The sequence below is a fragment of the Cupriavidus sp. 94F1 genome (genome assembly GCF_057798875.1).
Window position 1 is genome coordinate 399,720 of the sequence record NZ_JBYOJT010000001.1, and the last position, 451,351, is coordinate 851,070.

The window sequence follows — 451,351 nt, forward strand, 5'->3', positions numbered from 1 at the left end:
ATCCGATACAGCCAGGTGTAGAAGGCGGATTCCCCCCGGAACTGGGGCAAGGCGCGATATGCCTTGATAAAGGCATCCTGCGCCACATCCTCCACTTCTGCGGGGTCACGGACAAGGCGCGAGATCAGGCGAATGATCTTGCGGTGGTACTTGACCACCAGCAGTTCAAAGGCCTTCTTGTCGCCCTGCTGGACGCGTTCAACTAGAAGCTGATCGGCTTCGCGTTCGCTCACGAATGGTTCACCTGCTGCAGTGTATCTCTTGGTTTTGTCGTCACGACAAGCGTTGTATTTTACCTACGATCCGTGCGCCCTCGGGCGTCGCAAAGCGCATTCTGTGACCGTGGCTACGCAATTTGGTTCCTTGGCCGGCACACTTCGGTTGCACCGTGTGCAACCCGGCGGCGCTGCGGCGGGACGATCGGGAGAATACTCGGAAGAAGCCGGGGCGCGCCGTGCTGCGCGGGCGGGGCCCCGGCGACGCGCCACGGACGGGCGCGTCATACGGCTCAGATACGGCGGAAAACCAGCGTGCCGTTAGTACCGCCAAAGCCGAAGTTGTTCTTCACGGCCACATCGATCTTCATTTCACGTGCCGTGTTGGCCACGTAGTCCAGGTCGCACTCGGGGTCCTGGTTGAGGATGTTGATGGTCGGCGGCGAGATCTGGTTGTGGATCGCCAGCACGGTGAAGACCGATTCCAGCCCGCCGGCACCGCCCAGCAAATGGCCGGTCATCGACTTGGTCGAGTTGACGGCTACCTTGTAGGCTGCGTCGCCGAGGGCCAGCTTGATGGCGTCCGACTCGTTCTTGTCGCCAAGCGGCGTCGACGTGCCATGGGCATTGAGGTAGTTGACCTCGTCCGGGTTCACACCGGCGTCCTTGAGCGCGGCGACCATGCAGCGGCGCGGGCCATCGGTGTTCGGCGCGGTCATGTGATACGCGTCGCCGCTCATGCCGAAGCCCACCAGCTCGGCGTAGATGCGCGCACCGCGCGCCTTGGCCGATTCGTACTCTTCCAGCACCATCACGCCGGCGCCTTCGCCCAGCACGAAGCCGTCGCGGTCCTTGTCCCACGGACGCGAAGCGGCGGCAGGGTCATCATTGCGGGTCGACAGCGCGCGGGCCGCGGCAAAACCGCCGATGCCCAGCGGCGACACCGTCGATTCGGCACCGCCGGCAACCATCACATCAGCGTCGCCAGCCTGGATCAGGCGGGCGGCCAGGCCGATGCTGTGCAAGCCGGTCGTGCAGGCCGTCACGGCGGCCAGGTTCGGCCCCTTCAGGCCGTGAATGATCGACAGGTGACCCGAGATCATGTTGATGATCGAGCCCGGCACGAAGAACGGCGAGATGCGGCGCGGGCCACGGTTGGCCAGCGTCATCTGCGTGTCTTCGATCATCGGCAGGCCGCCGATGCCTGAACCGACCAGCACGCCCACGCGCTCGGCATTGGCGTCGGTGATTTCCAGGCCGCTGTCCTTCAGCGCCTGGGTACCGGCGGCGATGCCGAAATGGATAAACGTATCCATGTTGCGGGCTTCCTTGGCCGGGATGTATTCCTCGGCGTTGAAGCCCTTCACTTCGCCGGCGAAATGCACAGCCAGGGCGGAGTGATCGAATTTGGTAATGGTGGCGATGCCGGACTTGCCGGCAACCAGGTTGGCCCAGCCTTCGGCAACCGTGTTTCCGACCGGAGACACAAGGCCAAGCCCAGTGACGACGACGCGACGACGGCTCACTATATTTTCCTACGAGTGCGTGAAGTGGAATCGGATGACTTCAGGATCCCGCCGCGCCTGCCGTCAAACCATGGCATGGGGCGCACTGCTTGGGATCGATCCGGTTCAGCTTCTTCGAACAGACGAAAGCCACAGAAAACGGCATGACAGGACCGTGACGGCCCCGTCCATGCGCCTTCTGTGGCTCGGAATATGATGACGACGGCTTAGGCCTTGACGTGCGCGGTGGCGTAGTCGATGGCTTGTTGCACGGTCGTGATCTTTTCGGCTTCCTCATCCGGAATTTCCATGCCGAATTCATCTTCCAACGCCATCACGAGTTCCACCGTGTCCAGCGAGTCCGCACCGAGATCATTCACGAACGACGATTCGTTCTTGATGTCTGCCTCGGCCACGCCAAGCTGTTCAGCCACGATTTTCTTGACGCGTTGTTCGATATTGTCCATGTAACCCTCCAGGGAATGTTCGACAAAAAGTGGGCGCATTTTAGCAGGTTTGGACCACAAAAAATCCGCCTGCCAAGCTTTGCAAGATTCGCGCCCGATTGGTTTGAAAAACTACTGCTTCAACCGGCTTCTTTCGGCTTCTCCCTCGAAACCGAAGCCGGTCCAAATCCTTAGTTCATGTACATGCCACCGTTCACGTGCAGCGTAGTGCCCGTGATGTAGGCGGCCTGCGGACCCGCCAGGAATGCCACCGCATTGGCGATGTCTTCCGGCTGGCCCAGACGGCCCAGCGGAATGCGCGTCTTGAGGGCAGCATGCTGCTCTTCCGACAACACCTTCGTCATGTCCGTATCGATGAAACCCGGCGCGACGCAGTTCACCGTGACGTTGCGGCTGCCGATCTCGGCGGCCAGCGCGCGGGTCATGCCTTCCACGCCGGCCTTGGCCGCCGCGTAGTTCATCTGGCCCGGGTTGCCCGTCGAGCCCACCACCGACGTGATGTTGATGATACGGCCGCCACGGGCCTTCATCATCGGGCGCAGCACGGCACGCGCCAGGCGGAACACCGCCGTCAGGTTCGTGTCGATGACGGCCGTCCAGTCGTCGTCCTTCATGCGCATGGCCAGTTGGTCCTGCGTGATGCCGGCGTTGTTCACCAGCACTGCCAGGCCGCCGTGGGTCTTCACGATCTCGTCGATCACGGCGTCGCAGCGCGCGGCGTCGTTCACGTTCAGCACCACGCCATTGCCCTTCAGCCCTTCGGCCGACAGGTATTCGCCGATGCCGGCCGCGCCCGATTCGCTCGTGGCCGTACCGATCACGGTGGCGCCCTGGCGTGCGAGTTCCAGCGCGATGGCCCGGCCGATGCCGCGCGAGGCACCGGTTACCAGCGCGACCTGATTTTCCAGAGTCTTGCTCATGTTGCGTTCGTTCCTTGCTCTTATTTCAACAGCGCCAGCGTGTCCTGCAGCGACGCCGGATCAAAGATTGCACCACCGACGAGGTTGCCGTCGATGCGTTTGGTCATGCCGGCCAGAACTTTGCCCGGACCGCATTCGATCACATGGGTCACGCCTTCGGCAGCCATCTTCTGCACGCACTCGACCCAGCGCACCGGCGCCGCGGCCTGGCGCACCAGCGCGTCCTTGATCTGCGCCGGATCGTTGACGATGGCCACGTCGACGTTGTTCACCAGCGGAATCGCGGGCGCCGAAAACGCCAGCCCGGCCATGCGCTCGCGCAGGCGGTCCGACGCAGGCTTGAGCAGCGACGAGTGGAACGGCGCCGAAACCGGCAGCGGCAGCGCGCGCTTGGCACCCTTGGCCTTGGCGATTTCGCAGGCCTTTTCCACTGCGCCCTTGTTGCCCGCGATCACGACCTGTGCCGGGGCGTTGAAGTTCACGGCCTCAACCACACCGGCACCCGCCGCTGCAGCTTCGGCGCACGCCGCGCGCACGTCGTCATCGGACAGGCCGAGGATGGCGGCCATGCCGCCCTCGCCCACCGGCACGGCTTCCTGCATGGCCTGGGCGCGGAAACGCACCAGCGGCACGGCGTCCGCGAACGGGATCACCCCCGCGGCCACCAGCGCCGAATATTCGCCAAGGCTGTGGCCTGCCACCAGGGCAGGCGCCGGACCGCCGGCATCGAGCCAGGCGCGGTACACGGCCACCGCCGCCGTCAGCATCACGGGCTGCGTGTTGGTCGTCAGGTTCAGGTCTTCCGCGGGGCCTTCGGCAATCAGCTTGCCGATGTCCTGGCCCAGCGCGGTCGAGGCTTCCTCGAGCGTGGCACGCACCACGGGGTTGTCGGCAAACGCGTTCAGCATGCCAACCGACTGCGAACCCTGTCCGGGAAAAACGAATGCGAATTTCATCGGAAATCCAGTCTAGCTATACAACGTTTCAACGTTTCGATCGGTGCGGCGCGCCGCACCGGCCGCATGTTACATGCGCAGCAGCACCGCACCCCAGGTGAAGCCGCCGCCCACGCCTTCCATCAGCACGGTCTGTCCGGGCTTGATGCGGCCGTCGCGCACGGCGACGTCCAGCGCCAGCGGAATCGATGCGGCCGACGTGTTGCCGTGCTCGTGCACCGTGGCCACCATGCGCTCGGCCGGCAGGCCCAGCTTCTTGGCCGTGCCTTGCATGATGCGGATATTGGCCTGGTGCGGTATCAGCCAGTCGATCTCGTCGGCCTGCATTTCAGCCGCGGCGATGGCCTCGCGCGCCACCTTGTCCAGCACGGTCACGGCCAGCTTGAACACGGCCTGGCCGTCCATGTGCAGGAAGGCATTGCCGGTGATGGCACCGCCCGACACATTGCCCGGCACGCACAGGATGTCCACGTGGTTGCCGTCCGAATGCATGGCCGACGACAGGATGCCCGGCTCGTCCGAGGCGCTCAGCACCACGGCGCCCGCGCCATCGCCGAACAGCACGCAGGTGGTGCGGTCATTGAAGTCAAGGATGCGCGAGAACACTTCGGAACCGATCACGAGCACGTTCTTGTGCGAGCCGCTGCGGATGAACTTGTCAGCCGTCGACATCGCATAGACAAAGCCCGAGCACACGGCCTGCAGATCGAACGCCGCGCAGTGATTGGTGATGCCGAGCTTCTGCTGCACCAGGCAGGCGGTGCTCGGGAACACGAAATCGGGGGTCGACGTGGCGACGATGATCAGGTCGATGTCCTGGCGGTCGATACCGGCGGCGGCAATCGCCTGCTCGGCAGCCTTGACGGCCAGGTCGCTCGCCGTGACGTCGGGCTCGGCCCAGTGGCGCGCCGAAATGCCGCTGCGCGAGACGATCCACTCGTCGCTGGTCTCGATACCCTTTTCAGCAAGCTGCACGGCGAGGTCGTGATTCGTGACGCGCCGCGGGGGCAGATAGCTCCCCGTGCCGATGATTTTTGCGTACTTGGTCATGAGTATGTCGGATCGTGGTGCTCACCGGCCCGCCCAGGCCAGGCCATCGGGCGGAGCGTCGGGCTACCCGCCCGTGACGGGCGCGCGGCCTCAGGCGGCACGGGTATCGGAATGTGGGTCCGGCGAGTCTGTCTCCGGGCCGCCGGTCGCGGCGCCAGCGGCACCGGACTTGTTGGCAAAGGCCTTGGCAATGCGCTCGATGACGCCATTTCTGGCCGCATCATACCCGCGTTTGATCGCCCACTCAAAAGAATGGGCATCGGCCGAACCATGGCTCTTGATCACCAGCCCGCGCAGCCCCAGCAACGAAGCGCCGTTGTAGCGGGCGGGGTCGAGCCGGCGCGCCAGGCGCGACAGCACCGGCATCGCCACGGCGGCCAGCAGCTTGGTGAACCACGAGCGCGTGAACTCTTCCTTGATCATGCTGCCGATCATCTTGGCCAGGCCTTCGGTGCTCTTGAGCGCCACGTTGCCGACGAAGCCGTCGCAAACGACGATGTCGGTCGTGCCCTTGAAGATGTCGTTGCCTTCCACGTTGCCGTAGAAGTTGAGCTCGGAAGCGCGCAGCAGCTCGCCGGCGGCCTTGACCACCTCGTTGCCCTTGATCACTTCCTCGCCGATATTGAGCAGGCCCACCGTCGGGTGGTCCTTGTGATCCACCACCGCCACCATGGCCTCGGCCATGCGCGCGAACTGCAGCAGGTGCTCCGGCTCGCAGTCCGCGTTGGCACCGAGGTCGAGCACCGTGGTGCCCCAGCCCTGTTCGTTGGGAATCGTGGTGGCGATGGCCGGCCGCTCGATGCCTTCGAGCGTCTTCAGCACATAGCGTGAAACCGCCATCAACGCGCCGGTATTGCCAGCGGAAATACAGGCGCCAGCCTTGCCTTCCTTGACTTGCGTCACGGCAACACGCATCGAAGAGTCTTTCTTCTTGCGCAGCGCCACTTCCACCGGGTCATCCATGGTGATGACTTCGGTCGCGGGCACGATGGTCACGCGCGGATGATCGCTTGCATGCAGCTTTTTCAGCTGCGCGCCGATGGCGTCGGGCAGGCCGACGAGGATCATCTCGGCGTCGTCGTGACGGGAAAGAAAACTGATCGCTGCCGGCACCGTCACGGAGACTCCGTGATCGCCGCCCATGCAGTCGATAGCGAGCTTGATCGTCATTGTTTCCTGATACGGAAAGCGCGCCGGCACCCGCCGCATCGGTTCGCGGGGACGCAACCAGCCGGACGCGCGGATACGCTGCCGTGCGGGCGCCGAGCGCCCAACAAAAAAGCGGCAACGAGCTTGCCGCTTTCCTGTTTTACACCTGACAACGTGCGCGAGCGAGACACAGGGTCACGCCAGACGACCTGGTCAGTCGTTCTTGGTCTTGATGACCTTGCGACCACGGTAGTAGCCGTTCGGGCTGACGTGGTGGCGCAGGTGGGTTTCGCCCGTGGTCGGCTCAACGGCCAGGGGGGCGACCGACAGATGGTCGTGCGAACGGTGCATGCCGCGCTTGGACGGCGACTTCTTGTTCTGTTGAACAGCCATGATGACTCCTTCGAGAATTTTGCGATATTAACACACGCATCCTGCGCAAGGCGTAGCCGGGGCCCGGCCGGATGCTTGACCTGCTACCGTGAAGACCTGCCAGGCCGCGCTCCGCGCGGCGTCAGTGCTTGGTCTTCAGGCCGGCCAGCGCCGCAAAGGGCGATGGCCGCTTTTCTTCCGCGGGTGGCGCCTCGGGCTCCACCTCGCCGTCTGCGCCGGTCACGAGTGACTCGTGTACCGTCGGACAGACTTCATGCTTGGGTGCCGAAGGCAATGCCAGCAGCACTTCATCTTCAATCAGTTCCAGCGCCGAAAACTTCTTCGAGCCGACGATCACGTCGATCTCGTCGTCATCCATCGACGCCTCGTCGGCAGCCGCTTCGCTGGCCACCACTTCGAAACGCATCTTCGTTGCGATCGGCTCGGGGTAGACCCCCAGGCAACGCTGGCAGTTCAGCCAGACACGACCATTGACCGTCACGTCGACAAACAGGCGCTGCGACACCGCTGCACCGGGTTCCGCCGCCTCTTCGCGCACAAAGCCGCTCAAGGCGTACGCGAACACTTCGTCCGCGGCGGACGCTGGCGCATCGGCAGCCGTCTCGGCTAAGATGCGCGGCAAATCGCGCACCGGCACCTCTCCCGCCACATTGCCGCCTTTGCGGCAGAAGACGAAGAGATCGGTTTCACGCAGATCGAAGGCCACGGCGGACGCCGCTGGCTGGGTCGGCTGACTCATACAGGCTGAATCGCAATAAATGCCTTGTTTGCCACACGTTGCAGGCAACGCATGTGCCTGTGCAGCTAAACGCGCGATTATACGTGGTATTTCCCGGAACGGTCAAAGTATACAAGCCGAAAACCGTTCCTCACCGTTTTCTGGCGCCATTCCTATATGTCTTCCGACTCCCGTCCTGCGCTGATCCTCGGGTCGAGCTCTCCGTACCGCCGCGAACTGCTGGCGCGCCTGCGGATTCCGTTCGAGGTGGCCACCCCCGATATCGATGAAACGCCCCTGCCCGGCGAGCGCCCCGACGCCACTGCACTGCGCCTGGCCCGCCTGAAGGCCGAAGCGATTGCGGCACGCCACCCCGGCGCGCTGGTGATCGGCTCCGACCAGGTCTGCACGCTCGACGACCTGCAGATCGGCAAACCCGGTACGCACGACAAGGCGCTGGCCCAGTTGCAGCTGATGCGTGGCCGGACCGTCACTTTCCATTCGGCCCTGTGCCTGCTCGACAGCCGTACCGGCGTGGCGCAACTGGCCGACGTGCAGACGCTGGTCACGTTCCGCAATGTGAGCGATGCGGAACTGGATGCGTATCTGCGCGCCGAAACGCCCTACGACTGCGCCGGCAGCGCCAAGGCGGAAGGCCTGGGCATCGCCCTGCTGTCACGCGTGGAATCGGACGACCCGACCGCGCTGATCGGCCTGCCGCTGGTGGCATTGACCGGCATGCTGCGCCAGGCCGGCTACCCGTTTTTTGGAGCCTGAACCATGGCCGGCACGTTATTCCTGATCCCCAACACGCTCGGCAAGCGCGACGAATCCGATCCGGTGATGGATGTGATTCCCGCCGGCGTGCAGCAGATCGCGGCGCGCCTTGATTACCTGGTAGCCGAGAACGCCAAGACGGCACGCGCCTTTCTGAAGAAGCTGGCGGAGACCGCACCGCTGGCGCACGCCATCCAGCAGATCGAGATCCGCGAACTGAACGTCAATACCAAGGCCAGTGCGCTCGATGCCTTGCTCGACCCCATCGCGGGCGGGCGCGACGGCGGCCTGCTGTCCGAAGCGGGCGTGCCCGCCGTGGCCGATCCGGGCGCCGATCTGGTGCGGCTGGCCCACACGCGCGGCATCACGGTGCGCCCGCTGGTCGGCCCCAGTTCGATCCTGCTGGCAGTGATGGGCTCAGGCCTGAACGGCCAGAGCTTCGCGTTCAACGGCTATCTGCCCGTGGACGCCGACGAGCGCGCAAAGAAACTGCGCGACCTGGAACAGCGGTCGCGCAAGGCACAGCAAACCCAGGTCTGGATCGAGACGCCGTACCGCAACGGCGCGCTGCTCGACGCGCTGCGCCAGCATTGCTCGGGCACCACGCTGCTGTCGATCGCCGTGGACCTGACGCTGCCCACGGAAACCATCGTCACGCTGCCGATTTCCGCCTGGCGGCCGGATCGCCTGGAACTCCACAAGCGTCCGGCGATTTTTTCGCTGCTGGCGCAGTAGCTGGCACCTGCCACTAACAGGTACTTCGTTAACTAGCAGGCGCGGTAGGGGCAGCAGGCGCCTGCCCGTCCCCTCCCAGCCGGGAGAGGACGGAAACACGCCAGTCCCCAGCCTGTCAGCGCACGGCCGGCGCCGACGCGTTCATCAGCATCATCTTCATCGCCGCGGAACCCACGGCCGCGCCAAACCGCTTGGCCACGCGCTCGGCGATATTCTCCTTGACCGTGTAGTCGACGATGTCCTCGGCCTTGAACAGGTCGCGCGCCACGTAGTCGGCACTGCCCAGGCCATCGGCCAGGCCCAGTTCCACCGCGCGCTCGCCCGACCAGAACAGGCCCGAGAACAGGTCGGGATCGCTCTTGAGCCGGTCGCCCCGGCCTTGCTTGACCACGTCGATGAACTGCTGGTGGATCTGCTTGAGCATGGACTCGGCGAACGCCTTCTGGCGCGGCACCTCGGGCGAGAACGGATCGAGCATGCCCTTGTTGGCGCCCGACGTGTACAGCCGGCGCTGGACGCCCAGCTTGTCCATCAGGCCCGTGAAGCCGAAACCGTCCATCAGCACGCCGATCGAGCCGACGATACTGGCCTTGTCGACGTAGATCTTGTCTGCCGCCGCCGCCACGTAGTAGCCGCCCGACGCGCAGATTTCCTCCACCACCACGTAGAACGGCTTGTCCGGATAGATCTTGCGCAGCCGATGGATCTCGTCGTTGATGATGCCGGCCTGCACCGGCGAACCGCCGGGCGAGTTGATCTTCAGGATCACGCCCGCGGCCGTGGTGTCGGCAAACGCGGCCTGCAGCGATGCATTGATCGATTCGGCGCTGGCCGGCGTACCGGCGGCGATCTCGCCCTCCAGCGTGACCATGGCTGTATGCCGACCGCTGGTGCTGGTCAGGCTCTCGCCCTTGAAATCGATCACGGCGAACAGGATCAGCACCAGGATGCCCAGGCCCACCAGCCGGAAGAATATCTTCCAGCGGCGCGCCGCGCGTTGCTCGCGGAGGCTGGCCATCAGCACCTTTTCCAGCACGTCGCGTTCCCAGCCGCCGCTGGCGCCGCCGACTGGCGCGGTCGCCTTGCCGGCCATGCGCGCGCGGCGTTCGTCGGCCTCGCGCCGCGCGGCATCGTCGCCGGCCTTCAGGTCGCGTTCCAGCGGATAGTCCGCATGCTGCGCCGTTTCCAGCGTTTCACTGGCGGGCGCGTGCTCGTCAGGACGCTGCTCAGGTTGACCCGGTTGTTCGGATGATGGCGGTTTTTGCTGTTCTGTCATGCAGATGGACTCAGGCGTCAAACGAAGACCCGGCTCCGCTCAGCTGGCGTCGGGCGCAAAAAAAGGGGCTTCGGGCTGCCAGAAGACAGCGCCGTCACGTTCCTCGATGCGGAGCTTGGCCAGCGCGGCGCCCCGGCAAGGGCCGCCCACGCACAGGCCGGTGTCTGGCGCGTAAGTCGCGCCATGTGTCGCACACATCAAGTATAGGCCTGCACTATCGAAAAACTGGCCTTCCTGCCAGTCGAGCTCCATGGGCACATGGGCGCACTGGTTCAGGTAGCCGTAGGCCACGCCGTCGTAGCGGATAGCGAACGCGCCGATCTCACGCGACGCCACGCGAACGGTGAAGCGCACCCCGGCCCCGCCATCGGTCAGCTCGGCCGCCGAGCACAGACGGCGTGGCGTCAGGCTGTCATCAGGCATGGGCGAGCAGCCACTGCTGCAGATCGGCAATCGACGTGGCGCAATGGACCGGCAACATCGCACGGAGCGAATCGGCCGGATGTGCACCATAGCACACACCTAGCCCCTGCGCCCCGGCGTTGATGGCCATCTGCAGATCGTGCGTGGTATCGCCGATCATGACCGTACGCCCGATGTCCTGGCCCAGTTCGCGTGTGAGTTCATGCAGCATGGCCGGGTGCGGCTTGGAGAAGGTCTCGTCCGCGCATCGGGTGGCATCGAACAGCGTGCCCAGGCCAGTGCTGGCCAGCGCACGTTCCAGGCCCACGCGCGTCTTGCCGGTGGCTACGCCCAGGAAATAGTGTTCGGCGTGCAGCGCCTCCAGCATCTCGCGCACGCCCGGGAACAGCACCAGATCGGCGTCGCGGGTGAGGAAGTGATAGCGATATCGCTCGGCCAGCCGAGGGTAGTCGGCCGGATCGAGCGTCGGCACGGCGTAGGACAGCGCGTCCTTGAGGCCCAGCCCGATCACATGGCTGGCCGCGCTGTCGTCGGGCACTGGCAAGCCCAGGTCGCGGCTGGCCAGCTGAATGCACTTGGCGATGGTCGGGGTGGAATCCATCAGGGTTCCATCCCAGTCGAAAACGATCAGGTCAAATCGCTGCCTGGCCATTGCGGTCCTTGGTCGATGCGGAAAGTGTTGCAGATATGGAGGGTGGCGCGTGCGCCAGGCATTACGACGGTGCGCCGATCGGGGTCAATTGTTGCAAAAAATCGACACATTCGGGAGGCATCGGCGCGGACACGGTGATGGGCTCACCGGTATTCGGGTGGACGAACGTCAGCTTGTGGGCGTGCAGGAACATCCGTTTCAGACCGGGCTTCGCGCCACTGCGTGAGAGTGCCTTGTTGAGCGCAAAGTCGCCGTATTTTTCATCGCCGACGATCGGAAAGCCCGTGGACTGCAGATGGACGCGGATCTGGTGCGTGCGGCCAGTCTTCAGTTCTGCCTCCAGCAGCGTGTAGCCCTCGAACGCCTTCACGCGATTGAAGACGGTATGGGACGCCAGGCCATCGGCCTGGACCCGCACGCGACGCTCGCCATCGGGCGTGCTGTACTTATATAGAGGCAGCTTCACGTGCTGGCGCGCATTGGGAAATTCCCCGGCCACGCAGGCGAAGTAACGCTTGTCCATGTCGCTTCCGCGAATCTGCTCGTGCAAGTGCACCAGGGCCGACCGCTTCTTGGCCAGCACCAGGATGCCGGAGGTTTCTCGATCCAGCCGATGCACCAGTTCCAGAAATTTGGCCTCCGGGCGCGCGCGGCGCAACTGCTCGATCACGCCGAACGCCACGCCGGACCCGCCGTGGACGGCCACGCCGGCCGGCTTGTCGATCACCAGAAGGTGAGTGTCCTCGAACAGGACCGGAAACTCGCCGGCCGGCACGAAAGTGCCTTCGGTGGCTTTTTCCGCGATGCGAATTGGCGGGATACGGACGACATCGCCCAGCTTCAGCCGGTAAGTCGCATCGATCCGGCCCTTGTTGACGCGCACCTCGCCCGAGCGCAAGACCCGGTAGATGTGGCTCTTGGGCACCCCCTTGGCAACCTTCAGCAGGAAGTTGTCGATGCGCTGGCCTTCGGCGCTCTCGTCGATCGTGACATACGCCACCTGGAGGCCGCTTGCGCGGGAGCGCGGCTCCGTTTCAATTTGATGGCGTAACTCATTCATTTTCAATATAATTTCCCGGCCGTACCCGGCCAAATGCCGGGAATGTGCGACCTGTGTAAGCGATGTTTGGCGCGAACCCCAACCGGAATGCCTGCCATTTTTGCGGCAAACCGGAACGGAATATGCAGGGCATCCAGGCAGTTGTCTTGGGTAGTCCCACCAGTATCCGCGCGAGATCTCGCATTTTACACTTCGGGTTGCCGCCAGCCCGGCCCGTCTCCCGCATGTTGCGTACCCCGCAAGGCGCCAGACAGGCAAATGGTGGCAATCAGCAGCACGCACGCGCCGCGCCGGCGCGCAGGAAGTCGCCCAGAGGCGGCTTCGGCAACCAGCCGGCCGACACGTGGAAACAGAGTGTTCAGGTAGAAAAGAATTCAATGCGGGTGCCAGCCAAGGGCATCCGCATCGGTGAGAGAAGACCGCCCGCACCGGGAACCGGTGCCGGCCCGGCAGGTGACACCCTGCCAACCGACCTGCAGTACCCGCCGCGACTTGCCGGTGGTCGTCGTAGTTCGACGATCCGGCAGCGGCGCCCGAGCGCAGAACGCGAAGAACCAGCGGCGCGCCCGCCAGCGGACAGGTCGGTTTGGCAATGGCATGCAACTGCTGCGTCCGGATGACTTGCTCTTTGACGCGTCCTGGCCATCCCGGCCCGGCTGCGATAGGCAGCATTGCCCGTGCCGATGGCACGGCCGACAGCCGCCCTCGCCCCCGGCCGCCGGCATCCGCCAGCAATCGCTGCATCAGGAGCAGGCCCATTTGCCCTCTCCCGACCCGGCAGCGGATCGCCCGCGAGTTTTTTGCGGATGGCGGGACGCCGACACCCTCTCCTTTCACCCGCGCCCAGCCGGCCGCATAGCAGAACGCGTCGGCAACTCCGGCAATTCTCCCGCCCTCGCTCTCTTTCCTCGCGTGCTCCCTGGACCGTCGCGGGCATGACCCACTCATGACCCATTGGGCTCCCGCGACACTGGAGTGAGGTATTGCGATGAAACGCATGCTGTTTAACGCGACGCAACAGGAGGAATTGCGCGTCGCGATCGTCGATGGCCAGAAACTGATCGACATCGACATCGAAACCGCCGGGCGCGAACAGCGCAAGGGCAACATCTACAAGGGTGTCATCACCCGCATCGAACCGTCGCTGGAAGCCTGCTTCGTCAATTACGGCGAAGAGCGCCACGGCTTCCTGCCGTTCAAGGAAGTGGCCCGGGCCTTCTTCAAGGACGGCGTGGACGTGCGCAATGCGCGCATCCAGGATGCCCTGCACGAAGGCCAGGAACTGATCGTTCAGGTCGAAAAGGAAGAACGTGGCAACAAGGGCGCCGCCCTGACCACGTTCATCTCGCTGGCCGGCCGCTACCTGGTTCTGATGCCGAACAACCCGCGTGGCGGCGGCGTGTCGCGCCGCATCGAGGGCGAAGACCGCCAGGAACTGCGCGAGACCATGGCGCAGCTGCAGGTGCCGGAAGGCATGAGCATCATCGCCCGCACCGCCGGCATCGGCCGTGCCGCCGAGGAACTGCAGTGGGACCTGAACTACCTGCTGCAACTGTGGAAGGCCATCGACGGCGCCGCCGGCGACAACAAGGCCCCGCTGCTGATCTATCTGGAATCGAGCCTGGTGATCCGCGCCATCCGCGATTACTTCCAGCCCGATATCGGCGAGATCCTGATCGATACCGACGAGATCTACGAGCAGGCCCGCGCCTTCATGAGCGTGGTCATGCCCGACAACATGAGCCGCGTGAAGAAGTACCGCGACGACGTGCCGCTCTTCTCGCGTTTCCAGATCGAGCACCAGATCGAATCGGCGTACTCGCGCATGGTGATGCTGCCGTCCGGCGGTGCCATCGTGATCGACCATACCGAAGCCCTCGTGTCGGTTGACGTGAACTCGGCCCGCGCCACCAAGGGTGCGGACATCGAGGAAACGGCGCTGCGCACGAACCTGGAAGCCGCCGACGAAATCGCCCGCCAGCTGCGCCTGCGCGACCTGGGCGGCCTGATCGTCATCGACTTCATCGACATGGAGTCCGGCAAGGCCCAGAAGGACGTGGAAACGCGCCTGAAGGACGCGCTGCGCCACGACCGGGCCCGCGTGCAGATGGGCAAGATCAGCCGCTTCGGCCTGATGGAGCTGTCGCGCCAGCGCCTGCGTCCGTCGTTGTCGGAAGGCTCGCACATCACCTGCCCGCGCTGCAATGGAACAGGTCATATCCGCGATACCGAATCGTCCGCCCTGCAGGTGCTGCGCATCATCCAGGAAGAGGCGATGAAGGAAAACACGGCCGCCATCCACTGCCAGGTGCCGGTGGAAGTGGCCGCTTTCCTGCTCAACGAGAAGCGACAGGACATCAACCTGATCGAACTGCGCTTCAAGGTCAATGTGCTGCTGATCCCGAACAAGCATCTGGAAACGCCGCACTACAAGCTCGAGCGCCTGCGTCACGACGATCCGCGCCTGGAAGACTCGACCGCCAGCTACCGCATGGCCGAGGCGGCCGCCAAGGAACTGGAAGCCGACACGAGCTACAGCAGCCGGAAGAAGGAAGACGCGCGTCCGCGCCAGGAAGCGGCCGTCAAGGGCATTACGCCCGACGCGCCCGCCCCGGTATCGGTGCCGCGCCCCGAGCGCGCACCGAAGCCCGAAGCCACGGCGGCTGCACGTCCCGTGCCGGCTACCCAGCCGGTGGCCAGCGGCGGTTTCGTCGCCTGGCTCAAGGGTCTGTTCGGCGTGAAGCCGGCACCGGCACCCGTGGCCGAGCCGGTCAAGCCGGCCGCTGAAGCCCAGGCACGCGGCGAAGGCCGCCAGGGTCGTGGCGAACGCGGCCAGCGTGGTGAACGCGGCGAGCGCGGCGAAGGCCGCCAGGGCCGTGGCGAACAGCGCGGTGAACGTGGTGAACGCGGCGACCGTCAGGGTCGCGGCCAGCGCGGCGAGCGCACCGAACGTGGCGAACGTGGCGAGCGCACCGAACGTGGCGAACGCGCCGAGGCACAACGCGGCGAGGCGCGCGAACAGCGCGAACCGCGTGAGCCGCGCGGCGAGCGCCAGCCCCGTGGCGATCGTCAACCGCGCGAAGCGCAGCCCGCCACGCCGGCCATCGCCCAGGGCGAGCGCACCGAAGCGCGCCGCGAACGCAACCAGGAACGCCGCGAGCGTCAACGCGAACGCCAGCGCGAACGCGCCGAGGCCCGCGACACCGACGAACCCCTGAACGTTGCAGGCACGGCACCGCAGTCGGCATTCGAGGCGGCCCAGGCTGCACCGGCTGTCATCGCCACCGTGGACGTGCCGGAAGACGCACTGGGCGCCGAAGCCGCCGCAACGGAAACCGGTGAAGGCGAAGAGCGCCGCCGCCGCAATCGTCGTGGCCGCAACCGCTACCGCCGCGAGCGCGATGACGGCAGCCTGGAAGTCAATGAAGGCAACCTGGCCGAAGTCAGCGCCGGCGTGACGGAATCGGAAGAAGAGTCGGCGTCGGTGACGGCCCAGGGCCAGCCGGCTGCCGAACAGGCTGCCCCGGCACCTGTGGTGCAGGCCCCCGTGGCCGTCGCTCCGGTGGAAGCCGTGGCAGCGGTCCGCGAGCCGGCTGCTCCGGTGGCTCCGGTTGTCCCGGCAGCCCCGGCAGCTGAGCCGGTCTTCGCCGCCGTGGCCGAACCGCAACCGGCGCCGGTCGTGACGCCCGCCCCGGCTTATCAGGCCATCGAAACCGCGGCTGTCGAAGCCCCGGCCGTGCATGCCCCGGCACAGGTCGCCACCGCTCCGGTGGCGCCTGAGCCGGTCGCCGTGACCCCGGAAGTGATTCCGGCACCGGTTCCCGCCGTGGAAGCGCCTGCCCCGACCGCCGCTGCCCCTGTGGTGGCCGCCCCGGCGCCGGCAAGCACCAGCACGCCGGCCCTGGAGTCGATGCTCTCGACCGCCGGTCTGGAGTGGGTACGTACCGACAGCGCCAAGCTGGCCGCCGCGCAGGAAGCCGCCGCACGCATCGTGCCGGCCCCGCGCGTCCCGCGCGAGCGCAAGCCGCTGCCGCCGCTGCCGGAAGGCCCGATGGTCCTCGTCGAAACGGGCGGCCAACAGCGCGAAGCCCAGCAACAACAGCAGCAATAAGGCGATACCTCGCCGCTGCAAGCTGAGCTGGAGAAAGGGACGGCAACCGCCGTCCCTTTTTCATTGGCGCGGCGGTGCCGCCAACGCGACATGGCGCTAGGCCGCCAGCTGTACTGCTGTGCCCCGCCATCAACTGTGCTGTTGTCACGACAGTGTTGCGCGCGACGCGAAGCCGCCCTCGGCTAGAATGGCAGGCAGAACGGCCACCCGGGCGCCCCACGCATCCGGCGAGCCGCGGCCCCACTCTGCCATGACCGATACCGTCATTCCGATTCTTGACCTGCGCGACCATCGATACCGATCGATGGTGCCGAGCATTCCGTCGCGCCTGCTGGCGCCGACCGGGCTCGTGGCCGACACCCGGGGCCGGCCGCTGCATGACCTGCGCATCTCCGTCACCGATCGCTGCAACTTCCGCTGCGTCTACTGCATGCCGAAGGAAGTGTTCGACAAGGACTACACCTTCCTGCCCCACTCCGAGCTGCTGAGCTTCGAGGAAATCGAGCGGGCCGCGCGCCTGTTCGCGGCGCAGGGCGTCGAAAAAATCCGGCTGACCGGCGGCGAGCCGCTGCTGCGCAAGAACATCGAGCGCCTCGTGGAAATGCTGGCGCGCATCGAGACGGCATCGGGCAAGCCGCTGGACCTGACGCTGACCACCAATGCGTCGCTGCTGGCGCGCAAGGCGCAGTCGCTGCGCGATGCCGGCCTGACCCGTGTGACGGTCAGCCTGGATGCCATCGACGATGTCACGTTCCGCAAGATGAACGACGTGGATTTCGCCGTGCGCGACGTGCTGCATGGCATCGAGGTCGCCCAGGCCGTGGGGCTGGCCCCGATCAAGGTCAACATGGTGGTCAAGCGCGGCACCAACGATCAGGAAATCGTGCCGATGGCACGTCACTTCCGCAACAGCGGCATCATCGTCCGCTTTATCGAATTCATGGATGTCGGCGCCAGCAACCACTGGCAGATGAACGAAGTGCTGTCGTCGGCCGATGTCGTGCGCCGTATCGACGCGGCGTTCCCGCTGGAAGCCGTGCAGGCCAACTACGCGGGCGAGACCGCCGAGCGGTGGCGTTACCGCGACGGCGGCGGTGAAATCGGGGTGATTTCCAGCGTGACCCACGCGTTCTGCGGCGATTGCAGCCGGATCCGGCTGTCTACCGAAGGCCGGCTCTATCTGTGCCTGTTTGCCACCGAAGGCTACGACCTGCGCGCGCTGCTGCGCGGCGGGCATAGCGACCTGGAAATCGGCAACGCCATCGCGCAGGTATGGCAGGCCCGCACCGACAACTATTCCGAGCAGCGCAGCGATCCCGCCGTACGCGCCGCACGCGCCGAGAGCAAGATCGAAATGTCGTATATCGGCGGGTGATGATTGCGCGCGACGACATCACGGGCCTGATCCTGGCCGGCGGCCGCGGCAGCCGGATGGGCGGCACCGACAAGGGCCTGCAGCCATTCCAGGGAGCGCCGATGGTGCAGCACACGCTGCGGCGCCTGGCCCCGCAGACCGGACCGCTGCTGATCAATGCCAATCGCAACCCCGAACGCTACGCCACCTTTGGTGCACCGGTGATCGCCGACACCATCGCCGATTTCGCGGGCCCCCTGGCCGGCATGCTGGCCGGGCTGGCGCAGTGCCGGACGCCATGGCTGGTCACGGCCCCCTGCGACACCCCTTTCCTGCCTGCCGACCTGGTGGCGCGCCTGGCCCAGGGTATCGAGGACGAAGACGCCGACATCGCCGTGCCCGTCACCGTGGATGCCGACGGCCGCCGCCGCTTGCAGCCGGTGTTCTGCCTGATGCCGGTCACCGCCGCCGCCGGGCTGCAGGCCTACGTGGATGCCGGCCATCGCAAGATCGAAAGCTGGGTCACGGGCCAGCGGCTGGCCCAGGTCGTGTTTGGCGACGCCCGGGCCTTTGCAAACATCAATACGCTGGACGAACTGCGCGAGCACGAGGCTGCTGGCCGATCCGGCTAGACTCTCACCCAAATTCCCATATCGCCGACGCGTGCGCGTGTCACGACCCAGACCATGCCTTCGCTGCAATCCGTCATCTCCTGCCAGTCCGACTACGACCCCACCGCCCTGCCGGTGGACCAGGCCAATGCCATCATTGCCGATGTGGTGGAATCGGTCCGTGGCATCGAGCAGCTTGCGATTCGTAGCGCGCTGGACCGCGTGCTGGCCGTTGACGTCATTTCGCCCATCGACGTCCCCGCGCACGACAATTCGGCCATGGACGGCTACGCGTTCTCCAGCCGGGCGCTGACCCAGGGCGACGCCAGTATCGCGCTGGAGGTCATCGGCACCGCTTATGCCGGCAACGCCTTTGCCGGCGAGGCGCAGGCGGGCCAGGCGGTTCGCATCATGACCGGGGCCATCATGCCCGCCGGCTGCGACACCGTGATTCCGCAGGAATTCGTCGAGATCCAGGCCGGTGGCAATCTGGTGCGCTTTGCGCCCGACGCCGTGCGAGCGGGCGACAACCGGCGGCTGTGCGGTGAAGACCTGGCGCGCGGCCAGGCCGCATTGCACGCGGGGCGGGTCCTGACGCCGGCCGATCTGGGCATGCTGGCATCGCTGGGCGTAGCCGAGATAAAGGTTCGCCGGCGCCTGCGGGTGGCGTTTTTCTCGACCGGCGATGAACTGCGATCGATCGGCGAGACACTCGATCCGGGCTGCGTCTACGACTCGAATCGCTACACGCTGCACGGCATGCTGCGCCGGCTCAATGTGGAACTGATCGACATGGGCGTGGTGCGCGACGACCCCGACGTCATGGAAGCGGCATTCCGCAGCGCCTGCGAGAATGCCGACGCCATCATTACGTCAGGCGGCGTATCGGTCGGCGATGCCGACTATACGAAGCAGATCATGGAAAAACTGGGCGACGTCACGTTCTGGAAGATCGCCATGCGTCCGGGGCGTCCAATGGCGTTCGGGCGTATTTCGTCGAACGGCCATGATGCCGTGCTGTTCGGCCTGCCCGGCAATCCCGTGGCCGTGATGGTCACCTTCTATCATTTCGTGCGCGGCGCCCTGCATCGGCTGATGGGTGCCAATGTGGCGCCGCTACCGCGCGTCCGCGTGCGCACCGCCACGCCGATTCGCAAGAAGCCGGGCCGCACCGAATTCCAGCGCGGCATCCTGGCGCCGGGCGCCGACGGCAACCTGGAGGTCCGGCTGACCGGGCAGCAAGGCTCGGGCGTGCTGCGATCGATGAGCGAAGCCAATTGCTTTGTCGTGCTCGATCACGACCAGGGCCCGGTGGCGGCCGGCGACACCGTGCAGGTCATGCTGTTCGACGGCCTGGTCTGACGGCGCCCACCCCCCGCTGCGGGGCTGCGCATCGGGCGCGGTCCCGCCAAGCGGAACACCGCCCGGCGGCATGAATCCATCCGATTCATGCGTCACTTGCAAGGCGTGAAGCCGGTCACTGCCGACGGTGTCGTTTTTGTGCTGCATACATTGCCGGAAAGCACCGTTGCCGTCTGAAATGACTCATCGGGCAGCCGGGCGCTCTAGGCGTCGCAAGCCCCAATCGCTACACTTGCAGCACGAAAATCCCAATCCCCAATATCTTGTCTGTCGTCATGCACCAGGAGATCGCGTACCTCCATCCCGTCAAGACTGCCCGGGCACTTGTGCTGGTCTATCTGTGCTTTTCGGTACCGATCGTGGCCATGGGCCTGTTCGTCGCCTTCGTGCGCTATGGCGATCTGCCCGGCATTGCCGTCTTCACCGCCCTGATCCTCAACGCACTGATCGGCTTCGGCCTGCTCTGGCTGGGCTGCCGCGCCTACAACTGGGTGGCCGCGCGCTTCGGCGGCATCGAGGTTCACATCCGTGAACTGAGCCCGGAAGATCGCCAGTAATTTACCGCCTCGCCCGGGCCGGACCCTTCCGGCCGCTAGGCCTGCCGGTCCTCTGGCTGCCCCGCGCTCTCGTCAGCCGGGGCGGTATCGGCAGCCGTCTCCGCACCGATCATCCCTGACGTTCCCAGCAGCTGCTCCGCGATCTCGCCCGGCAGCGCCTCCACGGTGCGCAGCTTGCGCTCCATCTGCCGGGTACGGACTTCCGCCTGTTCGATATTGCGTGCCGCACGCACCAGCGTATCGCGCGTTTTCGCCAGAACTTCGCCAAATTTGCCGAATTCCGTCTTCACGGCACCCAGCACTTCCCAGACTTCGCTCGACCGCTTTTCCAGCGCCAGCGTCCGGAATCCCATCTGCAGGCTGTTGAGCAGCGCCGTCAGCGTGGTAGGGCCAGCCACGGTGACGCGGAAATCGCGCTGCAGCATGTCGGTCAGGCCCGGCCGCCGCAAGACTTCCGCATAGAGGCCTTCGGTCGGCAGGAACAGGATGGCGAAGTCGGTGGTGGCCGGCGGCGCCAGGTATTTCTCGGCGATGGTCTGCGCCTCGCGGCGCACCGCCACTTCCAGCTCGCGGCTGGACGCGTTCACCCCGTCCACGTCGCCGCGCTCCTGCGCGTCGATCAGCCGCTCGTACTGTTCCTTGGGGAACTTGGCGTCGATCGGTAGCCAGACCGGGCTGCCGCCCGCCTCGCGGCCAGGCAGGCGGATGGCAAATTCCACTCGCGCCCCGGAATTGCGCACGGTCTCCACGTTCTTGCCGTACTGATCCGGCGTCAGGATCTGCTCGAGCAGCATGGCCAACTGCACCTCACCCCAGGTGCCGCGCGACTTGACGTTGGTCAGCACGCGCTTGAGATCCCCTACCCCCTGCGCCAGCATCTGCATTTCGCCCAGCCCGCGATGCACCTGCTCCAGCCGGTCCGACACCAGCTTGAACGATTCGCCCAGCCGTTGCTCCAGCGTGGCGTGAAGCTTTTCGTCCACGGTGCGTCGCATTTCCTCCAGTTTGGCGGCGTTATTGGCCTCGATATCTCGCAGCTTCTGCTCCAGCGTCGCCCGCACGTCAGCCAGCCGCCGCTCGTTGGCCTCCGACATCTGCGCAAGCTGCTGCTGCTGCACCGTGGCGATGCTGGTCAACTGGGTCGACAACTGTTGCTGGAACCGCAGCATGTGCTGCCCCGACTCGTTGCGGCTGCCGCGCGCCGTTTCGGCCAGTTCGGTGCGCAGTTCGCGCTCCAGGCGCTCCAGCCCGCGCGCGGTGTCCTCCCGCACGTCGTCGCGCAGGTCGCCCAGCATCGGCAACAGTTCGCCGGTGCCGGTGCGCGACTGGCGCATCAACAGCACGATCAGCAGGATCACGGCCGCCAACGCGGCGGCCAGGGTCAGCAAGGGGATGAGCGACATGGAAATAGAAAAGCTGGCGATCCGCGCCGATCAACGGCGGCGCGGCATGACCTCGGGATTGATCACGGTCTGTGGCTTGCCGGCCTGCGGGCCGGCGTCCAGGGCGGCGATCAGGTTGTCAGCCGCCAGATTGGCCATGGCACGGCGGGTCTTCTCCGACGCGCTCGCAATGTGCGGCGTCAGCACGACGTTCGGCACGGTCAGCAGGTCGGGATGCACGCTCGGCTCGCCCTCGAACACATCGAGTCCTGCGGCAAAGATCTTGCGATCGCGCAGCGCGGCGGCCAGCGCGCCGTCATCGACGATGCCGCCACGCGCCAGATTGATCAGCGTGGCCGTGGGCTTCATCAGCGCCAGCTCCGCGGTGCCGATTGCATGGTGGCTCTCGGCACTGTACGGCAGCACCAGGATCAGGTGGTCCGACTGCTTCAACAGTTCGTCCTTGCTGACATAGCGGGCGTTGAGCGATTGCTCGACATCAGCCGGCAACTGGCTGCGGTTGTGATACAGCACCTGCATGCCAAAGCCCGCCGCACGGCGCGCCAGGCCCTGGCCGATGCGGCCCATGCCCAGGATGCCCAGCGTGCTGCCGTACACGTCCATGCCCACCAGCATGTCGTAGCTCCAACGTTCCCACTTGCCGGCGCGCAGGTAGTGCTCGCTCTCGGTCACGCGGCGCGCGGTGGCCATCAGCAGCGCCCAGCCGAAATCGGCAGTGGTCTCGGTCAGCACATCGGGCGTGTTCGTCGCCACGATGCCCGCGGCGGTCAGCGCCGGCACGTCGAGGTTGTTGTAGCCCACCGCCATGTTGCAGACCGCCCGCAGCTGCGGCAACGCGGCAACCAGGTCGCCATCGATTCTGTCCGCCGCATTGGCCAGCACGCCGGCCTTGCCGGCCAGCCGCGCCCGCAACGCCGCGGCATCGAGGACCACGTCCTCCTGGTTGGCATCGACATCGAAATATTGCGAAAGACGCTCGATCACGTCGGGGAAGATGGCGCGCGTGACAAGGACAGGGGGCTTCATGGCAGTCATACGTGGAAGAAGAGGAACGTCATCACCAGGAACAGCGGCACCAGCACGGCGCAGGACCACGCCATGTAGCCGAAAAAGCTCGGCATGCGCACGCCACGGCTTTCGGCAATCGCCTTGACCATCAGGTTGGGCGCATTGCCGATATAGGTATTGGCGCCCATGAACACGGCGCCCGCCGAGATGGCGGCCAGCGTCGAGGCATCGCGCGTCATGAGCGTGGCCGCGTCGCCGCCGGCGGTATTGAAGAACACCAGGTAGGTCGGCGCGTTGTCCAGGAACGACGACAGGATGCCGGTGGCCCAGAAGTACATGCTGTCGATCGGCTGCCCGTTGCTGTCGCTGACCGCCCGGATCACGCCGGAAAAGGCACCATCGGTGCCGGCCTTGAGCATGGCGATCACCGGAATGATCGTCAGGAAGATGCCGGCGAACAGCTTGCCCACTTCGAGCATCGGTTCCCAGTTGAACTCGTTGCCGCTGCGCGCGGCGTGCGGCGTCGCCACCAGCGACACCAGCGTCACCCCCACGAGCAGCCCGTCGCGCACCAGCGCGGGCAGCGGTACTTCCGTGCCCATCACGTCGAATGCAATGCCCGGCTTCCAGAGCCCGCTCATCAGCACCAGGCCCACCACCGCCGCCAGCAGCAGGAAATTGATCTTGCCTTCGAGCCGGATACCGGCCGAGTCCGGCGTGGGGTCCTGCGCCTGCGGCAGTTCCTCTTCGCGCCTGAGAAAGTAGTACCGGTCGATGGCGTAGAAGAGCGCCAGCAGCACCACCCAGATAAAGATCGTCTCGGGCAGGATATTGCGCAGCGTCCAGGAGAACTCCACGCCCTTGAGGAAGCCCAGGAACAGCGGCGGATCGCCAAGCGGCGTCAGCGCACCGCCGGCATTGGCCACCAGGAAGATGAAGAACACCACCACGTGCGCCACGTGGCGCCGGTTGTCGTTGGCGCGCAGCAGCGGGCGGATCAGCAGCATCGCGGCGCCCGTGGTACCCATCAGGCTGGCCAGCACCGTACCCAGCGCCAGGATGCCCGTGTTCAGCCGCGGGGTGGCGTGCAGGTTGCCCCGCACGCAGATACCGCCCGCCACCACATAAAGCGCGGTCAGCAGGACGATGAACGGAATGTACTCGGCCAGCAGCGCATGCACGGCGTTGGCCGCGGCCGCGTGCAGGCCGAACTGCGCGGCAAACGGCACGAGGAACAGCACTGCCCAGGCCGCGGCGATCTTGCCGTAGTGGTGATGCCAGAATTTCGGCGCAACCAGCGGAAACAGCGCGATCGACAGCAGGATACCGGCGAACGGCACGCCCCAGACGGGCGACAGCGCGGCGCCATCGACATCGGCGGCCAATGCCAGGGCTGGCGACAGCAGCAAGGTGGCAAGCAAATATTGAGCAAGCAGCGTGGCGACACGACGCATCAGACAGCAATCTCCTTTATCGCAACACACGCCGGGACAGGTGCGAGGCACGGCTTTGCGTGTGAGACAGACGACAAGGCGCACGCGTCCGGATTGGTTACCAGGGCGGTGGGACGGCAGCACGCGGCGAAGGGCTCAGTGTAAAGCAAACCCTTTTGAGAATGGTCTGAAAGTGCCTCGATATGCAGCGCCGCAGGGCGCGCCGGTCATTGCCGATCGACCAGGATCACGTGCACCCGATACGGGCCGTGGGCACCCAGCACGATGGTCTGCTCGATATCGCCCGTGCGCGAAGGCCCGCTGATGATATTGGTGGCGCGCGGCAGCTGGCCGTGTTCGGCGCGCATGCGCGCGAACGCCTCTTCCAGATTGGCGACGATGCGCGAGACCGGCACCACGGCGATATGGGTTTCCGGCAGCAGCGCGGCCGATGCGAAGGTATCGGGCCCCGACAGCAGCATCAGCGAGCCGGTCTCGGCAATCGCCACGAAGCAGCCGGTAATGCCGACGAGGTCGCCATGTTCGCGGTCCGCCTGGGGCTCGCGGACCGGCGGGCGGCACTCGACCTCAAGACCCTGCGCCGCCCACGGCAGGTCGGCCAGGCTGTTCCAGGCCACGGCGCGCCGCGTCAGCTTCAGACCATCCAGATAGTGCAGCACGGCGCCGGGCACCTCGGCCAACGTGGCCACGCGGTCCACTGTGGACGCCATCTTCTGCGCCTGCACGCTGAAGGCGGCGGCACGGTCTTCGGCCACCTCGGGCTGGGGCCCCTGTGGATGACGCGCCAGGTAATCGGCCACGGCGTCGCGCTCGCCCTGCGTCACCGTCGCTCCCCTGCCCTGGGCGGCACGAATGCGGGCGAAGATGCGGTCACGGGCGGCGTTCGTTTCCATGGTATGGGCCTGATCGGTTGCGGGGCTCGGCGATTATAAGAAAACGGCTATGGCGGCGGATGAATCCGGCTAAGCGGCCGGCTGAACTTCGAACACCTGCCGCAGGTAAGACAAGTAGCCCGGATCGTCGCACATGGTCTTCTCGGGTGTATCCGACAGCTTGGCCACGGGCTGGCCGTTGCAGCGAACCATCTTGATGACGATCTGCAGCGGCGTGTAGCCCAGGTCGTTGGTCAGGTTCGTGCCTACGCCAAACGCCAGCTTGCAGCGGCCATGGAAACGCTCGTATAGCTCGATGACCTTCGGAATGTTCAGCGCATCGCTGAAGATCAGCGTCTTGCCGCGCGGGTCCACGCGGTTGGCGGCGTAGTGCGCGAGCATGCGCTCACCCCATTCGAACGGGTCGCCGGAGTCGTGCCGCACGCCATCGAACAGCTTGCAGAAATACAGGTCGAAGTCGCGCAGGAACGCGTCGAATCCGTAGGTATCCGACAGTGCGATGCCCAGGTCGCCGCGATACTCGCGGGCCCAGTTCTCCAGCGCGTAGACCTGCGAATCGCGCAGGCGCGGGCCCAGCGCCTGGCAGGCCTGCAGGTACTCATGCGCCATCGTGCCCAGCGGCGTCATGTTGTGCATCCGCGCAAAATGGACGTTGCTGGTGCCGGCCAGTTGCGGCCCCAGGATGTCTCGCATCGACAGCAGCACCTCTTCCTGCCAGTCGCGCGAGAAGCGCCGGCGGGTGCCGTAATCCGCGATCACGCAGTCCTCGTATTTCGACGACTTCAGCAGGGCGAGCTTGGCCTCCAGCCGGCGGCGTCCTTCGGCCAGATCGGCCTGCGGCTGCGTCCGGCGGAAGTACACCTCGTTGACGATGGCCAGCAGCGGAATCTCGAACAGGATGGTATGCAGCCACGGCCCGCGGATCGTGATATCGATCTCGCCGTTGCCTTGGGCGGACGGCTGCACGACCACGTACTTCTCGTTCAGATGGAACAGCGCCAGGAAATCGACGAAATCGCTCTTGATAAAGCGCATGCCGCGCAGGTAGAGCAGCTCGTCGTCGGTAAAACGCAGTTTGCAGAGCTGGCGGATCTGGTCGCGGATGTCGTCGACATACGGCGTCAGGTCGACCCCGGCGTTGCGGCACTTGAAGCGGTATTCGACCTCGGCCTGCGGAAAGTGGTGCAGCACCACCTGCATCATCGTGAACTTGTACAGGTCGGTGTCGAGCAGGGAACGGATGATCATAGCGAAGCCAAGGCTGGGGGCGCGGCGAAGTCAGGCCACCATGCTAACCGAAAGTCACGCGCGGCATGGAGATGGCCGGCGCGGGCGCGGGGTCAGCCGCCGTCGAGGCCGCGCAGCGCCGGCGAAATCTGGCGACCCGGCCGCTTCGATTGCAGGCACCAGAGCCGCTGCCCCTGGTCGCCATCGCAGCTGACCAGCGTGGCCTGGCTGCGCGGCACGGCCGCGGGTAGCGGATCGGCGAAATTGGCGGAGGCCGCCATGATGCGCTCCTGGTAGACCGACTGCCCTGCCCGGTCGAAGCGCAGCACCTGGATCAGGGTGTCCGGCGAAGGCTGGAGATCCTTGTCGCACGGCAGGAAGCCTTCGCGATTGCAGTTCGCCATGGCCATCCCCGCCGGGGTCCGGACCACACTGAAGCTGTCCCAGTCGAAGGCGGTCAAGGCAGACAAGGTCACGGGCTGGTCGGTACGCGCACGCCACGCCACCAGGCGCGACACCACGCTATCGGCCATCTCGCCCTGCCGGGGCGGCGCGGGCTGGGCGGCTGCCTCCATGCCCACCATGGCGCAAAAAAGCACGGCGGCCCCGGTCAGAAAGACCGTCCGACGCCCCCTGCCGCGCCCCATCAGGCTGGCTGCCATAAGCAAATCCCCTTGCAAGTTTGCCTTCGATCACTCGAGCGCAACGGCCGGAAACGGAATGAAAAGCGCCTGCGGGGGCACCCGCTGGCCCGAAAAGCCGCGCAAAACACAGGGAAATACTAGCTGGAGAGGCCGCCGAGCGGGAGATCGCTCCGCCCGCAAACCTGCGCCAGACGCGCCTCAGCGGCCGATTTCGCACCAAAAATACATAAAGAAATAAGAAAACTATCTGACCCGGCTATATAGACTCACTATCCTTGCGAGAAGGCTCAGCTACAATATCGGTCTTTGAAAGGCCTCGGCCCTCGCTCGCCCCAAGTTATCCCGATTGACACGCACGGTGTTTGGCGCGTACCCGGACAACTCGCAAGAACGACCGGCAAGAATCCGGCCTTGGACAAACTCCCCATCGAAGACCGATCCGTTTTTCTGGAACCGAAATGACTCACGTTGTCACCGAAGCCTGCATCCGTTGCCGTTACACCGACTGCGTTGATGTGTGTCCGGTCGATTGTTTCCGCGAAGGCCCGAACTTCCTGGCCATCGATCCCGACGAATGCATCGACTGCGCCGTGTGCGTGGCCGAGTGCCCGGTGAACGCGATTTACGCCGAGGAAGATGTGCCCGGCGACCAGCAGCAGTTCATTGACCTGAACGCCGAGCTGGCCCGCAACTGGCCGTCCATCACCAAGACCAAGGCCCCGCTGGCCGAGGCCGAGGAATGGAAGGACGCCACCGACAAGCTGCAATACCTGCAACGCTAAGAGAAGACTGACGCAACGGGTGGCGGATACCTGCCGGCGGCACGCCGGATCTGCCTGCCCGGCGTCGCAGAAAGCCGTCCCCACGCGCTTTCCCGTAATACCGGGCACCTGCCGTGCCCACAACGTATCAGGACGAATATGGACTTGAGCATTCCAAATCCCGTGGCCGACGCGACCCAGCAGGCTGGCGGCAACAACGGCGGCCAGCCGCTGGAAATCGACGCGCTGATCGTTGGCGCCGGCCCCGTTGGCCTGTTCCAGGTGTTCGAACTCGGCCTGCTCGAAATCAAGGCGCATGTGATCGACTCGCTCAAGGTAGTGGGCGGCCAGTGCGTGGAGCTGTATCCGGACAAGCCGATCTACGACATCCCGGCCGTGCCCATCTGCACGGGCCAGGAACTGACCGACAACCTGCTCAAGCAGATCGAGCCGTTCTCGCCCACGTTCCACCTGGGCCAGGAAGTCAGCGTCGTCGAGCGCCGTGAAGACGGCCGCTTCTTCGTCGAGACGTCGCTCGGCACCCGCTTCATCACCAAGACCATCTTCATCGCCGCCGGCGTGGGCTCATTCCAGCCGCGTACGGTCAAGGTGGAAGGCATCGACAAGTTCGAAGGCAAGCAACTGTTCTACCGCGTGAAGGATCCGAGCCGCTTCCATGGCCGCAACCTGGTGATCGTGGGTGGTGGCGATTCGGCGCTGGACTGGGCGCTGGACCTCCACGGCAAGGCCGAGTCGATCGTGCTGATCCACCGCCGCGACGGTTTCCGTGCCGCCCCGGCCTCGGTGGCCAAGATGCGCGACCTGTGCGAGCAGATGGAAATGCAATTCATGGTCGGCCAGATCGGCGGCTATGAAGAGAAGGACGGCGTGCTCACCGAGATCAAGGTGACCGGTGGCGACGGCGTGACGCGCCGCATGCCGCTGGACGACCTGCTGGTGTTCTTCGGCCTGTCGCCGAAGCTCGGCCCGATCGCCGAGTGGGGCCTGGACCTGGAGCGCAAGCAGATCAAGGTGGATACCGAGAAGTTCGAGACGAACATCCCGGGCATCTTTGCCGTGGGTGACATCAACACCTACCCGGGCAAGAAGAAGCTGATCCTGTCGGGCTTCCACGAAGCCGCGCTGGCAGCGTTCGGCGCCGCGCCGTACATCTTCCCGGACAAGAAGATCCACATGCAATACACGACGACGTCGCCGAAGCTGCACAAGGTGCTGGGCGTGGAATCGCCGGTGTTCGATTGACCTGTCGAAGGCCAATGCAAAAAAATCGCCTCCGGGCGATTTTTTTGTTTGCACAATTTAAAAAGCTGGCTATAATGCGGCCTCGCTGTTGAACACGGCAATGCAGCAAAAGGCGGAAACGCCCAGTGCTGGCCGGTTTCGAGGCGAACCAGAGTTCCAACGACAACTTCTGACGAAAACAAAACGTTAAAAAGTTGTTGACGAAACGAAGAGAAGCTGGTTATAATTTCTTTCTCAGCTGTTCCCCGATAGCTCAGTCGGTAGAGCGCCGGACTGTTAATCCGTAGGTCCCTGGTTCGAGCCCAGGTCGGGGAGCCAACCGATAGAAGAGGAAGGCCGATGCGAAAGCATCGGCCTTTTTCTTTTTCCGCCGCGCATCCCAATCGCGCGCCGTCGCACCGGCAATCCCCCCTCCCCGCACAAACGTTCCAGAAAGCCCTGGCCGATGTGGCTATGATGAACAGCCGCATACGCCAAACCAGGACCCCGCAGTGAGCCCCCAGAGCTGGATCGACCTCAAGCAGGATGCCGACACCGGCATCGAGACGATTCGCGCCCATTTCGAGGGCCATGCGTACGATCCGCACTGGCATGACAGTTACCTGGTCGGCTACACCGAACAGGGCATCCAGCAGTTTCATTGCCGGCGCGAGGTTCAGCGCAGCGTGCCGGGCAAGGCCTTCACGCTGGAGCCGGGTGAAATCCACGATGGCTACGCCGTGACGCCCGAGGGCTTTACCTACTCGATGCTGTATCTGGACGCCCAGTGGATGGCGCGCGAACTCCGCGCGCTGTTCGACGATGCTCCGGCGCACTGCCAGCCCGCCTTCGCGCGTACGCTGAGCGAAGATCCGCAACTGATCGAAGCCATCGGCCATGCGTTCACGGTGCTGCAACAGCCCGAACTGCGCATCGTCCGGCAGTCCGCGCTCGACGCCCTGCTGGCCCGGCTGACGTCCAATCTGCGCTGGCGCACGGCACACGCCATCGATCCGCGGCTGCCGCTGGCAGCCCAACGCGCGCGCGACTACCTGCATGACCACGTGGACCAGGACATCGGCCTGGACGACCTGGCCGCCGCCGGCGGCGTGGACCGCTATCGGCTGACCCGCGCCTTCAAGGCCGCGTTCGGCATTGCGCCACACGCCTACCTGGTGCAACTGCGGCTGGCGCGCGCCCGCCATATGCTGGCACGCGGCGCCACGCCCGCCGACGTGGCCACGGCGCTGGGATTCGCCGACCAGAGCCATCTAGGCCGATGGTTCCGCCGGGCCTATGGCCTGACGCCGGCCCACTATCGCAAACGCTGCTCAAATCTTCCAGACGCCTAGGCGGCGCGGCCGCAACAATGGCCGCATGAGCGATACCCTGCCCTTTCTCCCCTTTCTGATGTTTGCCGTCGTGGCGTCGATCACGCCCGGGCCCACCAACGTTATCGTGCTGAGCCACAGCGCACGCCGTGGCGTGGCGGCTACGCTGCCGATCATCGTTGGCGGCTGCGGCGGCGCCGCGCTGCTGGTGCTGAGCGTCGGCATCGGCGTCGGCGACGCACTGGCCACCCATCCGTTCCTGCAGCGCGCCATGGCGTGGACCGGCGTGCTTTGGCTGTCCTGGCTGGCCTGGCAGATCTGGCGCAGCCCGGCATCGGCCGTTGCCACGGACGGCAACGAACCACCCCGCAAGCCGCTCGGGCTCGTAGGCGCCGCCGGCCTGCAGCTGGTGAACCCCAAGACGTGGATGATGGCGCTGGCCGTCGTCAGTGTCTTTGCCGGCCATGGCGCCGACCAGCCGCATCAGGTGATGCGGCTGTCACTGATCTTCTTTGTCGTGTCGCTGCCCTGCATGGGGGCGTGGGCAGTGCTGGGCGCCGGGGCCGCGCGCTTCATTCGATCGCCCGCGCGGCTGAAGCGGTTCGAACGGCTCCTGGCGCGGTGTTGCTGGCATCGGCGTGGGGCAGTCTGTTGCCTTGACGCAAAATCCATTGAAAAGGCGCTCTCAAGCACATTTTCTGGGGTATAGTCTTGGATTGCCCTGAATAGCTTGACTCCCGTCCGGTATACCTGTAAAAGCTTACCGGCGTATTTCTTGCGCAATATCCACGGAAACAGGTAGTCGCCAAGTTTTTACCTAGCTAGGAAAATTTGGCCCGTCACCCCTGACACAGGCAGTATGGATTTCGGTCCGTAGCAGGTTCTAGGGGGCGCACCACGGCATTCGCCGCAGCGTGCGATACCAACGTCTCGGAAGGCTCCGGAGCCGGACGCGACACGTTTCCCTCCTATGAACCCACCGCCTCTGGCGGTTATTCCTGAAGGACTGAATTGACTAAGATCGTTCTGAAACCGGGCGAGCCCGTTGAAGTTGCAATGCGTCGTTTCCGTCGCTCCATTCTGCAGACTGGACTGATCGTGGAACTGAAGAGCCGCACCGCCTACGAAAAGCCGACGACCGAGCGCAAGCGCAAGAAGAAGGCTGCCGAGGCCCGTCTGCGCAAGCGTCTGCGCATGCAAATGCTGCCGAAGAAGCTCTACTGATTCGGGCTTGCCAAAAGAAAAACCGCCAGTTCGCTGGCGGTTTTTTTTCGTCCGCGTTCCCGCGTGCCGGGCCGGGAACGCGATGGCGGGCGCTCAGGTGCGCGTGGCGATCAGCGCGCCGGCACCGATCAGCGTGATGCCGCCTGCGCGCTGCACGTTGGCCTGTGCGCGCTGCGAGGTCAGACGCGTGGCCAGCGAGCGCGCCAGCAGCGCGTAGACCATGGCGTTGGCCGTGGCCAGCACCACGAACGTGGGAATCAGCACCACGGCCTGCGGCCAGAACGCCAGCTTTGCATCGATGAACTGCGGCACGAAGGCCACGAAGAACACGATGCTCTTCGGATTCAGCGCCGTCACCAGCCAGGCCTTGGCAAATCGCTGGCGTCCGCTGCCCGACTGCGCCGCCACATCGAGCGAGCGCGCCCGGCCAGCCGTGCGCAGCGCCTGCACGCCGAGATAGACCAGATAGGCCGCGCCTGCCCATTTCAGGCCCGTGAACAGCGTGGCAGAGGCTGCCAGGACGGCGCCCAGGCCCGCCATCGACAGCGTGAAGGCGGTGAGGTCGCCGGCGGCCACACCGCCCACCGTGGCATAGGCGCTGCGGCCGCGGTGCGCGAGCGCATCGCCAATCACCAGCAGGATGGTCGGACCGGGAATGATCAGCACCACCACGCTGGTCAGTACGAATGTGATCCAGTGCTCGAAGGACATGCGCTCTCCTGTTGCGTCGTCATTGTTGTTCTGAAGACGCCAAGCGTACGCCTGTCCGCCCAGCCCCGCCAGCCTGCCGATATGCCGCCGCGAATGGAATTGTCTTGCTGCGATGCGCCAACAATGCGTCACGCGATGGCCGGCATAATGGCGGATATCGCTCGCAAGGACCTCGCCTTGACCGCCATCCTCCAGATGCGCAATGTGCGCAAACGCTACGGCGACCAGCTCGTCGTCGACAATCTCGACCTGGAAGTCCAGCCCGGGCAGTGCTTTGGGCTGCTGGGCCCCAACGGCGCCGGCAAGACCACCACGCTGCGCATGCTGCTGGGGCTGACCACGCCCGAATCGGGCACGCTGACGCTGTGTGGCGAGCCCATCCCGCTGCGCGCCCCGCAGGCCCGCATGCGCGTGGGCGTGGTGCCGCAGTTCGACAATCTCGACCCCGACTTCTCGGTGATCGAGAACCTGCGCATCTTCGGCCGCTACTTCGGGCTGTCGTCCGCCCGGATTGCCGAACAGGTGCCCCGGCTGCTGGAATTCGCGCGGCTTGAGAACAAGGCCAATGCGCAGGTGCGCGACCTGTCCGGCGGCATGCGCCGGCGCCTGACCGTGGCGCGCGCGCTGATCAACGATCCCGACCTGCTCGTGATGGACGAGCCCACGACCGGCCTCGACCCGCAGGCACGGCATCTGATCTGGGAGCGCCTCAAGTCGCTGCTTGCCGCGGGCAAGACGATTCTGCTGACCACGCACTTTATGGAAGAGGCCGAACGGCTCTGCAATCACCTGTGCGTGATCGATGCCGGGCGCAAGATCGCCGAGGGCAAGCCGCATGAGCTGATCGATCGCGAAATCGGCTGCGATGTGGTGGAGGTCTACGGCGACGAGCTCGAACCCCTGCGCGACACGCTGACGCCATTGGCCGACCGGTGCGAAATGCGCGGCGAGACGCTGTTCTGCTACGTGCGCCAGCCCGATCCGCTGCTGGCCGCCCTGCACGGCAAGGGCGGCGTACGTTACCTGCACCGGCCCGCCAACCTCGAGGACGTGTTCCTCAAGCTGACCGGCCGCGAGATGAGAGATTGAGACACGGATGACCGAGATGAGCGAACAGGACCCCCGCAATCCCGACATCGCAATTTCGCCAGGATCTGCGGCGTCGACAGCCCCCCAGCACTATCCCCAGCCCCTGCTGCCACGCAACGGGCGCAACTGGATGATGGTCTGGTATCGCAACTACATGGTCTGGAAGAAGCTGGCCATCCCGTCGATGATCGGCAACCTGGCCGATCCGATGATCTACCTGTTCGGCCTGGGCCTGGGCCTGGGCCTGCTGGTGGGCCAGGTGCATGGCGTGTCGTACATCGCCTTCCTGGCGGCCGGCACCACGGCGTCCAGCGTGATGATGTCGGCCAGCTTCGAGTCGATGTATTCGGCCTTCTCGCGCATGCACGTGCAACGCACGTGGGAAGCCATCATGCATGCGCCGCTGACGCTGGGCGACGTGGTACTCGGAGAAGTGCTATGGGCCGCCAGCAAGGCGGTGCTGTCGGGCGCCGCGATCATGATCGTGGCGGGGCTGCTTGGCTACGCGCAGTTCCCGGGCGCGCTGGCCGCCCTGCCGGTGATCGTGCTGGCCGGCATTGCGTTCGCGAGCCTGGCGATGATCATCACGGCGCTGGCGCCGAGCTACGACTTCTTCATGTTCTACCAGACGCTGGTGATGACCCCGATGCTGCTGCTGTCGGGCGTGTTCTTCCCGCTGGAACAGCTACCCGAGGGCGCGCAGAAGGCGACGATGGTCCTGCCGCTGGCGCACGCGGTGGCACTGATTCGTCCGCTGATGCTGGGAAGGCCGGTGGAGAATGCCGCGCTGCATCTGGCCGTGCTGGCGGCCTATGCCATCGTGGCGCTGGTGGTGGCCCTGGTACTGCTGCGCAGGCGACTGCTGCGCTGAGGGCGCTGAGGGCGCCGAGGGAATATCGAAGACGCCCTCCCCCGCCGGCGGGGAGAGGGCCACACGGAAGCCTTGCTGACCCAGACCGCGCAGCAGAGTGCGCAATCTGATGGCTTGTCGTTATTCGTTGCCGCCCGATCGTTGCAGATGCAGTTGCGAACGTTCGGTATCGCCACCGTTGCTGCCTTCGCGGTCGGCCTGGCTGCGCGCCGTTTCCAGGCGATCCAGGTAGGCCTCGTCGATATCGCCGGTGATGTACTTGCCATCGAAGCACGACGCGTCGAAGTCACGCAGGTTCGGGTTGATGTCGCGCACGGCCTGCTTCATCGACTCCACGTCCTGATACACGAGCTGGTCGGCGCCGATCATGCGCGCCACTTCCTCGTCGGTGCGGCCATGGGCCACCAGTTCGGCGCGCGTGGGCATGTCGATGCCATACACGTTCGGGAACTTCACGGGCGGCGCGGCCGAAGCGAAGATCACCTTCTTGGCGCCGGCGTCGCGGGCCATCTGCACGATCTCGAATGACGTGGTGCCGCGCACGATCGAATCGTCGACGATCAGCACGTTCTTGTCCTTGAACTCCACGCCCATGGCGTTGAGCTTCTGGCGGACCGACTTCTTGCGCACTGCCTGGCCCGGCATGATGAACGTGCGGCCCACATAGCGGTTCTTGAAGAAGCCCTCGCGGTACGGCACGCCGAGCGCGTTGGCCACCTGCATGGCGGCCGGGCGGCTCGAATCGGGAATCGGCATGACCACGTCGATCTCGCCGGCCGGCACTTCGCGGCGGATCTTCTCGGCCAGGTAGTCACCCATGCGCAGGCGGGCATCGTAGACCGGCACGCCGTCGATGCACGAGTCCGGACGGGCCAGGTACACGAATTCGAAAATGCAGGGCGTCAGTTGCGGATTGTCGGCGCATTGCTTGCTGTGGAACTTGCCGTCCAGGTCGATGAAGATCGCCTCGCCCGGCGCCACGTCGCGCTCCATGGTGTAGCCCATGCCTTCGAGCGCCACCGATTCCGACGCAATCAGGTATTCCTTGCCGGTCGGCGTGTCGACGCTGCCGATGCACAGCGGGCGGATGCCGAACGGGTCGCGCACGGCCAGCAGGCCATAGCCCGAGATCTGCGCCGTGATGGCATAGGCGCCCTTCACGCGGCGATGCATGCCGCTGACGGCCGTGAAGATGGTCTCCGGCTCCAGCGACTTGCCATTGCTGGCGCGCTGCAGTTCGTCGGCCAGCACGTTCAGCAGCACTTCGGAATCCGAATGCGTGTTGATGTGGCGACGGTCGCGGCGGAACATCTCCTCGCGCAGCTGATCCGAATTGGTCAGGTTGCCGTTGTGGGCCAGGATGATGCCGTAGGGCGCGTTCACGTAGAACGGCTGGGCTTCTTCCTCGCTCGACGCGGAGCCGGCGGTCGGGTAGCGCACCTGGCCGATACCGGACGTGCCCGGCAGGCCGCGCATGTTGCGCGTGCGGAACACATCGCGCACCAGGCCGTTGGCCTTGTGCATGTGGAAGGTGCTGCCATTGGCCGTGGCGATGCCGGCTGCATCCTGTCCGCGGTGTTGCAACAGCAGCAGGCTGTCATAGATGAGTTGGTTGACAGGGCTGGTGGAAACCACGCCGACGATACCGCACATGCCGAACTCCCAGGAAAGGCAAATTGATTCAGGGGGCGCCGTTCCGTCATGTACGCGACGGAACTGCGTTGATACTGCGCCGCGAGCGCCCAACGTTCAAGCACTCGCGTCTTCGATTCAGGTCTTGACGTACCTGGCCAGGTCGGGCGGCAGCCATTGGCGCAGCTCCCCCATCGCCTGGATCACATACGGGCGCGACACCGCGTCACGCCAGAACGGCTCGTCGGGCAGCTTCGTGAGCCCCGCCAGCACGACGATCAGCATCACGATCAGCACGCCACGCGCCAGGCCGAACACCAGGCCCAGGCCACGGTCCGCCGGCTTCAGGCCGGTGGTTTCCAGCAACTGGCCGAGGATGGCCCCGGCCAGCGCCGACACGATCCACGTGCCGAAGAACACGGCCAGGAAGCCCAGCGCACTGCGCGTCAGTTCGCCGCCCGGCAGAGACTCCGGCATCCATTTCGCGGCCATGCCGCCAAAGTGATACGCCAGCAAGAACGCCACGACCCAGCCCACCAGCGCCAGCATCTCGCGCACCAGGCCGCGCAGCACGCCAATCAGCGCAGACGCCACCAGAATGAAGGCCACGCCATAGTCAAAAAAGGTAAAAGCCATGCGTGCGATGCGGGTTCCTGTCAGATGGGGGCAAACTGCCGCCCTGCAATCGGTACGTAATCGGGACGTTATCGGCTACGTCGCTGCCCGGGACGCTACTGCTCCACCACCTTCGAGGTCAGGCCGATCGCCCGCACCTTCCTGTCGGCCGCATCGGCCGCATCGCGGCTGGCGAACGGTCCCGCGCGCAGCAGGATGCGGTCGCCGTCGGCCAGCGCCTTCTTTTCGACGAACGCCGGCACCTTGCTCTCCTTGAGCTTGGCCAGCCAGTTCTTCGCGCGCTCTTCCGAGGAGAACGCGCCGATCAGGATCAGGTATTTGGTATTGGCGGCGGCAGGCTTGTCGGCCGGCTTATCGGCCGGCTTATCGGCCGGCTTGGCCTCGGCGGCCTTGGTCTCGGCCACTTTGGTCTCGACCTTGGCGTCGGCCCTGGGCTTGTCCACGGCCGGCGCGGTGACGATTTCCTCGCCTGCATCGAGCGCGGCGTCGTTGCGGCCGGCGTTGGCCGACGGCGGCAGCGCCTGTGCCTTGCGCGCCTCGACCTTGGGCTTCTGCGCGCCCTGGCCGTTGGCCACGCTGACGGCCACGTCGTCGGACACGGGCCGTGGCTTGTGCTCGAACACGATCGGCAGCACGATGACGGCCGCCGCAAGCAGCACCACGGCGCCGATCAGGCGGCGACGCGCACGTTGTTTCTGAGGAAAGTCGGGATCGAGGGTATCGTCCGCGTATTCGTCGGCCGTACGGCGCGACGCGCCGATGCCGGCGCCGGTTTCCGCACGCGTGCGGCGACCGCGTTCGGGTGCCGGGTCAGTGCCCTTGCGGGACGAGAACAGCGAAAGCAGGCCCATAAATGCCCAAAGAGTGGTGTTCGGTGTGATGTCGTTCCGGCCCGGGAGTTCAGCCAGACATGCCGACTGGCATTCAGTTGGCCTGCGTGGCGCGATATGCCATCACGCCAGCCACGGTGTAGAACGATCCGAAGACCAGGATTCTATCATTCTCGGTTGCACGCTCGACAGCATCGCGATACGCCAGTTCCGGACTCGAGAAGCACGCCGCCGTGTTATCCGGCCCTTCCCGGAAGCCCGTGGCGTCCAGTGCCTCGCGTAGGTCACTAGCCGTGGCGGCGCGCGCCGTGGGCAGGTCGCACAGGCACCAGTGATCGACCTTGTCGGCCACGTGGCGCAGCACGCCGGCGATGTCCTTGTCCGCCATGGCGCCAAACACCGCATAGGTGTAGCGGAAAAACCCCATGTTCTCCATGTTCTGGCCGAGGGTGGCCGCGGCATGCGGATTATGCGCCACGTCGAGGATCACGGCCGGACGCCCCGGCATCACCTGGAAGCGGCCGGGCAGCTCCACGAACGCCAGCCCGTTGCGCACTTCCTGCGCACTGACCGGCAGGCGCGGGCGCATGGCCTGCAGCGCGGCCAGCGCCGCCGACGCATTCAGCAGCTGGTTGGCGCCACGCAGCGCCGGGTATCCCAGCCCATTGAGCTTGCGGTCGCGGCCGGTCCAGTCCCATTGCTGGCGCTCCTGGCCCGCCGCGGCCTGGTGGCGGAAATCGCGGCCCACCAGCCAGAGGTCGGCGCCGATGGCCTCGGCATGGTCGATCAGCGATTGCGGCGGCATCGGGTCGCCGCAGATGGCCGGCACGTTGGGGCGGAAGATGCCGGCCTTCTCGTAGCCGATCTTCTCGCGCGTATCGCCCAGGTACTGGGTGTGGTCGATATCGACGCTGGTGATGACCGCGCAGTCCGTGTCGATCACATTGACGGCGTCGAGCCGGCCTCCCAGGCCCACTTCGAGGATGATCGCGTCGAGCCCGGCCGATGCAAACATATGGATGATGGCCAGCGTCGTGAACTCGAAATACGTCAGGCTGACCGGATCGGCAAAACTCGTGCGGGCGCGCTCCACGGCCTCGAAGTGCGGCAGCAGCTGCGCGTCGGTGGCCTGCTCGCCGTTCAGCCGGGCGCGCTCGTTGAACCGGATCAGGTGCGGCGACGTATGCAGGCCCACCTTGTAGCCGGCCTCCAGCAGGATGCGTTCCAGCATCGCGCAGGTGGACCCCTTGCCATTGGTGCCGCCCACGGTGAACACCACGGCGTCGATGCGCAGCCCCAGTGCTTCCTTGACGCGCGTGATACGCGTCAGACCCATGTCGATGCCCACAGGATGGGCGGTTTCCAGGTGTTGAAGCCAGTCGGGGAGTGTGTGGAAGATGGGCATGCTGAGTTACGACACGACTAAAAACAAAATGGCGCGGGTGGGTACCCGCGCCATTGTCCTGCAAATCACGCTACCGCGTCAGGCCACCGCATCGGCCGGCTGCTTTTGCAGCAGCGCCAGCAGCTGGGCAATTTCCGCGCGCAGGCGGCGACGGTCGACGATCATGTCGATGGCCCCCTTCTGCAGCAGGAATTCGGCGCGCTGGAAGCCTTCCGGCAGCTTTTCGCGCACGGTCTGCTCGATCACGCGCGGGCCGGCAAAGCCGATCAGCGCCTTGGGCTCGGCGATCACCACATCGCCCAGGAACGCGAACGATGCCGACACGCCACCCATGGTCGGGTCGGTCAGCACGCTGATGAACGGCAGTTTGGCGTTCGACAGCTGGTTCAGCATGGCCGTGGTCTTGGCCATCTGCATCAGCGACAGCAGGCTTTCCTGCATGCGCGCGCCGCCCGTGGCGGTCACGCAGATAAACGGCACCTTCTGCTCCAGCGCAGCCTGCGCGCCACGCGCAAAACGCTCGCCCACCACCGAGCCCATCGAACCGCCCATGAACTCGAACTCGAAGCAGGCCACGACCACCGGAATGGTGTGGATCGCACCGCCAACGACCACCATCGCGTCGGTCTCGCCGGTGTCATCCATGGCGGCCTTGATGCGGTCCGGGTACTTTTTCGTGTCCTTGAACTTCAGGGCGTCCACCGGCACGATTTCCTGGCCGATCTCGAAGCGGCCTTCGGCGTCCAGCAGTTTGTCCAGGCGCTCGCGCGAGCGGATGCGCATGTGGTGGTCGCACTTCGGGCAGACGTGCAGATTGGCTTCCACGTCGGTGCGGTACAGCGTCGACTCGCACGACGGGCACTTGACCCACAACCCTTCCGGAATGCCCTTGCGGGTGGACGGGTCGGTCTGTTGAATCTTGGGAGGCAGGAGTTTATCCAACCAGCTCATGAAAGCTCCTTTCGGATAACTGCCGCCCGCGCATCGACGCCCCGTTTTCAGGGGGCGGACACAGGGACGGCAGGGAATCAGGCCGCGAATTTACCACGCCCGGCACATCTCGCCTAAGCAAAACGCGCCGATTGTGCCGCTTAAGTCTCAAACCGCCGCAATCGGCAACGATTTTTGCTGCGCGTTTCCGGCAATCGTCACGCTTTGGACACCTTTTCAGGCGTCCAGTGCCTGGCGGATGTCGGCGATAAACGCACGCAGGGCTTCCACGGCCTGGTCGCGCGGTGCGTCTTCGAGCAGCTGCACCAGGCGGCTGCCGATCACCACGGCGTCCGCCACGCTGCCGATCGCGCGCGCCGTTTGCGCATCGCGAATGCCAAAGCCGACGCCCACCGGCAGGTTGGCGTGCTGTTTGATCAACGGCAGGCGCGCGGCCACGCTGTCCAGGTCCAGCGTGGCCGAACCGGTCACGCCCTTGAGCGACACGTAATAAAGATAGCCGCTGGCCACCCTGGCCACGGCGGCAATGCGGTCGTCGGTGGACGTCGGCGCCAGCAGGAAGATCGGATCCATCTGGTTGGCGCGCATCAGGCCGGCAAACGACTCGCACTCCTCGGGCGGGTAGTCCACCACCAGCACGCCGTCCACGCCGGCAGCCGAGGCGGCCTTGGCAAACGTTTCCTCGCCCATGCGTTCGATCGGGTTCGCATAGCCCATCAGCACCACGGGCGTGGTGTCGTTGGTCTGGCGGAATTCCTTGACCCAGGCCAGCACCTGCGTCAGCGAGACGCCTTGCGCCAGCGCGCGCTCCGAGGCGCGCTGGATGACCGGGCCGTCCGCCATCGGGTCGGAAAACGGCACGCCAAGCTCGATCACGTCGGCACCGCCCGCCACCAGCGCATGCATCAGCGGCACGGTCAGCGCGGGCGCCGGGTCGCCGGCGGTAATGAACGGGATCAGGCCCTTCTTCTGCTGCGCGGCCAGTGCCGCGAAAGTCTTCTGGATACGGGACATGTCGTTGACCATCGGAATCAGATAAGGCGCTGCACCGGCGATGCCACGTCATTGGCATCGTCGTTGGCAGCGGCCGGCGTCGTCTCGGTGCCCGCGGGCAGGCCGTCGGCCACGCTGTCGGGCTGGATCGGCGCGTACACGGGCTGCGCGGCCCGCACGCGATCGCGCACCAGCGAGGCATATTGCGGGTTCATCTCGAAGCCGACAAAGCGCCGACCGTGGCGCACGCAGGCCACCGCCGTGGTGCCGCTGCCCGTGAACGGGTCCAGCACCACGCCGCCCGGCGGGCAGCTCGACAGCACCATGCGTTCGACGATCTCCAGCGGTTTCTGCGTGGGGTGATCGGCGCGCTCGGGGTCCTGCCGGTGGATGCGCGGCACGCTCCACAGGTCCTTGGGGTTGTAGCCCACCTCGAGCCACTTCTTGCCCTCGAAGCGCGGCCGGCTGCGGGCCTTCTTGGTCTCGGCATCGTACGGAATGCGCACCGGATCGAGGTCGAAGTAGTAGTCGCGCTGACGGGCAAAGAAGCCGATATTGTCATGCACCGACGAGAACTTGCGCGTGGTGCCGCCCATGCTCGGCACGCGGCGATCCCAGATGATCTCGTTGATCATCGTCAGCCGCTTCTTGAGCATCACGAACAGCTCGGGCGAGTACTGCCACGTGCAGAACAGGTACAGGGTGCCCTTGGGGGCCAGCTTGGGGATGATGGCATCCATCCAGCGTTCGGACCATTCCAGGTAGGCGTCGCCCGACAGCAGGTCGGAATCGTTGCCATAGTCCTTGCCCAGGCCATAGGGCGGATCGGCGACGATCAGGTCGACCGATCCGTCCGCGATGCGCTGGATGCCTTCAAGCGCGTCTTCCTGGTACAGGCGGACGGCTTCGGTGTCGAGGATGTCGAACGGCGCCGCGGCGCCGCCCTCTTCCGCCTGGGTCGTAGTGTCGGGGGGCAGCGCACGCATTACAGCTTCAACCCCGCACGTTCGGCCACGGTGTGCATGTCCTTGTCGCCTCGGCCGGACAGGTTCACGAGCAGCAGCTTGTCCTTGGGCAGCGTCGGCGCCAGCTTGCACGCGTACGCGATGGCATGGCTCGATTCCAGCGCCGGGATGATGCCTTCGATGCGGCAGCAGTCGTGGAACGCCTTCAATGCCTCGTCATCGGTGATCGGCGCATACTGCGCGCGGCCGATGTCCTTGAGCCACGCGTGTTCCGGCCCCACGCCCGGATAGTCCAGGCCGGCCGACACCGAATGGGTCTCGATGATCTGGCCGTTCTCGTCCTGCAGCAGGTAGGTACGATTGCCGTGCAGCACGCCCGGCGACCCGCCCGTCAGAGACGCCGCGTGGCGGCCCGTGTCCAGGCCGTCGCCGGCCGCTTCCACGCCGATCAGCTGCACGTCCTTGTGCTCGATGTACGGGTAGAAAATACCCATGGCGTTCGAGCCGCCGCCCACGCAGGCGATCACGGCGTCCGGCTGGCGGCCGGTCAGTTCGGGCATCTGCACCTTCGACTCCTCGCCGATCACGCACTGGAAGTCGCGCACCATCATCGGATACGGGTGAGGGCCGGCTACCGTGCCGATGATGTAGAACGTGGTCTCGACGTTGGTCACCCAGTCGCGCATGGCCTCGTTGAGCGCGTCCTTGAGCGTCTTCGAACCGCTTTCCACCGGCACCACCGTGGCGCCCAGCAGCTTCATGCGATAGACGTTGGCCGCCTGGCGGCGCACGTCCTCTGAGCCCATGTACACCACGCACTCCATGCCGAAGCGCGCGGCGATGGTCGCCGTGGCCACGCCGTGCTGGCCGGCGCCGGTTTCGGCAATCACGCGCTTCTTGCCCATGCGCCGGGCCAGCAGTGCCTGGCCGATCACGTTGTTGATCTTGTGGGCGCCAGTGTGGTTCAGGTCTTCGCGCTTGAAGAACAGCTGGGCACCGCCGAGCGTCTCGCTCCAACGCTGTGCGTGGTAGATCGGCGACGGGCGGCCGACAAAGTGCTTCAGCTCGCGCTGGAATTCGGCGTTGAAGTCCGCGTCCTGCTGGTAGTGCGCATAGGCGTCGCGCAACTCGTCCAGCGCGTGGACCAACGTTTCGGAAACGAAGCTACCGCCATAGGGGCCGAAATGGCCTCGGGAATCGGGCAAGTCGTACATGTCCAGGCTCTCAGGTGGCGCTCAGCGCACAATAGTGGCGAAGCGCATCAAATTCGGTATCGGGCGATCGGCGCGACCGGGGGCAATCGGGGATGGCAGCGCAACAGTGCTGGCGTGGCGTTACTGGCCGGCCTGTCCTGCATCCGCCCTGCGCACGGCGCGCACGAACGCGGCAATGCGGGCGTGGTCCTTCACACCCTTCGACGCCTCCACGCCGCTGCTGACATCCACGGCATAGGGGCGCACGCGTTCAATCGCACCAGCGACGTTTTGCGCGTTCAACCCACCACTCAAAACGATGCGAGGAGCGTCGCTTGCGGGCGGGCTGGTCGGAATGGGCGGAAGCCATTGAGCAGGAATCAGGGTCCAGTCGAAGACGTGGCCGCCACCGCCATAGCCTTCCACGAAGGCGTCGAGCAACAGGCCGGCGGCGTCACGGTATTGATCGGCGAATTCTACCAAATCAAGCCCCGGCTGGACACGGGCGGCACGCATATACGGCAGCCGGCAGCGGCGGGCGATATCCGTGCATTGCTGCGCCGTTTCGTCGCCATGGAACTGGAGTAGCGTCAGGGGCACACGCTCGGTGACATGCGCCACTTCCTCGGCATCGGCGTTGACGAACAGGCCGGTCACGGTGACGAACGGCGGCACCTGCTCGGCCAGTGCGGCCGCGCGCGCCACATCCACGAAGCGCGGGCTCTTGTCGTAGAACACCAGGCCGATGGCATCGGCGCCGGCGTCAACGGCCGCACGCACGTCCTCCGGACGCGTCAGCCCGCAGATCTTGATGCGGGTGCGGGGCGGCACGCGGCCGGATTCAGGCGCCATTGTCGGGACCATCGGCAAATACTCCGTGGAAGAAGCTGGCGGACGCATCCGCCGCGGGGAGCTGGTACGGCTCAGGATACTTCACGTCGACCAGGTACAGCCCGTCGGGCATGAATGTCGGGGCGGCCTTCTGCCGGTTGCGGCCGGCCAGCACCTCGGCCATCCATTCGGCCGGGTAACGCCCCCGCCCCACCGCCACCAGGCAGCCCATCAGGTTTCGCACCATGTGGTGCAGGAACGCGCTGGCGCGGAACCGCAGGAACACCCAGTTGCCGTCGCCCCGGATCGTCACGTCGTACATCGTCTTGACCGGCGACTTGGCCTGGCACTCGGCCGCCCGGAACGCCGAGAAGTCATGCTCGCCCAGCAGGCAGGCGGCTGCCGCGCGCATGGCATCGACATCGAGCCGCTGGCCCGGCGGCAGCATCTGGTAGCCGGCGCGGCCGTGGATCATCGGCACGCGGTGCGGGCCTGTGTAGAGCGCGTAGTAATACATCCGCTCGTAGGCCAGGAAGCGCGCATGGAACCCGTCGTCGACCGGCTCCGCCCATTGCAGCGCGATGGACGGCGGCAGGAACGCGTTGACGCCGCGCACCCACGAGAACTTGTCGCGGTCCAGCTCGGTATCGAGGTGGATGACCTGGCCCAGCGCATGCACGCCGGTATCGGTCCGCCCCGCCACCGTGGTCAGCAGGCGCGTGCCGGCAAAACGCTCGATGGCGTCTTCCAGGTGGTCCTGCACGGTGTTGCGGTGGGGCTGCGACTGCCAGCCGGAAAAGGCCGAACCGTCGTAGTGGAGTCCGATGGCGATGCGATTCATGGATGTGGCGATGCCCAAAAACAAAATGCGCCGGAAGGGACGCTTCCGGCGCATCGCTTCGGGCTGCGGCATCCGTCTGAACGGCGTGCCGCAAACCCTGCATCATACCGGCCTTTGGGTCCAGACCCGCAGGCCAACCCGCATCAGGCCACGTCGCGCAGCAGCGTGCGGGCTTCGGTCTGCAGCGGGTCTTCCGACTGCTCCACCACTTCCTGCAGCAGTTCGCGGGCACCTTCCTTGTCGCCGATCTCGATGTAGGCGCGCGCCAGGTCGAGCTTGATCTGCATGTCGCGGCTGCCGTCCATCCCGGTGGCCGACAGCGTGCTGGCCGACACGCCATGCGTGGCGTCGCCATGCCCTTCGGACGTGACACGGGCCAGGTCGATCGGCTCGACCAGCTTGCCGTTCTGGAGCATCGTCGGTGCGGGCAGCGGCACGGTCGATTCCGTGAGCGTCGGCACCTCGAACGTGGCAGCCGGCTCGTCCGCCGCGGCACCCGAGTTCGCGGCATTCAGGTCCAGCGACAGGCCGGACATGTCGAATTCCAGCGGACGCGAGCGCGTCGGCGTATCGAGCGCCGGCACTCCGCCTGCCGGCAGATCCAGGCCGGCGTCGTGGCTTTCGTCCAGCACGTCGTCCAGTCGCGCCACCGGTTCCGCAAGGTGATCGTTACCGAATACCAGCGAGGCCGACGCCGGCGCCACGATGGGCTCCCCCGGCGCGGGCGCCGGGAAGGCGTCCAGCGGCAGTGCCAGGTCCGGCATGGCCGGCGCCTGCGGTGCCTGCTGCATCGACTGGGCGGGATCCTGCGTGCGCCACTGGTCGGCCACCGGCGTCGTGGTATCGGCTTCCGCCGTCACGTCGGGCGTCACCGACAGGTACAGCGCATTGCCCGGATCGAGCCTGCGACCCATTTCCGCGACCTGTTGCCAGTCCGCGCCTTGTCCGCCTACCTGGGCGAACATTTCTTCTGCGATCACTCGGAAACCTTCCACATCCTGACGAGTGTTGTAAATCTCCAGCAGCTTCAGGCGGATGGCCTGGCGCTCCGGATTCTGTTGCAACGCTTCGCGCAGGATTTCCTCGGCCTGCACGTCGCGTCCGTACGCGATGTACACCTCGGCCTCGGCAATCGGGTCGACTTCCGTCGCTTCGGGCGAGTTGTTGCCGATGCGGAAGTCGGCGCCGAACACGCTGTGCTGCGACGTGTCGACGCTCTGGCCACCGGCGGTGCCGAACAACGAGTGTCCGCCCGCCATGACCGTGCTTTCCTGGGACAGGATGCTGTCACCGAACCCGGTGTTTTCGCTCGCCTTCTGCTTCTGGCGGCGGCGATAGTACGCATATCCGCCAAGCAACGCAACCAGCACACCAGCGCCCGGCAGCAACATCGGGTTGGCGAGCAGTTCGTCGAGGAACGACGGCTGGGGCACCGGCTGGATGACCGGCGGCTTCTTGTTCGCCACGGCCGGCGCCGAGGCGGCGGCTGCCGGTGCAGAAGCGCCGGCTTGCGGGGCCGACGCCGCGGCGGCAGCTTGCGGTGCCGACGCGGCAGCCGAGGCTGCCGCAGCCGGTGCGGGTTCCGGCGTGGCGGTGCTCGGGGCATCCGCAGCCTTGGCCGGCTCGGCCGGCACCACGGTGGGCGCAGGCGCGGCAGTATCGGCGGCCTTGCCAGCCGCCGGCGCGGCCGATGCCGCAGCGGTGGCAGCGGCGGCCCCCGTGGCAGCCTTGGCGCCCTGGTTGTTCTGGTTGAGCTTGGCGATCTCCGAGTTCTTCAGCTCCATCAGGCGCTGCATGTCGGAGATGTTCTTCTCCAGATCGGCGACGCGCGATTCGGCGTCCTTCAGCTTGCGCTGGCTGGCCACGTCGGCTTCCGCCTTGGCCTGCGCGCCCTTCTCGGCCTTCGACAGCTTCAGTTCGTCACGCGGACCCGCGTTCGGCACCGTGGTGTCCTGCACACGCGCCGTCACGTTGCCCGACTGCTCGCGGCCCGAGCCCGCTTCCACCGACTTGGCGGCGGCCGCCGCGGCCAGCCGGCTGCGGTAGCTGTCGAAGCCCTGCGTACGCGCCACCACTTCGCGGCGCGCTTCGCGCGGGCTCACCGACTGGGCCTGCTGGGCGCTCGGCACCTTCAGCACGGCTCCGGACTTGATCCGGTTGATGTTCCCGCCGATGAAGGCATTCGGGTTGTTGCGGTAGAGCGCGAGCAGCATTTGCTCCAGCGACACCGAATCAACGCCCTGCGAGGCTTCGCCGGCGATGGCATACAGCGTATCGCCTTGCTGGACCGTGTAGCTGCCATGGGCGGCCGTGCCATCGGCCACGGCGGCCGGCGCGGCGGCGCGGCGCGGCTGACGGGCCGGGGCCGGGGCGGGCGCCGGCGCTACCGTGGGCGCCGGCGCCGCAGCGGCAGGCGCGTTGGCGACCGGGGCCGGAGCAGGCGCCGGCGACACGTCGGGCGTGGCGGCCTGCACCACCGTGGTGGGCGAGAACGCCTGGTTCGACGGCTGGGCGCCAGCCGGGTCCAGCAGGAAGGTATAGGCGCGCGTGATCTTGCCGCTGGACCAGCTCATGTCGACCAGGATGTCGACGAACGGTTCGCTGAGCGGCTGGTTGGACCGGACGGTGGCCACATAGGTACCGTTCGGACGCTTCTGCACGTCGAGCTTCACGGTCGAAATGGCCGACAGATAGGTCAGCCCGGCGCGTGAATAGGCGGACGGCGCAGCCAGCTTGACAGCCAGGCTGTCAGCTTCCTCGGGCGTCACGCCGGTGATATCGATTTCAGCCTGGAGCGGCTGCCCCAGATTGGATTGAACCCTTAATTGCCCGAACCCCGCGGCGTACGCGGCAGGCTGCGCAAGCAGCAGACCGGCAGCCGTGATGGCCAGCGTTGACCAGCGCTGACGGACAGTAGGCGCATCTTTCCGGCGATGTAGGCTCACACTCACCTCGTGCTCCATTTATGGTTTTTAGTAGCAGAAATTAACCCGATCCCAACAAATGGCTGGCTGGCGGGCGACGAAACGGACAGGTCGATGCCTGCCCTGCTGCGCGCCCAATGTCGCTGCCATGCATCCCCGATGCATGGTGGCGATGACCCCGTGGCCAAGCGCATGCCGGCTGTATTGTGACGCAAGCCTGCGAAAAAAAGCGTTCCGGATGCGACAACGCCGCGCAGAGGCGCGGCGTTGCTCGGAAAGCGGCAGATTCTGTTGCCTCCCTGCAACGAAAGCGGGGAGGCAATCCGGGGGCTCAACCCTCGATCAGAATGCGCAGCATACGCCGCAGGGGCTCGGCGGCGCCCCACAGCAGCTGGTCGCCCACGGTGAAGGCAGACAGGTACTCGCCGCCCATCTGCATCTTGCGCAGACGGCCAACCGGAATCGTCAGCGTGCCCGTGACGGCGGCCGGCGTCAGGTCCTTCATGCTGGCTTCGCGCGTGTTCGGCACGACCTTGGCCCACTGGTTGTTGGCGGCCAGCATGCCCTCGATCTCGTCCAGCGGCACATCGCGGCGCAGCTTGATCGTGAGCGCCTGCGAGTGGCAGCGCATCGCGCCAATCCGCACGCACAGGCCGTCCACGGCGATCGGGGTGGCGCCGGTGGCACCGACGAAGCCTTCGCCACGACCCAGGATCTTGTTGGTCTCGGCGCCGCCCTTCCATTCTTCCTTGGAAACACCGTTGCCCAGGTCCTTGTCGATCCAGGGAATCAGGTTGCCGGCCAGCGGCACGCCAAACTGCCTGGTTTCGTCAGCCGACAGGCCGTGCTGGGTCGACAGGATCTGGCGGTCGATTTCCAGGATGGCCGATGCCGGATTGTCCAGCAGCGGCTTGACCGCGGCGTTCAGCGTGCCGAACTGCGTCAGCAGCTCGCGCATGTGCTGGGCACCGCCGCCCGACGCGGCCTGGTACGTCATCGAGGTCATCCACTCGATCAGGTCGTGCTCGAACAGGCCGCCCAGGCCCATCATCATGCAGCTGACCGTGCAGTTGCCGCCGATGAAGTTCTTCACGCCCTTGGCCAGCGCGTCCTTGATCACACCGAGGTTCACCGGATCCAGGACGATGATGGCGTCGTCCTTCATGCGCAGCGACGACGCGGCGTCGATCCAGTAGCCGTTCCAGCCGGCGGCGCGCAGGCGCGGGAACACATCGTTCGTGTAGTCGCCGCCCTGGGCGGTGAGCACGACGTCGCACTTCTTCAGTGCTTCGATGTCGTTCGCATCTTTCAGCGTGGTTTCATTCCTGGCCATGGCCGGGGCCTTGCCGCCAGCGTTGGACGTGCTGAAGAAAACGGGCTCGATATGGTCGAAATCGCCCTCTTCCTGCATGCGCTGCATCAGGACGCTGCCGACCATTCCTCGCCAACCGACGAGACCTACAATCATGACTTACCTCGGATGTGATGTGAACTTCCCCGCCATTTTCCTCGCCCGGCGTGGCTGCGCGGGGAAGACGGGCAGGCACGACGAACGATCTAGGGGATCGTTTTGGTAATGGTTTTAATCGTCGTTGCGGTCAGGCCGAGCGAATCCGCGCCGATCGTGCCGCGGATAGCGGTGCGAGCAGCGGAGGCAGTCAGAAGGGACTGGTGGAATCGGGCCATGACGGGAGAGTCTACACGAAATTGCGGCGCTGCCGCAGGGGAAATGCGGGGTGATTTGTTGCTCGCCGGCGGTTCTCTCCCCTCTCCCACGTGTGGGAGAGGGGCCGGGGGAGACGGCAAGAGGCTAAAAATTGCGATTTCGCATCTTGCACCGCTTTTCCCTCACCCCCGGCCCCTCTCCCACCTGGCGGGAGAGGGGAGCCAAACCATGGGCAATGGATGCCTTACAGCGCCGCCAGCACTGCCTCGCCCATTTCGCGGGTGCCCACCTGCTTGCAGCCCGGCGTCAGGATGTCGCCGGTACGGTAGCCCTGCGCCAGCACCTTCTTGACGGCGTTCTCGATGCGGTCGGCCTGTTCGGCGCGGTTCAGCGAGTAGCGCAGCATCATCGCGGCGGACAGGATCGTGGCCAGCGGATTGGCCACGCCCTTGCCGGCGATATCGGGTGCCGAACCGTGCGACGGCTCGTACAGGCCCTTGTTGTTGGCATCGAGCGAAGCCGACGGCAGCATACCGATCGAGCCGGTCAGCATGGCGGCCTCGTCCGACAGGATGTCGCCGAACATGTTGCCGGTGACGATCACGTCAAAGCTCTTCGGCGCCTTCACCAGCTGCATCGCGGCGTTGTCCACGTACATGTGCGACAGCTCGACGTCCGGATATTCCTTGCTGACATCGATCACGATGTCCTTCCAGAACTGGAACGTCTCCAGCACGTTGGCCTTGTCCACGCTGCACAGCTTCTTGCCGCGCTTGGCCGCGGCCTGGAACGCCACATGGGCGATGCGGCGGATTTCGGGCTCGCTGTAGCGCATCGTGTCGAAGCCTTCGCGGGCGCCCTTGAACAGGCCGTCCGGCGCCTCGCGCACGCCGCGCGGCTGGCCGAAGTAGATGTCGCCGTTCAGTTCGCGCACGATCAGGATGTCCAGGCCGGCCACCAGTTCGGGCTTCAGGCTCGACGCGCCGGTCAGTTCCGGATAGCAGATCGCCGGGCGGAAGTTGGCAAACAGCTGCAGATGCTTGCGCAGGCCCAGGATGGCCTGCTCGGGGCGCAGCGGACGCTCCAGGCTGTCGTACTTCCAGTCGCCCACGGCGCCGAACAGGATGGCGTCGGCTTCCTTGGCCAGCTTCAGCGTGTTTTCCGGCAGCGGGTGTCCTTCGGCCTCGTAGCCGGCGCCGCCCACCGGGGCGGTTTCCATTTCAAACTTCTCGCCAAGGGCGTTCAGCACCTTGACGGCTTCGGCAATGATCTCGGGACCGATACCGTCGCCCGGCAGGACTGCAATCTTCATTTGTCTTCCTAGATAGATAAGTGAACCCGGCCCGCCTCAGCCGACCACGCGGTTGCCCAGCCAGGGCATCCTGGTCAGGCGCTCGGCTTCGTAGGACTTGATCTTGTCCTTCTGGCGCAGCGTCAGGCCGATATCGTCGAAACCGTTCAGCATGCAGTACTTGCGGAACGGGGCGATGTCGAACGAATAGCTGTCGCCACCCGGCGTGATCACCAACTGCTTGTCGAGGTCGATGGTCAGCTTGTAGCCCGGGAACGCCAGCGTCTCGTTGAACAGGTGATCGACCTGCAGGTCGGTCAGCGCCACGGGCAGCAGGCCGTTCTTGTAGCAGTTGTTGAAGAAGATATCGGCAAAGCTCGGCGCGATGACCGCGCGGAAGCCGTACTGCGTGAGCGCCCACGGTGCGTGCTCGCGCGAACTGCCGCAGCCGAAGTTGTTGCGGGCCAGCAGGATCGATGCGCCCTGGTAGCGCGGCTGGTTGAGCACGAAGTCCGGGTTCAGCGGACGCTTGCTGTTGTCCTGGCCGGGCTGGCCCACGTCCTTGTAGCGCCATTCGTCGAACAGGTTCGGACCAAAGCCCGTGCGCTTGATCGACTTCAGGAACTGCTTCGGGATGATCGCGTCGGTATCGACGTTTTCGCGATCGAGCGGCGCCGCGAGGCCGCTGTGTACGGTGAACTTGTCCATGATGTGTCCTTACTTCCGGGCAGCGTTCTCGAGCGCCTGCCCGGCTGCCTGCGTGTCCTTGCCAAGGCCGGCCATCGTGTTGCAGCCAGCCAGTTGCAGCATGCCCAGGCATGCCAGCAGTGTGATCACGATCTTTTTCATGTTTTCTCTATTCGAAAGCCGTGGTTGACCCGTTGACCCGTCGTGGCCGTTCAGCCGAGTTTGCGGATGTCGACGAAATGCCCTTCGATCGCGGCCGCCGCGGCCATGGCCGGGCTGACCAGGTGCGTACGGCCACCGGCGCCCTGACGGCCTTCGAAGTTGCGGTTCGACGTGGACGCGCATCGCTCGCCCGGTTCCAGGCGGTCGGCGTTCATCGCCAGGCACATCGAGCAGCCCGGTTCGCGCCATTCGAAGCCGGCGGCCTTGAAGACCTTGTCCAGCCCTTCGCTCTCGGCCTGTTCCTTGACCAGGCCCGAGCCCGGCACCACCATCGCCAGCTTCACGTTGGACGCCACCTTGCGGCCCAGCTTCTGCACCACCGCCGCGGCGGCGCGCATGTCCTCGATGCGGCTGTTGGTGCACGAGCCAATGAACACCTTGTCGATATTGATCGACTCCATCGGCGTGTTCGGCTGCAGGTTCATGTACTCCAGCGCCCGCTCCATGGCGTTGCGCTTGTTCGAGTCCTTTTCCTTCTCGGGATCCGGCACGCGGTCTTCGATGCTAACGACCATTTCGGGCGACGTACCCCAGGTGACCTGCGGACGGATGTCCTCGGCGCGCAGCTCCACCACCTTGTCGAAGTGGGCGCCGGCGTCCGAATGCAGCGTGCGCCAGTAGGCCACGGCCTGGTCCCATTCCACACCCTGCGGCGCGAACGGGCGGTTCTTCACGTATTCGAGCGTGACGTCGTCCACGGCCACCAGGCCGGCACGCGCCCCGGCTTCGATGGCCATGTTGCAGACCGTCATGCGGCCTTCCATGGTCAGGTCGCGGATCGCCGAGCCGGCGAATTCCATCGTGTAGCCCGTGCCGCCGGCCGTGCCGATCTTGCCGATGATGGCCAGCACGATGTCCTTGGCGGTGCAGCCGCGCGGCAGCTTGCCTTCCACCTTGATCAGCATGTTCTTCGCCTTCTTGCCCAGCAGCGTCTGGGTGGCCAGCACGTGCTCCACTTCCGACGTGCCGATGCCGTGCGCCAGCGCGCCGAACGCGCCGTGCGTGCTGGTGTGCGAATCGCCGCAGACCACGGTCATGCCGGGCAGCGTGGCGCCCTGCTCGGGCCCGATCACGTGGACGATGCCCTGGCGGTGGTCGTTCATCTTGAACTGCGTGATGCCGTAGGCGTCGCAGTTGGCATCCAGCGTATCAACCTGGAGCTTCGAGATCGGGTCGGCAATCCCCTGGGTGCGGTCGGTGGTCGGCACGTTGTGGTCCGACACGGCCAGGTTCGCGCTGATGCGCCACACCGGGCGCTCCGCCAGCTTCAGGCCTTCGAAGGCCTGCGGGCTGGTCACTTCATGCAGCAGATGACGGTCGATGTAGAGCAGCGTCGTGCCGTCTTCCTCGACGTGGACGGTGTGGTCATCCCAGAGTTTGTCGTAGAGCGTCTTGGCCATGATGCGGGGGGCAGACCGTCCGTCGCGTATCCCGGGGGATGCGAACGGCGCGAATCCGCGCGTTGTTTGCAGGGGAATGTTTTCCGGATGCCTCGCGGGCAAGCAGGCTATTTTGCTGCTTTTCCGGCGCAGCCGGTAATTACTTGACATCACAAGCGATTATGCCATGTGGCTCCGCCGCCGAAGGGCAGGCCGGACCGCCTGGGCGGCGGTCATTGGCGAAAGGGGGATTTCGCGGATGGCGAAGGGGCTCGCGCTGGCCTTGGTTTCTCCCCTCTCCCGCACGCGGGAGAGGGGAGCCGCGACTTCAGCCGCCCAGGTACGCCGCACGGATGCGGTCGTTGGCCAGCAGGTTGGCGCCGGTATCGGCCAGCACCACCTTGCCGGTTTCCAGCACGTAGCCGCGGTCGGCCACCTGCAGCGCCTTGTTGGCGTTCTGCTCCACCAGGAACACCGTGACGCCTTCTTCCCGGATCGTGCGGATGATGTCGAAGATCTGCGCGATGATCAGTGGCGCCAGACCGAGCGTGGGCTCGTCCAGCAGCAGCAGGCGGGGCTTGCTCATCAGCGCGCGGCCGATGGCCAGCATCTGCTGCTCGCCGCCGCTCATCGTGCCAGCCCGCTGGCTCGCGCGCTGGTTCAGGCGCGGGAACAGCTTGAACACGTGCTCGATGCCGGCCTCGATGTCATGACGGCTGGCAAAGAAGCCACCCATCTTGAGGTTTTCGAGCACGGTCAGGCTCGGGAACACGCGCCGGCCTTCTGGCGAAATTGCCATGCCCATGCGCATGATCTCGTGCGTGTTGCGGCGGGTGATGTCCTGGCCTTCGAACAGCACGCGGCCGCTGGACGCGCGCGGCGTGCCGCACACGGTCATCATCAGCGTGGTCTTGCCGGCGCCGTTACTGCCGATCAGGGTGACGATCTCGCCCTTGTTGACATCGATCGATACGCCCGACAGCGCCTCGACGGCGCCGTAGTGGGTATGGACGTTTTCCAGCTTCAGCATCAGTCCTCTCCCAGGTATGCCTTGATCACGCGCGGGTCGTTGCGCACCGCTTCGGGCTTGCCGACCATGATCGGCTTGCCGTGCTCCATCACCAGGATGCGGTCCGACACGCCCATCACCAGGCTCATGTCGTGCTCGATCAGTAGCACCGAGATATTGAATTCACGGCGCAGGCGATCGATCAGCTGCTGCAGCTCGATCTTTTCCTGCGGGTTCAGACCGGCCGCCGGTTCGTCCAGCATCAGCAGGCGCGGCCTGGTGATCATGCAGCGCGCGATCTCCAGCCGGCGCTGGTGGCCGTACGACAGCGTGCCCGCCTCGCGGTTGGCCACGCTCGTCAGGCCCATGCGCTCCAGCCATTCGGCGGCACGCTCCAGCGCCTCCCGCTCGGCGCGGCGGTAGGCCGGCGTGGCCAGCAGGCCGCGCAGCAGCCCGGCCTTGACCTGCAGGTGCTGCGCAACCATCAGGTTTTCCACGACGGTCAGCTGCTTGAACAGGCGGATGTTCTGGAACGTGCGCACCAGGCCGTGGCGTGCCACCACGTGGCTGGGCTTGCGCGCGATCGAATGGCCGTCCAGCGTCACCTCGCCGGCGGTGGGCTTGTAGAAGCCGCCCACGCAGTTGAACACGGTGGTCTTGCCGGCGCCGTTCGGACCGATGATGGCGAAGACCTCGTCGCGGCGCACATCGAACTCGATGCCGTCCACGGCCAGCAGACCGCCAAAGCGCATCTGCAGGCCCGATACTTTCAGCATTTCAGTGCTCATCGCGGCAGCTCCACGTGGGGACGGCTAGCGGGCAGCAGGCCCTGCGGACGCCACATCATCATCAACACCATCACCAGGCCGAAGATCAGCATGCGGTATTCGGCAAAGTCGCGCGCCACTTCGGGCAGGATGGTCAGCAGGATGGCCGCCAGGATCACGCCCAGCTGCGAACCCATGCCGCCCAGCACCACCACGGCCAGGATCAGCGCCGACTCGATGAAGGTGAACGATTCCGGATTGACCAGGCCCTGGCGCGCGGCAAAGAACGCACCGGCCAGGCCGGCGAACGATGCGCCCAGCGTGAAGGCCGACAGCTTGATGCGCGTCGGGTTCAGGCCCAGCGAGCGGCAGGCGATCTCGTCCTCGCGCAGTGCCTCCCACGCACGCCCCATCGGCATGCGGATCAGGCGGCTCGTGACGAACAGCGTGAAACCCACCAGCAGGAGCGCCAGCAGGTACAGCCAGATCACCATGTGCTGGCCGGCATACGGGATGCCGATCAGGTCATGGAACGTCTTCGCGCCTTCCACGCTGGCACTGCGTGCCATTTCGATGCCGAACACGGTCGGCTTGGGAATGCCCGATACGCCGTCCGGTCCGCCGGTCAGGCTGGTCAGGTTGTTCAGCAGCAGGCGGATGATTTCACCGAAGCCCAGCGTCACGATGGCCAGGTAGTCGCCACGCAGACGCAGCACCGGGAAGCCCAGGATGAAGCCGAACGTGGCCGCCAGGCCGGCCGACAGCGGCAGGCATTCCCAGAACGTCAGGCCGAAGTACTGGTTCAGCAGCGCATAGGTATAGCCGCCGACCGCGTAGAAGCCCACGTAGCCCAGATCGAGCAGGCCGGCATAGCCCACCACGATGTTCAGGCCCAGGCCCAGGATCACGTAGATCAACGCCAGCGTGGCCACGTCCACCGCGCCGCGCGAGCCGAAGAACGGGAACACCAGGCCCACCACCAGCAGCACCCAGATGGCCGACCGCTGCTGCCGGGCGCCCATCGCGGGCACCGACGGCAGCTTGACCGCGTTGCGGGCACGCAGCAGGAACGGCTTGCACAGCTGGAACAGGAACACCAGGCCCACGGCAATCCACACCGGACGCCAGTGCGGCTCCAGCACCACCTTGTAGCCGTCGAGCTTGAGCTGCAGGCCCAGCACGGGGATGGTCAGGATGGCCGTCAGCACGGCGGCGGTCACGGCATTCTTCAGCGTGTCCGAGACCGACGTTTGCGGGATCGACGCCCGCGAAATCGAAGTCGCTTGTGTCATGTCGCCCTCCCCTCAGACCTTTTCCACATCGGGCTTGCCAAGCAGGCCCGTGGGACGGAACAGCAGTACCAGCACCAGCAGGCCGAATGCCACCACGTCCTTGTACTCGGACGGCATGTAGCCCGACGCGAACGTCTCGGCCAGGCCTAGCAGCACGCCGCCCAGCATCGCGCCCGGAATGCTGCCGATGCCGCCCAGCACCGCCGCCGTAAAGGCCTTGATGCCGGCGATAAAGCCGATAAAGGGATTGAGCTTGCCGATCGTCAGCCCGATCAGCACGCCGCCCACGGCGGCCAGCATGGCGCCGAGCACGAACGTGAACGAGATCACGCGGTTCGTGTCGATGCCCAGCAGGTTGGCCATGCGCATGTCTTCGGCGCAGGCGCGGCAGGCGCGGCCCATGCGCGAATGCCCGATGAACAGCGTCAGCGCGATCATCAGCACCAGCGTCACGCCAACGATCAGCAGGCGCGAATACGGCACGGTCACCGTGAAGTCGCCGCCCATCTGGAATTCGATGGCACCCGAGATCAGGATGGGCACCGACACGTCACGCGCGCCCTGCCCGATCTGGACATAGTTCTGCAGAAAGATGGACATGCCGATGGCCGAGATCAGCGGCACCAGGCGCGGGCCGCCACGCAGGGGGCGGTATGCCACGCGCTCCACGGCAAAGCCGTAGCAGCCAGTCACGACAACGGCAACCAGCAGCGCCGCGCCCAGCACCAGCGGCAGCGGATATCCGGCTTGCGCGCCAATGGCGGTCAGCGTCACAAGACCCACGTAGGCGCCGATCATGTAGATCTCGCCGTGGGCAAAGTTGATCATGCCGATGATGCCGTAGACCATCGTGTAGCCGATGGCGATCAGCGCATAGATCGCACCCAGCGTCAGGCCGTTGACCAGCTGCTGGGTGAACTGAGGAAGGAATTCGTTCATGCGGGGACCTTGTGGATCGGATGAGTCCGATGCGCGATGCCGACCGCCCTTATGTGGCGGCTACCCGACATCGAACCGATACCAAAACGCCCCGCAGGCCGGTTGGCCGCGGGGCGTTTCGCCAGGATGGCGCCGGGTTTAGTTTGCGGCGGTCTTCGTGGCGTCCTTGTGCCACGTGTAGACGACGAACTTGAACGACTTCAGGTCGCCCTTGGCGTCGTATTCGACCTTGCCGATCGGCGTGGTGAACGCGTTCTTGTGCATGTAAGCGGCCACCTTCGTCGGGTCCGTGCTCTTGGCGCCGGCGATGGCGTCGCCGATGATCTTGACGGCGGCATAGGCAGGCATCTGGAACGGACCGTTGGCGTCACGCTTCTTGTCGGCAAAGGCCTTCACCAGCGCGGCGTTGGCCGGGTCGGCCGAGAAGTCGGCCGGCAGCGTCACGAGCATGCCTTCCGAAGCCGGGCCGGCAATAGCCGTCACGTCCTTGTTGCCCACGCCTTCGGGGCCCATGAACGTGGCCTTCACGCCCTGCTCGCGCGCCTGGCGCAGCAGCAGGCCCATTTCCGGGTGGTAGCCGCCGAAGTACACGAAATCCACGCCCTGGGACTTCAGCTTGGTGATCACGGCCGAGTAGTCGGAATCGCCGGCGTTGACGCCTTCGAAGACTGCCACGGGGATCTTGGCCGCTTCCAGGTCCTTCTTCACCGAGCTGGCGATACCCTGGCCGTACGACTGCTTGTCATGCAGCACGGCAACCTTCTTCGGCTTGACCTTGCCGATGATGTACTGGGCGGCGGCCGGGCCTTGCTGGTCGTCGCGGCCGATCGTGCGGAAGATGAAGTTGCGCTTCTTCGTTTCGGTCAGCTGCGGCGCGGTGGCCGACGGCGTCACCATCACGATGCCTTCGTTCTCGTAGATATCCGAGGCCGGAATCGTCGAACCCGAGCACACGTGACCGATCACGTAATGGATACCCTGACTGACGATCTTGTTGGCCACGGCCACGGCCTGCTTCGGTTCGCAGGCGTCGTCCATCAGCACGGCTTCGAACTTGTTGCCGTTGGCGCCGCCCGCCGCGTTGATCTGTTCGATCGCGGTCAGGGCACCGGCCTTGACCATGTCGCCGTACTGGGCGACCGAGCCGCTCATGGGGCCGGCAATGGCGATCTTGACGGTTTCGGCGTTGGCCGAGGTGAAGGCAGCGAGACCGGCAGTGGCAAGCACGGCGGCCATGGCAGTGGACGTGAGACGGGACAGCGTCATCAGGAGCTCCTCGATTATGTATGGGTCATTCCGGGCAGAGTCGGCATGACTGGCGCAATCGAACAACACCCGCGAGGAAGAAGCGCCGCCTGACGTGGCGAACGTACGGCCCATGAGCGGAAACCGGGCCTGCGATGAAGATAATGAAGCGAATGCGGGGCCCGGCATGTGTCGGCGTACGCACATCTCGGGGATGCCGCGGCCGCCGTAAGTTCGGAAAGACAACGTTGATGCGTTCTCTATTGCGCAAGCCTTTCGCCTGCCCCGCTTCTCCAACGCGGCTGGCCGGAAGGGTGGCCCGGCTGCCGGTCGGCAAAGCAGCCCGCATTATAGGGGGAAAGTTGCACCCTGATGAAGTAGAGATATTCGGTTTTGGAGAAAATCTGACAACTAATGCATGCCGTTGCAACCATGCCAAGGCAGGAATCGTCGTCAAAATCGTGTTTCACAACAATTGTGCATAGCCGCATTTGTGGCGTATGCGATGCTTTGCGCCACCTTGCGCAACCCGGGCCGCCTGCAGGCCAGGTCGCATCGGACGCAAAAAAAAACGCCCCGGCGGGCCGGGGCGTTTCATACAGCACGGGACGCGGCTTAGCGCTTTGCCATGTCCGGCACGTTGCGGGCGGCGTTGCCGTTGAACAGCTGACGCGGACGGCCGATCTTGTATTCCGGATCGGTGATCATCTCTTCCCACTGCGAGATCCAGCCCGGCGTACGTGCCAGGGCGAAGATGCAGGTGAACAGCGAGGTCGGGATGCCCAGCGCGCGCTGCACGATACCCGAGTAGAAGTCCACGTTCGGGTACAGCTTGCGGCTCACGAAATATTCATCTTCCAGCGCGATCTTTTCCAGTTCCATGGCCAGCTTGAACAGCGGGTCGTTGTGCAGACCCAGTTCGTTCAGCACTTCATGGCAGGTTTCGCGCATCAGCTTGGCGCGCGGATCGTAGTTCTTGTACACGCGGTGGCCAAAGCCCATCAGGCGCACGCCCGAATTCTTGTCCTTGACCTGCTTGATGAACTCGCCGATGTGGTCGACGCTGCCGATTTCTTCCAGCATCTTCAGCGCGGCTTCGTTCGCGCCGCCATGGGCCGGACCCCACAGGCAGGCCACGCCGGCGGCGATGGCCGCGAACGGGTTCGTGCCCGACGAGCCGGCCAGGCGCACGGTCGACGTCGATGCGTTCTGCTCGTGGTCGGCGTGCAGGATGAAGATGCGGTCCAGCGCGCGCTCCAGCACCGGGTTCACGGTGTACGGTGCGCACGGCGTACCGAACATCATGCGCATGAAATTGCCCGAGTAGGACAGGTCGTTCTGCGGATAGATGTACGGCTGGCCGATGTTGTACTTGTACGCCATGGCGACCAGGGTCGGCATCTTGGCGATCAGGCGGATGGCCGAGATCTCGCGCTGGTGCGGATCGTCGATGTCCATCGCGTCATGGTAGAACGCGCTCATCGCGCCCACCAGGCCCGTCAGCACGGCCATCGGGTGAGCGTCGCGGCGGAAACCGCGCAGGAAGAACTGCAGCTGCTCGTGAACCATCGTGTGGTTCATCACCGAGTTCACGAAATCTTCCTTCTGCTTGGCGTTGGGCAGTTCGCCCTTCAGCAGCAGGTAGCAGGTTTCGAGGTGATCACACTTCTCGGCGAGTTGCTCGATCGGGTAGCCGCGGTACAGCAGCTCGCCCTTGTCGCCGTCGATGTACGTGATCTTCGAGTTGCACGAAGCGGTCGACATGAACCCCGGGTCATAGGTGAACTTGCCGGTTTGACCGTACAGCTTGCGAATGTCGATCACATCCGGGCCAACGGTGCCCTTGTAGATCGGCAGCTCAACGCTGGGGGAACCATCGGAAAACGATAGCGTGGCTTTCACATCGGACGGCGTCATGTCGGTTCCTTCAAATACTGTGAATAATAGTGTTGACCAAACTCAGACCGAACGCAGCAGGCTGAGTACCCGTTGCATCGGGGGCGTGTCGAGCTCACCGTCAAGCTCCTTGCGGACAAGCAGCAGGTCCATCAACTCGTTGTCGCTAAGCTCGAACAGCTCGCCCAGCGAAGCCACGTCCTGATCGGACAGGCTCTCCTCGTAACGGTTGAAGAAACGTTCGACGATGATGTCGTTCTCCAGGAGGCCGCGGCGGGCGCGCCAGCGAAGACGGGCACGTTTGTGCGGGTCGGCCTGATGGGAGAAAGTGGTGGAATGACTCATGGTCAGCCTTCATTGACCGGCGCTCCAGCCCGACTTGATACCGCATCGGGCTGACGCGCCGCTTACATCAACTTGCATTACTGCAGACTGCCTGTCTGCACCGCGAACGGCGGGGGCGCAGAAGGCAGTTTATACCGGGCAATTAAACAGCGCGGCGAACCATCAGTTCCTTGATCTTGCCAATCGCCTTGGTCGGATTGAGGCCCTTCGGGCACACGTCGACGCAGTTCATGATGCTATGGCAACGGAACAGCCGGTACGGGTCGTTCAGGTTGTCCAGACGCTCGCTGGTGGCCTGGTCGCGGCTGTCCGCGATGAAGCGGTAGGCTTGCAGCAGACCGGCCGGGCCGACGAACTTGTCCGGGTTCCACCAGAACGACGGGCACGACGTGGAGCAGCTGGCGCACAGAATGCACTCGTACAGGCCGTCCAGCTCGTCGCGTTCCTGCGGCGACTGCAGACGTTCCTTCTCGGGCGGCGGCTCGTCGTTGATCAGGAACGGCTTGATCGAGTGGTACTGCTTGAAGAAGTTCGTCATGTCGACGATCAGGTCGCGCACCACCGGCAGGCCGGGCAGCGGACGCAGCACGATGCGGTCCGGCAGCTCGCGCATGTTCGTCAGGCAGGCCAGGCCGTTCTTGCCGTTGATGTTCATCGCGTCCGAGCCGCACACGCCTTCACGGCACGAACGACGGAACGAGATGGTTTCGTCCAGCTTCTTCAGCTTGACCAGTGCATCCAGCAGCATGCGCTCGTGACCGTCCAGCTCGACCTCGTAGGTCTGCATGCGGGGGGCGGCGTCCTTGTCCGGATCGTAGCGGTAGACTTCGAAAATACGCTTCATTTCTGGGGGTCCTGTTTTCTCTACGAGGCGGGTATCAGAACGTACGAGCCTTGGGCGGAACCGATTCCACCGTCAGCGGCTGCATCTTCACCGGCTTGTAGTCGAGGCGGTTGCCTTCGCTGTAGAACAGCGTGTGCTTGAGCCAGTTGTCGTCGTCGCGGTTCGGGAAGTCGCTGTGGGCGTGGGCGCCACGCGATTCCTTGCGGGCCGCGGCCGAGATCATCGTGGCCTTGGCCACTTCCACCAGGTTGGCCACTTCCAGGGCTTCCACCAGCGCGGTGTTGAAGACCTTGGACTTGTCCTTCAGGTGGATGTTGTCGGCACGCTCGGCCACTTCCAGAATGCGCTCGACGCCTTCGTCCATCAGCTTCTGCGTACGGAACACGCCGGCATGCGACTGCATGTTGCGGCGGATGTCGTTGGCCACGTCCTGGGTGTATTCGCCCGAGGTCGTTGCCTGCAGCTTGGCCAGACGGGCCATGGCGCGGTCGGCGGCATCGGCCGGCAGCGGCTTGTGTTCCTTCTGCTTGCTGGCGTTGGCCACGATGTGGTTGCCGGCGGCACGGCCGAACACCACCAGATCGAGCAGCGAGTTGGTACCCAGGCGGTTGGCGCCGTGCACCGACACGCACGAGCATTCGCCGATCGCGTAGAAACCGTTGACCACTTCGTTCGGGTTGCCGTTCTTCGGCACCACGACCTGACCGTGGAAATTCGTCGGAATACCACCCATCTGGTAGTGGATGGTCGGCACGACGGGGATAGGTTCCTTGATCGCGTCGACGTTGGCGAACTTCATGCCGATTTCGCGGATCGACGGCAGGCGCTTCATGATGGTCTCGGCACCGACGTGGGTCAGGTCGAGCAGCACGTAGTCGCCGTTCGGGCCGCAACCACGGCCTTCCTTGATTTCCTGGTCCATCGAGCGCGACACGAAGTCACGCGGCGCCAGATCCTTCAGCGTCGGGGCATAGCGTTCCATGAAACGCTCGCCATCCTTGTTACGCAGGATGCCGCCCTCGCCACGCACGCCTTCCGTGATCAGCACGCCCGCGCCGGCCACGCCGGTCGGGTGGAACTGCCAGAATTCCATGTCTTCCAGCGGGATGCCGGCACGCGCCGCCATGCCCAGGCCATCACCGGTATTGATGAAGGCGTTGGTGGAAGCCGCGTAGATCCGGCCGGCACCGCCGGTCGCGAACAGCGTGGTCTTCGCTTCGAGGATATAGACTTCGCCGGTTTCCATTTCCAGCGCGGTCACGCCCAGCACGTCGCCTTCTTCGTCGCGGATCAGGTCCAGTGCCATCCATTCGACGAAGAAATGCGTCTTGGCGCGCACATTTCGCTGATACAGCGTGTGCAGCAGCGCGTGGCCGGTACGGTCAGCGGCGGCGCAAGCGCGTTGCACCGGCTTCTCGCCGTAGTTGGCGGTGTGGCCGCCGAACGGACGCTGGTAAATCGTGCCATCGGCGTTACGGTCGAACGGCATGCCGAAGTGTTCGAGCTCGTACACGACCTTCGGGGCTTCACGGCACATGAACTCGATGGCGTCCTGGTCACCCAGCCAGTCCGAGCCCTTGATGGTGTCGTAGAAGTGATAGTGCCAGTTGTCCTCGCTCATGTTGCCCAGCGAGGCACCGATACCGCCCTGCGCCGCCACGGTGTGCGAGCGGGTCGGGAAAACCTTCGACAGCACGGCCACGCTCAGGCCGGCTTCCGCGAGCTGGAGGGATGCGCGCATCCCGGCGCCGCCCGCCCCGACGATGACCACGTCAAATTTGCGACGCGGCAATCCAGTCTTGACTGCGACCATTTATTACACCCTCCAGAGAATCTGAGCAGCGTAGCCCGCGCAACCGACGAGCCACAGAATCGTTAGAACTTGCAGCACGAGGCGCACGGCCATCGGCTTCACATAGTCCATCCAGATGTCACGAATGCCGATCCATGCATGGAACAGCAGCGACAGGATGGTCAGGAACGTCAGGAGCTTCATCCATTGGTTGGCGAAGAGACCCGACCAGCCTTCGTAAGAAGGGTTGCCGAAGGCGAGATACACCACGGCGAGCACCACGGTGAAGACCACCATGATGACTGCGGTAACGCGTTGCGCGAGCCAGTCTTTCAGGCCGTAATGCGCACCGACGACAAGACGCTTGGGACCGATATTGTTATTTGCCACGTGACTCTCCTCAGAACAGGCCGAAAAGCTTCAGCCCGAAAACCAGGGTGAGCAGCAGGCTGACCACCAGCACGGCCTTGGCCGACGTGGCCGAGGCGGGCTTCGAGACGCCGACGTGAACGTCTAGCAGCAGGAAGCGGATACCGGCGCAGAAGTGATGCAGGTAACCCCAGATCAGGGCCAGGATCACCAGCTTGACGAAGCCGTTGGACAGCAGGGCCGAGAACCTGGCGAAGCTCAGTTCGGAGGTGACGCTCTGTTCGAACAGGTACAGAATGAAAGGGAGGAGGAGGAACATCAAGCCACCGCTTACGCGATGCAGGATGGATACCTTGCCGGCCCAGGGCAACCGGTAGCGCGAGATTTGCGCGATACCGATGTTCCGGAACTCCGGCCTGGCTTGTTTGGCGGCTTCAGCCATGCGAGACCCCATTTGCGATGAAAAGAAAACTGCAAAAGAACGACACTGCCATTACCCCCGCTTGCATTGGCGCCGCACAGCGGTTACCGTGAATGCACCAGATTGCATCAAGCGTGTGGGTCCGCTGGATGCAAATGGATGCAGGGGAGCAAATCCACGTGATTTTAGCGCCTTTGTTGCGCGCCGCACCAATAATTTTCGCCTATCACGCACCAGCGCGGCGTGCCCGACAATCGCACGCGACAATGTGCGCACCACTCCAGACACGCTTTGTCCGAGCATTGCATTCATGAATGACAATGGTCGGCGCACGTCCCATACACGCGTGACAATAGTCAGCGTGCGGAACAGACTTTCCATGGTCATGGCCCTTCAGCTCAGGTCGTTCTGATAATAGTGGCGCGTCGTGACATAAAGCCCACGGCGAACTTCCACCGGGCGGTCGCCGTAGGTGAACGACACACGTTCCACCGACAGCAGCGGCGAACCGGGTGCCACGGACAACAGCTCGGCAGCCGTGTTATCGGCAGCAACGGCCCGGATCTTTTCCGTGGCGCGAATCATCCGGGTGCCGAACTCGGCCTCGAAGAGCGCGTACATCGGGCCCTTCCACTCGTTGAGCTTCTCGGCCGTGAGGCCCTTGAAGTTGGCGCCGAGCAGCCAGATTTCGTCCAGCACCGTGGCTTCGTTGGAAAAGGTCAGCACGCGGCGGATCTGCACGACGCTGTCGCCGGTGCGAATATCGAGCAGCCGGGCGATTTCGGCCGGGGCGCGCAGCCGCTTGCATTCGAGCACGCGGCTGGCGCCGTAATGGGGTTCACCCTCGTCGGGTACCAGGCGGAGGAAGCGGAACTTGACCACATCCTCGTGATGGGTCGTCACAAACGTGCCCTTGCCCTGGCGGCGCGCCACCAGGTTGTCCGCGGCGAGTTCGTCGATGGCCTTGCGCACCGTGCCCTGGCTGACCTTGTAGCGGGCCGCCAGGTCCATCTCGCTCGGGATCATTTCGCCGGGCTTCCACTCGCCGGTCTGCAGGCTCTGCATGATCAGGGCCTTGATCTGCTGGTAGAGTGGGCTGAACGTTGGGGACGGCGCCGCGGCCGGCGTATTGGCCGATGCGGGCGTGGACGGCTGCGTCCCGGCACCGCTCTGTGGGGCGCCAGATTCCGGCGCACCATTGGCGGCGGCGGCGAGCGGGGACGTAGGCAGGGAAGACATAGCCCGGATTCAACCACAAAAGCGAGAATCGCGTCCAGCGCACTATGAAATGTCTTATGTCTTATATAAGACATATGAATTGACATCAATGAGGGCTCCCCCTACACTCGCGCAGGTCCGCGCCACCGCCTCCGCCAGGTCTCCTCCGGGCTACCTGCCCACCTTTTGAAGCCTTGCGGATGCGGCGCACCACACAGCAGTAGTAGACTTACGCCTTGTCGCCCTCGACGCCTGCCCACGGCCCGCGCGCTCCTCGTCGCGGCCGCACGGCCGGCCGCGGGCTCCCGGCGGACGCCCGCCTGCCCCGTGGCGACACGCGAACCAGCTTCCGGTGATGCGCCGGCCCGCTCCATACCCTGGATGGCCCGTTGCCACCGACCGGTTACCCCCTCTTTTCGTTTGGAGACTTACTCATGGCTAAAGCCCCAATGCGCGTCGCAGTCACCGGCGCCGCTGGCCAGATCGGCTATTCCCTGCTGTTCCGCATCGCCAATGGCGACATGCTCGGCAAAGACCAGCCGGTCATCCTCCAACTGCTCGACCTCCCGCAAGCCCAGGCCGCCGTCAAGGGCGTGGTGATGGAGCTGGAAGACTGCGCGTTCCCGCTGCTGGCCGGCGTGGTCATCACCGACGACCCCAAGGTTGCCTTCAAGGACGCCGACGTCGCCCTGCTGGTGGGTGCCCGTCCGCGTAGCAAGGGCATGGAGCGCAAGGACCTGCTCGAAGCCAACGCCCAGATCTTCACGGTGCAGGGCAAGGCCCTGGACGAAGTGGCCAGCCGTGACGTCAAGGTGCTGGTGGTCGGCAACCCGGCCAACACCAACGCCTACATCGCCATGAAGTCGGCGCCGAACCTGAAGCGCGAGAACTTCACCGCCATGCTGCGCCTGGACCACAACCGCGCCCTGTCGCAAATCGCCGCCAAGACCGGCAAGCCGGTGTCGTCGATCGAGAAGATGTTCGTCTGGGGCAACCACAGCCCGACGATGTACGCCGACTACCGCTACGCCACCGTCGACGGCAAGAGCGTCAAGGACCTGATCAACGATCCGGTGTGGAACAACGACGTGTTCCTGCCGACCGTGGGCAAGCGCGGCGCCGCCATCATCGAGGCCCGTGGCCTGTCGTCGGCTGCCTCGGCCGCCAACGCCGCCATCGACCACGTGCACGACTGGGTGCTGGGCTCGAACGGCAAGGTCGTCACGATGGGCATCCCGTCGAACGGCGAATACGGCATTCCGAAGGACGTCATGTTCGGCTACCCGGTGACCACGGCCAACGGCAAGTACGAAATCGTGCAAGGCCTGGAAATCGACGCCTACAGCCAGGAAAAGATCAACATCACGCTCAAGGAACTGGAAGAAGAGCGTGCCGGCGTGCAGCATCTGCTGGGCTGATCTTCGCCAGAGCCTCCCGCTCATGAAACCGGGGTCCGCATCGATCTGAAAATCGGCGCGGACCCCGGTTTTTCATTTGGGCAGCCGTTTTGTCTTCACAATAACCCACCGCTCCATACGTATATCAACGTGCATCCATCCGAGGTCTTGTTCCAGGGCGAAGCCATTCCGGCGCAACTGCCGGTCTGCGACCACTATGCGGGCAGCGAAAAGCTCATGCGCAAATCGCTTGCCCTGCAGCAGGCGCTTGGCCCCGTGTTCGACATTACGTTCGATTGCGAGGACGGCGCCGCCGTCGGGCTGGAGCGCGAGCACGCCCTGCTCTGCGCGCAGCTGGTCAATAGCGCCGACAACGTACACAACCGCGTGGGCGTGCGCATCCATGACCCGGCGCACCCGGGCTGGCGTGAAGACGTGGATATCCTGGTGGGCGCCGCCGGCGCGCGCCTGGCCTATGTGGTGGTGCCCAAGGTAACCGACGTGGTCGAAGTGGCACGCGTGACCGACCACGTGAACCAGGTGGCCCGCGCGGCCGGCATCGCCCGCCACATCCCGATTCATGTGCTCATTGAGACACATTCCGCACTGGAACAGGCCTTCGACATTGCATCGCTGGTCCAGGTGGAATGCCTGAGCTTCGGGCTGATGGATTTCGTCTCGGCGCACCACGGCGCCATTCCGGGCGACGCGATGCGATCGCCGGGGCAGTTCGAACATCCGCTAATCCGTCGCGCCATGCTGGAGATCTCTGCCGCCTGCCACCGGCATGGCAAGGTGCCGTCGCACAACGTCAGCACCGACGTGCAGCAGCCGGAGCGCGCCGGCAACGACGCGCTGCGTGCCCGCGCCGAATTCGGCTACCTGCGCAAGTGGAGCATTCACCCGGGCCAGATCGAGCCGATCGTGGCCGCGTTCCGGCCCAGCGACCGCGAGATCGGGGCGGCCAGCCAGATCCTGCTGGCCGCGCATGAAAACAACTGGGCACCGATCCGCCACGACGGGCAGCTGCACGACCGCGCCAGCTACCGCTATTACTGGTCGCTGTTGCAGCGGGCCCACGCCACGGGCACGCGGCTACCGCCGCCCGTGAGCGATCTGTTCTTTGATTGAGCGCAACATCACGCGATCACACACGAAAACTGCTCATTTCCGCCTGCAAGTGGCCGATGACAAACCATCCGCGTGCGATTGTGTAACCAATGTCCGACGGGCTTCGCCCCGTCAGACAAATCGTAGAGAATAGCGGCGGAAAGTTGCCGGGGCGCCGCGTGACACTGCGTGGCGCCCCCCGGACTGTTCACCACAACGAGCCCCTTTGACTACCCAAGCAATCCGGAAGGAACCCACATGAAACAACTCGTGCTGGCAGCCTGCATTGGCGCCCTGACCCTGACCACCGGCGCCGCAATGGCCCAGGAACCGGCCAAGAAGCCGGCCGCCACCAAGAAGGCGCCCGCCAAGAAGTCGACGAAGGCCGCTGCCGCCGCACCCGCCGCCGTGCAGCCCACGGGCGAAAAGTGGCAGTGCGAACTGGGCCATGCCATCTGGATCAGCGGCAACATGCAGCGCGATGAAGTGATCACCGTGCATTGGGACGGCCGCAACTACCGCCTGCCGCGCCAGAGCACCGTCACCGGCGCCGATCGCTACTTCGATCAGGCCTCGGGTCTGGATCTGGTCGTGATCCCGAGCAAGGCCATGCTGTTCAACAAGAACCTGGGCCAGCGCCTGGCCGACGAATGCCAGAACGCCGACATGCAGGCCGGCGGCGCGGCCCCGACGCAGGCCGGCGCACTGCGCGCCCCGGTGTCCACGCCGCTGCTGATGGCGCCGGCCCAACCGGCTGCCCAGCCGGCCGACGCCGCCCAGCCTGCTGCACAAGCCGCGCCGAAGCAGTAAAGTCTCACCTTGCCTTACCCCACGCGGCGCCGCTCTGGCGCCGCGCGGGTATCAGCTGCACTGAATCGTTGTAACGGTGCGCGTCCGGGTCCTGCCGGCCGCGCCGCATGCATGGCGGCGGAACCCTTCCGCGCACCGGGGTCTGAAGAATAAGCATCCACAAGCAGAGTCCCGCGTCATCCCTCGATTGGAGTCAGGCAATGCCCCACAATCTCAATAACACCCTCCAGGAATTCAAACTCGCCACGGGCGGCTCGGGTCAGTATTACTCGCTGCCCCAGCTGGGCCGCGCGCTGGGCGTGAAGATCGAGCGTCTGCCGGTCTCCATCCGCCTGGTGCTGGAATCGGTGCTGCGCAACTGCGACGGCAAGAAGGTCACCGAGGAACACGTCAGGCAGCTCGCCAACTGGAAGCCCACCGCCGACCGCGTGGACGAGATCCCGTTCGTGGTGGCGCGCGTGGTGCTGCAGGACTTCACGGGCGTGCCGCTGCTGGCCGACCTGGCCGCCATGCGCAACGTGGCCGAGAAGATGGGCAAGAACCCCAAGAAGATCGAGCCGCTCGTGCCGGTGGACCTGGTGGTCGACCACTCGGTGCAGATCGACCACTTCCGCGAGAAGAAGGCGCTGGACCTGAACATGCAGCTGGAATTCCAGCGCAACAACGAACGCTACCAGTTCATGAAGTGGGGCATGCAGGCGTTCGACACGTTCGGCGTGGTGCAGCCGGGCTTCGGCATCGTCCACCAGGTGAACCTGGAATACCTGGCGCGCGGCGTCCACAACAAGGACGGCGTCTACTATCCGGACACGCTCGTCGGCACGGACTCCCACACCACGATGATCAACGGCATCGGCGTGGTGGGCTGGGGCGTGGGCGGCATCGAGGCCGAAGCCGGCATGCTGGGCCAGCCCGTGTACTTCCTGACACCTGACGTGGTGGGCGTGGAACTGAAGGGCCGCCTGCGCGAAGGCGTGACCGCCACCGACCTGGTGCTGACGATCACCGAGATGCTGCGCCGCGAGAAAGTCGTGGGCAAGTTTGTGGAATTCTTCGGCGAAGGCACGGCCAGCCTGTCGACGCCGGACCGCGCCACCATCGGCAACATGGCCCCCGAATACGGCGCCACGATGGGCTTCTTCCCGGTCGATGAAAAGACCATCGAGTACTTCCGGGGTACGGCCCGCACCGAGGAGGAAATCGCCGCGTTCGAAGGCTACTTCCGCGCACAGGAACTGTTCGGCGTGCCGCGCGCCGGCGACATCGACTACACCAAGACGCTGACGCTGGACCTGGGCACCGTGGCACCGTCGCTGGCCGGCCCGAAGCGTCCGCAGGACCGCATCGAGATTGGTAACGTGAAAAGCACCTTCGCGTCGCTGTTCTCGAAGCCGGTGGCCGAAAACGGCTTCAACAAGGATGCCGCCGAGCTGGGACGCGAATTCGTCAATGCCGACGGCGTCAAGGTCAAGAACGGCGATGTGCTGATCGCGGCCATCACGTCGTGCACGAACACGTCGAACCCGAGCGTGCTGCTGGCCGCCGGCCTGCTGGCCAAGAAGGCCGTGGAAGCCGGCCTGAACGTGGCGCCGCACATCAAGACGTCGCTGGCGCCGGGCAGCCGCGTGGTGACCGAATACCTGACCGCCGCCGGCCTGCTGCCCTACCTGGAAAAGCTGGGCTTCGGCGTGACCGCCTATGGCTGCACCACCTGTATCGGCAACGCGGGCGACCTGACGCCGGCCCTGAACGAGACCATCGTCCAGAACGACATCGTGGCCGCCGCCGTGCTGTCGGGCAACCGCAACTTCGAAGCCCGTATCCACCCGAACATCCGCGCCAACTTCCTGGCCTCGCCGCCGCTGGTGGTGGCTTACGCCATCGCCGGCACGGTCACGCGCGACCTGATGACCGAGCCGGTCGGCAAGGGCCGCGATGGCCGCGACATCTGGCTGGGCGATATCTGGCCGACCTCGGAAGAAATCCACGCGCTGCTGAAGTACGCCATGGACGCCAAGACGTTCAAGGGCAACTACGAGCAGGTGAAGAAGCCGAGCAAGCTCTGGGCGAACATCAAGGGCACCAAGGGCCAGGTGTATGACTGGCCGACCTCGACGTATATCGCCGAACCCCCGTTCTTCCAGGACTTCACGCTGGAACCGGGCAACGAGGCCGTGACGATCCGTGGTGCCCGCGCACTGGGCGTTTTTGGCGATTCGGTGACGACCGACCATATCTCGCCGGCCGGCTCGATCAAGGACACGTCGCCGGCGGGCAAGTACCTGCTGTCGCACGGCGTGCTCAAGGCCGACTTCAACAGCTACGGTTCGCGCCGCGGCAACCATGAGGTGATGATGCGTGGCACGTTCGCCAACGTGCGCATCAAGAACCTGATGATCCCGCCGAAGGCCGACGGGTCGCGCGTGGAAGGCGGCATCACGCTGCACCAGCCGACCGGCGACGAGATGTCGATCTACGACGCCGCGATGAAGTACATCGCCGAAGGCACGCCCACCGTGGTGTTCGGCGGCGAGGAATACGGCACCGGCTCGTCGCGGGACTGGGCGGCCAAGGGCACCCAGCTGCTGGGCGTGAAGGCCGTGATCGCGCGCAGCTTCGAGCGGATCCACCGGTCGAACCTGGTCGGCATGGGCGTGCTGCCGCTGCAGTTCAAGGGCAGCGACAGCGTGCAGTCGCTGGGCATCATCGGCAACGAGACCTTCGACGTGGAAGGCATCGAGGGCGAACTGAAGCCGCAGCAGGATGTGGTGCTGGTGATCCACCGCGCCAACGGCGACACCCAGCGCGTGCCGGTACTGCTGCGCATCGATACGCCGATCGAAGTCGACTACTACAACCACGGCGGCATCCTGCCGTTTGTGCTGCGTCAACTGCTGGTGGCGTAACCTGCGCTGCCGGCTCCGCCGGCGGCCCGAACCGCCGCTTCCGCTCACGCGGGGCGGCGGTTTTTTGTTGTACGGCAGCCCGGGGATGTCGCCCGGGGAAGTCGCGGGTGATGGGGCAATGGGGCCGGCAAGAGGGCGGGTGGCTTTCGGGTAATCCCCACCCCGGCGCGTAAGTTCCGCGCAAGCCTGCGCTGCCAGACTGGTCGGCATGCCTTGCGGCGAAACTGATACCTACAGACTCGGAGACAACAGATGGCCAAGATCCTGATCGCATTCGTCGTCATTGCCGGCGCGGCCCTGTACCTGCTGACCAAGGGCGGCGGCGACGTGTCGATGGGCGGCGAATCGCACAGCACCGAATCGCACGCGCCGGCCGCGCAGAAGTAAGCGGCCAAACAAGGGTTCGCGACAACTGCGGCTGTCAACGCAGCGGGTAGAATACCGTTTTACGAAAAAACGGACGCTTTCTATCTATGGCAGGTTTTCGCCCCAAGTCTTCTACCCGACTCTCGCCCGACGCCGAGCGACTGGTGGCCGATGCACTGGCCCTGGACGCCTCGGGCAGCCGCATGGAGGACGGATACTGGGAGCGGCGGCTGTCCCAGCGGCTCTATCGCCTGCTGAAGAACGGCAGCCAGACCGCCCTCGACGCGGCGCTCGAACACCTGTTCAAGCACAATGCCGACGCGTCCGACGTGCTGGCCGAACAGGCCGAGACGCTGGCCGAATCGGCAACGATCGAGATCGACGGCGTCAAGCATGACGCCCTGCTGATTGCCGCCCCGATCCTGGCCCATACCCGCTACGCCATCCCGTCCGGCGCGCTGAAGCCCGAACTGGCGCAGACGCTGGCGGTACACCTGCAGGCCCACGTGCTGGCCACCAGTACCAAGGTGGCCCTGTCGCCCTACCTCTACAGCATCGACCAGCTGCCGCGCAGCCATAGCGACACGTTCGCGCTGACGCACAAGCTGGCGTCGGCCGCGCTGGCCGGATCGATGCCCAAGGTGGACCTGAAGGACCTGCCCGAGACCGCCCCGATCCTGGCCGATCCGCGCTACCTGCTGGCCGTGGTGGTGGCACCGCACGAAGGCGCGCTGTTCCGCTGGCAGGAAGACGCCAAGGAGCACCACGCCGAGCGTTCGGTCTGCCTGGAGCAATGGCGCAACCAGGTGCAGCCGACCGTGGCCGTGCTGCTGCCGGGCTGCGAGTTCGAACTGCTGCTGCCCGACGCCTTCTTCCTGTCGTGCCGGGAATCGGACAAGAGCATCCGTCCGCTGACCGTGCGCGCGGCCGTCAACTACCTGTGCGGCACGCTCGACATTCCGGCCGGCCAGCTGGCCGCCGTGGTGGCCGGCTTTGGCGAGGAAGTGGTCGAGGAATACCGCGTGGGCTTCACGATGCGCGGCGAGAAGGACGTGATCTACGGCATTGTCTGGCCGGTGTACGGCCGGGAATCCGGCGAGATCGACGCCGAGGAGAAAGGCAACCCGGTCGAGCAGATCTGCGAGGAATTGCGCAACGCCGGCGTCGAGGACATCTTCCGCCACGCCGCGCTGTTCGATCCGGAATACTGCGAGGATTGCGGTACGCCGCTCTATGCGGACCGTTCCGGCGAGATCGTCCACGCCGAACTGCCCGAGGATGCCCCGACCCAGCAGCCGCTGTTCCACTAAGGCATCGCACTTCCATGAAAAGACCCGCCCGTCACGGCGGGTTTTTTCATGCCAGCCGCACGCTGGTGCAGCGCCAGAGCCCATGCCCTGACGCGCCATACTTGCGCTCGAACGGGGTCATCGGGGTTTCCGGCTGCCAGGGTTCGGTCTGGGCCGGGCGTCCAACCAGCGTCAGCGCCGCCGCGAATTCGTCGATATAGATCTTCCAGTTGCTGCGGCACTCCAGGTAGTCGCCGCAGGCGGCCAGCGCGGGAAACACCGCGTGCCCCTGCCAGCGCCGGCCCAGGTGGCCAATCTTCGGCCACGGGTTCGGATACAGCACATAGTGCCGCACCACATGCACCCCGCCCTGCTGCAGCAGGCGCCAGAAATCGACCAGATCGGCACGCGCCCAGTGATAATTCACCGGCATCTCGGCATCCCACCAGTCCTTGCCCGCGGTTAATCGCTTTTCCGACTGATCGATGCCGATCACGTAGTGGTCGGGAAACGCCGTGGCCAGCCGCAGCGTGCTCTCGCCGATGCCGCAGCCGGCATCGATGATCAGCGGCTTGCCGCCGGCATGCTGCCAGGCTTTCATGGCCGCATCAAACGCCTGTTGGCTCGGTGCGCCGATGGGCTTGCGGAACGGCTCGGCCAGATGACGCTGGACGCGCGCCGCCAGATGCTCGTGAATATCGGTCTGCGCCGACGAAATGGTGCGGGAATTGGCAAACATGGGCGCGATTGTACCGGGCGCCCTGCCCCGCCCGGCATCCGCGCCGCACCCATCGCGGAGGTGCCGGACGTGGAAGTACATTTGACGGCACAATAGCGGCCAACACCGTACGAGGAGCCCACTCATGATCCGCCGCACGCTGCTGCAAGCATCCCTTTCGATGGCGCTGGGCGCCCCCGCGCTGACGCTGATCCCGGTCCACGCCGCCCACGCGGAAGACCTGCGCATCGGCCTGGCCGCCGACGTCACGTCGATGGACCCCCACTGGAACAACGCGGGCCCCAACAACGCCATCGCGCTCCATATCTTCGAGTCGCTGGTGTTCATGGACAAGAACGCCCGCTACATTCCCGGCCTGGCGTTGTCCTGGAAGCCGGTCAACGCCATCACCTGGGAGATCAAGCTGCGTCCCAACGTGAAGTGGCACGACGGTTCGCCGTTCACGAGCGAAGACGTCAAGGCGTCGCTGGAACGCCCCGAGAAGCTGACCAACGCCCCGGGCTCGTTCACCAGCTACACCAAGCCGATCGCCCGCATCGACACGCCCGACGCGCTGACGGTGCGCCTGACGATGAATGTGCCGAATTACGCCAATCTGGCCAACGATCTGAACAGCGTGCCGATCATGCCGAAGAAGATGGCGGCGGACCTGAGCCAGGGCGATTTCGACTCGGGCAAGGCCATGATTGGCACCGGGCCGTACAAGTTCGTGCGCTTCGCGCGAGGCCAGGAAATCGTGATGCAGCGCAACCCCGACTACTGGGGCCCGAAGCCGGAATTCGACCGCGCCATCTTCCGCATCCTGACCGATAACGGCGCGCGCACCGCCGCGCTGCTGGCGGGCGATGTCGATGTCATCGAGAGCATTCCGGCCGCGGACGTCGCCAAACTTAAGCAAAATCCGAAGTTCAAGATCGAGCAGACCACGTCGTGGCGCACCATCTTCTGGCAGATGGACCAGTCGCGCGACAACCCGCCGTTCGTCACCGACAAGGCCGGCAAGCCGCTGGGCAAGAACCCGTTCAAGGATGTCCGTGTGCGCGCCGCGATCAGCAAGGCGCTGAACCGCGATGCCATCGTCAGCCGCATCATGGAAGGCCTGGCGGTGCCGGCGTCGTCGATCGTCTCGCCGCAGATCTTCGGCCATCCGGGCACCAAGCCCGACGCCTATGACGTGGAAGGCGCGAAGAAGCTGCTGGCCCAGGCCGGCTATCCGGACGGCTTCGCGCTGACGCTGCACGCCACCAACAATCGCTACCTGAACGACGCCCAGGTGGCGCAGGCCACCGCCGGCATGCTGACGCGCATCGGCATCCAGACCAAGGTCGAAACGCTGCCCGTGGCCGCCTACTTCACGCGCGCCCGCCAGGGGGATTTCGCGTTCGAGATGCTGGGCTGGGGCTCGGCCGCCGCCGACGTCGCGCTACGCTCGATCACCGGCACGCCAAACCCGAAGACCGGCTATGGCACGTGGAACTGGGGCAAGTACAGCAATCCGAAGCTGGATCAGCTGATCGAGAAATCGCTGACCACGGTGTCTAGCGACAAGGACCGCGAGCAGAACGCCCGCACGGCCGCGAAGTTCGCGCTGGAAGACCACGCCATCATCCCGTCGCACAGCCAGCTCGCGATGTGGGCCATGCGCAAGGGCCTGAAGTACGAGGCGCGCACCGACGAATGGTCGCTGGCCCAGTTCTTCCACAAGGAGTGAGAGACTCGACTGCTGACTGTTTGCTCCCCTCTCCCGCCTGGCGGGAGAGGGGCTGGGGGAGAGGGCGTTGAGGGTCACGTTGCGACGTGTCGTAGATTGAACGCCCTCTCCCCCCAACCCAAGGTGGGAGAGCGCAGCCTTCCCTCAGATCACCAGCCGTTCTTCCTGCCGTGCGTTCGCCACGCGCAGTTTCCTGACCCAATCCCGGGCCGGCAGGCCGGTCGAAGCCTCGACCACATCGGCCCTGGCTTCCAGCGTTTGCCACGACACATCGATCGCCGGGCCGTTGAACGCCAGCGCGATGATGTTGCCATCGTGCACCTCCGGAAACACCAGCACGCGATTGTCGAAGGCGTCGCAAATCCGCTCGATGTTCTTCGGGAAGCTGTCGTGGTCGCCGAACAGGTTGATGGTCATCACGCCGGGCGCCTTCAGCACACGGCGGCAGGCGCGGTAGAACGCCGTGGTGTCCAGCACCGGCCCACGTGCCGTGGCATCGTACAGGTCCACCTGCAGCGCATCGATGGCGGCGGTATTGGCACCATCCATCACGTAATCCCAGGCGTCCTGCTCGCGCACTGTCAGTCGGGCGTCGTCCTCGCGCAGGCCGAACATGCTGCGGCCTGCCACGATCACGGCCGGGTTCAGTTCGACAGCCGTCACCTTTGCCTTGGCGAAATGGCGATGGCAGAACTTGGTCAGCGCGGCCGCGCCCAGGCCCAGCTGCGCCACATGGAAATCGGCCGACGACGGCGACTGGAACAGCAGCCAGGCCATCATTTGCTGCGCGTATTCCAGTTCGATGGCTTCGGGCTTGCGCAGGCGCATGGCGCCCTGCACCCACTCTGTACCGAAATGCAGGTAGCGCACGCCATCCATCTCGGAAAACGTCACCGGCGCAAAGCGCGGCGTCATGCGCTTTTCTTCGGCGTCCTTGGAAAGGTTCTTGCGCGAGGACTCACGGTTGCCGCGTGCGGGGCGGCGCGAGGCCACCGCCTCGATCGATTTGCGTTTCAGAAGCGTCATGGAAGAAAAAAGTGCGCCCAGGGCGCGGATCATTGGCCCAGCGCGGCTTGCGCGCGCTGCAGCCATTCGCGATTGTGTTCGCGGGCATGACGCGGCCAGTGGCGCGCGTCATGAACGATTTCGGAATACAGCGACTTCGCGCGCTCGCGGTCGGCCGCTTCGGGCTGCTTCGCCAGCCAGTCGGCGAACAGGCAGCGCGCGGCCACGTCGCTGGCATTGGTCAGCGCCCGCTCGAAGGCGTCGCGCGTGCCGGGTGCACCCTGTGCGGCCAGTGCGCGGGCGTAGAGCAGCGAAGGATCGGCTTGTTCGCGCGCACGGGGATTGCCCGCGAACAGCTTTTCCAGCGTGACCTGGGCCTCGGCATGACGGCCCGTAGCCAGTTGCGCGCGGGCCAGCCCTTCCAGCAGCGCCGGGTCGGAGGCAAACGGGCCATTGGCCGCCGCTTCGTAGTGCTCCAGCGCCTCGGCCGGATGGCCTGCATCAAGCAGGGCAGCCCCCAGGCGCATGCGATGGTCGACAGTCGGCGCGCGGTCGAACGCCTGGCGCGCCTCGCGCACGGCGCGGCCCGGGTCGACGATCTGGCCGATGGCGCGCTTGGCCACCTGCGCACCGCGGGTCTGGCGCAGGCCCGGCAGGTAGATCGCAAAGAAATAGACCACGCTGCCGAGCCCCGGGAAGAGGAACAGCAACAGCAGCCAGTACATGTTCTGGTGGGTGCGGACGGCATGCACGGCAAAGAAGATCGCCACGATGACATGCAGGCCGATGCCGCCAATACCGCCGAAACCGAGCGAAGACAACATGGGAATCCAGTAAGGTGCGGGGGCGTCCGATACGCCGGACAGCCGCGATTGTGACAGATGCCGATCAGACCGCGCCCGCATCGCTAAAGTTTTCACGATGGATGGCCGAAGAAGGATGTGGGCTCTCTCTTCGATCGGACTCCAACAATGACAACCATCAGCAGCGTTACCCCTCAGGTCATGGTGGCCAGTGACGCGACGGGCACCAACACCCGCCGCTTCACGCAACCCACCGAAGACACCGCCGCGCAGACCGGCGACGGCCAGGCCACCGGCGCCTCACAGGGCGCTTCGGCTTCGGGCTCCGCCTCATCATCCAACGCCGGCGGCCGTATCGCAGGCCCGGCTGGCGCGGGCAAGCCCGGCGGCGCAGCCGACGCGCAAAGCAGCAGCGACGACAGCGAATCGGCCGTGATCAAGGCCCTGAAGCAGCAAATCGAAGCGCTGCAGAAGCAACTGGCCGCCCAGATGGCCCAAATTCAGGCCGCCCAGGCCGCCCCGACCGACGACCAGACCAAGGCCACCACGGTGGCCACGCTGCAAGCCGGCGCGACGGCCACCCAGGCCGCACTGTCCGAAGCCATGGCCAAGCTGACGGAGGCCTACAAGCAAGCCACGGGCACCAGCACCGGCAACAACGTCAATACGACGGCCTGAACGGCCGCATCTTTTCTCTCTTCGAGAGGCCCGGCGTTCCGGCCGGAGCAGGTTTTCCGGCCGGACGCTTTTCCCTCCCCCTCCCCCACTCCCTCGCCGTTCCGGCTATCCGCCGCACGGCCGCTTTCCCGGCGAACCGAGTTGTAACACCGCTTGATCTTCATTTAACCAATGCGTTAAATGACCGCATGCCCAATGTTACCGATCCACTTTCGTCCGTGTTTGCCGCGCTGGCCGATCCCACGCGGCGCGCGATTCTGGCGCGGCTGGCGCAAGGCGAGGCGCCGGTCAGCGAACTGGCGCGGCCGTTCGACATGTCGGCGCCGGCCATTTCCCGGCATCTGCGCGTGCTGGCCGATGCCGGGCTGATCGAGCGTGAGGTCAATGCGCGCTGGCGCATCTGCCATTTGCGGCCGGGCGCGCTGCGCGATGCACACGGCTGGCTGGAGACCTACCGGCGGCACTGGGAAGACAACCTCGACAGGCTGGTGGCTTTTGTCGAGCAGGCGCAATCCGACACCGATGTCACATCGAAGCAGGGGAACAAGTCATGAGCGAAGCCGCGACCTTTCATCTGGAAATGACCCGTCAGATCCGCGCCCCGCGCGAGCGCGTGTTCGATGCCTTCACCGACCAGGCCGCGCTGGCCACCTGGCATTGCCCGCGCGGCATGACCGTGCTCGAAGCGCGTGCCGATGCCCGGGTAGGCGGGGCATACCGGCTGGTGATCGGCGCCCGGGACGGCGAGCAGCACATCGTCAACGGCCAGTACCAGACGCTCGACCGGGCCAACTTCCTGGCGTACACGTGGGAATGGGAAGGCGGCGCCGAACTGCCGGCCGGCATGCGCACGCTGATCGAGGTGACGCTGACCGACAGGGACGGCGGCACCCACATGCATATGCGGCACAGCGGCTTCCCCGATACGGCGATGCGCGATGCCCATGTCAGCGGCTGGCAGTCGGTGTTCAACAACCTCGTCGATTACCTGGACCCGGAGGGCAGCGCCGGCACGCTGACCGTCTACGGCGACGCCCGCAGCACCTATGTGCGCACCGTGCGCCTGGCGCTGGAAGAAAAGGGGCTGCGTTACAAGCTGGACCCGATCACCCCGCGCGACGAGGCGTTGCTGGCCCATAACCCGTTCGGCCGCATTCCGGCTTTCGCCGACGGCCCGATTGAGTTCTACGAAACCCGGGCCATCCTGAGCTATATCAACGACGTCTTCGGCGGCACCAACCTGATCCCGCAGACCGGCCCCACCGCCCGCGCACGCTGCGAGCAATGGATCAGCCTGATCAACTGCCACGCCTACGACACGATGGTGCGCCGCTACGTGCTGCAGTACGTGTTTCCAAAGGGTGAAAACGGCCAGCCCGACCGCCAGACCATCGACGCCGCCGTGCCGGAAATGGCCAAACAGCTAGATGCACTGGAACAGGCGTACGGTGGCCGGGATTTCCTGGTCGGCAATGCGCTGTCGATGGCCGACCTGTTCTTCGCGCCGATCGTCGAGTATCTGGGGATGTTCCCGGAAAGCCAGGCGCTGCTGGAGACGCGACCGAATATCCGGCGCGGCCATGCCGTCATGCGTGCGCGGCCCAGCTATGCGGCGACGCAGCCAAAGTTTGAATAACAGCGTGGCGCACTAGGCCAGCCACTCGCGCAGCGCCTGCCACGCAATCAGCTTCTGTGCATACGCCAGCGTGTAGGCGGGGCTGCTGGATGGCAGTTTTACGATGGCGTGCGGGTCGCCATGTCCGGCCAGCGCCTTTTCGCCGATCTTTGCGGCGGTGCCGCCGTTGAAGGCAATCGCCCGCAGATTGGGCAGGGTGGCGATCAGGCCGATCAGGTCGTTGCCCTGGTGATCGCGGATGCTGCTGTCGAGGCTACCTTCGCGGCGCGCCTCTGCCACCACGTCCCACAGGCCCACGCGGTGCTGGCGTAGCCTGGCCAGCCGGCTGTCGTAGTCCAGGCTGACCAGCTCCACGTCCAGCACGTCGCCCATCAGGTGCCAGAAACGGTTCTGCTTGTGGGCGTAGTACTGCGATTGAGCCAGGGACACTTCGCCCGGCAGGCTGCCGAGCACCAGCACGCGGGTGTGCGGGTCGACAACCGGAGGGAAGCAGCGTTTGGTGGTCATCATTCAGCGTGGTGAGACATGGAGCGGCCCGCCCTCTCCCCCGCCCCTCTCCCGCTCGCGGGAGAGGGGAGCAAACCACCGCGAGCACATGAGGATGCCTTTGGTGTGCTCCCCTCTCCCGCCTGCGGGAGAGGGGCGCAAACCACCACGAGCACTTGAGGATGCCTTCGGTGTGCTCCCCTCTCCCGCCTGCGGGAGAGGGGCCGGGGGAGACGGCCAGCGCGTCAAACCACGACAGCGCAGGGATCAGGCCAGCAGGCGGTTCACCCGCTGCACATAGGCCGCCGCGTCGTCGAGCATGCCGCCCTCGGCCAGCAGGGCCTGGTCGAACAGCACGAACACGCGGTCGGTGAAGCCTTCGCCTTCGGGCAGGTCGCGCAGCTTCTTCACCAGCGCGTGCTCGGGGTTCAGTTCCAGGATCGGTTGCGCATCGGGCGCCTTCTGGCCCGCCTGCTTCAGCAGGCGTTGCAGATAGCCGCTCATGTCGCCCTCGTCGGACACCAGGCACGACGCCGAATCGGTCAGGCGCAGCGTCACGCGCACGTCCTTGGCCTTGCCTTCCAGCACGGCCTTCGCGCGTTCCACCACGTCCTTCCATTCGGTGGCCGCCTTTTCCTGCTCGGCCTTCTCGGCCTCGTCGGCCAGCGCGCCCAGGTCCAGGTCGCCGCGGGCCACGGACACCAGTTCCTTGCCGTCGAATTCGTGCAGGTACGACAGCATCCATTCGTCCACGCGCTCGGTCAGCAGCACGACCTCGATGCCCTTCTTGCGGAACACCTCAAGATGCGGGCTCGACTTGGCCGCGGCCCACGTATCGGCCGTGACGTAGTAGATCTTGTCCTGACCTTCCTTCATGCGGCCCACGTAGTCACCTAGCGACACCGACTGCTCGGCCGTGCCGTTGTGGGTCGTGGCAAAGCGCAGCAGGCGGGCGATGCGCTCGGCGTTGGCGTGGTCCTCGCCCATGCCCTCCTTGAGCACCTGGCCGAACTGTTCCCAGAACGTCTTGTACTTGGCGCGATCGGCTTCGTCCTCGCTGTCGGCCAGCGCCTCCAGCATCGACAGCACGCGCTTGGTGCAGCCTTCGCGGATGGCCTTCACGTCGCGGCTTTCCTGCAGCAGTTCGCGCGACACGTTCAGCGGCAGGTCGGCCGAATCCACCACACCCTTGACCCAGCGCAAGTACGACGGCAGCAGCTGGTCGGCGTCGTCCATGATGAACACGCGCTTCACATACAGCTTCAGGCCGGCCTTGCGATTGCGGTCCCACAGGTCGAACGGCGCGCGGGCCGGGATGTACAGCAACTGGGTGTACTCGCTGCGGCCTTCCACGCGGTTGTGCGTCCAGGCCAGCGGCGCCTCGTGATCGTGCGCAATGTGCTGGTAGAACGCCTGGTACTGTTCGTCGGAAATATCGGACTTGTTGCGGGTCCAGAGCGCGCTGGCCTGGTTCACGCTTTCCCACTCGCCCGTGGGCTTCTGCTGCTGGGCCTCGGCATCCCACTGTTCCTTGGGCATGCGGATCGGCAGCGAGATGTGGTCCGAATATTTGCGGATGATGTGTTGCAGGCGGTACGACGACAGGAAATCGTCCTCGCCTTCGCGCAGATGCAGCGTGATCGTGGTACCGCGCTCGGCGCGGTCGATCGCATCGATCGTAAATTCGCCATCGCCGGCGCTTTCCCAGCGCACGGCTTCGTTGCCAGCCAGGCCGGCGCGGCGCGTTTCCACGGTGACCTTGTCCGCGACGATAAAGGCCGAGTAGAAGCCCACGCCGAACTGGCCGATCAGCGCGGCGTCCTTCTGCTGGTCGCCCGACAGTTGCTGGAAGAATTCCTTGGTGCCCGAACGGGCGATGGTGCCCAGGTTGCGGATCGCCTCGTCACGGCTCATGCCGATGCCGTTGTCGGTGATCTTCAGCGTGCGGGCGGCCGGGTCGGCTTCGATGCGGATCGCCAGGTCGGCGTCGTTTTCCAGCAGGGCCGGATTCGCAATCGCCTCGAAGCGCAGCTTGTCGGTGGCGTCCGAAGCATTCGATATCAGCTCGCGCAGGAAGATTTCCTTGTTGCTGTACAGCGAGTGGATCATCAGGTGCAGCAACTGCTTCACTTCCGCCTGGAAGCTCATCGTCTCGTGCGGTGCGGTCATGGTTCTCCTCTTGAAAACGGATCTATGCGCAAGGTGCCCGGCCCCGTGTATCCGGAGCGGGTCGATGGCGCAGGAAATAGGGACGGGACGGGGCGATTTCAAGCCCCCGCCCGGTGGATCAGGTGCCGGCGCCGGCCGGCAGGCCCGACAGGCGCTCCATCTGGCCGGCCAGGAAGCGCAGCATGCCCGGATCGGTGCTGCTGGCCACATTGAAGCGGGTCCAGGTGGACGGCATCTGCGACGGCGAGAACAGGCTGCCCGGCGCGAACAGGTAGCCTTCCTCGTGCCCTGCCGTCGCAATGACATTGGTATCCACGCCGGTATCGGCCCACAGGTACATGCCGGCCACCTGCCCCGGGAAGATGCGCAGGCCCAGCCGCTCGAGCTGCTCGCGCGTCGCGTCGCGGGCACGGTCCAGCCGCACCCGCACGCGCTCGGTGTGCTTGCGGTAGTGCCCCTCGGTCAGCACCTTGTAGACCACGCGCTCGTTGATTTCGGGCGTGGCCATGCCCGTCACCAGCTTGCTGTCGGTCAGGGTCACGGCCAGGTCCGGGCTGGCGGCGATAAAGCCCACACGCAGGTTTGCGGCCAGCGTCTTGGAAAAACTGCCCAGGTAGATCACCCGCCTGAGCTGGTCCAGGCTGGCCAGCCGCGTGGCCGCATGGCCGGGCGGGCACAGGTCGCAATAGATGTCGTCCTCGACGATCGTGAAGCCGTACTGCTCGGCCAGTTGCAGCAGCCGGAACGCCCGCGCGGCGGACAGCGACGTGCCCGTGGGGTTGTGCAGCACCGAATTGACCACCACCAGCTTGGGCTGATGCGCCTGGGCGATACGCTCCAGCGCCTCCAGGTCGGGGCCATCGGCCGTGTAGGGCACGCCGATCACATTGGCGCCCTGCGTGGCAAAGCGGGCAAACATCACGAACCAGGCCGGGTCGCCGACCACCACGGTATCGCCCGGATGCAGGAACTGACGCGCGATCAGGTCGAAGGCCTGCGTGATGCCCGATGTCATCACGATCTGGTCCGGCGTGACGCCGATTTCGAGTTCCTCCAGCCGGGTGCGCAGTTGCTGCCGCAGCGGCAGGAAGCCCATGGGGGTGCCGCTGGACAGGAAATGGCCGCCCGGCTGGCGCCCCAGGCTGCGCATGGCGCCGGACAGCAGTTCGCCATCGAGCCATTCCGTGGGCAGGAACCCCCAGCCCGGTGCCTTGTGGCTCTCGGCCGAGTGGAACATGCTGCGCAGCAGCCAGGTGACGTCCACATTGCGGATGGACGGGGACGCCAGCGGCGCCGCTGCCGGATGCGGCACGCGGTCGCGCACATAGAACCCCGACCCCCGGCGCGATTCCAGGTAGCCCAGGGCCACCAGGCGCTCGTAGGCTTCCACCACGGTAAAGCGCGAGATGCCTTTTTCCGACGCCAGCTGGCGGATCGACGGCATCCGCATGCCCGCCCGGAATACCCGCTCGTCGATGCGCAGCCGCGCCCATTCGGTCAGCTGCTCCACCAGCGTCATCTGGGCCGACGGTATGGGATCGGGCAGGTGGGGATGGCCGGCGGCCGGCATCACCAGCCGCAGCGGGCGCGTACCGCCGCCCGAAGTGACATTCGAGGCACTATCATTGCCGCCCTGGCGATTCTTCTGGCTGCCTTCCATGTGGCGCTCCCGCAACTGTACTGAAGACGATTTGCTGAACTGTATCGGTACTGTACCGACAAGCTTGACTACCATCAACCAACGATGAAACTCGCCATTGACCACCTCGTGATTGCCGCCCCCGACCTGGAGTCGGGTGCCGAGCATGTCGCCCACCTGCTTGGCATCGCCCCGCAAGGCGGCGGCGCCCATCCGCGCATGGGCACGCACAACCGCGTGCTGGGGCTGTTTGGCGGGATGTACCTCGAAGTGATCGCGATCGACCCGGCCGCGCCGGCCCCGGATCGCCCGCGCTGGTTCGGGCTGGACAGCGACCTGATCCAGCAACGGCTGCGCGACGGCCCGTTCCTGGCGCACTGGGCGGCCCGCGTGGAGCGCCCGGCCGACCTGTCGCGCTGGCAATCGCAGTACCCGGATCGCATCGCGCCGGCCATCCCGATGGATCGCGGCGCGCTGCACTGGCGCCTGACCGTGCCCGACGACGGCAGCCTGCCCGCGTGGCGTGGCGAGGCCGCCAGCGCCGGCGATGGCCTGTTTCCGACGCTGATCCAGTGGGACGTGGCGAGCCACCCGGGCGTCAGCCTGCCGCGCCAGGACCTGGCCCTGCGCCGGCTGCGCGGCCAGCATCCGCATGCGGAACTGCTGCGGCAGGGGCTGGCGTGGCTAGGCGCCGCACACCTGATCGAGATCGACCAGACCGATGGGCCGCCGCTGCTGACGGCCGACATCGACACCCCAGCGGGCGTCAAGACCCTGCGCTGATCCCCAAGACAAGACACACCCAAGGAGCCCCCGATGTCCGCCACCACCGCCAAGCGTTTCGACGACGACGCGTATCTCGATCACTGCCAGGCCACCGTGGTGGCGGTGAGCGACGCGGGCATCGAACTGGACCAGACCGTGTGCTACGCGCGCAGCGGCGGGCAGGCCGGCGACACCGGCACGCTGCATACCGCCGACGGCCGTGTGGTGGCGCTGGCCGATACGGTCTACGCCGATGACCGCACCCGCATCCTGCACGTGCCCGCCCCCGACGCGCCCGCGCTGGCCGTTGGCGACCGCGTGGAGGTCAGGATCGACTGGGCGCGCCGCCACCGGCTCATGCGCCTGCATACCTGCCTGCACCTGCTGGGGTCGCTGATCCCGGTGCCGGTCACCGGCTGCAGCATCTCGCCCGATTCGGCACGCATCGACTTCGACCTGCCCGAATCGACGCTCGACAAGGCCGTGCTGACCGCACAGCTCAACGCGCTGATCGACGCGAAGACGCCGGTCAACATCGACCGCATCACGCCAGAGCAACTGGCCGCCCAGCCCGACCTGGTGCGCACCATCGGTGCCGCGCCGCCGGCCGGCACGTCGACGATCCGCATCGTCGACATCCCCGGCGTGGACCGCCAGCCCTGCGGCGGCACGCACGTGGCCAACACCGGCGAGATCGGCGCGATGGTGGTGACCAAGATCGAGAAGAAGAGCCGCACCAACCGGCGCGTGGTCGTCAATTTCGCATGAGCGGCGTGGAAACCTGGCTCACGGGCCTGTCGATGGCCCAGTTCCTGGCATTGGTGACGCTGCTGGCCGTGGGCGCCTTCACGCCCGGCCCGAACACCACCGTGGCGGCCGTGACCGGCGCCAATTTCGGCCTGCGCGCCACCTTGCCCCATTGCATCGGCGTGTCGGTGGGCTTCGCCAGCATCATCGCGCTGTGCGCCACCGGCGTGGGCGCGCTGATTCTGGCCAGTCCGATGCTGGCGGCAGCCATCCGCGTGGTGGGCGTGCTGTACCTGCTCTGGCTGGCGCTGCGCATCGCGCGCAGCACGTCGCTGGCCGAAAAGAACGTGCTCAAGCCGATGAACGTCTGGCAATCGATCGCCATGCAGTTCGCCAACATCAAGGCGTGGATGATGGCGCTGGCCGTGGCCGCGTCCTATATGGATAACGCGCCGTCGCTGGGCCAGCGTGTGCTGCTGGTCAGCACGCTGTTCGCCACGTTCGGCTTCTTCAGCAACGGCGCCTATGGCGTGCTGGGCGCGTCCCTGCGGCAGTGGCTGATGCAGGGCAACCGCGTGCGCTGGTTCAACGGTGCGATGGGGCTGGCACTGGCGCTGACCGCCCTGTGGATGGCCGTGGCCGCCGCACACCCGCACTGATGGTCCCCGGATTGCCATGAGCCAGAACCCCTCCCCTCATTCCGGCGGCATGCTGCTGGGCTTTATCGGCGTGGCCATCTTCAGCCAGACGCTGCCGTTCACGCGCATGGCCGTGGCCGAGCTGGATGCCACGTTCGTGGCGCTGGCCCGGGCCGTGGTCGCGGCCGCGCTGGCCCTGGCGTTGCTGGCGGCGCGCGGCGCGCTGGCGCCGTCGAAGCGCCCGCGCGGGCGCCAGTGGCTGCGGCTGGCGGTGACCGCGCTGGGCGTGGTGGTCGGCTTTCCGGTGTTTTCGTCACTGGCCATGCGCGAAGTGCCGGCCGCGCACGGCGCCATCGTGATCGGCCTGCTGCCGCTGGCCACGGCCGTCTTCGCGGCATGGTTCGGCAACGAGCGCCCGTCCGCCGGCTTCTGGCTGTCGGCGCTGGCTGGCAGCGCGCTGGTGGTCGGCTTTGCCCTGTGGCAGGGCGCGGGCGGGCTGCAGCACGCCGACTGGTTCCTGTTCCTGGCTGTGGTGCTGGGCGCACTCGGCTATGCCGAAGGCGGCAAGCTATCGCGCGAACTGGGCGGGCTGGAGACGATTTCCTGGGCGCTGGTGGTGTCGCTGCCGGTGCTGGTGCCGGTGGTGGCGTGGCTGACAGTTGGGCACGCGGACGACATTGCCGCCGCGTCGCCGCGCGCGTGGGCCGGCATGGCCTATGTGTCGGTGTTCTCGATGTTCATCGGATTTCTGTTCTGGTACGCCGGGCTTGCAAAAGGCGGCGTGGCCCGCGTAGGCCAGATACAATTGCTCCAGCCGTTCCTCACGCTGGCGGGCGGCGCCGTGATCCTGGCCGAGCCCCCCGATGCCGCCACCGTCGCTTTTGCAGTCGCGGTGATCGCCGTGGTGGCCCTGGGCCGACGCGCCGCCGTGCGCAACACCGCACCCGCCGCGCCACCGGCCGCCGTGGCCGGAGAAACGCCCCCCGTTCTTCCAGGACGCATTCACTGACAGGAGTCACCGCATGTCCGTCTACGACACCCTTGCCAAACTCGGCGTGGAACTGCCCACCGCCGGCGCCCCGGCCGCTGCCTATGTGATGGCAGCGACCACCGGCAACACCGTCTTCCTGTCGGGCCATATCGCCCGCCGCGACGGCAAGCCCTGGGCTGGCAAGCTTGGCAAGGATATCGATACCGCCGCCGGCCAGCAGGCCGCGCGCAGCATCGCCATCGACCTGCTGGCCACGCTGCACGGCCATATCGGCGACCTGAACAAGGTGAAGCGCATCGTCAAGGTGATGAGCCTGGTGAACTCCACGCCGGAATTCACCGAACAACACCTGGTCACCAACGGCTGCTCCGAATTCCTGGTCGAAGTGTTCGGCGAGAAAGGCAAGCACGCCCGCAGCGCCTTTGGCGTGGCGCAGATTCCGCTGGGCGCCTGCGTCGAGATCGAGATGATCGTGGAGATCTGAGGCAGCCCCCTGCCTGACCTGACGTACCAGACCGACCAGACTGACCAGAACGACCAGAGACATGGCCGGGCCCCCGGGCCCGGCACCTGAATTCCCCCACCACGAGATCAATCATGAAATGGGCCATCTCCCGCCGGGCGCAGCAACTGACCAGCTCGGCCATCCGCGAAATCCTGAAAGTCACCGAGCGTCCGGAAGTCATTTCGTTCGCCGGCGGCCTGCCCTCTCCGGCGTCGTTCCCGGTAGCGGCCATGGAAGCGGCGGTGGCCCGTGTATTCGCCGATAACCCCCAGGCGGCCTTGCAGTACGCGGCCACCGAAGGCTACCTGCCGCTGCGCGAATTCGTGGCCAGGCGCTACAACGTGGGGGTCGAGCGCGTGCTGATCACCACCGGTTCGCAGCAGGCGCTGGACCTGATCGCCAAGATCATGATCGACCCGGGCAGCCCGGTGCTGGTGGAAACGCCCAGCTACCTCGGCGCGCTGCAGGCGTTCTCGCTGTTCGAGCCGGAATTCGTGTCGATCCCGTCCGACGACCGCGGCCTGATCCCCGAGGCGCTGACGGCCGAACTGACCGCCAACGCGCGCTTCCTGTACGCGCTGCCGAACTTCCAGAACCCCACCGGCCGCCGCCTGCCGCTGGAGCGCCGCCAGGCGCTGGTCAAGCGCGCGCAGGAACTGGGCATCCTGCTGGTGGAAGACGATCCGTACGGTGAACTGAGCTACACCGGCAACACGCTGCCGACGCTGCTGTCGATGAACCCGGACGGCGTGATCTACATGGGTTCGTTCTCGAAGATCCTGGCGCCGGGCATGCGCCTGGGTTTCGTGATCGCCCCGCCCGAGCTGCACTTCAAGCTGTGCCAGGCCAAGCAGGCCTCTGACCTGCACACGCCGACCTTCACGCAGCGCATTGCCTACGAGACGGTCAAGGACGGCCTGCTGGACAGCCACATCCCGACCATCCGCGAACTCTACGGCAAGCAGTGCGCCTGCATGCTGGACGCGCTCAAGCGCCACATGCCGGCTGGCGTGACGTGGAATGCGCCCGAAGGCGGCATGTTCATCTGGGTGGAACTGCCCGAAGGCCTGAACAGCATGACGATCCTGGAAGAAGCCGTGCGCCGCAACGTGGCCTACGTGCCGGGCGCGCCGTTCTACGCCGGCAACCCGCGCATGAACACGCTGCGCCTGGCCTTCGTGACGGTGCCGCCGGAGCGCATCGAACAGGGCGTGTCGATCCTGGGCGAGCTGTTCCGCGAAGCCATCGCCAAGGCTGCCCCGCAACCGCGCGCGGCGTGAGGATGATGGCCAACATGGATCTGGAAGAGCCGCAAACCATGCTTCGCATCTGGGGCCGCCTGTCGTCGATCAACGTGCAGAAGGTGGTCTGGTGCGCGCGCGAGCTGCACCTGGACCACGAACGTATCGACATCGGCAACCACAAGGGCGAGCTTGACGCCGAAGCATACGTCCGCCTGAATCCGAACCGGCTGATTCCGGTGATCGAGGATTTCCGCGACACCGACGTGGCCGGCGAGCCGTTCGTGCTGTGGGAGTCGAATGCGATCGTGCGCTACCTGTGCGCCCGCTATGGCGAAGACACGCTGTGGCCATCGGACGTCAAGGCGCGCGCATCGGCCGACCGCTGGATGGACTGGCAGACCACCACCTTCAGCCCGGCCATGGTTCAGGCTTTCCTGCAGATGGTCCGCATCCCCGAAGACCAGCGCGACCAGGCCGTGATCGACAAGTCGTGCGAGCGCACCGAGCCGCTGGCGCAGATGCTGGACGCCGCGCTGGCAGACCGCGAGTTCATCGGTGGCGACCGTTTCACGATGGCCGACATCTCGCTGGCCTGCGCCGCGCATCGCTGGTTTGGCACGCCCGTCCCGCATGCGCCACGGCCCAACCTGGAACGCTGGCTTGCCGCCATGCGTGCCCGCCCGGCCGCCCTGAGCATCCTGGTGCTGCCGCTGAAGTAGATCATTGCGCCTGCTTGTGGCCGTGGTGATGCGCTCCCCTCTCTCACGCGGGAGAGGGGAGCCATACCACTACACCAGCCCCAGCAACCCCGCCCCCGCACCGAGGGCCACCAGCAGCAGCGGGTGGATCTTCGTCTTCAGCATCAAACCCACTGTCAGCAGCGTCACCGCCACAGCCGTCCAGGTATGGTCGACGCTGGTGGCCAGCACCCATCCCGTGGACATCAGCAGGCCGATGGTCAGCGCCGACAGGCCGCGCTTGATCAGCACCGGCCAGACCGCGTGTGGCGCGCGTCCGGCGAAGTATTCGAAGCCCAGCGCGATCACGCTGGACGGGCCGCAGATGCCGAGCATCGACGCGAAGGCGCCACCCGCGCCGGCCACCTGCCAGCCTAACAGCGCCACGAACAGGATGTTCGGCCCCGGCGATGCCTGCGAGATGGCGTAGAGCGCGGCGAACTGCTCGTCGGTCATCCAGTGGTTGGCCTCCACCAGATACCGGTGCATGTCAGGGATCACCGTGCCGCCGCCGCCCACGGCCAGCAACGACAGCATGCCGAAGTGTCCCAGCAGGTCGCGCAGGATGTCGGGCGATGCCATCATGCCCCCTTGCGCATGGCGCGGTATTCCAGCACCAGCGCCACGGGCACCAGCACGGCCATGACCGGCAGCAGCGGCCAGCGCAGCCAGCCGATGGCCAGGAACGCCGCCACGCCCACGACGAGGGCGCGCACCGAACGCGACTGGCTCTGCGCCAGCTTCACGCCCGTCGACAACACCAGGCCCGCCGCGACGGCCGTCATGCCGGCCAGCATCTGCCGCACCTGCGGCACGTCCTGGTAGCGCAGGTACAGGCCCATCGCGCACAGCACCACCACCATCGGCACGAACACCAGCCCGCTGAACGCCGCCAGGGCGCCGCGCAGGCCGGCGAAGCGCAGACCTAGCATCAACGCCAGATTGATGACGTTCGGCCCCGGCAGTACCTGTCCCAGACTGAGTATTTCGACGAAATCACGATCGTTGAGCCAGCGGTTGCGCTCCACCACCGAGCGCCGCACGAACGGCAGCACGCCGCCGAAGCCGGACAGCCCCATGCGGGCAAACTCGAAAAACAGGGTACGGGCGCTGGGAGGCGGGGCGAGCGTCGGCTCGACAAGCAGGGGCGTGGAGGACATGACCGTGACGGTGATCGCCTGCCGTGCGGAATGGGCAGGGTGCCGACATGGTACGGCAGATACTGGCCGCCTGGCTGACGCGAGGCATCACGAAACGGCAAGAGGGGGTCGCGGTTGGCGATGGCAGCCTGGGTGACCGGTGACCGGTGACCGGCTCCCCTCTCCCGCGTGCGGGAGAGGGGAGCGAACCCGCAGGGGTTCGGACTGGGATAGTCCTTGCGCGTCCGCTTACTCCGGCGCCTTCACCGGCTCCAGCTTCACATCCTTCAGGCGCGGCTCGATGGCCTTGCCCTTGCGGGCGCGCTTGCCCACGTACGGCAGCAGCGTCTTGCCGGCCAGCTTCTGCGGCGGCAGCTTGCCGCCGCGCACGCCGGTGCCCGAGATCATCAGGCCAGGCGCGCCCACCGGCACGGCCTGTTCCAGCGCTTCCTTCGGCTCCAGTTCCATGAGGATCACGCCGCGGCCGCCGGCCGACAGCACCTTGACCTCGTCGAGCCCCACCAGCAGCAGGCGGCCATTGGCCGAGAAGCACGCCACATGCGTGGCTTCGTCGCCAACCGGCGCCGGCTGCAGGATGGCGTCGCCGTCGTCGAGCGTGATGAACGCCTTGCCGCCCTTCTGGCGGCTGATCATGTCGCCGACCTTCGTGACAAAGCCATTGCCGCCGGCCGTGGCAATCAGCATGCGCTGCTCGGCGCCGCCCGCGAACGTGTGGGCGATCTGCGAGCCTGCGGCCAGGTCGATCAGCGTGGTCACCGGCACGCCATCGCCCCGCCCGCCCGGCAGGCTGGAGACGGCCACCGAGTAGACCCGGCCATTGCTGCCGAACGCCAGCATGGTATCGACCGTGCGGCACTCGAACGTGGCGTAGAGGCTGTCGCCCGCCTTGAACGTGAACTGCGACGGATCGTGGCCATGGCCCTGGCGCGTGCGCACCCAGCCCTTGCCCGACATGATCACCGTCACCGGCTCGTCGATCACCTTCACCTCGGCAGCGGCGCGGGTGGCTTCCTGGATCAGCGTGCGGCGCGGGTCCTTGTCTTCGGGGCTGTACTGCTTGGCGTCCTGCTCGATCTCCTTGATGATCTTGCGACGCATCATGGTCTCGGACTTCAGCAGCACGTCCAGCTCAGCCTGCTCGTCTCGCAGTTTCGCCAGTTCCTGTTCGATCTTGATCGCTTCCAGCCGTGCCAGCTGGCGCAGGCGGATTTCCAGGATGTCCTCGGCCTGCCGGTCGCTCAGGCGGAACGCCTCGATCAGCGCCGGCTTGGGGTCGTCGCTTTCGCGGATGATGCGGATCACCTCGTCGATGTTCAGCAGCACCAGCATCCGCCCTTCCAGGATATGGATGCGGTCTTCCACCTTGTTCAGCTGGAAGCGCGTGCGGCGCGTGACGGTGGCGAAGCGGAACTCGATCCACTCGCGCAGGATTTCCTGCAGGCCCTTCTGGCGCGGACGCCCGTCGGTGCCGATCATCACCAGGTTGATCGGCGCGCCCGACTCCAGGCTGGTATGCGCCAGCAGCGTCTGGATGAATTCCTGCTGGTCGGTGTTCTTGCTCTTGGGCTCGAACACCAGCCGCACCGGCGCGTCCTTGCCCGATTCGTCGCGCACGGCGTCCAGCACGGCCAGCATCGTGGTCTTGAGCTGGGTCTGCTCGGGCGTCAGCGCCTTCTTGCCGGCGCGGATCTTCGGGTTGGTGATTTCCTCGATTTCCTCGAGCACCTTCTGCGCCGACGTGTTCGGCGGCAGTTCGGTCACCACCAGCTGCCACTGGCCGCGTGCCATCTCCTCGATGGTCCAGCGCGCGCGCACCTTCAGGCTGCCGCGGCCGTTCTCGTAGATCTGGGCGATTTCCGACGCGGGCGAGATGATCTGGCCGCCGCCCGGATAGTCGGGGCCCGGCATGATCGCGAGCAGTTCGGCCAGCGAGATGTTCGGGTTGCGGATCATCGCCACGGCCGCGCCAGCCACCTCGCGCAGGTTATGCGGCGGGATTTCGGTGGCCATGCCCACGGCAATGCCCGATGCACCGTTCAGCAGCACGAACGGCAGACGCGCCGGCAGCAGCTTGGGCTCTTCTTCCGAACCGTCGTAGTTGGGCAGGAAGTCCACCGTGCCCATGTCGATCTCGTCGAGCAGCAGGCGCGAGATCGGGGTCAGGCGGGCTTCGGTGTAGCGCATGGCCGCCGCGCCGTCGCCGTCGCGCGAGCCGAAGTTGCCCTGGCCGTCGATCAGCGGATAGCGCAGCGAGAAGTCCTGCGCCAGGCGCACCAGCGCGTCATAGGCCGACTGGTCGCCGTGGGGGTGGAATTTACCGAGCACCTCGCCGACCACGCGGGCCGACTTCACGGGCTTGGCGTCGGCGCGCAGCCCCATGGCCGCCATCGCATAGAGAATGCGGCGCTGCACGGGCTTCTGGCCGTCCGCCACTTCGGGCAGGGCGCGCCCCTTGACCACGCTCACGGCGTAATCCAGGTAGGCGCGCTCGGCGTACCGCGCGAGCGTCAGCGAATCGGCCGGCTCTTCGGGCCGAAAAGTAGTATCTGCTTGATCCATGGTTGGCAAGGGTTCGGCATGCCGGGCGCAGGCGCCGGACATCCCGCTTGTTTGCGGTCAGCGTGGGATTCTAAAGGAAGTGGATGACGATGCCGCCGGAAATAGCGCCCGGAAACCGGACAGACGGCATCAGGGCATCGGCCGGCGACCGCCGCCGATCACCATGCGCACGCGGTCTGCCGCCACGCCGGTACGGATCACGCCGCCCGCCGCCGGCTGGTACAGACGGTAGAACTCCAGCACGGTGCTCACGTACTGGCGGGTCTCGGGGTAAGGCGGGATCTGGTTGTTGTAACGCTGCACCGCGCCTTCGCCGGCGTTGTACGCGGCCAGCACCAGTTCCAGGTTGTTCGGGAACAGCTCCATCAGGAAGCGCAGGTAGCGCACGCCCGCCGAGATATTGAGCCTGGGGTCGGCCAGCTTCTGCTCCACCGTCCGGCGGCCGTCCGCGGCAATGCCGAAGCGCGTGCCGGTATCGGGAATGACCTGCATCAGCCCGATGGCGCCCTTGGGCGATACGGCCGCCGGATTGAAGCCGCTTTCCACGGCCATCACGGCCTTGACCAGCGCCGGGTCCACGTTCTGGGCCCCGGCCACCTGCGCGATGATCGGATCGACCGTGCGCAGGTTCGGGTGGTTGAGCAGGTACTGGAACAGCTTGTCGCGCGACGGGCCGGTCTTGTCCGGCAGCGTGATCACGCCCCGGTGGCCCAGGTTGCCCGAATCGAACTGGCCGCCGTCCTTCATGAACAGCTTGTAGCGGTCGTCGAGCTTCGTGTCGGCGAAATGGGCCACGCCCTCGCCGTCGATATAGCCCCACAGCGCCGCATGGGCCGGCGCCGCGATGCCGAACGTGCCGAGCACGGCCAGCGTGCCGGCCAGGCGCTTCGCCTGTGCCTGGAGCCGCCTGATCCGCTGTTGCCCTGCTCGTTCCTGCATCGCCGTTCCTCCAGATCTGGGTGCCGTCAGATGTCGGCCACCACCTCGTTGCCCTTCTCTTCGAGCCAGGTCCGGCGCTGCGACGCCTCGCCCTTGCCCATCAGCATGTTCATCATGGTAACGGTCTGCGGCAGATCGAATTCGCCCAGCGCCACCGGCAGCAGCCGGCGGGTGTCCGGATTCATGGTCGTTTCCCAGAGCTGCTCGGCGCTCATCTCGCCCAGGCCCTTGAAGCGCGAGATCTGCCACGCGCCGTCCTTGACGCCGTCCTTGAGCAGCTTGTCCTGGATGGCTTCCAGTTCGCCCTCGTCCAGCGCGTAGAGCTTCTGCGCGGGCTTCTTGCCGCGAGCCGGTGCATCGACCCGGAACAGCGGCGGACGCGCCACGCAGACATGGCCCAGGTCGATCAGCTTCGGGAAGTGGCGGAAGAACAGCGTCAGCAGCAGCACCTGGATGTGCGCGCCGTCCACGTCAGCGTCGGACAGGATGCAGATCTTGCCGTAGCGCAGGTTCGACAGGTCGGGCTCGTCGTCCACCCCGTGCGGGTCCACGCCGATGGCCACGGCGATGTCGTGCACCTCGTTGTTGGCGAACAGGCGGTCGCGCTCGGTTTCCCAGGTGTTCAGCACCTTGCCGCGCAGCGGCAGGATGGCCTGGAATTCCTTGTCGCGGCCCATCTTGGCCGAACCGCCGGCCGAGTCGCCCTCCACCAGGAAGATTTCGTTGCGGGTGACGTCGGTCGATTCGCAGTCGGTCAGCTTGCCGGGCAGCACGGCCACGCCGGAGCCCTTCTTCTTTTCCACCTTCTGCGCGGCCCGCGTGCGGGCCTGGGCCTGGCGAATCACCAGCTCGGCCAGCTTCTTGCCGTAGTCGACATGGTGATTCAGCCAGAGCTCCAGCGCCGGGCGGCTGAAGGTGGACACCAGGCGCACGGCGTCGCGGCTGTTCAGCCGTTCCTTGATCTGGCCCTGGAATTGCGGGTCCAGCACCTTGGCCGACAGCACGAACGACGCGCGGGCGAACACGTCCTCGCTCATCAGCTTGACGCCCTTGGGCTGCAGCGAGTGCATCTCGATGAAGCTCTTCACGGCCAGGAACAGGCCTTCGCGCAGGCCGGACTCATGCGTGCCGCCGGCCGGCGTGGGAATCAGGTTCACGTACGACTCGCGCACCGGCGCGCCTTCCTCGGTCCAGGCGACCACCCACGACGCGCCCTCGCCTTCGGCAAACCCTTCCTCGCCGGCGTTCTTGTCCGGGTCGGCAAAGTGCTCGCCCTCGAACATCGGGATCACCAGCTCGGCGCCGCTGCCCTGGGCCAGGGCTTCCACCAGATAGCCCTTCAGGCCCTGCTCGTATTGCCAGACGGTCTGCTCGCCGGTCTTTTCCAGCACCAGCGTGACCTTCACGCCGGGCAGCAGCACCGCCTTGGAACGCAGCAGGCGCTGCAGTTCGGCCATCGGAATCGCAGCCGAATCGAAATATTTCGCGTCCGGCCACACCTGGACGCGCGTGCCGTTCTTTTTTTCGCCGCGCTCGATCTTGCGCGATGCCAGCGGCCGGGTGACTTCGCCGCCGTGCTCGAAGGTCAGCGTGGACTGCAGGCCGTCGCGCCAGACGGTGACGTCCAGGCGCGTGGCCAGCGCGTTGGTGACAGACACGCCCACGCCGTGCAAGCCGCCCGAGAACGCGTAGGCGCCGCCCTTGCCCTTGTCGAACTTGCCGCCCGCGTGCAGGCGCGTGAAGACGATCTCCACCACGGGCACCCCTTCTTCCGGGTGAATCCCCACCGGAATACCGCGGCCGTCGTCCTCCACGCTGATGCTGCCGTCCTTGTGGAGCGTGACCAGGATCTCTGTGCCGTGGCCACCCAGCGCCTCGTCTGACGCGTTGTCGATCACCTCCTGCACGATATGCAGGGGGTTGTCGGTACGGGTGTACATGCCGGGGCGCTGCTTGACCGGCTCCAGGCCCTTCAGGACCCGGATGGAAGATTCGCTGTACTGACTGGTTTTGCTCGCCATGGAGTCGATACGGATATTGGACTTGCCGGCCGTCGGCGGCCGGGATGCGCTGCATTGTAATGGATGGCCGTGGCAGCCATCCTTTTTGAAAAACCCCAGAAATTCGTAGTCCGGCACAATTCCGGTGCCCGGCTTACACTAGGCGCCGACCCCCACGGCGCCACCCCGGCGTTACCCGATCACCGGCAGCACGCCGGCGGCGATTCAGAAGACAACAAGACAAAACAATAGAGACAATACCGAGCCCGACATGACCGATCGCAAACTATCCCTGACCACCGTGCTCGTGTGCGGCGGCCTGCTCGTCACCCTTTCCATGGGCATCCGGCATGGCTTTGGCCTGTTCAACCTGCCCATCACGCAGACGCACGGCTGGAACCGCGAGACTTTCGCGTTTGCGCTGGCGCTGCAGAACCTGATGTGGGGCGCCAGCCAGCCGATCACGGGCGCGCTGGCCGACAAGTTCGGCGCCGTGCGCATCATGATCGTCGGCGTGGCGTTGTATGTGGCCGGCCTGGTCGTGATGGCGCTGGCCACCAGCGGCACGGCGTTCGCCACCGGCGCCGGCGTGCTGATCGGCATTGCGCAGTCCGGCACCACCTACAGCGTGGTCTACGGCGTGATCGGCCGCGTGGCCAGCGCAGAAAAGCGCGTCTGGGCCATGGGCATCGCCGCCGCGGCCGGGTCCTTCGGCCAGTTCCTGATGATTCCGGTGGAGCAGACGCTGATTTCGACCGCGGGCTGGCAGAACGCGCTGTTCATCCTGGCCTTCCTGGCCTGCTTCATGCTGCCGCTGGCCCTGACGCTGCGCGAACCCAACATGGCCGCCAGCACCGGCGGCCACCAGCAGACCATTGGCGAAGCCACGCGCGAGGCCTTCGGCAACCGCAACTTCCAGTTGCTGACGCTGGGTTATTTCGTGTGCGGGTTCCAGGTGGTGTTCATTGGCGTGCACCTGGCGCCCTACCTGAAGGACCGGGGCCTGGTGGACGTGAAGATTGCCACGGTGGCGCTGGCGCTGATCGGCCTGTTCAATGTATTCGGCACCTACACGGCCGGCGCGATGGGCCAGCGCATGCCCAAACGCTACCTGCTGTCGGCCATCTATATCGCGCGGTCGGTCGTGATCGCCGGCTACCTGATGCTGCCGCTGACGGCCTGGAGCACCTGGATCTTTGCCGCGCTGATGGGTTTCCTGTGGCTGTCCACCGTGCCGCTGACCAACGGCATCATCGCGCAGGTGTTCGGCGTGAAGTACCTGTCGATGCTGTCGGGCGTGGTGTTCTTCTCGCACCAGATCGGCAGCTTCCTGGGCGCCTGGCTGGGCGGCTTCCTGTTCGACCGCACCGGCAGCTACAACACGGTGTGGCTGCTGGCGATCGGGCTCGGCGTGCTGGCCGCCCTGGTCAACCTGCCGATCCGGGAGCAGGCGCTGGCGCGCCCGCAGCCGGTGGGAGTCTGAGATGCGCTGGGCGCGCGGAGTGGGCTACCTGGCCTTGGCGGTGGTGCTGACGCTGGGGTTCCTGGCCTACCTGCGCCCGGCATTCATGGTCGACCTGACCAACATGGTGCTGGCGTGGTGCGGGTGAGGGTATGAGGTACCGTTGACCGGCTCCCCTCTCCCACATCGTGGGCAAGGGGTTGGGGGAGCGGGTAAGGCGGCTCGGCTTGCTGCCTTGTCGCAATCTGGACCTCTAGGCCCTCTCCCCCGGCCCCTCTCCCGCTGTGCGGGAGAGGGGAGAAAAACGTGGCGCAGGCTTCAGGTGCCCTCGCCTTTCGTCTTCTTTTCCAGCATTTCCCAGCGTTCCAGCGCCTCCAGCAGTTCCATCTCGATCTCGTCGTGGCGCGAGGCCAGTGCGGCGGCGCGCGCCGGGTCGGTGGCGTACAGCGAACCGTCCTCCAGCTGCGCGCCGATGGTCTTCTGCTCGGCCTCCAGGCTCGACATGCGCTCCGGCAATCCATCCAGCTCGCGCTGTTCCTTGTACGACAGCTTGACCGTGCGGTTGGCGCCGCGGGCCTCGCGGGTGCTGGCCTTGGGGGCGTCGGCCGCCTTGGGCTCGGCCCGGGCGGACTGCAGCGCCTGGGCGCGTGCCGACTGCTGCTCCCAGTCGGAATAGCCGCCCACCGATTCGCGCCACAGTCCATCGCCTTCGGCGGCGATCGTTGACGTGACCACGTTGTCCAGGAACGCGCGGTCGTGCGATACCAGAAACACCGTGCCGCTGTAGTCCTGCAGCAGTTCTTCCAGCAGTTCCAGCGTGTCGATGTCGAGGTCGTTGGTCGGTTCGTCCAGCACCAGCACGTTGGCCGGCCGGGCGAACAGGCGCGCCAGCAACAGGCGGTTGCGTTCGCCGCCGGACAGCGACTTGACCGGCGACCGCGCGCGCTCCGGCGCGAACAGGAAGTCGCCCAGGTAACTCATCACGTGCTTGCGCTGGCCGTTGACTTCCACCCAGTCGCTGCCGGGGCTGATGGTGTCGGCCAGCGATTTTTCCAGGTCCAGCGCCGAACGCATCTGGTCGAAGTACGCCACTTGGAGGTTGCTGCCATTGCGCACCGTGCCGGCGTCGGGCGCCAGATCGCCCAGGATCAGCCGCAGCAGCGTGGTCTTGCCGGCGCCGTTCGGGCCGATCAGGCCCACCTTGTCGCCGCGCATGATGGTGGCCGAGAAATCGCGCACCACCGTCTTGTTGCCGTACGACTTCGACACATCGACCAGTTCGGCCACGATCTTGCCCGAGCGGTCGCCCTGCGACACTTCCAGCTTGACGTTGCCCTGGACCTCGCGGCGCTGGGCGCGTTCGTCGCGCATGGCATGCAGCCGCTGCACCCGCGCCACGCTGCGCGTGCGGCGTGCCTCCACGCCCTTGCGGATCCACACTTCCTCCTGTGCCAGCAGCTTGTCGAACTTGGCCTGCTCCACGGCCTCGTTGGCCAGCAATTCGGCCTTGCGGGTCTGGTAGGCAGCAAAGTTGCCGGGGAACGACAACAGCTTGCCCCGGTCGAGTTCGACGATGCGGGTGGCCACGCGGTCCAGGAAGGCGCGGTCGTGGGTAATCAGCAGCACGCTGCCGCGGAAGCCCAGCAGCAGGTCTTCGAGCCAGCGGATGGCTTCGACGTCGAGGTGGTTGGTCGGCTCGTCGAGCAGCAGGATATCGGGCTCGGCCACCAGGCCCTGCGCCAGCGCCACGCGCTTCTGCAGGCCGCCGGACAGCGCGTCCACACGTACATGCGGGTCCAGGCCCAGCCTGGCCAGCGTGGTTTCCACGCGGGTGCGCAGTTGCCAGGCATCGGCGGCGTCGAGTTCGGCCTGCACGCGGTGCAGTTCGGCCAGCGTGGCCTCGTCGTGGTGCGATTCCAGTCTGGCCAGCGCCGCGTCATATCGCAGCAACAGGTCGTGGGCGGCGCCCATGCCCTGGCTGACCGCATCGAACACGGTCAGGCCGGGCTCGAATTGTGGCTCTTGCGCAACATAGGCCGATGTCACGCCGCTCTGGCGCGCAATCAGGCCGTCGTCGGGCGCGGACGCCCCCGACACGATCCGCAGCAGCGAGGACTTGCCCGTGCCGTTGCGGCCGATCAGGCCAACGCGTTCGCCGGCTTCGAGCGAGAAATCGGTATGGTCGAGCAGCGCCACGTGGCCAAAGGCCAGTTGGGCATCGGTAATGGAGAACAGGGCCATGATTGCGAGGAAGGGTAAGCGGCGCCCGACCGGAAGTCTGGCGCGAAGGCAGGCCCGAATTGTAGACGACGCGGCCCGCGCTGCCGTTGCCGCCCATGCTGGGCCTGACCGGCCGGCACAAGCGTGCCGGACAAAAAGAAAAGGCCCGTTCGCCTGAACGGGCCCCAAGAGTCTCTCCTCGGTGCCCTGCTCGCAAGGCACGACTGAAGCATAGCCAGCGGCGCGGCACACCAGAAGTCGGACAAATCCGTAAGGGAAAATCCTCGTCAACCTGCCCCGGCCCGAAGCGTTGCGTGCCGGGGACGTTGAGCCCGCGCACTAACGGCGGCTGTTGTGCCGAGATGGGCGCCCGTGGAACAATCCGGAGCATCGGAATTCTCCTAAATTCCGGAACCGCAGAACAAGCACAACGACAGCAGTACCCAGCAGCAGTCATAGAGCCGGACCCATCCGGCCAGTCGCGGCGCAGCGCGCCGCCGGGGTTGTTCCTAGAAAAATCATTTTCGACGGGTGTCATTCATGACCAATTCGGGCCTGCCGCGCCGTGCCTCGCTACGAGGCATGGCGCCTGTCGTACTTTCCCTAGCCGCGTTGCTCTGCCTGCCTGCCGCACCGGCGGCGCAGGCGGCCATGCCCAACTCCGTGGTGCTGCGCATCCAGCAGACCGGGGCCATCCGCATTGCCCACCGCGAAAGCTCGGTGCCGTTTTCGTTCGTGGTGGACGGCAAGCCGATGGGCTACGCCGTGGACCTGTGCCTGAGGGTGGCCGATGCCGTGCGCACGCAGCTCAAGCTGCCGCAGTTGCGCGTGGAATGGGTGCCGGTGACGCCGGCCTCGCGCATCCCGGCCATCGTCGAGGGCAAGGCCGACCTGGAATGCGGATCGACCACCAACAACCGCGAGCGCCGCGACCAGGTGGCATTCACCATTCCGCACTACATCGCCGGCAGCCGCATGCTGGTGAAAGCCGACTCGGGCATCCGCAAGTGGGGCGACCTGCGCGGCAAGACCGTGGTGTCCACCACCAAGACCACGCCGCTGGAGATGATCCGCAAGATGGACGAGGCGGGTGCCATGGGCTGGAAAGTGGTGGAGGCCAAGGACCATGCCGAGGCCTTTGCCATGGTCGAATCGGGCAAGGCCGACGCCTTCGTGATGGACGACGTGCTGCTGTTCGGCCTGCGCGCCAACGCGAAGAACCCCGCATCGCTGGCCGTGACCGGCGACCTGCTGACGATCGAGCCGTACGCGGTCATGCTGTCCAGGCACGACGCCGAGTTCAAGAAGATCGTGGACAAGGCGATGGTCACGTCGATCTATGACCAGGAAACCCAGAAGCTGTACCGCAAGTGGTTCCTGCAGCCGATCCCCCCGAACGGCATCACGCTGGATATCCCGATGAGCTACCTGCTGCGCGATTCGTTCAAGTTCCCGAGCGACAAGGTGGCCGACTGAGGTCCACTGGGGTCCACTGAGGCCCACCGAGGTCCCCTGAGGCCGATCATAGGATCGGCCTCCCCCCCGACCGCCTGACCGGCCCGCGCGGGCGGCGACAAAACCACCCTGCCCCGCGCTGCCGTGCGAAGATACCGGCCCATTCCGTCCTTCGCATGCCCCTTCGATGAACCGCGCCCACGCCCCGAAGCTGTCCGACCTTTCCGTTTCCACGCTGGTGGCCGGGCTGATCGCCCTGCTGACCGGCTACACCAGTTCGCTGGTGCTGATGATCCAGGCCGGCCAGGCGGCGCACCTGACCGACCCGCAGATTTCGTCATGGATCTGGGCGCTGTCGATCGGCATGGGCGTGACCACGCTGGGGCTGTCGCTGGCCATGCGTGTGCCGGTCGTGGTGGCCTGGTCCACACCGGGCGCGGCGCTGCTGATTGCCAGCCTGCCCGGCGTGCCCTATGCCGAAGCGATCGGCGCCTTTCTGATGGCTGCGCTGCTGATGACCGCGGCCGGTCTGACCGGCTGGTTCGACAAGCTCATGAAGGCGCTGCCTGCCAGCATCGCGTCGGCCCTGCTGGCCGGCATCCTGTTCCGCATCAGCGTGGATGTGTTCGTGCAGGCCCAGTACCAGACGGTGCTGTTGCTGGCGATGTTTGCCACCTACCTGGTCGGGCGGCGCTGGTGGCCGCGCTATGCGGTGCCGGGCGTGCTGGCCGTGGGCGTGGCGCTGGCTGGCGCGACGGGCCAGTTGCACTTCGAGCAGTTTCATTTCACCGTGGCGCTGCCGGTGTGGACCACACCGGCGTTCTCGCTGGCGGCCTTCGTCAGCATCGCCGTGCCGCTGTTCATCGTCGCGCTGGCGTCGCAGAACATTCCGGGGCTGGCCGTGCTGCGCGCCGACGGCTACCACGTGCCGGCCAGCCCGCTGATCGCCGTGACCGGCATCGCATCGGCTCTCCTGGCCCCGTTTGGCTCCCATGGCATCAACCTGGCGGCCATCACCGCCGCCATCTGCACCGGCCCGCAGGCCGATGCGGACCCGCGCCGCCGGTACATGGCAGCCGTGGTGTGCGGCGTGGGCTATCTGGTGATGGGCGTGATGGCCGCCAGCATCGCGGCGCTGTTCGCGGCCTTCCCGAAGGCGCTGGTGGTGGCCGTGGCGGCCTTCGCCCTGCTCGGATCGATCGCCAACGGGTTGACCGTGGCCATGCAGACGCCAGCCGAGCGCGAATCGGCGCTGCTGACGTTCATGATCACGGCATCGGGCATGACGCTGGCCGGCGTCGGTTCGGCCTTCTGGGGCGTGGTCGGGGGCATGCTCGCGCTGCTGGTGCTCAAGCCGCGCGCGCCGAAGGCCGCCTGATCCGGGGCATGCCCCGGGGCTGCCTGCCGCCGCCGGCGCGGCTCAGAGCAGCAGGAACGCCACCTCGGCCGCGCTGATCGCGGTCACCGGCACGCCCTTGCGCCGCTGGAACAGCACGTGTTCCAGCACGCGGTCGCGATGCTCGGCAAACACAGCCGGCGCTAACCGCAGCGCTGCCGTGCCGTAGTGCTCGGCCAGCAGCTTGTAGACGCGATGCCGGACCAGCAGCATCTCGTTGTCGGCCTGCAGCCGCGTCATTTCGCTGGTGTGGTCTTCCTCGAGCTGGCGCATGCTGACCACCACGCGCGCGTGCATGCCGCGGTAGCGGTCGATCTCGGCGTGCGCGCGGCGCAGTTCCTCGCGCAAGGCCCGCGATTCCTGCTGCAGCCTGAGATTGTGCTGAACGCCCCGCTGGATGCGGGCCGCTTCCTCCAGCGCCTGGTCGGCAGCGGCGATCGTGTTTTGCCACACGCCCTCGGCGGGTTCGGTACGGTGGTCGGACGTTCCCTCGACGTCGGCCAGCCGCGTGATGACAGGCCATGCCGTGGCCGCATCCAGATCGGTTGTCATACTGCTCCCCATTTATCCCGTTTACCCGCGTCCCGCCACCGGCGCCTCATTATTGGGTGCCGGCATGGTCAGGCCACTGGTTTTTTTGTCGCCGCGACTTTTATGGTTGGCCGCCTCGATTTTCTCCCCCCCGGGCGGCTATGGCGTACGCGTAGCATTCAAGACGGGTATTGGCTTTGGCACAACCACCGCGAGGGAGGGTAATCCAACCGCCTGAAACCCGCATGGAGACTGGATTGTGGGCATTTTCGGCACCGTTTTGCAGCCCCCTGTTTGAGTGCATCTTGCATAATGGTTTGCCCGAGCGCCTTAATGGCCGCTTTCTCGAATGCTGAACCGCTGTTTCCTTGCCTGCCGCCCCTTCCATGAACGGATATCTGCTTCTTGCCCTGGCCATCGTCGCCGAAGTCATTGCCACCAGCAGCCTCAAGGCCGCCGAGAATTTCACGCGCTTCTGGCCCAGCGTGCTGGTGGTCGCTGGCTATGTGGCCGCGTTCTGGCTGCTGTTGCAGGTCATGAAGACCGTGCCGGTGGGGGTGGCCTACGCCATCTGGTCAGGCGCGGGCATTGTCCTGGTAACGATGATCGCCGTGGTGCTGTACCGGCAGGTGCCGGATCTGGCGGCCGTGGTTGGCATCGCGCTGATCATCGCCGGGGTGGCGGTCATCCAGCTGTTCTCGAAGATGAGCCACTAGCTGCGGGGCGCCCTGCCGGCGCTCAGGTCTTGGGCGGCAGCGTGCGCAGCAGGCGGTTGACCTGAACCAGCGTCTCGCACTCGTCGGCCTTGCGCTTGCGACGCTCGTCCACGATGTCCAGCAGCGCCCGGATTTGGCCATTCTTGGCCTCGCAGGCTTCCTTGCCGTCCTTCGGGCACACCACGTCGATCTCGCCGCGCAGGCTTTCCTGGACGATATCGATCAGCGCCGAACAGCCCGACGTATCGTTCAATGCCGGATCGGACGCAGGCTGCACCGCCACCGCAGGGGCGGCGGCCATCACGGCCAGCGCGGAAAACCAGCGCAGAGACGTCCGGAATAGAGACATGGATCGACAGATTTGGGCAGACAACGCCACCGCGACTGCGGCGTGCGGGCTACATGATAGCCGTTTGTTGAAGCTGGTCCGCAGAATTCGGCCGCTTGGCGCACAGGGTCGGGCGGCAAAGAAACAGGCCACATTGTGGCCTGTCGCAGGACGGGCGGCACGGCGCAACGTGCGCCGTTGCGGGTGCCAGCGCACACTGCCTGGTAGCGCGGCCCGCCGTGCCAGTGTCCTCACCCTTGTGATCCCCCGATCCTGGTCCCAGTGGGTCCGCTCATGCTCAGGGTGGTGGTCCCGCCGACAGGAATCGAACCTGTATCTAGCGCTTAGGAGGCGCTCGTTCTATCCATTGAACTACGGCGAGCGGACCGTCTGCACGGTGCCTGCGCCGCGCTGGGGCGGGCGGACCGGAAGACGGGGCGCAGTATAGCAAACTCCGCCAGTGCCGGATGTCGGCGATCGCTGTCGTGGCGCATCTCGTGGCGCCTTCGCCGGCGGACCCGGGCGGCGTCCCCCTGCTGGCCGCAGGCGCGGTGGCAGGCGCGGCCGCTGCGGGCGGTACAGTTTTCCCAATCGATCAGTCCGGACATGGCGGGCCCCTTTGGCGGTGGAGTGCTGGCGATGGATCAGGCGGCGTGCAGGCTGGCGAGGTGGAGGCTCGACAGCAGGGCCAGCGCCATCTGCAGCACGATGACCATTGCGGTGCCGGGGTTGCGCAGGCAGGTTTCCACCTGTTCGCTGCGGGGCTGGCCCAGCAGGCACCACGTGCAGAAGTGCTCACAGTTGTTGGTCAGCAGGTGGTAGCGGTTCTCGCCCAGGCGGCTGCGGGCGCGCGACACGGCTTCGGCGCCCAGGTAGCGGGCGCACGGTTCGGACTTGGCCGTCACGCCGTGACCGTCGGCAAACTGTTCAAGCGTGGTTTCTTCCACGGGGCCCGCGTGCAGCGCGTGGCAGAAGCCGGCGTAGTGGATGACGCGGCCCTGGCCGACGTAGATGCCATGGTGCGCGTAGCCGTTGCGTTCCGTCACGAGATGGGCGCCGGGCAGGTAGGCATCTTCCAGGCGGCTGACTTGTTGTTGGTCTTGGGCGTTCATGGCAGGTCTCGGTTCGGTGTCGGTGGCTGGCAGTCAGGGCTGCGTCGGTGCCTACCCAACCGCATCAAGCGTGCCAGAGCACCGGATCGACGGCGGGACAACGGCTGGCGGCGATTCGGCAAATGCGAACCGCGCGAATTTGTCGGCGTATGCCCAACAGCGTTGGCCGCATTGTGTTGGCGGGTGACCGGCATTGGGGCGAGGCCAGCCAGCAGACGGACGTCAGCGCCCGGCCAACGCCTGGCGGCCGCATGCTGACGGCGCCGCCCCACCAGTTCCGGCCGACTGTTGGCGCGTGCCCAACGCGTGTTCCGGCCAATGCCGCACATGGCTCGCACAATGGGTACGGCATGCGCGCCAATCATCACAACGGCGCCGTGGCACACCGTTTGCTCCTTAAGCGCAGACCCTTTCGATGCCAGCCTCAGGAGACCATCATGGCTACGCTCACCATCCGCGACCTGAACACCCAGCGCGCACTGGATTTCCGGGCCATGTCGGCCGTGCGGGGCGGCGGCGCGCCGTGGGTGTTCGGCTGGATCCAGCCTTATGTGGCGGCACGCCCCAGCGCGTTACCCGTCGTGAACTTTTACGAGATCAACTACAGCTTCTATGCTGATCAGATGAACAACCAGTTCCAGAACGTGAACGTCCAGAACACGGCGCCGAATTCGAATATCACGGTCGATGCCGGCATGGACGCCCGCAACAAGGGACGGCTGGTCTGAGCCCTGCAGCATCCGGCAGGGCTTTCGCGGTGACTTCCAAATTCCCGGCGCCCCGTGGGCGCCATACGCGCAAGCCGGTATCGGCCCGCGCTGGAGCATGCCGTGACCTGCGTATCGCAATTCCGCTGGACTTCGGCCGCCTGCACAGACGTCGGACGGGTGCGGGCACGCAATGAAGACGCCTGCCTGGCCATGCCCGAGCGCGGCATCTGGGCCGTGGCCGATGGCATGGGCGGCCACGCGGTGGGCGACTTCGCCAGCCGCGCGATCATCCAGGCGCTATCGGCGCTGCCCGAGCCCGACAGCCTCGATGGCGCCGTCGAGAACGCGCGCCTTGCCATGCAGACCGTCAACCAGTTGCTGATCGAGGAAGCGCTGCGGATGAAGGTGCGCGTGATCGGCAGCACCGTGGTGATGCTGCTGGTCTGCGAGCGCCGCTGCAGTTGCCTGTGGGCCGGCGACAGCCGGCTGTACCTGCTCCGCGACGGCCACCTGAAGCAGCTGTCGCGCGATCACAGCCAGGTGGAACGGCTCAAGGCGCGCGGGCTCATTACGGCCGACGAGGCCAAGCACCATCCCGCCCACAACACCATCACGCGCGCCGTGGGTGCGGCACCCACGCTGGATCTGGAACGGCTGACGCTGGAGATCGGCGATGGCGACGTGTTCATGCTCTGCAGCGACGGTCTCAGCAACGAAGTCGAGGACGACCAGATCGCTGCGCTGCTGGCCCCGGGCATCGCCGATCCGGCGGCTGCCGCCGATGCATTGGTCAAGCAGGCGCTCGACAACGGCGGCCGCGACAACGTGTCGGTAGTGGTGATCCGCGCCGAGGACATCGGCGGCGGATCGGACATGACGCTGCTGAATCCGGAGGTTTGATCCGGAGGTTTGAGGCAGCGCAAACGCAGCACGCATTGCGGACGTTTCGCATGGCAATGACTGAAGAAGCCCTGCATCCGAAAGATCGCCCCGCCCTACTTCCCATCCGCCTGCCGGTTGTTCCGGAAATCCTTCGAGTGGATGCCGTGCTTCTTCAGCAGCATCTGGACGTGCGACCGGTTCATGTCGAAGCGGCGCGCCAGTTCGGCCACGGTTCCCCCGACTTCCTGCAGCCCGCGTTCCAGGAAGGCCCTTTCGGCCTCGTCGCTGGCGGCGCGCTTGGCCTCGCTGAGCGATGTGGCCGTGCTCAGGTCGGTTACCGTTGCCTTGCCGCCCGCGGCTGCCACGGCCTGCAGCCCCGTCGGCCGGGGGCGGATGTCCTGGGGCAGGTGGGCGAAATCGGCCGTGTCGCCGGCCAGGCATGACAGCCGGTACATCAGGTTGCGCAGTTCGCGGATATTGCCCGGGTACTCGTAGTGCAGCAGGAAGTCGCGCAGCCGGGGCGTCAGCTTCAGCGGCCGCCGCTTGAGCTGGCCGGCCGCCTCGTCGCCGAAGTAGGCCACCAGCAGCGGGATTTCGTCGCGCCGTTCCCGCAGGGCCGGCAGGGTCACGTGGATCACGCTGAGCCGGTAGAACAGGTCTTCGCGGAACGTGCCCTCCTGGCTCATCCGGCGCAGGTCCTTGTTGGTGGCCGCGACGATGCGCGTATCGACGGCGATCACCTCGTCGGAGCCCACCCGCTGGATCTCGTGTGCCTCCAGCACGCGCAGCAGCTTCACCTGCCCGGTCAGCGGCAATTCCCCGATCTCGTCCAGGAAGATGGTGCCCGTATGCGCGCTCTCGAACTTGCCGCGCCGGTCGTTGGCCGCGCCGGTGAACGCGCCCTTCTTGTGGCCGAACAGTTCCGATTCGAGCAGGCTGTCGGGAATCGCGCCGCAGTTGACCGAGATGAACGGCTTGTCGTTGCGCAGGCCGTTGGCGTGGATCACCTTGGCCATCAGCTCCTTGCCTGTGCCGCTTTCGCCGTCGATCAGCACGGGCAGGTCGGTCGGCGCAGCCTTCTCGGCGATTTCCAGCGATTCGAGCAGCCTGGGGTTGTCGCCGAACGTGCCCTCGAAGATAAAGCTGCGCTCCATCAGCGCCTGCCGCCGCTCGCGGGCCGACATCTCCACCGGCTCGACCACCGCCTCGTCGGCCCCCGCCTCGCCCGTGGCCGACGCCGCCGCCACAAAGCGTTCCTTGTGCGACAGGCCCATGACCTCGTCGCGCAGTGTAGTGGCCTGCTTGAGCAGCTTCTCGATGTCGGGCCGCTCCAGCCGCGACGACCAGCGCAGCGTGGAGCGCAGGATCTCGATCCGCTCGATCAGGCCCGCGAACGATACGGCCGAGGTGACGGGGGTGGGGTTGTATAGCTTCATGCCGCGCTCAACTGCTTCTGGACCAACTGGTAGTACATGCCGCGCCGTTCCAGCAGTTCCTCGTGCCGCCCCTGTTCCACGATGCCGCCTTCGTACAGCACCAGGATCTTGTCGGCCTGCATGATGGTGCTGAGCCGGTGCGCGATGATCACGGCCGTGCGGCCCTTCAGGATCTCCTGCATATTGGCCAGGATGTTGCTCTCCGACTGCGTGTCCAGCGCCGACGTGGCCTCGTCGAACACCAGCAGCCGCGGGCCGTGATACAGCGCCCGCGCGATGCACAGCCGCTGGATCTGCCCGCCCGACAGCCCGATGCCGCGCTCGCCCACCACCTGCTCGTAGCCGAGCGGCAGCTTCGAGATGAACGCGTGGGCGTCGGCCATCTTGGCCACTTCCTCGATGCGGCGCCGGTCCGGGCTGTCGTCGCCGCAGGCAATGTTCTCGGCCACCGTGCCCGAGAACAGCAGGTTGGTCTGCATCACATACCCTACCTGGGCACGGAAGAACTCGGTGTCGATCACGTTCATGTCGTAGCCGTCCACCTTCATGGTGCCGTCGGTCGGCTTGTAGAAGCCCACCAGCAGCTTGGCCAGCGTGGTCTTGCCCGACCCGCTGCGGCCGACGATGGCCACCATCTCGCCCGGCCGCATATGGAAGCTGATGTTCTCCAGCACGTAGGCGGTGTCCTCGCCGCCATAGCGGAAGTACACGCCGTCGAACTGGATCTCGCCCTGCAGGTCCGGCAGCGACACGCGCGACATCACGTCCTGCGGCTTCTGCTCCGGCTCCAGGTCCAGCACGTCGCCCAGCCGCTCCATCGCCACGCCGGCATCGTTGAGTTGGCCCCACAGCGCCACCAGCCCCATCAGCGGTGCCAGCACACTGCCCATGAAGGCGTTGAACGCGATCAGCTGCCCGATCGTCAGTTCGCGCTCCAGCACCAGCGTGGCGCCCACCCAGAGGATCGTGATGGTGGTGGCCGCGTTCAGCACCTGGCTGACCAGCCCCACCAGGATATGGAACGATTGCGCCTGGTACTGCTTGTCCAGCGCCTTGGCGTACTTGCGCTCCCAGCGCAGCCGCACCGGGCGTTCGATCCCCATGCCCTTCACGGTCTCCGCGCCGCCCAGCGTTTCCATCAGGTAGGCCTTGGCATCGGTCGATGCCGCGAACACCTCGCGCGCGTAGCCCTTCACCTTGGGCGTGACCACCACGGTCAGCGCGGCAATCGGGATCACGAACGCAATCAGCAGCAGCGTCAGCTTCACGTTGTAGAGAAACATGATGCTGAAGTAGATGAACACCATCAGCAGGTTCAGCGCCGTGGTCACCGTGGACTCCGTCAGGAATGCGCGGATGGTCTGGTTTTCCTGGAAGCGCGCGAAGATGTCGCCGGTCTTGCGCTTGGCAAAGAACGACAGCGGCAGCGACAGCGTGTGCTTGAAGAAGTGCGACATCATCGCGAAATCCATGTTCCGGACCATGAAGTTCGCCAGGTACGCGCGGATGGTGACCATCAGCTGCGTGAACACGTTCGAGATCACCAGCCCCAGGATCAGCAGGTGCAGCAGCCCGATGTTCTGGTGCACCACCACGCCATCGAGGATGTTCTGGATGATCAGCGGCGGCACCACGCCCAGCACCTGGATCACGAACGTGGCCAGGAACAGATGCGCCAGGATGCGCTTGTACGGCGACAGGTAGCCGATGAAACGCAGCCACGGCGAGCGCGACACCGCCAGTTCGTTCATCTGCGTACCGGGCGAGAACAGCAGGCAGGTGCCGCTCCAGCCGCGCTCGAACTCCTCGGCGCTCATCTTGCGGAAGCCGATGGCCGGGTCCGCCACCCACACGTGCTGCGACGACACGCCGTAGACCACCACGTAGTGGTAGCCCTCCCAGTGGATGATGAACGGCAGCTCGAAGCCGGTCAGCGCATCCCGCGTGCATTGCACGCCGCGCGTGGTGAAGCCCAGCGATTCGCCCGCCCGCGCCAGGCTATCGAGCGTGGCGCCGGCCGTGGTCACATTGGCCAGTTCGCGCAACTTGCCCAGCGTCATGGGAACGCCATAGTGGCGGCAGATCATCGCCAGGCAGGCAGCGCCGCAGTCCATCTCCTCGGCCTGCTCCACCAGCGCGAAGCGGCGGATCAGCCGTTCGCCCAGCGCGGGCTTCGAGTGCAGGTCCAGCAGCACCGGCCGCTTGCGGCGCTCGGCGAGCTTCTTCTGCCGGTGTAATTCCCGATCCACGGTGCGGATGCGCTCTTCCAGCACCTCGCGCAGCCGCGCGTTGCGCTCCAGGATCAACTGCACCGTCTTCTCGGGGATCACCAGCAGCCGCGTGTCGGTCTCGGCGATGGCCGAGGCGATCTGCTCCTGGCGCATCACGCAGGCGCGCTCGCCGAAGATTTCGCCTTGTCCCAGCGTGGCCAGCTGGAACGTGTCGCCGTCCTCCTCGCGCACGATGCGCACCGTGCCCTGGCGCACCACATACAGACGCCGATCCTCGCGCCCGTCCTGCTGCAGGATTTCCTTGCCTGCCGCCACGCGCTTGACGCCCACGCTGCGCACGGCGTCTTCCAGCTCCAGCTTGTCGAGCTTACCGCGCAGGTCGAACAGCCGCGCCACGAAGCCCCCCGCCGAACTGATGGCCACGTAGCTGGTGATAAAGGCCAGCGCGGCCGGGTTGCCGCCCACCGTCGGTTCGGCAACGGCGCGCGGTATCGTGATCAGCTCGGTCTTGCCCGATGCCCGCACCGACGACTCGTGCCGGTACTCGCGCAGCAGCGCAATATCGGCAAACACCTCGCCGGTCTTGCGCACGCCCATGCTGATTTCCTTGCCATGCTCCTCGTTGAACACGCGCACGGAGCCGCTGCGCACGATGAAAATGCCGTCCGCCGGCTCGCCCGCATTGCAGACCGTGTCGCCAAAGCCGAAATGCAGCGTGCGGGCGCTGGCGGCCAGCCGCTCGATCTCGTCGCGCGACAACGGCGACAGGATCTCCACCGTGGCCAGGAAGTCGGCCAGCGACTGTCCGGCGGGCGGCGCGGGGGCTGCGGCAGCGGCCGGCGCCGCCACCTCGCTAGCGGGCTTCGATGACATGTTCCTGCGCCCTGGCCATCAGCCATTCCTCGCGGAGCAGCCGGCGAATCTCCACGGTCACGTCGGGGTCCAGCCGGGCTGGATGCTTGGCGCGCACCAGGAAGACCTCGAAGAACGACTTGTCGGGCGCCGGAAACGGCCCCAGCAGGTCGCCGGCCTCGGCGTTGAACACCTTGGCCTCGATGTCGCCCTTGAGCGATCCGCGCAGCACCTTGCCGATGTCGCCCCCCTGCTCGCGCGTATCGGCGATCGAATGCTCGCGCGCCATCTCGGCAAACGCATCGGGATCGTCCTGCAGGTACGACACCAGTTCCTTTGCCTTGCCCTCGGTGTCCACCACGATATGGCTGACCTCGATGCTGTCGAACTTCGGGGAATTGAGCTGGAAGTACGACTCCACCGCCTGGTCCGTGCACACCTGCTCCATCATCTTTTCCTGGTACAGGCTGTCGGTGATGAAGGTCTCGAACTCGTCGAGCGTGATGTTCAGCGCGTCGAGGTAGTGGTTCATGTCTGCCGCCCGGTGCAGGCCATGCACGCGGCGGAACTGGTCGGCGCGCTCCTGCACTTCCTCAGGCGTCAGCTTCAGGCCCTGGCGGCGCGCCGCGTGGGCGGTCAGCTTGTCGCGCACCAGTTGCTCCACCAGCCCTTCGAACTGGCCGGTCAGCTTCAGGACCCTCACGAATTCGTCGACGCCGATCATTTCTTCGTCGATGCGTACGATGGCTGTCATCGCCCTCTCCTCAACGTTCAACCCGCGACCTGCCTGAATGGATCGAGCCCCAGGTCGATCAGGCGTCTTTCCCGCACCACGATCTCCGCCGTGGCGGTCATGCCGTAGCGCAACGGATACTTGTTGCTGGCCACGCTGTAGTAGTCCTGCGCCAGCCGCACGCGGCCCTCGTACACCGGCTGCTTGTCGGGGCCCGACGGCTTGGTGGCCGGCGAGATGTATTCGAGCGTGCCCGCGATCAGGCCGTACCGCTGGTACGGAAACGCGCTGAACTTGAGCTTGACCGGCAGCCCCTCGCGCAGGAAGGCGCGGTCGCGCTCGGCAATCTCGATGCGCAGCATCGGCCGGGCATCCTTGGGCGCGATGCCGCCCAGCGGCGTATTGGCCTGCACCTTGTCGCCACGCTGGGTGGACGTGACATCGGTAATCACGCCCGACACCGGCGCCAGAATCAGCAGGAAGTTGTCCTTGTCGATGTTCTCGAACTTGATGCGTGCGGCGGCATCGGCCACCAGCCGGGCCGTCTGCACCTGCAGCCGCAGCTTGTCCTCGGTGCTGGTGATCTCGCGCACGGCGGCGTCGTACTGCACGCGCAGGCTGGCCAGTTCCTGGCCGCTGCCTTCCAGCTGCGCGCTGGCCTGCGTGAATTCCTGCGCCAGCCGCGCGTCCAGCTCGGCCAGCCGCGACTGCGCCACGCGCAGGGTGTTCTCGGCCTCCTGCGTGGCCGCGCGCTTGGCCTCGACCTGCGATTGCGACACCCCGCCGCCGGCGGGCAACGCGAACAGCCGCGCATAGCGGTCCTGCTCCTGCCGCGCGAATTCCCGTGCGCGGCGCGCGTTTTCCAGATTGCTGCGCGCCTCGGCCAACTGCGCGCGCTGTTGCTCGGCCAGCCGCGTCGTGCCTTCGGCCAGGCGGTTCTCGTGCTGGCGCGAATTGAGCTCGATCTGCTGCTTCAGCGCCAGCGCGCGGCGCTCCAGCAAGGCCTTGCGCTCCGGAAACTGCTTCCATTCGCGCTCGGCGTCTTCGAGCTTGAGCTGGGCCTGCAGCGCATTGGCCGCCGCCTCGATGGCGCCGCGCGCGTTGAGCCGCGCCACCACGTCGTCCTTCGACACCGGCTGGCCCTCGGCCACGTAGAGATCGACCAGTTCCCCATCGACCGGCGCGTAGAAGCGCCGCACCTCGGACTCCGGCGCCAGCGTGCCCTGCGCGGTCACGATCACGTCGGCGTGGCCGAAGAACGACCACAGCAGCGCGCACAGCACCAGCACGCCCGTGGTCACCACGGCCAGCAGCGTCAGCCGGCGCGGCTCGGCGCTGAGCAGCGCGATGCCTTCGGCGCTATGGTCTTCCAGCGCCTCGGTCAGCGGCCGAAGCCTGTTGTCGCGGTTCTCGTCCTTCATGGCGTACTCCCCGCTTCGGGCTTCACGGCGGCGGCAGTGGCCGCGGTCCCGGCCGGCGCGGCCTTGCCGTCCTTGCCGCCCTCCTTGCTGCCCTCGCCCACCAGCGCCAGCTTGGCCTTGAGCACCGCCGGGTCCAGCACCATGCGCAGGTCATTGAGCGACCGCCGCTGGGTGTCGATTTCGGCCTGGATGTCGTCGCGGATCTTGCTCCACTGCGCCGAATCCTCGATCTTCAGCTGGGCGTAGATGCGCAGCCCCTTGCGCGCATCGTCCTGGGCATCGGCCAGCAACCGGGCCTGCGAGCGGAACTTGGCCGAGATACCCGGTTCGAGCCGTTGTTCGCCGGCAATCAGGCCGTTATTGCGATACTGGCGCCATGCCGTGGCGGCACGGTTCAGCAGCTGGTTGGCGCGCCGCAGCGCCGCGTCGCGGATGCTGTTCACATCGGCGTCGATGCTGCTGGCGAAGTAGCCGTCGGTCTTCGGGTCCAGCGACTCGTAGAACGCCAGCAGCTGTTCTTCATAGCCGGGCGATCCGCGTGCGGCCTTGATGGCGCCGTACTGCGCCAGCACCTGCTCCTTGTGGGCAACATCCTTCGCCACATCGGCCGCCCAGGGCCCCGCCGTGACGGCCTTCAGCGCGGCCAGCGCAGCCACGCCGTCGCCCTGCTCCCATGCCTTGCTGGCCGCCAGGTACTGCTTCTGCACGTCGTCGCCGGGCAGGCGCGTGGCCTTGAGTCTCTGATAGGCGGCCTGGAACGGCGGCGTGGCAAAGCTGGCCTTCTGCATCAGCGCCACCAGCGGCCCCGGCGCCCGCACGCGCAGCGCCTCGATCATCGCCGTGTACTGGTGCAGGTCGCGCTCCACGCTGTCCAGCCCCACCAGCCGCGGGTACTTGTCCTTGTATTCGGCCAGCATCGGCTGCAACGCCTCGGGCTGGTCGCGGCCCAGTTCCGTGGCGATGGCCGCGTTGAGCCGGTCGATGGCGGCCAGCAGCACCGATTCGTCGTTCTGCAGCCGGCGCAGATCGCTCAGCGCGCGCGCGTAGGTGTCGCGGAACGACGGCACGTCGTTGGCGATGCGCCCAAGCAGCCGCTGGTGCGACGCCGTGTCGTCCTCCCAGCGCCGCAGCAGGTCGCGGATCTTCGCTTCGTCCGCGTACATGCGGATCGGGCCGTCGATGCCGCCGCGCTGGGCCACGTAACGCTCCAGGTCGGCCACCCAGGCCAGCTGGCCGGTCAGCGCCTGGCCGTCAGCATTGTGCTGGCTGCGCGCCCGCATCTCGCCAAGCACCGCGTTGGCGCCGTCGGCATCGCTGGCCTGCAGCCGCGCCGACCATTGCGGCACGTAGCCGCGCATCAGGGCCTCGGCGCCAAGCGCCTGGTAGCGCGCCTCGTCGGGGTGGCGCGACAGCACCTTGTCGGCCACTTCCGCGGCGCGCACGTACTTGCCTTCGTCGACCAGCGCCTGCAGTGACCTGTCGGGCGCGCCGCGCCACCAGACATAGCCGCCGCCAATCACCAGCACGGCAATGACCAGGATCGCCACGCGCGCGGCACGCTCCAGTTGATGGCGGTCGCGGATGCCGAAGCTGCGCATGGCCTCCAGCGCCATCATCGTCATCCGCCCGCGCGGCGCCGACGCATGGGCCGGGCCCGCCGCGTCCGGCATGGCTTCGGGGTTGACCTCGTCCTCCTGCGCGGCGCGATAGTCCATGCAGAAGATGTCCAGGAAGGAGTCGGCCGCGCCCACGAAGGTGGTCTTGTCGGGATCGACATCGCACGGCGCGGCCTGGCGCGGCATGTCGGACGCATTGGACGCATTGGACGGGACCGACGGGGCGGACGCGGCGGGCGCTGCCAGCGATGTCCGGGTGGCCGTGGCATCGGCATCGGTCTCGCGTTCGATCCCCACGCGGTAGACAAAGTGGCTGCCGCCAAACGCCACCACGTCGTCGGGCTCCAGCCGCACCGACTGGTCGCGCAGCCGCACACCATTGACAAAGGTGCCGTTGGTGCTGCCCAGGTCTTCGATCCACGGCACGCCGTGCTTCAGGTACACGTGTGCATGGCGGCGCGACAGATAGTTCACCTGGTGCGGATACTGGTCGCGATAGCGGGCAAAGGTCTCGTCCGCCTTGTTGACCATGAAGGGGAAGCCGGTGATGACCACGGGCTGCAGGCCCAGGTCCTCGCGCATCGGCGTCAGCGTGACCGCCACGCGGGGCGGCACGGGTTCTGCCGGACGCGGATAGAGCCGCACGCGATAGGCCAGGTCCGCACCGAAGCTCACCTCGTCGCCATCGCTGAGCCGCGCCGGCTGCTGCGCCACGCTGTCGCCGTTGACGCGTGTGCCGTTCTTGCTGCCCAGGTCGGCCACATACACCGCGCCGTCTTCCGAGAAGATGCGCGCGTGCCGCCGGGACAGCACCGACACGGCTTCGGTCGGATACGCCGCAAACGGCGCCTCGCCGCGCCCGATCGCGAACAGGTCCTCGTCGATGCGGATCTCGCCGAGCTCCGGGCGCGACACGGGCATCAGCAGGACATCGAATGCCTGGCCGGCGGGGGGCGTCATGACCGGCACATCCATGAAGGGAGCTTCGTCGCGCGTCATGTTTCACCTGAGCCAACAGTGCAGCCTGTGGCGCGCAACCGCGCGCCAACGCGGCGACGGGGTCGGCATGCGTCGGCAAAGGGGCGGCAGGTCACGGGTAAGAACATAGTAGGCCACGCTTGGGGGGAGTCAATGCGCTGCGGCGCAGCGTTGCGCAAACGCCAGCGCCATGCGGGTTTCAGGCTTGAAACGGTTTGTGCGCCGCTGCGGCTAACGCGCCGCCTTGGACGCCGCCGCACCGGCCGGCGCCACCGCCTCGACGGCGGTGTCCACGCGGTTGTTGCGCACGTCCACGTCGGGCCAGCCGCCGCCCAGTGCCTTGTACAGCGTGACGGTATCGGCCAGGATTTGTTGGTACGCCCCCAACAAGGATTGCTCGGCGGTCAGCAGCGAACGCTCGGACTCGAAGACGTCGAGTTGCGACGCGATGCCCTCGCGCGCCTGGGCGTCGATCTGCGCGCCCACCACGCGCAGCTGGCTCACCTGCTGCTGCAGCTCCACGCGCTGCTTCTTGTGCGCATCGACATTGACCAGCGCACTCTCCACTTCCTCGAACGCGGTCATGACGGTGCGGCCGTATTCGTTCTCGACCACGCCCACGTTGGCCTCGGTCGTCTTCACCCGGGCCCGCACGTTGGGGTCCAGCATCGGCAGGTTGATGCTGGGCATGAAGCCGAAGGTGAAGGACTTCATCAGGTCGGACAGCGCGAAGCTGGCGGTGCCGCCGCGCGCGGTCAGGCTGATGCTGGGCAGCTGCGCCAGGCGCGCCTGGCCGACCAGGTCGTAGGCTGCCAGCACGCGATACTCGGCGGCGACGATATCGGGGCGCCGCGCCAGCAGTTGCGAAGGCAGTCCGGCCGGCACCACGGGCACCTTGATGCGCTCCTGCAGCTTGCCGGGCGGCACCTTGAGTTCGCCGGCCGGCACGCCGACCAGCGTGGCCAGCGCGTTTTCGGCCACGTCGCGCGAGCGCTTCAGTTCCAGCAGGTCCTTGGTCAGGCGATTGATTTCGGCCTGCTGCTGCATCACGCGGATCTGCGGCAGCAGGCCGTTGGCCAGCATGGCCTTGTAGGTGCCCAGGATGTCGTTGTTGCGCGACAGCGTATGGCGCTGCTGCGCCACCTGCTCGTCGAGCAGCAGGATCGTGAAGTACGTGATCGACACATCGGAGACCAGCGACAGATAGCCGGCGCGCCAGTCGGCCTCGGTGGCGCGAAACTCGGCGCTCTGGGCCTGCACGCCCTTTTCCACCTTGCCCCAGACGTCGATGTCCCAGTTCACGGTGCCACCCAGGTTATAGGTGCGCGACACCGGCTGCCCGGTGGTCTTGCTGATGTCCACGCCGGCGCCGATATCGAACACCGGCAGCGCCCCCGCACGGGCCTCGGCAATCTGCGCGTTGGCCACGCGGATGCGGGCGGCCAGCACCTTGATGTCGTAGTTGCCCGATAGCGCCCTGGCCACGAGCTGGTCCAGGTAGGGATCGCCAAAGCCCTGCCACCAGTTCGGCAGGATCGTCTCGGCCGGCGATACGGTGACGGACTCGTTGCGGGTCCAGGCCGCCTTGGCCGGCGTTTCGGGCCGGTGGTACTCGGGGGGCCGGAAATCGGCACAGCCGGCCAGCAGCGCCACGGACAAAGCCACGCCCGACAGCTGGGACATGCGGCGCGGAGCAAGGGCGAATGCGTTCACGATGGCTTCCTGCTTGAAACGCCATCGGACCGTGGCAGGGCGTCCTGGCGTTCGATCTGTATTGTGGGTCGGCATGCGGCAGACGCCAACCTCGGTGTGCGTGCCCGGTGAAATCGGCGGGCAAGGCAATGCGACGGGCAAGAAAAGCGCCGGGGCGGAGGTGTCCCCGGCGCAAGCTCCCCGTGCGGCGGTTGCGGCGGCGGCCGGTTGGCCGGCCTGCGCGCCGCTGCCGCCTGAACCGTACGAATATCAGGCGTTGTTCTGCGCGTACTGGTTCGTCGTCACGTTGTTGCGCATGTGTTCCTGGAAGGCGGAGCCGTTGCCGAAGTAGTTGGCCACGTCCTGCAGCTGCTGGTTCGATTGCGTGATCGTCTTGTGCGAATCGAACGACAGGCTCACCGGCGTGAAGATCGAAGTGCGCGGGGCAAACACCGCGATACCGCCGCGTACGGCCTTCAGCGCCTTGGCGTCGAGGATTTCGGTCGAGGACAGGTCCTTGATGGTCAGCGTGGTCATGATGGTTCTCCTGGATAAGGAAGGTGCTGCGTTGGGTCTGGGTGATGAGCATCGGGTTGGTGTCGCGCTCGGACCAGATATCGCAGCAAGCGTGCCAGCGCATGCCATGGCCCCGAAAAAAAACGGAGATCGTTGCAGGACAAGGGCTGGCGGGCGACCTCACCGGACCGGCCCTGGCCTGGCCGCCTGCCGGCGCCCCGGACTGTGTTGGGCCGCACCCCACCAATCCGTCGCAGCATGTTGGCGCCGCTGCAACAGCCGGCACGCCACCGTTGGGGCCGAAAAAAAAAACGGCGCACATCGCTGTGCGCCGCGCCGGAGACAGGCGGACCGCCCCGCCATTTCGCTCCGAGACTGGTGCCGGTCATTTCACATAGATCGTGATCTTCTTCGAGTAGACCGGCGGATCGGTCGGGATGTGCCGCTCGTCGCCCATCAGCAGTTGCAGCGTGTGCTTGCCCGGCGGCAGGTCGATCGTGGTTTCCGTTTCGCCCGCGCCGAAGTGCAGGTGGTTGCGGTCGTTCGGGATCTCCTTGTCCAGCGGCGGCAGGTCGACGTCGATCAGCAGGTGATGGTGGCCCGTGTTCGGATACTTGACGTCCTTGGGTGCCACGCCCATGTTGCGCAGCCCGAACCAGACCTTGATCGGCTTGCCGGCCGGCAGCGTCTGATTGTTGTTGGGGTAGCCGATATAGAGATAGGCGTTCCGGGGCGCCGGCGTGGGGCCCGACGCCGGGGTGGCGCCCGCGCCCGCGGCCGGTGCCGAGGCATGGCCGGCATGCGCGGCCGGCGCCGACGCATCGGCGGCACCTGCCATGCCCGCCGGCAGCCAGGCAGCGGCGGACAGCAACGTCATGCCCGCGAGAAGCATCGGTCTGAAATGGGTCATGGCTCCCCCGTTCGCGCCTGTGTGGCTAGCGCACCGTGATCGTGATCTTCTTGGAGTAAATCGGCGGATCGAACGGCACATGCTTGCTGTCGCCCAGCAGCAGTTGCAGCGTGTGCTTGCCCGGGGTCAGTTCGATGCGCGCGTCGGTCTCTCCCGCGCCAAAGTGCAGGTGGTTGCGATCGTTCGGGATTTCCTTGTCCATCGGCGGCAGGTCGGCGTCGATCAGCAGATGGTGGTGTCCGCAGTTGGGCCGCTCGATGCCCTTGGGGCACACGCCCATGCCCTTGAGCCCCATGCGCACCCAGAGCTTGCCGCCATCGATGACCGCGCCGTCGCCGGGCCAGATGATATAGACCTCGGCGCCCTTGGGGGCCGCCGTCAGCGGTATCGCCAGCGTCGTCCAGTTGGCCAGACACGTGGCCGCGAGCGCGTGCAGCAGGGATCGTCTGGACATGGCGGCTCCTCCCGGAGAACAGTCCGCTGCACACGGTACCCCGCGCGGGAGCGGATTCTTGGTCGATGTTCTTGATGCGCTCGGCGATGTGTCCTACAGCGTAGGTCGGCCGGCTTCAAAAAGCGAACTTTCACGCCACAAACGCTGTGCTATCTTGAAACGGCCGGTACCGCGTCACGGCAACTCCACACCGCGCAGCGCGGCGACTCTGAGGGGGGTGAATATGTGGCGGAAAGCAATCGTCGCGTCGCTGCTGGCGCTGCTGGAAACCGGCGCAGGAATCGATGGCGCGTCGCACGGGCCGCCCCCGGGCAGCGTGCGGGACCGGATCGCCCAGGCCGGCAACGCGCTGTTGCCATCGGCGACGGCCGGCATCCTGCCGAAAAACAGCGACGAGCAGTACGAACTGTCGTTCTGGGATTCGATCAAGAACAGCAACTACGCCGCCGACTACGAGGCCTACCTGAAGCAGTATCCGAACGGACGCTTCGCCGCGCTGGCCAGGTCGCGGCTCGATCGCATCAAGGCCAGTGCGCCCGCGCAGGCTGCATCGGCACCGGCACCGGCGACGTCATCAGCCCCGCCGAAGCCCGACGCGAAGGCCCAGGCCAAGGCCGAGTCCACGCCGCCTGCCGCCACCCGGCCGCCCCCTGCCCCCACGCCGCCGGCCGCTGCCCCGGGCCAGACCCGCACCCGCACCGGCGGCAACATCGCGCAGGGCACCGTGACCTTTCCGGCCGAAGGCAAGGAAGCCCCAGCGTCCGGCGCGGCAAAGCCGGCCGAGGCCAAGGGCGGCGAATCGCGCGACTGTCCGCAGTGTCCGCTGATGATCGGGCTGAATCCCGGCGCCTTCACGATGGGCAGCAACACCAGCGACCCCGCCGAGAAACCGCCGCATCACGTGAACGTGGGCCACGCGTTTGCCATCGGCAAATACGAGGTCACGGTCGAGCAATGGAATGCCTGCGTCGATGCCAACGCCTGCCCGCGCATCGCCGCCAATCCGCCCGAGGCCAGGACGGCACCGGCGCGCGACATCAGCTGGGATGACGCGCAGCAGTACGTGGCCTGGCTGTCGAAGACCACCGGCAAGAGCTACCGGCTGCCCACCGAGGCCGAATGGGAGTACGCGGCGCGCGGCGGCACCAGCACCGCATTCTGGTGGGGCGACCGGATGAGCAAGGGCAACGCCAACTGCAAGGATTGCGGCGATCCGTGGAGCGATGCCGCGCCAGCCAATGTCGGATCGTTCGCTCCCAATCCGTTCGGGCTCCACGACATGAACGGCAGCGTCTGGGAATGGGTGGCCGACTGCTGGCACAGTTCGTACAAGAACGCGCCAACCGATGGTCGCGCATGGGACGAGCCGGCCTGCACCGCGCGCGTGATACGTGGCGGCTCATGGCGCGAGGGGGCCAGTTACATGGTGTCCTCCACGCGCTTCAAGTACAGCACCAGCGTGCGGCAGTCGCAGAACGGCTTCCGTGTGGTGCGCGAGGCGAAGTAGCCCCAGGCGCGTTGTGCTGGCAGGCTACTTCGCGCGCGTGGCGATCTGCACGATGTCCGCGCTGACCTGCTCGCGCCCGTGCTTGCTGGCCATCTGCGCCAGCGGCTTTTCCAGCGCCTTCAGGTACTCCTGGCGGGTCTCGAACTCGGGGCGCCGTGCGGTGAACAGCGGCGCGGGCGTGGTAAGCAGCACCACCAGTTCGGTGCCAAACGGCTTCGAGATGACCCAGTCGCCGCTGTCGCCCACGGTCGCACTGTAGCTGGCCGGCGCCTGGTTGCCCTGGATGCGCGCGCTGGGCACCAGGTGCGCCACCTTGCCATCGGCCGAGAAATAGTCGACGTAGACATACGAGTCGTGCGGCGGCGTGTTGATGTCCAGCACCAGCGGCGCGCCCTCGGTCAGCTGCGTCCCGCCGCGCGTGCGCAGTACCGCGCCGGCGGGCTCGCCCGCCTTCCGGCTGCCTGACCAGTACGGCGCCACCAGCTTCACCACGTCGCATTTGTCGCTGGTCAGCGGCTGGGCATCGAGCTTCAGCGTGCGCACGCCCGCGATCTTGCCCAGCTTGTCGCGCAGGCCGCCCAGCGCCGGTTCGCCGACATAACCGCCCACCTGCAGCGTATTGCCGTCGATCCGGGCCCTCAGCAGCGAACACGGCGTGGCGGCGATCACCTGCGCGACGGCTTCGGGCTTGACTGGCACCGCCTCTTCCGGCGGCGCGGGCGTGGCGGACGGCGCCGCGGCCTGGGCCGGCGGTGCGCTTTCCGTCGGCGGCATGTGGCTGCGCCACAGGTACACCAGCACCCCCGTGGCCAGCGCCACGCCGGCGATCACGCTGCCCGCGATCACGGGCAGGCGAAGGCTGGTGGCCTGCGCTTCGCCGCCCAGCCCGGCCAGGAATTGCTTGACCGTGGGCGTGCGGGTCGCGCGGTCCAGCGACAGCGCCTGGCGCAGCACCTTCCACTGTCCGCGCGACAGTGTCTTCGGTGGCTCGGGCTTCAGGTTCTTTGCGCGCGCCTCCGTGGCCGACACGCGGTTGTACGGGTGCCGACCGGTCAGCAGTTCATAGCTGACGCAGCCCAGCGCGTAGATATCGTCACGCGGATCGGGCTCGCGGTGCTCGAACATCTCGGGGCTGGCGTAGGCCGGCGTCATGCCGCCCAGAGACCCCGGATCGAACACGGTCTGGTCGGCGTCGTCGGCAGGCTGCTGGAAGCCCCGCGCGATGCCGAAGTCGATCACCTTGACCTCGCCGCGATCGGTCAGGAAGACATTGGCCGGCTTGAAGTCGCAATGCACGAAGCCGCGTTCGTGCGCGTAGGCCAGCGCGCTGCCCATGCCGACGATGATCGGCATCGCCTTCGCATAAGGCAGCCCCTGGAAATCCGGCGAGCGCAGCACACGGTTGAGCGACTTGCCCTGCAGGTATTCCATGGTCAGGAAGACCGTGGGGCCGTCGCGGTCGAAGTCGTACACCGTGACGATATTGCGGTGGGCCAGCTGCTGGGCCTTGCGCGCCTCGCGCTGGAGCGCGATCAGCGATTTCGGATGCCCGCTGAACTGCATGTTCAGCACCTTGATGGCGATATAGGGCTTGCGGTCCGATGCTTCGAGCTTGCGCAGGTCGAGCGCCTTGTACACCGTGCCCATGCCGCCCACGCCCAGGCACTCTTCGAGCACGAAGCGGCCGTTCAGCGTATCGCCCACACCCTTTGTCGGACCGGACGGGATGAAGCCGCCGGTGAAGTGCCCGCTGTGTCCGCCGGTGGTGGCGCCCGCCGTGTTGCCACCCGTATGGCTGCCGGTGTTGCCGGTGCCCGTGTTGCCGGTGTACCCGCCGCCAGTCATGCCGCTGCCAGTGGTGCCGGTGAACCCCGTCGCCGGCATCGGCCGATTCCCTGGCTCAGGCTCGATGCGCGTTTCCTCGCCGGTTTCCTCGCCGGGCAGCTCGGTGCGCCCATCGCTGCGCGCATCGTGCCGCGCCGCGCCAGCGGGGTCGAACTGCGTGGCCACGTGCGAGTCGATGCGATGCATGACTTCGGCGTAGACAGCCGGCGGCAACGGAAAGCGTGTGTGCTCCTCGGAAAGCACGCGGGCAAACTGGGTGGAGTCGGTCTGATCGTCCTTCAGGGCCGTATCCACCGATGCGAGGAATTCGTCGCGGCTCAGGCTCCCGCTCTGAAAATTCCGTATGAGTTCGGTCAGGCTGGACATCCGGTGCATCCCGACATTGGTTGCCGACTGGTGGCGCTGACAAGTGGCGCTTTGGAGGCGGCACTGGAGGCGGAACCGTTGCGTCACGGCACATTGCCTTCGATGGATACTAGTGCGCACTCCGGCCATCCGCAATGCCGCCCTGTGGTCCGGCACGCCCCGGACGTTGCCGTCCGCCCGACACCCGACACCTTTCTGTTGGCGCCGCCCCATCACTCCGCGGGGGTCACGCACCCCCGCCCTGCCGGCGCGCATCGTGCGCCTTCCGCGCAAACCCTTGTCCCACAACGCTCCGCAGACTTTTTCCGTGGCCATGGCACGCGCTGGCACGCTTGCTGCGATATCTGGTCCGAGCGCGACACCAACCCGATGCTCATCACCCAGACCCAACGCAGCACCTTCCTTATCCAGGAGAACCATCATGACCACGCTGACCATCAAGGACCTGTCCTCGACCGAAACCCTCGACGCCAAGGCACTGAATGCCGTACGCGGCGGCATCGCCATCCTGCCGATCACCACCGTCTACAGCCCGTTCAAGCTGTCGGTCGACAAGGTGTTCAACGTCACCCAGTCGAACCAGCAAATGCAATCGGTGGAAAACTACTTCGGCAATGGCTCGGCCTTCCAGGACCACATGACGAACAACGTCACCACGACCCAGTCCGCACAGAACAACGTGTACCACCCGGTCTGAGCACCCCTTTCGCATCCACGCACCGCACCACCCGCACACTCGCCCATTAGGAGACTGCCATGAGCACCCTGACCATCCTCGACCTGTCCAGCACCACCACCCTCGAAGCCGCCCGCATGCAGTCGGTACGCGGCGGCCTGGGCCTGATCGCCCCGTGGACCAGCGTCTACGCCCCGGTGAAGCTGTCGTTCGATTCGCACGTCAAGATCGACCAGCAGAACCAGCAGATGCAGCAGGTGGGCAACTACTTCGGCAACGGTTCGGCCTTCCAGGACCATCTGCGCAACAACGCGACAACGAACCAGTACGCGCAGAACAACGCCTGAGTCCGCCGCCAGCGGCGGGCGCCGGCCTCGAGCCCGCCGCCCGCCGCAGACCCGACCCGCTGAATTCGCATCCAGGAGTCCATCATGTCATCGATCATCGTCCGCGACCTTGCCGTCAGCAAGGACCTCGACCAACAATCGCTGTGCGCCATCCGCGGCGGCACGGACTGGTTCGGCAAGATTGCCGCCGCCGGCCCGCTGGTCAACGTCAACATCAACCAGAGCGTGCAGCAGTTCCAGCAGGTGAACGTCGCCGCCTTCAACAACAACAAGATCGTCGGCGTCGACTTGGGCCACCTCGCGCTCAACGTCAAGCCGACGCAATGGGGCGGCAACCTGGCAGTGGCTTGAACGCCGCGCGTCCAGGAGCGGTCCTGTCGCGTGCCCGGCGCATGCGACAGGACCGCTCGCCTATACTGAATCGGGCCCGCGCCTGCCCCGGCGCTGCCCGACCGGTGCCATTCCGGCCGGCCGCGGCAAGGCCCGCATGCTGGAGATCGCCATGGCAGTCATCGTCATCAAGGATTTGTCGGAAAACATGGACCTCGATCGCGAGGCCATGACCGCCATCATCGGCGGCGCGCGGCTGGCCGGCAGCTACCGCTGGCAGGCGCACCGACGCCCCGCGCTTACGCGGCTGGTCCAGTATCCGGAGGGATTCCCCGGCACCTCGCAGGTGGCAGGGCAGGCGCGGGAGACCACACCCGTGCGCAAGTAGACCGGCACGCCAGCGGCACGGGTCGCATCACAAGAAAAAGCCCGCCAAGCAATTGGCGGGCTTTGGTTGCGGACGGGCCCGGACTTCCTGGGTCTGCGTCACCGGCTGCTTCCGGTCATTCCTGTGCCAAGCATGTTTCCCATGGATTCCGCCCATGAAGCGGACGCCCATCCGGACCACCCGGACAGTCGGAGGAAACCTGGCGGTGGCATCAATGACCGCAATGCCGGAGCCGAGCGGCAAGCGAACCTTGCCAAAGGCAATGTCAGCGGGACTGTTTATCGTCCGCCCCGTACGGGCATCGATGCCCGCGTCTGGAGTATAGGCACCGGGCCCCGACATGCAAGCGATGCCCCGGCCGCTTTCATTTACGTTTGCTTACGATGTTCCGGATATTTCCCGCTTGCGCGGTGCAACAAAAAATTCAGCGTTCTGCTATACTGCGCGCCGTGAGTTTCGCACTGTGAGTCCCGCACCGCGCCGTCCGGCAATCTGCCGTGGCGTATCCGCTACCTCCCAAGATCTGCTCCCTGCCTCTGTCATCACACGAAGTATCAGACAGGTGCCTGGCCAGAACGCACCGCTCACCTGACGCTGCCTCGTCTCCGATCCTGATAACAGCCCGAATTGCTGTTTGCCTGCCAGGGATAATCGGCCGGTTTGCTTGAATCGCCTGCCGCCCCCTGCCTGCCGCCGTCTTGCCAGCTGAGTCTGTCGAACGGCCTACCGATTGGCGCCGAAGCCTTTTTAAGACTTTGCACTTGCGCCCACCCCTTTGCGCACAATGCCCTGGGGTGCCATGCATATTTAATACGTACGACATGACCCAGCACGAAGACTTCCGTGCGGAGCAACCTTTTGCTTCCGCCGCCGACACCACTGCCACGCCCGCCGCTGCCGTGAGCCCGCTCGACAAGCTCGACGCCATGCTCAATGCCGATGCAGCCCCGGCCGCGCAAGCGTCGGACGCACCGGAAAGCGGTTTCGCAAAGCTTGGCCTGGACCCCGCCATCCTGCGCGCCCTGGCCGAAGCCAACTACAACAACCCCACCCCGGTCCAGGCCCAGGCCATTCCCGCCTTCCTGGCTGGCCGCGACCTGCTGGTCTCGAGCCAGACCGGTTCCGGCAAGACCGCCGCGTTCATGCTGCCGGCGATCCAGCGCATCAGCGAAAAGCCCGCGCCGAATCGTCCGACCGAACCGGCCAAGCGCATGAAGGGCAAGCGCCCCCGTCCGGCCGCCGCCCAGCCGTCGCTGCTGGTGCTGACGCCGACGCGTGAACTGGCCCTGCAGGTCACCGAGGCCGCCGCCAAGTACGGCCGCCATCTGCGCCGCATCGTGTGCGCCAGCATCCTGGGCGGCATGCCCTATCCGAAGCAGCTGGCCATGCTGTCGCGCATGCCGGACATCCTGGTGGCAACGCCGGGCCGTCTGCTGGACCACATCGAAGCCGGCCGCATCGACTTGTCCGCGCTCGACATGCTGGTGTTCGACGAAGCCGACCGCATGCTCGACATGGGCTTTGCCGACGATATCGACGCCATCGTGGCCGCCACGCCGGCATCGCGCCAGACGCTGATGTTCTCGGCCACGCTGGACGCCCGTATCGGCCAGCTGGCGTCGCGCCAGCTGCGCGACCCGCAACGCATCGAGATCGCCGCCGCGCGCGCCGACCACAGCAACATCGAGCAGCGCCTGCACTTCACCGACGACATGTCGCACAAGGAGCGCCTGCTGGACCACCTGCTGCGCGATTCGTCGCTGAAGCAGGCCATCGTGTTCACCGCCACCAAGCGTGACGCCGATTCGCTGGCCGAGCGCCTGTCGGACACCGGCTTCGCGGCCGGCGCCCTGCACGGCGACATGACGCAAGGTGCGCGCAACCGCACGCTGACGGCCCTGCGCCGCGGCAACCTGCGCGTGCTGGTGGCTACCGACGTGGCCGCACGCGGCATCGACGTGCCCGATATCACCCACGTGGTGAACTTCGACCTGCCCAAGCAGGCGGAAGACTACGTCCACCGTATCGGCCGTACGGGCCGTGCCGGCCGCTCGGGCATCGCCATCAACCTGGTGAACCATGGCGACATGTTCCAGTGGCGCCGTATCGAGCGTTTCACGAACCACCGCATCGACGCATCGGTGATCGAAGGCCTGGAGCCGCGCCGTTCGCCGAAGCCGCGTTCGAACTTCGGCGGCAAGCCGGGCGGCCGTGACGGCTTCCGCGGCAACAGCGGCGGTGGCTATCGCAGCGGCAATGGCGCCGGCAACGGCGGCGGCTACCGTGGCAACAACGGCGGCAACCGCGAAGGCGGCGAACGCAGCTTTGGCGAGCGCCGCTTCAGCAACGACGGCAACCGTGGTTTTGGCGACCGGGGTAACGGCGGCGGCTTCGGCGACCGTGGCAATGGCGGTGGTTTCGGCGACCGCGGCGGCTTCGGCAACCGCGGCAACGGCGGCTACCGTGGCCAGGGCCAGGGTCAGGGCCAGCAACGCAGCTTCGGCGACCGCAGCTTCGGCGGCGAGCAGCGTTCGTACGGCAACCGCGACGGCCAGCAACGCGACGGCAACCGTGGCTTTGGTGGCGAGCGCAGCTTCGGCGACCGCAGCTTTGGCGACCGTGGCGGTGATCGCGGCGGCTTTGGCGGCCAACGCAACGGCAACAGCCGTTCGCGCTACGAGCGTTGATCGCTGATCGCTGATCCCCTGCCGGCCAGCCGGCCGGTGGTGGAACGCAAGAAAGGCACCCTCGGGTGCCTTTTCTCTTTTCTTGTTGCCGCGCGTTCGTTCACATCGCGCACGTCCGGAACCCGACGAAGGACACATCGTCCTCGGGCAGCAGGGCCGTACGGGCCCGCACATGACGCAGGCGCGACGGGCTGGCGAACGACACCCCGCGCACGGCCTGGTGCGTGCCGAAGCGGCCGATGATCTCGCCATCGGTCGGCTCGGCGGCAAAGCCCAGGTACGGCTCGTACGGGGTAGCCGTCCATTCCCGCAACGTGCCCCATTGCAGCCCGCGATTCTGCACGGCCGCCAGCTCCCATTCCACTTCCTGCGGCAGGCGGCGTCCGGCCCAGACGCACCACGCCTGGGCCTCGAACAGCGTGACGTGCCGCACCGGCTCGTCGGGATTGAGGGTGCGCTCCGTGCCGAAGCGCGACGCCACCCAGCTGCGGCTGACCGCATGGCGCGACCAGTAGCGGGGCGCCGAACGCTCCTGCGTCATCAGCCATTGCCGGCCGGCGGCCGACCAGTACGACGGATGCTCGTAGCCGCGATCCTCCACGAATTCCAGGAACTGGGCGTTGGTCACCAGCGCGGCGTCCATCTCGAACGCGGGGACGTAGACCTTCTGCGCCGGCAATTCGTCGGGCCAGGCAAAGCCGTCGGCTTCCGGCCAGCCCTGCGTGAAATTGCCACCGGGAAAGTGCAGCGTGCCCGCAGACTGCACGGCCGCCGCCGGCGAGATCGATGCCGGCTCGACCGGCGCTACTTCCAGAGCCTGCAGCAGCGTGGCCACTGTTTCGCCCTGCACGTCCTCGTAGTACAGCGCGCGGCGGAACGGATACAGCGTGGCGTCGCCGTCGTCGGGCAGCAGCGCGATGCGCCGCAGCAGACCGTCGAGCACCTGCGTGGCGTATTGCTTCACCACCGCCACGTCGGGCAGCGCGATCTCCCAGCGTTCATCCGGACCGATCCGCTCGGGATCGAACCATTCGTCCGCACCATCGAGCAAGGACGGCTCGCTGGCCACCGGCAGGCGGATACCGCCCTGCTCCAGGTGCCGCACACCGCGCAGGCACCACCATTCGGCGTGCCAGGCGATATTGCCGAGCGTCCACAGCGGCGGATTGGTGTCGTACTGACGCTGCACGGTCCAACCCTTGCGGGTCACGCCGAAGGCACCCAGCCACGCGAGCGTGCGGTTGCGCGACTCCACCAATGCCTGTGCCAACCCCTCGCGCGGCAGCCGGCGCGCGTCAGGCCAGGCCGCCGTGCCGCCGGTGAAGTGGAGATCGGGAAGCATGGAAAAGCCGCTCATCGAGGTATCCGTGACAAAGGGTGGGAATCGGTGCCGGCCGGGCCGGCTGCGCGCATTATGACACCGCGCGCCAACGCGTTCCGCCCCCCGCCCTTTCACCCTGTTGGCGGCGCGGCTTACCGCCAGCCTTTCCCCTTCGTGCCGATCGTCAGCCGCGCGCGTGAAATACGGCGAACCAGCCGCGCGGATCGGTCCAGCTGACCGGGTCGGTAAAGCCGGCCGCTTCGAGCAGGATCGCGAAGTCATCCGGCCGATACTTGTGCGAGTCCTCGGTATGGATGCGGTCGCCGGCCGCGAACCGCCGTTCGCCGTTGGGCCAGCGCACGGTCACATCGCGCTCGGCCTGCAGATGCATCTGGATGCGCGATGCCTGCGTATCGAACGTGGCCGCGTGACGCCAGTCGGCCAGCGCGAAGTCGCTGCCTACGATGCGGTTCACGTTGCGCAGCACGTTGCGGTTGAACGCGGCGGTCACGCCCAGGGCATCGTCATAGGCTGCCACCAGCGTGTCGGCGTCCTTGTACAGGTCCACGCCGATCAGCACGCCGTCTCCCGGGCCCGCCGCAGCCCGCAGCCGCTGCAGCAGCGCCAGGGCGTCGATCGGGGCGAAGTTGCCGATGCTGGAGCCCGGATAGAAGAACAGCCGGCGGCAGCGCTTGACGCTGGAGGGCAGGTCGAGCGGCCCGCACAGGTCGGCCCCCAGCCCCAGCATCGGGATCTGTGGATTCTGCTGCTGCAGCGCGGCCAGCGTGCCGCGCAGGAATTCCACCGAGATATCGAGCGCCACGTACTGGGCCGGCTGCAGGCTTGGAAACAGGCGCGCCGCTTTCTGGCAGTTGCCGGCGCCCAGGTCGATCAGCACGCAGCCGCTGCCCGCCCGTGCGGCGATGGCGGGCGCGGCCGTGGCAAAGATCGACGCCTCGGTGCGGGTCGGGTAGTACTCGGGCAGGTCGGTGATGGCCTCGAACAGCCGGGAGCCCAGCACGTCGTAGAAGAACTTCGGGCTGATGCGCGCCTGGCTGAGGCGCAGCCCTTCCTCGATCTCGGCGCGCAGCGCGCCGTTGTCCTCGCGGTATTGCTGCACGAATTCCGGGTGCGGGACCACCCCGGGCCGAACATGGCCGTTGCCGACCACGATGCGCGGCTCCGGCGCCATGTCCGGCGTAGCGTGGCCGTTCTGATGATGGGAGTTGTTGCGGGAGTTGTTGCGGGTCGAATGGGTGTCGGGCGTCTGAAGCGTAGTGGGGGCCGGCATGACGTTTCCTTGTTGTCGATGGGCACTACGGTGAATCCCTCTCAAAGCGGCGGCGCCGGCATCCGATGCTTGCCAGCGGTGGTCAGGGGTGCGCGCCTGTCAGGTCTGGTGCACACCTGCCGAACCGATCCAGATAGGATAGGTGCATATGCTTATGCGTGCGTGGCACGTTGCATCACTTTACAAACTGAATCGCACGGCATTCATGTCTTGAACTTGATACATACAAACCCCACCCCGGCAGTGCAACATTTTTTTCGTAGTTCCCTTATAATCGCCTCCAACGTGATCGCCGGAGCTTTCCGGCGGCCACGATCCCTTCCAAAGAGGGAAGTAAAAGGGGAGTAGCTTGGGGGCATCCGATGCCCTTAGCACAATCGTCATTCCGAGACGCATCGCTCGTCTCCGGTTGTGCTGACCCTGGCGCGCATTCCGCGCCAGTCAGTCGAGCAAGACCTTTGCACACCTGGTTTTTACGGTTTGCAAAGGCGCCCCCGATCACTTCCGGCGCTCGCTGTAAATCCCAGGTGCAACAAAAATCCCTTGCTGGCTCGATGGCCTGCAGCTTTTTCGTACCTGAGGAGCGTACATGGAGTGGTTTACCGATCTGTTCACGATGCAGTTCCTGACAGCCCTGCTGTCGATCGTCGTCATTGACCTGGTCCTGGCTGGCGACAACGCCATCGTGATAGCCCTCGCGGCGCGCAACCTGCCGCCGCACCTGCAGAAGAAAGCCATTGTCTGGGGCACCATCGGTGCCGTCGTGGTCCGTTCGGCCATGACGATTGGCGTGGTCTGGCTGCTCAAGATCCCTGGCCTGCTGCTGGTTGGCGGCCTGGCGCTGGTCTGGATCGCCTACAAGCTGCTGGCCGCCGAGAACGACGGCGACGAGCACGGCGCCGGCGCGGCCACGCTGATGGGTGCCATGAAGACCATCATCATTGCCGACGCGGTGATGGGCGTGGACAACGTGCTGGCCGTGGCCGGCGCCGCCCACGGCAGCTTCCTGCTGGTGGTGCTGGGCCTGCTGATCAGTATCCCGATCGTGGTCTGGGGTTCGAGCCTGGTGCTCAAGCTGATGTCGCGCTATCCGTCGATCATCTACATCGGTGCCGGCGTGCTGGCCTTCACCGCCGTCAAGATGATCCTGGGCGAGCCGATCACCAAGGCCTTCTTCGAGGCACAGCCCGCCATCAAGTGGGGGCTGTACCTGGTGATCATCGGTGGCGTGCTGGGTGCGGGCTACCTGACCCAGAAGCGTCGCGACAGCAGCCAGAAGCCGGTGGAAAGCCACTGACCCGGGCTGACCGCAATTGCCGGGAAACGCAAAAGGCCGCCTTCGGGCGGCTTTTTGCTTTCAGGCTAAAATCCCCGCTTTACGGCCCGCAAGCCGACATCACATTTCTACCCCGCGCCGATGAAACAGTACCTCGACTTCATGCGCCATGTTTTCGAGCATGGCACCGAAAAGTCCGATCGCACCGGCACCGGCACGCGCTCGGTGTTCGGCTACCAGATGCGCTTCGACCTGAACGAAGGCTTTCCGGTCGTCACCACCAAGAAGCTGCACCTGAAGTCGATCATCCACGAACTGCTGTGGTTCCTGCAGGGATCGACCAACATCAAGTACCTGAAAGACAACGGCGTCACGATCTGGGACGAATGGGCCGACGCCAACGGCGAGCTGGGCCCGGTCTACGGCTACCAGTGGCGCGCCTGGCCAACGCCGGACGGCCGCCATATCGACCAGATCAGCGAGGTGGTGCAGCAGATCCGCAACAACCCCGACTCGCGCCGTCTGATCGTGTCGGCCTGGAACGTGGGCGAGATCCCGCAAATGAAGCTGCCGCCCTGCCACGCGTTCTTCCAGTTCTACGTGGCCGACGGCAAGCTGAGCTGCCAGTTGTACCAGCGCAGCGCGGACATCTTCCTGGGCGTGCCGTTCAATATCGCCAGCTACGCGTTGCTGACGCACATGATCGCGCAGCAGTGCGACCTGGGCGTGGGCGACTTCGTCTGGACGGGCGGCGACTGCCACATCTACAGCAACCACTTCGAACAGGTGCAGACGCAGTTGTCGCGCGCGCCAATGAAGCTGCCGACGCTGAAGATCAAGCGGCGTCCCGACAGCATCTTCGGCTACCAGTACGACGACTTCGAACTGGTGGGCTACGAATCGCACCCCGCGATCAAGGCGCCGGTGGCCGTATGACGCTGCTGACCCTGATCGTCGCGCGGGCGCGCAATGGCGTGATCGGCCGCGACAACACGCTGCCGTGGCGCCTGCCCGAGGACCTGCAGCATTTCAAGCGCACCACGCTGGGCGCGCCGATCATCATGGGCCGCAAGACCTGGGATTCGATCGGCCGGCCGCTGCCGGGCCGCCGCAATATCGTGGTGAGCCGCAACCCCGCCCTGCACCTGGAAGGCGCCGAGGTGGTGGGCTCGCTGGAGGACGCCCAGCGCCTGTGCGTGGGCGTGGAACAGGTGTTCCTGATCGGTGGCGCGCAGCTGTACGCGGAGGCCCTGCCCAGTGCGGATCGCCTGATCGTCACCGAGATCGATGCTGACGTGGAAGGCGACGCCCACTTCCCGGCCATCGACCTGTCGAAGTGGGTGGAGGTTGCGCGCGAAACCCACCATTCGGCGGCCAACGCGTTCGACTATGCGTTCGTCACCTACGAACGCCCGCCGTCCGGCGAGGAATGACCCCACCCGTCCGACCATGAAAAACGGCGCCCTCGGGCGCCGTTTGCGTTTGGCCGAATGCCGGAATCAGTTGCCGGCAATCGTCATCTGCTCGATCAGGATCGACCCGGTTTCCTTGGTGCCGCGCACCAGCGCGTCGGCGCCGATACCAACGATCTGCCTGAACATCTCGACCATGTTGCCGGCGATCGTGATTTCCTCCACCGGGTACTGGATCACCCCGTTTTCCACCCAGTAGCCCGACGCGCCGCGCGAGTAGTCGCCCGTCACGTAGTTCACGCCCTGCCCCATCAGCTCGGTCACCAGCAGGCCGGTGCCCATCTTCTTCAGCATGCCGGCGAAGTCGTCGCCCGGTTGCGTCTTCGAGCTGGTCAGCGTCAGGTTGTGCGAGCCGCCCGCGTTGCCGGTGGTCTGCATGCCGAGTTTGCGCGCCGAATAGGTCGACAGGAAATAGCCCTGCACCACGCCGTCGCGCACCACCTGGCGGGCCTGCGTGCGCACCCCTTCCTCGTCGAACGGGGCGCTGCCCATGGCGCCCGGCACGTGCGGCTGCTCATTGATCTGGATATCGGGCGAGAACACGGCCTTGCCCAGCGAGTCGTACAGGAACGTCGACTTGCGGTACAGCGCGCCGCCCGACACCGCCTGCACGAAGGCGCCGAGCAGGCCGGCCGCCAGCGGCGCCTCGAACAGCACCGGGCACTTGCGCGTGGACAGCTTGCGGGCATTCAGGCGGGCCAGCGCGCGCTCGGCGGCATAGCGGCCAATGGCCTCGGGCTCGGCCAGCGCCAGCGGCGACCGCTTGGACGAATACCAGTCGTCGCGCTGCATGCCGCCGCCGGACCCGGCGATCGGCGCCGCCGAGATGAAATGGCGCGAATACGGGTAGCCGCCCACGAAGCCGCGCGACGTGGCCAGCACGAACTGCGAATGCTGGGCCGAAACGCTGGCGCCATCGCTGTTCTTGATCTTCGGCGACACCGCGAACGACGCCGCCTCGGCACGGCACGCAATGTCGATGGCACCCTCGGCGTCGATGTCCCACGGGTGGAACAGGTCCAGATCCTGCGGGTTGCGTTCGAGCAGCCCTTCCTCGGCCAGGCCCGCGCAATCGTCCTCGGCCGTGAAGCGGGCGATGTTGTACGCCGCCTCGGCCGTCGCGCGCAGCGCCTCCGGCGAGAAATCCGACGTGCTGGCATTGCCGCGGCGCTGGCCGATCATGACCGTCACGCCCACCACCTTGTCGCGGTTCTGCTCGATGGTTTCCACCTGCCCCTTGCGCACCGTCACCGACAGGCCACCGCCTTCGGAGATCTCCGTCGCGGCATCCGTCGCGCCAAGTTCGCGTGCCACGCGCAGCACATCGGCCGCCATGGCCTTGAGCTGATCCTGGGTATAGGTGAAATGCGCGGTCTTTTCGGCAGTCTGGCTCATATGGGCGGGCGTGATCAAAAGTCCAAACGGGAATCATAGCAAGATAAAATGCCGGCCATGACGCGAAATACCCGTAACAACTCCAACGGCCGTTTCCCGGGCGCCTTTGCCCCGGAAGACGACGACGACCTGCCCAAGAGCAAGTCGCAGCGCAAGCGCGACATGACCGAGCTGCAGGACCTGGGCGCCGAACTCGAGGCACTGGCCAAAGACCGCCTGGCGCGGGTGCCGATGCCAGAGTCGCTGGCGGACGCCATCCACGCTGCCCGCAAGATCACCAGCCACGAAGGCAAGCGCCGCCAGATGCAGTTTGTCGGCAAGGTCATGCGCAGCCTGGACGACGACGAAGTGGCCGCCATCCGCGCCGCGCTGGAAGGCTTCAAGGGCACCAGCAAGGCCGAGACCGCCAAGATGCACCTGATGGAACGCTGGCGCGAACTGTTGCTGGCCGACGACGCCAACCTGACCAGATTCCTGGGCGAACACCCGGGCGTGGACGTGCAGTCGGTCCGCAACATCATCCGCAACGCACGCAAGGAAAAGGAACTGGGCAAGCCGCCGAAGTACTACCGCGAGCTGTTCCAGGCCATCAAGGCCGCACTGGAAGGTGGCGATGATGGCGACGAAAGTGCCGCAACAGACACCCCAAAGGAACCCGACGCATGAATCCGCCGCTGACCGCCCCCGTTTCCCGTCACCACCCCGACGAACTGGTGGTCGGCTTCGTTTCCATCTCGGACCGGGCGTCGTCCGGCACGTACCAGGACGAGGGCATCCCGGCCCTGCGCGACTGGTTCGGCAAGACGCTGACCTCGCCGTGGCAGGCCGTGGAACGGCTGATTCCCGATGAGGCGCCGCTGATTTCGCGCACGCTGATCGAACTGGTCGACGTGGCCGGATGCGATCTGGTGCTGACCACCGGCGGCACGGGCCCGGCCCGGCGCGATGTGACGCCCGAGGCCACGCTGGCCGTGGGTACCAAGGAAATGCCGGGATTTGGCGAGCAGATGCGACAAGTGAGCCTGCACTTCGTGCCGACGGCCATCCTGTCGCGCCAGGTGGCGGTGATTCGCGAAACGCCGAGCCGGGCGGCGCTGATCGTCAACCTGCCCGGCCAGCCCAAGGCCATTCGCGAGACCCTGGAAGGCCTGCGCGACGTGGAAGGCCGCGTGATCGTGCAAGGCGTGTTTGCGGCGATGCCCTATTGCATCGACCTGATCGGAGGCCCGTATGTGGAGACCAACGAAGCCATCGTGAAGGCGTTCCGGCCGAAAAGCGCGCTGCGCGCGAAGCCGAACCCGACGGTCTGATCGGCCGATGCCGATGACGCCCTGCCCCACCCGGCGCAGGGCGTTTTTTATTTCAGCCCCAGATACAGCCCGATCGGCACGAACACCACGGCGGCGATATTGCCGAGCAGCACGATCGACGCCACCTGGTCGGGTTCCTGCCGGAAATGATCGGCCACCAGGAAATTCAGCACTGCCGGCGGCAGCGACGCGAAGACGAACAGCAGCCCGCGCTGCAGGTCGGTCATCGGCACCCACCATGCCAGCAGCAGCGCCACAGCAATACCGGCCAGCGGGCAGACCACGGCGCCCAGCACGCCCATGCCCCAGTTGCGCAGGCTCACATCCTTCATCCGCACACCCAGTGCGAACAGCATCAGCGGCACCGTGGAATCGCCGAGCAGCTTGATCGATTCGTAGACCGGCCCGGGCAGCGCAAATACCGGTTTGGCCAAGGACAGCGCCACGCCGGCCACGGTGGCCAGCACCATCGGATTGCGCGCGATCTGCGCCATCGACGCCTGCCGGTTCACGATTTTCATGCCGATCGTGAAATGCATCAGGTTCGAAGCCGCGAACAGCGCCGCGGCCGGCGCCAGGCCCACCTGCCCGAAGGCAAAGACCGACAGCGGCAGCCCCATGTTGCCGCAGTTGTTGAACATCATCGGGGGCACGAACGTGCGCGGATTGGCGCCGCTCATACGGGCCACCACCCAGGCCAGGACGCCCGAGCCGATGACCACGGCCACGGCGCAGGCCAGCAGCACGAGGTGATCGGCCAGCACGAAATCCTTGCTGATGAATGCCGATACCACCAGCAACGGCGCGATCACTTCGAGCATCGCCTTGTTGATGCCCGCCATGTCCGGATGGGCACGCCGCCCGTATATCCACCCGATCAGGATGATCAGGATGACCGGCGTGATGATCGAGACGATGCGCGTGAACATGGCAGGGGCGAGGCTGGACGGACTCAGGCGGCGTGGCCGGTCCGTCGTGGAGCCCGCCCGCCGGGTTCTTGTTCTTGAGAGGGTGTTACGCGGCGGGGGCGGCGGGGGCGGCAGGTGCTGCCGGTGCCGGCAACGTGGCGGCCGCTTCGGCCGGCGTCTTGATGAAGTGCTGGCGGTAGTAGCGCAGTTCTTCCACCGATTCCAGGATGTCAGCCAGCGCCGTGTGCAGCTGACGCTTCTGGAAACCCTTGTGGATGGCGGGCTCCCAGCGTTTGCACAGTTCCTTGAGCGTCGAGACGTCGAGATTGCGATAGTGGAAGAACGCTTCGAGCTTGGGCATGTAGCGCGCCATGAAGCGGCGGTCCTGGCAGATCGAATTGCCGCACATCGGCGACTTGCTGGCCGGCACCCAGCGTTTCAGGAAGGCCAGCAGCTCGGCCTCGGCCTGGGCTTCGGTCAGCGTCGATGCCTTGACCTTGTCGATCAGGCCCGAGCGGCCGTGCGTGCCCTTGTTCCAGTTGTCCATGCCGTCGAGCACGGCATCCGACTGGTGGATCACCAGCACCGGCCCCTCGGCCAGGATGTTCAGTTCGGAATCGGTAACCACCACCGCCACCTCGATGATGCGGTCGGTATCCGGCTGCAGGCCGGTCATTTCCATGTCCAGCCAGACAAGGTTGTTTTCACTTTTGACGGAGGATGCGGCGGGACTTGTCATCTGGCGGTACGGCTCGATATGGGCTTGGAAAAGGAATTGCCCCGGATCGGCGGGTGGCCGGGGGCGAACAATTTATAATTCTCGCATATCTGCCCCGGATGGCATGCCGCGCACTTCGGCTTTCCCGTTGCTGCGCCGCGCCATCGTCAACAAGGCTTGCCGATGTTCACGCTGATCTTTCTTGCCGCCCTGGTCATCATGGTGCTGACCAAACTCTGGCTCGCCTCGCGCCAGATCCGCCATGTGGCGCGCCATCGCGGCGCCGTGCCCGCGCGGTTTGCCGACACCATCGCCCTGTCCGCCCACCAGAAGGCGGCGGACTACACGATTGCCCGCACCCGGCTGTCGATGCTCGAAGTGCTGACCGGCGCCGCCGTGCTGATCGGCTTCACGATGCTGGGCGGCCTGCACGCGCTGAACCAGTTCTGGCTCCATACCTTCCCGGACAACGCCTACTTCTACGGCGTGGCGCTGATCGCCAGCGTGGCCATCATCGGCGGGCTGTTCGACCTGCCCTTCTCGCTGTACGGCCAATTCGTGATCGAGCAGCGATTCGGGTTCAACAAGATGACATTCGGACTGTGGCTGGCCGATCTGGCCAAGATGGCCGCAGTGGCCACCGTGCTGGGCCTGCCGCTGCTGCTGGCCGTGCTGTGGCTGATGGATCGCGCCGGCCCCTACTGGTGGCTTTACACCTGGCTGCTCTGGGTGGGCTTCAGCCTGTTGCTGCAGGTCATCGTGCCCACGTACATCGCCCCGCTGTTCAACAAGTTCGAGCCACTGGCCGACGAAGGCCTGCGCGAGCGCATCGAGGCGCTGCTGCGCAAGTGCGGATTCGCCAGCAAGGGCCTGTTCGTGATGGACGGCAGCCGGCGCAGCGCGCATGGCAACGCCTATTTCACCGGCTTCGGCGCGGCCAAGCGCATCGTTTTCTTCGACACGCTGCTGGAACGCCTGGACGGCGAGGAGGTGGAGGCGGTGCTGGCTCACGAGCTGGGCCACTTCAAGCGCCGCCACGTGGCCAAGATGATCGCGGTCACGTTTGCGCTGTCGCTGGTGTTCCTGGCCATCCTGGGCTGGCTGGCCACCCGCGAGTGGTTCTACACGGGCCTGGGTGTGCTGCCGAACTTCGGCGCCAGCAACAATGCGCTGGCACTGGTGCTGTTCTTCCTGGCGCTGCCGGTGTTCACGTTCATTTTGGGGCCGCTGGCCAGCCAGTCGTCGCGCCGGCATGAATTCGAGGCCGACGAGTTCGCCGCGCACCAGACCAATGCCGGGCACCTGGTGTCCGCACTGGTGAAGCTGTACAAGGACAACGCGTCCACGTTGACGCCGGACCCGATCTATAGCGCGTTCTACTACTCGCATCCGCCCGCGGCCCAGCGGATCGACCGCCTGCTGTCGCACGCATGACCCGCAGCGCACGCCATCACAACGCCGGCAGGGGCACCGGCAAGGGCAACGGGGCCGCTACGGAATCCGCACTGATCGTCGCCGCGCATGGCCGCCACTACGTGGTGGAACGCACCGATGGTTCCCACCTGCATGCCTTCCCGCGCGGCAAGAAAAGCGACGCGGCGGTGGGCGACCACGTGCGCATCGAACTGGCCGCCGTGGACCAGGGGGTGATCACCGGCATCGATCCGCGCAAGAACCTGCTGTACCGGTCAGACCAGTTCAAGTCGAAGCTGCTGGCGGCCAATATCGACCAGGTCATCATCGTGCTGGCCACCGAGCCGAGCTTTTCGGAGGATCTGCTGGGCCGCGCGCTGGTGTCGGCCGAGGCGCTGGAGATCCGCCCGCTGGTGATCTTGAACAAGACCGACCTGACCGGGCGGCTCGACGACGCGCGCCGCCGCCTGAAGCTGTACCAGGATCTGGGCTACGACACGCTGGAGCTGTCCGTCCATGGCCGCCCCGACGAGGCCCTGGCCGCGCTGCAGCCGCGCACTGCGGGGGTGTCCAGCATCCTCATCGGGCAGTCGGGCATGGGCAAGTCGTCGCTGCTGAACCTGCTGATTCCAGGCGTGGAAGCCCAGACGCGCGAGATTTCGTCGAAGCTCGACTCCGGCAAGCACACCACCACGTTCACGCGGCTCTATCACCTGCCGGCCGAATGGGCCGTGGTCGAGGGCCAGCCCGGCTATCTGATCGATTCCCCGGGCTTCCAGGAATTCGGCCTGCACCACCTGAGCGAAGGCATGCTGGAGCGCGCCTTCCCGGAATTCCGGCCGCAGCTGACCGAATGCCGTTTCTATAACTGCCACCACATCAACGAGCCCGGCTGCGGCGTGCTGGGCGCCATCGACAACGGCACGATCTCGCCGCGCCGCCACCAGCTCTATACGCAGCTGCTGCACGAATCGCGTCAGCAGAAGCCGTGGTAAGCCCCGGCTGGCAATCGGCACCGGCCGTGGTAAGGTAAAAGCACCCTGCCTGCCACGGCTTCAACATGAAACTGCTGCTGAGGACGCCTTCGCTGGTCCATGCCGCGCATTGCCAGAACGTGCTGGATGCAGCCGGCATCCGCGCGGAAGTCCGCAACACCTGGCTTGCCGGCGCGGCGGGCGATATCCCGCTCAATGAAAGCGCCCCGCAGGTCTGGATTCTTGACGACGCGGCCGAGGCCGATGCCTGGGCCGCGCTCAATGCGGCGGCCAATCCCGCGCCGGGGCCACGCTGGCAGTGCCACCGCTGCGGCGAATGGCACGAGGCGCAATTCGCCGCATGCTGGCACTGCGGCGCGCACCGGGAATAAAAAAAGCGCCACGACCGTGGCGCTTTTTCCTTGTCCGTCGGGGGTCAGCCCACCCAGAGGGCCAGCGAGATCATCGCCAGCAGCAACATCCACAGGATCACGGCACGCCAGACCAGACCCACCGCCGACTGCAGCGTACGGACGCCGGGGTCCGCGCCAAACTCGGGCGGCACCGGCTCGGCCTCGCTCATGCCCGGCGCGTAGTCCACGCCAGCCAGGCTCGTGCGCAGCATGACGCTCGAATCCTCTTCGGCCAGCGGCTGGCCCAGCCGCACGCCGAGCGCCCCGCCGCCACTGGCCAGCAGGATGCCGTTGACCGCGTCGTTCCACTTGCGCGCGTGGTTGCGCCAGGCGTAGACCGCGTCCTCGAAATTGCCGACGATGGCAAACCCGATCGACGTCAGCCGCGACGGCACCCAGTCCAGCACGTAGAACGCGCGCGCGGCGAAACGCCCCAGCGCCGGGCTGCGTTCGTTCGACGGCGTATTCCACTGGCGATTCAGGAATTCGGCCGTGCGATACAGCACCACGCCGCCGGGGCCGATCGGCACCAGGAACCAGAAGAACACCCCGAACACATGGCGGTGCACAGCCACGATGGCCGCTTCCAGCGTGTGGCGGACAATCTCGCTGACGGGCATTTCCACCGTGTCGAGCCCGGTCCATTCATGCAGCAGCGTGCGGGCGGTATGCAAATCGTCCCGGTTCAGCGCCTCGTGAATGTCGGTGAAGTAATGGCTGAACTGGCGGAAGCCCAGCGTCAGGTAGAGCAGCAGGACGTTCCAGACCAGGGTCAGGGCCACGCTGATCGACGCCAGCAGGTAGTGGACAAACACCACGGCCAGCGTGAGCGGCAGCACAACGGTGAGCCACGCCAGCGCGGCGTCGCGCGGGCGACCGGTGTCGAAGGCGTGCTCGGCGCGGTCACCCAGCACACGCACGATGTCGTAGATGGGATTGTTCCGGCCGAGCGCCCGGAATTGTTCGGCAATCAGCGCCAGGAGAATGGATACGAAGGTCATCGCGTGACGATTAATCGGCGCACGGCGTGTGCCGCGGCGGTCGCATGCCGGATAGGCCAGACGATAGCATAGCGGCAAGTGTTCCAAGTACCTGTAAGCACTGGTTACGGGTAAACAACTGACAGCCGCGCAACGGGCGGCCGCGCAACGCAAACGCCCGCCAGGGCGGCGGGCGTTTGGAGTGCACTTCACCGGTCACGCCGGCAGGTCGAACACCAGCACTTCGGCGTCGGCGCCCTTTTCCAGGCTCACGGCATCCTCGCCGGCAAGCTTGGCGGCGTCGCCCGTTTCCAGCGGCTGGCCATTGACCGTCACCCGGCCGCGCGCCACATGCACGTAGGCCTGGCGCCCCGGCTGCAGCGCCAGCGTGGCCGCTTCGTCACCGTCGATCAGGCCGGCAAACAGGCGCACGTCCTGATGGATCACCACCGAGCCGTCGGCGCCGTCCGGGCTGCCCACCAGGCGCAGGCGGCCCCGCTTTTCGGTGGCGTCGAAGGTCTTTTCCTCGTAGCCCGGCTCGATGCCCTGCTGGTTCGGCATGATCCAGATCTGCAGGAAGTGCGTCGTGGCGTCTGCCGCATGGTTGTACTCCGAGTGGCGTACGCCCGTGCCCGCGCTCATGCGCTGCACGTCGCCCGGACGGATGACGCTACCGTTGCCCATGCTGTCCTTGTGGGCAAGTTCACCTTCCAGCACATAGCTGATGATTTCCATGTCGCGATGGCCATGGGTGCCAAACCCCATGCCGGGCGCCACACGGTCCTCGTTGATAACACGGAGCGGGCCAAACTGGATATGGCGCGGGTCGTAATAGTCGGCAAACGAGAACGTATGGTACGACTTGAGCCAGCCATGGTCTGCATAACCGCGATCTTCAGACTTACGGATTTCAATCATTTTGATGGCCCTCCTTGTGGCCTGGAATCGAACCCTTCAGCTCTTGGCTGCGGGCCCGGCGGCGTTTCGATGCTAGGCAGTTTAGGGGAGCGGGAGTATATTGGCGGGCACCGCGTTAGAAGCACTTGTTCAGAAATTCTGAATATGCCCCTGTCACTCGAATCCCTTGAAGTCCTTGACGCCATCGAGCGCAAAGGCAGTTTTGCGGCCGCCGCCCACGAAATGGGCAAGGTGCCCTCCGCACTGACCTATGTGGTGCGCAAGCTCGAGGAAGACCTCGACGTACTGCTGTTCGATCGCCGCCGGCACCGTGCCGAACTGACGCCGGCGGGCCGCGCGCTGCTGGACGAAGGCCGCCACCTGCTGCATGCGGCCGACGACCTGGCACGGCGCGTCAAGCGCCTGGCCACCGGCTGGGAAGCCAGCCTGAATATCGCCGTGGACGATCTGGTCAATTTCCGGGCCCTGCTGCCCGTCATCCAGGACTTCTACGCCGAGAACACGGCCACCCGGCTGCGCTTTGCCAAGGAAGTGCTGGGCGGCACCTGGGATGCACTGGTCAGCAACCGGGCCGACCTGATCATCGGCGGCGCGTACGAGATTCCGAGCACCCAGGGCTTCCAGGTGCGGCCGCTGGGCACGATTCCGTTTGTCTTTGCCGTGGCCGCGCATCATCCGCTGGCCACCGAGGAAGGCCCGCTCACGACAATCCAGATTGCCAAGCACCGCATCGTGGCCGTGGGAGATACGTCGCGCAACCTGCCCGCGCGCACCCATGGCGTGCTGGCCGGCCAGGACGTGCTGGTGGTGCCCACCATGCGCGACAAGCTCGAAGCGCAGATCCGCGGCCTGGGCTGCGGCTGGCTGCCCGCGCCGATGGCACAACCCCATATCGAAAGCGGCGTGCTGCAGGTGCGCGAAACCGTGGAAGTGCGCGCGCCCGGCAACTTCAAGGTGGCATGGCGCACCAACACCCGCGGCAAGGCGCTGCAATGGTGGTCCAGCAAGCTCGACGATCCCCGCCTGGCGCAGGCCTTGATGCAGCAGGCGCCGCAGCAACCGGAGTCGTTCGAGTAAGTCCGCCGCACCATGCCGCAACGTTACCGGGGGCGCTTCGCCCCCTCTCCCACCGGCCCGCTGCATCTCGGTTCGCTGGTGACTGCGCTGGCCAGCTGGCTCGACGCGCGCGCCCATGGTGGCGACTGGCTCGTGCGGATCGAGGACATTGACTACCCGCGCTGCGTGAAGGATGCCGACACTGGCATCCTGCGCACACTCGACGCGCTGGGTCTGCGGCCCGACGAGCCGCCGGTCTGGCAAAGCCGCCGCGAGTCGCGCTATGCCGACGCACTGCGGCAACTGGACGCCGCCGGCAGCCTGTATCCATGCGGCTGCTCCCGCAAGGAAATCGCAGATTCGCTCATCCACGTGCGCGAGCGGCACCAGACGCTCGGTTATCCGGGCACCTGCCGCAATGGCCTGCATGGCAAGCTGCCGCGCGCGTGGCGCGTGCGCGTGCCAGACGGCCCCGCGGCCACGATCTGCTTTGACGATCGCTGGCAGCGGCGCCAGTGCCAGAATCTGGAAACCGAGCTTGGCGATTTCGTGCTGCGCCGGGCCGACGGGCTCTGGGCGTATCAGCTGGCCGTCGTGGTCGACGATGCCGAACAGGGCATTACCCACATCGTGCGCGGCGCCGATCTGCTCGACTCCACGCCGCGCCAGATCCATCTGCAGCACCTGCTGGGCCTGCCCACGCCGTCGTACCTGCACGTGCCGGTGGTGGTCAACGCGATGGGCGAAAAACTGAGCAAGCAAAGCGGCGCGCAGGCGCTGGACACGGCCGCGCCGCTCGATGCGCTGCGGCAAGCCGGCGCGCACCTGGGCATCGTAAACGGAGAAGCATCGGTCACGGCCTGGCTGGCGGCGGCCACGGAGCAGTGGGCGGAACAGTGGCTGGATCGGTGAGGCAGCGCGCCGCCCATCGAACCCGACCCGCTCGTCGTCGCCCGAAATGAAAATGGCCCGCGTTGAGCGGGCCATTTTGCTTGTGAAGCCTTGGCGATCTTACGACTTGCGCGGCACACCGCCCAGCAACGCCGCCACCGGGCGCTTGGGCGCCTGACGGCCACGCGTGAGCGCGGCGGCCAGCTGATCCTCGGCCTTCGGCGCCGGCGTGTAGTTGCCCGACGGCTCGTACGGACGCGAGAAGAACGGATCGTCCGACGGACGGAACGCCGGCCGGCCATTGGGTTCGGTACGACGGCGGCGCGGGGCCGATTCGTCGCGCTCGCCGCTGCCACCGGCCGCACCGGCTGCGCCACCCGTGGCACCGGCACCGCCGTTGTCGCGCGCACGGCGCACGTCCGAGCGTTGGCGGCGACGGTCCGATTCTTCCTGGCGCGCACGCTCGCCGGTCGGGTCGAAGCCTTCAAGCGTGCCGCGCGGCACGCTGCGCTTGATCAGCTTCTCGATATCGGCCAGCAGGCGGTCATCGTTGCCCGGCACGTGGATCGACAGCGCATCGCCGCTGGCGCCGGCACGACCGGTACGGCCGATCCGGTGGACGTAATCCTCGGCGCTGAACGGCAGGTCGAAGTTGATCACGCACGGCATGGCCGGGATGTCCAGGCCGCGCGCGGCCACATCGGTGGCCACCAGCGCATCGATCGTGCCGCTCTTGAAGCCGTCGAGCGTCTGCATGCGCTCGGTCTGCGTCTTGTCGCCATGGATGGCGGCGGCGTTGATGCCTTCGCGTTCCAGATGGCGTGCCAGCCGCGAGCAGCCGATCTTGCTGTTCACGAACACGATGCACTGCTTCGACTGCTGCCCGGCGGCACGCTGCTTGAGCAGGTGCACCACGGCGGCCTGCTTGTGGCCGTCCGGCACGGAATAGACCACCTGGCGCACGTTCTCGTTGGTCGAGTTGCTGCGCGCCACTTCGATCGTCACCGGTTGCTTCAGGTAGCTCGACGCCAGCTTCTTGATCTCGGGCGAGAACGTGGCCGAGAACAGCAGCGTCTGGCGTTGCGCCGGCAGCAGGTTGATGATGCGCTGCAGATCGGGCAGGAAGCCCATGTCGAGCATGCGGTCGGCCTCGTCCAGCACCAGCATCTGCACCTGCGACAGGTTCACCGATTTCTGCTGCACGTGATCGAGCAGGCGGCCCGGGGTGGCCACGAGGATTTCCACGCCACGGCGCAGCGCGTCGGTCTGCGGATTCATGTCCACGCCACCGAACACCACGGTGCTGCGCAGGTCGGTGTGCTGCGCGTAGCGCGCCACGTTGTCGTAGACCTGGTCGGCCAGTTCGCGCGTGGGCGTCAGCATCAGCGCACGCACCGGGTGGCGCGCCGGCGACGCGCTGGCGTTGGCCATCGGCAGCAGGCGCTGGATGATCGGCAGGGCAAAGCCGGCGGTCTTGCCGGTGCCGGTCTGTGCGGCGCCCATGACGTCCTTGCCCAGCAGCACCACCGGAATGGCCTGTGCCTGGATCGGCGTGGGCTTGGTGTAGCCCTGGTCGGACAAGGCACGCAGGATGCGTGCGTCCAGCCCGAAGCTTTCGAACGTCTGCTCTGCGGCTGGGGTCTGGTCTGGGGTGTTGGTCATCGTCATCAATGAGGTGTCGGTGCAGGGCGCGGAGCCGAGGCAACGGACACGCGTCTGGTACGGTTCAACGGGCGGCGCGCGGGGGAAAACGCGCGAAAAGATGAATTGCCCGGAAAATCAAAGACTTGGATTCTACCACCAGAGTCCGGGGGCGCACACGGGGGCGGAAGGGCAGTATCGGTGTCTGACACGTCAATGAAATGTCAACAACGCGTCACAAAAGCTGGCGAGGATATCGCCCGGCCATGTCCATACATGGACACCCAAAGCCTTCGACCATGACGACCCGCCTGCCCTCGCTGCCCGCAACACCCCCATCCGACGCCACCCGCCGCAGTTTCCTGCGCACTTCGAGCCGCTTTTTCGGCCTGGGCGGGGGGCTGACCATCGACACGATGGGCCAAGGCCGGGGCATCCGCCCCGAATCGGAAGCCATCGTCCGCGGCGACGGCTGGCACTGGGCCGAGCACTGGAAACTGCGCGCCGTCTGACCCGCATCAAGCAAGCCGGGCTGGAAAACGGCTTCAGACAGCCATCAGTCGCTCTTGATGTTGTTGTCCTTGATGACCTTGCCCCACTTGGCATAGTCGTTCTGCATGCGCGCGGCAAGCTGGTCGGACGGCAGGTATGACGCCACCGTGCCGGCGCCCAGCATCTTCTGCTGCACGGTCGGATCGGCCAGCGCGCCCTTGAGCGCGTCGGACAGCTTGGCCACCACGTCCCTGGGCGTGCCGGCCGGCACCAGCAGGCCACCCCACGACGACGCGTCGAAACCCGGGAAGCCCTGCTCGGCCACGGTCTTCACTTCCGGGGCAAACGTGACGCGCTTGCTCGACCCCACCGCGATCGGACGCAGCTTGCCAGCCTTGATATGCGGCAGCGCGGCGATCATGTCCGAGAACATCATCGGCACCTGGCCAGCCAGCAGGTCGGAAATCGCAGGCGCGCTCCCTTTGTACGGCACGTGCTGCACGTCGAAGTGGCCCAGGTTCTTCAGCAGTTCGGTGGACAGATGGCCAAAGCTGCCGTTGCCGGCGCTGGTGTAGTTCATCTTGCCGGGAGCCGCCTTGGCCTTGGCGATGTACGACTGCAGGTCGGTCACATCTGGCAGCGACTGCGGGTTCACGACCATCACGATCGGCAGCTCGTAGGCGTTACCAACCGGCGTGAAGTCCTTGAAGATGTCGTAGCTCTTGCGCGGCAGCAGGTGCGGCGCCAGCAGCGTGGGCGTGGCCAGCATCACCAGCGTGTAGCCATCGGGCGCCGCCTTGGCCACGGTTTCGGTGCCGATGGTGCCCGAGGCACCGGGGCGGTTGTCGATGACGATGGTCTGCTTCAGCGTCTCGCCCATCTTCTGGCCGATGATGCGCGCGGCCGTGTCGGTCGGGCCGCCCGCGGGGAACGGCACCACCAGGCGAATCGGCTTGTCCGGGTAGTGCTGTTGCGCCAGCGCGGACGCCGATGCAAACGGCAGCACGGCTGCCAGGGCCAGCGCGGACAGCGCCAGACGACGGGATTGACGACGGTGTTGCACAGTGCTTCCTCCAATATCGGCCCGGTACAGCGGGCCTCTTTCTCGTAATCGTTCTAGTCGTTTCTTTAATGTGCTCAGAGCCGCATTGGCCCTCGATGGAACAGCCGTGCGTCCATCGTGCGCAGGTCGGCGGCCACCGCCACGGGCGTGGCGCACTGGGCGAGCACATCGCGCTGCAGATCGACCCCCGGCGCGATTTCCACCAGCGTCAGGCGCGCATCGCCGTTGGCATCGGCGCGCATCTCGAACACGGCGCGCTCGGTCACGTACAGCACGGGAATGCCCAGCGACGCCACGTACGGGCCATTGAAGCTCAGGTGCGAGACCTCGGGCACGATCTTCCTGACGCGCCCTTCCTTGACGATCCGCAGCGCACCGTCCTCGGCGCGGATCTCCAGCCCGCCGGCCGTCAGCGTGCCCATGAAGACCACCGCGCGGGCGCTCTGGGTGATGTTGATGAAGCCGCCCACGCCGGCGATCAGCGCGCCCTCCCCTTCGCCGAACTTGCTCACGTTCACGTTGCCGTGGCCGTCGAGTTCGGCAAGGCCCAGGATGGCCAGGTCGATGCCGCCGCCCTCGTAGAAATCGAATTGCGCCGGCTGGTCGACCACGGCCTCGGGATAGGCCGACGCGCCAAAGCTCAGGCCATCGGCCGGCGTGCCCCCGATGGGGCCGGCCTCGACGGTCAGCGTGAAGCCGTCGAGCCCGGCCTGGTGTGCCAGCGCGCCCACGGCGGCCGGCATGCCCACGCCCAGGTTCACCACGCGCGGCCGGCGCGCGGCCAGTTCCATCACGGCGCGGCGCTGCACGATGGTGCGCGCGTCCAGCGCGGCCGATGCGGCCGGCAGCGATTGCGCTTCCTTCGCCTTCTCGGCGGCATCGGCACGCTCGCCGCGCCACGGCCGCACGTAGGCCTCGTTGTACGTCTCGGCAAACGTCATCTGGTGATGCGCGGGCTGCTCGCTGACCACCACGTAATCCACCAGGATGCCGGGCACGTGAACGGCCTGCAGCGTCTCGTGATGATCGACGATCGACTCGACCTGCGCGATCACGATGCCGCCCGAGTTGTGGGCCGCCTGCGCCATGGCCAGCAGTTCGTGGTGGAACGCCTCCCGATGGGTGCTCAGGTTGCCGCGCGGGTCCGATGCCGTGCAGCGGATCAGCGCGCAATCGATGCGGAAGCTCGGATAGAACAGGTATTCGTCGCCCCGGAAGTCCACCGCCTCGACCCAGTTCGCGGTGCCCGCCGCAATGGCGTCGCGGGCCCGCTGGTTGACGGCGCCACCGTGGTAGCGCGGGTCCTGCGCCGTACGGGGGTCCACGAACGTGTGCAGGCCGATCTTTGTCAGCACACCGGGCTTGCCCCCGGCGATGGCGCGATACAGGTGCGTAAGCACGCCCTGCGGCAGGTTGAAGCCCTCGCAATCCTCGTTCATGGCCAGCGTGGCCAGGCGCGTGGCCGAACGCCAGTGCCCGCCGACGATGGCGCGCGTCATGCCGGCATTGCCGAAGTGATTCACCCCGCGTGCGCCGCGGTCGCCCTGCCCTGCGGAATAGACCAGCGTCAGGTCGCGCGGCAGCCCATCGCGCAGAAAGCGTTGCTCCAGCGCCTCGGTCACGCCCTCGGCATGGCCGGCGCCGACAAACCCCGCACTGGCCACGGTCCAGCCGGTCTGGACGAGTTCTGCCGCCTGCGCGGTGGTGATCACCTTCATTGCCGTCTCCTGAATCTTGTTCTGTCGTGGTTTCTACGGATCCACGTTTTGCGAACAAATGTTCGCGGAACACCTATCATACGGATCGGACGGCCGGACGCAAGTCGGGTCTGACCCGCAGAAACCCCTTGTTTCGATCCCTTCGATCCCTTCGATCCCTTCGATCCCTTCGATCTCTTCGATCCGTTCCATCCCGACATGCCGCGCAGCAACGCCCAGACCACCGAAGACGCCATCGACACACCCAGGAAGGAAGAACTGCTCGACTCCCTGACCAAGGGCCTGGCCTTGCTGCGCCTGTTCGCCAGCGGCAGCGAGCGCCTGACCATGCAGGATGTGGCGGACCAACTGGACCTGACGCGTGCCGCCGCCCGCCGCCTGCTGCTGACGCTGGCGCACAACGGTTACGTGGCTCAGCAGGGCCGCCAGTTCGTGCTGACGCCCCGGGTCATGGACCTTGGCTATGCCTACTTTGCGTCGATGAACCTGCCGCAGCTGGCGCGCCCCTATCTGCAGGCGCTGTGCGCCGAAGCCGGCGAAAGCTGTTCGGTCGGCATGCTGGACCACGAGTCGGTGGTGCTGGTGGCGCGCGAGGAACCCAGCCAGTTGCTGCGCGTGGACATGGCGATTGGCCGCCGCATGCCGGCCTACGCGCACTCGCTGGGGCGCGTGCTGCTGGCCGGGCTCGACGACGAAGCCCTGGCCGCCTATCTGGACCGCGCCGAACTGCGCAAGCTGACACCGTTCACGATCAGTTCCCGCCCGGCGCTGGCGCGCAAGCTGGCGGAAGTGCGCGCCAATGGCTATTGCGCGCTGGTCAGCGAACTGGTCGATGGATTTGCGGGGATTTCGGTGCCGCTGACCGACCAGGCCGGCAAGGTGGTGGCCGGCCTGGGCCTGAGCATGGTGCTGGGCAGCCGCGACCAGGCCTATCTGGAACAGCACTACCTGCCGCCGCTGCGCCACGCTGCCGCGCAGATCGAGGCCATCCTGAAGGCGCGATAAGTGTCAGTCGGCCCCACAAGGAAAAAGCCCCGCAGGCCGGGGAGGTCGCGGGGCAGAAGTGGTAGCGGGGCAAGGATCCTATCGCCCCGCCGCGTATCGTGATGCAAGGCGACTAGCGCCACATCACCCGTTTGTGGGGGATTTGGTGGGGTATCGCACAATCGGCCCACGAATTCGCGCGATTGATCGGTCAATGCATCACATCTGGCGTTCAGGCGTGCGGCAATGCCCGGAAAGTCGGAAACGTCTCGACCGCCGTCGTGAATGCGGCAAGCGCCGGATGCGCCACCGGATCGACCCGCCCCGGGAGCAAGGCCTGCGTGAATGTCCACACCACCGCCGCCGTCAGACCGGCCTGATCGAGGTCCTGCTCGGCCGCCGGCAGCGGCACCGATTTCATCTCGTCTTCGAGCAGCGCGAACGCGCTGGCGCACTGGCCATCCACGCGCTCTACCCACGGCTGATGCACTTTGTCGGTGGGACGCAGGTTGTGCTCGTACACGTGCTGCACCGCCTTCTCGCACGCCGCCAGCGACAGGCCAACGATGCGCAGCGCGCGCTGGCGCGCCGACAGGTCTGCCGGCATCAGGCTGCGGCCGGCCAGCGCCTCGGCGTAGTCGATGATCAGCGTCGAATCCATCAGCACCACGCCGTTGTCGCACACCAGGCTGGGGGCCTTGACCACCGGATTGATCGCGCGAAACTGCTCGAAGGTGCGAAACACTGACACCTGCTCCAGCGCATAGGGCAACCCCAGCAGCCGCAGCGTGATCGCGGCGCGGCGCACGTAGGGGGAATCGAGCATGCCGATCAGTCTCATGGGGGCTCCAGTTTCCATACGGACAAGAAAAGCGGGAGCCATACGATAGCGCAACCGGTGCCGCGCGCGCGGGATTGTGACCGAATGACCATTTCAATCATTTTTATGATCGAACTGGTCAAAACCGATCCTTTGGCCTACACTTCGCCCCACGTTTGATCGATTCGATCAAACGCCTGCGTAAAACACACAGTTGCCGCACCCACGCGGCAGGAGACGACGATGCAGATTCATATCAAACGCGCCATCGAGCGCGTGCCGGGCGGCATGATGATCGTGCCGTTGCTGATCGGTTCGCTGGTTGCAACGTTTGCCCCCGAGGGTCCGAAGTTCTTCGGGTCGTTCACCAACGCCCTGTTCACCGGCGCGCTGCCCATCCTGGCCGTGTTCTACGTCTGCATGGGCGCCAGCATCAGCGTCAAGGCCACCCCCTACATCGTGAAGAAGGGTGGCGTGCTGTTTGCCACCAAGGTGGGCACGGCCATGCTGCTGGGCGTGATCCTGGGCCATTTCCTGGGCGAGGCGCCGATCAGTGCCGGCATGTTCGCCGGCCTGTCCACGCTGGCCGTGGTGGCGGCGATGAACGACACCAACGGCGGCCTGTACATGGCCCTGATGGGCCAGTACGGCAAGCCCGAGGACGTGGGCGCCTACTCGATCATGTCGCTGGAATCGGGCCCGTTCCTGACCATGGTCACGCTCGGCGTGGCAGGCCTGTCGGCCTTTCCGTGGCCGACGCTGGTCGGCAGCATCCTGCCGCTGATGCTGGGCATGATCCTGGGCAACCTGGACCGCGAGATGCGCGAATTCCTGAGCAAGGCCGTGCCGGTGATGATTCCGTTCTTCGCGCTGGCGCTGGGCGCTGGCCTGGACCTGCACAAGGTATGGCAGGCCGGCATGCTGGGCCTGGGCCTGGGTGTTGCCGTGGTCGTGGTGACGGGCTTCGCGCTCTATATCGCCGACCGCCTGAGCGGCGGCACCGGCGTGGCGGGCGTGGCGGCCGCCAGCACCGCTGGCAACGCGGCAGCCGTGCCAACCCTGGTGGCGGCCGCCAACCCGGCCTACACCGAGGCCGCCAGGCACGCCACGATCCTGGTGGCCGCCTGCGTGGTGGTGACTGCGGTGCTGACCCCGCTGCTGACCGCCTTCGTGGCGCGTCGCGTGGCACGGCGCACGAACGCCACCATGGCCAGGACCGCCGCATGAGCTGGCTCATCATCGCCGACGACCTGTCCGGCGCGGCAGACTGCGCCATCGGCTTTGCCGCGCACGGCGCGCGCACGGTGGTGACGCTGGATGCAGCGGCCGCCGTGGAAGTCGGCGGTGCCGATGTGGTCGCCGCCGACGTCGATAGCCGCCGCCTCGCGCCAGCCGATGCCGCCGCGCGCAATCTCGAAGCCTGGCGCTGCGGCACTGCCGCACATCGCCGGCTCTACAAGAAGATCGATTCGACCCTGCGCGGCAACTGGGCTGCCGAAACGGCCGCGCTGCAGCCGGTGGCCGGCCTGGCCGTCGTCGCCCCGGCCTTTCCGGCCATGGGCCGCACCACGCGCGACGGCCGGATGTTCGTGAACGGCCAGCCGCTCGAACACACCGACATCTGGCGCCTGGAAGGCCTGACCGGCCCCGCCGACATGGTGGCGCTGCTCGAAGCCCAGGGCCTGCGCACCGCGCGCATTTCGCTGTACACGCTGCGCGCCGGCCTGGCCGCCGTGCAGTCTCAACTGGCAGGCTGGCAGGCCGAGGGCTATCAGGCCGTGGTCTGCGATGCGGAAATCGAGGCCGATCTGCTCACGCTGGCCCAGGCATCGATCGACCTGGCCACGCCGGTGTTCTGGGTAGGCTCGGGCGGCCTGGCCCGCGCGCTGTCGGCGGCGGCACCGGTGCGGGGCGTGGACGCCCCGACCCCGGCACCGCGCCACGAAGGCCCGGTGCTGACGCTGGTGGGCAGCATGTCCGGCGTGTCGGGCAGGCAGGCCACCTATCTTTGCGAACAGGCCGGCATCGACGCGCTGGTGGTGCCGCCGCAGGCGCTGCGCGACGGCGCGAACCACGCGGCATGGATTGCGTCGCAGCAGTCGATTGCCGACTGCCTGATGGCGGGCCGCGACCTGCTGGTCAGCATCGGCCGCGACGATGCATTCGACCCGGCGGAAGGGCCGCAGCTGTCCGCCGCACTGGCCCAGCTGGTAATACCCTACTTTGCGCACGTCGGCGGGCTGATCGCCACCGGCGGCGAAACGGCACGTGCGATGCTGGCGGCCGCCGGCATCGGCGCCCTCACGCTGAAGCGCGAGGTGGAAGCCGGCGTGCCGCTATCCGAAACACTCTCGGGCCCCACGCGCCGCATTGCCACCAAGGCGGGCGCGTTCGGCACCGACGCCGCGCTATGGCTTGCCTGGCAAGCCATGCGCCAGGACTGATTTCCCCACCAAACGGGACAAGGACAAATGAGCGACTACATTCCGGTTATCGGCATCACGATGGGTGATGCCACGGGCATTGGCCCCGAAGTCATCGTCAAGAGCCTGGCGCACGAGAGTGTCTACGCCCAGTGCCGCCCGCTGGTCATTGGCGACGCGCGCCGGCTGGAGCAGGCCGGCCGTCTGGTCAACTCGACGCTCAAGGTGCGCGCCATCGCATCGCCCGACGAAGCCCGCTTCGAAATGGGCACGATCGACTGCATCGACCTGGGCCTGATCCCGGAAGACCTGCCGTTCGGCAAGCTGTCGGCCGTGGCCGGCGACGCCGCGTTTCGCTATATCGAGCGCGCCGTGCAACTGACGCAGCAGGAAAAGATCGACGCGATCTGCACCGCCCCGCTGAACAAGGAGGCATTGCACGCCGGCGGCCACAAGTTCCCGGGCCATACCGAGATGCTGGCGCACCTGACCGGCACGCCCGAGGTGTCGATGATGCTGGTGGCGCCGAAGCTGCGCGTGATCCACGTGACCACCCACATCGGCCTGATGGACGCCATCCGCAAGATCGAGCCGGGGCTGGTGCAGCGCACGATCGAGCGCGGCAACACCACGCTCGAGCGCGCCGGCATTGCCGCACCGCGCATCGGCGTGTGCGGCATCAACCCGCACGCCGGCGAGAACGGCCTGTTCGGCCAGGGCGAGGAAGAGCAGAAGATCATCCCCGCCGTGGAGGTGCTGCGCGCGCAGGGCGTGGATGTGGAGGGCCCGCTGCCGGCCGATACGCTGTTCTATCGCGCCGGCCGGGGCGATTTCGACCTGGTGGTGGCGATGTACCACGACCAGGGCCATGGCCCCGTGAAGGTGCTGGGCCTGGAAGCCGGCGTGAACATCACCGTCGGCCTGCCGGTCATCCGCACGTCGGTTGACCATGGCACCGCGTTCGACATCGCCGGCAAGGGCATCGCCGACGAGCGCAGCCTGCTCGAAGCGCTGCGCCAGGGCGCGGAACTGGCCACGCGGCGCGCGTGATCCCCGCCGTTTGACCGCGCCTGCACTGCTGTAAGATCGGGGATCGTTTTTCGATCCCCTTTTTCTTGTCTCGCTCATGAAAGCCGCCGACCGCCGCCGCGCCATCCTCGAACTCGTGCTTGCGGGGGAAGACGCCAACGTCGATCGCCTGACCGCGAGCCTTGGCGTGTCCGAGGCCACCGTGCGCCGCGACCTGACCGCGCTGGCGCGCGAAGGCCGCATCGTGCGCACCTATGGCGGCGCCGCCGCGCTGATGCAGGTGGGCGGCCACGAACCCGAGGCATCGCTGGAGGAACGCAAGGCCCTGCAGCGCGAGCAGAAGGAAGCCATCGCCCGCCTGGCGGCAAGCTTCGTGCAGGACGGCGACGCGGTGCTGCTGGACAGCGGCACCACGGCCGCCGCGCTGGCCCGCTTGCTGGCCGCGCGCGAAGACCTGCATGTCTACACCACGAATCTGCTGGCCGTGACCGCGCTGGCGGGCCTGCCCAAAGTCCGCGTCACGCTGATCGGCGGCGATGTGCGCCCGTCGAGCATGGGCACGTTCGGGCCGCTGGCGCAGGTGGCGCTGTCACGCATCAGCGTCGACAAGGCATTCCTCGGCGCCGACGGCGTGGTGGCCGGCGTGGGCCTGTGCGAAGCCAGCGCGGAACAGGCCTACCTGAAGGAGTGCATCATCCGCCAGGCCGCCGACATCTTCGTGCTGGTCGATTCCACCAAGCTCGGCCGCGCCCGCCAGCAGCACTGGACCCCGTTGGAACGCGCCTGGACGCTGGTTACCGATGCCGACGCCACGCCGGCGCAACTTGAACCGTTTCACGCGCTCAAGCAGGTCGAGGTGGTGGTGGCCGAGTAGCCGCGATGTGATCGGCCGGCGATGGCGGCGACGGCGGGCGTCGCGCCGGGTCGCCGGATCTGCATCCCGCACCCGCAGCAGGGCAAATACGCCCGGCGCGTGCGCGTGCTAACTTGCGGCCTTCCCGCACGTGTATCCCGACGCACGTCGGCAAGCAACATCCGTAAGGCGCACGCAAGCACACGATGGAGGCCGTCATGCAAATCGCTTTCCTTGGACTCGGCACGATGGGGCTGCCGATGGCCGCAAACCTGCTCAAGGCCGGCCATTCGGTACGCGCCTGGAACCGCTCGCCGGGCCCCGTCGACAAGCTCGTCGCGCAGGGCGCGCAAGGCGCCACCACGGCGGCCGACGCCGCCCATGGCGCCCAGGTGCTGGTGACGATGCTGGCCGACGACGCCGCCACGCGCGACACCATCGTCGGCGGCGGTGCGCTCGACGCGCTGGCCCGTGGCGCCATCCATATCAACATGGGCACCGTCTCGGTCGCGCTGGCGCGCGAACTCGCCGCGCTGCATGCTGCGCGTGGCGTGGCCTATGTCGCAGCGCCGGTACTGGGCCGCGTCAACGTGGCCGAGGCCGGCCAGCTGAACATCCTTGCCGCCGGCGACCCCCAGGCGCTCGCCACCGTGCAGCCGCTGTTCGACATACTGGGCCAGAAAACCTGGATCTTTGGCGACAAGCCCGAGCAGGCCAACGCGGTCAAGCTGGGCGTGAATTTCATGATCGGCGCCGCGATTGGCGCCATGAGCGAAGGCGCGGCGCTGGCACAGGGCTACGAGGTCGACCCGGCCGCGTTCCTGGACCTGGTCACCGCCACGGTATTCGCCGCCCCGGTCTACAAGATCTACGGCGGTGCGATCGCCGAACAACGCTTCGAGCCCGCCGGCTTCAAGCTGGCGCTGGGCGGCAAGGACGTCAGGCTGGCCCTGGAAGCGGCCGAGCAGGCCAACGTGCCGATGACGCTGGCCAGCACGCTGCGCGACGCGCATATCGAGGCCATCGCGCATGGGGACGGGCACAAGGATTGGGCGGCACTGGCCCTGACAGCGCGGCGGCGGGCGGGACGGGGCTGAACTAACGAAATCCGGCGCAGCGTCGGAATTTCATCAAAAAAGGGGTTACGGCATCAACCGTAACCCCTTTTTGTTTCAATGGTGGGCCTCCCGTGAGTCGAACACGGCACCAACGGATTATGAGTCCGCTGCTCTAACCAGGCATGAGCTAGAGGCCCTTAGAAGGCGTGATGCTTAGCTGCCTTCCAGGAAGCTCTTCAGCTTGTCGGACCGGCTCGGGTGGCGCAGCTTGCGCAGTGCCTTGGCCTCGATCTGGCGGATACGCTCGCGGGTGACGTCGAACTGCTTGCCGACTTCTTCCAGCGTGTGGTCCGTGCTCATTTCGATGCCGAAACGCATGCGCAGCACCTTGGCTTCGCGCGGCGTCAGGCTGTCGAGCACGTCCTTCACCACGTCGCGCATGGAGCCATGCAGCGCCGCTTCGGCCGGGGCCAGCGTGTTCGTGTCCTCGATAAAGTCGCCCAGATGCGAATCGTCGTCGTCACCGATCGGCGTTTCCATGGAGATCGGTTCCTTCGCGATCTTCATGATCTTGCGGATCTTGTCCTCGGGCATTTCCATCTTCTCGGCCAGCGTTGCCGGGTCCGGCTCGTTGCCGGTTTCCTGCAGGATCTGGCGCGAGATCCGGTTCATCTTGTTGATCGTTTCGATCATGTGAACCGGGATACGGATGGTGCGGGCCTGGTCGGCGATCGAGCGCGTGATGGCCTGGCGAATCCACCACGTGGCGTACGTGGAGAACTTGTAGCCGCGACGGTATTCGAACTTGTCCACCGCCTTCATCAGGCCGATGTTGCCTTCCTGGATCAGATCCAGGAACTGCAGGCCACGGTTCGTGTACTTCTTCGCGATCGAGATCACCAGACGCAGGTTGGCCTCGGTCATTTCGCGCTTGGCTTCGCGGGCGCGCTTCTCGCCTTCGGACATCTTGCGATTGACGTCCTTCAGCTCCTTCAGCGGCAGCACCACGCGGGCCTGCAGGTCGATCAGCTTCTGCTGCAGCTCGTGCACGGCCGGCACGTTACGCTCGACGATCGTGCTGTACGGCTTGTTGTCGGCGACGATGGTCTCGATCCAGTCCAGGTTCGTTTCGTTGCCGGGGAAGCGGGCCACGAAGTCGGCACGCGGCATGCCGCACTTGTCGACCACGATGTTCAGGATGGCACGTTCGAGCTTGCGGACTTCGTCCACCTGGCCGCGCAGCGTGTCGCACAGACGCTCGACGTTACGCGCGGTGAAGCGGATGCCCATCAGCTCGGCCTGGATCGCTTCCTGGGCCTTCACGTACGGCTTGGACTTGTAGCCTTCCTTCTCGAAGGCACGGCGCATCTTGTCGAACTGCTCGGCGATGATGCGGAATTTCTCCAGCGCGGCAACCTTCAGCTCTTCCAGCTGACGGGCCGATGCCCCGGCGCCGGCGCCGTTCTCGTCGTCGTCTTCCTCGTCGCCTTCCTCGTCGTCGCCGTCTTCCGACTCCTCGTCCTCGTCAGCGGAGGCGGCCGCGGCGGCCGGCGAGTTGTCCTGGACTTCCTCGGCGTTCGGATCGATCAGGCCATCGACGAATTCGTCGATCTTCATCTCTTCGTTGGCGATGCGCTCGGCGCTGGCCAGAATTTCCGAGATCGTGACCGGGCAGGCCGAAATGGCCATGACCATGTCCTTCAGACCGGCTTCAATACGCTTGGCGATCTCGATTTCGCCTTCGCGCGTCAGCAGTTCCACGGTACCCATTTCGCGCATGTACATGCGGACCGGGTCGGTGGTGCGGCCGAATTCGGAATCGACGGTGGACAGCGCGGCTTCGGCCTCTTCCTCGGCCTCTTCCTCGCTGGTGGCCGACGGGGCGTTGTCGTTCAGCAGCAGCGTCTCGGCGTCCGGCGCCTGTTCGTAGACGGCGATGCCGATGTCGTTCAGCGTGGCGACCAGCGTGTCGATCGTTTCCGAATCGACCATGTCGTCCGGAAGGTGATCGTTGATTTCCGCATAGGTCAGGTAGCCGCGCGACTTGCCCAGCTTGATCAGCGCCTTCAGCTTCTGGCGGCGGACCTCGAGTTCTTCCTCGCTACCGGCCTGGTTGGACGAAGCGAATTCCTTGAGCAGCGCCTTTTCCTTGGCCTTGCGGTCCTTGGCCTTCTGCTTCTCGGTCTTGGGGGCCGCCGCGGGCGTGGAGGCGGGCGCGTCGTTGTCGTAAAACTCTTCAGTCACGTCTTCGATGGTGCTGTCTTCTTGCTGCATCTCGGCCTTGGGCTTGCGGCCGCGCTTCTTCGGCTCAGGCTTGACGGCCGGGGCGGCGGGGCGCTCCGATGCAACGGGTGCGGGAGTTGCGGCACGGGCTTTCGGCGCGGCGGCAGCGGCGCCACCCTTGGCGCTGCTGGTCCGGGTGCCGGCCGTCGTTGCCGCACGCTTGCTCTCGACTTCGGTATTCTGCTGTTTCGCCACGGTGATACTCTTGCCTTTCACTGTTGCAGCGGCATCACTGCCGCTTGTATTGGCGCTGCTGCCGCTCTCGCGTGCCGAAGTCGAGGGCTTTGTATTTTCGGATGTGCGATTCCTGGCGGAAGTGGTTCCGGCGGGCGCTGAAACGCTACGCGCGGACTTTGCTGGCGCAGACCGGGCTGATGTCGTCCTGACTGACGCGGTCGATGTCTTCGCCGCCGTTGTTTTCACGGACGCCTTGCCGCTCCCTGATTGGGGAGCTTTGGAGGGAGCCTTCCCGGCTGCCCTTTCGGTTGCTTTGGCCTTTGCCATTGGCACGCTCACTTTCGCCAGTACTGGAGAGAGATTTCGCAATCCAAACCGGGCATTGTAGCACGTCACCAATCCCCGGCTTCCTGTCAGGTGAGGTTTTCACCTGAAAAATCAAGGCTTAAGCGGTTAGACCCCGGATTTGTCCGTCAGTTGGGGTCACATGCGCGATGGCTCAAGCCGAAAAACCTGTGTGCTGCCTTTTATCGTATGCCGTGTGACGGCTACTCGTCTTCCGCGTTGACGGGCCGCCATCCCATCTGGCGACGGCGCTGGACTTCCGGCATCAGCCAGCGATAGCGCGCCTTGTCGTCCTCATTGGCGGTGCCGGCCTGGATGGCGGCCAGCAATGTCTCCAGTTCGCGCTGCAGCGGATCTGCCAGCAGCTTGTGTACGGCGCCGTCGAATTCAAGTGTCGCAAGCGCCTCTTCCATTTCTTCCTTCAGCACGGCTGCCCGGGCGGCGGCGTAGACGTCCGCGTAAGGCGTCTGGGCCAGCTGCTCGTTGAAGGCCGCAAAATTCATGGTGCCCTGAATGCCGTCGCAGGCCGCCACCAAGTGAGCAAGCACTTCGGTTTCCGGCCGCTGGGGATCGAGCAGCAATGCGCGGGCCTCCTCGTCAAGCCGGCTTGCCAGCGACGGGTAGCTCATCAGCAGCTGGATCACCTGCTGTTCCAGCCCGGTCGGTGCCTGGCGCCTGGCGCGGGGACGCGGCTGCGAGAAGCGGCCGACGCGCGACGAATCGCTGCCCAGCCCGCATACGGCCTCGATCTCCGCCGGCGTCGTACCGGTAGCATCGGCAAGTTCGCGCACAATCTGTAGCCGCAGACCGCCGGCCGGCATGGCCTGGAGCAGCGGCTTGGCTTCGAACTGCGCACGGGCGCGGCCTTCGGGCTGCCGCAGGTCCTGGTCTTCCGTCACGATCTGGAGCAGAAAACGCGAGAGCGGCATCGCGTTCTGCACCTGGCGCGCGAACGCGTCGGTCCCCTCTTCGCGCACATAGCTGTCGGGGTCGTGCTCGGCGGGCAGGAACAGAAAGCGGATGGTCTTGTTGTCGGCCACATGCGGCAGGCAGGCTTCCAGCGCACGCCGCGCTGCCCGGCGTCCGGCGGCATCGCCGTCGAACGAGAAGACCACGGCATCGGTCTGGCGCAGCAGCTTTTGCACATGGATCGCCGTACAGGCCGTGCCGAGCGTGGCCACCGCGTTGGCAAAGCCAAGCTGCGCCAGCGCCACCACGTCCATGTATCCCTCGACCACCAGCACGTAGCCATTCTCGCGAATGGCATGACGTGCCTCGAACAGGCCGTAGAGCTCCGTTCCCTTGCTGAAGAGCGGTGTTTCGGGGGAGTTCAGGTATTTCGGCTCGCCCTGACCCATGACGCGGCCGCCGAATCCGATCACGTTGCCCTTGGTATTGCGGATCGGGAACATGATGCGGTCGCGGAACCGGTCGTAACGGCGCGGCTTGCCGTCGGCGTCGCGCTTGTCCTGGGATTCGATCAGCAGACCATTTTCAACAAGTGGCGCTGCAGTCGCATCGTCGCGATACGAGCCGAACACAGCCTCCAGGCCCTGCCAGTCGTCAGGCGCGTAACCGAGCCCGAATCGCACGGCGATCTCTCCGGTCAGGCCGCGACCCTTCAGGTACTGGATGGCCTGCGGCGACCCGCGTAGCTGTTTCTTGTAGAACTCGGTGGCCCGCGACATGGCATCGCTCAGCGCCACCGATCTGGCCTGCTGTTCCGCGCGCTGGGCGGGCGGCAGGCTGTTGCGTTCCTCGGGGACGGACAACCCTACCGATTGCGCCAGTTCCCGCACCGCGTCGGGGTACGACTGGCCCGAATACTCCATCAGGAAGCCGATGGCCGACCCATGCGCGCCGCACCCAAAGCAGTGATAAAACTGCTTGGTCGGGGATACCGTGAACGACGGGGATTTCTCGTTGTGGAACGGGCACAGGCCCATGAAGTTGGCCCCGCCCTTCTTCAACTGCACGTACTTGCCCACCACGTCGACAATGTCCACGCGGTTAAGCAGGTCCTGAATGAAGGATTGCGGAATCACCCGACTGACCGTCCTGATGCCAAGGCCTGCCGGATCGGCCGGCGGCCATTTTTCTGGAATGCGTGACCGGAACGTCGCCCGGCAACTATCGAATCATTGTAGTGCAGCCGCAACGAAATGCCGGCCCTCGCCGACATTGGCCGCCAAGTCCCCGCAATACGGCGCCAACTCCGTGCTTCGCAACTGATAATCCTGCTTATATCTGACGCAACTGTCAATTATTTCGGGGCGAGGGCAGCCTTGACCAGACCCGATACCGCCGTCATGTCGGCACGGCCGGCCAGGCGGGCTTTCACGAGGCCCATGACCTTGCCCATGTCCTGTGGGCCGGTGGCACCGGCTTCGGTCACGGCCTTCTGCACTTCGGCGGCCACCTCGGCTTCCGACAACTGGGCGGGCATATAGGCCACCAGCACATCGACTTCGGCCTTTTCCTTGGCCACCAGATCGTCGCGACCGGCCTGCTCGAACTGGCTGATGGAGTCCTTGCGCTGCTTGATCATCTTGTCGATCACGGCAGTCACCGCGGCGTCGTCCAGTTCTACGCGCTCGTCCACCTCACGCTGCTTGATGGCGGCCTGCAGCAGGCGGATGGTGCCGAGGCGCTCGGTTTCGCGGGCGCGCATGGCGGTCTTCATGTCTTCAGTAATGCGGGCTTTCAGGGACATGGCAATCTTCCGAAAAAAGGGTAGCAACTGGGACCATAACGCAAAAACCCGCCGGAGCCATGGCCCGTAGCGGGTTTCTTGCAGAAGCAGGGCGCCGGCCAAAAGGGAACGAAGCGCCTCACCGGTCATGTGCGAGAGCGCCGATTGTAGCGCATGGCCCGCGCCACTGCATGCGCGCCGCCTAGCCGCACCTGCCCCGCGCCGCCTCGGCCGCGGCCTCGCCCGCCGCCACGGCCGATGCCCAGGCCCACTGGAAGTTGTAGCCGCCCAGCCAGCCGGTCACGTCCACCACTTCTCCGATGAAGTACAGGCCGTCCACGTCCCGCGCCATCATGGTCGACGACGACAGCCCGCGGGTATCCACGCCGCCTAGCGTGACCTCGGCCTTCTTGTAGCCCTCGGTGCCGGACGGCACGAGGCGCCAGCGGTTGAGCGCCTCGCCAAGCTGGCGCAGCGCCTTGTCGGGCATGTCCGCCACCGATTGCGTGCCCTGCAGACCCACGGCGGCACACCAGGCGTCGGCCAACCGCGACGGCAGGCGTTCGGCCAGCAGGTTATCGAGATGCTTGCGGCCGCCTTTCTTATGGCCGATCAGCCAGTCGGCGGCGTCCTCGCCATCGAACAGGTCGATCTCGATCGGGGTGCCCGGCCGCCAGTAGCTGGAAATCTGCAACACTGCGGGCCCTGACAGACCCCGGTGGGTCCAGAGCAGGTCTTCCTTGAAGGCGCCAGCCGACTTGCCGCTGCCTGTGGCGATATCGACCTCCATCGACACCCCGGCCAGCGGCACGAACGGCTGCCAGGCCTGACCGTCGAACGTCAGCGGCACCAGCGCCGGGCGGGTTTCCACGACCTTGAGCCCGAACTGGCGAGCGATGCGATAGCCAAAATCGGTCGCGCCGATCTTCGGGATCGACAACCCGCCGGTGGCTACCACCACCGCGCCGGCGCGTACCGTGCCCTGCGCGGTCAGCAGCAGGTAGTCGCCACCCTCCTTGCGGATCTCGTCGATCGTGCAGCCGGTCTGCCAATGCACGCCTCCGGCATCACATTCGGCGCGCAGCAATTGGATGATGTCTTCGGCGCTGTTGTTGCAGAACAGCTGGCCGCGGTGCTTTTCATGCCAGCCGATGTCGTAGCGGCGCAGCAGGCCCAGGAAGTCCTGCGGCGTGTAGCGCGCGAGCGCCGACCGGCAGAAATGCGGATTTGACGACAGGTAGTTGGCCGGGCCGGCCTGCAGGTTCGTAAAGTTGCAACGGCCGCCGCCAGAGATGCGGATCTTCTCGGCCAGCCGAGTGGCATGGTCGATCAGCACCACCCGTGCGCCGCGCTGGCCGGCCACGGCGGCACACATCATGCCGGCCGCCCCTGCGCCCAGCACCGCCACGTCGAACCGGTCTTTCCTGCCTTGTGTCATGTCACCCTTTCAAGAAGCCGCGATTGTAGCGAATGACGGCCACCCGAGCGCATGGGGTCAGGGTGTGCTACCCTGCTGGCCTTCCGATTTTTGCCGGCAAGATCGCTGCAGTTGCAGCCCGAACCCGTCCGGCCGCACCAGAATTTCCATGCTTGTCCTCGGTATCGAATCCTCCTGCGACGAAACCGGGCTGGCCCTCTACGACACCGGGGCCGGTCTGCTGGCGCATGCGCTGCACTCGCAGATCGCCATGCATCGCGAATATGGTGGCGTGGTGCCGGAACTGGCGTCGCGCGACCATATCCGCCGCGTGCTGCCGCTGTTGCAGCAGGTGCTGGACGACGCCGGCCGCCAGCGCAAGGACATCGACGCCATCGCCTATACCCAGGGTCCCGGTCTGGCCGGTGCGCTGCTGGTGGGCGCCTCGGTGGCCAACGCGCTCGGCTTTGCGCTCGATGTGCCGATGGTGGGCGTCCACCATCTGGAGGGCCACCTGCTCTCGCCGCTGCTGACCGATGCCCCGCCGCCGTTTCCGTTTGTCGCACTGCTGGTATCTGGCGGCCACACCCAATTGATGGAAGTCAAAGGCATCGGCGACTACACGCTGCTGGGCGAAACGCTGGACGATGCCGCCGGCGAAGCGTTCGACAAGACCGCCAAGCTGCTGGGCCTGGGCTATCCGGGCGGCCCCGAGGTGTCGCGGCTGGCCGAATTCGGCAATCCGGGCGCGTTCGAGCTGCCACGGCCGATGCTCCATTCCGGCAATCTCGATTTCTCGTTCGCGGGGCTCAAGACCGCCGTGCTGACGCAGACGCGCAAGCTCGGCAACGCCTGCGAGCAGGACCGGGCCAACCTGGCGCGCTCGTTTGTCGATGCCATCGTCGATGTACTGGCCGCGAAGTCGTTCAACGCGCTCAAGCAGACCGGCCACAAGCGACTGGTGGTGGCCGGCGGCGTCGGCGCCAACCGGCAGTTGCGCGCGCGGCTCGACGAGATGGGCCGCCGTCGCAAGGTGGACGTGTACTACCCCGACCTGGCGTTTTGTACCGACAACGGCGCGATGATCGCCTTTGCCGGCGCCATGCGGCTGCAGGCCGCGCCCCAGCTGGCGCGCCATGGCTACGATTACGGCGTCACGCCGCGCTGGGATTTGTCGGACATCCACCTGCCGGACCCTGCCGACACGCCGGCTTCGCAGGAAAGCTAGTTCTCCCCGCCCGCGCCTGGCGGACGCGGGGAGTTGCCGCCAACGCTTACGCGACGCGCTTGTCGCGCTCGATCACGGCGTAGGCGCTGTGATTGTGGATGGACTCGAAGTTCTCGGCTTCCAGCGTGTAGGCCACGATCCGGTTATCGGCGTTCAGACGCATGGCGATGTCGCGCACCAGGTCTTCCACGAACTTCGGGTTCTCGTAGGCGCGCTCGGTCACGAACTTTTCGTCGGGCCGCTTGAGCAGACCCCACAGCTCGCACGAAGCCTCTTCCTCGGCCATGCGCACCAGCGTTTCCACATCCAGGTCGCCAGCCAGTTCCACCTGCATGGTGATGTGCGATCGCTGGTTATGCGCGCCATACTGCGAGATCTTCTTCGAGCACGGGCACAGGCTCGTCACCGGCACCAGCGCGGTCAGGAACAGGCGCGTCTGCCCGTCGCGCTTCTCGCCAGCCAGCGTCACTTCGTAGTCGAGCAGCGACTGCACGCCAGACACCGGCGCGGTCTTGCTGATGAAGTACGGGAACGACACCTCGATGCGGCCGGCATCGGCTTCCAGGCGTACCAGCATGTCGTCGAGCAGCCCACGGAAGCCGGCCAGGTCCAGCGGCGCGCGATTGTCTTCCAGCAGCGTCACGAAACGCGACATATGCGTGCCCTTCTGGTCCGCTGGCAGGCGCACGTCCAGGTTGAACGTGCCAACGGTGCCGATGTCGCCAGCCGGCGTCTTCAGTGTCAGCGGATATCGCACGCCCTTGACGCCCACACGCTGGATCACGATCTGGCGGGTATCGACGCTCGATTGCACGTCGGGCATCACGAAGGCGGGATTGATGTCATTCATCTACGGTTTCCTCCAGGACGTCGTCAGGGGATGACGGCCATCCTTACGGTCGCGGCGTTTTCGCAGGATTTCTCCACGCCGCGCAACGAGTGTGAAACGACGGTCCGGACAGAAAACCAGGGGGGCGCCGGCCCGCAGTTGCGAACACAAAAATGGGAATGGCGATTCTACGCAATATTGGAAGGTGCTGCCGCGCCCGCGCGTCATTCTGCGTATTTCATGCGGACAATGATCCGGCGATGCAGCTTCCTGCCGTTTGCCGACAGCCAAAACAAAACCGGCGCGGATAATCCGCGCCGGTTCCGGCTACAGCTTGCTGCGGCTGGCGGTCAGGCGACGCGCGTGGCCACCTTCACCGGCTGCTCGGTCAGCGCGAAACGCTCGCGCACCGAACGCGCGATGCCAGCGGCATCCAGGCCACACTGCGACAGCAGGAAAGCCGGATCGCCGTGGTCGATGAACTTGTCGGGCAGGCCCAGCACCAGCGTCGGGATCTCGATGCCGGCCTCGGCCAGTGCTTCGAGCACGGCACTGCCGGCGCCGCCCATCGTCGCGCCCTCTTCCACCGTGACCAGGTAGTCGTGGTTCGCGGCCAGCTGCTTGACCAGGTCGACGTCCAGCGGCTTCACGAAACGCATATTGGCCACGGTGGCATCGAGCGAATCCGCGGCCGTCAGCGACGGATGCAGCATCGAACCGAATGCCAGGATGGCCACACGCTGCCCGGCGCGCGCCTGGCCTTCGCGGCGGATCTCGCCCTTGCCCAGCGGCAGGGCCGTCAGCGCGGCCTCGGTGGCCACGCCCACGCCAGCGCCACGCGGGTAGCGCACGGCGGTCGGGCAATCCTGCTGGTAGGCGGTGGTCAGCAGCTGGCGGCATTCCTGCTCGTCGGCCGGCGTCATCACCATCATGTTCGGGATGCAGCGCAGGAACGGGATATCGTACGCACCGGCGTGCGTGGCACCGTCGGCGCCCACCAGGCCGGCGCGGTCCAGCGCGAACACCACCGGCAGGTTCTGCAGCGCCACGTCGTGGATCAGCTGGTCGTAGCCGCGCTGCAGGAACGTCGAGTAGATCGCCACCACCGGCTTCAGGCCCTCGCAGGCCAGGCCGCCGGCAAACGTCACGGCGTGCTGTTCGGCAATGCCCACGTCGTAGTAACGGTCCGGGAAGCGCTTCTCGAATTCCACCATGCCCGAGCCTTCGCGCATGGCCGGCGTCACGCCGATCAGGCGCTTGTCGGCGGCGGCCGTGTCGCACAGCCATTCGCCGAACACCTGCGTGTACGTCTTGCGCGACGGCTTGGCCGACGGGCGGATACCCTCGGCCGGGTTGAACTTGCCCGGGCCGTGATACAGGATCGGGTCGGCCTCGGCCAGCTTGTAGCCCTGGCCCTTTTTGGTCACCACGTGCAGGAACTGCGGGCCGTGGCCTTCCAGGGCGCGCTGGCGGATGTTCTGCAGCGTCGGCACCAGCGATTCCAGGTCATGACCGTCGATCGGGCCGATGTAGTCGAAGCCGAATTCCTCGAACAGCGTGGCCGGCACGACCATGCCCTTGGCATGTTCTTCCAGGCGCTTGGCGAATTCGAGCACCGGCGGCGCCACCGACAGCACCTTCTCGATGCCCTTCTTGGTGGCCGCGTAGAACTGGCCCGACAGCAGGCGGGCCAGGTGCTTGTTCAGCATGCCGACCGGCGGCGAGATCGACATGTCGTTGTCGTTCAGCACCACCAGCATCGGCAGGTCCTTGTAGACCCCGGCGTTGTTCATGGCCTCGAAGGCCATGCCGGCGGTCATCGCGCCATCGCCGATCACGGCGATACCCACGCGCTTGTGACCCATCGTGCGCGCGCCCAGGGCCATGCCCAGCGCGGCCGAGATCGAGGTCGACGAATGGGCCGTGCCGAACGTGTCGTATTCGCTTTCCGAGCGACGCGGGAAGCCTGAGATACCACCGTACTGGCGCAGCGTGGACATGCGGTCGCGGCGGCCGGTCAGGATCTTGTGGGGGTAGCTCTGGTGACCCACGTCCCAGACGATGCGGTCGCTCGGCGTGTCGAACACATAGTGCAGCGCGATGGTCAGCTCCACCGTGCCCAGGTTGGACGACAGGTGACCGCCGGTTTGCGAGACCGATTCCAGCACGTAGGCGCGAAGTTCGTCGGCAAGCGTGCCGAGCTGGCGGCGGTCCAGCTTGCGCAGGTCCGCGGGGTCGTCGATATTGTTGAGCAGCGTGTAGGTCATGATGTCCGTTCGGCCGCCGGATTCTGTGTGTCCGGCTTTTCAGTTCAGTTTGAGCGCAGCACGATCAGGTCGGCCAGTTCGGCCAGCCGGCCGGCGCGTGCGCCGAATCCCGCCAGCGCCTCGTGGGCGTCGGTGCGAAGCTGGGCAGCCAGCTCGCGTGCGGCATCCAGACCAAGCAGCGACACATAGGTCGGCTTGTCGTTGGCGGCATCCTTCCCGGCGGTCTTGCCGAGCGTTGCCGTATCTGCAGTGACGTCGAGAATATCGTCCACCACCTGGAAAGCCAATCCCACGGCCGCCGCATATTGGTCAAGCGCCGCCAGACCGGCCGGATCGATGTTTCCGCACAACGCTCCCATGCGCACGCTGGCACGCAGCAGGGCACCGGTCTTCATGCGATGCATGCCTTCCAGTGCGTCGCGTGTCATCGCCAGGCCCACGTTCTGCAGGTCGATCGCCTGGCCGCCGCACATGCCCACCGAGCCCGAGGCCATGGCCAGTTCGGCCACCAGCTTCAGGCGCGCTTCGGCGCCCAGCGCCGGCAGCTGTGCCAGCACGATGAAGGCCTGGGTCTGCAGGGCATCGCCCACCAGCAGCGCCGTGGCTTCGTCGTAGGCCTTGTGGACCGTCGGCCGGCCGCGGCGCAGGTCGTCGTCGTCCATGCAGGGCATGTCGTCGTGAACCAGCGAATAGGCGTGGATCATCTCGACCGCGCACGCAGCGGCATCGCAGGCTTCGGGTGCCGCACCCGCCACCTCGCCCGCGGCATGAACCAGCAGCGGGCGCACCCGCTTGCCACCGCCGAGAACAGCATAGCGCATGGCCTCGTGCAAGGTGTGTGGAATTGTGTCCGTGGACGGCAGTGCGGCGTCCAGGGCGGCCTCGGTCCGGGCGCCTTGCGCCCGCATCCAGGTAGCGAAATCGCTCATTCGAAATCTGCGCTGTTGTTATCGGAACGTGGCTCGCCGGCCAGGGGTTTCAGGGCATCGCCCTCCAGAACCTTGACCTGCTGGGCCACCCGCTCCAGGCTCTGCTGGCAAAAACGGACGAGTTCCGCGCCGCGACGGTATGCCGCCAGGGACGCTTCCAGCGGCAATTCGCCGCTTTCCATGCTCGCCACCAGGGTTTCCAGCTCGGCCATTGCGGCCTCATAGGAAGCCGGCGGCGCGCTGGCGGCCGGCGTTTCTTCAGGCTGGACCGGGGCGGTCGTCGTTCTTGGCATGTCAGGCCTTGATCAGGGGAATTCGCGATTTTACGCCAATCCGGGGCCGGGCCGCAGAACAGTCTTATCCACTTCATGGAAACCGGGTGTCCGGATCGCGCCCTTGACACAGTCTTTTGACATGGAAGTGACGTGTGCGCCCGGGTCGTCTTTCGGAATGCGGCTGAAGGGGCACCTCCATGACGACCCGGGTCGACTTTTTCGCTAAAAACCCAAAAAAATCAGGCCCTTAATTTTTGGGCTCGGGTACAATCCCGGGCTCGTCAGCGAGATCCGACCGTTGCGTCCAGGACGCACTTTTCCGCCGCCAGACTGGTCAGGCAGAAAGGGAACCGGTCCGGATGCCGATCGTCTGACACGGTTTCCCAAATCGATTCATTTTTCGATGGTTGGGTTGTTCACTGCTTTCGCCTGTTCATAGGGAGTGGGGATAATGTCCAATCTCAGCACCGCGCTCAAGCTTGCGCCGGCTGATTCGCAGTTGCCCGTCGACGTCTACTTTGACGAGGCGCTGCATCAACAAGAACTCGAACTGCTGTTCAAGAAGGGCCCGGGCTACGTCGGCCACGCACTGATGGTGCCGGAAACCGGCGACTTCCAGACGCTGGCTGCCGAAGACGAGGGCCGCGTGCTGGTGCGCAACCCGGACGGCATCGAACTGCTGTCCAACGTCTGCCGCCACCGCCAGGCCATCATGATGAATGGCCGCGGCAACGCCAGGAACATCGTCTGCCCGCTGCACCGCTGGACCTACGACCTGCAGGGCGAACTGCTGGGTGCGCCGCATTTCGCGGAACAGCCCTGCGTGCGCCTGAACCGGTCGCCGCTGCAGAACTGGAACGGCATGCTGTTCGAAGGCGAGCGCGACGTGCGCGCCGACCTGGCCCGCATGGGCGTGGCCGAGGATCTCGACTTCGACGGCTACATGCTCGACCACGTGGAAGTCCACGAGTGCAACTACAACTGGAAGACCTTCATCGAGGTCTATCTGGAGGATTACCACGTTGTGCCGTTCCACCCCGGCCTGGGCAGCTTTGTCTCGTGCGACGACCTGAAGTGGGAGTTCGGCGAGCAGTACAGCGTGCAGACCGTGGGCCTGCACAAGGGCCTGGAGCGCCCGGGCAGCCAGACGTACCAGAAGTGGCACGACGAGGTGTTGCGCTTCAACAACGGCAAGCTGCCCAAGCATGGCGCGATCTGGCTGACCTACTACCCCAACATCATGGTGGAGTGGTACCCGAACGTGCTGTGCATCTCGACGCTGCACCCGATGGGCCCGCGCAAGACGCGCAACGTCGTGGAGTTCTACTACCCCGAGGAAATCGTGCTGTTCGAGCGCGAATTCGTCGAGGCCGAGCGCGCCGCCTATATGGAGACGTGCATCGAGGACGACGAGATTGCCGAACGCATGGACGCCGGCCGCCTGGCCCTGATGAAGCGCGGCATCAGCGAGACCGGCCCGTACCAGTCGCCAATGGAAGACGGCATGCAGCATTTCCACGAGTGGTATCGGCGCGCGATGGACTACCGCAACCGCTGAACGTTCGCAACCGGGTGCGGAGATCGCCCGCAAAACTGTGGACAACACGAAACGGACCGTGAAAACGGTCCGTTTTGCATTGGAGCGGCGGTCGGCGCACTGATAGAATCACTGCTCAATCGTTGCTTTATCAACGATTTTTCAGGTTTCGCCCCCTTTCCACGCCGTCTCGCCCCGTTTCGCCATGCAATCGCTCTGGATGTTGTTTGCCGCCTTCGCATTTTCCTTGATGGGGGTGGGCGTCAAGCTGGCAGCCGAGCTCTATACGACGGGCGAGATCGTCTTCTACCGCAGCCTGATCGGCGTGACGATCATGTGGGTCCTGCTGTCGTCGCAAGGCACGTCGGTGCGCACGCCGCACATGGTCACCCACATCAAGCGCAGCCTCTTTGGCGTCACCGCCCTGCTGCTCTGGTTCACATCGATCACGCTGCTGCCGCTGGCCACGGCCATGACGCTGAACTACATGTCGCCCGTGTGGATCGCGTTGATCCTGGGCGCGGGCGCAGCGCTGGCCGGCACGCGCGGCGGCACCGACAAGAAGCTGATCGGCGCCATCCTGCTGTCGTTCGCCGGGGTGATCTGCCTGCTGCAGCCCTCGGTGGGCAAGGACCAGCTGGCGGGCGGCATGATCGGCCTGGTGTCCGGCGTGTTCACGGCGCTGGCCTATGTGGAAGTGCGCCAGCTGGGCCAGCTGGGCGAACCCGAGGGCCGCATCGTGTTCTACTTCTCGGCCGTGGGCCTGGTCTGCGGCCTGGTCTGGATGCTGTTCACCGGCGTCAGCCACCACACCTGGCACGGCGCAGGGTTACTGCTGGCCATCGGCATCCTGGCCACGCTGGGGCAGACGTCGATGACACGCGCCTACAAGCGCGGCAACACGCTGCTGACGGCCAATCTGCAATACGCGGGCATCGTGTTTTCAAGCCTGTGGGGCATGCTGGTCTGGGACGACCGGCTCAACTGGATCTCGTGGCTGGGCATGGCGCTGATCGTGGCCAGCGGCATTGCCACCACGCTCACGCGCGCCCGCGATACCGACAAGCATCCCACGCCGGCCACGCCGGTCAAGTCGCCCGAGGCCGAAGTGCATCCCGAGGTCTGACGCGCGCGCGGAGGCGGCGGTGTAGCATTGGCATCGACTTCCCACTCAACGCGAGACAGGTTCTTCATGCCATCACCGCTGATTTCCGCCATCGAACTGAACCAGCTGCGCGCCTCGGCCCGGCAGCATGTGGTCGTCATCGATTGCTCGTTTGACCTGGCCAACCCCGCCGCCGGCCGCGAGATGTACCAGCAAAACCATGTGCCGGGCGCGTTCTACCTGCATCTGGACAATGAACTATCCGGCCCGAAGACCGGCTTCAATGGCCGCCACCCGCTGCCCGATGCCGATCTGTTCGTGGCGCGGCTGCGTGCGCTCGGTGTCAACGATGACACGCTGATCGTCGCCTACGATGCGCAGGGCAGCATGTATGCCGCCCGGCTCTGGTGGCTGGCGCGCTGGGTCGGCCACGGCACCGTGGCCGTGCTCGATGGCGGCAAGGCGGCCTGGCTGGCGGCAGGCCTGCCGCTGGAACCGGGCGTTACGCCCGATCCGGAAACCGGTGGCAACCTCACGCGCCGCGCGTCGCTGGTACGTACCGTCGATGCCGCCGCATTGCTGGAAAACCTGGACAAGCCGGCGCTGCTGGTGGTCGATGCGCGGGCTGCCGACCGCTTCCGCGGCGAAAACGAAACGCTCGACCCGGTGGGCGGCCATATTCCCGGCGCCGCCAATCGATTCTTCAAGGACAACCTGACCGCGGATGGACGCTTCAAGCCGGCCGACCAGCTGCGTGCGGAATTCGGCCAGGTCTTCGGCGGCAAGACGGCCGCCGACACGGTGATGCAGTGCGGCTCGGGCGTGACCGCCTGCCACAACCTGCTGGCCATGGAAGTGGCCGGGCTGACCGATGCGGCCCTGTATCCTGGGTCGTGGAGCGAATGGTGTGCCGATCCCAAGCGCCCCGTGGCGACGGGCAGCGGCACCTGAGGGGCCAGACGGCCCGGCAAGAAAGCGGCGTCAGTTCAGTTTGACGCCGCTTCTGTTTTGGCCTTCGAGTGGCCATGCGCGTGCTGCTCGTGCACGCCGTTGGTGATAAAGACGATCGCGGCGATACCGGCCGCCACCAACACCACCTGCACCGCCGATTCCTTAAGACGCGGCTTGCGCTGCATCTGCGGCATCAGGTCGCTCACGGCGATATAGACAAAGCTGCTCGACGCAATCACCAGCACATACGGAATCCAGCCCGTCAGCTGGTCCAGCAGGAAATAGCCGACGATGCCGCCCAGAATGGCGGCCAGGCTCGACAGCAGATTGAACGCGAAGGCCCGCGCCTTCGAGAAGCCCGCGTTCAGCAGCACGATGAAGTCACCCACTTCCTGCGGGATTTCGTGCGCGGCAATGGCCAGCGCAGTGACCAGACCGATATGCGGATCGGCCAGGAACGCGGCGGCGATGACAATCCCGTCGGCGAAGTTGTGGAACGTGTCGCCCACCAGGATGGTCAGGCCGCTGCGTCCCGCTTCCTCGCGGTCATGGCCATGATGGTGGTGATGCCCGTCACCCTCGTGGTGATGCGAATGGCGCAGCAGCGAGATCTTTTCGAGCAGGAAAAAGCCCAGCAGCCCAGCCAGCAGCGTGCCGAACAGCGCACGTGGGTCGGCGCCAGACTCGAACGCTTCGGGCAACGAATGCAGCAGGGCCGTCGCCAGCAGCACGCCCACCGAGAAGCTCACCATGCGCTCCACCACGCGCGAAGCCACGGTCAGCGACAGCAGCGCCGCGCCGAAGATGCTGCCGACGCCGGAAATGGTCGCCGCCAGCAAGATGTACAAAAGCGTGGAATGGATGATGAACTCCCGGACCGGCCCCCGCCCGACAGCCGGGCAGTCGTCGCCGACTGACTACGTTCGCGCACTAACGCAACATGGTTGCAAAAACGCGAAAGTCCGCATTGTACGTACCTCGGCGCCCTCTTTGCAATCACCCGCGCGGATGCAGGGGGTACTCCCCGCCCGGATCAAACGACTTTGTGTTCCTTGAACCAGGCCAGGCAGCGTTGCCAGCCGTCCTTGGCTGCCGCTTCCACGTAGCTGGCGCGGTAGTCGGCGTGGAACGCGTGACCGGCCTCCGGATAGACCACGAAGGTCGACGCCCTGGCGTTCGGGTTCGACGATTCGGCCAGCGCAGCCTTCATCTGCGACACATGCTCCTGCGTGATGCCGGTGTCCTTGCCGCCGTACAGACCCAGCACCGGCGCGTGCAGGTCGCCAGCGATATCGACCGGATTCTTCGGCTTCAGCGCATTCGGCTGGCCCACCAACTGGCCGTACCACGCCACGCCCGCCTTCACGCGCTTGCTATGTGCCGTGTACAGCCACGTGATGCGCCCGCCCCAGCAGAAGCCGGTAATGGCCAGCCGGTTCACGTCGCCACCGTTCGCGCCGGCCCACGCCACGCAGGCGTCGAGGTCGCCCATGACCTGGGCATCGGGCACCTTCTGGATGATGTTGGCCTGCAGTTCCTGGATCGTGCCGTAGCTGGCGGGGTCGCCCTGGCGGGCAAACAGCTCGGGAGCGATGGCCAGATAGCCCAGTTTGGCGAAACGGCGACAGATGTCGGCGATATGCTCGTGAACGCCGAAGATCTCGCTGATCACCAGTACGACCGGCAGGTTCTTCTTGCCTTCGGGCTGCGCGCGATAGACCGGCATGTTGAAGCCGTTCGACGGCACGGTGACTTCGCCGGCAGTCAGGCCGTTGAAATCCGTCTTGATCGTCTGCGCCGTCACCGGCAGCACGGCTGCCGCAAAGGCCGAGCCCAGCGCGGTCTTGACGAAACTGCGGCGGTCGAAGGATTGACCGGGAACGAGGCTTTCGACTTCGGGCTTCAGCATGAGGGGTCTCCGTGGCATCGAGGGCACCGCACGCGTCATCTGGGCATGTGACGCAAGCGCGGCGCCGTCGATTCTAAGCAAACATGGCCGCCAGCGCACGCCTTGGCGTGGCTGGCGGCCATCGCGTTTGATCCGGCCCTCTTTTGGCTCCGCGCGCGGTCAGTGCAGCTTCACGCGCGGGCTGGTCTTGCTGCGCAGCCAGTGCGTCACGGTGTCGAGCCCCATGCCGATGGCGCCATGCAGCGCCAGCACGTGCATGCGGTACAGCGACGTGTACATGAAGCGCGCCATCAGGCCCTCGATGAACATCGATCCGCCGATCAGGCCGCCCATCAGGCTGCCCACCGCGCTGAAGTGCCCCAGCGACACCAACGAGCCGAAGTCCTTGAAGCCGAACTTCGGCAGCGGCTTGCCGTCGAGCCGGGCGCGCAGCGCGTCGTACAGGAACGTGGCCTGCTGATGCGCCGCCTGGGCGCGCGGCGGCACCGTGGTCTGCTTCTCGGGCCACGGCGCGGCCGCGCAGTCGCCGAATGCGAAGACGTCCGGGTCGGTTTCGGTCTGCAGCGTGGGGCCCACCACGAGTTGCCCCATCTTGCTGACCGGCAGGCCAAGCGTGCGCAACACGCCCGGCGCCGTGATGCCGGCCGCCCACACGGTCAGGTCCGCATCGATGCGCTTGCCGCTGGCCGTCAGCACCGCATCGCCCGTGACCTCGGTGACGCGCTCCGACGTGAACACGTCAACGTCGAGCTTGCGCAGCAGCTTGGTGGTCTCGGCGGAGACACGCTCCGACAGCGCCGGCAGGATACGTGGGCCGGCCTCGATCACATGGATGCGCACGTCGCGGCGCGGGTCCAGGTGGTGCAGCCCATAGGCATTGAGCACGTGGGCGGTATTGCGCAGTTCGGCCGAAAGCTCCACGCCCGTGGCACCGGCGCCGATGATGGCCACGTCCACCTGCGGCCGTCCATCGGCACCGATACGCCCCTTGCCGTTCTGGGCGCGCACACAGGCCGCGATCAGCTTGCGGCGGAAGCGTTCGGCCTGGTCCACGGTATCGAGCGCAATGGCGTGTTCGGCGGCACCGGGCACATTGAAGAAATGCGTGATGCAGCCGATGGCCAGCACCAGCGTGTCGTACGGCAGTTCGCGCGCGGGCAGCAGTTCCGTGCCATCCTGATCCATGCAGGCCGCCACGTTGACGATCTTGCGGGCGCGGTCGATGCCGGTCAGTTCGCCCTGCTGGAAGTCGAAATGGTGCCAGCGCGCCTGCGCGGCATATTCGAGCTGGTGGGTATTCGGATCCATGCTGCCGGCAGCCACTTCGTGCAGCAGCGGCTTCCAGATGTGCGTGGGCATGCGGTCGACCAGCGTCACCTGTGCGCGCCGCGACTTGCCCAGCTTGTCGCCGAGCCGCGTAACGAGTTCAAGCCCGCCGGCGCCGCCGCCGACCACGATGATCCGGTGCGGGAGGTTCGAAGGACGCGGTGCCACGCTGACTTGCGTGCCGCCCGCGGTAGTGTCGATAGGAGTGGGGGCGCTTTCCTCTCTGCCTTGTGCGTTGCTCATGGTCTACCCGATGTTTTCAATTTGAAAACCGGTGCAGGCCCCTGCGGCGTCTTTCTGTTGTGGTCTCGCACCGCGAGGCCGATGTTCTGTGTGCGGCTGGTACTGCCAGGAAACGGCTGGCTTGCTGCCAGTGTGCTGCAGAGCAGCACGGCTGGCAAGCCTTCCCGCGTCGATTCAGACAGTACTTCTTTGCATACATCGGCATCGCGCGGGAGACAGCGCCGACGCGGCGATCTGTGCCCCGTCGGCGCATGCGCGACTGTGCTGCCGGTAGCCCCCCCGGGAAGTGCGCCCCAGGGTGCCTGCCGTGCGCGGCCAGGCCGCGGGTGCGGCCGCTAGTGCGCTTCTTCCCAGTTCGCGCCGCTGCCGACTTCGGCCACCAGCGGCACGTTCAGGGTGGCCACCGAGCACATCAGCTCGGGCAGCTTCGTCTTCACGAGGTCGAACTCGGCCTGCGGCACTTCGAGCACCAGTTCATCGTGCACCTGCATGATCTGGCGCGACGCGAGCCTGTCGGTTTCCAGCCAGTCCTGCACGGCGATCATCGACAGCTTGATCAGGTCGGCGGCCGTGCCCTGCATCGGCGCGTTGATGGCGGCACGCTCGGCGGCCTGGCGGCGCGGGCCGTTGCCGCCCCGGATGTCGGGCAGCCAGAGCCGGCGGCCGAACACGGTTTCGACGTAACCCTGCTCGCGCGCCTTCTGGCGCGTTTCCTCCATATAGTTGGCCACGCCCGGATAGCGCATGAAGTAGCGGTCGATATAGTGCTTGGCCGCCTCGCGCTCGATGCCCAGGTTGCTGGCCAGCCCAAACGCGCTCATGCCGTAGATCAGGCCGAAATTGATCACCTTGGCGTAGCGGCGCTGCTCGCTGGTGACGGCCTCGCGCTCCACCGCAAAGATCTCGGCGGCCGTGGCGCGGTGGATGTCCTCGCCGTTGGCGAACGCGCGCAGCAGGTTATCGTCGCCCGAGATATGCGCCATGATGCGCAGTTCGATCTGCGAATAGTCGGCCGACACGATCACATTGCCGGGCCCGGCGATGAACGCTTCGCGGATGCGGCGGCCTTCCTCAGTGCGCACGGGGATGTTCTGCAGGTTCGGATCGGTCGACGCCAGCCGGCCCGTCACCGCCGTGGCCTGGCCGTAGCTGGTATGCACGCGGCCGGTCCTGGGGTTCACCATCCTGGGCAGCTTGTCGGTGTAGGTCGACTTGAGCTTGGACAGGGCCCGGTAGTCCAGCAGCAGCTTCGGCAGCGGGTAGTCCTCCGCCAGCTTCTGCAGCACCTCTTCGTCGGTGGACGGCGCGCCGCTGGCGGTCTTCTTGACCACCGGCAGCTGCATCTGGTTGAACAGGATCTCGCCGATCTGCTTCGGCGATCCCAGGTTGAACGGCTGGCCGGCGGCCTCGTGCGCGGCCTGCTCGGCTTCCAGCATGCGCTGGCCCAGTGACGCGCTCTGCGCGGCCAGCTTGTCGGCATCGATCAGCACGCCGTTGCGCTCGATCTTCTGCAGCACCACCGACACCGGCATCTCGATGCCTTCGTAGACGTACTTCAGGCCCTCGGCGCGCTCCAGTTGCGGCAACATCTTGCGATGCAGGCGCAGCGTGACGTCGGCGTCCTCGGCCGCGTATTCGGTGGCGCGCTGCAGGTCGATCTGGTCGAAGCCGATCTGGCTGGCGCCCTTGCCGCACACTTCTTCGTAGGTGAGCGTCTTCAGGCTCAGCAGGCGCTCGGCCAGGCTGTCCATGCCATGGTTGCGGTACGACGCCAGCACGTAGCTTTCCAGCATCGTGTCGTGCGCGATGCCGCGCAGCGTGATGCCGTGGTTCATGAACACGTGCGCGTCGTACTTCAGGTGCTGGCCCAGCTTGGGGCGCGCCGGGTCTTCCAGCCACGCGCGCAGCTTGTCCAGCACGTATTCGCGCGACAGCTGGCCGTGGTTTTCCTCGCCGGCCACGTCGGGGCCGCGATGCGCCACGGGAATATAGGCGGCCTCGCCCGGCTCCACCGACACCGAGATGCCCACCAGTTCGGCCAGCATCGGGTCGAGCGACGTGGTTTCGGTATCGATCGCCACGAGCGGCGCGTCCACCAGCTTCTGCAGCCACGCATCGAGCGCGGCTTCGGTGGTCACCGTTTCGTAGCGGATCTCGGCCGGCGGCAGGTCTTCGGCGGGCGGGTCCTCGGCGGCACCCGGTGCGGTATCGAACAGACCGCCTTGTGCCGGCTGTGGCGTGGCACGGGCCGCGGCGGCGCGCGCATTCGGCAGCGACTCGCCGGTGGCTTCGCGCAGCCAGGTCTTGAAGCCGTAGCGTTGGAAGAACGCCACCAGCTTGTCCTTGTCCTCGCCCAGGTCGTGCAGCGCGTGAAAGTCGGGCACGGCGTCGCCGAGATCGCAATCGGTCTTGACCGTGACCAGTTCGCGGGCGCGCGGCAGCCAGTCCAGCGTATTGCGCAGGTTCTCGCCCACCACGCCCTTGATGCCATCGGCACTGGCCATGATGTTGTCGAGCGTGCCGTATTCGGTCAGCCACTTCACGGCGGTCTTGGGGCCCACCTTCGGCACGCCGGGGACGTTGTCCACGGCATCGCCGATCAGCGACAGGTAGTCGACGATGCGCTCCGGCGCCACGCCGAACTTGGTCACCACGCCCGGCGGGTCCAGGACTTCGCCGCTCATCGTGTTGACCAGCGTGACGCTGTCGTTGACCAGCTGCGCCAGGTCCTTGTCGCCCGTGGATACCACCGTGCGCACGCCCTGCTGCGTGGCCTGGCAGGCCAGCGTGCCGATCACATCGTCGGCTTCCACGCCTTCCACGACCACGATCGGCCAGCCCAGCGCGCGCACCGCCTCGTGGATCGGCTCGATCTGGCGGGCCAGGTCCTCGGGCATCGACGGGCGATGTTCCTTGTATGCGGGATATAGATCATCGCGGAACGTCTTGCCCTTGGCGTCGAACACGCAGGCGATATACTCTGCCGGGTAATCGTTGCGCAGCTTGCGCAACATGTTGATCATGCCGTAGATTGCCCCTGTGGGCAGACCTTCGCCATTCCTCAGGTCCGGCAGCGCGTGATACGCGCGATACAGATAGCTCGACCCATCGACGAGCAAGAGTGTTTTTGGACTATCCGACATTCCCATGGACTCTAAATTGACTGGTGCCCCCATTGGCGGCGCTGATTCAGCGCCCCTCGCCGACACGGATGTTTCCGACATTTCCGGTAACACGGTGAATCCGCCGCCCGGCAAAGCCTCGGCGCATGCCGCAGCCATCGCCGCCAAGGCCGATGCCGCGGCTGCCGGCAAGAACCCCGAAGAACAGGAAGCTGCCGCGCGTGCGGCGGCAGCGCGCGCGAATCCGCGCAAGATGATCCCAAGCCTGCGTGCACTGGCCGACGAAGACCGTGCGACGGCCAAGAAGGCGCGCGCCTCGTGGCAAATGTTCACGATTATGGCAGAGTTCATCGAGGCCACCGAGTACCTCTCCGAGATCCGCCCGGCCGTCTCGATCTACGGCAGCGCGCGCCTGCGCGAGGACTCTCCGTACTACCAGAAGACCATCGAAATCGCCCGGCTTTTCTCGGACGCGGGCTTCGCGGTGATCTCCGGCGGCGGCCCCGGCATCATGGAGGCAGCCAACAAGGGCGCGCACGCGGGCAAGTCCGCCAGCGTGGGCCTGAACATCGAACTGCCGCACGAACAGCAGGGCAATCCGTACCAGGACATCGCCATGCGGTTCCGCCATTTCTTCACGCGCAAGGTCACCTTCGTGAAGAATTCCGACGCGTTCATCGTCATGCCGGGCGGTTTCGGCACGCTCGACGAACTGGCCGAGGTGCTGACGCTGGTGCAGACCGGCAAGTCGCGCTCGGTGCCGGTGGTGATGTACGGCAGCCGGTTCTGGAAGGGCCTGCTGGACTGGTTCCGCTTCACGCTGCTGCCGATGGGCCTGATCGCGGAGCACGACCTGGACCTGATGAAGATCGTCGACGAACCGCAGGAAGTGCTCGAAGCCGTGTACGAGTATTACGAGAAGCGCGGCGGCGACAACCCGATTCCGCCCAAGGAAGAAATGTTCTATCTGTAAGGCATTACGCGCCACATCCGCCCGCCGGCCGACAGGTCCGGCAGGTGGACGCAAGGCCACGAGAGCGACCCGGAAAACGACAGGAATTGCTAGAATGGAAGCCTGCCCACCTGCCACAGCCTGCGCCGCCGGCTGCGTGCAGGCCAATTCCGCGTCGCGGGGCCCAGCGCCCGCGCGCACAGGAGCCTCAGATGACTTCCCCTTCGCAACCGGGTGCCAGGCTGGCCGATCTGCATGCCGCCATCGGCCGCCACGGCTATCTGCTCGCGCTCGCCGCTACCGTCCTGGCACTGACTGCCACGCAGGCGGCGCTGGCAGAGGAAACCAGCAATGCGCTGACGCAGCAGGAACTCAATAAAATCAACAACCAGCCGATTGCTCCTGCGGCGAAGAGCCAGTTGAACCAGCCCCGCGAGCCGAGCTTCAAGCTGCGCGAACGCGACGGCACCCAGGTGACCGAATACCGCGACAAGGGCCGCGCGACCGAAATCCAGGTGCAGTCCGGTTTTGGCACGAAGTACGAGATGAGCAAACCCGAAGACAGTTCACCCCGGATTCGCGACCACGACGTGAACCGCGTGCCGTCGGTCAACCTGAAGTTCTGAGGCCGGGTTCCGGGCTGTTCCGGGGATCGATCCGGCAGACCTGATAGTCTTACGCCTTTCTCACCCACGATCCGCGCCGGCGCCGCTTGCCGGGCGAGGATCGCGCCGGCCCTCCGGCAGCAATGCCGCGGCGGCGGAACGTGACCTTGCGGTTGCGGTCCGTCGGCCCTCCGTTTCGTACCAATTTGACAGTATGGCCGTATTTACCACGGTCTCGCAGGACGAGATCGCCCGCTGGCTGCTTGATTACGACCTTGGCGAAGTGCGCGCGCTGCGTGGCATCGCCTCGGGCATCGAGAACAGCAACTTCTTTCTGACCATGGAGCAGGATGGCGTCACGCGTGAGTACGTGCTGACCATCTTCGAGCGGCTGCGCTCCGACCAGCTGCCCTACTACCTGCACCTGATGGATCATCTGGCCCGCCACGGCATCAGCGTACCGGCCCCGATGCCGGCGCGCGATGGCGAGATCCTCCGCGAACTGAAGGGCAAGCCGGCCACCATCGTCACGCGCCTGCCCGGCGCATCGCAACTGACCCCGGCAGCCGACCACTGCGCCGAAGTCGGCACGATGCTGGCACGCATGCACCTGGCCGGCCAGGACTATCCGCGCCAGCAGCCGAATCTGCGCAGCCTGGCCTGGTGGCAGCAGACCGCCCCCGAGATCACGCCGTTCCTGGACGCCGGCCAGCGCCAGCTGCTGACCCACGAGCTTGCGCACCAGACGGCGTTCTTTGGCAGTGCCGACTACGCCGCGCTGCAGGGCGGCCCGTGCCATTGCGACCTGTTCCGCGACAACGTGCTGTTCGATACGGTCGATGGCCGGCATCGGCTGGGCGGCTTCTTCGATTTCTACTTCGCCGGCAACGACAAGTGGCTGTTCGACCTGGCCGTGACGGTCAATGACTGGTGCATCGACCTGGCGACCGGCGAGCTCGACCCGGTCCGCGCGCAGGCCATGCTGCGTGCCTATGACGCGGTCCGCCCGCTGACCCGCGTGGAAGCCGCGCACTGGCAGGACATGATGCGCGCCGGCGCGCTGCGCTTCTGGGTGTCGCGCCTGTGGGATTTCTACCTCCCGCGCGAGGCCGACATGCTCCAGCCGCACGATCCGACCCACTTCGAACGCATCCTGCGCCGTCGCATCGACGACGGGGCGACGCTCCCCTGGATCTGATTCGCCATGCAACTACTGGAAGTTTCCGCCAAGGAAGGCTACGTCTGGCTGCGCCAGGGCATCTGGCTGTTCCGCAAGAACCCGCTGGCGTTCCTGATGCTGCTGTTCATCTACCTGATTGCCGCCCAGCTGGCGATCTTCGTGCCGCTGTTCGGCATCATCGCCCTGCTCGTCTTCACGCCCGGCCTGTACGTGGGCGTGATGACGGCCTGCCGCGAGGTCATCCAGAACAAGCGGGTGCTGCCCACCATCCTGCTGGCCGGATTCCGGACCAACGGCAAGCAGGCCACGCGCCACCTGCTGGTGCTCGGGGCCATTTATGCGGTGCTGGTGTTCTCGCTCAGTCTGATTGCCACGGCCGTGGTCGATATCGGCGCGGTGGCACCCATCGTGCTGCGCGGCGAGGAGCCGTCGGCCGATGCCATCCGCCAGCTCTATTTCGCGCTGATGATCGGCGCAGTGCTATACACGCCGGTGGCGATGATGTTCTGGTTTGCGCCGCTACTGGCCGCCTGGCACCAGGTGCCCCCGGTCAAGGCGCTGTTCTTCAGCTGGACGGCCTGCTGGCGCAACCGCGGCGCGTTCTTCACCTATGCGGCGATGTTCGCGGTGCTGCTGGTAGCGGTGCCGCTGGTGCTGGAAACGGTGTTCGCGGCGCTGGGCGCACAGGCGGTCATGTCGTTCCTGGTGACGCCGTACTCGCTGCTGATGCTGGCGATCCTGTACTGCTCGTTCTACGCCACCTATCGCGGCTGCTTCAATATCGTGCCGCCCGGCGAGGCCACGGAAAGCGCCCGGCAGGCCTGACCTGCCACGCCCCGACGCACCTGACGCGCCCCGCTGCCGCCATCGGCACCGGGGCGCAAATCCATCCTCAGTCGATCGGATCCAGCTTCGCCACCGCCAGCGCCAGCCACTTGGCACCGTGCCGCTTGAAGTCGATATTGGCGCGCGCATCGGCACCCTCGCCTTCCAGCGCCTTGATCTTGCCCTCGCCGAACTTCGTGTGGAACACGTTCTGCCCCACGCGGAAGCCGGTGGCCGCGGCGCGCTTTTCCTCGGCGTAGTTCTTGCCCGTGTCCATGCCGCCCGTGGCCTTGCTGCCCGTGTACGGCACGTCCTCGGCGCGCTTGAACCAGTCGCGGCCCCAGGCGCTGTCGCGCTCCTGGCGGCTCACGCCATAGTTGCCGTACGAAGCCTGCCCCTGGGGCGTGATCCACTTCAGCGCCGGTTCGGGCAGTTCCTCGAAGAACCGTGAGCGCACGTGGTAGCGCATCTGGCCGTGCAGCACGCGGCTCTGGGCGAACGACAGATACAGCCGCTCGCGCGCCCGGGTGATGGCCACATACATCAGGCGGCGTTCCTCCTCCAGGCCGTCGGCTTCCATGGCGCTGTTCTCGTGCGGGAACAGGCCCTCTTCCAGGCCGGTGATGAACACCACATTGAATTCGAGTCCCTTGGCCGCGTGCACGGTCATCATCTGCACGGCGTCCTGGCCGGCCTGGGCCTGGTTGTCGCCGGCCTCCAGCGAGGCGTGCGTCAGGAACGCCACGAGCGGGGTCATCACCACCGGCAACTGCTCGGGGTCCAGCACCTGCTGGGCCTGGTCGCCCTGCGCCAGCGCCGGCGCGGCGTCGCGGCTGGCGGGCAGCATGCGGGCCAGCGCGTCGAGGCCGTAGCCCTCTTCCACGACGAAGGCCTGCGCGGCCGTCACCAATTCCTGCAAGTTCTCGATGCGGTCCTGGCCTTCCTTTTCGGTCTGGTAATGCGTGATCAACCCGCTGGTATTCGTCACGTATTCCACGGTCTGCGCCAGCGTCATGCGGCTGGTCTCCGCGCGCATCTGTTCGATCAGGCGCAGGAAGGCCGCCAGCGACGTGCCGCCCTTGCCGGGCACGTAGGCCACCGCCTCGGCCAGCGAGCAGTTGTACTGGCGCGCGGCGTCCTGCAGGTTTTCCAGCGTCTTGGCGCCGATGCCGCGCGTGGGGAAGTTCACCACCCGGCCGAACGCGGCGTCGTTGCGGGGATTCTCGATCAGCTGCAGGTACGCCAGCGCGTGCTTGACTTCGGCGCGCTCGAAGAAGCGCAGGCCGCCATAGACGCGGTACGGGATGCCTGATGAAAAAAGTGCATGCTCAATCACGCGAGATTGCGCATTGCTGCGGTACAGGATCGCCACTTCGGACCGCACCATGCCCTGGGCGATCTGGTCGCGGATTTCCTCAACGATCCACGATGCCTCCTGCCCGTCCGAGCCGGCCTGGAACACCCGCACCGGCTCGCCGTGCCCCGCGTCGGTGCGCAGGTTCTTGCCGAGCCGGCGCGCGTTGTGCGAGATCAAATGGTTGGCGCTGTCGAGGATGTGCCCGTGCGAGCGGTAGTTCTGCTCTAGCTTGATCATGTGCCGCACGCGGAATTCCTGCTCGAAATCGCGCATGTTGCCGACATTGGCGCCCCGGAACGCGTAGATGCTCTGGTCGTCGTCCCCGACCGCGAACACGGCCGCGGCGCTGCCCGTGCCGTAGCCGGCCAGCAGCTTGAGCCAGCGGTACTGCAGCACGTTGGTATCCTGGAACTCGTCGACCAGCACGTGGCGGAAGCGGTGCTGGTAGTGCTGGCGGATGGCGTCGTTGTAGCGCAGCAGTTCGTAGCAGCGCAGCAGCAGTTCGGCAAAATCGACCACGCCCTCGCGCTGGCACTGCTCGTCGTAGGCGGCATACAGGTCGACAAAACGGCGGTTGAAGTCGTCGTTGGCCTCGACGTCGGCCGGCCGCAGGCCCTGTTCCTTGGCGTTGTTGATGAAGTACTGCAGGTTCTTGGCCGGGTACTTCTCGTCGTCGACGTTGAGCTGCTTGAGCAGCCGCTTGAGGGCCGAAAGCTGGTCCTGGGTGTCCAGGATGGCAAAGGTCTGGGGCAGCCCGGCGTCGCGGAAGTGAGCCCGCAGCATGCGGTTGCACAGCCCGTGGAACGTCCCGATCCACATGCCGCGCGTGTTGATCGGCAGCATCGACGACAGCCGCGTCTGCATTTCCTTGGCGGCCTTGTTCGTGAAGGTCACCGCCAGGATGCCGGCCGGGGACACCCGCCCGTTCTGGATCAGCCAGGCGATGCGCGTGGTCAGCACGCGGGTCTTGCCGCTGCCCGCGCCAGCCAGGATCAGGGCCGGTTCGTCCGGCAAAGTGACGGCGGCGTGTTGTTCGGCGTTGAGATTGGCAAGCAGGCTGGACATCGGATCGGGGCCAATAAAGTAGGCGGCAATTATACCGGCGGCCGCCGCCCGGACCTGTCGGCAGGCGCCGCGCGGCAGCCCCCAGGTGCCCGTTCCCGGCCCGGAAATGCGCATCGGTACGCCGGCTCCCCTATAATTTGACGTTTTCCCCGGCCGAATGCCGCCGCCCGCCCCGCCGCGAGCCGGTCCGAGCCCCGATCCGCATTCCAAGCATCCCAAGACATCCGAGCATGACCGCAGAAGACCAGTCCCTTGCCAAGAGCTTCGAACCCGCCGCCATCGAGGCCAAATGGGGCCCCGAATGGGAGCGCCGCGGCATCGCCCAGCCCACTTTCGATCCGGCGCGTCCCGATTTCGCCATCCAGCTGCCGCCGCCGAATGTGACCGGCACGCTGCATATGGGGCACGCGTTCAACCAGACGATCATGGACGGCCTGGCCCGCCATGCGCGCATGCGCGGCGCCAATACGCTGTGGGTGCCGGGCACCGACCACGCCGGCATCGCCACGCAGATCGTGGTGGAACGCCAGCTGGAAGCGCAAGGCGTGTCGCGCCACGACCTGGGCCGCGAGAAGTTCACCGAGAAGGTCTGGGCCTGGAAGGAAGAATCGGGCTCGACCATCACGCGCCAGGTGCGCCGCATGGGCGCATCGATCGACTGGACGCGCGAGTACTTCACGATGTCGCCCGAGATGTCGAGCGCGGTGACCGAGGTCTTCGTGCGCCTGTATGAACAGGGCCTGATCTACCGCGGCAAGCGCCTGGTCAACTGGGACCCGGTCCTGGGCACCGCCGTGTCCGACCTGGAAGTGGACAGCGTCGAGGAAGAAGGCTCGCTCTGGCATATCCACTATCCGCTGGCCGAGCCCGACACCGTGCGCGGCCTGACCCATCTGACCGTGGCCACCACGCGCCCCGAGACGATGCTGGGCGACACCGCGGTGATGGTGCACCCCGAGGACGAGCGTTACGCCCACCTGATCGGCAAGTTCGTGCACCTGCCGCTGACCGACCGCAAGATTCCGGTGATTGCCGACGAGTACGTCGACCGCGAATTCGGCACCGGCGTGGTCAAGGTGACCCCGGGCCACGACTTCAACGACTACGCCGTGGGCCAGCGCCACAACCTGCCGCAGCTGTCGATCCTGACGATGGACGCCAAGGTGGTGGCCGACGCGCCGGCCGCCTACGCCGGCATGGACCGTTTCGACGCCCGCAAGCAGATGGTGGCCGACCTTGAAGCCCAGGGCCTGCTGGGCGAAGTCAAGAAGCACAAGCTGATGGTGCCGCGCAGCGAACGCACCGGCAGTGTGATCGAGCCAATGCTGACCGACCAGTGGTTCGTCGCGATGAGCAAGCCGGCGCCGGAAGGCACGTTCAACCCGGGCCGCTCGATTGCCGAAGTGGCGCTGGACGCCGTGCAGAGCGGCGAGATCAAGCTGGTGCCCGAAAACTGGATCAACACCTACAACCAGTGGCTGGCCAATATCCAGGACTGGTGTATCAGCCGCCAGCTGTGGTGGGGTCACCAGATCCCGGCGTGGTACGACGATGCCGGCAACTGCTTTGTCGCCCGCACCGAGGAAGACGCCCGCGCCAAGGCGCAGGCGTCCGGCAGCACCGGCCCGCTGCGCCGCGAGGAAGACGTGCTGGACACGTGGTTCTCGTCCGCGCTGGTGCCGTTCTCGTCGCTGGGCTGGCCGGCGGAAACGCCCGAGCTGCAGCACTTCCTGCCGTCGTCGGTGCTGGTCACCGGCTACGACATCATCTTCTTCTGGGTGGCGCGCATGGTCATGATGACCAAGCACTTCACCGGCAAGGTGCCGTTCCATACCGTGTATGTCCACGGCCTGGTGCGCGACTCCGAAGGCAAGAAGATGAGCAAGTCGGAGGGCAACACGCTGGACCCGGTGGACCTGATCGACGGTATCGAACTTGATCCGCTGCTCAAGAAACGCACCACCGGCCTGCGCCGCCCCAAGGACGCCCCCAAGATCGAAGCCAAGACGAAGAAGGAATTCCCGGCGGGCATTCCCGCCTTCGGCGCCGATGCGCTGCGGTTCACGTTCGCGTCGCTGGCCACGCTGGGCCGGAACATCAACTTCGACACCGGCCGCTGCGAGGGCTATCGCAACTTCTGCAACAAGCTCTGGAACGCCACGCGCTTCGTGCTGATGAACACCGAGGGCCATGATTGCGGCATGGGCCCGTGCGACAAGGATTGCGGCCCGGACGGCTACCTGCATTTCTCGCAGGCCGACCGCTGGATCGTGTCGCTGCTGCAGCGCGTGGAGGCCGACGTCGAAAAGGGCTTCGACGAGTACCGCTTCGACAATATCGCCAGCGCGATCTACAAGTTCGTCTGGGACGAATACTGCGACTGGTACCTGGAACTGGCCAAGGTGCAGATCCAGACCGGCACTGAGGCACAACAGCGCGCCACGCGCCGCACGCTGCTGCGCGTGCTGGAGACGGTACTGCGCCTGGCCCATCCGATCATTCCGTTCATCACCGAGGAACTGTGGCAGAAGGTGGCGCCGCTGGCCGGCCGCGCCAAGGGCGACGGCAGCGAGACCATCGCCACGCAGGCCTACCCGCTGCCGGCCGCGGCCAAGATCGACGAGGCCGCCGAAGCATGGGTGGCCCAGCTGAAGGCCCTGGTGGACGCCTGCCGCAACCTGCGTGGCGAGATGAACATCTCGCCGGCCCAGCGTATTCCGTTGTATGCCCATGGGGACAGTGCGTTCCTGAAGGAAGCCGCCGCGCAGGTGCAGGCGCTGGCGAAACTTTCCGAAGTGAAGGTGTTCGAAGACGAAGCGGCGCTGCAGCGCGAGGGAGCCGGCGCCCCGGTGGCCATCGTCGGCCGCAATCACCTGCTGTTGAAGATCGAGATCGACGTGGTGGCCGAGCGCGCGCGCCTGTCCAAGGAGATTGAGCGCATCGCGGGCGAGATCGGAAAGTGCCGTGGCAAACTCTCCAACGAGAGCTTTGTCGCCAAGGCCCCAGCCGCCGTTGTGGCACAGGAAACACAACGTTTGTCGGATTTCGAACAGACGCTGGCGAAGCTGCAGGATCAACTACAGCGTCTGCCGTCCTGAATGTGATGATCAGGTCCGTCCGGACTGTAAGTCGGACGAAACCTGACAGACGGCTCTCCCCTCGTACGGCACGGTATTACACCGGATTAAAAAGGAAGCTGAAATGGAAAACCGCGTCACCAAAGCAGTCTTTCCCGTTGCAGGGCTAGGCACCCGATTCCTGCCCGCCACCAAGGCGAGTCCCAAGGAAATGCTGCCGGTGGTGGACAAGCCGCTGATCCAGTACGCCGTGGAAGAGGCCATGGCCGCGGGCATCAACGAGATGATCTTCGTGACGGGCCGCTCCAAGCGGGCCATCGAGGACCATTTCGACAAGGCCTACGAACTGGAAATGGAGCTTGAAGCCAAGAACAAGCAGGCGCTGCTTGACGTCGTGCGCTCCATCAAGCCCAAGAACGTGGAATGCTTCTACGTGCGCCAGCCCGAGGCGCTGGGCCTGGGCCACGCGGTGCTGTGCGCCGCCCGCCTGGTGGGCGACGCACCGTTTGCCGTCATGCTGGCGGATGACCTGCTGGATGGCGAGTCGAGCGACCCGGTGATGAAGCAGATGGTGGATGTCTATAACCACTACAACTGCTCGGTGCTGGGCGTGGAGGAAATCTCGCCGGAACAAAGCCGTTCCTATGGCGTGGTCGATGGCCGGGAATGGGATGAGCGCGTGATCAAGATGTCCGGCATCATCGAAAAGCCGGCGCCCGAGAATGCCCCGTCGAACCTCGGCGTGGTGGGCCGCTACATCCTGACCCCGCGCATTTTCGACCACATCCGCAATCTCAAGCCCGGTGCCGGCGGCGAGTTCCAGCTCACCGACGCCATCCAGGCGATGCTGGACCAGGAGCAGGTGCTGGCCTACCGCTACAAGGGCGTACGCTACGACTGCGGCAGCAAGCTCGGGTACCTCAAGGCCACCGTGGAATTCGCACTCAAGCACCCCGAAGTGCGCGAGGAATTCAGCGCCTACCTGGCGCAGCGCGGCTGACCGGCCACTATCGCGGCATCACCGCCCGGGCGTCCGCCCAAACAAAAACCGCCTCTTCGGAGGCGGTTTTTTTGTGCCCGTACCGGGCAGGAAGGCCCGTTTCAGCGGCGCTTCATGTAGAACACGAACACCTTGTCCACTTCGGCGTGCGACAGCAGTTCGTTGCCGGTCTGCTTGGCAAAGGCCTGGAAGTCGCGCGTGGCGCCGGGGTCGGTGGCCAGCACCTTGAGCACTTCGCCGCTGGCCATGTCTGCCAGCGCCTTCTTGGTCCGCAGGATCGGCAGCGGGCAGTTCAGGCCGCGCGCGTCCACTTCTTTCTGGAAATCCATTCCTCTCACCTTCTAATTCTGGTTGATGCCGTATTGTAGCGAAGCGGCGACCAGGCTGAAGTCGGTCGGGCGGCGCGGATCGGCGATGTCCGCGCCGGTGGCACGGTCAAAGAAGCGCACCGGCAAGCCGCGCCGCTCCAGGAAATCGGCCACGGCAAACCCGGTACCGGCGTTCCAGATCCGCATCTTGTCCGGCGCCACCAGCTTGTATTCGACCAGTTCTTCCGACAGCCGGATCTCACCCTCGGCACGCACGTGGTAGGCAATGATCAGCTCGTTCTTGCGCATGAAGTCGTAGACGCCGATCAGCGACGCCGACACCGCATCGAGATTGGTCTCTTCCTTGAGTTCGCGCGCCACGCCCAGTTCGGGCGTCTCGTCGCGTTCCATGAAGCCGGTGACCAGCGCGAACATCTTCTCCGGCCACGCGGCATTGCGCGCCAGCAGCAGCTTGCCTTCGTACTCGACCACGGCCGCCAGCACCGGCAGCGGGTTGTCCCAGTGCACAAAACCGCAGCCGTCCTGCACGCAGGCATGGCGATACCGGCCGGACATCGGCAGGTGTTCCAGTTCCGCGCCGCAGCGCGGGCAGAATCGATAGGGTTGCATCGTGGGGGCTCCTGGGACTGTCTGGTTATCGTTGTGGCTATCGTTGAATCTTCAAAATCAGGCGCATGCAGCGCGGATATCGGCGGCAAACGCCTCGACCGTTTCGGGCTGCAAGTCCCACGCGCACATCATGCGGCAACCGCCCGCGCCGATAAACGTGTAGAACAGCCAGCCCTTGGCCCGCAGCGCGTCGATGGCCGGCAGCGGCAGTTCGGCAAACACGGCATTGGCCTGGGTCGGAAACATGATGCGCACGCCCGGGACATCGGCAATGCGCTGGGCCAGCAGCGTGGCCATCGCGTTGGCATGGCGGCCGTTCCTGAGCCAGACATCGTTTTCGAGCATACCGAGCCAGGGCGCCGAGATAAAACGCATCTTCGACGCCAGGTGCCCGGCCTGCTTGACCCGGTACGCAAAATCCTCTGCCAGCCGGCGGTCGAAGAACACCACGGCCTCGCCCACCGGCAGGCCGTTCTTGGTGCCGCCGAAGCACAGCACGTCCACGCCGGCACGCCAGGTGATTTCGGACGGATGCACGCCCAGCGACGCCACTGCGTTGGCAAAGCGCGCGCCGTCCATATGCACGCGCAACTGCCGGCGCTTGGCGATGGCCGCGATGGCGCGCACCTCGTCCACCGAATAGACCGTGCCCACCTCGGTGGCCTGCGTCAGCGACACCACGCGCGGCTTCGGATAGTGGATATCCGAGCGGCGTGTGACCAGCGCCTCCACGGCATCGGGCGTCAGCTTGCCGTTCTCGCCGGGGGCGGTGAGCAGCTTCGAACCGTTCGAGAAGAACTGCGGCGCGCCGCACTCGTCGGTCTCGATATGGGCCAGCTCGTGGCAGATCACCGAGTGGTACGACTGGCACAGCGACGACAGCGCCAAGGAATTGGCCGCCGTGCCATTGAACACGAAAAAGACCTCGCAATCGGTCTGGAACAGGTCGCGGATGCGATCGCATACCTTCTGCGTCCAGCTGTCGTCGCCATAGGCTTTCTCATGGCCCGTCGCGTTGGCCTCCAGAAAATACTTCAGCGATTCCGGACAAAAGCCGGCGTAGTTGTCGGAGGCAAACTGCTGCATGGCGGAAACTGCGGCGGTCATCGGTTCAAATCCTGCCTGGCATCACTGCTTGTCCAGCCACAGCTCACCGCCCGTGGCCCAGTTTTCGCGCTTGATGTCGGTGATGATGATGTCGACGGCGCCGGCCGAGCAGCCCAGCGTCTCGCACGTGACGCGCGTGATTTCCTCGACGAACTTGCGCTTCTGGTCAACGGTGCGGCCTTCGAACATCTCTACGTGAAACGTGGGCATTGCATGGCTCCTTTACGAATTTTCAGTCTTTATAGGTGGGATCGATTTTATCCAGTCTGCGCAGCAGCGCCGGCCATTCCATCACGCCCTCGACAGCGCCGTTGTCGAACAGCTGCAGCGACGTCTTGTCCGCGATGGCAGGCGGGGGCTGCACGGTGGCGCGCCCCAGCTGTGCGCCGAGCTGGATCTCGCACGCCTTGATCAGCGTGGCCATCAGCACATAGGCCTCCGCCACGGTGCGCCCCACCGTCAGCGTGCCGTGGTTGCGCAGCAGCATGGCCGGATGGCTGCCCAGCGACGCGGTCAGGCGCGCGCCTTCGGCCGGCGTGAATGCCAGGCCTTCGTAGTCGTGATAAGCGATGCGGCCGTGAAAGCGCAGGGCATGCTGCGACAGCGGCAGCAGGCCGTCGGCCTGGGCGGACACGGCGATGCCGGCGGTGTTGTGCAGGTGCATCACGCACTGTGCATCGGCGCGCGCGGCATGCACGGCCGCGTGCAGCGCGAAGCCGGTCACGTTGACCGGATGCACGGTTTCGCCCACCACTTCGCCCCGGCCATTGATCTTCACGAGATCCGAGGCGCGGATCTCGTCGAAGGCAAAGCCGAACGGATTGATCAGGAAATGGTCGGGCTCACCGGGCACGGTGGCCGAGATATGGGTGTAGATCAGGTCGTCCCAGCGTTCCAGCGCGGCCAGCCGGTAGGCGGCGGCCAGGTCCACGCGGACACGCGCTTCGTCGGGGCTGATGGGCAGGACCGGGCCGGTGGCACGTCCGGGCTGCAAGGCAAAAGACATGGGGCTTGGCTTTCGCGCCGCCCTGCAGCGCCGACGCGGGGGCGTCCGGGTCGAGTGGGCGGCGAAGCCGATACTGTAGCGCAGTCGCTAGCGCGGCGTGTGGCCGTCCACCGGCATCGTGCGCCACATCCACAGGAAGATCAGCGCGCCTGACAGCAGCGCCAGCGCCGCCACACCCAGCGAGGCGCCGAAGCCGCCCGTGCGCGCCACCAGCGCGGTGGCCAGCGGCGGCCCGGCAATCTGGCCGATGGCGTAGGCGGCTGTCATCAGGCCGATCAGCTTGGCCGCGCGGCCGCCCCAGAGGCGCCGCGCCTCGCGCATCGCAAACGACACCAGCGCGGTGAACGGCAGCCCCACCAGCAGGCTGCTCAGCGCAAACCCGGCCACGGTCGGCCACACGGCGGCCACGCCCACCCCGGCCGCCTGCAGCGTGTACAGCACCATCATCATGCGGCGGTTGTCGTGATGCATGCCGACCCGGGTGGCCAGCCACGCCCCCACCGCCACGCCGGCGCCCAGGATCGGCCAGAAAAGATCGGCCCAGACGCTGCCGGGCATGGCGTGCCGGGCGATAACCGGCAGGAACGTGGCCGTGATGATGTATCCGAATCCCGCCAGGCCATAGGCCAACGTCAGCGCCCAGGTTTCGACGTCCAGGCGTGGCGTCGGCGCCGGCGTGGTCGCCGCGCCTGGCGCGGCACCGAGCGCGGAGGTCGGGGCCGCGGAGCCGTAGACCCGCCACACGGGCAGCAGCATCACGGCACCCAGGATCGTAAAGGTGATCCATCCCCAGTTGGCCTGCCACCCCGCGCCTACCATCGCAAAGGCCGACAGCCCGGTCACCACGATGCCGAGACCCGGCCCGCAGAACATCAGCCCGCCGAGCGTGGGATGGCCCAGTTCGGCCAGTCGCTGCATGCACCAGGCGGTGCCGTAGACCATCACCAGGGCGCTGGCGATACCGGCCAGCGTGCGCCAGGCCAGCCAGGCCGGCATGCCGCCGGGCAGCGCCATCGCCAGTGTCAGGCCGACGGTCAACGCCAGGGCGCCGCGCACCATCCGTACCGGGTCCGGCCGGATAAACAGGCACAGCACGGCGCCCGCCAGGTAGCCGATGTAGTTCAGTGTCGCCAGCGCGCTGCCCTCGGCCAGCGTGACCGTGCCGTCGTGCAGCATCATCGGCAGCAGCGGCGTGAACGCGAATCGGCCAATGCCCATGGCCAGCGCCAGCGACACCAGGCCGGCCAGCGCCACGGCCAGCGGCCCGGCGGTTGGCCGGGCCTCGGCGGTGCTGGCGGAAACGTCAACGTTGGCGAGGGGCAAGCGTGGCATCGAAGGGGGGCGATCGGACATCTGGAGCATTTCTGGATTGTTGACTATGCTATGCCCGAACGATCCATCACGGAAAATGAATAATTGAGATGAAACCCATCTCGATTTGAATGGGAATTGCATATGGACCTGGCCGCACTGGAGATTTTTCGTACGGTGGTCGAAGCCGGCGGCATCACGCGGGCCGCCGAACGGCTGCATCGGGTGCAGTCGAACGTGACCACGCGCATCCGGCAACTGGAGCAATCGCTGGGGGTGGAGCTGTTTGTCCGCGACGGGCGACGCATGGTGCTCACGCCGGCCGGCCAGACCCTGTTCGACTATGCCTGCCGCATCCTGCAGCTGTCCGAGGAAGCGAAGCATGCGGTGCAGCCCGCGCATCCGCACGGACGGCTGCGTATCGCGTCGATGGAAAGCACGGCGGCCAGCCGCCTGCCGAACATGCTGGCGGCCTACCACCAGCAATGGCCGGACGTGGAGCTGGAGCTGGTCACGCTGATCACCAGCAAGGCGCTCGACGCGGTGCGCCGCTTCGAGGTGGATTGCGCATTCGTGGCCGAACCGCTGGGCGACCCGGACCTGGTCAGCCTGCCCGCGTTCGACGAAGAACTGGTGATCGTGTCCAGCACCAGCCATCGGCCAATTCAGTCGCCCGAAGACGTCGAGCGCGCCACGCTGCTGGCATTCGAGACCGGCTGCAACTATCGCACCCGCTTCGAGCAGTGGTTTGGCCAGTGCGGGCGGGGCATGAACCGCGTGATCCAGCTTGGCTCGTATCACGCCATCGTGACCTGCGCGGCGGCCGGCATCGGCGTGGGCGTCGTGCCGCGATCGGTGCTGGCGCTGTATCGCAACCTGCCGCAGATCGGCATCCATCCGCTGGGCGACACCGGACGCGTCACCACCGTGCTGGCCTGGCATCCGTCGATGGCAGGCACCGCCTTGATGGCGCTGGCCGACATGCTGCCCGGCCGGGCGGGTACGGTCGACGATACCCGGGCGGTGGCCTGAGCAGGCGGCCTGACGGCCTGGCGCCGCGTCTTCGCGTCGCCCTGCAGGATGTGGCCGGTCGCCTACACTGAAAGTGGCGCGGCCACGGCATTCACGGCGGGCCGCGCCCCGCCATGAGACATGCATTTGCGTTGCACCCGCCACCGCCGCCTGCCGGCCACTGGCACTGCGGACATTGGCCCGCGCTGGCCTGCCTGGGCCTGTTTTTGATGGCCGTCTCCGGCGCGCTTGCCCAGACGGCCGCTCCCGATGGGGCGATATCGGCAACGACGTCGTCCATGGCCCCGGTCTATGTCGTCCCGGTGCAGGGCGCCATCAGCCCCGCCAGTGCCAGTTTCGCGGTGCGCAGCATCGAGCGCGCCCGCAAGCAGGGCGCCCAGCTGATCGTGCTGGAAATGGACACACCCGGCGGCCTCGACAAATCGATGCGCGACATCATCCAGACCATCCTGGCGTCGCCGGTGCCCGTGGCCACCTACGTCTATCCTGGCGGCGCGCGTGCGGCCAGCGCCGGCACCTACATCCTCTACGCCAGCCATGTCGCCGCCATGGCGCCCGGCACGAACCTGGGCGCGGCCAGCCCGGTGGCCATCGGCATCGGCGGCCCCAAGCCCGAGGCCGCCCCGGCCCCGGCATCGGCGCCTGCCAGCGCCCCGGCCGGCGAAGACACCATGACGCGCAAGCAGATGCACGACGCATCGGCCTATATCCGGGGATTGGCCCAGCTGCGGCACCGCAATGCCGAATGGGGGGAACGGGCAGTCCGCGAAGCCGTGAGCCTGTCCGCTGACGAAGCGGTCGCGCAGAAGGTGGCCGACCTGGTGGCGCCCGACCTGCCCGCCCTGCTCCGGCAACTGGACGGCAAGCAGATCGAGGCCGCCGGTGCCACGCGCACGCTGCATACGGCCGGCGCGCCCATCGTCACGCTGGAACCCGACTGGCGCAGCCGGCTGCTGGCGGTCATCACCGACCCGAGCGTGGCCCTGATCCTGATGATGATCGGCATCTACGGGCTGATCTTCGAGTTTTCCACGCCCGGCATGGTGATCCCGGGCATCGCCGGGGCCATCTGCCTGCTGCTGGGCCTGTTCGCGCTGCAGATGCTGCCCATCAACTACGCCGGGCTGGCGCTGATCGCATTCGGCGTGGGGTGCATGGTGGCCGAGGTGTTCCTGCCGACGTTCGGCGCTGTCGGCGTGGGCGGCATCATTGCTTTCGCGTTCGGGGCGGTGATGCTGATCGATACCGACGTGCCGGGCTTCGGCGTGCCGCTTTCGCTGATTGCCGCGCTGTCCGGCATTTCGGCGCTGTTCCTGTTCGGCATGTCTGCGCTGCTGCTGCGCGCCCGGCGGCGGCCCGTAGTCAGCGGTGCCGACACGCTGGTGGGCAGCGTCGGCGTGGTGGTGACGGACACGGCCGGCCCCGCCGGGCAGACCGATCCGACCGACGGCTGGGCGATGGTCCGCGGCGAACAATGGCGCATCCGCTGCAACCGCCCGCTGGCACGCGGCGATTCCGTGCGCGTGACCGCCCGTCACGGCCTGGTGCTGGATGTCACTTCGATTCACGATGCCTGACACAACAAGGAGCCCGACATGGCATTCGGATTCAGCTTCGGTGGACTGGTCTTCCTGCTCGTCCTGCTGGTGGTGTCCGCCTTCCGCGTGCTGCGCGAGTATGAACGGGGAGTGGTATTCATGCTGGGCCGCTTCTGGCGCGTCAAGGGCCCTGGCCTGGTGCTGGTCATCCCGGCCGTGCAGCAGATGGTGCGCGTGGACCTGCGCACCGTCGTCCTGGACGTGCCGCCACAGGACGTGATCTCGCACGACAACGTGTCGGTCAAGGTCAACGCGGTGGTGTATTTCCGCGTGGTGGACCCCGAGCGCGCCATCATCCAGGTGGCCAACTTCCTGGAAGCCACCAGCCAGCTGGCGCAGACCACGCTGCGCTCGGTGCTGGGCAAGCACGAACTCGACGAAATGCTGGCCGAACGCGAGAAGCTCAACCTCGATATCCAGAAAGTGCTCGATGCCCAGACCGACGCCTGGGGCATCAAGGTATCGACCGTCGAGATCAAGCACGTCGACCTGAACGAGTCGATGGTGCGCGCCATCGCCCGCCAGGCCGAAGCCGAGCGCGAGCGGCGCGCCAAGATCATTCATGCCGAAGGCGAGCTCCAGGCATCGGAAAAGCTGCTCGAAGCCGCCCAGATGCTGGCACGCCAGCCCCAGGCCATGCAGCTGCGCTACCTGCAGACGCTGACACAGATCGCGGGCGACAAGAGTTCGACGATCGTGTTTCCGTTACCGATCGACATCGTGTCGACGCTGACGGGGGGTGGGGGGAAGTAGGCTGAGGTGTTGATACGCATTCGGCGAGATTGATGGCGGACATAGGGAGATGCTTCCCGCGCCGTAGTTTGAGAGCCGTCTTATTGGCGGGGCGCGGGTGCATCCATAGGATGGGGACAGTGGTCGATGTCGCGGCGCGGCTTGGACCTACCCTTGAACCCTATCCTCTGACAAGACATGCGATCACTCGAACACTCCGGCTGGTTTCTGGTCAACATCGCCGTACCGCTGCTGGCCCCCTTGGCACTGCTGCCCCTTGCCAAACTGCCAAACTTCTTTCGTGAGCACAGCCGTGGCGTGCTTCGCCGCGCAATCGAGCACGGGCAACTGCTCTGGGCCGCCCTGCCGATGAGCGCCAGTGCCTGCTACATGCTAAGCGGGGTAGTCGGGGGATCGGCCCCGGATCGTCACCAACTGACCACGGCCTATCTTGGCGCGCACATTTGCGTGATCGCACTGAGCGCCGCCGGTATCGTGCTGGGGACCATGGAGTCATGCCTGGCGGCTTCAGGCGCACCCCGCATAACGTCCGGGATCCTGCGCTATTCGCTGGTGCTGACTGCCATCACCGCAGCCCTGCACTTCCTGGCGTACCTGCATGTCGTGCAACCGGCCACGACATGACCCCCTTTCTTCAACACCGCAAAAGGAGAATGACGTGCCGCTATTCGTGAAACGCTTTATGGACGAAACGCCACGACGCTGGAAGATCATGTTTGCAATTCTGGCCATTTACTCGTGCTACGTGGCATATCTGATTTACTGGACGTTTTCTGTCGCATCCATGAAAAGCTAGGACATGCAGGCAAAAAAACGCCTGCTTTCGCAGGCGTTGTCTTCACGGCAGCTTCAGTGAGTCGGGCATCAGACCTTGGCGGACACCCATTCCGTCACGCCGGCCAGGGCCTTCGGCAGACCCGACGGGTCGGTGCCGCCGGCCTGGGCCATGTCGGGCCGGCCGCCACCCTTGCCGCCCACCTGCTGGGCGACGAAGTTGACGAGTTCGCCCGCCTTGACCTTCGACGTGGCGTCGGCAGTCACGCCCGCGATCAGGCTGACCTTGCCGTCGGCGACGGCGGCCAGCACGATGGCGGCGCTCTGGAGCTTGTCCTTGAGCTTGTCCATCGTTTCGCGCAGCGTCTTCACGTCGGCGCCTTCGAGCTGGGCTGCCAGCACCTTCAGGCCCTTGACGTCCACGGCCTGCGATGCGAGCTCATCACCCTGCGACGAAGCCAGCTTGCTCTTGAGCTTTTCCAGTTCCTTTTCCAGCGCGCGGACCTGGTCCTGCACCTGGGCGATACGCGGCACCAGTTCCGACGGCTGGGCGCGCAGCGCGGCGGCCGCCTCGTTCAGGCGGGCGTCGAGCGATTGCAGGTAGTGCAGCGCATTGTCGCCGGTGATGGCTTCCACACGGCGGATACCTGCGGCCACGCCGGCTTCCACGACGATCTTGAACAGGCCGATATCGCCGGTGCGCGTCACGTGGGTGCCGCCGCACAGTTCCTTGGACGTGCCGATCGACAGCACGCGCACGTCTTCGGCGTACTTCTCGCCGAACAGTGCCATGGCACCGCTCTTCACGGCGTCGTCGAACGGCATGACGGCGGCCACGGTCGGCGCGTTGGCCAGGATCTCGGCGTTGACGATTTCCTCGATCTGGCGGATCTGGTCGTCGGTCACCGGGGCGTTGTGCGAGAAGTCGAAACGCGTCTTGTCGGGATCGACCAGCGAGCCCTTCTGCTGCACGTGGGTGCCCAGCACTTCGCGCAGGGCCTTGTGCATCAGGTGGGTGGCCGAGTGGTTGCGCACGGTGCGCGCACGGCGCACGGCGTCCACCTGTGCCGCGACCTTGTCGCCGACCTTCAGCGCGCCGTTGGCCAGCGTGCCCTGGTGGCCGAACACGTCGGCCTGGATCTTGGTGGTATCGGCCACGGTGAACACGGCCGGGCCCGCCACCAGCGTGCCCTGGTCGCCCACCTGGCCGCCGGATTCGGCGTAGAACGGCGTGTTGTTCAGCACCACCACGCCAGTCTGGCCCGGCTGCATCGTATCGACGGAGGCGCCGTCGACATACAGCGCGGTCACGCTGACGCCTTCCATGCTCAGGGCGTCGTAGCCGTGGAACACGGTCTTGTCGCCCGTGTATTCCAGGCCCGCCGCCATCTTGAACTTGCCGGCGGCACGAGCCTGCTCGCGCTGGCGCGTCATCGCGGCGTCGAAGGCCGCCTCGTCAACGGTGATTTCCTGCTCGCGCGCCACGTCCTGCGTCAGGTCGAGCGGGAAGCCGAACGTATCGTGCAGCTTGAACGCCAGTTCGCCGTCCAGCACCTTGCCGCCCTTGGCCTTGAGATCGGCCACGGCGCCGTCCAGGATCGACATGCCGTTCTCGATCGTCTCGAAGAACCGCTCTTCCTCGGCCTTGAGAACTTCCACCACGCGGTTCTGGGCTTCGGCCAGTTCCGGATAGGCTTCGCCCATCTGCGCCACCAGGTCCGGTACCAGCTTGTGGAAGAACGGCGTCTTCTGGCCGAGCTTGTAGCCGTGACGGATCGCGCGGCGCACGATCCGGCGCAGCACATAGCCGCGGCCCTCGTTGCCCGGGATCACGCCGTCCACGATCAGGAACGAGCACGCGCGGATATGGTCGGCAATGACCTTCAGCGAATTCTGGTTCAGGTCGGCGGTATGCGTTTCACGGCCGGCGGCCTTGATCAGCGCCTGGAACAGGTCGATCTCGTAGTTGCTGTGCACGTGCTGCAGCACCGCGGCAATCCGCTCCAGGCCCATGCCGGTGTCCACGCACGGCTTGGGCAGGCGCGTCATGTTGCCCTGCTCGTCGCGGTTGAACTGCATGAACACCAGGTTCCAGATCTCGATGTAGCGGTCGCCGTCTTCCTCGGGCGATCCCGGCGGGCCGCCCCACACTTCCGGGCCGTGGTCATAGAAGATTTCCGAACACGGGCCGCATGGGCCGGTGTCGGCCATCTGCCAGAAGTTGTCCGACGCGTAGCGCGCGCCCTTGTTGTCGCCGATGCGCACAATGCGGTCGGTCGGCACGCCCACTTCCTTGGCCCAGATGTCGTAGGCCTCGTCGTCCTCGGCGTACACGGTCACCCACAGCTTGTCCGCCGGCAGCTGGTAGACCTTGGTCAGCAGTTCCCAGGCGTACTGAATGGCATCGCGCTTGAAATAGTCGCCGAACGAGAAATTGCCCAGCATTTCGAAGAACGTGTGGTGACGTGCGGTGTAACCCACATTTTCGAGGTCGTTGTGCTTGCCGCCGGCGCGAACCGAGCGTTGCGACGACGTGGCGCGCGAGTACGGACGCTTGTCGGTGCCCAGGAACACGTCCTTGAACTGCACCATGCCCGAATTGGTGAACAGCAGGGTCGGGTCGTTCGCCGGCACCAGGCTGGACGAGCGGACCACGGTATGGTCCTTCGACGCGTAGAACTGCAGGAACTTGCTGCGAATGTCAGAGACTTTCATGTTGTATCGGGCGCCTCGGCGCGTCGTGGCAGCACGCAGGCAGTCAGGTTGGATTTGCAAACCATTGATTATACGGGGAAGCCCCGTCCCGGGGCACTGGCGCGCCGTGCCCATGTCGGGCCCGGGCACGGCGCGGCACCGCCTGTCCGGTTATCGCCCACGGAACACGGGCTCGCGCCCCACCCCGGGGCATCGTGCCGGTTGGCCGGTGATAGAGTGCTGGCTCCTCAGAACTGCCAGCCGTCACCGCCATGGGAGCCTTAAGCCATCTCCGCGTCCTCGACCTGACCCGCGTGCTCGCCGGGCCCTGGTGCGCCCAGAATCTTGCCGATTTCGGCGCCGACGTGATCAAGATCGAGCGCCCCGGCGCAGGCGACGACACCCGCATCTGGGGCCCGCCCTGGCTCAAGACCCCCGATGGGCGCGACACGGCGGAGGCCGCCTACTACCTGGCCGCCAACCGCAACAAGCGGTCGGTGACCTGTGACATCAGCACGCCCGAAGGCCAGCAGCTGGTGCGCGACCTGGCCGCCCAGAGCGACGTGGTGCTGGAAAACTACAAGGTTGGCCAGCTGAAGAAGTATGGCCTCGATTACGAATCGCTCAAGGCCGTCAAGCCGGACATCATCTACTGCTCGGTCACCGGCTTCGGCCAGACCGGCCCGTACGCCCAGCGCCCCGGCTACGACTTCATCATCCAGGGCATGGGCGGCTTCATGAGCCTGACCGGCGAGCGCGACGACCTGCCCGGCGGCGGCCCGCAAAAGGCCGGCGTGGCGATTTCCGACCTGATGACCGGCCAGTACGCCACCATCGCCGTGCTGGCCGCACTGTCCCACCGCGACCGCACGGGCGAAGGCCAGTACATCGACATGGCCCTGCTGGACGTGCAGGTGTCGATGCTGGCCAACATGAATACCAACTACCTGGCCAGCGGCGTGGCCCCCAAGCGGTGGGGCAACGCGCACCCGAACATCGTCCCCTACCAGACCTTCCACGCCGCCGATGGCTGGATCATCGTCGCGGTGGGCAACGACGGCCAGTTCCGCAAGTTCGTGACCGCCGGCGGCCGCCCCGAGCTGGCCGACGACCCGCGCTTTGCCACCAACCCGCAGCGCGTGGCGCACCGCGACGCGCTGGTGCCGATCCTGGCCGAGATGGTGCTGCCGCGTACCCGCGAGCAGTGGATCCTGGACTTGGAGCGCGCCGGCGTGCCGTGCGGCCCGATCAACACGCTCGACGAGGTCTTCGACAACGAGCAGGTGGTGGCGCGCGGCCTGCGCGTGGACCTGCCCCACCCCACGGGCGGCACGGTCAGGCTGGTGGGCAGCCCGATGAAGATGAGCGCCACGCCGCCCGAGGCACTGCGCCATCCGCCGTTGCTCGGGGAGCACACCGATGTGGTGCTGGACGAGACACTCGGCTACAGTGCCGAACACATCGCCGCCCTGCGTGCCAAGGGTGTGGTCTGACGCGAAGCAGATCCGTCGGAAACTGACCAGACCTTGACCGCGCCTGCCTCTGGCGGGCGCACGGGCCGGTGATCATGACGTTTTTCCATCCTTAGGAGAATGCATGCTGACCGATGCCCTGCTCGCGTTCCTGCACTTCACGGCCATCTTCGTGCTGATCACGCTGATGGCCGCCGAAGCCGTGGTGCTGCGTCCGGACATGACACCGGCCGCCGTCCGCCGCCTGTCGATCTACGATTTCGTCTATTTCCTGTCGGCCATGGCAACGCTGGCCACCGGCCTGCTGCGCCTGTTCCATGGCGCCAAGGGCGTGGATTTCTATATCCACAACCCGTGGTTCCACGCCAAGATGACCGTGTTCGTGGTCATCGCGCTGTGCTCGTTGCCGCCGACCTTCGCCTTTGCCAGGTGGCGCAAGCAGGCAAAACATCTGCCAGACTTCGTACCGACGCCGTCGGAGATCAAGAAGGCCCGCCGTTGGGTGATGATCGAGGCGCATCTGGTGATCCTGCTGCCGCTGTGCGCGGTCATGATGGCGCGAGGCATCGGCATCCGCTAAGCGGCACGACCCACACCGCCGACGCGCAACGTACGCGGCGGCCCACAGATTCCCATCCTTTTCCACGTTTGACATGCTGAAGACCCTGCTCACGGCCGCGCTGGCCGTCACCACGGCGCTGGCCGTCCCGGCCCACGCCGCCCCGGCCAACTGGCCGACCAAGCCGATCCGCTTCGTGGTGCCCTACCCGGCCGGCGGCCCGCTGGACACCGTGGCACGCGCCATCGGCGAGAAGCTGCGCGACAGCCTGGGCCAGCCCGTGGTTGTGGAAAACAAACCCGGCGCCGGCGGCAACCTGGGGGCCGACTACGTGGCCAAGCAGCCGGCCGACGGCTACACGATCGTGATGGGCGCCGTGGCCACGCACGCGATCAACCCCACGCTGTTCACGAAGATGCCGTACGACCCGGTCAAGGATTTTGCCCCGGTCACGCTGGTGGCCGATGTGCCGAACGTGCTGGTGATGCACCCGGGCAAGGCCGCCGAACTGCATATCAACAACGTGCGCGACCTGGTGGAATACGCGCGCAACTACCCGGGCAAGCTCGACTACGCGTCGGGCGGCAATGGCAGCGCCGGCCACCTGTCGGGTGAGCTGTTCAAGAGCATGGCGCACGTCAGCATGGTCCACATTCCGTACAACGGGGCATCGCCCGCGCAGTTGTCGGTGCTGTCGGGCCAGACCGACCTGATCTTCGACAATCTCGCGTCGGCATCGGCCAACATCAAGGCCGGCAAGCTCAAGGCCTTCGCCGTGACCACGGCCAGCCGCGCCGCGTCGTTCCCGGAGCTGCCGACCATTGCCGAAGCCGGCAAGGGGCTTGGGCTGGAAGGCTTCGACATCTCCACGTGGTTTGGGGTCCTGGCGCCGGCGGGCACCCCACGCGATATCGTGGACCGCCTCAATCACGACATCGTCGCCATCCTGAAGACCGACGACATGAAGGCGCGGCTGGCCCGCATCGGTGCCCAGCCGGCGCCCACCACGCCCGAGCAGTTCGGCGCGCTGATCCAGCGTGAACTGAAGAAGTACGGCCAGGTGGTCAAGGTTTCCGGCGCGAAGGTCGACTGAGCGATCCGCGCGCCTTGTCGCGCATGCGCCAGAGGCGGCCCTTGCCGTCCCTGGCGTCTTCGGCCGCATTGCGCGGCAGCAGCAACCCTACCTGTGTGATGCGCGGCCCCTCCATACGCGTCACGGTCAGCCGCAAACCGGCGATCTCCACCGCATCGCCCTCCACCGGCGGCGACGGAAACACCGCCAGCATGCCTTCCTCCAGCGTCTGTTCCTGTTGGGCCGCCTGCAGCGGCCGCGTGGCGTAGAGTGCCGCCACGTCGGCCAGACGGGCCTGGCCGTCCAGCAGGAAATCATGGGCCACCTGATCCCACGACGGCGGCATGGCGGGCTTCAGGAACAGGCGCGACAGGCGCGGCATGGCCGGGCCAGGCGCCAGGATCGACACGATATCGCCCGCGCGCAGCACCACCTGGTCCAGCGGCACCAGCGCGCCTTCGCGGGCCACCGTCATCAGCCGGCTGCGTGACGGCAGTTCGATCTGGTCCGCGCGCAGGTCTTCCATCGACGAATTGGGGGCCACCACGAACTGCATGATTTCCATGCCCGGCGCGCGCACGCCGCGCAGGCGCTCGCGCGACAACGGTTCGTCATAGGCCGGCCGCAGCACACGCGCCAGCCGCGCCGCCAGCGCCACCGTGGTGCCCTGGCACAGCAGGCTGGCCAGCACCACGGCAAACGCCACCCGGAACAGCAGCCCGGCGTCCTCCATGCCCTGCAGCAGCGGGAACAGTGACAGCACGATCGGCACCGCGCCGCGCAGGCCGATCCAGGCCAGGAAACCCTTCTCGCGCGGACTGAACCGGAATGGCAGCAGCGAGACAAAAACCGCCACGGGCCGCGCCACGCACATCAGGAAGGCAGCCAGCGCCAGGGCCGGCACGGCGATATCCCAGATCCGGTGCGGTGTCACCAGCAAACCCAGCAACAGGAACATGGCCGATTGCGCCAGCCAGGCCATGCCGTCCATGGCACGCAGGACGTCCTCGCTGACGGCGCGGTCGCGGTTGCCGACCATCATCCCGACCAGATAGACGGCCAGAAAGCCGCTGCCGCCGAATGACTGGACGATGGCCCAGATCATGCAGCCGCCGGAGCAGATCAGGATGGCCTGCAATCCCTCGGCCACATTGACGCGCTCCATGACATTGGCCATGCAATAGCCCAGCCCGCCGCCCAGCAGGCCGCCCACCCCGAACTGCACCAGCAGCCGCAGGCCCAGCGCGCCGGGCGACAGGCCCTGCGGCGCGGTGATCCATTCGATCAGGGTCAGGGTCAGGAAGATGGCCATCGGGTCGTTGATGCCCGATTCGATCTCGAGCACGCTGGCCACGCGGTCCTTGAGCCGGATGCCGCTGCTGTTGAGCAGCGAGAACACCGCGGCCGCGTCGGTGGACCCGACGATGGCGCCCAGCAGCAGCCCGAGCTTCCAGTCGATTCCCAGCATCCATGTTGCAAACAATCCCACCAGCACGGCGGTCAGCACCACGCCCACCGTGGCCAGCGACAGCGACGGCTTCAGCGCCACGCGGAACGTGGCAAAGCGCGTGCGCAGCCCGCCGTCGAGCAGGATCACGGCCAGCGCGATATTGCCGACCAGGAAGCTGAGCCAGGTATTGGAAAACCGGATGCCGCCCGGGCCGTCCACCCCGGCGGCCATGCCCACACCCAGGAACACCAGCAGGAACGGCACCCCGAAACGGGCCGAGAACACCCCGAGCAGGATGCCCAGCGTCATCACCAGGGCGCCGATCAGGATGGCATGGTCGATGGCTTCCAAGCGGGCCTCCTGTCGTCGTTATTTTTGGGGGGATGTCAGGCCATGCGAAAGCTCTCAATCCAGCTTTCGATCATAGGTCGCCGCGCCCCGCCAGTCTGTCCGTTTCCGTCCGGCGCAGCACCCCTCGCCTGCGCCCTCCATCGGCATATTCCCTGCACTTTTCCTTGCGTCGTCAACGACTTACCGAACGCTTTCAGACGTCTGCGTAGGGACATACCCTGAGGTTGCCACTTTATGCAGACATATGAAAGGTAGCTGAAAGGATGCGCTTTTACCTTCCACCCTGCCGCGATCGGGGTAGCCCTTGTCGCGACGTTTTTCAAGCAGTCAAAGCTGTGTCATATCGAGGAGAATCATTTTGCGCATACGTAGCCAAAAGGACTTTGCCTCCGGCCTGATGTTCATCCTGGTCGGATTGGGCTTTTCCTTCGTCGCCCGTGGCTATTCCATGGGAACAGCCGCCAAGATGGGACCGGGATACTTCCCGTTCTGGCTCGGCATCGTGCTCGCCCTGCTGGGCGCGCTGGTACTGTGGGGCTCGCTGTCTTCCAGGATGGAAGAAGATCAACTGGCGCGCTGGGACCTGAAGATCCTGCTGTGGATCCTGGGCTCGGTGGTGCTGTTCGGCCTGCTGCTCAAGCCGCTGGGCATGGTGCTGTCCGTGGTGGTACTGGTGCTGGTCTCCTCGATGGCCAGTCATGAATTCAGCTGGAAGGGTGCTGTCCTCAACGCGATCGTGCTGGTGCTGATCAGCATGGGCGCGTTCGTGTACGGCATCAACCTGCAGATGCCGGTGTGGCCGGCTTTCCTGGCAAGCTAAGGAGCCCGCCCTCATGGAACTGTTAGCCAACCTCGGACTGGGCTTCTCGACCGCCCTGTCCTTCCAGAACATCGCCTACGCGTTCCTGGGCTGCGTGCTCGGGACGCTGATCGGCGTGCTGCCGGGCCTGGGCCCGCTGGCCACCATCGCGATGCTGCTGCCCGTGACCTACACGCTGCCCCCGGTGGCCGCGCTGATCATGCTGGCCGGTATCTACTACGGTGCCCAGTACGGCGGCTCGACCACCGCCATCCTGGTCAACCTGCCCGGTGAATCGTCGTCGGTGGTGACCACCATCGATGGCTACCAGATGGCACGGCGCGGCCGCGCCGGCGTGGCGCTGGCCACAGCCGGTATCGGTTCGTTCTTCGCCGGCTGCGTGGCCACGCTGATCCTGGCGGCTTTCGCGGCGCCGCTGTCGGAACTGGCGTTCAAGTTCGGCCCCGCCGAGTACTTCTCGCTGATGGTGCTGGGCCTGATCGGTGCCGTGGTGCTGGCGTCGGGCTCGCTGGTCAAGGCGATTTCGATGATCGTGCTGGGCCTGCTGCTGGGCCTGGTCGGGACGGACGTGAACTCGGGCGCGGCGCGCTTCTCGTTCGACGTGCCCGAGCTGACCGACGGCCTGAACTTCGTGTCGGTGGCCATGGGTGTGTTCGGCTTCGCGGAAATCATCGCGAACCTGGAACAGAAGGAAGCCCGCGAGACCTTCACCGATCACGTGACCAACCTGTTCCCGACCAAGGAAGACTTCAAGCGCATGATCCCTGCCGTGCTGCGTGGCACGGCCCTGGGTTCGGCGCTGGGTATCCTGCCGGGTGGCGGTGCGGCACTGGCTTCGTTTGCAGCCTACTCGCTGGAAAAGAAGACCTCGAAGTACGCACACGAATTCGGCAAGGGCGCCATCGAAGGCGTGGCAGGTCCGGAATCGGCCAACAACGCCGCGGCACAGACGTCGTTCATCCCGCTGCTGACGCTGGGTATCCCGCCGAACGCCGTGATGGCGCTGATGGTGGGTGCGATGACGATCCACAACATCCAGCCGGGCCCGCAGGTCATGACCAGCAACCCGGCGCTGTTCTGGGGCCTGATCGCGTCGATGTGGCTGGGCAACCTGATCCTGATCGTCCTGAACCTGCCGATGATCGGTATCTGGGTGAAGCTGCTGAAGGTGCCGTACCGTTACCTGTACCCGGCCATCCTGACGTTCTGCTGCATCGGCGTGTACTCGGTCCAGAACACCACGTTCGACGTGTTCCAGACCGCGGCCTTCGGCATCATCGGCTACCTGTTCATCAAGCTGCGCTGCGAACCGGCACCGCTGCTGCTGGGCTTCGTGCTGGGACCGATGATGGAAGAAAACTTCCGCCGCTCGTTGCTGCTGTCGCGTGGTGACTTCAGCGTGTTCGTGACGCGTCCGCTGTCGCTGGGCCTGCTGATCGCCGCGGCGGTCCTGGTGGCGATCGTGGCCATGCCGTCGATCAAGGCGAAGCGCGAAGAAGCGTTCCAGGAAGAGTAAGGACGTTTCCCCTCGCTGCATGAAACAAGGGCGCCCCTGTGGCGCCCTTTGTCTTTTGGCGGGTCTTTCCTGCCGGGGTCTTTCCCGCCTTTCTTTGGCGTTCCTTGGGGCGCTGGCGCCCGGCCCTCAGTCGCCGAACAGGGCTGCGCAGGCGGTGCGGATGGCCTCGGTGACGTGCACGCGGCCGTGATCGCGCCGCTCCAGCATGCCGATGGTGCGCACGGTGGGATCGCCGCCGGCCCGCAACGGCAGGATGCGCAGCGCGCGGTCGTCGCGCCAGCGGGCACGCTTGAGCAGCGGCACCACTGTCACGCCCACTTCCTGCCGGACCAGTTCCACCAGCGCCTCGATCGAGTTCAGTTCCAGATATTCGTTGGTGCGAAGGTGGGCGCGGCGCAACGCGCGTTCCACCAGCGCGCCGGTGCGCTGGCTACGGTCGAAGCGCAGGAACGGGTTGGCAGCGAGTGCTTGCCGTGCATCGTCGCCCTGACTGCCACGTGCCGCAATCGCCACAAGCGGTTCGTCATACAGCGGGGTCCAGTGCAGCGTGCCGGCCAGGCGTGCCGAGCCCTCCACCACAAAGGCGGCGTCGAGCTCTCCGCTTTCCACCATGGCCGCCAGTTCGAACGACTTGGCGCCGATCAGCCTGACATCGAGCGCCGGATAGGTCCGCTTCATCTGCGCCACCACGTGCGACAGCCCGCCCATTACGGAAACCACCGCGCCCACCGCCACCGCCCCGGCCATCGCCTCGGTGTCGGCCAGCGGCACGCGCATGTCGTCGTAGAGCGCCAGCAGCCGGCGCGCCTGGGGCAGCAGCGCCCGGCCATCGGCATTGAGCACGGCCACCCGGCCGCTGCGGTCGAACAGGGCGCGACGCAACTCTTCCTCCAGCGACCGCATCTGGAGGCTGACTGCCGCCTGCGTCACCGCCACCTGGCCGGCGGCGGCGGCAAACGACCCGTGTTCGGCCACGGCGACGAAGGTTCTCAGAAAGCGGATCGTGCTCATTGCTGGTGCATCTTTCGGGGCGCGCGCCGGAGGGCGGCCATCCTCAAGAATTTCTTGTCAATCAAGCAAGGAATATTAACTTTCATTGTGGAGGCGGGCGCGGAATAATTTGTGTTTTCCTGCCGCAGTTCCACGTCGCACCCATCCGTCCCGGAGACGCAACACATGAAATCCTGGCTACGCCATTTTGGCATCGGCCTTGCCACGAGCCTGACCCTTGCTGCCGCCCCGTCGCATGCCGACACCTTTCCCAGCAAGCCGATCCGCCTAATCGTGCCGTTTCCGGCCAGCGGTGCCACTGACCTGCTGGCACGCGCCATCGCCCAGAAGGTAGGCCAGAACCTGGGCCAGCAGATCGTGGTCGACAACCGGCCCGGCGCCGGCGGCGCCATCGGTTCTGACATGGCCGCCAAGGCCGCGCCGGACGGCTACACGATCCTGATCGCCACCACCAGCACACATTCGATCGGGCCGTACATCAATACGCACCTGCCGTACAACACCGAAACGGACTTCACGCCGATTGGCCAGGTGGCCACCGCCACCAACGTGCTGGTGGTGCCCAACCAGCTGCCGGTCAAGAACGTCAAGGAACTGATCGACTACGCCAGGAAGCATCCGGGCGAGCTGAACTATGCGTCGAGCGGCAATGGCACCGTGGTCCACCTGACCGCCGAGGCCTTCAAGGCGCAGGCCGGCGTGTTCATCACGCACATCCCGTATCGCGGCACCGCGCTGGCCGTGCCCGACCTGATCTCGAACAAGGTGCAGGTGCTGTTCGACAGCATCGTGTCCGGCATGCCGCACGTGAAGGACGGCAAGCTCAAGGCACTGGCCGTGACCAGCCTGAAACGTTCGCCGTTGGCGCCGGACCTGCCTACCGTCAGCGAATCGGGCCTGCCGGGCTTTGAATCGGATACCTGGTTCGGCATCTATGGTCCCAAGGGCCTGCCGCCCGAGATCGTCAGCCGCCTGAATGCCGAGTTCAACAAGGCCATTCAGTCGCAGGACGTCAAGGACCGTCTGGCCAAGCTGGGCGCCGAACCGATTGGCGGCACGCCGGCCCAGTTCGCCGCGATGGTGAAGAAGGACAGCGCACGCTGGGGCAAGCTGATCAAGGATCGCAAGATCCAGGTCGACTAAGCACAAGCAGGACAAGCGGGCGACAATGGCGTCGCCCTGCCGAGCACGACAACCAGGCAGCAAAGAGAGACACCATGCAGAACTTCAACTGGACCAATCCCTATCCCACCGTGCGCATTCCGCTGTTCGCGCGCAACGTGGTATCGACCTCGCACCCGCTGGCCGCACAGGCCGGCCTGCGCATGCTGCTCAAGGGCGGCAATGCCGTGGATGCCGCCATCGCCGCTGCCGCAGCCATCACGCTGGTGGAGCCGGTGTCGTGCGGGCTGGGCAGCGATGCCTTTGCGATCCTCTGGGATGGCAAGGAACTGCATGGCCTGAACGCGTCGGGCGTGGCCCCGAAGGCCTGGAGCCCCGAATACTTCAAGAACAAGTACGGGGTGGACGGCAACGGACTGGCCAACCGGCCGATCCGCGGCTGGGATTCGGTGACCGTGCCCGGCGTGATCGCCGGCTGGGCCGCGCTGCACGAGCGATTCGGCAAGCTGCCGTTCGAGGACCTCATGGAGCCCGCCATCGAGATCGCCGAACGCGGCTACGCCGTGCCGCCGGTGGTGGCGCACAAGTGGGCCGCCGCCGTACCGGACCTCAAGAGCCAGCCCGGCTTTGCCGACACGTTCATGCCCAACGGCCGCGCGCCGCACGTGGGCGAAAAGTTCGTGTTCAGGAATGCCGCCGAGACGCTGCGCAAGATCGGCGCCACAAAGGGCCGCGCCTACTACGAAGGCGAGATCGCCGAGAAGATCGCCGCGTTCAGCAAGGAATGCGGCGCCGCGATGACGCTGGACGACCTGCGGAACTATCGCCCCGAATGGGTCAAGCCGATCAGCAAGTCGTATCGCGGCTACGACGTCCATGAGATTCCGCCCAATGGCCAGGGCATTGCCGCGCTGATGGCGCTGGGCATCCTGGACCAGTTCGACCTGGGCGCGCTGCCCGTGGATTCGGTCGATTCGCAGCACCTGCAGATCGAGGCGATGAAGCTGGCCTTTGCCGATCTGTACCGCTATGTGGCCGACCCGCGCAGCATGGAGGTCACCCCCGAACAGATGCTGGACGATGCATACCTGAAGTCGCGCGCCAAGCTGATCGACATGCAGCGTGCCACGCATTTCAACTTCGGCATGCCGCGCACGGGCGGCACGATCTACCTGACCGCCGCCGACGAGAACGGCATGATGATCTCGTTCATCCAGTCGAACTACATGGGCTTCGGGTCGGGCGTGGTGGTACCGGGCACCGGTATCAGCCTGCAAAATCGTGGCGTGGGCTTCTCGATGGACCCCAAGTCGGCCAATGTGGTGGAAGGCGGCAAGCGCCCGTTCCACACGATCATCCCGGCGTTCCTGACCAAGGACGGCCAGCCCGTGATGAGCTTCGGCGTGATGGGCGGCGACATGCAGCCCCAGGGCCATTTGCAGACCGTCGTGCGCATGCTCGACTACAACCAGCAGCCGCAGGCCGCTTGCTGCGCGCCGCGCTGGAAGGTCAACCGCGACTTCACGCTGGACGTTGAAGGCACCATGGACCCGAACACCGTGGCCGGCCTGAAGGACCGCGGCCACAAGCTCAAGTCGGTGGAAGACCCGTATATGGACTTCGGCTCGGGCCAGTTCATCTGGCGCCTGTCGGAAGACGCCGAGCAAGGCTACGTGGCCGCCAGCGACAGCCGCCGCGACGGCCAGGCCGTGGGCTTCTGACGCAACACCACTGGACGTATCGATATCGTAGTACCGCAGTGGGTAACACCGTAGTGGATGTCCTGCGAGGCGCCACGGAACCATCCGTGGCGCCTTTTTTATGCCGCAGCGGTATCCGTGCGGCGTCAGTAGATCGGCAGGCTCAGGAACAGCTTGATGACCACGGCGTTGACGATATCGATGAAGAAGGCACCTACCATCGGCACAATCAGGAAGGCCAGGTGCGACGGGCCGTAGCGGTCCGTGATGGCCTGCATGTTGGCGATGGCCGTGGGCGTGGCCCCGAGGCCGAAGCCGCAATGGCCGGCGGCCAGCACGGCGGCATCGTAGTTGCGGCCCATGACCCGGAAGGTAACGAAGATCGCATAGGCGGCCATGGCGCCGGTCTGCACCAGCAGGATCAGCAGCATCGGCAGCGCCAGCGAGGCCAGCTCCCACAAGCGCAGGCTCATCAGCGCCATCGCCAGGAACATCGACAGGCTCACGTTGCCCAGCACCGACAGCGCGCGATCGAAGACCGTGTACCAGCCCAGCAGCGCGAGCCCGTTGCGCAGCAGCACCCCGACGAACAGCACCCAGACAAAGGTCGGCAGTTCCAGCCAGCTGCCCTTGAACACGTCGCCCAGCGCCTGCCCCGCGGTCAGGCAGACCAGGATCAGCGCCAGGGTCTCGATCAGCGCCGATGCCGTGATCGGCCGCACCGCCTGGGGATTCTCGAAGTTGAGCACGCGGTCATCGCCGGCACCCACGCCCGGCTTGGTCACATTGCGCAGCAGGTAGCGCGCCACCGGGCCGCCAATCAGGCCGCCCAGCACCAGGCCGAACGTGGCGCACGCCATGCCAAGCTCCATGGCGTACGACATGCCGAACTGCTCGACAAACGTCTTGCCCCAGGCCGCGCTGGTGCCGTGACCGCCCGACAGCGCGATCGACCCGGCCAGCAGGCCGGTGGCCGGATGCAGGCCCAGCGCGCTGGCCAGCCCGACGCCGATCGCGTCCTGGATCACCAGCAAGCCCGCCACCGCGACCAGGAAGATGCCGATCGACTTGCCGCCCTGCTTCAGGCTGGCAAGATTGGCGCTCAGGCCAAGCGTGGCAAAGAAGGCGAGCATCAGCGGCGTCTGCGCGGTGGTGTCGAACTTCACCTGCACGTCCGCGGTAAAGCGGGCCAGGGCCAGGCATAGCGCCACGACCAGTCCGCCCACGACCGGCTCGGGAATGTTGAAGGTGCGTAGCGGCGTTGTGACGTGCAGCAGCTTGCGTCCGACCAGCAGCACCAGCGATGCCGCGACGAGCGTTTCGTAGTTGTTGAGTTCCAGCATGGCGAGCAACCAAAAAACCTCAATTCTTGGCGCCCCGCCTGCTCTCGCCAATCGCATTCCGCTTAAAGTGCGAAGCGGATGCCAAGCGCAACTGTTCCGTTGCACTTGCATGAAACTGTGCATGGCTTCGGCGCATCGCTTCCCTACACTATGTGGTTTCCCATCCACGCCCGCGAAACGCCCATGGCCACCTACGCATACCGAATCGTCAATGTCTTTGCCGAATCCACTTTTGGCGGCAATCCCCTGTGTGTGTTCGAGGATGCGCGCGGCATGGACGATGCCACCATGCAGGCCCTGGCCCTGCAGTTCAACCTGTCCGAGACGACGTTCGTCCTGCCGTCCGACAAGGCCAACGCGGCCGTCCGCATCTTTACGCCCGGCTACGAGATGCGCTTTGCCGGCCATCCCACGCTGGGCACCGCCCACGTGGTGCGCGATCTGGCCCAGACCGGCAACGCGCTGTCGCTGGAGTTCAAGGCCGGAGTCGTTCCCGTGACCGCCGTGGCGGACCGCTGGACGCTGACCGCCCCGCACCAGGGGGCGCCCAGGACGGCGCCGGCCGGCCTGCCCGATGCCGAGATGGCATCGCTGCTGGGCCTGCAGGCCGACGACCTGGCCGGCGCGCCGATCTGGGTCGATACGGGCGCCGACCAGCTGTTGGTGCCGCTGAAGACGCCCGACGCCGTGCGCCGCGCCCAGCCCGACAGCAGCCGCCTGGACCGCTGGCCGCAAAGCAGCCTGGGCCGCAAGACTGCCTACGTGTTTGCCTTCGATCCCGAACAGCCGGGCAAGGTGCTGGTGCGCTATTTCTTCACCAAGCAGGGCGGGGGCGTGGCGGAAGATCCGGGTACCGGCTCGGCATGTGCGAACCTGGGGGGCTGGCTGGTGGCCACCGGTCATGCGCTGCCGGCCCGCTATGAAGTCGATCAGGGTGAATTCGTCGATCGACGATGCCGGCTGGACCTTGCCGTGACCGCCGAAGGCACAATCCGCGTGGGCGGCCGCGTGATCGAACTGGGTCGCGGCACAGTCAGCATCTGACCGCACAGACCATCGAACCTTGGGGGATGTGCGTCATACTGGCGCCTTCCTCTCCACGCCCACCCTTCGCGAGCTGTCCCATGCCATCGCACGACATCACTACGCTGGCCGACCTCGAGGCGCTCTACGCCGAGCCCGGCGCCGCCTCGTTGGCCAAGGAAGTCGACTACCTGCATCCGCACTATCGCGCGTTCGTCGAAGCCTCGCCGTTCTGCCTGCTTTCCACGATGAACAAACAGGGCGGCGACTGCTCGCCGCGCGGCGATGCGCCCGGTTTCGTGCAGGTGCTGGACGACCGCACGCTGCTGCTGCCCGACCGGCGCGGCAACAATCGCATCGACAGTCTGCGTAATATCCTGGCCGACCCGCGCGTGGGGCTGCTGTTCCTGGTGCCCGGCGTCAATGAAACGCTACGCATCAGCGGCACCGCTACCGTTTCGACGGACCCGGACCTGATCGCCCGCTGCATGATGCAGGACAAGGCGCCCACCACGGTACTGGTGATCCGCATCCACTCAGTATTCTTTCAGTGCGCGCGCGCCCTGCTGCGCTCGCGCCTGTGGCTGGCCGAGGCGCAGGTGCCACGCGAGGCGCTGCCCAGCACCGGCACCATGCTGGCCACGCTGAGCCAGAACGCGATCGATGGCGCCGCCTACGACCGCGATCTGCCCGACCGCGTACGCACCACGCTGTATTAGGCCCCGGCCCGCCGGGCGATTAACGCGGGAGCCACGCCGCCGCGTGCGTGCCCAGCGGCACCGACGGCAACGCCCAGTGGGCGGGCGTCTCCGACAGGTGCGCCGCGTGGCGCACCACGGTCAGTTCGCCGAAGCCCGACTCTTCCACTTCGAGCAGATCGGAAATTTCGTCGATATGCTGGTCCGGCACCGCCGCGCCACCCGGCACGCGCCCGAGGCTGCGCAGCCACTGCCCCACCTGCGCCAGCGATACGCGCACGTGCCAGCTGCCCCCTTCCACCGCGCGCCGATGCAGCGCCACCATTGCGCCGAACGCCAGCAGATAGCCTGAGGCGTGGTCCAGCACCTGCGCCGGCAGCGGCTTTGGCTCCGCGCTGCCGGCCGCCTGCGCTTCGTCGGTATTGATGCCGGTGGCGGTCTGCACCAGCGAATCGAAGCCCCGCTTGCCCGACCATGGCCCCACATGGCCGTAGGCGGACAGCGACACGTAGACGATGCCAGGGCGGGCCCGCGCCGCCGCCTCGGGTCCGGCGCCCAGTTCCGCCAGTCCGTTGGGACGGTAGCCCTGCACCACCACATCGGCACCGTGGAACAGCTTGTGCAGCGTGCGCTTGTCGTCGGCATCGCGCAGGTCAAGCTGGCATGACCGTTTGCCCCGGCCCGTATCGATCACCAGCGAGGGCATCGACGGCAGGTGCGCGGCCGTCACCAGCAGCACGTCGGCCCCATGCGCGGCCAGCGTGCGGCCAGCGACCGGCCCCGCGATGATGCGCGTGAAGTCCAGCACCCGGACACCGCTCAACGGCCGTGCATCGACATTGATCTCGGCATGGGGCCCGAACGCTGGCAGCGGTTCCGGCGGCGCATCGCCGATCTTTTCGATGATCACCGGCGGCAGCCCCTGCAGTGCCTGGGCCTGCGGATGCCGCAGCCATTCGTCGAGCGAGCGCATGGCCGACACGACCATGCCGGCGTCCGATGCGACCGTCTCGAAATCCTCGGCCTTCCACCCCGACAGCGCCGCCCGTACGGCGTCCTTGTCATACGCGCATTTGAGTATTTTCAGAACGCCGTCGCGATGGTGGGGAAAATTCGTATGCAGGCGCACCCATCGGCCGTCCCCCGCCGGATACAGGCCGGCGATCTTGTCCCAGAGCTCGGGCGCCGGCCCGCCGTTGACACGCAGGTAGCGTTCGCTACGGAACTCCGCCAGCGCATGGCGCATATCGACCGACACATCCTGCCAGCGGCCGGTGCGGTGGGCCCAGATCGCGGCCGCCGCCAGCGCCGACGCGCCCAGGCTGGCCTGCGCGGCGGTGCCGATGGCGAAACTGGACGGCAGAATGGGATCCTGGCCGGTCAGCGTGACATGGGACAGCGCTTCGGGCGGCATGGCGGCGGCGCTCCACAGCGCGGCAAGCACGTCGGCGGGTGCCTGGTGGACGGCGGCGCGGCCGGGGCCGGCGGCGTCGGGGGGGTTCGTGGCGGAACTGGCGGCATTCATGGCATGTATTCCTGCGGCGGGAATGGAGACGGCATGCGACGATGACGTCGCACGGAGCATGCGCGAGGCGGGTACGCAGAGCCGTACCGTGCCGTGGATTCTGCACCACTTTGGCCCGTTGCGCCGTGAGACGAATCCGAATTTCGTGACGCACCGCCGGGTTGCGCCGCAGGCACGGTAAAATCGCCCCATTCGCCGGACTTTCCTCGCCATTCCAGCGCACCCAATCCAGGAACACCAGGAACGCGGCCGGGTCGATCCAGACCGGGCCGGTCCACCAGTTATCGAGCCGCAGGTGATGCGGCGCCAACATGAGCCACGACAACAAGCCTACCGACACGCCAGCCGCCTCCAACTTCCTGCGGAGCATCATCGACCAGGACCTCGCCGCCGGCACGTACGGCGGCCGCACGGACAAGCAGGGCGAGCCGCTGCCGACCGTCATCACGCGCTTTCCGCCGGAGCCGAACGGCTACCTGCACATCGGCCACGCCAAGAGCATTTGCGTGAACTTCGGCCTGGCCCGCGACTATGCCGGCCGCTGCCACCTGCGCTTCGACGACACGAACCCGGTCAAGGAAGACACCGAATACGTCGATTCGATCATCGACGCGGTGCACTGGCTCGGGTTCTCATGGGATGCCAGGCAGCCCGGCGGCGAGCCGCATCTTTACTACGCGAGCGACTACTTCGACCGCCTGTACCAGTTCGCCGAGACCCTGATCGAGCGTGGCGTGGCCTATGTGGACAGCCAGAGCGCCGAACAGATTGCCGCCAGCCGCGGCAATTTCTCGGAGCCCGGCAAGCCGTCGCCGTTCCGCGACCGCTCCGTCGAGGAAAACCTGAAGCTGTTCCGCGAGATGCGCGACGGCAAGTACGGTGACGGCGAGCACGTGCTGCGCGCGAAGATCGACATGGCGGCGCCGAACATCGTGATGCGCGACCCGGTGCTCTATCGCATCCGCCATGCCCATCACCACCGGACCGGCGACAAGTGGTGCATCTATCCGATGTACGACTTCACGCACTGCATCTCGGACGCGATCGAGAACATCACGCACTCGCTGTGCACGCTCGAATTCGAGAACAACCGCCCGCTTTATGACTGGGTGCTGGAACACCTGCGCGATGCCGGCGTCTTCGCCAGCCCGCTGCCGCACCAGTACGAATTCGCCCGCCTGAACCTGACGTATGCGATCACCAGCAAGCGCAAGCTCAAGCAGCTGGTGGACGAAAAGCGCGTGGACGGCTGGGACGACCCGCGCATGCCGACCATCGTCGGGATGCGACGCCGCGGCTATACGCCGGAATCGATCCAGCTGTTCTGCGACCGCATCGGCGTGTCGAAGGCCGACAGCTGGATTGACATGAGCACGCTGGAAGGCGCCGTGCGCGACGACCTCGATGCCCGTGCCCCGCGCAGCGTGGGCGTGCTGGACCCGGTCAAGCTGATTCTGGACAACTATCCCGAGGGCCAGAGCGAGGAATGCTCGGCGCCGGTGCACCCGAAGCTGCCGGAAATGGGCCGCCGCGTGTTCCCGCTGTCGCGCGAGCTGTGGATCGAGCGCGACGACTTCACCGAGACCCCGCCGAAGGGCTATTTCCGCCTGTTCCCGGGCAACAAGGTGCGCCTGCGCTACGGCTACGTGATCGAATGCACAGGCGTGGACAAGGACGCCGACGGCAACGTGGTCGCCGTGCATGCGAACTACCTGCCGGAAACCAAGAGCGGCACGCCGGGCGCGGACAGCGTCAAGGTCAAGGGCAACATTCACTGGGTCAGCGCGGCGCATGCCTGCCCGGCCGAAGTGCGCCTGTACGACCGCCTGTTCAACGACCCGAATCCCGATGCCGGCGGCAAGAATTTCCTCGATGCGCTGAACCCGGACTCGAAGAAGGTAGTGACCGCCTACCTGGAACCGGGCCTGCGCGACGCCAAGCCGGAAGAACGCTTCCAGTTCGAGCGTCACGGCTATTTCGTTGCGGACCGTACCGATTCGCAGCCCGGCAAGCCAGTGTTCAACCGCACGGTTGGCCTCAAGGACAGCTGGGGCAAGTGAGCATGGCACAGACGATTACGTTTCCGCTCGAGGGCGAGTTCATTGCCCTGAATGACCTGCTCAAGGTGGCTGGCGTCTGCGACAGCGGTGGCGCCGGCAAGGCGCTGGTCGCGGCTGGCGAGGTCTCGGTGGACGGTACGCCGGAGTCGCGCAAGACTGCCAAGATCCGCGCCGGCCAGGTGGTGGGCGTTGGCGGCGCTGACGGCGTTCGCATCAAGGTCGTCGCCGCCTGAACCCGCCTTGGGGCGCTCCACGGCCCCGGCACAAATGGAAAGGAGGCGGCGGCTCATGCCGCCTCCGCACCGAAACACGCAAGGAGTGTTCATGCCGATCGCGTTCTGGTGTGTATTGCTGGCAGGCCTGATGCCAGTGCTGACTGTCTCCATCGCCAAGGCCGGCAGTCGTGCCGGCACTTTCGATAACCACGACCCGCGCGCGTGGCTGGAAAGGCAAAGCGGCCGCGCCCGCCGCGCGGACATGGCGCACCGCAATCATTTCGAAGCGTTTCCGTTCTTTGCCGCGGCGGTCTTCACGGCCACGCATCTGGCGGCGCCCCAGGCCCGCATCAACGAACTGGCCATGGTGTTCATCGTGGTCCGGATCCTCTACACGATCTGCTACCTGACCGATCGCGCCACGCTGCGGACGCTATGCTGGACGATTGGCTATCTGACGGTGATCGGCATTTTCCTGCTTCCCGTGTTCGTTCACTGAGCCCACGGCCATGCCGACGCGACACCCTTCCCGTATTTCGCGCGCCCCGCTGGCCGCCCTTGCCACGCTCGCGGCCCTGACGGGCACGCCAGCCCTGGCGGCGCCCACGCAGTACACCGTCGATCCCACACACACCAGCGTCTATTTCGGCGTCAGCCACTTCGATCGCACCAGCGTGCGCGGCCGGTTCGGCAAGATCGATGGGCGTGTGATCTACGACCCGGCCACGGGTGCGGGATCGATCGACTTCACGGTGGACACCGATTCGGTCGACAGCGGCAACCGCAGTCTCGACGGTGTGCTGCGCTCGGCCCAGTTTCTTGACGCCCAGACGTTTCCGGTGGCCCGGCTCCAGGCCAGCCAGTTTGTAACGGAAGGCGGCAAGCTGGTTGCCGTGGAAGGCATGTTCACCCTCCATGGCGTAGCCCAGCCCATCAGGCTAGAGGCGGACCGCTTCAGTTGCGGCCAGACCGCCCTGTTCGGCATCCGGCGCGATGTGTGCGGTGGTGATTTTCGCGCCACATTCTCTCGAAGCGCCTTCGGCATGACGCGTTTCCTGCCCGATGTTGGCGATAGCGTCACATTGCAGATTTCGGTGGAAGCCATGCCGGCGGGGTCCGCGCCATAATTAAGAAAAAAGCGAGGCCGTGCGTTGCGATGACGGCCCAACGTCACCTTTTGGGACAAAATCTTCAGTAAAATCAGCGCCTTGCCTATTCCCATCCTGCCGCGTTTCGCCTAAGCAAACCCGGCTATCCGCGAGTCAAGATGAGCCTCATCTCCCTCAACGACGTCGTTTCGGCGTCGCTGGCTGCTGCCGGTGCGTGCCTGGCATGCAGCTTTCCTGCCGATTTCCTCCGTCGCTTTCCGCTGTGGGCCTTCAAGACCTACGGCCGGGCCGCCCTGCTGCTGCCGCTGCTGACCGGCATGGTCGGCATCCTGCTGACGCGCCTGATTGTGGAAGGCAAGATCAACAGCGATGGCGGCCTGGCCCTGGTTGCCGCGGCGGCGTTCCTGGGGCTGGTGCTGGTATCGGCCATGCTGCGCTTCTGGCTGGGCGAATACCGCAAGTCCTGAAGACCGGCCCGGCCGGCCTTGCCGGGCCGGGTTGCTTCCCCCCGCAGTCTGAGCGGGCCGGCGCACATACCCGCGCCGGTTTTCCATCGCGCCGCCGCGCGGATCACGTATGATTCCGCCTTTCGCGTGCCCGGCACCGTTGCCGGCGCGCGCCGCATTTCCGACCCCATGGCGCTCAAATCCACGATTTTCAAGGCCGAACTGTCCGTCTCGGACATGGACCGGCCGTACTACGGCAGTCATACGCTGACCATTGCGCAGCATCCGTCCGAGAACGATGCCCGCATGATGGTCCGCCTGCTGGCCTTTGCCTGCGAAGCCACCGAAACCATGGCGTTCACGCGTGGCCTGGACGAACCCGACGAACCGGACCTCTGGGACAAGTCCCTCACGGGCGACATCCTCCACTGGATCGACCTGGGCCAGTCCGACGAAACCCGCCTGAAGCGCGCCGCTGCGCGCGCCGACCACGTTACCGTCTATACCTATCAGAGCGCCAGCGCCCGCGAATGGTGGAAGGGCATGGCCGGCAAGGCCAGCAAGCTGCGCAACGTGACCGTCTACAATGTGCCGTCCGAAGCCGTGGACGCGCTGGCACAGATGGCCCAGCGTGCCATGCGCCTGTCCGTGACCATCCAGGACGGCGACATCTGGGTCAGCGACGACGATCACAACGTGCAGCTGACGCGCGACGTGCTCCAGCGCGCCGACGACTGATCACACAGGCGGCCGTCGGTTCTATTTCCCGCCACACAGAAAAAAGGAAAATCGCGATGCATACCAATCCCTCCGGCCTGCAATACGAAGACACCATCGTCGGCTCGGGCGACGAAGCCACGGCTGGCAAGCACGTGACCGTGCATTACACCGGCTGGCTCTACGAAAACGGCCAACCGGGCCGCAAGTTCGATTCGAGCAAGGACCGCAATGACCCGTTCGTCTTCCCGCTGGGCGCCGGCCACGTGATCCGTGGCTGGGACGAAGGCGTGCAAGGCATGAAGGTCGGCGGCACGCGCCGCCTGGTGATCCCGGCCGATCTGGGCTACGGCGCGCGCGGCGCCGGCGGCGTGATTCCGCCGAACGCCACCCTGCTGTTCGAAGTGGAACTGCTGTCGGTCTGATTCCGGCGCACACAGCAAAAAACGGACGCCTCGGCGTCCGTTTTTGTTGATGCGGGGCCCTAAACGGTCAGAAACCGATGGCGGCGTTGCCCACGTCGATACGCACCTTGTCGCGATCCAGCAGGCGGCCGGCATGGCGGGCAAAGTCCTGCGCCCAGTCGGCGTTGCCGGCAAACCGGCTCTCGCCGGAGAACTTCGCGACATTAAGGATCTTGTCGATCACAAGCACCTTGCCCACGGGGCTCGATGCCTGGCAGTCCAGCTCGGCATATTCGCGGTCGAACCAGCGCCAGGCGGCATCCTCGGTGACCGCCGCCAGCTCGTTGTCGCCCAGCGTGAATTCAAATTCCTTGCCGCTGCCAAATACCACGGTCAGGGTGTGCGCCATGTGCGGTTTCTCCGAGATTCGCCGAGCGTTGAACGACAGTTGCCTGCGTTAGGGCCCCTATTGTAGTGACATGGTCCACGATCCGGCCAATCGATCGGGCAGCCGCCCCCCTCACGACCGTTGCCTGCTGCACACACCTTGCACCAGATGTGTGGTTTGCTTGCGACGCATCAATGCGCTTTGGATTATTCTTTCAGCCATGGCCATTACAAGACAGGACCTCGAAGCAAACAGGCTGCGCACGACGCTGTGCAGCACGCCGGTCGCGTCTTCGCTGTTGCCCGAGGCCGATGTGGAGCGATCGCTGCGCCAGACGCTGGCCAGCCGCCCCGACACCCCCGGACTGGACGGCGACGTCTGGGTCTTCGGCTACGGATCGCTGATCTGGAACCCGATGGTGGTCCATACCGAAAGCCGCCTGGCCACCGTGCATGGCTACCACCGCGGCTTCTACCTGTATTCCAAAATCAATCGCGGCACCTGGGACAACCCCGGGCTGGTGCTCGGGCTGGACCGCGGCGGCTGCTGCACGGGCATGGTGTTCCGCATCCCCCGCCACGTCGTCGAGCAGGAATTCCGCGTGCTGTGGCGCCGCGAGATGATGACCGGCGCCTATCACCCGCGCTGGCTGCGCGTGAAGCTGGACGCCGACCCTGACGCGCCCGAACAGCGGGCGCTCGCTTTCGTGATGAATCGCGAACATGCCGGCTACGCCGGCCGGCTGCCCGATGCGCGCGTCGTGGACTGCCTGCGCCACGCCTGCGGCCTGTACGGGCCAGCCCGCGAATATCTGCACCAGACCCTGCTGGGGCTGGCCACGCATGGCGTGGACGACCCCTACCTGGGCCGGCTCTGGCGCCAGCTGCAGGAAAGCGACGCTGCCGAAGCCGCCAGCGACGCCTGTGCCGTCACCACGCCGGCAGGAATTTCGGCCTCTGCGGCGACCTGCCCCGAGGACGCCGTGGCTGCCACGGCCCATCCCCACGAAACCGTCTGACCGAAGCCACTGCCGCCCATCATGACGCGCTCCCAGACCCGCCCCCGCCGCCAGGCACTCGCTGAAATGCTAGGGCTGATGGGATTGCTGATGGGTGGCGGACTGCTGGCGGGTCAAGGTGGCCAGACGCTGGCGCGCTCGATCGGCGGGCTGCGCGACGCATCGTCGCCGTCGGCACCAGCGCCGTATCCGCCCCCATCCCACCCGGCGGCACGCGGTGAAGGCACGTCCGCGCTCGACCGCAACCTGATCACGGCAGCCAGCATTGGCGATCTCGATCTGGTCAACCGGCTGCTCAAGGCCGGCGCGTCGCTCCATGCCGTGGACGAACGCGGCCGCTCCGCGCTGCTGGCAGCGGTGTACAACCGCCGGGGCGACGTGGCCCGCGCGCTGATCATGGCCGGCGCCGACGTGAACCAGAAGGACGGCGAATCCAACAGCGCCTTCCTGCTGGCGGCCGCGACCAACCAGATCGATGTGGTGCGCCTGTCGCTGTCGCATGGCGCCGACACCCGCAGCACCGACCGCTACGACGGCACGGCCCTGATTGCGGCCTGCCAGCATGGCAATGTCGAGGTCGTAAAACTGCTATTGAAGGCAGGCGTGCCGGTGGATCGCATCAACCAGCTTGGTTGGACGGCGCTGCTGGAAGCCATCATCCTCGGCGACGGCAGCGCCCGCTATGAAGAGATCGTGCAATTGCTGCTCGATGCGGGCGCCGATGCCAACCTGGCCGACCGGGAGGGCATCACGCCGTCGCGCCATGCACGCGAGCGCGGCTACAAGACGATGGTCAAGATGCTGATGCGGGCCAGGGGGCATTGACTGGCTGCCGAGGGGGATTGCATTTTGGCTCCCCTCTCCCACCCGGCGGGAGAGGGGAGAAAAACACACCACGCTTACGCGCTTACGCGGGCTGGCGCGCGTTTTCCGCTTCCTGCAGCTGGCGCCACATCACCTTGCCGGTGCCCGACTTCGGCAATGCCTCGACAAATTCCACCACGCGCGGGTACTTGTAGGCGGCCATGTTTTCCTTGGCCCATTCGATGATGTCCTCGGGCTGCGTCTTGCCCTTGGCGTCGGCGCGCAGCACCACCACCGCCTTCACCGTCTCGCCGCGATACTGGTCGCGCGTGCCGATGATGCAGGCCTCCTGCACGGCCGGATGCTTGTACAGCAGGTTTTCCACCTCGGCCGGCCAGACCTTGAAGCCCGACGCATTGATCATGCGCTTCAGGCGGTCGGTGATGAAGTAGTAGCCTTCTTCGTCCATACGGCCCAGGTCGCCGGTGCGGAAGTAGGTCTGGCCTTCGAACTCGATGAACGCGTCGCGCGTGGCATCTTCCTTGCCCCAGTAACCCTTGAACACCTGCGGGCCGCGCACGATGATCTCGCCCACCTCGTTGGGCGGCATTTCCTGCAGCGTGACCGGGTCCACCACGCGCGCGTCGGTGTTGAACGTCGGCACGCCCAGGCACTGCAGCTTGGCGCGCTCGGACGGATTGCTGTGGGTCGGCGCCATGGTCTCGGACAGGCCGTAGCCTTCCAGGTAGCTCAGCCCGAACTGCGTCTTCAGGCGTTCGGCCACCGCCTGCGGCATGGCCGCGCCGCCGCCGCCGATGTAGCGCAGGCTGCTGACGTCGAAGGTCGCCAGGTTCGGGCTGCCCAGGAAGTCGATCACCATGGTCGGGATGTTGGTCCAGTGCGTGACCTGGTAGCGCGAGATCAGGCGCCCGGCCACTTCGCGATCCCAGCGCGGCAGCATCACCACGGTGGCGCCGGTGTAGATCGGGCCGTTCATGCCGTACTGCATGCCGGTCACGTGAAACAGCGGCAGCACTGACAGGATCACCGATTCCGCGCCGCTGCCCGACCACGTGGCACCGCCGATCACGTTGTGCATCACCGAGCGATGGGTGTGGATGCAGCCCTTCGGGAAGCCGGTGGTGCCCGACGTGTACGGCATGACGGCCATGTCGTCGGGGCCCGCGGTATGCGGACCCGGCTGCAGGCCGGCACCCAGCGCCTGCGCCCACGGCGTGGCGTTGTCCGGCAACGGGTGTTGCACGGTCAGCCAGGCGGGCGGCGCATCTTCGGGGAATTCGTGCGACGGCGGGAGCGCGTCGGCGTACTGCGTCACCAGCAGATGCTGCAGGCGCTGGTCGGCAGCCAGTTCGCCGTCGGCCTGCATTGCGCCGGCGGCCAGGTCTGCCGTGCAGATCGCCACGCGGGCACCGGCATCGGTGATGTAGTGCTTGAATTCCTCGGCGCGGTTCATCGGATTGACCGGCACCACCACGGCGTCCGCACGCAGGATCGCGTAATAGCTGACGATGAACTGCGGGCAGTTCTGCATGTACAGCAGCACGCGATCGCCCTTCTTCACCCCCGCCTTCTGCTGCAGCCAGCCGGCCATCGCCGTGGCCTCCGCCTCCAGCTCGCGGAACGTGATGGCGTTGCCGAAGTAGCGGATGGCGGCCTTGTCCGCATAGCGGTGTGCCGAAACTTCGAGGTTGTACCAGAGCGAAGTTTCCGGCAGCACGATTTCGGTCGGCACTCGCTTGGGCCAGAACTGAAAATGCGGACGGGCGGGCTTGGTGGTCATGGTGTCTCCTGCGGATGGTCCTCAAGGGACCAGTTTCTGGAAAGCGCGGGTCTCGCGGGGTGGGCCCCGCGTAGTGGTCAAGCAATATAACTGAACGACCGTTCTATTTTCAACAGGAGGTTTTCCTACCCATCGCACCGCACCCCGGGCGGCGCCGGTTGCAATTTGGGGCTTCGTCCTCACAATAGGGGGAATCCGGCCACAGTGCTGGCCAACCCGATTCCCAGGTGCAGATCATGAGCGACGTCACCCTGCAGAACTTCGAAGCCGAAGTCATCAATAGCCCAGTGCCGGTACTGGTGGATTTCTGGGCTCCCTGGTGTGGCCCTTGCCGCACACTCGGGCCCATGCTGGAAAAGCTGGAAGCCGAAGCCGGCGGCACGTGGAAGCTGGTCAAGGTCAATGTCGACGAGAACCAGCAGCTGGCCGGGCACTTTGGTGTGCGCAGCATTCCCCACGTGGTGGCGTTTGCCGGCGGGCAGGCGGTCAACCAGTTCGTGGGCGTGCTGCCGGAATCGCAACTGCGCGAGTTCATCGATACGCTGGCCCCCGGCGACGGCGGGGCCACGGCGCAGGATCCCCAGGCGCTGGCCGCGGCCGGCGACCGGGAAGGCGCCAAGGCCGCGTGGCAGGCCGCGCTCGCAGAGGACCCGGAAAACGACCCGAATCGACTGGCCTATATCAGCTTCCTGCTCGACGGCGACGCCATCGACACCGCGGAAGCCGAGTTCGGCCGCCTGACGCCGCGTGCGCCGCAGGAAGACGGCTACGCCGCGCTGCGGACCCGGCTCGATGCGATGAAGGGACTCGACAGCCTGCCCGACGGCGCCGAACTGAAAGCGCAGGTAGAGGCCGAGCCGGCCAACCTGGCCGCGCGCCTGGATCTGGCAAAGGTGTTGATCGCGCGCCGCGAATACGAACCGGCGCTGGTGCAGCTGATGGAAATCGTGCGCCGCGACCGAGGCTTTGAAGACGACATCGGCCGCAAGACAATGCTGTCGGTGTTCGACTTGATGGCCGATTCGCCAGAAGTGGTATCGAAATGGCGCCGGCAACTGAGCACGGCGCTGAACTGAGTGGCGTGGATGGACGCGCACCGGAGGCGGGATTTCCCGCGCCGGTGCGGAACGGCCTCAGACGGCCGGCGCCTCGATCAGCGAAAAGCCGTTTGCCTTCATATGCTCGACCATCATCGCGTCCATCGACTTCACGTGATTGTCGAACCAGCCTGACAGTTCATTCACCAGGCGGCGGCCCAGCGACAGCCCGCCCTTGCCGGGCCCCTCCGGATCTTCCACTTCCTGCGCGATCTTGTCGCGCACGGCCTGCACCACCTGCAGCACGCCCTTGTGCTCGTTCGTATGGCAGAAGCGCGGGCCGAACTGCATGGCCTCCATCCACTGCTCTTCCTGTTCGAAATGGTGGCGCGTGTGCGCGATCCACTCGTCGTACGCCGCCAGGAAGCCGGCATCGTCCGATTTGGCCACGGCATCGAGCAGCTGCAGGAATTCCGCGTGCGTGGCGTCGGTGACGGGCTCGCCCAGCCGCAGTTCGTCTGGCAAGCCTTCCGAGGAAAGACCGTCGTAGGGGTTCTGTGCTGCAGACATGGATCTGAAAACTTTTCTTTGAGATAAGCGGCAAGGATACCGATTTCGCTGCTGTCCGATCTGATTTTCCGCAAAGAACGGTATGCTTGACGCTCGCGCCCCTGGCAAGTGACGGATTTCCAGCAAGCCACCGACATGCCCCGACTGATCTTCTTCTGCGGCCACGCAGGCACCGGCAAGACTTCCCTCGCCCATCGGCTGATCGGCCCGCTGATGCAGGTCACCGGCGAGCCGTTCTGCCTGCTCGACAAGGACACGCTCTACGGGCGCTACAGCGCCGCTGCCATGCGCGCGATCACCGGCGATCCCAATGACCGCGACAGCCCGGCCTATCTGGACAATCTGCGAGACCCCGAATACGAAGGCCTGCTCGACACCGCCCGCGAAAACCTGACGCTGGGCATCAGTGTGATCGTGATCGGCCCGCTGTCGCGCGAAATCCGCGCGCACCTGCTGACCGATCCGCAGTGGCTGCATGTCCCGGCGGGCACGCGCACCCAGATCGTGTGGGTACACCTGCCGGAGGACGAAGCCCACGCACGCATCATCCGCCGCGCCAATCCCAACGACGCCTACAAGCTCGCGCACTGGGACGCCTATCGCGCCCGGCGGTTTTCGCCGGACCCGGCCGAATATCCCGAACTGATCTTCTTCGACAACCAGGCGCCCGACGATGCCGCCGTGGGCGGCCTGCTGCGGACGCTGGCCGCCTAGGGCTGGCCGGCTGCCAGCGCCCCGATCACCGCGGACGCCGCCACGAAGCCGAACACCGCCGTCACCGCCACCGACGAGCCAAATCCCGCGCAGGCCAGCCCTTGCGGGCCGCGCACCGGGGCCGGCGGCACTTCGTCGATCTCGCACGCCTGCTGTTCCGGCTCGGGATAGCGCAGCGGCTCGTCCGAATACACCGCCTCGATGCCGAACTTCTTCCTGGGATCGCGCGGAAAGCCCCACTGCCGGCGCAGGTTGCCGCGCACCTTGGCCAGCAGCGGGTCCTGAATCGTGCGGGCCAGGTCCTCGATGCGCACGCGCGTGGCGTCCAGCTGACCGCCCGCGCCGCCGCACGTGATCACGCGCACGCCCTCGCGGCGGGCCCATCCCAGGATGGCGGTCTTGACCTTCACGGCATCGATGGCGTCAATCACGTAGTCGAAGCCTGATAGCAGTTCCGCCACATTGTCTTCGGTCACGAAATCGTCGATCTGCGTGACGTGGCAACGCGGGTTGATCGCCACGATGCGCTCGGCCATGGCTTCCACCTTGGCGCGGCCGTATGCGTCGCCGAGCGCGTGGATCTGCCGGTTGGTATTTGATGCGGCAATGTGATCGAGGTCGATCAGCGTGATGCGCCCCACCGCGTTGCGCGCCAGCGCCTCGGCCGCCCAGCTGCCCACCCCGCCGATGCCGATCACGCACACCCTGGCGGCCTCCAGCCGGGCCAGGCCATGCGCGCCGTACAGGCGGGCCACGCCGCCAAAGCGGCGATGGTAGTCGTCGTCGGCCGGGCTTTCGTGCGACAGGGGCGCGGGCAGGTCCTGATCTGCCAGGGGCGTAGGGGCGATAGTCATGGTGGCTTTCTCAAATCTGCCGGCATTTTATGTCACCGGCGGGAATTGCTGCGGCCGACGAACGCACAACGAATAGGCGTCCCGACGACCGCAATGTCAGCCTGAGGCCGACAACCGGGAGCGATGGCGCTCCCTACAATTACCTGTGCAGTGGTTGATCCGCCGCACGGCTGCTACCGGAGTCCACCCCTTATGCCCGCCTCGCGTCGCCACAAGATCGTCTTATGGAGCGTGTTCACGCCGTTGGCGCTGATCGCGATCCTTGTCGTCATCATCCTGACCTTTGACTGGAACCGGCTCAAGCCGTGGCTCAACGACAAGGTCACGGAGTCGATCGGGCGCCCCTTCGCCATCAATGGCGATCTGACCGTCACCTGGAAACGTGGCCAGGGCGAGACCGGCTGGCGTACGCTCGTGCCGTGGCCACGGCTGTCGGCCAAGGACATTTCCATCGGCAACCCCGACTGGGCCCAGGCGCCCAACATGGGCACGATTCGCGAACTGATCTTCGTGCTGCGCCCGCTGCCACTGCTGGCCCATGAAATCAACGTGCCGACCATCGTCGTCGACAGCCCCGCCGTGTGGCTAGAACGGCTGGCCGACAAGCGCAACAACTGGACCTTCGACATGCGCAAGCAGACCGACTCGGGCAAGTCGAAATGGCACCTCGATGTGGGCGAAGTGGTCCTCCAGCGCGGCAACCTGGCGCTGGACGACGCGGCCGAGAAGATCCAGCTGCAGGCCACGCTGGACACGATTGGCGACCAGGCCATCTACGACAAGGCCCGCGACGGCGCGCTGATGCCGTCCGATGCCTCCGCTGTGGCGGCGTCGCAAGGCTCCGCCGCCTCCACGCCCGAAGCCAAGGCCAACGACAACAAGGGCGGCAAGGCTGGCAAGACCGGCAATGACGACCGCTACGGCATCCGCTGGAAAGCCGTGGGCCACTACAACAAGGCCACCGTCAACGCCACCGGCAAGGCCGGCACCGTGCTGAGCCTGCGCGACGTGGACACCCCTTATCCGGTACAGGCCGATGTGCGCGTGGGCGCCACCCGCGCCACGATGGAAGGCACGGTAACGAACCCGGCCCACCTCGGCGCGCTCGACGTCAACCTGACGCTGGCCGGCGACAGCCTGGCATCGCTCTACAACCTGACCGGCATCGTGCTGCCATCGACCCCGCCGTATGAAACGCGGGGCCGCCTGGTGGCCACGCTCAAGAAGGGCGCCTCGGCCTATACCTACCGCGACTTCACCGGCAAGGTGGGCAGCAGTGACCTGGGCGGCACGCTGACGTTCGCGCAGCATTCGCCCCGCCCGCTGCTGTCCGGCGAACTGGTGTCGAAGCAGCTGCTGTTCGACGATCTCGCGCCGCTGATCGGCGGCGGCGCCAAGCCGGGCCAGCCGGCCAAGGACAGCCCCGTGAAGCAGCCGGCGGACAAGAAGCTGCCGGTGGCGCCGTTCCGCACCGAACGCTGGGACGAGATCGATGCCGACGTGAAGTTCACCGGCAAGCGCATCGTCCGCAATGAAGACCTGCCGATCACGGACCTGACCACGCACCTGAAGCTGACCGACGGCGTGCTGCGGCTCGACCCGCTCAACTTCGGCGTGGCCGGCGGCAACCTGGTATCGACGGTCGAACTCGATGGCAAGCGCGAGCCGATGGGCGCGAAGGTCGACATGACCGCGCGGCACCTGAAGATCAAGCAGCTGTTCCCGAAGGTGGAAAGTACCCGCGCCAGCGTCGGTGAGGTGAACGGCAGCGCCAAGCTTTCGGCCACGGGCAATTCGGTGGCCGCGCTGATGGGTTCGTCGAATGGAGAGGCCAAGCTGCTGGTGGAAAACGGCACCGTCAGCAAGTTCATCCTCGAAGCCATCGGCCTGAACGTGGGCAGCGTGGTGATCTCGAAGCTGTTCGGCGACAAGCCGGTGCAGATCAATTGCGGCGTCAGCGCGTTCGGCTTCCAGAACGGCATTGCCCGGGCCCAGACCTTCGTGCTCGATACGCAGGACGCCATCATCACCACCGAGGGCGCGGTCGATTTCAAGGACGAGCGGCTGGCGCTGACGATCCATCCCGACTCCAAGGGGCTGCGCGTCATCTCGCTGCGCTCGCCGCTGTATGTGGGCGGGACGTTCAAGAATCCGTCGGTCAGCCCGAATATCGCCATCCTCGCGCTGCGTGCCGGCGGCGCGCTGGCGCTGGCACTGACCGCGCCCGTGGCGATGGTGGTGCCGCTGCTCGACATTTCGGGCGGCGGCGACGAAAGCGAGTGCGCCCGGTTGCTGGCGGAACTCAAGAAGCGGCCTACCGCCCCGCCGCCGGGCAAGACCTATCAAGGGCCAGCGGCGCCGAAGGGCCAGCAGCAGGCCGGCCCCCCTATCCCCGAATCGCCGACGAAGTCGGACGCCGCCCGCGGCGAGCCGGCCCCGCCGCCTACCAAGCCGCGCATGCCCGGCGCCACCGTGCAGCAACCGTCGCGACCGGACAATGACAAGCAGCTCTACCAGGGCGGCTAGCGAACGGCGGCTTACCTGCCGCACGCCGTTCGTCATCACACACTGACAACGTTGGTGAATCCGCAACACATCTGTACCAAATGTGTTGCGGATTTGGCACGCCCTCCCACACCGTTGTTGTGCAGACCGCACTGGCAGTCGCATAATCGGCTGGTCGTTGATTAAGCAAGCAATTAATGAACAACGACACGCAACGCCTTCGCTCGCCGGGTTCCAGTCTGGCCAGCGATGCCTTGTAGGTGCGGCTCCGGCCGCACTGATTTTCTTTTTTCGCGCGTCTTATCGTCCGGATGGGAGACCCTTGCCGGCGGCGCGAACCACCTTCGCCGCCCCCGCGCACCCCCTGCCATGACGTTGCCTCATGCCGCCGTTCCCCCGATCAGCTGGCTGATCGCGCTGACGGTGTGCAATCACGTGGCGTTCAACGCCAGTCGTGTCGTCGTTTCCCTATTTGCCATCTCGCTCAAGGCGTCCACGGTCACGCTGGGCATCCTGATGTCGCTCTATGCGCTGCTGCCGATGTTCCTGGCGATTCGCGCCGGCAAGCGCATCGACCAGATCGGGCCGCGCCTGCCGATGACCGCCGGGTCGCTGATGGTGGTGGCCGGTACGCTGCTGCCGGCCGTCTGGCACGAGATTGCGTCGCTGTACGCGGCGTGCGCACTGATCGGCGTGGGCTTCATGCTGGTCCAGGTGGCCATGCAACTGCTGATCGGGCAGGTGTCGACCAACGAGACCCGGCTGCGCAACTACACGTGGCATGCGCTGGGGCTGTCGATCTCGGGCACGCTCGGGCCGGTGGCCATGGGTTATACGATCGAACACGCGGGCTTTCGTACCGCGTTCTGCATCCTGGTGGGCGTGGCGCTGCTGGGCCAGGCCGGGCTGCAGTATGTGCGGCCGCGCCTGCCGGCCACCGGCGGCAACGCGGGACGCATCGCCATCGAGGACGGCTCGCGCCGCTCCACGCTGGACCTGCTTCACCACCCCGAACTGCGTGCCGTGTTCGTCGCCAGCGCGGTGCTGTCCGCCGCGTGGGACCTGCATGCGTTCCTGATCCCGATCCAGGGCACGCATATCGGCCTGTCGCCGTCGATGATCGGCTGGGTGCTCGGGGCGTTCTCGATCGCCACGCTGGCCATCCGGATTGCCATGCCGATGGTGTCCCGCCATTTCTCGGAATGGAAGATCATCCGCCTGGCGCTGCTGGTGGGTGCGCTGGCCTATCTGGTCTATCCGTTCGTCTCGCACTTCTGGCTCATGTGCGGCCTGGCGTTCGTGCTGGGCCTGGCGCTGGGCAGTGCCCAGCCCAACGTCATGAACATCCTGCATACGGCCTCGCCCTCGGGGCGGGCCGGCGAGGCGCTGGGGCTGCGCTCGGCCGTGCTCAATACCAGCCAGGTGGTGTGGCCGCTCACGTTCGGTGTGGTGGGCACGGCGCTGGGCATGCTGCCGATCTTCCTGTCGATGGCCGGCGCGATGGGCATGGCCAACTACTATTCGCGCCGCCAGACGCAAAAGATCGCCGCACCGAAACTGTCGGACTAGCAACCTGCAGATTCGTAAAACAGCGAGTCCGCCTTGCCATGGCGCAAATGCGGTGTGCGGCGCATTCGCTATACTCGAAGCATCCTCGTACGCATGGTTCTCCGTGCGGGCCGACTCTTCGATATGCGATATGACCCAACTCGCTGATCTGCGCCGCAACTACATGTTGAGCGCCCTTTCCGAAACCGACGTGGCAGGCGACCCGATCCGCCAGTTCCAGAACTGGTTCGACGAGGCCATGCAGGCCAAGCTGCCCGAACCCAACGCGATGACACTGGCCACGGTAGGTGCCGACGGCCAGCCGTCGGCGCGCATCGTGCTGCTCAAGGGCATGGACGCCAACGGTTTCACGTTCTTCACCAACTACGAAAGCCGCAAGGGCCTGGATCTGGAAGCCAACCCGCGCGCTGCGCTGCTGTTCCACTGGGTGCAGCTCGAACGCCAGGTGCGTGTGGAAGGCGTGGTCGAAAAGGTGGGCGATGCCGAGAGCGATGCCTACTACGCGTCGCGTCCGCTCGGATCTCGCCTGGGCGCCTGGGCCTCCGAGCAAAGCCGCGAGGTGGCCGGCCGCGACGTGCTGGAAGCACGCGAAGCCGACTTCCGCAGCAAGTTCGGCGACAACCCGCCGCGTCCGCCGCACTGGGGCGGGTACCGCCTGCGGCCCACGTGGATCGAATTCTGGCAGGGCCGGCCGTCGCGGCTGCACGACCGTATCGCATTCCGGCAACAGGCCGACGGCAGCTGGCAGATCGTCCGGCTATCGCCCTGACGCCGGGCGCCGCGGGAACATCGCGGCACGGGGCGCGCGATCGCTGCATCGTCAATGTCTGCTTGTACTGACAGGCGCTGACCGCGGCGCCCCACACTGCACAATTCGGCGAATTGGCGTAAAGTTGTTGGGTTGCCGCACCGGCCATGCATCGGTGCGCCCCCAGGGCCAGTGCTGCGTACCACCACGCAGTCTGCGCAGCCGACCATGGGGCATTTCATTTCGAGAGGGATCATCAACCAATCGGGAGAAAGCCGCATGTTCTTCAAGCAAGCAATCGACAAGCAGCTGGATAGCTGGATTTCCGACGTGCGCGAGCACGCCAACCTGCCTGTCAGGCTACGTCTGTGGAATGGCAGCGAATACCAGCTGGGCAACTTCGACCAACCCGAGGTCACGCTGACCGTACGCGAGGCCTCGGCCCTGCCGCTGCTGCTCACGCCAAGCCTGGACAACCTCGGCGAGGCATATGTCCAGGAAAAGATCGATCTCGACGGTCGCCTGGCCGACATCATCAAGATGGCCTACGGCCTGTCGGCAGCCGCCGCGCGCAGTGCGGGCGGCGCCCTGGCCCGCGTGGCGCAGCACTTCACGCACAGCCGCTCCGAGGACAAGGCGTCGATCCAGTATCACTACGACGTTTCCAACGCGTTCTACCAGCTCTGGCTCGATCCGCGCATGGTGTACTCGTGCGCGTATTTCGAGGAAGGCACCGAAGACCTGGCCACTGCGCAGCTCAAGAAGATCGACCATATCCTGACCAAGATCCGCGTGCAGCCTGGCCAGACGCTGCTCGACATCGGCTGCGGCTGGGGCGCACTGGTGATCCGCGCGGCGCAGAAGTACGGTGCGCGGTGCGTGGGCATCACGCTGTCGCAGAACCAGTTCGACCTGGCCACCGAGCGCGTGAAGGCCGCCGGGCTGCAGGACCGCATCGAGATCCGGCTGCAGGACTATCGCGACATCCAGGGCCAGTTCGACCGCATCACCAGCGTCGGCATGTTCGAGCACGTGGGCAAGGACAACCTGATCGGCTACTTCAGCCGCATGCGCGATCTGCTCAAGGACGATGGCGTGGCGATGAACCATGGCATCACGGCCACCGACCCCGACAGCGGCGCGGTGCCGCTCGACGGCTCGGGCTTCATGGACCGCTATGTGTTCCCGCAGGGCGAGCTGCCGCACATCAGCATGGTGCTCAATACCATGGCCAAGGGCGGGCTGGAGGCGTTCGACGTGGAACTGCTGCGCCGGCACTACGCGCAGACGCTGCGGCACTGGGCCGACAACTTCGAGACCAACGCCGACGCGATCCGGGCCATGGTGGGCGAGAAGAAGTACCGCATCTGGCGGGTCTACCTGGCCGGCTGCGAGCACGCGTTCACCAACAGCATCATGTCGCTGCACCAGGTGGTGTGTCAGAAGGCGAATCGCGCCGCCGACACGTTCCCGGTCTCGCGGCGCTATATTTACGCGTCTCCGATTGGCAATACCGTCTGACGCTTGACTGACAACCTCGACCTGTTCGGCGATGCCCCGGCATCGCCGGGCGCCCCGCCCCGGCCCGCCGCGGCCGGCACTCCCGAAAAGAAGACGCCCGTTGGCAAGATCGTCCAGCCCTGGACGCCCGATGCCGCGCTGACCACGCTTGCCGGCCGGCTGCCGCCCAACCTGTATTTCGGCACCTCTTCGTGGTCGTACCCCGGCTGGCACGGCATGGTCTACGACGGCCAGTACACGGAAAGCCTGCTGTCCCGCAAGGGGCTACGCGCCTGCGGGCAGCATCCGCTGCTGCGCGCGGCGGGCATCGACCGTGGCTTCTATGGCCCGATTCCGCTGGCCGACTACCTGGGCTACGCATCGCAGGTGCCGGAAGGTTTCCGCTTCCTGGTCAAGGCCCCGGCCAGTGTCTGCGATGCGTGGCTGCGGGGCCCCGATGGCGCCGGGTGCCTGGCCAACGCGGCGTTCCTGGACGCCGGGATCGCGATCCGCGATTTCATCGTGCCGGCCACGGCTGGTCTTGGCCAACGCTGCGGGCCGCTGCTGTTCCAGTTGTCGCCGCTGCAAAGCGTGGCCGACGACGGCCCGGCTTTCTTCGCGCGGCTCGACGCGTTCCTGGCCGCGCTGCCGCCGCTGGACCCCAGCCTGACCCCGCACGCCTGCTATGCCGTGGAAATGCGAGATCCGGCGCTGCTCACGCCGCGCTACATCCGCCTGCTGCGCGAACGCGGCGTGCGCTTCTGCCTGGCCGCGCGCGACCGCCTGCCGCAGGTGTCGCGCCAGGCCCACGCGCAGACGCTGATGGACGACGGGGCCCCCGGCCCGCTGGTGCTGCGCTGGATGCTGCGCGAGGGCCGCTCGTATGCGATGGCCGAAAAGGCCTACATGCCATTCGACAAGCTCGTGGACCCTGACGACGCAACGCGCGACGCCATCGCCGACGTGGTGGCGGGCACGCTGCGCGCCGGCCAGCCGGCCTATGTCATCGTCAGCAACAATGCCGAAGGCTGCGCACCGCAGAGCATTGCCCGGCTGGCCGCGGCCATTGCCGATCGGGTGGAAAACGCGGCCGTGCCGGCCTAGCGGCGCATCCGATGCGAAAAATCTCGCCGTAACTGGGCCAGCTTGGGCGTGATCACGAACGCGCAGTAGCCCTGCGCGGGATGCTCCTGATAGTAGTTCTGATGGCTCATCTCGGCGCGCCAGTACGGCTGCTCGGGTTCGAGCTGCGTCACGATTGGCGCATCGAACACCTTGTTGACGACCAGTTCGCCCATGACATACTCGGCCACGGCACGCTGGGCCTCGGAATGGGTGAAGATGATCGAGCGGTACTGCGGGCCCACGTCGTTGCCCTGCCGATTGAGCTGCGTCGGATCATGGATCGAGAAGAAGATCTCCAGGATTTCGCGGAAAGTGATCGTGGCCGGGTCGAACGTCACGCGCACCACTTCGGCGTGGCCCGTGTCGCCCTCGCATACCTGGCGATAGGTGGGATTGTGGATATGGCCGCCGGTGTAGCCCGACTCCACGGCACGCACGCCATCCACCTGCTGGAACACCGCCTCCAGGCACCAGAAACACCCACCACCGAGCGTGGCAATCTCGAGTTCGTGATCCATCTGCGCGCTCCCTTTCCCGCGTTCAGGGGGTTCCGATACCACGCCGGCTCTGGCGGCATCGATTTCCAGCATAAGCAATGGCGCCGCGCACTGCCGTGAAAAATGAAACAAGTGCTATCCGGCTGGCACAGAGACCGTCCGATGTATCCCAGGGACCACGTCAGGGTGCAATGTCCGGAGTCCGCTACAATCCCACTGGTACTGGCGCCCGTTGGCGCACGTGAATGGGCTGCGCGGCACCCGAAAGCGCCCGCCAGACCGCGTTGGCCCGCAAAATGTGTGCGTCAGGCCACTGAAATTGCCGCCCCCCAGGATTACGTTTGGCGTGTTGAATGCGCGCCGGCCATCCCGATATGAAGATCATGGATTTGTGTGGAGCCCGAGAGGGCATGCCCGAGGCCGCCGCCCCTGCCCCCCAGCGCCGCAAGGCCGCCGCCCCCGACTTTGACAGCGGTCACTTCAAGCGCGCGCTGTCGCAGTTCGCCACAGGTGTGACGGTCATCACCACGCGCGCCGCTGGTCCCTCGCACGCCAACGACGTGCCGTTCGTCGGCATCACAGCCAGCTCGTTCAACTCGGTCTCGCTCGATCCGCCCCTGGTGCTGTGGAGCATGGCCACGCGCGCCAACAGCCTGCCGATGTTCCGCGATGGCTCGCACTACATCGTCAATGTGCTTGCCGCCTCGCAGCTGGACTTGTGCCAGCGGTTTGCCACGCTCAAGGGCGATCGCTTTGCCGGCGTGGACTACCGGTTGTCGGAGACCGGCCTGCCAATCCTGGCCAATGCGCTGGCCTGGTTCGAGTGCCACAACCGCAGCCGCTATGACGAGGGCGACCACGTGATCTTCGTCGGCGAAGTGGAACGCTGCGGTATTCTCGACGCCGGCGGCGAGCCGCTGGTGTTCCAGGGCGCGCAATTTTCCACGCTGTGCCCGCTCGAACCGCTCGATCAGATCGCGCCGCACAAGCGGTAGGTCACGGCTTGGCGTCCTTGCTGTCCTTCAGGATCGCCAGTGGCGATCCGTCCGTCTTGATCCGCTGCAGGACGATGTTCGAGCGGATATCCATCACGCCAGGCGTGCGATATAGCCGATTCACGATGAAATCGGAGTAGTGCTTCAGGTTGCGCGCCTGCACCCGCAGGATGTAGTTGCTGTCGCCCGTGATCACATAGGCGGTCAGTACCTCCGGCCAGGTCTGCACCACGGCGTTGAACGTGTCGTGCCAGCCTTCCACGTCGTGCCGCATCGACACCTGCACGATCGCCTCGATCTCCAGTCCCAGCTGTTCGGCGTCGAACCACGCCTTGTAGCCGCCAATCACCCCGTTTTCTTCCAGCAGACGCACGCGGCGCAAGCAGGCAGATGGCGATAACGCCACACGGTCGGCCAGGTCCTGATTACTGATGCGACCGTTCTCCTGCAGCGCCGTCAGGATGCGTAAATCTATCGGATCGAGGGTCATTTCGAAGATTCCACGTATTTCTATTTGAATCACACAATTTTATGCGAAAGATGCTGCGATCGACGGACCATTTCGCAAGCCTCTTCTCGGCGCTTTTGACTATGATCCCCACACGCACCGCGTCTTCAGAAACGCGCCCCGGAGATTGCCAGTCACCATGCCGAACGCCCCCACGAACGCACCCAGCCGCGCCACGCGCCAGATCTGGGATATCAGCCCGCCGGTGTCGAACGCCACGCCGGTCTGGCCCGGCGACACACCGTTCCGGCACGAGCCCGCCTGGCAACTGGACGAGCACTGTCCCGTCAACGTTGGCCGCATTACGATGTCGCCGCACACCGGCGCCCATGCCGATGCGCCGCTGCACTACGCGGCCGACGGCGCGCCGATCGGCGCCGTCCCGCTGGACGCTTACCTGGGCCCTTGCCGCGTGATCCACTGCATCGGCGCGGCGCCACGCGTGGAGCCGCACCACATCGAAGCCGCTCTGGCCGACGTGCCGCCGCGCGTGCTGCTGCGGACCTACCGGCAGGTGCCGCTGGGGGCGTGGGATTCGGCGTTCTGCGCTGTCGCCCCCGAGACCATCGCGCTGCTGGCCCGCCACGGCGTAAAGCTGATCGGCATCGACACGCCGTCGCTGGACCCCGAAACCTCGAAGACGATGGACGCCCACCACGCGGTGCGCGACCACCGGCTGGCCATTCTCGAAGGCATCGTGCTCGACGACGTGCCGGCCGGCGACTACGAACTCATCGCGCTGCCGCTGCGCCTGGCCACGCTCGATGCGAGCCCGGTCCGCGCGGTGCTGCGCGCACTCTGAATCCTCCCGAACCCTCTGGACACTGAAAGCATGACCAACCTGACACGTGAACGCTGCCAGGCGCTGGACCGGGACGACCCGCTCCGCGCGCTGCGCGAACAGTTTGCCCTGCCTGCCGGCGTGATCTACCTCGATGGCAACTCGCTGGGCGCCCGCCCGCGCGCCGCCGCGGCGCGTGCCGCCGAGGTGGTCAGCAGCGAATGGGGCGATGGCCTGATCCGCAGCTGGAACACCGCCGGCTGGTTCGACCTGCCGGGCCGGCTGGGTAACCGCCTGGCGCCGCTGATCGGCGCGGGCCACGACGAGGTGGTGGTGACCGACACCACGTCGATCAACCTGTTCAAGGTGCTGGCCGCCGCACTGCGCGTGCAGCAGCAGCGCGATCCGGCGCGTCGCGTGATCGTGTCCGAAGCCAGCAACTTCCCGACCGATCTCTATATCGCCCAGGGCCTGGCCGACCTGCTGCAGCAGGGCTACGAGGTACGCCTGGTCAACAGCCCCGACGAGATCGACGCCGCCGTGGGCGCCGATACGGCCGTGCTGATGCTGACGCACGTGAACTACAAGACCGGCGAGATGCTCGACATGGCCGGCCTGACCGAACTCGCGCACGCCCGCGGCGTGCTGACCGTGTGGGATCTGGCCCACTCGGCTGGCGCCGTGCCGGTGGACCTGACCGCCGCCCGCGCGGACTACGCCATCGGCTGCACCTACAAGTACCTGAACGGCGGTCCGGGTTCGCCCGCCTTCGTCTGGGTGGCGCCGGCGCTGCGCGACCAGTTCTGGCAGCCGCTGTCGGGCTGGTGGGGCCACGGCGCGCCGTTCGCGATGTCGCCGCAATACGCGCCCGCCAGGGGCATCGGCCGCTTCCTGTGCGGCACGCAGCCGGTCACGTCGCTGGCGATGGTCGAATGCGGCCTGGACATCTTCGCCCAGACCAGCATGAGCGCGCTGCGCGCGAAGTCGCTCAAGCTGACCGACCTGTTTATCGAACTCGTCGAATCACGATGCGCCCAGCACCCGCTGACGCTGGTCACGCCGCGCGCCCATGCCCGGCGCGGCAGCCAGGTGAGCTTTGCGCATCCGGACGGCTACGCGCTGGTGGCCGCGCTGATCGAGCGTGGCGTGATTGGCGACTATCGCGAACCCGGCATTGCCCGCTTCGGCTTCACGCCCCTTTACACGACCTTCACCGAAGTCTGGGATGCCGTGGAAATCATGCGCGACGTGCTGGACAGCGGCGCCTATCGCGACGCCCGCTTTGCGGTGCGCACCGCGGTGACCTGAGCGGAGCGCATCATGAGTGAATTCAAGGGATGCCCGATGGGGCACGGCAGCCAGCCGGCCGACGCGGCCGGCGAGGATGGCTGGCATGGCGCGCAGATGGACTTCGCCCGCGACATGAGCTACGGCGACTATCTGGGCCTGGATCAGATCCTGAGCGCGCAGCACCCGCTGTCGCCGGACCACAACGAGATGCTGTTCATCGTCCAGCACCAGACCACCGAGCTGTGGATGAAGCTGATGCTGCACGAACTGCGCGCCGCACGCGATGGGGTGAAGACCGACCAGCTGCGCCCGGCGTTCAAGATGCTCGCGCGCGTATCGCGCATCATGGACCAGCTGGTGCAGGCCTGGAACGTGCTGGCCACCATGACGCCGCCTGAATACTCGGCCATGCGCCCGTACCTTGGCGCATCGTCCGGGTTCCAGTCGTACCAGTATCGCGAGATCGAGTTCATCCTGGGCAACAAGAACGCGGCCATGCTGCGGCCTCACGCGCACCGTGCCGAACATCTGGAACTGGTGGAAACGGCGCTGCATACGCCGTCGATGTACGACGAGGCGATCCGGCTGATGGCGCGGCGCGGGTTCCAGATCGACGCCGACGTGGTGGAACGCGACTGGACGCAGCCCACGCAGTACAACGCGTCGGTGGAGGCGGCCTGGCTGGAGGTGTATCGCAACCCGTCGGCGCATTGGGAACTCTACGAACTGGGCGAAAAGTTCGTCGACCTGGAGGATGCCTTCCGCCAATGGCGATTCCGCCATGTGACCACGGTGGAGCGCGTGATCGGCTTCAAGCGCGGCACCGGCGGCACCGAAGGCGTCAGCTACCTGCGCCGGATGCTCGATGTGGTGCTGTTCCCCGAACTCTGGAAGCTGCGGACGGATCTGTAATCCGGCGGTATCAGGCTCCGCGCTGCCGCAAGGCGGGAGCGCGGAGCGAAGCCTGCCCTACCGCCCCGCCGGATCGGACAGCCTGACCCCCAGCGCCTGCAGCGCGGGCGCCAGCTTCTCGTGGAATGTCTCTTCGCTGACAGCCCCGTAGGACGCACTGCAGCTCAGCATGTGCAGATCCTTCTCACCCACCGGCTTGAACGCCACCGCGCAGGCGTGAATAGCCGGGTGCCAGTCGCGGAACGACGCGGCATAGCCGTCGCGCTCGGCCTGCGCCAGCGCGGCGCGCATCGGGGCCTCCTGCTGCTTCCATTGCTCCGGATACGTCTGGGCAAATTCGGCCAGCACCTTGTCGCGCCGCGCCGCCGGCAGTGCCGCCAGGTAGGCCCGCCCCATCGAACTCGACACCAGCGACAGGCGCGAGCCCACCCCCAGACCCAGCATCACGCCGGCATCGTTCCGGATCGATTCCATGTAGATGACTTCCATGCGCTCGCGCTTGCCCAGCGACACCGACACGCCATACGACTGCGCGAAAGCCAGCATGTGCGGCCGCGCCAGCGTCACCACGTCGGACGCCGCCAGGTAGGAAAAGCCCAGCGCCAGCACGCCGGCATCGAGCGCGTACTTGCCCAGGCTGTCGTCGTAGCGCAGGTAGCCCAGCTGCACCAGCGTGCCGGCCAGCCGGCTCACGGTGGCCTTCGGAAACCCGGTACGGCGCACGAAATCCTGGTTGCCCAGCATCGCCTCGCCGGTGCGGAAGCAGCGCAGCAGCTCCAGTCCGCGCGCCAGCGCCGTCACGAAATTGGGGTCGCTCTCGCGTTCCTTCTGGACCGGCGCGGCGGCCGCGACAGTGGATGAGGTCAAGAGACAGCTCCTGTGGAAGTGGTCGATTGCCGAACGCTAATGATCGGGGGCCGGATTTCCCCCTGTTGCAGCGCGAATCGGTTCAGCTATACTAGCTCATCGGAACAAGGTTCCGCAATGCGGAACCACAACTTTTTGATCGACCGGATCGAATGAAGGCGGCACTGCCTTCACCGCGCCACCAAAGAAGGAGACCTCCATGGCTGCCAACGCCGAATTCCACTGGGCCGACCCCCTGCTGCTGGACCAGCAACTGACCGACGACGAGCGCATGATCCGTGACGCTTCGGCGGCCTATTGCCAGGACAAGCTCATGCCGCGCGTGCTGCAGTCGTTCCGCAACGAGAAGACCGACGTGGAGATCTTCCGCGAGATGGGCGAACTGGGTCTGCTCGGCCCGACCATCCCAGAACAGTACGGCGGCCCGGGCCTGAACTACGTCAGCTACGGCCTGATCGCGCGGGAGGTGGAGCGTGTGGATTCGGGCTATCGCTCGATGATGAGCGTGCAGTCGTCGCTGGTCATGGTGCCGATCTACGAATTCGGCAGCGAGGCGCAGAAGCAGAAGTACCTGCCCAAGCTGGCCACCGGCGAATGGATCGGCTGCTTCGGCCTGACCGAACCGAACCACGGCTCGGACCCGGGCTCGATGGTCACGCGCGCCAAGAAGGTGGACGGCGGCTACGAGCTGAGCGGCGCCAAGATGTGGATCACGAACTCGCCGATCGCCGATGTCTTCGTGGTGTGGGCCAAGCTGGCCGGCGAAGACGGCAAGGAAGACATCCGCGGCTTCATCCTGGAAAAGGGCTGGAAGGGCCTGAGCGCCCCGGCCATCCACGGCAAGGTGGGCCTGCGCACGTCGATCACCGGCGAAATCGTGCTGGACCAGGTTTTCGTGCCCGAAGAGAACCTCATGCCGGGCGTGAAGGGCCTGAAGGGTCCGTTCACCTGCCTGAACTCGGCCCGTTACGGCATCGCCTGGGGCGCGCTGGGCGCCGCCGAGTTCTGCTGGCACACCGCGCGCCAGTACACGCTGGACCGCAAGCAGTTCGGCCGTCCGCTGGCACAGACGCAGCTGGTACAGAAGAAGCTGGCCGACATGCAGACCGAGATCACGCTGGGCCTGCAGGGCTGCCTGCGCCTGGGCCGCATGAAGGACGAAGGCACCGCCGCGGTGGAAATCACCTCGATCATGAAGCGCAATTCGTGCGGCAAGTCGCTGGACATCGCCCGCGTGGCGCGCGACATGCTGGGCGGCAATGGCATTTCGGACGAATTCGGCGTGATCCGCCACGTGGTGAACCTGGAAGTGGTGAACACGTACGAAGGCACGCACGACATCCACGCGCTGATCCTGGGCCGCGCCCAGACCGGCCTGCAGGCCTTCTTCTGATCGTCCGGACGTAAAAAAGCCCGGCTGGAAAGCCGGGCTGAAGCACACTACCAAGGAGACGACGGGCACGACCCCGCCGTTTTACGACATCGGCAAAGCCATACCGAGCCGGGCCGGGGACCCACCCCGCGCCCGGCTTTTTCTTACTTGTTCGGTTGCGGCGTCAGGCGCAGGTACGGACGCACCGCCTTGTAGCCCTTCGGGAATTTCTGGCGGATCACCTCTTCGTCCTTCAGCGACGGCACGATGACGACGTCGTCGCCATCCTGCCAGTTGCCCGGCGTGGCCACGCTGTGGTGATCGGTCAGTTGCAGCGAATCGATGACGCGCAGGATTTCATTGAAATTTCTACCTGTGCTTGCAGGATAGGTAATGATCAGGCGCACCTTCTTCTTCGGGTCGATCACGAACAGCGAGCGCACGGTCAGCGTCTCATTCGCATTCGGATGGATCATGTCGTAGAGCTCGGACACCTTGCGGTCGCTGTCCGCCAGGATCGGGAAATTGACCGAGGTCGACTGGGTGTCGTTGATATCCTGGATCCAGCCCTTGTGCGACTCCACGCTGTCCACGGACAGGGCGATGGCCTTCACGTTGCGGCGGGCGAACTCTTCCTTCAGCTTGGCGGTCAGGCCCAGTTCCGTCGTGCAAACGGGGGTGTAGTCGGCAGGGTGCGAGAACAGGACACCCCAGCCTTCGCCGAGCCATTCATGAAAGCGGATGCGGCCCTCGCTCGATTCTTGCTCGAAGTCCGGTGCGGTATCGCCAAGACGCAGTGCCATGAGTGAAGTCTCCAGAGAAACGGAAAATAAACGAAAGTAAGGAAAGGTAAAAACCGGTGAACCAGCTTAGTTGGATTGCCATCCAACCCAAACGAATATAAAGTCACTACAAAATCACTCGAAGTCATAAAGACCGGGTGATCGGGCCATGGTTCCTTGTGGCAACCCTGCCCCGGGGCCGATGGCACATTTGGTGACAGTGATACGGCATTGTGTCGGCGAGCTTGAAACGATGGGCAGCCGCCACATATGCTAGGTGGACGACAAGAAATGCCACAAGCCCGAGCGGGCAAGGCAAAATGTCACCACTTGAACCTAACCGCCCGCAACAGGAGAAACTGATGAGCGATGTCAAGACCGTTCTGTCCGACGCCGAAGAACTGCTTAAGCAAGCGGCCTCGACCACCGGCGAGAAAGCCGCCGAACTGCGCGAGCGTGGCATGGGCCTGCTGAAGCAGGCCAAGGAAAAGGCCCAGGACTTGCAGGATGCCGTCGTGACCAAGAGCAAGGCGGCCGCCCGTGCCACCGACGACTATGTGCATGACCATCCGTGGCGCGCCGTAGGCGTGGCAGCCGGCGTGGGCCTGCTGATCGGTCTGCTGCTGAACCGCAAGTAAGCAGCCCTGTAGTACTGTAGCAATACGCATTACCAGCCCCGGCTGCGCATCTGCGCCGGGTGCATGCAGTCTTGAAGACGGACCGGCGCGGCCCCATCATGCCGCTGCCGGTCCATCCCTCGCAGATGCCGCCCATGCCGGCGCATCGTTTTTTCGCCGGAGCCGCATGAGCGAATCCCATTCCCCCAAGTTCCTCGAATCCCTTCGCAACCTCGCCGGTTCCGTGGTGTCGATGCTGCAGACTCGCCTGGAGCTGGCCAGCGTGGAACTGGCCGAGGAACGCGAGCGGCTGATGAAGGTTGCGCTGCTGGCCTTGTTCGGGCTGGTGTTCTTCAGCATGGCGCTGATGACCTTCACGCTGCTGGTCGCCATCCTGTTCTGGGAAAGCTATCGCTGGCAGGCCCTGGGCGCCATCGTGCTGTTCTACCTGATCTGCGCCGGTGTCTGCCTGCTGGTGGCTCGCAACAAGGTCCGCCACGCCCCGCCGCTGTTTGAATCCACGCTGGCCGAGCTGGACAAGGACCGGGAGATGCTGCGCCAATGACCACGCCCGAAGAAGACGATTCGATCGACAGCCGCCCGCGCCACGAGCACCCCCGTCCGGTCCGCTTTACGCGCGAAGTTCGCCTGCCGCTGGCCGTGCGCAAGGAGTTGCTGGTGACGCGCGCCGCGCTGGAACGCTACGACGCCGTGCAGGCGCTTCGCCAGGTCAAGGGTGGCGCCCGCCGCATGACCAGCCTGGGCGCGTGGCTGCCGCGCATGACCCGGCCGTCTGGCTGGCTCAAGCTGTTCGGCGTGACGCGCGACTATCCGATGCTGAGTACGGCCATCACATTGGCCCTGCCCCTGCTGCGCAAGACCCCGATCGGCCGCGTGGCCTGGAAGGTGTCGAAGCTGGGCATGCTGGCCGGCGCCGGATACTGGGCCTACAAGACCTGGCACGGCGCCCAGCCGCAGGTGCATGCGCACGCGGCGTCGGCTGCGCGGGCGGTGGCGGTACCTGTGGATACCGGCTTCCGGGACCCGCTGGTGCCGTCGCCCCCCGCGGCGGCGCCGCCGGCCGCCCAGCCCTGATCAGGCAAGCCGGATCAGCCAACCTGCACGCGATTGCGGCCCTCGCGCTTGGCCTGGTAACAGGCCAGGTCGGCCGCGTCGAGCGCATCCTCGCGCTTGGCCGTGCGTTCGTCGACCCGTACCAGGCCGATGCTGACCCCGATCGAGAATTCATGGTCGTGGCAGCGATACCGATAGGCCGCGATGGCATTGCGCAGCCCTTCGGCCACGCGCTCGCCATCGGCGGCGGCGCAATACTCCAGCAGCACCGCGAATTCGTCGCCTCCCAGCCGGGCCAGCGTGTCGCTGCGCCGTAGCTGATGCCGCATGACGTCGGCGATCTGGCAGAGCAGTTCGTCTCCGGCCGCGTGCCCGCAGGTGTCGTTGACGGCCTTGAACTGGTCGAGATCCAGATACATCAGCGTGTGCGTACAGCCTTCATGCTGGGCGCGCGACACCGCCGCCCCGAGCCGCCGCTCGAATTCCAGCCGGTTGACCAGGCCAGTCAGCGGATCGTGGCTGGCCTCGTACGCCAGTTGCGCGGCGTGGGCCCGCTCCAGGCTGACATCATGCAGGACGACCACGATGCCGATCGCCTGCTCGCCCTTGTCCCGGATCAGCGCCACCGATGGCTTGACGGCCAGCGTGAACCCCTGCGTGGCGGGCTCGCGGCGCTCGAGCAGCATCACCATCTGGCCGGGCCAGGTGCCCGCCAGCGCGCGCGGCACCAGATCGGCAACCGGCTCCCGGGTGGTTTCGTCATGCAGCCGGCAGACCTGTTGCAGGAAGCAGCCGGCGGCCTCGGCATCCGTCCATCCGGTCATGGTCTCGGCCACCGGGTTCAGCGACTGGATACGCCCCCAGACATCGGTGGTGATGACCGCGTCGCCAATGGCCTGTAGCGTGACCTGCGCGCGCTCCTTTTCGGCGAACAGCTGTGCCTCGAAACGCTTGCGGTCGGAAATATCGCTGAGCGACCCAGCCATGCGCGTCGCCTTACCGATGGCGCTGCGCACCATGCGGCCCCTGGCCCTGACCCACAGATAGCCGCCGCCCTTGCGGCGCAGGCGCAGTTCCACGTCGTACGGCGCGCCCTTGCGCACATGCCCCACCAGGCGCCGGTCGAATTCGGCCACGTCGGCCGGGTGCATCAGCGCCAGCAGGGTCTCGCGCGCATGCGGCAGTTCATGGGGGCCATAGCCGAGCATTTCGGCACAGCGTGGCGAGAAATACAGTTCGCCGCGATGGGGATGCCAGTCCCACAAGCCATCGGTGCTGCCGGCCACGGCCAGTTGCAGCCGTTCCTCGCTGACCGTCAGGGCCTGCCGCAACTGGCGGTACCGGCTCATTGCGCGGGTGGACATCCATGTGGCGCAGCCGAGCAGCGCTAGCGCCAGACCCGCCGTCCCCCACATCAGCCACGCCCGCACGCGCCGCGATGCCTTGCCCAGGGCGGCCGAGAAGGCTTCCTCCATGGGTGTCAGCAATGCATCGACGTCGGCAATATCGCGTTGCAGCGGCGCGACGCAGGCTGCCGCGCAGCCATGCTTGCTCACGCGCTCGCGCAGCCGACGCGCCATGACATCGAGCCGTGCGATCTCCGCGTCGGCGGCCGCCCAGATCGAAATCGCCTCATCGATCTCCGGCACATGCCGGAAATACCGGAACAGCCGGATCATGCCGGGTACATCGTCGGGGTGGTTGCCGCCGGTCAGGAGCCCCTGCACCGCGCGGGTGCGGTCGTAGTCGGGCTTTTCGAGTTCGAGCCGCGCCAGGTGGTCGCCCTGCGGCACGGCGATGCCGGCCAGATAGGCGTCGTAGTCGGCTTCATCGCGGCTTTCGGCGTAGCGCAGCAGGTGAGAGACCGCCGCCTTCTGGCCCTTGCTCCAGAGGCTCTCGCCGGCCACGAAGCCCCGGGCGGCGGACAACACGTCCACACTGGCGATGCAGAACAATGCCAGCGCCAGAACCACCGGGACAAACGGCCAGACGACACGCAGTACGTGCTCATTGGCCGGCAGGCTATCGCCGCCACCAGCTTGCTGCATATGAGACTTCCCGCGCCAGGCCATGGGCCCGGCCCTGTCGATGAATGCACCATGGCCGGCCTGGGGTGGCCAGCCTTGTCTGGTTGCATTGTCAATGAGGCGTTACGGGGTGTCTCTAACTCAGACTGGTTAATTGATGCCGGGAATATGCATCGGCCAACCACCTAGCAAAACGACGAGTAAAACGCCGTTCAACAGCGCAAGTCCGGTGAGGATGAAGGCCAGGGTTGGCAGCGTCTTGAGCCACGACATCCCGGCCGAAGCCGATGCGAAGGCCGCGTCAAGATAGCGCGTGGCCTGCTTTCGCACGACCAGCCAATAATAGCCACCGCCGGCTGCAAGGAGGACCACGATCCACGACAGCCACGCCAGCCATCCGAACGGCGCCGGCGCATTGTTGGCCCGGCCCGGCGCGCGTGGGGCGACTGGCGGCAATGGCTGCAGCGAATCGCGCAGCGACATCGGCACGGATTCGAACACCGGAGCGGGAGGATTCAGATCGTCGGTGGCGCTGACCGGCGACATTTCCGCATCCCTGCCCGGCAGGACGCGATGTGCCGGCGCCGGCAATGGCGGCTGCGTTCGCCTGACCGCCCGGTTGTCGGCCATCGCTGGCGGCTTGTGTGTCGCCGCTTCGCGCGAGGCCGCCCCAGGCGACGCCCTGCGCCAATCGGCGAACAGCTGGTCGAGACACCGCACCGTCGTGCACGCGTCACGCGCCCTGCGCCAGGCGTCGAGATCGCCCTTGCGCAACGTCCCGGCATACCGCCTGCGCTGCTGGTCGGCATAGATGCCTTCATAGGTCTCGTGCAGCATTGCGTAGTCGCAGATCAACTGCGAGCCGCGCACATGTTGCCGCCCAGGCTCCGCACAGGACGCACCCGCCGGGGCGGAAACATCACAACGGGGTCGATAGCTGTGCGGGCACGAGATGTCGGAAGCCCACGTCGCATGGGCGACCCACAATGTCAGGACGACGAAGAGAGCCAGGTGGCCTGCAATCCGCTGCATGGTGTCTGCGCATCGGCCTTTCGGGAACCGGGGAATTCATTCTAGGCAGCGGCGGCGCACGCTGCCTGATCTGTTACGTGCGTTTGCGCATGGACCGAAGGATAGAACACCAGATCGCGCTGGCAAGTGCGGATACATCGCAGGCAAAACAAAAGGGCCCGTGACTTTCGCCACAGGCCCTTCTGGGAATGCTGGTGGGTCGTGCGTGACTCGAACACGCGACCAACGGATTAAAAGTCCGCTGCTCTACCGACTGAGCTAACGACCCGGAAAAACTGAATCCGCGATTATAGGGAGCACCCTATGGGGTGTCAAGCTTCAGGCACGTCGAGCGCCACTCAGGCCATACGCTCCAGACGCCACATCTGATACTTGAAGGCCAGGATCGCGCCGACGATGATGGTCGCGAACACGATGAACGAACCGATGGCCAGCGTCGATACGCCCGACAGCCCCTGCCCGATCGTGCAGCCCAGCGCGGTCACGCCGCCCGCGCCCATCAGGATGCCGCCGACCATATGGTTGGCCACGTCCTCGGCATTGCCGAATCCTTCCCAGCGGAACGTGCGCGACACCAGCGCATAGGCGCACGCGCCCGCGATCACGCCGAAGACGCTGACGATGCCGATGGTCAGCACCTTGCTCTTGTCGCTGAACATCATCAGCCAGTCCAGCGTGTACGCGTACGGCGCCACGAAGCTCAGACTTTCCATGCGGCCGCTGTTGGTGCCGACGAACAGTTCTTCGAGCGTATTCGGATCTTCGGACACATAGCCAAGGTGGCCCGACACGTACCACATGCCGACGATGATCAGCCCCACGGCCAGGCCGCCCAGCAGGTTGTCGAACGACCGGAAGCCGTTGCCGACCAGCGCCCAGAGCACCAGCACCGCGCCGATCGCCACGCCGAGCACCAGCTGCAGCGTGCCGCGCGCCATGCCGGTGGCCTGCGCCACCAGCGAGGGCAGGTCCTGCGTGGATGGCAGCGCCACCCCCACTGCATCGACGGTATTCACCCGCACGACCCCGAACAGGCCGCGCAAGGTCATGTACGCCGACAGGCCAAGGAACACGAACACCACCAGCGATTTCAGGTTGCCCGCGCCAATGCGCACCAGCGTCTTGCTGCCGCAGCCCGACGCCAGCACCATGCCGAAACCGAACATCAGCCCGCCCACCGCCGCCGACAGCCAGCCAAGCCGGGCCGACGTGTAGATGGTCCGGGTCGGGTCGATCAGCCCCGCCCACGCCAGCACGCCGGTGCCGATCATCGCCACGCCAATCGCCATGATCCACATGCGCATACGGCTCCAGTCACCGATGTTGACGATGTCGGAGATGGCGCCCATCGTGCAGAAGTGCGTACGCTGCAGCACGGCGCCAAACAGGAAGGTCAGCACAAAGGTACTCAGCAGTACGGTGTGCGTGAGCGCGGGGATGTCGATTTCGGGCATGTCGTGACTGGGTGGCTCGTAGATTTCTGATTTTTTTCTGGACGGAGGCGCTCGTGGGCGGCGCCTCTCGTCCTGGCCGGCCGGTTGTTGCGGCGCTCAGGCGGCCGGCTGGTAACGCGTCGGATCGGCGACGCCGGCCTGCTCGAAGCCGGCCTTGCGGATGCGGCAGGAATCGCAAACCCCGCAAGCGCGGCCTTCGTCATCGGCCTTGTAGCACGACACGGTCAGACCATAGTCCACGCCCAGCTTCACGCCGGCACGGATGATTTCGGCCTTGGTCATGTCGATGATCGGGGCGTGCACGCGGAAGCGGTCACCCTCGACACCGGCCTTGGTGGCCAGGTTGGCCAGCGTTTCATACGCCGACACGTACTCGGGGCGGCAATCGGGATAGCCCGAGTAGTCCACCGCATTGGCGCCAAAAAACAGGTCGCGACCGCCGATGGCCTCGGCCCAGCCAAGCGCCAGCGACAACATGATCGTATTGCGTGCCGGCACATAGGTCACCGGAATGCCGCCGGTGGCGCCGTCGACGGGCACGTCGAGCGTGTCGTCGGTCAGGGCCGATCCGCCAAAGCGGCGCAGGTCCAGGTCGATGATCTCGTGGCGCCGGGCCCCGAGCGCGGCGGCCACCTTCTTCGCGGCATCCAGTTCGGACGAATGGCGCTGGCCGTATCGCATCGACAACGCATAGGTTTCGAAGCCGGCCGCATTGGCCATGGCGAGCACGGTGGCGGAGTCCAGGCCGCCGGAAAGCAGGACGATTGCACGTTGGGTCATGATGGGGTGCGCGCGGAACAAGCGCGCTGTCAAATACGCCGCGCTGGGCGAATCGCGTATTTTAGCGCGCCGGCGCCCCGGATACGATCAGGCGGGGGTGATGGGCGCCATGGCGGTGCGCCGGCCCCATGCGCGGTTACTCCGGCCCAAAAAAGAAAAAAACCCGCAAGGTTGCGGGCTCTTTCCTGGCTTTCGTGCCCCGGTGGGTCACTTCAGCGTCTTCAGCCGGTTGCTGGCGGCCTGGGCGCCTTCGGTACCCGGATACTTCGACACCACCGTCTCCAGCGTCTTCCTGGCCGCTGCCTTCTGGCCCGATTCCATCTGGTTGTTGGCAATGGCGATCATGGCGTCCGGCACCTTCGCATGCGTCGGGAACTGTTGCACCATGTTCTGCAGCACGAAAGTCGAACCCTTGTAGTCACGCTGCGCGTAGAGCGAATTGCCGAGCCAGAACTGCGCCAGCGGCAAGTACGGGCTTTGCGGATACTTCTTCGCAAACGCCGAGAACGCGTTGCCCGCGCCCTTGAAATCGCCCGACTGGAACTGCTTCAGCGCGGCGTCGTACTCGGGCTTTTCGGTCGGCTGTGCAAGCCCTTCCTTGCCATCGACGGTCACCTGTTGCGGCTCGAATTTCTTCAGGCGCGCGTCCAGGTCCGCGTAGTAATCCTTCTGCTGTTTCTGCAGCGTGTCCACCGTGTTTTGCAACACCTCGTTCTGACCACGCAGCCGGGCCACTTCCTGACGCAGACCTTCCAGCTGGTTCTGCATGTCGAGCTGCTGGCGGCTGTTCTGGTCGATACGCTGCGATGCCGTTGCCTGGAAACCGTTGAACTGGTCCCGCAGTTGCAGCACCGCCTTGCGCGCTTCGTCGTCGTCAAAGACGCCGGCGTGCGCGGAACTGGCTGCCAGCAGACCGCCGGAGACAGCGGCCAGCCACAGCAGGGTGGAAACGCGAGCTTTCATGAAGGATTATTCCGTGGATCAGTAGACGATGTCGGCGCGACGGTTTTCAGCCCACGAGGCTTCGTCGTGGCCGGTGGCCTTCGGCTTTTCCTTGCCCAGGCTCACGGCTTCCATCTGCGACTCGGGCACGCCCAGCGACGACATCGAGCGGCGCACGGCCTCGGCACGCTTCTGGCCCAGGGCCAGGTTGTACTCGCTGGTGCCGCGTTCGTCGGTGTTGCCCTGGATCAGGATCTTGCGGCCCTTGTTGGCGCTCAGGTACTGCGCGTGCGTTTGCAGCGTGCCCTGGTATTCCGACTTGACCGAGTAGCTGTCGAAGTCGAAATACACGCTGCGCTTGGCCAGCGGGCTGTTCGGGTCGTTCAGCGGATCGGCCGCAACCACCGGCGCCACGGCGCGCGGATCGGTCTGGGCGCCGCCCTGGTTGGCACCCGACTTCGATGCGTCGTCCAGCTTCACGCCGGAGCTGCAGGCGCCCAGGGCCAGCAGTGCAGCCAGGGCGAGCGATTTGGTCATCATTTGGGACATGGCGAGAGACTCCTCTTTTTCTACTGCATGAAAGGACCCCAGGACGGCTCGCGAACCTCGCCGGACTGGAGTGACAGAACCTGTTTCGTTCGGCCGTCCGTGGAGACTGCCGCCAGTACCGAGCGGCCGCCCACGCGGGTGGCATACAGGATGTATTTTCCATTGGCGGCGAAGCTCGGCGCCTCGTCGTTGGACGTATCCGTGAGAGAAGTCACGTCACCGTTGGACAGGTCCTGCAGCTGCAGGCGGAAGCCGCCCGAACGCGAGATGTAGGCCAGGTACTTGCCGTCCGGCGAAACGCGCGGACTGACGTTGTAGTTGCCCTTGAAGGTCACGCGCTGTGCTGCGCCGGATTCCTCGCCAGAGGCCGGCATACGGTAGATCTGCGGCGCACCGCCGCGATCGCTGGTGAAATAGATGCTGCGGCCGTCCGGCGAGAACTGCGGCTCGGTGTCGATCGCGCTGCTGCGCGAGATGCGGCGCAGGCCGGAGCCGTCGGCGTTGACCAGGTAGATCTGGGTGTTGCCATCGCGCGAGAGCGCCACGGCCAGGCGCTGCCCGTCGGGCGACCACGACGGCGCGCTGTTGTTGCCCTTCTGGTTCGACACCAGCGTGCGCTTGCCCGTGGCCAGGTCATGCACGTACACCACCGGCTTCTTGGCCTCGAACGAGACATATGCCACGCGGCGGCCATCGGGCGACCACGACGGCGAGATGATCGGCTCGCTGCTGGACAGCGCCACCTGGGCGTTCTGGCCATCCGAATCCGAAATCAGCAGCTGGTAGCGGTTGCCCACCTTCGACACATACGACAGGCGCGTGGCAAATACGCCACGTTCGCCCAGCAGCTTTTCGTAGATGTAGTCGGCGATCTTGTGCGCAGTCACGCGCAGCTGGCTCTGGCTGACATTGAAAGCCAGGCCGCCCAGGCTTTGGCCCTTGACCGTGTCGTACAGGCGGAAACGCACCTCGTACTGGCCATTGCCGGACGGGGTCACGCTGCCTGCCACGAACGCGTCGGCGCCCTTGGCCTTCCAGCTGCCCAGGTCCACCTGGGCCGATTCGGCGACGGTGGCGCCGGCCGGATCGATATTGCGGAAACGGCCGCTGTTGGTCAGATCGGAACGGATGACGGCGGTCAGGTTCTGCGCGCCCTGGCCTTCGCCCTGGAAGTTGGCCGTGGCCACCGGGAACTGGTTCGAACCCACGCCGGTGATTTCCACGTTCAGTTGCGCGTGCGCGGCGCCGGCCGACATCAGCGCCACAGCCAGCCAGGCCATCAGCGCGTGACGGCCCTGGTCGCGGGTGATCTTGGTGGTCTGGCGCCGGGACAGCCAGTTAGGGACCCAAAGCTTTCGCATGCTGCTCCTCAGTCGATTTTGGGATTCATCGGTACGGCGGGCACAGCAAGTCGGGCACAGGAACGGCATGCAGCTTGGCGCATGCTCCGTGCGTGTACGTCTTGCACACTGCCGGCCGCGTCAGGCAACCGTTCATGGTAGCGATGGGACTGGCGGCCAACGATGAAGGTTGCATTATGTTGCAAATCATGGCGCTCTCGACCCCTGGCTGGTCAGTCCTTGGGGCGGAACGTGATCGTGAATTCGAACGACGGGGCCTTGCCGCCCTCGTCGGTCGGCAGCGGATCCGAACGCTCCACGGCGCGCATTACGGCATTATCCCAGTCGGCGTCGCCGCTGGACTTGGCCAGCCGCTTGGACAGGATCGAGCCGTCCGGCGCCAGCCGGACCGCCACCACGGCCGGCGGATTGCCTTCCACGGTGCCGTTGAAGATGATGTTCGGCTTCACGCGGCGGCGCACCCGGTCGGAATAGCCCGGCGACGCCTTGCCGCCCGAGCCGGCGCCCGAGCCTGCGGCATTGCCAACGCCGCCGCCGCTCGACGACGCGCTGCCACCGCCCGCCAGCGCCTGCAGGCGCGCCAGTTCGCTCTTGCGCTGCGCGTTGGCCGCGGCATCGCGCTTGGCCTTGGCATCGGCATCCGCCTTGGCCTTCGCCTGTTTCTCGGCATCCGCCTTGGCCTTGGCCTGCTTGTCGGCTTCGGCCCTGGCCTTCGCGTCGGCTTCCTTGCGCTGCTGCTCGGCCTTCTCCTTTTCCTTTTCCCGGGCGATTTCGGCGGCCTTTTCCTGCGCTGCCTTGTCAGCCTTTTCCTTGTCAGCCTTCTTCTTCGCGTCTTCCTTGCGCTGCGCGTCGAGCTGCTGCTGGCGCTGCTCTTCCTTGCGCTGGGCTTCCTTCTGTTCCTGTTCCTTGCGCTCGCGTTCGCGGCGGGCGGCTTCCTCGCGTGCAGCGGCCTCCTCGGCCTGCTTGCGCTTCTTCTGCTCCAGCGCGATGTCGGCCGCTTCCTCGACCTTGCTGCGCACGGCCGGCTGCGGCGGCGTCGGCACCGGCTGCTCCACCGGACGGGGCGGCGGCGCGGGCGTGACGTCGGGAACCTCTTCCCAAAGTTCGGCCTCGGCACCCACCGGCGTGCTGCTTTGCCAATGCACGCCGTAGTACAGCACGATGCCGAGCAACAGGTGCATCAGCAGCGCGAGCAGGAACGACCGCATCGTGCCGCGTTCCTTGACCGGCTGATACGGATAGGCGGCGGCCTTCGTGCGCGAAGGCCCTGGCTGCGGATGACGTGACGAGAGGCTGGCCACTTTGGGACGCAATAGTGCTTACTTGGACTTGACCATCAGCCCGACGCGCTTCACGCCATCGGCCTTGAGCTCTGACATGACGTCCAGTACGGCTTCATACTTGACCGTCTTGGCGGCAGCAATCACCACCGGCTGGTCCGGATTCTCGTTCTGGCGCTGGCGCACGAAATCGGTCAGGCCGCGCTTGTCGAGCTTGCGCTCGAACGACCCGCCCGAGCTGTCCTTGCCGCGCGCGGTCAGCTGCCCGTCTTCATGCACGGTGACGACGATCGGCGGCGTTTGCTGCTGCGGCGTGGCGTTGGCCACCGACGGCAGGTCCACCACCGCGGGGCTCACGATCGGTGCCGCCACCATGAAGATGACGAGCAGCACGAGCATCACGTCGATATACGGCACGACGTTGATCTCGGCGCTGGCCCGGCGGCGCGAACCGCCGCGGCGCTGGATGGCTGCCATGTCTGATGCTCCCCTGTCTGTTTAACGCGTCTGGCGCTGCAGGATGTTCAGGAATTCTTCCATGAAGCTTTCGAACCGGATGGCCAGGCGATCGATCTCCGTGGCGTAGCGGTTGTAGGCAATCACGGCCGGGATGGCGGCGAACAGGCCAATCGCGGTGGCGACCAGCGCCTCGGCGATACCGGGCGCCACCGACGCAAGCGTTGCCTGCTGCACATTCGACAGGCCGCGGAATGCGTTCATGATCCCCCACACCGTACCGAACAGGCCGATGTACGGGCTCACCGAACCCACCGACGCCAGGAACGGCAGGTGCGATTCCAGCACATCCATCTCGCGCTGATAGGCGGCGCGCATGGCGCGGCGGGCGGCGTCCAGCAGGGCGCCGGCGTCGTTGCTGCGTTCGCGGGCCTTGAGGAATTCGCCCATGCCCGATTCGAAGATGCGTTCCAGCGCGCCGGTGTTGTGGCGGTTGTTCACGGCGCTGTTATAGAGCGCCTGCAGGTCGCCGCCGGCCCAGAAGTCGCGCTCGAAGCCTTCGGTCTGGGTGCGCGCCGAGCGCAGCGCCAGGTGCTTGCGGAAGATGTAGGTCCACGAGAACAGGGACATCACCAGCAGCAGCGCCATGACGGCCTGTGCCAGCAGGCTGGCGTGAAGGACCAGCGAAATGATCGACAGGTCTTGTGTGACGGTCACAGGATTCATCGAGCGTTTTTAATAGTAGCGAGAACAGGGGCAGGAATCGGGGCCGGACGGAATGCGCCTTTATCAACACATCCCACACGGATTTTGCCGCTGGCCAGCAGCAAGTCCCCGCGCCAGGCTTCCTGGGCGAATTGGACCGATGCTGGCCCAACCCGTTCGATATGCGTACGGATTTCCAGCTGGTCATCCAGCCGGGCGGGCGCATTGTATTCCACAGCGGTGCTGCGTACGACGAAGACCACGCCGGAGGTATCGGCAAGGGTCTGCTGCTCAATGCCGAGCGAGCGCAGCCATTCGGTCCGCGCCCGTTCGAAAAACTTGAGGTAGTTGGCGTAAAACACCACGCCGCCTGCGTCGGTGTCTTCCCAATACACGCGCAGCGGCCACACGAAATTTGGCATGGGCCGCATTGTAACGGAGCGCACTGGTTAACCCGTAGGCGACTTTGCAACAGCAAGTTGCGAGCCATACGCCACAGGGCCTTGACGGCGCAGGCGGCGCGCGCTCCGGGCCGGGCCGCTGCCGGGTTGCGGCCCGCGACGCGTTCGCATAAACTCTGCCGCAACCATTCCACCTTGCGCGACTGGCGAAGTCAGTGGGTACTACCACGAGGAAGCGCAAGTTCATTGGGCGTGAAGTAAAAATGCGCCTGCCGCTCGCCTGGGCAGCGAATGGGAAGCAGGGTGCGCCCTGTACCGGTCAGCCGCATTGCGCCGCCCGGTGCTGGACGCCAGTGCCTTCCCGCGCGCCCTATCCGCGAAGTAATTCCCGCTTTAATACGATTGCGCCGACCTGCAACCGATGCTCCTATCGTTTTTGCCGTCCGCTTTCCTTTTTACAGACGAGTCACGCCATGTTTGAACGCAGCCGTTTCACGATCGAACAGATCGACCCCGAAGTCTTCGCCGCTATCCAGAAGGAGAACCAGCGCCAGGAAGATCATATCGAGCTGATCGCCTCCGAAAACTACACCTCGCCGGCCGTGATGGCCGCCCAGGGTTCGCAACTGACCAACAAGTATGCCGAGGGCTATCCCGGCAAGCGATACTACGGCGGCTGCGAGTATGTCGACGTCGTGGAACAGCTGGCCATCGACCGCGTGAAGCAGCTGTTTGGCGCCGACGCCGCCAACGTGCAGCCGAACTCGGGCTCGCAGGCCAACCAGGGCGTGTTCTTCGCCATGCTCAAGCCGGGCGACACCATCATGGGCATGAGCCTGGCCGAAGGCGGCCACCTGACCCACGGCATGGCGCTGAACATGAGCGGCAAGTGGTTCAATGTCGTGAGCTACGGCCTGAACGCCCAGGAAGACATCGACTACGACGCGCTGGAGAAGCAGGCGCACGAAACCAAGCCGAAGATGATCATCGCCGGCGCTTCGGCATTCTCGCTGCGCATCGATTTCGAACGCATCGCCAAGGTTGCCAAGGCAGTGGGCGCCTACTTCATGGTCGACATGGCGCACTACGCCGGCCTGATCGCCGCCGGTGTGTACCCGAACCCGGTGCCGCACGCCGACTTCGTCACCACCACCACCCACAAGAGCCTGCGCGGCCCGCGCGGTGGCGTGATCCTGATGAAGGCCGAGCACGAAAAGGCCATCAACTCGGCCATCTTCCCGGGTATCCAGGGCGGTCCGCTGATGCACGTGATCGCCGGCAAGGCCGTGGCGTTCAAGGAAGCCTTGCAGCCGGCGTTCAAGGAATACCAGCAGCAAGTGGTGAAGAATGCCGCCGTGCTGGCCGAGACCCTGATCGCGCGCGGCCTGCGCATCGTGTCGGGCAAGACCGAAAGCCACGTGATGCTGGTGGACCTGCGTGCCAAGCAGATCACCGGCAAGGAAGCCGAGAAGATTCTGGGCGACGCGCATATCACGGTGAACAAGAACGCCATCCCGAACGACCCGGAAAAGCCGTTCGTGACCTCGGGCATCCGCCTGGGCTCGCCGGCCATGACCACGCGCGGCTTCAAGGAAGACGAAGCCCGTCAGGTGGCCAACCTGATCGCCGACGTGCTGGACAACCCGCACGACGAAGCCAACATCGCCAAGGTTCGCGAGCAGGTGTCCGCACTGACGCGCCGCTTCCCGGTCTACGGCTGATCGGACCGATGGCGTGGATCGCCCCCGGGCGATCTGAAGCGTATCTATAGTTAGTACGCACCAACGGCGCCGCCCTCCCCCCCGGGTCGGCGGCGCCGGTTGACCCGCCACAACCCCGCAGCAGAACTCAAAGATGCAAAATGCGGGCTGGCATATTTCTTCAGGTGGTCAGGCATGAAATGCCCCTTCTGCGGTCATTCCAATACCCAGGTCCTTGACAGTCGCGTCTCCGAGGACGGCGAAGCCGTGCGCCGCCGCCGGCGCTGCGAAGCCTGCGACCGCCGCTTCACCACCTACGAGCGCATCGAGCTGTTCTTCCCGGCCATCGTGAAGAAGAACGGCTCGCGCGTGGATTATTCACGGGCCAAGCTCAAGGATTCGATGCGGCTGGCCCTGCGCAAGCGGCCGGTTTCGGCCGAAGCCATCGACGAAGCCATCCTGCGCATCGAGGAAAAGCTGCTGGCGCTGGGCGAAAAGGAAATCCCGAGCAGCCAGGTGGGCGAACTGGTCATGCGCGAACTGCGCAAGCTCGACAAGATCGCCTATATCCGCTTTGCTTCGGTCTACCGAAGCTTCGAGGATGTGTCTGAATTCCGCGACGTACTCGACGAATTTTCGACCCCTACCCCACGAAAGGGGTAGCCACTTCGCCAAAAAAGATGTCTAATCTGCACTGACCTCCTTCGGGTAGGAGGCAGGCGGACGAACGCGCGTTTTCATCGCATAAAAATCGCTGCGACACAGCAGCGTCGCCACACGCGGAACCGGACCCATCAGAGGCCCGGACGCAACAGCATTCCAGCGCGCCGCGCAAAGAACAAAAAAAGAACTGTCGTTTTTTTGGACGGGAGTCACAAATGGGTCAGTCTTTCTGCCGGAAGGCAGCGGGCTTGCTGACGTCTTTGCTGCCTAAGCCTGGGGTCAATGCCGGCGTGGCTGCAGTGGCGTCAGGGGCGGTACACGCGCGCGCAGGTCAACGATACCGTCGGCGCGCGCGAGGGGTCACGCTGATCGAACTGATGGTGACCATTGCGGTACTGGCCGTGCTGGCCGCCGCAGCCGCACCGAACTTCAAGTCATTCCTGCATAACAGCCGGCTGTCGGCCGATGCCACGCGCCTGTTCGCGGACCTCGAACTCGCCCGCAGCGAGGCCGCGCGCCGCAACACCACGGTGACGGTCTGCCCGCTCGGCGCCGGCAATACCTGCTCCGACGACTGGACCCTGCCCCGCATCATATTTGTCGATGCGGACAACGACGGCGTCTACGCCAACACCGAAGAACTGGTGCGGCACAGCGATCCGCTGCAAGCCACCACGGAAGTCACCGCCGCCAACCTCGGCGCCACGCCGGATCGCGTACGCATGCGATCCACGGGCAGTTCCAGCACGCCCACCGCAAGCTGGAAATTCTGCGAGCGCAATGCCACGGAAGCCGGCCAGACGGTTTCAATGACCGGCAGCGGCCGGCCCTCCACCCAGCTGCAGTCGACGTGTCCCTGACGCCATGACGCCCTACTCCTCCCCGATCCCGATGGCGGATCGATGCCGGCTGTCGCGTGCGCGGAACCCGGCGCGCGGCTTTTCGTTGATCGAGGCGCTGGTCACGCTGATCGTCCTGTCGATCGGCATGCTGGCGCTGGCCAACCTGCAATTGCAGACGCTGGTGGACTCGCGCACGGCCGCGATGCGCAACTATGCCGCGCTGATGGCCTACAACCTGGCGGACCAGATTCGCAGCAACAGCACCGCCGTGACGAACGGCACGTTCAACGTCCCCAAGTCATCCGATGCGGTGGCCAAGTGCTATACCGCGGCAGGCTGCACACCGGACGAGATGGCTATCACGGCCTATGCCACATGGCTCGCGGACGTCCGGGAAAGCATGCCCGGTGGCGACGGCATCGTCTGCACGGACAGCACGCCCAACGACGGCTCCGGGTCAGCCGAAGACAAGAACGGCTGCGACAAGGACGCCAATGCGCCGTATGTCATCAAGATTTTCTGGAGCGAAGACAACGGCGGTACCCCTCAGCATTTCTCGACCGCGCTCATCCCATGACTACGCCAAACCGTCAGTTCCGCCGCCGCGCGGCCAGCGGCTTTACGCTGGTCGAGTTGATGGTCGGCATGGTGATCAGCATGCTGCTGATCCTCGCAGCCAGCTCGCTCTATATTTCGCAGCGCCGCACCAACAGCACGCAGGGAGATGTGGGCGAGATCCAGGAAAACGCCCGCGCCATTGCCCAGCTGCTGCAGCGCCAGGCGCGGCAGATCGGCTACTCCGATTTCCTGTACACGAATAACGACTTCGTGTCCCCCACGCTGGAAGCCACGAATGACGGTGGCGCGAACACCAGCGACACGCTGACGCTGCGCTACTACGGCTCATCGATGGCCGGCGGTGATCCGTTCGCCGCACCGGGCAGCCCGACATTTCCGAAGGCTGACGGCAGTTCGGTCGATTGCAGCGGCAACGACGTGAACGGCAACGTGCAGACCACCGAGATCTATTCGATCGTCAAGGACGCGGACGGTGTTCCATGGCTGCAGTGCGAGGTAAATGGCACCCCCACGCCTCTCTTCCGCAATGTCGAGGCGCTCCAGATCCTGCTGGGCGAGGACACCGACAACGACATGGTGGTGAACCGCTTTGTGCGGCCCGGGGCGGCCGCAAACATGGACAACGTCCTGGCCGTACGCGTGTCCGTCGTACTGCGCGGCAACAGCACCACCAATCCCGACATGGTCAAGACGAAGATCAACCATTTCGGCACCACGTACGCACCCGGTGACCTGGCGCCCAACGGGGATGCCGGCAGCGTGATGCAACTGGCCGCGGACGGCCGTCTTCACAGGCATTTCACGTTCTACATCGCCCTTCGCAACCGACTGACATAGGCCGGCCATGAAACACCGCATTCACCCAACGTCCCGCCGCACCGGGCAGCGTGGCATGTCGCTGATCCTGGTTCTGCTGCTCCTGGTCATCCTGACACTTGCCGGGCTGGCCGCCAGCACCATGAGCCTCAACTCCGAGCGCCTTGCCCGTAACACCCGGGACGAGAGCGTGGCCCTCCAGGCGGCGGAATCCGCACTGCGCGATGCACGCATGGACATCACCACGTACCGCAAACTGAACGGCCTGACGGGCTCGTCGCCGACCTGCGACATCGAGGGATACAAGGGCTACTGCCAGTACGCCACGTCCGGCCAGCAGGTCTGGGAACTCTACATCGAGGACCCCAAGCGATCGGTGGAAATGGGCGAGATGACCGGCCTGACGGCCACCCAGAAGATGGCCACGGTGGATACCGCCGGCGCCAACGGCGTATCGAAGCAGCCGCGCTACCTGATCGAGCCGCTCAAGGAGCCAAACGACATCGAGTTCGGCTCCAACAAGTATGTGTACCGCATCACGGCGATTGGCTACGGCCTGAACCCTGGCACCAAGGTGATGGTGCAGGAAGTCGTCCGCTTCTGACGACGACCCTTTGACGACTCAGCACTGTCTTGCGCAAACCCTTACTGTCAGGCGCACCATGACCTATCCCCTCTCTTCCCGACGCATCGTGAGCCGCGTGCAGGCTGCCCTGCTGGCTATGTCGAGCATGCTTGCCATCGCCACGGCCTCGGCCGCCGGCCCCCAGCTCACCCTGGCCCAGCGGCCGCTCTTCGCCGGTGGCAATGTGCCGCCGATGGTCATGATCGACCTGACCAAGGATCACACGCTGCACCAGAAGGCGTACAACGACTATACGGATCTGGACGGCGACGGCAAGCTCGATACGACGTACACCAACAGCATCGAGTACGCGGGATATTTCGATTCGGCCAAGTGTTACACGTACGACAAGACGACGATCAAGGGTTTCGTACCAAAGGCCCTTGTAGACAAGGACACGAAGTACTGCGATGGCTCGACCTGGAGCGGCAACTTCCTGAACTGGGCCACGATGAGCCGCATCGACGAGGTTCGGAAGATCCTCTACGGTGGCATGCGCTCGACGGATACCACGACCACCACGGTGCTGGAACGTGCTTTCCTGCCGATGGACGCGCACGCCTGGGCCAAGTTCTACAACGGCGCCGACGTCGCGAAACTTGTGCCGGTGTCCGTGGAAGTAGCCTCGGCCATCGGCACGCTAACGTCGAACACCAAAATGGCGCTGGCCGCAGCCGCGGCATCGAATATCGCGCTCAATGACGTGAGCAAGGTGCAGATCGGCGACCAACTGCGGTTCGAGCCAACCTCTGGCGCCACGGCTGGCAGTTCGATGACAGGCTGGGTGATGCAGGTCAACTCCGGCTCGGTCAACATGGCGTTCTATGCCGATGGCGTGTCGAACCCGGGCAACACCAGCACACAGTTCTCGTCGTGGAAGGTCACCAATCTGACGCGCGGCGGCCTGACCTTGTGCAACGTCACGCCGAAGGACTCCAGCAACCTTAACTCGCAGACCAATCAGCAGGCGCCGCAGATCCGCGTGGTAGCAGGCAACTACGCCACGTGGGGCGCCTCCGAGAAATGGCAGTGCAATTGGTATACCGAAGCCCACAATACGCAAGGGTCTTTCCTGCCCAAGATCAATGGCACCACGGTGTCGGGTTCGTCGAACGGCAACCGCGCCGCGCTCTCGGGCATCAACTCGTCGGCCGAAAATCCTCTGCAATCGGCACGGGGGCTGGGCATGGGCCAGGACGTCGGCGTCTACAACGCGCGCGTGCAGGTGTGCGTCAACGGCCTGATTGGATCGGAGAAGTGTGACCCGAATAACAACAAGCCGATCGGGCTTTTGCAGAAGTACGGCGGCCCCGGCCAAATGCTGTTCGGCCTGATGACCGGCAGCTATGACAAGAATATTTCTGGGGGCGTCCTGCGGCGCAACGTGACCAACTTCGCGTCGGAATTCAATCCCGACACCGGCGTATTTACCTACTCGGCCGCTACTAATCCGGTGAAAGGCATCGTCTGGAACATCGACAAGCTGCGCCCATACGGCTACAGCTACAGCGACGGCACCTATCTGAGCGCGGACCAGTGCAACTACCAGCAGACTGGTATCCAGCCGAGCGGGGGCACCAATGCCCAGAACAAGCCGGCCTCGGAAGGCAACTGTTCCACATGGGGCAATCCAATCTCGGAGATTTTCGTCGAAACACTACGCTACTTCGGTGGCAAGACGGCAACCAGCGCATTCCAGCCGGCCAGCAATGGTAAGGACGCCACACTGGGTCTGACACAGCCAGCCTGGGCCAACCCGATGGATCTGCCGAAGACGAATGCGAGCCGAGCACCGTACTGCACGCCGCTGAACGCGCTGGTTTTCAATTCAAGCGTGTCATCGTACGATGACGATCAGCTCAGCGGCATGAGCGCCCTGAACGGCGCGCCCGATATCAGCACCTATACGAACAAGGTAGGAGTTGGCGAGAACATAGCCGGCGGCTCCTGGTTTGCGGGCGGTATCAGCGGCAAGACGATCGACAACCTGTGCTCGGCCAAATCGGTCGGCAATCTCAGCGACGTACTGGGCATCTGCCCGGAAGGCCCGTCGCAAAAAGGTACGTTCCAGATCGCAGGCGCGGCATTGTTTGCCAAACAGAACCGCCTGCGTTCGGACGCCGACGCCGCCACGCTAGGCGTACCAGTGCAGGACACCACGTCGCTCAAGATGAACACCTACGCGGTGCAGCTCGCCACGAACACGCCCAAAATTAGCGTCAACGTGAACGGCAAGACCGTGACGATCATGCCGTCATACCAACTGCATCCTCAGTCGCCCAACGGCGTGACGGCCGCAGCCAGCACCGGTACGCTGGTGGACTTCAAGGTCATCTCGCAGACCGCCACCAGCGGCAAGTTCTACGTGAACTGGGAAGATTCGATTGCCGGCGGCGACTATGACCAGGACGTCTGGGGCATCCTAAGCTACAACGTCAGCGGCGACACCATCACGGTGTCCACACGCGTGGTGTCGGGCTCGTCGGCTAACGGCCAGGGCTTCGGCTACTCGATCTCCGGCACCTCGCAGGATGGCCCGCACTTCCACTCCGGGATCTACGACTTCCAGTACAGCGATCCCACCAATATCAAGGTGACCCCCTCCAGCGCGCCGATCAATACGACTGGCGGTTGCAACAAGTGTAATTTTGGCGATCCGGAGACTAGCGTCGTCTACACGGCCAACGGCAAGGCCGGCTCGCAATTCCAGGACCCATTGCTGTACGCCGCCAAGTGGGGCGGTTTCAACGATCAGAACGGTAGCGGCACCCCCGACCAGACGTCCGAATGGGACGTGACCCTGTCGAACGGCAGTAAAGGTTCGGACGGCGTGCCCGACAATTACTTCTACGCGACCAACCCCGTCGCGCTGGCCGCAGCACTGGAAAACGCCTTCCTGTCGATTCTGAAGACCTCATCGGCGGCAGCGGTGGCGGCAAGTACCACATCGCTGAAAACCGATTCCAGCATTTTCCAGGCCCGCTTCAATGGCTCCGACTGGTCGGGTCAGGTGTTGGCCTATCGCCTGGACAAGAACGGCAACATCGCCTCCCAGGAAAAGTGGGATGCGGGCGCCAAGCTCAAGGGCGTCAACCAGGACAGCCGTGCAATTCTGACCTACAACACCGCCGACACCAACAGCGCCGGCATTCCGTTCCGTTGGGATAGCTTGCCCACGGCATACCAGACCGCGCTGAACGGCACCGACAAGCTGGGCACCAAGCGGCTGCTCTGGCTACGCGGCGATCAGAGCAATGAACAGACGATGTTCCGCGCCCGCTCTACCGCGTTGGGCGATATCGTCAATTCCAGTCCGCAGTACGTGGGAACGCCCGCCGCCGGGTATGGCGACGCCACCTATGTAGCTTTCGTCGCCGCGCAGAGCAAGCGCAAGCCGATGATCTATGTCGGCGCCAATGACGGCATGCTGCACGCATTCTCGGCCGACATGAGCGACGACCCCGCTAGCGACGGCGGCAAGGAGCTGTTCGCATACGTGCCGTCGGCGCTATATGGCAAGCTGGCCGACCTGACGGCTCCCAAGTATGCGCACAGCTACTACGTAGACAGCACTCCGACAATCACCGATGCCTACGTCAACAGCGCATGGAAAACCGTGCTGGTTGGCGGGCTGGGCGGCGGCGGGAAGGGCATCTATGCGCTTGATGTGACCAACCCGACGGCGATCAACGAGTCCACCGCGGCGTCCACCGCACTCTGGGAATTTACCAGCGCCGATGACGCAGACCTCGGCTACACCTATGGCCGGCCGAAGATCGTGCGGCTGGGCAACGGCAAATGGGCTGCGGTCTTCGGCAACGGCCTGAACAGTACTGCGGCACGCGGCTCGATTTTCGTAATTTTCCTGGACCGCCCGGCCGGCAGCAAGACTTGGCGCCTCGGCACGGACTACCTCAAGCTGACGGTCAACGACGCCACCGACGCCCAGAAGAAGTCCAACGGCATCATGCAGGTGTACGTGACCGATACCGATGGCGACTACGTGGCCGACGCCATCTACGCAGGCGACCTGCTCGGCAACGTCTGGAAGTTCGATGTCAGCGGCAAGACCGCGGCGGCCTACCAGGACACCCGGCAACTGCTGTTCAAAGCCACCGACGCCGGCGGCAATGCCCAGCCGATCACAACGTCGTTTGGTGGGGTGCGTAATCGCTGGGGCGGCTACATCATGATGTTCGGCACGGGCCGGTACGTGGATGTTGGTGACCCCGCAAACATGGGCACGCAGTCGGTCTACGGCATCTGGGACAAAAACAGCAGTGGGCAGCTCACGATCACGCGTTCCCAGCTGGTGCAGCAGTCCATCACGATGGAAGCCCAGTACAAGGGCGGAGACTGGTACAGGGTGCTGAGCAAGAACCCGGTGAACTACAGCGGCGGCGCCATGGGGTGGTATCTGAACCTCGCTTCGCCCGGCGCGGACCCGCAAGGCGAGCGCGTGGTCTATGATCCGCAGATTACCGGCACGCGATTGCTGTTCTCCACGCTCGTACCCTCCAGCGATTTGTGCGAATACGGCGGCACCGGCTGGGAAATGCTCATCGACGGCCTGACCGGCGGTCAGACGGTCGCGATGTTCGACGCCAATGGCGACGGCAAGTTCGACGGATCGGATGCCGTTGGCGGCAGCGGTAACACCGCTGGCCAGGTAGTGAACGGCAAGAAGTCGAACAACGGCATCCTGACCAATTCGACCGTCATCGGCAACAATTCGTACACCAGCGGAAGCGGATCCAACAGCAGCGCCGGCGGCGGTATCAGCAGGAACACCATCAACACCGGCTATCCAACCGGCCGCGTGTCATGGCGGCAGATCCAGCGCTGATGCCTGGGCAGGACGGGGATGACAGGAGAACTGCGATGATGAAATTTGAGAAGACCAGGGGCGGGCGCCACGCCGGCGCCCGGGGCTTCACGCTGATAGAGCTGATGATCACGGTGATGATCGTCGGCATTCTGGCGGCGGTCGCCATCCCGCAATACCAGCAGTTCGTGACCAAGTCGCGGCGCGCCGAGGCCAAGGCTGGCCTGGCCCGCGTGCAGGGGGCGCTGGAACGGTACTTCACGGTCAACAACACCTACACCGTCGATCCGTCGGCGCTCAAACTGACGAAGTGCGATGACGCCAAGACGCCGTCTGGCGACACCTGCGAATCCACCAACTACATCATCACCATCGCGCCATCCGGCGGCTCTATCGCCACCGGTTTCCAACTGACCGCCACGCCAGTGGCCAATCGCCAGGACCCCGTGTGCGGCAATTTCACGGTCGACAACCTGAACGTCAAGACGTCGACGGGCACGGGTGCAGCCGGCACCTGCTGGTAGCGGACTCGCAGCAAGGCTGCCGAGCGGCGTCGGAGGTTTCGGAGAGCCGCTCGGACACACATTGACGCAACTCCGTCACATCCGGACACGTTTTAACCCCCTTCCTGCCGCTATCGTGGCCATCCGTTCCCGACGAACCGATGTGCCATGCCTTGCTCGGCTTCCTGTTTTCCGTTTCGATTGATCCGCCGCCCCGCTGCGGCCCTTGGCGTTTCGCGTCATCAGGCCCGTGGCGACGTTCTTGTCGAATCACTGGTCTGCCTGGCCATCGTGGGCCTGGGCGCGGTACCGCTGGCCACGCTGGGCAGTGCCTGGTTGCGCTGGGGTGGCCACCACGAGCGGCTCGGCGCCACGCTGCGGCTGGCGGCGGAACAGGCTGAGGCGCGCGACGAAGGTTGGCGGCTGGTCAGCGGCGATGCAGACCGTGCTGCGCTGTGCGGGGGCACCTTCGCCGATGGTGGCTGCCTGCACGGCGACCACATCGCACTGGCCACCTTGCCGCCTGATGCGCTGACGCGCCCGCATGACCGGGCAATGTCCGTGACGCACATTGCCCTGTGGGTGCGGCCATGACGTGCCGCCGCCTGACGCATGGGAACGCACGAGGCTTCACGCTCGCCAGCCTGATGGTAGGCATTTCCCTGGGCCTGATCGCCACATTTGCCGCACTGGCCAGCTTCCAGGTCATGCGCACCGCGTATGCCACCGTGGTTGACGGCGTTTTGATCGAGGAACGGGGGCAGCGCGCGTTGTTCATCCTGGCCCACTCGATTCGGCAGGCAGGATGGATTCCCGCGCATGTCGCGCTCGCGCCGGCGCATCCGGCGCCGGTGCCGCCCATCGAAGGACGCGACGACTGCGCGCAGCCATCGCTCCACACGCAAACGCAGACACCATCGCGGACGCAATCCCCGATGCAGTGCGCGCGGGGCGGTGTGAACGGCAGCGATGCGCTGCTTGTGCGCGTATCCGGCAGCGGCCTTGCCGCCGACCCCACCTTGCCTGACGGCACCATGAGCGACTGCGGCGGCTATGCACTGCCGGCCCGCGCCATCGTCCGGGCCAGCGGGGCGGCCCTGCCTCACCACGCCTCGACCAACCTGTTTTACGTGGGCACGGGCGGTGACGGCGTGCCACAGCTGCTGTGTCGCTATCCGACCCGCCAGGGCAGCCGCCTGCTGGCGGGCGCCCACACGGCCGGCACGCTGGTGCGTGGTGTGGAGATGTTGCAGCTGCGCTACGGCATGGACTTCGACGGCGACGGACGGATCGACCGATTCGTGCCGGCGCGTGAATTGCCCACACAGGGCTCCGCCGGCTGGCATCGCGTGCACGCAGTGCAGATCGCCGTGGTCATACGTGGCGAGCGCCCTACGCTCGCGCCTGGCACCACGCAACGGCTCACGCTGTTTCCAGGCGACGGCGCCAGCCACGCCGACGACCAGGTCTTCATGCCGGCCAGACATCCGCACCTGAGGCGCCGGGTGTTCGCCACCACGGTTCGCCTTCGCAACCCGTCTCCGTGCCAGGGGATCATATGCTGAGTCGTCGCAGGCCTACAGGTGCCGCGCTACTCGCGTTCGTCGCCACGCTGATGCTGCTGATGGGTGGCATCTGCGCCGCTGCCACACACTTTCTGCTGGCAGGCCGGCAGCTGGCAAGCCAACCGCTCGACCGCGAGATCGCCTTCCGCGCCGCCGAAGCGGCATTGCACGATGCCGAAGCCGACCTGATCGCCGCCATCGCATCGGGCAGCGCGCGTCTGGCCAGCTGGCCCGCGCCGGGTACCTGCGCGGAGGGCGCGCAGCGTGGGATCTGCATGGCCGACGGGGATCACCGCGTGTGGCAGGCATGGCTGGACGGCGACGTGGGCGGTGCGGACGCTAGCATCGGTGTCGCGCTGGGCACCTTCACGGGCGCACAACTGCCGGTACTGCCGGCAGCCGTGATCGGCGCCACGACATTGCCCCGCTACCTGATAGAGATCCGCGACGACCCGCCGGCGGCCGGCATGTGGCCACGCATGCGCATCGTTGCGCTGGGCATGGGACGGGACGCGGAAGTCCGCGTGCTGCTGCAGACGGAGTTTCAGCCATGAGCATCGCCTATCGTGTCGTTCGATTGCTTCTCACCCTGGTCGTGGCGGCATGCTCGATCCCCGCAAGCTTCGCAACGCCCGGTCAGCTTCCGCTGGGATATCGCGTCTCCAGTGGCAACTATCCCTGGACAGGCCGCCTGCATGCCCTGGCGTTCCGGACGGCGGCACTGTCTGTCGCGCCCGTACAGATGCCCTGGGAAGCCGGCGATCAGCTCGATCGCCAGGACTTGCACGCGCGGCGGCTTTACCTTGGCGGCGGCCAGATCGTTCCGTTGCGCTGGCCGGCCATCGATGACGATGCCCGGTCCGTACTCGATGGCGTCACACCGCAGGACGCCGGGCAAGCGCGGCTGGCATGGCTGCAAGGCGACTTCCGGAATGCTGCCCTGCGGCAGCGCGATACCCGCCTGGGCAATGCTGCGGGCGCGCGCGTGCACGTCATGGCGCCCCCCGCCTGGTTGCCGATGCAGCCCGGTCACACGGATTTCCGTCAACGCCATGCCAGGCGGCCGACCATGGTCTGGCTGGGCACCCGTGACGGCCTGTTGCATGGCTTCGACGCCGTAACCGGGCAGGAACGGGTCGGCTACCTGCCGCGCGCGGCCCTCGCAGGCGCCGCCCTGCTGACCCAACCCGCCGGGACTGTGCCATCCGCGCCATGTCCGCGCCCCGTCAGCATCGACGCCGACCCATCGGGCACATGGCGCACGCTGCTGCTGTGTGGAATGCCGGCGCGCCAGACGTCGTCGTTTGTCCAACCCGGCGCGGTATTCGTGCTCGATGTCTCGGCGCCCGACGCGCCAACGCCGATCCGCCTGCTGTGGGAAGTGCAAGCCAATGACATGCTTCGTCTGTCGGGCAGCGGCCCCATCGGTGCGGCCATGTGGATGGCACGCGGCGAGCGGCGCTGGGCGGCGGCGGCAATCGTTTCGTCCGACGCCGGCACGCATGCGCGCGCGGCGCTGGCGCTGCTGCCGCTCGACCGGCCCGCGCAGAACTGGGCGACATCCGCAGACGTCCCACGTATCACGTTGCCCGATGCCGGCTGCGCGGCGACCACCGCATCGATCCCCTTGCTGGCCGTGGCCATCCGCAGCACGGCCAGCGGCATGGCGCACGCGGCGTATGCCACCGATGCGGCCGGCAGGCTCTGGCGCTTTGACCTTGGCCACTTGTCCACAGGTGCCCCGGCGCCGTCGGCCACCTGCATGCACCGGCAGAGAGGCATCGCCGGTGACAACACCGACGCCCCGGTCGTCGTGCAGACGGGCACAACGCCGCTCATCGTCTACGGCACCGGCAACGAGGTGTCCGCGATACCAGATGCCCCCGGCGGCTCGCAGGCACCGGCCAGCATCGCGGCATTGGCGAAGGGCGATGGCGTCGTCCTCCGGTCGGCACAACCCGGCGCCGCTTCCGCAAACGGCTGGACGCTGACCCTGCCCCGCCCCGGCGAACGCGTGGACACGCTCTACAGCGCCAGCCCGGTCCACCTGGGATTTACTACCGTGGACGAAGCGGGAACACGGCGCAGCTATCTTGTCGATGCCGCCCGCGGCGAGTCGGTGACCACCCTGGGCGGCGACGGCAAGCCGGTCCACGCCGTGACCGGCCTGCCATGGGCCGGCGGCATGCCGGCACCCATCGGCATCACGTCGATACTCGCCACCGGCCAGCCGACCACTCCTGCTACCGCCACGCGGGACACATTGGGACTCGATCTGTGGCAGGTGGACGGCGACACGGCCGCGCTGTTGCAGCAGGCACGCTGGCACAGGCGGCGAGGACGCCTGGGCTGGCGCGAACTGGTGAGGTCGCCGCAATGATGTCAAATCGACCCGATCGCGCACCCCGGACCGCCGGCTTCAGCCTGGCCGAACTGCTGGTCGTGGTGGTCATCGTCACCATACTGACGATGCTGGCCGTGCCTGCCTGGCAGCGTCAGGCCGAGCGCGGCTGGCGCATGCAGGCACGTGCGGAACTGGTCTCGGCCATGCTCGCGCTGGAGCGCCATGCGCTGGCGAACCTGACGTTCGCCAGCGCAACCGATGACGCGACACCGGCCGGCAACTGGCCGAAAGCCGTCCCACCGCCACCGGCGCGTACCCGTCACTGGCTTACCGCCACCAGCTGCGACGGCATCTCGCTGTCACGCTGCGTGGAAGTGCGCGCCGTCCCGGTACGGCCCGACCCGCTTTGCGGCACCCTGGTGCTGCGCAGCAGCGGGGAGTGGCTCTTTCTGCCCACGCCAGACGGTGGCGCAAAGCGGTTGCCCCCGGAGTGCTGAACATCATGCCGAGGCGAAAGAGGTGGCAGCAGCATGGCGTGACGCTGACCGAACTGCTGGTATCGCTGGCCGTATCGGCTGTGCTTGCGGTGGCCGCATGGCCCACCATCGGCACGCTCGTCGCCGAACAGAGTGCCAGCCACGCCGCAGACCGCCTGGCGGCGTCGCTGGCGCTGGCACGCACCACGGCGTCGGCACGGCGGTCCGACGTGCGGCTGGCGCCGATCCACGGCGCAGACACGCTGGATCGCGGCTGGCAGTTGACGGCCCTGGGAGACACCGCTGGCGAGCAAACCCCGCCGTTCTCGGTGGTGGCATTGCATGAGCGCTACCTTCGCATCACGCTGCGCGCCACCGCCGGCACGGCAGCCACCCAAAGCCTGCGCTTGACACCTGTGGGATACTCACGGTCGGAGCGTGGCGGCTTTCTGGCCGCCACATTCCTGGTGCGTTGCCACCAGGCGCAACGCCAGGTACGGCTCGGCGCCCAGGGACGCATCCGGATCTGCCGCCCCGGCGCCGATGCCGATTGCGACTGACCATGCCGCAGGCGCCAGGGCACCGGTCCGACGCCCCTGATTTCCCAGATTTTCGATTGACCGGACATACCACTTCAGGCCCGACTCGCCACACCATGTTTTCCGATTCCGACCACACCGCCATGGCGCAGGCCCTGGCACTCGCCGCACGGGGCATGTACACCACCACGCCAAATCCTCGCGTCGGTTGTGTCCTGATGAAGGACGGACAGGTCATCGGACAGGGCTATACGCAGCCGGCCGGCCAGGATCATGCCGAAATCCAGGCCATGAAGGACGCGATTGCGCGCGGTCATGACCCGGCGGGTGCCACCGCCTATGTCACGCTGGAACCGTGCAGCCACTTTGGCCGCACGCCGCCATGTGCCGACGCGCTGGTACGCGCGCGCATCGCCCGCGTGGTGGCCGCCATGGAAGACCCGAACCCGAGCGTGTCAGGGCGGGGCCTGCAGCGGCTGCGCGACGCGGGCATCGACGTACGCTGCGGGCTGCTCGAAAAGGAAGCGCGCGACCTCAATATCGGCTTTGTCTCGCGCATGACGCGCGGGCTGCCGTGGGTGCGCGTCAAGGTGGCGGCCTCGCTCGATGGCGGCACGGCCTTGCACGACGGCACCAGCCAATGGATCACGAGCCAGGCCGCGCGTGACGACGGCCATGCCTGGCGCGCCCGCGCGTGCGCCATCCTGACCGGCATCGGCACCGTGCGGGACGACAACCCCGCGCTGACCGTGCGGGCCGTGGACACGCCGCGCCAGCCACAACGCGTACTGGTCGACTCGCGGCTCGAAGTGCCGCTCGACGCGCAGATCCTGCATCGTGACACGGGCGATTTCGCCAAACCGGTTCTGGTGTTCTGCGCCGTCGAGGACAAGGCGCGCCAGCGCGCGCTGGAAGACCGGGGCGTCGAAGTCGTGGTGCTGCCCAACCGGCACGGCAAGGTGGAACTGCGCCGCATGCTCGAGGCGCTGGGCCAGCGCGGCATCAACGAACTGCATGTGGAAGCCGGCTACAAGCTCAACGGATCGCTGATCCGCGAAGGCTGTGCCGACGAACTGCTGGTCTACATGGCACCCCGGCTGCTGGGGGACGCGCAGGGCATGTTCAACCTGCCGCCATTGACCCGGCTGGAAGACGCCGCGCAATTCCGCTGGCACGAAGTGCGGCAGATCGGCGACGACCTGCGCCTGATCGCCCGCCGCGCCGACAGCAAGGACTGACAACCGTATTCATCGTATTCAGACAGAGGCAAGCATGTTTACTGGCATTGTGGCGGCCGTGGGCCGCATCGAAACCGTTTCGCCGCTGGGCGATGCCGATGCGGGCGTGCGCCTGCGCGTGGCCGCCGGCGACCTGGACCTGTCCGATGTGGGCATCGGCGACAGTATCGCCATCCAGGGCGCCTGCATGACCGTGGTCACGCTGGAAGCGGGCCACTTCGACGTGGATGTCTCACGCGAATCGCTCGACAAGACCGTCGGGCTGGACCAGCCGGGCCGCGTCAATCTCGAAAAGGCACTGCGCCTGGCCGACCGCCTGGGTGGCCATCTGGTGTCCGGTCATGTCGATGGCCTGGGCGAAGTGGTCCGTTTCGCCCCGGTGGGCGAGTCGCACGAGCTGCGCATCCGTGCCCCGCGCGAGCTGGGCCGCTACCTGGCTTACAAGGGGTCGGTGGTGGTAAATGGCGTATCGCTGACCGTCAACACCGTCAGCGACGAAGCCGACGGCTGCGTGTTCTCGATCAACCTGATTCCGCATACCGTGGAAGTGACCACGCTCAACGAACTGGCTGCGGGCAAGCGGGTGAACCTGGAAATCGACCTGATCGCGCGCTACGTGGAGCGGATGCTGTCGGCGTCCGACGGCGTGGCCAGGCCGGCGCTCTGACCGGCGCGCGTCGCCGCCGGCACGGCATGACGGGCCGCTCCCGGCCCGCTGCATAAGTCCCCTCCTCGACGTATTTTTCCTGGTTTTGATCGACAGTCCGATCGACAAACGCAGCGTCAGGCGTCGGGCGCCAGAAACCGGGGCGCGCCAGCGGTATCGAGCGTGCCATCTTCCCGCTCGACGAACAGGCCCCGCGCCACGTTGTGCGGATGGCGGGCTGCCTCGGCGATGCTGAGCACCGGCGCATAGCACACGTCCGTACCCCCCAGCAGGCTGTCCCAGTGGGCGCGCGGCTGACTCAGGAACAGCGCCGTGAAGCGCGCTTTCAGGGACGGCCACGCGGTGCGGTCATACTGGCTGGCGGGATCGACGTCGTCTAGCCCCAGCTTCGTCAGCAGCAGCGCATAGAACTGCGGCTCCAGCGCGCCAATCGTGATGAAACCGCCATCGGCGCAGGCATAGACGTCGTAAAACGGCGACTGATGGAACGGGCTTGGCTCGTCTCCGTCCAGCTGGCCGTTGTTACGGACCCAGAGCGCGATGCTGCCGAGCATGCCGACCATATCGACGATGGCGCCATCCACCACGCGACCCCGCCCCGTGGCGCGGGCGTCGAGCATGGCGCAGACCATGCCGAAGGCCAGGCCCAGCGCACCGCCGGCATCGCCGAGCACCGTGGGCGGGGTGATCGGCGCCTGTCCCGGCCGGGCGGACAGCGACAGCATGCCGGTGAGCGCCACATAGTTCAGGTCATGGCCCGCCGTCTGCGCCAGCGGCCCGGTCTGGCCCCAGCCGGTCATCCGCCCATAGACCAGCGCGGGATTGCGGGCAGCGCAGTCGGCCGGGCCCAGCCCCAACCGCTCCATGACGCCGGGCCGGTTCCCTTCGATCAGCCCATCGGCCGTGGCAACCAGGCGCAAGGCCTCGGCCAGGTCGCCCGGCTGCTTGAGGTCCAGCGGCACGATCGTCTTGCCGCGCCGCAGCGGGCTGGGCTTGCTGCCGCCCAGTCGGTCGGCCACGGCCGTACGCTGGCGCCTGGCGATGACCGTGACCTCGGCGCCCATGTCGGCCAGCATCCGGCCGGCCAGCGGCCCGGGACCCAGGCCCTCGAACTCGACAATACGGATGCCCTGCAGAGGTGGATGCATCTGATATCTCTCCGTGGTCTGGCCGGCTGTCCCGGCGGAAGCGGCGTATGGCAACGCAACGGTTCCGATATGCCGCCTCATTCACATTCCCGCAACCCGGGCGAACCCGGGCCCTGTCGGCGGCCGCCCGGTCCGCCCCCGAACCCGGGGCATCGTCGAACGGCATGGCGTACAATAGCGGCCTTGATTTCGCCGGTCTCGCGACATCCGCGCCGGCCCTGCCCGCCTGATTGCCTGTCCGATTGCTCGCATCCCGCGCCCGCCCTCATTGAACGCCGTTCCAAGCCATGACTATCGCCCGTACTGAAGACATCATTGCCGACATCCGCGCCGGCCGCATGGTCATCCTCGTCGACGAGGAAGATCGTGAGAACGAAGGCGATCTGGTGCTGGCGGCCGACTTCGTGACGCCCGAAGCCATCAATTTCATGGCCAAGTATGGCCGCGGCCTGATCTGCCTGACGCTGACGGCCGAACGCTGCCGCCAGCTGGAGCTGTATCCGATGGTGTCGCGCAACGGCACCGTGCATGGCACCAACTTCACGGTGTCGATCGAGGCCGCCGAGGGCGTGACCACGGGCATCTCGGCCGCCGACCGCTCGCGCACCGTGCAGGCCGCCGTGGCCCGCGACGCCAAGGCTTCGGACCTGGTGCAGCCGGGCCATATCTTCCCGCTGACGGCCCAGCCCGGCGGCGTGCTGATCCGCGCCGGCCACACCGAAGCCGGCTGCGACCTTGGCGCGCTGGCCGGCCTGACCCCGGCGGCGGTGATCTGCGAGATCATGAAGGACGACGGCACGATGGCCCGCCTGCCCGACCTGATCGAATTCGCACGCGAGCACGACCTGAAGATCGGCACGATCGCCGACCTGATCCACTACCGCAGCCGCACCGAGAGCATCATCGAACGCACGGGCGAGCGCGACATGCAGACGCCGTGGGGCAAGTTCCACAGCGTGATGTACCGCGACAAGCCGTCGGGCCGCGCCCATCTGGCGCTGGTCAAGGGCCAGCCGCGTCCGGATACCGCCACGCTGGTGCGCGTGCATGAACCGCTGTCGGTGCTGGACCTGCTGGAAGCCGGCCGCACCACGCACTCGTGGAGCCTGCCGGCCGCGCTGGAAGTGCTGCACGGCGCCGAACAGGGCGTGATGGTGCTGCTGAACTGCGGCGACGCGCCGGAACAGATTTTCGAACAGTTTGCCGCGCTGGACGCCCCGCAGGACCGCCCCCGCCGCAAGCCCGACCTGCGCACCTACGGCGTGGGCGCCCAGATCCTGCGCGATATCGGCGTGGGCAAGATGCGCGTGCTGGGCTCGCCGCGCAAGATGCCGAGCATGACCGGCTACGATCTGGAAATCGTCGGCTGCCAGCCCATGGACGGCGAGCCGAACTGCGATTGATGCGATTGGAACGGGATTGAACCAGGCATCCGCCTGCGGTACGGAATCACACGGCGCCGGCATTCCTGCCGGTGACTGACCGAATGAATGGAGAACTGACAATGGATCACGGCTTCTACGAGAGCAACCTGGACGGTGAAGGCCTGCGCATCGGTATTGTGCAAGCCCGTTTCAACGAGCCCGTATGCGACGAGCTGCGCGAAGCCTGCACGGCAGAACTGGAAAAGCTCGGCGTCGAGGGCGAAGACACGCTGCTCGTGACCGTGCCCGGCGCGCTGGAAGTGCCGCTGGCCCTGCAGAAGATGGCCGAAAGCGGCCAGTTCGACGCACTGATCGCGCTGGGCGCGGTGGTGCGCGGCGAGACGTACCATTTCGAGCTGGTCTCGAACGAATCGGGTGCCGGCATCACGCGCGTGGGCCTGGACTTCAACGTGCCCATCGCCAACGGCATCCTGACGGTCGACACCGACGCGCAGGCCCATGCCCGCACCCGCGAAAAGGGCCGTGACTGCGCCCGCACCGCAGTGGAAATGGCCAACCTGGTCGTCGCGCTGGATTCCCTGCGCGAGAACGACGGCCGCGATGAAGATGACGAGGAAGATGATGAGTAATGCCCCCGACAACGGCGACGCGCAAGACGCCGCCGGCAAGCCGGCCGGCGCCAAGGCGCGCACCGAACCCAAGGCTCCGCCGAAGAGCGCGCGCCGGCGGTCCCGGGAACTGGCCCTGCAAGGCCTGTATCAGTGGCTGCTGAATCGCAACGATATCGGTGCAATTCAGGCCCACCTGCACGACGCGCAAGGCTTCAACAAGGCCGACCGCGAACATTTCGACGCGCTGCTGGGCGGTGCCGTGCGCGAGGAAGCGCGCCTGACCGCCGCGTTCGAGCCGTTCCTGGACCGCACCGTCGACGAACTGTCGCCCGTGGAGCGCGCCGCGCTGCTGGTGGGCAGCTACGAGCTGGTGCATTGCCTGGACATTCCGTACAAGGTCGTCATCAACGAAGCCGTGGAACTGACCAAGACCTTCGGCGGCGTGGAAGGCTACAAGTACGTGAACGGCGTGCTCGACAAGCTGGCCGCCCAGGTGCGCGCACCCGAGGTTGCCGCGCGCCGCTGACCCGCATCCACCCGACTGGATGTTGCAATCCGGCGTCCGGCATCCCATGATGCCAGTCACCGGCATGACACCCGCTCCGGCGGGTGTTTTTGTTTCCACCCCGTGCTTCTGTCCCCATCGCCATGGACTACCAGCGTATCGCCACCGCTTCCCGACTTGCCAACATCGAGGCCTTCCACGTGATGGAACTGGCCAAGCAGGCCGCCGAACTCGAACGTGCCGGCCGGCACATCATCCACATGGGTATTGGCGAGCCCGATTTCACCGCCGCGGCGCCGGTCATCCACGCGGCCGAAGCCGCGATGCGACGCGGCGTGACGCAGTACACCGGCGCCCTGGGCATCCACGCGCTGCGCGAAGCCATTGCCGGTTACTACAAGACCGCCTATGGGCTGGACATTCCCGAGCGGCGCGTGATCGTCACGGCCGGTGCCTCCGGCGCGCTGCTGCTGGCCTGCGCGGTGCTGGTGGAAATCGGTGCCGAAGTGCTGATGCCGGACCCGAGCTACCCGTGCAACCGCCATTTCGTGGCGGCGTTCGATGGGCAGGCGAAAATGATCCCGAGCGGCCCGGCGGAGCGATTCCAGCTGACGGCCGCCCAGGTGGCGGCCCACTGGGGCGAAAAGACGCGCGGCGTGCTGCTGGCGTCGCCATCGAACCCGACCGGCACGTCGATCCTGCCGGACGAACTCAAGGCGATCCTGGCCGAAGTGCGCGAGCGCCGGGGCTTTGCCATCCTCGACGAGATCTACCAGGGGCTGTCATACGATGCCCCGCCCGTCTCGGCGCTGGCGCTCGACGACAACGTGATCACCGTCAACAGCTTCTCGAAGTACTTCAACATGACCGGCTGGCGGCTGGGCTGGCTGGTGGTGCCCGATGCGCTGGTGCCGGCGTTCGAAAAGGTGGCGCAGAACCTGTTCATCTGCGCGTCGGCCGTGGCCCAGCATGCGGCCGTGGCCTGCTTCTCGCCGGAGGCGCTGGCGATCTACGACGAGCGCAAGGCCGAGTTCCATCGCCGCCGCGACGCGATCCTGCCCGCGCTGGAAGCGTTGGGGCTGCGCGTACCGGTCAAGCCCGACGGCGCGTTCTATGTCTATGCCGACTGCCGGCACGTGAACCACCCGGCCGCTGGCAACGCCGACAAACTGACCCAGGCGATCCTGCACGATGCCGGCGTGGTCATGGTGCCCGGCACGGATTTCGGCCCCCACACGGCAAACGACTACATCCGCATCTCGTATGCGACGTCGATGGCCAATATCGAAGAGGCCATGGATCGCATGCATCACTTTTTGCGCTAGGCGCCAGGCCCACCCGGGCGACGGCCCGGCAGCCGGAAACGGAACGAAAACGAAAAGGCACCCCGAGGGGTGCCTTTCTTCTTGCCGGTCGAACCCGCCCCGAAGGTCAGGCCGCCTGCGCGGTATTGCCGGAGGCTTCCAGCTTTTCGCCGTTCTGGTGATGCTCGGCCTGCGTCTTGGCGTCGCCCGCCTTGTCCGCGGCCGGCAGGCCCAGCAGGGCACGCAGCCGTCCACGTTCGGCCAGCACCTTGGCGCCATAGCCGCCGTCCGTGTTGGTCGTGGCGCCCACGTAGTATTTCAGGCCGCCCTCGATCGAACCGGCGCGGGCGATGCAGTCCTTCAGCACCAGCGCACCGATCTTGATGTTGGCGTACGGATTCAGCGCGGCGGTCACGCCGCCCACGGCTTCGTACTTGTCCTGGTGGACCTTGGTCATCACCTGCATCAGGCCCTGCGCCCCGACGCCGCTTTCGGCGTACGGATTGAAGCTGGACTCGATGGCGATCACGCCCAGGATCAGCAGCGGATCGATACCGACCTCGCGGCCGGTCATGTAGGCAGCCTTGACCAGCTGGGCGGTAGCCTGGCTCGCGACGCGGTACTTGCGTGCGATGTACTCCGCCACGGCGGCCTGCTCGCGCGCCGATCCCAGCGCGCTGGTGTTGCGCGCGTCCAGCGCCACGCGCTGCACCGGAATCTGGGCAGCCAGGTGCGCCACCGACGGCACCTTGCCCGCAGGGGTCTGGCTCCATTCGTCGACGCCCGACACGGTCGGCAGGCCCTTGGCCTTGGACGTCGCGGTAGCCAGCAGTCGTGCTGCGGCCGCGTCGGCCGATATCGCCGGCACCGACGCGCTGGCGACGGCGTGAACCGTGTTGGCCGCTTCGGCGTTGGCCACGGCGGCGTCTACCAGCACGGCAGGCGCTTCATTGCCCGCCAGTGCCCCGGCAAGCGATGTCCGCCATTGCTGGCTGACGGTGAGGGTGACCGCTGCGGCCACCGACAGCACCCCGAGACTGTTCAGGGTGTACTTCAAGGTTGTGCGGCCGCCGCGCAGCAACGCGCGACCTGCCACCGGATGGGCCAGTCGCACTTGCAGTGCGCGGCTCACACCGGGTACCGGCTGTCTGAGGCGGACCTGCAATGCCCGCCCGATGCCGGGAAGATGAAGGGTTTTCCAACCGCTCATGCTTACCTCCATCCGTCGCCCGCTGCGCGCGCCCGACAACTGCGCGTGCCCGATCTCAACGTATTCAAGTAAGGATGCTGCGCCACCTAGCAGGGGTGTCCAGCATCTGTTGGCGGGCGCTCCCCATGCGCCCAACGAGAAACAGGGCACAGCTTGGGGAGCCGCACCCTGCCACTAAGATCACTCATCGACTCCGGCATCCCGCCAGAGGACTGCGCACCGGGCTCCTCCCTGGGGCCGCTTGATGGACAGTCGATTCGGAAATGTCGCCGTTGCTTTTTTCGCCACACCCACTTGACAACCGGGGCCCAAGCTATGTTGCAACGCAACACTCCTGAGAGCAGACCGGATTGTAGGAACGCTTTTATAACCCGTCAAGCATAAGACAACGAAATATTCCTACTTTCAGCAATATGTAACAACGCCTTTTACGGCACTCTTGGGCTAACCGCCGCCCCTCAATCGCAAGCCACGCCTAGCCTCGCAATTGTCTGAACAAATGACTAAAGTCATCAGTTACTTACAATTTTGCGGCGTCCGCAGGCACGATTTTTTTGCGCCTTTGAGATGGCGTGTGTATCGTCACACACATCGAAGCAGCGCGCCCCGGCATGGCGCGATGCCACATCCCTGAACCAAATTCACTATGCAATACAAAGATTTGCGCGATTTCATCGGTCAGCTGGAGCAGCGCGGAGACCTCAGGCGCGTGAGCGCGCCGGTATCGCCGAACCTCGAAATGACCGAGATCTGCGACCGCCTCCTGCGCGCGGAAGGCCCGGCAGTCGTATTCGAGCAGCCGCGCCGGGACGACGGGGATATCTATAAAGTACCGGTCCTGGCAAATCTGTTCGGGACGCCACAAAGAGTCGCCTTGGGCATGGGCGCGTCGAACCTGGAAGATTTGCGCGATATTGGCCGCGTGCTGTCGGCGCTCAAGGAGCCCGAGCCGCCCCGCGGGCTGCGCGAGGCCGGCAAGCTGTTCACGCTGGCCAAGTCGGTATGGGACATGGCGCCCAAGCGCGTCAGCAGCCCCGCCTGCCAGGAGATCGTCTGGGAAGGCAACGATGTCGATCTGGCGCGCCTGCCGATCCAGACCTGCTGGCCCGGCGACGCCGCGCCGCTGATTACCTGGGGCCTGGTGGTGACCAAGGGTCCGCACAAGAAGCGCCAGAACCTGGGCATCTACCGCCAGCAGGTCATCAGCCGCAATCAGGTGATCATGCGCTGGCTGGCGCATCGTGGCGGTGCCCTTGATTTCCGCGAGCACGCGCTGGCCAACCCGGGCAAGCCGTTCCCGATCGCCGTGGCGCTGGGGGCCGACCCGGCCACGATCCTGGGCGCGGTCACGCCGGTGCCCGATACGCTGTCCGAGTACCAGTTTGCCGGCCTGCTGCGCGGCAGCCGCACCGCGCTGGCCAGCTGCATCACGCCGACGCTGTCCGAACTGTCGGTGCCGGCGTCCGCCGAGTTCGTGCTCGAAGGCCATATCCAGCCTGATCCGAACCACCCGTCCGGCTACCAGCACGCGCTGGAGGGTCCGTACGGCGACCATACCGGCTATTACAACGAGCAGGACTGGTTCCCGGTCTTCACGATCGACCGCATCACCATGCGGCGCGATCCGATCTACCACTCCACCTACACCGGCAAGCCCCCCGACGAGCCGGCCGTGCTGGGCGTGGCCCTGAACGAAGTGTTCGTGCCGCTGCTGCAGAAGCAGTTTCCGGAGATCACCGACTTCTACCTGCCGCCCGAAGGCTGCAGCTACCGCATGGCGGTGGTGCGCATGAAGAAGCAGTACGCCGGCCACGCCAAGCGCGTGATGTTCGGCGTGTGGAGCTTCCTGCGCCAGTTCATGTACACCAAGTTCATCATCGTGGTGGACGACGACATCGACGCGCGCGACTGGAAGGAAGTGATCTGGGCCATCACCACGCGCGTGGACCCGAGCCGCGACACGGTGATGGTCGACAACACACCCATCGACTATCTCGACTTTGCGTCGCCCGTGTCGGGCCTGGGCTCCAAGATGGGCATCGACGCCACCGACAAGTGGCCCGGCGAAACCACCCGCGAATGGGGCACCCCGATCAGGATGGACCCGGCCGTGAAGACGCGTGTCGACGAGATGTGGGGCACCCTCTTCGCGTCCCCGAAGTAGCCGTTCAGCCAGCCGCGCACCCGCGGCGCGGCGGTCCGCTATCATTTGCGGACCGCCCATCACGCCAAGGGCCCGCGTCAGACGGGCCGCGGAGGAGACACATGACCGTTGCAGGGACACTGATGTGGACGCCCACGCAGGCGTTCGCCGACGGCAGCCAGCTGGCCGCCTTCATGCACTGGCTGCGCCGCGAGCGCGCGCTGGATTTCCGCGACTACGCCAGCCTGTGGCAGTGGTCGATCGCCGATATCGAAGCGTTCTGGCAAGCCATCGTCGATTATTTCGACGTGCGCTTCGACACACCGGCCAGTGCCGTGCTGGCCCAGCGCACCATGCCCGGCGCACGCTGGTTCCCGGGCGCCACGCTCAACTACGTGCAGCAGGTCTTCCGCCATGCCGGCACGGGCCCGGCCCGCGCACGCCCCGCCATCCGCCATGCCGGCGAGGCGCAACCGCTGGCCGATATCAGCTGGGATACCCTGGAAGCCCAGGTGGCCTCGCTGGCGCACGCGCTGCGTCAGATGGGCGTGACGCGCGGCGACCGCGTGGCGGGCTATCTGCCGAACATCCCTGCGACGATCGTGGCCTTTCTGGCCACCGCCAGCGTGGGCGCCATCTGGTCCGGCTGCGCGCCCGACATGGGCCAGGTGGCGGTGATCGACCGCTTCCGGCAGATCGAGCCCAAGGTGCTGATCGCGGTGGACGGCTACCGCTATGGCGGCAAGGCGTACGACCGCGCGCCCGTCATCGCCGATCTCGTGGCTGCCCTGCCCTCGCTGACCGATATCGTGATCGTGCCGACGCTGGGCAGCCAGGTCGACATCGACGGCGCCGTCGCCGGCCGCAGCGCAAGCCTGCGGCGCCACGCCTGGGCCGATGTGCTGGCGCACGACGTGCCGCTCCAGGTGGAGCCGGTGCCGTTCGACCATCCGCTGTGGATCGTCTACTCGTCCGGCACCACGGGCATGCCCAAGCCCATCGTGCATGGCCATGGCGGCATCGTGATCGAGCAGCTCGAGCTCATGGCGTTCCACAACAACCTGGGCCCCGACGACGTCTTCCACTGGTACAGCAGTAGCGGCTGGATCATGTGGAATGCCCAGGTGGCCGGGCTGCTGCTGGGCACGACCATCGCGCTGTACGACGGCAACCCCGCCTGGCCAGATGCCGGCGTGCTGTGGCGTTTCGTCGACGATGCCCGCGTGACGATGTTCGGCGCCGGCGCCGCGTTCTTCACCAGCTGCATGAAGGCGGGCGTGGAGCCGGCGCGGATTGCCGATGTCTCGCGGCTGCGCGGCATCGGCTCGACCGGCTCGCCGTTATCCGAAGATGCCTACGCATGGATCTACGCGCACGTCCGCGAAGACGTCTGGCTGGCGCCGATGTCGGGCGGCACCGACTTTGCCGGGTCGTTCGTGGGCGGCTGCCCGGTGCTACCAGTCTACGCCGGCGAGATGCAATGCCGCTGCCTGGGCGCCAAGGTGGAAGCGTTCGACGCGCACGGCCATGCCGTGATCGACGAAGTGGGCGAGCTGGTCTGCACCGAGCCGATGCCGTCGATGCCGCTGTTCCTGTGGGGCGATGCCGATGGCAGCCGCTACCGCGACAGCTATTTCGACGTGTACCCTAACGCCTGGCGCCATGGCGACTGGATCCGCATCACGCCGCGCGGCGGGGCCATCATCTACGGGCGCTCGGACGCCACGATCAATCGCCATGGCATCCGCATGGGCACCAGCGAGCTGTACCGCGTGGTGGAGGAACTGCCCGAAGTGCTCGACAGCATGGTGGTCGATCTCGAATACCTGGGCCGCGAATCGTACATGCCGCTGTTCGTGGTGCTGCGCGACGGCATGGCGCTGGACGATGCCCTGCGCGACACCATGCGCGCGCGCATCCGCGCGGCGCTGTCGTCGCGCCACTTGCCGAACGAGATCGTGCAGGTGCCCGGCGTGCCACGCACGCTGTCGGGCAAGAAGATGGAAGTCCCGATTAAGAAGCTGCTGCTGGGCCACGCGCCGGACCGGATCGCCAATCCCGATGCGATGGCGAATCCCGACTGCCTGGCGTGGTACTTCGCCTACGCCGCCGACTACCTGGCGCGCCAGCCGCGCGTGGCCTGAACGGTGATCCGAGCCAGGGCACGCCCGGCGTCAGAACTCCACGTCGAGTTCGCTGATTTCGTCGGGTTCCTCGCGCGCCGCGCCAATCCATTCCTGCATTTCGGGCATGGCCAGGATGGTCTTGCAGAATTCCACCAGCGGTGCGTCAAGCTTCACACCGTAGGTGACAAAGCGCGTGACCACGGGCGCATACATCGCATCGGCCACGGTGCGATGCTTGCCGAACAGGAACGGGCCGCCGTAGCGTTCCAGGCATTCGGTCCAGATCGCGGTGATGCGATCGATGTCGGCCTGCGCCCGGGACCAGACCTTCAGGCCGGGGAAATGGCCCTTCAGGTTCATCGGCAACGCCGCGCGCATGGCGGCAAACCCCGAGTGCATTTCGCCGCAGATGGCGCGGCAATGTGCACGCGCGGCCAGGTCGTCGGGCAGCAGCCTGGCTTTCGGCTTGATCTCGTTGAGGTATTCGGCAATCGCCATCGTGTCCCATACCGTCACGCCCTGATGCCGCAGGCACGGCACCAGGATCGACGGCGAGAGCAGCAGGATTTCGGCGCGCACGGCGGGATCGTCGGGCGGCACCAGCACCTCCTCGAACTCCAGCCCGGCAAAGCGCGCCAGCAGCCAGCCCCGGAGCGACCACGATGAATAGGTCTTGCTGCTGATCGTCAGCGTTGTCTTGGCCATCTTGCCTCCTCCGCCCCCCGGGGCGTGACGTCCGCTTGCAGTATCGGTGCCACGGACGCGTTCCGCCAGTACGCACCCGGGCGGTGCGGCCGGCGGGCACGACCGGCACCAGTCCGAAGCGCCCGCCGCTTCGCGCACGATGGGCGCGCGGTGTTTGCGCCACTCGGTGCACCGCGTGTGATCCGGCGCACCGAACCGATTCCCGATCCGCAACCTGCGTGCCAACATGAACCGCGATGGCACATAAATTGCGGTGCCAAGGCTTGGATGTGGGGAGATCGAGCGATGCTTTACCAGGCCTACCAGACATACGCAGACTTGGTGCAGCCAGCATGCTCGCTCGCCGACATCACGGCCACGCTGCTGAGCGCATGGCGCCATGGCGACCAATCCGAGCCGCTGCGCTCTCTGCGCGGCGCCTGCGAAGTGCTGGCGCTGGCCCGACTGACCCACTACCGCCCGCCCTTCGGCATCGACAGCGTGCGCATTCGCGGCCAGGACGTGCCGGTGGTCGAGGAAGTGGTCACGCGCACGCCGTTCTGCACGCTGCTGCGCTTTCGCCGCGAAGGCGTGCCGCCGCAGCCGCGCGTACTGCTGGTGGCGCCGATGTCCGGCCACTTTGCCACGCTGTTGCGCGGCACCGCGGAAACGATGCTCCGCGACCATGACGTCTACATTACCGACTGGCACAACCCGCGAGACGTCCCGCTGTCACGCGGCCGCTTCGGCTTCGACGAATTCGTGCAACACCTGGTCACCTTCCTGCACGCACTGGGCGGCAACACCCACGTGGTAGCCGTCTGCCAGCCGACCGTGGCCGCACTGGCGGCCGCCGCGCTGATGGCCGAGGACGGCGACCCGATGCAGCCGCCCAGCCTGACGCTGATGGCCGGCCCGATCGACGCCCGCGTGAACCCCACCCGCGTCAACGAACTGGCCACCAGCCGCCCCATCGAGTGGTTCGAAAACACGCTCATCGGCTATGTGCCGTGGCGGTTTGCGGGCGCCATGCGGCGCGTGTATCCGGGCTTCGTGCAGCTGATTGCCTTCATGAGCATGAACCGCGAGCGGCACGAGCAGGCGCTGCGCGACCTGTACGCACTGCGCACCCGTGGCGAACACGCCAAGGCCGATGCCATCCAGGCGTTCTACACCGAGTACTTCGCCACGATGGACCTGACGGCCGAGTTTTACCTGGAAACGGTCAGCCTGATATTCCAGCGGTTCCTGCTGGCTCAGGGCCTGCTGGACGTGGGCGGGCGGCGGGTGTCGACGCGTGCCATCCGCCGCACGGCGCTGCTGACCATCGAAGGCGAGCGCGACGACATCTGCGCCATCGGGCAGACCATGGCGGCACAGGACCTGTGTTCGAGCCTGCGCCCGTACCTCCGCATGCATCACATCCAGACCGGGGTCGGCCACTATGGCGTATTCAACGGCAAGCACTGGGAGGCGCAGGTGTATCCGCTGGTGCGCGAAACCATCTATACGAGCGACGAGATGCGGCGGTAAGGCGCCCGTGCGCGTCCTGCCGCACAAGCCCGACGGCCCACATGCGCTACGCTTGCGGTTTTCGACGCGCCACGGATGCCGACGATGACCACCACTCAACGATTCCAGGGCCAGGACCTGCTGCGGGTCGGCCATGACGACAACTACCTGCTGCTGGCGCCCGCGCACGGCGGGCGGCTTGTGCGCTGGGTGCATCGCGGGCAGGACATCCTGTACTGGCCGGACGATGCCGACTGGACCCGCGTCGCCAAGATACGTGGCGGCAATCCGCTGCTATTTCCGTTTATCGGCCGGCATTTCGTCGACGGCGAAGCGGGCCGCTGGCGCGACGGTGCGGGCGCGATCCACGCACTGCCCCAGCATGGCTTTGCCCGTGACCTGCCGTTTGCCGTCTCCGAACTGTCGGCCGACGCGGTCAGCGTGTCGCTGGCATCATCGGCCCAGACCCGGCCCGGCTATCCGTATGAATTCGTATTCACGGCCACCTATCGGCTGGTGCCGGATGGCATCGCGGTCACGCTGCGCACGCGCAATACCGGCGACGCCGCGCTGCCCCCGTTGCCGTATTACGCCGGCCATCACTTCTACTTCGCCCTGCCCCATCCTGCCCGCACGCAGAGCCGCATCGTCATGCCACCGGCATCCCGTGTTCGGCAGCTTGCCGATGGCGGCCTGACGGCGCCCGAGCCGGGCGAGCCCGCCTATCGGCTGGACGATCCGCGGCTGCAGGACACCTTCCATGTGCTGCAAGCCCGCGGGAATGGCGATGCCCGGTCTGTCTGCGTCGAACTCCCGACGCGTACCATCGACATCGGACTCGATGCCGCCAACACGGTGCCCTGGTACGCCGTGACCACCTGGACGGAGCGCGACGATTCCGACTTCTACTGTGTCGAGCCTTGGCTCGGCCTGCCAAATGCCATCCACCATGGGCAGGGATTGCGATGGATACCCGGCGGGGCGGAAGACACCGCCACGTGCCGGCTGACCATCCGATAGCCATCGGCCGCGCTCCGCTCACACGGCGCTCATCGCACCAGATGCTCGAAATCGAGCCCGCCGATCAGCACCGTGGCCTCGGCCTGCGTGCGCGAGTTGAAGTCGATCTGCCGGGGTTCCTGCCAGGCATCGAGCTTGGCCGGCAAGGCATCCAGATACGCGTCGAACCGCTCGACGCCGCCCGAGGCAAACAGGCGATCGACCTCGAAACTGTCCCACGACAGTGTGATGTCGATCGGATAGGCATAGCGGCCGCCGTTCGGCCTGGACTCCGCCCAGACGCGCAGGCAAGCGGGCAGGTCGGAGGCGGCCGGCGACTGGATTTCCGCATGCAAGGTGCCACGGGACAGGCGCTGCACACGCTCGATAATGCGCGGCAACAGCTCGGAATTGAATCGTTGGGCAGGAACGGGGTGCACGGGCGGGGGCATCTCGTGTGGGGATCGGGTATTGTGCGCCGGTTGGGGCGGCGTCGCCACCGGGCGAGTTCCGCCGCACAACCATGCTACAATCCGCCCCCAGTAAGCCATGGCGGGCGTCGTATAATGGCTATTACCTTAGCTTCCCAAGCTAAAGACGTGGGTTCGATTCCCATCGCCCGCTCCACTTCCCAGATCTGACAAGCCGCCTCTGGCACCCGGTCAATGGATGACCGGCGATCCGCCCGGCGGTTTTTTGTTGCCATGCTTCCCCAAGACACGAACACCGACACGCTGCCGGGCGACGACGCCGACGGCGCCAGCGGACAACCTGCAGACGCCACCCCTGCCAACCCGGGTGACGAGGTCGCGCATCCGCGCCGTATCCGCTCGTTTGTCAGGCGTGCCGGGCGCACGTCCACCGGCCAGCAGCGCGCCATCGACGACCTCGGTCCGAAGTTCATCGTGCCGTATCAAGGCGAACCACTGGACTGGACGGCCACGTTCGGGCGCGAGGCACCGTCGATTCTTGAAATTGGCTTTGGCATGGGCGAGACGACGGCGCATATCGCCAAACTGCGCCCGCAGGACAATTTCCTGGGCTGCGAAGTCCATGAGCCTGGCGTTGGTGCACTGCTGAAGCTGATTGGCGAGAACGATCTGCAGAATGTGCGGATCATGAACCACGACGCGGTGGAAGTCATCGCGCACATGCTGACCGAGCAGTCGCTGGACGGCGTGCATATCTTCTTTCCCGATCCCTGGCACAAGAAGCGCCATAACAAGCGCCGCCTGGTCCAGCCGCCGCTGGTCAAGGTGCTGGCCAGCCGCCTGAAGCCCGGTGGTTATTTCCATTGCGCGACGGACTGGGAAGAATACGCCCACCAGATGGTGGAAGTTCTGAGCGGCGAACCGACCCTGGAAAATACCTCGACCGCTGCCGGTGGCTTTGCGGAACGCCCGGATTACCGTCCTGTGACCAAATTCGAAAAACGCGGCGTGCGGCTGGGCCACGGCGTTTGGGACGTAGTATTCCGCAAGAAATAAGAAAGGGGCCCGAGGCCCCTTTTTCATGCTGTCGCCAATTTGCGCTCGCGTCGCAAATCAGGCGTGCCAGGACACCATACCCGTCCAGGCAGTCAGCAGCACGATAATCCCGAAGGCAATCCGATACCAGGCAAACGGCTTGAAATCGTGCGTGGCCACGAATCGCAGCAGCCATCGTACGCACAGGAACGCCGACAGGAACGCGAACACGAAGCCGATGCCGAAAATGCCCAGGTCGTCGGCCGACAGCACCGCCCGCGCCTTGTACAGTTCGTAGACCGTGGCGCCGAAAATGACCGGGATCGCCAGGAAGAACGAGAACTCGGTGGCCACCTGACGCGACAGGCCGAACAGCATGCCGCCGATAATCGTCGCGCCCGAGCGCGAGGTGCCCGGCACCAGGGCAAAACACTGGGCGAGACCCACCTTCAAGGCGTCGCGCCAGGTCAGGTCGTCGATCGACTCGATGCGCGGCGCGCCGGCCTTGGCCGCTTCCAGCAGCGCATTGCCCTGCGGATGCGACACGGTACCGCGCCGCCCCTCGCGCCACTCCGCCAAGAGAATCACCACGCCACCGACGATAAACGCCAGCGCCACGGTAATCGGATTGAACAGATGGGCCTTGATCCATTTGCCGAACACCAGCGCCAGCACGATGGCCGGCACCGTGGCAACAATCACGTTGATCGCAAAACGTTGCTGCCGGGGGTCCGAGACCAGCCCGCCCAGCGCGGCGCCGATGCGCCGGCGGAATTCCCAGCACACCGCGAGGATCGCGCCGAACTGGATCACGATCTCGAAGATCTTGCCTTTTTCGTCATTGAAGTCCAGCAGTTGTCCGGCAAGAATCAGGTGGCCGGTGCTGGAGATGGGAAGAAATTCGGTCAGTCCTTCGACGATGCCGAGAATCACGGCCTTGAGGGCGAGTGCAATATCCATGTGGACTCAAAAAGTAGGCGCGAATGGCGGCTGGTCCGCCAGCGATGCCCGAAGGCATCGCATTATTGTTGCTGTGAATTTACGGCCGATTAATCTTGACGTTGATACCGTCTGGCAGGACCGTGATTGTACCGGGCTCCACGCTAGTGCCGGCCAGCCGCAACTGCTCCGGCTTGAACGTATAGAGCGGATAGTTTTGCAGCAACTGCTCGGACAGGATGCCGCCCAGTGCATTCAACTGGCGTGAAAACTGGCCAGGCAACCCCTGCACGTCGAACTGCTTGACCTCGGGGTCCTGCAGCACCAGCGAATGGCTTGGGGGGTCATAGCGCAGCGCGCTGTCCAGCGCGAAGCGGCCGGTGAGCGGCTGACGGAAAAACAGCCGGTTGTCGATCGTGGCATCGAAGCTGACCAGCACGCGATTACGGGTGGCGTCGAGCGCCAGCTGCGGGTTGGCAAGCTGGATATCGAACACCTCCATATACCGCTTGTTGAACGGGAATTTCTTCGCCAGCGCGTCCTGCAACTGGCTTTGCGAGAATGTGTACTCGCTGCGGAATACGCTGCAGCCCGCCAGCCAGCCCGTGGCCACCAGCGTGGCTGCACCCGCGGCCGCCAGCCAACGCCGGCGCGTCATCGCAATCATGCAAGCCTCTCCATCAAACAGTAGGGTCAGCGCACCGCTCCGGCCGGCGCCGTCGCCTGCTCGAGCCGCGTCAGCCATACCATGGCCGATTCGCGGGAATCCCCGCACATTTCGGCTGAGGGACGCAGTCCGCCGCAGAACGCCGGCCGCTGTGGCTGTCCGAAGACCGCACACCGCATGTCCGCCATCAGTTGCGCGCACCGCTGGCCCGCCGGCTTGCCATGCGGCATCCCTGGCAAGGGCGACGTGATGGACGGCGCGATACAGCAAGCGCCGCAGCCGGCACGGCAAGTGGGTTCAGACTGGCAGGACATGGTGAAGGTTCAGCGGCAGATGCCGACAATACAGGGGCGCCGCCGATGCGCGGTGCCAAGCCGGCATTGTGCCTGAGCCGATCCGCGAGACCCGCAACAAAGCGCAACTTGCGTATCATGCGTCACTTATACCGTTCGTCGCACGCCGCTTGACCCCGCAATTCCGGTCCTCTACATTACTGACCGACAAGTTATTAATACTGCGATGCATCCCGCATGGATCGCCTTGGCGCCTGTCCCGTGAGCCCTGCCCTGCCCAAGAAAGACCCCGACACCCGCCGCTGGAGCCGGCGCAAGGCCGCGCGCCCGCAAGAGTTGGTTGCCGCCGCGCTGACGCTGTTCGTGGAACGCGGCTACGCCGCAACCCGGCTGGAGGACGTTGCGGCCGCGGCCGGCGTGTCGAAGGGCACGGTCTACCTGTACTTCGCGAACAAGGAAGAACTGTTCAAGACAGTGGTCCGGGAGAACATGGTGCCCGCGCTGGCCAAGGGCACCGATCTTGTGGACACCTACGAAGGGTCCACCCCGGAACTGCTGCGCGAACTGCTGCTGGGCTGGTGGGGCCTGATCGGCGCCACGCCGGTGGCAGGCCTGACCAAGCTGATCATTGCCGAATCGGGCAATTTTCCCGATATCGCCCAGTTCTACCAGGACGAGGTCATGGGGCCCGGCGACGCGCTGTTTGCCCGCGTGCTGGCGCGCGGGGTGGCACGCGGCGAGTTCCGCCAGGTGCCGCCCAATCCCGCGACCACGCTGCTGTGCGCGCCGCTGGTGTTCCTGATGCTCTGGCGCAGCGCCTTCAGCCAGGTCAATGTGCCGGCCATCGACCCCAATGCCTTTCTGGACCAGCTGCTGCATATGCTGCTGTTCGGCCTGACCACGGGTCCGGCGCGCGATACCCCGCTGCCCGCCCAGCAAGGGCCTTATGTCTGGGAGCGGATTCGTGACGAACTGATGGCGGAGCGCGCGGCGGCGGATTCCGAGCCAGATTCCCGGAATGACACCCGGGCGACCGTCCGGACATGAAGACACCCCAGGCCGCGCACGGCCCCGCGTGCCACGGCGCAACGCTAACCGTTTGTAAACATGCCAGCCCGGTTGGCGAGGGTAAAATAGCGGGCTTTTGCGTAACATCCCGGCATGCGGCGGCTCTGGCGCCCGACGGGACAAGGCAAATCCGGCACTGATCGATACAACAGCGCAGACGGTGGGGTGAACAGCCCCGCCGGCGGCGCAACCCCGCAAGCATCTCGAAGGAAAGGCAAGATGGATCTCGAAAAAGCCCGATTCAACATGATCGAACAGCAAATCCGCCCATGGGACGTGCTGGACCAGGAAATCCTGGACCTGCTGGCCGTGGTCAAGCGTGAGCAGTTCGTGCCGCAGGCCTACGCCGCGCTGGCTTTCGTCGACATGGAGATTCCGCTGCCGGGCGGCGAGAACATGATGCCCCCGCGCGTGGAAGCCCGCATCCTGCAGGACCTGAACGTGCGCAAGCACGAGAACGTGCTGGAAATCGGCGCCGGTTCGGGCTACATGGCCGCGCTGCTGGCGGCCCGCGGCCGGCACGTGGTGACCGTCGACATCCGTCCGGAACTGGTGGCACTGGCTCGCCAGAACCTGGCCAATGCCGGCGTGACCAATGTGGAAGTGGCCGAAGGCAATGCCGCCGACGGCTGGGCCGTGGCCGCGCCGTACGACGTCATCTGCATCTCCGGCTCGCTGCCGGAACTGCCGCAGTCGATCCTGTCGCAGGTCAAGGTCGGTGGCCGTATCGCCGCCATCATCGGCACGGCGCCCGTGATGGAAGCCCGCATCATCACGCGCGTATCCGAGACCGAGTACCAGGTCGTGAATATCTTCGAGACGCTGGCCAAGCCGCTGCAGGGCGCCGCGCAGCCGTCGCGCTTCAAGTTCTGAACCGGAGCCAGCCATGCAGGTAATTACCGCCCCCGAACTGGCGCAATGGCTGGCCGATGCCGGCCGCGCCAAGCCGGTGTTGCTGGATGTGCGCGAGGATCTGGAAGTGCGCACCGCCGCGATGCCGGGCATCACGCATATCCCGATGGGCCAGATCCCGGCCCGTCTGAACGACATCGACGAGGACGCCGAGATCGTCTGCATCTGCCACCACGGCGCACGCAGCATGCAGGTGGCCAGCTTCCTGGAGCGCCAGGGCTATGCCAAGGTCTGGAACCTGACCGGCGGCATCCACGCCTGGTCTACCCAGGTCGATCCGTCCGTTCCGCAGTATTGATCCGGAACCGGCCCCGGCAGCACGCCGGGGCCGTGCCACCGCGCAGTATCCCGGCCGTACCCGCAGCATCCGCAGCATCCGAAGTACCCCGTCCTGGCAGTACCACCCGTCGCAACCTATCGATCGTTGGCCGCGCGTGCCGCTGGCCGAGCTGGAGATGTCATGAGTTTTGCGCTTTCCGCCGTGTCCGTTGCGGCCAGGAAACCCCTGGTGCTCGCGGCTGCCCTGCTCGCCTGGCTCCCCATGCCGTCCGCGCTGGCCGCCGACCTGCTGCAGGTGTATCGCGACGCGCAAGCCAACGACGCCCAGTTCGCCAGTGCCCGCTCGCAATTGCTGGCCACGCGCGAGAAGCTGCCCCAGGGCCGCGCCGGCCTGCTGCCGCAGATTGCGGGCACGGCGGGCGCGCAGCGGACCATGGCCGACTACAGCTCGCCGGTGGATACCACGCGCTACTTCAACGCCAACACCTGGGCGCTGCAATTGACACAGCCGCTGTTCCGCTGGGACCGCTGGGAAACCTACAAGCAAGGCGAACTGGCGTCGCTGGCGGGGGAAGTCACGTTCCAGCAGGCCCAGCTGGACCTGATCACGCGTGCGTCGCAGGCCTACTTCGACGTGCTGGCCGCGCAGGACAACCTCTACCTGGCCGGCGCACAGAAAAAAGCCATCGGTGAGCAGCTGGAACAGGCCAAGCGCAACTTCGAGGTGGGCACGGCCACGATCACCGACGCCAATGACGCGCAGGCCCGCTACGACCTGGCCACGTCGACCGAAATCGCCGCCCAGAGCGCGCTGGAGGTGACGCGGGCGACCCTGCAACAGATCACCGGCAAACCCGTGGACGAACTCATGGGGCTGCGGCCCGAAGCCCAGATCCCTGGGCCTCAGCCGCCCGATGTGAACGCGTGGGCATCGCAGGCCGAGCAGACCAATCCGCAGGTGGGACTCGCCAGCTACAACCTGGAAACCGCCCAGCGCGAGACCAACAAGGCCAAGGCGGGCCACCTGCCTTCGGTGGATCTGGTGGCGTCCTACGGCTACACCAACGCCCAGGGCACCGCCACCCAGCTCAGCAACGTCGGCAGCCGCTACAACTCTGGCGTGGTGGGCGTGCAGCTGAATATCCCGATCTCCACCGGCGGCCAGATCCAGTCGCGGGTGCGCGAAACCCTGGCGCTGGCGGACAAGGCCGCGAGCGACCTGGAATTCGCCCGCCGCACCGCCGCGCAACAGGCACGCCAGACGTACTCCGGCGTCTTCAACGGCCTGGCCCAGGTCAAGGCGCTGGAAGCGGCGGAACGCTCGGCGCAGAGCGCCGTGGAATCGAACCAGCTGGGCTACGAAGTGGGCGTGCGCATCAATATCGACGTGCTCAACGCCGAAGCGCAATTGTTTTCGACACGCCGGGACCTGTCCAAAGCCCGCTACGACACCATCATGAACGGCATGCGCCTGAAGGCGTCCACCGGCACGCTGTCGGAGGACGATGTGGTGCAGATCAACACGCTGCTGACGCAGATGCCGGGGGCGATGTATAGGGTGCCGGGGAAGGCGCGGGTGGGGGCGGCTGGACCGTCACCAGAGCTCGGCAAGGACGGGCGTCGAGCCACCAGTGCCCCGACGCGAGCCCCACATTCGTAATGCGCCTCTAGGCGTTGCCTGTTGTGGAAACATGCGGGCCGGAACATCTGCCGATCTCTGCACTCGAGCGTCGGCCAGCCCGCGCCTCACACACGGCCAATCCCAGAAGCAGCCCGATCACGCCTGCATAAAACACAATGTTGGCCTGATGCGCCAGCGTAACCTGCGTCAGTCCCGACAGCAGGGACGCCATCACGACGGCCAGCCCTGCGGCGCCGAGGCTCTGGCCGCGCTCATTGCCGATGGCACGGCATGCACGCATCGCTCGCAGGAACAATGCCCCGGGGATCAGGAACAGTCCGAGCAAAGTCACCAAACCCGGAACGCCGGTCGTTGAAGCGGCTTCCACGATATCGTTGTGTGCATGTTCCAGCACACAAACTACCGACTCCTTACGGTGCTCACAGTAAGGGGCGGCCTTCAGCACCTCCGCGAATTGACCCACGCCAACACCGGTCCAGGGATGGTTTATGAAGTACTGCAGCCCGATGTCCCACATTTGCAGCCGTGCGCCCACCGATGACTCGGCGTTCCCCTCCTGGAATTGTTCGACCTCGTGAACTGCCTGGCCAACACGTTCGGCAACCGGGCTGCCGGGTGCCATGTACAACGCCACCACCAGCGCGGCAATGCCTGCACACGCAACAAGGAACATCCGGGCGCTGAACCGCTTGTACCGAATCAGCAACACCGGGAAAAGCGTCAACATCATCGCCATCATTCCGCCACGCGTACTGTTCATGATCAGAATGGGGACGGCGCAAATCACGTTGAACCACGCTTCAGCGTGTGCGCGGAAATGGTCGCCGGGACGGGCAAAGCCCACCAATGCCAGCGCGGCCACCATATTCGCAAATGCGATCGGCTGAACCCATGCGGCCGGACGACCGTCATGCATTACCAGCAACTGGTAGCTCACGATCAACAGCGCACCGAACAAACCTACAGTAATCCCCTGCCACAGCCGATCGGGGTTGGGAGCGGCACGCACGATCATCCAGCAGGTCAGTACTGCCAGCAGTGCGCGTGACGGATTGTCGATCACGTTCCAGGGCACGTGGTGGTACAGCTTCGACGCCAGGCAAACACCTAAAAATGCCGCCACCGAAATCGTCAATGGACCCAGTACGTCAGCATATTGCCGCCACGATTGCCCAAGCCCGCGCCAACCCACAAAAAACAATAGGCCAACCCCGGCAAGAAATACCCCTGCCCCACGTGGCACACATAAAACCAGGATAGGAAACGCAAAAACAAGGGCATCGGCCATCGTGGATAGCCGGCTGTTGCGGATAGTCATAGGATGCGAAAGAGTCACACCGCCGCCCGATGAATTCACCCCCGGCCAGCGTCAAATCAACCCGCCATTCTAATCCATCCCCCTTTCACTTCCCCCTCCGCCGCTCCACCACCTCAAGCAACTGCCATCGAATGGCCGTCGCGTCCGCCGGAGGATTCGGCACCTGGTACTCCCTCACCCGCAGCTTGTACGTGACGCCCGGTTCGAAATCGAGGCCCTCGATCGGCCCGTACCAGAGTTGCCACGGCGCATCGGCCGATTCCCGCCAACGGTAGCACTGCAGCTTGCCGGCTCCAGTGCATTCCACGCGTTGTGAATCGATATAGACGATTTTCTCCCGGCCCGGCACGGCGCCCGTTGCGGGATCCACCTTGTCGCCGCGTCGGCCTACGCCTTCCCGTTCGACAAACTGCAACAGATCACCATCGGCCGTCTTCCAGATGATCTGGCGGCCCGTGGCGCCGGCGGACGGCTGCGTGCCGACAGTCGTAAAGGGCGACTGCATGGCCTTGAGCAGGGCCGACTCCGTTTCCATCCGGGGGCCCGCACACGCCATGCGCGTGCCCGCCACGTGGTCGAACCGGATGCCGGTCTGTGTCTTGCCGTAGCCGCCGGTAAAGCGGTTGCAGCCGCTGGTGCCGTTGACGATGCCCTGCGACGAATCAATGCCGTCGCTGAAATTGAAGACAATCGGCTCGCCGTTGTCGCCGTGCGGAATGTCACGCACCGTGCCATCCGGCATCTGCCAGCGCACCAGCTCCCAGCGGCTGGGGCCGCTGGAGCGGGTTTCATTCAGGGTGGCACTGGCCGATGGATTGTCGGGTGGCTGGCCCGTGGCACAAGCCGACAGGATGGCGGCCGCGCCAAGCAGCAAAGTCATGACAAGGGGACGCAGAACGCTTTGCATGGGTCGACTCCTTCAGACTGCCGCGCGACAAGCGCAGCAACATCCACAATATCGATCAGTCTAGCGTCCCGAGCGCCGTCTGTATGTCAGCGCAACACTGGCGCAAGCGCCCCCAGCGTCCGCGCCGTCGCGCCCCGATGCAGCCCCGCGAAAGTCAGCGCGTTGGCGCGCATCTCGGCCAGGCGGGCAGGCTCGCGCAGTACGCCGGCTGCCGCGGCCATCAGTTCGTCGGCGTTGCCGACGCGGAGGCAGGCGCCGGCGGCGATGGCATCCTCGGTGGCTTGTGCGAAGTTGAAGGTATGCAGCCCCATCAGCACCGGCGTGCCGGCCGCGCAGGCCTCGATCAGGTTCTGCCCGCCCAGCGGGATCAGGCTGCCGCCGATATAGGCGATGTCCGATGCCGCGTAGTACATCGCCATTTCGCCCATCGAATCGCCGAGCACGATGTCGGCAGTGATCGGTTCCGCCACCTGGTCGATGTCGAGTGCGCTGCGGCGCTGGACCGAGAACCCGGCGCGCGTGGCCATGGCGGCAACCTCATCGAACCGCTGCGGATGGCGCGGCACCAGCAGCAGCGCGGGACGCGTCTCGCCGGGCCAGCGCGAGAAAGCCTCCAGGATCAGCGGCTCTTCGCCCTCCCGCGTGCTGGCCGCCGCCAGTACCTGCCGGCCGCCAAAGGCGTGCCGCAACTGCTGCCCGCGCGCCATGCCGGCTTCCGACGGCTGCATGTCGAACTTCAGGTTGCCGGTGATCTGCACTGCTTTTACGCCCAGCGCCCGATACCGCTCGGCATCGCCCGGCGTCTGGGCCAGCACCATCGTGAAATCGTTGTACAACGAAGCCGCCGCACTGCCGAAGCGCGCGGTACGCCGAAAGCTGCGCGGCGACAGCCGGGCGTTGACCAGAAACAGCGGCACGCCGGCGCGCCGGGTCACATGCACCAGGTTCGGCCAGACCTCCGTTTCCATGATCAGCCCGGCGTCCGGCCGGAAATACGCCAGGAAGCGCCGCACCATGCAGGGCACGTCATAGGGCAGGTAGCACTGCTGCACGCGCGGGTTGCTGCCATAAAGCTGCCCGCCGGTCTGCCGCCCGGTAGGCGTCATGTGCGTCAGCAGCAGCCGGTGCTGCGGATAGGCGGCCAGCAAGGCGTCGATCAGCGGCTGCGCGGCGCGCGTTTCGCCGACCGATACGGCATGGACCCACAGCCACGGGCCATCGGACGGCAGGTCGTCATAGCGCCCCAGGCGTTCGCCCACGTGATGGAGATAGCCGGGTTCCTTGCGCGACCGCCACGTCAGGCGCAGCAGCGCCAGTGGCAGGATCACCAGCCACAGCAAGGTATAAACGATTCGAAGCATCAGATGGAGACTCCGCGCACGCGCCGTGCGGCGGCATAAACCTCATCGACGTCGGGCACGATGCCGTCGTCGCCCACGTTGGCGATCTGGTCCGACCAGTAGCCTTCGGTCTTCCAGCGCCACGTGGCGGTATAGATTTCGACCGTCGGCCGGCACAGCGCCGCGGCGATGTGCACCAGGCCGGTATCGACGCCGATGACCACCTCGGCCCTGTTGATCAGGCCGAATCCCTGCATTACCGAGAAACGCGGCAGCACCTGCGCGCCGGGCATGCCGGCGGCCAGCGCCTGGGCGTCGCGCCTTTCGGATTCGCTGCCCCATGGCAGCAGCACGGTGAGCCCTTCGGCATGCAGCTTCTGCCCCAGCGCATGCCAGTTCGCCACCGGCCAGCGTTTCTGCGCGCCCGCCGTGGCGTGGAAGCAGACCGCGTAGCGTGCCGGCAGGCCGGCCCAGAGCGGATCGTCGACATGCAGCGTGCTGGCGGTCGGTCCGAAGAAGCGCGGCGGCTCCGGCGGTGTGGTCCCCGTCAGCGCAGCCCCGAGCAGGCGCGAGCGCCGGACGGAATGGGTCTGCCGGGGCACCGTGACGGGCGCGGTATAAAACAGCCGGGCAGCCGGCTCGTAGCCCGAACCTTGCGTGGCATTGCCGAGCCCGATCAACGGGGCGCCAGCGGCGCGCGAAGCCGTCCGTGCCACGATGGCGGTCTTGAGCAGGCCCTGCGTCTCCAGCACAGCGTCGTAGGCCTGTTCGCGGATGGCCGCGCGCAGCGCGCCCACCTCGGCCCAGGTCTCGCCCTGCCAGAACCGCTTGCGCCAGCGCCGCAGTGCGAACGGGATCACGCGACGCACCTCGGGCAGCAGCTTCACCAGGTCGACGTAGCCCTCTTCCACCACCCAGTCGATCTCGGCCTCTGGCCAGCGCGCGCGCAGGTCGTGCACCAGCGGCATGTTGTGCACCACGTCGCCCAGCGACGACACCTTGACGATCAGGATGCGTGGCCGGGCAGGCAACGCGAACGCCCCCGCCGCCGCCAACGGCTGCGCGGGGGTCTTGCCCGCCGGCGGCACGACCTCAGAACGGGAGCTTTGCATCCGGTTTTTCCGCCAGGATCACGCGCTTGAATTCGGCCTGGATGCGCGCGAGCGCAGCATCGTTGTCGGCCTCGAAGCGCATCACCACGACGGGCGTGGTGTTCGACGGCCGGGCCAGGCCAAAGCCGTCCGGGTATTCCACGCGCACGCCGTCGATCGTGATCACTTCCTTCGCGCCCTCGAACTTCGCATTGGCGCGGATCTTGTCGAGCAGCGTGAAGGCTTCCCCCTCGGCGACCTTGAGTTGCAGCTCCGGCGTGCAGTTCGAGTTCGGCAGCGCGTTCAGCACGGCGCTCGGGTCGGCGTGGCGCGACAGGATTTCCAGCAGGCGCGCGCCCGTGTACAGGCCATCGTCAAAGCCGTACCAGCGGTCCTTGAAGAACACGTGGCCGCTCATCTCGCCGGCGATCGGCGCGCCCGTTTCCTTGAGCTTGGCCTTGACCAGGGAATGGCCGGTCTTCCACATCAGCGGCTCGCCACCGTGCTGGCGAATCCACGGCGCCAGCTTGCCCGTGCATTTCACGTCGTAGATCACCTGTTGGCCGGGGTTGCGCGACAGGATCTCCTCGGCAAACAGCATCAGCTGGCGATCCGGGAAGATGACCTGACCATCCTTGGTGACCACGCCCAGACGGTCGCCGTCGCCATCGAACGCCAGGCCCAGTTCGCAATCGGTCTCGCGCAGGCACTTCATCAGGTCCTGCAGGTTTTCCACGTGCGCGGGATCGGGATGATGATTCGGGAAATGGCCATCGACGTCGCAGAACAGCTCCACGACCTCGCAGCCCAGCCCGCGGAACAGGTCGCCCACGAACGCACCGGCCACGCCATTGCCGGCGTCCAGGGCAATCTTCATCGGGCGCGCCAGCTTGACGTCGCCGATGATGCGGTCCAGGTACTGCTGGCGGACGTCCACCAGCTTGTAGCTGCCGCCGCCCTTGGTGAAGTTGCCCGCGTCGATGCGCTGGCGCAGGGCCTGGATCTGGTCGCCATAGATGGCCTTGCCGCCCAGCACCATCTTGAAACCGTTGTAGTCGGGCGGGTTATGGCTGCCCGTCACCATGATGCCGGACGTGGCGCGGCGGCCATCCAGCTCGATATTGGTACCGAAATACACCATCGGCGTGGCAACCATGCCGACATCGATCACGTCCAGGCCGGCGGCGCGCAGGCCTTCGACAAGCCCGCCCAGCAGATCCGGCCCCGACAGGCGGCCATCCCGGCCCACCACCACGGTTTTCTCGCCAAGTTCGACGGCGGCCGAGCCGAACGACAGGCCGATGAAGCGGGCCACTTCCGGGGTCAGCGTCTTGCCGACGATGCCGCGGATGTCATAGGCCTTGAAGATCGAGGGATCAATTTGCATGTGGCTTCCTGGAGACAAGGTTCATCGTGCGATTCCACCCCGTGGCGGGACGCCTCGGGAGGGGCGCGGGCAGGGCGCCAAAAAGCCGTATTGTGCCGGATTGCGCGTGGCGCAGGCGCTATAATCGCCGTCAGCCGCCCCTTCAGGGGAATTTTTCGGCGCTTTTTGACTGCCATCGGTCTGCCCGCGCACGTTTTTCCGGACAACCGATCCAACAGACAGTCTGCAGGCGCATGTCTGAAGCACCTGCCGCGTGCGGCGCCGAGCTGCTAATTGGACCAACGTCCACCATTACCTTTGCTTACGTTGCCGGATTCGCTGCCAATCAAGCCGCGTGTCGCCTATCTGATCACCAATTCTGAGATCGGCGGCGCACAGACCCATGTTGCAGACTTGCTGTGCGCCATGCGCGGCCAGGTGGATGCCGTATTGCTGGCCGGGGGCGACGGTCCGTTATTTGAGCTCGCCAGTCGTTTGGGCATTACCGCTATCCGTCTTGGAACCATGGACAACGCCTTGTCCCCTTTCAAAGCCATGATGGCCTTGCGGGAGTTGCTGAATGCGCTGCGTCAAGTTACTCCGGACGTTATCCATACTCACAGCGCCAAGGCGAGTGCGATCGGCCGTTTGGCTGGGTGGCTGCTCGGCATCCCCGTCGTCTACACCGTCCATGGATTCGCATTCAAGCGTGCCGCACCGTGGAAACAGCGTACTGCGGCGCATCTGACCGAATGGCTGCTTGCTCCGCTAACGCACCAGCTGATCTGCGTGTCCGAAGCGGAGCGCAGCATGGCCATGCGCCTGCCGATGATTCCCGACAGCCGAATCAGCGTGATTCCGAACGGTATCGCCGATATCGACACCAGCGCCCGTGCGGACGCATCAAGACCGTTCCGGCGCATCGTAACGGTCATGCGGCTTGCGCAGCCCAAGCGCGCAGACTTGTTGATACAAGCGCTTGCCGCAGCAAGGCTGGAGAACTGCGAACTCATCATTGCCGGCGACGGCCCGCAACGAGGAGCGCTTGAACGGCTGGCCAACCAACTTGCTCCTGGCCGTGTGCGTTTCGCCGGTAATGTCGACAACGTTCCCGCCTTGCTGTCGACAGCCCAGGCATTCTTTCTGGCTTCCGACCACGAGGGCTTGCCCATATCGATCTTGGAAGCTATGCGGGCCGGACTGCCAGTCGTCGCCAGCGACCTGCCAGGTATTCGAAGCCAGCTTGCCCATGGGGAATGCGGGATCCTGTTGCCCAACGATCCGCAGGCCTTTTCAGACGCACTCCGGAATTTGGCCAATGACGCTGCACAGCGAGTCAGGCTGGCAAGGGCAGCACGGGGGCGCTGGGAGGACCAGTATGGATTGGAGCCCATGGTGCGCGCAACGCGCGAGATCTACCAAAAGGTCCTGACTGATGGGCGGCAGATGAGTACTCGAGTATCTCAATCATGAGCATTCTACGTAGCCAGTTTTTCAGACGACAAGGCATCCGCCTGCATATGGTGCGTTCCGAGACCATCCGGCGCGCCAGTCGCATGATCGGTTGGGCCGTTATTGGACTTACGCTGTTTGGCATCAACGCCGGTCTTTCAGAAATGGCGCACCAGGCCGGCTTCGTCACCCACGTGTTTCCCCGCACGGTGCTGTGGTGCTCACTGCCTTACCTGGCGGCATTCGTGCTGCTGCATCGGTCGCTTCACCTGCCACCTATAGAGGGTGGAAGCATAGTGGGACTGGCGACGACTTTACCCTTTGCCCTCGGATTGATTGTCTTTGCCGCGTTCCATATCGAGTACTCCCGCGGCGCAGTTTTGATTGGCTACATCACGACGCTTGCATGGATCTGGTTTGGCTACCGCCGGTACGTCCAGAAATACATACCGGTATTCGGGTACCTGGAACCTGAAACGATGCATCAGCTCGAGAAGATCATCTCGATGCCGGGCGCCAATCCCCCTAGCGTCACGCGATTCGAATACATTCGCTCTATTGACGACGCGCGGGACTGTGACGGCATCATGGTTGAGCGCGGCCTCACAGCTGACCCGGCGCGTACGCGTCAATTGACACAATACAAGCTCGGCCATTTGCGGATGTACTCCGTGGAGCGCATCGGCGAAATGCTTACGGGCCGAGTTGGACTCGCACACATCGACGAGAACTTCTTCGACGACTACGCGGAGCATTACCTCTATGGCTATGGCAAGCGATTGATCGACGTCCTGGGAGTCGTACTACTGGCTCCCCTGGCCTTGCCACTCGGCATTGCGGTTGCCATCGCCGTGCGACTGGAAACCAGCGGCGGCGCGCTGTTCCGCCAGCGGCGCGTAGGTTTGTTCGGCAAGACGTTCACGATGCTGAAGTTCCGCAGCATGGGCGTGGACAAACACGCGACTGCCCAGTTTGCGGCGCGTCATGATCCCCGCGTCACCCGGGTGGGGCGAGTCATCCGTAAATACCGTCTCGACGAAATTCCGCAGCTCTGGAACGTGCTCGTGGGCGACATGAGTTTTATCGGTCCGCGCCCCGAACAGGTTCCAATGGTTGATTCATTCACCGAGTCGATTCCGTACTACCCTTACCGTCACCTGGTTCGGCCCGGTCTTTCCGGATGGGCACAGGTGCGCCAGGGATATGTGGGTTCCCACGAGGAGACCGTGACCAAGCTCAGCTATGACCTGTACTACGTCAAGCACTGCTCGCTCGCGCTCGATCTGCTGATTGCCGTAAAGACGCTGCGGACTCTCGTGACCGGTTACGGCGCACGATGACGAAGCAACTCGTCCGACGGCAAGACCACCCTTTCCCGCCGATGCGTATCTTGTTGATCTGCACCGGCCTCAAAATGGGTGGCGCGGAGCAGCAGGTAGTGGCACTGGCACGGCAGTTTCTGGCCAAAGGTCATGCCGTGGCAATCGTCAGCCTGACCTCAGGCCAGGAAGTGGAAACACCCGTAGATGCCACGGTACACAGTCTCGATATGCGCAAGGGCATTGCATCGTTCATCACTGCCTTGTGGCGGCTGCGGCAATTCGTCAAGCGTTGGCGACCAGACGTCATGCACGCGCATATGATCCATGCCAACCTCCTTGCGCGGACTTTGGCATTCCTATACAGGGCACCGCCCCTCATCTGTTCCGCCCACAGCGCCCGCGAAGGTGGGCGCTTTCGCATGCTGACCTATCGCCTAACGGACAGATGGGCTTCACTGACAACACATGTCAGCGAAGCCGGACGTGGGGCAATGATCACGGCCGGTGCCGTTGCTCCTTCAAGAATCCGCGTCATGCCAAATGGCATCGACACTTCGCGCTTTTGCATCGATGAGGTCGCCCGTGACAAAGCCCGCGGCGCGCTGGGACTCGGCCCCGAAACGCGTATGGTCGTAAGCGTAGGCCGACTTGTCCCCGAGAAAGCCCAGGCCGTCCTGGTGGAAGCGTTTTCCCGCGTAATAGCATCGAATACCGATGGCGACATCCGGCTCTTTATCGTGGGTGAAGGTGGGGAACGTGCGCGACTGGCCGCGCAGATCGACCGTCTTGAGCTTGCCGGATCGGTGTCACTGCTCGGCCTGCGCCACGACGTACCGTCCTTGCTTGCGGCGGCGGATACGTTCGTGCTTTCGTCCAATGTCGAAGGCATGCCCCTCGTCATTGGGGAAGCCCTTGCCACAGGTTGCCCGGTCGTAGCCACCGACGCAGCCGGCGTCCAGGAACTTCTCGGCCCCTGCGGCATCGTCGTCGATTGCGGCGATGTGGCCGCGTTGGCCGAAGCCATCGCCAGCACATGTGCGACTGGACGAGGGACCGGATCCCAACAGCGCGTACGCCGCCAATGGGTGATTGACCGATTCGGCCTGGAATCCGTGTCTCAGCATTGGATCGCATCTTATCGCGAGCTGACACTGGCGAACCAGTCGCCAGTATTGCCAGAGGTTCCCCGATGAGACACAAGGTCGTGGGCAATCTCTTGTGGATGTTGACGGAACGCGGTCTTCAAGTCGCCGGCGGCATCGCTGTCGTTGCCATGCTGGCCCGCAGCCTGGGGCCGGAAGGTTTTGCGCACTTCCAGTATGCCCAGGCGGTCGTCTACATTGCCGCATCGATTGCATTGATCTGCGGCGGAGAAGTCGTCATTCCCCAGTTGGTTGCCACTAACAAGGCCACTGAACAGCATCACTTGCTCGCCCATGCTTTCATTCTGCGGCTCGGCGCTGGCGTGCTGGCATATGTGCTGATTTGCGTTTTTCTGCTCGTGACGGGGCAGGAAGCCGCCGTTTGGACCCTCGCGCTGGTGCTTGGCATTGCCGTGATGCTCCGTGAGCCATTTGGCCTCGCGACGGCATGGATGCAGGCACGTACGCATACCCGCCCGAATGCCGTATTCAATATTACTTCGCTGGTCGTAAAGGCTGCAGGCGTGGCAGTTCTTTTCTGGACAGGCAACAAGTCTCTCATTGCGTACGCTGCCCTCTTCGCCCTAGAACCGCTCATCGCTGCCGCGCTGCTGGCCCAGTATTATCTTTCGCGTGCGCCGCGGGTGAAGTTCACCCTCGAATGGGACTTGTTGCGGAGCCTGTTTTCCAATGGCGCCCTGTTCTGGGTTAGCTTCATGCTAATGATGGCTTCGCGTCGCATCGATCAAATCCTGTTGAAGCCGTTTGTGAGCCTTGACGAATTCGGCGCCTATGCGGCATCGATGCAAATCCTTGACAACTTCACCACGCTGGCCACGATCCTCGCAGCAGGCATTGCGCCAATATATGTCTACGCGCAACCTACGCTGGAGCAGGCCAGGCGGAACATCGTCAAGATAGCCATCTTCATGTTTGCGATCGCGCTGACGGGAGGCGCGATAATTGCCGCCTGTGCCGAATGGATCGTCCATCTTCTTTACGGCGCGGCCTACGCCCCTGCGGCCGGACTGCTTCGACTGGCAGCCATGGCATCCACGCTCGTATTTGCAGATGTGGCACTGACGTTGCTGCCCGTTCATCTGCGCCGCCCGCGGATTGTGGCGTTCAAGTGGGCTATCGTGTTCGTCATGACTGTCGTCATAGACATCCTCGTCATCCCGCGGTATGGCGCGTATGGCGCAATTCTTGGCTACGTTCTGGCCAACCTGCTGGCGGTGGCGTTCGGCATCTGGATCCTGAGGCGGATCGGGAAAAACCATACAAACGCCCAGGGTGTCCCCGCATGACAGCGCCGCGCCATATCTGTTTCCTGACCGGTACGCTGAATGCCATGGCCGGTGCCGAACGCATGACGGCGGTAATGACCAATGCCTTGGCCGAGCGGGGATTCGCCGTGAGCATTTTGAGCCTGTGGGACGCGGCAAGTTGCTTTCCGTTGGATCCGCGCGTCCGGCACATGACGCTCTTCGCGAAACGTCCCTCGTTCAAACGTGCCTACGCGGCAACGGTAGCTGGAATTCGCCGCCACTGCAGCGTTCATCGTGTAGATGTGCTGATCCAGGTTGACACGATGCTGAGCCTGTTCGCACTACCGGCAACGTTCGGCCTCCCCGTCGAACATATTGCCTGGGAACATTGTCATTTTGACGAGGACCTGGGGCGTCGATCGCGCCGCTTCGCCAGGAGACTGGCCGCCCGCTATTGCTCGCATGTCATTGTGCTGACGGATCGTGACCGACAGCGTTGGAACGCCGCACTGCGCCCAAGCGCTGCCGTGCTGGCATTGCCCAATCCCTTGCCATTCCCCATTCCCGCCGAACCGGCAAAGGGGGCATCACAAACGGTTATGGCAATGGGGCGGCTTGTCAATGCCAAGGGCTTTGATATCCTGCTGCGCGCATGGCAGTTGGCCGTACCGCGCATGGCGGGGTGGCGACTCAAGATTTTTGGTGAAGGTGAGGAACGTGGGGCGCTTCTCACACTGACGCAGCAACTCGGCATCGCGGATACCGTCGAGATGCCTGGCGTATGCCCGGACCCCACGCAAAGTTTCGCGCAGGCGTCGATGTTCTGCCTGAGTTCGCGGTACGAAGGTTTTGGGCTCGTGCTGATCGAAGCCATGGCGTACGGACTACCGATCATTTCCACTGACTGCGAAGCAGGCCCCCGATCACTGCTTCGCAATGAAGAAAATGGCCTGCTCGTTCCCGTAGACGATCCATCGGCTCTAGCCGACGCACTGGTACGCCTGGCTGATGACAAAGCTTTGCGTTCGTCTCTTGCGGAGTATGCTAGAGCGCAGTCCGCCCAGTTCGCGATCGAAACGGTTGCCGAACAGTGGCAGGCCATACTGACCGGCCTGCCACTGTCAAGAACCTGAAAGCAGCGACTGCCCCGCTTTGGCTAACGCGGCGCGTCGCGGTACATGCCCACGACCCCCGTCAGGCCATCGCGCAGCCCTTTCCAGATCATCCTGCGTTGCGCGGCGCCATTGCCAACGAAGAAGGAATAAAACACGCCCTTCAACAGCAAGCGGTAACCATCATTCAGGCGCCAGCGCAATGGAATATAGGCTCGGCGATAGAGTGCCAGCGCATTGCGAAAGTGGTAGTAATGCCGCAACGGCGAATGCATCGGAACGCGCAGGCGTCCATTCAGATACCGGCGCGGCTGATCGCCGAGGTCGTGCTCCATGTTCGCCCCGAACACTCCCAGGTTCACGTATCCTCTGGCGCGCGCGCGGAGGCCCCATTCAATGTCGATGTAGTCGATGAACAGGCTGTCTTCCATCCCTCCGATTTCATCGAGCGCATCCATGGAAATCAAACAGCCGGACGTGATGAGGTAGTCGGCCAGGCACCACGTATGCTCGTCAGGCTCGCGCACCCGCTCGATCCTCCATCCGCTCAGGCGTATAAATGGGTAATACATGCCGTCGCGCGGGTCATGGAAATACGGTCCGGCACTGGCCACACGCAAGCCACGGCCCGATGCATCTTCCACGGCGGCAAACAGCTGGTCGATCATGTCGGGAGCCGGCAGGCTGTCCTGGTCAAACAACACGACATGGCTGGCACCGCGCTTTCGCGCGGCGCGGATCCCTTCGTTGTGCCCCGTCGCGACTCCGACGTTGCCATCCATCGGCACATGGACACAACCACGTGGGCGTGTATTCGCCAGCCAATCTCGCAGCGTCGTATCCGGACCGTTATCGACGACGAGGATGCCTTCGACCTGGTCCTCGATCGCCATCAGCAAGGCGTGCAGCTGAGACAGCGTTGGCCGGAAACAGACAACCACGGCCCAGACGTTTTCTCTAGCCATTAGCGCAGGCTCTCCAGCACATAGCGGCCCAGCCGCAAATTGCGCGCCACTGGCCGAGGCACGCGGTCAAGCATTGCGTCCAGCCGGTACCGCCACTTGACGCCCGGTGTCTGCGCCAGGCGTTCACGTTCACCTGCGGCGTACTCGTCCATCGCGATACGATTCAGCGACTCGATATCGGCGCGATTAACCCGCGGTGCATCCATAAAGGCCACCAGCGCATTCAGGAACTCGCGCGACGACGTATCCCAATCAGGCCACGCGGCCGCCGTTTCGCGCGCACCCCGTTTTAGGTCTGCCAACATATCGCGGTTATCTTGCAATCGCCGCACCGCGTCAATGACCCCTTGTTCGTCGTCGCGCGGCACAACCAGCGCGTTCTGCTTGTCGACGATGTACTCGTCATGTCCTGTCACGTCATAGACCACCGCCGTACCGCCACAATGGAACATCTCCAGCGGGGGCCCGAACATGCCCTCGACATAACTGAGTTTGACGATCACATCGCATGATCGATAGATTTGCGCAACACTCTCGATGGGTACCCGTGAGAACAATCGGTCGACGTTCGGATACCACGACACCTCCGACGACGTGAGTAGCCAGGTTTCGCTTGGGCGCGCCTTGCGCATCAGCTTCAACGAACGCCCAACGTTCTTGAAGAACACGCCAAAGGGGCCTTCGACGAGTACCCGCAGCTCGCCACGCGGCAGTCTGGGCGCGGCCGCCGGCCCGGCCTCGCAATAAAGATCCTTGCGAATGCCGTTGCGCGCAAGATGGTATGCGTGGCCAAAGTTTGCGCCGACGTAATGCTGGATCCAGGTCGCTTCGGTGACACCCGGAAGCGGAAGGCGATAGGTGCTGTCGACTAGGCGTCGCAGTGGACCTTCGCCCTCTCCATAAAACCGGGATTCGATCGATTGCACGAAATAGGCGTACTGCCGCGCCTTGAGCCGATGAAGCTCGGTGGCTGTCTTCCACCACGTGGCAATCACCAAGTCGAATTCGTGCGCCGGATCGAGCTGATCCACATGGACAATCGTCAGTTCGCGCGTAGCCGAATGCCAGGTCAACTGGTGCGGCTGGTAGGCGTACTGCGCGACAATCGTCACGTCATGACCCTGCCGACGAGCGTAGAGTGCGTGCTGGTAAATAACATACGAGCCGCCACTAATATCGACAGACCCCAGAAAGAAAGCAATCTTCATTTGATCCTTGTAACCTCAGCGCATGCGGTACATGCGGTAGGCGCGTGCAACCAGGCGGCCGCCGCGCTGGCGGCAACTCAGCCAGGGCCAGAAACCCAAGTCCATCCGACTTCGCCTTCGCAGTAGCGCCAATGCAAATCTTGCTCTCGCCATCCACAGACTAGATGAAATGGAGTGATCGAACTCGGATCGCTCGAAAACTCCAAAATTCTCGACATGGTACACACCGGTGAACCACGCAATCTCGGCTTCTGTGGGCTCGAACACCATCCGCGCATGGTGCCGCGCCGTCACGGCAAGTAGCCACCCTTCGCTGCAGTAGCGATGGAACAGCAAATCATCAAGCTTGTCGAATGCGGCAAGCAGCCGCACCTGTTCCGGCTGCACCTTCGTCCTGAACAACGTGTGCTCGCTGAATTCGCCCAGCACGGCTTCGGCCGTGCCGTCCGGCTTCAGCCTGTAGCCCGCCGCCGATCCATGATCCGCGGCAAGCATGACCTCGAACAGGGCACGATTCTCGTTGAAAACCGCGAAGTGAGGCGTGCGCCCTGATGCGCCCGAGAAGATCAGGCCTTGCTTGCTGTTGCCCTCCCCCGCCTCGCCGGTACTGACCAGCCCCAGGTAGAAGCCGTTGACGTCCACCGCCTGACGAGCGCTTTCGCTCTCCTCGGAAAGCAGCATGCGCCGGATATTGTCCTGAATCGTGCCCTTCCAGCCGACATCGACGATGGTCAGGGCCCCTCCGGGCGCCAGTCGCGGGAATGCATCCAGATAGGCCAGCATGGCCTGCCGCCCTGCCTTGCGGGCCGATTCATAGGCCGCGCGGAATGTGTCGCTGGCCACGATGGCCCGGAACGTGCTGCTGCCCGGAAATTCATCGATGCGCTCTTGCAGCGTGTGGCCGCGAAGCTCGTGCTGCAGCTCGGGCAGCAGTGACTCCAGTCCGAGATTCAGCAGGAATTCTTCTGCCGAGATCCGGCGGTACTGCCGGAACAGAATGTCGAATGTCTCGCTCTCGATCGGTCCCAGCGATGGCAGGAAGGTGGCTCGCCTCGATACCTCGAGATAGTGCGACCGGATCTGCAGGTCCGATGTCGGCGTCCGTCGGTTCTGGTAGCGATCGAACAACAGCTTCAGGAATTGCCCTTCCCGTGCCATGAAGAACACATCGCGGACCCCCGAACCCAGCAGTCGCGCATGCAGACGTTCCGTGAACGTATACAACGTCAGCGCCAGTTCCGGAAACACCGAAACCGGGTCGGCCGTCAGGGAGGCTTCGATCTCGCCCGCCGTCACACGCTTGTCGGCCGCCTGGCGGGCCAGGCTGGCGTAGTGCGCGTGCCGCTCGGCACGGTCCAGCAGCATGGCCGCGATATTGTGCCGCTGCGGCTGGCGATAATCGGCTTCGGCGTTATCGCCAATCATCAGTGCCTGTTCTGCCTTGATGCCGAGTGCATTGAGCACGTTGGGATAGGTCCTGCCCGACCGCTTCGTCAACAGCGTGTCGGCAGAAACGAACACCCGCTCGAACAGGGATTCGATGCCATGGAACCGCAGCATCCTGCGGAACGCAGTTTCAGGAATATAGAAGTCACTGATCAGTGCCAGACGCAAGCCTCTGCTGGCCGCGTCGCGCAGCAGATGAACCACTGACTCGTCGAGTCGCTGCACCGCGCACTCGATCGAGATCTCGAGTTCCAGAGCCAACGCCATGAAGGCTTCCTGCGACGGACGATCGGTCGCAGGCAGCCCACTCCACAGCGTGCGGTAGCATTCCAGCACATTGAACTCGGGGTCCTTTCCCGCCGCTTCGTTCTGTTTGCACAGGGCCGCTTCGAGTCGCGAGCGCCGCGCATACAGTTCGTTCTCGCCAAGGCCCAGGCTGAAGGCGTGGGACAGCCGCTCAGCCCACTGACGCTTGACGTCCTCGGGATGGATGGCTCGAGACACAATCGTATCGAAGTAATCGCTACAGACCACCGTTACGTGGGCGGGGATCCGCTCTTCCGGACCCCGCGTGCCTTCGACCGTAAACACTTCAGATTTCGTCATCAATAGTGAGGGCAATCGTTTCGGAATACCGGCTGATGCCCGGCAGCGGCGCACGCGGGATCGTCTCCCGCGAATGCCCCCCGCCGGCCCCGCGACCACTCCAAGGCGGCAAGCGGCACCAAAAGGTATCCCATGAAATGCATATCAAATAAATACAGAAAAACGTCAGCGGGCGCCATCGCAAAGAACACACTGGCACGCGCAAGCAGCGCCAGCGCCATCACGCCAGACAGGGGCACGCGCCGGATAAGGCATACGAGTACCAGGCAAACCACAAACTGTGGGAGGGTCGTGGCGTAGCGGGCGTACCATTCGAATACCGCGCGCGACAACGGGACCGACAAGCGCCTTTCCAGATTGAGACCAAGGAGCCGGTTCATGGCCACGGTATCCACGCTCGCGGTCATCCACAAGCGGTCCACGAACTTCTCGATCTCCTGCCCGGACGTCTGCGCCTCACCCCTCGCCGTCAGCCAGCGATGGCCAAGCGTCGAAGCAAGAACCGCCGACCGCATTTCCAGGAAACGCATCGGATCATCCAGCGCGGCCCGAATCAGATCCCGACGCATGCTCCCGATCAGGGCATCCGTCGGTGCCGGTCGTGTCTCGATCTGCTCATGCCACCAGATGACATTGTACGGCGTCCATTCACGGACCGATGCCGGAACATCGACGGCCCGGGCCAGATCGTGTTCCAGGCGCTGCCTGGTTCCGGGAGTGATGCGACCTGCGGGATCGGCAAGGAATCCAACCAGCGGGCTGACCAGGCTGGCCTCGACATACCGGTTTTTCTCGTCCTTGGAGAAGCCCTGCTTGCCAACGATCACGCGCTCGGCAATCGGGTTGGCCACGACCACCGCCAATAGCAACAGGCCCGCATACGTAGCGGTGACGATCCTGCTGCCCGGTACCAGCACCGGTATCGCAAGAACCAGGACCGTCAGCGGGATGACGTTGTCGACGCGCAGCAGGACGAGGCAGACCGCCAGAACCGCGATCACCGTACCTGCGCTACGGTGATCAAGCGGCCTCGCCTGACGCAGGCGCCACATGAAGATCATCCACATCGTGCCGAAGGCCGCCAGCAGGATACCGTTCAACGCATCTCGCGAATAGGTGGTTGCCGCAAACGGAATCACTGTCAGGGGCAGGCACAGACACGCCAGGGCGGCGACACCGCTCGTCAGCTTGCCATCTTCCACGCAATGCACCATCACGAACTGCACGATCAGCGCGGCGGCCAGGCACTGAAGTAGCGCAATCGTGGAGGGTTCGGCGAGAAGAAGCACCGCGGCCGTGATCATCGGATAGCCCACGCCATACCAGAGGGTGATGGTTCCCGTCTGCGCTTGGACAAACGGTGAGTAGGCATCCCAGGCCACCGTGCCCGGCCACTGGATCAACGCACACAGGGCTATCCAGCCCAACGGCGCAAGGTAGAGCCATGCGACCAGCATGCGCTTGCCGGGGTGCCAGTTCCGACGTGCCGCACGCACGTTCATCGCCGCCACCCAGGCCACCAGCGGAATCGAGAATGCCAGGCAGGCCGCCAGCACTTTCTGAATGAATGACGCCCCGGTACCGGACCGGTCCAGTTCAATCCGTTGATAACCGGTATCGCCTTTCCGCAATGGCGCAAAGCCCCGGGGATTTCCGGATGAAACCTGCAACAGCGGGAGTTGATGACCGCCGTCATCCAGTGCCTTGACAACCTTGACGCGTCCATGAGGGAACGACCAGGCGGAGATGGACAGATAGGCCTGGCTGTATGTAACGGACAGGGCAGCCCCATCGCATCGCACCACGACATACCGCTTGCCGCCCGGGTCGTTCTTCAATACGAGTCGACGTTCCGCGCCCGCTTCCCCGCTATTCGCAGACAAGCGCAAGGCGTGGGCCCCATCCCCGTCGACATGCTCGAACACTTCGAAGGTGGCTCCCGTTGCACAGAGGTTGAGTGCCGATGCGCGCGCACTCGCCGCGGCGCCGACCGTGTCAGGGCCTAACTGATTGAGCGGCCGCAAGCGGCCGCCCTCCACTTCCAGACGCATGGCTCCTTGCCCAGCGCGCGGCAGTGAGACTTCCACAGCCGAACGATCGCGCCTGTCGTGGATGGGGAAGGGAAACAAGCCGTCACCAGTATCGACCTCGAACCGTGACAGACTACCCGTGCCATATGCCAGTAGTTCCAGCTCGCCCGGAAAGGACGTGTCACTCACCATCAGGGCCGCAGCAGTTCCCAGAATCGCCGCACCGCCCAGAACTACAGGGCCGGGGGCCGTCCAGCGGACCATCGCCGCGCCAAGCGCCGCCGCGAGGAGAACAACCAGCAGACGGGAGACCTGCCTCGACACGCCTGGTACGCTAGCACCGGGAGCCGGCAACTCGAACGTTGCCGCGATCTGTTCTGGTGCAAACAGGTCGATACGCTGCTCCGTGTCGCCAATCCGCAGGATGGCGATACCGGAGTGCGGATGCTTCATGAGCTGCACGACGTCGCCCGCCTTCCAGCGGCCCTTGAGCATGGCAACGTTCGGCTGTCCGGCGTACGACACGACGCGATTCTCACGCCGCTCCCAGCCAGGCCCTTCAAAGTAGACGCGTCCCGGTACAACATCCGGTGCCCAGACTTCGGTGCCATCGCTCAGTGCGCCGTGCTCGCCTGTCGCAATCAGCTTGACCTCGGGATACTGATCGTGGACGACCGGCACGAGCGATGCCAGTGCAATGCCGCATGCGGTCCAGATCAGGATCAACAGCCGGCCTTTCCGCTCCACGAACGCCCTGCCAATCTGAAGCATGCCGCCCCCGGCCAGACACGCCAGCATTTCGAGCGCAAGTCGCGGCGCGTCGATGCCATAGTCTTCCGCCATAGACCGTGCCATGAAAAACACGGGCACGGCAATCACCAGCGCGGCAAGAACACGCCCGGCGCGCGTAAACAGAGCCCCTCGCATCGGCCATGTATTGCGCATTGTCACGTCGGTGCCGCCCTCACGCATCGAGACCGGCAATGGCGTGGCCGTTTTCCCTGGCCAGGAACGCCTCCACATCTGCCGGGGTACCCAGTGCAATCACACTGTCTGCGGGCACGCGATGAATAAAGACATCGCGCCCTTCAGCGATCAGCTGGTTGTAGAGCGGTGCGATGTACTTCTCGCCCTTCGTCATGTTGGCGGGATCGGCAAAGAACGCGTGATAGGCGCGACGGTACAGGTCGAACGATGAGAACCAGTACAGTCCCACCGTAGCGTCGTCGGAAATCCGCTCCTTCTCCCTCAGCTCGGACACACGTCCATCGGCGTCGCCCCTGGCGAAGCTCCACGCCGCGCCCGGCCCCGGGAAGCATGGAATCCAGCCATCGCCCCGTACGGCATCGGCCGGCAGGACTGACGGATGGACGAACGTGTCGATGTTGAAGACCAGCATCGGCTGATTCACGTCCGCAATAGCATCTTCGGCCAGCATTGCGGAGGTGGCCTGACCGTCGGTAAGCTTATCGATCTCGACGATCTCGAAACGGCTGATGCCCAGCGCCGCGCACTGCTGCGCGATGAATGCTCCGGCATCGTCTTCCCTGCGCACCACGAACACGAACGGCGATCCTTCGCGGATGAAACTGCGCAGGCTGAGCATGGACCAGCCAAACAACGAACGCCCGTGGGCTTCGATGCGGTACTTGGGCACCGTATAGCCGGCATCCCGAAAACGTTGGCCCATGCCGGCCATGGTGATGATCACTGTCGATGTCATGATTGGTTCCCTTCTGCGGCGTTACTGCCCGCTTTCGTCCGGCGATACGATCGCCAGCACCTCGTCGTAGCTGAGCTTACGGAACTCGTCCGGGCGGATCGCCTTGTCATCCACGTAGAAACCGCCCCGTCCCACCCATGGCTTTCCAACATGCAGTTCGTCGTGCGGAATGTCATGCTTGTCCAGCCAGGCGAGCAGAACCTTGGTTGTGTTGGCATTGATCAGACCGATGTTCCCGTCATAGGTCTTCATGTTGCGCGACGTTTGAAGGATGATATAGAAGCCCATCTCGCGGTATTCGCGGATTCTCTCCACCACATCCGGAAACGGCACGAGATCCTCGTAGCGTTCGTCCGCGCGCTTGGTCGGCACGATGGTTCCATCGATATCCAGAACCAGGCATCGTTCCTTGCAGATCATGTTCTCGCCCCTGAAACTTTACTTTGCTGAAGTCAGCCCTTCGCGGAGGGCGTAATGCCGTCGAGAATGCTCGCCGCATTCAGCACGAAGGCAAGCACTTTCTTCGGAATGTCGATATGCAACGGCAACATGCTGATAAACAGCGACGCCTCACAGAGACGTACCAGCCCGGGGTCGAAACCATGCCTGCCCAGCATCTCGTGGAACGCAGCACGCGCCCAGTGGCGGTCGCTCTCGTCCGTCTGCAGATGCATGGAAAGATCCGGGCCCATTTCGATGCTGAAACGGCCGCTGTTGATGAAGTCGTAGCCACCCTGGATGGAATGCGACAGCTTTGCGACGTCGTAGTACGGGTCCGTATAGAGATCGTCCTCCACCAGTGCGCCACGTGGGTCGATGAAGCGCAGCAACTGCGTCGACTTGCTATACAGCATGTTCGAGAAGCACAGGTCGCCATGGCCCACGGCCAGTTCGGCCAGCGCAAAGCGCGAGCGCGCCGCGGCAAACGCCGTCCGGTAGCGTTCCAGCAGGTTGTCGATGCCGCCCACGGCCTGATGGATCAGCGGCTCGAGTTGTGCGTACTGCGGCATGACCTTCAGCGCCTCGACACGCTCCTTGACCTTGTCCCAGTACATCTGATCGAGCACCGCGCCAGCGGTATCGCGGCTCACCTTGCGCTTGGGACGCACCTCGATGAAGTGGAAAATGCGCTGGAGCAACCGGTCAAACTCGTCGCGGTCGATCGCACCATGTACCCACTGGATCGCCATGTCGGGCAGGAACAGGCGCTCCATGCGATAGCTCGCATACCCATCGTGCTCCTCGAAATCGAACGGCTGCACGAAGAACATCTGCACGTTGGCTGGCAGCAGGCTGTAATACGTGAACTCCTTGCGCAGCTTGGCAATGTCCGAGGAACGCTTCACGATGGTGAAATTCTCGTTGACGATGGCATTGAAATGTCGGACATCGAAGTTGCTCGTCAGGAAAATCAGGAACTTTGCCTGATCGCGCAGATCGACGAACTCGAGATCGTTTTCGATATGCGCGAGGTCCCTGCCATGGTTCGACATGAAGTCGCCCGGGCAACCGGTGTCGCTGAGCGACGCCAGATAGCGTTTCGTCAGCGATGCATCCAGCAGCGCCAGGCCAGACCATTCGCTGCCCTGAGTAACGGTCAGCGCCACATTCTGCGGCACCAGTGCCAACTGCCGCAGCAAAGTGACAAGCTTTGCTCTCGGCGTCAGCGCCACGATGTTGGCGGGGAAAACCAGATAGCGGCCCGCGTCACCGTCCTGCACCAGCTTGTCCGACATCGTCAGCAAGCTCGGCCGCCCGGACAGAACGACGGGCGGGTTGATGCCGGCTTCGCGGGCAGCCGACTCGATGTGCTGGATCAGGGTCTGCCTGCGGTACAGCAGCCGGCCGAAGCTTCTGACGCCGGTCAAGGCAGCAATGTCGTCGGGTACACGGACCGTATCGTCGATGATGAGGTTCAGCATGGGGTCTCGATATTTCGGGTCGGGCTAGCGGACGGAAGGCGAATGGATGTGCCTGTCACGCGCCAGCCTTGCGGGTGCGTACGTGAGGCCGGCCGCCACACCCGCCATCAATAGCGACATGCGCACCACGACACCGTAGACCAGAAGCGGCGGTACCAGCGCCAAAAGCCTGTAGGACTGCACCGAGGTCGCGGAGATATAGCCGAGGAATCCCTCCAGGATACCGCCGACGCCTGCGTCGAATGCCACCAGCACGGTCGCCAGGGAAGCCAGCTCTAGCGTCCAGATCACGACCGTCGTCGTCCCGATGACCATGAACTTGCCGGTCATGATGCGGCGCCCCTCCTTGAGGAACAGCAGCACGGCATGGACGGCACGCATCGCCATCACGGCACGCTCCGAGCGGTATCGACGCAGAATGAACAGCGACAGCGATTGCAGGTTTTCGGGCAGAACGATCAGCGCGACAACGGTCAACGCCAAAAACACGGCCGAAACCGCCGCCAGCGGCACAAACGCCCCCGCAGCCACACCATTGCTGCTCAATGCGAGGATCGTCAGCCCCAACAGAGCGCCCACGTCGAACCCTCGCTCGATCCAGACCGTCACCATCGAGCGTCGCAGGTCACCGATTACCGTGCGAAGCTCAATGACGCGATAGACTTCTCCAAGCTTGAAGGGCAGCAGTAGGCTGACACCGGACGTGAAGTAGTGCACCAGCGTCAAGCGTCGCAGGCTGATTTCATGATTGCCAGCCAGCATCGTCAGCCGCAAAGCGCGCAGCAGATGTGAGCTCAGATAAAGTGCGACTGCCAGCGCAAGCAACATGCCCGAGAGGGGCCACGTGCCAAGGACGCGCCACGATGGAACAACGGTGGCCGCGCCGAACGCGCAAAGGCCGAACAGCGCCAGCAGGAACAGCACCAGCGCGATGACACGCCACTGCCGCAAGAGCAACCCAAAGCGGCGCTCGCCATGGTGCGCGTACGCCGCACTCATGGCGTCGTCGCGCGCGCCGCCGTATTGCTCGCGATTACTTCGGAACGATAGTCGGCGTCGGGCTTGCCACTGTGGTCCGTTGCCAGGAACGCGCGCTTGCCGATGTAGAAACTCGCTACGATGCCCAGCGTGCGGCGCGCCTGCCTGAACAGCTTCACATTCGAAATCTGATCGTCCTCGCGCCAAGAGATCGGCACAAAGCGGATATTCCACTTCGCGTGAACGGTGGCCAGGATCATGTAGTAGTTGAACGTCAGATCATTGGCAAATCGCAAGTACCCCAGGTTCTGCAGGGACTTCACCGAATACATGTTGAGGCCCGACCCCAGATCGTAGAGCCGCTTGCCAGCCGCCACCGAGAAGATCCAGTTGAACACTTCGTTGCCGAAGGTGCGGAACGTCGAATAGTTCTGCAGCCTGGAGCCCGGCATGAAACGCGCGCCCAGCAGGCAGTCCGCTTTCGTGTAGGCACGCTCCTTCAGCAACGGCAACAGGTCGTGGATGTCGCCCTGGTCGTCGCCGTGCAGCACGATGAGATAGTCGAATCCGTTGCGCGCCGCATACTGGAATGCCACCTTGTGCGAGCCCCCCAGCCCATAGTTGCCAACATTCTCGAGCAGGCGAGCCGGTACTTGCGCAACCTTGTCGAGCGCCGCCCGTGCGGCAGCCTGGCTGCCGTCCGTGCTACGGTTGTCCACCACGATGACCTCATCGATCTCGTATGCGACCTGCGCATCGATCTGACCGAGTACGCGGCCGATCTGGTTCTCGCAGTTGTACATCGGGACAAACAGCAACACCTTCGGTTTTTTGGCTCCGCTCATGCTTCTCTCTCACAATTTGGCGTCGCTGCCGCGGACGCCCGTACGTATCGTTGATATGCGCAGCCTAGCCCACACACTCCGGCGAAACGTCAGAGACTGAGTCGCTCGGTGGCAAGCTTGCTGACCGCGAAATTGCACAGCATGACTGCCGGCGTGATCAGGATCTTCGCTGCGATGATTGCGTGCCCTCTTGTCATCAAGGCCGCCAGCCAGACAGTCAGCCCCTGCATGACCCAGGATGCCAGCAGGATCATGCAGGCGTTGTACACGAGATAGAACGCCAGCTTCCGATGCAGCAAGCCACTGTTGCGGTCAAAGACAATGTGAGCGGTAATCAGGAATGCCGTGGCCGCGGCAATTGTCGAGCTGATGATATTGCCGGCCAACGGACTCAGGCCCGCCCATCCGGTCAGCATCAGCAGGATGGCGAAGTCCATCAGCCAACACAGCCCGGATACGCTGGCAAACGCCCAAAACTGCCGCAGGAGCCGCCTCAGGACGGCACCAGTCGCTTCCGTCATCTCAGGAGCCATCCCCGACCAGCAAGCCGTCGAAGAAGGCACCGAACTTGCGCGCCTTCGCCTCCCAGGACCATTCCGTGATCGAGCGCAGGTTTTCCTGCGACAGTTCACCCAAGATCGCAGGATTGGCCAGCAGTTCGATCAATTTTTCCTTCAATGCCGCCCGGGACCGCTCCGGCAGGATGAACTGCTTCTGCCTGGGTCCGAATACCTGAGGCACGATGCCGACATCGGTGGATACGACTGGCACACCGCATGCCATGGCCTCGAGCACAGGATTTGGCGTGCCTTCGATCTTCGACGGACAGACGTAGATGTCGATCGCGTTATAGTAGGCCGGCATCTCATGGTGCGGGATGAACCGTTCCTGCCGGTCCGCAAAGCGTGCCTTGATCCTCCAGCCTTCCGCCTGCAATTCTTCCAGGACCGGCCTCAGGATCGAATGCAGTCCCTTGAAATCCTCTTCGAGATCCGACGCCCACTTGCTGTTGCCTACCCAGCCGATCACGATCTCGCGCTCGCCAACCGTCTCGAACCGATCGAGGCCTTCAGGCCTGAACACGTTCAGATCAACACCGTCTTCCGTCACGGCTGCGGGCTGCGGATACCCTGGCACATTCCTGTATATTTCCCGAAGCTTCTCCGATGCCACTGTGTATCCAGCCACCAGCGTGCGGAACATGTCCTTGCGTTCGGCCAACGCGCTCTCGTCCAGCAGCAGATGATCGTAGATGCTGGTCGAGATCTTCTTGTTCGCGATGAAACGCGTCTCGAACTCCTCATACGGAATACCGATCTCCTCGATACGCCCGCGGTAATACGGCGTTCCGATCAGGCGCAAATGCTCTCGCCAGAAAAAATGGACGATCTGGCAACCCTCGGTCATCATCAGGATCTGGTTGATGTTATCAACCACGTCCATCGGAATGATTTCAATTTGGTATCGATCGGCCAGGTGCTTCTGAAGCTGGCGCGCGATATTGCCGAAAGCCCAGTTGTCGGTATCGATGATCAGCGCAACACGGGTACGCGCCGCAGCGGCCACCCCGGCATCCGCGCCCACGTGCGAGCCGGCCTCGTTCGCCACGATTCCCAGCTCTTCATGCCGCGACTCAAGCCAGACATCGATCGCATCGCTCCAGACCTTGAAGCCGTGTTTGGATTCCAGGTGCAGCGCAGATTTGTGCAGGATGTCGCGCGAAAAGCGTTCGCGTTCGTAATCCCTGTCGGTGGTCGTTTCCGGCTTTGGGTGATCATGCACGAAAGCCAGCACGGCCGTCGAGCCTACCTTGTAACCCTGCTGGAAGAGGCGAATCGAGAAATCAATGTCCTCGAAACCGACAAACATGCCTTCGTCGTAGCCGCCAGCCGCCTGGAAGGTGCTGCACTTCACCACGCACGCGCCACCGAACAGGAATGTCGACAGGAACGGGGTGGCATCCGTTTCATCACCGACGACCTCCTGCCGGCACGCGCTGCCTGCGCCGATATACGGTTCGCCACCTTCGTAATGCACGTACAGATGCCCGCCGAACGCAAAGATCGTCGCATGATCGGGGTCCAGTAGCGGCAGACTCATGAAGTGGCAACCCAACTGGGCAAGATCCCTTTGGATCTGCGGCAGCGGGTTGTCGATCATGTAGATGTCATTGTCGAGGCACATCAGCCAGTCAGTATTGACCAGCGGGATGGTGCGGTTCCGCCCCCCTGCAACACCATAGTTCTTGCCGAGCTCGACGATGCGGCTGCGGTATGGCATCTCCGCACAGATAGCGCGCAGGTGCGCCAGCTCTTCGGCGGAAGAGCCGTTGTCCACGATCAGTACTTCACCCGCGAACGATGGGATGTGATTGGCGATGGAACGCAGCAGCTTCTCGGAAAGCTGCGAACGGTTCATCGACAGAAAGCTGATCGTGAGGTTGTGGCCAGATACACCGATATTGGGACCGTTGTGCTGATGCAGGTCATTTGCAAGCCATGCATGGCGTGCATCGAACACATAGCCGAGCTGTGAAAGCCCATCGACGAGCTTCTCTTGTCTACCCACGTACGATCCTCCTTACCCTCCTTGCCACACGCAGCAAAGGCATGCGAATGAAAGCAGGCATCAGGTTTCTCAATTTGACATAGCGGGCGGCCGCCACGGACAAGCGTACATTCTCGGCCTGCAATTGTGCGAGTTCGCTGCCGCGGCGGGCAAGCCCTTCCTTCATCAATTCGTTCTCCGCGCTCAATGCATGATTGCGAAGCTGGAGCTTGCGGACGTGTCCTTCGTCAGCGGCCGCCAGACGGCCGCGAAGGCGATCCACTTCACTTGTCGCCTCCTGCAACTCACGTTTCAGCGCCTCCGCATCCTGAAGGTGTCCCTGGAAAATGCCTTCCTTGAAGGCGTCCATCGACAACGGCAACACGGCAGCGGAACTCATATCGACATTCTGGTGCGCCCACACCCCGATGAAGTAGCTGGCATTCCTGGCCTGCGGGCCGGCTTCCAGTTCCGCTGGCACAGCGAGCGCTTCGATCGGACGGGCTTCGCACATGAGAATCTGGCTGCTGTTCGATTGCGCACGCACGTAGCCGTCCATCTGCAGGTTCGAGAATCCCGCGATGGGCCCACCAAGATACCAGCCACTGGCTTCGCCAAGCACCTGGTGCGTCAAAGCCCGGAATTCCGTGAAGTGATATTTGCGGCGATGGAACGGATTGCCCTTGTTGGCCTCCGGAAAATACCACCAGTCATTCGGGCAGCTCACCACGATCAGACCGTCAGGCTTCAGCAAGCGCTTGATCGCCGTCAGGAAGGCAACTGGATCCTCGACATGTTCGATGGTTTCAAGGGAAACGACCATGTCAAAGCTGGCTGGCTCAAACAGCGCGTCAACAGTTTCCGCGGGGTGCTGCGTGAAGTTGATGTTGTCACCGCCGAACGAAGCCTTTGCATGAATGATGGCTTCTTCGGATATGTCGACGCCTTCCACCGCTACCGCGCCCCAGTTGGCCATCAGGCGCGATCCGTAGCCTTCGCCGCAGGCGATGTCGAGTACACGCTTGCCCGCACAATGCTTTTTCACGAACGCGTAGCGCGCGATATGAATTGCAGCTTCCAGGCCGTCATAGCCAGCACTCTGCTCGAAGCTCAGTCTTTCGATATGCATGTTTTTACTTATCCCTTTACTTCGTCGATCGTCGAGATTTTCCATTCCCGATCGAGATGAATCAGTCCCACCGACTTGAAGTCGTCCATCACCCGAAATGCGCAGACATCCTTGGCTTCGGCATGAACCACGAAACCACCATCGTCATTGATCGCAACACGCCACTTGTAGCTGCCACTCAACAAAGGAAATTTCGGAAACCGGATTTTGAACTCGCCATGCCGGCTGGACTGATGCGGCGCGTAGCCATCCATCAATGTCGTCGATCCGCACAGGTACATGCCGTCATGCCTGTAAAGATTGAAAACGAAACTGATCTTCTCGGGTACCTTTGGTGCCTTGGCCTCGAATCGGACCCGCAACTGAAGATCGTCCCCCGAAGCGACTTCCTCCACCTGCACGCCGTCCTCGTCGAGCAACGACACTTCCGTAATGGCGAACAGCCTCTCCGGCTCAGGGCCCTGCATGTCGGCCACCTCGGGCGGGGTACCATCGTCGATGGCAGCTGACTTGCCTGCTGCTGGCGTGGGCCGCCCGCTTTCCGCCTGGTTGGCGATCATCGCTGCGGCCATTTCCATGTCGATCGAATATTGATCGATGACGCGCCCCGCCTGGCCGAACATCTTCTGTACGCCGCGGTCCAGATAAAGCGCTCGCTGGCAGATCGACTTGACTTGATACTGGTCATGCGAGACGAACAGGATCGTGCAGCCCTTCTCGCGGACCTCGTAGAACTTCTGCAGGCAACGACGCTGGAATGCGGCGTCGCCCACTGCCAGGATCTCGTCCACGATCAGGATATCGGGATCTACGTGGATGGCGACCGAGAAGGCCAGGCGCGCAAACATGCCGCTCGAATACTGCTTGACGGGCTGGTCGATGAATTGGCCGATATCCGCGAACGCGGCAATCCGGTCGAACCGCTCGTCCACTTCCTGCGATGTCAGTCCCAACAGCGAGGCATTCAGATACACGTTTTCGCGCCCCGTGAATTCGGGATTGAAGCCAGCGCCCAGCTCCAGCAGCGCCGCCACGCGACCAATGGTACGAATCGATCCCGTCGTTGGCGTCACCGTGCCGCAGATCATCTGCAGCAGCGTCGATTTGCCCGACCCATTGCGACCGATAATGCCTACCGTTTCGCCCTTGCGCACGTCGAACGACACGTCGTTCAGCGCCCAGAACTCGCGTGCATAACTATGCGGCGCAGCGCCCATCATCCGGCGCAGGCGCGGCATGATGGATTGCTTCAACCTGTCCTGCGGACGGTCGTAGATGTTGTAGCACTTGCCCAGGCCTTCGACATGGATAGCCAGATCGTTATAGGACATCGGCAAACCCCTTTCGCGTCTTCTGGAACCAGAGCAGTCCCAGCAGCGCAATGGACAGTCCGAATGCCAGGTACACCACCCATTGGACCCAGTTCATCTGACGGCCGAAAATCACCGTGTTACGTGCCTCCTCGATGACATAGGTCAGTGGGTTCAGCCGCATCCAGATCTGATACTTCTCGGGCAGCGCCGAAATCGGATAGAAGATTGGCGAGATGAACGCCAGGATTGTCGTGAACAGACTGGTCGCCTGGGCGATATCGCGCACATAGACCCCCAGCGCCGCGAGGAACCATGCCACGCCAACGGTGGCAAGCACCAGCGGCAGCAGCACCAGCGGCAGATACACCACCGTCCACGGAATACGCCCCATGATAAGCAGCTCCGCAATCACCAGCACGATGAAGCTCACGGCCATGTGGAACAGCGCCGAACCCATTGCTACCAGGGGCAGAATCTGCAGCGGGAACACAACCTTCTTCACGTAAGTGACGTTGTTCAGAATCAGCGTCGGCGCCCGGTTCACGCATTCGGCGAACAGACCATGCACCATCATTCCAACGAAGAGAATGACAGCAAACTCGGCATGCGAAGAGGAATCACCGCCGCCACTCCAGCGAGCCCTGAAAACCACCGCGAAGACGAACGTATAGACAACCAGAAGCAGCAACGGATTAAAAAACGACCAGGCAAGTCCCATGACCGAGCCACGGTATCGGCCCAGCACCTCGCGTTTCACCATCTGGAGCACCAGCCCACGATGCTGCTTCAGCCCCAATACATTGTTCATTACAGCATTCACACTATTTTCCTTCCTGGCGCGACTTGCGATACCACGCCAATTGCAATGTTCCTGTCCCGCCTTACCCCTGGGTCCGCCGCCGCGCCATAATGAACTTGCGTCCGAGCCGGATAAAACGCCAGGCGTTCTTCATGACCAGAAGATGCGCGCCGGTCACCACCAGGAACATCAGGAACAGCCCTTGTTCGGACATGCCGTATTTCCATCCCATGACGCCGATCAATCCCATCAGCGAATTGCTCAGGATAAGTATCCAGACGATATTCTCGGGCTTCAGGTCAAGTCGCAGCAGAATGTGATGTAGGTGAGTGCGGTCGGCCGCAAGGGGATTGCGCCCTTTCATCATCCGCCGGATCACCACGGCCAGCAAATCGATCAGGACGAATCCGAGCACCCAGAGCATGACCACTGGCGGGGCGTGCCGCGCAGCCTCCGTCGATGTCTGCGTCAACTCAACCGCGAACCAGACAATGGCATAACCAAGCATCAGGCTGCCGGCATCTCCCAGAAACACACGTAGCTTGCCGCGCAATGGGTTGCGAATGTTAAAGATCAGGAAGCCCAGCAAGGCGCCACAGAAGATCACGCAGATTCGCTGCGTCACGCCGTCCCCAATCTCGCCGGCGATATAGGCGTACCAGCCAAAGATCGCAAAACTAAGGCCGCCGGCGAGACCATCCATGCCATCGCACATATTCATGGCATTGACGACGGCGACAACTGCGAATAGCGTGAGCGGGATACCCCAATTCGCAAGTTCGATCTCGCGCCTGCCAAAAAGGTCACCGAGCGACGTCAGGTAAATACCACCCCATGACGTCATCAGGATCGCGGCAAACAACTGCACCACGAGCTTTGTTGTAGGCGGTACGTCCTTGATATCGTCAACAAAACCCATCGTCGCCAATAAAGCAATGCCGGCGAGCAATGCCGAAAACGAGCCCTGAAGTCGCACGAAAAGAAATGCCGTGAGCGTAACGGCCACGGTAATGGCGATGCCACCGATCAGCGGGACCTCCCCCTCATGTCGCTTGCGCGCGCTCGGCCGATCAACCAGGCCAACCATGACAGCGACCGGCCGCAACAGCAAAATTGCGAGTACGCATACCAGGAACGCGAGTGCCGGCACCCAGAAATAGTCAAACATAGTCAGGTCGCCCCCAGTTCGCGCGCCCGCGCACCTAGCCGGAATCGCCAGTATACGGGCGAGGTCATGAGACGAACCAGGCTACCGACATGCCAGAACAAGTAGCGCCATTTGCGATGACTCGCGCGTTGTGCATCGTGTACGACAACGGCCTGCTGACTCCATGTCACCGCCAGACCCGACAGATGGCTCCGCAGGCAAATGTCGACATCTTCGCAATAGAGGCGGAACGCCGGATTGAATCCACCCAATTGTCGAAAACTGGCGCTATCGAAGGCGAGGCACATGCCCGCGAGCCAGTCGACCTGCTGCTCCGCGCGCACCGTCGTATAGTCGACAACGAAAAGGCGCCGGGCCCATCGGTTCAGCAGGCGTGTTAGGGTCGGGACATGGCGGGCGCTATCTTCCACCGCGCCTTCGGATGACACAACGCGGGGCCCCGCGACACCCGGCAACCGGCGCACGCAGTCTCGCAGCACTATCAGGCTGGAGGCATCGAGCCGCAGGTCTGGATTGACAACGAAAAAACATGGCGTCTGGCAGCGCTCGAAAGCGTTGTTATGGTTTTCGCCGAACCCCAGCGGGCGGGAATTCACAATCCACTCCACCCGGAACCGTTCGGTCTGCTGGATTGCCGGCTGCCGTTCGGGCAAATTCTGAGTAACGATGACGTGGATGGGCAGTTTCGCGGACGCCGTCGCAAGCTGGTCGAGCAATGGCATCAGGAGGCCGATCTGGCCGTGGCTGACCACCGACACCGTCACCGCGCCCGGCGCTGCCGCGCTAGTGAGCGCCGTCATGCTTGCCTCCAGTCTTCGGCATACACCCGTGCGTCGCGCAGGCAAGGCGCCCCGGCATCCTTGCCGGACAGCACCGGCGGCACATCGAGCGGCCAGTCGATGCCGATCTGCGGATCATTCCAGACAATGCCGAATTCGTCGCCCTGGTGCCAGTAATCGGTTGTCTTGTACAAGACCTCGGCGGAATCGGAGAGCACCTGGAATCCGTGCGCAAAGCCTTGAGGTACCCATAGCTGCCGCCGGTTCTCGGCCGACAGCCTGACGCCCACCCACCGCCCAAATGTGGGAGAGGCCCGACGGATATCGACGGCCACATCGAATATCTCGCCCACGACCGCTCGTACCAGCTTCCCTTGCGGCCGGGCGAGCTGATAATGCAGCCCTCGCAAGACACCTCGCATAGAGCGCGAGTGATTGTCCTGGACGAAGGTCGGCGTGAGCCCTGTGGCTTCTTCAAAGTCCCGCGCGTTAAAGCTTTCGAAAAAGAAACCTCTCTCATCGCCAAACACGTTGGGTTCGAGGATGATGACTTCCGGCAATTCCGTGCGCGTAATCTGGAACTTCATGTTGTTCCTCAGCGGATATCGTCGGAAAGGATGCGCAGCAAGTACTTGCCATAGGCATTCCGAGCAAGGGCGCGTGCCTGCTCGGCCACCGTATCGGCAGAAATCCACTTGTTGCGATATGCAATCTCCTCCGGGCAAGCCACCATCAGTCCCTGACGGTTCTGCAACGTCGCAATGAAGCTCGAAGCCTCGAGCAAAGACTCATGCGTACCGGTATCGAGCCAGGCATAGCCCCGCCCCATGATTTCGACGTTGAGCTGCCCGGCTTCCAGGTAGCGCCTGTTGATATCGGTAATCTCAAGTTCGCCCCGCGCCGACGGCCGGATATCCGCCGCGATATCGCAGACCTGGTGGTCATAGAAGTACAGACCCGTAACCGCATAGTGCGAACGGGGGGTCGCTGGCTTCTCTTCGAGCGACACGGCCTGGAACTTTTCGTCGAACTCGACCACGCCATAGCGTTCGGGGTCATGCACGTGATACGCAAAAACCGTGGCGCCCGTCGGATTGGCCGATGCGCTGGCAAGCTGGCGCACAAGATCGTGGCCGTGATAGATGTTGTCACCCAGAATCAAGGCGCTTGGCTGCCCACCGACAAAATCCTTGCCGATGACAAACGCCTGTGCCAGGCCGTCCGGCGATGGCTGCACGGCGTATTGCAGGGAAATGCCCCACTGGGAACCGTCCCCGAGCATTTCAGCAAACCGCGGCGTGTCTTCGGGCGTCGAAATCACGAGGATGTCCCGAATTCCTGCCAGCATCAGCGTGGAAAGCGGGTAATAGATCATCGGTTTGTCGTACACAGGCAGAAGCTGCTTCGATACCGAACGCGTGATCGGGTAAAGCCGTGTGCCGGAACCGCCGGCAAGGATAATGCCTTTGCGCATGGTGCCGTCTCAGCAAAGAATCTGGTCAAGCAGGAATCGCACACCCTGCTGCCACTCTGGAAGGTGGATATCAAACGTTTCACGCAACTTGCGTGTGTCGAGCCGTGAGTTGCGCGGACGCTGCGCAGGCAACGGATATTCTGTCGTTGGTATGGCCTCTATATCTTCTGGCCCGAGCCGCAGATTTGCGCCTTTGCTGACTGCATAGCGCACAATCTCCGCTGCATAACCGTGCCACGAGGTTTCGCCCGCCGCGGCCAGGTGGAAGACACCTGATGTCCACGCTCGACGATCGCCGTGTAACCAGGCTCGGTTGACAATATGGGCAGTGACGTCGGCAATCAACGATGCCGTCGTCGGCGCTCCGAACTGGTCGGCGATGACTCGCAAGCTGTCACGCTCCCGGGCAAGACGCAGGATCGACTTTGCAAAGTTGGAACCGTGAGAACCTGCCACCCAGCTTGTGCGCAATACAATGGCCTGCGCACCGCTCGCGGCGACGGCTTGCTCACCGGCCAGCTTGCTCGTGCCATACACCGAGAGCGGACCGACGCTGTCCGTCTCGACATGTGCGGCGTCACCCGCCCCAGAAAACACGTAGTCCGTCGAATAATGCACGAGCAGACTTCCAAGGTTCCGCGCCTCTTCAGCCAGTACGCCAGGTGCCACGCCGTTGACAGCGAACGCCAGGTCAGCGTCGTTTTCGGCACGATCCACGGCAGTGTAAGCCGCTGCATTGACGATGACATCGGGGCGCAATTCACGAACCAGGTTGCGCAAGGCATCGATATTGCGCAAGTCACACTGGGCGCGGTCAAGTGCAACGACATGGCCAAGCGGTACCAGGCTACGTCGCAGCTCAAAGCCGAGCTGGCCGTTGCTTCCTGTTACAAGAACGGTCGGGGCCCCCACGCTGTCAGGCTCCATATTGCGTCGCTACCCAATTAAGGTACTCGCCGGAAATCACATCCTGGACCCATGCCTGGTTTTCGAGATACCAAACGACCGTCTTTCTCAAGCCCGACTCGAAAGTTTCCGCCGGACGCCATCCAAGTTCACGCTCGATCTTGCGAGCATCAATGGCGTACCGTTGGTCATGGCCGGGGCGATCCGCCACGAACGTTATCTGGTCTCGATACGACCCCGCCGCCTTTGGACGCAGCGAATCAAGCAGATCGCACAATACTTGCACGACCTCAATGTTCTTCTTTTCGTTCCAGCCACCAACGTTGTATGTCTCACCCACGCGCCCGCGCGCCAGTACTTCACGAATCGCGCTGCAATGATCACCTACGTAAAGCCAGTCCCGAACGTTTTGTCCATCGCCATAGACTGGCAGCGACTTGCCGGCCAGGGCGTTCGTGATAATCAGCGGAATTAGCTTTTCGGGAAAATGATAAGGGCCGTAATTGTTCGAACAGTTCGTCGTTACGACCGGCAGCCCATAGGTATGGTGGTAAGCACGTACCAAATGGTCCGACGCCGCCTTCGAAGCGGAATACGGACTATTTGGCGCATAAGCCGTGGTCTCAGAAAACTGCGGGTCAGTGGGCCCCAGGGAACCGAAAACCTCGTCAGTGGAAACGTGCAAAAAACGAAAGGCCGCCCGGGCGGGGGGATCCAGTGCGTCCCAATAGCGCCGCACGGCCTCGAGCAGGGTGAATGTGCCGACGATGTTTGTCTGGATGAATTCGGCCGGTCCATGGATGGAGCGATCGACATGGCTTTCCGCTGCGAAATGTAGTACCGCACGGGGTCGGTATTTACCTAGCAAAACGTCGAGTGCGGTACCGTCGCAAATATCGGTCCGAGAAAAAACATGGCGGGCGTCGCCTTTCAGCGATGCCAACGTCTTCAGATTGCCCGCGTACGTGAGTTTGTCGACATTGATAACGTTGTCCGCGCCCGGCTGTGCCAGCCAGTCAAGAACAAAATTCGCGCCGATAAAGCCCGCCCCGCCCGTAACCAAAATATGCGACAAAACTCTTGCTCCCCTGCCTTCGATATGTTCCGATGCCCCGACAATAGCCGGTCGTCCACCTGATCCCTTTGGGGCTGGCGGATTCCTTAAGTCCTCTTGGAGTGGCCGTATTCTATCTGACCCCGGACACCAACCTCAGCCCCATCTTGAACTTTTTGTAGCGTCTTGTAACGCTTGACTGGATACATTTCGGGTGCACGCAAGAGCGGACTCGATGCATTTGCTCCCTCCTCTATCCCCATACCAATGTCGAATTTTGAGCCTTTTACGTCACCTGAAGTTCATTTCGCTGTCGGCGACCTCCAAGGCTGTGCCCCCTGGTTCGCCAAGCTGCTGAAGGAACTTCCCGCAGACGCCGCCCTTCGCTTCGTCGGCGACCTCGTCAACCGTGGTCCGGCCTCCCTCGAAACGCTGCGTACAGTCAAGGCCATGGCACCCCGGGCGAAAACCGTCCTCGGCAACCACGACATCCACCTGCTCGCGGTAGCTGCCGGGGTGCGCAAGAAGGGGAAGTCCGACACCCTCGACGACATCCTCAACGCCCCCGATCGTGAGGATTTACTCACCTGGCTACGTCACCAACCGCTGGCCATCAGGGAAGACAACTTCCTGATCGTCCACGCCGGCGTCCTCCCCCAATGGACCGCCAAGCAAGTCATCGACCTGGCGCACGAAGTCGAAGCCGAGCTGCAGGGGCCCAACTGGCAAGGCTTCCTGGCGGATATCTTCGGCAACGAGGCGGATCGCTGGGATGACAGCCTGCGCGGCATCGAGCGGCACCGGGTGGTCGTCAATGCGCTGACCCGGCTGCGATTCTGCTCCGCAGACGGCGTCATGGACCTGAAGACCAAGGAGGGGCTTGGCAAGGTGCCTGCTGGCGTGATGCCTTGGTTCGACGTCCCGGGACGACGGACAACCGACACCACCGTGGTCTGCGGACACTGGTCGACGCTAGGTCTGGTAATGCGCCCCGACCTGATGGCGCTCGATACCGGCTGTGTCTGGGGAGGCAAGCTGACCGCTGCCCGGCTGGCTCACGATCCGGACGCGCGAACGGTCATCCAGGTGGATTGCCCGCAGTATTCTGATCCGCTAGCCTGAAAATGCGAATCCCCGCGACAGCGGGGACGACCACAGACTCAGGACGTGGCAGGCGCGGGCTGGACGACCGTCATTGGTGTTTGATGTAGCTTTTTCGCCACATTCGATGCAGCGTCGGGGGAGCCTTCCAGCAGGTGCACCACCACCTCCCTCGCCGCCTCCGCCAGCTCCCGCCGGCTCGCCGACTGCGCCAGCAATGGCGGCCCCAGCGTCAGCCGCACCTTGATCGGCGGCGACTTCAGGACGGCGTTCAGGCAATCCACCAGCGAGATGTCGTCGATATACGCCGGTGCCAGGGTCGGCTGGCCGGTGGCCGCGTCCAGGTAGCTCAGGCCCACCGGCTGGACGGGCAGGCCGCCCACCAGGGGGGCCTGCATCAGGTTGGCGTGGAACGGCAGCACCTTGCTGCCGTCGGTCGTCGTGCCTTCCGGAAACACACACACCAGATCGCCCTGCCGCATGACATCGGCGATGTGGTGCAGTACCCGATGCGCGTCACGTTTGCTGGCACGTTCGATGAAGATGGTGCCAGTCTTGTCACAAAGCCAGCCGATCACGGGCCAGCTCCGGATTTCCGATTTGGCGACGAAGCGCACCGGCTGCCAGCTATGAATGACGTAGATGTCCAGCCACGAGATATGGTTCGACACCAGCATCGCGCCGCGCGGGGGGGATGCGCCCGGCGCCAGGCCCTGTACTTCCACCTCGATGCCGCAGATGGCCAGCAGCTTGCGCGACCAGCCCCGGATCAGCCGTTCACGCAGGTGAGCACTCGCCCACGGGAAGACCATTGCGCAGACCAGCATCCCGCGCAACAAATGCAATCCCAGCCGCAGCTTGCGTAACCAGATCATCTTCAAACTCCGGTAGCTTTCGAGGCAAATGGCAAGCCGGCGGTCAGCGCTGCTCGTACACAACCTGACCGTCGACCAGGGTCATGCGCACGCGCCCTTCCATCTCGTAGCCCAGCCATGGCGAATTCTTGCCCTGGCTCTTCAGTGCCGAACGCTCCACTTTCCACATCTGCTTCGGATCGAAGATGCAGATATCCGCGGCATTGCCCGCGGTCAGCGATCCGGCGTGCAGGCCAATCACGCGCGCCGGTTCGCTCGTGATACGGGCCAGCGCCTTGACCAGCGGCACGTTGTGCTCGGCGGCCCAGCGCAGCGTCAGCGGCAGCAGCAATTCCAGGCCGGTGGCGCCCGGCGTGGCTTCGGCGAACGGCAGCAGCTTCTCGTCGTCGTCCACCGGAGTGTGGTCCGAACACAACGCATCGATCGTGCCATCGGCCAGCGCCGCCACGATGGCGTCGCGGTCGCGGCCGCTGCGCAGCGGCGGCGTGAAGCGCATCTGGCTGTTGAAAAAGCCAATGTCCATGTCGGTCAGCGACACGTGGTGGATGTTCACGTCGCAGGTGACCGCCAGGCCTTCCTTGCGAGCCTGGCGCACCAGCTCCAGCCCGGCCGCCGAAGACAGGCGGCACAGATGAACGCGCGCGCCCGTGGCACGCATCAGTTCGAAGATCGTATGCAGCCGCACCGTTTCGGCGATGACCGATACGCCGGACAGGCCCAGCCGCGACGCCACCGCGCCACTGGCCGCCACGCCGCCACCCAGGAACGGGTCCTCGGGACGCAGCCACAGCGTGAAGCCGAACGTCTGCGCGTATTGCATCGCGCGTTGCAGCACCTTGGTGTCTTCGATCGGCACCTCGGCCTGGCTGAAGCCCACGCAGCCGGCCTCCGTCAGCTGGCCCATCTCGGTCAGCGTCTTTCCCTTGAGGCCCACCGTCAGCGCGCCCAGCGGATAGACGTGCGTCTGGTTCAGCCGGCGCGCACGGAACTTGAGCATCTCCACCAGGCCCGGTTCGTCGAGCACAGGGTCGGTGTCGGGCGGGCACACCAGGCTGGTCACGCCGCCGGCGGTGGCTGCGGCCACCTCGGATTCGAGCGTCGCCTTGTATTCGTAGCCCGGCTCACGCAGGCGCGCGGACAGGTCCACCAGGCCCGGACAGACGATCAGGCCGCGGGCGTCGATGGTCTTGTTGGCGTTGAAATCGGCAGGCGCCTGGCCCACGCCGACGATCTTGCCGGCGGCGATATACAGGTCCTGTTCGGCGTCGACGTTCGCGGCCGGATCGATCAGGCGGCCACCCTGGATGCGGATCTTCATGTCTTCTTGCGATGTGCGGTTCGTTATATCCAAGGTACTGCTCAGTCGTTGTTGCCAGCCACAATGCCCATCACAGCCATCCGGACGGCGATCCCAAAGGTCACCTGGTTCAGGATCACCGATTGCGGGCCATCGGCCACGGCGGAGTCGATTTCCACGCCGCGGTTCATCGGGCCCGGGTGCATCACGATGGCATCGGGCTTGGCCAGCGCCATTCGCTCCGGCGTCAGGCCGTAGGCCTTGAAGTATTCCTGGGCGGACGGCAGCAGCGCACCGCTCATCCGCTCGTTCTGCAGGCGCAGCATGATCACCACGTCCACGCCCTTCAGGCCCTCTTCCATGTTGTGGAAGACGCGCACGCCCATCTGCTCCAGCCCCGATGGCAGCAGCGTGCGGGGGCCGATCGCGCGCACTTCGGGTACGCCCAGCGTGGTCAGCGCGTGGATGTCGGAACGCGCCACGCGCGAATGCAGGATGTCGCCGACGATGGCTACCGTCAGGTTGGTGAAGTCCTTCTTGAAATGCCGGATCGTGTACATGTCCAGCAGGCCCTGCGTCGGGTGCGCGTGGCGGCCGTCGCCAGCGTTGATCACGTGGACGTGCGGCGCCACGTGTTCGGCGATCAGGTATGGCGCGCCCGAACTGGCATGGCGCACCACGAACATGTCGGCCGACATCGCCGACAGGTTGTTGATGGTGTCCAGCAGCGACTCGCCCTTGCTGGTCGACGACGCATTGATATTGAGGTTCAGCACGTCCGCCGACAGCCGCTTGGCGGCGATCTCGAACGTCGTGCGCGTACGCGTGGAGTTCTCGAAGAACAGGTTGAACACGCTCTTGCCGCGCAGCAGCGGCACCTTCTTCACGTCGCGGTCGGAGTCGGACAGCGAAACGAACTGGCTGGCGGTGTCGAGGATGTGCGTGATCATGTCACGCGACAGCCCCTCGATCGACAACAGGTGCTTGAGCTCTCCGTTCCGGGTGAGCTGCGGGTTGCGGAACATCTTGGTCATGGCAGGTGGGTCGGGCGCGGGTTCGGTCTGGCGGATTCGGTCTGGATACGGCTTCGGTGCTTGACGTTCTGGCGGCGTCTCGGGTTGACACTCAGGTGCGCGCTTCGGTGGCAAAGGCAAAGCGCGTCGCCGCGCCTTCGCCCTCGCGCGACAGTACCAGCGTCTTGTCCTGGGGCAGCTCGACGGTGGCCGCGGCATAGTCGGCGGCAAACGGCAGTTCGCGGCCGCCACGGTCCGCCAACACGGCCAGCGCCACGCGCGCCGGCCGGCCATAGTCGAACAGCTCGTTGACGGCGGCGCGGATCGTGCGGCCGGTGGCCAGCACATCGTCGATCAGCAGTACGTTGCGGTCGTCCACGGCAAACGGCAGCGTGGTTGGCTGAGCCTGGCTGTGCAGGCCCTTCTTGGCGTAGTCGTCGCGGTGGAAGGCCACGTTGATCACGCCGTGCTCGCCCAGCTTGAGGTCCGCCGCCAGCCGCTCGGCAATCCAGGCGCCACCGGAATAAATGCCTGCCACGGACCAGCGCGCGCGGTCACTGGACGGCATCAGGGCCTGGGCCTGGTCGCGCAGCGCGTGATATAGCGCCTCGGCATCGGGGGTAGAGGTCTGGGTCATAGCGGGATTTCGTCGAAATACTGTTGCAGGATGATCCGGGCGGCCTCGGCGTCCAGCGCGCCGCGCTTTGCCCCGGCCATCGAGGCGGCGCGCGACGAATAGCGTTCGTCCACCCAGTCCACGGGCAGGTTGTAGCGCCCGTTCAACTGATTGCCGAAGCGGCGCGCAAGCCGCATCGAGGCCTGTTCCTCGTCATCGGGGCCGGCTTCGGGGTTGACCGGCATGCCGACCACCAGCCGCACCGGCGACCATTCCTGGATCAGGGCACCCACGGCAGCGAAGCGCGCCTCGACCGTCACATTGGGAAGGATGGTGAGCGCGCGGGCCTGACGGGTGATGAAATTCCCGAGCGCCACGCCGATCTTCTTCTCGCCATAGTCGAACGCGAGCACCGTGCCGTCGCGGGGCGTCTCGCGCCCCGCCTGCTCAGGCATGCCCGGCCTCGCCCGACAGCATTGTCACGTCGATGCCGAGCAGGCGCACGGCCGCCGCGAAACGCTCTTCGGGCGGCACGCTGAAAATGATTTCGGGGTCGGCCTGGACGGTCAGCCAGCCGTTGCGGCTCAGTTCTTCCTCGAGCTGCCCGGCGCCCCAGCCCGCGTAACCGAGCGTCAGCAGGAACCGGTGCGGGCCGCTGCCGTTGGCTACGGCTTCGAGCACGTCCTTGGATGTGGTCATTTCCAGCCCGCCGGGCACCGCCAGCGACGACACATAGATACCGACCGGGTCATGCAGCACAAAGCCGCGCTCGGTCTGCACCGGGCCGCCGAAGTAGACCGGCTGGTGGGCAACAGGCTGGATTTCGAGCTTGAGATCGATCTTGTCAAACAGCGTGGCCATGTCGATGTCGATCGGCCGGTTGATCACCAAGCCAAGCGCGCCACGCTCGTTATGCTCGCAAAGGTAGACAACGGAACCCGAAAACGTCGGATCGGCCATGCCGGGCATGGCAATCAGGAACTGATTGGTGAGATTGATAGATGCTTCGGGCGTCGCCATGGGTTGCATTCTACCAAATCGCACCCCGGCTGCTGCGGAAAACTTCCGCCTCCTAGCGCACTTTTCGGCGCTCCAGATACCGGGTTCAGTCGCCCGCGGACTTCAGCGCCACCATGTCCTCGGGCGTCAGCCAGCGCCATTCGCCAAGCGCCAGCGCCGGGTCCAGCCGCAGGCCGCCGATGGCGCTGCGATGCAGGGCCGTCACATGGTTGCCTGTGGCCGCCACCATGCGCTTGACCTGGTGATACTTGCCCTGCAGCAGCGACAGCCGCAGGCTGCGCTCGCCGGTGGCCTCGCAGGCATGCGCGGCGATCGGGGCCGGTTCGTCGTCCAGTTGCACGCCGGCGCGCAAGGCTTCCACCTGCTCGGGCGTCACCGGATCGAACGTGGTCACCTCGTACACCTTGGGCACCTGCTTCTTCGGCGACGTCTGGGCGTGGATGAACTGGCCGTCGTCGGTCAGCAGCAGCAGGCCCGTGGTGTCGTGATCAAGCCGCCCCACCGCCTGGACCTCGCGCTGGCGCAACGGCACCGGCAGCAAGTTGTAGACGCTGGGATGATGACGCGGGCGCTGCGAGCATTCATACCCGGCCGGCTTGTTCAGCATCAGATAGGCCTTGGTGCAGGCCAGCCATTCCTCGCCATCGACGGTCAGGCGCAGGCCGTCAACTTCGAAGCGTGCACCCGGGTCCTCGCACAATTCGCCGTTCACTTCCACCAGCCCGGCCTCCACCAGGTCGCCACAATAGCGGCGGGTGCCGAAGCCTTGGGATTGCAGGATGCGGTCGAGTGTAGTGGCCATGAGTGATCTGGAAACGGCTTGTAAACGGTAGGGAAGTATCTGGAGGCTATGTTAGGTTATGGCGATGCCTAAATCACCTTCCCCTGCGCCCGCACCGGGCTCACGTACGCCTTACCGGATTGACCGGGATTTCGCGCGCGGCCTGGTCTGGTTCCGGCGCGACCTGCGCATGGACGACCACGCGGCGCTGCATTATGCCCTCAAGCACTGCCAACAGGTATGGTGCGTGTTCGTGTTCGACCGCGAAATCCTCGATCCGCTGCTGCAACGTGGGCTCAAGGCCGACCGGCGGGTCGAATTCATCCTGAAATCGCTGGACCCGCTGCGGCAGGCCCTCACGGACGCCGGCGGTGGCCTGATCGTGCTCGACGATCAGGCGCGCACGGACATCCCCCGCCTGGCGGCCGAACTCGATGCCGAGGCGGTGTTCGCGAACCACGACTACGAGCCCAGCGCCAACGACCGCGACGCCACCGTGCGCCAGGCGCTGGCGGCGGACGGGCGCGAACTGTTCACGTTCAAGGACCAGGTGATCTTCGAGGCCAGCGAGATCCTGACCGGCCAGAACCAGCCCTTCAGCGTGTTCACGCCTTACAAGAACGCGTGGCTGAAGGCTCTGCGGCCGTTCGACCTGCGGCCCTACCCGATCGACCCATACCGGCACGCGCTGGCCCCGGTGCCGGCCGCGCGCCGGAAGGCGCTGCCCACGCTGGAGTCGCTGGGCTTTGCGCCCAGCAACCTCCAGGACATCGAGATGCCCACGGGCATGGACGGGGCCGAGATGCTGTTCCAGGATTTCCAGACCCGCATGGGCGATTACGGCCAGCGCCGCGACTTCCCGTCACTGCGCGGCCCAAGCTATCTGTCCGTGCATCTGCGTTTTGGCACGATTTCGATCCGCAAACTGGCGCGCACCGCGCACGAGATCGTGCAGCAGGGCGGCGTTGCCGCAGCAGGCGCCGCCATCTGGCTGTCCGAACTGATCTGGCGGGATTTCTATTTCATGATCCTGCATCACCACCCGCGCCTGGCCGAGGGCAAGTCGTACCATCCGGAATACGATGCGATCCGCTGGGTCGACATCCATACCGGAAACGAGTATTTCGAGGCTTGGTGCCAAGCCCAGACCGGCTACCCGCTGGTGGACGCCGCCATGCTGCAAATCCGCCAGAGCGGTTACATGCATAACCGGCTGCGCATGGTCACCGCCAGCTTTCTGGTCAAGGACCTGGGCGTGGACTGGCGCCGCGGCGAGCAATATTTCGCCGATCAGCTCAACGATTTCGATTATTCGGCGAACAACGGCGGCTGGCAATGGGCCGCCTCGACCGGCTGCGACGCGCAGCCCTACTTCCGCATCTTCAACCCGGTCACCCAATCGGAAAAATTCGATCCGCAGGGGCGCTTCATCCGGAAATACCTGCCGGTGCTGGCAAAGCTGCCGGACAAGTACATCCATGCGCCATGGACGGCCCCGGACCACGTACTGGCGTCGGCGGGGGTGAAGCTTGGGGAAAACTACCCCCGCCCGATCGTGCAGCATGGCGTTGCACGGATGGAGACGTTGGAGCGGTATGGGGCGGTGAAATAGTCGGCTACGACTCGGCCTCGGAGGCCAATCGCCTGACATGGCGTTTGGGCACGACAATACCAAATGCGATGACCAGCATGGCCAACATCATGGATGGCCATAGATACCGGAAATCCTGGGCACCGATGATCGGCAGCAGGCTGCCGGCGTTGAGAAACGCCGGCATGGCAATCAGCCAGAGCCGACGTTCCACGGTGAGCACAAGGACGGCCACGACAAGGGCGGCCGCGAACATCCATGTCGCGGGGCGCGCCCACCAGTGCCCACTGGCCCACGCCTCCTGCACTGCGCTCAGTCGCGGCTTCAATGCTTCCCACTTCGGCTGCATCTTCAGTCCCAGCCCGCGGAACTGCTCGACGTCCGTAATTTCCAGGGTCGAGATCGGCAGCCACTCGCCGCGCGGCGGCCGAATGCGCCAGATCAGACGTGTCACACACGCCTGATGATTCAGGAACACTCCAGGATGGGCGAAGATGAGTTGCAACGCAATACGATTGATTGCCATTGCATTGGTGCCCATCAGGTCGCGATGAAGCTTGGGATTCCAGAAAATGGGCACCACATTCTCACACCGATAGCTGTGTGCCCACTCGTCCAACGGCAATATGGTATCGAGCAATGCTCGATCCGCCGTCGAAAGATCGGCTTCCACCGAGAGCATTGCACCCACGACATGAGCCCCCACGATAGCCCGGTACTGGGGTGCTATTGGCCGGACATCGAGACTCGTAAGCACCACCGTCTTGAGCAGGAGGAATGCAACACACTGCAACACCACCAGACCACCAAAGCGCACCCTGTCGTTACCACGCGCGCAGCAGCAAAGGGCGATGAAAAAAAACACGCTGATGATGATGCCGTTATGGCGCAGGCCGGTGACGAGCAGGCCTGCCGCCGCGAGGCCGACATAGTCGCCCACACGCGGCCTGAAGCCCTGGCGCACAAGCCGGAGTGACCCCCATGCAAGCCATATCAAGCCTGCGGCATAAGGAACGTCCTTCCACAGCGTCGTTGCGATAAGAAAATTGGCTGGAAAAGCCGGCACCAGGCAGGCAATGACCCACAACGCGCCGTTGCGGATTCCCCACTGACGCATCTCCGCAATCAACAGTCCGGTCATCAACGCCAGAAACACGTACTGAATGGCAACCGCCAAGGCGGGGCTATCCGAAAACACTCGCGCCGCGGCATAGATGCCTGTGGCAAGAATGGGGTGCGCATCGGAAAGCTGGCCGCCATGCAATTGCCCCCATTGATCCAGGGAGTCCGGCGACATCTGTCCAGGCCAGACGGCTAGATGCACTCCCGCATACATCAGGACACTGGGCAAGGCGTACAGGGCCGCCTGTATGAGCGTGCTGTGCCGACCGGGTACCGCCGCCATCCCGGCCCAAGCGAGTACACGGACCAACAACAGGATCGCCAGCACCGCGCCAACGAACTGCAAGGCTAGCTTGGCCATCGTGGCCGGCCAGTCGATACCCCCGGACCCAAATTGTCTCAGGTCGATGCGACGGATACCGGACCCGTCGCTGTATAGGTCTTCGTGAAGATGCACCCCCTGAACACGGATGACTGCCTTGCCTGCAAAGGCATGCGTCGCCAGCTCCAGTGCCGGATGTTCCGCGACATCCACGGCAAGGCGGATCGTCGCCGGCTGTGTACCAAACGAGCCGAGCATGGCATTTTTTTCCTGCCACATACCCGTATCACCCGTCGCCTGCACGGTGTCCGGTGCGGGCTGCACAATCCACACTTCGCTCGATCTGGCCTGCGCATTCCGTTCCCCGGTTGCGGTGATCTCAACGGCCAACGACGCCTTGCCGACGGGCTGAAATGGCAGCAGCAGCAGGATCAGAACGGCGAACACGATGGCCGCCGATAGCATCGCGCGCCGGCTGAGCGATGCCTCGGTGAGCGTGGCCAGCCGACGGCGGGCATTCGAAAAGGAATAGCGGCTGTCGCGCAATGATTCACCCATGGTAACGATGGCTCGATATCAGGAGCGGATCACGACAATAATGCCGATGGCAATGAGTGCAACGCCCAGGAAATAGGATTGCTGGAACCGCTCGCCGAAAAGAAAATGGCTACCCAGCGGCACCAGCACAAATGCCAATGCCATCAACGGGTACACCCTGCCCAACTCCACCTTTCGAAGCACCCATACCCACGCGACAGACGTCGTCGCATAGAGCGCCATCGCCGCGCCAAGCGTCAGTATTGCGCGGGGCGCCAGGAACGTACCCGCCTGGGTAATAGCCGTGGCGCTCATCTTGAACAGTATCTGACCGATGGCAAGGCCGATGACGCACCCGACAGCCACCACGTAAACCACAAACATTGCTGCCCCTTATTTGTTCACCACGACATGCGCGGCGAAGAACAGGTTCATATCAATCGACGGGACAGGAAAGGGCCACCAGGCCTCCTTGCGTTCCGGGAAATAGTGACGGAGCAAAGCAATCAGGTTATTGCACGAGTTCACGTGTTCGCGCGCCATGACGTAGTCATAGGCAATGCCTTGTGCCAACGCATTCTTGCGGGGACCCAGATGCCGACCCAGGCGCCAGGCGATACCGGGATCGGTGGGAATGAGGATCGACAGCACACCGCCATTCCTCACCACACGACGCCACTCCTTGATCGCCAGGTGAGGTTGGTAGATGTGTTCAAGCACGTGGCTGGCCACGAGCCGGTCGAATGAGTCGTCAGCATAGCTGAGACCCTCGCCAGCCTGAGTATCGAACGCGATCTTGCCCGCCAGCCGCATATCCATTTTGCCTCGAGCAACGTCAAGCGTCTTGGGATCAAGATCCGTCAAGGTGTAGCGTTCGAACTGATGATTCACGAACGGCACATGCTCGCCAGTACCCGCACCGATCTCCACCACGCGGTCAAAGCGCTCGCCGGCGCCGAACGGCTTCTCGAGCAACCAGTGACTCTTGCGCATGACCCACGCCTGCAACGGGCTGGCGTAGTTCGCGTCGTCATACACTTCGGCGAAGCGGGACCGGTAGTCCAGCCACGCCTTGTCTTCTTCAGTCATGCTCCATCCTCAACGCAGTGGCCTTGCCCTTTACCGACCGCCGCAACACGTGTATCACCCGACGGGGTACCGATCCGACATCGTAGCTGATGAACGCAAGGATCAACTGCAAGCCGGTCAGGACGGGAAGCGCGGCAAGCATCACCGTCCCGGCCGGTGTCACGATGCCCGTGCTGATCGATTCCACCCAATGAACAACGCCAAACAGCACACCGAACACCAGCAGCAAGACGCCGACCGGCAGTTCTATCGACGCGATGGAAAGATCGCGGAGGTAGTAATTGTAGAAAATGCGCTTGATGAAATTCCGTGCGTGCTTTCTCAAAAACTCGCCGACGATACGCGAGATCTTCAGACTGCTTTCCTCGTCGTCGTATCGAGCCACCATCGGGATATCCACGACGACGGCCCGCTGGATATTCAGCCGGAACAGAATGTCGGTTTCGAAGAAATATCGGCAACTGATCTTTTCGAACGGCAGCATGCGGGCCACCTCGGTATGAATCGCGGTGTATCCGTTCGTCGGATCGAAAATATTCCAGTAGCCGGATGAAAACTTGGTCAGGAAGGACAAGATCGAATTTCCGAACAGCCGGACACGGGGCATCCGACTGACACCTTCCAGGTCGTAGAAGCGGTTGCCCTTGGTGTAGTCGGCCTCGCCGGCGAGAATGGGCGCCACGAAATCAGGGACGAGCGCAGGATCCATCTGACCGTCGCCGTCGATCTTCACAATCACCTCCGCACCAGCGTCGATGGCCGCGCGATATCCCGCCATGACCGCGCCGCCCACCCCAAGGTTCACCTTATTCCAGATGACCTTGACCCGCGGGTCTTGCGTAGTCTCCGCCACAAACTCGCCCGTTTTTTCGGGACAGCAATCATCGACGACGTAGATGAGACTGACCTCTGGGCCGATCCTGGCCAATACGTCAACGACATGCCGCCGAACCTTGAAACACGGCAACACCACCGCGATGATCGCCTCGGAAGTCAACGCCACCCCTCAATTGGTAATTTTTTGTCGGACGAATATTAACAGGGGCGATAAAGCGACTGCGAATGGAGGAAGCAATTGTCGCAAAAAGCGCAAAAACTGGCGTTCCGGGTGCAGACGGACTCAAGCCGCCAGCATCGCACTCTCCCGATAGTGCTTCTGCGCATCCTCGGGGCGGTCCGTTTCCTCGAACAGCCGGGCCAGCGCCAGGTGGGCACGCACGCAGATGCGGCGCTGCGTGTCCCGGTCGGCATACCGCAGGGCGCGTTCGAAGCTCGACTGCGCCTTGCCCCACAGTTGCTCGCCCAGGCACAGCACGCCCAGCGTGTAGTACAGGTCGGCATCGTTCGGATGGTCGACCAGCCACTTTTCGGCCTGCTGGATCTGCGGCAGCGCCTTGCCCGGCTCGGCGCAATCGGCGTAGCGCTGCACCAGCCGGCTGTCCCAGTTGACCTTCAGGGCTTCCTCTACGATCCGGCGCGCCTCGTTCTGGCGGTTCAGCGCCGAGAAATAGCGTGCGGCCTGTTCTGCGATCCGCACCGCGTGCCGTTCGTCGGCCGACAACGAGCGCCAGAAGTGGTAGAGCGACTCCGCGTCATGGCGGCGTTCCTCCAGCATCGCTTCCACGGCCATCTGCTTGAGGCGCAGCGCCAGCACCGGGTGCAGTGCATTGCGCTTTTCCAGCGATCGGGCCAGGCGCAGCACCTCGGTCCAGTTCTTCAGATGCTGGTGCGCACGCAGCGCGATCCGTTGCACGTGAATCTGGCGCCCGCCTTTTTCCTGCAGCAGGGCGATGGTTTCCAGCGCGCCCTCGGGATCGCGGGCATCGACCAGCAGTTCGGCCATCGACACCAGACGGGCCTGTTCGCGCTCCGGATCGGTCACCTGCGACATCCATGCGTCGCGACGTTCCGATTCCTGCATCCGGTGCGCGGCGCGCGCGCCCACCAGTGCGGCGGTCTGCGCCTGCTCGGGCCACGTCTGCGCTTCCTTGGCCGCGCGCTCGGCGCGGGCAAAGCGACCGGCGAACAGGTTTTCGATGGACTCGCGCAGCGCGGCCTGGGCCTTGCTCATGCGGCTGCGCTCCCGGTACGCGGCGGCCCGGCGCGGCATTTCGGACAGATGCCGCATCGTCGACATGACGGTCCAGACCACGAAGAACACCAGCAGCAGCAGTGCCAGCGTCAGGTTCAGCGACATCTCCACGCGGTACGGCGGATAGAACAGCACCAAGTTGCTGTGATTGAACTGCGTGAACAGCGCCAGCCCCACCGCGCCGCCGAACAGGACGGCCACCCAGAAAAGCAGTCGCATACGGCTACTCCTTCTTCAGGGCGCGCAGCGCGCCAAGGCTTTCGGCCATGGTCGGCAGGGACACGCTCACCGCGCTGGCCTGCGACTGCTTGAGCAGCGTCAGCACGCCCTGCACGCGGCGCGAGCGGGTATCGAAATAACGGCCGATCATGGCCTGCGCGGCGGCCAGGTCGTTGCGGAAGACCGGTTCGTTGCGCGACAGCAGCGCCAGCCGTGCGTTGAGCAGCCGCAGCTTCACGTTCTCGCGCAGGAACCAGCCCTGGTCGCCGGACAGCAGCAGCGCGTTGGTGTCGTCCACCTTGCGCACACGGATCACCTGGCCCAGTTCGGACAGCACGTAGTCCCACGAGCGGGTCAGGAAATTGCCCGTGGCGGCAGGGGCCGACGCGGCGCCCTTGGTATCGGTCCTGGCCGGCTTCTCGTTCTCGCCCGGCACGCGGTCGAGCATGCGTTCGCCGGACAGCAGCGGCAGCGCGTCGATCTGGTTGATCGATTCGTCCAGCTTGATGGCCGCGCCGGTCAGGTCCGTATCGGGCACCGCCTTCATGCGCGCGATGTCGCGGGCGATGGCGCGGCGCAGCTGGTTGTACTGCGGCTTGTCGGCGCGTGCCAGACGCGCGTCAGCACTCTGCAGCGCCGACAGCGCCACCTGAACATTGCCCGTCAACTGGAGCTGCTGGCCGGCATTGGTCAGCAGTTGCTGGATTTCGGCGATTTCCCAGTCATCGCGGTTGCGCATCAGGTCCTGGTAGACCTGCTCCAGCGCGGCCTGCTTGTCGCGGGCTTCCACCACCTGACCATCGAGCGCGCCGACCTTGGCCTGCAACTCCTTGACCGTGTCCTGGGCATTCTTGGACAGCACGCGCGTTTCCTGCACCAGCGCATCGTTGCTCTGCTGGCGCCGTGCAAGTTCCTGGGTCAGGTGTTCCACGCGCATCTGCAGCCAGAAGGAGCCGCCAGCGATGGCCAGGACCAGGACGACGGCGACCACCCACCAGGCGGCCATGCCGCGACGGGCACTGGCGTGCCCAGCGGGCGCATGCGTAGTAAAAGACGTGCCGGCACCACCGGATGGTGCGGCCTGGCTAGACGAGGGGGACGTAGTCTCTGGCGTCACGCGTTCGACCTTCGTTGTCGTGGGTCCTGTGGACCCTGTTGATTCTGTGGCTGCCGGTGCGGGCGCGGGCACCGGTGCGACCCGCACCGGCGGCTCTACCGGGACAGGCGCCGGCACCACTGGCTCGGGCGCTGCAGGGCCCGCGTGGGCATTGCCCCATTGCGTACATGCGGCCAGCAGGCCGGCATCGCCGGGCGCGGCGGGCATCACGTGCGCAAAACCCAGCGCCTGGGCCTGCGCCGCAATTCTCGCATGCGGCGCAATGCACTGCATCTGCTTCAGGCGTTCGTGTTGCTGGGGCGACAGGTGCAGGCGCGCCAGCGCATCGAGGTTGCGGACGGCTTCGGAACTGGTCAGCAGCCAGGCATACGGCGGCGCGTCGGGCTTGAGGCTGTCGCGCACGGCCTGCCACTGCATGCCGGTCGGCTCGGGCAGCGTGCGGCTGTAGGCTTCCACGGCATCCACCGTAGCGCCAGCTTCGCGCAGGCGGTCGCCCAGCCAGTCGCGGCCGCCGTTGCCGCGGATGATCAGCACGCTGCGACCCGCGAACGCGCCCGGCGTGGTGTCGAGTTCGGTCCAGAGGGCTTCGGAGTCGAAACGGGGGGCATCGGCGGGAGCATCGGCCTCGCCCTGCGCGCCAGCGGGGGCAATCACGCGATGGGTCGGCGGGGCGATGCCGCGCTCGGCCAGCGCCGCCACACTGGATGGGCCGACCACGGCCACGGGAACGTCCGATGGCCATTGCGCCGGGCCGGCGGTGTTCTGCACCTGCGCCAGCGCGTCCAGCGCGAACGACACCGCGTTGGGGCTGACGAACACCACCAGCGCATAGTCGGCCAGGCACGCCAGCGCCGCGCGCAGCGGTGTGTCGTCGGCGGCCGGGCCGATGGCCAGCAGCGGGAATCCGAGCACATCGAGACCGGCGGCATGCAAGGCCTCGGTCAGTTGCCGGGACTGCCCGGCGGGTCGCGTGACTACGACGGTCGGGCGAGGCATCGGGCGTTCCTCAGGCGGGGCCGGCGGTCGACAGTGCAGCCAGTACGGCGTCGGCGCCCTGACCCAGCAGGTCGCCCGCCACGGCGGCGCCCAGTTGCTCCGCTGTCTGCACCGATTCCACGGGCGCCGTGGCATGGGCGCGCACGCTGCGGGTGCCATCGGGCAGCGCGACGAAGGCGTCGAGCTGCAGCGTGGCGCCGTGCCAGCGCGCGTGGGCGGCCAGCGGGACCTGGCACGACCCGCCCAGGCGGCGCGATACGGCACGTTCCGCCGACACCGCCAGCAGCGTCGGCACATGGTTGAGCGGCGCCAGCCATTCGGCCAGTTCGGGGCGGTCCGAGCGGATCTCGATGCCCAGCGCACCCTGCCCTGCGGCCGGCAGCGAGCTGTCGGGCTCGATCAGCGCGCGGATGCGGTCGCCCAGGCCCAGGCGCTTCAGGCCGGCTGCGGCCAGAATGATCGCGCCATATTCGCCACGGTCGAGCTTGCCCAGACGCGTGTCGAGATTGCCGCGCAGCGGCTTGATCACCAGCTGCGGATAGCGGCTGCGCAGGGCTGCCTCGCGGCGCAGGCTGGAAGTCCCCACCACGGTGCCCGCCGGCATGTCGTCGAGCGAGGCGAATTGCGCGGAAACCAGCGCGTCGCGCGGATCTTCTCGTTCCATGACGGCCGTCAGCGCAAACCCTTCGAGCAGCTCCATCGGCACATCCTTGAGCGAATGCACGGCCAGGTCGGCACGACCCTCGGCCATGGCCACTTCAAGCTCCTTCACGAACAGGCCCTTGCCGCCTACCTTGGACAAGGTCTTATCGAGAATTTGATCACCCCTTGTCGTCATGCCGAGAATGGACACATCGCACTGGGGATAGTATTGTTGCAACGCAGCACGCACGTGTTCAGCCTGCCACATCGCCAGCCGGCTTTCGCGCGACGCGATGACGAGCTTGTGTGGCATGCTGCGTGACGCTGCAGCGGACGAAGACGACGGTTGGGCAGGTGCTTGCATGCGCGCATGTTAGCACGCACCCCCTCGCAAAACCGCCAGATTGCCAGACCAGAAGTGACTTTCCGGCACGCGATTGATGCCGGTCGAATCCCCTGCCACGTTGTATGGGGTTCGATACATATAAGCCATGCAGTGAGACGAGGAGATAAGTCAATGACGCAGCCTGCTGCGCGCCCCACCGGTCGTGTCCGTTCCACCGGCCGCAAATCAGTTACGCCAGCCTCAGGCCAGCATGACGCGAAAGGCACGACCCCGGGCATTACCCCGAAGAAATCCCCCGCCCGCAATGCCAGGGCATCGGGCAAGCCAACGCTGTCTGTGGTGACGCCGGAAGGCAATACCGTCGCCCCGGCCCGCCGCACCGCGGACAAGGACCTGCCGCTGCGCGAGGACATCCGATTCCTGGGCCGCCTGCTGGGCGAATGCGTGCGCGAGCAGGAAGGCGACGCCGCCTTCGACCTGGTCGAGACCATTCGCCAGACCGCCGTGCGCTTCCGCCGCGAGAACGACCGCGCCGCCGGCGCCGAGCTGGACCGCCTGCTGAAGCGGCTGTCGCGCGACCAGACCAACTCCGTGGTGCGCGCCTTCAGCTATTTCTCGCACCTGGCCAATATCGCCGAGGACCAGCACCACAACCGCCGCCGCCGCGTGCATGCGCTGGCCGGATCGCCGCCGCAGCCAGGCAGCATGGCCCGTGCGCTGCAGGCCATCGACGCCGCCGGCGTCACCGGCAAGCAGGTGCGCGACTTCCTGGACGGCGCGCTGATCATGCCGGTGCTGACGGCGCACCCGACCGAGGTGCAGCGCAAGTCGATCCTCGATGCCGAGCGCGAGATCGCCCGCCTGCTGGCCGAGCGCGACCTGCCGATGACGGCGCGCGAACGCGACCACAACACAGCGCAGCTGCGCGCCCGCGTGACCACGCTGTGGCAGACCCGGATGCTGCGCAACACCCGGCTGATGGTGGTGGACGAGATCGAAAACGCCCTCTCCTATTACCGCACCACGTTCCTGCAGGGCATTCCGCGCCTGATGGCGGAAATGGAAGAGGACATCGCCGAGGTCTTCCCGCGCCGCGGCAAGGCCGGCGTCGCGCCCGCCCCGCTGGCGCCGTTCCTGCAGATGGGTTCGTGGATCGGCGGCGACCGCGACGGCAATCCGAATGTGACGGCCGAAACGCTGCAGCATGCCGCACAGCAGCAGTCCACGCTGATCATGCTGTGGTATCTCGATGAAGTCCACGCGCTGGGCGCCGAGCTGCCGCTATCGTCGCTGATGGTCGACGCCAGCCCCGAACTGCTGGCGCTGGCCGAGGCTTCGCCCGACCATTCCGAGCACCGTGCCGACGAGCCGTACCGCCGCGCGCTGATCGGCATCTACGCCCGCCTGGCCGCCACCACCGAACGTCTGACCGGCCATGTGGCCCAGCGCCACCCGGTGGCCGACGTGGCACCGTACGACAACGCCGAGGCGTTTGCCGCCGACGTGCAGGTCGTGCTCGATTCGCTGCGCTCGCACCACGGCGGGGCCCTGGCCCGTGGCCGCATCGATTCGCTGGTGCGCGCCATCGCCATCTTCGGCTTCCATCTGGCATCGGTGGACATGCGCCAGGTGTCCGACGTGCATGAAGCCGTGGTGGCCGAGCTGTTCAAGGCCGCCGGCATCGAGGCCAACTACGCGGGGCTGTCCGAGGAGCGCAAGCAGGAACTGCTGCTGGCCGAACTGCGCCAGCCCCGCCTGCTGATGCTGCCCTGGCACGACTATTCCGAGCAGACCCGCAAGGAACTGGCCATTTTCGCCATGGCGCGCGACCTGCGGGCCCGCTACGGCAACCGCGTGGCGCGCAACTACATCATTTCGCACACCGAGACGCTGTCCGATCTGGTGGAAGTCATGCTGCTGCAGAAGGAAACGGGCATGCTGCGTGGCACGCTGGGTAGCAAGACCGATCCGGCCCGCATGGAGCTGATGGTCATTCCGCTGTTCGAGACCATCGAGGATCTGCGCAACGCGGCCGGCATCATGCAGTCGCTGCTGGACCTGCCGGGCTTCGATTCGGTGATCCGGCACCATGGCGTCGAGCAGGAAGTAATGCTCGGCTATTCGGACTCGAACAAGGACGGCGGCTTCCTGACGTCGAACTGGGAGCTGTACAAGGCCGAACTGGCGCTGGTGAAGCTGTTCGAAGAGCGCCGGGTGACGCTGCGCCTGTTCCACGGCCGCGGCGGCACCGTGGGCCGGGGCGGCGGCCCCACCTACGAGGCCATCCTGTCGCAGCCGCCGGGCACCGTGAACGGCCAGATCCGCCTGACCGAGCAGGGCGAAATCATCAATAGCAAGTTCGCCAATCCGGAAATCGGCCGGCGCAACCTGGAAACGGTGATCGCGGCCACGCTGGAAGCGTCGCTGCTGCCCACGCAGAACGCACCGGCCGGGCTGGCCACGTTCGAGGGCATCATGCAGCAGCTGTCGGACCACGCGTTCCGCGCGTACCGGCACCTGGTCTATGAGACACCGGGCTTTAAGGATTACTTCTTCGCCACCACGCCGATCACCGAGATTGCCGACCTGAACCTGGGTTCGCGGCCGGCCTCGCGCAAGCTGATGGACAAGAAGCACCGCAGGATCGAGGATCTGCGGGCCATTCCGTGGGGCTTTTCGTGGGGCCAGTGCCGCCTGCTGCTGCCGGGCTGGTACGGCTTCGGCAGCGCGGTAAAGGCGATGCTGGACGCGGCGCCGGACGAAAAGTCCCGCAAGGCCTGCGTGGCCACGCTCAAGCGCATGGTCAAGACCTGGCCGTTCTTCCGCACGCTGCTGTCGAACATGGACATGGTGCTGGCCAAGACCGACCTGGCCGTGGCCTCGCGCTATGCGGCGCTGTGCGACGACCCGGCGCTGCGCAAGACCGTGTTCTCGCGCATCAGCGCCGAGTGGCACCTGACCTGCGACATGCTGTCGCTGATCACGGGCCGCGCGGAGCGCCTGGCCGAGAATCCGCTGCTCGCCCGGTCGATCAAGAACCGCTTCGCCTACCTGGACCCGCTGAACCACCTGCAGGTGGAACTGCTCAAGCGTTACCGGGCCGGCAAGGATGCCGACGACGTGCGCGTGCGGCGCGGGATCCACTTGACGATCAACGGCGTGGCGGCCGGGCTGCGCAATAGCGGTTGACGCCGTGTGATCTTTTCGCTGGTTTTCTCCCGTCTCCCGCTCGCGGGAGACGGGTCGGGGGAGAGGGCGCGGCGGTTCAAACTGCGCCCGTCGCATCCTGAGCGGCCTGCCCTCTCTCCCCAGCCCCTCTCCCGCGCCCGAGGAGAGGAGAGCCAACCGCCAGCATTTGTCCCGCTCCCAGGCGATATAATCGCCGTTTCCGATTTTCCGCCCTGCCCCTGACATGACCTCCCAACTTGCCAAGAAAGGCGAAGCCTGGTCCGCCCGCTTCTCCGAACCGATGTCCGACCTGGTGAAGCGTTACACCGCGTCGGTCTTCTTCGACAAGCGCCTGGCGCTGTTCGATATCCAGGGCTCGCTGGCACATGCGGCCATGCTGGCAAAGCAGGGCATCATCGCCGACGCCGACCGCGCCGAGATCGAGCGCGGCATGACGCAGATCCGGGGCGAGATCGAGTCCGGTGCGTTCGAGTGGAAGCTCGACCTGGAAGACGTCCACCTCAATATCGAAGCGCGCCTGACCGCGCTGGTCGGCGATGCCGGCAAGCGCCTGCACACGGGCCGTTCGCGGAACGACCAGGTGGCCACCGACATCCGCCTGTGGCTGCGCAGCGAGATCGACAATATCATCGGCCTGCTGGGCGACCTGCGCGGTGCGCTGCTGGACCTGGCCGAAAAGAACGCCGACACCATCCTGCCCGGCTTCACCCACCTGCAGGTGGCGCAGCCGGTAACGTTCGGCCACCACCTGATGGCCTACGTGGAAATGTTCACGCGCGACGCCGAGCGCATGGCCGACTGCCGCCGCCGCGTCAACCGCCTGCCGCTGGGCGCCGCCGCTCTGGCCGGCACGAGCTACCCGATCGACCGTGAATTCGTTGCCCAGCAGCTGGGCTTCGACGGCGTGTGCCGCAATTCGCTGGACGCCGTGTCGGATCGTGATTTCGCCATCGAATTCCTGGCCGCCGCCTCGCTGGTCATGACCCATATCTCGCGTTTCAGCGAGGAACTGGTGATCTGGATGAGCCCGCGCGTCGGTTTCATCGACATCGCCGACCGCTTCTGCACGGGCAGCTCGATCATGCCGCAGAAGAAGAACCCCGACGTGCCCGAGCTGGCGCGCGGCAAGACCGGCCGCGTCTACGGCCACCTCAACGGCCTGTTGGTGCTGATGAAGGGCCAGCCGCTGGCGTACAACAAGGACAACCAGGAAGACAAGGAACCGCTGTTCGACACGGTGGACACCGTCGTTGACACGCTGCGAATCTTCGCCGACATGGTGCCGGGCATCAGCGTCAAGCCCGACAACATGCGCGCCGCCGCGCTGCAGGGCTACGCCACCGCCACCGATCTGGCCGATTACCTGGTCAAGCGCGGCCTGCCGTTCCGCGACGCCCACGAGGCCGTGGCCCACGCCGTACGCGCCTGTGACGACCGCCGCTGCGACCTGGCCGACCTGACGGTGGAGGAACTGCGCCAGGTGTCCGGCCTGGGCGACAAGGCTTCGCTGATCGGCGACGACGTGCATGCCGTACTGACGCTGGAAGGCTCGGTCGCATCGCGCAATCATATTGGCGGCACCGCGCCGGACCAGGTCCGCGCCGCCATCGCCGCCGCTCGCAAGGCGCTGTAAGTTTCGCGTAAGTCTTCGTGGCAAAAAAGCCGCTGTGCCAATTGGCCAGCGGCTTTTTGTTTGGCCATGGGTGCTCTCCCCTCTCCCGCATGCGGGGGCGGGGCGCGGGAAAGGGCCAGCGGCTCTGCTTGCTGCCATGTCGCAGTTTGAACCGCTAAAACCCTGTCCCCCGGCCCCGCTCCCACCGGTGGGAGCGGGGAGCAACCATCGTGTTTGCCAAACCTTCTAGGACAATCCCCTAGCGCCCACATAAATTGTTACAGATACACTAATCGGCGCATAAAACCGGGGGAGACAACCCATGAACTACTTGCTTGGTCTGTCACGACAGATCGACAGGTTGAATCAGCACACGGGCAGGCTTGCAAACATCATGATCCTGCTGTCGTGCCTGATCAGCGCAGGGAACGCCCTGCTTCGTTACGGCTTCAACCTTAGCGACAACTGGCCGCTGGAACTGCAGTGGTACATGTTTGCCATTGCCGTGATGTTCGGCGCGTCATACACGTTCCAGCGCAACGAGCACGTGCGCGTGGACCTGATCTACGGCAACGTGTCCGAACGCGCGCAGCACTGGATCGACATCTTCGGCATCATCGTGTTCCTGCTGCCGTCGACGATCCTGTTCACGTGGTTGTCGTGGGAATCGCTGTTCCTGCCTTCGTGGCGCATTCTCGAACAGTCGGGCAACTCGGGCGGCCTGCCCCGTTATCCGATCAAGCTCGTGGTGCCCATCGGCTTTGCCCTGCTCACGCTGCAGGGGATTTCCGAACTGATCAAGCGCTTTGCCGCCCTTAAGGGCCTGGTGCGCATCGAATCGAAATACGAAAGGCCGGTGCAATAATGATTCCATTGGAATATATGCCGCCGCTGATGTTTGGCGGCCTGGTGGTATTCATGCTGATCGGGTTCCCGGTCGCATTCTCGCTCTCGGCGGTGGGCCTGGCCTTCGGCTTCCTGGCCATCGAATGGGGCTACTTCCCGCTGCAGTTCCTGCAGGCCGTGCCCAGCCGCGTGTTTGGCAGCGTGCTGGCCAACGAACTGCTGCTGGCGATTCCGTTCTTCACCTTCATGGGCGCGATCCTTGAGAAATGCGGGCTCGCGGAGGACATGCTCGACTCGATGGGCCAGCTGTTCGGCCCGGTGCGGGGCGGGCTGGGCTACTCGGTGATCATCGTCGGCTTCATCCTGGGCGCGATCACCGGCACGGTGGCCGCGCAGGTGATCGCCATGGCGATGATCTCGCTGCCCGTGATGATGCGCTACCGCTACAACATGAAGTACGCCACCGGCGTGCTGGCCGCATCGGGCACGATCACGCAGCTGGTGCCGCCGTCGCTGGTGCTGGTGGTACTGGCCGACCAGCTCAAGACGCCGCTGGGCAGCGCCGACGTGGGCAGCATGTACCTGGGCGCCTGGGGTCCGTCGGTCGTGCAGATTGCGCTGTTCGCGCTCTATACCTTCGTTTTGACCCGCATCAAGCCCGACTGGCTACCGCCGGTGCCGCCCGAGGCCCGCACGCTGCGCGGCTGGGCGCTGTGGGGCAAGTGCCTGCGCGGCATCATCCCCTGCGCGGTGCTGATCTTCCTGGTACTGGGCACGATCATGCTGGGTATCGCCACGCCGACCGAATCGGGCGCGATGGGCGCCGTCGGCGCGCTGGTGCTGGCCGTGATCCGTGCCAAGGGCTTCAACCGGATCGACCGCAACATCTACCGCATCGGCATTGGCGCCACGCTGGTGGCGGCGGCGGTGGGCGTGTTCGCGTTCGGCTCGCATGTGTTCCGGATTCCGCTTGCCGTGGCGTACCTGGTGGTGCTCTGGCTGCTGATCCGCGCCGGACAACTGACCGAACTGCGCCTGCTGATCGTCGAGGCCTACCAGTCCACCGCCCGCATTACGGCGATGGTGGTGTTCATCCTGATCGGTTCCACCTGCTTCTCGGTGGTGTTCCAGGGCGTGGACGGCGGGGCATGGGTGGAGCACCTGTTCACCTCGCTGCCAGGCGGCTGGATCGGCTTCCTGATCGTCGTCAACCTGTTCATCTTCTTCCTGGCGTTCTTCCTGGACTTCTTCGAGATCGCGTTCATCGTGGTGCCGATGCTGGCCCCGGTGGCGGTCAAGGTCCTGGCGCCGGTGGTGGCCGATTCGATGGGCGGCAACCCCGAGGCCGCCGCCACCGCCGCGCTGGTCTGGTTCGGCGTGATGCTATGCGTGAACATGCAGACGTCGTTCATGCACCCGCCGTTCGGTTTCGCGCTGTTCTACCTGCGCGGCATCGCGCCGAAGGAAGTCAAAAGCTCGGACATCTACTGGGGCGCGCTGCCCTGGGTCGGCCTGCAACTGATCATGGTGCTGCTGGTGATGTTCTGGCCGGGCATGGTGACCGGGCTGCTCGACAAGGGATCGCTCAAACATAGTAATTCCGCCGAAGTCAGTATTCCGCTAGGCGGGCAGGAAAGCGAGAGCAAACCAGGCGGGCCGGCATCGACACCGGGCACGCTGGAGCTGCCGGGCAGCAGCAGCGAAAGCGAACCCGCCGCACCGCAATTCCAGTTCGAGAAGGGCAAGTAATGGCGGGAAGCATGGTCGGATAAGGATGCGCCGGGCAACGCTGCTCCATCCCGACCACGGCAAAACAAAAAACCCCCGGCCTCGCGGCACGGGGGTTTTTCGTTTGGATCGAACGAAGCCTTACTGCTTCACGCAGTCCACGAAGTACGCCGTCTGGCCATCGACCTCGTCTTCCACCAGGCCGTGGATATCGGTTTCGAAGCCCGGGAACAGCTTGTTGAACTCGCGCGCGAACTTCAGGTACTGCACGATGGTGCGGTTGAAGCGTTCGCCCGGGATCAGCAGCGGAATGCCCGGCGGGTACGGCGTCAGCAGGATGGCGGTCACGCGGCCTTCCAGCTCGTCCACGGGCACGCGTTCGATCTCGCGGTGCGCCATCATCGCCCAGGCGTCCGACGGCTTCATCGCCGGCTCCATGTCCGACAGGTACATCTCGGTGGTCACGCGGGCCACGTCGTTGGCCTTGTAGACGCTGTGGATGGCGTCGCACAGGTCGCGCAGGCCCATCCGCTCGTACTGCGGATACTTGCCGACGAACTCGGGCAACACGCGCCACAGCGGCTGGTTCTGGTCGTAGTCGTCCTTGAACTGCTGCAACTCGGTCACCAGCGAGTTCCAGCGGCCCTTGGTGATGCCGATCGTGAACATGATGAAGAACGAGTACAGACCCGTCTTCTCGATGATGATGCCGTGCTCGGCCAGGTACTTGGTGACGATGGCGGCCGGGATGCCGCGTTCGCTGAACTCGCCATCCACGTCCAGGCCCGGGGTAATGATGGTGGCCTTGATCGGGTCCAGCAGGTTGAAGCCATCGGCCAGGTCGCCGAAGCCGTGCCAGCGCTCGTTGGCCTTGAGCATCCATTCGTCGCGGTCGGGCACGCCTTCCTCGGCCAGCGTGTCCGGGCCCCAGACCTTGAACCACCAGTCGCCGTTGTTCACGACGTCGTAGTCGGCCTCGACCTTGCGCACGGCGCGGCGGAAGTCCAGCGCCTCGGCAATGCTTTCCTCGACCAGCGCGGTGCCGCCCGGTGCTTCCATCATGGCCGCCGCCACGTCGCACGACGCAATGATCGAATACTGCGGGCTCGTCGAGGTGTGCATCAGGTACGCCTCGTTGAAACGGTAGCGGTCCAGCTTGCGGGTCTCGGAATCCTGCACCAGGATCTGCGAGGCCTGCGACAGGCCGGCCAGCAGCTTGTGCGTGGACTGCGTGGCGAACACCAGCGCGTCCTTGCTGCGCGGCCGGTCCCGGCCGATCGCGTGCATGTCACGGTAGAAATCGTGGAACGCGGCGTGCGGCAGCCAGGCTTCGTCGAAATGCAGCGTGTCGATCTCGGACGTCAGCATTTCCTTAATTTGCTCGGCGTTGTACAGCACGCCGTCGTACGTGCCCTGCGTGATCGTCAGGATGCGCGGCTTCTGGTTCTTGGCCTTGCTAGCGAACGGATGGTTCTCGATCTTCTTGCGGATGGTCTCCGGATCGAACTCGCTCTTCGGAATCGGGCCGATGATGCCGTAGTGGTTGCGCGTCGGCATCAGGAACACCGGGATCGCGCCAGTCATCATGATCGCGTGCAGGATCGACTTGTGGCAGTTGCGGTCCACCACCACGATGTCGCCCGGGGCCACGTTGGCGTGCCAGACCATCTTGTTCGACGTCGACGTGCCGTTGGTCACGAAGAACATGTGGTCCGAATTGAAGATACGCGCGGCATTGCGCTCGGACGCCGCCACCGGGCCGGTGTGGTCCAGCAGCTGGCCCAGTTCTTCCACGGCGTTGCAGACGTCGGCGCGCAGCATGTTCTCGCCGAAGAACTGGTGGAAGACCTGCCCCACCGGGCTCTTCAGGAACGCCACGCCGCCCGAATGGCCCGGGCAGTGCCACGAGTACGAGCTGTCCTGCGCGTAGTCGATCAGCGCCTTGAAGAACGGCGGGGCCAGTGTGTCCAGATACACCTTGGCCTCGCGGATGATATGGCGCGCCACGAATTCGGGGGTGTCCTCGAACATGTGGATGAAGCCGTGCAGTTCGCGCAGGATATCGTTCGGAATGTGACGCGAAGTGCGCGTTTCGCCGTACAGGAAGATCGGCAGGTCCGTGTTGCGGCGGCGCACTTCATTCACGAACGCGCGCAGCTTCTCGATGGCGGCGGCTTCGGGCTGGTCGTCGGCGCGCACGAACTCGTCGTCGTCGATCGACACGATAAACGTGGACGCCCGGCTGGCCTGCTGGGCGAACGATGTCAGGTCGCCATAGCTGGTCAGACCCATCACTTCCATGCCCTCGCGCTCGATGGCCTCGGCCAGTGCGCGAATGCCCGAGCCGGAAATGTTCTCGGAACGGAAGTCTTCATCGATGATGATGACGGGGAAGCGGAATTTCATCGGGCAATCCTTGATGAGGGTGCTTGTAAAGACTTGAGCCACATGGCCGCCGGGAGGTTCCCGCAACAGCGACATGTGGCTCGTTCGTCAGGTCCGGCGCTCGGGCTGTCGCGCCCGGTGGCGCCGCCGGCGCGATGCACACGCCGGCATTGTGAGACAGGAAAATGACAGGCCGTCAGGTCTTCGGCAGCGTGACACCGTGCTGGCCCTGATACTTGCCGCCGCGGTCCGCATACGAAGTCTCGCAGATCTCGTCCGATTCGAAGAACAGCACCTGGGCGCAGCCCTCGCCGGCGTAGATCTTGGCGGGCAGCGGCGTGGTGTTCGAGAACTCCAGCGTCACATAGCCTTCCCATTCGGGCTCGAACGGCGTCACGTTGACGATGATGCCGCAGCGCGCGTACGTGCTCTTGCCCAGGCAGATGGTCAACACGCTGCGCGGAATCCGGAAGTACTCCATCGTGCGGGCCAGCGCGAACGAGTTCGGCGGGATGATGCAGACGTCACCCTTGAAGTCCACGAACGACTTCTCGTCGAAGTTCTTCGGATCGACGATGGTGCTGTTGATGTTCGTGAAGATCTTGAATTCGTCGGCGCAGCGGATGTCGTAGCCGTAGCTCGACGTGCCATAGGAAACGATCTTGCGCCCGTCCGATTCCCGTACCTGGCCGGGCTCGAACGGTTCGATCATGCCGTGCTGTTCCGCCATGCGGCGGATCCACTTGTCGGATTTGATGCTCATATAGACGTGGCAGGAGGGTCGGACAGCTGGCCGGCCATTGCCCGGCGCCGCTGGAATGGGGCGCATTGTACAACCATTCGCCGGGCGGACCCCGGGGGAAACCCGACGTACCCCCGGCGACGTCAATTCAGGCCGGACACCCTTCTCCCGTCAGGCCGAAGACGGGCCGACCGGGGCTGCCGGCGCCCGCCCCAGGGCGGCGAATCAGATTGCCGCAATCACGCCGCACGCGATGCGCCCACCGGCATTGCCCGTGGGCTGGGTGCGATAGTCGTCCGGGTCCTTGTGGACGATCACCGAACGGCCCACCACGCTGTTCGGGCCGGCGCCCACGGTCACGTCGCTCATCACGAACTGCGCGCGCGCATTGCCGGCGGAGTCGGCCGTCAGGTTGTTCATGTCGCCGGCATGGTGTTCAGGCATCGACATCTGGCCATGCGGCTTGGCGCCCGGATTGAAGTGGCCGCCCGCGCTCATGCCGTCCGGCGCCGAGCAATCGCCCTTTTCGTGGATATGGAAGCCGTGCGTGGTGCCCGGCGGCAGGCCGGTCACCGCCACCACCACCATCACCCCGCCGCCCGGCTGCTGCTCGAACGTGACGCGCCCACCGGTATTGGTGCCGCTTTTGGACGCCAGCGGCGCGGCGGCCCGGGTGGCGCCCGGAGCCGCCATGGCCACGCTGGCCGTGGGCGCTGCCGACGGGCTCTTGTCAGTCTGCGCACAACCGGCCGCCAGCACCGCGGCAGCAGCGACGGTCAATCCGAAAAGTACACGTTTCATGCGTTCCTCCTCTTCTTGCTTGTGTGCGCGATGCCCGCGCGTGAACGTCGACGCCTTGCCGTGTGGATTGTAGGACAGGCGCCCGGCACGACAATGTCGGACAGCCTCCCATTTTTTGCGGCCCGTCAAACGCTTCAGGTGTTCTGAACCACGATGCTCGGGAACTTGTTGCTCATGTCGGGCGCCTTGTCGGCGACCTTGATGGCCACCTTGCGCGCCACTTCGCGATAGATGCCGGCGATCTGGCCATCGGGGTCGGCCACCACGGTCGGATGGCCCGAATCGGCCTGCTCGCGGATCGACAGGTTCAGCGGCAGGCTGCCCAGCACGTCCACGCCATAGTCCGCGCTCATTTTCTGGGCACCGCCGGCACCGAAGATGTGTTCGGTATGGCCACAGTTCGGGCAGCAGTAGACGGCCATGTTCTCGACGATGCCGAGAATCGGGATGCCGACCTTTTCGAACATCTTGAGCCCCTTGCGGGCGTCCAGCAGGGCGATGTCCTGGGGCGTGGTCACGATCACCGCGCCGGTGACCGGCACCTTCTGCGACAGCGTCAGCTGGATGTCGCCGGTGCCGGGCGGCATGTCGACGATCAGGTAATCGAGGTCCGTCCAGTTGGTCTGGCGCAGCAGCTGCTCCAGCGCGGAGGTCACCATCGGCCCGCGCCAGACCATCGGGTTGTCCTGCTCGATCAGGAAACCGATCGAATTGGCCTGCAGCCCATGGCCCTGCAGCGGCATCATGGTCTGGCCGTCGGTCGATTCCGGGCGGCCGCTGATGCCCAGCATCATCGGCAGGCTCGGGCCATAGATATCGGCATCGAGCATGCCCACGCGCGCGCCCTCGGCGGCCAGGGCCAGCGCCAGGTTCACGGCCGTGGTGGACTTGCCCACGCCGCCCTTGCCGGATGCCACGGCGATCACATTGCGCACGCCGGGCAACAGCTTCACGCCACGCTGCACCGCGTGGGCGACGATCTTCATCGACACCGCCACGCTGACATTGGCGGCGGCGTCCAGCTTGCGCACGGCATCGGTCACGAGGCCGCGGATCAGGTCGAACTGGCTCTTGCCCGGGTAACCGAGCTCCACCTCCACGGACACGTTGCTGCCATCGACCCGCACGTTGCGGGCCGACCGCGTGGAGACGAGGTCCTTGCCCGTATTGGGATCGATGACCGTACGCAGGACTTCGGTTACCTGTTCAGTGGTGAGGCTCAAGGCAGACTCCGCTCTGGGAATGAAATAGTGGGGGGATGCGAGGCGCGTAATGTAGCAAAAGACGTCGCAACAGAACGTCTACCGGCAGCAATCACGGTAGCAGGTCCGCATGCACCGTGGGACGCCGCCTGATTTAACCCTTGGTTAAGTGTGGATTTACATACATTTACATCTCTCACACTCCTGGGCTTGTGCGGCTGGCGCCATCTGCCTATTGTAGTGCGCCGGCCTTGCGGCGCTTCGGCCCTGTGCGTCAGCGCACGGCACGGCCTGAGCGTTTTCATACGCATGTTGAAACTTGTCGCGCCCCGACTGCCCTTCGGCGGCAGGCGTTACCATGCGACATGCCGTTGGCCAAACATTTACGGGTATCACCAGAAGGAGAAAGCATGAACCTCAAGCTCGTTACCGTCTCGATCGTTGCCGCTGCCGCCCTGGCAGGTTGTGCCACCGAACAGCAGACCCATACCGCGGTCGGCACCGGCGTGGGCGCGGCCGTGGGGGCTGGGCTGGGCAACCTGATCGGCGGCAACACCACGGGCACGCTGGTCGGCGCGGCCGTGGGCGGCGCCCTGGGCGGCACAGCCGGTTACAACTGGAACGCCATCCGCGGCAAGCTGAACAAGGATACGGCCGGCACCGGCACGCAGATCACCGAGCAGCCGGACGGCTCGCTGAAGGTCAATATCCCGAGCCAGGTGACGTTCGATACCGACAGCGCCACGATCAAGCCGTCGTTCCGCACGGTGCTCGACCAGGTTTCGCAGACGCTGGGCCAGCACCAGGACGTGTCCGCCAACGTCGTGGGCCATACCGACAGCACCGGCAACCCGAGCTACAACATGCAGCTGTCGCAACGCCGCGCCCAGAGCGTGGCCGCGTACCTGGGTGACCATGGCGTGGCGCGCAACCGCCTGACGGCCGAAGGCCGGGGCCAGACCCAGCCCGTGGCGGACAACGCCACCGAGGCCGGACGGGCGCAAAATCGTCGCGTCGAAATTTTCTTGAAACCAATTTCGGGGTGACCAGTCATAGAGTTCAGGTACCGCTTGCCACCGTTGCTGGCTCGCGATGGGTGGCTGACCTCCCGGGCGGTACCTGATTTCTCCTCCTTTTCCGTTGTGGAAAGCTGCGCCGGTACCTAACCGGCGCTTTTTTTTGCCCGTTTCTCTGCGGATCGTGCCCTCCACCATGTCATTTCAGCGAGATTGGGCGCCAATTGTGCCGCGTTCGACGCCATTCCGAGCAATCTGGCCGGGCAGTTGCTAAAATAGCCGGTTCCTTCGTCCGGCCGCCGCCGGGCGCGCATCGACACCCCACTGAACGGCTCTTTTCATGACCGCACGCCGCATTCTCGTTACCTCTGCCCTGCCGTATGCCAACGGCCAGATCCATATCGGCCACCTGGTGGAGTACATCCAGACCGACATCTGGGTGCGTTTCCAGCGCATGATGGGCAACGAGGTCTACTACGTCGGCGCCGACGACACCCACGGCACCCCCGTCATGCTGCGTGCGGAAAAGGAAGGCATCACGCCCAAGCAGCTGATCGACCGCGTCTGGACCGAACACAAGCGCGACTTCGACAGCTTCCTGGTGTCGTTTGACAACTACTACAGCACCGACGCCGAGGAAAACAGCGAACTCTGCGAAAAGATCTACCTGTCGCTGAAGGACCAGGACCTGATCGCCGAGCGCGATGTCGAGCAGTTCTTCGACCCGGTCAAGAACATGTTCCTGCCGGACCGCTTCATCAAGGGCGAGTGCCCGAAGTGCGGCGCCAAGGACCAGTACGGCGATTCGTGTGAGGTATGCGGCACTACGTATGTGCCGACCGACCTGAAGAACCCGTACTCGGTCGTGTCAGGCGCCACGCCGGTGCGCAAGTCGTCCACGCACTTCTTCTTCAAGCTGTCCGACCCGCGCTGCGAGACATTCCTGCGCGAATGGGTGGCCGACCTGGCCCAGCCCGAGGCCAGCAACAAGATGCAGGAATGGCTGGGCGCGGAAGGCGAGGCCTCGACGCTGTCCGACTGGGACATCTCGCGCGACGCGCCGTACTTCGGCTTCGAGATTCCGGGCGCGCCCGGCAAGTACTTCTACGTGTGGCTGGATGCGCCGATCGGCTACTACGCCAGCTTCAAGAACCTGGCGGCGAAGCGCGGCATCGACTTCGACGCGTGGGTGGGCCCGCACTCGACCGCCGAGCAGTACCACTTCATCGGCAAGGACATCCTGTACTTCCACACGCTGTTCTGGCCCGCGATGCTGAAGTTCTCGGGCTATCGCACCCCGACCAACGTGTTCGCGCACGGCTTCCTGACCGTGGACGGCGCCAAGATGAGCAAGTCGCGCGGCACGTTCATCACCGCGCAGAGCTACATCGACACCGGCATGAATCCGGAATGGCTGCGTTACTACTTCGCCGCCAAGCTCAACGCGAGCATGGAAGACCTGGACCTGAACCTGGACGACTTTGTCGCCCGCGTGAACAGCGACCTGATCGGCAAGTACGTGAACATCGCCAGCCGCGCGGCCGGCTTCCTGGTCAAGCGATTCGACGGCAAGGTGAACGAAGCCGCGCTGGCCAATCCGCTGCTGGAACAGCTGCGCCAGGCCGCGCCGCAGATCGCCGCATATTACGAAGGCCGCGAGTACAGCAAGGCGCTGCGCCTGGTGATGGAGCTGACCGACGCCGTGAACGCGTTCGTCGACACCAACAAGCCGTGGGAACTGGCCAAGGACGAAAGCAAGCGCGATGCCCTGCACGCTGCGTGCTCGGTTTCCCTCGAAGCGTTCCGCCTGCTGACGGTCTACCTGAAGCCCGTGGTGCCGACCATGGCCGCCGGCGTGGAGTCGTTCCTGAACATCGAGCCGCTCGACTGGCGCGGCATCGACCGCCAGCTGTCAGCCGACCGTCCGATCCAGGCCTACCAGCACCTGATGACGCGCGTGGACACCAAGCAGATCGAGGCGCTGCTGGCTGCCAACAAGGAATCGCTCCAGGCCTCGGGCGCAGCCCCGGCCGCCGATACGGCAGCCACCGCATCGATCGAACCGATTGGCGAAACCATCACGATCGACGACTTCGCGAAGATCGACCTGCGCGTGGCGAAGATCGTCGAATGCCAGAAGGTGGAAGGTTCGAACAAGCTGCTGCAGCTGACGCTGGACCTGGGCGAAGGCAAGACGCGCAATGTGTTCTCGGGCATCCAATCGGCTTACACGCCCGAGCAGCTGGTGGGCAAGCTGACCGTGGTCGTGGCCAACCTGGCGCCGCGCAAGATGAAGTTCGGCATGTCCGAAGGCATGGTGCTGGCCGCCTCGGCCGCCGACGAGAAAGCCGATCCGGGGCTGTATATCCTGGAGCCGCATAGCGGCGCCGTCCCCGGCATGCGGATTCGTTAAAGCCCCTGACCACTCCCCTCTCCCGCATGCGGGAGAGGGGTTGGGGGAGAGGGTGCAGCGGTTCAAATTGCGGCAGGTCGGCAAGCAGAGCCGCGGGGGGGGGGCCCCCCCCCCCCCCCCCCCCGCCGGGGGGGGGGGGGGGCCACCCCCCCCCCCCCCCCCCCCCCCCAAACACTCCCGCCGGGCGGGAGAGGGGTTGGGGGAGAGGGTGCAGCGGTTCAAATTGCGGCAGGTCGGCAAGCAGAACCGCGTTGCTCTCTCCCCCGCCCCTCTCCCACAAGTGGGAGAGGGGAGACAACCAACGCGGCATCAACCTCCCCCCATCTTCGACGGATCGTCGCTGCGCGACGTGGTGGTCACCATCCCATCGTTGTTGAAGTGCACGTTGAAGAAGGCCCGGTCCGTCGGGCTTTCGAACCAGCGGTAGCCCCACACCTCTTCCTGCTTGAGGCGAAACGCCTCGACCTTGGTCGGCTTGCCCAGCATCCGGCGGATCTGGTCCTTGTTCATGCCGGTTCGTACTTTTGCGAAATTGTCGGCCGTCAGCACCTGTTCGATGGCGCGGACGGTGCCGTCGGCGTTGGTCGTCACCATCCATGTGGTGGCGCCTTCGGGGCCGCGCGGGTATTCCAGGCGGCGGCCGCCGTCCGGTTCTTCCCAGACGATCTCGGGCTTGCCGGCCTGGCGCCGCACATCGTCCTCGGTGGATTTGCCGATCTCGATGCCCTTGAACAGCTGGCTGTCGGGCTTTACGTTGTTCCAGGTGTCGGTGGCCACCGATTTCGCCTTCTTCATGGCTTCGTCGACCTTCTGCTGGTCGCATCCGAACAGGGCAAACAGGCTGGCAATCAGTCCCATGGCGGCAAGGCGTCGGCGAGACGCGTGGTGGAAAGGTGGCATCGCAAGCCTCGCAAGGATTGGATTCATCGTTTGATGGCTTCGACGGGATCGCCGGCCGGTGCGCTGGCGCCGTCCGCGGCGGCATCGGCCGCCGCATTACGGCGCCGGCGCGAATCGCCGGCAAACAGCGTATCCCAATTGTTGAACCGGCGGTTGAACAGCACCGACAGGCCGTTGATCGATCCGCCCTTGGCAATCAGCGACCAGCGCCGCGAGAACGCCCAGGTCAGCTTCACCACGTTCGATGCCGACGTCAGGCTCTGCTCGTAGCCGACCGAAATCTGGTCGGACACCGCCTTGCCGATGCTGACCACCTGCTGGTCGTTCAGCCCGGCCGTGCTGGGTCCGATCGAGAATTCGTCGATGCCGAAATGCGACACCACGCTCTTGCCGGCCTTGCCGCCGATCATGCCCAGCGCCGCCCCGCCGATGGCGCCGCCGCTCAGCTGGCGCTGCTGGCTGGACCCCGCGCTTTCCGCGCCGTAGCCGAACATCAGCCACGACAGCTTGTCCTCGTCGGGCACATTCGGCTCCGACACCAGCCGCACGCGCGGCAGCCGTACCGTGCCGGTGACTTCCACGCCCGCTTCCACCTCCTGGTTGCGGCGCAGGGCGCGGATGAACATGTTCGGGTTGTCCACCGGACCGTTGAAGTTGATCGTGCCCCGTTCGATATCGAGCTTGCGGCCAAACGCCTCGTAGGTGCCTTCCACCACGCGCACCGTGCCCGTGGCCCGCATCGGCGCCAGCGGCTCGCTCTTGATGCCAAGCTGCCCGGCCAGCAGGATATCGGCGCCAGCCCCCCGGAAGCGGAAGTTGTCCCCAAGGTCGATCGTCACGTCGATCAGCGGACTGAAGCGGCTGGCCGGCCTGGACTCAGGCACCACCGGCGTGGCAGCGGTCTTCAGGGCACGCTCGTCCTTGCGGCGCACCACGACCACGTCGTCGCCCAGCACCGGCGCGCTGGCCTTGGGCAGGTCGAACAGGCCGCGATCCACGCGGAACTTGCCACGGATGGCGATCAGCTTGTTCTCGTTGGCGATGCCGGCCTCGCCGGACACGATCAGCGTGCGCTCCGGGCTGGCAAACAGCTGCAGCTTGTCGGCAACGATGCGGCCGGTCAGGTTCGGATCGGTCTCGCCCAGCTTCACCGCGCCAGTAGCCGTCAGCGTGCCGTCGCCGCCCCGGAATCGCACCTGCTTCAGTTCCACGGTGTTCTGGTCCAGCACCACGTGCACTTCGCCGTCGGTCAGGCGGATACCCAGGTCGTACAGCGTGACGCCGATCCCGTTGCCGTCGATGGCGCCGGTCAGCAGCGGTTTGCCCACCGTGCCGGCCAGTTGCAGTGCCGCGGCCAGCTTGCCTTCGAGCGCGTACTGCGGGCCGCTGAGCGCCTCCAGCGATTTCAGGCGCGGGATGTCGGCCGTGACCGTGCCGCCGAGCGTCGATCCGGGCCCCACCGTCAGCAGGCCCTGTTCGCTGACCAGCCCCGCCGATGCATCGACGGTCACCTTGCCGATCCGTTGCGACGTGCTGCCGCCGCGCAGTGTCACGCGATTGCCGCTGAACTCGGCCCGCAGCGCCGTGTCGCTCAGGCCAAGCGTGGTCCAGCCCCGGCCCGCATTGACCGACGCATCGCCGCTGCGGCGCCGGACTTCGGCAAATCCGGCGGCGGTTTCGGCCAGCGTCAGGTTCCAGCCGCCATCGAGCACGAGGTCCGAGCGCACCGGCTGCGATTCGCCGGTGAACGTCTCCACCAGCTTGATGATGTTGCCCACCTCCACGCCGTTGAACGCGCCCTGCGTGCGGATGCGGCCGTGATCGAACTCGAAACCTTCGATATTCATCGTCGCGCGCTCGAACTGCAGCCGCGTCTGCCCCAGCCGGATATGGCGATCCGCCACCATCAGCTGGGTGGGCGAGACAAGCCGCACCTTGGCCGTGCCGCTTTCCTCCAACGTGCGGATGGTGCCGGTCCAGCCCTTGTCGCCGCGCCATGCGCCCTGCCCCGACAGCGACAGCTGCAGCGGGCGCTCGTGCATCGTGCCGGCTGCCTTGGCGTCGAATGTGTGATCGGCCTGGGTGCCGCTCAGGTTGGCGTCGAGCGTGCGGACCGTGGCCTGCGGCCCGTGATAGTCGCGCGCGGCCAGTTGCGCCGACAGCGTGCCGTTCAGCCCGCCGCGCAGTTCCACATGGCCGTTGGCGCTGGCCACCTTGTGCGGCCCCACCACCAGTGACTGCGCGCTGTAGTCGCCCACCACCTCGGGCTTCTTCAGCGTGCCCGTGACCACCGCGTCCACCTTCGCACGCCCACCGACGCCGAACTTCAGGCGATCCAGCTGCGGGGCGTCGATGTTGACCTTGAGGCTGTCCCCGCGCGCGCCGAAGCTGCCATTCAGGTTCACCTGGTTGCCAGCCATCAGCAGCGATGCCTGGCTGGGCAGCAGGCGCTCGCCCTCCAGCCGCACCTTGCCGTTGCCGGTCATCGGCAGCCCTGCGTATTCGCTCTCGCCCAGCGCGAAGTCAAGCGCCACACGTAGCACTTTCTCCAGCGAGCCCTTCGTCGAAAACTCGGCGTTGATCCGGCCCGGCGCCACCTTGGCCAGCCGCGCCGGGTCGAAATTGGCGAGCTTGCCCTTGAAGTCGAACGGTTGCTCTTCCTTCAGCCCGAGCTTGCCGTCGGCGGTCAGCGTGCCGCTGCCCAGGCCCGCCCGCAGCGCCTTGAGCGTGACCGCGTCTTCGTCGATCCGGGCATCGGCGAACAGCTTGATCTCGCCGCCGGCCACATCGAGCGCCACGCTCTGGCGGCCGGGCTCCAGCCGCAGGATCACCGGGCCGGACAGGTTCGTGGCCACCATGCCGGTATGCAGTGCGGCGGCATCGAGGTGCCGGACATCGAGATCGAAGCCGCCCCGCCCTTCGCGCAGCGTGCCCTGCCCGACGATCTCGGCGCGGCCCGGCAGCTGGATCCGCAGGTCGCGCAGCGTCTGCGTCAATTCGCTCAACTCGACGCGCGCCTGCACGGCATGCACGGGCAGGCGTTCCTTGTCGATCGGGCCCGGCTCCAGGTTGCGCACGCTGACGTTGCCGGCCACGGCCAGCGGGTTCCTGGTGGGGGCGGCCGGTGTGGGCACGGGCGCCGATGCCGACGCGGCCGATGCGGCGGCCACGGCGCTGGCGGTCGATTCACCGGGCTTCGGTTTGGCCACCTCGGGCGGCGGCGGCACCGATTCCACCGGGCGCAGTTCCGCATGGACGGTCAGGTTGGCCTGCGGCGCGGTAGGGCTGAACAGGCGCGGGTTGATACGCTCGCCATCGACAATCAGGTGCGTGAACGGCACCTTGCCGAACGGCGTCACATCGGCATTGCCGCGCGCCCGGATACGGTCGCCGCTGGCTTCCAGTTCGGCCCGCAGTTGTTCCAGCGATCCGCTGGCCGTGGCGGACACCGCGTAGGTCTCTTCCTTCCAGCGGCCCTCCAGCAGCGCCTCGGCCGTCAGCGGGAACGGCGTCTTGCCGCCGATCTGCGCGTTGGCCTGCAGCTTGCCGTACGGCGTGACGACCTTGTCGACGACCACGCGATGGCGCTGGCCGTCGCTATGCAGCGCGCCGGACAGGTCCGACAGCACCAGCGGGGTCGACGTGGCGGCCGGCCCCTGCAGCAGCGACAGCTCGCCGACGGTCAGCGTCTCCACGTCGACAGCCAGCGGCAGTTCCAGCGACTGCGGCATCCTTGCCGGCTCGGTGCTCGGCCGGGAAGCCGGCAGGCGCGCGTCGATCCTGCCCAGCTTCAGCCATGCCACATGCAGCCGCGCGGGCGACCATGACACGTCCCACCTTGCGTCGATCCGGTCGATGGTCACGCGCGTGTCGCCCGTGGCGAATACCACGTCGTGCAGTCGTAGCCCGCTGGCCACGGTGCCGCCATCAAGCTGGCCGGCAAGCATCCCCGCGGACAGCCGCGTGGCCACGTTCCACAGATGGCGCGTGCCGGTCTCGGTGCGCAACGCCGCCACGGCCGTGGCGACCAGCGCGATCAGCAGCACCAGCAGGATGCCCAGCAGCCGGGCCAGCACCTTCCACACGCGGCGGCCGCGGCGAGGCTTGGGCGGCGTGTCGCGGCCCTCGCGCGGCACGGGGGGCATGTCCGGCATGTTCATCAGAACGCCACCCCCAGCGAGATATGCGGCCGGAACTGCTTCTGCTGGATGCCGTAGCCGACATCGAGCTGCACCGGCCCCACCGGACTGCGCCACCGCGCGCCCACGCCCACGCCGTGGTAGATCTTGATGCCGTTCAGGTTGTTGGTGGCGGTACCCATGTCCCAGAACACGGCGGCGCCCCATTCGGGCTTGAACCAGTACTGGTATTCCAGGCTGCCCGTGCCCAGGTAGCGCGCCGGCAGCACACTCTTGCCGGACGGCGTGCCGATCGACTGGTAGCTGTAGCCGCGGATCGAATCGGTGCCGCCCGCGCGGAAGCGCAGCGTGGCAGGAATCAGCGACGGATCGTTCGACGTCATGTCGGCGCCCAGTTCCAGCCGCGCCACGAACAGGTCGCGGTTGCCCACAGGCACGTACTGGCGGATCCGGCCATACATGCGAAGGAAGGTGGCGTCGCTGAGCACGCCCTTGGCGGCCACGCCGATCTGGGTGTTGATCACGTTGCCCCGGCGCGGGAAGACCGGGTTGTCCACGTCGCGGCGCGTCCACGCGAATGCCGGCACCAGCGCCTTCGAGTACTGCGACGGCTCGCCGTACGGCGTCAGCACGTCGTAGTAGAAGTCGAGCGACACCGTGGTGTCGTACTTCTCGCGCGACCGCGAACGCTTCAGGCCGGCGCGCCAGCTCTTGGTGTCGGTGCTCTCGACGTCGATCAGGCGTTCGTAGCTGGTATAGATGCTGTTGCGGTACGTGTGCGGATCTGGCGGCATCGCCATTTCCACAAACCCGTACTGGCGCTTCTGTTCGATCCGGGCCTGCGAGTCGAGCACCCAGGCGCGGTTGAACAGGTTGTAGTACGAATAGCGGCCTTCCACCTGGGCGCCGGTATCGGTGGTGAAACCGACGCCGGAACTGAGCCGGTGCGTCGGATATTCGCGCACCTTCACCTTGACCGGCGCCGTCACGGTCTGCTGCTGCGCGGCGGCCTCGGCCGAAGTGGCGGCGGGCGGCTCCTGCAGTTCCACCTGCACGTTCGAGAAATAGGGCTGGTTCTGGACCGCCCGCTGGAATTCCAGCAGCCGCTCCACCCGGTACGGCTCGCCCTCGTTCAGCGGATTCACGTTGCGGATGATCTGGGCCGGATAGCGGCGCGTGCCTTCGATCTCGAGCGGCCCGAGCACATAGGCCGGGCCGCTCTCGTACCTGGCCCGCAGGTCGGCGGCCTGCTCGTCGGGTTCGATGCGCGCCTGCGACGACGCGAGCCTGGCGCCGTAGTAGCTCTTGCTCTGCAGTTGCACCAGGGCGTCTTCCTTGGCCTTGTCCCAGTCTGCCTGCCGGAACGGCTGCCCCACCGGCAGGCCCCATTTCTGGCGCATCTGCTCCACCTGCTCCGGCGACAGCGTGGCGGCAGGGCCACTTACCTCGACATCCGCGCGCCGGATCACCGTGCGCGCGCCGGGGTCCACGCTGATATGCACCACGCGATGGTCGCCCTCCCCTTCCACCGTGGCCTTGGTGACCGGGTCGAACCAGCCTTCGGTGGAAGCAAACTGGCGCACCTGGTCGCCCACGGTTTCCACCATGTACTGGAACTGGTCGTCGGAAATATCGGTGCGGGTGGTGTAGCGCGACAGGTCGAGGTGTTCTTCGAGAATGTCCTTCAGCGCCTTGGGCGCGTCGATCTCGACCTTGTACTGGGCTTTGGCGGCATGGGCGGGCTGCCAGGGCGCCACCAGCAGCATCAGGGCGATGGCCAGGGTGGCGGCATGGGCGGTGACGTGGGCGGCGACTATACGCGAGAGCCGGCCGGCACCGCCGGAGGTGCCTGGCGCCTTGGCTGGGGCGGGCTGTGCGGCCAAGCGGCCCAAAGCAATCGTCATCCGTCCTGGTGGCTCCCGAATCAAGTCGCTATTTGACCACACCACCGGCGCCGCAAGGCCATCCCGACGCCAAAATTCGGGTTTCCGGGGTCCGCACCGGCAGGCGGGCTTGCCGATACGGTAAAATCTTGCCCCGTCATCCCCAACCCCGCCCAAAGGGCACAGGTTTCATCATGGCCATGTACGAATCGGATATCACCCAGTTCCTGAAGACGCTCAAGCAGGAGCGCCCGTCGCTGGAAGCGGAGCAGCGCGAAGGCCGCGGCCTGCTGTGGGACAAGGCCCCGATCGACCTCGAGGAACGCGCCCAGGCCAACGCCTCGCGCGTGGCGCAGAAGCCGTACGTCTACTCGTCCGACAACTGATCGGCCATCCGGCCACGCCGACGACCATCCCGATGCATCCGAGCGATCCGCTGGACCCCGGCGCGCAGGAAAAACTGACGCTGCCCGTCGAGTTGCCCAGCGTGGCGCAGCCTGTCGGCGCCAGCGCCAATCCGGCCGACATGGTCGACGGGATGGCCTTCGCCCGCCTCTATGGCGAGCCGCTGTTCAAGCTGCCCCAGGATCTGTACATCCCGCCCGATGCGCTGGAAGTCTTCCTGGAAGCCTTCGAAGGCCCGCTTGACCTGCTGCTGTACCTGATCCGCAAGCAGAACTTCAACGTCCTGGACATCCCGATGGCCCAGGTGACGCGTCAGTATCTTTCGTACGTCGACCAGATCCGCCAGACCAATCTGGAACTGGCGGCCGAGTACCTGCTGATGGCGGCGATGCTTATCGAGATCAAGTCGCGCATGCTGCTGCCGGTCAAGAAGGCCGACAGCGACGAGGAAGCCGAGGACCCGCGTGCCGAACTGGTGCGCCGCCTGCTCGAATACGAGCAGATGAAGCTGGCCGCCCAGCGCCTGGACACCGTGCCGCAGCTGGGCCGCGATTTCCTGCGATCGCAGGTCTATATCGAACAGAGCCTGGTGCAGCGTTTTCCCGATGTGGAAACGGTGGACCTGCAGTCCGCCTGGGCCGACGTGCTCAAGCGCGCCAAACTGAACCAGCACCACAAGATCTCGCGCGAGGAACTGTCCGTGCGCGAGCATATGAGCCAGATCCTGCGCCGCCTGCAGCACGCCCGCTTCATGGAGTTCAGCGAGCTGTTCGAGGACGCGATCCGCTCCGGCAAGGGCGTGCCCGTGGTGGTGGTGAACTTCATCGCCATGCTCGAACTGTCGCGCGAGGCGCTGGTCGAGATCACCCAGGCCGAGCCATTCGCACCCATTTATGTGCGATTGGCGTACACGCCAGCCTGATCCTTCCCCCCCGCGGAACAATTCCCCGCCGGCGCCGGGCCCGAACCGGCGCGGATGCTCTACAATCCGCCGACAGCCGGCCAATGCAATCCCAGAGAGCCGGCACGCCAGCTGCCACGCAGCGGCACGCTCCAACCACGACGGCACACCACATTTCATGAAAGTCATTCCTTCCATCCAGGAATTGCGGGACCAGTTGCGCGGCCAGAACCGCGTGGCGTTCGTTCCCACCATGGGCAACCTGCATGAAGGCCACCTGTCGCTGATGCGCCTGGCACGCCAGCATGGCGACCCCGTGGTGGCGTCGATCTTCGTCAACCGCCTGCAGTTCGGCCCGAACGAGGATTTCGACAAATACCCCCGCACGCTGCAGGACGACGTGGAAAAGCTGCAGAGCGAAGGGGTGTACGTGCTGTTCGCGCCGACCGAGGCCGACATGTACCCGGTGCCGCAGGAATACCGCGTGGAACCGCCGCACGACCTGGGCGACATCCTCGAAGGCGAATTCCGCCCCGGGTTCTTCAAGGGCGTCTGCACCGTGGTGATGAAGCTGTTCTGCTGCGTGCAGCCGCGCGTGGCCGTGTTCGGCAAGAAGGACTACCAGCAGCTGATGATCGTACGGCGCATGGCGCAGCAGTTCGCGCTGCCCGTGGACATCATCCCGGCCGAGACCGTGCGGGACGAAGACGGCCTGGCGCTGTCGTCGCGCAACCGCTATCTCGGCGAAGCCGAGCGCAAGGAAGCGCCGGTCCTGTACAAGACGCTGCACGAGGTGCGCGACGCCGTGCTGGGCAACGGCCACGTCGATCTGCTGGCCGTGGAGGCCGACGCGCTGGGCCGGCTGCAGGCACGCGGCTGGAAGCCCGACTACGTGTCGATCCGCAAGCGCAGCAACCTGCAGGCCCCGACGCGCGAGGAATTCGCCGCCGGCGAACCGCTCGTGGTGCTGACCGCGGCCAAGCTGGGGAATACGCGGTTGATCGACAACCTCGAAATCTAAGTCCCGTCCCGATAGTTTGCTCCCCTCTTCTGCCCAGCGGGCGAGGGGTTGGGGGTGAGGGCATTGCGCTTCAAATTGCGACTGGTCGCGGATTGATACCCTTGCCCTCTACCCCGCCCCTCTCCAACAAGTGGGAGAGGGGCGAAAACCTCTCCCGCCTCACATCCTCAGGCCCGCTTCAGCCGCGCCTTTTCCCGCTCCAGATGGCGCTTGTGGCCGCTGCGGCGTTTCCACCAGATCAGCACGCCGGTCACGGCGAACGCCAGCGGCATCAGGCCGAATGCGGTGATGAACGCGCGGCCGTAGGTGCCGAACGCCTCGCCGGTATGCAGCGGGAACAGCCACAGGATCAATGCGTCGCCGGACCGGGCGTCGCGCGGATCGCGCGCGCCGAGCGGCCGCCCGGTATAGGCGTCGAGCCAGAGCCGCGTGGCGCCGCTGTCTTCCTGCAATTCGCCCTCCTGGCGCAGTCGCACCTCGTAGGCATCGCCGGGCTTGCGCGGCAGGCTGATACGCGTGACCTGCGCCCCCGGGAACTGCTGCTGCGCCGCCGTCATGGCCTGGGCCGGGGTGATGGCGTGGGCGCCGGCCGGCGGCGTATCGGACTGGTGCTTCACCTGCGGGCTCACGGTCATGACCGTGCTGATGATCGGCGTCACCCATTTCGGCAGGTTCAGATACCAGCCCGAAAACGCGATGGTGGCCAGCACCGGCGCCGCAAAGATGCCGCCCGCGCGGTGGAAGGTATAGACACAACGCGACCACGAACCGCCGTGCGCGATCCGCACCGACTGCTTCAGCGCCCGTAGCTTCATCTTGGGCCACCACAGCACCACGCCCATCAGCACCGTGAAGCACAGCACCATCCCGGTCACGCCGACGATGGTCTTGCCCGTATCGCCGGACAGCAGGTAGCGATGCAGGTGAAACAGCGTCGGCATGATCTGCTGGCGCGACAGCCCCGGCACGCCGAACAGGCGCTCGCCCTTCACGGCCAGCGTGATGGGGTCGATCATGACCTGCCGCGAGCGGCCCGGCATCGCCTCCGGCCCCTTGATCGGGTAGTAGGCGATGAACACGTCGTGTTCGTCGACCGGCAGCATCAGCAGGTTTGGCTTGCCATACTTCGGATCGGCCATCAGGCTGGCCGTGACCGCTTCCACGGTGGCAGCGCCCACCGGGATGCGCGTGGCCGACACCCCTTGCAGCAAGTCTGGATTGAGCCACTTGTCGATGTCGTCGCGCCATGAAATCAGCGTGCCGGTCAGGCCCATCATGACGAACAGCAGGCCGAAGACCAGCCCGATATAGCGGTGCAGCTTGACGAAAACGGTACGCAGACGACCGGAGACCATGGGAGTCTTTCTTTTTAAATGCAGCGCTTGACGCACATTTTGTAAGCTTTCGCAAAGTATCTGTGCGCCACCGCCCAAATGCAAATGCGAAGAATTCGCGATTCTAGCAGCGTGCCGTTAAGATCGTGGGCGCGCCATCCCCTTGCGCGCCCCATCCGGTCCGCCCCGCCATGCCCCTGATCGAACTGGTTCCCGCCACCCCGGCCGACGCCGATCTGTTAGCCGCCATGCACGCCGAAAGCTGGCGCGATGCCTATGGCGGGCTGATTCCCGCCGATTACCTGGAAACCTATGCGCCGGCCGAACGGCTGGCCACCTGGCGCGCCCGGATGCTCGAAGGCGCCGAGGCCCCGCTGGAAGCCACCATCCTCCGTGTGAACGGGCAGCCAGCCGGATTCTCGTGCCTGATGCCGCTGGCCGAACCCGGCTATGGGATCTATCTGGACAATCTCCATGTGATGAAAGCGTTTCACGGTCGTGGCTATGGCAGAACGCTGATGGCCCACTGTGCCGCGCGGGTGGCCAGCCAGTGGCCCGGCAAGCCGTTGTTTCTTTATGTGCTCGACGGCAACACGCAGGCGCGCGCGTTCTACCGGCGCCTGGGCGGCGTGGAATCGGAGGCCTTCAACGACCCGTTCCCGGGCACCGATCTCATGGTGGCCATCCGCCGCGTCAGCTGGGACGACGTGGACGCGCTGGTCAGCCGGCTGGCGCCGGGGCCGTAGCCACAAGCGGCCCGAACATCGCGCGCAGGTCGAGGTGCGCGGCCATGCTGTCGGCCAGCCGGTCGATCGACGCCTCGCGCAGTGCATCGAGCGCAATGCCCTCGGCCCGCGCCAGACCGGCCCAGCGCAGCAGCGCGCCGCAGGCGTCCGGATGGTCGAACAGGCCGTGGACATAGGTGGCCATCACCTGGTTGTCATCCGATACGGCGCCGTCGGGCCTGCGATTGCCGCCCGCATCATCCGAACCATCCGCACCATCCGAACCGTCCGCCGAGTCCAGCCACAGCGCAGGGCGCGCCAGTGCCGGGCCGTGGGTGACGCCCAGATGGATCTCGTACCCCTCCACCGCTGCCCCGCCAGTTGCCGCATCGAGCCGGCCGGCGACGCGCCGCAACTGCTTCTCAGGCGCCAGTGTGGTGTCGAAGTCGAGCAGGCCCAGCCCATCGCTGGTGCCGGCCGGGCCTTCGCGGCCGTCGGGGTCGTGGATCAGCCGACCCAGCATCTGCATGCCGCCGCAGATGCCCATCAGCTTGCCCCCGTAGCGCAGGTGCCGCAGCAGCGCCGGCTGCCAGCCGTTGGCGCGCAGGAAGGCCAGGTCGGCGCGCACGCTCTTGCTGCCCGGCAGGATCACCAGGTCCGCCGGCGGAATCGGCATGCCGGGTCCGATGAACTGCAGGTCGACGTTCGGGTGCGCCCGCAGCGCGTCGAAATCGGTATGGTTCGAGATGCGCGGCAGCACCGGCACGATCACGCGCAACACATCGCCATCACGGCTGGCCACCTGCGCGCTGGCGATGGCGTCCTCTGCATCGAGATGCAGGCCGTGCAGGTATGGCAGCACACCGAACACGGGTTTGCCGGTGCGGGCCACAAGCCAGTCAAGGCCCGGCTGCAGCAGCGCGATATCGCCGCGAAAGCGGTTGATGATGAAGCCCTTGACGCGCGCCCGCTCGGATTCGGACAGGCAATCGAGCGTGCCCACCAAATGGGCGAACACGCCGCCGCGGTCGATGTCGGCCACCAGCACCACCGGGCAGTCGACGCGCTCGGCAAAGCCCATGTTGGCGATGTCGCGGTCACGCAGATTCACTTCGGCGGGGCTGCCCGCGCCTTCCACCAGCACCACGCCGTACGCCTGGCTCAGCCGCGCGTGGCTTTCCAGCACGGCGGCCATCGCCTGCGGCTTGTAGGCGTGATAGGCCTTGGCGTCGAGATCCATGCGCGCGCGACCGTGGATGATGACCTGCGCGCCAATGTCGCTGCTGGGCTTGAGCAGCACCGGATTCATGTCGGTATGGGGCTGCAGGCCGGCCGCCTGCGCCTGCAGCGCCTGGGCGCGCCCGATTTCGCCACCATCGACGGTGACCGCGCTGTTCAGCGCCATGTTCTGTGGCTTGAACGGGGCCACGGCCACCCCGGCGCGCGCGAGGATGCGGCACAGGCCGGCCACGACGGTACTTTTGCCCGCGTCGGACGTGGTGCCCTGAACCATCAGGGTGCCGCGCAAGGCACGCGGCGCAAACGGAAAGGGATTGGCAGACGGATCGTTTCGCATCGCGCGATTATGGCAGCAGCGGCCCGCCATCCGCACAGCGCCTTTGGCCGGAAAACTCTGCAGATTCATGCATGCGGCCGGGGGATGCGACGGCTACAATACGCCGGATGAAGACCCAAGCCCCGCCCCAGGCGCTCAATCTCTCGGCCATTTCCGAACCGGCTTCGGCAGGTGCGGTCACGGACGCCAATCCGGTGACCGAGGCGGAACCGCAGCCGCAGGCCGGCACCGCCGCGCCGCGCGAACTGACGCTGGTGCTGGGCGGCGCGCGCTCGGGCAAGAGCCATTTCGCCGAGCAGCTCGCCGCCGATCATGCGGCCCTGACGCGCGGCCCGGTCACCTATATCGCCACGGCCCGGCACGACGCCGAAGCGGCCGATCAGGAAATGGAAGTCCGCATCGCGCTGCATCGCGCGCGCCGGCCGGCCGACTGGACGCTGGTGGAAGAGCCGGTGCATCTGGCCGACGCGCTCTACGCGCATGCGCGCCACGACGGCTGCATCCTCGTCGATTGCGTGACGCTGTGGCTCAACAACCTTGTCTTCGGCGAGAACCGCGAGTATCCCGAACACGGCGTCATCACGCCGCCGCCCGCCTTTACCGAGGAAATCGACGCGCTGATGACCGCGCTGCCGATGCTGCCCGGCCATGTGATCCTGGTGTCGAATGAAATCGGCTTCGGCGTGGTGCCGATGGGCGCCATCACGCGTTTCTACGTCGACGAACTGGGCCGGCTGAACCAGAAGCTGGCCGCCGCCGCCGATCGCGTGCGGCTGCTGGTCGCCGGCATCCCGGTATCGATCAAGGACCCCGCTCCGTCCCAGGCTCGCGGCACCCACACACGATGATCATGCTGTCCTGGCCTGCCTGCGTGGCGGCCGCGCTTGCCGGCGTGCTGCTGGACCGCTGGCTTGGCGAGCCGCGCCGCTGGCATCCGCTGGTCGGGTTTGGCCGTCTCGCGTCGGTCGTCGCCAACCGTCTCAATCGTCCCGAACGCAGCGCCGCGCGTCAGCGCCTGGCCGGACTGCTGGCGTGGGCGCTGGTGGTGCTCGGGCCGGCCGCGCTGGCCGCATGGCTGGTCTCGTGGGCGGCCGATGTGCATCCGATGCTGGCCTGGGCGCTGCACGCCGTCGCGCTCTACTTCGCGCTGGGCGCCTGCAGCCTGACGCAGCACATCGCCCCGATTGCCGACGCCCTGACCCGCAACGACCTGCCCGCCGCGCGCACGCTGACGGCACGCATCGTGTCGCGCGACACGGCCGATGCCGATGCCGAAGCGCTGGCGCGGGCCGCCTGCGAATCGGCGCTGGAAAACGGCAACGATGCCGTCTTCGGTGCGCTGTTCTGGTTCCTGATCGGCGGCGCGCCAGCCGTGATCGTCTTCCGGCTGGCCAATACGCTCGATGCCATGTGGGGCTATCGCACGCCGCGCTGGGAAATGTTCGGCTGGGCTGCTGCCCGCATCGACGATGGGTTGAACCTTGTGCCGGCGCGGCTGACCGCGCTGTCGTACGCGCTGCTGGGCGCCACCGCGCAGGCGATGCGCTGCTGGCGCACGCAGGCACCGGCCTGGTCGAGCCCGAACGCCGGCCCCGTGATGGCGGCCGGTGCCGGCGCGGTGGGCGTGGCGCTGGGCGGTGGCGCGCGCTACCACGGCGAGTGGGAAGAACGCCCGCCGCTGGGCGTGGGCGACGCCCCGCGCGCCGCGCACGTACACGCCTGCCTGCGGCTCGTGCAGCGCACGCTGTGGCTGTGGCTCGGCGTGGCGATGCTGAGCGTGCCGCTGGTGGCAGGCCTGGTTGCGAAATGGGGAACGGCGTGACTGAAGTGAGCGGCGTGCGCGGCGTGAGCAGCGCCCCGGCCCCGATCCGCCATGGCGGCAACCTGCTGGCCGCCGTGCGCTGCTACGGCCGTGCGGTGGAAGACTGGCTCGATCTGTCCACCGGCATCAATCCGGCCGGCTATCCGGTGCCCGCGCTGCCTGCCGACGCCTGGCAGCGGCTGCCGCAGGACGACGACGGCCTGTCGGAGATCGCCGCGCAGGCCTATGGCGCGCCGCACGCGCTGCCGGTGGCGGGATCGCAGGCGGCCATCCGCACGCTGCCCACCTTGCTGCGACCGGGGCGCGTGGGCATCGCCGCGCTTGGCTACAGCGAATATGCGCCCGCGTTCGCGCTGGCCGGCCACACGGTGGTGCCGCTCGACGAACAGGACTTCGCCCGCGACGACCTGCCAGCCGGGCTCGATCATCTGGTCGTCGTCAATCCGAACAATCCGACCGCACGGCTGCTCTGCGCCGACCGGCTGCTACGCTGGCATGCGCAGCTGGACACGCTGATCGTCGACGAGGCGTTCCTCGACAGCACCACCGCGCCATCGCTGGCCGCGCACACCGGCCAGCCCGGGCTGGTCGTGCTGCGCTCGATCGGCAAGTTCTACGGGCTGGCGGGCATGCGCTGCGGCTTCGTGCTGGCCGAATCCGGCCTGCTCGATGCCCTGTCGCGCCGGCTTGGACACTGGACCGTCTCAGGGCCGGCCCGCGCCGTGGCCCGGCTGGCGCTGACCGATACCGCGTGGCAGGCCGCCACCCGCACGGCGCTGCATCGACAGGGCCAGCGTCTGGCGATGCTGCTGCGTGACCACGGGCTGACGCCGGTATCGCAGCCGCTGTTCAGCTGGGTGCCCGATGCCCGCGCACCTGCCCTGCACGAGGCGCTCGCCCGGCAAGGTGTCTGGACGCGCCTGTTCGACGCCGCTGGCGGCTGCCCGGTCAGCCTGCGTCTGGGCCTGCCGCCCGATGCCGAGGATGCCTGGCAGCGCCTCGATGCCGCGCTGGGCGCGGCACGATCCGACTGGCAAGCCGGCGCCACAGACCACCCCATCCTCACCGGACCACGATGAAGGCCTCCTCGTTCCTGCTCGCCACGGCGCTGCTCGCCAGCCCCTGTGCCCACGCCGCCGTCACCGTCACCGACGACGCCGGCCAGACCGTCACGCTGGCCCAGCCCGCGCGGCGCATCGTCTCGCTGGCCCCGCACGTGACCGAACTGATCTACGCGGCCGGCGGTGGCGATCGCGTCGTCGGCACGGTCAGCTACAGCGATTACCCGCCGCAGGCGCGCGACATCCCGCGCGTGGGCGACAACAAGGCACTGGATCTGGAGCGCATCGCCGCGCTCAAGCCCGACCTGATCGTGGTCTGGCGCCATGGCAACGCCCAGAAGCAGACCGACCGCCTGCGCGCGCTGGGCATGCCGCTGTTCTTCAGCGAGCCGCGCCGCCTGGAATCGATACCGGAAAATCTTGAAAAGCTTGGCACGCTGATGGGGACGGAGGCCGTGGCCAACCGGGCCGCCACCGACTTCCGCCAGCAGGTGACGACGCTGCGCAAGACCTATGCCGATCGCCCGCCGGTGACGGTGTTCTATCAGGTATGGCAGCAGCCGCTGATGACGCTGAATGGCCAGCATCTGGTCAGCGATCTGCTGACGCTGTGTGGCGGCCGCAACCTGTTCGCCCGGGAGTCGCCGCTGGTGCCCACGGTATCGGTGGAGGCCGTGGTGGCTGGTAATCCCGAGGTCATGCTGACGGCCGGCATGGGCGCCACGCGCCCGGACAAGCCGCTGGCGGATTTTTCGATGTGGGAGAAATGGAAGCAGGTCACCGCCGTGGCGCGCAACAACCTGTTCATCATCGACGGCGATCTGGTCAACCGCGCAGGCCCGCGCGTGGTGCAGGGCGCGGCCGAAATCTGCAAGGATCTCGAAATCGCGCGCTCGCGGCGCGGCAACTAGCCGGCCACGCGATTCCACCAGTCCAGCCTCGGCGCGCCATCGCCCAGGCTGAACTTGCAAGAGGCGCCGAATCCGAGCGGCCAATTCAGCGTCTGCGCCAGTGCCATCCCCAGCCAATGGGCGGCCAGCATGCGCATCGGCCCGGCGTGGGTCACCACCCACAACCGCGTGTCCGATTCGACATCGAGCGTATCGGCCCACTCGGCCACGCGCGCCGACACCTGTGCCGGGCTTTCGCCGCCGTGCGGGCGGGCGCCCATCAAATCGGCGGCCCACAGATCCAGCGCATCGCGCGGGATCTCGGCCCAGGACTGCCCTTCCCACGTGCCGAAATCCATCTCGCGCAGGCGCGGCTCCACATCGGCAACGCGCAGCTCCGGCAGGCAGGCCACCAGTTGTGCGGCCGTGTCGCGCGCGCGCAGCGCGGGGCTGGTCACGATGCGATGCGGCGATGCCAGACCGGCCACGACCCGCGCCGGGTCGGGCGTGACGGGCATCGTCAGCGCCAGGTCGAGACTGCCGTAGCAGATGCCCGCCGCCACCTCGGGCTGCGCGTGGCGAATTAGTAGAACTTCCATGCCGCGGCGACCAGGTAGATCGACAGCTCGGCAAGCTGCTGGGACATGCCCAGGCAATCGCCGGTGTAGCCGCCGATGCGCCGCACGAAATAGGCCCCGAGCGCGGCGCGCAGGGCGGCCAGCACCAGCACGGTCACGATGGCGAACCATGGCGAGACCCAGAGCAGCGGCAGCACGCCACAGGCCAGCGCGAAGAGCAGGCTGCGGGTTTCCAGCCGCTGGGCCACCGGCTTGGCCTTGCCTTCGTGGCGCACGTAGTCGTGCGTGGCCAGGAACGTGATGGCCATGGCGCGGCTGGCGCCGTGGCCTGCCACCAGCACCGCCAGCAGCATCGCGCCGCCGTGGGTTTCGCCGACGGACACCAGCAGTTGCCATTTCAGCAGCAGCGCCACCACGATGGCGATGGCACCGAACGCGCCCACGCGGGAGTCATGCATGATCCGCAGCACGTCCTCGGGCCGGTAGCCGCCGCCGAAGGCATCCACGCAGTCGGCCAGCCCATCCTCGTGGAACGCGCCCGTCAGCAGCAGCGTGGCAGCCATGCCCAGCACGATGGCCACCGACGGCGACCAGAGCTGCCATGCCAGGCCCGTCACCAATGCCCCCGCCACGCCCACCAGCAGGCCCACCGCCGGAAAATAGCGTGCGGCGGCGTTCAGGTAGTGCGGCGCGAACCCCACCCACACCGCCAGCCGCTGCGGCATGGGCACGCGCGTGAAGTAGCCCACGGCGGTCAGGAAGAAGCGGAGTTCGTCGGCCATGGCGTCTGCGCGGTCTAGGCCGAAGCGTTGCTGATGCCGGCGCCGCTGAACGTGGCCATCTCGCGCAGGAAGGCAACGGCCGACGCCACCAGCGGCCAGGCCAGCGCGGCGCCGGTGCCTTCGCCCAGACGCAGGTCCAGTGCCAGCAGCGGCTCGGCCTTGAACTCGGCCAGCAGCGCGCGGTGGCCCTGCTCGTGGGAACAGTGCGAGAACACGCAGTACTGCAGCACGTTCGGGTCGATGCGCGCGGCCACCAGCAGCGCCGCCGAGGCGATAAAGCCGTCCACCAGGATCACCATGCGGCTGGCGGCCGCGGCCAGGTAGGCGCCGGTCATCGCCGCGATCTCGAAGCCGCCGAACGTGGCCAGCACGTCCAGCGGGTCGGTGGCGTGCGGATGCCGCGCCAGCGCCTGCGCCAGAATCTCGCGCTTGCGCGCCACGCCGGCGTCGTCCAGCCCCGTGCCGCGCCCGGTGCAGGCTTCCAGCGGCAGGCCGGTCAGCCGGCTCATCAGGCAGGCCGCCGCCGACGTATTGGCAATGCCCATCTCGCCAAAGCCAATCACATTGGTGCCCTGCTGGGCGTGGCGCAGCACCCGCGCGATGCCGGTGTTGATCGCCGCACCGGCCTCGGCCGGGGTCATGGCCGGCTGCTCGACGAAATTGCGCGTGCCATTGGCCACGCGGCTGTTGACCAGCCCCGGCGACGCCGGCAGCGGCGCACGCACGCCCACATCGACCACTTCGAGCACCATGCCATGCTGGCGCGTGAAGACGTTGATGGCGGCCCCGCCGTTCAGGAAATTCAGCACCATCTGCGCGGTGACTTCGGCCGGGAAGGCGCTGACGCCGGCATCGGCCACGCCATGGTCGCCCGCGAACACGATGATCGCGGGCCGGTTCAGGTCGGGCACGGTTTCGCCACGGATCATGCCGATCTGCAGCGCCAGCGATTCCAGCCGGCCCAGCGACCCGGGCGGCTTGGTCTTGTCGTCGATGGCCGCCTGCAGCGCGCCGCGCAGCGATTCGTCCAGCGGCGCGATCGGCGGCAGGGTCAGCGCAAAGTCGGAAATATGGGTCATCAGTCTTCTTTCGATCCTCGGGGAACGCCAGCCCGGCGAAGCGGAAGCGGGGCTGGCCGGCGTTCTCCTACATTTCTACGCCACGTTGGGCCTTGATGCCCTGCTGGAACGCGTGTTTGACGGGCGTCATGTCGGTCACCGTGTCGGCCGCTTCCACCAGTGCGGGCGGTGCACCCCGGCCCGTGATCACCACATGCTGCATCGCAGGACGCGCGCGCAGATCGGCGATCACGGTCTCGACATCAAGATAGTGCAACTTCAGCGCAATGTTCAGTTCATCGAACAGCACGAGGCCGATCGACGGGTCGCGCAGCATGCGGCGGGCCACCTCCCACGCGGCCTCGGCCTTGGCCACGTCGCGGGCGCGGTCCTGGGTTTCCCAGGTGTAGCCCTCGCCCATCACATGGAACTCGCATTGGTCCGGAAACCGCCGCAGGAACATTTCCTCGCCGCTCGGAATGGCACCCTTGATGAACTGGACCACGCCCGTGCGCATGCCATGCCCCATCGCGCGCACCACCATGCCGAAGCCCGAGCTGGACTTGCCCTTGCCGTTGCCGGTGGTGATGACGATCACACCGCGCTCGGTCTGGGCGGCGGCAATCCTGGCATCGACCACCTCCTTCTTGCGGACCATGCGGTTCTTGTGGCGCTCGTCGCGGCCGTCGTCGCTCGGGCTCGGGTGTTCGGTATCGCTCATGGTGTCTTTCCGTCGGGGATCAGCGCGGTATGGATGCCGTCGCTGATGCTGATAATGGGGGTGCGCAGTGCGTGCGAGCACCGCGCGGGCGTCAGGACCTCGTGCGCCGGGCCGTGCAGCGCGACGCCGTCTTCGGCCATCAGCAGCGCATGGGTGGCGTGCCGGCGCGCGAGCGTCAGGTCATGCAGGATCACCACGGCGGCGTGGCGGCCGGCATGGGTCAGGCGGCGCAGCAGGTCGAGCACCAGGATCTGATGGCGCAGGTCCAGGTGCGAGACCGGTTCGTCCAGCATCAGCAGCGGCGCCTGCTGGGCCAGCACCGCGGCCAGCGACACGCGCTGGCGCTCGCCGCCGGACAGGGTCAGCACATCGCGCGCGGCCAGGGCGTCGAGATCGCACTGGGCCATCACATCGCGCACCACGCGGTCGTCGTCGCGCTTGCCCCAGCCCCAGCCGCTCATGTGCGGATGGCGGCCGATGCGCACCGCATCCTCCACCACCATCGAGAACGTGTCATGTATGGCCTGCGGCAGATAGGCGCGCTGGCGGGCCAGCGTGGCCGGCGCCACCTGCGTGGCGGCCACGCCGCCGATTTCCACGGCCCCGCCATCGGGCGCGCGCAAGCCGGCCAGCACGCCCATCAGCGTGGATTTGCCCACGCCGTTCGGACCCACGACGCACCAGAGCTGGCCCGCCTGGATGGACAGCGACAGGCCATCGACCAGCACCCGCTGGCCCGCGCGCAGGCGCACGTCGCGCAGCGACAAGACGGGACACGGCGCCAGCGGCTCGGACCATGCGTTCATCGCGGCCTCCGCAGCAGCAGGTAAAGGAAGGTGGGCACGCCCAGCAGCGCGGTGATGACACCCACCGGCAACTGCGCTGGCGCGATCACCGTGCGGGCGATCAGATCGGCCGCCATCAGCAGCGTGCCGCCCAGCAGCACCGACGCGGGCAGCAGCTGGCGCTGGTCGTTGCCCCACGCCAGGCGCACCATGTGCGGCACCACCAGTCCGACAAAGCCGATGGACCCGGCCGTGGTGATGGCCGCAGCGATGGCGAACGAGGCAATCAGGAAGGTGGCCAGCCTGACGCGACCCACGCGCACGCCCAGCGACTGCGCCACGGTCTCGCCAAGCAGCATCACGTTCAGCGCACGCGCCATCGGCATCGCCAGCCCCAGCGCCACGACCAGCGTGGCCAGCGCCCAGCCGTAGCTGGCCGTGCCGCCCAGGTCGCCGGTCAGCCAGAACAGCATGCCGCGCAGCCGCGATTCCGGCGCGATGGCCAGGATCAGCGTGATCAGCGCGCCCCAGCCGGCCGCCAGGATCACGCCGGTCAGCAGCAGCCGCGCGCCGGCCTCGTGGTGGCCGCCCTGGACTTGCGGATGCAGCAGGTCGCGCCGCGCCAGCGTGGCCACCAGCAGCATCGAGCAGAGCGCGCCGCCCGCCGCGCCGGACTGGACGACCCACAGCGGCAGCGACAGCAGCATCGCCAGCAGCGCGCCCGTGGAGGCGCCGCCGGACACGCCCAGCACATAGGGCTCGGCCAGCGGATTGCGCAGCAGCACCTGCATCAGCGCGCCGGACAGCGCCAGCAGGCCGCCGCAGGCAAACGCCGCCGCCGCGCGCGGCAGCCGCAGTTCGCGCACGATGGCGCCGGCCGTGCCGGTATCGGCGCCGGTCAGCGCCTGCCAGACCTGCGCGATATCCAGCGCGACGCTGCCGGCCGCCAGCGACAGCGCGAACACCGCCACCCCGGCCAAGGCCAGGACGGTCCAGACGGTCAGCGCGCGGCGCAGTTCGGTCATGACGTGACGTCAGGCCCTACTTCTGGCGCCAGCCGAGCGTGATGAACCCGGCGCGGCCCTGCGTGTTGTAGGGCCAGGCAAGCTGGTAGTTTTTGTCGAACAGGTTTTCCACACGGGCAGCCACGAACCATTGCTTGTCGATGTTGTAGCGGGCATTGAGGTTGACGATACCGTATCCGCCCAGGACGCGCGCGCTGTTGTCGAGCCGCTCCGACGACAGCAGCCATTCGCCGCCAAAGCGCCAGTTGCCGAAGTTGCGGCCCACGTCGAACGACGCATGGCGCCGCGCCCGGCGCAGCAGCTGGGTGTTGCTGCTCTGGTCCACGGGATTCTGGAAGGTCACGGCGGCGCCCAGGTCGGTACCCCAGATCGTGGCGCGCCACGAGGCCTCGATGCCCTGCACCTTGGCCTTGTTGACATTCTGTGCCAGGAACACGCCGCTGCCCACGGCAGTCGACACGATGAGGTCGTCATAGCGCGTCTCGAACGCGGTCACGCGCAGCAGGCCGGCGCTGGCCGTATCCACCTGCACGCCCGCCTCGGCGGACTTGGCGCGTTCGGGCTGCAGGTTCGGCTGGCCGAAGCCCGGGTAATACAGCTCGTTGAAGGTCGGCGCGCGGAACGCATTGCTGACATTGGCGATCAGCTTGACCTGATCGGTCACGTTGAAGCCATAGCCGGCAAAGAAGCTGCCCTGATTGCCGAAGTCGGAATAGTGGTCGTTGCGGCCGTTCAGCTGCAGCTGGTGCCGGCCGATCCGGCCTTCATAGCCGCCGTACACCGAGAACACGTTGCGCGACGGCGCGTTGTACGCACTGGACGCCAGCGTCTGCTGCAGCCAGTCGGTGCCGAACAGCAGCTTGTGATCGGGCGTCAGCGCGTATTCGTTCTGCCAGTTGAACTGGCGGTTGCGCGTGCTGAACAGGCTGTCGAACAGGCCGTTCTTCGTGCCTTCGCTGCGGTCTTCGCTCTGCGACAGCTTGAAATGCGTGGTCCACGCCGAGGTCACCTTGCCGTTGACGAATGCCGACAGCGTGTAGAGCTCGCTGTTCATGCGGAAATCGTCGGTCGGCTTGCCGCTGGTGCTGTCGTACGACAGGTCGCTCTTCGAGTAGTACGCGGCGAAGCCGGCATCCCAGTCGGACGTGAACTTGTGGCGGATCTGGCCCGACACGCTCTTGTTCTCGTACGGGTTGTCGCCGGGGTTCGGCCCGTTGCCGCGCCGGACTGCCGCGGCATTCGCGGCGGCCCACTGGTTATAGTTGATCGACGAAAAACCGTCGGTCTTGAAGATCGAGCCGGTCAGGTTGAACGACGTATCGCCAATCTGGCCGCCGTAGCCGACGGTGCCCTGGCGCGTGTTGTTGCTGCCGTACTCCACCTGCGCATTGGCCGCCGGTGCCTGGCCGGCGCCATTCTTGGTGAAGATCTGCACCACGCCGCCGATGGCATCGGAGCCATACAGCGCCGACACGTTGCCGCGTACCACCTCGATATGGTCGATCTGGTCGGGCAGGATGTTCGCCAGCTGGGCCGTACCGCCGCTGACGCCGGCCACGCGCACGCCATCGATCAGGATCAGCACCTGGTTCGAATTGGCGCCGCGCATGAACAGCGACGTATTGGCGCCCATGCCGCCATTGGCGGCGAATTCGACACCGGCCTGGCCGCGCAGCAGCGAACGCAGGTCGGGCGCCTGCGAATTGACGATGTCCTCCTGGGTCACCACCGTGGTGTGCGGCAGCGCCTCGGTCACACGCTGCGCGGTGCGCGAGGCGGTGACCACCACGGGTGCCAGCGACGGGGGCTGGGCCGCCGCCGGTTGTGCGGCGGGTGCGGCAGGCGCGGCGGATGTGGCTTCGGCGGGTGCGGCAGGCGCGACGGGAGCCGCCCCGGCGGGCGCCTCCTGGGCAAATGCCGGGATATGGGACGCGCAAAGAACGGCAACGGCCGCCATGATGGCGGGCACGGACGGGCCAACCGGCGGCTTCACCGCGACGGTCGACCTGGATAGCGTGGAACGCATGAGCAGGATGGATGAGAACGGCCGGGCCCGTTCCCCCGCGGACCTGATGGCGAATGGGCGTGCCGCATGGGGTGCGGACGCCCGCGTTCTTCAGGCCGGTATCCGGGCTGACGACATCAGGCAGGCCGCCTTCCCGATGGGCTCCCCGCAACTTCCGGCGAGTCCGTATCAGTGGCCTTGGCCCGCCCTGCGAACGACGCTTGGCGTGTTCGCGGTCGCTTACCGTTGCGGGGGCAGCACAGGTTGGCCTGCCCCGCTCGCGTCCAGCCTGGCCGATCGACGTCGCGCCGGGCTGGCGGGCGGTACCCGGCTCCCTGTTTCCCGTTGAACTGCAGCCCCTGCGTAAGGCGGCCGCGAGCACCTGGAACGTGCGCGAGTGTAGGGAGTTTCAAAGTTGGCGTCAATGCGAGGGGTCAAGTTGCCGATATCCGTGATTGACACGCGAAATCGCGCCGTTCGCCGCAGATCGGTGCAACTTCCGTGCGGCAGCAAAGTCTCACCGGTCGCATTGACGGTAGCCCCCGCGTGTGCATCGGCTAGAATCCCCAAACCTGACCCTTACTCCTACCGGACACGACAGGCACTATGCTCAACGAACTCGAACAACTGGCCGCCAAGATCGGGCGCGTGCTGCATCATGCGGACACCCTGGCGGCGGAAAACCAGCGGCTGCGCGCGGAGATCGACCGCCTGCAGGCCGAGGCGAGCACGTTGCGCGCGGACCGCGAAGCCATGGCGGCCGACCGCGAGCTGCTCAACATCAAGATCGAGGAGGCGCAACTGCGCATCCAGTCCATCCTCGACAAGCTGCCCACCGCCAGCGACGCGCGCCAGCTCGACCTGCTCGGCGACGGCCAGTCCCGCGCCGCATCGGAAGGTTCGCAGCAAGCCCCCGGAGAACACGCATGAGCAACAAGCAAGTGGAACTGAACATCGCAGGCCAGCCCTACCGTTTCGCGATCTCGCCGGAGAACGAGGCCGCGCTGCTGGAAGCCGCGGCGCTGGTCGACGACAAGATGAACAAGCTCAAGGGCAGCGTGTCGGCCAAGGGCGTGGAGCGCGTGGCCGTGATGGCGGCCATCAGCATTGCGTCGGACCTGCTGGCCATGCGCCGCAAGCAGGAAGAGGACGGCACGATTCCGGTGGACGCGGTGCGCGCGCGCATTCGCGAGCTGAACGACCGCGCCGACGAGGCGCTGCGCCAGTACGCGCACGTGGGCACGCGCTGAGCCGCCGAAAAAAAACCCTGACGGCAACACTTGAATTGCGCGGCGTCGGCCAGATATGTCGTCCATGTGAAGCCGGTGCCGCGCCCGGCCGCATGATGTGCATGGATATGCCGGTTGTTGTGGAAAATGTAACGCCCCGACGTATCCGGCTTGGTATCACTGACGTCGCGGTGTATAGTGGAGCCACTGCGCGGCGAGACTGACCGACGCAGTTGGATGGTCGGGTTATCGGGCCTGGCCGCCGTTTCCATCCCATCCTAGTTTGAAACGGCAAACGTCTGACATCCCAAGCGTGTTGCACGCACAGGAACCCAAGTCAGACGTTTGACAGTTTCCCTGCCTGGTTCGTGAGGGTCATAAACTCCTTGAACCGATATGCATTGCATGGTGCGGGATCATGTCGTGTGGGCGAGCGCGTTACCGCATTCATAGTCCTGGCTTCGGTCCGGACTCCCTGAGTGGGCGATGTACCCGAAATACGACTTCCGCAGCCACTCTGAACCTCACTTGGGTTCAGGATGCCGACCCAGCGGCCGAGGCGGGGACCCCCTTCAAGTGGTGAAGAGGCGGTGGTTTCAACGAACCACCGCCTTTTTCATTTCAACGCCTGACCTGTCACGGATCCATGCCCGACGCGCGCGCCCGCCAGTACTGGCTGATGAAGTCCGAACCGGATGAAGCCAGCATCGACGATCTGGCCCGTGAAGGCACGCTGCCATGGACCGGCGTGCGCAACTACCAGGCGCGCAACTTCATGCGCGACCAGATGCGCATCGGCGACGGCGTGCTGTTCTATCACTCGTCGTGTCCAGAACCCGGCATCGCCGGCCTTGCCGAGGTCTGCTCGCAGCCCTATCCCGATCCCACGCAGTTCGACCCCAAGAGCGACTACTACGACAAGGCATCCCGGCAGGAAGAGCCCCGCTGGTCGCTGGTGGACGTGCGCTTCGTCAAGAAGAGCGCGCTGATCCCGCTGCCGGCATTGCGCGAGCATGACGCGCTGGCCGACATGGTGGTGCTGCGCAAGGGCAACCGGCTGTCGATCACGCCGGTCACGCCGGCCGAATGGCGCTTCATCACCGAAAAGCTGATGAAGTAGCATCTGCCGCTGCAGTCTTCTGGCCGCGCCGCATTTTTTTGCCCGCCTTAACCCCGATCCGGCCGCCCGGCCGTTAGAGCTTTCATGCAGGAGCCCGCATGGAACGAAATGCGAGGCTTCGCATCTGATAGCCATCACATTGATCGGAGAACAATATGAAGAAATTGCTGGTCGCCTCGCTGCTGGGCACTGCCGCCGCCGTGGCCTCGGCCCAGACCGTTGCCGTGCCGCAGCCTTCGGGCGTGCTGTCGTTGTCCGCCGAAGCCGTGACCGAAGTGCCGACCGACGTGGTCACGCTGGTCCTGGCCACCGAGCAGGAAGGCCCTGAGCCCGCCGCCATTTCGAACGCGCTGTCGTCGCGCACCCAGGCGGCACTGACGCAAGCCAAGCGCGTGTCGGGCGTGGAAGCGCAATCGGGCGGCTTCACGATTCATCCGAATACCGACCGCAACGGCAAGATCAGCACGTGGCGCGGCCGTTCGGAGATCATCCTCAAGTCGAAGGATTTTGCCGCCGTGTCGAAGCTGGCTGGCGAGCTGGCCAACCAGATGCAGGTGCAGAACGTCGGATTCTCGCTGTCGCGCGAGGCGCGCCGTGCCGCCGAGCAGAAGCTGGCCGACCAGGCCGTGGCGGCATTCCGCGACAAGGCGCAGGCCACGACCAAGCTGTTTGGCTTCAGCAGCTTCACGATCCGCGAAGTCTCGGTCAATGAATCGGGCGGCGTGATGCCGCCGGTGCCGCGCATGTACGCGGCCAAGGCCATGTCGGCCGATGCCGGCGCGCCGATTCCGGTGGAAGGCGGCAAGACCCAGGTGACCGTGTCGGTCAACGGGTCGGTGCAGATGGTGAAGTAAGCGACAACGCAACAAGAAACAAGGAAACAAGGAAAAGCCCCGCTCCATTTTCATGGGGCGGGGCTTTTTCTCGGATGGCTTCGGATTACAGCGTCGCGAACTGCTGGCGCAGCACGTTCTTCTGCACCTTGCCCATCGTGTTGCGTGGCAGTTCGTCCACCACGTGCACGCGCTTGGGCACCTTGAAGTTGGCGATGCGGCCCTTGAGCGTGCCGATCATGCCGGCCTCGTCGATATCGGCGCCGGGCTTGCGCACCACCACGGCCACCACGGCCTCGCCAAAATCGGCATGGGGCACGCCGATCACGGCCGATTCCACCACGCCGGGCATCTCGTCGATAAAGCTCTCGATTTCCTTCGGGTAGACGTTGTAGCCGCCCGAGATGATCAGATCCTTGCTGCGGCCGACGATGGTCAGGTAGTTGTCCGGCACCTTGCGCTCGCCAGCCTGGCTGACGATGGCACCCCCGAAGCGGCCCACGTCGCCGGTCTTGAACCAGCCATCGGCGGTGAATTCCTCGGCGGTCTTTTCCGGCATGCGCCAGTAGCCCTTGAACACGTTGGGGCCCTGAACCTGAACATTGCCGATCACGCCCGGCGGGCACAGGTTGCCCTCGCCGTCCATCACGCGCACCGAGACGCCCGGCAGCGGCATCCCCACGGTGCCGCCGATACGTTCACCGAGCGCGGTGTCGTACGGGTTCGAGACCAGCATCACGGTTTCGCTCATGCCGTAGCGTTCCAGGATCGTATGGCCGGTACGCTCACGGAAGGCGTCGAACGTTTCCAGCAGCAGCGGCGCCGACCCCGACACGAACAGGCGCATGTTCTTGCAGAGGTCCTTGTCGAAACGCGACTCCTGCACCATGCGCACGTAGTAGGTCGGCACGCCCATCATCACCGTGCAGCGCGGGATGAATTTCAGAATCTGGCCCATGTCCAGTTTGGGCGCCCAGATCATCTTGGCGCCGGCCAGCAGCGCGCCGTGCGACGCCACGAACAGCCCGTGGACGTGGAAGATCGGCAGCATGTGCAGCAGCACGTCGTCGCTGCGCCAGCCCCAGTATTCGTTCAGCGTCAGCGCGTTCGAGGCCAGGTTGCGATGCGTCAGCATCGCGCCCTTGCTGCGGCCGGTAGTGCCCGATGTGTACAGGATGGCCGCCAGATCGTCGTCCGCGCGCTGCACGGTCTCGAACGTGTCCGGCTGTGCCGCCGCGCGCTGCAGCAGCGATCCGGTACGGTTGTCGTCCAGCGTGAACACGTGCGCCGTGTTGTGCGCAAACGCCACCTTCGACACCCAGCCGAAGTTGCTGCTGCTGCAAACCACCACCGCCGGCTCGGCATTGCCGACGAAATAATCGATTTCGGCTTCCTGGTACGCGGTGTTCAGCGGCAGGTACACATAGCCGGCCCGCAGCGTGGCCAGGTACAGGAACAGCGCCTCCGGCGACTTTTCCACCTGCACGGCCACGCGCGCGCCGGCCGGCAGCTTCAGCGCGGTCAGCAGGTTGGCAAGCTTGGCCGTGGCGCGGTCCAGGTCGTCCCACGTGTAGTACAGGCCGTCATGCGTTTCGATGCAGCAGGCGCTGCGGTCGGCAGGAAAACGGGATTCGAACAGGGCGAACAGATTGGCGTTCATGGTACTGAGCAAAAGGGAATGGCATGCCCGGGGACGGCAGGCGAATGCGCTGGGGCAGCCGGCCATGATAGCCGGCCGGCCGACATATTACTCCCCGGTGAAATCCGGAGGCCGGTGCGCCAGGAAGGCGGCTACGCCCTCGGCGTGGTCGCGGCTGCCGGCATAGGCGAAGTGGGCGTCCAGTTCCGCGGCGGTCAGCGGCGCCGGCGCCGGCGACAGTCGGCGGATGGTTGCCTTGTTGATGCGCGCGGCCAGCGGCGCCCCGGCGCAGAGACGCTGCACCGTGGCGGCCACCTCGTCGTGCAGGGCCGCCTCGGGCACCACGCGCGTCAGCAGCCCCTTGGCGGCCGCCTCGGCGGCGTCGAACACGCGGCCTTCGAGCAGGATTTCCAGCGTCACCGCGCGCCCTGCCAGGGCCAGCAGGCCCTGCAGTTCGCCGGGCGCCATCGGAAACCCCAGCCGGTTGATCGGCACGCCGAAGCGGCTGCCCGCCGCAGCGACGCGCAGGTCACAGTTGCACGCGATTTCAAGTCCGCCGCCCACGCAGACGCCTTCGATGGCCGCCAGCGTCGGCAATGGACATTCGGCGATGGCCCGCAACGCCGGCGCGATGATGGCCGTGTGATAGCGGCGCACCGCGGCCGCGTCGCCCCGCACCACTGGAAATTCGGCGATGTCGGCCCCGGCGGCGAAGTTGCCGTCGGCGCCGCGCACGACCACGCAGCGCGGCGGACGGGCCGCGGGGTCGGCCGCGCTTGCCACCTCGGCCGCCAGCGCGTCAAACCCCGTGGCCAGCGCCTGCCACATGCCGGCCGATATCGCGTTGAGCTTGCCCGGATGCGACAGCGTGACGGTGACCACCTGGCCATCGCGGGCGAACGTGACAGTGCCGCCCATCAGTCGATCTTGGCGCCCGAACGCTGCACCACCTCGGCCCATCGCTTGATCTCGGCGCGCTGGAACTGCGCGAACTGTTCCTGCGTGAACTGCGGGATGTCCGAACCGTTCTGCAGCCAGATGGCCTTCATTTCGGGGCTGTTCAGCGCCTTGGTGGTCTCGGCGTAGAGCTTGTCGACGATCTCCTTCGGCGTGCCCTTGGGCGCCCACAGCGCGTACCAGGTGGACACCTCGTAGTTCGGCACGCCGGCCTCGGCCGCCGTCGGCACGTTCGGGAACGCCGCCGAGCGCGTCTTCGACGCCACGGCCAGGGCCTTGATACGGCCGGCGCGAATATGTTGCGCCGATGAGCCGAGGCCGTCGAACATCAGGTCCACCTGGCCGGCGATCAGGTCGGACAGCGCCGGGCCGGCGCCCTTGTACGGCACATGCGCCAGATCGGTCTGGGTCTGCAGCTTGAACAGCTCGCCGGCCAGATGGTGCGCCGAGCCGTTACCGGCCGATGCGTAGTTGAGCTGGCCCGGATGCGCCTTGGCATAGGCGATCAGGTCCTTCAACGTGTTGGCCTGCACCTTCGACGGATTCACCACGATCACCTGCGGCGGCTGCGCGATCACCGTGATCGGCACGAAATCCTTCTCGATGTCGTAGTCGAGCTTCTTGTAGAACGACGGCGCGATGGCGTGGTGCGCGCCGCCGATGAAGACCGTGTAGCCGTCCGGCGCGGCCTTGGCTGCCAGGCTGGCGCCCACCGTGCCGCCGGCGCCGCCGCGGTTGTCGATCACGAACTGCTTGCCCAGCTGCTTGGAAAGCTGCGCGGTCAACGGCCGCGCGAACGCGTCGGTGCCGCCGCCGGCCGGGAACGGCACGATCACGGTAACGGGCTTGTTCGGCCAGGGGTCCGCGGCCTGCGCGGCCGGCGCATGGAGGCTGGCCCCGGTGCCGGCCACCAGGCCGGCGATTGCAAAGACGCGTGCGAACGCGGTCAGTTTGCGCTGACGACTCATGTACTGTCTCCTCTCTCTACTCACTGCGTGGAAAGTCAATCGAAGTACTGCCTACTGCCACCCACCCGACAAGAAACCTGCCTGGCGTCCGCGCCCGACCCGAGGGCTACAGCAGCTTGGCCACCGCGCGGCTGACGCGGGGGTTGCCATCGCCAAGGCGAGCCAGATTGTCATCCAGCGCCTCGGGCACGTAAAGATAATTCACCATCACCCCGCATGACTGTGCGCGGCCTTTTCGCGACAGGTCGGCGCCCCAGTTCACGCGCTCGACACATGCCCCGTTACCCAGGTGGAAACGCGCCACCGGATCGGCCGGCACGCCCTTGCCGCCCTGGCGCACCAGGTAGTGCGCCACCAGCGCCAGCGCCGTATCGCGGATGACAGGGTCCTGCGCGTCGGCCGGCAGCGCGGCAAACCAGGCCGCGCCATCGGCCGGCGCCTCGCCATGCCGTTCGCGCCAGCGCGACACCCGCTTGTCACCCAGGATGCGTGCAACCGACTCGCCGTCCTGCTTGCGCAGCCAGTCGGCAAAGCCCGGAATTGGCGACAGCGTGGCGAACTGCTTGAGCTTCGGGAATTCACGCTGCAGTTCCTCGATCACGCGCTTGAGCAGGAAGTTGCCGAAGCTGACGCCGCGCAGGCCCGTCTGCGTGTTCGAGATCGAATAGAAGATGGCCCATTTCACGCGGCGCAGGTCTTCCAGCGGCGCGGCCTCGTCCAGCAGCGTCTGGACGTTGGCGGCCATCTCGGGCACGAATGCCACTTCCACGAAGATCAGCGGCTCGCGCGGAATGCGCGGATGGAAGAACGCATAGCAGCGGCGGTCCGAATCGAGCCGGTTGCGCAGGTCGTTCCACGACGAGATTTCGTGGACGGCTTCGTAGCGGATCAGCTTTTCGAGCAGCGACGCCGGCGAATCCCAGGTGATAGGCTGCAGTTCGAGCAGGCCCACGTCGAACCAGTTCGAGAACAGTGCCTCCAGGTCTTCGTCCAGCGCCCGCAGGCCGGGAATGCGCTTCTGCCAGCGCAACATGTCCGAACGCAGCTGGATCAGGAAGTGCAGGCCGCAGGCGCTGTCGCCACGCTTGCCGTGATGCGCGGCAATGCGCTTGAAGAAGCGGATGCGCGCATTCGACAGGGCCTGCGACAGCCCCGAAGCCGCGCCCGCCGATGCGCCGGCCGGCCCGCTGCCGGACGCGCCGCCCGGCGTATCGCGCCCGGCCGCCACGTCGGCCAGCACGCCGAGCATGGCCTGGCGCAGCGGCTCGGCCGCCGCCTGGTATTCATCCTGCCAGGCCAAGGCGGCGGCATTGGCAGCGCCGTCGGTCAGGCGCGCCTCGAAGCACTGGCGCAGCTGTTCGCGCTGGCGTTTGACGGCGCGCGTGGACAGCGCCTGCTGCGCCGGGTCCGGCGCGTCCGTCGCGGCGGGCCTGGGCGCGTCGTCCTTGCGGTTCCACCAGCGCCCAAAGCGCGAGAACAGCGAGTCGCTGACGGGCTCGCTGGCATCGAGCGGAGCACTGACTTTCAGTGGGTCGGCGGGATCGAGGGCAGTCATGGTCGTGTCCTGCGAGGTCGGTGGAGGATGGGCAAGCCGGGTCGGTCGGACGTCAGCCCTGCCCGGCCAGGCGCAGCGGCGCGGCCGGCGGGGCGGCGGCTGCAGGGGTGGGCTCGGCCGCGTCGAGCATGCGCAATGCGCCGCGCTGACGCAACACGTGGGTCTTCATCAACGCCTCGGCCCCTTCGGGGTCGTGGGCCTTCAATGCCGAGAACACCGACAGGTGTTCGGCACACGACTCGTGAATGCGCCCCGGCAGCCGCAGGCTCTTGTGGCGCGACAGGCGCAGCACCTTGCGCAGGTCGCTGACCACGCCCGACAGCCAGCGATTGCCCGCCAGCCGCTGGATCGCTTCATGGATCTGGTAGTTGGTTTCGTAGTAGGCATCGATATCGCCAGCCTGCGCGTAGCGCGCCAGGTCGGCGTGCAGGCCTTCGAGCGCGGCAAGATCGGCCTGCGTGGCATTGCGCGCGGCCTCGTAGGCGCAACGCCCTTCCAGTAGCGCCATCAGCGGGAAGATGTCGTCCAGGTCCTGCTCGGTCAGCGCGTTGACGAAGCAGCCACGCCGTGGCTCCAGCCGGACCAGCCCTTCGGCGGCCAGCACCTTCAGTGCCTCGCGCAGCGGCGTGCGCGACGTGCCCAGCGACGCCGCCAGCGCCACCTCGTCGATCCAGGCACCGGGCACCAGCGTGCGATCGTCGATCATCGCGCGCAGCCGGTCTGCCACCTCCAGGTACAGCGCCTGCCTGACGATTCGCATCATGCCTTCTCCCTGCGTTCGCGATGAGGGGGGAAACCACACGGGAACATGCCATGCCGATGCGGCGTCGCGAGAGGCGATTAAGCCGCAATAATTCATAATTATGGATTGTGGCGGCGACCGCAAGCGGTTTCGATGCTGCGGGGCAGCAAGCGTGGCGGATTGGGAACTCGGGGAAAGCGAGAGGTGCTGCGGGCAATCCTCCTGCCTCCCTGCAGGAAGATTGCCCGCGCATGAAAGAACCGCTTTGGGTCTTCGACTTGGGCGTCGGGCGCGAGATATGCCGGACGCTTGCGGGTCAGATTCATTTGCCGGCGCTGGCCCCGCGCCTACCCCGTTAAAGCACTCGTCGTCGAGTGCGGATGGTTCCCGTGCCTTTTCCCGTTTGGCTTTTTGTCGTTGCCACGGCGCCGGCGCATGGTCGTGCGCACCCTCCCCATTCGGGCCGTGTCGGGGCCGTACATGGCGTGTCCCGAGCGATCTTGTAACAGGCTGCATAGCGAGGACCGTGCCACCAGCCCTAAGTCTTTGATTTCACTGGGGAGGACGAAACACGACTTGTGACAGTCGGCTGACGATGTAACAGGATGTTTCTTTGTCGTTACGACCCAGTTACCCTCGCCCTCGTAGCCAACGCGAGCCGCCCCAAGCATTTGTGACCGCAGCGGTACACGTGAGTGCGAGAATGTGTGGTACCGCGCACCAAAGCCGCGTGCCAACTGGTTGCAAACCTGAAACAGGCGCCAGCCGCAAAAAAGCGCCCCGTCACAACTGGAGAGGTCAATTCAATGAACTGGGAAGATCAAAACGGCCTGAAGGCCGACGTCGTCGCGCCGGACAGCCAGGTGCCACGCCACCTGAAATTTGCATTTACCGGGTCGGGGTCCGAGTATTTCCGGATCTGGATCGTCAACACGCTGCTGACCATTGTCACGCTGGGCATTTATTCCGCATGGGCCAAGGTGCGCACGCAGCAATATTTCTACCGCAGCACGCAACTGGACGGGGCCACCTTCGACTACCACGGCAATGCCAAGGCGATCCTCAAGGGACGTGGCATCGTCTTCGGCCTGTTTGCGGTGTATCAGCTGGTCCTCGAATTCTCGCCGCCGCTGGGTGCGGTGCTGGCGCTGGCGCTGGCTGTGGTATTTCCGCTGCTGCTGGTGCGGTCGCTGCGCTTTCGCATGGCCAATTCCAGCTACCGTGGCCTGCGCTTCGCGTTCACGGGCACCGACCGCGACGGCTATACGGTCTTCCTGCTGTGGCCGCTGCTGAGCGGCCTGACGCTGTGGCTGCTGGCGCCGATGGCCCACCAGCGCCTCAAACGCTACCAGCACAACAACACGCGCTTCGGGACCGCGCAATTCGCCTTCGACGGCACGGCCGGTGATTTTTACCGCGTCTACCTGGTCACGGCCGGTGTGGTGCTGCTGTGCCTGGTGGCGGGCGGCCTCGCCGGTGGGGCGCTGGCAGCCGCGACGGGCGGCAAGGCGGGCTTTGTCTTCGTGGTCATGCTGATGGCACTGGCGATGTATGCGGGTTTCCTGCTGATCGCCCCGTTCTTCCAGGCCAGGCTGCAGAATGCGGTGTGGAATCACACCACCCTGGCGCCCCACCACTTCCGCAGCGACGTCAAGGCCCGCAGCCTGTTTCTGATCTCGCTCACAAACCTGATCCTCACGGCGCTGACGCTGGGGCTGTTCTACCCGTTCGCGCGCGTGCGGTCGGCGCGCTATCGCGTCGAATCGATGACGATGGTCGCCGTGGGCGCGCTCGACGCCTTCGTGGTCGGCGAAAAGCAGCACGTGGGCGCGCTGGGCGATGCCGCGGCGGACTGGTACGACATCGACATCGCGCTGTAAGCCAAGGAGCGGGCCACCATGATTGCCGCGCAATACTTCGATGGCCGTACGTCGCGCGCGCACCCGGTCGTGCTGCAAGTCCGGGACGGCCACGCCGTGCTGCAGGATGCCGGCGGCGACGAACTGCGCCGCGCGCCGCTGGCATCGTTGCGCGTCTCCGAACGCATCCGGCGCGGCCCGCGTCTGGTGACGTTCGCCGACGGGGCCTACTGCGAGATCACCGACCACGCCGGCTTTGACGCCATGCTGGCCGCCACCGGCCATCGGGAAGGCTGGGTGTCGCGCGCGCAGAACAGCTGGCGTCTGGTCGGGCTGTCGATGCTGGGGCTGGTGCTGTTCGTGGCAGTCTCGTACTTCTACCTGCTGCCGTGGACCGCGGTTCTGGTTGCACGCACGATACCGGCATCGCTCGAAGCGCAACTGGGCCGCACCACGCTGGACAGCCTGGACCAGGGCATCGTCAAGCCGAGCACACTGCCGGCCGCCGACCAGCAACGCATCCGCGACAATTTCGCGGCGCTGCGCCGGCCGGCCGATCCCGGCCACGACTACCAGATCCTGTTCCGCCACGGCGGTGGCATCGGTGCCAATGCACTGGCCCTGCCCGGCGGCACCATCGTCGTGACCGACGAACTGGTGAAGCTGCTGGGCACCGGCCCGGCCATGATGGGCGTGCTGGCGCACGAGGCCGGCCACGTCACGCAACGCCACGGGCTGCAGCAGGTGTTCCAGGCGTCGGCGGTGGGCGCATTGACCGCGTACTTCCTGGGCGACGTGTCGTCGCTGCTGGCCACGGTGCCCACGGCGATGCTGGCCATGCGCTACTCGCGCGATCACGAGCGCGAGGCCGATGCGTTTGCGGTGGAAGTCCTGCGGGAAAACCGGCTGCCGCCGTCGGCGCTGGCCGACGCGCTACAGCAGCTCGAAGACGCCCACGGCGGGCGCGGCAAGCGGTCCGGCCGGGACGATGGGGAGGATAAGGAAGGATTCTTCTCGACGCACCCGCTGACCAGGGAACGGATCGACGCGATCCGGAACGCGCGGTAGTTTTGTGCTCTCCTATCCCGCCTTGCGGGAGAGGGGAGCAAGATCAGACAGCCAGCCTAACGCGCCGCGCCGGCCGCCGCGCCGTTGGCCTGGCGGCGATACGCCCACACCACCATCAGCACGCCGACCACGATCATCGGCAGGCTCAGCCACTGGCCCATCGACAGCTTCAGCGCCAGCAGGCCCAGGAAGCTGTCCGGCTCGCGCGTGAATTCGGCCAGGAAGCGGAACGCGCCATAGCCGATCAGGAAGACGCCCGACACGGCGCCCATCGGCCGGGGCTTGCGCGCGAACAGCCACAGGATGATGAACAGCGCCACGCCTTCGCCGGCAAACTGGTACAGCTGCGAAGGATGACGCGGAATGTTGTCGCCGGCCTGCGGAAAGATCATGCCCCAGGGCAGGTCGGTGGCACGCCCCCACAGTTCGCCGTTGATGAAATTGCCGATACGGCCGGCGGCCAGCCCGCACGGGATCAGCGGCGCGATGAAGTCGGTCACTTCCATCCAGTGGCGGCGCCGCACCTTGGCAAACACCCACATCGCCACCAGCACGCCCAGGAATCCGCCGTGGAAGGCCATGCCGCCTTCCCATACCTTGAAGATCTCCAGCGGGTGGGTCAGGTAGTAGCCCGGCTTGTAGAACAGCACATAGCCAAGGCGGCCGCCCAGGATCACGCCGAGCACGCCGTAGAACAGCATGTCGTCGAGATCGCGCGCCACCCAGCCGCGTGCCGCGACATGGGGCTGCTTGATACGCAGCCGGCCGAACCACAGGAACATGATGAAGCCGGCCAGGTACATCAGTCCGTACCAGCGGATGGCCAGCGGCCCCAGGTGGATGGCAACCGGATCGAATTGCGGATGAACGAGCATGGAGTAGCGGGAGAGTAGCGGTAAGTTTGGAGCGCGCGGCGTGCTGCGCGTTGTTCTATGTCGTTATGCCATGGTCATGCGTCAGCCCGATGGCGCCGGCCAGCCCGGTGGCGATGTCGATGAACGACCGCAGCACCGGCGCCACCCCGGCCGCGCCCTCGCGCCAGGCCAGGCCGGTCTCGATCTCGGGGCCGGCGTCGAGCAAGGTCAGGTAGGACACGCCCGTGCGCCGCAGGTTGCGCAGCGACGCGGGCACCAGCGCCACGCCCATGCCGGCCGACACCAGGCTCACGATCGTCTGCATCTGGATGGCCTCCTGGGCAATCACCGGCGTCAGGCCGTCGCGCGCATAGTAGCCCGTAATGATGTCATAAAACGCTGGCGCACTTCGGCGCGGGAAGATAACCAGCGGCTCGCGCGCGGCATCGCGCAACGCCACTGCCTGCGGCACTGTGGCGCGCCCGGCGGGCCGCCATCCATCGGGCACGGCCAGCACCAGCGGCTCGCGCACCAGCGGCAGGTAGGACAGGCCATGCGGCATCACGGGCAGTTGCGGGCGGATAACCAGCCCGGCGTCGATCGAGCCTTCGGCCAGGGCCTCGAACTGGACATCGCTGGTGGCTTCGCGCAGTTGCAGCTGCACGTCCGGGTGTTGCGCGCGGAAATGCCGCAGCAGGTCAGGCAGGATGCCGTAATCGGCCGTGCTGACAAAGGCCAGCGCCAGCGACCCCACCTCGCCGCGCGCCAGCCGCTGGGCGAGCCCCGGCAGCGCCCCAGCGTCGGCCAGCACGCGCCGCACCTCGGGCAGCCATTGCTGGCCCGCCGGCGTCAGCATCACCGATCGCCGCGTGCGCACGAACAATTGCACGCCAATCTCTTCCTCCAGTGCCTGGATCTGTTGAGACAGCGGCGGCTGGGTCATGGCCAGGCGACGGGCCGCCCGCCCGAAATGCAACTCTTCGGCCACTGTGACGAAGTAACGCAACTGGCGCAGATCCAACGGCGCTGTCCTTTCCGATCGATATGTTTTTCGACTCAATAACGCTCGAATAATATATTTGACACGCTAAAACGCCAAGCGCATGCTTGCCGGCACCACACCAAAAACACGGCCGGCGCAGCGGCGTATCGAGCGCGGGCCCGGCATCCCCCGGAGAGACTTCATGGCCTTCAACAAACGCTCCCAGCACATCACGCAAGGCGTGGCGCGCTCCCCCAACCGCTCGATGTACTACGCGCTCGGCTACAAGAAGGAAGACTTCGACAAGCCGATGGTGGGCATCGCCAATGGCCATTCGACGATTACCCCGTGCAATGCCGGCCTGCAGCGGCTGGCCGATGCCGCCGTGGATGCCGTGCGCGCGTCGGGCGCGAATCCGCAGATCTTCGGCACGCCGACCATCTCGGACGGCATGTCGATGGGCACCGAAGGCATGAAGTATTCGCTGATCTCCCGCGAAGTGATCGCTGACTGCATCGAAACCGCGGCGCAGGGCCAGTGGATGGACGGCGTGGTCGTGATCGGCGGCTGCGACAAGAACATGCCGGGCGGCATGATCGCGCTGGCGCGCACCAACGTGCCGGGCATCTACGTGTACGGCGGCACCATCAGGCCGGGCAACTGGAAGGGCAAGGACCTGACCATCGTGTCGTCGTTCGAGGCCGTGGGCGAGTTCACGGCCGGCCGCATGAGCCAGGAAGACTTCGAGGGCGTGGAAAAGAACGCCTGCCCGAGCACCGGCTCGTGCGGCGGGATGTACACGGCCAACACGATGAGTTCGTCGTTCGAGGCGCTGGGCATGTCGCTGCTGTATTCGTCCACCATGGCCAACCCGGACCAGGAAAAGGTCGACAGCGCCGCCGAATCGGCCCGTGTGCTGGTGGACGCGGTCAAGAAGGACATCAAGCCGCGCGACATCATCACGCGCAAGTCCATCGAAAACGCCGTCACGCTGATCATGGCCACCGGCGGGTCCACCAACGCCGTGCTGCACTACCTGGCCATCGCCCACTCGGCCGAAGTGGAATGGACCATCGACGATTTCGAGCGCATCCGCCGCCGCGTACCGGTGATCTGCAACCTGAAGCCGTCGGGCGACTACGTGGCCACCGACCTGCATCGCGCCGGCGGCATTCCGCAGGTCATGAAAATCCTGCTGAACGCGGGGTTGCTGCATGGCGACTGCCTGACCATCACGGGCCGCACGCTGGCCGAGGAACTGGAGCACGTACCCGACCACCCGCGCGCCGACCAGGACGTGATCATGCCGCTCGATCGCGCGCTCTACAAGCAGGGCCACCTGGCCATCCTGAAGGGCAACCTGGCCGAGGAAGGCGCCGTGGCCAAGATCACCGGGCTCAAGAATCCGGTCATCACCGGCCCGGCACGCGTGTTCGAGGACGAACAGAGCGCGATGGAGGCCATCCTGGGCGACAAGATCAATGCCGGCGATGTCCTTGTGTTGCGCTACCTGGGCCCCAAGGGCGGCCCGGGCATGCCGGAAATGCTGGCGCCCACTTCGGCCATCATCGGCAAGGGGCTGGGCGAATCGGTGGGATTTATTACCGACGGCCGCTTCTCGGGCGGCACCTGGGGCATGGTGGTCGGCCACGTGGCACCGGAAGCCTACGTCGGCGGCACCATCGCGCTGGTGCAGGAAGGCGATTCGATCACGATCGACGCACACCAGCTGGTGTTGCAGCTGAACGTGCCGGACGACGAACTGGCCAGGCGGCGTGCCGCCTGGAAGCAGCCGGCGCCCCGCTATACCCGCGGGGTGCTGGCGAAGTTCTCGAAACTGGCATCGACGGCCAGCAAGGGCGCGGTGACGGACTAACCCTGAAATACCGCTGATCCACCCCCCCCTCCCGCGCGGTGGGAGAGGGGAGAAAACCGGCTACATCCCCGCCCCGTTCGATCTCTAATGGGAGAGGGGAGAAAACCGTCTACATCCCGCCCGGGTCCCGTTCGATCTCTTCCAGCGTGGCGTCGAGCCATTCCACCAGGCGGGCCTCCAGCGCCTGCGTCAGTTCGCTGGCCAACTGGGCCGTCAGCGGCGCCAGGCGCGACTGCAGCGTGGCCTCGGTATGGGCTTCCACCACCTGCGGCCATTCGGTCCGGAAGCGCATCATCACGCGCGTCAGCAGTTCGGTGCGCACGGCACGCAGGTCGTCCTCGCCGGGCAGGAAGGCCGCGGCGTCCACCATCGGCGGCTGCGTGTCCGCGACCGTGGCGGCGTCGGCCAGCGAATCGGTGTCGCCCACTGCCGTGACCACGCCCGACTCGGGCATGTCGGCGGTATCGATGACCGTTGCGCCGGGCCGTGCGGCCATGGGCTGCGCCGCCGGCTGATCCTCGAACGCCGCGTCTGGCAATTCGACGATTTCGGTCAGCAGCGGCACGCTGTCATTGGGCCCCAGCCGCGGAATCACCCGCGATGTCGTGCGTTCGCTCATGCCGATTCTCCTTTGGCCTGCCCGATGTCATGGTGCGTGAGCGGATACCCGCGCTCACGATAGAAACGATAGCGATCGCGGCCGGCGTCGCGGGCGTCGGGGGTGGCGCCCACCACCTCGATCATTCGCTCGAAGCTGGCGAACTGCGCCGGGGCTTCCGGCGCGATATTGACCAGCAGCTGGTGGTGCGGCACCTGATCCAGCGTGGCGGCCAGGATGATCGGCGTCACCGCCGCATTGGGGCTATCCAGCCCGCAATGCGGCAGGAAGTCGAGCGGCGAGAACGACCACAGCCGCGCGTCAAGCTGCGCCAGCTGCTGTGGGGCGCCGAACACCACCACCTTCTGCCCCGCCCCATAGGCCTTGCGGACCAGGCGGCAGACGTAGGCCAGCGTATCCGGCACGTTGCTGTGGAAGTCGATGCGCGTCATCCTGTGCTGCCTTCGATTGGCCGGTTACCCGGCACGGTCCATCAGGAACTGCGTCAGCAGCGGCACCGGACGGCCCGTCGCCCCCTTGGCCGCGCCGCTCTTCCAGGCGGTGCCGGCGATATCCAGGTGGGCCCAGTCGTACTTCTCGGTGTAACGCGCCAGGAAGCACGCCGCCGTGACGCTGCCGGCCGGGCGGCCGCCGATATTGGCCATGTCGGCAAAGTTCGACTTGAGCTGGTCCTGGTAGTCATCGTCCAGCGGCAGGCGCCAGGCGGTGTCCATGGCCTTGCGGCCGGCGTTCAGCAGCTGGTCGGCCAGCACGTCGCTGCGCGCGTACAGGCCGCTGTTCACATGGCCCAGCGCAATGATGCAGGCGCCGGTCAGCGTAGCCACGTCCACCACGGCGGCCGGCTTGAAACGCTCCACATAGGTCAACGCGTCGCACAGGATCAGGCGGCCTTCGGCGTCCGTGTTCAGGATCTCGATGGTCTGGCCCGACATGCTGACCACGACGTCGCCCGGCTTGGTGGCGTTGCCGGCCGGCATGTTCTCGCAGGTGGGCACCACGGCGATCACGTTCAGCTTCAGGCCCATCTCGGCCACGGCCTGGATGGTTCCCAGCACCGACGCGGCGCCGCACATGTCGTACTTCATCTCGTCCATGCCCTCGCCCGGCTTCAGCGAGATGCCGCCGGTGTCGAACGTGATGCCCTTGCCCACCAGCACCACCGGCGCGGCCTTGGCGCTGGCGCCGTCATAGCGCAGCACGATAAACTGCGGCGGCTCCACGCTGCCCTTGGTCACGGCCAGGAAGGCGCCCATGTTCAGCGCCTCGATCTGCTTGCGGCCCAGGATTTCCACTTTGAGCTTGTGCTTCTTGGCGATGCCGCGGGCGGTGTTGGCCAGGTAAGTCGGCGTGCAGATGTTCGACGGCAGGTTGCCGAGGTCGCGGGTCAGTTCCATGCCGTTGGCAATGGCCGTGCCGCGCACCACGGCCTGGGTGGCCGCCTTGGCGTCGGCCGCGTCCACGGCCAGCACGATCTTGCGCAGCGTGGGCTTGTCGGCCGCGCCGGCGCCCTTGGCCGCGCGCTTGAGTTCGGGGTGGCGCTCCAGCAGGCGATAGCCGGCTTCGCGCACGATGCTGATCGTGGTGATCACGGCCCAGGCCACGTCGCGCTGCTGCGGCACCTGCTGAGCCAGGCACCACAGTGCCGATGCGGCGCGCGTGCCGCCCAGCGCACGCATGGCCGTGCGCACGGCCTCGGCAAAGGCCTTGTCGGAAAATTCGGCTTCCTTGCCCAGGCCCACCAGCAGCACGCGGGCGGCGCCGATGCCGGCCACTTCGTGCAGCATCAGATGGCTGCCGCGCTTGCCTTCGAAATCGCCCTGCTTGACCAGGCGCGCCACCAGCCCCTTGGTGGCCACGTCCAGTGCCTTGCCCACACCGGCAAGATTCTGGCCCTCGAACAGGCCTACCACCAGGCAGTCGGTCTTGGTGGCCAGGAAACCATTTTGGCCGGCTTTGCTCAGATCCAGGGCTTTTGTGCTAAATTCCATCGCGCTTCCTTCCAGGGGCTCGTCGAAAAGAAAGCCCCCATTATCCGCGATTTTTATCCGCGATCTGCCGCCGCCGATCCTGCAAGCTGACAGCCCGCGGTCCTGCCAGTCCCTCGGCCCCCGGCATATCGCCCGCGCCGGCCGGAAGCCGGAAGCGATTCACGCATGATTTTTCAACAAGCCCTGCGACGCGAGCTCGCCTACACCGCCGGTGCGGTGTTCCTGGTGATGCTGACGTTCATGCTGACGTCGCTCGTGATCCGCATCCTGGGCATGGCCGCCAACGGCAAGGCCAGCCCCAACGACGTGCTGATGCTGATCGGCCTGGCCACCATTGGCTACCTGTCGATCCTGCTGTCGGCCACGCTGTTCATCTCGACCCTGATCGTCCTGACGCGCTGGTACAAGGACTCGGAGATGGTGGTGTGGTTCTCGGCGGGCATTTCGCTGCGCGACCTGGTCAAGCCGGTGCTGCAGTTCGCCACGCCGTTCTTCATCATGGCGCTGCTGCTGGGCACCTTCGCCTGGCCGTGGGCCAACCAGCAGAGCGCGCTGTTCCGCGACCGCTTCCAGCAGCGCGGCGTGCTGTCGATGATCGCCTCCGGGCGCTTCATCGAGCCCGCCAACGGCAACTACGTGCTGTTCATCGAGGGCATCGACGCCGACATGAAGCACGCCCGTAACGTTTTTGTTGCAAATTCGGAGGCTGGCAAGATCGGGGTGGCGCTGTCGCACCAGGGCCAGTTCGAAACCCAGCCCAACGGTGACCGCCTGGTGGTCATGGAGCATGGCCGCCGCTACGCCGGCATCCCGGGCCAGCTCAACTATCGGATCATCGAATTCGATAAATACGCCGTCAGGGTCGACAACAAGCCGCCCGAGACCGAAGCCGACCAGCCGGCCAAGAGCCGGGACACGATCGACCTGCTGCGCAATCCCACGCGTGAAAACCTCGGCGAACTGCTGTGGCGCGTGTCGCTGCCGATCCTGGCCTTCAACTTCGTGATGATCGCCATCCCGCTGGCCTATGTGAACCCGCGCCTGGGTCGCTATACGCCGCTGGTGTTCGCCGTGCTGATCTACCTGACGTACAGCAACATGATCAACCTGGCCCAGGCCTGGGTGCGCTCGGGGTCGCTCTCGTTCTGGACAGCGCTGGTTCCGATCCACGTCTTCGTGTTCCTTTGCGCGCTGCTGATGTTCCGCTACCGTGCAAACCGCAGCCTGGGCGGCTGGCGGGCGGTGTTCGGCCTGCACCGGCTCGGCAAGGCGAACGGCAAGCGCGGCGGGGGCAAGGCATGAGAATCCTGGCCGTCTATGAGCGTTATTTCGCGCGACTGATCTACGGGGTCTTCTCGTTCATCCTGTTTGCGGTGCTGGCGCTGTTCATCTTCTTCGACATGCTCAGCGAACTGGAGAGCGTGCAGGGCAAATACACGTCGATGGTGGCGTTCTTCCACGTCATGCTGCAAGCGCCGACGCGGATCTACGAGGTGCTGCCGATCGCGGTGCTGATCAGCGCCATCTATGTGTTCTCGCAGCTGGCCAGCCAGTCCGAGTACACGATCTTCCGCGTGGCCGGCCTGAACACGCGCCAGGCGTTGTTCTCGCTGTTCAAACTGGCCGTGCCGCTGGCGGTGGTCACCTTCGTGTTCGGCGAATTCATCGGCCCGGCCGCCGAGCAGTACGCGCAGAAGATCAAGCTGGAGGCGATTGGCGCCACGGTGTCGTCGGGCTTCCGGTCGGGGGTCTGGGTAAAGGACCGCGATCGCGACGCGGCGGGTGGCGGTGAGATCACCCGTTTTGTCAATGTCCAGGGCCTGAAGGCGGATCAGACCATCAACGGCATCACGATCTACGAGTTCGACAGTAACTACCGCCTGCGCGTGATCCGCGTGGCCAAGGAAGGCCGGTACCAGGGCGGCCAGCAATGGCAGCTCAACGACGTCAACGAGACCCGTTTTGCCGAACTGCGCGATCTTCCGGCAGGCCAGGCCGCCCAGCCGGCCCGACCGGCCCAGGCCGGCCAGCCCGCCGCCAAGCGCGATGCACTGGCGCCCGATTTCCGCGCCGAGCAGGCACTGTTCCCGAACATGGTGATGCACTCCGAATTGACCCCGCAGATCCTGTCGGTGCTGCTGGTCACGCCGGAGCGGATGTCGACGCTGGACCTGTTCCGCTATATCCGCCACCTGCGCGACAACAAGCAGGACACGCAGCGATACGAGATCGCGTTCTGGAAGAAGGTGGTCTATCCGCTGACGCTGTTCGTGATGGTGGCGCTGGCGCTGCCGTTCGCCTACCTGCACGCGCGGGCCGGCGCGGTGGGCGTGAAGGTGTTCGGCGGCATCATGCTGGGCCTGTCGTTCCACCTGGCCAATACGCTGTTCTCGCACGTGGGCCTGCTGCACACGTGGCCGCCGATCGTCTCGGCGCTGGTGCCGGGCACGCTGTACCTGACCATCGCGCTGACATCGCTGCGCTGGGTGGATCGGCACTGACGATGGCTGCATCGAAACCCGCCATCGTCCTGTTCGGCCACGGTGCCCGCGACGCCCGCTGGCGCGAGCCGTTCGACCGGCTGCACGGCAAGCTCGTGGCGTTGCTGCCCGGTTGTGCGGTCCGGCTGGCCTTTCTGGAACTGATGGCGCCGTCGCTGGCGGAAGCCATCGATGAGCTGGCCGGAACTGGCGTCAATGCGATCACGGTGGTGCCGGTCTTCTTTGGCCAGGGTGGCCATCTGCGGCGCGATTTTCCGGTGCTGATCGACGAATGCCGGGCGAAGTATCCGGGGGTGACGATTCAGGCCGCCACGGCCGTGGGCGAGGTGGATGGGGTGCTGGATGCCATCGCGGCATATTGCGCGCTGGCCCTCTCCCCCAGCCCCTCTCCCGCAAGCGGGCGAGGGGAGCAAACCGGCAGTGTTTGAACGGCTGCAAGCGCGGCCCCCCTCCCGCTGTCGGCGAGGGGAGCAGACCGGAAGCCTTTGAGCTGTCGTGAGCCGGTCCCCTCTCCCGCTTGCGGGAGAGGGGACAGCGGTTCAAAATGCGAAAAGGCCAGAGTTCACACTCTGGCCTTTTCGCATTTCCACAGGCTACCGGATCACGCCGCCCGCTCGCCCTTTGCGTGTGCTTCGACATGCTCGGTTGCGCGAGTGCCCAACGCCTCGCCAATCATCAGCAGGCTGGGCTGCACCGGGTCCATCCAGCGCGCCGCCTCGCCCGCCGCCATCTGGCGCAGCGTGAATTGCCGGCTGCGTTGATTGGGCGTGGTTGCGGCCTCCACCACCCAGGCGGGCGTGGATGCCGGCTTGCCGCGCGCCATCAGTTGCGCGGCGATATTGGCGGCCTGGTCGCGGCCCATGTAATAGACGATGGTATCGGCCTTGACGTCAGCCTCGACGTCCACGGCATCGGCCGCCTTGGCCTGCGTGGCAAACGCCACGCTGCGCGACACGCCACGCTTGGTGAGCGGCCGGGCAATGGCGCTGGCGGCCGCCAGGGCAGCGGTAATGCCGGGCACCACCTCATATGCGATGCCGGCCGCTTCCAGCGCCTGCAGTTCCTCGTCGGCACGGCCGAACAGCATCGGATCGCCGCCCTTGAGGCGCACCACCCGCTCGTACTTGGTGGCCAGATCGACAATCTGGCGGTTGATGAACAATTGCGCGGTCGACCGCTGGCCGCATCGCTTGCCCACCTCGATCAGCTCGGCCTGGGGACACCAGGCCAGCATCTCGGGCGACACCAGCGCGTCGTGCAGCACGACCTGGGCCTCGCCCAGCAGCCGTGCACCCCGCACCGTAATGAGGTCTGCCGCACCGGGGCCTGCACCAATCAGGTACACCTTGCCGGTCGACGTTGCCTTCTGTGCGTTCATCTCTGCCACCGTTATCCGATCTGTCCAGCGTGGACGATATCAGGCAAACGCACGGATCATGCCCGCCGCCACCGTATGGTTGGTGGCTTCGTCGATCAGCACGAATGCCCCCGTCGCGGGGTTGTCGCCGTAGGTGTCGCAGACGATCGGCTTCTGCAGCGAGATCTGCACCGAACCGATGTCGTTCAGGTTGATCTCGTGGCGGCCGGTCTCGTGCGACAGCGTGTGCACGTCCAGCACGCGATCCACCGTCGACACGCGGGCGAACACGCTGGCCGTGGTGTGCTTGAGCACGTACTTGCGCGACGGATTCAGCGATTCGTCGTCGAACCAGCACAGGTCCGCCGTCAGCTTTTTGGCCGACGCGGCCGTGGCGTCGGCGGCGACGAACATGTCACCGCGCGATACATCCACGTCCTCCGACAGGCGCACGGTCACCGTGTCGCCGGCGTTGGCGGCGTCGGCCGAGCCATTCGGCGTCAGCACCTCGGCCACCACGGCTTCGCGATTGGCCGGCAGCACGCGCAGCTTCTGGCCCACGCGCACCGTACCCGCTTCCACGCGGCCGGCGTAGCCACGGAAATCGTCGGCGGCCGAGCCATCCTGGCGCACCACCAGCTGCACCGGGAAGCGCAGCGCGGCGTCGCCCTCGGGGGCCACGTCTTCCACCGGCAGGGCTTCCAGCAGCGGCAGCAGGGGCTCGCCCTGGTACCACGGCATGGCGTCGCTGGCGTGGACGATGTTGTCGCCCCGCAGCGCCGACACCGGCACATAGGTCACATCCTTCAGGCCGAGCTGCCCGGCCAGCGCGGTGTAGGCCGTGCGGATGTCGTTGAAACGCTGCTCGCTGTATTCGACCAGGTCCATCTTGTTCACGGCCACGATCACGTGCTGCAGTTCCAGCAGCTTCAGGATCGCCGAATGGCGCTTGGTCTGGGCCAGCAGTTCGGCACGGCCGTCGGTCACCGTGACGCGCGTGGCGTCCACCAGCACGATGGCGGCGTGGGCCGTCGAGGCGCCCGTGACCATGTTGCGCGTGTACTGCTCGTGGCCCGGCGTATCGGCGATGATGAACTTGCGGCGCGCGGTCGAGAAGTAGCGGTATGCCACATCGATCGTGATGCCCTGCTCGCGCTCGGCTTCCAGACCGTCGGTCAGCAGCGAGAAATCGATTTCCTCCCCGGCGGTGCGCTTGTTCTTGGCATTGGCCAGCGCGGTCAGCTGGTCGGACAGCACGGCCTTGCTGTCGAACAGCAGGCGGCCGATCAGCGTGCTCTTGCCGTCATCGACGGAACCCGCCGTAATGAAACGCAGCAGGCCTTGGTGTTGGGATTGGTGAGACATTCGAGAAATCCTTTTCTTTCGCCTCATGCCGCTTGGTCCGGCGCATAGACGGAATACAGCGCCAGGCGCGCGAGGGCGACGTGTACATTGGTACACGAGCACTCGCGCAACGACGCGATGTGCCCGTATATGCGTCCGGTGTCAGAAATAGCCTTCCTTTTTGCGGCGTTCCATCGACGCTTCGCTCGTCTGGTCGTCCATGCGCGTGGCGCCGCGCTCGGTGATCTCGGTCACCGCGGTCTCGGCGATGATCTCCACCGGCGATGCCGCAACGCTGGCCACCGGGCAGGTGCAGCTGATGTCGCCCACGGTACGGAAGCGGACCGACAGCACTTCGCTGACATCGCCGTCCTGCTTCGGCGTGATCGGCGTGACCGGCACCAGCAGGCCGTTCTTGCGCACCACTTCGCGCTGGTGCGCGTAGTAGATCGGCGGCAGAGCCAGATTTTCGCGGGCGATGTATTGCCACACGTCAAGCTCGGTCCAGTTCGAGATCGGGAACACGCGCATCTGCTCGCCCTGCGCCATGCGGGCGTTGTACAAGCTCCACAGTTCCGGGCGCTGGGCCTTCGGGTCCCACTGGCCGAATTCGTCGCGGAACGAGAAGATGCGCTCCTTGGCGCGGGCCTTCTCTTCGTCGCGGCGGGCGCCGCCCATCAGCGCGTCGAACTTGTGCGCCTCGATGGTTTCCAGCAGCGTCACCGCCTGCGCGGCGTTGCGCGAGTCGGTTTCCTTGCGCAGGCGCACGGTGCCGCGCTTGATCGAATCCTCCACATGGCCCACCACCAGGCGCGCGCCCAGTTCGGCCACGCGCTGGTCGCGGAAGGCGATCACTTCCGGATAGTTGTGGCCGGTGTCGATATGCACCAGCGGGAACGGCAGTTCCACCTTGCGGTCGCCCAGACGGAAGGCCTTCAGCGCCAGGTGGAGCATGACGATCGAATCCTTGCCGCCCGAGAACAGCAGCGCCGGGTTGCGGCATTCGGCCACCACCTCGCGGATGATGTAGATCGACTCGGCTTCGAGCCGGTCGAGGTGGTCGTTCTGGACCTGCAGCAGGTGTTCCACGTTGGCGGCCACGCCTGCGTCTGCGATGTCGTTCATGATGCCCATGTCGTTCTGGCCTCTACTAATTCTGTTCAGTGCTTGATGTTCTGTTCGTGGAGCCCGCATTCCTTGGAGTCGCGGCCCTCCCACCACCACCGGCCCGCGCGCACATCCTCGCCAGCCTTGACCGCCCGCGTACACGGCTCGCAGCCAATGCTGGGGTAGCCCTTGGCGTGCAGCGCGTTGACCGGCACGTTGTGGCGCGTCAGGTAGGCCCACACTTCGGCTTCGGTCCAGTCCGCCAGCGGATTGAACTTCGGAATGCCGCGCGCATCGTCCATTTCCTCGAACGGCAGCTCGGCACGCGTCACGGCCTGTTCGCGGCGCTGGCCGGTCATCCAGGCATCGGCGTGCGACAGCGCGCGGTTCAGCGGTTCCACCTTGCGGATGCCGCAGCAGCTCTTGCGCAGGTCCACGCTGTCGTAGAACGCGTTCAGGCCGTGGTTGCGCAGGTAGTTGTCCACCGCGTCCTGGTCGGGCGTGAACTGCTCGATCGAGTAGCCATAGTGGTCCTTCACCTGGTCCAGCACCGCCAGCGTCTCGGCGTGCAGGCGGCCCGTGTTCAGCGTGAACACGCGGATGCCGGCGCGCACCGCTTCGCCGCCGCGCAGGATTGCGTCGGTCAGCACCATGTCCTCGGCGGCCAGGCTCGTGGCAAAGCGCGCGCGGAAGAACCGGGCGGCGATGCCCGACAGGCGCTCGGCCAGCTCGCGCTCCTTGGCCTCCAGCGCCTCGACCGAACCCGTGTACGCCGGCTTCGTCCACAGCGCTGGGGGGCGCAGCGGCGAGGCCGATGCCGATGCCGACGCATCGACCACGGGGATCTCGGAAATCACGGAACTCATGCGGCGCCCCGTGCCGTGGCGTCGGTCACGTCTGCACGTGCGCGGCGGAACAGCGGCAGCGGCTCGTCCACCGATGCCTGGTAGGCCACGGTGAACTCGGTAAAGCCCTTGATCGCGTCCTCGATGTTCTTGTCCGCACGCACGGCGAACGTGTCGAAGCCGCACCGCTTCATGAAGTTCAGCTGGTCGCGCAGCACGTCGCCGACGGCGCGCAGCTGGCCGGCCCAGTGGTAGCGCGTGCGCAGCAGGTAGGCCGACGAGAAGCCGCGGCCATCGCGGAACACCGGAAAATCGACGGCAATGGCCGACACGCGGTCGAACAGCGCCTCGGCATCGCCCGGTTCGTCTTCCGGTGCCAGCCACACGCCGGTGATGGCCTTGTCGCGGCCAGCCAGCAGCGCCGCGTGGGCCTTCCACACCGACAGCGGGAACAGCACGGCGTCGGTGCCCTGCGCCACGGCGGCGACATGCGCCTCGTCCAGCGGCTGGGCTTCGGTGGCGCGCAGCACGGTCCAGTTGTCTTCGACGATCACGGGACGGAATTGGCCAGCGTCGTCGCGTTGCAGTTGAATGATCTTTGCCATGTTCAATCTCTCTCGTTCGTCAGGCTTCGGCGCGCTCTTCACGCTGCTTGTCGGCGTACACGCGCTCCTTGAACGGGGCGATGCCGATACGGGCAAACGTTTCGATGAAGCGCTCGTCGCCGGCACGGTTGGCCACGAACGTGTCGATGATGCGGGTCACCACCTCGGGCATTTCCTCGGCGCTGAACGACGGGCCGATCACCTTGCCGATCGCCGAGTCATTGCCCTGGGCGCCACCCAGCGTCACCTGGTACCACTCGGAACCATCCTTGTCGACGCCGAGCACGCCGATGTTGCCCACATGGTGGTGGCCGCAGGCGTTGATGCAGCCGGAGATGTTCAGCGAGATTTCGCCCAGGTCATGGACATAGTCGAGGTCGTCGAAGCGTTCCTGGATGGCCAGCGCGATCGGAATCGACTTGGCATTGGCCAGCGAGCAGAAGTCGCCGCCCGGGCAGGCGATGATGTCGGTCAGCAGGCCGATGTTGGCCGTGGCCAGACCGGCCTTCTTCGCCTCCTCCCACAGCGCGAACAGGTCGTGCTTCTTGACGTCCGGCAGCACCAGGTTCTGCTCGTGCGCCACGCGCAGTTCGCCAAACCCGTAGCGGTCGGCAAAGTCGGCCACCGCATCCATCTGCTCGGCCGTGGCGTCGCCCGGGGGCGATGCGGGGCCCGGCTTGGTCGACAGCGTGACCGAAGCGTAGCCCGGCACGCGGTGCGCGCGCACGTTGCGGCTGACCCAGCGGGAGAACGCCTTGTTCTCCAGCAGGTGCTTTTCGAACGAGGCGTCGGTGTCGGCCAGCTTCTCGTAGGCGGGCGGCGCGAAGTACTGCGCGACGCGGTCGAACTCGGCCTGCGTCAGCGTGCCCGGACCGTCCTTGCTGAACTTCCACTCTTCTTCCACTTCGGCGGCGAACTTGTCGGCGCCGATGGCCTTCACCAGGATCTTGATGCGGGCCTTGTACTTGTTGTCGCGACGACCGTAGCGGTTGTACACGCGGATGGCCGACTCCACGTAGGTCAGCATGTGCTGCCACGGCAGGTCTTCCTTGATGATCGTGCCCAGGATCGGCGTACGGCCCAGGCCGCCACCGGCCAGGATGCGCAGGCGCGTTTCGCCCTGTGCGTTCTTGTACGCATAGATGCCGATGTCGTGCATCTGCACCACGGCGCGGTCGTCCTGGCTGGCCGAGATCGCGATCTTGAACTTGCGCGGCAGGAACGCGAATTCCGGCTGGAACGTGCTCCACTGGCGCAACAGTTCGGCCAGCACGCGCGGGTCCACCGATTCGTCCGGCGCCACGCCGGCAAACTGGTCGGTGGTGATGTTGCGCACGCAGTTGCCCGACGTCTGGATGCCGTGCATTTCCACGCTGGCCAGGTCTGCCAGCACGTCGGGCACGCGCTCCAGGTCCATCCAGTTGTACTGGATGTTCTGGCGCGTGGAGAAATGGCCATAGCCGCGGTCGTACTCGCGGGCGATGTGGCCCAGCATGCGCAGTTGCTTCGAGGCCAGCAGGCCGTACGGAATGGCCACGCGCAGCATGTACGCGTGACGCTGCATGTACAGGCCGTTCTGCAGGCGCAGCGGCAGGAATTCTTCCTCGGTCAGCTCGCCGGACAGGCGGCGGCGCACCTGGTCGCGGAATTGCGCGACACGTTCCTGGACGATGCGCTGGTCGTATTGATCGTACTGATACATGGTGTGGGTCCGTTCAGTATTCGTTGAATGCTTAGGAAACGAGCTTGATGGCCACCAGCGTCAGCGTGGTAGCCAGTGCGGCGCGCACGAGCCGTTCGGGCAGTGCCCGCGACAGTTGCGCACCGAGCCAGATGCCGGGGATCGACCCCACCAGCAGCGCCAGCAACAAATTCCAGTCGACAGTGCCAAGCCACACGTGGCCCAGCCCGGCCACGGCCGTGAGCGGCACGGCGTAGGCGATATCGGTACCCGCCACTTCGGCGGGCTTCATATGGGGATACAGCAGCAGGATCAGGGTGGCGCCTACGGCACCCGCGCCAATCGACGACACGGTCACCAGCACGCCAAGCACGGCGCCGACGATCACCGTGGCCACCGCCTGCGCGCGGCCTTCGAGCTGGAAGTGCGGGTTGCGCTCCAGCCACGCCAGCATCTGCTTGCGGCACAGCAGGGACAGCACGGTCAGCAGCACGGAAACCCCGATCGTCACGCGGATGGCGTGCAGCCACCGGGCATCGAGCTCACCGGCGCTCTTGAGCACCAGGATGGCGGCCAGCGCGGCGGGCAGGCTGCCCAGGCACAGGCGACGCACCACCTGCCACTGCACATGGCCGTGGGCGCGGTGGGCGATGGTGCCGAAACCCTTGGTAATGGAAGCGAACGCCAGGTCGGTACCGACCGCCGTGGCCGGCGAAAAGCCGAACAGCAGCGTCAGCAGCGGCGTCATGAGCGACCCCCCGCCTACCCCGGTCAGACCGACCAGGAGGCCTACCAGCAGACCGGATACGGTATAGGCAAGGGACATCGGGGGCTTCTCGACTGCCGCCTGCTTCTCCGGTGGTCCCCGCGACACCTTTTCAGGCTGGGCGCGGACGCAAGTCGGGCAGGCGAACGTTTAACAAAGTTCGAGAATCGTAATAAACTCGCCTCATATCTCAAACTAATAAGAAGTTGTTTGTTTATACGAGCGAAGTTATATGAATCTTCACCAGTTTCGCTTCGTGCGCGAGGCCGTCCGCCAGAATTTCAACCTCACCGAGGCTGCAAAGGCGCTCTATACATCACAACCTGGCGTTTCCAAGGCGATTATCGAGCTGGAGGAAGAGCTGGGTGTCGATATCTTCACACGGCATGGCAAACGCATCCGTAGCCTCACGGAACCGGGCCGCCGCATCCTCTTGTCGGTCGAAAAGATCCTGCAGGAGGTGGAAAGCCTGAAGCGCGTGGGCAAGGACTACGCCGCGCAGGACCAGGGCAACTTCACCATTGCCACGACGCATACCCAGGCCCGCTACGCGCTGCCGCGCGTGATTGCTGAGTTCACCAAGCGTTACCCCAAGGTGCGTCTGTCGATCCAGCAGGGCACGCCGGCGCAGATCGCCGACATGATCTTGCATGACCAAGCCGATATCGGCATCGCCACGGAAGGCATCAGCAGCGACAAGAGCCTGGTGTCCCTGCCGGGACACCAGTGGCAGCATATGGTGATTACGCCACCTGACCATCCGCTACTGGAAAAGAAGCACCTGACGCTGGAAGACCTGGCCGGTTATCCACTGATCACGTATGACGTGAACTTTGCCGGGCGGCCCAAGATCGACAAGGCGTTCGCACTGCGTCACCTGGAAGCGGACATCGTGCTCGAAGCCATCGACGCCGACGTGATCAAGACCTACGTGGAAGTCGGACTGGGCATCGGCATCGTGGCCGGCCTGGCCTTCGACCCCGAACGCGACCGCAACCTGCGCGGCATCCCCGCCGGCCATCTGTTCGGCACCAATGTGACCCATCTGGCCGTCAAGCAGGGCGCCTACCTGCGCAGCTTCGTCTATACCTTCATCGAACTGTTCTCGCCGACACTGAACCGCAAGCTTGTGGAACAGGCCATGTCCGGCGACCACGAAGCTTACGAACTGTAAGCCCCCCTATATATGTCAGTATCCGATTCCTTCCCCACCCTCCACTGGACCGAGGACGGCGCCGAGCGCAGCGCGCTGTGGCGTTCCGAAGCCGGCCTGCCGCCGCCGAAGCGCGTGGTGATCGCCGACGACCAGACCCCGGCCGACACCGCCTACCGGCTGGCCAGCGAAGGCACCGCCCTGCTCTGGCGCGGCGACTTCCAGAACGCCCGCCAGCTGCTGCAGGCCATGGCGCGGCGCGTGGACCGCAAACCCCAGCGCAAGGCACGCGGTGCCGCCCAGGCGCCGGCCAGCCTGACCGAATCGTTCCACAAGCACCGGCTGGCGCAGTCGCAGCGCGCCCGGACGCTTGGCATGCTGCTGCTGCCGTTCGAGGCCGGTCACGTGGTGCCGCTGCGCCGCGCCCCGGACGTCCACGAAGCCTGCGAGCAGGTCTACGGCAAGAGCGACACCCCCTACGTGGCATCGATGCGCGAACTGCTGGGCCTGATCGGCGCCTACGAGTGGCGCAGGAAAGGCGTCGCGATCCCGGTGCTTGGCGAGCGCATCCACCCCTGGTACGGCGTGTTCTCGCCGGTGCGCGGCGAATATATCGAACTGGTGGCCAAGGAACCCCTGCCAACCACGGCGCTGGCCTTCGACATCGGCACCGGTACCGGCGTGCTGGCCGCCCTGCTGGCACAGCGCGGCGTCAGGCGCGTGGTGGGCACCGACCAGGACCCGCGCGCCTTGGGCTGCGCCCGCGAGAACATCGACCGGCTGGGCCTGGCCAAGCAGGTCGAGATCATCGAGGCCGACCTGTTCCCCGAAGGCCGCGCCCCGCTGGTGGTCTGCAACCCGCCCTGGGTGCCGGCACGGCCCAGTTCGCCCATCGAGCACGCCGTGTTCGACCCCGACAGCCGCATGCTGCGCGGCTTTCTGGACGGCCTGGCCGCGCACCTGGAACCGGGCGGCCAGGGCTGGCTGATCCTGTCGGACTTTGCCGAGCATCTGGGCCTGCGTTCGCGCGACGAACTGCTGGGCTGGATCGATGCGGCGGGGCTCAAGGTGCTGGGCCGCTCCGACATCCGGCCGCGGCACCCAAAGGCCGCCGATGCCGACGATCCGCTGTTCGCCGCGCGCAAGGCCGAGGTCACGTCGCTGTGGCGGCTGGCCGCGAAGTAAGGGCTCTCGAAACCAGGAAGCACGCATGACTACCGTAGCATTTATCGGCCTGGGCGCGATGGGCGCGCCGATGGCCGGACACCTGATCCGCGCCGGCCATACCGTGCGCGCCTTCGTACGCCGCCCCGAAGCGGCCGACGCCGCGCGCGCGCTGGGCGCCGAACCGTTCTTCACGCCGGCCGAGACGGCACGCGGCGCGGCGGTGGTCTTCACCAACGTGACGTCGTCTGAAGACGTGCGCCAGGTGCTGCTGGACCCGCAAGGCGTGATCGAAGGCGCCGCGCCCGGCACCATCTGCGTGGACCACAGCACGATTTCACCCATCGTCACGCGCGAGATCGCCCAGGCACTGGCCGCCCGAGGCATCGAGGCGCTCGACTGCCCGGTGTCGGGCGGCACCATTGGCGCCCAGGCGGCCACGCTGACGATCATGGTCGGCGGCAAGGCCGAGAATCTGGAGAAAGTACGACCGCTGCTGGAATGCCTGGGCAAGACGATCACCCATATCGGCGATCACGGCGCCGGCCAGGTGGCCAAGCTCTGCAACCAGATTGCCCAGGTGGTCAATATCGAAGGCATTGCCGAGGCGATGCGCTTTGCCGGCGCGCAAGGCGTGGATACGGGCAAGGTCTTCCAGGCGCTGTCCACGGGCTTCGCCGGCAGCCGCATGCTGGACCTGCTGGGTCCGAAGATGGTGTCGCGCGATTTTTCGGCGGGGATCGAATCGCGGCTGCACGCCAAGGACTTTGGCCTGGCCGCCGACATCGCCGGAGAAATCGGCCTGGACCTGCCCGCCATGCGCGCCACGGCTGCGCAACTGGGCGAACTGATGGATCAGGGCTGGGGCAAGGACGATACGTCGTCGCTGCTGAAGGTGCTGGAGCTGAAGAAGCCGCAAGCGTAGGCGCGAGGCGCGGGCGGGCGGACGCTAGTCAGACGCCCGCGATCATCCCCAGCAGCGCACGCGACAACTGGCTGTCGTCCCGCATCAGGTCATCCATCACATTGAAATGATGACGGCCCGGCAGCGCGATATCGTCACGCGCGTTATTCGGCCATGCCGCACGGATCAGCGCGTGCTGGCGCTGATACTCGCTGGATTCCAGCTCGCCCACGGCGGTAATCAGCGGCGCGTCGGTCGCCGGCACCATGAACGCCGGCGACAGGCGCGCCACATCGGCTTCGCTGAGCTGCAGGTCGGCCTGCAGGAAATCGGCGCGGCGCAGCGGCTCCAGATCGTAAAGCCCGCTGATCGACAGCCCGCCCTTGATCAGGTCGATCGGCAGGTCGTCCGCGAACTGCGGCCAGAGCGCGGCCATCAGCATCGTCACCAGGTGCCCGCCGACCGAATGGCCGGCCAGGAAAATGCGGTGGCGGTCGTGGCCAAGCCGGTCGGCCTCGCGATACAGCCACGCCACCGATTGCATCACCTGCCACACGATGGTTTCCACCGTGACCGCCGGGCACAGCGCGTAGTTGACCACGGCCACCGACACCCCGCGCCGCGTGGGCACGCTGGCCACAAAGCTGTGGTCGCGCTTGTCCAGCGCCCGGTAGTAACCGCCGTGCAGGAACACCAGCAGCGGTGGCGCATCGTCATCGCGCAGCGCCGCCGGAAAGTAATCGAGCGTTTCCGTATCCGCAAGTGGCGAATTCGCATCGCCATAGGCCAGGTTCTCGAAATACGTCACCATGCCGGCCCGTACCAGTGCCGAATCCGCCGCCCAGCGCGCCATGTGGACGGCATTGTCCGGCACATTGGCGCGGTTGTTGTAGGCCTGGGCGTAGAAGGCGGGGTCTTGCGAGGGCAAGGCCGCCAGCGAGGCAAGGCTGGCGGCAGGCGTGGCATCGAGGGTCGGCTGGGCAGACATGGCTCTCGGCTCCGGTGAAGTCGCGGCGACACGGCATGGGACGGTTGCGCGCTATCCTACCGCAACTGCCAGGGCACCCACTTTTCAGCGAAATTGCGTATGGTCGTCAAGCGCCGGCTGCGCGCCGGCAAGGCTCCACAGCTGGGGCCACCCGATGTCACGCTCGATCCGGCAACCGGTCAGGACCCCGCGCACTGTCCGCTGTGCGGACGGCCGCTGCTCGACGACGCCAGCACCGACCTGCACCACCCCGTACCCCGCAGCCGCGGCGGGCGCGCGGTCATCGCCATGCATCGCGTCTGCCATCAGAAGATCCATTCGGTCTTTACCGAAATCGAACTGGCCACGACCTACCACGACTGGGACGCACTGCGCACCCACCCGGCCATGGCCGATTTCATCCGCTGGATCGCCCGCAAGCCACCCAGCTTCTACGACCGCAGCCGTACCACCAACGCCCGGCGCGGACGCTAGAGGCCGCCCGGCCGCCCCATCCGGTGGGGCGGCCGCTGGTTGTCCGTACTGTGGAATTGCGGCATAATCGGCGGTTCATCAGCGCGCGATGTGGATTTCCGCCCATCGCCCACGCCCATGCCCATGCCCGGGTGGTGAAACAGGTAGACGCAGGGGACTCAAAATCCCCCGCCGCAAGGCGTGTCGGTTCGAGTCCGACCCCGGGCACCAGATTTTCTTCAGATTGGCTTCTTCAGATTGGCCATTCCCCCGGTCCTGGCACCTTCCGCCAGCGCCCCCCCCCCCGCCTCCCCCCTGTCAGACGTCCTCCACTGGCGGCCACGCAATCGCTTGCTTATGCTTCTTGCCTGCGCCTCCATAACAACGACCGACCATCAGGGAACCGAAGATGAATCGATATATTGCTACGGCGGCCGCCATCGGCTGCGCAACGCTGCTCGCTGGCTGTGCCGGCGCCGACATGAACAGCCTGAGCCAGGCGGGTGGCAGCCTGTTCAGCGCCGCCGCGCTCACCGACGCCAACGTCAAGCAACTGTCTGACCAGTCCTGCGCTGACATGGACAAGAAGAACACGGTCGCCGCGGCGGACAGCACGTACGCAAAACGGCTGGTGAACATCATGAGCGGCCTGCAGAACACCGGGCTGCCGCTCGATGCCAAGGTCTACCTGACCAAGGACGTCAACGCCTGGGCGATGGCCAACGGCTGCGTGCGCGTCTACAGCGGCCTGATGGACCTTATGACCGATGACGAGGTGCGCGGCGTGCTGGGCCACGAAATCGGCCACGTGGCGCTGGGGCACACCAAGAAGGCCATGCAGGTGGCCTATGCCACGGCGGCCGCGCGCGGCGCGCTGGGGTCCACCGGCTACGCCACGCTGACGGCGCTATCGACATCGCAGATCGGCGAACTTGGCGAAACCTTTGTCAACGCGCAATTCTCGCAGCGCCAGGAAAGCGAGGCAGACGACTACTCGTACAACCTGCTGACAAAGAATGGCGCCAACCGGCAGGCGCTGGTCTCCGCGTTCCAGAAGCTGGCCAAGCTCGATGGCGGGCAGTCGGGCCTGCTGAGTTCGCACCCCGGCTCCGACGCGCGGGCCAAGCATATCCAGGACCGGATCAACAGCGGCAAGTAACACCGCACGGCGGTATCGTGGCGAACACGTTACCCGGACTGCCGCGCGCCATGTGCGGCAGCCGCTCAAGCCTTGCTGGCACCCCTGCGCCAGAGGCGCTCCGCCCCTCCCTTTCTCCCACTTTCAGACATAGCCGTTTGCTTGATTGCGTTTAACACGCATTCAAAAGCTTTCAGTACGCGCCAACGCGCCCCGTGCGGATAATGCCTCACGCCTGCGGGCCCTCCGCTGGCTTGCCATGAGCCATAGGGAGGCTTGCGCCGCGTCATGGAGTCCGTTTCCGCCCTGCTTGCCGGACAACCGGAGATTGCGCTGTTCCTGGCACTGGCCGTCGGCCATGCGTTGGGCGCGATCCCTTTCGGACCGTTTCAGCTTGGCGGCATCTGCGGCACGCTGATTGCGTCGCTGGTCATTGGCCAGAGCGGTGTGCGGCTGGACAACGACGTCAAGAACGTGGCCTTCGCCGTGTTCATCTTTGCGCTCGGGTTCACGGGCGGACCTCAGTTTTTCGCCAATGTCGCGCGCGAATGGCGGATCGGCGTGCTGTCGCTGGTCGAAGTGTTCGTACTGCTCGCCTTGCTGGCCGTGGCGGTGCCCTTGCTGCATCTGGACCCTGGCACGGCATCGGGGCTGCTGGCCGGCGCAGCCACGGAATCGGCGGTGATCGGCACGGCGTCCGAGGCCATCGCGCGGCTCGGCCTGCCGGCCGATGCCATCCGCGTGCTGCAGACCAATATCGTCACGGCCTACAGCGTGACCTACCTGTTCGGGCTGATCGCGATCGTGCTGTTCACCAGCCAGCTGGCGCCATTCCTGCTGCGTCAGAATCTGCGCGAATCGGCCCACCAGCTCTGGCAGAAGCTGGGCGGGCAGGACGACATGGCCGACAACCAGATGACGGCGCTGCCGATGATCGTGGCGCGCGTACTGCGGGTGGACCATATGGCCGGCAAGACCGTCGTGGAAGCCGAGCACGAAGTGGCGCTTGGTGTCACGATCCGGCGCATCCGCCGCGACGGCAATACCTTTCGTCCCACACCAAAAGACGTGCTGCGCGCCGGCGACATCGTGCTGGCCGTCGGCCGGCGCGACGCGATGGTGCCGTTTGCCGCTGCCCTCGGCCCCGAGATGCCCGAGGAGCCCGGCATGGACGCCGTGGTGCAGGCAGAGCAGTCGGTGCTGCTGACGCGCCGGGAAGTCATCGGCGTGTCGCTGGCGCGGCTGCGCCAAAGCGTGGATGTGGGCATGGGCCGCGGCGTCTATGTATCGCGCATCACACGCATGCAGCACGCGGTGCCGATCCTGCCCGAGACCGTGCTCGAGCGCGCCGACGTGGTAACGCTGTCCGGCCCCGACGAGGCCCTGCGGCGCGTGGTGCCCGAACTGGGCTATCCGGTCATCCCGACGATCCGCACCGACTTCGTTTTCCTGGGCATCGGCGTGTTGCTTGGCATGCTGATCGGGTCGTGGAGCGTCAAGGTCGGCCAGGCCGACCTGACGCTCGGCGTGGGCGGCGGATGCCTGGTGTCGGGCCTGGCCTTCGGCTGGCTGCGCGCACGGCTGCCGGTGATGGGCTCGCTGCCGGCGCCCGCGGCCGAAATCCTCAAGGACTTCGGGCTGGCCACGTTCATCGCCGCCGTCGGCCTCTCGGCCGGCCCCGACGCGCTGCGGCTGGTGCAGAAGTTCGGCCTGATCCTGCCCGTCGCGGGCGTGCTGATATCGGTCATCCCGGCGGCCATTTCACTGTATATCGGTCATCGCTGGCTGAAGCTCGACATGCCGATCCTGCTCGGCGCGGTGGCCGGCCAGCATTGCAGCACGCCCACGATCATGGCGCTCACCAACGCCGCCGGCAACGGCACGCCCGTCATCGGCTACACGATTACCTACGCCATCTCCAACGTCCTGCTGCCATTGCTGGGGCCGATCGCCGTGGCGATGGCCAGCGCGCTGGCATCGGCACCGCAGTAGCTGTGTCTGGCTCGCCGCGGGCCACGAACGCCCGCGTGCGCAGCCGCTGTCACCTGTGTCACGCCTTACAGGAGTTCCCTATGGATTGGTTGCACACCATCTTCCAGAAATCGCCCGAGTCGGCGCTGTTCCTGTCGCTGGCCATCGGGTATGCCATCGGCAAGCTCACCTTCGGCAAGTTCCAGCTGGGCGGCGTCGCCGGGTCGCTGCTTGCGGCGGTGATCATCAGCCAGGTTGGCGTCGAGATCGACAACGGCGTGAAGGCCGTGATGTTCGCGGTCTTCATCTACGCGGTGGGCTACGAAAGCGGCCCGCAGTTCTTCAACTCGCTGAACCGCAATTCGCTGCGCGAGATCGCAATGGCCGTCTTCATGGCCGTGGCAGGGCTGGTGACCGTGGTGGTGCTGGCAAAGCTCTTCCACCTCGACAAGGGGATCGCGGCAGGCCTGGCCGCCGGCGGCATGACCCAGTCGGCCATCATCGGCACGGCCGGCGACGCCATCACCAAGCTCGGCCTGCCGCCGGACCAGGTGAAGACGCTGCAGGCCAACGTGGCCATCGGCTACGCGGTGACGTACGTGTTCGGATCGCTCGGCGCCATCATCGTCTGCGTGAATATCCTGCCGCGCTTCATGCGCGCGGACCTGAAGTCCGACGCGAAGAAGGTGGAGGCGGCCATGCACGGCGGCCTGCCGCAGTTCGGTCCGGGCCAGGCCGGCGCGCTGCCCCGCCTGGTGGGCCGGCTGTTCCGCGTGACGGCTGCCGCGGGCAAGACCATCAAGGACATCGAGATCGGCGGCGAAGACCTGGTCACCGTGGAAAAGCTCCAGCGCGGCGGCAAGCCGATCGACGTCACGCAGGACACCGTGCTCGAAGCCGGCGACCTGGTGCTGCTGGTGGGCCGGCGCGATGCCATGGTACCCACCGCGCTGGTGATCGGCGACGAAGTGGCCGACGCCGAAGGCATGGGCATGGTCATGCAGACGCGCCGCGCCGTGTTCACACGCCCCGGCCTGAACAACAAGCCGCTGGGCGAGATCGTGGCCAATATCAGCCGCGAGATGCGCCATGGCGTCTATCTGGAGCGGATCGAGCGATACGACCATGCGCTGCCGATCCTGCCCGACCTGAAGCTCCAGCACGGCGACATCATCACGTTCTACGGCACCCCGGCGGACACCCGGCGTGCCGCCGAGCGCGCCGGCTACGAGCTGGTACCGAGCGAGAAAACCGACTTTGTCTACTTTGGCGCCGGCGTGCTGGTGGGCCTTCTGATCGGGCTGCTGGTAGTGCGCATCGGGTCGATTCCGCTGACGCTGGGCGCGGGCGGCGGCGCGTTGCTGTCGGGCCTGGTGTTCGGCTGGGCACGGTCCAAGCATCCGATGTATGGCGCGATGCCAACGGCAGCCTGCCAGTTGCTGAAGGACTTCGGGCTGGCCGCGTTCGTGGCCATCGTGGGCATCAACTCGGGACTACAGGCGGTAGATACCCTGCGCCATAGCGGTTTGACGATTTTCCTGCTCGGCGCCGTGGTCACCTTGCTGCCGCTGTTCCTGACGATGCTGTTTGGCCGCTACGTACTCAAGTACGACAACGCCGCGCTGCTGGCCGGCGCGCTGGCCGGCTCGCGCAGCGCCAATCCGGCCTTCGGCGGCATCCTGGACAAGGCCGAAAGCCCCGTGCCGACCGTGCCGTTCGCCATCACCTATGCCCTGGCCAACGTGTTGCTGACGCTGCTCGGCCCGCTCGTCGTCGGCCTTGTCTGACGTCTGCCGCAGAAGGGACCACTACGAACTGCAAGGGGAGCGTCACCGCAGCAAATCGGCCCGTCTGTGACACCGCAGTGCCACCACGGGCCGTTCTTTTGCCGGAACGCCGATGTGTCAGCGCGCTTCCACGAACGCCAGCACGGTTTCCAGCATCTGGCGGATGGCCGGCTGCACGTTGGCGGCCTTCGCCGGGTCGTACGCGAACGGGTACACCTCTTCCATGTACGACGACTGCGTCAGTTCCAGCTGGATGGCATGCACGCCGTCCGCCGGGTTGCCGTACTGGCGCGTGATGTAGCCGCCCTTGAAACGGCCGTTGAGCACGGCCGTATGGTTGGGCACCGCCTGCGCAATCTTGACCACATCGGCTGCCAGGCCGGTGTCGCAGCTCTTGCCGTCGGCCGATCCCAGGTTGAAGTCGGTGAGCTTGCCTTCGAAAAAGCGCGGCAGCACCGAGCGGATCGAGTGGGCGTCCCACAGGGCGATCGTGCCATGCTCGGCGCGCAGGCGCGCCAGTTCTTCCTGCAGCGCGTTGTGATACGGGTGCCAGACCGCGCCACGGCGCAGGGCGATTTCCGCGTCGTCGGGGCCGCTGGCGCCGTCGGCGTACACCGGCGTCTTGTCGAACGTATCGACCGGGCACAGGCCCGTGGTGTCCTGGCCCGGGTACAGGTTGGCGTTGTCGGGCGGACGGTTCAGGTCGATCACGTAGCGCGAGTGCGTGGCCATCAGGATCGACGCGCCCAGCTCGCGGGCAAAGTCGTACAGGCGGTCCATGTGCCAGTCGGTATCGGGCACGGTGCGCGCCTCGGGCGTCAGACGCTCGGCCAGGCCGGCCGGCACATAGGTGCCCACGTGCGGCATCGACACCAGCAACGGGCGGGTGCCGCGATGCAGCGTGAAAGCGGGAATATCGGTGGTGAAGGAGGAGGACATCTTGTCTCGGGGCTGCTTGGTATGGGGCGGGTTCGGGACCCTTCAGTCGGCCAGCAGGCGGGCGCGCGCCTCGGCGAACAACCGGCCCGCATCCCCTTGAAGCGGATGCACGCCGTGCTGCAAGCGGCGCATGCCGCCCGTGCGGACTTCCGCTAGTGTCTCATGTCCGTGGCTGGCGAACACGTACGTGGCCAGCGCAGGGGCCCCGTCGAGCCCGGCCAGCGTGGGATGCTGGCCGTCCAGCACCAGGAAATCGGCCCGCTGTCCGGCCGCCAGGCCCGCCACCGGCCGCGCCGCCGCGCGCGCGCCGCCGGCCACGGCTTCGAGCCAGAGCCGGTCCGCCACCTGCGGATGCCGGTCCGACGCCAGCACATTGCGCCGCTGCAGGCCGAGCCGCTGGCCGTATTCGAACGTGCGCAGTTCCTCGGCCACGCTGACGCTGGCGTGGCTGTCCGATCCGACGCCCCACCAGCCGTGCTGCGCCAGATACGGCGCGGCCTCGAACACGCCATCGCCCAGGTTGGCTTCGGTGGTCGGGCAGATGCCGGCCACGGCGCCGCTATGGGCCAGCCGCCGCCGCTCGTCCCAGTCCATGTGGGTGGCATGGACCAGGCACCAGCGTGGGTCCACCGGCGCGTGGTCCAGCAGCCATTGCACGGGCCGCACGCCGTGGGTGGCCAGGCAGTCGTCCACTTCCTTCTGCTGTTCGGCGATGTGGATATGCACCGGCGCGGTGGCATCCATCGCGTGCAGCGCGGCAACGGCCTGCGTCAGGCTGTGCGGCGGCACCGCGCGCAGCGAATGGGGGGCCAGGCCCAGCCGGGCGCCGTAGGCGGTGCAATGCGGCGCCAGCTTTTCCAGCAACGCCTGCATGGCATCGGTATCGTTCAGGAAGCGACGCTGGTCGGGCTGCGCGGGCTTGCCGGCAAACCCGGCCGTCTGGTACAGCACGGGCAGCAGCGTCATGCCGATGCCCGCGGCCTGCGCCGCGCGCAGCAGCCGCAGCGACATCTCGGCGCGGTCGGCATACGGCTTGCCGTCGGGGTCGTGATGGACGTAATGGAATTCGCACACGCTGGTATAGCCGGCGCGCAGCATCTCGATATAGAGCTGCGTGGCGATGGCCTCCAGCGCGTCGGGCGACAGGCGCAGCGCAAAGCGGTACATCAGCGTGCGCCAGCTCCAGAACGAATCGCCGCCGGCCGGATCGGCGTCGGGCGACACGCTGCGGTATTCGGTCAGCCCGGCAAAGCCGCGCTGGAACGCGTGCGAATGGAGATTCGGCATGCCCGGCAGCACCGGGCCGGCCGCCTCGGGCACCGATGGCGCCGGCGCGGCGCCAGCCGTGATGGCCGTGAAAGCGCCGTGGGCACCCCACTCCAGCAGCACATCGCGTGCCCAGCCATCGGGCAGCAGCGCATGGCGCGCAAACAGCTGGCCAGCGCTCATCGGAACACCTTGCCCTGCCGCACCACCCCGGCACACGGGTTGCGGCCAAACCAGTAGGCCAGTTCGGCGGGCGACGCCACGCGCCACAGCGCGAAGTCGGCGGCGCGGCCAGGGGCGAGCCGCCCGTGGCGATCGGCCGCGCCCAGCGCGCGCGCCGCGTGCGTGGTCACGCCGGCCAGCGCCTCGGGCACCGTCATGCGGAACAGCGTGCAGGCCATGTTCATCATCAGCAGCAACGATGTGGTGGGCGATGTGCCCGGGTTGTGATCGGTGGAAATGGCAATCGGCACGCCATGCTGGCGCAACAGGGCCAGCGGCGGCAGATGGGTATCGCGCAGGAAATAGTAGGCGCCGGGCAGCAGCACGGCCACCGTGCCGGCCTCGGCCATCGCCATCACGCCGGCCTCGTCCAGGTGTTCGAGGTGATCCGCCGACAGCGCCTTGTGCCGCGCCGCCAGTGCCGCACCACCGAGGTTGCTCAGTTGCTCGGCATGCAGCTTCACGGGCAGGCCGTGGCGTGCGGCGGCCGCGAATACGCGTGCGGTCTGATCTGGCGAAAATCCGATGCCCTCGCAGAAGGCATCGACCGCATCGACGAGCTTTTCCTCGGCCAGCGCCGGCAGCATCGTATGGCAGACCAGGTCGATATAGTCATCGGCGCGGCCCGCGTATTCGGGCGGCAGCGCATGCGCGCCCAGGAACGTCGTGTAGACCGTCACGCCATAGGCCTCGCCCAGCTGGCGCGCCACGCGCAGTTGCTTGCGCTCGGCGTCGAGCGACAAACCATAGCCGGACTTGATCTCGATGGTGGTCACGCCCTCGGCCAGCAGCGCCTCCAGCCGCACGGCCGCCTGCGCGAACAGCGTGGCCTCGTCGGCCTCGCGCGTGGCCCGCACCGTGGACACGATGCCGCCTCCGGCGCGCGCGATGTCCTCGTAGCTGGCGCCCGCCAGCCGCATCGCGAATTCATCGGCACGCTGGCCGCCGTACACCAGGTGCGTATGGCAGTCGATCAGGCCGGGGGTGATCCACGCGCCGCCGGCATCGTGCCGGTCGAGATGGCGATAGCTGTCCGGCAGGTCGGCCAGCGCCCCGAGCCAGGCGATGCGGCCGTGTTCGATCACCAGCGCGCCGTCGCGGACGGCCCGTTCGGGGTCCGCGTCGGGCAGCAGGTGGCAGTGATGCCAGACGCCATCGGCGGCGGGCGCGTCGTGGAAGTTCATCGGTCCGGCTCCCTATGCAGTATCACGCGCAGGCACAGCGCGGAAAGTTCGGTGTGGGCGCATGTGACGGCCGGCGAACCGGCCGGCATCAGTATGCCCTCGCCCGCCGACAGGTGCTGGCCGTCGCCGCCGCGGCTGTCGCTGGCGTCCCAGTCGCCGCGCAACGCCAGGACCAGCACGGTGGCGAAGGTAGGCACCGCCGTGAACGGCTGGCGCATCAGGCGGACTTCGGCGCGGCAGCGGCCCCGGCGCGTCATCACGTTGAGATCGCGTGTCGGGCCATCGACGAGCGCGGCATGGATAGCCGTATCGCCAGAAAACGCGTATGGCTCGCCCACGCGCACGAGCTTGTGGCAGAACGAGTCGTCGTGGGCCTGCAGATGCACGCCGGCGCCATCGATCAGCACGATCTGGCGGTCGATGCCCGGAAAGGCCGAGAACGGCCCGTCCGTGGCGATATCGGCCACGCTGATGCGCCAGTCGAACGTGTCCATGCCGGCGCCCGGCGGCCACACGGCAATCTCGCGCGTGGTGCCGCCGCCGTTCTTCCACGGCGTGGGGGCGATGGCGTCGAGCGCGAACCGCGTGACGGCCATCAGCGCTTCACCATCGGCAGGTTCAGGCCCTTTTCATGGGCGCAGTCGATGGCGATGTCGTACCCGGCGTCGGCGTGGCGCATCACGCCCGTTGCCGGATCATTCCAGAGCACGCGCTCGATCCGCCTGGCCGCCGCGTCGGTGCCGTCGCAGACGATGACCACGCCCGAATGCTGCGAAAACCCCATGCCCACGCCGCCGCCGTGATGCAGGCTGACCCACGTGGCACCGCCGGCCGTGTTCAGCAGCGCGTTGAGCAGCGGCCAGTCGGACACCGCATCGGAGCCATCGCGCATCGCCTCGGTTTCACGATTCGGCGATGCCACCGAGCCGCAGTCGAGGTGATCGCGCCCGATCACCACCGGCGCCTTGAGTTCGCCGTTCTTCACCATCTCGTTGAAGGCCAGGCCGGCGCGGTGCCGTTCGTCCAGGCCCACCCAGCAGATGCGCGCCGGCAGGCCCTGGAACGCGATACGGTCGCGCGCCATGTCCAGCCAGCGGTGCAGCGGCTTGTCGTCCGGGAACAGTTCCTTCATCTTGGCGTCGGTCTTGTAGATATCCTCCGGGTCGCCCGACAGCGCCACCCAGCGGAACGGGCCCTTGCCGCGGCAGAACAGCGGGCGGATATACGCCGGCACGAAGCCCGGGAAATCGAACGCGTTCTTCACGCCTTCCTCGAACGCCACCTGGCGGATGTTGTTGCCGTAGTCCACCGTTGGCACCCCCATCTGCTGGAACGCCAGCATGGCCTGCACATGCTTGACGATCGACTGGCGCGCGGCGGCTTCCACGGCCTTGGGGTCGCGCACGCGCAGGTCTTCCCACTGGTCCACGGTCCAGCCTTCGGGCAGGTAGCCGTTGATGACGTCGTGCGCCGAGGTCTGGTCGGTCACGATATCGGGCCGCATGCCGCCGGCCTGCGCACGACGCGCCAGTTCGGGCACGATTTCGGCGGCATTGCCGAGCAGGCCCACCGAGATCGCCTGGCCCTGCTTCGTCGCGTCCTCGATCATGGCCAGCGCCTCGTCCAGCGTGGTGGCCTTCTTGTCCAGGTAGCGCGTGCGGATGCGGAAGTCGATGCGCGATTCCTGGCATTCGATGGCCAGCACGCATGCGCCGGCCAGCACGCCGGCCAGCGGCTGCGCACCGCCCATGCCGCCCAGGCCGGCGGTCAGGATCCACTTGCCGGTCAGGTCGCCGTTGTAGTGCTGGTTGCCGGCTTCCACGAACGTTTCGAACGTGCCCTGCACGATGCCCTGCGTGCCGATGTAGATCCACGACCCCGCCGTCATCTGGCCGTACATCATCAGGCCGGCCCGGTCGAGTTCGTTGAACTTGTCCCAGGTGGCCCAGTGCGGCACCAGGTTGGAATTGGCGATCAGCACGCGCGGGGCGTCGGCATGGGTGCGGAACACGCCCACCGGCTTGCCCGACTGCACCAGCAGCGATTCGTCCTCGCCCAGGCGGCGCAGGCTGTCCAGGATGGCGTCGAAGCATTCCCAGTTACGCGCGGCCTTGCCGATGCCGCCATAGACCACCAGGTCCTGGGGGCGTTCGGCCACATCGGGGTCCAGGTTGTTCTGGATCATCCGATAGGCCGCTTCGATCAGCCAGTTCTTGCAATGCAGCTGGCTGCCGCGCGGGGCGCGGATTTCGCGCTGGCCGCGCGGGGTGTCGGTGAATTGGTGTTCGTTGGCGTTCATGGTGTGTCCCGGTATGTTTGATGACTGGTCGGATCTGGATGCGCTTGCCCTCTCCCCCAACCCCTCTCCCGCGGGCGGGAGAGGGAGCAAACCGACGGCATGTCAACCACCGATTTAGTGTCCCGTTGCGGGAGAGGGCCAGCGTCTCAAGCGGCTACGTTCGTCGGCAGGATCTCCCTCACGGCGTCAGGCCAGCCCGCGCCGGCGTCGCCCTGCACCACCCACTGCTTCATCGCCTCGATATCGGGCGCCAGATAACGGTCGGATTCCACAAAGGCCACGCGGCTGCGGATGCGGGCCAGTTCCTGCTCCACCAGCGGCGACGACTTCAGCGGCCGATGGAACTCGATGCCCTGCGCGGCGGCCATGGCCTCGATGCCGACGATCACGGCCGTGTTGGCGGCCATGTCGCCCAGGCGGCGCGCGCCGTAGGTGGCCATCGACACATGGTCTTCCTGGTTGGCCGACGTAGGCAGGCTGTCCACACTGGACGGATGCGCCAGCGACTTGTTCTCGGACGCCAGCGCCGCCGCCGTGACCTGCGCGATCATGAAGCCCGAATTCAGGCCGCCATCGCGTACCAGGAACGGCGGCAGACCGGACAACCCCGTATCGAGCAGCAGCGCCAGGCGGCGCTCGGAGATGGCGCCGATCTCGGCGATGGCCAGCGCGATGATGTCGGCGGCAAAGGCCACCGGCTCGGCGTGGAAGTTGCCGCCGGACACCACGTCGCCCTGTTCGGAAAACACCAGCGGGTTATCGGACGCGGCGTTGGCCTCGATGCGCAGGATGCGCGCGGCGTGCGCCAGGTTGTCCAGGCACGCGCCCATCACCTGCGGCTGGCAGCGGATCGAGTACGGGTCCTGCACCCGCCCGCAGGTCTTGTGCGAATCGACGATCTCGCTGCCGTCGAGCATCGCGCGCACGGCGCCGGCCACGGCAATCTGGCCCGCCTGCCCGCGTGCCGCGTGGATACGGGCATCGAACGGCTTGACCGATCCCTTGATGGCTTCCAGCGACAGCGCGCCCGCCACCAGCCCTGCCGCGAAGGCATCCTCGGCGGCAAACAGCCCGGCCAGCGCCAGCGCCGTGGACACCTGCGTGCCGTTCAGCAGCGCCAGCCCTTCCTTCGGGCCCAGCGTGAAGACGTCCAGCCCGGCATGGGCCAGGCCTTGCGCGGCCGGCACGCGGCGGCCGTCGATCATCACATCGCCCACGCCAATCAACGTGCAGGACATATGGGCCAGCGGCGCCAGGTCGCCCGAGGCACCGACCGATCCCTTGGCCGGGATGCACGGCGACACGCCGTGGTTGGCCAGCGCCAGCAGGGCATCGATCAGTTCCGGACGCACGCCCGAATGGCCGCGCGCCAGGCTGACGGCCTTGATCGCCAGGATCAGCCGCACGGTATCGGCCGGCAGGTCGGCGCCGGTGCCCACGCTGTGCGACAGCACCAGATTGCGCTGCAGTTCGGCCAGCTTGTCATGGGCGATGCGCGATTGCGCCAGCTTGCCGAAGCCGGTGTTGATACCGTAGACCACGGCGTCGGCGTCGATGATGTCCTGCACCGTGGCCTGTGCGGCACGCACGCCAGCCCAGGCCGATTCGGCCATCGCCAGCCGCACTTCGCCACGGTAGATGCGGCGCAGGTCGTCCAGCGACACGTGGCCAGGGTTCAGGGTCAGGAGGGAGCGGGAATCGTTGGTCATCTGCGTACGTCTTTGTTGTATGAGCCTGTCTATACAGGTTAGTCGAAAAATAAACCCGATGGTCGGCTTTTGGCTGGCCTCGGGAATCTGTTCTAGCCGAAGGCGGGATTGCCGTCGGCGCGAAACCGGCTGCCCAGCCGATACCGGTTGCCCGGGTGCAGGCAGCGAACGAATGTGACCGGCACGCCATGCGTCCAGGTGCGGCGGGTCAGCAGCAGACAGGGCTGCGTGGGCGGCATCTCCAGATGCGCGGCCTGCTCGGCCGTGGCGGCGATGGCATCGACCACGTGCTCCACCTGGTCATACGGCACGTTGCGCAGCAGGTACTCGCCCGGCTGCGTATCGGCAAAATCCTGCGTGATGAAATCGGGCGCCACGCGCGGATTCACGTAGCGGTCCTCCAACTGCACCGGCAGGCCGTCTTCGCGATGGATGCAGATCGAGTGGTACACCGATTCGCCGGTGCGCAGTTCCAGCGCGGCGGCCACCTCGATCGACGCCGACACGCGCTCCACCAGGATCACGTCGCAGGCGTAGTCATGGCCGCGCATGCGGATCTCGTCCTGCAGGTTGACCACCGACAGCAGCGTGGATTGCGGCTTGTGTTCGGCCACGAACGTGCCCACGCCGGCCACGCGCACCACCCTGCCCTGCTCCGACAGTTCGCGCAAGGCCCGGTTGACCGTCATGCGCGACACCGAGAAGCGGTTCACCAGTTCCTGCTCGGACGGCACGCGGTCGCCGGGCTGCCACGCGCCGCTCTGGATCTGGCGCGCGATGTACTCCTTGACCTGCTGGTACAGCGCGGCCGGAGCGTTGGACGGGGAAGGTGCCGGGTTGGCGGACGGATTCATGACCTGTTGCGGAATGCCGGATTGCCGGTTCAGTGCTCGGCCGATGCCATGGCTTCGGCACGAATCTCCTCGGTAAGCCGCGCCTTGAGCACGGAAAACTCGGGCGATGTCTTGATCGTGTAATGGCGCGGATGGGCAAAGTCCACCGCGATCTCGCTCTTGATCCGACCGGGCCGCGCGGAAAAGACCGCCACGCGGTTGGCCATGAAAATGGCCTCGTCGATATCGTGCGTGACGAATAATACCGTCTTGCGGTGCGACTCCCAGATCCCGAGCAGCAGCTCCTGCATCAGCACGCGCGTCTGGTTGTCCAGCGCGCCGAACGGCTCGTCCAGCAGCAGGATCTTCGGATCGTTGGCCAGCGCCCGCGCAATCGCCGTGCGCTGCTGCATGCCGCCCGACAGCTGCTTGGGGTAGTGCTGCTCGAAGCCGCGCAGCCCCACGCGGGCGATAAAGAAATCGCTACGTTCCTTCTGCTCGGCCAGGCTCATGCCGCGTTCGCGCAGCCCGAAGCGCACGTTCTGCTCGATGGTCAGCCACGGAAACAGCGTGTACGACTGGAACACCATGCCGCGGTCGGCGCCCGGACCGGCCACGGGCTGGCCATCGAGCAGCACGCGGCCGCCGCTGGGGGTATCGAGCCCGGCCACGATGCGCAGCAGCGTGGATTTGCCGCAGCCAGACGGGCCCAGGATCGTCACGAAATCGTTGTCGCGCACCTCGAAATCCACCGGCAGCAACGCCTGCGTGCTGCCGCCGCGCGGATTCTCGAAGGTGCGGGATACCTGCTGGATCGACAGCGCGCTCATTTGATCGAACTCCACGGAAACAGGCGCTGGTTGGCCAGCTTGAAGACCAGGTCGGACACCAGCCCGATGCAGCCGATGACGATGATGCCGAAGATGATCTGCCCGGTGTTCAGCAGTGCCTGGCTGTCGGTAATCATGTGGCCGATGCCCGAGGACGAGCCGATCAGCTCGGCCACGATCACGTACGTCCACGCCCAGCCCAGTACCAGCCGCAGCGTCTCGGCAATCTCAGGCGCCGCGCCCGGAATCAGCACGCGGCGCACGATGCCGCGCGGCGTGGCGCCCAGCGTGTAGGCGGCCTCCACCAGGTCCTTGCGCGCGCCGCCCACCGTGACCGCCACCATCAGCACGATCTGGAAAAACGAGCCGATGAAGATCACCAGCAGCTTCTGCGTCTCGCCAATGCCGGCCCACAGGATCAGCAGCGGAATGAACGCCGACGCCGGCAGGTAGCGGCAGAACGACACGAACGGCTCGAAGAACGCCTCGGCCGCCTTGTAGGACCCCATGAAGATGCCCAGCGGCACGGCCAGCACGGCGGCCAGCACGAAGCCGCCGACCACGCGCCAGACGGTCATGCCGATATCGCCGATGAAGCCGTACTGCGTGAACAGCAGCCAGCCCTCGTGCGCCATCGTCACCGGATCGGCCAGGAACGTGCGCGGCACGAAGCCGCCCAGCGTGACCACGGCCCAGACGCCGAAGAACGCAACGAAAAACGACAGGCCAAGGATCCAGCGGGCCTGCGACGACACCGGCACCAGCGGCGACAGCCACGGATGGCGCGCACGCGGCGCACGGTCCGCCGGCTGGGCGGCGATGGGCGCGGGCGGGCGCGCCGTGGCGGGGGCTTGCACGGACGACGACATCACGGACTCCGGCTTACTTGAGGTATCGGGCGTCATAGAGCGCCGTCACGTCGGGCACCTGGCGGATCACGCCGATGTCCTTGAGCACATCGGCCGCTTCCTTGCTGAAGCTGGCCAGCTCGCCCGCGAAGAATTTCTGGTTGGCCGCCTTGTCCTGCCAGCGCAGGTAGGCCGACGACTTGGCGAACTGCTCGCCGGTCTGCTTGACGGCCGCGCCCATGATGTCGTTGGACTTCTCCGGCTCCTTGCGGATTATCTCCAGCGCCTCGAAGTAGCTGTCGACCAGCGCCTGGGCGGCCTTGGGATTGTCCTTGAGCCATTTCGGCGCACAGCCCAGCGTGTCGGTCACCATCGGGTAGTCGAGCGTGGTGGCCAGGATCTTTCCGCGCTCCGGATTGGCGCGCACCGTGGACAGATACGGCTCGTAGGTCATGGCGCCGTCGTTCTGGCCCGCCACGAACGCCTGCGCGGCCGCCTGCGGCGACAGCGTGGTCAGCTTCACGTCCTTGAGCGTCATGCCGTTCTTCTTCAGCATCCACGCCAGCCCGAAGTACGGCGCGGTGCCCGGCGCATCGACGCCGATGGTCTTGCCCTTGAGGTCCGCAAACGTCTTCACATCGCTGCGCACGGCCAGGCCGTCGGCGCCGTACGACTTGTCGAGCTGGACGATCTGGGTGATGGGCACGCCGTTGGCGTTCCAGGCCACGTGGGTTTCCACGGTGGTGGCCGCGCACTGGATGGCCCCGGAGGCCAGCGCCAGGTGGCGGTCCTTCTGCGGAATCATCTTGATATCCACATCCACGCCGTGCTTCTTGAAGATGCCCGCCTTGTCGGCCAGCGTCAGCGGCGCGAAACCGGTCCAGCCGCTCATGCCGATGGTGACCGGCGTGTTCTGGGCGTGGGCGGGCGCGGCCAGGACTGCGGCGGCAAGGGTGGACGCAACGGCGGCAAAACGGAACGGCAGGGGCAGCTTCATGCTGTCGGCTCCATCAGTCGTGGGGTGAAGGCAATCTATCAATGCTGTATATACAAGTCAAACCCGGGGTTTACCTGAGTCGTCAGTCAAGTGCGACTTGCTGGATCCCAACGAGGGCGCGCAATTGCGGTGCCCGATCATGCTGCAATGCACCGCAGAGGCGCATGGCGTTGGCACGGAGTGCGTCGGGATGCACCGACTTGTCTATACAGGTAACGCAGGGGGAGGGTAACGCAATGGGCGTGCCTGGCCTGGAAAGAGGTGGCCGCTACGTGATGGTGCTCCCCTCTCCCATTTCATGGGAGAGAGGGGCCAGACATCGCAACCTGGCCGCGTCAGCGATCAAAAAACGCGCTGACCGTGGGATAACGCAGCCGCAGCCGCAGTTCGCGCTTGAGCCGGCGGTTGTCGAGCCGGCGCGATTCGCTCATGAAGCTCAGGAGCGTGGGCTCGATGGTGTCCCGCGCCTGCTGGCGGGTGATGCGCGGCGGGCGCGGCAGGCCCTTGCGGTCTGCCACGAGGTCGAAATAGTCCGCCATGCGCAGTTCGGTGTCGTCGCTGGCGTGCACCACGCGCTGCGGGCGGCCGCGCCACAGCGCGGCGATCATCGCCCGCGCCAGGTCGTCGGCATGGATATGGCTCGTGTAGACGTCGTCCTGCGGCGCCAGCGCGGGCGTGCCCTTGTTCAGGCGCGCCACGGGTAGCCGGTCTTCGGCATAGATGCCAGGAATGCGCACGATGCCGGTCCGCCAGCCGGCGTCGCGGCCAAAGGCGCGCACCGCCGCTTCCGCCGCCACGCGCCGCCGGGCCCGTGCAGTCTGCGGACGCACCGCATGAAATTCCTGCACGCGCGCGCCGCCGCGGTCGCCGTAGACGCCGGTGGTGCTGGCGTAGATGAAGGCCCCCGGGGCACGGTGGCGCGCCGACGCCTCAAACGCGCGGTGCCAGCCCCGCTCGGGTAGAATGGCGGCCTCGCTGACACCGGGCCGGAGGGCGCGCGTGCGACGCCAGCTGGTGCGCCGTAGCGCACCCAGCAACGCTTGCGTGCGTGGATCGCCATCGCCCTGACCCGGCGGCGGCGCCAGGTCGATGACCCGGCTGGCCAGCCGCGACAGCCGTGCCAGCGTGGCCGGCTGATCCAGGTTGGCCACCAGCGGTATCGCGCCGGCTTCGCGCAGTGCCGCCTGGCGCGATGGTTGCGATGTCACGGCGAACACGCGCATGCGCGTGGCCAGCACGCGCAGGATGCGGGTGCCCACATCGCCGCAGCCAACGATCAGCAGGCGCGGACGGCCCAGCCGCCGACGCCGGACGCCCCGTGGGGAAGACAACGCCGCTTGCGGCGACAGAATTTGGTTCATAGACCCGATTATGGCTTATCAAGTTACCGTCATGCCGAGTGGCCACAAGTTCGAAGTGGCCGCCGACGAAACCATCCTGGGCGCCGCGCTGCGCCATAGCATCGGCCTGCCCTACGGCTGCAAGAACGGCGCCTGCGGGTCGTGCAAGGGCCGCGTGGTCGAGGGTACGATCCACCAGGGCGACCATGCCGCATCGGCGCTGACCGCCCAGGAAAAGACCGAGGGCCGCGCGCTGTTCTGCTGCGCCAATGCCAAGTCGGACATCACGATCGAATGCCGCGAGGTGCATGGCGCCGGCGACATCCCCATCAAGAAGATCCCGTGCCGCGTGGCCACCATGGAGCGCCTGGCCGACGACGTGATCTCGGTCCGGCTGCAACTGCCCGCCACCGAGCGCATGCAGTTCCTGGCCGGCCAGTACGTGGAATTCCTGCTGCGCGACGGCAAGCGCCGCAGCTATTCGATCGCCACGCCGCCGCACGAGGAAGGCCCGATCGAACTGCATATCCGCCACATGCCCGGCGGCGCGTTCACCGACTACGTGTTCGGCGCCAAGGAAGGCATGCCGGCCATGAAGGAACGCGACATCCTGCGCTTCGAGGGCCCGCTTGGCAGCTTCTTCCTGCGCGAGGATTCGGACAAGCCGATCATCCTGCTGGCATCGGGCACCGGCTTCGCGCCGATCAAGGCCATCGTCGAGCATGCCGCCTACACCGGCATCACGCGCCCGATGACGCTGTACTGGGGCGGCCGCCGTCCGGCCGACCTGTACATGCACGCGCTGTGCGAGCAGTGGGCGCGCGACCTGCCGAACTTCAAGTACGTGCCGGTGGTGTCCGACGCGCAGGCCGGCGACAACTGGACGGGCCGTACCGGCTTTGTCCACCAGGCCGTGATGGCCGACCATCCGGACCTGTCGGGCCACGAGGTCTACGCCTGCGGCGCGCCGGTCATGGTCAACGCCGCCCGCACCGATTTCTCGGCCCAGTGCCGCCTGCACGAGGACGCGTTCTTCGCCGATTCGTTCACGTCCGAGGCCGATCTGCACGCGGCCGGCGGCGCCTGACCGGCCCCGCCGCCGTTGGCGCCGACACAACAATGCCACCCGGGTCTGCCAAATTTCGCTTTGACACCCGGGCGCATGCGTCTTATATTGGCCGCCATGAACACCGCCATGATCCGACGCCGCGCACGTACGTTGCTCCCCTCCGGGGTGCCGCGCGGCTGACCGCAGACAGCGTTTGTTCAGGTCAACAAGCCACGGGCAGCCCCCGTGGCTTTTTGCTTTTCTCCGTCCCTCTTTTCGTGCCGATCCCAGGAGTCCGCCATGGCATTTGCTGAGTTTCCCGTCCAATCGCTGATGTACATCACCAACCGCCCCGAACTGGTCTTCACCGAAGGCAAGGGTTCGTGGCTGACGGACCATAACGGCAAGCGCTATCTGGATTTCGTGCAGGGCTGGGCAGTCAACGCGCTGGGCCATTCCAACGAGGGCATGATCCAGGCGCTGGAGACGCAGGCCCGCAAGCTGCTGAACCCGAGCCCGGCCTTCTACAACGAGCCGATGCTGAAGCTCGCGCAGCAGCTGACCGACAACAGCTGCTTCGACAAGGTGTTCTTCGCCAACAGCGGCGCCGAAGCCAACGAAGGCGCGATCAAGCTGGCGCGCAAATGGGGCCGCAAGCACAAGGGCGGCGCGTTCGAGATCATCACGATGGACCACAGCTTCCATGGCCGCACGCTGGCGACCATGAGCGCATCGGGCAAGGCCGGCTGGGACACCATCTTCGCGCCGCAGGTGCCGGGCTTCCCGAAGGCCAACCTGAACGACCTCGCTTCGGTGGAAAAGCTGATCAACGACAAGACCGTCGGCATCATGCTGGAACCGGTGCAGGGCGAAGGCGGCGTGATCCCCGCCAGCCGCGAGTTCATGCAGGGCCTGCGCGCGCTGGCCGACAAGCACAAGCTGCTGCTGATCGTCGATGAAGTGCAGACCGGCTGCGGCCGCTGCGGCACGCTGTTCGCCTACGAACTGTCGGGCGTGGAGCCGGACATCATGACGCTGGGCAAGGGCATTGGCGGCGGCGTACCGCTGTCGGCGCTGCTGTGCAAGGCCGACGTGGCCAGCTTCGAGGCCGGCGACCAGGGCGGCACGTACAACGGCAACCCGCTGATGACGGCCGTGGGCAGCTCGGTGATCTCGCAGCTGACCGCGCTGGGCTTCCTGGACGACGTGAAGGCCAAGGGCGAATACCTGCGCGAGCAGCTGCTGGCGCTGTCGGCCGAGTTCGGCCTGGGCGGCGAACGTGGCGAAGGCCTGCTGCGCGCGCTGGTGCTGGGCAAGGACATCGGCCCGCAGATCGTGGAGGAAGCGCGCGAGATGAACCCGACCGGTCTGCTGCTGAACGCGCCGCGGCCGAACCTGCTGCGCTTCATGCCGGCCCTGAACGTGACGCGCGACGAGATCGACCAGATGATCGGCATGCTGCGCGCGTTGCTGAAGAAGCTGGCGTAAGCAAAAAAGCCTCGCAGAACGCGAGGCTTTTTCGTTTGAAGCAGCAGGTGTTTGCTCCCCTCTCCCACGTCGTGGGAGAGGGGCGACAACCTCACTCGCCCAGATACGCGGCCCGCACCTTCGGATCGTCCAGCATCTGCTTGGCGTCGCCGCTCATCGTGATCAGGCCCGACTCCATCACGTAGCCGCGGTGGGCGGCCTGCAGCGCCAGGCGCGCGTTCTGCTCGACCAGCAGCACGGTCACGCCCTGCCCCGACACGGTACGCACCACCTCGAAGATCTTCTCGACCATGATCGGCGACAGACCCATCGACGGTTCGTCCAGCAGCAGCAGCTTGGGCTGGCTCATCAGCGCACGCGCCATGGCCAGCATCTGCTGCTCGCCGCCGGACATCGTGCCGGCCAGCTGGTTGGCACGCTCCTTCAGGCGCGGGAACGTCTCGAACATGCGGTCGATGTCGGCCTTGATGCCGGCCTCGTCGTTGCGCGTGTACGCACCCATCTGCAGGTTCTCGGTGATCGTCATGCGCGCGAACACGCCGCGGCCTTCCGGCACCATCGCCAGGCCTTGCTTGAGCAGCGTGTAGCTGGGCACGCCCTTGATGGACTTGCCCATGTACTGCACGTCGCCGCCGGCCCAGCCCTGCAGGCCGGTGATGGCCTTCATGGTCGTGGTCTTGCCGGCGCCGTTGGCACCGATCAGCGTCACGAGTTCGCCGTCCTGGATCTCCAGATCGACACCCTTGACGGCCTGGATGCCGCCATAGGCCACCTTCAGGCCCGCAATCTTCAGAATCGTTTGTGGCATTGCTTCTCTCCCGCCTTAGTGCGCCGACGCGCCGAGGTAGGCCTCGATCACGGCAGGATTGCTCTGGACTTCATGCGGCAGGCCCTGCGCGATGACCTTGCCGTAGTCCAGCACGGTCAGGCGGTTGCACAGGCCCATCACCAATTTCACGTCGTGCTCGATCAGCAGGATGGTCTTGCCATCGTTCTTGATCTTTTCCAGCAGGCCGCGCAGTTCCACCTTCTCGGTGGCGTTCATGCCGGCCGCGGGCTCGTCCAGGGCCAGCAGCTTGGGCTCGGTGGCCAGCGCGCGGGCGATCTCCAGACGGCGCTGGTGGCCGTACGACAGGTTCTTCGAGGTGAAATTGGCGTACTTGCCAATGCCGACGTAGTCCAGCAGGTCGTGCGCCATGTCCTCGATGCCCTCTTCCTCGCGGCGCACCGCAGGCGGACGGAACACGGCGCCGAACAGGCCCGCCTTGGTCCGCACGTGGCGGCCCACCATCACGTTTTCCAGCGCGGTCATGTCGCCGAACAGGCGGATGTTCTGGAACGTCCGCGCGATGCCGGTCTTGGCCACCTCGTGCACGGCGGTCGGCTGGTACGGCTTGCCGCCCAGCACGAACTCGCCCGAATCGGGCGTGTACAGGCCCGTGATCACGTTGAAGAACGTGGTCTTGCCCGCGCCGTTCGGGCCGATCAGGCCGTAAATCTCACCGGGCTTGATCTGCAGGCCCACATCGGACAGCGCCTGCAGGCCGCCGAAACGCTTGTTGACCCCCTGTACGGACAGGAGGAATTCGGAATTGCTCATGTTGTCCTCCTGCTCAGAAACGGCCCACGTTGCCCGCGCGGCGCACCACCGGGCGGTCTTCCTTGCGCGGCGATGGCCAGATGCCTGCCGGGCGGTACAGCATCACCGCCACCAGCGCCAGGCCGAACAGCAGTTGGCGCAGCACTTCGGCATCGACGATCACGTGGCCGAACAGGCCGGTCTGGATCGGCTCCGCCACCACGCGCAGCAGTTCCTGGAAACCCACCAGCAGGACGCCGCCCAGGATCACGCCCGGGATATGGCCCATGCCGCCCAGCACCACGATGGCCAGGATGTAGATCGATTCCCACAGCGTGAACGATTCCGGCGAGACAAAGCCCTGGAATGCGCCGAACACCGCACCCGAGGCGCCGCCGAACGACGCACCCATGGCAAAGGCCAGCAGCTTCATGTTGCGGGTGTTGATGCCCATGGCCTTGGCCGCGATCTCGTCTTCGCGGATGGCCACCCAGGCCCGGCCGATGCGCGAGTTCTGCAGGCGCAGGCAGATGAACACGATCACGATGACCAGGAACACCAGCAGGTAGTAGTACATGAAGACCGGCGTGAACTTCATCCCGAAGATCTCGTGCGATTTCGAGAAGTCGAAGCCGAAGATATGCACCGGGTCCACCGCCGTGATGCCCTTGGGGCCGTTGGTGATGTTCACCGGACGGTCCAGGTTGTTCATGAAGATCCGGATGATCTCGCCGAAGCCCAGCGTCACGATGGCCAGGTAGTCGCCGCGCAGCTTCAGCGTCGGCGCCCCCAGCAGCACCCCGAAGGTGGCCGCGATCAGCACCGCGCATGGCAATACGAGCCACATCGTCAGGTGCAGGCCGTTCGGGAACAGCTGCTGGATCCACTCGAACTGGTTGGCCAGGTGCGGCGAACCGAGCAGCGCCATGCTGTAGGCCCCCACCGCGTAGAACGCGATGTAGCCCAGGTCAAGCAGGCCGGCAAAGCCCACCACGATGTTCAGGCCCAGCGCCAGCATGATGTAGAGCAGCGCGAAGTCGAGCACGCGCACCCAGTAGTTGCCGCCGAAGGTCTGGACGAAGAACGGCGCGCACAGCGCCACCACCAGGAAGGCCAGCAGGGCCGCCAGGGTCTTGGCCGGGACACGCGACGGTGCCGCCACGGCCGTGGATGGAATCGGAGTATTCATGGATTCTCTCCCCTCAGGCCCGGTCGGCCACGCGTTCGCCCATGATGCCGGACGGACGGAACACAAGTACGGTAATCAGCACGATGAAGGCAAACACGTCCTGGTAGTTCGAGCCGAACACACCATTGGTCAGGTCGCCGATATAGCCGGCGCCCAGTGCCTCGATCAGCCCCAGCAGCATGCCGCCCACCATGGCGCCCGCCAGGTTGCCGATGCCGCCCAGCACGGCGGCGGTGAACGCCTTCAGGCCGGGGATGAAGCCCATGTAGAAGTGGGCATTGCCGTAGTTGGTGGCCATCATCACGCCTGCCAGCGCCGCCAGCGTGGCGCCGATCATGAATGTGGCCGAGATCACGAAGTTGGGGTTCACGCCCATCAGGCCCGCCACCTTCTGGTTCTCGGCGGTGGCGCGCATGGCGCGGCCGAGCTTGGTGCGGTTGACCAGGGCCAGCAGGCCTGCCATGACCATCACGGCCAGGCCGATGATGACCATTTCCTTGCCGGTGATGGTGGCGCCGGTGGAACCGATGTCGATCGGGTCCGAAGGCAGCAGTTGCGGGAACGTCAGCGGGTTGCGCGACCAGATCAGCATCCCCATGGTCTGGAGGATGATCGAGACACCGATCGCGGTAATCAGCGGGGCCAGGCGCGGCGCGTTGCGCAACGGCCGGTAGGCCACGCGTTCAATGGTATAGGCAAGCACTGCACAGACGGGCATGGCGATCAGCGTGGCGATCACCAGCGTCAGCCATTCGGGCAGGCCGGGGGCGAATTTCTGCAGCCCCATGATTGCCGACAAAGCGGTCAGCGCGCCAATCATCAGGACGTCGCCATGCGCGAAGTTGATGATGCCCAGAATGCCGTAGACCATGGTGTAGCCCAGTGCGATCAGCGCATAGATGCTGCCGAGCACCAGACCGTTCACGATCTGCTGGATAAAGATATCCATGAAAACTCCTGCTTCAGCCCCGCTCCGGCCGGCATGGTGTGGATGCCGCGGAAGGGACGGTAATGTTGGATAGGTCGGGTAGGTTGGTAATCAGTTTTGCTGGTGTGCTGCCCGCCCTGTTCCACCCATGGTAAGGATGCTCATAACACGTTGGCGAGACTAAAAAGAACGGCACCGCAAGGTACTCACGGTGCCGTTCGTCTGGGACGGTAAGCCCCGGATTACATCTTCACGACGTCGAGGACGGACTTCTTCTTGTCCTTGTACTCGTACAGCGTGATGGTGCCTTCCTTCATGTCGCCCTTCTCGTCGAAGGCGATGTTGCCGATCACGCCCTTGTAGTTCGTCTTGGGCATTTCGGCCAGGATGGCAGCCGGTTCGGTCGAGTTGGCGCGCTTCATCGCATCCACGATCACCATCACGGCGTCATAGGTGAACGGTGCGTAGATCTGCACCGGCGAGTTGAAGCGGGCCTGGTAACGCTTCTCGAAATCGGCGCCCGTTTCCATCTTCGACAGCGCCAGGCCGGCTTCCGAGCAGATGATGTTGGTCACTGCGTCGCCAGCCAGTTCGGCCACCTTGTCGGTACACACGCCGTCGCCGCCAACGATCTTGGACGTGATGCCCAGTTCCTTGGCCTGCTTGGCGAACGGGCCGCCGGTGGCGTCCATGCCGCCGTACATGATCACGTCCGGCTTCTTGCCCTTGATCTTGGTCAGAATGGCCTTGAAGTCGGTGGCCTTGTCGTTGGTGGCTTCACGTGCCACCACGTTCACGCCGGCGGCCTTGGCGGTCTTCTCGAACTCGTCGGCCAGGCCCTTGCCGTAGGCGGTGGCGTCGTCGACGATCGCCACGCTCTTCGCGTGCAGGCTCTTGGCGGCGTAGTTGGCCAGTGCCGGGCCCTGCTGGGCGTCGGTGGCCACCACGCGGTACGTGGTCTTGAAGCCTTGCTTGGTGTAGTCGGGGTTGGTCGACGACGGCGAGATCTGCGTGATGCCGGCGTCGCTGTAGATCTTCGAGGCCGGGATCGACACGCCCGAATTCAGGTGACCCACCACGGCCACGACCTTGGCATCCACCAGCTTCTGGGCCACGGCGGTGCCGGTCTTCGGATCGGCGGCGTCGTCTTCGCCCACCAGTTCCAGCTTGATCTTCTTGCCGCCGATCTCCAGACCGGTCTTGTTCACTTCCTCGACGGCCAGGCGTGCGCCGTTTTCGTTGTCCTTGCCAAGGTGGGCGATGCCGCCCGTCAGCGGCGCGGCGTGGCCGATCTTGACGACGGTTTCACCGCCACCGGCGGCGGCAGGCGCCGCGGCGGCCGCCGGTGCAGATGCTGCCGCATCAGCCGGCTTTTCTTCCTTCTTGCCACATGCAGCGACCAGCGCCACAGCGGCCGCGATCGGCAGAATCTTGGCAAACGTGAATTGCATGAGTGATCTCCTAGGATTCACAAAAACAGGGAAATAACTACGCCTCCCGGACGTATTCCCTGGACCGCCTTTGTTTAGTTTCAATTTGAAACGCGCGCATTGTATCCCCTTTCTTTGCGGATGCAATACGCGACGCAACAACCTGAACCATTTACCCGCCAAATGAGCTAGGGAATTTCCCCAATGCACAGAATGGGGCAATCTCCGCCCACTTGGCAGACCCGTCTCCTTCCCTTTCAAGAATCATGCCTGCAGCGCCTGAGGCGCCGCACAGGGCACCAATTAAGCCGTCCCGGCGCCACCCATAATGCCGTGCTATTAATTAGGCATTTCATTCGATTTACCGGACGCCTGCTCTAATGTGCAGAATGTAGCGCCGCACCATAATAGGGAAAACCCCATTCCCCGGGATTACCCTGATATTGTCTGCGTGTTCGTACAGGTACCCCCGGATAATCACGCCAAATAAGGCATTGCGCCGTGCAAGGCGTATTGCAATGTATTCCGGAAGATACGGCTCGACGCACCGGTGCGGTGCAACCGGTGGGGATGGGATACGGAGAAGCGCCAGAGATGGGGCGCGGTCGGGACGAGGTGCCCTGGAAACGCAAAACGCCGCTGGCGGCGGGCCAGCGGCGTTTCGAAACGTCAGAAAGCAGGCGGGGTCGTCAGGACTGGACCGACACGCTCGCCAGGCCGCGCGGCAGCGGGAACGACATGTTCTCTTCCACGCCTTCCAGGGCCCGCACGCTCTTGACGCCAAACGTGCGCAGGCGCTCGACGATGGCCTGGGCCAGCGCCTCGGGTGCCGACGCGCCGGCGGTCAGGCCGATCCGGCGCTTGCCAGCCACCCACTCGGGCTTGAGCTGCTCGGGGTCGTCCACCATGTAGGCCGGCACGCCAAGGCGGTCGGCCAGTTCCCGCAGGCGGTTCGAGTTCGAGCTGTTCGGGCTGCCCACCACGATCACCACTTCCACCTGGGGCACCATGAACTTCACGGCGTCCTGGCGGTTCTGCGTGGCATAGCAGATGTCCTGCTTCTTGGGCTCCCGGATCTGCGGGAAGCGCGACTTGAGCGCGGCCACGATTTCGGCCGTCTCGTCCACCGACAGCGTGGTCTGCGTGACGTAGGCCAGCTGGGCCGGGTTGGCAACCTCAAGGCGGTTCACATCTTCCACCGATTCCACCAGCAGCATGCCCTGCTCGGACTGGCCCATCGTGCCTTCCACCTCGGGGTGCCCCTTGTGGCCGATCATGATGATCTCGCAGCCTTCGGCGCGCATCTTGCCCACTTCGACGTGGACCTTGGTCACCAGCGGGCAGGTGGCATCGAACACCGTGAGGCCACGGCGCGTGGCATCGGCACGCACTTCCTTCGACACGCCGTGCGCACTGAAGATGACGGTCGAACCGGCTGGCACTTCGTCCAGTTCGTCGATGAAGATCGCCCCCTTCTTGCGCAGGTCGGCCACCACGTAGGCGTTGTGCACGATCTCGTGGCGCACGTAAATCGGTGCGCCGAACCGCGACAGCGCGCGTTCGACGATTTCGATGGCGCGGTCCACGCCGGCGCAGAAGCCGCGCGGCTGCGCCATCAGGATTTCGGCGTCTGCAGAGGTAGTGAGTTCGGTCATGCTGCGTTCCATCGCCACGGCGGACATCAGAGAATTCCGATCAGCTGGACGTCAAACAGGATCGTCTGTCCGGCCAGCGGGTGGTTGAAATCGAAGAGCGCCGCGGTGTCGCCGTATTCCTTCAGCACGCCGGCGTACTTGCCGCCGCCGGGCGCGTTGAATTCGACGAGATCGCCGGGGGTGTATTCCTCTTCGAACGAGCTGTTCTCGCGCAGCGTGGCCAGCGAGACCCACTGCAGCAGTTCAGGATTGCGCGGGCCGAACGCGTGCTCGGCGTCCAGTCGGTACGTCATGCGGTCGCCCTCGGGCATGCCCAGCAGCGCCTGCTCCAGCGTCGGGGCAAGCTGGCCCTGGCCCAGCAGCAGCGTGGCGGGCTTTTCCTCGAACGTGCTCACCACTTCGGTGCCGTTCTCGAGGGCGATACTGTAATGAAGCGTCAGGAAGGAATCGGCCTGGACGGTCTTGCGCGCGGACGCGCCACCAGCGGCGGCTTGCGCCGAAGAAGTTTGCAAAGTCATGGGAGTCAACCGGTCAACAGCCGCCATTGTATGCGACTGGACCGTCCGCCGCCGGGTACGGCCGCGCCCCTGTGTCGGAAATCGACGAAGTCGTTCCGCCGTCGCCTGGCTGGACAGGCCGCCCCCGCCCCATTACAGTGTGGCCCGCACCACTGTTCGTCCGTGGTGCGTCCAGAGCAGGACCGGCTTCCGGGCGTCATCCCACGTGACGCAGGCGGCACGGCGCAACAGCCCCCTTCCGAATCTGCCGGAAGGCATTGATTCGCCGCTCGATTCCGGTCTATAATGTTCGTTTCGCTGAAGTACCAATCCGCTGCAGTCCGGGCCCGTGCGCCTTTTGTTGATCTGTTGCGAACATTGTCCACGAATAAGATTTAGGAGTGCTTCATGGCACGCGTCTGTCAAGTGACCGGGAAAGCGCCGATGGTCGGCAACAACGTTTCCCACGCAAACAACAAGACCAAGCGCCGTTTTCTGCCCAACCTGCAGAACCGCCGCTTCTTCGTTGAATCGGAAAACCGCTGGGTGAGCCTGCGCGTCTCGAACGCCGGTCTGCGCCTGATCGACAAGAAAGGCATCGACGCCGTGCTCGCAGACCTGCGCGCACGCGGCGAAGTCTAATAAGGAGTAAATCATGGCCAGCAAAGGCGGACGCGACAAGATCAAGCTGGAATCGACCGCGGGTACCGGTCATTTCTATACGACCACCAAGAACAAGCGCACCATGCCGGAAAAGATGGAGATCTCGAAGTTCGATCCCATCGCCCGCAAGCACGTGCCTTACAAGGAAACCAAGATCAAGTAATTGATCCCTGGTCTTCAGCCGAAAGCCCCGCCCTCGCGGGGCTTTTTGCTTTGGGGCATCCGCCTGCACCGGGCTTGGGCGCCGCCGGCGTTGTGGCCCCCGCCTTTCCACACCCCGCCAACCCTTGTCAGACAAGGGAAAGATGTCAGTTTCGTGGCAAGCCGGTGTAGACTTGCCAGCTTTCCCCATCACGCTTTCGCCCCCGAAGCGATCCCCCTGCACCATGAACTTCGATGTCGCGATTGTCGGCAGCGGTCTGGCCGGCCTTACCGTCGCGCTGCAGCTGGCCGACACTCACCGGGTTGTCATCCTCAGCAAGCGCGCCATGACAACGGGGGCCAGCGACTGGGCGCAGGGCGGCATTGCGGCAGTGCTCGATTCCGGTGACAGCCACGACGAGCATACGCAGGACACGCTCGTAGCCGGTGCCGGACTCTGCGACGAGGAAGCCACGCGCTTTATAGTGGAGCATGGGCGCGAGGCAATCCAGTGGCTGATCGATCGCGGCGTGCCATTCACGCGCGACGACCAGGCCGAACTTGGCTTCCACCTGACGCGCGAGGGCGGCCACAGCCGCCGCCGGATCATCCACGCGGCCGATGCCACGGGCCACGCCGTGGTCACCACGCTGGCCGAGCAGGCGCGCAAGCATCCGAACATCACGATCCTGGAAGACCAGTTCGCGATCGACCTGATCACGTCGGCCAAGCTGGGACTGCCAGGCAACCGCTGCTACGGCCTCTACGTGCTGGATGTGAACACGGACGAGGTACGCACCATCACGGCCACGCACACGGTGCTGGCGGCCGGCGGCGCGGGCAAGGTCTATCTCTATACGACCAATCCCGACACGGCCACCGGCGACGGCATCGCCATGGCCTGGCGCGCGGGCTGCCGGGTGGCGAACATGGAATTCATCCAGTTCCACCCGACCTGCCTCTATCACCCCTACGCCAAGTCGTTCCTGATCTCCGAGGCGGTGCGCGGCGAAGGCGGCCTGCTGAAGCTGCCCGACGGGACCCGTTTCATGCCCGAGCACGACGACCGTGCCGAACTGGCGCCGCGCGACGTGGTGGCCCGCGCCATCGACTTCGAAATGAAAAAGCGCGGCATCGACTGCGTCTATCTCGACATCACGCACCAGCCCGAGTCGTTCCTGAAGGAGCACTTTCCCACCATCCACGCACGCTGCCTCGAACTGGGCATCGACATCGCGCGCGAGCCGATTCCGGTGGTGCCGGCCGCGCACTACACCTGCGGCGGCGTGGTCACGGACACCGCGGGCCGCACCGATATCGGCAACCTGTACGCGGTCGGCGAGACCGGCTGCACGGGCCTGCATGGCGCCAACCGCCTGGCATCCAATTCGCTGCTCGAATGCATGGTGATCGGCCAGGCCGCAGCCTCGGACATCGCGTCACAGGGCAAGTCCGGCGCCCCCGATATCGCGCTGCCCGCCTGGGACGAAAGCCGGGTCTCGGACGCGGACGAAGAAGTGGTGGTGTCGCACAACTGGGATGAGCTGCGCCGGATGATGTGGAATTACGTGGGCATCGTGCGCACCGACAAGCGCCTGGAGCGCGCCCAGCACCGCATCGGCCTGCTGCGCGAGGAGATCGCCGAGTACTACGCGAACTTCCGCGTCACGCGCGACCTGCTGGAGCTGCGTAACCTGGTGGAAGTAGCATCGCTGATCGTCGATGGCGCGTACTCGCGCCACGAGAGCCGCGGGCTGCACTACAGCCGCGACTATCCGGAAACGCTGCCGAAGGCGCTGCCCACGGTGCTGCAGCCGGAAACGGGTCGGGCGGCCCGCCACCGTCAGCACCGGGGCTGATCAAAGGGCCGATACTCGGCCCTTGGTCAGCCCTTAGCCGATGATGCGCAGCGAGTAGTCGGTCGCGCGCACATCCTTGGTGAGCGCGCCCACCGAGATGCGGTCGACACCGGTCTCGGCGAACCGGCGGATCGTCTCGTAGTTCACGCCGCCGGAGACTTCCAGCAGCGCACGGTCATGGTTCAGCGCCACGGCCTCGCGCATCATCTCCAGCGTGAAGTTGTCGATCAGCACCGACTTCGCGCCCGCTGCCAGGGCTTCTTCAAGTTCGGCAATCGATTCCACCTCGATCTGGATCGACGCCTCGGTACGCAGCGCCAGCGCGGCCTCCATCGCCGCCGTGATGCTGCCCGCCGCGGCAATGTGGTTTTCCTTGATCAGGATGCCGTCGTACAACGCCAGACGCTGATTCTCTCCGCCACCCACCTTTACCGCATACTTCTGCGCCAGCCGCAGGCCAGGCAGCGTCTTGCGCGTATCGAGCACGCGGGCGCGCGTATCGGCGATCAGATCGGCGTAGCGGCGCGTGGCCGTGGCCACGCCCGACAGCAGCTGCAGGAAGTTCAGCGACGGACGCTCGGCGGTCAGCAGCGCCCGGGCCGGGCCCGTGATCTCGCAGACCACGTCGTCGGGCGCCATGCGCGCGCCCTCTTCCTTGTGCCATGTCACCTGCAGGCGCTCGTCCACGGCCTTCATGCACGCCTCGAACCACGGGCGGCCGCACAGCACCGCGGCTTCGCGCACGATCACGCGCGCCTGCACCGGCTTGTCGGCCGGCACCAGCAGGCCGGTCAGGTCGCCGGTGCCCACATCCTCGGCAATGGCGGCGCGAACATTGGCTTCCAGCGCCGCCTTGAGCGCCGGACCGTAGCTGTCGAATACCGGATTTACGCTCATGCGGGGCCCACCCCCTGGAACAGCGCGGCCGCCTTGGCCAGGTCTGCGGCAGGACGCACATTGGTCTTCTGCTGCGCGGCGAAATCGAGCATGCGATCGATGCAGGTAACGGCACGCCGGCCGATATCGGCATCGACGTGGATTTCATTGCGACCGGTCTCTAGCACTTCGGCCAGATTGGTCAGTGCATTCATGGCCATCCACGGGCAGTGCGCGCAGCTCTTGCAGGTGGCGCTATTGCCTGCCGTGGGCGCCTCGATGAACAGCTTGCCCGGCGCGGCCATGCGCATCTTGTGCAGGATGCCGTTGTCGGTGGCCACGATGAATTCGTTCGCATCGAGCTGCTGGGCAGCGGCAATCAGCTGGCTGGTGGAGCCCACCACATCGGCCTGCTCCACCACGTTCGCGGGAGACTCCGGATGCACCAGGATCTTCGCCTTCGGGTGTTCGCGGCGCAGCAGGTCCAGTTCGATGCCCTTGAACTCGTCATGCACCAGGCAGGAGCCCTGCCACAGCAGCATGTCGGCGCCGGTCTGCTTCTGGATATAGCTGCCCAGGTGCTTGTCCGGGGCCCACAGGATCTTCTCGCCGCGCGCGTGCAGATGCTCGACGATCTTCAGGCCGATGCTGGACGTCACCATCCAGTCGGCGCGCGCCTTCACGGCGGCGCTGGTGTTCGCGTAGACCACCACGGTCCGGTCCGGATGCGCGTCGCAGAACGCGGTGAATTCGTCGGCCGGGCAGCCCAGGTCGAGCGAACACGTCGCGTCGAGGTCCGGCATCAGGATGGTCTTTTCGGGGCTCAGGATCTTGGCCGTCTCGCCCATGAAGCGCACGCCGGCCACGACCAGCGTCTGCGCCGCGTGATCGCGGCCGAAACGCGCCATTTCCAGCGAATCGGACACACAGCCGCCAGTTTCCTCGGCCAGGTCCTGCAGGTCGGCATCGACGTAGTAATGCGCCACCAGCACCGCGTTGCGCGCCTTGAGCAGTTTGCGGATACGGTCCTTGAGGGCGCCGCGCTCATCCGGCGTCAGTGCCGGTGGCACCTTGGCCCAGGCATGGGCCACGCAGCTACCGCCGGCAGCGTTGTCGGCATCCGCGAGGTTCGGCTTTTCGAACTCGACGGTCTTGATCGATTGTGGGGTCATCTGTGCAGTACTCCTCGGGGCACCCGGTGGCCGCCGCGCTTGAGCGCGCGATCTATGCCGCGAACATGGGGGAGTGTAGCCAAAAGAAAAGCCCCGCCTGGGGCGGGGCTTTTAGCCATGACGGGCGCGTCGGCGATTGTATCAGGCGTACCGGCGCAGGCGCAGCGAAAACTCCTGCAGCGCCTGAATGCCGCTGGCTTCGGCGCGATGGCACCAGGCCTGCAGCTGGGCCAGCAGTTGTTCGCGCGTCATGTTCGAGCGGCCCCAGATCACGGCCAGCTCGCGGCGCATTTCCACGTAGGTGTGCAGCATCTTGTTCTGCTCGGTGATGCTGGCCAGTTGCTGGCGCTGCGGCGCCCCCAGCTTCACTTCCTCGCGGTGGATCCACTTGCGGGCCGGCTTGTAGCTCTTGTACTCGGGCGAATTGCCTTCCTTGTGCTTGCGCAGCTCGGCCTTGTACGCGTTCTTGAGCGCCTTGGCGTAGCGCGCCATTACGTCGTAGCGGTTGGCGATGATCGCTTCCAGCGTGTTGTGATCCACCGGACGCGCTTCCACCAGGCGAGCCTTGGGCGGGGTCTTCTTGACCTTGGCCAGGCCGACCGACTGCATCGCGCGGATGTACCACCAGCCTACATCGATCTCGTACCACTTGATCGAGAACTTGGCCGACGTCGGATACGTGTGGTGG

The 451,351-nt window shown here is 65.7% G+C and carries 409 protein-coding genes, 6 tRNA genes, 1 other RNA gene and 2 riboswitches (2 of these 418 only partly in view); of the genes, 185 read left to right on the forward strand and 231 right to left on the reverse strand.

Features of this window, described 5'->3' with window-relative positions; all coding sequences use genetic code 11:
• From rpoE to AC3FJ6_RS01835, 9 genes are all read right to left on the reverse strand, one after another.
• Window positions 1-233 carry the 5' end (the start) of an RNA polymerase sigma factor RpoE gene (gene rpoE / locus AC3FJ6_RS01795; protein WP_092594264.1) on the reverse strand. 367 nt of this gene lie to the left of the window's left edge, so the window shows 233 of its 600 coding nt (coding positions 1-233); it begins with the start codon at window positions 231-233; its stop codon lies off the left edge, out of view.
• Window positions 234-508: 275 nt separating this feature from the next.
• Complete coding sequence (gene fabF, locus AC3FJ6_RS01800) at window positions 509-1,741, reverse strand: beta-ketoacyl-ACP synthase II (protein ID WP_488770464.1); 1,233 nt, start codon at window positions 1,739-1,741, stop codon at window positions 509-511.
• A 206-nt stretch (window positions 1,742-1,947) separates the two neighbouring features.
• Window positions 1,948-2,187: an acyl carrier protein gene (gene acpP, locus AC3FJ6_RS01805; protein ID WP_008644813.1), complete on the reverse strand. Its 240-nt coding sequence runs from the start codon at window positions 2,185-2,187 to the stop codon at window positions 1,948-1,950.
• Between the two features lie 170 nt (window positions 2,188-2,357).
• Window positions 2,358-3,107 carry a 3-oxoacyl-ACP reductase FabG gene (gene fabG / locus AC3FJ6_RS01810; RefSeq protein WP_488770465.1) on the reverse strand — a complete coding sequence of 250 codons (750 nt, stop codon included), beginning with the start codon at window positions 3,105-3,107 and terminating at the stop codon, window positions 2,358-2,360.
• A 20-nt stretch (window positions 3,108-3,127) separates the two neighbouring features.
• Entirely contained in the window at window positions 3,128-4,063 is a 936-nt protein-coding gene (gene fabD / locus AC3FJ6_RS01815) for an ACP S-malonyltransferase (protein ID WP_488770466.1), read from the reverse strand.
• A 69-nt stretch (window positions 4,064-4,132) separates the two neighbouring features.
• Window positions 4,133-5,113, reverse strand: coding sequence for a beta-ketoacyl-ACP synthase III (locus AC3FJ6_RS01820; RefSeq protein WP_488770467.1), 981 nt, complete (start codon window positions 5,111-5,113; stop codon window positions 4,133-4,135).
• A 90-nt stretch (window positions 5,114-5,203) separates the two neighbouring features.
• Window positions 5,204-6,283, reverse strand: coding sequence for a phosphate acyltransferase PlsX (gene plsX / locus AC3FJ6_RS01825; RefSeq protein WP_153945421.1), 1,080 nt, complete (start codon window positions 6,281-6,283; stop codon window positions 5,204-5,206).
• A gap of 192 nt (window positions 6,284-6,475) precedes the next feature.
• Entirely contained in the window at window positions 6,476-6,655 is a 180-nt protein-coding gene (rpmF, locus tag AC3FJ6_RS01830) for a 50S ribosomal protein L32 (RefSeq protein WP_008644820.1), read from the reverse strand.
• Window positions 6,656-6,776: 121 nt separating this feature from the next.
• Window positions 6,777-7,394 (reverse strand): DUF177 domain-containing protein, encoded by a 618-nt coding sequence (locus AC3FJ6_RS01835; protein ID WP_488770468.1) that lies wholly within the window; start codon window positions 7,392-7,394, stop codon window positions 6,777-6,779.
• Between the two features lie 156 nt (window positions 7,395-7,550).
• On the opposite strand from AC3FJ6_RS01835, the gene AC3FJ6_RS01840 reads away from it, so the two are divergent.
• Entirely contained in the window at window positions 7,551-8,150 is a 600-nt protein-coding gene (locus AC3FJ6_RS01840) for a Maf-like protein (RefSeq protein ID WP_488770469.1), read from the forward strand.
• A gap of 3 nt (window positions 8,151-8,153) precedes the next feature.
• On the forward strand, window positions 8,154-8,885 hold the full coding sequence (locus AC3FJ6_RS01845) for an SAM-dependent methyltransferase (protein ID WP_487523621.1): 732 nt from the start codon (window positions 8,154-8,156) through the stop codon (window positions 8,883-8,885).
• A gap of 115 nt (window positions 8,886-9,000) precedes the next feature.
• Here AC3FJ6_RS01845 and AC3FJ6_RS01850 read toward each other — a convergent pair whose 3' ends face one another.
• The 4 genes from AC3FJ6_RS01850 to AC3FJ6_RS01865 form a co-directional block, all read right to left on the reverse strand.
• A complete protein-coding gene (locus AC3FJ6_RS01850; protein WP_488770470.1) occupies window positions 9,001-10,161 on the reverse strand; it encodes a S49 family peptidase in 1,161 nt (386 codons plus the stop codon).
• 39 nt (window positions 10,162-10,200) lie between these two features.
• Window positions 10,201-10,584, reverse strand: a complete 384-nt coding sequence (locus AC3FJ6_RS01855) for a Rieske (2Fe-2S) protein (protein ID WP_488770471.1) — start codon at window positions 10,582-10,584, stop codon at window positions 10,201-10,203.
• A complete protein-coding gene (locus tag AC3FJ6_RS01860; RefSeq protein ID WP_488770472.1) occupies window positions 10,577-11,236 on the reverse strand; it encodes an HAD-IA family hydrolase in 660 nt (219 codons plus the stop codon). The genes AC3FJ6_RS01855 and AC3FJ6_RS01860 overlap by 8 nt, the downstream gene beginning before the upstream one ends.
• 61 nt (window positions 11,237-11,297) lie before the next feature.
• Window positions 11,298-12,296 (reverse strand): RluA family pseudouridine synthase, encoded by a 999-nt coding sequence (locus AC3FJ6_RS01865; protein ID WP_488770777.1) that lies wholly within the window; start codon window positions 12,294-12,296, stop codon window positions 11,298-11,300.
• Between the two features lie 988 nt (window positions 12,297-13,284).
• On the opposite strand from AC3FJ6_RS01865, the gene AC3FJ6_RS01870 reads away from it, so the two are divergent.
• From AC3FJ6_RS01870 to AC3FJ6_RS01890, 5 genes are all read left to right on the forward strand, one after another.
• Window positions 13,285-16,407 carry an Rne/Rng family ribonuclease gene (locus AC3FJ6_RS01870; RefSeq protein WP_488770473.1) on the forward strand — a complete coding sequence of 1,041 codons (3,123 nt, stop codon included), beginning with the start codon at window positions 13,285-13,287 and terminating at the stop codon, window positions 16,405-16,407.
• 250 nt (window positions 16,408-16,657) lie between these two features.
• Window positions 16,658-17,782, forward strand: coding sequence for a GTP 3',8-cyclase MoaA (moaA, locus tag AC3FJ6_RS01875; protein ID WP_488770474.1), 1,125 nt, complete (start codon window positions 16,658-16,660; stop codon window positions 17,780-17,782).
• The gene (gene mobA / locus AC3FJ6_RS01880) at window positions 17,782-18,393 is read left to right on the forward strand and encodes a molybdenum cofactor guanylyltransferase MobA (protein WP_153945430.1); all 612 of its coding nucleotides are present in this window, start codon (window positions 17,782-17,784) and stop codon (window positions 18,391-18,393) included. Before moaA ends, mobA begins: the two co-directional genes overlap by 1 nt.
• 54 nt (window positions 18,394-18,447) lie before the next feature.
• On the forward strand, window positions 18,448-19,734 hold the full coding sequence (gene moeA, locus AC3FJ6_RS01885) for a molybdopterin molybdotransferase MoeA (RefSeq protein ID WP_488770475.1): 1,287 nt from the start codon (window positions 18,448-18,450) through the stop codon (window positions 19,732-19,734).
• A gap of 275 nt (window positions 19,735-20,009) precedes the next feature.
• Window positions 20,010-20,291, forward strand: coding sequence for a hypothetical protein (locus AC3FJ6_RS01890; protein ID WP_092594280.1), 282 nt, complete (start codon window positions 20,010-20,012; stop codon window positions 20,289-20,291).
• Window positions 20,292-20,326: 35 nt separating this feature from the next.
• Here AC3FJ6_RS01890 and AC3FJ6_RS01895 read toward each other — a convergent pair whose 3' ends face one another.
• From AC3FJ6_RS01895 to AC3FJ6_RS01920, 6 genes are all read right to left on the reverse strand, one after another.
• On the reverse strand, window positions 20,327-21,694 hold the full coding sequence (locus AC3FJ6_RS01895) for a DNA recombination protein RmuC (RefSeq protein WP_488770476.1): 1,368 nt from the start codon (window positions 21,692-21,694) through the stop codon (window positions 20,327-20,329).
• Between the two features lie 30 nt (window positions 21,695-21,724).
• Window positions 21,725-22,720: a 2-hydroxyacid dehydrogenase gene (locus AC3FJ6_RS01900; protein WP_488770477.1), complete on the reverse strand. Its 996-nt coding sequence runs from the start codon at window positions 22,718-22,720 to the stop codon at window positions 21,725-21,727.
• A 5-nt stretch (window positions 22,721-22,725) separates the two neighbouring features.
• Window positions 22,726-24,156 carry a sodium:proton antiporter gene (locus AC3FJ6_RS01905; RefSeq protein WP_488770478.1) on the reverse strand — a complete coding sequence of 477 codons (1,431 nt, stop codon included), beginning with the start codon at window positions 24,154-24,156 and terminating at the stop codon, window positions 22,726-22,728.
• Between the two features lie 206 nt (window positions 24,157-24,362).
• Complete coding sequence (locus AC3FJ6_RS01910) at window positions 24,363-25,049, reverse strand: LutC/YkgG family protein (RefSeq protein WP_488770479.1); 687 nt, start codon at window positions 25,047-25,049, stop codon at window positions 24,363-24,365.
• A gap of 69 nt (window positions 25,050-25,118) precedes the next feature.
• Window positions 25,119-26,297: a nicotinate phosphoribosyltransferase gene (gene pncB, locus AC3FJ6_RS01915; protein ID WP_153945436.1), complete on the reverse strand. Its 1,179-nt coding sequence runs from the start codon at window positions 26,295-26,297 to the stop codon at window positions 25,119-25,121.
• Between the two features lie 92 nt (window positions 26,298-26,389).
• Window positions 26,390-26,938, reverse strand: coding sequence for a hypothetical protein (locus AC3FJ6_RS01920; protein WP_488770480.1), 549 nt, complete (start codon window positions 26,936-26,938; stop codon window positions 26,390-26,392).
• A 440-nt stretch (window positions 26,939-27,378) separates the two neighbouring features.
• On the opposite strand from AC3FJ6_RS01920, the gene fdxA reads away from it, so the two are divergent.
• The 6 genes from fdxA to rpsU all read left to right on the forward strand — a co-directional run bounded on the left by fdxA (window position 27,379) and on the right by rpsU (window position 31,478).
• On the forward strand, window positions 27,379-27,702 hold the full coding sequence (gene fdxA / locus AC3FJ6_RS01925; protein WP_066731019.1) for a ferredoxin FdxA: 324 nt from the start codon (window positions 27,379-27,381) through the stop codon (window positions 27,700-27,702).
• A 138-nt stretch (window positions 27,703-27,840) separates the two neighbouring features.
• Window positions 27,841-28,944, forward strand: a complete 1,104-nt coding sequence (locus AC3FJ6_RS01930) for an NAD(P)/FAD-dependent oxidoreductase (RefSeq protein ID WP_092594285.1) — start codon at window positions 27,841-27,843, stop codon at window positions 28,942-28,944.
• Window positions 28,945-29,186: 242 nt separating this feature from the next.
• Window positions 29,187-29,262: transfer RNA gene (locus AC3FJ6_RS01935), tRNA-Asn, on the forward strand.
• A gap of 173 nt (window positions 29,263-29,435) precedes the next feature.
• On the forward strand, window positions 29,436-30,275 hold the full coding sequence (locus tag AC3FJ6_RS01940) for an AraC family transcriptional regulator (RefSeq protein ID WP_249641098.1): 840 nt from the start codon (window positions 29,436-29,438) through the stop codon (window positions 30,273-30,275).
• Between the two features lie 25 nt (window positions 30,276-30,300).
• The gene (locus AC3FJ6_RS01945) at window positions 30,301-30,963 is read left to right on the forward strand and encodes a LysE family translocator (RefSeq protein WP_488770481.1); all 663 of its coding nucleotides are present in this window, start codon (window positions 30,301-30,303) and stop codon (window positions 30,961-30,963) included.
• 302 nt (window positions 30,964-31,265) lie between these two features.
• Window positions 31,266-31,478, forward strand: coding sequence for a 30S ribosomal protein S21 (gene rpsU / locus AC3FJ6_RS01950; protein WP_066731027.1), 213 nt, complete (start codon window positions 31,266-31,268; stop codon window positions 31,476-31,478).
• Window positions 31,479-31,571: 93 nt separating this feature from the next.
• Here the strand turns inward: rpsU and AC3FJ6_RS01955 are convergent, their stop codons facing one another.
• Window positions 31,572-32,189 carry a LysE family translocator gene (locus AC3FJ6_RS01955; RefSeq protein WP_488770482.1) on the reverse strand — a complete coding sequence of 206 codons (618 nt, stop codon included), beginning with the start codon at window positions 32,187-32,189 and terminating at the stop codon, window positions 31,572-31,574.
• Window positions 32,190-32,384: 195 nt separating this feature from the next.
• Between AC3FJ6_RS01955 and nodI the strand changes: the two genes are divergently transcribed.
• Together nodI and AC3FJ6_RS01965 are read left to right on the forward strand one after the other, a co-directional pair.
• Window positions 32,385-33,278: a nodulation factor ABC transporter ATP-binding protein NodI gene (gene nodI / locus AC3FJ6_RS01960; RefSeq protein WP_400392644.1), complete on the forward strand. Its 894-nt coding sequence runs from the start codon at window positions 32,385-32,387 to the stop codon at window positions 33,276-33,278.
• A gap of 16 nt (window positions 33,279-33,294) precedes the next feature.
• The gene (locus AC3FJ6_RS01965; protein ID WP_400392641.1) at window positions 33,295-34,149 is read left to right on the forward strand and encodes an ABC transporter permease; all 855 of its coding nucleotides are present in this window, start codon (window positions 33,295-33,297) and stop codon (window positions 34,147-34,149) included.
• 120 nt (window positions 34,150-34,269) lie between these two features.
• On the opposite strand, the gene purF is transcribed toward AC3FJ6_RS01965, so the two are convergent.
• From purF to AC3FJ6_RS02105, 28 genes are all read right to left on the reverse strand, one after another.
• A complete protein-coding gene (purF, locus tag AC3FJ6_RS01970) occupies window positions 34,270-35,802 on the reverse strand; it encodes an amidophosphoribosyltransferase (RefSeq protein WP_400392635.1) in 1,533 nt (510 codons plus the stop codon).
• Between the two features lie 117 nt (window positions 35,803-35,919).
• Window positions 35,920-36,417 carry a CvpA family protein gene (locus tag AC3FJ6_RS01975; protein WP_488770483.1) on the reverse strand — a complete coding sequence of 166 codons (498 nt, stop codon included), beginning with the start codon at window positions 36,415-36,417 and terminating at the stop codon, window positions 35,920-35,922.
• Between the two features lie 95 nt (window positions 36,418-36,512).
• Complete coding sequence (locus AC3FJ6_RS01980) at window positions 36,513-37,268, reverse strand: SPOR domain-containing protein (RefSeq protein WP_488770484.1); 756 nt, start codon at window positions 37,266-37,268, stop codon at window positions 36,513-36,515.
• 73 nt (window positions 37,269-37,341) lie between these two features.
• The gene (folC, locus tag AC3FJ6_RS01985) at window positions 37,342-38,652 is read right to left on the reverse strand and encodes a bifunctional tetrahydrofolate synthase/dihydrofolate synthase (protein WP_488770485.1); all 1,311 of its coding nucleotides are present in this window, start codon (window positions 38,650-38,652) and stop codon (window positions 37,342-37,344) included.
• A gap of 78 nt (window positions 38,653-38,730) precedes the next feature.
• Window positions 38,731-39,603: an acetyl-CoA carboxylase, carboxyltransferase subunit beta gene (gene accD / locus AC3FJ6_RS01990; RefSeq protein WP_066731042.1), complete on the reverse strand. Its 873-nt coding sequence runs from the start codon at window positions 39,601-39,603 to the stop codon at window positions 38,731-38,733.
• A gap of 216 nt (window positions 39,604-39,819) precedes the next feature.
• A complete protein-coding gene (gene trpA / locus AC3FJ6_RS01995; RefSeq protein ID WP_400392621.1) occupies window positions 39,820-40,617 on the reverse strand; it encodes a tryptophan synthase subunit alpha in 798 nt (265 codons plus the stop codon).
• 17 nt (window positions 40,618-40,634) lie between these two features.
• Complete coding sequence (locus AC3FJ6_RS02000; RefSeq protein WP_400392618.1) at window positions 40,635-41,582, reverse strand: DNA-methyltransferase; 948 nt, start codon at window positions 41,580-41,582, stop codon at window positions 40,635-40,637.
• The gene (trpB, locus tag AC3FJ6_RS02005; protein WP_488770486.1) at window positions 41,582-42,775 is read right to left on the reverse strand and encodes a tryptophan synthase subunit beta; all 1,194 of its coding nucleotides are present in this window, start codon (window positions 42,773-42,775) and stop codon (window positions 41,582-41,584) included. Before trpB ends, AC3FJ6_RS02000 begins: the two co-directional genes overlap by 1 nt.
• A gap of 120 nt (window positions 42,776-42,895) precedes the next feature.
• Window positions 42,896-43,606, reverse strand: coding sequence for a phosphoribosylanthranilate isomerase (locus tag AC3FJ6_RS02010; RefSeq protein ID WP_488770487.1), 711 nt, complete (start codon window positions 43,604-43,606; stop codon window positions 42,896-42,898).
• Entirely contained in the window at window positions 43,596-44,426 is an 831-nt protein-coding gene (gene truA / locus AC3FJ6_RS02015; RefSeq protein ID WP_153945450.1) for a tRNA pseudouridine(38-40) synthase TruA, read from the reverse strand. Before truA ends, AC3FJ6_RS02010 begins: the two co-directional genes overlap by 11 nt.
• 143 nt (window positions 44,427-44,569) lie before the next feature.
• Entirely contained in the window at window positions 44,570-47,377 is a 2,808-nt protein-coding gene (locus AC3FJ6_RS02020; protein ID WP_488770488.1) for a motility hub landmark protein FimV, read from the reverse strand.
• 304 nt (window positions 47,378-47,681) lie between these two features.
• Window positions 47,682-48,818 (reverse strand): aspartate-semialdehyde dehydrogenase, encoded by a 1,137-nt coding sequence (gene asd / locus AC3FJ6_RS02025; protein ID WP_488770489.1) that lies wholly within the window; start codon window positions 48,816-48,818, stop codon window positions 47,682-47,684.
• Between the two features lie 442 nt (window positions 48,819-49,260).
• The gene (leuB, locus tag AC3FJ6_RS02030; protein ID WP_153945453.1) at window positions 49,261-50,328 is read right to left on the reverse strand and encodes a 3-isopropylmalate dehydrogenase; all 1,068 of its coding nucleotides are present in this window, start codon (window positions 50,326-50,328) and stop codon (window positions 49,261-49,263) included.
• Between the two features lie 36 nt (window positions 50,329-50,364).
• Entirely contained in the window at window positions 50,365-51,015 is a 651-nt protein-coding gene (leuD, locus tag AC3FJ6_RS02035; protein ID WP_488770490.1) for a 3-isopropylmalate dehydratase small subunit, read from the reverse strand.
• A 9-nt stretch (window positions 51,016-51,024) separates the two neighbouring features.
• Window positions 51,025-51,156, reverse strand: coding sequence for an entericidin A/B family lipoprotein (locus tag AC3FJ6_RS02040; RefSeq protein ID WP_153945455.1), 132 nt, complete (start codon window positions 51,154-51,156; stop codon window positions 51,025-51,027).
• A 50-nt stretch (window positions 51,157-51,206) separates the two neighbouring features.
• Window positions 51,207-52,616 (reverse strand): 3-isopropylmalate dehydratase large subunit, encoded by a 1,410-nt coding sequence (gene leuC, locus AC3FJ6_RS02045; RefSeq protein ID WP_488770491.1) that lies wholly within the window; start codon window positions 52,614-52,616, stop codon window positions 51,207-51,209.
• A gap of 307 nt (window positions 52,617-52,923) precedes the next feature.
• The gene (locus AC3FJ6_RS02050) at window positions 52,924-53,625 is read right to left on the reverse strand and encodes an ABC transporter ATP-binding protein (RefSeq protein WP_488770492.1); all 702 of its coding nucleotides are present in this window, start codon (window positions 53,623-53,625) and stop codon (window positions 52,924-52,926) included.
• On the reverse strand, window positions 53,625-54,392 hold the full coding sequence (gene livG, locus AC3FJ6_RS02055; protein ID WP_488770493.1) for a high-affinity branched-chain amino acid ABC transporter ATP-binding protein LivG: 768 nt from the start codon (window positions 54,390-54,392) through the stop codon (window positions 53,625-53,627). Before livG ends, AC3FJ6_RS02050 begins: the two co-directional genes overlap by 1 nt.
• Window positions 54,389-55,663 carry a high-affinity branched-chain amino acid ABC transporter permease LivM gene (locus tag AC3FJ6_RS02060; protein ID WP_400391608.1) on the reverse strand — a complete coding sequence of 425 codons (1,275 nt, stop codon included), beginning with the start codon at window positions 55,661-55,663 and terminating at the stop codon, window positions 54,389-54,391. The genes livG and AC3FJ6_RS02060 overlap by 4 nt, the downstream gene beginning before the upstream one ends.
• A 12-nt stretch (window positions 55,664-55,675) precedes the next feature.
• Complete coding sequence (livH, locus tag AC3FJ6_RS02065; RefSeq protein ID WP_092594303.1) at window positions 55,676-56,602, reverse strand: high-affinity branched-chain amino acid ABC transporter permease LivH; 927 nt, start codon at window positions 56,600-56,602, stop codon at window positions 55,676-55,678.
• Between the two features lie 138 nt (window positions 56,603-56,740).
• A complete protein-coding gene (locus tag AC3FJ6_RS02070) occupies window positions 56,741-57,868 on the reverse strand; it encodes a branched-chain amino acid ABC transporter substrate-binding protein (protein WP_400391612.1) in 1,128 nt (375 codons plus the stop codon).
• Window positions 57,869-58,462: 594 nt separating this feature from the next.
• On the reverse strand, window positions 58,463-59,764 hold the full coding sequence (gltA, locus tag AC3FJ6_RS02075; RefSeq protein ID WP_153945460.1) for a citrate synthase: 1,302 nt from the start codon (window positions 59,762-59,764) through the stop codon (window positions 58,463-58,465).
• Between the two features lie 42 nt (window positions 59,765-59,806).
• A complete protein-coding gene (locus tag AC3FJ6_RS02080; protein ID WP_400391615.1) occupies window positions 59,807-60,088 on the reverse strand; it encodes an FAD assembly factor SdhE in 282 nt (93 codons plus the stop codon).
• Window positions 60,089-60,230: 142 nt separating this feature from the next.
• The gene (locus AC3FJ6_RS02085) at window positions 60,231-60,932 is read right to left on the reverse strand and encodes a succinate dehydrogenase iron-sulfur subunit (protein WP_092594307.1); all 702 of its coding nucleotides are present in this window, start codon (window positions 60,930-60,932) and stop codon (window positions 60,231-60,233) included.
• Between the two features lie 34 nt (window positions 60,933-60,966).
• Window positions 60,967-62,745 carry a succinate dehydrogenase flavoprotein subunit gene (gene sdhA, locus AC3FJ6_RS02090; RefSeq protein WP_092594308.1) on the reverse strand — a complete coding sequence of 593 codons (1,779 nt, stop codon included), beginning with the start codon at window positions 62,743-62,745 and terminating at the stop codon, window positions 60,967-60,969.
• 3 nt (window positions 62,746-62,748) lie between these two features.
• The gene (gene sdhD / locus AC3FJ6_RS02095) at window positions 62,749-63,114 is read right to left on the reverse strand and encodes a succinate dehydrogenase, hydrophobic membrane anchor protein (protein WP_066733321.1); all 366 of its coding nucleotides are present in this window, start codon (window positions 63,112-63,114) and stop codon (window positions 62,749-62,751) included.
• 10 nt (window positions 63,115-63,124) lie between these two features.
• Entirely contained in the window at window positions 63,125-63,535 is a 411-nt protein-coding gene (gene sdhC, locus AC3FJ6_RS02100; protein WP_153945461.1) for a succinate dehydrogenase, cytochrome b556 subunit, read from the reverse strand.
• A gap of 372 nt (window positions 63,536-63,907) precedes the next feature.
• The gene (locus AC3FJ6_RS02105; RefSeq protein WP_153945462.1) at window positions 63,908-64,753 is read right to left on the reverse strand and encodes a GntR family transcriptional regulator; all 846 of its coding nucleotides are present in this window, start codon (window positions 64,751-64,753) and stop codon (window positions 63,908-63,910) included.
• A 413-nt stretch (window positions 64,754-65,166) separates the two neighbouring features.
• Between AC3FJ6_RS02105 and AC3FJ6_RS02110 the strand changes: the two genes are divergently transcribed.
• The 6 genes from AC3FJ6_RS02110 (at window position 65,167) to AC3FJ6_RS02135 (ending at window position 72,631) form a co-directional block, all read left to right on the forward strand.
• On the forward strand, window positions 65,167-66,150 hold the full coding sequence (locus AC3FJ6_RS02110; RefSeq protein ID WP_061959458.1) for a malate dehydrogenase: 984 nt from the start codon (window positions 65,167-65,169) through the stop codon (window positions 66,148-66,150).
• Window positions 66,151-66,279: 129 nt separating this feature from the next.
• Window positions 66,280-67,260 carry an HpcH/HpaI aldolase/citrate lyase family protein gene (locus AC3FJ6_RS02115; RefSeq protein ID WP_488770494.1) on the forward strand — a complete coding sequence of 327 codons (981 nt, stop codon included), beginning with the start codon at window positions 66,280-66,282 and terminating at the stop codon, window positions 67,258-67,260.
• A gap of 237 nt (window positions 67,261-67,497) precedes the next feature.
• A complete protein-coding gene (locus AC3FJ6_RS02120; RefSeq protein ID WP_092594312.1) occupies window positions 67,498-68,049 on the forward strand; it encodes a hypothetical protein in 552 nt (183 codons plus the stop codon).
• 200 nt (window positions 68,050-68,249) lie between these two features.
• Window positions 68,250-70,955 carry an aconitate hydratase AcnA gene (acnA, locus tag AC3FJ6_RS02125; RefSeq protein ID WP_488770495.1) on the forward strand — a complete coding sequence of 902 codons (2,706 nt, stop codon included), beginning with the start codon at window positions 68,250-68,252 and terminating at the stop codon, window positions 70,953-70,955.
• A gap of 252 nt (window positions 70,956-71,207) precedes the next feature.
• Window positions 71,208-71,342 (forward strand): hypothetical protein, encoded by a 135-nt coding sequence (locus AC3FJ6_RS02130; protein ID WP_400391630.1) that lies wholly within the window; start codon window positions 71,208-71,210, stop codon window positions 71,340-71,342.
• A gap of 86 nt (window positions 71,343-71,428) precedes the next feature.
• The gene (locus AC3FJ6_RS02135; protein ID WP_153945464.1) at window positions 71,429-72,631 is read left to right on the forward strand and encodes a DUF2863 family protein; all 1,203 of its coding nucleotides are present in this window, start codon (window positions 71,429-71,431) and stop codon (window positions 72,629-72,631) included.
• A gap of 46 nt (window positions 72,632-72,677) precedes the next feature.
• On the opposite strand, the gene trmB (AC3FJ6_RS02140) is transcribed toward AC3FJ6_RS02135, so the two are convergent.
• Entirely contained in the window at window positions 72,678-73,349 is a 672-nt protein-coding gene (gene trmB / locus AC3FJ6_RS02140; RefSeq protein WP_488770496.1) for a tRNA (guanine(46)-N(7))-methyltransferase TrmB, read from the reverse strand.
• A 124-nt stretch (window positions 73,350-73,473) separates the two neighbouring features.
• Here trmB (AC3FJ6_RS02140) and AC3FJ6_RS02145 point away from each other — a divergent pair, with 124 nt between their 5' ends.
• Entirely contained in the window at window positions 73,474-75,060 is a 1,587-nt protein-coding gene (locus tag AC3FJ6_RS02145; RefSeq protein ID WP_488770497.1) for an ABC transporter substrate-binding protein, read from the forward strand.
• A 144-nt stretch (window positions 75,061-75,204) separates the two neighbouring features.
• On the opposite strand, the gene AC3FJ6_RS02150 is transcribed toward AC3FJ6_RS02145, so the two are convergent.
• Window positions 75,205-76,086 carry a class I SAM-dependent methyltransferase gene (locus AC3FJ6_RS02150; protein WP_488770498.1) on the reverse strand — a complete coding sequence of 294 codons (882 nt, stop codon included), beginning with the start codon at window positions 76,084-76,086 and terminating at the stop codon, window positions 75,205-75,207.
• 29 nt (window positions 76,087-76,115) lie between these two features.
• Entirely contained in the window at window positions 76,116-76,889 is a 774-nt protein-coding gene (locus AC3FJ6_RS02155; protein ID WP_488770499.1) for a tetratricopeptide repeat protein, read from the reverse strand.
• 147 nt (window positions 76,890-77,036) lie between these two features.
• On the opposite strand from AC3FJ6_RS02155, the gene AC3FJ6_RS02160 reads away from it, so the two are divergent.
• The 3 genes from AC3FJ6_RS02160 to AC3FJ6_RS02170 all read left to right on the forward strand — a co-directional run bounded on the left by AC3FJ6_RS02160 (window position 77,037) and on the right by AC3FJ6_RS02170 (window position 79,182).
• Complete coding sequence (locus AC3FJ6_RS02160) at window positions 77,037-77,546, forward strand: hypothetical protein (RefSeq protein WP_488770500.1); 510 nt, start codon at window positions 77,037-77,039, stop codon at window positions 77,544-77,546.
• A gap of 188 nt (window positions 77,547-77,734) precedes the next feature.
• Window positions 77,735-78,100 carry an ArsR/SmtB family transcription factor gene (locus tag AC3FJ6_RS02165; RefSeq protein ID WP_153945470.1) on the forward strand — a complete coding sequence of 122 codons (366 nt, stop codon included), beginning with the start codon at window positions 77,735-77,737 and terminating at the stop codon, window positions 78,098-78,100.
• Window positions 78,097-79,182, forward strand: a complete 1,086-nt coding sequence (locus AC3FJ6_RS02170; RefSeq protein ID WP_488770501.1) for an SRPBCC domain-containing protein — start codon at window positions 78,097-78,099, stop codon at window positions 79,180-79,182. The genes AC3FJ6_RS02165 and AC3FJ6_RS02170 overlap by 4 nt, the downstream gene beginning before the upstream one ends.
• Window positions 79,183-79,194: 12 nt before the next feature.
• Here AC3FJ6_RS02170 and AC3FJ6_RS02175 read toward each other — a convergent pair whose 3' ends face one another.
• The 3 genes from AC3FJ6_RS02175 to AC3FJ6_RS02185 all read right to left on the reverse strand — a co-directional run bounded on the left by AC3FJ6_RS02175 (window position 79,195) and on the right by AC3FJ6_RS02185 (window position 83,497).
• Window positions 79,195-79,689 (reverse strand): DNA-deoxyinosine glycosylase, encoded by a 495-nt coding sequence (locus AC3FJ6_RS02175; protein WP_488770778.1) that lies wholly within the window; start codon window positions 79,687-79,689, stop codon window positions 79,195-79,197.
• 246 nt (window positions 79,690-79,935) lie between these two features.
• Window positions 79,936-81,837 carry a molecular chaperone HtpG gene (gene htpG / locus AC3FJ6_RS02180; RefSeq protein ID WP_488770502.1) on the reverse strand — a complete coding sequence of 634 codons (1,902 nt, stop codon included), beginning with the start codon at window positions 81,835-81,837 and terminating at the stop codon, window positions 79,936-79,938.
• Between the two features lie 118 nt (window positions 81,838-81,955).
• A complete protein-coding gene (locus tag AC3FJ6_RS02185; protein ID WP_488770503.1) occupies window positions 81,956-83,497 on the reverse strand; it encodes an aminotransferase-like domain-containing protein in 1,542 nt (513 codons plus the stop codon).
• Window positions 83,498-83,581: 84 nt separating this feature from the next.
• On the opposite strand from AC3FJ6_RS02185, the gene AC3FJ6_RS02190 reads away from it, so the two are divergent.
• From AC3FJ6_RS02190 to AC3FJ6_RS02220, 7 genes are all read left to right on the forward strand, one after another.
• On the forward strand, window positions 83,582-84,259 hold the full coding sequence (locus AC3FJ6_RS02190) for a VOC family protein (protein WP_488770504.1): 678 nt from the start codon (window positions 83,582-83,584) through the stop codon (window positions 84,257-84,259).
• 33 nt (window positions 84,260-84,292) lie between these two features.
• On the forward strand, window positions 84,293-85,009 hold the full coding sequence (locus AC3FJ6_RS02195) for an alanyl-tRNA editing protein (RefSeq protein WP_488770505.1): 717 nt from the start codon (window positions 84,293-84,295) through the stop codon (window positions 85,007-85,009).
• A complete protein-coding gene (locus AC3FJ6_RS02200) occupies window positions 85,006-85,647 on the forward strand; it encodes a LysE family translocator (protein ID WP_488770506.1) in 642 nt (213 codons plus the stop codon). Before AC3FJ6_RS02195 ends, AC3FJ6_RS02200 begins: the two co-directional genes overlap by 4 nt.
• A 16-nt stretch (window positions 85,648-85,663) precedes the next feature.
• Entirely contained in the window at window positions 85,664-86,635 is a 972-nt protein-coding gene (locus AC3FJ6_RS02205) for a DMT family transporter (protein WP_488770507.1), read from the forward strand.
• 13 nt (window positions 86,636-86,648) lie between these two features.
• Window positions 86,649-87,101, forward strand: a complete 453-nt coding sequence (locus tag AC3FJ6_RS02210; RefSeq protein WP_488770508.1) for a RidA family protein — start codon at window positions 86,649-86,651, stop codon at window positions 87,099-87,101.
• Between the two features lie 113 nt (window positions 87,102-87,214).
• Window positions 87,215-88,402 carry an aminotransferase-like domain-containing protein gene (locus AC3FJ6_RS02215; RefSeq protein ID WP_488770509.1) on the forward strand — a complete coding sequence of 396 codons (1,188 nt, stop codon included), beginning with the start codon at window positions 87,215-87,217 and terminating at the stop codon, window positions 88,400-88,402.
• A 38-nt stretch (window positions 88,403-88,440) separates the two neighbouring features.
• Window positions 88,441-89,085 (forward strand): glutathione S-transferase family protein, encoded by a 645-nt coding sequence (locus AC3FJ6_RS02220; protein WP_488770510.1) that lies wholly within the window; start codon window positions 88,441-88,443, stop codon window positions 89,083-89,085.
• 69 nt (window positions 89,086-89,154) lie between these two features.
• Here AC3FJ6_RS02220 and AC3FJ6_RS02225 read toward each other — a convergent pair whose 3' ends face one another.
• The 5 genes from AC3FJ6_RS02225 to AC3FJ6_RS02245 all read right to left on the reverse strand — a co-directional run bounded on the left by AC3FJ6_RS02225 (window position 89,155) and on the right by AC3FJ6_RS02245 (window position 95,782).
• Entirely contained in the window at window positions 89,155-89,685 is a 531-nt protein-coding gene (locus AC3FJ6_RS02225) for a chromate transporter (RefSeq protein ID WP_488770779.1), read from the reverse strand.
• Window positions 89,685-90,263 carry a chromate transporter gene (locus AC3FJ6_RS02230; protein ID WP_153945480.1) on the reverse strand — a complete coding sequence of 193 codons (579 nt, stop codon included), beginning with the start codon at window positions 90,261-90,263 and terminating at the stop codon, window positions 89,685-89,687. The genes AC3FJ6_RS02225 and AC3FJ6_RS02230 overlap by 1 nt, the downstream gene beginning before the upstream one ends.
• A gap of 228 nt (window positions 90,264-90,491) precedes the next feature.
• Window positions 90,492-92,822 (reverse strand): DNA topoisomerase IV subunit A, encoded by a 2,331-nt coding sequence (gene parC, locus AC3FJ6_RS02235; RefSeq protein ID WP_488770511.1) that lies wholly within the window; start codon window positions 92,820-92,822, stop codon window positions 90,492-90,494.
• Window positions 92,823-92,951: 129 nt separating this feature from the next.
• Window positions 92,952-93,761, reverse strand: a complete 810-nt coding sequence (locus tag AC3FJ6_RS02240; protein ID WP_488770512.1) for a lytic transglycosylase domain-containing protein — start codon at window positions 93,759-93,761, stop codon at window positions 92,952-92,954.
• 26 nt (window positions 93,762-93,787) lie between these two features.
• A complete protein-coding gene (locus AC3FJ6_RS02245) occupies window positions 93,788-95,782 on the reverse strand; it encodes a DNA topoisomerase IV subunit B (protein WP_488770513.1) in 1,995 nt (664 codons plus the stop codon).
• A gap of 250 nt (window positions 95,783-96,032) precedes the next feature.
• On the opposite strand from AC3FJ6_RS02245, the gene AC3FJ6_RS02250 reads away from it, so the two are divergent.
• Both AC3FJ6_RS02250 and AC3FJ6_RS02255 read left to right on the forward strand, forming a co-directional pair.
• Entirely contained in the window at window positions 96,033-97,244 is a 1,212-nt protein-coding gene (locus tag AC3FJ6_RS02250) for an MFS transporter (protein WP_488770514.1), read from the forward strand.
• Between the two features lies 1 nt (window position 97,245).
• The gene (locus tag AC3FJ6_RS02255; protein WP_283780978.1) at window positions 97,246-97,371 is read left to right on the forward strand and encodes a hypothetical protein; all 126 of its coding nucleotides are present in this window, start codon (window positions 97,246-97,248) and stop codon (window positions 97,369-97,371) included.
• A 170-nt stretch (window positions 97,372-97,541) separates the two neighbouring features.
• Here AC3FJ6_RS02255 and AC3FJ6_RS02260 read toward each other — a convergent pair whose 3' ends face one another.
• Window positions 97,542-99,464: an ATP-binding cassette domain-containing protein gene (locus tag AC3FJ6_RS02260; RefSeq protein ID WP_488770515.1), complete on the reverse strand. Its 1,923-nt coding sequence runs from the start codon at window positions 99,462-99,464 to the stop codon at window positions 97,542-97,544.
• Between the two features lie 519 nt (window positions 99,465-99,983).
• Here AC3FJ6_RS02260 and AC3FJ6_RS02265 point away from each other — a divergent pair.
• Together AC3FJ6_RS02265 and AC3FJ6_RS02270 are read left to right on the forward strand one after the other, a co-directional pair.
• On the forward strand, window positions 99,984-100,919 hold the full coding sequence (locus tag AC3FJ6_RS02265) for an amino acid ABC transporter substrate-binding protein (RefSeq protein WP_488770516.1): 936 nt from the start codon (window positions 99,984-99,986) through the stop codon (window positions 100,917-100,919).
• 166 nt (window positions 100,920-101,085) lie between these two features.
• Window positions 101,086-102,276, forward strand: coding sequence for a benzoate/H(+) symporter BenE family transporter (locus AC3FJ6_RS02270; protein ID WP_488770517.1), 1,191 nt, complete (start codon window positions 101,086-101,088; stop codon window positions 102,274-102,276).
• Window positions 102,277-102,318: 42 nt separating this feature from the next.
• On the opposite strand, the gene AC3FJ6_RS02275 is transcribed toward AC3FJ6_RS02270, so the two are convergent.
• On the reverse strand, window positions 102,319-102,846 hold the full coding sequence (locus AC3FJ6_RS02275) for a hypothetical protein (protein WP_488770518.1): 528 nt from the start codon (window positions 102,844-102,846) through the stop codon (window positions 102,319-102,321).
• Window positions 102,847-103,211: 365 nt separating this feature from the next.
• Between AC3FJ6_RS02275 and AC3FJ6_RS02280 the strand changes: the two genes are divergently transcribed.
• Window positions 103,212-103,541 carry a DMT family transporter gene (locus AC3FJ6_RS02280; protein WP_488770519.1) on the forward strand — a complete coding sequence of 110 codons (330 nt, stop codon included), beginning with the start codon at window positions 103,212-103,214 and terminating at the stop codon, window positions 103,539-103,541.
• Window positions 103,542-103,563: 22 nt separating this feature from the next.
• Here the strand turns inward: AC3FJ6_RS02280 and AC3FJ6_RS02285 are convergent, their stop codons facing one another.
• The 3 genes from AC3FJ6_RS02285 to AC3FJ6_RS02295 all read right to left on the reverse strand — a co-directional run bounded on the left by AC3FJ6_RS02285 (window position 103,564) and on the right by AC3FJ6_RS02295 (window position 104,981).
• Window positions 103,564-103,890, reverse strand: coding sequence for a hypothetical protein (locus tag AC3FJ6_RS02285; RefSeq protein WP_488770520.1), 327 nt, complete (start codon window positions 103,888-103,890; stop codon window positions 103,564-103,566).
• A gap of 286 nt (window positions 103,891-104,176) precedes the next feature.
• Window positions 104,177-104,251: transfer RNA gene (locus tag AC3FJ6_RS02290), tRNA-Arg, on the reverse strand.
• Window positions 104,252-104,513: 262 nt separating this feature from the next.
• Window positions 104,514-104,981, reverse strand: a complete 468-nt coding sequence (locus AC3FJ6_RS02295) for a lecithin retinol acyltransferase family protein (protein ID WP_153945491.1) — start codon at window positions 104,979-104,981, stop codon at window positions 104,514-104,516.
• A gap of 437 nt (window positions 104,982-105,418) precedes the next feature.
• On the opposite strand from AC3FJ6_RS02295, the gene AC3FJ6_RS02300 reads away from it, so the two are divergent.
• Window positions 105,419-105,709 (forward strand): hypothetical protein, encoded by a 291-nt coding sequence (locus AC3FJ6_RS02300; RefSeq protein ID WP_153945492.1) that lies wholly within the window; start codon window positions 105,419-105,421, stop codon window positions 105,707-105,709.
• Between the two features lie 102 nt (window positions 105,710-105,811).
• Window positions 105,812-106,591, forward strand: coding sequence for a PP2C family protein-serine/threonine phosphatase (locus tag AC3FJ6_RS02305; protein WP_488770521.1), 780 nt, complete (start codon window positions 105,812-105,814; stop codon window positions 106,589-106,591).
• A gap of 95 nt (window positions 106,592-106,686) precedes the next feature.
• On the opposite strand, the gene AC3FJ6_RS02310 is transcribed toward AC3FJ6_RS02305, so the two are convergent.
• From AC3FJ6_RS02310 to AC3FJ6_RS02350, 9 genes are all read right to left on the reverse strand, one after another.
• A complete protein-coding gene (locus AC3FJ6_RS02310) occupies window positions 106,687-108,009 on the reverse strand; it encodes a sigma-54 interaction domain-containing protein (RefSeq protein ID WP_488770522.1) in 1,323 nt (440 codons plus the stop codon).
• Complete coding sequence (locus AC3FJ6_RS02315) at window positions 108,006-111,113, reverse strand: peptidase domain-containing ABC transporter (RefSeq protein ID WP_488770523.1); 3,108 nt, start codon at window positions 111,111-111,113, stop codon at window positions 108,006-108,008. The genes AC3FJ6_RS02310 and AC3FJ6_RS02315 overlap by 4 nt, the downstream gene beginning before the upstream one ends.
• Window positions 111,094-111,846, reverse strand: a complete 753-nt coding sequence (locus AC3FJ6_RS02320; protein ID WP_488770524.1) for a peptidylprolyl isomerase — start codon at window positions 111,844-111,846, stop codon at window positions 111,094-111,096. Before AC3FJ6_RS02320 ends, AC3FJ6_RS02315 begins: the two co-directional genes overlap by 20 nt.
• Before the next feature lie 17 nt (window positions 111,847-111,863).
• Window positions 111,864-113,246 (reverse strand): HlyD family secretion protein, encoded by a 1,383-nt coding sequence (locus tag AC3FJ6_RS02325; RefSeq protein ID WP_153945499.1) that lies wholly within the window; start codon window positions 113,244-113,246, stop codon window positions 111,864-111,866.
• Window positions 113,243-115,861: an FHA domain-containing protein gene (locus tag AC3FJ6_RS02330; protein ID WP_488770525.1), complete on the reverse strand. Its 2,619-nt coding sequence runs from the start codon at window positions 115,859-115,861 to the stop codon at window positions 113,243-113,245. Before AC3FJ6_RS02330 ends, AC3FJ6_RS02325 begins: the two co-directional genes overlap by 4 nt.
• 210 nt (window positions 115,862-116,071) lie before the next feature.
• Window positions 116,072-117,523 carry an efflux transporter outer membrane subunit gene (locus AC3FJ6_RS02335; protein WP_488770780.1) on the reverse strand — a complete coding sequence of 484 codons (1,452 nt, stop codon included), beginning with the start codon at window positions 117,521-117,523 and terminating at the stop codon, window positions 116,072-116,074.
• A 279-nt stretch (window positions 117,524-117,802) separates the two neighbouring features.
• Entirely contained in the window at window positions 117,803-118,069 is a 267-nt protein-coding gene (locus AC3FJ6_RS02340) for a hypothetical protein (RefSeq protein WP_488770526.1), read from the reverse strand.
• A gap of 364 nt (window positions 118,070-118,433) precedes the next feature.
• Window positions 118,434-118,886 carry a DUF4399 domain-containing protein gene (locus AC3FJ6_RS02345; protein WP_488770781.1) on the reverse strand — a complete coding sequence of 151 codons (453 nt, stop codon included), beginning with the start codon at window positions 118,884-118,886 and terminating at the stop codon, window positions 118,434-118,436.
• A 97-nt stretch (window positions 118,887-118,983) separates the two neighbouring features.
• A complete protein-coding gene (locus AC3FJ6_RS02350) occupies window positions 118,984-119,412 on the reverse strand; it encodes a DUF4399 domain-containing protein (protein ID WP_488770527.1) in 429 nt (142 codons plus the stop codon).
• Window positions 119,413-119,635: 223 nt separating this feature from the next.
• Here AC3FJ6_RS02350 and AC3FJ6_RS02355 point away from each other — a divergent pair, with 223 nt between their 5' ends.
• Entirely contained in the window at window positions 119,636-120,919 is a 1,284-nt protein-coding gene (locus AC3FJ6_RS02355) for a formylglycine-generating enzyme family protein (protein WP_488770528.1), read from the forward strand.
• Window positions 120,920-120,943: 24 nt separating this feature from the next.
• On the opposite strand, the gene AC3FJ6_RS02360 is transcribed toward AC3FJ6_RS02355, so the two are convergent.
• Window positions 120,944-123,130, reverse strand: coding sequence for a serine/threonine protein kinase (locus AC3FJ6_RS02360; RefSeq protein ID WP_488770529.1), 2,187 nt, complete (start codon window positions 123,128-123,130; stop codon window positions 120,944-120,946).
• Between the two features lie 421 nt (window positions 123,131-123,551).
• Here AC3FJ6_RS02360 and AC3FJ6_RS02365 point away from each other — a divergent pair, with 421 nt between their 5' ends.
• The 5 genes from AC3FJ6_RS02365 (at window position 123,552) to AC3FJ6_RS02385 (ending at window position 127,558) form a co-directional block, all read left to right on the forward strand.
• Window positions 123,552-123,827 carry a hypothetical protein gene (locus AC3FJ6_RS02365; protein ID WP_153945504.1) on the forward strand — a complete coding sequence of 92 codons (276 nt, stop codon included), beginning with the start codon at window positions 123,552-123,554 and terminating at the stop codon, window positions 123,825-123,827.
• Between the two features lie 59 nt (window positions 123,828-123,886).
• A complete protein-coding gene (locus AC3FJ6_RS02370; protein ID WP_400391872.1) occupies window positions 123,887-124,153 on the forward strand; it encodes a hypothetical protein in 267 nt (88 codons plus the stop codon).
• An 84-nt stretch (window positions 124,154-124,237) separates the two neighbouring features.
• Window positions 124,238-124,504, forward strand: a complete 267-nt coding sequence (locus AC3FJ6_RS02375; protein ID WP_153945506.1) for a hypothetical protein — start codon at window positions 124,238-124,240, stop codon at window positions 124,502-124,504.
• A gap of 151 nt (window positions 124,505-124,655) precedes the next feature.
• Window positions 124,656-124,871 (forward strand): hypothetical protein, encoded by a 216-nt coding sequence (locus AC3FJ6_RS02380; RefSeq protein ID WP_488770530.1) that lies wholly within the window; start codon window positions 124,656-124,658, stop codon window positions 124,869-124,871.
• Between the two features lie 821 nt (window positions 124,872-125,692).
• Window positions 125,693-127,558, forward strand: coding sequence for a DEAD/DEAH box helicase (locus AC3FJ6_RS02385; protein WP_488770531.1), 1,866 nt, complete (start codon window positions 125,693-125,695; stop codon window positions 127,556-127,558).
• A 100-nt stretch (window positions 127,559-127,658) separates the two neighbouring features.
• Here the strand turns inward: AC3FJ6_RS02385 and AC3FJ6_RS02390 are convergent, their stop codons facing one another.
• Together AC3FJ6_RS02390 and egtD are read right to left on the reverse strand one after the other, a co-directional pair.
• On the reverse strand, window positions 127,659-128,915 hold the full coding sequence (locus tag AC3FJ6_RS02390; RefSeq protein ID WP_400391863.1) for an SUMF1/EgtB/PvdO family nonheme iron enzyme: 1,257 nt from the start codon (window positions 128,913-128,915) through the stop codon (window positions 127,659-127,661).
• A 148-nt stretch (window positions 128,916-129,063) separates the two neighbouring features.
• Window positions 129,064-130,170, reverse strand: coding sequence for an L-histidine N(alpha)-methyltransferase (gene egtD / locus AC3FJ6_RS02395; RefSeq protein ID WP_488770532.1), 1,107 nt, complete (start codon window positions 130,168-130,170; stop codon window positions 129,064-129,066).
• 589 nt (window positions 130,171-130,759) lie between these two features.
• On the opposite strand from egtD, the gene AC3FJ6_RS02400 reads away from it, so the two are divergent.
• The 3 genes from AC3FJ6_RS02400 to AC3FJ6_RS02410 all read left to right on the forward strand — a co-directional run bounded on the left by AC3FJ6_RS02400 (window position 130,760) and on the right by AC3FJ6_RS02410 (window position 132,879).
• Window positions 130,760-131,467: a TerC family protein gene (locus AC3FJ6_RS02400; RefSeq protein WP_488770533.1), complete on the forward strand. Its 708-nt coding sequence runs from the start codon at window positions 130,760-130,762 to the stop codon at window positions 131,465-131,467.
• 120 nt (window positions 131,468-131,587) lie between these two features.
• Window positions 131,588-132,382 (forward strand): thymidylate synthase, encoded by a 795-nt coding sequence (locus AC3FJ6_RS02405; RefSeq protein WP_488770534.1) that lies wholly within the window; start codon window positions 131,588-131,590, stop codon window positions 132,380-132,382.
• Window positions 132,379-132,879: a dihydrofolate reductase gene (locus AC3FJ6_RS02410; RefSeq protein ID WP_488770535.1), complete on the forward strand. Its 501-nt coding sequence runs from the start codon at window positions 132,379-132,381 to the stop codon at window positions 132,877-132,879. The genes AC3FJ6_RS02405 and AC3FJ6_RS02410 overlap by 4 nt, the downstream gene beginning before the upstream one ends.
• A 66-nt stretch (window positions 132,880-132,945) precedes the next feature.
• On the opposite strand, the gene pmbA is transcribed toward AC3FJ6_RS02410, so the two are convergent.
• Complete coding sequence (gene pmbA, locus AC3FJ6_RS02415; RefSeq protein WP_488770536.1) at window positions 132,946-134,313, reverse strand: metalloprotease PmbA; 1,368 nt, start codon at window positions 134,311-134,313, stop codon at window positions 132,946-132,948.
• 48 nt (window positions 134,314-134,361) lie between these two features.
• Here pmbA and yjgA point away from each other — a divergent pair, with 48 nt between their 5' ends.
• Window positions 134,362-134,979: a ribosome biogenesis factor YjgA gene (gene yjgA / locus AC3FJ6_RS02420; RefSeq protein WP_488770537.1), complete on the forward strand. Its 618-nt coding sequence runs from the start codon at window positions 134,362-134,364 to the stop codon at window positions 134,977-134,979.
• Entirely contained in the window at window positions 134,976-135,623 is a 648-nt protein-coding gene (mog, locus tag AC3FJ6_RS02425; protein WP_400391844.1) for a molybdopterin adenylyltransferase, read from the forward strand. The genes yjgA and mog overlap by 4 nt, the downstream gene beginning before the upstream one ends.
• A gap of 47 nt (window positions 135,624-135,670) precedes the next feature.
• Here the strand turns inward: mog and AC3FJ6_RS02430 are convergent, their stop codons facing one another.
• Together AC3FJ6_RS02430 and orn are read right to left on the reverse strand one after the other, a co-directional pair.
• Window positions 135,671-136,552: an AEC family transporter gene (locus AC3FJ6_RS02430; protein WP_488770538.1), complete on the reverse strand. Its 882-nt coding sequence runs from the start codon at window positions 136,550-136,552 to the stop codon at window positions 135,671-135,673.
• Between the two features lie 85 nt (window positions 136,553-136,637).
• Entirely contained in the window at window positions 136,638-137,270 is a 633-nt protein-coding gene (gene orn, locus AC3FJ6_RS02435; RefSeq protein WP_488770539.1) for an oligoribonuclease, read from the reverse strand.
• A 162-nt stretch (window positions 137,271-137,432) separates the two neighbouring features.
• On the opposite strand from orn, the gene AC3FJ6_RS02440 reads away from it, so the two are divergent.
• The 3 genes from AC3FJ6_RS02440 (at window position 137,433) to AC3FJ6_RS02450 (ending at window position 140,028) form a co-directional block, all read left to right on the forward strand.
• Window positions 137,433-138,683, forward strand: a complete 1,251-nt coding sequence (locus AC3FJ6_RS02440; protein ID WP_488770540.1) for a M48 family metallopeptidase — start codon at window positions 137,433-137,435, stop codon at window positions 138,681-138,683.
• Window positions 138,680-139,657, forward strand: a complete 978-nt coding sequence (gene rsgA / locus AC3FJ6_RS02445) for a ribosome small subunit-dependent GTPase A (protein ID WP_488770541.1) — start codon at window positions 138,680-138,682, stop codon at window positions 139,655-139,657. Before AC3FJ6_RS02440 ends, rsgA begins: the two co-directional genes overlap by 4 nt.
• Window positions 139,658-139,722: 65 nt before the next feature.
• Window positions 139,723-140,028 (forward strand): putative signal transducing protein, encoded by a 306-nt coding sequence (locus tag AC3FJ6_RS02450; RefSeq protein ID WP_153945521.1) that lies wholly within the window; start codon window positions 139,723-139,725, stop codon window positions 140,026-140,028.
• 44 nt (window positions 140,029-140,072) lie between these two features.
• Here the strand turns inward: AC3FJ6_RS02450 and AC3FJ6_RS02455 are convergent, their stop codons facing one another.
• Complete coding sequence (locus AC3FJ6_RS02455) at window positions 140,073-141,050, reverse strand: CobD/CbiB family protein (RefSeq protein ID WP_488770542.1); 978 nt, start codon at window positions 141,048-141,050, stop codon at window positions 140,073-140,075.
• Window positions 141,051-141,245: 195 nt separating this feature from the next.
• A complete protein-coding gene (locus AC3FJ6_RS02460; RefSeq protein ID WP_153945522.1) occupies window positions 141,246-141,947 on the reverse strand; it encodes a pirin family protein in 702 nt (233 codons plus the stop codon).
• Window positions 141,948-142,091: 144 nt separating this feature from the next.
• On the opposite strand from AC3FJ6_RS02460, the gene AC3FJ6_RS02465 reads away from it, so the two are divergent.
• Together AC3FJ6_RS02465 and gluQRS are read left to right on the forward strand one after the other, a co-directional pair.
• The gene (locus AC3FJ6_RS02465; RefSeq protein ID WP_066731515.1) at window positions 142,092-143,024 is read left to right on the forward strand and encodes a LysR family transcriptional regulator; all 933 of its coding nucleotides are present in this window, start codon (window positions 142,092-142,094) and stop codon (window positions 143,022-143,024) included.
• Window positions 143,025-143,036: 12 nt separating this feature from the next.
• Entirely contained in the window at window positions 143,037-143,915 is an 879-nt protein-coding gene (gluQRS, locus tag AC3FJ6_RS02470) for a tRNA glutamyl-Q(34) synthetase GluQRS (RefSeq protein ID WP_488770543.1), read from the forward strand.
• Between the two features lie 99 nt (window positions 143,916-144,014).
• On the opposite strand, the gene AC3FJ6_RS02475 is transcribed toward gluQRS, so the two are convergent.
• Window positions 144,015-145,562, reverse strand: coding sequence for a DEAD/DEAH box helicase (locus AC3FJ6_RS02475; RefSeq protein ID WP_488770544.1), 1,548 nt, complete (start codon window positions 145,560-145,562; stop codon window positions 144,015-144,017).
• A 272-nt stretch (window positions 145,563-145,834) separates the two neighbouring features.
• On the opposite strand from AC3FJ6_RS02475, the gene AC3FJ6_RS02480 reads away from it, so the two are divergent.
• The gene (locus AC3FJ6_RS02480) at window positions 145,835-146,047 is read left to right on the forward strand and encodes a hypothetical protein (protein ID WP_488770545.1); all 213 of its coding nucleotides are present in this window, start codon (window positions 145,835-145,837) and stop codon (window positions 146,045-146,047) included.
• Between the two features lie 44 nt (window positions 146,048-146,091).
• Here the strand turns inward: AC3FJ6_RS02480 and AC3FJ6_RS02485 are convergent, their stop codons facing one another.
• Both AC3FJ6_RS02485 and AC3FJ6_RS02490 read right to left on the reverse strand, forming a co-directional pair.
• Complete coding sequence (locus AC3FJ6_RS02485) at window positions 146,092-147,090, reverse strand: Bug family tripartite tricarboxylate transporter substrate binding protein (RefSeq protein ID WP_400393912.1); 999 nt, start codon at window positions 147,088-147,090, stop codon at window positions 146,092-146,094.
• Between the two features lie 74 nt (window positions 147,091-147,164).
• Window positions 147,165-148,808, reverse strand: a complete 1,644-nt coding sequence (locus AC3FJ6_RS02490; protein ID WP_488770546.1) for an acyl CoA:acetate/3-ketoacid CoA transferase — start codon at window positions 148,806-148,808, stop codon at window positions 147,165-147,167.
• A gap of 198 nt (window positions 148,809-149,006) precedes the next feature.
• Between AC3FJ6_RS02490 and AC3FJ6_RS02495 the strand changes: the two genes are divergently transcribed.
• Window positions 149,007-149,813, forward strand: a complete 807-nt coding sequence (locus AC3FJ6_RS02495) for an IclR family transcriptional regulator domain-containing protein (RefSeq protein ID WP_488770547.1) — start codon at window positions 149,007-149,009, stop codon at window positions 149,811-149,813.
• A gap of 211 nt (window positions 149,814-150,024) precedes the next feature.
• Here AC3FJ6_RS02495 and AC3FJ6_RS02500 read toward each other — a convergent pair whose 3' ends face one another.
• A complete protein-coding gene (locus AC3FJ6_RS02500; protein ID WP_488770548.1) occupies window positions 150,025-150,633 on the reverse strand; it encodes a glutathione S-transferase family protein in 609 nt (202 codons plus the stop codon).
• Window positions 150,634-150,855: 222 nt separating this feature from the next.
• On the opposite strand from AC3FJ6_RS02500, the gene AC3FJ6_RS02505 reads away from it, so the two are divergent.
• From AC3FJ6_RS02505 to AC3FJ6_RS02525, 5 genes are all read left to right on the forward strand, one after another.
• Entirely contained in the window at window positions 150,856-151,839 is a 984-nt protein-coding gene (locus tag AC3FJ6_RS02505) for a 2-keto-3-deoxygluconate permease (RefSeq protein ID WP_488770549.1), read from the forward strand.
• Window positions 151,836-153,056, forward strand: coding sequence for a four-carbon acid sugar kinase family protein (locus AC3FJ6_RS02510; protein ID WP_488770550.1), 1,221 nt, complete (start codon window positions 151,836-151,838; stop codon window positions 153,054-153,056). Before AC3FJ6_RS02505 ends, AC3FJ6_RS02510 begins: the two co-directional genes overlap by 4 nt.
• A gap of 27 nt (window positions 153,057-153,083) precedes the next feature.
• Entirely contained in the window at window positions 153,084-154,085 is a 1,002-nt protein-coding gene (gene pdxA, locus AC3FJ6_RS02515) for a 4-hydroxythreonine-4-phosphate dehydrogenase PdxA (RefSeq protein WP_488770551.1), read from the forward strand.
• A 76-nt stretch (window positions 154,086-154,161) separates the two neighbouring features.
• Window positions 154,162-154,938: a DeoR/GlpR family DNA-binding transcription regulator gene (locus AC3FJ6_RS02520; RefSeq protein ID WP_153945533.1), complete on the forward strand. Its 777-nt coding sequence runs from the start codon at window positions 154,162-154,164 to the stop codon at window positions 154,936-154,938.
• Window positions 154,939-155,135: 197 nt separating this feature from the next.
• Window positions 155,136-156,014 (forward strand): NAD(P)-dependent oxidoreductase, encoded by an 879-nt coding sequence (locus tag AC3FJ6_RS02525; protein ID WP_488770552.1) that lies wholly within the window; start codon window positions 155,136-155,138, stop codon window positions 156,012-156,014.
• A gap of 79 nt (window positions 156,015-156,093) precedes the next feature.
• Here AC3FJ6_RS02525 and AC3FJ6_RS02530 read toward each other — a convergent pair.
• Both AC3FJ6_RS02530 and rpoD read right to left on the reverse strand, forming a co-directional pair.
• A tRNA-Ile gene (locus AC3FJ6_RS02530) sits at window positions 156,094-156,172 on the reverse strand.
• A gap of 16 nt (window positions 156,173-156,188) precedes the next feature.
• Window positions 156,189-158,474 carry an RNA polymerase sigma factor RpoD gene (gene rpoD, locus AC3FJ6_RS02535; RefSeq protein ID WP_488770553.1) on the reverse strand — a complete coding sequence of 762 codons (2,286 nt, stop codon included), beginning with the start codon at window positions 158,472-158,474 and terminating at the stop codon, window positions 156,189-156,191.
• Between rpoD and AC3FJ6_RS02540 the strand changes: the two genes are divergently transcribed.
• The gene (locus AC3FJ6_RS02540) at window positions 158,464-158,823 is read left to right on the forward strand and encodes a hypothetical protein (protein ID WP_400396121.1); all 360 of its coding nucleotides are present in this window, start codon (window positions 158,464-158,466) and stop codon (window positions 158,821-158,823) included. The two genes, rpoD and AC3FJ6_RS02540, sit on opposite strands and share 11 nt — an antisense overlap.
• 160 nt (window positions 158,824-158,983) lie before the next feature.
• Here AC3FJ6_RS02540 and dnaG read toward each other — a convergent pair whose 3' ends face one another.
• The 3 genes from dnaG to AC3FJ6_RS02555 form a co-directional block, all read right to left on the reverse strand.
• Window positions 158,984-160,825, reverse strand: a complete 1,842-nt coding sequence (gene dnaG, locus AC3FJ6_RS02545; protein WP_488770554.1) for a DNA primase — start codon at window positions 160,823-160,825, stop codon at window positions 158,984-158,986.
• 218 nt (window positions 160,826-161,043) lie between these two features.
• Window positions 161,044-161,493 (reverse strand): GatB/YqeY domain-containing protein, encoded by a 450-nt coding sequence (locus AC3FJ6_RS02550; protein WP_153945536.1) that lies wholly within the window; start codon window positions 161,491-161,493, stop codon window positions 161,044-161,046.
• A 181-nt stretch (window positions 161,494-161,674) separates the two neighbouring features.
• Window positions 161,675-162,910: a BaiN/RdsA family NAD(P)/FAD-dependent oxidoreductase gene (locus AC3FJ6_RS02555; RefSeq protein WP_488770555.1), complete on the reverse strand. Its 1,236-nt coding sequence runs from the start codon at window positions 162,908-162,910 to the stop codon at window positions 161,675-161,677.
• Window positions 162,911-163,058: 148 nt separating this feature from the next.
• Between AC3FJ6_RS02555 and tsaD the strand changes: the two genes are divergently transcribed.
• Window positions 163,059-164,117, forward strand: a complete 1,059-nt coding sequence (tsaD, locus tag AC3FJ6_RS02560) for a tRNA (adenosine(37)-N6)-threonylcarbamoyltransferase complex transferase subunit TsaD (RefSeq protein WP_488770556.1) — start codon at window positions 163,059-163,061, stop codon at window positions 164,115-164,117.
• Between the two features lie 46 nt (window positions 164,118-164,163).
• On the opposite strand, the gene folE2 is transcribed toward tsaD, so the two are convergent.
• The 4 genes from folE2 to AC3FJ6_RS02580 all read right to left on the reverse strand — a co-directional run bounded on the left by folE2 (window position 164,164) and on the right by AC3FJ6_RS02580 (window position 168,435).
• Window positions 164,164-164,967 carry a GTP cyclohydrolase FolE2 gene (folE2, locus tag AC3FJ6_RS02565; protein WP_488770557.1) on the reverse strand — a complete coding sequence of 268 codons (804 nt, stop codon included), beginning with the start codon at window positions 164,965-164,967 and terminating at the stop codon, window positions 164,164-164,166.
• A gap of 329 nt (window positions 164,968-165,296) precedes the next feature.
• Complete coding sequence (gene dxs, locus AC3FJ6_RS02570; protein ID WP_488770558.1) at window positions 165,297-167,213, reverse strand: 1-deoxy-D-xylulose-5-phosphate synthase; 1,917 nt, start codon at window positions 167,211-167,213, stop codon at window positions 165,297-165,299.
• Between the two features lie 44 nt (window positions 167,214-167,257).
• Complete coding sequence (locus tag AC3FJ6_RS02575) at window positions 167,258-168,142, reverse strand: polyprenyl synthetase family protein (protein ID WP_153945541.1); 885 nt, start codon at window positions 168,140-168,142, stop codon at window positions 167,258-167,260.
• Complete coding sequence (locus AC3FJ6_RS02580) at window positions 168,139-168,435, reverse strand: exodeoxyribonuclease VII small subunit (RefSeq protein ID WP_488770559.1); 297 nt, start codon at window positions 168,433-168,435, stop codon at window positions 168,139-168,141. Before AC3FJ6_RS02580 ends, AC3FJ6_RS02575 begins: the two co-directional genes overlap by 4 nt.
• Window positions 168,436-168,868: 433 nt before the next feature.
• Here AC3FJ6_RS02580 and AC3FJ6_RS02585 point away from each other — a divergent pair, with 433 nt between their 5' ends.
• The 3 genes from AC3FJ6_RS02585 to AC3FJ6_RS02595 all read left to right on the forward strand — a co-directional run bounded on the left by AC3FJ6_RS02585 (window position 168,869) and on the right by AC3FJ6_RS02595 (window position 172,010).
• Window positions 168,869-169,975 carry an aromatic ring-hydroxylating oxygenase subunit alpha gene (locus AC3FJ6_RS02585; protein WP_488770560.1) on the forward strand — a complete coding sequence of 369 codons (1,107 nt, stop codon included), beginning with the start codon at window positions 168,869-168,871 and terminating at the stop codon, window positions 169,973-169,975.
• Window positions 169,976-170,159: 184 nt separating this feature from the next.
• Window positions 170,160-171,080, forward strand: coding sequence for a DMT family transporter (locus AC3FJ6_RS02590; RefSeq protein ID WP_153945544.1), 921 nt, complete (start codon window positions 170,160-170,162; stop codon window positions 171,078-171,080).
• Between the two features lie 66 nt (window positions 171,081-171,146).
• On the forward strand, window positions 171,147-172,010 hold the full coding sequence (locus AC3FJ6_RS02595) for a sulfurtransferase (protein WP_488770561.1): 864 nt from the start codon (window positions 171,147-171,149) through the stop codon (window positions 172,008-172,010).
• Window positions 172,011-172,045: 35 nt separating this feature from the next.
• Here AC3FJ6_RS02595 and AC3FJ6_RS02600 read toward each other — a convergent pair whose 3' ends face one another.
• The 4 genes from AC3FJ6_RS02600 to polA all read right to left on the reverse strand — a co-directional run bounded on the left by AC3FJ6_RS02600 (window position 172,046) and on the right by polA (window position 178,631).
• Window positions 172,046-172,858, reverse strand: a complete 813-nt coding sequence (locus tag AC3FJ6_RS02600; RefSeq protein ID WP_153945546.1) for a ZIP family metal transporter — start codon at window positions 172,856-172,858, stop codon at window positions 172,046-172,048.
• 185 nt (window positions 172,859-173,043) lie between these two features.
• Window positions 173,044-173,919: a dienelactone hydrolase family protein gene (locus AC3FJ6_RS02605; RefSeq protein WP_488770562.1), complete on the reverse strand. Its 876-nt coding sequence runs from the start codon at window positions 173,917-173,919 to the stop codon at window positions 173,044-173,046.
• 159 nt (window positions 173,920-174,078) lie between these two features.
• Window positions 174,079-175,488 (reverse strand): NAD(P)/FAD-dependent oxidoreductase, encoded by a 1,410-nt coding sequence (locus tag AC3FJ6_RS02610; RefSeq protein ID WP_153945548.1) that lies wholly within the window; start codon window positions 175,486-175,488, stop codon window positions 174,079-174,081.
• A gap of 335 nt (window positions 175,489-175,823) precedes the next feature.
• Window positions 175,824-178,631 (reverse strand): DNA polymerase I, encoded by a 2,808-nt coding sequence (gene polA / locus AC3FJ6_RS02615; RefSeq protein ID WP_488770563.1) that lies wholly within the window; start codon window positions 178,629-178,631, stop codon window positions 175,824-175,826.
• A 4-nt stretch (window positions 178,632-178,635) separates the two neighbouring features.
• Between polA and AC3FJ6_RS02620 the strand changes: the two genes are divergently transcribed.
• The 4 genes from AC3FJ6_RS02620 to AC3FJ6_RS02635 all read left to right on the forward strand — a co-directional run bounded on the left by AC3FJ6_RS02620 (window position 178,636) and on the right by AC3FJ6_RS02635 (window position 182,172).
• Window positions 178,636-179,583 carry an LOG family protein gene (locus AC3FJ6_RS02620; protein WP_175459820.1) on the forward strand — a complete coding sequence of 316 codons (948 nt, stop codon included), beginning with the start codon at window positions 178,636-178,638 and terminating at the stop codon, window positions 179,581-179,583.
• Window positions 179,584-179,774: 191 nt separating this feature from the next.
• A complete protein-coding gene (locus AC3FJ6_RS02625) occupies window positions 179,775-180,188 on the forward strand; it encodes a DUF2782 domain-containing protein (protein WP_488770564.1) in 414 nt (137 codons plus the stop codon).
• A 193-nt stretch (window positions 180,189-180,381) separates the two neighbouring features.
• Complete coding sequence (locus AC3FJ6_RS02630; protein WP_488770565.1) at window positions 180,382-181,365, forward strand: homoserine kinase; 984 nt, start codon at window positions 180,382-180,384, stop codon at window positions 181,363-181,365.
• A gap of 6 nt (window positions 181,366-181,371) precedes the next feature.
• Window positions 181,372-182,172 (forward strand): BPSS1780 family membrane protein, encoded by an 801-nt coding sequence (locus AC3FJ6_RS02635; protein WP_488770566.1) that lies wholly within the window; start codon window positions 181,372-181,374, stop codon window positions 182,170-182,172.
• A 67-nt stretch (window positions 182,173-182,239) separates the two neighbouring features.
• On the opposite strand, the gene AC3FJ6_RS02640 is transcribed toward AC3FJ6_RS02635, so the two are convergent.
• Window positions 182,240-184,594: a UvrD-helicase domain-containing protein gene (locus tag AC3FJ6_RS02640; RefSeq protein WP_488770567.1), complete on the reverse strand. Its 2,355-nt coding sequence runs from the start codon at window positions 184,592-184,594 to the stop codon at window positions 182,240-182,242.
• Window positions 184,595-184,824: 230 nt separating this feature from the next.
• On the opposite strand from AC3FJ6_RS02640, the gene AC3FJ6_RS02645 reads away from it, so the two are divergent.
• Window positions 184,825-187,692 (forward strand): valine--tRNA ligase, encoded by a 2,868-nt coding sequence (locus AC3FJ6_RS02645; protein ID WP_488770568.1) that lies wholly within the window; start codon window positions 184,825-184,827, stop codon window positions 187,690-187,692.
• Between the two features lie 103 nt (window positions 187,693-187,795).
• Entirely contained in the window at window positions 187,796-188,671 is an 876-nt protein-coding gene (gene galU / locus AC3FJ6_RS02650) for a UTP--glucose-1-phosphate uridylyltransferase GalU (RefSeq protein WP_400391083.1), read from the forward strand.
• Window positions 188,672-188,772: 101 nt separating this feature from the next.
• On the opposite strand, the gene AC3FJ6_RS02655 is transcribed toward galU, so the two are convergent.
• The 6 genes from AC3FJ6_RS02655 to AC3FJ6_RS02680 all read right to left on the reverse strand — a co-directional run bounded on the left by AC3FJ6_RS02655 (window position 188,773) and on the right by AC3FJ6_RS02680 (window position 193,054).
• Window positions 188,773-189,000, reverse strand: a complete 228-nt coding sequence (locus AC3FJ6_RS02655; protein ID WP_008645216.1) for a sulfurtransferase TusA family protein — start codon at window positions 188,998-189,000, stop codon at window positions 188,773-188,775.
• 12 nt (window positions 189,001-189,012) lie between these two features.
• Window positions 189,013-189,609 (reverse strand): NUDIX domain-containing protein, encoded by a 597-nt coding sequence (locus AC3FJ6_RS02660; RefSeq protein WP_488770569.1) that lies wholly within the window; start codon window positions 189,607-189,609, stop codon window positions 189,013-189,015.
• Window positions 189,610-189,666: 57 nt separating this feature from the next.
• Window positions 189,667-190,695, reverse strand: coding sequence for a threonine aldolase family protein (locus AC3FJ6_RS02665; RefSeq protein ID WP_488770782.1), 1,029 nt, complete (start codon window positions 190,693-190,695; stop codon window positions 189,667-189,669).
• 42 nt (window positions 190,696-190,737) lie between these two features.
• Window positions 190,738-190,926: a 4-oxalocrotonate tautomerase gene (locus AC3FJ6_RS02670; RefSeq protein WP_092594409.1), complete on the reverse strand. Its 189-nt coding sequence runs from the start codon at window positions 190,924-190,926 to the stop codon at window positions 190,738-190,740.
• A gap of 22 nt (window positions 190,927-190,948) precedes the next feature.
• A complete protein-coding gene (locus tag AC3FJ6_RS02675; protein WP_488770570.1) occupies window positions 190,949-191,722 on the reverse strand; it encodes a class II aldolase/adducin family protein in 774 nt (257 codons plus the stop codon).
• Between the two features lie 87 nt (window positions 191,723-191,809).
• Window positions 191,810-193,054, reverse strand: coding sequence for a YbfB/YjiJ family MFS transporter (locus AC3FJ6_RS02680; protein ID WP_488770571.1), 1,245 nt, complete (start codon window positions 193,052-193,054; stop codon window positions 191,810-191,812).
• Between the two features lie 123 nt (window positions 193,055-193,177).
• Between AC3FJ6_RS02680 and AC3FJ6_RS02685 the strand changes: the two genes are divergently transcribed.
• The 4 genes from AC3FJ6_RS02685 to AC3FJ6_RS02700 all read left to right on the forward strand — a co-directional run bounded on the left by AC3FJ6_RS02685 (window position 193,178) and on the right by AC3FJ6_RS02700 (window position 197,040).
• Window positions 193,178-194,065: a LysR family transcriptional regulator gene (locus AC3FJ6_RS02685; protein WP_488770572.1), complete on the forward strand. Its 888-nt coding sequence runs from the start codon at window positions 193,178-193,180 to the stop codon at window positions 194,063-194,065.
• Between the two features lie 209 nt (window positions 194,066-194,274).
• On the forward strand, window positions 194,275-195,642 hold the full coding sequence (locus AC3FJ6_RS02690; protein ID WP_488770783.1) for an NfeD family protein: 1,368 nt from the start codon (window positions 194,275-194,277) through the stop codon (window positions 195,640-195,642).
• Between the two features lie 18 nt (window positions 195,643-195,660).
• Window positions 195,661-196,416, forward strand: a complete 756-nt coding sequence (locus AC3FJ6_RS02695; protein ID WP_400391063.1) for a slipin family protein — start codon at window positions 195,661-195,663, stop codon at window positions 196,414-196,416.
• Between the two features lie 177 nt (window positions 196,417-196,593).
• A complete protein-coding gene (locus tag AC3FJ6_RS02700; RefSeq protein ID WP_488770573.1) occupies window positions 196,594-197,040 on the forward strand; it encodes a hypothetical protein in 447 nt (148 codons plus the stop codon).
• A gap of 240 nt (window positions 197,041-197,280) precedes the next feature.
• Here AC3FJ6_RS02700 and alaS read toward each other — a convergent pair whose 3' ends face one another.
• Window positions 197,281-199,905 (reverse strand): alanine--tRNA ligase, encoded by a 2,625-nt coding sequence (gene alaS, locus AC3FJ6_RS02705; protein ID WP_488770574.1) that lies wholly within the window; start codon window positions 199,903-199,905, stop codon window positions 197,281-197,283.
• 251 nt (window positions 199,906-200,156) lie between these two features.
• Between alaS and AC3FJ6_RS02710 the strand changes: the two genes are divergently transcribed.
• From AC3FJ6_RS02710 to AC3FJ6_RS02720, 3 genes are all read left to right on the forward strand, one after another.
• On the forward strand, window positions 200,157-201,377 hold the full coding sequence (locus AC3FJ6_RS02710; RefSeq protein ID WP_488770575.1) for a CaiB/BaiF CoA transferase family protein: 1,221 nt from the start codon (window positions 200,157-200,159) through the stop codon (window positions 201,375-201,377).
• 103 nt (window positions 201,378-201,480) lie between these two features.
• Window positions 201,481-201,936, forward strand: a complete 456-nt coding sequence (locus AC3FJ6_RS02715; protein WP_153945565.1) for a DUF2214 family protein — start codon at window positions 201,481-201,483, stop codon at window positions 201,934-201,936.
• A gap of 73 nt (window positions 201,937-202,009) precedes the next feature.
• The gene (locus AC3FJ6_RS02720; protein ID WP_488770576.1) at window positions 202,010-203,008 is read left to right on the forward strand and encodes a Bug family tripartite tricarboxylate transporter substrate binding protein; all 999 of its coding nucleotides are present in this window, start codon (window positions 202,010-202,012) and stop codon (window positions 203,006-203,008) included.
• On the opposite strand, the gene AC3FJ6_RS02725 is transcribed toward AC3FJ6_RS02720, so the two are convergent.
• Entirely contained in the window at window positions 202,980-204,788 is a 1,809-nt protein-coding gene (locus AC3FJ6_RS02725; RefSeq protein WP_488770577.1) for a potassium/proton antiporter, read from the reverse strand. The genes AC3FJ6_RS02720 and AC3FJ6_RS02725 overlap by 29 nt on opposite strands.
• 358 nt (window positions 204,789-205,146) lie before the next feature.
• Here AC3FJ6_RS02725 and AC3FJ6_RS02730 point away from each other — a divergent pair, with 358 nt between their 5' ends.
• Together AC3FJ6_RS02730 and AC3FJ6_RS02735 are read left to right on the forward strand one after the other, a co-directional pair.
• Window positions 205,147-205,608, forward strand: coding sequence for a tripartite tricarboxylate transporter TctB family protein (locus AC3FJ6_RS02730; protein WP_153945568.1), 462 nt, complete (start codon window positions 205,147-205,149; stop codon window positions 205,606-205,608).
• Between the two features lie 13 nt (window positions 205,609-205,621).
• Entirely contained in the window at window positions 205,622-207,124 is a 1,503-nt protein-coding gene (locus AC3FJ6_RS02735; protein ID WP_153945569.1) for a tripartite tricarboxylate transporter permease, read from the forward strand.
• Between the two features lie 126 nt (window positions 207,125-207,250).
• On the opposite strand, the gene AC3FJ6_RS02740 is transcribed toward AC3FJ6_RS02735, so the two are convergent.
• Window positions 207,251-208,135, reverse strand: a complete 885-nt coding sequence (locus AC3FJ6_RS02740; protein ID WP_488770578.1) for a LysR family transcriptional regulator — start codon at window positions 208,133-208,135, stop codon at window positions 207,251-207,253.
• Between the two features lie 165 nt (window positions 208,136-208,300).
• Between AC3FJ6_RS02740 and AC3FJ6_RS02745 the strand changes: the two genes are divergently transcribed.
• Both AC3FJ6_RS02745 and ggt read left to right on the forward strand, forming a co-directional pair.
• Complete coding sequence (locus tag AC3FJ6_RS02745; RefSeq protein ID WP_488770579.1) at window positions 208,301-209,278, forward strand: Bug family tripartite tricarboxylate transporter substrate binding protein; 978 nt, start codon at window positions 208,301-208,303, stop codon at window positions 209,276-209,278.
• Window positions 209,279-209,352: 74 nt separating this feature from the next.
• Window positions 209,353-210,978, forward strand: coding sequence for a gamma-glutamyltransferase (gene ggt / locus AC3FJ6_RS02750; RefSeq protein ID WP_488770580.1), 1,626 nt, complete (start codon window positions 209,353-209,355; stop codon window positions 210,976-210,978).
• A gap of 125 nt (window positions 210,979-211,103) precedes the next feature.
• Here the strand turns inward: ggt and gltS are convergent, their stop codons facing one another.
• Complete coding sequence (gene gltS / locus AC3FJ6_RS02755) at window positions 211,104-212,300, reverse strand: sodium/glutamate symporter (RefSeq protein WP_488770581.1); 1,197 nt, start codon at window positions 212,298-212,300, stop codon at window positions 211,104-211,106.
• A 183-nt stretch (window positions 212,301-212,483) separates the two neighbouring features.
• Between gltS and AC3FJ6_RS02760 the strand changes: the two genes are divergently transcribed.
• Together AC3FJ6_RS02760 and AC3FJ6_RS02765 are read left to right on the forward strand one after the other, a co-directional pair.
• Window positions 212,484-213,344 (forward strand): PhzF family phenazine biosynthesis protein, encoded by an 861-nt coding sequence (locus AC3FJ6_RS02760; protein ID WP_488770582.1) that lies wholly within the window; start codon window positions 212,484-212,486, stop codon window positions 213,342-213,344.
• Window positions 213,345-213,424: 80 nt separating this feature from the next.
• On the forward strand, window positions 213,425-214,042 hold the full coding sequence (locus AC3FJ6_RS02765; RefSeq protein ID WP_488770583.1) for a pyridoxamine 5'-phosphate oxidase family protein: 618 nt from the start codon (window positions 213,425-213,427) through the stop codon (window positions 214,040-214,042).
• A 19-nt stretch (window positions 214,043-214,061) separates the two neighbouring features.
• Here AC3FJ6_RS02765 and AC3FJ6_RS02770 read toward each other — a convergent pair whose 3' ends face one another.
• The gene (locus AC3FJ6_RS02770; protein WP_488770584.1) at window positions 214,062-215,546 is read right to left on the reverse strand and encodes a CoA transferase; all 1,485 of its coding nucleotides are present in this window, start codon (window positions 215,544-215,546) and stop codon (window positions 214,062-214,064) included.
• 311 nt (window positions 215,547-215,857) lie between these two features.
• Here AC3FJ6_RS02770 and AC3FJ6_RS02775 point away from each other — a divergent pair, with 311 nt between their 5' ends.
• The 7 genes from AC3FJ6_RS02775 to AC3FJ6_RS02805 all read left to right on the forward strand — a co-directional run bounded on the left by AC3FJ6_RS02775 (window position 215,858) and on the right by AC3FJ6_RS02805 (window position 220,518).
• Entirely contained in the window at window positions 215,858-217,606 is a 1,749-nt protein-coding gene (locus tag AC3FJ6_RS02775; RefSeq protein WP_488770585.1) for a glutamine--tRNA ligase/YqeY domain fusion protein, read from the forward strand.
• Between the two features lie 2 nt (window positions 217,607-217,608).
• Window positions 217,609-217,839, forward strand: coding sequence for an RNA-binding S4 domain-containing protein (locus tag AC3FJ6_RS02780; protein WP_092594442.1), 231 nt, complete (start codon window positions 217,609-217,611; stop codon window positions 217,837-217,839).
• Between the two features lie 91 nt (window positions 217,840-217,930).
• Window positions 217,931-218,320, forward strand: coding sequence for an MAPEG family protein (locus AC3FJ6_RS02785; RefSeq protein ID WP_092594444.1), 390 nt, complete (start codon window positions 217,931-217,933; stop codon window positions 218,318-218,320).
• 10 nt (window positions 218,321-218,330) lie between these two features.
• Window positions 218,331-218,948, forward strand: a complete 618-nt coding sequence (locus AC3FJ6_RS02790; protein ID WP_488770586.1) for a YceI family protein — start codon at window positions 218,331-218,333, stop codon at window positions 218,946-218,948.
• Window positions 218,949-219,088: 140 nt separating this feature from the next.
• A complete protein-coding gene (locus AC3FJ6_RS02795) occupies window positions 219,089-219,397 on the forward strand; it encodes a hypothetical protein (protein WP_153945579.1) in 309 nt (102 codons plus the stop codon).
• Window positions 219,398-219,565: 168 nt separating this feature from the next.
• A complete protein-coding gene (locus AC3FJ6_RS02800; protein WP_488770587.1) occupies window positions 219,566-220,114 on the forward strand; it encodes a YaeQ family protein in 549 nt (182 codons plus the stop codon).
• Window positions 220,115-220,170: 56 nt separating this feature from the next.
• Window positions 220,171-220,518, forward strand: coding sequence for an FKBP-type peptidyl-prolyl cis-trans isomerase (locus tag AC3FJ6_RS02805; protein WP_153945581.1), 348 nt, complete (start codon window positions 220,171-220,173; stop codon window positions 220,516-220,518).
• A 67-nt stretch (window positions 220,519-220,585) separates the two neighbouring features.
• Here the strand turns inward: AC3FJ6_RS02805 and AC3FJ6_RS02810 are convergent, their stop codons facing one another.
• Entirely contained in the window at window positions 220,586-220,906 is a 321-nt protein-coding gene (locus AC3FJ6_RS02810) for a hypothetical protein (protein WP_400392389.1), read from the reverse strand.
• A 199-nt stretch (window positions 220,907-221,105) separates the two neighbouring features.
• On the opposite strand from AC3FJ6_RS02810, the gene AC3FJ6_RS02815 reads away from it, so the two are divergent.
• Together AC3FJ6_RS02815 and AC3FJ6_RS02820 are read left to right on the forward strand one after the other, a co-directional pair.
• Window positions 221,106-221,903 (forward strand): gamma-glutamylcyclotransferase, encoded by a 798-nt coding sequence (locus tag AC3FJ6_RS02815; protein ID WP_488770588.1) that lies wholly within the window; start codon window positions 221,106-221,108, stop codon window positions 221,901-221,903.
• Window positions 221,904-221,924: 21 nt separating this feature from the next.
• A complete protein-coding gene (locus AC3FJ6_RS02820; protein ID WP_488770589.1) occupies window positions 221,925-222,728 on the forward strand; it encodes an ankyrin repeat domain-containing protein in 804 nt (267 codons plus the stop codon).
• Window positions 222,729-222,810: 82 nt separating this feature from the next.
• On the opposite strand, the gene AC3FJ6_RS02825 is transcribed toward AC3FJ6_RS02820, so the two are convergent.
• Complete coding sequence (locus AC3FJ6_RS02825; RefSeq protein ID WP_488770590.1) at window positions 222,811-224,508, reverse strand: long-chain fatty acid--CoA ligase; 1,698 nt, start codon at window positions 224,506-224,508, stop codon at window positions 222,811-222,813.
• A gap of 236 nt (window positions 224,509-224,744) precedes the next feature.
• On the opposite strand from AC3FJ6_RS02825, the gene trxA reads away from it, so the two are divergent.
• Entirely contained in the window at window positions 224,745-225,584 is an 840-nt protein-coding gene (trxA, locus tag AC3FJ6_RS02830; protein WP_488770591.1) for a thioredoxin, read from the forward strand.
• A gap of 57 nt (window positions 225,585-225,641) precedes the next feature.
• On the opposite strand, the gene AC3FJ6_RS02835 is transcribed toward trxA, so the two are convergent.
• Complete coding sequence (locus AC3FJ6_RS02835; protein ID WP_488770592.1) at window positions 225,642-226,115, reverse strand: bacteriohemerythrin; 474 nt, start codon at window positions 226,113-226,115, stop codon at window positions 225,642-225,644.
• A gap of 135 nt (window positions 226,116-226,250) precedes the next feature.
• On the opposite strand from AC3FJ6_RS02835, the gene AC3FJ6_RS02840 reads away from it, so the two are divergent.
• Window positions 226,251-226,829 carry a P-loop nucleotide/nucleoside kinase family protein gene (locus AC3FJ6_RS02840; protein ID WP_488770593.1) on the forward strand — a complete coding sequence of 193 codons (579 nt, stop codon included), beginning with the start codon at window positions 226,251-226,253 and terminating at the stop codon, window positions 226,827-226,829.
• Here the strand turns inward: AC3FJ6_RS02840 and tcdA are convergent.
• The gene (gene tcdA / locus AC3FJ6_RS02845) at window positions 226,826-227,683 is read right to left on the reverse strand and encodes a tRNA cyclic N6-threonylcarbamoyladenosine(37) synthase TcdA (protein ID WP_488770594.1); all 858 of its coding nucleotides are present in this window, start codon (window positions 227,681-227,683) and stop codon (window positions 226,826-226,828) included. The genes AC3FJ6_RS02840 and tcdA overlap by 4 nt on opposite strands.
• A 192-nt stretch (window positions 227,684-227,875) precedes the next feature.
• On the opposite strand from tcdA, the gene AC3FJ6_RS02850 reads away from it, so the two are divergent.
• The 5 genes from AC3FJ6_RS02850 to AC3FJ6_RS02870 all read left to right on the forward strand — a co-directional run bounded on the left by AC3FJ6_RS02850 (window position 227,876) and on the right by AC3FJ6_RS02870 (window position 235,109).
• Window positions 227,876-230,209, forward strand: a complete 2,334-nt coding sequence (locus tag AC3FJ6_RS02850) for an AsmA family protein (RefSeq protein WP_488770595.1) — start codon at window positions 227,876-227,878, stop codon at window positions 230,207-230,209.
• A 348-nt stretch (window positions 230,210-230,557) separates the two neighbouring features.
• Window positions 230,558-231,757, forward strand: a complete 1,200-nt coding sequence (locus AC3FJ6_RS02855; protein ID WP_488770596.1) for an MFS transporter — start codon at window positions 230,558-230,560, stop codon at window positions 231,755-231,757.
• A gap of 130 nt (window positions 231,758-231,887) precedes the next feature.
• Window positions 231,888-232,526 (forward strand): pyridoxamine 5'-phosphate oxidase, encoded by a 639-nt coding sequence (gene pdxH, locus AC3FJ6_RS02860; protein WP_092594468.1) that lies wholly within the window; start codon window positions 231,888-231,890, stop codon window positions 232,524-232,526.
• Window positions 232,527-232,784: 258 nt separating this feature from the next.
• The gene (locus AC3FJ6_RS02865; protein ID WP_488770597.1) at window positions 232,785-234,026 is read left to right on the forward strand and encodes a class I SAM-dependent methyltransferase; all 1,242 of its coding nucleotides are present in this window, start codon (window positions 232,785-232,787) and stop codon (window positions 234,024-234,026) included.
• A 3-nt stretch (window positions 234,027-234,029) separates the two neighbouring features.
• Window positions 234,030-235,109: a DUF72 domain-containing protein gene (locus tag AC3FJ6_RS02870; RefSeq protein WP_488770598.1), complete on the forward strand. Its 1,080-nt coding sequence runs from the start codon at window positions 234,030-234,032 to the stop codon at window positions 235,107-235,109.
• On the opposite strand, the gene msrA is transcribed toward AC3FJ6_RS02870, so the two are convergent.
• The gene (msrA, locus tag AC3FJ6_RS02875) at window positions 235,106-235,648 is read right to left on the reverse strand and encodes a peptide-methionine (S)-S-oxide reductase MsrA (protein WP_487523566.1); all 543 of its coding nucleotides are present in this window, start codon (window positions 235,646-235,648) and stop codon (window positions 235,106-235,108) included. The two genes, AC3FJ6_RS02870 and msrA, sit on opposite strands and share 4 nt — an antisense overlap.
• A gap of 332 nt (window positions 235,649-235,980) precedes the next feature.
• Between msrA and AC3FJ6_RS02880 the strand changes: the two genes are divergently transcribed.
• Window positions 235,981-236,622, forward strand: coding sequence for a flavin reductase family protein (locus AC3FJ6_RS02880; protein ID WP_488770599.1), 642 nt, complete (start codon window positions 235,981-235,983; stop codon window positions 236,620-236,622).
• Window position 236,623: 1 nt separating this feature from the next.
• Here the strand turns inward: AC3FJ6_RS02880 and AC3FJ6_RS02885 are convergent, their stop codons facing one another.
• Window positions 236,624-237,112, reverse strand: coding sequence for an Lrp/AsnC family transcriptional regulator (locus AC3FJ6_RS02885; RefSeq protein ID WP_153945596.1), 489 nt, complete (start codon window positions 237,110-237,112; stop codon window positions 236,624-236,626).
• A 157-nt stretch (window positions 237,113-237,269) separates the two neighbouring features.
• On the opposite strand from AC3FJ6_RS02885, the gene kynB reads away from it, so the two are divergent.
• From kynB to kynA, 3 genes are read left to right on the forward strand one after another with little or no spacing between them, the layout of a single operon-like run.
• Window positions 237,270-237,932 (forward strand): arylformamidase, encoded by a 663-nt coding sequence (kynB, locus tag AC3FJ6_RS02890; RefSeq protein WP_488770600.1) that lies wholly within the window; start codon window positions 237,270-237,272, stop codon window positions 237,930-237,932.
• 30 nt (window positions 237,933-237,962) lie between these two features.
• Complete coding sequence (gene kynU, locus AC3FJ6_RS02895; RefSeq protein ID WP_488770601.1) at window positions 237,963-239,219, forward strand: kynureninase; 1,257 nt, start codon at window positions 237,963-237,965, stop codon at window positions 239,217-239,219.
• A gap of 12 nt (window positions 239,220-239,231) precedes the next feature.
• Window positions 239,232-240,113: a tryptophan 2,3-dioxygenase gene (gene kynA / locus AC3FJ6_RS02900; protein ID WP_488770602.1), complete on the forward strand. Its 882-nt coding sequence runs from the start codon at window positions 239,232-239,234 to the stop codon at window positions 240,111-240,113.
• Between the two features lie 57 nt (window positions 240,114-240,170).
• Here kynA and AC3FJ6_RS02905 read toward each other — a convergent pair whose 3' ends face one another.
• Complete coding sequence (locus tag AC3FJ6_RS02905) at window positions 240,171-240,980, reverse strand: IclR family transcriptional regulator (RefSeq protein WP_488770603.1); 810 nt, start codon at window positions 240,978-240,980, stop codon at window positions 240,171-240,173.
• A gap of 199 nt (window positions 240,981-241,179) precedes the next feature.
• Between AC3FJ6_RS02905 and AC3FJ6_RS02910 the strand changes: the two genes are divergently transcribed.
• Window positions 241,180-242,373, forward strand: coding sequence for an acyl-CoA dehydrogenase (locus AC3FJ6_RS02910; protein WP_101680960.1), 1,194 nt, complete (start codon window positions 241,180-241,182; stop codon window positions 242,371-242,373).
• A 143-nt stretch (window positions 242,374-242,516) separates the two neighbouring features.
• Here the strand turns inward: AC3FJ6_RS02910 and AC3FJ6_RS02915 are convergent, their stop codons facing one another.
• On the reverse strand, window positions 242,517-243,155 hold the full coding sequence (locus tag AC3FJ6_RS02915) for a peroxiredoxin (RefSeq protein WP_153945602.1): 639 nt from the start codon (window positions 243,153-243,155) through the stop codon (window positions 242,517-242,519).
• A gap of 299 nt (window positions 243,156-243,454) precedes the next feature.
• Here AC3FJ6_RS02915 and AC3FJ6_RS02920 point away from each other — a divergent pair, with 299 nt between their 5' ends.
• From AC3FJ6_RS02920 to AC3FJ6_RS02930, 3 genes are all read left to right on the forward strand, one after another.
• Window positions 243,455-243,772 (forward strand): ElaB/YgaM/YqjD family protein, encoded by a 318-nt coding sequence (locus AC3FJ6_RS02920; protein WP_349632244.1) that lies wholly within the window; start codon window positions 243,455-243,457, stop codon window positions 243,770-243,772.
• Between the two features lie 166 nt (window positions 243,773-243,938).
• Window positions 243,939-244,316, forward strand: coding sequence for a phage holin family protein (locus AC3FJ6_RS02925; protein WP_400393493.1), 378 nt, complete (start codon window positions 243,939-243,941; stop codon window positions 244,314-244,316).
• On the forward strand, window positions 244,313-244,846 hold the full coding sequence (locus AC3FJ6_RS02930) for a DUF3318 domain-containing protein (protein WP_488770604.1): 534 nt from the start codon (window positions 244,313-244,315) through the stop codon (window positions 244,844-244,846). The genes AC3FJ6_RS02925 and AC3FJ6_RS02930 overlap by 4 nt, the downstream gene beginning before the upstream one ends.
• Before the next feature lie 14 nt (window positions 244,847-244,860).
• On the opposite strand, the gene AC3FJ6_RS02935 is transcribed toward AC3FJ6_RS02930, so the two are convergent.
• From AC3FJ6_RS02935 to ybgC, 12 genes are all read right to left on the reverse strand, one after another.
• Complete coding sequence (locus AC3FJ6_RS02935; protein ID WP_488770605.1) at window positions 244,861-246,873, reverse strand: diguanylate cyclase domain-containing protein; 2,013 nt, start codon at window positions 246,871-246,873, stop codon at window positions 244,861-244,863.
• Window positions 246,874-247,002: 129 nt separating this feature from the next.
• Window positions 247,003-247,884: a hypothetical protein gene (locus tag AC3FJ6_RS02940; protein WP_488770606.1), complete on the reverse strand. Its 882-nt coding sequence runs from the start codon at window positions 247,882-247,884 to the stop codon at window positions 247,003-247,005.
• Between the two features lie 192 nt (window positions 247,885-248,076).
• Window positions 248,077-248,152 (reverse strand) — tRNA-Lys (locus tag AC3FJ6_RS02945).
• Window positions 248,153-248,222: 70 nt separating this feature from the next.
• A complete protein-coding gene (locus AC3FJ6_RS02950; protein WP_488770607.1) occupies window positions 248,223-249,338 on the reverse strand; it encodes a YeeE/YedE family protein in 1,116 nt (371 codons plus the stop codon).
• Between the two features lie 96 nt (window positions 249,339-249,434).
• Entirely contained in the window at window positions 249,435-250,118 is a 684-nt protein-coding gene (gene queC / locus AC3FJ6_RS02955) for a 7-cyano-7-deazaguanine synthase QueC (RefSeq protein ID WP_488770608.1), read from the reverse strand.
• A 207-nt stretch (window positions 250,119-250,325) separates the two neighbouring features.
• A complete protein-coding gene (ybgF, locus tag AC3FJ6_RS02960) occupies window positions 250,326-251,081 on the reverse strand; it encodes a tol-pal system protein YbgF (RefSeq protein WP_153945609.1) in 756 nt (251 codons plus the stop codon).
• An 18-nt stretch (window positions 251,082-251,099) separates the two neighbouring features.
• Complete coding sequence (pal, locus tag AC3FJ6_RS02965) at window positions 251,100-251,609, reverse strand: peptidoglycan-associated lipoprotein Pal (protein WP_197497450.1); 510 nt, start codon at window positions 251,607-251,609, stop codon at window positions 251,100-251,102.
• Window positions 251,610-251,629: 20 nt separating this feature from the next.
• On the reverse strand, window positions 251,630-252,970 hold the full coding sequence (gene tolB, locus AC3FJ6_RS02970) for a Tol-Pal system beta propeller repeat protein TolB (RefSeq protein ID WP_153945610.1): 1,341 nt from the start codon (window positions 252,968-252,970) through the stop codon (window positions 251,630-251,632).
• 212 nt (window positions 252,971-253,182) lie between these two features.
• Entirely contained in the window at window positions 253,183-254,271 is a 1,089-nt protein-coding gene (gene tolA, locus AC3FJ6_RS02975) for a cell envelope integrity protein TolA (protein ID WP_488770784.1), read from the reverse strand.
• An 18-nt stretch (window positions 254,272-254,289) separates the two neighbouring features.
• Window positions 254,290-254,727 carry a protein TolR gene (gene tolR, locus AC3FJ6_RS02980; RefSeq protein ID WP_153945612.1) on the reverse strand — a complete coding sequence of 146 codons (438 nt, stop codon included), beginning with the start codon at window positions 254,725-254,727 and terminating at the stop codon, window positions 254,290-254,292.
• A gap of 21 nt (window positions 254,728-254,748) precedes the next feature.
• The gene (tolQ, locus tag AC3FJ6_RS02985; RefSeq protein ID WP_066731701.1) at window positions 254,749-255,432 is read right to left on the reverse strand and encodes a protein TolQ; all 684 of its coding nucleotides are present in this window, start codon (window positions 255,430-255,432) and stop codon (window positions 254,749-254,751) included.
• The gene (gene ybgC / locus AC3FJ6_RS02990; protein WP_488770609.1) at window positions 255,429-255,833 is read right to left on the reverse strand and encodes a tol-pal system-associated acyl-CoA thioesterase; all 405 of its coding nucleotides are present in this window, start codon (window positions 255,831-255,833) and stop codon (window positions 255,429-255,431) included. The genes tolQ and ybgC overlap by 4 nt, the downstream gene beginning before the upstream one ends.
• 168 nt (window positions 255,834-256,001) lie before the next feature.
• Window positions 256,002-256,105, forward strand: a riboswitch (ZMP/ZTP riboswitch).
• Between the two features lie 180 nt (window positions 256,106-256,285).
• Between ybgC and glyA the strand changes: the two genes are divergently transcribed.
• The 16 genes from glyA (at window position 256,286) to AC3FJ6_RS03070 (ending at window position 273,194) form a co-directional block, all read left to right on the forward strand.
• Complete coding sequence (glyA, locus tag AC3FJ6_RS02995) at window positions 256,286-257,533, forward strand: serine hydroxymethyltransferase (protein ID WP_488770610.1); 1,248 nt, start codon at window positions 256,286-256,288, stop codon at window positions 257,531-257,533.
• Window positions 257,534-257,707: 174 nt separating this feature from the next.
• Window positions 257,708-258,175 (forward strand): transcriptional regulator NrdR, encoded by a 468-nt coding sequence (gene nrdR / locus AC3FJ6_RS03000; RefSeq protein WP_029051311.1) that lies wholly within the window; start codon window positions 257,708-257,710, stop codon window positions 258,173-258,175.
• Window positions 258,176-258,390: 215 nt separating this feature from the next.
• Window positions 258,391-259,035, forward strand: coding sequence for a GspH/FimT family pseudopilin (locus tag AC3FJ6_RS03005; RefSeq protein WP_488770611.1), 645 nt, complete (start codon window positions 258,391-258,393; stop codon window positions 259,033-259,035).
• Window positions 259,036-259,039: 4 nt separating this feature from the next.
• Complete coding sequence (gene pilV, locus AC3FJ6_RS03010; protein ID WP_488770612.1) at window positions 259,040-259,594, forward strand: type IV pilus modification protein PilV; 555 nt, start codon at window positions 259,040-259,042, stop codon at window positions 259,592-259,594.
• Complete coding sequence (locus AC3FJ6_RS03015; RefSeq protein ID WP_153945721.1) at window positions 259,591-260,433, forward strand: PilW family protein; 843 nt, start codon at window positions 259,591-259,593, stop codon at window positions 260,431-260,433. The genes pilV and AC3FJ6_RS03015 overlap by 4 nt, the downstream gene beginning before the upstream one ends.
• Before the next feature lie 55 nt (window positions 260,434-260,488).
• Window positions 260,489-261,016, forward strand: coding sequence for a pilus assembly PilX family protein (locus AC3FJ6_RS03020; RefSeq protein ID WP_488770613.1), 528 nt, complete (start codon window positions 260,489-260,491; stop codon window positions 261,014-261,016).
• 58 nt (window positions 261,017-261,074) lie between these two features.
• The gene (locus tag AC3FJ6_RS03025) at window positions 261,075-265,883 is read left to right on the forward strand and encodes a pilus assembly protein (RefSeq protein ID WP_488770614.1); all 4,809 of its coding nucleotides are present in this window, start codon (window positions 261,075-261,077) and stop codon (window positions 265,881-265,883) included.
• 35 nt (window positions 265,884-265,918) lie between these two features.
• Window positions 265,919-266,386 (forward strand): type IV pilin protein, encoded by a 468-nt coding sequence (locus AC3FJ6_RS03030; RefSeq protein WP_283780999.1) that lies wholly within the window; start codon window positions 265,919-265,921, stop codon window positions 266,384-266,386.
• Window positions 266,387-266,566: 180 nt separating this feature from the next.
• Complete coding sequence (locus tag AC3FJ6_RS03035) at window positions 266,567-266,959, forward strand: hypothetical protein (RefSeq protein WP_488770615.1); 393 nt, start codon at window positions 266,567-266,569, stop codon at window positions 266,957-266,959.
• Window positions 266,956-267,930, forward strand: a complete 975-nt coding sequence (locus AC3FJ6_RS03040; RefSeq protein ID WP_488770616.1) for a PilW family protein — start codon at window positions 266,956-266,958, stop codon at window positions 267,928-267,930. Before AC3FJ6_RS03035 ends, AC3FJ6_RS03040 begins: the two co-directional genes overlap by 4 nt.
• Window positions 267,924-268,484, forward strand: a complete 561-nt coding sequence (locus AC3FJ6_RS03045; protein WP_488770617.1) for a pilus assembly PilX family protein — start codon at window positions 267,924-267,926, stop codon at window positions 268,482-268,484. Before AC3FJ6_RS03040 ends, AC3FJ6_RS03045 begins: the two co-directional genes overlap by 7 nt.
• Window positions 268,481-270,310 carry a pilus assembly protein gene (locus AC3FJ6_RS03050; RefSeq protein ID WP_488770618.1) on the forward strand — a complete coding sequence of 610 codons (1,830 nt, stop codon included), beginning with the start codon at window positions 268,481-268,483 and terminating at the stop codon, window positions 270,308-270,310. The genes AC3FJ6_RS03045 and AC3FJ6_RS03050 overlap by 4 nt, the downstream gene beginning before the upstream one ends.
• A complete protein-coding gene (locus AC3FJ6_RS03055; protein ID WP_488770619.1) occupies window positions 270,307-270,771 on the forward strand; it encodes a type IV pilin protein in 465 nt (154 codons plus the stop codon). The genes AC3FJ6_RS03050 and AC3FJ6_RS03055 overlap by 4 nt, the downstream gene beginning before the upstream one ends.
• A gap of 5 nt (window positions 270,772-270,776) precedes the next feature.
• On the forward strand, window positions 270,777-271,310 hold the full coding sequence (locus AC3FJ6_RS03060) for a GspH/FimT family protein (protein WP_488770620.1): 534 nt from the start codon (window positions 270,777-270,779) through the stop codon (window positions 271,308-271,310).
• 95 nt (window positions 271,311-271,405) lie between these two features.
• Window positions 271,406-272,527 carry a bifunctional diaminohydroxyphosphoribosylaminopyrimidine deaminase/5-amino-6-(5-phosphoribosylamino)uracil reductase RibD gene (gene ribD, locus AC3FJ6_RS03065; RefSeq protein ID WP_488770621.1) on the forward strand — a complete coding sequence of 374 codons (1,122 nt, stop codon included), beginning with the start codon at window positions 271,406-271,408 and terminating at the stop codon, window positions 272,525-272,527.
• A 34-nt stretch (window positions 272,528-272,561) separates the two neighbouring features.
• On the forward strand, window positions 272,562-273,194 hold the full coding sequence (locus tag AC3FJ6_RS03070; RefSeq protein WP_488770622.1) for a riboflavin synthase: 633 nt from the start codon (window positions 272,562-272,564) through the stop codon (window positions 273,192-273,194).
• 116 nt (window positions 273,195-273,310) lie between these two features.
• Here the strand turns inward: AC3FJ6_RS03070 and AC3FJ6_RS03075 are convergent, their stop codons facing one another.
• The gene (locus AC3FJ6_RS03075) at window positions 273,311-274,342 is read right to left on the reverse strand and encodes a CaiB/BaiF CoA transferase family protein (RefSeq protein WP_488770623.1); all 1,032 of its coding nucleotides are present in this window, start codon (window positions 274,340-274,342) and stop codon (window positions 273,311-273,313) included.
• A 287-nt stretch (window positions 274,343-274,629) separates the two neighbouring features.
• On the opposite strand from AC3FJ6_RS03075, the gene ribBA reads away from it, so the two are divergent.
• The 4 genes from ribBA (at window position 274,630) to AC3FJ6_RS03095 (ending at window position 278,168) form a co-directional block, all read left to right on the forward strand.
• Window positions 274,630-275,745, forward strand: a complete 1,116-nt coding sequence (gene ribBA / locus AC3FJ6_RS03080) for a bifunctional 3,4-dihydroxy-2-butanone-4-phosphate synthase/GTP cyclohydrolase II (RefSeq protein WP_029051080.1) — start codon at window positions 274,630-274,632, stop codon at window positions 275,743-275,745.
• A gap of 101 nt (window positions 275,746-275,846) precedes the next feature.
• Complete coding sequence (gene ribH, locus AC3FJ6_RS03085) at window positions 275,847-276,356, forward strand: 6,7-dimethyl-8-ribityllumazine synthase (protein WP_029051081.1); 510 nt, start codon at window positions 275,847-275,849, stop codon at window positions 276,354-276,356.
• The gene (nusB, locus tag AC3FJ6_RS03090; RefSeq protein WP_029051082.1) at window positions 276,349-276,864 is read left to right on the forward strand and encodes a transcription antitermination factor NusB; all 516 of its coding nucleotides are present in this window, start codon (window positions 276,349-276,351) and stop codon (window positions 276,862-276,864) included. The genes ribH and nusB overlap by 8 nt, the downstream gene beginning before the upstream one ends.
• A 122-nt stretch (window positions 276,865-276,986) precedes the next feature.
• Entirely contained in the window at window positions 276,987-278,168 is a 1,182-nt protein-coding gene (locus AC3FJ6_RS03095) for a pyridoxal phosphate-dependent aminotransferase (RefSeq protein ID WP_400393340.1), read from the forward strand.
• Between the two features lie 106 nt (window positions 278,169-278,274).
• Here the strand turns inward: AC3FJ6_RS03095 and AC3FJ6_RS03100 are convergent, their stop codons facing one another.
• Window positions 278,275-279,357, reverse strand: a complete 1,083-nt coding sequence (locus AC3FJ6_RS03100; protein WP_488770624.1) for a lytic transglycosylase domain-containing protein — start codon at window positions 279,355-279,357, stop codon at window positions 278,275-278,277.
• 646 nt (window positions 279,358-280,003) lie between these two features.
• Between AC3FJ6_RS03100 and ubiD the strand changes: the two genes are divergently transcribed.
• Both ubiD and AC3FJ6_RS03110 read left to right on the forward strand, forming a co-directional pair.
• Complete coding sequence (gene ubiD, locus AC3FJ6_RS03105) at window positions 280,004-281,521, forward strand: 4-hydroxy-3-polyprenylbenzoate decarboxylase (RefSeq protein ID WP_488770625.1); 1,518 nt, start codon at window positions 280,004-280,006, stop codon at window positions 281,519-281,521.
• A 101-nt stretch (window positions 281,522-281,622) separates the two neighbouring features.
• The gene (locus tag AC3FJ6_RS03110) at window positions 281,623-283,644 is read left to right on the forward strand and encodes an acetoacetate--CoA ligase (protein ID WP_488770626.1); all 2,022 of its coding nucleotides are present in this window, start codon (window positions 281,623-281,625) and stop codon (window positions 283,642-283,644) included.
• 30 nt (window positions 283,645-283,674) lie between these two features.
• Here AC3FJ6_RS03110 and AC3FJ6_RS03115 read toward each other — a convergent pair whose 3' ends face one another.
• Window positions 283,675-284,331: a glutathione S-transferase family protein gene (locus AC3FJ6_RS03115; protein ID WP_488770627.1), complete on the reverse strand. Its 657-nt coding sequence runs from the start codon at window positions 284,329-284,331 to the stop codon at window positions 283,675-283,677.
• Between the two features lie 285 nt (window positions 284,332-284,616).
• Here AC3FJ6_RS03115 and AC3FJ6_RS03120 point away from each other — a divergent pair, with 285 nt between their 5' ends.
• Window positions 284,617-285,843 carry a polyhydroxyalkanoate depolymerase gene (locus tag AC3FJ6_RS03120; protein WP_488770628.1) on the forward strand — a complete coding sequence of 409 codons (1,227 nt, stop codon included), beginning with the start codon at window positions 284,617-284,619 and terminating at the stop codon, window positions 285,841-285,843.
• A gap of 75 nt (window positions 285,844-285,918) precedes the next feature.
• Window positions 285,919-286,842 (forward strand): aldose epimerase family protein, encoded by a 924-nt coding sequence (locus AC3FJ6_RS03125; protein ID WP_488770629.1) that lies wholly within the window; start codon window positions 285,919-285,921, stop codon window positions 286,840-286,842.
• A gap of 29 nt (window positions 286,843-286,871) precedes the next feature.
• Here AC3FJ6_RS03125 and AC3FJ6_RS03130 read toward each other — a convergent pair whose 3' ends face one another.
• Window positions 286,872-287,261: a DUF5594 family protein gene (locus AC3FJ6_RS03130; protein WP_488770630.1), complete on the reverse strand. Its 390-nt coding sequence runs from the start codon at window positions 287,259-287,261 to the stop codon at window positions 286,872-286,874.
• A 112-nt stretch (window positions 287,262-287,373) separates the two neighbouring features.
• Between AC3FJ6_RS03130 and AC3FJ6_RS03135 the strand changes: the two genes are divergently transcribed.
• Window positions 287,374-287,448: transfer RNA gene (locus AC3FJ6_RS03135), tRNA-Gly, on the forward strand.
• A gap of 77 nt (window positions 287,449-287,525) precedes the next feature.
• Window positions 287,526-288,308 carry a tRNA (guanosine(46)-N7)-methyltransferase TrmB gene (gene trmB / locus AC3FJ6_RS03140; protein ID WP_153950280.1) on the forward strand — a complete coding sequence of 261 codons (783 nt, stop codon included), beginning with the start codon at window positions 287,526-287,528 and terminating at the stop codon, window positions 288,306-288,308.
• Between the two features lie 57 nt (window positions 288,309-288,365).
• On the opposite strand, the gene AC3FJ6_RS03145 is transcribed toward trmB (AC3FJ6_RS03140), so the two are convergent.
• The 3 genes from AC3FJ6_RS03145 to AC3FJ6_RS03155 all read right to left on the reverse strand — a co-directional run bounded on the left by AC3FJ6_RS03145 (window position 288,366) and on the right by AC3FJ6_RS03155 (window position 290,207).
• A complete protein-coding gene (locus AC3FJ6_RS03145) occupies window positions 288,366-289,247 on the reverse strand; it encodes an undecaprenyl-diphosphate phosphatase (protein WP_488770631.1) in 882 nt (293 codons plus the stop codon).
• A 79-nt stretch (window positions 289,248-289,326) separates the two neighbouring features.
• Complete coding sequence (locus AC3FJ6_RS03150) at window positions 289,327-289,893, reverse strand: DUF1439 domain-containing protein (RefSeq protein WP_488770632.1); 567 nt, start codon at window positions 289,891-289,893, stop codon at window positions 289,327-289,329.
• A gap of 26 nt (window positions 289,894-289,919) precedes the next feature.
• Window positions 289,920-290,207, reverse strand: a complete 288-nt coding sequence (locus AC3FJ6_RS03155) for a YkgJ family cysteine cluster protein (protein ID WP_343655987.1) — start codon at window positions 290,205-290,207, stop codon at window positions 289,920-289,922.
• 240 nt (window positions 290,208-290,447) lie between these two features.
• On the opposite strand from AC3FJ6_RS03155, the gene AC3FJ6_RS03160 reads away from it, so the two are divergent.
• From AC3FJ6_RS03160 to AC3FJ6_RS03175, 4 genes are all read left to right on the forward strand, one after another.
• The gene (locus AC3FJ6_RS03160) at window positions 290,448-291,233 is read left to right on the forward strand and encodes a TetR/AcrR family transcriptional regulator (RefSeq protein ID WP_488770633.1); all 786 of its coding nucleotides are present in this window, start codon (window positions 290,448-290,450) and stop codon (window positions 291,231-291,233) included.
• Window positions 291,234-291,473: 240 nt separating this feature from the next.
• Window positions 291,474-292,127: a protein-L-isoaspartate O-methyltransferase family protein gene (locus AC3FJ6_RS03165; RefSeq protein WP_153950285.1), complete on the forward strand. Its 654-nt coding sequence runs from the start codon at window positions 291,474-291,476 to the stop codon at window positions 292,125-292,127.
• Between the two features lie 13 nt (window positions 292,128-292,140).
• Window positions 292,141-292,464: a rhodanese-like domain-containing protein gene (locus tag AC3FJ6_RS03170; RefSeq protein ID WP_215528355.1), complete on the forward strand. Its 324-nt coding sequence runs from the start codon at window positions 292,141-292,143 to the stop codon at window positions 292,462-292,464.
• Window positions 292,465-292,626: 162 nt separating this feature from the next.
• Window positions 292,627-294,105, forward strand: coding sequence for a TolC family outer membrane protein (locus tag AC3FJ6_RS03175; protein ID WP_488770634.1), 1,479 nt, complete (start codon window positions 292,627-292,629; stop codon window positions 294,103-294,105).
• A gap of 7 nt (window positions 294,106-294,112) precedes the next feature.
• Here the strand turns inward: AC3FJ6_RS03175 and AC3FJ6_RS03180 are convergent, their stop codons facing one another.
• From AC3FJ6_RS03180 to AC3FJ6_RS03200, 5 genes are all read right to left on the reverse strand, one after another.
• Window positions 294,113-295,375 carry an O-antigen ligase family protein gene (locus AC3FJ6_RS03180; protein ID WP_488770635.1) on the reverse strand — a complete coding sequence of 421 codons (1,263 nt, stop codon included), beginning with the start codon at window positions 295,373-295,375 and terminating at the stop codon, window positions 294,113-294,115.
• A gap of 115 nt (window positions 295,376-295,490) precedes the next feature.
• Window positions 295,491-296,312 (reverse strand): DUF4377 domain-containing protein, encoded by an 822-nt coding sequence (locus AC3FJ6_RS03185; protein ID WP_488770636.1) that lies wholly within the window; start codon window positions 296,310-296,312, stop codon window positions 295,491-295,493.
• 86 nt (window positions 296,313-296,398) lie between these two features.
• On the reverse strand, window positions 296,399-297,673 hold the full coding sequence (gene waaA / locus AC3FJ6_RS03190) for a lipid IV(A) 3-deoxy-D-manno-octulosonic acid transferase (RefSeq protein WP_488770637.1): 1,275 nt from the start codon (window positions 297,671-297,673) through the stop codon (window positions 296,399-296,401).
• Window positions 297,673-298,764: a lipopolysaccharide heptosyltransferase I gene (waaC, locus tag AC3FJ6_RS03195; RefSeq protein ID WP_488770638.1), complete on the reverse strand. Its 1,092-nt coding sequence runs from the start codon at window positions 298,762-298,764 to the stop codon at window positions 297,673-297,675. Before waaC ends, waaA begins: the two co-directional genes overlap by 1 nt.
• Window positions 298,745-300,130, reverse strand: a complete 1,386-nt coding sequence (locus tag AC3FJ6_RS03200; RefSeq protein ID WP_488770639.1) for a phosphomannomutase/phosphoglucomutase — start codon at window positions 300,128-300,130, stop codon at window positions 298,745-298,747. The genes waaC and AC3FJ6_RS03200 overlap by 20 nt, the downstream gene beginning before the upstream one ends.
• A gap of 273 nt (window positions 300,131-300,403) precedes the next feature.
• Here AC3FJ6_RS03200 and AC3FJ6_RS03205 point away from each other — a divergent pair, with 273 nt between their 5' ends.
• Genes AC3FJ6_RS03205 through AC3FJ6_RS03225 form a run of 5 tightly spaced genes read left to right on the forward strand, consistent with a single transcriptional unit; the run spans window position 300,404 to window position 306,426 of the window.
• Complete coding sequence (locus tag AC3FJ6_RS03205) at window positions 300,404-301,582, forward strand: glycosyltransferase family 4 protein (protein WP_488770640.1); 1,179 nt, start codon at window positions 300,404-300,406, stop codon at window positions 301,580-301,582.
• Window positions 301,579-302,901 (forward strand): exopolysaccharide biosynthesis polyprenyl glycosylphosphotransferase, encoded by a 1,323-nt coding sequence (locus AC3FJ6_RS03210; RefSeq protein WP_488770641.1) that lies wholly within the window; start codon window positions 301,579-301,581, stop codon window positions 302,899-302,901. The genes AC3FJ6_RS03205 and AC3FJ6_RS03210 overlap by 4 nt, the downstream gene beginning before the upstream one ends.
• Window positions 302,898-304,076: a glycosyltransferase gene (locus tag AC3FJ6_RS03215; RefSeq protein ID WP_488770642.1), complete on the forward strand. Its 1,179-nt coding sequence runs from the start codon at window positions 302,898-302,900 to the stop codon at window positions 304,074-304,076. The genes AC3FJ6_RS03210 and AC3FJ6_RS03215 overlap by 4 nt, the downstream gene beginning before the upstream one ends.
• Window positions 304,073-305,332, forward strand: coding sequence for a lipopolysaccharide biosynthesis protein (locus AC3FJ6_RS03220; RefSeq protein WP_488770643.1), 1,260 nt, complete (start codon window positions 304,073-304,075; stop codon window positions 305,330-305,332). Before AC3FJ6_RS03215 ends, AC3FJ6_RS03220 begins: the two co-directional genes overlap by 4 nt.
• A complete protein-coding gene (locus AC3FJ6_RS03225) occupies window positions 305,329-306,426 on the forward strand; it encodes a glycosyltransferase family 4 protein (RefSeq protein WP_488770644.1) in 1,098 nt (365 codons plus the stop codon). The genes AC3FJ6_RS03220 and AC3FJ6_RS03225 overlap by 4 nt, the downstream gene beginning before the upstream one ends.
• 23 nt (window positions 306,427-306,449) lie before the next feature.
• On the opposite strand, the gene AC3FJ6_RS03230 is transcribed toward AC3FJ6_RS03225, so the two are convergent.
• The 20 genes from AC3FJ6_RS03230 to rfbB form a co-directional block, all read right to left on the reverse strand.
• Window positions 306,450-307,370, reverse strand: coding sequence for a glycosyltransferase family 2 protein (locus tag AC3FJ6_RS03230; RefSeq protein WP_488770645.1), 921 nt, complete (start codon window positions 307,368-307,370; stop codon window positions 306,450-306,452).
• Window positions 307,370-308,578 (reverse strand): glycosyltransferase family 4 protein, encoded by a 1,209-nt coding sequence (locus tag AC3FJ6_RS03235; protein ID WP_488770646.1) that lies wholly within the window; start codon window positions 308,576-308,578, stop codon window positions 307,370-307,372. The genes AC3FJ6_RS03230 and AC3FJ6_RS03235 overlap by 1 nt, the downstream gene beginning before the upstream one ends.
• Before the next feature lie 15 nt (window positions 308,579-308,593).
• Window positions 308,594-310,630 carry an HAD family hydrolase gene (locus tag AC3FJ6_RS03240; protein WP_488770647.1) on the reverse strand — a complete coding sequence of 679 codons (2,037 nt, stop codon included), beginning with the start codon at window positions 310,628-310,630 and terminating at the stop codon, window positions 308,594-308,596.
• Window positions 310,630-313,644, reverse strand: coding sequence for a hypothetical protein (locus AC3FJ6_RS03245; protein WP_488770648.1), 3,015 nt, complete (start codon window positions 313,642-313,644; stop codon window positions 310,630-310,632). The genes AC3FJ6_RS03240 and AC3FJ6_RS03245 overlap by 1 nt, the downstream gene beginning before the upstream one ends.
• Window positions 313,625-314,371 carry a glycosyltransferase family 2 protein gene (locus tag AC3FJ6_RS03250; RefSeq protein WP_488770649.1) on the reverse strand — a complete coding sequence of 249 codons (747 nt, stop codon included), beginning with the start codon at window positions 314,369-314,371 and terminating at the stop codon, window positions 313,625-313,627. Before AC3FJ6_RS03250 ends, AC3FJ6_RS03245 begins: the two co-directional genes overlap by 20 nt.
• A 33-nt stretch (window positions 314,372-314,404) precedes the next feature.
• Window positions 314,405-314,803 (reverse strand): HAD family hydrolase, encoded by a 399-nt coding sequence (locus AC3FJ6_RS03255; protein ID WP_488770650.1) that lies wholly within the window; start codon window positions 314,801-314,803, stop codon window positions 314,405-314,407.
• Window positions 314,804-314,835: 32 nt separating this feature from the next.
• Window positions 314,836-316,305: a capsular biosynthesis protein gene (locus AC3FJ6_RS03260; RefSeq protein WP_488770651.1), complete on the reverse strand. Its 1,470-nt coding sequence runs from the start codon at window positions 316,303-316,305 to the stop codon at window positions 314,836-314,838.
• A gap of 24 nt (window positions 316,306-316,329) precedes the next feature.
• A complete protein-coding gene (locus AC3FJ6_RS03265; protein ID WP_488770652.1) occupies window positions 316,330-317,304 on the reverse strand; it encodes a lysylphosphatidylglycerol synthase domain-containing protein in 975 nt (324 codons plus the stop codon).
• On the reverse strand, window positions 317,301-318,128 hold the full coding sequence (locus AC3FJ6_RS03270; protein ID WP_488770653.1) for a glycosyltransferase family 2 protein: 828 nt from the start codon (window positions 318,126-318,128) through the stop codon (window positions 317,301-317,303). Before AC3FJ6_RS03270 ends, AC3FJ6_RS03265 begins: the two co-directional genes overlap by 4 nt.
• An 89-nt stretch (window positions 318,129-318,217) precedes the next feature.
• Window positions 318,218-318,649 carry a GtrA family protein gene (locus AC3FJ6_RS03275; protein ID WP_488770654.1) on the reverse strand — a complete coding sequence of 144 codons (432 nt, stop codon included), beginning with the start codon at window positions 318,647-318,649 and terminating at the stop codon, window positions 318,218-318,220.
• 1 nt (window position 318,650) lies between these two features.
• On the reverse strand, window positions 318,651-320,696 hold the full coding sequence (locus AC3FJ6_RS03280; RefSeq protein WP_488770655.1) for a glycosyltransferase: 2,046 nt from the start codon (window positions 320,694-320,696) through the stop codon (window positions 318,651-318,653).
• Window positions 320,689-321,849 carry a class I SAM-dependent methyltransferase gene (locus AC3FJ6_RS03285; protein WP_488770656.1) on the reverse strand — a complete coding sequence of 387 codons (1,161 nt, stop codon included), beginning with the start codon at window positions 321,847-321,849 and terminating at the stop codon, window positions 320,689-320,691. Before AC3FJ6_RS03285 ends, AC3FJ6_RS03280 begins: the two co-directional genes overlap by 8 nt.
• Window positions 321,813-323,135, reverse strand: a complete 1,323-nt coding sequence (locus AC3FJ6_RS03290) for an ABC transporter ATP-binding protein (protein ID WP_488770657.1) — start codon at window positions 323,133-323,135, stop codon at window positions 321,813-321,815. The genes AC3FJ6_RS03285 and AC3FJ6_RS03290 overlap by 37 nt, the downstream gene beginning before the upstream one ends.
• Window positions 323,125-323,925, reverse strand: coding sequence for an ABC transporter permease (locus tag AC3FJ6_RS03295; protein ID WP_488770658.1), 801 nt, complete (start codon window positions 323,923-323,925; stop codon window positions 323,125-323,127). Before AC3FJ6_RS03295 ends, AC3FJ6_RS03290 begins: the two co-directional genes overlap by 11 nt.
• Window positions 323,926-323,998: 73 nt before the next feature.
• On the reverse strand, window positions 323,999-325,084 hold the full coding sequence (locus AC3FJ6_RS03300; protein ID WP_488770659.1) for an MraY family glycosyltransferase: 1,086 nt from the start codon (window positions 325,082-325,084) through the stop codon (window positions 323,999-324,001).
• A gap of 2 nt (window positions 325,085-325,086) precedes the next feature.
• Entirely contained in the window at window positions 325,087-325,884 is a 798-nt protein-coding gene (locus AC3FJ6_RS03305; RefSeq protein ID WP_488770660.1) for a glycosyltransferase family protein, read from the reverse strand.
• Window positions 325,881-326,450, reverse strand: a complete 570-nt coding sequence (gene rfbC / locus AC3FJ6_RS03310) for a dTDP-4-dehydrorhamnose 3,5-epimerase (RefSeq protein ID WP_488770661.1) — start codon at window positions 326,448-326,450, stop codon at window positions 325,881-325,883. The genes AC3FJ6_RS03305 and rfbC overlap by 4 nt, the downstream gene beginning before the upstream one ends.
• Before the next feature lie 8 nt (window positions 326,451-326,458).
• A complete protein-coding gene (rfbA, locus tag AC3FJ6_RS03315; protein WP_488770662.1) occupies window positions 326,459-327,337 on the reverse strand; it encodes a glucose-1-phosphate thymidylyltransferase RfbA in 879 nt (292 codons plus the stop codon).
• 9 nt (window positions 327,338-327,346) lie between these two features.
• On the reverse strand, window positions 327,347-328,264 hold the full coding sequence (rfbD, locus tag AC3FJ6_RS03320) for a dTDP-4-dehydrorhamnose reductase (RefSeq protein ID WP_488770663.1): 918 nt from the start codon (window positions 328,262-328,264) through the stop codon (window positions 327,347-327,349).
• Window positions 328,254-329,318, reverse strand: coding sequence for a dTDP-glucose 4,6-dehydratase (gene rfbB, locus AC3FJ6_RS03325; protein ID WP_488770664.1), 1,065 nt, complete (start codon window positions 329,316-329,318; stop codon window positions 328,254-328,256). Before rfbB ends, rfbD begins: the two co-directional genes overlap by 11 nt.
• Before the next feature lie 246 nt (window positions 329,319-329,564).
• Here rfbB and AC3FJ6_RS03330 point away from each other — a divergent pair, with 246 nt between their 5' ends.
• Complete coding sequence (locus AC3FJ6_RS03330; RefSeq protein ID WP_488770665.1) at window positions 329,565-330,419, forward strand: symmetrical bis(5'-nucleosyl)-tetraphosphatase; 855 nt, start codon at window positions 329,565-329,567, stop codon at window positions 330,417-330,419.
• A gap of 38 nt (window positions 330,420-330,457) precedes the next feature.
• Here the strand turns inward: AC3FJ6_RS03330 and AC3FJ6_RS03335 are convergent, their stop codons facing one another.
• From AC3FJ6_RS03335 to AC3FJ6_RS03365, 7 genes are all read right to left on the reverse strand, one after another.
• The gene (locus AC3FJ6_RS03335) at window positions 330,458-331,273 is read right to left on the reverse strand and encodes a lysophospholipid acyltransferase family protein (RefSeq protein ID WP_488770666.1); all 816 of its coding nucleotides are present in this window, start codon (window positions 331,271-331,273) and stop codon (window positions 330,458-330,460) included.
• A gap of 43 nt (window positions 331,274-331,316) precedes the next feature.
• The gene (locus tag AC3FJ6_RS03340) at window positions 331,317-332,591 is read right to left on the reverse strand and encodes a dihydroorotase (RefSeq protein WP_488770667.1); all 1,275 of its coding nucleotides are present in this window, start codon (window positions 332,589-332,591) and stop codon (window positions 331,317-331,319) included.
• Between the two features lie 41 nt (window positions 332,592-332,632).
• Complete coding sequence (locus AC3FJ6_RS03345) at window positions 332,633-333,604, reverse strand: aspartate carbamoyltransferase catalytic subunit (protein WP_066731832.1); 972 nt, start codon at window positions 333,602-333,604, stop codon at window positions 332,633-332,635.
• 91 nt (window positions 333,605-333,695) lie between these two features.
• Window positions 333,696-334,220 (reverse strand): bifunctional pyr operon transcriptional regulator/uracil phosphoribosyltransferase PyrR, encoded by a 525-nt coding sequence (pyrR, locus tag AC3FJ6_RS03350; protein ID WP_488770668.1) that lies wholly within the window; start codon window positions 334,218-334,220, stop codon window positions 333,696-333,698.
• Window positions 334,217-334,654: a Holliday junction resolvase RuvX gene (ruvX, locus tag AC3FJ6_RS03355; RefSeq protein WP_488770669.1), complete on the reverse strand. Its 438-nt coding sequence runs from the start codon at window positions 334,652-334,654 to the stop codon at window positions 334,217-334,219. The genes pyrR and ruvX overlap by 4 nt, the downstream gene beginning before the upstream one ends.
• Window positions 334,647-335,219, reverse strand: a complete 573-nt coding sequence (locus AC3FJ6_RS03360) for a YqgE/AlgH family protein (protein ID WP_092601787.1) — start codon at window positions 335,217-335,219, stop codon at window positions 334,647-334,649. Before AC3FJ6_RS03360 ends, ruvX begins: the two co-directional genes overlap by 8 nt.
• Window positions 335,220-335,304: 85 nt before the next feature.
• Window positions 335,305-336,021 (reverse strand): pseudouridine synthase, encoded by a 717-nt coding sequence (locus AC3FJ6_RS03365; RefSeq protein ID WP_488770670.1) that lies wholly within the window; start codon window positions 336,019-336,021, stop codon window positions 335,305-335,307.
• Window positions 336,022-336,079: 58 nt separating this feature from the next.
• Here AC3FJ6_RS03365 and AC3FJ6_RS03370 point away from each other — a divergent pair, with 58 nt between their 5' ends.
• On the forward strand, window positions 336,080-337,612 hold the full coding sequence (locus tag AC3FJ6_RS03370; RefSeq protein ID WP_488770671.1) for a cryptochrome/photolyase family protein: 1,533 nt from the start codon (window positions 336,080-336,082) through the stop codon (window positions 337,610-337,612).
• A gap of 4 nt (window positions 337,613-337,616) precedes the next feature.
• Here AC3FJ6_RS03370 and AC3FJ6_RS03375 read toward each other — a convergent pair whose 3' ends face one another.
• The 7 genes from AC3FJ6_RS03375 to hemC all read right to left on the reverse strand — a co-directional run bounded on the left by AC3FJ6_RS03375 (window position 337,617) and on the right by hemC (window position 346,091).
• The gene (locus AC3FJ6_RS03375; RefSeq protein ID WP_488770672.1) at window positions 337,617-339,593 is read right to left on the reverse strand and encodes a hypothetical protein; all 1,977 of its coding nucleotides are present in this window, start codon (window positions 339,591-339,593) and stop codon (window positions 337,617-337,619) included.
• A gap of 18 nt (window positions 339,594-339,611) precedes the next feature.
• Window positions 339,612-339,956: a DMT family transporter gene (locus AC3FJ6_RS03380; RefSeq protein WP_488770673.1), complete on the reverse strand. Its 345-nt coding sequence runs from the start codon at window positions 339,954-339,956 to the stop codon at window positions 339,612-339,614.
• A gap of 9 nt (window positions 339,957-339,965) precedes the next feature.
• Window positions 339,966-340,661 (reverse strand): class I SAM-dependent methyltransferase, encoded by a 696-nt coding sequence (locus tag AC3FJ6_RS03385; protein WP_488770674.1) that lies wholly within the window; start codon window positions 340,659-340,661, stop codon window positions 339,966-339,968.
• A complete protein-coding gene (locus AC3FJ6_RS03390) occupies window positions 340,654-341,664 on the reverse strand; it encodes a glycosyltransferase family 2 protein (protein WP_488770675.1) in 1,011 nt (336 codons plus the stop codon). The genes AC3FJ6_RS03385 and AC3FJ6_RS03390 overlap by 8 nt, the downstream gene beginning before the upstream one ends.
• Before the next feature lie 117 nt (window positions 341,665-341,781).
• Entirely contained in the window at window positions 341,782-342,972 is a 1,191-nt protein-coding gene (locus tag AC3FJ6_RS03395; protein WP_488770676.1) for a heme biosynthesis protein HemY, read from the reverse strand.
• A 4-nt stretch (window positions 342,973-342,976) separates the two neighbouring features.
• A complete protein-coding gene (gene hemDX / locus AC3FJ6_RS03400) occupies window positions 342,977-345,085 on the reverse strand; it encodes a fused uroporphyrinogen-III synthase HemD/membrane protein HemX (protein WP_488770677.1) in 2,109 nt (702 codons plus the stop codon).
• A gap of 10 nt (window positions 345,086-345,095) precedes the next feature.
• Window positions 345,096-346,091 (reverse strand): hydroxymethylbilane synthase, encoded by a 996-nt coding sequence (hemC, locus tag AC3FJ6_RS03405; protein ID WP_488770678.1) that lies wholly within the window; start codon window positions 346,089-346,091, stop codon window positions 345,096-345,098.
• 153 nt (window positions 346,092-346,244) lie between these two features.
• Here hemC and ppc point away from each other — a divergent pair, with 153 nt between their 5' ends.
• The 4 genes from ppc (at window position 346,245) to AC3FJ6_RS03425 (ending at window position 353,469) form a co-directional block, all read left to right on the forward strand.
• Window positions 346,245-349,262: a phosphoenolpyruvate carboxylase gene (gene ppc, locus AC3FJ6_RS03410; protein WP_488770679.1), complete on the forward strand. Its 3,018-nt coding sequence runs from the start codon at window positions 346,245-346,247 to the stop codon at window positions 349,260-349,262.
• A gap of 223 nt (window positions 349,263-349,485) precedes the next feature.
• Window positions 349,486-350,895 carry an argininosuccinate lyase gene (gene argH / locus AC3FJ6_RS03415; RefSeq protein WP_066731895.1) on the forward strand — a complete coding sequence of 470 codons (1,410 nt, stop codon included), beginning with the start codon at window positions 349,486-349,488 and terminating at the stop codon, window positions 350,893-350,895.
• Window positions 350,896-351,196: 301 nt separating this feature from the next.
• On the forward strand, window positions 351,197-351,739 hold the full coding sequence (locus tag AC3FJ6_RS03420) for a TRAP transporter small permease subunit (RefSeq protein WP_092601597.1): 543 nt from the start codon (window positions 351,197-351,199) through the stop codon (window positions 351,737-351,739).
• Window positions 351,739-353,469: a TRAP transporter large permease gene (locus AC3FJ6_RS03425; RefSeq protein ID WP_092601599.1), complete on the forward strand. Its 1,731-nt coding sequence runs from the start codon at window positions 351,739-351,741 to the stop codon at window positions 353,467-353,469. The genes AC3FJ6_RS03420 and AC3FJ6_RS03425 overlap by 1 nt, the downstream gene beginning before the upstream one ends.
• A 120-nt stretch (window positions 353,470-353,589) precedes the next feature.
• Here the strand turns inward: AC3FJ6_RS03425 and AC3FJ6_RS03430 are convergent, their stop codons facing one another.
• From AC3FJ6_RS03430 to apbC, 4 genes are all read right to left on the reverse strand, one after another.
• Complete coding sequence (locus tag AC3FJ6_RS03430) at window positions 353,590-355,854, reverse strand: arginine/lysine/ornithine decarboxylase (protein ID WP_092601601.1); 2,265 nt, start codon at window positions 355,852-355,854, stop codon at window positions 353,590-353,592.
• A gap of 175 nt (window positions 355,855-356,029) precedes the next feature.
• Window positions 356,030-356,596, reverse strand: coding sequence for a dCTP deaminase (gene dcd / locus AC3FJ6_RS03435; RefSeq protein WP_061952683.1), 567 nt, complete (start codon window positions 356,594-356,596; stop codon window positions 356,030-356,032).
• Window positions 356,597-356,800: 204 nt separating this feature from the next.
• Window positions 356,801-357,376 (reverse strand): superoxide dismutase family protein, encoded by a 576-nt coding sequence (locus AC3FJ6_RS03440; RefSeq protein ID WP_488770680.1) that lies wholly within the window; start codon window positions 357,374-357,376, stop codon window positions 356,801-356,803.
• 134 nt (window positions 357,377-357,510) lie between these two features.
• Window positions 357,511-358,599 carry an iron-sulfur cluster carrier protein ApbC gene (apbC, locus tag AC3FJ6_RS03445; RefSeq protein WP_488770681.1) on the reverse strand — a complete coding sequence of 363 codons (1,089 nt, stop codon included), beginning with the start codon at window positions 358,597-358,599 and terminating at the stop codon, window positions 357,511-357,513.
• Window positions 358,600-358,988: 389 nt separating this feature from the next.
• Here apbC and AC3FJ6_RS03450 point away from each other — a divergent pair, with 389 nt between their 5' ends.
• On the forward strand, window positions 358,989-359,624 hold the full coding sequence (locus tag AC3FJ6_RS03450; RefSeq protein ID WP_153950271.1) for a YiaD family glycine zipper/OmpA-like lipoprotein: 636 nt from the start codon (window positions 358,989-358,991) through the stop codon (window positions 359,622-359,624).
• A gap of 310 nt (window positions 359,625-359,934) precedes the next feature.
• Entirely contained in the window at window positions 359,935-362,007 is a 2,073-nt protein-coding gene (metG, locus tag AC3FJ6_RS03455; RefSeq protein WP_488770682.1) for a methionine--tRNA ligase, read from the forward strand.
• Between the two features lie 309 nt (window positions 362,008-362,316).
• On the opposite strand, the gene bamE is transcribed toward metG, so the two are convergent.
• From bamE to AC3FJ6_RS03470, 3 genes are all read right to left on the reverse strand, one after another.
• Complete coding sequence (gene bamE / locus AC3FJ6_RS03460; RefSeq protein WP_488770683.1) at window positions 362,317-362,865, reverse strand: outer membrane protein assembly factor BamE domain-containing protein; 549 nt, start codon at window positions 362,863-362,865, stop codon at window positions 362,317-362,319.
• Between the two features lie 65 nt (window positions 362,866-362,930).
• A complete protein-coding gene (locus tag AC3FJ6_RS03465) occupies window positions 362,931-367,067 on the reverse strand; it encodes a translocation/assembly module TamB domain-containing protein (RefSeq protein WP_488770684.1) in 4,137 nt (1,378 codons plus the stop codon).
• Window positions 367,067-368,950: an autotransporter assembly complex protein TamA gene (locus AC3FJ6_RS03470; protein ID WP_488770685.1), complete on the reverse strand. Its 1,884-nt coding sequence runs from the start codon at window positions 368,948-368,950 to the stop codon at window positions 367,067-367,069. The genes AC3FJ6_RS03465 and AC3FJ6_RS03470 overlap by 1 nt, the downstream gene beginning before the upstream one ends.
• 173 nt (window positions 368,951-369,123) lie before the next feature.
• Here AC3FJ6_RS03470 and AC3FJ6_RS03475 point away from each other — a divergent pair, with 173 nt between their 5' ends.
• The 3 genes from AC3FJ6_RS03475 (at window position 369,124) to panC (ending at window position 371,256) form a co-directional block, all read left to right on the forward strand.
• On the forward strand, window positions 369,124-369,315 hold the full coding sequence (locus tag AC3FJ6_RS03475) for a DUF3460 family protein (protein ID WP_153947417.1): 192 nt from the start codon (window positions 369,124-369,126) through the stop codon (window positions 369,313-369,315).
• A gap of 32 nt (window positions 369,316-369,347) precedes the next feature.
• Window positions 369,348-370,256 (forward strand): segregation and condensation protein A, encoded by a 909-nt coding sequence (locus AC3FJ6_RS03480; RefSeq protein ID WP_066731933.1) that lies wholly within the window; start codon window positions 369,348-369,350, stop codon window positions 370,254-370,256.
• A 157-nt stretch (window positions 370,257-370,413) separates the two neighbouring features.
• Window positions 370,414-371,256, forward strand: a complete 843-nt coding sequence (gene panC, locus AC3FJ6_RS03485) for a pantoate--beta-alanine ligase (RefSeq protein WP_488770686.1) — start codon at window positions 370,414-370,416, stop codon at window positions 371,254-371,256.
• Window positions 371,257-371,423: 167 nt separating this feature from the next.
• Here panC and AC3FJ6_RS03490 read toward each other — a convergent pair whose 3' ends face one another.
• Window positions 371,424-372,611 carry a PepSY-associated TM helix domain-containing protein gene (locus AC3FJ6_RS03490; RefSeq protein ID WP_488770687.1) on the reverse strand — a complete coding sequence of 396 codons (1,188 nt, stop codon included), beginning with the start codon at window positions 372,609-372,611 and terminating at the stop codon, window positions 371,424-371,426.
• A gap of 170 nt (window positions 372,612-372,781) precedes the next feature.
• On the opposite strand from AC3FJ6_RS03490, the gene AC3FJ6_RS03495 reads away from it, so the two are divergent.
• A complete protein-coding gene (locus AC3FJ6_RS03495; RefSeq protein WP_488770688.1) occupies window positions 372,782-373,336 on the forward strand; it encodes a GNAT family N-acetyltransferase in 555 nt (184 codons plus the stop codon).
• On the opposite strand, the gene AC3FJ6_RS03500 is transcribed toward AC3FJ6_RS03495, so the two are convergent.
• Window positions 373,311-374,891, reverse strand: a complete 1,581-nt coding sequence (locus AC3FJ6_RS03500; protein ID WP_488770689.1) for a cobyric acid synthase — start codon at window positions 374,889-374,891, stop codon at window positions 373,311-373,313. The two genes, AC3FJ6_RS03495 and AC3FJ6_RS03500, sit on opposite strands and share 26 nt — an antisense overlap.
• 107 nt (window positions 374,892-374,998) lie before the next feature.
• Here AC3FJ6_RS03500 and cobU point away from each other — a divergent pair, with 107 nt between their 5' ends.
• From cobU to AC3FJ6_RS03520, 4 genes are read left to right on the forward strand one after another with little or no spacing between them, the layout of a single operon-like run.
• Window positions 374,999-375,739 (forward strand): bifunctional adenosylcobinamide kinase/adenosylcobinamide-phosphate guanylyltransferase, encoded by a 741-nt coding sequence (gene cobU, locus AC3FJ6_RS03505; RefSeq protein WP_400395465.1) that lies wholly within the window; start codon window positions 374,999-375,001, stop codon window positions 375,737-375,739.
• Window positions 375,736-376,713, forward strand: coding sequence for an adenosylcobinamide-phosphate synthase CbiB (gene cbiB / locus AC3FJ6_RS03510; protein WP_488770690.1), 978 nt, complete (start codon window positions 375,736-375,738; stop codon window positions 376,711-376,713). The genes cobU and cbiB overlap by 4 nt, the downstream gene beginning before the upstream one ends.
• Complete coding sequence (gene cobD, locus AC3FJ6_RS03515) at window positions 376,710-377,792, forward strand: threonine-phosphate decarboxylase CobD (protein ID WP_488770691.1); 1,083 nt, start codon at window positions 376,710-376,712, stop codon at window positions 377,790-377,792. The genes cbiB and cobD overlap by 4 nt, the downstream gene beginning before the upstream one ends.
• Window positions 377,789-378,685: a cobalamin-binding protein gene (locus AC3FJ6_RS03520; protein ID WP_488770692.1), complete on the forward strand. Its 897-nt coding sequence runs from the start codon at window positions 377,789-377,791 to the stop codon at window positions 378,683-378,685. The genes cobD and AC3FJ6_RS03520 overlap by 4 nt, the downstream gene beginning before the upstream one ends.
• Here AC3FJ6_RS03520 and cobC read toward each other — a convergent pair.
• From cobC to AC3FJ6_RS03555, 7 genes are all read right to left on the reverse strand, one after another.
• A complete protein-coding gene (cobC, locus tag AC3FJ6_RS03525; protein ID WP_488770693.1) occupies window positions 378,682-379,263 on the reverse strand; it encodes an alpha-ribazole phosphatase family protein in 582 nt (193 codons plus the stop codon). The genes AC3FJ6_RS03520 and cobC overlap by 4 nt on opposite strands.
• Window positions 379,248-380,024 (reverse strand): adenosylcobinamide-GDP ribazoletransferase, encoded by a 777-nt coding sequence (locus AC3FJ6_RS03530; protein WP_488770694.1) that lies wholly within the window; start codon window positions 380,022-380,024, stop codon window positions 379,248-379,250. The genes cobC and AC3FJ6_RS03530 overlap by 16 nt, the downstream gene beginning before the upstream one ends.
• A 14-nt stretch (window positions 380,025-380,038) precedes the next feature.
• Window positions 380,039-381,103, reverse strand: a complete 1,065-nt coding sequence (gene cobT, locus AC3FJ6_RS03535; protein ID WP_488770695.1) for a nicotinate-nucleotide--dimethylbenzimidazole phosphoribosyltransferase — start codon at window positions 381,101-381,103, stop codon at window positions 380,039-380,041.
• Window positions 381,104-381,170: 67 nt separating this feature from the next.
• The gene (cobO, locus tag AC3FJ6_RS03540) at window positions 381,171-381,803 is read right to left on the reverse strand and encodes a cob(I)yrinic acid a,c-diamide adenosyltransferase (protein ID WP_488770696.1); all 633 of its coding nucleotides are present in this window, start codon (window positions 381,801-381,803) and stop codon (window positions 381,171-381,173) included.
• Window positions 381,800-382,609, reverse strand: coding sequence for an ABC transporter ATP-binding protein (locus AC3FJ6_RS03545; protein WP_488770697.1), 810 nt, complete (start codon window positions 382,607-382,609; stop codon window positions 381,800-381,802). Before AC3FJ6_RS03545 ends, cobO begins: the two co-directional genes overlap by 4 nt.
• The gene (locus AC3FJ6_RS03550; RefSeq protein WP_488770698.1) at window positions 382,606-383,613 is read right to left on the reverse strand and encodes a FecCD family ABC transporter permease; all 1,008 of its coding nucleotides are present in this window, start codon (window positions 383,611-383,613) and stop codon (window positions 382,606-382,608) included. The genes AC3FJ6_RS03545 and AC3FJ6_RS03550 overlap by 4 nt, the downstream gene beginning before the upstream one ends.
• Window positions 383,614-383,629: 16 nt before the next feature.
• Window positions 383,630-385,639, reverse strand: a complete 2,010-nt coding sequence (locus AC3FJ6_RS03555; RefSeq protein WP_488770699.1) for a TonB-dependent receptor plug domain-containing protein — start codon at window positions 385,637-385,639, stop codon at window positions 383,630-383,632.
• 76 nt (window positions 385,640-385,715) lie between these two features.
• Window positions 385,716-386,019: riboswitch (cobalamin riboswitch) on the reverse strand.
• A 205-nt stretch (window positions 386,020-386,224) separates the two neighbouring features.
• Between AC3FJ6_RS03555 and AC3FJ6_RS03560 the strand changes: the two genes are divergently transcribed.
• The 5 genes from AC3FJ6_RS03560 to AC3FJ6_RS03580 all read left to right on the forward strand — a co-directional run bounded on the left by AC3FJ6_RS03560 (window position 386,225) and on the right by AC3FJ6_RS03580 (window position 388,821).
• On the forward strand, window positions 386,225-386,548 hold the full coding sequence (locus AC3FJ6_RS03560) for a hypothetical protein (RefSeq protein ID WP_101680841.1): 324 nt from the start codon (window positions 386,225-386,227) through the stop codon (window positions 386,546-386,548).
• Window positions 386,545-386,868, forward strand: coding sequence for a cell division protein ZapA (locus AC3FJ6_RS03565; RefSeq protein ID WP_153947401.1), 324 nt, complete (start codon window positions 386,545-386,547; stop codon window positions 386,866-386,868). The genes AC3FJ6_RS03560 and AC3FJ6_RS03565 overlap by 4 nt, the downstream gene beginning before the upstream one ends.
• Window positions 386,869-387,198: 330 nt before the next feature.
• Window positions 387,199-387,417: non-coding RNA, 6S RNA (gene ssrS, locus AC3FJ6_RS03570), on the forward strand.
• Window positions 387,418-387,493: 76 nt separating this feature from the next.
• On the forward strand, window positions 387,494-387,967 hold the full coding sequence (locus tag AC3FJ6_RS03575) for an EVE domain-containing protein (RefSeq protein ID WP_153947400.1): 474 nt from the start codon (window positions 387,494-387,496) through the stop codon (window positions 387,965-387,967).
• A gap of 155 nt (window positions 387,968-388,122) precedes the next feature.
• Window positions 388,123-388,821, forward strand: a complete 699-nt coding sequence (locus AC3FJ6_RS03580) for an SIMPL domain-containing protein (protein ID WP_488770700.1) — start codon at window positions 388,123-388,125, stop codon at window positions 388,819-388,821.
• Between the two features lie 85 nt (window positions 388,822-388,906).
• Here the strand turns inward: AC3FJ6_RS03580 and AC3FJ6_RS03585 are convergent, their stop codons facing one another.
• From AC3FJ6_RS03585 to AC3FJ6_RS03605, 5 genes are all read right to left on the reverse strand, one after another.
• Complete coding sequence (locus tag AC3FJ6_RS03585; RefSeq protein ID WP_488770701.1) at window positions 388,907-390,460, reverse strand: malonate--CoA ligase; 1,554 nt, start codon at window positions 390,458-390,460, stop codon at window positions 388,907-388,909.
• A gap of 87 nt (window positions 390,461-390,547) precedes the next feature.
• The gene (locus AC3FJ6_RS03590; protein ID WP_488770702.1) at window positions 390,548-391,357 is read right to left on the reverse strand and encodes an enoyl-CoA hydratase/isomerase family protein; all 810 of its coding nucleotides are present in this window, start codon (window positions 391,355-391,357) and stop codon (window positions 390,548-390,550) included.
• On the reverse strand, window positions 391,357-392,364 hold the full coding sequence (locus AC3FJ6_RS03595) for a Bug family tripartite tricarboxylate transporter substrate binding protein (protein ID WP_153947396.1): 1,008 nt from the start codon (window positions 392,362-392,364) through the stop codon (window positions 391,357-391,359). The genes AC3FJ6_RS03590 and AC3FJ6_RS03595 overlap by 1 nt, the downstream gene beginning before the upstream one ends.
• Window positions 392,365-392,470: 106 nt before the next feature.
• Window positions 392,471-393,919: a malonyl-CoA decarboxylase domain-containing protein gene (locus AC3FJ6_RS03600; protein WP_488770703.1), complete on the reverse strand. Its 1,449-nt coding sequence runs from the start codon at window positions 393,917-393,919 to the stop codon at window positions 392,471-392,473.
• Between the two features lie 52 nt (window positions 393,920-393,971).
• Entirely contained in the window at window positions 393,972-394,679 is a 708-nt protein-coding gene (locus AC3FJ6_RS03605; protein WP_488770785.1) for a GntR family transcriptional regulator, read from the reverse strand.
• A 788-nt stretch (window positions 394,680-395,467) separates the two neighbouring features.
• Between AC3FJ6_RS03605 and AC3FJ6_RS03610 the strand changes: the two genes are divergently transcribed.
• Entirely contained in the window at window positions 395,468-396,541 is a 1,074-nt protein-coding gene (locus tag AC3FJ6_RS03610; protein WP_488770704.1) for a YjgN family protein, read from the forward strand.
• An 18-nt stretch (window positions 396,542-396,559) separates the two neighbouring features.
• A complete protein-coding gene (locus AC3FJ6_RS03615) occupies window positions 396,560-397,588 on the forward strand; it encodes a M48 family metallopeptidase (protein WP_488770705.1) in 1,029 nt (342 codons plus the stop codon).
• Window positions 397,589-397,644: 56 nt separating this feature from the next.
• On the opposite strand, the gene lgt is transcribed toward AC3FJ6_RS03615, so the two are convergent.
• Window positions 397,645-398,463, reverse strand: a complete 819-nt coding sequence (gene lgt / locus AC3FJ6_RS03620) for a prolipoprotein diacylglyceryl transferase (protein ID WP_488770706.1) — start codon at window positions 398,461-398,463, stop codon at window positions 397,645-397,647.
• A gap of 55 nt (window positions 398,464-398,518) precedes the next feature.
• Window positions 398,519-399,463, reverse strand: a complete 945-nt coding sequence (locus AC3FJ6_RS03625; protein ID WP_488770707.1) for a LysR family transcriptional regulator — start codon at window positions 399,461-399,463, stop codon at window positions 398,519-398,521.
• A gap of 163 nt (window positions 399,464-399,626) precedes the next feature.
• Here AC3FJ6_RS03625 and ilvD point away from each other — a divergent pair, with 163 nt between their 5' ends.
• Window positions 399,627-401,300, forward strand: a complete 1,674-nt coding sequence (gene ilvD, locus AC3FJ6_RS03630; RefSeq protein WP_488770708.1) for a dihydroxy-acid dehydratase — start codon at window positions 399,627-399,629, stop codon at window positions 401,298-401,300.
• 109 nt (window positions 401,301-401,409) lie between these two features.
• On the opposite strand, the gene AC3FJ6_RS03635 is transcribed toward ilvD, so the two are convergent.
• The 3 genes from AC3FJ6_RS03635 to AC3FJ6_RS03645 are packed head-to-tail and all read right to left on the reverse strand — an operon-like array spanning window position 401,410 to window position 403,907.
• Entirely contained in the window at window positions 401,410-401,919 is a 510-nt protein-coding gene (locus tag AC3FJ6_RS03635) for a hypothetical protein (RefSeq protein ID WP_488770709.1), read from the reverse strand.
• Window positions 401,916-402,350, reverse strand: coding sequence for a DNA polymerase III subunit chi (locus AC3FJ6_RS03640; protein WP_153947388.1), 435 nt, complete (start codon window positions 402,348-402,350; stop codon window positions 401,916-401,918). Before AC3FJ6_RS03640 ends, AC3FJ6_RS03635 begins: the two co-directional genes overlap by 4 nt.
• 24 nt (window positions 402,351-402,374) lie before the next feature.
• Entirely contained in the window at window positions 402,375-403,907 is a 1,533-nt protein-coding gene (locus AC3FJ6_RS03645) for a leucyl aminopeptidase (protein ID WP_488770710.1), read from the reverse strand.
• Window positions 403,908-404,072: 165 nt separating this feature from the next.
• Between AC3FJ6_RS03645 and lptF the strand changes: the two genes are divergently transcribed.
• The 3 genes from lptF to AC3FJ6_RS03660 are packed head-to-tail and all read left to right on the forward strand — an operon-like array spanning window position 404,073 to window position 406,836.
• Window positions 404,073-405,209, forward strand: a complete 1,137-nt coding sequence (gene lptF / locus AC3FJ6_RS03650; RefSeq protein WP_488770711.1) for an LPS export ABC transporter permease LptF — start codon at window positions 404,073-404,075, stop codon at window positions 405,207-405,209.
• Entirely contained in the window at window positions 405,206-406,408 is a 1,203-nt protein-coding gene (lptG, locus tag AC3FJ6_RS03655) for an LPS export ABC transporter permease LptG (RefSeq protein WP_400395013.1), read from the forward strand. The genes lptF and lptG overlap by 4 nt, the downstream gene beginning before the upstream one ends.
• A 2-nt stretch (window positions 406,409-406,410) precedes the next feature.
• Complete coding sequence (locus tag AC3FJ6_RS03660; protein WP_488770712.1) at window positions 406,411-406,836, forward strand: sirohydrochlorin chelatase; 426 nt, start codon at window positions 406,411-406,413, stop codon at window positions 406,834-406,836.
• A 173-nt stretch (window positions 406,837-407,009) separates the two neighbouring features.
• On the opposite strand, the gene cobA is transcribed toward AC3FJ6_RS03660, so the two are convergent.
• The 7 genes from cobA to AC3FJ6_RS03695 all read right to left on the reverse strand — a co-directional run bounded on the left by cobA (window position 407,010) and on the right by AC3FJ6_RS03695 (window position 414,173).
• Window positions 407,010-407,786, reverse strand: a complete 777-nt coding sequence (gene cobA, locus AC3FJ6_RS03665; RefSeq protein WP_488770713.1) for a uroporphyrinogen-III C-methyltransferase — start codon at window positions 407,784-407,786, stop codon at window positions 407,010-407,012.
• Window positions 407,787-407,825: 39 nt separating this feature from the next.
• Complete coding sequence (locus AC3FJ6_RS03670) at window positions 407,826-409,130, reverse strand: sulfate adenylyltransferase subunit 1 (protein ID WP_488770714.1); 1,305 nt, start codon at window positions 409,128-409,130, stop codon at window positions 407,826-407,828.
• Window positions 409,131-409,271: 141 nt separating this feature from the next.
• Window positions 409,272-410,243 (reverse strand): sulfate adenylyltransferase subunit CysD, encoded by a 972-nt coding sequence (cysD, locus tag AC3FJ6_RS03675; RefSeq protein ID WP_092601686.1) that lies wholly within the window; start codon window positions 410,241-410,243, stop codon window positions 409,272-409,274.
• A gap of 26 nt (window positions 410,244-410,269) precedes the next feature.
• Window positions 410,270-411,082, reverse strand: coding sequence for a phosphoadenylyl-sulfate reductase (locus tag AC3FJ6_RS03680; protein ID WP_488770715.1), 813 nt, complete (start codon window positions 411,080-411,082; stop codon window positions 410,270-410,272).
• The gene (locus AC3FJ6_RS03685) at window positions 411,079-411,666 is read right to left on the reverse strand and encodes a DUF934 domain-containing protein (protein WP_153947380.1); all 588 of its coding nucleotides are present in this window, start codon (window positions 411,664-411,666) and stop codon (window positions 411,079-411,081) included. Before AC3FJ6_RS03685 ends, AC3FJ6_RS03680 begins: the two co-directional genes overlap by 4 nt.
• 19 nt (window positions 411,667-411,685) lie before the next feature.
• A complete protein-coding gene (locus AC3FJ6_RS03690; RefSeq protein WP_488770716.1) occupies window positions 411,686-413,368 on the reverse strand; it encodes a nitrite/sulfite reductase in 1,683 nt (560 codons plus the stop codon).
• A gap of 31 nt (window positions 413,369-413,399) precedes the next feature.
• The gene (locus tag AC3FJ6_RS03695; protein ID WP_488770717.1) at window positions 413,400-414,173 is read right to left on the reverse strand and encodes a sulfite exporter TauE/SafE family protein; all 774 of its coding nucleotides are present in this window, start codon (window positions 414,171-414,173) and stop codon (window positions 413,400-413,402) included.
• 172 nt (window positions 414,174-414,345) lie between these two features.
• On the opposite strand from AC3FJ6_RS03695, the gene AC3FJ6_RS03700 reads away from it, so the two are divergent.
• Genes AC3FJ6_RS03700 through AC3FJ6_RS03710 form a run of 3 tightly spaced genes read left to right on the forward strand, consistent with a single transcriptional unit; the run spans window position 414,346 to window position 417,355 of the window.
• Window positions 414,346-415,287, forward strand: coding sequence for a CysB family HTH-type transcriptional regulator (locus tag AC3FJ6_RS03700; RefSeq protein WP_153947377.1), 942 nt, complete (start codon window positions 414,346-414,348; stop codon window positions 415,285-415,287).
• A 12-nt stretch (window positions 415,288-415,299) separates the two neighbouring features.
• On the forward strand, window positions 415,300-416,451 hold the full coding sequence (locus AC3FJ6_RS03705; RefSeq protein ID WP_488770718.1) for a methyltransferase: 1,152 nt from the start codon (window positions 415,300-415,302) through the stop codon (window positions 416,449-416,451).
• 25 nt (window positions 416,452-416,476) lie between these two features.
• Window positions 416,477-417,355, forward strand: coding sequence for an NAD(P)-dependent oxidoreductase (locus AC3FJ6_RS03710; protein ID WP_488770719.1), 879 nt, complete (start codon window positions 416,477-416,479; stop codon window positions 417,353-417,355).
• A 28-nt stretch (window positions 417,356-417,383) separates the two neighbouring features.
• Here AC3FJ6_RS03710 and AC3FJ6_RS03715 read toward each other — a convergent pair whose 3' ends face one another.
• Window positions 417,384-418,322, reverse strand: coding sequence for an alpha/beta hydrolase (locus tag AC3FJ6_RS03715; RefSeq protein ID WP_488770720.1), 939 nt, complete (start codon window positions 418,320-418,322; stop codon window positions 417,384-417,386).
• A 99-nt stretch (window positions 418,323-418,421) separates the two neighbouring features.
• On the opposite strand from AC3FJ6_RS03715, the gene AC3FJ6_RS03720 reads away from it, so the two are divergent.
• The 5 genes from AC3FJ6_RS03720 (at window position 418,422) to aspT (AC3FJ6_RS03740) (ending at window position 423,671) form a co-directional block, all read left to right on the forward strand.
• Window positions 418,422-418,796, forward strand: a complete 375-nt coding sequence (locus AC3FJ6_RS03720; RefSeq protein ID WP_488770721.1) for an HNH endonuclease family protein — start codon at window positions 418,422-418,424, stop codon at window positions 418,794-418,796.
• A 125-nt stretch (window positions 418,797-418,921) separates the two neighbouring features.
• Window positions 418,922-419,006, forward strand: a tRNA-Leu gene (locus AC3FJ6_RS03725).
• A 178-nt stretch (window positions 419,007-419,184) separates the two neighbouring features.
• Window positions 419,185-419,934: a metalloprotease LoiP gene (gene loiP / locus AC3FJ6_RS03730; protein WP_488770722.1), complete on the forward strand. Its 750-nt coding sequence runs from the start codon at window positions 419,185-419,187 to the stop codon at window positions 419,932-419,934.
• A gap of 267 nt (window positions 419,935-420,201) precedes the next feature.
• Complete coding sequence (gene aspT / locus AC3FJ6_RS03735; protein WP_488770723.1) at window positions 420,202-421,905, forward strand: aspartate-alanine antiporter; 1,704 nt, start codon at window positions 420,202-420,204, stop codon at window positions 421,903-421,905.
• An 80-nt stretch (window positions 421,906-421,985) separates the two neighbouring features.
• Complete coding sequence (gene aspT, locus AC3FJ6_RS03740; protein ID WP_488770724.1) at window positions 421,986-423,671, forward strand: aspartate-alanine antiporter; 1,686 nt, start codon at window positions 421,986-421,988, stop codon at window positions 423,669-423,671.
• A gap of 117 nt (window positions 423,672-423,788) precedes the next feature.
• Here the strand turns inward: aspT (AC3FJ6_RS03740) and hutG are convergent, their stop codons facing one another.
• The 11 genes from hutG to AC3FJ6_RS03795 form a co-directional block, all read right to left on the reverse strand.
• Window positions 423,789-424,610: an N-formylglutamate deformylase gene (hutG, locus tag AC3FJ6_RS03745; RefSeq protein ID WP_488770725.1), complete on the reverse strand. Its 822-nt coding sequence runs from the start codon at window positions 424,608-424,610 to the stop codon at window positions 423,789-423,791.
• Window positions 424,611-424,652: 42 nt separating this feature from the next.
• Complete coding sequence (locus AC3FJ6_RS03750) at window positions 424,653-426,059, reverse strand: formimidoylglutamate deiminase (RefSeq protein ID WP_488770726.1); 1,407 nt, start codon at window positions 426,057-426,059, stop codon at window positions 424,653-424,655.
• The gene (gene hutI, locus AC3FJ6_RS03755) at window positions 426,056-427,282 is read right to left on the reverse strand and encodes an imidazolonepropionase (protein ID WP_488770727.1); all 1,227 of its coding nucleotides are present in this window, start codon (window positions 427,280-427,282) and stop codon (window positions 426,056-426,058) included. Before hutI ends, AC3FJ6_RS03750 begins: the two co-directional genes overlap by 4 nt.
• The gene (locus tag AC3FJ6_RS03760; RefSeq protein ID WP_488770728.1) at window positions 427,279-427,878 is read right to left on the reverse strand and encodes a HutD/Ves family protein; all 600 of its coding nucleotides are present in this window, start codon (window positions 427,876-427,878) and stop codon (window positions 427,279-427,281) included. Before AC3FJ6_RS03760 ends, hutI begins: the two co-directional genes overlap by 4 nt.
• Complete coding sequence (gene hutU / locus AC3FJ6_RS03765) at window positions 427,878-429,581, reverse strand: urocanate hydratase (protein WP_488770729.1); 1,704 nt, start codon at window positions 429,579-429,581, stop codon at window positions 427,878-427,880. Before hutU ends, AC3FJ6_RS03760 begins: the two co-directional genes overlap by 1 nt.
• 146 nt (window positions 429,582-429,727) lie before the next feature.
• Entirely contained in the window at window positions 429,728-431,290 is a 1,563-nt protein-coding gene (gene hutH / locus AC3FJ6_RS03770; protein ID WP_488770730.1) for a histidine ammonia-lyase, read from the reverse strand.
• A gap of 92 nt (window positions 431,291-431,382) precedes the next feature.
• On the reverse strand, window positions 431,383-432,144 hold the full coding sequence (hutC, locus tag AC3FJ6_RS03775; RefSeq protein ID WP_153947363.1) for a histidine utilization transcriptional repressor HutC: 762 nt from the start codon (window positions 432,142-432,144) through the stop codon (window positions 431,383-431,385).
• 29 nt (window positions 432,145-432,173) lie between these two features.
• The gene (locus tag AC3FJ6_RS03780; protein ID WP_400392851.1) at window positions 432,174-432,953 is read right to left on the reverse strand and encodes an ABC transporter ATP-binding protein; all 780 of its coding nucleotides are present in this window, start codon (window positions 432,951-432,953) and stop codon (window positions 432,174-432,176) included.
• Window positions 432,950-433,822, reverse strand: a complete 873-nt coding sequence (locus tag AC3FJ6_RS03785) for an ABC transporter permease (protein WP_153947361.1) — start codon at window positions 433,820-433,822, stop codon at window positions 432,950-432,952. Before AC3FJ6_RS03785 ends, AC3FJ6_RS03780 begins: the two co-directional genes overlap by 4 nt.
• Window positions 433,823-433,835: 13 nt before the next feature.
• Window positions 433,836-434,798 carry an ABC transporter substrate-binding protein gene (locus AC3FJ6_RS03790; protein WP_488770731.1) on the reverse strand — a complete coding sequence of 321 codons (963 nt, stop codon included), beginning with the start codon at window positions 434,796-434,798 and terminating at the stop codon, window positions 433,836-433,838.
• A 335-nt stretch (window positions 434,799-435,133) separates the two neighbouring features.
• Window positions 435,134-436,159 carry an NAD-dependent epimerase/dehydratase family protein gene (locus AC3FJ6_RS03795; protein WP_488770732.1) on the reverse strand — a complete coding sequence of 342 codons (1,026 nt, stop codon included), beginning with the start codon at window positions 436,157-436,159 and terminating at the stop codon, window positions 435,134-435,136.
• Window positions 436,160-436,169: 10 nt separating this feature from the next.
• On the opposite strand from AC3FJ6_RS03795, the gene AC3FJ6_RS03800 reads away from it, so the two are divergent.
• Both AC3FJ6_RS03800 and AC3FJ6_RS03805 read left to right on the forward strand, forming a co-directional pair.
• Window positions 436,170-437,225: a CDP-6-deoxy-delta-3,4-glucoseen reductase gene (locus AC3FJ6_RS03800; RefSeq protein WP_488770733.1), complete on the forward strand. Its 1,056-nt coding sequence runs from the start codon at window positions 436,170-436,172 to the stop codon at window positions 437,223-437,225.
• A gap of 261 nt (window positions 437,226-437,486) precedes the next feature.
• A complete protein-coding gene (locus tag AC3FJ6_RS03805) occupies window positions 437,487-438,674 on the forward strand; it encodes an acetylornithine transaminase (RefSeq protein WP_488770734.1) in 1,188 nt (395 codons plus the stop codon).
• A 91-nt stretch (window positions 438,675-438,765) separates the two neighbouring features.
• Here the strand turns inward: AC3FJ6_RS03805 and AC3FJ6_RS03810 are convergent, their stop codons facing one another.
• The 7 genes from AC3FJ6_RS03810 to AC3FJ6_RS03840 all read right to left on the reverse strand — a co-directional run bounded on the left by AC3FJ6_RS03810 (window position 438,766) and on the right by AC3FJ6_RS03840 (window position 445,973).
• Entirely contained in the window at window positions 438,766-439,482 is a 717-nt protein-coding gene (locus AC3FJ6_RS03810; protein WP_153947357.1) for an ABC transporter ATP-binding protein, read from the reverse strand.
• Window positions 439,483-439,497: 15 nt separating this feature from the next.
• Window positions 439,498-440,274 (reverse strand): ABC transporter ATP-binding protein, encoded by a 777-nt coding sequence (locus AC3FJ6_RS03815; protein WP_153947356.1) that lies wholly within the window; start codon window positions 440,272-440,274, stop codon window positions 439,498-439,500.
• Between the two features lie 13 nt (window positions 440,275-440,287).
• Entirely contained in the window at window positions 440,288-441,442 is a 1,155-nt protein-coding gene (locus tag AC3FJ6_RS03820; protein WP_488770735.1) for an ABC transporter permease subunit, read from the reverse strand.
• Between the two features lie 13 nt (window positions 441,443-441,455).
• The gene (locus tag AC3FJ6_RS03825; protein WP_092601748.1) at window positions 441,456-442,391 is read right to left on the reverse strand and encodes a branched-chain amino acid ABC transporter permease; all 936 of its coding nucleotides are present in this window, start codon (window positions 442,389-442,391) and stop codon (window positions 441,456-441,458) included.
• 221 nt (window positions 442,392-442,612) lie between these two features.
• The gene (locus AC3FJ6_RS03830) at window positions 442,613-443,821 is read right to left on the reverse strand and encodes a branched-chain amino acid ABC transporter substrate-binding protein (protein WP_153947354.1); all 1,209 of its coding nucleotides are present in this window, start codon (window positions 443,819-443,821) and stop codon (window positions 442,613-442,615) included.
• Between the two features lie 668 nt (window positions 443,822-444,489).
• A complete protein-coding gene (ispH, locus tag AC3FJ6_RS03835; RefSeq protein ID WP_153947353.1) occupies window positions 444,490-445,482 on the reverse strand; it encodes a 4-hydroxy-3-methylbut-2-enyl diphosphate reductase in 993 nt (330 codons plus the stop codon).
• Window positions 445,482-445,973 carry an FKBP-type peptidyl-prolyl cis-trans isomerase gene (locus tag AC3FJ6_RS03840; protein ID WP_029051225.1) on the reverse strand — a complete coding sequence of 164 codons (492 nt, stop codon included), beginning with the start codon at window positions 445,971-445,973 and terminating at the stop codon, window positions 445,482-445,484. The genes ispH and AC3FJ6_RS03840 overlap by 1 nt, the downstream gene beginning before the upstream one ends.
• Before the next feature lie 387 nt (window positions 445,974-446,360).
• Here AC3FJ6_RS03840 and rpmB point away from each other — a divergent pair, with 387 nt between their 5' ends.
• From rpmB to nadB, 3 genes are all read left to right on the forward strand, one after another.
• Window positions 446,361-446,594 (forward strand): 50S ribosomal protein L28, encoded by a 234-nt coding sequence (gene rpmB, locus AC3FJ6_RS03845; RefSeq protein WP_008644908.1) that lies wholly within the window; start codon window positions 446,361-446,363, stop codon window positions 446,592-446,594.
• A gap of 13 nt (window positions 446,595-446,607) precedes the next feature.
• Complete coding sequence (gene rpmG, locus AC3FJ6_RS03850) at window positions 446,608-446,778, forward strand: 50S ribosomal protein L33 (protein WP_029051226.1); 171 nt, start codon at window positions 446,608-446,610, stop codon at window positions 446,776-446,778.
• Window positions 446,779-447,001: 223 nt separating this feature from the next.
• Window positions 447,002-448,615 (forward strand): L-aspartate oxidase, encoded by a 1,614-nt coding sequence (nadB, locus tag AC3FJ6_RS03855; protein ID WP_488770736.1) that lies wholly within the window; start codon window positions 447,002-447,004, stop codon window positions 448,613-448,615.
• Window positions 448,616-448,648: 33 nt separating this feature from the next.
• Here nadB and nadC read toward each other — a convergent pair whose 3' ends face one another.
• The 3 genes from nadC to AC3FJ6_RS03870 all read right to left on the reverse strand — a co-directional run.
• Entirely contained in the window at window positions 448,649-449,512 is an 864-nt protein-coding gene (nadC, locus tag AC3FJ6_RS03860) for a carboxylating nicotinate-nucleotide diphosphorylase (RefSeq protein ID WP_488770737.1), read from the reverse strand.
• Window positions 449,509-450,663, reverse strand: a complete 1,155-nt coding sequence (gene nadA / locus AC3FJ6_RS03865; RefSeq protein ID WP_400391667.1) for a quinolinate synthase NadA — start codon at window positions 450,661-450,663, stop codon at window positions 449,509-449,511. The genes nadC and nadA overlap by 4 nt, the downstream gene beginning before the upstream one ends.
• Window positions 450,664-450,804: 141 nt before the next feature.
• Window positions 450,805-451,351 carry the 3' end of a DesA family fatty acid desaturase gene (locus AC3FJ6_RS03870; protein ID WP_400391664.1) on the reverse strand. 644 nt of this gene lie beyond the right edge of the window, so only the last 547 of its 1,191 coding nucleotides appear in the window; the start codon falls outside the window, past its right edge; it ends in the stop codon at window positions 450,805-450,807.

What these genes read in the sequence shown, in the direction of transcription:
- AC3FJ6_RS02465 (WP_066731515.1), top strand. Translation starts at nt 142,092, where the DNA reads ATGCCCCTGTCACTCGAATCCCTTGAAGTCCTTGACGCCATCGAGCGC.
- AC3FJ6_RS03705 (WP_488770718.1), top strand. Translation starts at nt 415,300, where the DNA reads ATGTCAGTATCCGATTCCTTCCCCACCCTCCACTGGACCGAGGACGGC.
- AC3FJ6_RS02000 (WP_400392618.1), bottom strand. Translation starts at nt 41,582, where the DNA reads ATGCGTGCGCTGCCCCCCGACACTACGACCCAGGCGGAAGAGGGCGGC.
- polA (WP_488770563.1), bottom strand. Translation starts at nt 178,631, where the DNA reads ATGTCGGATAGTCCAAAAACACTCTTGCTCGTCGATGGGTCGAGCTAT.
- AC3FJ6_RS01850 (WP_488770470.1), bottom strand. Translation starts at nt 10,161, where the DNA reads ATGACAGAACAGCAAAAACCGCCATCATCCGAACAACCGGGTCAACCT.
- AC3FJ6_RS02230 (WP_153945480.1), bottom strand. Translation starts at nt 90,263, where the DNA reads ATGTCCTCCACGCCCCTGCTTGTCGAGCCGACGCTCGCCCCGCCTCCC.
- AC3FJ6_RS03290 (WP_488770657.1), bottom strand. Translation starts at nt 323,135, where the DNA reads ATGTCCTATAACGATCTGGCTATCCATGTCGAAGGCCTGGGCAAGTGC.
- nadA (WP_400391667.1), bottom strand. Translation starts at nt 450,663, where the DNA reads ATGACCCCACAATCGATCAAGACCGTCGAGTTCGAAAAGCCGAACCTC.
- AC3FJ6_RS03810 (WP_153947357.1), bottom strand. Translation starts at nt 439,482, where the DNA reads ATGCCACAAACGATTCTGAAGATTGCGGGCCTGAAGGTGGCCTATGGC.
- AC3FJ6_RS02590 (WP_153945544.1), top strand. Translation starts at nt 170,160, where the DNA reads ATGCAATCGCTCTGGATGTTGTTTGCCGCCTTCGCATTTTCCTTGATG.
- tolB (WP_153945610.1), bottom strand. Translation starts at nt 252,970, where the DNA reads ATGCGAAAGCTTTGGGTCCCTAACTGGCTGTCCCGGCGCCAGACCACC.
- moaA (WP_488770474.1), top strand. Translation starts at nt 16,658, where the DNA reads ATGACCGATACCGTCATTCCGATTCTTGACCTGCGCGACCATCGATAC.
- AC3FJ6_RS03670 (WP_488770714.1), bottom strand. Translation starts at nt 409,130, where the DNA reads ATGTCTCACCAATCCCAACACCAAGGCCTGCTGCGTTTCATTACGGCG.
- AC3FJ6_RS03565 (WP_153947401.1), top strand. Translation starts at nt 386,545, where the DNA reads ATGAGCAACAAGCAAGTGGAACTGAACATCGCAGGCCAGCCCTACCGT.
- AC3FJ6_RS03610 (WP_488770704.1), top strand. Translation starts at nt 395,468, where the DNA reads ATGAACTGGGAAGATCAAAACGGCCTGAAGGCCGACGTCGTCGCGCCG.
- AC3FJ6_RS03070 (WP_488770622.1), top strand. Translation starts at nt 272,562, where the DNA reads ATGTTTACTGGCATTGTGGCGGCCGTGGGCCGCATCGAAACCGTTTCG.
- AC3FJ6_RS03040 (WP_488770616.1), top strand. Translation starts at nt 266,956, where the DNA reads ATGACGTGCCGCCGCCTGACGCATGGGAACGCACGAGGCTTCACGCTC.
- AC3FJ6_RS03490 (WP_488770687.1), bottom strand. Translation starts at nt 372,611, where the DNA reads ATGGTCTCCGGTCGTCTGCGTACCGTTTTCGTCAAGCTGCACCGCTAT.
- rfbA (WP_488770662.1), bottom strand. Translation starts at nt 327,337, where the DNA reads ATGCGCAAAGGCATTATCCTTGCCGGCGGTTCCGGCACACGGCTTTAC.
- trpB (WP_488770486.1), bottom strand. Translation starts at nt 42,775, where the DNA reads ATGTACGACTTGCCCGATTCCCGAGGCCATTTCGGCCCCTATGGCGGT.
- pdxA (WP_488770551.1), top strand. Translation starts at nt 153,084, where the DNA reads ATGAGCGACTACATTCCGGTTATCGGCATCACGATGGGTGATGCCACG.
- AC3FJ6_RS03305 (WP_488770660.1), bottom strand. Translation starts at nt 325,884, where the DNA reads ATGACGGCGCTCACTAGCGCGGCAGCGCCGGGCGCGGTGACGGTGTCG.
- AC3FJ6_RS03595 (WP_153947396.1), bottom strand. Translation starts at nt 392,364, where the DNA reads ATGAGTCGTCAGCGCAAACTGACCGCGTTCGCACGCGTCTTTGCAATC.
- AC3FJ6_RS02640 (WP_488770567.1), bottom strand. Translation starts at nt 184,594, where the DNA reads ATGTCCAGCCTGCTTGCCAATCTCAACGCCGAACAACACGCCGCCGTC.
- AC3FJ6_RS02200 (WP_488770506.1), top strand. Translation starts at nt 85,006, where the DNA reads ATGAGCGGCGTGGAAACCTGGCTCACGGGCCTGTCGATGGCCCAGTTC.
- AC3FJ6_RS02940 (WP_488770606.1), bottom strand. Translation starts at nt 247,884, where the DNA reads ATGCAGCGGATTGCAGGCCACCTGGCTCTCTTCGTCGTCCTGACATTG.
- AC3FJ6_RS02250 (WP_488770514.1), top strand. Translation starts at nt 96,033, where the DNA reads ATGACCGATCGCAAACTATCCCTGACCACCGTGCTCGTGTGCGGCGGC.
- AC3FJ6_RS02175 (WP_488770778.1), bottom strand. Translation starts at nt 79,689, where the DNA reads ATGACCACCAAACGCTGCTTCCCTCCGGTTGTCGACCCGCACACCCGC.
- AC3FJ6_RS03360 (WP_092601787.1), bottom strand. Translation starts at nt 335,219, where the DNA reads ATGGCGACGCCCGAAGCATCTATCAATCTCACCAATCAGTTCCTGATT.
- AC3FJ6_RS02285 (WP_488770520.1), bottom strand. Translation starts at nt 103,890, where the DNA reads ATGTCTCTATTCCGGACGTCTCTGCGCTGGTTTTCCGCGCTGGCCGTG.
- AC3FJ6_RS03255 (WP_488770650.1), bottom strand. Translation starts at nt 314,803, where the DNA reads ATGATCTGCAAGGAACGATGCCTGGTTCTGGATATCGATGGAACCATC.
- AC3FJ6_RS03530 (WP_488770694.1), bottom strand. Translation starts at nt 380,024, where the DNA reads ATGGCCGACGAACTCCGCTTCTTCCTGACCGCCGTGGGCTACTTCACG.
- AC3FJ6_RS02745 (WP_488770579.1), top strand. Translation starts at nt 208,301, where the DNA reads ATGAAATCCTGGCTACGCCATTTTGGCATCGGCCTTGCCACGAGCCTG.
- AC3FJ6_RS03825 (WP_092601748.1), bottom strand. Translation starts at nt 442,391, where the DNA reads ATGGATATCTTTATCCAGCAGATCGTGAACGGTCTGGTGCTCGGCAGC.
- AC3FJ6_RS02255 (WP_283780978.1), top strand. Translation starts at nt 97,246, where the DNA reads ATGCGCTGGGCGCGCGGAGTGGGCTACCTGGCCTTGGCGGTGGTGCTG.
- AC3FJ6_RS02380 (WP_488770530.1), top strand. Translation starts at nt 124,656, where the DNA reads ATGGCAGTCATCGTCATCAAGGATTTGTCGGAAAACATGGACCTCGAT.
- trmB (WP_488770496.1), bottom strand. Translation starts at nt 73,349, where the DNA reads ATGTTTGCCAATTCCCGCACCATTTCGTCGGCGCAGACCGATATTCAC.
- egtD (WP_488770532.1), bottom strand. Translation starts at nt 130,170, where the DNA reads ATGCCGGCCCCCACTACGCTTCAGACGCCCGACACCCATTCGACCCGC.
- AC3FJ6_RS01840 (WP_488770469.1), top strand. Translation starts at nt 7,551, where the DNA reads ATGTCTTCCGACTCCCGTCCTGCGCTGATCCTCGGGTCGAGCTCTCCG.
- AC3FJ6_RS02375 (WP_153945506.1), top strand. Translation starts at nt 124,238, where the DNA reads ATGTCATCGATCATCGTCCGCGACCTTGCCGTCAGCAAGGACCTCGAC.
- AC3FJ6_RS03260 (WP_488770651.1), bottom strand. Translation starts at nt 316,305, where the DNA reads ATGCTGAACCTCATCATCGACGATACGGTCCGTGTACCCGACGACATT.
- lptG (WP_400395013.1), top strand. Translation starts at nt 405,206, where the DNA reads ATGAGAATCCTGGCCGTCTATGAGCGTTATTTCGCGCGACTGATCTAC.
- AC3FJ6_RS02690 (WP_488770783.1), top strand. Translation starts at nt 194,275, where the DNA reads ATGGCCGTCTCCGGCGCGCTTGCCCAGACGGCCGCTCCCGATGGGGCG.
- ggt (WP_488770580.1), top strand. Translation starts at nt 209,353, where the DNA reads ATGCAGAACTTCAACTGGACCAATCCCTATCCCACCGTGCGCATTCCG.
- AC3FJ6_RS02825 (WP_488770590.1), bottom strand. Translation starts at nt 224,508, where the DNA reads ATGACCACCAAGCCCGCCCGTCCGCATTTTCAGTTCTGGCCCAAGCGA.
- gltA (WP_153945460.1), bottom strand. Translation starts at nt 59,764, where the DNA reads ATGACGCCGTCCGATGTGAAAGCCACGCTATCGTTTTCCGATGGTTCC.
- AC3FJ6_RS02620 (WP_175459820.1), top strand. Translation starts at nt 178,636, where the DNA reads ATGGACTCTAAATTGACTGGTGCCCCCATTGGCGGCGCTGATTCAGCG.
- AC3FJ6_RS02260 (WP_488770515.1), bottom strand. Translation starts at nt 99,464, where the DNA reads ATGGCCCTGTTCTCCATTACCGATGCCCAACTGGCCTTTGGCCACGTG.
- AC3FJ6_RS03815 (WP_153947356.1), bottom strand. Translation starts at nt 440,274, where the DNA reads ATGAGCAATTCCGAATTCCTCCTGTCCGTACAGGGGGTCAACAAGCGT.
- AC3FJ6_RS02605 (WP_488770562.1), bottom strand. Translation starts at nt 173,919, where the DNA reads ATGCTGAAGCCCGAAGTCGAAAGCCTCGTTCCCGGTCAATCCTTCGAC.
- gluQRS (WP_488770543.1), top strand. Translation starts at nt 143,037, where the DNA reads ATGCCGCAACGTTACCGGGGGCGCTTCGCCCCCTCTCCCACCGGCCCG.
- AC3FJ6_RS02765 (WP_488770583.1), top strand. Translation starts at nt 213,425, where the DNA reads ATGCCATCGCACGACATCACTACGCTGGCCGACCTCGAGGCGCTCTAC.
- waaC (WP_488770638.1), bottom strand. Translation starts at nt 298,764, where the DNA reads ATGCAAAGCTCCCGTTCTGAGGTCGTGCCGCCGGCGGGCAAGACCCCC.
- AC3FJ6_RS02925 (WP_400393493.1), top strand. Translation starts at nt 243,939, where the DNA reads ATGAGCGAATCCCATTCCCCCAAGTTCCTCGAATCCCTTCGCAACCTC.
- AC3FJ6_RS03380 (WP_488770673.1), bottom strand. Translation starts at nt 339,956, where the DNA reads ATGTTTGTGGTTTACGTGGTGGCTGTCGGGTGCGTCATCGGCCTTGCC.
- AC3FJ6_RS03550 (WP_488770698.1), bottom strand. Translation starts at nt 383,613, where the DNA reads ATGACCGAACTGCGCCGCGCGCTGACCGTCTGGACCGTCCTGGCCTTG.
- tolQ (WP_066731701.1), bottom strand. Translation starts at nt 255,432, where the DNA reads ATGAATCCTGTGACCGTCACACAAGACCTGTCGATCATTTCGCTGGTC.
- AC3FJ6_RS02500 (WP_488770548.1), bottom strand. Translation starts at nt 150,633, where the DNA reads ATGAGACTGATCGGCATGCTCGATTCCCCCTACGTGCGCCGCGCCGCG.
- asd (WP_488770489.1), bottom strand. Translation starts at nt 48,818, where the DNA reads ATGATTGTAGGTCTCGTCGGTTGGCGAGGAATGGTCGGCAGCGTCCTG.
- AC3FJ6_RS03715 (WP_488770720.1), bottom strand. Translation starts at nt 418,322, where the DNA reads ATGTCTGCCCAGCCGACCCTCGATGCCACGCCTGCCGCCAGCCTTGCC.
- AC3FJ6_RS02585 (WP_488770560.1), top strand. Translation starts at nt 168,869, where the DNA reads ATGTCCAATCTCAGCACCGCGCTCAAGCTTGCGCCGGCTGATTCGCAG.
- AC3FJ6_RS02805 (WP_153945581.1), top strand. Translation starts at nt 220,171, where the DNA reads ATGCATACCAATCCCTCCGGCCTGCAATACGAAGACACCATCGTCGGC.
- AC3FJ6_RS02150 (WP_488770498.1), bottom strand. Translation starts at nt 76,086, where the DNA reads ATGACGCTTCTGAAACGCAAATCGATCGAGGCGGTGGCCTCGCGCCGC.
- livG (WP_488770493.1), bottom strand. Translation starts at nt 54,392, where the DNA reads ATGAGCACTGAAATGCTGAAAGTATCGGGCCTGCAGATGCGCTTTGGC.
- AC3FJ6_RS02120 (WP_092594312.1), top strand. Translation starts at nt 67,498, where the DNA reads ATGAAACAACTCGTGCTGGCAGCCTGCATTGGCGCCCTGACCCTGACC.
- AC3FJ6_RS02155 (WP_488770499.1), bottom strand. Translation starts at nt 76,889, where the DNA reads ATGTTGTCTTCGCTCGGTTTCGGCGGTATTGGCGGCATCGGCCTGCAT.
- AC3FJ6_RS01895 (WP_488770476.1), bottom strand. Translation starts at nt 21,694, where the DNA reads ATGTCGCTCATCCCCTTGCTGACCCTGGCCGCCGCGTTGGCGGCCGTG.
- AC3FJ6_RS03840 (WP_029051225.1), bottom strand. Translation starts at nt 445,973, where the DNA reads ATGACTTTGCAAACTTCTTCGGCGCAAGCCGCCGCTGGTGGCGCGTCC.
- AC3FJ6_RS02450 (WP_153945521.1), top strand. Translation starts at nt 139,723, where the DNA reads ATGAAACTGCTGCTGAGGACGCCTTCGCTGGTCCATGCCGCGCATTGC.
- AC3FJ6_RS02320 (WP_488770524.1), bottom strand. Translation starts at nt 111,846, where the DNA reads ATGACAGCCATCGTACGCATCGACGAAGAAATGATCGGCGTCGACGAA.
- rpmF (WP_008644820.1), bottom strand. Translation starts at nt 6,655, where the DNA reads ATGGCTGTTCAACAGAACAAGAAGTCGCCGTCCAAGCGCGGCATGCAC.
- AC3FJ6_RS02040 (WP_153945455.1), bottom strand. Translation starts at nt 51,156, where the DNA reads ATGAAAAAGATCGTGATCACACTGCTGGCATGCCTGGGCATGCTGCAA.
- pal (WP_197497450.1), bottom strand. Translation starts at nt 251,609, where the DNA reads ATGTCCCAAATGATGACCAAATCGCTCGCCCTGGCTGCACTGCTGGCC.
- gltS (WP_488770581.1), bottom strand. Translation starts at nt 212,300, where the DNA reads ATGCTGGAACTCAACAACTACGAAACGCTCGTCGCGGCATCGCTGGTG.
- AC3FJ6_RS03100 (WP_488770624.1), bottom strand. Translation starts at nt 279,357, where the DNA reads ATGAGCGGTTGGAAAACCCTTCATCTTCCCGGCATCGGGCGGGCATTG.
- trmB (WP_153950280.1), top strand. Translation starts at nt 287,526, where the DNA reads ATGCTTCCCCAAGACACGAACACCGACACGCTGCCGGGCGACGACGCC.
- AC3FJ6_RS02880 (WP_488770599.1), top strand. Translation starts at nt 235,981, where the DNA reads ATGCGCGCCGGCCATCCCGATATGAAGATCATGGATTTGTGTGGAGCC.
- AC3FJ6_RS02220 (WP_488770510.1), top strand. Translation starts at nt 88,441, where the DNA reads ATGCTTCGCATCTGGGGCCGCCTGTCGTCGATCAACGTGCAGAAGGTG.
- AC3FJ6_RS02280 (WP_488770519.1), top strand. Translation starts at nt 103,212, where the DNA reads ATGAACGGATATCTGCTTCTTGCCCTGGCCATCGTCGCCGAAGTCATT.
- AC3FJ6_RS01905 (WP_488770478.1), bottom strand. Translation starts at nt 24,156, where the DNA reads ATGCGTCGTGTCGCCACGCTGCTTGCTCAATATTTGCTTGCCACCTTG.
- AC3FJ6_RS03480 (WP_066731933.1), top strand. Translation starts at nt 369,348, where the DNA reads ATGCATCCGAGCGATCCGCTGGACCCCGGCGCGCAGGAAAAACTGACG.
- AC3FJ6_RS02190 (WP_488770504.1), top strand. Translation starts at nt 83,582, where the DNA reads ATGAAACTCGCCATTGACCACCTCGTGATTGCCGCCCCCGACCTGGAG.
- AC3FJ6_RS02130 (WP_400391630.1), top strand. Translation starts at nt 71,208, where the DNA reads ATGGCCAAGATCCTGATCGCATTCGTCGTCATTGCCGGCGCGGCCCTG.
- AC3FJ6_RS02495 (WP_488770547.1), top strand. Translation starts at nt 149,007, where the DNA reads ATGCCGCGCAGCAACGCCCAGACCACCGAAGACGCCATCGACACACCC.
- AC3FJ6_RS01930 (WP_092594285.1), top strand. Translation starts at nt 27,841, where the DNA reads ATGGACTTGAGCATTCCAAATCCCGTGGCCGACGCGACCCAGCAGGCT.
- bamE (WP_488770683.1), bottom strand. Translation starts at nt 362,865, where the DNA reads ATGGGACTGATTGCCAGCCTGTTTGCCCTGTTCGGATGCGACCAGCAG.
- AC3FJ6_RS03110 (WP_488770626.1), top strand. Translation starts at nt 281,623, where the DNA reads ATGACCGTTGCAGGGACACTGATGTGGACGCCCACGCAGGCGTTCGCC.
- AC3FJ6_RS02550 (WP_153945536.1), bottom strand. Translation starts at nt 161,493, where the DNA reads ATGTCCCTGAAAGCCCGCATTACTGAAGACATGAAGACCGCCATGCGC.
- AC3FJ6_RS03300 (WP_488770659.1), bottom strand. Translation starts at nt 325,084, where the DNA reads ATGTTTGACTATTTCTGGGTGCCGGCACTCGCGTTCCTGGTATGCGTA.
- AC3FJ6_RS03265 (WP_488770652.1), bottom strand. Translation starts at nt 317,304, where the DNA reads ATGAGTGCGGCGTACGCGCACCATGGCGAGCGCCGCTTTGGGTTGCTC.
- AC3FJ6_RS02665 (WP_488770782.1), bottom strand. Translation starts at nt 190,695, where the DNA reads ATGCAGCAGTTTGCCTCCGACAACTACGCCGGCTTTTGTCCGGAATCG.
- hemC (WP_488770678.1), bottom strand. Translation starts at nt 346,091, where the DNA reads ATGCAAGCACCTGCCCAACCGTCGTCTTCGTCCGCTGCAGCGTCACGC.
- AC3FJ6_RS03175 (WP_488770634.1), top strand. Translation starts at nt 292,627, where the DNA reads ATGAGTTTTGCGCTTTCCGCCGTGTCCGTTGCGGCCAGGAAACCCCTG.
- AC3FJ6_RS02360 (WP_488770529.1), bottom strand. Translation starts at nt 123,130, where the DNA reads ATGTCCAGCCTGACCGAACTCATACGGAATTTTCAGAGCGGGAGCCTG.
- aspT (WP_488770724.1), top strand. Translation starts at nt 421,986, where the DNA reads ATGGATTGGTTGCACACCATCTTCCAGAAATCGCCCGAGTCGGCGCTG.
- kynU (WP_488770601.1), top strand. Translation starts at nt 237,963, where the DNA reads ATGACCAACCTGACACGTGAACGCTGCCAGGCGCTGGACCGGGACGAC.
- AC3FJ6_RS03125 (WP_488770629.1), top strand. Translation starts at nt 285,919, where the DNA reads ATGCCGACGATGACCACCACTCAACGATTCCAGGGCCAGGACCTGCTG.
- AC3FJ6_RS02840 (WP_488770593.1), top strand. Translation starts at nt 226,251, where the DNA reads ATGCCCCGACTGATCTTCTTCTGCGGCCACGCAGGCACCGGCAAGACT.
- AC3FJ6_RS03600 (WP_488770703.1), bottom strand. Translation starts at nt 393,919, where the DNA reads ATGACTGCCCTCGATCCCGCCGACCCACTGAAAGTCAGTGCTCCGCTC.
- AC3FJ6_RS02195 (WP_488770505.1), top strand. Translation starts at nt 84,293, where the DNA reads ATGTCCGCCACCACCGCCAAGCGTTTCGACGACGACGCGTATCTCGAT.
- AC3FJ6_RS02700 (WP_488770573.1), top strand. Translation starts at nt 196,594, where the DNA reads ATGCGATCACTCGAACACTCCGGCTGGTTTCTGGTCAACATCGCCGTA.
- AC3FJ6_RS02480 (WP_488770545.1), top strand. Translation starts at nt 145,835, where the DNA reads ATGACGACCCGCCTGCCCTCGCTGCCCGCAACACCCCCATCCGACGCC.
- AC3FJ6_RS02170 (WP_488770501.1), top strand. Translation starts at nt 78,097, where the DNA reads ATGAGCGAAGCCGCGACCTTTCATCTGGAAATGACCCGTCAGATCCGC.
- AC3FJ6_RS02105 (WP_153945462.1), bottom strand. Translation starts at nt 64,753, where the DNA reads ATGTCTTCCCTGCCTACGTCCCCGCTCGCCGCCGCCGCCAATGGTGCG.
- AC3FJ6_RS02430 (WP_488770538.1), bottom strand. Translation starts at nt 136,552, where the DNA reads ATGTTCACGCGCATCGTCTCGATCATCACGCCGGTCATCCTGATCATC.
- cobO (WP_488770696.1), bottom strand. Translation starts at nt 381,803, where the DNA reads ATGAGCGATACCGAACACCCGAGCCCGAGCGACGACGGCCGCGACGAG.
- AC3FJ6_RS01860 (WP_488770472.1), bottom strand. Translation starts at nt 11,236, where the DNA reads ATGGCCAGGCAGCGATTTGACCTGATCGTTTTCGACTGGGATGGAACC.
- loiP (WP_488770722.1), top strand. Translation starts at nt 419,185, where the DNA reads ATGAATCGATATATTGCTACGGCGGCCGCCATCGGCTGCGCAACGCTG.
- AC3FJ6_RS03585 (WP_488770701.1), bottom strand. Translation starts at nt 390,460, where the DNA reads ATGAACGCCAATCTGTTCGCCCTGTTCGAATCCCGTTTTCCTGCCGAC.
- queC (WP_488770608.1), bottom strand. Translation starts at nt 250,118, where the DNA reads ATGACCCAACGTGCAATCGTCCTGCTTTCCGGCGGCCTGGACTCCGCC.
- AC3FJ6_RS01835 (WP_488770468.1), bottom strand. Translation starts at nt 7,394, where the DNA reads ATGAGTCAGCCGACCCAGCCAGCGGCGTCCGCCGTGGCCTTCGATCTG.
- tsaD (WP_488770556.1), top strand. Translation starts at nt 163,059, where the DNA reads ATGCTTGTCCTCGGTATCGAATCCTCCTGCGACGAAACCGGGCTGGCC.
- ribD (WP_488770621.1), top strand. Translation starts at nt 271,406, where the DNA reads ATGTTTTCCGATTCCGACCACACCGCCATGGCGCAGGCCCTGGCACTC.
- AC3FJ6_RS03370 (WP_488770671.1), top strand. Translation starts at nt 336,080, where the DNA reads ATGGCGATGCCTAAATCACCTTCCCCTGCGCCCGCACCGGGCTCACGT.
- hemDX (WP_488770677.1), bottom strand. Translation starts at nt 345,085, where the DNA reads ATGCCTCGCCCGACCGTCGTAGTCACGCGACCCGCCGGGCAGTCCCGG.
- AC3FJ6_RS03145 (WP_488770631.1), bottom strand. Translation starts at nt 289,247, where the DNA reads ATGGATATTGCACTCGCCCTCAAGGCCGTGATTCTCGGCATCGTCGAA.
- kynB (WP_488770600.1), top strand. Translation starts at nt 237,270, where the DNA reads ATGCCGAACGCCCCCACGAACGCACCCAGCCGCGCCACGCGCCAGATC.
- AC3FJ6_RS03805 (WP_488770734.1), top strand. Translation starts at nt 437,487, where the DNA reads ATGGCATTTGCTGAGTTTCCCGTCCAATCGCTGATGTACATCACCAAC.
- AC3FJ6_RS03270 (WP_488770653.1), bottom strand. Translation starts at nt 318,128, where the DNA reads ATGAGCGGAGCCAAAAAACCGAAGGTGTTGCTGTTTGTCCCGATGTAC.
- AC3FJ6_RS03420 (WP_092601597.1), top strand. Translation starts at nt 351,197, where the DNA reads ATGAACTACTTGCTTGGTCTGTCACGACAGATCGACAGGTTGAATCAG.
- cobT (WP_488770695.1), bottom strand. Translation starts at nt 381,103, where the DNA reads ATGACCCATATTTCCGACTTTGCGCTGACCCTGCCGCCGATCGCGCCG.
- AC3FJ6_RS03345 (WP_066731832.1), bottom strand. Translation starts at nt 333,604, where the DNA reads ATGACCAAGATGTTCCGCAACCCGCAGCTCACCCGGAACGGAGAGCTC.
- pmbA (WP_488770536.1), bottom strand. Translation starts at nt 134,313, where the DNA reads ATGAGCCAGACTGCCGAAAAGACCGCGCATTTCACCTATACCCAGGAT.
- hutU (WP_488770729.1), bottom strand. Translation starts at nt 429,581, where the DNA reads ATGAACGCCAACGAACACCAATTCACCGACACCCCGCGCGGCCAGCGC.
- AC3FJ6_RS03710 (WP_488770719.1), top strand. Translation starts at nt 416,477, where the DNA reads ATGACTACCGTAGCATTTATCGGCCTGGGCGCGATGGGCGCGCCGATG.
- AC3FJ6_RS03440 (WP_488770680.1), bottom strand. Translation starts at nt 357,376, where the DNA reads ATGAAACGTGTACTTTTCGGATTGACCGTCGCTGCTGCCGCGGTGCTG.
- AC3FJ6_RS02385 (WP_488770531.1), top strand. Translation starts at nt 125,693, where the DNA reads ATGACCCAGCACGAAGACTTCCGTGCGGAGCAACCTTTTGCTTCCGCC.
- truA (WP_153945450.1), bottom strand. Translation starts at nt 44,426, where the DNA reads ATGAATCGCATCGCCATCGGACTCCACTACGACGGTTCGGCCTTTTCC.
- AC3FJ6_RS02935 (WP_488770605.1), bottom strand. Translation starts at nt 246,873, where the DNA reads ATGCAGCAAGCTGGTGGCGGCGATAGCCTGCCGGCCAATGAGCACGTA.
- ribH (WP_029051081.1), top strand. Translation starts at nt 275,847, where the DNA reads ATGGATCACGGCTTCTACGAGAGCAACCTGGACGGTGAAGGCCTGCGC.
- AC3FJ6_RS03430 (WP_092601601.1), bottom strand. Translation starts at nt 355,854, where the DNA reads ATGAAATTCCGCTTCCCCGTCATCATCATCGATGAAGACTTCCGTTCC.
- AC3FJ6_RS03200 (WP_488770639.1), bottom strand. Translation starts at nt 300,130, where the DNA reads ATGCAAATTGATCCCTCGATCTTCAAGGCCTATGACATCCGCGGCATC.
- ruvX (WP_488770669.1), bottom strand. Translation starts at nt 334,654, where the DNA reads ATGCCTGAGCAGGCGGGGCGCGAGACGCCCCGCGACGGCACGGTGCTC.
- AC3FJ6_RS02315 (WP_488770523.1), bottom strand. Translation starts at nt 111,113, where the DNA reads ATGTCATCGAAGCCCGCTAGCGAGGTGGCGGCGCCGGCCGCTGCCGCA.
- AC3FJ6_RS02310 (WP_488770522.1), bottom strand. Translation starts at nt 108,009, where the DNA reads ATGAAGCTATACAACCCCACCCCCGTCACCTCGGCCGTATCGTTCGCG.
- AC3FJ6_RS03230 (WP_488770645.1), bottom strand. Translation starts at nt 307,370, where the DNA reads ATGGCTAGAGAAAACGTCTGGGCCGTGGTTGTCTGTTTCCGGCCAACG.
- nrdR (WP_029051311.1), top strand. Translation starts at nt 257,708, where the DNA reads ATGAAATGCCCCTTCTGCGGTCATTCCAATACCCAGGTCCTTGACAGT.
- AC3FJ6_RS02240 (WP_488770512.1), bottom strand. Translation starts at nt 93,761, where the DNA reads ATGCAGGAACGAGCAGGGCAACAGCGGATCAGGCGGCTCCAGGCACAG.
- alaS (WP_488770574.1), bottom strand. Translation starts at nt 199,905, where the DNA reads ATGAAAGTCTCTGACATTCGCAGCAAGTTCCTGCAGTTCTACGCGTCG.
- ubiD (WP_488770625.1), top strand. Translation starts at nt 280,004, where the DNA reads ATGCAATACAAAGATTTGCGCGATTTCATCGGTCAGCTGGAGCAGCGC.
- AC3FJ6_RS02410 (WP_488770535.1), top strand. Translation starts at nt 132,379, where the DNA reads ATGACGCTGCTGACCCTGATCGTCGCGCGGGCGCGCAATGGCGTGATC.
- orn (WP_488770539.1), bottom strand. Translation starts at nt 137,270, where the DNA reads ATGACAAGTCCCGCCGCATCCTCCGTCAAAAGTGAAAACAACCTTGTC.
- AC3FJ6_RS02325 (WP_153945499.1), bottom strand. Translation starts at nt 113,246, where the DNA reads ATGAAGGACGAGAACCGCGACAACAGGCTTCGGCCGCTGACCGAGGCG.
- AC3FJ6_RS02915 (WP_153945602.1), bottom strand. Translation starts at nt 243,155, where the DNA reads ATGGCACTGCGTCTTGGCGATACCGCACCGGACTTCGAGCAAGAATCG.
- AC3FJ6_RS03790 (WP_488770731.1), bottom strand. Translation starts at nt 434,798, where the DNA reads ATGAAGCTGCCCCTGCCGTTCCGTTTTGCCGCCGTTGCGTCCACCCTT.
- AC3FJ6_RS01820 (WP_488770467.1), bottom strand. Translation starts at nt 5,113, where the DNA reads ATGACCAAGTACGCAAAAATCATCGGCACGGGGAGCTATCTGCCCCCG.
- AC3FJ6_RS02795 (WP_153945579.1), top strand. Translation starts at nt 219,089, where the DNA reads ATGAGCCTCATCTCCCTCAACGACGTCGTTTCGGCGTCGCTGGCTGCT.
- AC3FJ6_RS02520 (WP_153945533.1), top strand. Translation starts at nt 154,162, where the DNA reads ATGAAAGCCGCCGACCGCCGCCGCGCCATCCTCGAACTCGTGCTTGCG.
- AC3FJ6_RS02680 (WP_488770571.1), bottom strand. Translation starts at nt 193,054, where the DNA reads ATGCCACGCTTGCCCCTCGCCAACGTTGACGTTTCCGCCAGCACCGCC.
- ilvD (WP_488770708.1), top strand. Translation starts at nt 399,627, where the DNA reads ATGGCCTTCAACAAACGCTCCCAGCACATCACGCAAGGCGTGGCGCGC.
- AC3FJ6_RS02455 (WP_488770542.1), bottom strand. Translation starts at nt 141,050, where the DNA reads ATGACCTTCGTATCCATTCTCCTGGCGCTGATTGCCGAACAATTCCGG.
- AC3FJ6_RS02525 (WP_488770552.1), top strand. Translation starts at nt 155,136, where the DNA reads ATGCAAATCGCTTTCCTTGGACTCGGCACGATGGGGCTGCCGATGGCC.
- AC3FJ6_RS03395 (WP_488770676.1), bottom strand. Translation starts at nt 342,972, where the DNA reads ATGCGACTGCTTTTCTGGGTGGCCGTCCTGTTCGGCGGCGCGGTGGGG.
- leuC (WP_488770491.1), bottom strand. Translation starts at nt 52,616, where the DNA reads ATGGCCAAGACGCTCTACGACAAACTCTGGGATGACCACACCGTCCAC.
- sdhC (WP_153945461.1), bottom strand. Translation starts at nt 63,535, where the DNA reads ATGGCTGAAGCCGCCAAACAAGCCAGGCCGGAGTTCCGGAACATCGGT.
- cysD (WP_092601686.1), bottom strand. Translation starts at nt 410,243, where the DNA reads ATGGGCATCATGAACGACATCGCAGACGCAGGCGTGGCCGCCAACGTG.
- AC3FJ6_RS03465 (WP_488770684.1), bottom strand. Translation starts at nt 367,067, where the DNA reads ATGAACATGCCGGACATGCCCCCCGTGCCGCGCGAGGGCCGCGACACG.
- tolR (WP_153945612.1), bottom strand. Translation starts at nt 254,727, where the DNA reads ATGGCAGCCATCCAGCGCCGCGGCGGTTCGCGCCGCCGGGCCAGCGCC.
- AC3FJ6_RS02160 (WP_488770500.1), top strand. Translation starts at nt 77,037, where the DNA reads ATGACAACCATCAGCAGCGTTACCCCTCAGGTCATGGTGGCCAGTGAC.
- AC3FJ6_RS02950 (WP_488770607.1), bottom strand. Translation starts at nt 249,338, where the DNA reads ATGCCCGAAATCGACATCCCCGCGCTCACGCACACCGTACTGCTGAGT.
- AC3FJ6_RS02675 (WP_488770570.1), bottom strand. Translation starts at nt 191,722, where the DNA reads ATGTCTTTTGCCTTGCAGCCCGGACGTGCCACCGGCCCGGTCCTGCCC.
- AC3FJ6_RS03050 (WP_488770618.1), top strand. Translation starts at nt 268,481, where the DNA reads ATGAGCATCGCCTATCGTGTCGTTCGATTGCTTCTCACCCTGGTCGTG.
- AC3FJ6_RS03220 (WP_488770643.1), top strand. Translation starts at nt 304,073, where the DNA reads ATGAGACACAAGGTCGTGGGCAATCTCTTGTGGATGTTGACGGAACGC.
- lgt (WP_488770706.1), bottom strand. Translation starts at nt 398,463, where the DNA reads ATGCTCGTTCATCCGCAATTCGATCCGGTTGCCATCCACCTGGGGCCG.
- AC3FJ6_RS03030 (WP_283780999.1), top strand. Translation starts at nt 265,919, where the DNA reads ATGATGAAATTTGAGAAGACCAGGGGCGGGCGCCACGCCGGCGCCCGG.
- pdxH (WP_092594468.1), top strand. Translation starts at nt 231,888, where the DNA reads ATGACCCAACTCGCTGATCTGCGCCGCAACTACATGTTGAGCGCCCTT.
- AC3FJ6_RS01900 (WP_488770477.1), bottom strand. Translation starts at nt 22,720, where the DNA reads ATGAAGCCCCCTGTCCTTGTCACGCGCGCCATCTTCCCCGACGTGATC.
- trpA (WP_400392621.1), bottom strand. Translation starts at nt 40,617, where the DNA reads ATGTCCCGTATCCAGAAGACTTTCGCGGCACTGGCCGCGCAGCAGAAG.
- ybgC (WP_488770609.1), bottom strand. Translation starts at nt 255,833, where the DNA reads ATGCCAAATTTCGTGTGGCCGCTGCGCGTGTATTGGGAAGACACCGAC.
- AC3FJ6_RS02510 (WP_488770550.1), top strand. Translation starts at nt 151,836, where the DNA reads ATGAGCTGGCTCATCATCGCCGACGACCTGTCCGGCGCGGCAGACTGC.
- AC3FJ6_RS02165 (WP_153945470.1), top strand. Translation starts at nt 77,735, where the DNA reads ATGCCCAATGTTACCGATCCACTTTCGTCCGTGTTTGCCGCGCTGGCC.
- cobC (WP_488770693.1), bottom strand. Translation starts at nt 379,263, where the DNA reads ATGGAAGTTCTACTAATTCGCCACGCGCAGCCCGAGGTGGCGGCGGGC.
- AC3FJ6_RS02770 (WP_488770584.1), bottom strand. Translation starts at nt 215,546, where the DNA reads ATGAATGCCGCCAGTTCCGCCACGAACCCCCCCGACGCCGCCGGCCCC.
- AC3FJ6_RS03795 (WP_488770732.1), bottom strand. Translation starts at nt 436,159, where the DNA reads ATGAACCAAATTCTGTCGCCGCAAGCGGCGTTGTCTTCCCCACGGGGC.
- AC3FJ6_RS02050 (WP_488770492.1), bottom strand. Translation starts at nt 53,625, where the DNA reads ATGCTGAAGCTGGAAAACGTCCATACCCACTACGGCGCCGTCGAGGCG.
- AC3FJ6_RS03115 (WP_488770627.1), bottom strand. Translation starts at nt 284,331, where the DNA reads ATGGCCAAGACAACGCTGACGATCAGCAGCAAGACCTATTCATCGTGG.
- AC3FJ6_RS02265 (WP_488770516.1), top strand. Translation starts at nt 99,984, where the DNA reads ATGACCAATTCGGGCCTGCCGCGCCGTGCCTCGCTACGAGGCATGGCG.
- AC3FJ6_RS03470 (WP_488770685.1), bottom strand. Translation starts at nt 368,950, where the DNA reads ATGACGATTGCTTTGGGCCGCTTGGCCGCACAGCCCGCCCCAGCCAAG.
- AC3FJ6_RS03155 (WP_343655987.1), bottom strand. Translation starts at nt 290,207, where the DNA reads ATGTCCTGCCAGTCTGAACCCACTTGCCGTGCCGGCTGCGGCGCTTGC.
- AC3FJ6_RS02815 (WP_488770588.1), top strand. Translation starts at nt 221,106, where the DNA reads ATGGCCATTACAAGACAGGACCTCGAAGCAAACAGGCTGCGCACGACG.
- AC3FJ6_RS02855 (WP_488770596.1), top strand. Translation starts at nt 230,558, where the DNA reads ATGACGTTGCCTCATGCCGCCGTTCCCCCGATCAGCTGGCTGATCGCG.
- rpmB (WP_008644908.1), top strand. Translation starts at nt 446,361, where the DNA reads ATGGCACGCGTCTGTCAAGTGACCGGGAAAGCGCCGATGGTCGGCAAC.
- AC3FJ6_RS02110 (WP_061959458.1), top strand. Translation starts at nt 65,167, where the DNA reads ATGGCTAAAGCCCCAATGCGCGTCGCAGTCACCGGCGCCGCTGGCCAG.
- AC3FJ6_RS02010 (WP_488770487.1), bottom strand. Translation starts at nt 43,606, where the DNA reads ATGGCGCCTGAATCCGGCCGCGTGCCGCCCCGCACCCGCATCAAGATC.
- AC3FJ6_RS03615 (WP_488770705.1), top strand. Translation starts at nt 396,560, where the DNA reads ATGATTGCCGCGCAATACTTCGATGGCCGTACGTCGCGCGCGCACCCG.
- AC3FJ6_RS02340 (WP_488770526.1), bottom strand. Translation starts at nt 118,069, where the DNA reads ATGACCACGCTGACCATCAAGGACCTGTCCTCGACCGAAATCCTCGAC.
- accD (WP_066731042.1), bottom strand. Translation starts at nt 39,603, where the DNA reads ATGAGCTGGTTGGATAAACTCCTGCCTCCCAAGATTCAACAGACCGAC.
- AC3FJ6_RS02670 (WP_092594409.1), bottom strand. Translation starts at nt 190,926, where the DNA reads ATGCCCACGTTTCACGTAGAGATGTTCGAAGGCCGCACCGTTGACCAG.
- AC3FJ6_RS01980 (WP_488770484.1), bottom strand. Translation starts at nt 37,268, where the DNA reads ATGGGCCTGCTTTCGCTGTTCTCGTCCCGCAAGGGCACTGACCCGGCA.
- AC3FJ6_RS02390 (WP_400391863.1), bottom strand. Translation starts at nt 128,915, where the DNA reads ATGAGCGGCTTTTCCATGCTTCCCGATCTCCACTTCACCGGCGGCACG.
- AC3FJ6_RS02820 (WP_488770589.1), top strand. Translation starts at nt 221,925, where the DNA reads ATGACGCGCTCCCAGACCCGCCCCCGCCGCCAGGCACTCGCTGAAATG.
- tcdA (WP_488770594.1), bottom strand. Translation starts at nt 227,683, where the DNA reads ATGACTATCGCCCCTACGCCCCTGGCAGATCAGGACCTGCCCGCGCCC.
- AC3FJ6_RS03780 (WP_400392851.1), bottom strand. Translation starts at nt 432,953, where the DNA reads ATGAGCGCGCTGTCGATCCAGCAGGTATCCCGCACCTTCGAGAATCCG.
- AC3FJ6_RS02760 (WP_488770582.1), top strand. Translation starts at nt 212,484, where the DNA reads ATGGCCACCTACGCATACCGAATCGTCAATGTCTTTGCCGAATCCACT.
- AC3FJ6_RS03285 (WP_488770656.1), bottom strand. Translation starts at nt 321,849, where the DNA reads ATGGAAAATCTCGACGATCGACGAAGTAAAGGGATAAGTAAAAACATG.
- AC3FJ6_RS03375 (WP_488770672.1), bottom strand. Translation starts at nt 339,593, where the DNA reads ATGGGTGAATCATTGCGCGACAGCCGCTATTCCTTTTCGAATGCCCGC.
- AC3FJ6_RS02810 (WP_400392389.1), bottom strand. Translation starts at nt 220,906, where the DNA reads ATGGCGCACACCCTGACCGTGGTATTTGGCAGCGGCAAGGAATTTGAA.
- hutI (WP_488770727.1), bottom strand. Translation starts at nt 427,282, where the DNA reads ATGAACTTCCACGACGCGCCCGCCGCCGATGGCGTCTGGCATCACTGC.
- AC3FJ6_RS03590 (WP_488770702.1), bottom strand. Translation starts at nt 391,357, where the DNA reads ATGGGCGGCACTGTCACGTTCGCCCGCGATGGCCAGGTGGTCACCGTC.
- AC3FJ6_RS02275 (WP_488770518.1), bottom strand. Translation starts at nt 102,846, where the DNA reads ATGACAACCGATCTGGATGCGGCCACGGCATGGCCTGTCATCACGCGG.
- ribBA (WP_029051080.1), top strand. Translation starts at nt 274,630, where the DNA reads ATGACTATCGCCCGTACTGAAGACATCATTGCCGACATCCGCGCCGGC.
- nadC (WP_488770737.1), bottom strand. Translation starts at nt 449,512, where the DNA reads ATGAGCGTAAATCCGGTATTCGACAGCTACGGTCCGGCGCTCAAGGCG.
- AC3FJ6_RS03425 (WP_092601599.1), top strand. Translation starts at nt 351,739, where the DNA reads ATGATTCCATTGGAATATATGCCGCCGCTGATGTTTGGCGGCCTGGTG.
- parC (WP_488770511.1), bottom strand. Translation starts at nt 92,822, where the DNA reads ATGGATCAAGCAGATACTACTTTTCGGCCCGAAGAGCCGGCCGATTCG.
- AC3FJ6_RS03520 (WP_488770692.1), top strand. Translation starts at nt 377,789, where the DNA reads ATGAAGGCCTCCTCGTTCCTGCTCGCCACGGCGCTGCTCGCCAGCCCC.
- AC3FJ6_RS03580 (WP_488770700.1), top strand. Translation starts at nt 388,123, where the DNA reads ATGAAGAAATTGCTGGTCGCCTCGCTGCTGGGCACTGCCGCCGCCGTG.
- rfbD (WP_488770663.1), bottom strand. Translation starts at nt 328,264, where the DNA reads ATGGAGCCTGACAGCGTGGGGGCCCCGACCGTTCTTGTAACAGGAAGC.
- AC3FJ6_RS03685 (WP_153947380.1), bottom strand. Translation starts at nt 411,666, where the DNA reads ATGGCAAAGATCATTCAACTGCAACGCGACGACGCTGGCCAATTCCGT.
- AC3FJ6_RS03555 (WP_488770699.1), bottom strand. Translation starts at nt 385,639, where the DNA reads ATGCGTTCCACGCTATCCAGGTCGACCGTCGCGGTGAAGCCGCCGGTT.
- AC3FJ6_RS02225 (WP_488770779.1), bottom strand. Translation starts at nt 89,685, where the DNA reads ATGGCATCGCCCGACATCCTGCGCGACCTGCTGGGACACTTCGGCATG.
- AC3FJ6_RS02475 (WP_488770544.1), bottom strand. Translation starts at nt 145,562, where the DNA reads ATGACGATGACCAACACCCCAGACCAGACCCCAGCCGCAGAGCAGACG.
- AC3FJ6_RS03170 (WP_215528355.1), top strand. Translation starts at nt 292,141, where the DNA reads ATGCAGGTAATTACCGCCCCCGAACTGGCGCAATGGCTGGCCGATGCC.
- AC3FJ6_RS01920 (WP_488770480.1), bottom strand. Translation starts at nt 26,938, where the DNA reads ATGGCAGCCAGCCTGATGGGGCGCGGCAGGGGGCGTCGGACGGTCTTT.
- leuD (WP_488770490.1), bottom strand. Translation starts at nt 51,015, where the DNA reads ATGGACAAGTTCACCGTACACAGCGGCCTCGCGGCGCCGCTCGATCGC.
- AC3FJ6_RS02135 (WP_153945464.1), top strand. Translation starts at nt 71,429, where the DNA reads ATGGCAGGTTTTCGCCCCAAGTCTTCTACCCGACTCTCGCCCGACGCC.
- galU (WP_400391083.1), top strand. Translation starts at nt 187,796, where the DNA reads ATGGAAAACCGCGTCACCAAAGCAGTCTTTCCCGTTGCAGGGCTAGGC.
- AC3FJ6_RS02085 (WP_092594307.1), bottom strand. Translation starts at nt 60,932, where the DNA reads ATGAAGCGTATTTTCGAAGTCTACCGCTACGATCCGGACAAGGACGCC.
- cobA (WP_488770713.1), bottom strand. Translation starts at nt 407,786, where the DNA reads ATGAACGCACAGAAGGCAACGTCGACCGGCAAGGTGTACCTGATTGGT.
- pncB (WP_153945436.1), bottom strand. Translation starts at nt 26,297, where the DNA reads ATGATCATCCGTTCCCTGCTCGACACCGACCTGTACAAGTTCACGATG.
- AC3FJ6_RS02775 (WP_488770585.1), top strand. Translation starts at nt 215,858, where the DNA reads ATGAGCCACGACAACAAGCCTACCGACACGCCAGCCGCCTCCAACTTC.
- AC3FJ6_RS03185 (WP_488770636.1), bottom strand. Translation starts at nt 296,312, where the DNA reads ATGCAAAGCGTTCTGCGTCCCCTTGTCATGACTTTGCTGCTTGGCGCG.
- AC3FJ6_RS03240 (WP_488770647.1), bottom strand. Translation starts at nt 310,630, where the DNA reads ATGACGAAATCTGAAGTGTTTACGGTCGAAGGCACGCGGGGTCCGGAA.
- ispH (WP_153947353.1), bottom strand. Translation starts at nt 445,482, where the DNA reads ATGTCCGCCGTGGCGATGGAACGCAGCATGACCGAACTCACTACCTCT.
- AC3FJ6_RS02575 (WP_153945541.1), bottom strand. Translation starts at nt 168,142, where the DNA reads ATGAGCGATTTCGCTACCTGGATGCGGGCGCAAGGCGCCCGGACCGAG.
- AC3FJ6_RS03820 (WP_488770735.1), bottom strand. Translation starts at nt 441,442, where the DNA reads ATGAATACTCCGATTCCATCCACGGCCGTGGCGGCACCGTCGCGTGTC.
- AC3FJ6_RS02460 (WP_153945522.1), bottom strand. Translation starts at nt 141,947, where the DNA reads ATGATTGAAATCCGTAAGTCTGAAGATCGCGGTTATGCAGACCATGGC.
- cobU (WP_400395465.1), top strand. Translation starts at nt 374,999, where the DNA reads ATGAAGACCCAAGCCCCGCCCCAGGCGCTCAATCTCTCGGCCATTTCC.
- AC3FJ6_RS03495 (WP_488770688.1), top strand. Translation starts at nt 372,782, where the DNA reads ATGCCCCTGATCGAACTGGTTCCCGCCACCCCGGCCGACGCCGATCTG.
- AC3FJ6_RS02930 (WP_488770604.1), top strand. Translation starts at nt 244,313, where the DNA reads ATGACCACGCCCGAAGAAGACGATTCGATCGACAGCCGCCCGCGCCAC.
- AC3FJ6_RS02365 (WP_153945504.1), top strand. Translation starts at nt 123,552, where the DNA reads ATGACCACGCTGACCATCAAGGACCTGTCCTCGACCGAAACCCTCGAC.
- AC3FJ6_RS02350 (WP_488770527.1), bottom strand. Translation starts at nt 119,412, where the DNA reads ATGTCCAGACGATCCCTGCTGCACGCGCTCGCGGCCACGTGTCTGGCC.
- dxs (WP_488770558.1), bottom strand. Translation starts at nt 167,213, where the DNA reads ATGACCTACACGCTGCTCAACAATATCGACGACCCCGCGGACCTGCGC.
- AC3FJ6_RS02345 (WP_488770781.1), bottom strand. Translation starts at nt 118,886, where the DNA reads ATGGCAGGTGCCGCCGATGCGTCGGCGCCGGCCGCGCATGCCGGCCAT.
- sdhA (WP_092594308.1), bottom strand. Translation starts at nt 62,745, where the DNA reads ATGGTCGCAGTCAAGACTGGATTGCCGCGTCGCAAATTTGACGTGGTC.
- AC3FJ6_RS02555 (WP_488770555.1), bottom strand. Translation starts at nt 162,910, where the DNA reads ATGACACAAGGCAGGAAAGACCGGTTCGACGTGGCGGTGCTGGGCGCA.
- AC3FJ6_RS02735 (WP_153945569.1), top strand. Translation starts at nt 205,622, where the DNA reads ATGGAACTGTTAGCCAACCTCGGACTGGGCTTCTCGACCGCCCTGTCC.
- AC3FJ6_RS02865 (WP_488770597.1), top strand. Translation starts at nt 232,785, where the DNA reads ATGTTCTTCAAGCAAGCAATCGACAAGCAGCTGGATAGCTGGATTTCC.
- AC3FJ6_RS01890 (WP_092594280.1), top strand. Translation starts at nt 20,010, where the DNA reads ATGCACCAGGAGATCGCGTACCTCCATCCCGTCAAGACTGCCCGGGCA.
- AC3FJ6_RS01865 (WP_488770777.1), bottom strand. Translation starts at nt 12,296, where the DNA reads ATGAATGAGTTACGCCATCAAATTGAAACGGAGCCGCGCTCCCGCGCA.
- AC3FJ6_RS03060 (WP_488770620.1), top strand. Translation starts at nt 270,777, where the DNA reads ATGCCGAGGCGAAAGAGGTGGCAGCAGCATGGCGTGACGCTGACCGAA.
- AC3FJ6_RS02215 (WP_488770509.1), top strand. Translation starts at nt 87,215, where the DNA reads ATGAAATGGGCCATCTCCCGCCGGGCGCAGCAACTGACCAGCTCGGCC.
- AC3FJ6_RS03020 (WP_488770613.1), top strand. Translation starts at nt 260,489, where the DNA reads ATGTCGCTGATCCTGGTTCTGCTGCTCCTGGTCATCCTGACACTTGCC.
- AC3FJ6_RS03095 (WP_400393340.1), top strand. Translation starts at nt 276,987, where the DNA reads ATGGACTACCAGCGTATCGCCACCGCTTCCCGACTTGCCAACATCGAG.
- AC3FJ6_RS02405 (WP_488770534.1), top strand. Translation starts at nt 131,588, where the DNA reads ATGAAACAGTACCTCGACTTCATGCGCCATGTTTTCGAGCATGGCACC.
- AC3FJ6_RS03385 (WP_488770674.1), bottom strand. Translation starts at nt 340,661, where the DNA reads ATGACTGAAGAAGACAAGGCGTGGCTGGACTACCGGTCCCGCTTCGCC.
- AC3FJ6_RS03180 (WP_488770635.1), bottom strand. Translation starts at nt 295,375, where the DNA reads ATGGCCGATGCCCTTGTTTTTGCGTTTCCTATCCTGGTTTTATGTGTG.
- AC3FJ6_RS03700 (WP_153947377.1), top strand. Translation starts at nt 414,346, where the DNA reads ATGAATCTTCACCAGTTTCGCTTCGTGCGCGAGGCCGTCCGCCAGAAT.
- ppc (WP_488770679.1), top strand. Translation starts at nt 346,245, where the DNA reads ATGACGCAGCCTGCTGCGCGCCCCACCGGTCGTGTCCGTTCCACCGGC.
- AC3FJ6_RS03340 (WP_488770667.1), bottom strand. Translation starts at nt 332,591, where the DNA reads ATGAAGATCCGCATCCAGGGTGGCCGCCTGATCGATCCGGCCGCGAAC.
- AC3FJ6_RS02715 (WP_153945565.1), top strand. Translation starts at nt 201,481, where the DNA reads ATGCTGACCGATGCCCTGCTCGCGTTCCTGCACTTCACGGCCATCTTC.
- folE2 (WP_488770557.1), bottom strand. Translation starts at nt 164,967, where the DNA reads ATGAATGACATCAATCCCGCCTTCGTGATGCCCGACGTGCAATCGAGC.
- AC3FJ6_RS02505 (WP_488770549.1), top strand. Translation starts at nt 150,856, where the DNA reads ATGCAGATTCATATCAAACGCGCCATCGAGCGCGTGCCGGGCGGCATG.
- AC3FJ6_RS01910 (WP_488770479.1), bottom strand. Translation starts at nt 25,049, where the DNA reads ATGGAAACGAACGCCGCCCGTGACCGCATCTTCGCCCGCATTCGTGCC.
- AC3FJ6_RS03150 (WP_488770632.1), bottom strand. Translation starts at nt 289,893, where the DNA reads ATGATTGCGATGACGCGCCGGCGTTGGCTGGCGGCCGCGGGTGCAGCC.
- kynA (WP_488770602.1), top strand. Translation starts at nt 239,232, where the DNA reads ATGAGTGAATTCAAGGGATGCCCGATGGGGCACGGCAGCCAGCCGGCC.
- dcd (WP_061952683.1), bottom strand. Translation starts at nt 356,596, where the DNA reads ATGAGCATCAAATCCGACAAGTGGATCCGCCGCATGGCGGAACAGCAC.
- AC3FJ6_RS01945 (WP_488770481.1), top strand. Translation starts at nt 30,301, where the DNA reads ATGAGCGATACCCTGCCCTTTCTCCCCTTTCTGATGTTTGCCGTCGTG.
- AC3FJ6_RS02490 (WP_488770546.1), bottom strand. Translation starts at nt 148,808, where the DNA reads ATGAAGGTGATCACCACCGCGCAGGCGGCAGAACTCGTCCAGACCGGC.
- AC3FJ6_RS03575 (WP_153947400.1), top strand. Translation starts at nt 387,494, where the DNA reads ATGCCCGACGCGCGCGCCCGCCAGTACTGGCTGATGAAGTCCGAACCG.
- AC3FJ6_RS03750 (WP_488770726.1), bottom strand. Translation starts at nt 426,059, where the DNA reads ATGAGCGCTGGCCAGCTGTTTGCGCGCCATGCGCTGCTGCCCGATGGC.
- AC3FJ6_RS03120 (WP_488770628.1), top strand. Translation starts at nt 284,617, where the DNA reads ATGCTTTACCAGGCCTACCAGACATACGCAGACTTGGTGCAGCCAGCA.
- AC3FJ6_RS03640 (WP_153947388.1), bottom strand. Translation starts at nt 402,350, where the DNA reads ATGACGCGCATCGACTTCCACAGCAACGTGCCGGATACGCTGGCCTAC.
- waaA (WP_488770637.1), bottom strand. Translation starts at nt 297,673, where the DNA reads ATGCTTCGAATCGTTTATACCTTGCTGTGGCTGGTGATCCTGCCACTG.
- pilV (WP_488770612.1), top strand. Translation starts at nt 259,040, where the DNA reads ATGACGCCCTACTCCTCCCCGATCCCGATGGCGGATCGATGCCGGCTG.
- AC3FJ6_RS03075 (WP_488770623.1), bottom strand. Translation starts at nt 274,342, where the DNA reads ATGCATCCACCTCTGCAGGGCATCCGTATTGTCGAGTTCGAGGGCCTG.
- AC3FJ6_RS02625 (WP_488770564.1), top strand. Translation starts at nt 179,775, where the DNA reads ATGACTTCCCCTTCGCAACCGGGTGCCAGGCTGGCCGATCTGCATGCC.
- AC3FJ6_RS01955 (WP_488770482.1), bottom strand. Translation starts at nt 32,189, where the DNA reads ATGTCCTTCGAGCACTGGATCACATTCGTACTGACCAGCGTGGTGGTG.
- AC3FJ6_RS03225 (WP_488770644.1), top strand. Translation starts at nt 305,329, where the DNA reads ATGACAGCGCCGCGCCATATCTGTTTCCTGACCGGTACGCTGAATGCC.
- AC3FJ6_RS02270 (WP_488770517.1), top strand. Translation starts at nt 101,086, where the DNA reads ATGAACCGCGCCCACGCCCCGAAGCTGTCCGACCTTTCCGTTTCCACG.
- AC3FJ6_RS02185 (WP_488770503.1), bottom strand. Translation starts at nt 83,497, where the DNA reads ATGGAAGGCAGCCAGAAGAATCGCCAGGGCGGCAATGATAGTGCCTCG.
- AC3FJ6_RS02245 (WP_488770513.1), bottom strand. Translation starts at nt 95,782, where the DNA reads ATGGCGAGCAAAACCAGTCAGTACAGCGAATCTTCCATCCGGGTCCTG.
- AC3FJ6_RS03475 (WP_153947417.1), top strand. Translation starts at nt 369,124, where the DNA reads ATGGCCATGTACGAATCGGATATCACCCAGTTCCTGAAGACGCTCAAG.
- purF (WP_400392635.1), bottom strand. Translation starts at nt 35,802, where the DNA reads ATGTGCGGTATCGTCGGCGTGGTTTCCACCAGCCCTGTCAACCAACTC.
- AC3FJ6_RS03235 (WP_488770646.1), bottom strand. Translation starts at nt 308,578, where the DNA reads ATGAAGATTGCTTTCTTTCTGGGGTCTGTCGATATTAGTGGCGGCTCG.
- AC3FJ6_RS02655 (WP_008645216.1), bottom strand. Translation starts at nt 189,000, where the DNA reads ATGGATTTCCAGAAAGAAGTGGACGCGCGCGGCCTGAACTGCCCGCTG.
- fabG (WP_488770465.1), bottom strand. Translation starts at nt 3,107, where the DNA reads ATGAGCAAGACTCTGGAAAATCAGGTCGCGCTGGTAACCGGTGCCTCG.
- hutC (WP_153947363.1), bottom strand. Translation starts at nt 432,144, where the DNA reads ATGAATCCGTCCGCCAACCCGGCACCTTCCCCGTCCAACGCTCCGGCC.
- AC3FJ6_RS03635 (WP_488770709.1), bottom strand. Translation starts at nt 401,919, where the DNA reads ATGAGCGAACGCACGACATCGCGGGTGATTCCGCGGCTGGGGCCCAAT.
- plsX (WP_153945421.1), bottom strand. Translation starts at nt 6,283, where the DNA reads ATGACGATCAAGCTCGCTATCGACTGCATGGGCGGCGATCACGGAGTC.
- pyrR (WP_488770668.1), bottom strand. Translation starts at nt 334,220, where the DNA reads ATGACCCAGACCTCTACCCCCGATGCCGAGGCGCTATATCACGCGCTG.
- AC3FJ6_RS03045 (WP_488770617.1), top strand. Translation starts at nt 267,924, where the DNA reads ATGCTGAGTCGTCGCAGGCCTACAGGTGCCGCGCTACTCGCGTTCGTC.
- moeA (WP_488770475.1), top strand. Translation starts at nt 18,448, where the DNA reads ATGCCTTCGCTGCAATCCGTCATCTCCTGCCAGTCCGACTACGACCCC.
- AC3FJ6_RS02920 (WP_349632244.1), top strand. Translation starts at nt 243,455, where the DNA reads ATGTCACCACTTGAACCTAACCGCCCGCAACAGGAGAAACTGATGAGC.
- AC3FJ6_RS02580 (WP_488770559.1), bottom strand. Translation starts at nt 168,435, where the DNA reads ATGCCAAGAACGACGACCGCCCCGGTCCAGCCTGAAGAAACGCCGGCC.
- AC3FJ6_RS02210 (WP_488770508.1), top strand. Translation starts at nt 86,649, where the DNA reads ATGTCCGTCTACGACACCCTTGCCAAACTCGGCGTGGAACTGCCCACC.
- AC3FJ6_RS03335 (WP_488770666.1), bottom strand. Translation starts at nt 331,273, where the DNA reads ATGATCTGGTTACGCAAGCTGCGGCTGGGATTGCATTTGTTGCGCGGG.
- rsgA (WP_488770541.1), top strand. Translation starts at nt 138,680, where the DNA reads ATGACCCGCAGCGCACGCCATCACAACGCCGGCAGGGGCACCGGCAAG.
- AC3FJ6_RS02850 (WP_488770595.1), top strand. Translation starts at nt 227,876, where the DNA reads ATGCCCGCCTCGCGTCGCCACAAGATCGTCTTATGGAGCGTGTTCACG.
- AC3FJ6_RS02060 (WP_400391608.1), bottom strand. Translation starts at nt 55,663, where the DNA reads ATGACACAAGCGACTTCGATTTCGCGGGCGTCGATCCCGCAAACGTCG.
- AC3FJ6_RS02635 (WP_488770566.1), top strand. Translation starts at nt 181,372, where the DNA reads ATGCAACTACTGGAAGTTTCCGCCAAGGAAGGCTACGTCTGGCTGCGC.
- AC3FJ6_RS01845 (WP_487523621.1), top strand. Translation starts at nt 8,154, where the DNA reads ATGGCCGGCACGTTATTCCTGATCCCCAACACGCTCGGCAAGCGCGAC.
- AC3FJ6_RS02335 (WP_488770780.1), bottom strand. Translation starts at nt 117,523, where the DNA reads ATGTCCCAGCTGTCGGGCGTGGCTTTGTCCGTGGCGCTGCTGGCCGGC.
- AC3FJ6_RS03545 (WP_488770697.1), bottom strand. Translation starts at nt 382,609, where the DNA reads ATGAACGCATGGTCCGAGCCGCTGGCGCCGTGTCCCGTCTTGTCGCTG.
- AC3FJ6_RS03660 (WP_488770712.1), top strand. Translation starts at nt 406,411, where the DNA reads ATGGCTGCATCGAAACCCGCCATCGTCCTGTTCGGCCACGGTGCCCGC.
- trxA (WP_488770591.1), top strand. Translation starts at nt 224,745, where the DNA reads ATGAGCGACGTCACCCTGCAGAACTTCGAAGCCGAAGTCATCAATAGC.
- AC3FJ6_RS02355 (WP_488770528.1), top strand. Translation starts at nt 119,636, where the DNA reads ATGTGGCGGAAAGCAATCGTCGCGTCGCTGCTGGCGCTGCTGGAAACC.
- AC3FJ6_RS03830 (WP_153947354.1), bottom strand. Translation starts at nt 443,821, where the DNA reads ATGCAATTCACGTTTGCCAAGATTCTGCCGATCGCGGCCGCTGTGGCG.
- AC3FJ6_RS03560 (WP_101680841.1), top strand. Translation starts at nt 386,225, where the DNA reads ATGCTCAACGAACTCGAACAACTGGCCGCCAAGATCGGGCGCGTGCTG.
- AC3FJ6_RS02400 (WP_488770533.1), top strand. Translation starts at nt 130,760, where the DNA reads ATGGAGTGGTTTACCGATCTGTTCACGATGCAGTTCCTGACAGCCCTG.
- rpmG (WP_029051226.1), top strand. Translation starts at nt 446,608, where the DNA reads ATGGCCAGCAAAGGCGGACGCGACAAGATCAAGCTGGAATCGACCGCG.
- ybgF (WP_153945609.1), bottom strand. Translation starts at nt 251,081, where the DNA reads ATGAAAGCTCGCGTTTCCACCCTGCTGTGGCTGGCCGCTGTCTCCGGC.
- AC3FJ6_RS03695 (WP_488770717.1), bottom strand. Translation starts at nt 414,173, where the DNA reads ATGTCCCTTGCCTATACCGTATCCGGTCTGCTGGTAGGCCTCCTGGTC.
- AC3FJ6_RS02660 (WP_488770569.1), bottom strand. Translation starts at nt 189,609, where the DNA reads ATGCAACCCTATCGATTCTGCCCGCGCTGCGGCGCGGAACTGGAACAC.
- lptF (WP_488770711.1), top strand. Translation starts at nt 404,073, where the DNA reads ATGATTTTTCAACAAGCCCTGCGACGCGAGCTCGCCTACACCGCCGGT.
- AC3FJ6_RS01965 (WP_400392641.1), top strand. Translation starts at nt 33,295, where the DNA reads ATGAGCGAACAGGACCCCCGCAATCCCGACATCGCAATTTCGCCAGGA.
- livH (WP_092594303.1), bottom strand. Translation starts at nt 56,602, where the DNA reads ATGAACGAATTCCTTCCTCAGTTCACCCAGCAGCTGGTCAACGGCCTG.
- AC3FJ6_RS03005 (WP_488770611.1), top strand. Translation starts at nt 258,391, where the DNA reads ATGGGTCAGTCTTTCTGCCGGAAGGCAGCGGGCTTGCTGACGTCTTTG.
- AC3FJ6_RS02740 (WP_488770578.1), bottom strand. Translation starts at nt 208,135, where the DNA reads ATGAGCACGATCCGCTTTCTGAGAACCTTCGTCGCCGTGGCCGAACAC.
- panC (WP_488770686.1), top strand. Translation starts at nt 370,414, where the DNA reads ATGAAAGTCATTCCTTCCATCCAGGAATTGCGGGACCAGTTGCGCGGC.
- AC3FJ6_RS03215 (WP_488770642.1), top strand. Translation starts at nt 302,898, where the DNA reads ATGACGAAGCAACTCGTCCGACGGCAAGACCACCCTTTCCCGCCGATG.
- AC3FJ6_RS03645 (WP_488770710.1), bottom strand. Translation starts at nt 403,907, where the DNA reads ATGGAATTTAGCACAAAAGCCCTGGATCTGAGCAAAGCCGGCCAAAAT.
- fdxA (WP_066731019.1), top strand. Translation starts at nt 27,379, where the DNA reads ATGACTCACGTTGTCACCGAAGCCTGCATCCGTTGCCGTTACACCGAC.
- AC3FJ6_RS03720 (WP_488770721.1), top strand. Translation starts at nt 418,422, where the DNA reads ATGGTCGTCAAGCGCCGGCTGCGCGCCGGCAAGGCTCCACAGCTGGGG.
- AC3FJ6_RS02835 (WP_488770592.1), bottom strand. Translation starts at nt 226,115, where the DNA reads ATGTCTGCAGCACAGAACCCCTACGACGGTCTTTCCTCGGAAGGCTTG.
- AC3FJ6_RS02295 (WP_153945491.1), bottom strand. Translation starts at nt 104,981, where the DNA reads ATGAACGCCCAAGACCAACAACAAGTCAGCCGCCTGGAAGATGCCTAC.
- AC3FJ6_RS03785 (WP_153947361.1), bottom strand. Translation starts at nt 433,822, where the DNA reads ATGTCGTCGTCCGTGCAAGCCCCCGCCACGGCGCGCCCGCCCGCGCCC.
- folC (WP_488770485.1), bottom strand. Translation starts at nt 38,652, where the DNA reads ATGCCCATCTTCCACACACTCCCCGACTGGCTTCAACACCTGGAAACC.
- AC3FJ6_RS02595 (WP_488770561.1), top strand. Translation starts at nt 171,147, where the DNA reads ATGCCATCACCGCTGATTTCCGCCATCGAACTGAACCAGCTGCGCGCC.
- AC3FJ6_RS02080 (WP_400391615.1), bottom strand. Translation starts at nt 60,088, where the DNA reads ATGAGTCATTCCACCACTTTCTCCCATCAGGCCGACCCGCACAAACGT.
- AC3FJ6_RS03055 (WP_488770619.1), top strand. Translation starts at nt 270,307, where the DNA reads ATGATGTCAAATCGACCCGATCGCGCACCCCGGACCGCCGGCTTCAGC.
- AC3FJ6_RS03275 (WP_488770654.1), bottom strand. Translation starts at nt 318,649, where the DNA reads ATGACGGAAGCGACTGGTGCCGTCCTGAGGCGGCTCCTGCGGCAGTTT.
- AC3FJ6_RS02910 (WP_101680960.1), top strand. Translation starts at nt 241,180, where the DNA reads ATGGCTGCCAACGCCGAATTCCACTGGGCCGACCCCCTGCTGCTGGAC.
- AC3FJ6_RS03605 (WP_488770785.1), bottom strand. Translation starts at nt 394,679, where the DNA reads ATGCGAATCGTCAGGCAGGCGCTGTACCTGGAGGTGGCAGACCGGCTG.
- AC3FJ6_RS03800 (WP_488770733.1), top strand. Translation starts at nt 436,170, where the DNA reads ATGGCTTATCAAGTTACCGTCATGCCGAGTGGCCACAAGTTCGAAGTG.
- AC3FJ6_RS03015 (WP_153945721.1), top strand. Translation starts at nt 259,591, where the DNA reads ATGACTACGCCAAACCGTCAGTTCCGCCGCCGCGCGGCCAGCGGCTTT.
- AC3FJ6_RS02685 (WP_488770572.1), top strand. Translation starts at nt 193,178, where the DNA reads ATGGACCTGGCCGCACTGGAGATTTTTCGTACGGTGGTCGAAGCCGGC.
- mobA (WP_153945430.1), top strand. Translation starts at nt 17,782, where the DNA reads ATGATTGCGCGCGACGACATCACGGGCCTGATCCTGGCCGGCGGCCGC.
- AC3FJ6_RS02790 (WP_488770586.1), top strand. Translation starts at nt 218,331, where the DNA reads ATGCCGACGCGACACCCTTCCCGTATTTCGCGCGCCCCGCTGGCCGCC.
- rfbC (WP_488770661.1), bottom strand. Translation starts at nt 326,450, where the DNA reads ATGAAGTTCCAGATTACGCGCACGGAATTGCCGGAAGTCATCATCCTC.
- AC3FJ6_RS02440 (WP_488770540.1), top strand. Translation starts at nt 137,433, where the DNA reads ATGTTCACGCTGATCTTTCTTGCCGCCCTGGTCATCATGGTGCTGACC.
- AC3FJ6_RS02710 (WP_488770575.1), top strand. Translation starts at nt 200,157, where the DNA reads ATGGGAGCCTTAAGCCATCTCCGCGTCCTCGACCTGACCCGCGTGCTC.
- metG (WP_488770682.1), top strand. Translation starts at nt 359,935, where the DNA reads ATGACCGCACGCCGCATTCTCGTTACCTCTGCCCTGCCGTATGCCAAC.
- AC3FJ6_RS02885 (WP_153945596.1), bottom strand. Translation starts at nt 237,112, where the DNA reads ATGACCCTCGATCCGATAGATTTACGCATCCTGACGGCGCTGCAGGAG.
- AC3FJ6_RS03295 (WP_488770658.1), bottom strand. Translation starts at nt 323,925, where the DNA reads ATGAACAATGTATTGGGGCTGAAGCAGCATCGTGGGCTGGTGCTCCAG.
- AC3FJ6_RS02610 (WP_153945548.1), bottom strand. Translation starts at nt 175,488, where the DNA reads ATGAGCAACGCACAAGGCAGAGAGGAAAGCGCCCCCACTCCTATCGAC.
- glyA (WP_488770610.1), top strand. Translation starts at nt 256,286, where the DNA reads ATGTTTGAACGCAGCCGTTTCACGATCGAACAGATCGACCCCGAAGTC.
- AC3FJ6_RS03210 (WP_488770641.1), top strand. Translation starts at nt 301,579, where the DNA reads ATGAGCATTCTACGTAGCCAGTTTTTCAGACGACAAGGCATCCGCCTG.
- AC3FJ6_RS02370 (WP_400391872.1), top strand. Translation starts at nt 123,887, where the DNA reads ATGAGCACCCTGACCATCCTCGACCTGTCCAGCACCACCACCCTCGAA.
- mog (WP_400391844.1), top strand. Translation starts at nt 134,976, where the DNA reads ATGAATCCGCCGCTGACCGCCCCCGTTTCCCGTCACCACCCCGACGAA.
- htpG (WP_488770502.1), bottom strand. Translation starts at nt 81,837, where the DNA reads ATGACCGCACCGCACGAGACGATGAGCTTCCAGGCGGAAGTGAAGCAG.
- cbiB (WP_488770690.1), top strand. Translation starts at nt 375,736, where the DNA reads ATGATCATGCTGTCCTGGCCTGCCTGCGTGGCGGCCGCGCTTGCCGGC.
- AC3FJ6_RS02780 (WP_092594442.1), top strand. Translation starts at nt 217,609, where the DNA reads ATGGCACAGACGATTACGTTTCCGCTCGAGGGCGAGTTCATTGCCCTG.
- AC3FJ6_RS03165 (WP_153950285.1), top strand. Translation starts at nt 291,474, where the DNA reads ATGGATCTCGAAAAAGCCCGATTCAACATGATCGAACAGCAAATCCGC.
- AC3FJ6_RS03330 (WP_488770665.1), top strand. Translation starts at nt 329,565, where the DNA reads ATGTCGAATTTTGAGCCTTTTACGTCACCTGAAGTTCATTTCGCTGTC.
- AC3FJ6_RS02630 (WP_488770565.1), top strand. Translation starts at nt 180,382, where the DNA reads ATGGCCGTATTTACCACGGTCTCGCAGGACGAGATCGCCCGCTGGCTG.
- AC3FJ6_RS02145 (WP_488770497.1), top strand. Translation starts at nt 73,474, where the DNA reads ATGATCCGCCGCACGCTGCTGCAAGCATCCCTTTCGATGGCGCTGGGC.
- AC3FJ6_RS02800 (WP_488770587.1), top strand. Translation starts at nt 219,566, where the DNA reads ATGGCGCTCAAATCCACGATTTTCAAGGCCGAACTGTCCGTCTCGGAC.
- hutG (WP_488770725.1), bottom strand. Translation starts at nt 424,610, where the DNA reads ATGTCCTCCTCCTTCACCACCGATATTCCCGCTTTCACGCTGCATCGC.
- acnA (WP_488770495.1), top strand. Translation starts at nt 68,250, where the DNA reads ATGCCCCACAATCTCAATAACACCCTCCAGGAATTCAAACTCGCCACG.
- msrA (WP_487523566.1), bottom strand. Translation starts at nt 235,648, where the DNA reads ATGGATCACGAACTCGAGATTGCCACGCTCGGTGGTGGGTGTTTCTGG.
- AC3FJ6_RS01975 (WP_488770483.1), bottom strand. Translation starts at nt 36,417, where the DNA reads ATGGCTTTTACCTTTTTTGACTATGGCGTGGCCTTCATTCTGGTGGCG.
- AC3FJ6_RS01855 (WP_488770471.1), bottom strand. Translation starts at nt 10,584, where the DNA reads ATGCCTGATGACAGCCTGACGCCACGCCGTCTGTGCTCGGCGGCCGAG.
- AC3FJ6_RS03690 (WP_488770716.1), bottom strand. Translation starts at nt 413,368, where the DNA reads ATGTATCAGTACGATCAATACGACCAGCGCATCGTCCAGGAACGTGTC.
- yjgA (WP_488770537.1), top strand. Translation starts at nt 134,362, where the DNA reads ATGCCGGCCATGACGCGAAATACCCGTAACAACTCCAACGGCCGTTTC.
- AC3FJ6_RS02330 (WP_488770525.1), bottom strand. Translation starts at nt 115,861, where the DNA reads ATGACGCGCGACGAAGCTCCCTTCATGGATGTGCCGGTCATGACGCCC.
- AC3FJ6_RS02720 (WP_488770576.1), top strand. Translation starts at nt 202,010, where the DNA reads ATGCTGAAGACCCTGCTCACGGCCGCGCTGGCCGTCACCACGGCGCTG.
- AC3FJ6_RS02695 (WP_400391063.1), top strand. Translation starts at nt 195,661, where the DNA reads ATGGCATTCGGATTCAGCTTCGGTGGACTGGTCTTCCTGCTCGTCCTG.
- acpP (WP_008644813.1), bottom strand. Translation starts at nt 2,187, where the DNA reads ATGGACAATATCGAACAACGCGTCAAGAAAATCGTGGCTGAACAGCTT.
- AC3FJ6_RS03450 (WP_153950271.1), top strand. Translation starts at nt 358,989, where the DNA reads ATGAACCTCAAGCTCGTTACCGTCTCGATCGTTGCCGCTGCCGCCCTG.
- fabD (WP_488770466.1), bottom strand. Translation starts at nt 4,063, where the DNA reads ATGAAATTCGCATTCGTTTTTCCCGGACAGGGTTCGCAGTCGGTTGGC.
- AC3FJ6_RS03680 (WP_488770715.1), bottom strand. Translation starts at nt 411,082, where the DNA reads ATGAGTTCCGTGATTTCCGAGATCCCCGTGGTCGATGCGTCGGCATCG.
- AC3FJ6_RS02645 (WP_488770568.1), top strand. Translation starts at nt 184,825, where the DNA reads ATGACCGCAGAAGACCAGTCCCTTGCCAAGAGCTTCGAACCCGCCGCC.
- AC3FJ6_RS03025 (WP_488770614.1), top strand. Translation starts at nt 261,075, where the DNA reads ATGACCTATCCCCTCTCTTCCCGACGCATCGTGAGCCGCGTGCAGGCT.
- nadB (WP_488770736.1), top strand. Translation starts at nt 447,002, where the DNA reads ATGAACTTCGATGTCGCGATTGTCGGCAGCGGTCTGGCCGGCCTTACC.
- leuB (WP_153945453.1), bottom strand. Translation starts at nt 50,328, where the DNA reads ATGAAGATTGCAGTCCTGCCGGGCGACGGTATCGGTCCCGAGATCATT.
- AC3FJ6_RS02785 (WP_092594444.1), top strand. Translation starts at nt 217,931, where the DNA reads ATGCCGATCGCGTTCTGGTGTGTATTGCTGGCAGGCCTGATGCCAGTG.
- AC3FJ6_RS03500 (WP_488770689.1), bottom strand. Translation starts at nt 374,891, where the DNA reads ATGCGAAACGATCCGTCTGCCAATCCCTTTCCGTTTGCGCCGCGTGCC.
- aspT (WP_488770723.1), top strand. Translation starts at nt 420,202, where the DNA reads ATGGAGTCCGTTTCCGCCCTGCTTGCCGGACAACCGGAGATTGCGCTG.
- AC3FJ6_RS01870 (WP_488770473.1), top strand. Translation starts at nt 13,285, where the DNA reads ATGAAACGCATGCTGTTTAACGCGACGCAACAGGAGGAATTGCGCGTC.
- AC3FJ6_RS02205 (WP_488770507.1), top strand. Translation starts at nt 85,664, where the DNA reads ATGAGCCAGAACCCCTCCCCTCATTCCGGCGGCATGCTGCTGGGCTTT.
- argH (WP_066731895.1), top strand. Translation starts at nt 349,486, where the DNA reads ATGACCTCCCAACTTGCCAAGAAAGGCGAAGCCTGGTCCGCCCGCTTC.
- AC3FJ6_RS02300 (WP_153945492.1), top strand. Translation starts at nt 105,419, where the DNA reads ATGGCTACGCTCACCATCCGCGACCTGAACACCCAGCGCGCACTGGAT.
- AC3FJ6_RS03365 (WP_488770670.1), bottom strand. Translation starts at nt 336,021, where the DNA reads ATGGCCACTACACTCGACCGCATCCTGCAATCCCAAGGCTTCGGCACC.
- nodI (WP_400392644.1), top strand. Translation starts at nt 32,385, where the DNA reads ATGCGCAATGTGCGCAAACGCTACGGCGACCAGCTCGTCGTCGACAAT.
- AC3FJ6_RS02070 (WP_400391612.1), bottom strand. Translation starts at nt 57,868, where the DNA reads ATGACGCTGTCCCGTCTCACGTCCACTGCCATGGCCGCCGTGCTTGCC.
- nusB (WP_029051082.1), top strand. Translation starts at nt 276,349, where the DNA reads ATGAGTAATGCCCCCGACAACGGCGACGCGCAAGACGCCGCCGGCAAG.
- AC3FJ6_RS03760 (WP_488770728.1), bottom strand. Translation starts at nt 427,878, where the DNA reads ATGGCCGTCACGCGGTTCGCGCTCGACGCCATCGCCCCCACGCCGTGG.
- hutH (WP_488770730.1), bottom strand. Translation starts at nt 431,290, where the DNA reads ATGACCAACGATTCCCGCTCCCTCCTGACCCTGAACCCTGGCCACGTG.